Origin of the sequence: Ekhidna sp., from assembly GCF_040223195.1 — a bacterium.
Lineage (GTDB): Bacteria > Bacteroidota > Bacteroidia > Cytophagales > Cyclobacteriaceae > Ekhidna.
This window is the reverse complement of the sequence record NZ_JAVKDX010000015.1, coordinates 287,511-678,544: the sequence shown is the minus strand read 5'-3', so window position 1 is coordinate 678,544 and position 391,034 is coordinate 287,511. Positions and strand designations below refer to the sequence as shown.

Genomic DNA, 391,034 nt, shown 5'->3' with positions numbered 1-391,034 from the left:
AGTCTTTGCAGGCTTAATGCTCTCGTTTCCCAGCTACGCACATATTTTCTATTCCAATGGTGGAAACCAGACACCTTCCGTCTTTATTGAACAAGACACAACCAAAACAAATAGGATTGTTCTGGATGTAAAGGGAATGACCTGTGCAGGTTGCGAAGCTTCAATAGAACATGAGGTTGGGATGCTTCAGGGTGTGAAGTCTGTGGATGCCATCTATGCGGAAGGTTCTGCAACCATTGAGTATTTACCATCTAAGCTCGAAGAAAAAACAATCATAGAAGCAATCAATAAAACGGGATACACAGTAATTGAGAAACCAAAGGATCAATAGGATGGAAGAAGAGATAACATTAGAATCAACGATCACTTGCCCTAACTGTGGATATCAGAAGGAAGAAACTATGCCTACGGATGCATGCCAGTACTTCTATGAATGTGAAAATTGCAACCAGGTGCTGAAACCTAAACCGGGAGATTGCTGTGTGTACTGCAGTTATGGGACTAAGAAGTGTCCACCGGTGCAAAATGGAACGTGTAATTGCTGATTATGGATGCAGGTCAAAAACCGGTTTACAAGGCGCGCATGATAGGACGAATTTTCAGATTCTGCCTTGGGCTATTCTTTGTTACAGAAGTTTGGCCAGTGTATCGTGATGTTAGTTGGGAGGGGGTCTTTATAAGACTTTCATGGGCTATCGGCCTTCTTGCTTTTTATGCCCTCCTTCATTTCGCTATTGTTCGGTTTACACCAAAAAATAGATCGAGTGCTTGGAGCTATTTTGGCTTTCGGTCCATTCCTTGCCGTTTTCTTATTGGGTTATGGAGGACCAGCAGCTACTGGAGCTTTAACCTTTCTATCCGTATCCTTAATACTAGCAGCTATCCGAGCAGATCCGGGCTGTGAAGTGATGACAATTCCAGCTATCTTTTCAGGTAAGCATACGCATTTAGCATGCCTCCTTTTCTCTCCCATCGATTGGTGTGAAAGAAAAATGAACTAATCAAGTCAACATGGAAGCGTCAGAGGTAATCCCGATTCTAAGAATATTTGACTATAAAAAAACCATTGAATTCTACGTCGATTGGCTGGGATTTAAAATTGATTGGGAACATCGCTTTCATGATGATGCACCGATCTACTTACAAGTTTCAAATGGTAATATGATACTGCACTTGACAGAGCATCATGGCGATTGTTCTCCAGGAGCGAAGGTCTTCATAAACTGCAGTGGCTTAAAGGAATTCCATAAAGGCCTAAAAAAGAAGAACTACAAATACAACAATCCTGGTATCAGTAAAGCACCATGGAAAGACCTCTGTATGGAGGTAACCGATCCATTTCATAATAAATTGGTGTTTAACGAGAAGCGGTAATTTTCTTGTTTCGAATTTTTTAGATTGGTTGTGAGTGATAATCTTCGCAACCGTTACAAATCCACACAAATAGCATTTTTATTCTGCAAAACGTATCAAGTTATGTGATTGAATTTCTAATTTCACGTACCATTATCAACCTAATCACATAAAACATTGGATAACCCTTGTTTTGACTTACTCAGTGAGTTAGAGCATCGATTATTGGAAATAGAAAACAGCAATAATTCACCTATCGATAAATGCTCACTCAAAATCACACTTTGCCAGGAACTAAACAAAACACTCAGAAAACTCTATTTCAATGCAACACTTGATACAAGTGAGAAACAAATTCATTTCTTCAAATCGGTAAAGCCCAAGTTTGTTTCAGAACTTCACTTCAACCTGGAGGTGCTGAACTACTACAAAGAGCGCCCAAGAGGAAGCAAGAAACTCAAAGGACAATTCATCAACAAGTGCATGGAGAAAGCCTCCTCATTTATGATGAAGCATTGTGAGTTCAGAAGCTACATAAATATGCAAGCTGATCATCTGGACCATGTATATTTTACCAAGCAGGATTACAGCCCAAAACTTCACGCAAGTTTTGAGTATCCGAGTGACCCCGACTTCAGCTCACCAGCCGACCCAACACTTTCATGCCTGATGGCAGCTGATCGATATCTGCAGTTCCTGAAGAATCAGAAGTTTGCTTTGAAGAACCCAACATTGGACCCAAGTTGGGAATCTCAAAAGACACTCGACTGGCACGGCTCCAAAACTGATCTGGTTGAGCTTGTATATGCCCTCCATGCTGCAGGAAAGCTAAAAGGAGACCTCAAGCATTCATTTGCGGTTATGGAGAAGGCATTGAATATCGATGTTGGGAATTACTACCGGCTTTATACCGATATCAAACTAAAAAAGAACCCTAATTCACTATTGGATGAATTGAAAACCAGCTTATTAGATAAGATCAGGCTGGAAAATCAATAATTATTTCTCCCAACTTGGGATTGTGTTGTGAATAAAGGATAGCAAGTCACAACAGCTTTGTCCATCGAAAATCAATAACAAACAAAAGATGGCAGCAACAATTATTACAACAGATGATCTAAGAGAATTCAAAATGGAACTCCTCCAGGACATCAGACAAGTATTATCAGAAGATAGTACTCAAACTAAGCAGTGGCTCAGATCCAGCGAGCTCCGGAAGATGTTGAAAATCTCTCCGGGAACCCTTCAAAACCTACGTGTCAATGGCACGCTTCCATACACCAAGATTGGTGGAGTGATCTACTACGATTACCAGGACATCCTGAAGATGTTAGAGGAAAACAAGTTCAATGCTGAGCAATGAGTTTGGAGAAGTCCCCTCTAGAGGGGGGTGACCGGAGGTCGGGGGGTGTTAACTACATCCACCACATGAACAACTGGTTTGCTAAGGTGCAAGCTGATCAAAGACTCAACCCAAGTCACATCAGCTTGTACCTGGCGTTGTTCCAGTTATGGAATTTGAACCGCTTCAGGAATCCTTTGTCAGTAGCTAGGTCAGAGTTGATGAGGCTATCCAAAATTGGATCCACAAACACTTACACGAAGTGCATGAAAGACCTGGACAGTTGGGGCTACTTACAATATCATCCTTCTTACAATCCGCTCAAAGGAAGCACTGTTAACCTGTTCACTTTTGATAAGGGTACTGATAAAGGTGGTGATAAAGGTGGTGAAAGGGTACTGCGACCTTATATAAACAGTAATAAACAGTCTAAACAAGTAAACAGTGATTCCAATTTGGAAAAAAATTATGACCAACCGCTTTAACCCAAAGGCCGTCATTCCGGACTAGTTCCGGAATCTTTAATAAGGCCTTTGAATAAGTTCTAAATATGCCCAAAACCATTACATATAAGTCAAATAAATTCTATTTCGATGAATGTCTTTCTTTTCTGAAAAAAACAGGCAAAAAAATCTATGGTCCGAAATTCAAGGTGATCGAGGAGGATCATCCAATCATCTTCAAACTCTTCACATATTTTTTTCGTGACCAGGAAAACGCCAACCTCCTCGATATAGATCTTGCCAAAGGCATCCTCCTCATGGGTCCGATTGGTTGCGGAAAAACCTCACTCATGAACATTATGCGATTCATTCGTTCTCAGCATGATCAACACCTGATGATATCCACTCGAAAAATCTCCTATGATTTCATTCAGAATGGCTACCAGGTGATTGAGAAGTATAGCGACCGGTCATTCAAATTCAAAACAGACGAGTGGATTCCAAAGCATTACTGCTTTGATGATCTAGGCGTTGAGAATAGCTTGAAGTATTTCGGCAATGACTGTAACGTCATGACTGAGATCCTCCTCTCTCGATACGACTATTTCATTTCGCATAAGATGCTCACTCATATCACCACCAACCTGGATAGTGATGAGATCGAGAAATTGTATGGATCAAGGGTTAGGAGCAGGCTAAGAGAGATGATGAATTTGATTTCCTTTTCCGTTAGTAGAGACAAAAGGCGGTAGATTTTGATTAAAGGCTTGGAGTTTGCATTTTTGTAGGAAAAAGATTAAACAAATATCGATTGAAGGTTGTAGATTTTTTTTGTGGTGCTGGGGGATTTTCGGAAGGTTTCCGTCAGCAAGGTTTTCATATATTGAAGGGTTACGATAACTACTCTCCTGCAGTTGAAACATTTAATCATAATTTTAATCTTAATCTCAAGCCTAAGAACATTTTAGATTTTCAAGTATCTCTGAAGGAGATTGAGACTATTCCAGATACTGAGATAATATTAGGCAGTCCGCCTTGTGTGAGTTTTTCGAATTCAAATAAATCAGGAAAAGCGGATAAGTCAATGGGTTTACGCCTCACTGAAACGTTTCTGAGAATCGTGGCTGTCAAAAAGTTCTCTCCTAATTCCAAGCTTCAAGCTTGGTTCATGGAGAACGTTCCCAATTCATTAAAGTATATTAAACATCAATATACCTTTAAAGACCTAGGGCTTACTGAATGGTCGAAATCGATTGGACTCAATCCAAAAGATATTGCAATTAACATTAAGGGTAACTCTGCCGTAATAAACTCTGCTGATTATGGATCTCCTCAAGTTAGAAAGCGGGCGATTACTGGTGAGATCATTTCCGTTAAAAGTCTTGTGATACCAAAGGAGACACATTCCAAACATCCTGAATCAAAGCTTCCAAAATACCGAACCCTTGCATGTGTAAAAAAGAGTTTACAAAATCCATTTAGATTCAAGAAAGGAACGGACATTTTAGACCCTTCGTACGATTTTGTAATTAAAAGTGAGAATCTATCGGATCATTTTTATGACACAGGCCTGTATAAATGTCAATGGAAAAACTCTGAATACCTAAAAAGAAATCACCCTTATATGGGACGAATGTCATTTCCGGAGAATGAACAAAAACCTAGTAGAACAATCTGCGCCACAAATATCGGTACTTCAAGAGAGTCCATAATTTATAAATCTGAGTTAGCCAGAAAAGGAGATGGAGAATTCAGAACTCATACGGTACGTGAAGCTGCGTCATTAATGGGATTCCCGATTACTTTTCAATTTGCAGGAGCTGAGTCCGCAAAATTAAGGCTTGTTGGTAATGCCGTTTGTCCCTCAGTTAGCAGGGCACTTGCAAGCACTGTGAGAAAAGTTTTAAAAAGAAAAGCTATTAGGAACCCTATTGTCCAGAAAGAAGCAAATCTCGAAGGAATAAATAATCTGAATTCCACAAAGAGAAAGGCTTTCAATAATCCTCCTAAGAAAAAGTCGGGCTCAAAATTTAGGAGACATCCATTTAAATATGGAAATATTACGGTCACACTTTCTAATTATGACATATCAAATCCAGATGAAAAAGGACAATGGATGACATCAGTTCAATATGGAAATGGTGATGGATATCCATCTGAAAATTATCCTAGTGATTATTACAAGAAACTCGAACCTATTATCAATAAGTTCGAAGACGGTGATACTTTCCTTAAAATCATCAATAATGGCTTCTCAGAAAAAATTGCTCCTTCTGAGTTAATTCAAAAGATGTATGAAGAACGTAAATCTATTGATCCGTACTTAGAACCTACTATTCTTCTGGAATCCGTAGCTGCTTTAATAAATCGTTATGATTTTACAGAACCAAACTTTGAGCAGGAGAAGAAATTATTTTTTAAGCACAAGCCTATAATTCCCAAAAAGCAAATACTAGCGCTTTACGCAATTAACAAAATCACCTCGATTGCCAACACCAACTCGCTATGATATTAAGCAAACAGACAAGAATTGAAAAAATCAAAGAAATTGTCAAAAGAGACAAAGAAAATCCATTTGGAAAATTAGAAATACCCTGGGAAGATGGATTGCGTTCGATGGAGGTTTATAAAATCCCATTGGATTATTTGATTTACAATAAATACAATGGCAGAATCCTTAGTAGAACCAAATCACTAGAAAGTCAGGATAAGAAAATTGATGTAGAAACTCCAGAAGGTAAAGGGAAGATCGAGGACTTGCTTTGGCTGTCAAAGGTAGATCGGAATGAACAGACACTTCATAGTATTAAGACAGCAGGAGGGCAACAGAAACCAGGAATAATAACCAGGGATGGGATTATTATTGATGGGAATAGACGTGCAATGCTTCTTTCTAGAAGTGGAATGTATGATTATTTCAAAGCGGTTGTATTACCAGTAACATTAGAAGAAAATCCATTAGAAATCGAAAAGCTTGAAACCACCTATCAAATGGGTGAGGATGAAAAGCTTGGATATAATCCGATTGAAAAATATCTAAAAGCAAAAGGGCTCTACAAAACGATTGCAAAAAGGGAATATTCCTCTACTGATGCCAGCCCAGATCAAGAAGCAGTTAGGAAGATATCTGAATGGATGGGAGAAGATAAATCAACCATTAAAGACTATCTCCAGATAATGGAAACAATGGATGATTATCTGGACTATTTAGAGTACAATGGAATTTATACACAGCTAGATGGCCGAGAGGATCAATTTATTAATCTAACTAGATGGCTAACAACTTTCTATGGAGAGGATAGCGCGAAAGCCTTCGATGGATACAGGGATGAAGATGTTGATGACTTGAGGACAATAGCATATGATTATATAAGAATTAAATATGAAGGTAAGAAGTTTAGAAATCTAGCCTATGGTTTAAAGGAAAACCATTACTTCGGTGATCGAGAAATTTGGTCCAGTTTTCGTGATTTTCACTTTGATCAGAAAGATAAGATTATTGAAGAGGAAATCAACTTAAACTCACCTAATCTAGAGCGCCATTTAAACGACAGAGACAAGGCATTTCTTGAGCTTTCCAAATTAGGTAAAGACAAGAGCTTCCTCCATGAAAATGATGATAATCATTACACTTGGTTGCGTAATAAGAAAGCAGCAGATGAGCCGGAAAAACTTGTAAAAAATGCGATCAGATCTCTCGAATCAATTAATCAAAATCACAAGAGCTTTTCATCGCCATCAGTTAAAACTGAGCTTAAGAGTTTAAATGAGTTTGCATCTAAGATGCTTAAGAGAAGCTCATTATTAAAATTACTTGCACACGTGGAGTCACTGCTTGAAGAAATTGATGTCAGCAAATCAAATGATGATAAAAATAAGCTAATGGAAAAAGCAAAATCCATTCAACGAATAATCTATCAATTAACCAAGGATATTAAAAAGTCCTAAAGTCAAATTCAGTGGAAATTACAATCCAAATTGATCAGAAGAATCCACAATTTATATTGCCTAATTCCGCAACGGAACTAACTCAAAACAAACGACTCCTCGTCTCACTAAAAAGGCTTGGATATTCAATTGATTCAGGAAACATTCATATACCATTTGAAGAATCAAAGAAGATTTCAACCTTGGATCAAATTCAAAGGCTCTTGGAGAAATTCGGGTATTCAAGAAAACTATCTGAAGAAACGAAAGCAAATGTTGAAAGTTATGAACGAGAAGAAAGATACTTTGAGTACTTCACTGAAATGGCTGAATCGATTCGCAATGACAAATTTGAGGAATATCCTGAGTTAGTAGAACAGTTCAAGGATTTTCAAACTGTAGTATCAGAGCAATTGACAAGGACTCTTTATCCTCTTCAACTTTTATCCGCCTTCCATATGTCCTTTGCTCAGAACTCATGCAACTTTGCAGTTCCTGGGGCAGGCAAAACCTCTATTGTATATGCCGCTTATTCTTTTTTAAAGAACCTTCCCAAAGGCGATCCTCGTAAGGTTGATTACCTAATGGTAATTGGTCCAATCTCTTCTTTTGCACCATGGGAAAATGAATATTTGGGTTGCTTTGGCCAGAATGTTAAAAGTCAAAGACTTTCTGGGGACTCCTCTATTTCAAGAGAAAGAAAGGAAGAGCATCTATACTCTGGAAATCCAGCAGAATTAACCCTCATCTTTCATGGTGGTGTAGACACACTTCGAAAAGAAATTACTGATTTTTTAACAATGAATTCTACGATGGTTGTTGTAGATGAAGCTCATAGGATAAAAAACCCTGATGGGGTTTGGGGTCGAAGTGCAGTAGAAATTTCGAAGGAAGCAAAGGCAAGAGTTGTTCTAACTGGAACACCTGTTCCCAACGGATACGAGGATCTCTACAATTTGTATCAATTCATCTATCCATTTAAGTTCAAGAAAATTTTAGGTTTCCACTATCCCAACCTTGTTGAGTTGACCAAAAATAGCAACCCGGATAGTGAACGAGTACAGAGGTTCACACAGAATATTTCACCCTTCTTTATTAGAATAAAAAAGCGAGACTTAAATCTTCCACCAACCAAAGAAAAAATCATTGAAGTTGATATGAGCTCGTATCAGCGAGAAATTTATGATTTCATAGAGACAGAGTACGTTCATTCTTTTAGATCTAACCCTGATGGGAGTGTTAAGGAAATATTAAACCGCGCAAAGTTGATTAGACTGCGCCAGGCAACAACAAACCCGTCACTTCTTGCTCGTCCTTTAAAGAATTCTCTATTAAATAATCAAGCTTATGGAGAGTATGATCCAAATTCAAGATATGCTGATTCTACTGATGAATTTATAGATGATTCTGAGTTTTTTCATCGGGTGACCAATTATCATAAAGTTGAGATTCCGAACAAGTTTATTGAGGTTCAAACGGTTGTTTCAGAAAATGCTATTAAAAAAGGAGCTAAAGCTCTGATTTGGACTATTTTCATTCAAAATGCAAAGGAACTTCAGATGTATCTTGAGCAGCAGGATATTCAATCAAGGCTCTTGATTGGTGAGACAGAGCAGTTTGAAAGGGAATCTATTATTTCAAAATTCAATGACCCAAATAATCACGATTTTCAAGTTGTTATAGCGAATCCATTTGCAGTGGCGGAATCAATTTCCTTACATAAAGGGTGTCATTTAGCTATTTACCTAGAACGTGATTATAACTGCTCAAACTTCTTACAGTCTAAAGATCGTATTCATCGAGTGGGGCTTTCACCAGATCAGGTCACTGAGTATTACTATATAATTTCATCAAACTCTATCGATGGAATTATTGACTACAAACTCCGTGAAAAAGTTGAACGAATGGAGGCCATAATTGATGAAGATATCCCACTATTCAGACGATTGGATGATGATGACGAAACTGATTTGATTAAGGCCTTAATTCTCGATTATGCTAAAAGATCTTAGTAAATATGAGAATCTAGGAACACCAAAATACCATTTTGAACTTCTCCAAACGGTCAGAAAAAATCCATCTTTCACATGGAGCACAATCGACATTGATAATCTTTTTCACAATCGGATAATTGACAATAGAACGATTTTTGATGGCTGCCTCCCTCTTTTAAAGAGCATTGGGATTGTTGAGATAAATTCAAATAAGGAATTAAGTTTTGACCCTTCATTTAACAAGTATCTGAATAGTGAAAAGCAATTGGTTGATAAGATTGTAGAAAAGCTCATGTTTTCTTTAAACGATGATCCAATCTTTCTAGAAATATTCTCTCCAAGATTTATTTCCTATGATATTGTTTATAGATCAATTCAGATAGAAAATTCAGCCTTTAGGTTAAAATATTCCAATTTTAAACAGCTTCTAATAGATTTTGGAGTAATCACTGATCACCCAACTAAACTGATCAAGAAGTTCATTATTAACTCTCGTTACAAAAAGGTTTTTGATAAAGTAATTCTACCAGAAATAAGAAAAAGGAAGATCGGAATTGATGAGTTAAAAAAATCATTGGAGTTAAGGCAGATATATGGTGAAGAAGCTGAAAAGTTCGTTTTGGCTTTTGAAGAAAAGCGATTAAGTCGTAAGAAAAAGGTGGACTGGGTTGCTGAATATTCAACCTCAGATGGTTATGATATTGCATCATTTGATTCTGTAAAGTCAACCGATCATGATAGGTTTATTGAGGTAAAATCCTATGCTGGGAAACCAAGTTTTTTTTGGTCCAGAAATGAAATTGATGTGGCACGGATTAAAAAGAAAAGCTATTATCTCTACTTAGTGAATCGTGACAAAATGAAAGAGTCGGACTATTGTCCAATTATTATACAAGACCCATTTCAAAACGTTTTAAATGATAAAACACACTGGGAGCAAAGGATTGAAAAGATAAAGTTATCCCAACTAATAGAGTAGTGTGCAGGTAAAGCGGCGTTCGTCATCAGTTGGCTTGCATCCCTCATGCCAGGCTTTCGGCACTAGTACCTAGAGCCTCAAGTTATTTCATAGTGGCTTTGGCCACCTGTCATGTAGGCTGCTTTGCCTGCCTTCTTCCTCACGGCAGTTCTTTCCGTCCTTATGGCCGCCTCCTTACATTTCGTTCCTTCGGTCACTACATTTCATTGCGGCCACCACTCGTCCGGCCACTGCCTGTGTTTGTGCTCGCCTGCTGGCTCAGTCAGATAGGATCAGCCCCACATCCACCCCTCAATCCAAAGCTGATCCACACCACCAGTCGTCCTCCTTTCAGTCCGGTCTTTTTCTGGCAGGCTTCCTTCGCACTCGCAAGCGGCTCGCGGCGCTAGGCCACCGCTAGCTCAAGGCTGTTTTACCTGATTAAGAATAGTGTATTTGGTTCTCGTTACCAGATAATTTCCTCTGGATAGTTACTTTCATCGTAGCTAACCTCTTCTAGAGGAATGCCGAACTGATTTGCTTGTTTTCGTATTTCGGAATCAAAAGATTTATACTCTGTTGACAAAGGTGAATAGTAGTTGAAGAGTTTGGGAATGTTCCTAAACCTTGATTTGCCAGGCTTTTGCCCCAGATATAGGATGTTGATATATTGTGTTATTTGTTCAAATAGTCGATTTGTGACGTCAATTCCTCCTACAATGTATCTTTTTATTAACTGAGCACCTTGCGCATCATATTGATCCAAAGACCCTTTAGTTATGTACTCTAACAAATAAATATTTGCTTGATCCATTTCGGTCGTAGTAACTAATCCAGCCTGAAATCTCAATGCATTCAAAGTAACAACCATATCTGTCCATAGATATTGAAACCCTAGGTAATCATTTTTATGTCCTCCATGGAACTCTAAATTGTCCTTCAATCTTTGCCCGGAGTACGCCTTTCGAACTTCATATGCGAAATTTAAAATTATGTTCGTTATTGGATTCTTGTCAGAATCGTTTGGTGCCTCGCACAATCTATATAATGTTTGATGCAGTTGCTTTAAGTCGCTGTAGTCGCCAAAGATTTGAATGCCAGTTCCTTTTTGTGTTGAATCTCCCCTTATCATTATTTTCAAGATAACGAATTAATGAGTTGTTGAAATCAAAAAAATAAAACAAAAATAAGTGGCTCCACACATCCAGCCGCACCAATTAAAATTGCAATGCCAGCTCATCCCACGCTGAACCAAAGCCTTGCATTTTACCCACGCCACTTCCGAAGAGAGCTTTCTTTTTTTTCTTTTTTTCTTTTAGAGATCAATTATATGGAAGGCTTTTTCAATCACATGAATCCATCAGTTATCACGAGTGTCCTTGGTAGAATGAATCAGCAGGAGTTTGAGGAATGCATTGAGTTTATCAAAGGCAAAGCATTAAACCTGCCTGATGGAAATAAGAGGAGGATGTACGTTAGGTTGTTCGTCTGGTGCCAGGCACATCAATCAAACAACTTCCCAAAAAAAGAGCCCTCATTGTTTTGAGGGCTGAATGATTATTTGACTGAATCTCTTTTCCTCCTCGAGGATTTGACCAGCCACTTCAGGAGTACCGAGATGCTGAAACTTACTATTGCTCCAACGGTTGCCAATATCACCGTCCGGAGAATGTCTCCGGCATCTATGTTCATGGCCACACTCAATAGCGTTCCTCCTACGGTACCCGCTTTTGTTCCAGACGCTGGATGATGATCACTCATCCTCCTCACATTTATCATCGACGGCTGTTTGACTAACAGCACCAAGCACTGTTCCACCGGCAACAAGGTAGCCACCGACAGTGACGATCCCTGCAGGTAGGGCAATTGGAGATGCCAGGATTGCAGCACCAGCTGTGGCCAGACTTAACCCAATAGTTCTAAGCACCTTAAAGAATTTGGGAGTGGGTGCCTTCACTCTATCAACAACGTTCATATCGATTTGCTTTTGAATAGTTAGAAATACCTCCTCATCACGATCCAAAACTTCAAAGAGGAGGTTTTGAAGTTTCTCTGTAGCCTTCTGAGATAAAGACCCGATTCCCGGAGCATCTAATTTGCTTACTGGCGCAATGCATCCTTTCAGTTCCTTCAAGGCATTGTTCGCCGGGTGTAATAAAATGCCTGATCTGTCAGGCACTTTCTCCAGGATCAAATGACTTCCCCTGGTCTGGGTGTAGCGTTTTCTTATCTCATAAGATCCTTCCGGAATGCAGGAAACATTCCTTCGGTTTTGGAGCCAGGGAAGCTCTATGGTAAAGCAGACCAGCTGCTTACCATGATAGAGCTTCCCATTAGTCCCATTCTCATGGTAGGTTCTTTTCAGAATTACTTCCATGAATCAATCTAGACTTGTGGCGCTGGAACATACTGGTCGATACCCACGATGGCCAACGGATTGTAAGCACCATTTTTCAATGGATACATAGCTCCGTTCACCTCCTGCAAGAAGTCAATTCCCAACACCAGGAAGATATCCAGCTCATTATCTGCAGTTAGGTTCACAGCCAAATCCAGCTGATTAACCACATCCGGTCCAATGACCAATTCACCGCTATCCACTTGCTGGAATTCAAACGCCTCTGTTTCAAAATCAACACCAGCTGCACCCACCAAAAACTTCATGTGCGTGGCACCTGAAGGAAAGGCGATGGTGTTACCCGGAATAAAATCTGGGATGGTCACACCACATGCTCCTGAAGCTCTATCAACTTGTGATTGATAAGGAGCATACATGGTAGCGCCCAGCTTTCCATTGATGTTGAAATCAAATCCTCCGAGGAGGTTCAAATCACCCTGGGCGATTGACCTTTGTCCCCTGGCACTGTTCGTGTCAGTTTTAATGATTCGCAACATCTCCTTGGTCAGCCTGCTTGTGACTTTGGAGTCAGATGCATTCTGCAAAAGCAGTCGCAAAGCGTTTCTCAGGATCTTTCCGGCCTTGCCGGCACGTCCAAATTCAGATCCGTTTTCACGGGTCCTTTGGAAGGCCGGATCGTTGCGGATTCGATCACCGTCCACACCACCTTTTTCCCTGGCTAAATAGCCATCTTTTGATTTGTAAAAGGACACATCCCCGATGGTTCCTTTCAGTTTAATGATACCCTTTTGTCGAGCCATAACTTTATAAAAATTTGGTTTATGGCTGAAAAAACGCATATTTAGAAGTGCATGACAATTACCGTATTCCGGCTTTGATACCATCTGACACTTATTGCCGAAGATGCCTCATGGATTAAGCATAGATGGAGTATGAAGGAAACTAAATGAAGCTAAAACGAATCATAATCTACCCGAAGGATATTCAGCGCATTACTGGTAAAAGTGAGCGCTACGGTAGGCTTATGATCAAACGAATCAAAGAGGAGCTAAAAAAAGATGATCACCAGCTGGTGACCATCCATGAGTTTTCACATTATTCAGGAATTGATCAGGAGCTCATTGAAGAGTTTATTGATTGACCGCTTTTCCGAATCCACTTGCGCCAAGTTTATCCTTCAAAGCTTTCATGTCCTCACTCACTTTTTCCTGGACCACTTTAGCGTAAATCTGTGTGGTCTTTAAGTTCTTATGACCGAGCATACTTCCTACGGATTCGATAGCCACTCCATTTGATAGAGTTACCGTAGTAGCAAACGTGTGCCTGGCCATGTGAAAAGTGATATGCTTTTTGATACCACAAACAATCGCCACTTCCTTCAGGTAAGCATTCATTTTCTGATTAGAAATCACTGGGAGTAGTTTCCCTGAGTTCACCACTTCTGGATGGCCCTCATACTTCTTCACAATCTCATCAGCGACAGGAAGCAGCGGCACATTCGAAGCAGAACCGGTTTTGGTTCTATCCACGAATATCCAGTACTCGCCATCTAGCCCCCTGGAGATATTGTCTTGCGTGAGCTTCTTTACATCGGAATATGACAAACCAGTGTAGCAGCAAAAAAGGAAGATGTCCCGAACCTGCTCCAATCTTTGAAATTCAAACTCACCTTTATACAAGCTGCCAAGTTCATCCTTCGTCAGGTATCCTTTTTTCACTTCTTTCATCGTCATTTCAAACCTTGCAAATGGATCCTTCTCCAACCACTCATTTTTGATGGCCATCAAAATGATCTTCTTCATTTGCTTGATGTATTTGATGGCTGTATTGTGCCCTATGTTCCTGACAGTTTTCAAATACATTTCGTACTCAGCTGCAAACGAATAATTGAGATCCTTCAGCGCAAAATCCTCTAGGCCATACTGATGTTTTATGAATGCTTCAGCTTGTCGGTATGCACATTTGTATCGCTCCAGTGTTCCGGCTGAATACTGCTTACCCACCTGAGCTTCGATCTGATTGTTGTGATGCCGGAATAGCTCAAGCAAGTAGTGTTGCTTGTTCGTTTTGCCCAGGAAAATATTTTTAATTGTTGTTGAAGAGATGTACTGATTGTCCTCGTTTAACTGATCAAAGATCTTTTCGAGTTTAACAATCATCTTATTTAGGTAGCTATTTATTGTCCTAGCCTCCTCGGTATTCCCTCTTATCCGTCCTGAGTTGACGTTCCATTTGTCCGGGGAAGTCTTCTTACCGGTTGATATTTCAGCTCTTTTACCATCCACAGTCACCCTTGCCCAGATCGGAGCTTCACCATTCTTTTTGTTGATTTTCTGCGTTTGCAGCCAGAATAGAACACTGAATGTATGTTGCATAATTGAAATGAATAAAATTGAACTTTTTTGAGCGTTTTTGCAGGGATCACGGGTTCATGTCCTTATATAAATGTACTCAAAAAGCATCAAAATACCTCATTTTGATGCATAAAAGGACATTCGGTGACCAATTATTGAGGTAACCGAATTGGTCACCAATTATATGAAAATACTTAGATAGTTTGAGGAGGTTGGACAATAAAAAACCCCTCATACATTTAATATGAGGGGTTATGAACAATTTGATGTTCTAAAAGTGAACTCGGAGGGATTCGAACCCCCAATCTCCTGGGCCGTAACCAGGTGCATTATCCAGTTGTGCTACGAGTCCAACAGGAGCGCAAAAGTAACAATTATGCCTTAAAATTTTCGTTAGTGCTCCATGATTCTATCTTTGCCGAAATTTTTCAAATTGGGCTTCTAATCATTTTAACAATCATTAAGAGCCATTTCAAAGAAAAAGCCGCTTCTTTGCGGCAACTAAAAAATAACAGATGAAATACGTATTCGGAGCAGTTTTAGCACTTTTGGTCATTACAGCAAGCGCACAAGAGGGTGGATGGAAGAGACCTGATATACCAGGGGACTTAATGGTGGATGTTGGGTTTAATGTGTGGTCATCCATGCCGGGTGCTCTGGAGAAAAGAACATGGTCTTCAAAATCTATTGGTCTTTACTACACAAAGCGAAAAGTGCTTACTGGAAAACTCTCATTCAACTACGGTGCAGGGCTAGGTTTGGAAAAAATGAGCTTAGGGGATTCTTCTACCTTGTTTAGCAATCGTCTTTCAGGTTCAGGAGCAAATCAAACTTTGGAACCAGTTTTGATTTTTCCTTTATCAGATACGCTTTCTTATAGCAAAAACAAACTAGCAACCACATATTTAGATATTCCTGTAGAGTTCAGATTTCATCCAATGGGTACAGAAGATGGTGAGGGGCTATTCATTGGTGTCGGTGGAATTGTTGGATTAAGACTAAATAGTCATACCAAACAAAAATATGATTATCAGGGAGAAACAGTAAGAGATAAAGTCTCAGGAAAATACAACCTCAACCCATTTCGATATGGGTATCAAATTCGTGCGGGTTTCAAGGGTGTTCATCTCTTCTACAAGAGGTATGTCTCGGACGTATTTAAGGATCCGTTTGCAGACGGGTCAAATCCGGTGCTAACAACCGTCGGCATCAACGTAACAGGATTCTAAAGAAAGATTTGGATAGTCAGGAAGCTGTAAACGAACCCAAGTATAGCTCCTGACCACACTTCTTTGGGCTGGTGGTATCCGAGGAATAATCTGCTGGAGCTGGTAAGTCCGGCCGCCATAATCAAGGCATAGAAATACCAGCCAAGGTTCACACCTAAATTCACCATGATGGCACTCACAAACCCAACCCCACTCCACATGGCTGCTGAGTGAATGCTTATTTTAAATTTGATGGTGATAATCAGCAGCAAAGCAATGAGCACTGTTACACCAATCATTATCGTCATAAAAACAGGCCCCATCTCCAGTTTCTCATCGAATAGATATGCGGAAGCTGCATAATAGAACGTAATAAAAATGAATGGAGTGATTCGCTCCCTTCGTTTGGTTAGCTCTAGGTTCGAGATGTATGCGAATGTGCGCAAAAGAAAAAGGCTCAACGCTGGCATGACGCAGGTGGTAATGAAAATCGCCAGAACAAAGGAAGGTACCGCTTGAGGCATCACCCGTGGGAAAAGCTCAGGTGTCTTGATAAACAGCATGGTACTGAGGTATGTGGCTACCAGCAGCGGGTGGAACACCACCGAGATTATCTTCATTGCTATCCTCAAAGCTCTTTTCTGAGTCGTGCCACAGGTATGTTTAGCTGCTCCCTATATTTTGCTACAGTTCGTCGAGCAATGTTGTACCCACATTCTTTTAGTGCCTTTTCCAGCTTTTCATCAGATAGTGGTTTGGACTTGTCTTCCTTCTCAATAAAGGATTTTAGCTTGCTCTTTACCTCACGACTACTCACATCTTCACCTGATTCGGTAGAGATACCTTCTGAGAAAAAATACTTAAGAGGAAAAACACCAAACTCCGTTTGCACGGATTTACTGCTGGCCACTCTGGAAACTGTGGAGATATCCATGTGAATTCGGTCTGCAATGTCTTTCAGAATCATAGGTCTGAGTTTGGTCTCATCTCCTTCCAAGAAATACTCATATTGAAAGTCGATGATGGCTTGCATGGTATTGAGGAGCGTTTGCTGTCGCTGGCGTATCGCATCGATAAACCACTTGGCAGAGTCGAGTTTTTGTTTAATGAAAGATACTGTCTCCTTCAGCTTTTTATCCTTTTTGTCGCTCTTATCGTAGGCGTGGAGCATATCGGAATATGACCGACTCACTTTAAGCTCAGGGGCATTCCTAGAGTTTAGTGAAAGCTCAAGTTTATCATCATTGTTTACCAGAATAAAATCCGGAATAACATATTGTGTCTTCGCCACCTCATCACCTGTACCTCCTGGTTTCGGGTTTAATTTGGTGATGAGATAAATGGCTTCTCTTAATAAATCTTCGTCATCCAGCCCAAGCTTTCGGGCTATCTTATCATAGTGTTTTTTCGAAAACTCGTTGAAGCAGGAATCGATAATCCGTTTTGCTATTTGCACTACCTCATTATCCTCATCCTTTCGCTCTAGCTGCAATGAAAGGCATTCCTGAAGATTTCTGGCACCTATTCCCGCCGGATCAAAATTTTGAATTTTGTATAGCAAATTCTCCAGCTCCTCTTCGTCTGTTTCTACACCCTGCGAAAATGCCAGGTCATTGACGATCGCCTCCAATTCGCGTCTGATGTAGCCATCGGAATCAATACTCCCTATTAGCTGGCGTCCCAGTATTTCCTGACGATCGTCCAGCTTTAAATAGCCGAGCTGGGAGATCAGGTGCTCGTGAAGGGTCTTTCCAACGGAGATGGGTGATTCCCTGTCTTCCTCATCAGGATTTCTGCCATCGCCCTGCATTTTGTAGCCGGCATAGTCGTCCTGCAAATAATCTTCAATCCCCTCGGCAGCACTCTCATATTCATCTTCATACTCCTCAGCCTGATCGTCCGTTTCTTTTTCTTCTTTACCCTCTTCCAGGGCTGGGTTTGCTTCCAGCTCTTCTTCCACACGGGCTTCCAGCTCTGCGGTGGGCACCTGCAGCAGTTTGATAAACTGGATCTGCTGGGGAGACAGTTTTTGTTGAAGTGATTGGGTAAGTGAGAGTTTTTGCATTTTTCTAGTCCTAAGTAAGTACACCTCTGATCGAAGATCAAAGGGCCTTTTATAGCTAAGTCTATTTGTATCAGGCAAGCCTGAAAGCTAATGACCTCACTATGAGAGTCAAAAATATCACATTCGTTACTTTTGCCGCGCAAATATTTAACGATGGCAGATAAAATTAGAAGAACAAAAATCAGGCAAATTCTGAACGAAGGAAAATCGGGGAGAGAATTATGTGTAAAAGGATGGGTGAGGACAAAGCGAGAAAGCAAGAATGTGGCTTTTGTGGCTTTGAATGACGGTTCTACTATCAATAATCTGCAGTTGGTGTTGGATGTGTCAAAAGTGGATGAGCAGGTGTTAAGAAAAATTACCACAGGTTCAAGTATTTCAGCATTTGGAAAACTGGCAGAATCTCAAGGTTCTGGCCAATCAGTTGAGCTTTTGGTAGAAAACATAGAAGTGCTGGGTGAGGCAGATCCCGAGGAATATCCGTTACAGCCTAAAAGACACTCACTAGAATTTTTAAGGGAGATTGCCCACCTGAGACCAAGAACTAACACTTTCGGCGCTATCCTTCGAGTGCGACATGAGATGGCCTATGCACTCCATTCTTTCTTTCACAAAAAAGGATTTTTATATCTCAACACTCCGATCTTAACAGCATCTGATGCAGAAGGAGCGGGAGAGACTTTCAGAGTGACCACTCTGGATTTAAACAATGTGCCAAAAACAGATGAGGGTGAGGTTGACTACAAGCAAGACTTTTTTGAAAAGGAAACAAATCTCACAGTTTCTGGTCAGTTGGAAGGCGAGCTTGCTGCTTTAGCAGTTTCAGAGATTTATACATTCGGCCCGACCTTCCGTGCTGAGAATAGCAATACGACCCGTCATCTGGCGGAATTCTGGATGGTGGAGCCTGAGATGGCTTTTTACGATCTGGACGATAACATGGATCTGGCTGAGGAAATGTTGAAGTATGTGGTGAAGCATGCCTTAGATAACTGCAAAGATGATTTAGCATTCCTCAATCAAAGACAGCTTGATGATGAGAAACAAAAGCCACAGAACGAGCGAAGCGAAATGACGCTTTTGGAGCGTCTCCAGTTTGTGGTTGATAATGATTTTGAGAGGGTTTCGTATACCGAAGCAATTGAGATTCTGAAGCAATCCAAGCCCAATCAGAAGAAAAAATTCCAATACCTGATCGAAGAGTGGGGCGCTGACCTTCAGTCTGAGCATGAGCGGTTTTTGGTTGAAAAGCACTTCAGCAAACCCGTGATCCTTTACAACTATCCGAAAGACATCAAAGCGTTTTATATGCGTCAGAATGATGATGGAAGGACGGTTGCGGCTATGGACGTGCTATTTCCGGGAATAGGTGAGATCGTAGGTGGGTCCCAAAGAGAGGAGCGAAAGGCAAATCTTGAGGCTAGAATGGATGAGATGAACATACCTAAGGAAGAGCTGAGCTGGTATCTGGACACCCGGAGATTCGGGACAGTTCCTCACAGCGGATACGGGCTTGGTTTTGAGCGAATGATCCAGTTTGTGACCGGTATGGGCAACATCCGTGATGTGATCCCATTCCCCCGCACGCCGGGCAATTGCGAGTTTTAAGATCAAACAATTTTAGGTCCGCTGTAGTATATTCGTTACCGATATTGCAGTGGACTTATGGAGAATTTTCTAAACTACTTTGCTGAGTTGACCACCATCCAGAAGATCATCTGGGTGGGTATATGCCTTTCTTTTTTTCTGGTATTAGAGTTCCTAATACCTCTGGTAAAGCATAACTACAAGCGTCTGAGGCATGATGGTGTGAATATGTTCTTCTTCGTTTTTTTGATGATCATCAATGTGATCTATGGTGTCGCTTTGGTTGGTGCTACAAAGTGGACAGCTCAGGCGGATTTTGGTATTCTTAACTGGTTTGATATGCCGGTGTGGCTGGGATTGCTTATTTCTTTTGTGGCCTTAGACCTAGTATCCCAATATTTTGCCCACTTCCTCCTTCACAGAGTGAAATGGATGTGGAAGCTTCACCTGGTTCATCACAGTGATACGAAAGTGGATCTTACTACAGGGGTTAGGCAGCATCCGATTGAGTTTATCGTGAGGGAGGCGCTAGCTCTTGGCACCTTCGTTTTGTTTGGTATGCCAGTGGCTTATTACCTGTTTTATCGAATCATAACGATATTTTTTACCTACTGGACACACGCAAATATCAAGCTTCCATCATGGCTGGATAAAACGTTGAGTTATGTCATCATCACTCCGAATATGCACAAGTTCCATCATCATTTTGAGCGTCCATGGACGGATAGCAATTTTGGCAATGTGCTGTCTATTTGGGATCGAATGTTTGGGACACTCACCTATGATGACACCTCAAAAATCAAATATGGTCTGGATGTGACCGACGGAAGCCGTGATGAGGATATCAAGTACCAACTAGGTTTGCCATTCAATAAAGGCATCAAGACAGATTATTAAAATCAAAAGCCCATCCATCAATGACGGACAGGCTTTTTAGGTGAGGAATAAAACAGTCCTCAAAAGTCAAATGCTACGAATATTTGAAATCCGGCATTCTTGGAGTTGTTGAGAGCTTCTCCAGCAAAGGATCCGGACTTACCTACTTCTCTTAATCCATAGTTGTATCTGGCACCTACCATTCCGGTTTCAAAGTCTAATGCTGCACCACCTACAAGTCCATAGTCGAATCGATGGAAGTCATCTGTATCAAGAGACTCTATGTTGTTAATGTCTCCATCAGAATCCACATCTTTAATATTTGATCCTACCAAAAATCCGGCATAAGGCCCGGCATGTAGTTGAAATGCTCCGATCTTTCCTACAAACATGATTGGCACCTCCAGATAGTTTAGGTTGAATCGGTATTTACCACTTCCAAAAACATTGTTGTAAACCAACTCAGCTCCCTTGGAAGAGTAAGCCACCTCTGTTTGTATTGCAACCGGCCCTTCAGTCTGATGCCAGATACCAAGGTTTAATCCGAGTTTAAGGTTTTCATCACTCACATCATCTACATAAAGGTTAGAGAAATTTGCTCCGCCCTTGATACCACTTCGCTGTGCCATCAATAGACCGGATGCGATGAATAATATGCTAAAAAAAATTGCTTTCGTTTTCATGTCTATTGTTTTATCCTGTGAAAAATGATTTTAAAAGAAGGGCCCGCTAGAGCGCGGGCCCATTGAGTCACCACAACCCATAACTGATCCTAGCTTTTTACAGCTACAACCAGGTATTTTGAGATTCCCCAGAATTTATCCGGGTTTTTGATGTCTATGTATTTGATCAGCTCACCTTCCTTCACAATCTCGTAGGAATCCGAAGGGTGCTCAGTGATCAAGTCTACTTTTTCAGCATCTACAATCAGCCTATTGGTAGTTCTGATATCGATCTCACTGAATTTATCTTTTTCCGCATCAGAGTTTAGTTCATTGGTTTTTCCAAACCATAGAAATCCACCTTCCTTAGAGACAAGTCCATCTTCTACAAGTGACTTTTCTGAGCCGATAGCAAAGAATGCTTTACTCATCTGGTCTTCCTGCATGTGGATTTTATTTTCCTGAGTTGTGATGGTTTCTTCCTGAGTATCTACTCTGTATTCAAGGGATTTGATGTCTGTCATCATCTCAGCAATGGCTACATCTTTTTCCTTCAGTTCATCTCTTAGAGCAGCAATAGAAGTCTTTCTATCCTCCAGCTCTTTAGATAACTGATTCACTCTGCTTTTGAATGAATTCAAATTGATGTTTGCATTGTCAAGCTTAGCCACAAGGCGAGCGACGGTCTCATTGGTTTGAATAATCAGACTATCGATCATGCTCATGTCTTTCACCATTTGCTTTTTATCTGCGGCAGTGAAATCACTTGTGCTATTAGCTTCTGAAAGGAGATTTTCACGCTGCTTGATTTTCTCGATTTTACTCTCTACCCCATACATGATATCGATGATTTCATTGTATGCAGAGTCTCTTTGCCGAAGCTCATCCTCTAGTTGCATTGACTGTACCTGAAGCTCTTCTTTCTGTTCTTGCATGTTAATAAAAACCACTGCAAGTGCGATAGTGATGGCTAAGCCTATCACCACAGCTAGTATGTTTTTGGTTTGCGTTTTCATAATGGTTTATGTTTAGATTTTTACTTGATTTAAAATTGATTTTATCCATCTCTTCAGCCTGTCTATCCTAAGTGCTACCGGGACTTGTTCTTCGTATTTTCTACCATAGCTGCTAATGTGAGCGATGGTGCATACGGTGATTCCCAGCATGATGTAAGTGATTGCTACTAATTCCATAACTGTTCTGATTAAAAGGTTACTTTAATACCCAAGCCCGGGTCTAGCGCGATGAATGCATCGCCATCGGTAGCCACTTCAAAGAATGGTTTGAAATCTAGGCTCATAGCAATGGGTACTTCCCGGATTTTATATTCTATCCCGAAGATGCCGTCTACACCAAAACCCACTTCAGATGTTTCACGCCGATAGATTCCATCACCCTTCACCATATCGGATTGCGTGGCGATATGACCACCGATACCATAGTACCAGTTTAGTCCCGGCTCAGAGAATGCAGGAGCATATCGCTCCACCAATAGTGTTGCCGAAAAGGCGTTAGGATAGAATCCCACAATACCTTCCAGCGCGCTATTGCCGCTTGTGAAATGTTTGATTGTAAGTCCTGAAGTACCTAGTCCTCTTACACCCACAGCTGTTTTGTAAGTATCTCCTGTCTTCAGCTGCTGACTCATCGCCGGTGCAGCTAGAAAAAGGCTTATTGATAGGACTGCTATTGATTTTAATATTTTCATAGTCGTATTCTGTTTTATTCCGACTATGAATATTCAATTGGTATGCCTTTATATTAAAATATTGAAAATCAATGAATTATGATTTGTTTGACAAGTGTTTTATTCTCAAAATGAGAAAACGTCTCTTATTGGGAGGATTCGTTTTCTTCTTTGAGTAGCCTGTAGATGGTAGATTGTCCAATGTCCAGCTTATCAGCTACCAGCTTAATGTTGTCATCATACTTCTTCAAATACAAATGGATGATTCGCATCTGGTATTCTTTCATACTCATTTCTTCGGTGAGTACGTCCGCCAGAACATCTTTTTGGGCAAAGGTGATATCGTCAGGTAAAATTTCATCACCATCTGCCATCACCATCGCCAGCTCTACGATCGATTTCAGTTCTCTGATGTTGCCCGGGAATGAATAATTCATAAATTTCTGAAGTGCTTCCTTCGAGAAAACTTTGATTTTCTGATCGTTTTCTTTGGCAAAGGCCGTGGCGAAATGCTTGGCAAGGATGATCACGTCTTTGTCTCGTTCACGAAGAGGAGGGAGCTCTATCGGAAGCCCAAAGAGTCTATAATAAAGGTCTTCGCGAAAATTTCCATTTTTTACCTCTTGCTGCAGGTTTCTATGGGTGGCCACAATCACACGACAGTCGACTTTTACGATGGAACTGCCTCCCACCCTTGTAATTTCCTTCTCTTGTAGCGCTCTCAGAAGTTTAGCCTGTAGGGAGATATCCATCTCGCCGATTTCATCCAGGAATAATGTTCCACCATTGGCTTGCTCAAATTTTCCGATGTGCTTTCCGGTAGCTCCGGTAAAGGATCCTTTCTCATGACCAAAGAGCTCACTTTCTACCAGATCTTTCGGAATGGCGCTCATATTGACAGGTACAAACGGTTTGGTCTTCTGCTTTCCGTTATAGTGGATGGACTTGGCCACCACTTCTTTTCCGGTACCGGTCTCACCGGTAATCATAACTGTGATATTGTTGTTAATCGCTTTCTCGATGAGCTTGAACACACGTTTGATTCCGGCACTCTGTCCAATGATATTGGACTGAAATTCATATTTTTTTTCAACCTCTTGCTGAAGGGTTTCTACCCGTTCTTCCAGTTTTTTATTCTTTCCAAGCTTGTTGAGGACATGGATCAAGCGATCACGGATGTCATCGGTTTTGGTGAGGTAGTCGTAGGCTCCTTTTTTCAATAGGTCAATGGCGGTCTCTATATCCTGTTGTTCAGATATGATGATCACCTCAATAGATGGATCGAATGATTTGATTTTATCAAAGAGCTCCGAGCCGCTGTAGTCTGGCAAACGGAAATCCAAAGTAACAAGCTGTGGTTTGTCCTTAAGTTCTTTTAGCATGGATTCTCCATTCGGGAATGCTTTGACGGAATGGTCAGGATTGAGGCTTAGCGTATGTACAAGTAACTTTCTGTACCAATCATCATCCTCTACTACAAAGATTTTAAAAGACTGCTGGCTCATGTATTTTCCGCTTTTTGTAAATGTAACTGAAGTGCCACAACGAGGTTTTGCACAGAAGATGTGATTTTTTCAAAATTATCCTGCTCAATGGGCTGCCCGGCTCGGGCGCTTATTTCGTGCTTTTTCAAAAGGCTTACAACCTCATTTGCTTTGAAGTGCCTTGCAGGAGCAATGATTTTGTGGAGCACTTCTGCAGCATCGGGCCAGTTCTCATCCCGGTAATGTTTCGATAGCTCATCAAGATTGGATTGGGTACTGGTGATAAACGTCTCAACCATATCTTTTACAAAGGCTTCATCACCCATTTTATTTAGGCTTTCGAGGTTGAAATCTGATTCATAGCTTTCCATGGTTGTGTTTGATTTTGTGTGAGTTGTGCGGCCAATCATCAGGTTGAGCAGCTCGTTGGTGTCGAAAGGTTTTCTTAGCACATTATTGATTCCTGAGTTTTGAGCGAGCTTCATGTCCTGATCAGAAACCGTGGCAGTCAGGCCAATGATCGGGGTGCTTTTATTCGGGCCATCTTCTTTTCGGATTTTTTCGGCGACCTCCGGTCCGTTTAGTTCGGGCATTCTAAAATCCATGAGCACCACATTATAGCTGATGTTTTCCATTTTCTCATAGGCTTCCGCTCCATCTACAGCAATGTCATAAGTGACATCATGCTCCTTGAAGATAGCCATCAATAATTTTCTGTTGAATTCTTCATCATCTGCAATGAGTATGTGCATTTTCTGAAGCGTTGGAGTCTGCCCAAGGTGGACGGGCTGTTCATTTCTATCTTCAGAGTACTCGTAGGGTAGTGTAACGGAGAAGGTGGAGCCATGACCTTCCACACTGTCCACTTTGATTTTCCCACGATGAATAGTCACTAGTTTCTTAGTAATTGAAAGTCCTAGTCCTGTCCCTTTAAGCTTATCCTGACGGTTGACCTGCTCAAATTCATTGAAGATATGCTTTTGCCTTCCTGCCGGTATCCCGATTCCCGTATCCTTGATGGCAAATGTGAGTAGTACACCTTTCTTAGAAGAATTTTCCTGCTTCGCATACACCTTTACTCCTCCTTTTTCAGTGAATTTGATGCCATTATAAATAAGGTTGAGCAGTATCTGTCTTAACCTATACGGGTCACCAATTACAATCTCCGGTAAATCGTATGTTTCATATTCCAGGCTTAACCCCTTTTCTTCTGCTTTATCCTCCAACAGTTTGATGGTGTCGGATATCAATTCCTCGGGATTGAATGCCTTGCGCTCCAGTTTGATCTTGCTACTTTGCAATTTGGAAAAGTCTAGTACATCATTTAGGATGTGTGTCAGGTGCTCTGTGGACTTGTCGATAATTTTCAGATATTCTAATTGCTCTTCATTCAGATCACCTTTCAGAAGGATTTTAGCAAAACCACCGATCGCATTCATGGGAGTTCGGATCTCATGGCTCATGTTGGCCAGAAACTGCTCCTTTTCCCTTGCCAGTTTCAGGGCATTTTTGCGGGATGAATCCAGTGCTTCCTGATGCTTTTTGGTGCGCAGAATGTAAATGATAAGCACCGAGAAAGTGATCAGCAAAAGCACTGGGCCCACAATGCTAAACATGGTCACATACCTATTGGTAAATCGAGCAATGTCTCTAGCATCCGCAGCGTTGGCACGAATTCGGCTAAGCTCCCATTCTTCAATTCTCTTTAAAATGGAATTGATTTTTGTCTGGATGTCCTGATGGTCCTGTTGAAGAGTAAACTCCTTTAGTTTCTGAGAGTAGGCCTGTCTTTGGGATTCGTTTGCGATCGAATCCAGTTGATAGTTGATGATGTCTCGATATTCAGTAGAGCCATAGATGTCTATGGTATCGGATGTAATCACCTCCTCCTTTTTTCCAAAGAGGTTTTGAAGAAAGCCCCGCTTTTTTCTCATCAGCGTGTCTTCCAGTATTTGCCTGGTCTGAATATCATTTAACTGGAGCTTGATGTTGGCAAAAGTTTCTTCCATGGAGCCGTAATCAAGATCTGCCACCTGTGTAAGTACTGTGCTCTTGTTTAGTATAAGGTTCTGCAGGGAATCAATGGCCTTCAGAATCCCCTGTTCGTCATTTTGTTCTTTAAGTGTATCAAGTGTCCTAATGGAGGCAGCTACCTTATTTCGGAAGGTCTCCATGTGGCGTGTCTCCTCGGTGTATACATACCGCTCCATCGCATTTTCCATTTCCTGGAGCTCGGAAGAGATATTATTGAGGAGCAGGAGGTTTACGTTCGGTTTCACTTCGTCCTCCAGTGCACCAATGATTTGGTTGAGGTTCTTATATGCGAAAAAACCAAGGAGGGAGGCCCCAATGGTCAGAATCAAGAGAGATGTACCCAGAATGTAGGGAAATCGGTTTCGCTTCAAAGATGTTTTTTTGGACAAATGTCGAAAGGTTTGTGGTAACGAATTATAAGAAGCCAAGGCCATGCCATAAGTCGGATCCGCCACCAAAAGGATGAATTTACGAAAAAGAAGGCGGGATGCAGCTGATTAATTTCTCATTTTAAGAAAATGTGTACAACAATGAGAAAAGGAAATGGTAGCAAAATCCTTCAAAAGTAGCCTCTCCAGGAATCGAACCTGGATCAAGCGTTTAGGAAACGCCTATTCTATCCGTTGAACTAAGAGGCCATAAAAAGGATCGCAAATTTATAAAACCTTAATAAACCTCCGGGTGCATATAGTTTGGGTAAATCTTCATGTGCACTTTCTTTACTTCTTCGGCTAGCAGGTCTCGCAGTTCCTGTACTCCTTTTCCTGTTTTTGCACTAATCTGAATGGACATGCCCTTTCCATTGGCAATAGGCTCCTCTATTTTATCAATCTTATTGTATACCCTGATTGTAGTGATATTACCAGCCTCAATCTCTGCTAGTGTCTCATCCACTACCTGGATGTGATCTTCATGTGATGGGTTGGAGGCGTCAATCACGTGTAGGAGGATGTCCGCTTCCCTCACCTCGGCAAGAGTTGATTTGAATGATTCAATCAGTGAGTGTGGAAGTTTTCTGATAAATCCTACAGTGTCAGAAAGCAAAAATGGAAGGTTATTCAAAACCACTTTTCTCACAGTAGAATCTACGGTTGCAAAAAGTTCATCTTTGGCATACACCTTCTCTTTGCTTAAAATATTCATCAAAGTGGATTTACCGGCATTGGTATACCCCACCAGTGCCACCCTTACAATCCCGGTTCTGGATTTTCGCTGGGTAAGTGATTGCTTTTCGATCTTCTCCAGTTTCTTTTTCAGCACGTTGATCTGGTCACGGATGATCCTTCTATCCGTTTCGATCTCCTTCTCCCCGGCACCACCCCGCGTACCAGTTCCGCCCCGCTGACGCTCCAGGTGAGTCCACATTCTGGTTAGTCTTGGGAGCAGGTATTGGTATCGTGCAAGCTCCACCTGAGTTTTCGCCTGGGCTGTTTTTGCCCGCTTCAGGAAAATGTCGAGGATAAGCAAGCTGCGATCATAGATTTTGATTTTTAATTCCCTTTCCAGGTTTCTAAGCTGAGAAGGAGAAAGGTCGTCATCGAAAACCACAACATCGATATCATCCATCGTACAGGCCGTATGAATTTCTTCCAGCTTCCCCTTGCCCACAAAGGTTTTGGAATCAGGATGCTCCAGCCGTTGAGTGAATTTCCCCACAATGTCGATTTGCAGCGTTTGCGAGAGAAATTCCAGCTCATCCATCATTTCGGTCATGCGCTCTTCAGACTCAGATTTTGAGCCAACAGCCACAAGGATCCCCCGTTCGTTCTTTTTTGCAGTTTCGATCATATTATTCGCAAATTTTGCTAATAAACCATAGCTTACAAAAGTTTGCTACGTAAAGAGTTTACACTGTGAAGATTGCTTTTGTTGCCAACTCGTGCTGGAATATTTTCAATTTTAGAAAGGGCCTTGTTTTTCACTTCCTCAATCGAGGAGATGAGGTGATCGTTTTGGCACCTCATGATGAGTATTCGGACGCTATCGTAAAGTGGGGAGCTACCTGGATCAATACACCTCTGGATAGCACTGGCGTGAATCCGATTAAGGATCTCAAATATTTCAGAGTTTTGAGGTCCGCACTCCAGAAATATAAGCCCGATGTTGCGCTGGCCTATACCATCAAATCAAACATTTACTCCTGTCTGGCAGGCAACTTCTCTAACGTGCCGGTGATCTGCAATGTGAGCGGCCTGGGTACCGTATTTCTGGTGGAGGGTGTCGTGGGACAAATTGCCATGTTTCTCTATCGGGTAGCGTTTCGATCTGCCAGCCATGTCTTTTTTCAGAATGAAGATGATCAAGAGCTTTTCCTTTCGAATGTGAACCTTGCCCGGGAACGAATCGGGCTGCTGCCAGGGTCAGGAATCAACCTCGAAGAATTTAAATCCCAACCTCTACTAACCTCGGATAAAGTAAGGTTTCTGATGGTTTCTCGTGTGATCATAGAAAAGGGAGTGGAAGACTATGCAGAAGCTGCTGCTTACTTTAAAGATGATGATCGGGTGAGCTTCAGCCTGGTTGGAAAGTTTGACGAGGACCATGCCAGGTCGATTGAGAAATCAAAATTGGATCAATGGATCAATAATGAAATACTAGATTACCAACCTCACTCTGATGAAATTCAGAATCTTATTTCTGATCATGATGTGTTGGTGCTTCCGTCGTATCGTGAAGGTACCCCGCGCACATTACTGGAAGGAGCGGCGATGGGCCGGCCATTGCTGGCGTCAGATGTGCCAGGCTGCAGGGAGGTGGTTTGTGATGGGTTCAATGGATTTCTTTTTGAAGTGAAAAACTCAAAAAGCCTGATTGACAAAATCAAGCTGTATCTCTCATTAAAACCCGAAGAGCGAGAGCAATTGGCTGCTAATTCTCGTAAGTTGGTGGAAGAAACATTTGATGAACAGATCGTAATCGATGAATATGAGAAAATCATCCATGGAATCGTCAAGCCTGCGTAGAATATTTCAGCTATTTTTGAGGACATAAACACTTATCTGTGAACCGTTTAGTATTAATTGTTTTAATCGCCGTTTTAAGTAGCTGTAAGGCCTACAAGCAGGACATCATGTTCAAGCTGGATGATAATTTTACTGAGGAAGACCTGTCTGTGGTGACCGCCGAGCTGGAGGGTAACTACCTGCTTCAGCCTAATGACGCTTTACTTTTGGATGTTTTCACCAATCGGGGGGAGCGGCTGATAGATCCCAACCTGGAGTTGGTGACCACACCGGGTCAGCAACAGCAGCAATTCAAAGACAGATTTCAATACATCATCCAGGCAGATGGTTCAGTTAATTTCCCCATGATAGGAAATACCCAGCTGGCCGGAAAGACCTTATTTGAGGCGGAAAACGAAATTGCCGCCAGGTTTGACGATGTGTACAAAGGCTCTTTTGTGAAGCTCAGAATCACCAACCGAAGGGTATTTGTGCTTGGAGCTCCGGGAGGCAGAGTCATTCCTCTTCCCAATGAAAACACCAGTCTGATTGAGGTTTTGGCATCTGCTGAAGGACTAGACCTTGGTGCCAAATCTCAGAATATCAAATTGATCCGGGGAGAAGAAGTTTACCTAATTAACCTAAGCACAATAAGCGGCATGAAGGAGACGAATATGCTGGTAAAACCCGGCGATGTAGTGTATATAGAACCCTGGAGGAGACCCTGGCTGGAAACGCTTCGTGATGTTTCGCCGACACTCAGTTTAATTTCAAGTGTGCTTACTTTAATAGTTGTCGTTCAAAATTTGTGATGGAGAATAATCTGCAGCAACCGATAGAAAGTGAGCGGGATATTTTTGAGTCTTTTGACTTAGAAAGGTTTTGGTATGTGCTCAAGCGCAGCAAATTCTGGATGATTGGTTTTGTTTTGCTGACTACTTCTCTGTCCTACTTGTACGTCCGGTACACCAAGCCGGTTTTCAATTCAGAGTCGATCATTAAGCTGGATTTTGAGAGTGAGGCCAATGTACTGGGGCTGGTGGAGTTAAATACTCAGGAGCGCAATGAACTTTCGGGCGAGATTGAGTTGATAAAATCAAAGCTATTTCTATCCCGGGTGGCTGAAGCTGCCAAAATGGATGTTTCCTACCACGTATATGGCAGGTATCTTACCGATGAGCGTTACAGAAATTCGCCTTTTATTGTTTCCTTCAAAGTTCACAACCCTGCCTTTTACGATACACCCTTTGATATTCAGTTTGGCGCAGAGGATTTATTCAGTCTTTCGTACTATAAAAACGGAGAAGAGGTAGAGAAGAAGCACCTGTTTGGCGAAGAAATTAGGACGGAGGATTTCAATTTACTAATTCAGCGAACTGAGTTGTTTGATTCTAAAGACGAAAACAAATACTTCTTTATCATTAATAGCAAGGAGGCGCTACTCAATACCCTTCAGAGTAATCTGAATGTCATCCCTGAGAACTTTAATGCAAAGACCATCAAAGTATCCTATTCGGATTATAATAAATACAAAGCCAGAAATCTGGTGGAGTTAATTGACTCGCTGTACCTGGATTACACCCGGGAAGTGAAAAACCTTGCGATAGAGCAGAAAATAGACTTTTTGAACAAGCAGATTGAGAGCACGGAGGATAAACTTTCGGAGTATGAAAACTACTTTGAGGAGTTTACGATAGAAAACCGGACGACCAACTTGGGAGAGGATCTCAACCGAACCATCGAGCATCTTGGTGCGCTGGATTCGCAGAGATTTAACCTAAGAAGAAATATTAGTGACCTGGAGATTGTACAGCGGCAGGTGAATGAAAAAGGCGCAGTTGCGATCAATCCGTTTTTGATGGAGCAGCTTCCTGCATCGCTTTCAGAGTCAATTTCCGAATATTCTGAGCTACAGCAGCAGCGGGAGCTAAAACTTGCTTCCTACAATGAGACGTCCTATGTTATCGAGCAGATTGACCTCCAGCTGGAAAAATCCAAGGAGATGGTGACTGAGCTTCTAGCGTCTTATGGAGGCACACTTGAAGACCGCCTCAACCAGATAGACCGCCGTAGGGGCATTTTGGAAAACAACTTATCACAGCTCCCTTCTATGGGAACGGAGTATAGTAAGAATAGAAGGTTTTATGAGTTGCAGGAAGAATTCATGCTTTCACTGCAGGAATCTAAAATGGAGCTCGAAATCACCCGTGCGGGTACCGTCACCAAAAACGTGATCCTGGCACCCGCATCCTTGCCAGCCACACCCATCAAGCCGCAAAAAGCCCTGATCATTGGTGCCGGATTCATGGTAGGATTCATAATTAGCATCGTATATCTATTGATCAGGTATTTGATCCACAATAAAGTTGCTGGCGTGAGAGAGTTGGAGCGTCTTGTAAACGTGCCCGTGCTTGGAGCTATCCCGCATTATACCGAGGAGCACCTGAACAGGACATCCCTTGTGGTGAAGAAAGATTCGAAGAGCTCTTTGAGTGAGGCACTGCGAACCATCCGCACCAACATGGATTTCATACACAATGAGCCTGAATCTAAAATCATCAGCATTACCTCAACTGTGCCTGGTGAAGGCAAAACCTTTGTTGCAGCCAATTTGGGTGCCATCATGGCTATGACAGGTCAGAAAGTCTGTGTCGTTGATATTGATCTGCGAAAACCAAAAGTTCACCTGGCCTTTGGTGGAGTGAGTGCAAAAGATGGCGTGAGCACTATCCTTTCCGGGAAAAGCAAGCTCAAAGAAAGTGTGCAGCAAACCCCTATTGAAAACTTATCATTTATCTCGGCAGGACCTACCCCGCCCAATCCTTCGGAGCTCTTGTTGCAGTCAGAATTTACCAAGATGCTTGCTGATTTGAGAAAGCTCTATGATGTCGTCATCTTGGATACGCCACCAGTGGGGCTGGTGACTGATGGAAGATTAGTGATGAAATATTGTGACATTCAGATTTACGTAGTGCGAGCGGATTACTCCAAGCGAAGCTTTGCAAAAGTGATCAATGACATGCGAGCCTCCGGACAGTACTCCAATATGACCACCATTTTGAATGCAATAGACTCCACTCCGGGTTATGGCTATGGGTATGGATACGGCTATGGATACTACAAAGAGAAAAAATCCAAGGCCCGCAGAGCGGCAGCTACCATCAAAAGTTTATTCTAATGAGATTATTTGGGAAGAGAAATATCAGTCCGCTTGAAGTGGATTTGCATTCCCATATCATTCCAAATATTGATGATGGCTCCCAGTCTGTGGCAGATAGCATAGAGATGATCCTGAGTTTGAAAAAATTGGGCTATAAGAAGATCATCACCACCCCTCACATTCACCCCCGATATCCAAATACACCTGAAGTGATCATGGCAGGATATCATTTGATACAGGATGAAATCAGAAAGAGAAGCATTGAGATGGAAGTGGAGGTTGCTGCCGAATATTTTGTGGATGAAGTGTTTAGCGAAAAGCTGGAACGGGGGGACAGGATTCTTTCATTCGGGGATAAGTATGTTTTGGTCGAATCGTCCTTCGTAAACAAGCCATTTTTTTTTGAATCTGTCATGTTTGATCTGATCTCTCAGGGATACAAACCTGTTTTGGCCCACCCGGAGAGGTATGAATTTTTGGAAGGCAGAATAACCTGGCTGGAGGAACTAAAAGATACGGGCGTTTTGTTGCAGGTGACTATTGGGTCTATTGGAGGGTACTATGGATCGGAACCGGAAAAACTGGGGAGGACTTTATTGAAAAAGAATATGGTAGATTTTCTAGGCTCAGACATGCATAGAATGAGGCATCTGGCGTTTCTGGAAAAGGGCTTGAAATCCAGGGAAGTGCAACAGGCTATTGCTGAAGGACGAATCAGGAATTCTGAACTTTGAATGAGCTGTGGAAAACTTTTTGCTCCATTTCTTACCTAATTTCACTGCTAAATCGAGTAAATTCCTTTAATCATTGCCACTCAAATTAATCCATTACCATGGCTGAAGAACATAAACGTAAGGAAGAGAGAGAGTTGATCAGAAAGTTTGAAGCATTCCTTAAAAACAGGGAAAATCATTTCTTTGATGAGGAAGCCATGATTCAGATCATTTGCTACTATGGTGTGCATGAAAAATTAAACCAGGCGCTCAAAGCGGCAAATATCGCTCTTGAGCAATTTCCTTATTCCATCGACATTACCATTGAGAAATCGGACGTGCTGGTGAAAATGGAAAAAACGGATGAAGCAATTGACCTGTTGGAAGAAACGCTGAACATCCAGCCAAACGATCCCGAACTCTTGTTGCAAAAAGGAGCCATTCATTGCCTGCAGTCTGAATTCGAGGAGGCTATTGAGGCGTATGAAAATGCGCTTATCAATGTGGAAGATAAAGATGAGGTGTATTTCAACATTGGCATGGCCTACCAGGGCCTGGGAAAATACAAGGAAGCAGCCGAGCAATACAAGCTTGCCATTGAAATAAATATGCTCAATGAAAACGCACTGTATGAACTTGCCTATTGCCTCGATGTTTCAGGAGAGCTCGAGAGCAGCCTTTCCTACTATCAAAAATTTATAGATCAGGATCCATACTCCGAGTATGCCTGGTACAATCTCGGCATTGTTTATAATAAACTTGGCAGATTTGAAGAGGCCGTTGATGCGTATGAATATGCCACTGCCATAGAAGAGGAGTTTAGCAGCGCATGGTTCAACATGGGCAATGCCCTCATGAATGTGGGGCAATATGATAAAGCACTGGCAGCCTACCTCAAAACCTACGATCAGGAGGGAGCTTCACCGGAAACCTACTGCCATATAGGAGCAGCATACGAGAAGTTGAGCCAGTTTGATCTGGCCATCAAATACTACCAGAAAGCCACCAAGCTGGATCAGATGTACCATGAAGCGTGGTACGGTGTTGGCGTTTGCCTGGCCCTTCAGGATAAGTGGTACGAGGCAATTCATTTCCTGAATAAAGCATTGAAGCTCGACTCTGAGAACGTACACTACTGGAAAGCTGTAGCGGATGCTGAGTATAAAACCGGCAATCTGGTTTCATCAATAGATGCCTACCGTGAGGCCAGTGAGATGACCCCTGATGACCCCAGAATTTGGCTGGACTGGTCTATGGTCTATTATGAGCAGGGCGATTATGAGCAGGCGATCTCAGTACTGGAAAACGGACTGGATGAATGCCCGGATAATGCAGAGATGTACTATCGCGGAGTGGTTTACCTCATCGGTTCTGGAAGCTATAAAAATGCAATCAATAGGTTGGAAACAGCCCTGATGTTGGATTTTGAAGGCCATGAGGTGCTTTTTGATTTTTTCCCCAACCTGCCAACCCAAAAGGCCCTCTACCGAATCATTGATCAGTTTAGGCAGGATAACAAATAAACTTTGACCATCTAAAGATAATTTGTGATTTTTGGGGCTTGTTTTGAAATAAGCAGCAGAGAGATTAATGAATTATCATCTTAATAACCTACCAGAGCGAACTCAGAAACCCCGAAACGAAGGCTACACCATGGTCATGGACAAAGGCCTTAGCCTCAGAGAGGTTGAGGATTTGATTGAGTCGAGCGGTGATTACATAGACATTGTGAAATTTGGATGGGCCACTTCCTTTGTTTATCCAAAACTCAAAGAAAAAATAGCACTCTATAAAGCTGCGGGCATTCCCTGCTACTTTGGAGGTACCTTGTTCGAGGCTTTTATTGTCAGGGATCAGTTTGCTGACTATCAGAAAGTCCTGGATGAGTTCGGTATGGAGTATGCAGAAGTCTCAGACGGGTCATTGGAAATGAACCATGACACCAAGTGCGAATACATCCGCATCTTATCAAAGCAAGTGACAGTTTTGAGCGAGGTAGGATCGAAAGATGCGGCCAAAATTATTCCGCCATACAAGTGGATTGAACAAATGCGAACTGAGCTGGAAGCTGGGGCATGGAAGGTCATTGGAGAGGCAAGGGAGAGTGGAAATGTTGGTTTATTCAGGGATTCGGGAGAGGTTCGCCAGGGTCTTGTGGAAGAGATTTTAACACAAATCCCATCAGAGAAAATTTTGTGGGAAGCACCGCAAAAAGCTCAACAGGTTTGGTTCATCAAACTCAGCGGCCCAAATGTGAACCTGGGAAACATTGCCCCAAATGAGGTAATTCCTTTGGAAACCATCCGGTTGGGACTCAGAGGGGATACATTCAGTCATTTCCTTTAGATCGCAATGATCAACTTCAGGCTTTTCCTTAAAGGTGCAGCTATGGGCTGTGCCGATCTGATACCAGGGGTTTCCGGTGGCACGATCGCACTCATCACGGGTATATATGAGGAGCTGATCAACTCTATCAGATCGCTGGATGGAGAGGCACTGAAGCTAGCCAGCAAACTCAGAATAGAGGAATTGTGGAATCATGTAAACGGAACCTTCCTGCTCCACGTGCTTGGAGGGATTCTGATCAGCATTTTCTCCCTTTCCAGGCTGATCACCTACCTGTTGGAGAATGAGCCCATTGCGCTTTGGTCATTCTTTTTTGGCCTCATCCTTGTTTCTGCTTTTTATGTGTTGCCTGCGAAGAGGGATCTGATGGCTATCATTTTTTTGATCTTGGGAGCAGTTTCGGCTTTTTTGATCACCAGCCTTGGCTCCTCATCTACGCCTGATCAGCTTTGGTTTGTTTTTGTGGCGGGAGCCATCGCTATTTGTGCCATGATTTTGCCAGGGATTTCCGGATCGTTCATACTCATTCTTTTAGCCAAATATGAGTATGTGCTCTCGGCTGTCCGGGCGTTTGACCTGAAAATCATCATCACGTTTGGGCTGGGGTGTGTCGTGGGTTTGCTTTCTTTTTCCAAATTAATCCATTGGCTGCTTCAGCATCACAAATCAAAAACAATGGCTGCTTTAGCCGGATTCATGCTGGGCTCGCTCAACAAAATCTGGCCCTGGAAAGAAGCTTCAGACGTTTCGTACACCAACCTCACTCCCACACAGTTCACCGAGATCACAGGGGAGCCTAATCAACTTCTTATTGCCATCGTTTTTTGCATTGCAGGTGGGGCAATTGTAATTCTGATGGAGCGTTTCGGTCAAAGGGCGGAATAATCTTTTTATTCCTTCAGGCTTCATATTTTCAAGGTAACTTTATCTCATTCATGAAAAGATTTGGATTGATCGGATACCCTTTAGGGCACAGTTATTCAAAGGATTTTTTTGAGAAGAAATTCAAGGATCTCAAATTGAAAGATCACTCATACGAGTTGTTTGAGATGGAATTTCTAAACGAGTTTCCCGCATTATGGCTTAAACACCGAGAGCTTGAAGGACTGAATGTGACCGTGCCACACAAGGAAAAGGTACTCAAGTACCTGGACAGGCAGGACACGAGCTGCATCAAAGTAGGGGCTGCTAATGTGATCCACAAAGAAAAGGGTAAACTAGTAGGCTTCAATACGGACTATATGGCCTTTATGGAATCGCTTGAAGCATGGATGGGAAAATTCAAAGGGGAGGCTTTGATCCTTGGGTCTGGAGGGGCATCCAAGGCAGTACAGGCGGGCTTGAGTGATTTGAATATTCCTTTCAACCAGGTGAGTAGAAGCTCGCGTGCTGGGGATTACACCTATGAGCAAATCAAGTCCAACCCAGAGATCATAGAGCGGTACGGCATGATTGTCAATGCTACACCGCTGGGCATGTATCCGGAGATCGAATCCAAGCCTGATCTCCCATATCACAAAATCAAAAAGGGAACTTTAATGTACGATTTGATTTATAACCCATCGGAGACTCTTTTTATTCAGCTCGGCAAAAAACAGGGAGCTAAAACTAAAAACGGACTTGAGATGTTGGAGCTTCAGGCAGAAAAATCGTGGGGTATCTGGACCAGCTAATTTATGGACTTTAAACTCGAATCAGAATATAGCCCAACTGGTGATCAACCTGAGGCCATCAGACAGCTAGTGCAAGGATTGCAGGATGGGGAGGCAGCCCAAACCCTGCTTGGGGTCACGGGTTCAGGAAAGACCTTCACCATGGCTAATGTGGTGTCGCAGGTGCAGCGACCCACCCTGGTGCTGAGTCATAATAAGACACTGGCAGCACAGCTGTATGGTGAGTTTAAGCGCTTTTTCCCGGAGAATGCCGTGGAGTATTTCATTTCCTATTACGATTACTACCAGCCGGAGGCATACATCCCCACCAGCAATGTCTACATAGAAAAGGACCTCTCCATCAACGATGAGATAGAAAAATTAAGACTAAGCGCTACTTCAGCTTTGCTGTCTGGGCGCAGGGATGTTATCGTGGTAGCCTCGGTTTCCTGCATTTACGGTATTGGTAACCCGGAGGAATTTGGGAAAAATGTTATTCGCCTTCAGGAAGGGGATGTAATCCCAAGAAATAAATTTCTTTTCGATCTGGTAGATATTCTCTACAGCCGAACGGAGGCTGAGTTTAAGCGGGGCACCTTCCGGGTAAAAGGGGATACCGTTGATGTATTTGTTGCTTATGCGGATTTTGCCTATCGGTTTATTTTCTGGGGTGATGAGATAGAGACGATTCAGCGCATAGATCCGATCACTGGCGAGAAAGAGTCGGATGAGCGGATGGTCACGATCTTCCCAGCTAACCTGTTCGTCACCGGAAAGGATCAGCTACAGGTGGCCATCAGGGAAATTCAGGACGACATGGTGGAGCAGGTTCAGTTTTTTGAAGATGAGCGGCGATTTCTTGAAGCAAAAAGGTTAAAGGAGAGAACTGAATTTGATCTGGAAATGATCCGTGAGATTGGCTATTGTTCCGGTGTGGAAAACTACTCGAGGTATTTCGACCGAAGAAAACCGGGAAGCAGGCCCTTCTGCCTGCTCGATTACTTCCCGGATGATTTTCTCATGATCATAGATGAGAGCCATGTGACAGTGCCTCAGGTGAGAGGGATGTGGGGTGGGGATCGGGCCAGAAAAGTCAATTTGGTGGATTACGGCTTCCGGTTGCCTTCGGCAATGGACAACCGCCCGCTCACGTTCAATGAATTTGAAGACATGCTCAATCAGGTAGTCTTTGTGAGCGCAACCCCAAGTGACTATGAGCTTCGAAAATCGGAGGGAGTGATCATAGAGCAGTTGATTCGGCCTACAGGCCTGCTGGATCCGGTGATCGAGGTACGTCCAAGTCAAAACCAGATCGACGATCTGATGGAGGAGATTCAGCAGCGTATTGAGATGGAAGACCGGGTGCTGGTGACCACACTGACTAAGCGAATGGCTGAAGAGCTGACCAAATATCTGTTGAATGCAGGAGTGAAGACGCGATATATTCATTCGGAAGTAGACACACTGGATCGGGTGGAAATCCTGCGCGAGCTCCGGCTTGGCATCTTTGATGTGTTGGTAGGGGTAAACCTCTTGCGAGAAGGATTGGATTTGCCGGAGGTTTCGCTGGTGGCCATTCTCGATGCGGATAAGGAAGGCTATTTGAGAAATGAGCGATCACTCGTTCAGACGATTGGCCGGGCCGCCCGAAATGACCGTGGCAAAGTGATCATGTATGCAGACAAGGTGACCGGCTCCATGAAGCTGGCCATAGATGAAACAAATAGAAGGCGGAGCATTCAAATGGAATACAATGAAAAGCATGGCATTATCCCTATGTCTCTGAAAAAGAACAGAGAGGAAATCCTGCGGCAAACAGGCGTGGCGGATAAGAAAAAGGGTGCTAAGAAGTATTATATGGAGGAGGAACATACCCTGGCAGCCGATCCCGTGGTTTCATACATGTCCAAAGACCAACTGTCCAAGCTGGCTGGCGAAACACGACGAAAAATGGAAAAGGCAGCAAAGGATTTGGACTTCATGGAAGCAGCCAGACTTAGGGATGAACTGCTGGAAATCGAAAAAATGATCAAAGAAAACAAATAGCTTCTTTGGAAATCCGGGCATCCTGCCTCAACTTGCTTTTGAAATAGACAATCATCCCAAAGGATTAATCTTTTTCAAATCTTAAATCCCCGCTTTTCTTATGTCACAAATTACAGCGTTCGGTACATACGTACCCGAAAAGGTCATCGACAATCATTACTTCGAAAGTTTCATGGATACCAACGACGAGTGGATCATCTCCCGGACAGGTATAAAGACACGGAGGTTTTCCAAAGATGGGGAGTACACTAGCGACCTGGCGGTAAAGGCTGTGGAGAATCTGGTAGAGCAAAGCGGAACGGACATCAGCGATGTGGATTATATCATTGTGTGCACCACCTCGCCGGATCAACCCATGCCAAATGCGGCCTCACGGGTGCAATATAAACTTGGGATAAAAAATGCCGGTTGCAATGACGTGTATGCAGCATGTGCCGGATTCATCTACGGACTGCAAATCGCCCATGGGTTTGTGAATTCCGGGGTTTATAAAAAAGTACTGGTGATTGGTGCTGAGACCCTTTCGAAAATCACTGATTTCGAGGATAGGACTTCATGCATTTTGTTTGGGGATGCTGCCGGGGCAGCCCTGATAGAACCCAGTGAGGAGGAGCATTTCATAGCTTTCAACTCCGGCACCAATGGCGATTTGGGGCATGACCTATACCTAAGTCACAAGAAGAACTCCATCAATGGGGTGGGGATTAACCCTCACGGAAAGATTGTTCAAAATGGACGATCAGTGTTCAAATGGGCAGTGGGAAATATTCCAATTAAGATAAGAGAGCTAATTGCCAAGGCAGGACTTACTCTGGATGATATTGATTACATCGTACCTCACAGTGCCAATTTGCGGATCATTGAGGCCATTGCCAAAGACCTAAATTACCCCATGGATAGGGTGCCTGAGAGCGTCACAGAGTTTGGAAATACATCCTCTGCTTCCATTCCGCTCGCGATTGCCAAGTCTGAGCGAAACGGGGGGATCAAAAAAGGGGATAAACTGCTTCTAATTGGTTTTGGGGGAGGGCTTACCTTTGCAGGAACGATCGTTATATGGTAGACATTAAGTCTACACCAGCTTTTTTTATGAAATTATATTTTTGTGAACCAGTATATGTATTACATTTGTGACACTACTAGGCGGTAGTAAGTTTTTTCCCGATGCTAGTCGGGATTGGTGGTGAACAGAGCGGGCAGTATTGTCCGCTCTTTTTTTGTGCTTGCTTGTAGTGGAAAGCGCAAGGCACCATCCTCTTTTAAAGAATGAATAGTTAGTCGCTGTTCTTTTGCCTGAGCTCTCATTTTTCGTGAATAATACATCGAATTTTTGTTGCCAACAATGATTAGATCAGTAGCAAAATGCTCCTTTAGCCACTCCAGGCTTTTCACTGATTGGTTGTTTAGAATGATAAAATCAGTTTCAATTCTGCCGCCAAAGTCAAGATGAAAGGTGGTAGAATCAAAAATGATGAATTTCTTCCCCGCAATCATGCCACTTTGAATGGCTTCTTTTTTTTCGAATCCGGCATGCTGAAATGAGAGAATGGACTCTGAAATAGGACGCAGGTGGGACGAAAGTCTGTTTGGATTGATCTGAAAGGAGAGAAGCTCCAATTCATCGGGTGAAAATTCATCGATATAGAGGGTAGCCTTGTGACCGTCAATAAAGTCGATAGCGGTTTTGTTTGATATTTCATAAAACACCAGCTCCCTTTTTTCAGATTGCAATTCATGAGAAACCACTGCCCAGTTGATAAAAATCAATCCCAAAAAGCAGGAAACGATCAGGGTTTTGAAGGATCGATAGTGCACGCCGGCCACAAGTGTGAACACAATAGCATAAGTCAAAATCAGTCCTGCTTTATCAAGGCTAATCCATTCGACAAGGCTATTCGGCAGAATGTGAACCAGGCTAATGATCTCATTGATCAACCACATGAATTTGTTTAGCAATTGACCAATTACTTCACTGACTGGGGTTAGAATCGGGTCGATTAGGAGCATCAATACGCCGCTAATGAGCATGAGGAAGGAGGCAGGAATAACAATCAGATTAGAGGCCAGGAAGTAGGTGGGGAATTGATGAAAGTAGTAAGCAGAAAGTGGAAATGTGGCCAATTGCGCTGCTATGGAAACACACGTGATCGCCCAGGCTTTATCTAAAATCCATGTCCTAAAATTCAATAACCGGTACAGCTTGGGCTGCAAGTACACGATCCCGATTACCGCAGCGAATGAAAGTTGAAATCCTACAGAATAAATCAAGTATGGATCATAGATCAATAAAAGGAATGCCGCAAAGCCAAGCGTATTGTAAATGTTCCCCTCTCGCATCGTGCTTTGACTGATGGCGACTAGGGAAAACATTGTGGCTGCCCTCAATACAGAAGGACTCAAACCGGTGACGGTAGCATAGAGCCAGATGGTGAAAACGCTAATAGCACCAAAAGTGATCTTGCCCCACTTTCCTGATTGCCTCAATTTTCCAAAGAAAATCTGTATGATCAGGTAAATAATACCCACATGAAGTCCTGAAACTGCGAGCACGTGCATTGCACCGGCAGAGGAGTAAGCCTTCTTCACATCATTATCCAGGTGATCTTTGATGCCCAGAAGTAGTGCTTTTGCTATGCCATTTTCTCTTGGATCCGGCATATTCTTGTCAATGGTTTCGGAAGCATGGCTTCTCAGGGAATATGCCCACCTCATAAATTGGCTTGGAGGATTGTTTGCCACTACTTTCACATCCGAATGTTGCACAAAGGCATGACTGTAAATATTCTGCCTCGCCAAATAGAGCTGGTAATTAAACTCTCCCGGATTGTCCGGCCCGGGCACAGGATAAAATCTACCGTACACATTCAGCTGATCTCCATAATTGTGAATTAAGGCAGAGGAATCTTTGCGTATGTACAAATGGATTTTACCAGTAATTTCAATTAGTGAGTCTGAATCTGTGATAACATAAGAGAGCTCAAAGTCATAGCGGTAATGGTTCGTTCGTTCGTTTACCGGGCTAATAATCGTGCCTGTGAACCCACTAATTTTTCCTGTCTGGTTTAAGTAGTGATGGGATGAGTGCGAGTGGTATTTGATTAGGTTGAAACATCCGCCAAAGATGAAAATAATAAAGAGTGCCATCACACCATTGGCATGCCGGAGTTTGTAAAAACCCAGCTTATGAGAGAGTAAAACCAGCACCCCAAAAATGATGACTGAACTACCGCAAAGTAAAATGGGACGGGCCCAAAGAATGGGGTAAAGGTCGAAGCACAGAATGCCGAGAATCAGTGCTATGGTGAGTCGCACAAAGGGATAGGTGTTCCAGAAATACATACCGTTGCATAATAAAGATGTAGATTTATTTTTTATTATGCAACAAAACGCTATTGTAATATTATATCTGAATCAATATTTAATTTCTTGTGTAGCTTTTTAGCCATTCCAAAAGTTAGTTCTCTCCTGCCTTTCAGGTATTCACTTACGGCTTGATGTTGTTTCAAGTAGTTCAGCCAAGTCCTTTTGTTTCAATCCCCTTTCATACATTCTCAACTTATTACATCTACCAGGTTTGGTTTTTCTACCGGATAATGATGCTCTTCATAATCTGCAACTAATTCAGAAATGCTGTTAAGTTCGATGAAATTTGGATGATCTTCTGGGGTCGAATTATCTACCACTAGTAGAAGCTCATCAATTCTTTTTATCAATATCTTATATTCCTTTTCTGTGATCATGATAGTGCAAATTTACAACTCCCGCCACATCAAATAGTGCATGATCCCACACTCGTCAAATTGGTCTCCTTTTGTCTGGAAGCCAAACTTGAGGTAGAGCGGCACAGCTGGTAGCTGGGCGTGCATGTAGAGATAGGTACCACTCTCTGCTTTTTCGGAGATGTCATCCAGTACGGTCTGCACAATGGCTGTGCCTACGCCTTTTCCCCGCATGGATTTCTTGGCCGTGAAGCGCTCCAGCTTAATGCCCTTGTCCGTGTATCGCCACCGGGCAGAGCCTACCGGGTTGTCGTTTTCATCCAGCGCTACAAAGTGATGGGATTCGTCCTCGAACTCATCAAACTCCTCATCAGTAGCTACCTGCTGCTCCACCACAAATACTTCCTCACGAATGGCAAATGCTTTCTTTTTTAGCTCCTCACTTGTTGCCGGAATCACCCTGAACGTCATACTTATTATAGGCTTTTATGATTGCTTTTACGAGTTTATGGCGCACCACATCCCGGTCGTCCAGGTGCACGAACCCGATCCCGTTCACGTCCTTGAGCACCTTCATTGTCTCGATCAGTCCAGAGATTTGCTTCTTCGGTAGGTCTATCTGCGATTGGTCCCCGGTAATGATCACCTTCGACTCTGGCCCCATTCGGGTCAGAAACATTTTGATCTGCATGGGCGTAGTATTCTGCGCTTCATCCAGTAGGACATAAGCATTGTTGAGGGTTCGCCCACGCATGTAGGCTAGCGGGGCTATTTCTATCACTCCATTTTCCTGATAATATTTCAGCTTTTCTGCCGGGATCATATCCCGTAGTGCATCGTAGATCGGGCGCAGGTACGGATCAATTTTCTCTTTCAGATCGCCAGGCAGGAAGCCCAGGTTTTCACCCGCTTCCACGGCAGGGCGTGTGATGATGATCTTCTTCACCTCCTTGTTCTTGAGCGCCCGCACGGCCAGCGCCACCGAGATGTAGGTCTTCCCCGTACCGGCCGGACCGATGGCAAATACCAGGTCATTTTTTTCCACTGCTGCCACCAGCTTTTTTTGGTTCACCGTCTTCGGGACTATTCGTGTGCCTCGTGTACCATGCACCAGGGCGGTGGTGTTGCCCGCCACATCTATGGTGTTCTGATCATTGTCTACATAATCCTTCACATTGTCTTTGGTCACCTTGCCATACTCATGGTAGTGCGCCAGCAGCGAATTGAGGATTTCGTTGATTTTTAGTATTTGCGGAGCAGACCCTTTGATTCTGATTTCGTTTCCGCGACTCACAATCTGACTGTCGGGAAATGCCGAAGCGATGGTTTTGATGTTCTGATTTTCGATTCCCAGGAAGTCAACCAGGGAAACATTTTCGAGTGTTATTATTTTTTCCAGCAATCGATATTTCTGTTAATCTTTCGAATTTAAATGAGCGGTCTCAAAAGTGTCATTCTGAACGAATGTGAAGAACCTTTGAATGCCTGAATATCAAATATTTGAGATTCTTCGTTCCTCAGAATGACAGGCCAATTAGGGCTTTTGAAACAGCTTCTTCTTTTCCAATTTCATTGCGTTTTTTTAAGATAAACCCGAGGGTTTTAAAACTCACTGTGTAAGTAAAATATATAGCTTTGTGAGAACAAATGTAAGCTGAAATCCCTCAAATGGCGCTAATCACCTTCATGTCTGATTTTGGGACGGTAGACCACTATGTGGCTGCTGTGAAGGCTGCCATTGTTTCAGAATCACCCACTCAGCCCATCACCGATATTACCCACAATATCCGGCCATTTGATATTGCTCATGCTGCCAATGTCCTCCGGAGCGTGTACAAGGATTTTCCGGACAAAACGGTTCACATTGTAGCTGTGGATGCTATGCGGGAAAAATCCAAAGCCATGGCGGTAGAGATCGATGGCCACCTGTTTGTCGGGTTTGATTCGGGGATTTTTAGCTTGATTTCTGACAAAAAGCCAAGTCAGATCGTTGTGTTGGAGAATGGACAATCCACCTTTCCGGCCAAGGATGTACTGGCAAAAACCGCTTTGAAGCTAGCAAGTGGCAAGACTCTGAGGGATGTGGGGACCATTGTAGAAGGAATGACCGAGCTTTATGCGCGCCAGCTAAAGGTGACGAAACGAGAGATCGCCGGGCACGTCGTGGTGGTGGATCACTATGGAAATCTAATCACCAACATTACGAAATCGGAATTTGACAAGATCATGGAAATCAATGGGGTGGGGGTGCGATATGCGATCCGTTTTGGAAGGGAGCAGTTTCAAAACCTCCATAGTTACTATAGTGATGTGGAGTCCGGGGATTGCTTCGTGTTTTTCAACTCATCCGGGCAGCTTCAGATTGGGATCAACAAAGGAAACGCTTCGGAGCTACTCGGGCTTTCGGTGGATTCGCCGGTGCTCATTGAATTTGCAAATGGATAAGCTATGCTGATACGGATTGTACGAATGGATTTCGAGCCAGAGAAAGTGACTGAATTTCTTGAATTATTCGAAAACGTTAAAGAGAAGATCGCCACTTTTCCGGGTTGTAATCACCTGGAGCTGTGCAAGGATGCTTCGCTCGACCATGTCTACTATACCTTCAGTAAATGGCAGAGTGAAGATGATCTGGAGACTTATCGCCACTCGGAGCTCTTTGCGGATACTTGGGCCAAAACGAAGGTACTTTTCGGAGGGAAGCCGGTTGCTTACTCGCTGGATCCGCAATAAAAAATCCCCTGCCCGACCAAAAGCAGGGGATACCAAAACCTAAATGATAGAGTCAGTTGACTCGCGACCAGTTAGATATTTTTAGTCCCTTTTTATAGAGCTGAGTCCGTTACTATCGGAGGAGACCCGTGCATCTCCGCGGTAGCGGATGGTACTGGCCCCAGAAGCATCGGCTTCCAATTCGTTTTTCACATAAACTTTTACAGTTGAAGCGCCGGACGCATTGATATCTGCATCATCCACGGTATAGTTGAAGGCGTCCAACTGAGACGCGCCATTGAGTTCGGCTTTCAGGTCTTCGCCGCTTCCTACCAATACCAACTCTGAAGCACCAGTCAGATCGACTTGCAGGTATTGCGCATTGATATCTGCCCAAACTTTTGAGGCCCCTTCAATATCAAAAGAGATGTCAGAACCGGTAAAATCCCTGACCTCTCCGTCGCAGGCACCAGTGGCCCTTAGGTATTCCAGCTCAGGCATCTCTATAAACACCTTGACCTTATTTTCACGTTTTCGGTATTTCCACCAGTTGGTTTTCCGGCCATATCGAATCTCCAGTTCGTCTCCATTCTGGCTTAGGTATACATCATCCAGGTCGTCATCGTCTCCTTCCAGTCTCACGGTGAAATTACTGCCCTGAACAATTTCAAAATCAAATAGTGAGATGAACTCCACTTCGTCAAAATCTTTGAACTGGTATTCCTGCGTATCTGATCCTTTCGTGCTTCGGTCATAGGAGAAGCCCCGGTTGTAGGACTTTCTGCCAGACTCTTTGCAGGTGAGGCATTTCAGACCATTCTCATCGAATACCCATTCATTTTCACCCAGGTCTCTCGCATCATATTCGTGGATCCACAGCGTGTTTCGCAGGATTCTTCTTAGCTCATAGTCCATGGTAAAGACTTTTCCATACGGGATGTAGAAGGTGGCCGTCACATCCTGAAATCGAAAAGGAGCATCCCCAAAGGTGATCTCCGAATCGAACAGAATGGTGTTGCCTTCCTGCGTCACGATGTAATCCACGGCTTCCCCATTTTCCCGGGCATTGGTACGTGAATATCCTCTGCTCTCAAACTCCATCTCCAAAAGGAAGGCGGTAGAATCTTCATGTCCCCTGATTTTTAAGTCCACACTGTGGTAGGCATCCCAGTCCAGTTCATTGAGCTTGAGGTTGGTGATTCCTTCATTCACAGCAAAGGTTCGCTCTTCCTTGAAGGTGCCTTCTGCGCTATAATCCCTGATGGTAGCCGGAACAGATATAGCCAACCCCACCATGCCCAGTAGCCACAATCCAAACATGCTCCATGCTACAAACGCATTTGTCACTTTCTTCTTCAGGATTACTACCAGCCCGATTAGCAGGATAGAAAGTGAAGGCACCATGGATACGATGTAGGCGGAAATCACGGCAATCGTACTCATAGAGTTGAACAGCTCACGGGCCGGGAAGTCACCAAAGTGTACCCACGATTCCATCGCTCCTCCCACACCCAGCAATACAGCCAGGCTGATGGTAAATGTGATCATCAACACAAATCCCAAAAACACCAGGAATACCCCCACACCGATCCGTAGCACTTCCACGGCAACCTTCAATAATGGGCCGAGGATTTGACCCAGTGCAGTGAAGATCATGGCGATGAGGCGGAAAGGGAAGAGAAGGATTTTTGCAAAAACATTTTCCTCACCCTCCTTCACATTGAGGCTTCTTTTTACATTTTCTTCAATGCCGGAAATCGTCACAGGTTCACCCTGCATCTGCATTTTCTCAGTGATGGATCGGGCTTCAGGCGTAATGATCCAGAGGATGATGTAGACCAACAGACCGGCACCTCCAAGGAAGATTGAGATTACGAATAGCACGCGTATCACTACCGGATCCATCCCGAAGTAGGATGCAATACCTCCGGAAACACCCCCGAGTACCCGGTCATCAGTGCTTCTGAATAGTTTTTTCACAGCTTTGTCATCATCGAGGGTTTCACTGCCTGGGACGGCAATCCACAGGATGATGTAGGTAAGGAAGATGAAACCGCTAAGGCCCCAGAAGAAAATGTTGAACAGGAATGCCAACATCAGCAGTCGCATCCAAATTGGGTCTATGCCAAAATAGTTGGCGATACCTGCCGCCACTCCACCGATGACTTTCCGCTTGGAATCGCGGTAGAGTCGTTTGGCTTTTTGATAGTCGCTTCTTGGTTCTTTTTTCTTTTCTTCTTCCTGAAATTCTGAGGTACTTTCCTCGGCCTTTTGCTCCGGCTCAGACTCTATTGATGCTTCAAAGTCTTTGGTTGTACCCATGGTAGCAATCAGGTCATTCACATCTACAGCAGTGATGATCTGCTTGCCTTCATCCAGCTTGGAAAGAAATATTTCGGCGATCCTTCCTTCGATATCATCAATAATTTCTTTACTGTCCTCGAAAGAAGAAAAGTATTTATTGACCGAATCGAGGTAGTTTTTCAGTTTGTCATACCCATCTTCTTCGATGTGGAATATGATACCGCCGATATTGATACTTATATTCTTTTTCATGTGTGTAGTCTTTTTGGGTATTGGGTCACATGGTGCAGGCCATGTGGCTCATTTCATTTCTTCTTCGTGTTTTTATTCGCGATGATTTTTTTGGTGGAAGTTACCAATTCAGTCCAGGTTTGATCCAGTCCTCCAAGGAATTCAGCTCCATCTTTTGTAAGCGTATAGTATTTTCGAGGCGGTCCGGATTTGGACTCCACCCACTTATAGTCCACCAGACCTGCTTTTCTTAGTCGGGTAAGAAGGGGATATAAGGTTCCTTCCACGACCATGATTTTTGCTGAGGTTAATTCCTCGAGCATATCTGAAGCGTAGACCTCACCTCTGGAGATAATGTGCAAAATGCAAAACTCCAGGATGCCCTTCCTCATCTGAACTTGTGTGTTTTCAATATTCATGCGTTGCTCTCATTTCGGGTCAAACTTTTATTTGTGCATGGATAGGTTTCGGTGGTGTATACGTAAAGGTACTTGGTATGGCCAAGTACTTTGGATAAATTTTCACTCCAGCATTAATATTCTTTAATTATTTATATATAATATTTGATTAGTTATATAATTAGTAAAATATGACCTTTATCGTATTTAAGTTATTATTCAACGAATGTTAATTACTTCAATCACTGTCCTATGGCTAAATTGCATTGATTCTGGGGTATGAGATTTCAATTCATCGTCATTTTTTGCTTTATATGCTGGCTTCCTGTTTTATCTCAGGATGCATCCAGTGGACGAGATAATACCCCAAAGTACAGTAACGAGTTCATGAATATTGGTGTAAGTGCCCGCTCATTTGGAATGGGATTTACTGCCATTTCTTTCACGGATGACGTGACCTCAGGCTATTGGAATCCGGCTGGTCTTAATAAGCTGGGTTCGGATCATCAGCTCGCCTTGATGCACTCATCTTATTTTGGTGGGCTTGCCAATTACGACTATGCAGCCTTTGCTACTTCCGTGGATGATCAGAGCAAGATCGCTTTTTCTATCATCCGATTCTCAGTCGATGATATACCTGATACTCGATACCTGGTGGATGTAAATGGTGCTATCAATTACGACAATATTCAATTCTTTTCTTCGGCAGACTATGGGTTTCTGGTTTCTTATGCCAGGAAGCTTCCGATTTGGGGAGGTGTTGATGCGGGGGGGAATCTAAAGGTGATTCACAGAACAGTGGGAAGTTTTTCGAAGGCCTGGGGTTTCGGATTTGATTTTGGCTTGCAGAAACAAATCAAGCAATGGAAGCTGGGAGTTGTTGGTCGAGATCTTCTCGGGACCTTTAACGCATGGTCTCACAATGCTGCTGAGGTAGAGGAAATATATGCACTCACTGGCAATGATGTACCAGTTAATTCGATAGAGATCACGCTTCCTAGAATTATACTTGGGGGCTCCAGAGAATTTAAAATTTCAGAAAAGTTTGGCGCTTTAGCTTCAGCCGATTTGGACATGACTCTGGATGGAAAACGAAATACACTGGTTCGTACTGGTCTGATTTCGATTGATCCGAAAGTGGGAGCAGAATTTGATTACAAAAAAATGGCTTTCCTAAGATTTGGAGTGAATCAATTTCAAAAGATTAAGGATTTTGACGGCTCCACTTCATGGACATTTCAACCGAATCTCGGTTTAGGTTTTAGCATTAAGGAGCTAACAATAGATTACGCCCTGACAGATATTGGAGATTTAGCTCCCGGACTTTTTTCACATGTTTTTTCCGTTAAAGTAGATTTCAATGTGGAGAAATAAACTAATTGCTATACTGATCCTGATAGGTCTATCTGGTTATGGCCAGGTAGGTAATGAATGGATTGATTTTACACAGTCTTACTATAAGATCAAGATTGGAAAAGATGGATTTTATAGAGTAACACAGTCGGAGCTTCAGGCGGTTGGTTTCCCACTATCCACAGTTCCCGCCAGCCGGATTCAGCTTTTCAGAAGAGGACAGGAGGTGGCTATAAATGTAAATACCAATGGAGACGGCACGCTAAACTACTTTGAGTTTTACGGAGAAAGAAACAACGGAGAAAGTGACAGTCCACTTTATGATCCTGGAGACCAACCACACACATTTTATAATCTCTTTTCAGATACCGCAAGTTACTTTTTGACCTATAAACTGGGAAGCGGGACAGGAAAACGCATGGCTTTCTCTTCCGATAAAAATGCCAGCGGACTTACCCCAGAACCTTATCATCTCGAGGATACACTTCAGCTTTTTACCAGCAATTATGCTCCAGGGATAAAATTTGGTTCCGGATCTTCATTCAGCCTAAGTAAATATGATAATGGAGAAGGTTGGACTGGAGACTATCAATCAAAAAATGCATTTAAGAACTTTTCATTTTTACTCGAAAACTATGTTTCGTCCGGGATCAATCCGATTCTCGAAACGGTTCTAATTGGAGGAAACAGCTTAGCGCACAATGCAGAAATAACTATCGGGCCAAATACAAGTTCACTGGGCTTGATGACAAACATTGAATTTGATGGATGGGAAAAGACATTTTATTCCGGATCTGTAGGTAGCTCCAGCATTGGAGGGGGCGGTGAGTTTGTAGCCAGAGTTACTGCAGTTGGGCTTCCAGGCCTCTCGGAGAGAATTTCTGTTGCTTATATGAGATTGAGATACCCTCAAGCCATTGAACTAGGGATTGATGAGAACAAGATTTTCACGATCAGTAATCCGGCCAACGCAAAATCATGGATGCAGATATCTACCACAAATGCTACCGGGACAAGGATTTTTGATATCACGGATCCATACAATACAATTCGAATATCTACTACAAATTTTTCTGATAGGGTAGAAGCGGTCATCCCGAATGTAACGGACGGTCATCAGGTTTTAGCCGTTACACACACGAATAGTGTGGGATCAATTGAGGCAGTAAGTTTCCCTAACTACAATTTGAGCAATAAGAATTATCTGATTGTTACCCATGAAGACTTGAGAATATCAGGTGATCCGGTGCAAGATTATAAGAACTATCGAGAGTCTTTGGAAGGAGGAGGTTTCAATGTTCAAATTGGAAATATTGATGACCTGTTTAACCTATATAGTTATGGCGATCCCTCTCCTCTGGCGATTTCAAATTTTATAACTGACGCAAACAATCAGAATCCAGTTGAATATGTATTCATTATTGGTAAAGGATTCACGCTGAATACCAACTATTATCGGGGAACTCAGACGCAGCTTAATGTTCCAACCTATGGATTGCCAGGAAGTGATCTAATGTATTCTCTGGGATTGGGGGGTGATCCGCTACAGCCAGGTATTCCAGTAGGCAGATTAAATGCATTCACTCCAGGTGATGTCTCCGCCTACCTTGATAAAATCACTGAGATGGAAGCACTTCCTTTCGATGATTTATTTCGTAAAGACTTTCTTCAATTGAGTGGAGGAATAAATCAATCAGAGATTTCCAGCTTCATTGGTATTGTTCAGGGATTTACAGACATTCTCGAGACAGATTTTATTGGCGGTCGAGCATTTAACACTAGCAAGGAGACCGGGGAAGCGGTAGAATACATCGATGTGACGGATCGAGTGAATCAGGGTGTAGGATATGTCACTTTTTTTGGACACTCCAGTGGTACAGTTACGGACATTGAGATTGGTAGGGTGAGCAACCCGGAGTTTGGGTTTTCCAACAAAGGGAAGTACCCGATTTTCCTTGTAAATGGCTGCAAGGCAGGAGAGATTTTCGATTCCAATTTTACGTTTGGGGAGGATTGGCTGATCACCCCTGATTTAGGGGCGGTTGGGTTTGTGGCACATGCTGACGTGGCAATAGCCCAAACACTAGAAAGATGGTCTGATTTGTTTTACGGCCTGGCATTTGGTGATGATGTGTTTATCGGTGAGACCATTGGCAATGTAATGCTTGAGGTAGATCAGAGGTATCTCAATCTATATGGTGCCAGCAATGACAACCTTACCCAAATCCATCAGATGATATTGCAGGGTGACCCGGCATACCGTGTTTTTGGGGCAAATTCACCCGACTACCAAATTGACAACAATTCAGTGAGTGCATCTGCAATAAATGCGGAGGAAATCCTGGCTACTCAGGATTCATTCAAAATAGATTTAGTCGTCAAAAATTTTGGACGTACGGTGGTAGACCCGCTCATCGTTCAGGTAAACCGAACCTTTGCTGATGGTGGACAAGAGGTCTATGTCAATGAATTTCCGAGACCCCTTCGTCAGGATACTTTGACTTTTTATATCCCCAATGAGCCCACACAAAATAATGACGGACTTAATCTGTTTACGATCCTCCTGGATCCAACAAATGTCACGGAGGAGCTAAACGAAACAAATAATTCCGCCACTCTGGCGGTCTCCATTTTTGACGGAAACACTGTTAATCTGTATCCGATCGATAATGGCACAGTCTCCAGCCCACAGGTGGAGTTTCAATGGCAGTCTAGCAATCTGCTTGAGGATGATCGCAGCTTCAATCTGGAGATTGACACTCAGCCGGATTTCGATGGCCCGAATAACCGGCAGTTTACCGTTTCCGGAGAGGTACTAGCCTCACAATCATTCAATTTCTCTTCCTTCTCATTGCCAGATTCTTCCACGATTTATTGGCGTACCCGCTTTGCAAATCCACAACCGGATGAAACCAATGAATGGGTAGAAAGCTCCTTCACGCTGGTGAGTGGAATCGGAGAAGGATGGGGACAATATGATGCTGAGCAGGTAGAGAAAAACGTGGTGACCGGCATTCAATACAATCAGCTGGCCAACCGATGGGAGTTTATAGAGTCCACTACCCCGATTGATATTTTCACGTATGGAGTGGACAATCCCGCCTTTACGTATGCTGACATGCAGGCGATTATCGGCGGGTTGGATTTTTTCGTCACCTCCAATACGATTGATCCATTCTGTGAAACCAATACCTTCAATGCCATTGCCTTTGACAAGGAAAGCGGCGATCCTTATCGCCCGATTGAGACCACCGAGATCGATGTGTTTAACCGGGAAGTGTGCGGCAGGTTGCCACAGCGGATTTACCAGTTCAGGCCGCAGGATTTGACCGGGGGTAGGTTTCAGCTCATGGTAGACAATATGCAGGATGGAGACATGATTGTCATGTTCAACATCGGGAATATTGACTACTCTACCTGGGATGCTTCAGTAGAAGTTACCCTCAACTCTGTCGGGGTGGACTTATCCGTCTTGTCTTTGGTGGACGGGCAGCCGATCATCTTTTTTGGAAGAAAGGGGGATGCTCCTGGCTCGGCCATCACCCTGGTGGACAATGGATCGCTATCACCCCGAACGGAGCAAAGCCTCAATTTGCAGGATGATGTGATCGGCAGCTTTGTGAGCGGTGAATTGCGAAGCAGACGAATTGGCCCGGCCAAAAGCTGGGAAGCATTTTCCTACAACATCACCGAGGAAGTAAATGACAACATTGCCATTGATGTGCTGGGGGTGGATCCGAATGGAAATCTGACATCACTGGCTTCTCGGGCCCGGGCAGAAACCATCGATATAGCAACTGTAGATGCTACATTGTTTCCTCAAATAGAGCTTTCGTTTTCATTTGATGACGAAACAGACCAGACACCTGCTCAACTTAACTTCTGGGAGATCAATTATGAGTACCCTGCCGAGGGGGTTTTATTGCCCAATGGAAAGTCCCTGACCTCCATTCGGGAGGGAGAGGAGATTGTGCGGGATTTCTACTTTTATAATCTTTCCGAAGTAGATTTTTCTGATTCTTTGAGCGTGATGGCAACCCTGGTAAGCCAAAGTGATGGGTCGGTGGTGGAGTCCAGCTTCCGCATTGGCCCTCCAGATGCGGGGGATACTATCGGTTTTTCCGTTGATTTCCCATCTTTCAACATGGATGGCCTGAATAGCCTTGTGGTGGAGGTACTTGCCAGTGAAAATGAGGCATATAAATCCAACAACAGGCTCACCCTTACCAACCTAATAGAGGTGCAGGCGGATGAGACCAACCCGATACTGGATGTGACTTTTGATGGCTATCACATTCTGGATGGAGACATTGTTTCGCCGAATCCAAACATTGTGGTGAAAATGCGGGATGATAATCCATTCATCACGAAATCAGATACCACAGGTGTGAATCTTTCACTTCGGCTGCCTGGCGAGGAGAGCCAGTTTCAGCGCATTAATTTTTCCGATCCGAGGCTTGCATACGTCCCTGCTACAGAAAATCAAGATTTTCAGTTGGAGTATCAGCCGGGTCCATTGGAGGATGGCATTCATACCCTGCGTGTGCAGGCGGAAGATGAAGCAGGGAATGCAGCCGGGACTGAGCCTTATGAGATCAATTTTGAAGTGGTAACCGAATCAACAATTACCCATTTCTATCCTTATCCCAATCCATTCTCTACAAGCTGCCGATTTGTGTTTACGCTCACAGGTAGTGAAATACCGGATGAAATAAAGATTCAGATCATGACCGTATCCGGTCGGGTGGTCAGGGAGATCACCCAGGATGAAATAGGCCCGATCAGAATCGGAAACAATATCACAAGCTATGCGTGGGATGGCCGGGATGAGTACGGAGACCAGCTGGCCAATGGTGTGTACTTCTACAAAGTATTCATCAATTCGAATGGCAGTGCCATGGAGCTAAGATCCACCAGCGCAGACCGTGCCTTTAAGCATGGTTTTGGCAAACTGTATATCTTACGTTAACACGTATGATTGACCGCCTGAAAAATACCAGCCTCTTTTTCATTCCATACCTGTGTCTTTTTGGGCTATCCATGATTTTTTATTTCTATCAGAGCCATGGAGATTTTGTGCTCTGGCTGGGTGGCTTGCATAATCCGGTTTGGGATTTCTTTTTCAAGTACTGGACGTACACGGGCAGCACAGGATTTTTTGTTGTGATTGCAGTCTTACTGCTCGTGATAAAGCGAAGGTTTGGTTTGGTACTCTCCATGGTGGGGATCACCATACTTGTAGCCGATAAATTTTTCAAGCAGATGCTTTTTCCTGGTACACCCAGACCTTCAGTTTATTTTGAGAAAGAACTTTTAAACCTGGTTGATGGTGTGGAAATGCTAAGTACCAGCTCTTTTCCCTCCGGTCATTCGATGGGTGCTTTTGGCCTGGCCACTTTCCTAGCATTGATGCTGCAAAGCAATAATCTCTCACTGTTGCTGCTCGTAGGAGCCACTTTAACAGCCCTCTCAAGGATCTACCTCGCTCAGCATTTTTTGATTGACACCATGGCGGGCTCTTTGTGCGGGATCATCCTTGCCACATCCTTTTATATGATTTTTGAGAAATACCTCAACAAAGAATTGGCTTCTGAAAAGAAGACTCCTGATGAAGACCTGGCCGAAATGGATTTGAAGGATTAAGACTACTTAATTCCCGCCCCTTCTATGATTTGATCCACTACCTCCGGGTTGAGCAGCGTAGAAGTATCGCCCATATTGGAAATATCCTTGCTAGCTACTTTTCGCAAGATTCGACGCATGATTTTTCCTGACCTGGTTTTTGGTAATCCGGGTACGATCTGTACTTCATCCGGCGTGGCTATCGGCCCGATGATTTTTCGAACGGTATCTTTTATTTCCTTTTTCAGGTTTTCTTCGGTTCGGCCTTCCATGTCGCAGATCACATATGCGTAGATGCCCTGGCCTTTCACATCGTGAGGATAACCCACCACAGCAGATTCCACCACTTTCGGGTGCTCGTTGATGGCATTTTCTACCTCGGCTGTTCCCATGCGGTGGCCGGAAACGTTGATCACATCATCCACCCGTCCAAGGATTCGGAGGTAACCGTCATGGTCGCGTTTTGCTCCATCACCTGTAAAATACAAACCCTTGTACGTAGAGAAATAGGTCTGTCTGCATCGCTCATGATCACCATAGGTGGTGCGAAGCATGGCAGGCCATGGAAATTTCACACAGAGATTTCCTTCCACATTATTTCCATGAAGTTCTTTACCGTCGGCATCTACAATCACAGGCTGAATGCCGGGGAGAGGAAGTGAGGCGTGTGCGGGTTTGTTCGGAGTAATACCTGCAAGTGCCGAGATCATGATTCCACCTGTTTCTGTTTGCCACCAGGTATCTACCAATGGGCATTTCCCTTTACCGATATGATCATGGTACCAGTGCCATGCTTCTTCGTTGATTGGCTCACCTACCGACCCTATTACTTTCAAGGATTCCAGCGAGTATGGTTCCAATGGCTCCAGGCCAAAAGCCTGCAATGCACGGATCGCAGTGGGAGCGGTGTAGAATTGATTCACTTTGTATTTATCTACAACCTCCCAGAACCTTCCGGCATTTGGATAAGTAGGCACACCTTCAAACATCAGGGTGGTTGCCCCGGCAAGCAGAGGCCCATAGACGATGTATGAGTGACCAGTGATCCAGCCTACATCGGCAGTACACCAGTAAACATCCCCCTGGGAATATTGGAACACATTTATAAAAGAGTAATAGGTGTAAACCATGTAACCGCCGCAGGTATGGACTACCCCTTTTGGCTTGCCGGTAGAACCGGAAGTATAGAGGATGAAGAGCATATCTTCAGAATCCATCTCTACCGCCTTGAAATCTGTGGATTGACCTTCAATGGCGTCATGCCACCAGATGTCTCTTCCGGCTTTCATAGTCACTTCATCTCCGGTTCGCTTGTACACTATGACCTTTTCTACAGAAGAGGTTTTCTCCAATGCCTCATCCACCACTTCTTTTACCGGGATTTGCTTGCTGCCTCTGAAGTTCCCGTCGGAAGTCAATACCATTTTTGCCTGGCAATCTTCGATCCGGTCAGCAAGGGAGGAGGAGGAGAATCCTGCAAACACCACGGAGTGAACCGCCCCTACTCTGGCGCAGGCCAGCATGGCCACTACCGCTTCCACTACCATCGGCATGTAGATAATGACACGATCACCTTTTTTTATGCCATTGGCTACCAGGGCATTGGAAAACTGGCAGGTCATCTCATAAAGCTCCCGATAGCTGATTATTTTGTGCTCATCTCCGGGTTCATTGGGCTCCCAGATGATCGCGGGATCGTCCCCTTTGGTGAAGAGGTGTCTGTCCAGGATGTTCTCCGTGATATTCAGTTTGCCATTCAAAAACCATTTGATATCCGGTCCTTCAAAGTTCCATTCCAGTGCCTTGGTCCATGGCTTTTTCCAGTGAAAGGAATCTGCGATTCTGGACCAGAACTCTTCGGGCTGAAGCACGCTCTTCTGATATTCGTGAATGTATCCTGATAGTGTTTGTATTTTATGACTCATAGTCCCCAATTGTACCTAAAAGGTAAGGAACCTATTTGTAGATTAAAACGAGAACGAAAATTTCCGCTTATCAGAATAAAGCAGTCAGCTTCATTGCTGCGCTTTTATCTCCTTCAATCTTCAACTTTCCTGTCATGAAGGCCATCATCACGTTCAGATCACCAGAAAGGATTTTGTTGAAATTGTCCGCTGACATTTTAATAGAGAAGGGTGCGTCTCTTTCTTCATTGACCACCACAGTCGGGGAAACAGTATCATCCAGATGGACTATGCCCTCATCAAAGATGAAATTGGCCTTGCCTTGAAATTGTCCGCTGTGTTTATCTGCGAGTTTCTGAATTTTTCCTGTGATTTCCTCTAAAGTCATTATTGTAAAGTTTTTGGTTGAAAAGTTACTTCAAATAGTTTTGGCCACCATTTTCCGGTGACGTAAATACGACCCGTTTCAGGATCCTGCGCAATGCCATTCAGGACATCTGCACTTTGATATTCTTCCTCAGTGAGTATACCTGCAAAGTCAATTTTTTGTAGCACCTCACCTGTTTCCGGGTCAATTACCACAATGAAATCCTCTTGATAGACATTAGCATAGATGAGACCGTCGATGACTTCAAGTTCATTCAGGGCATCCACTTTCCCCTTGTGATCATATGCTTCAATTTCACGCTGAATGGTAAAGCTTTTTGGCTCCACAAAATACAGTTTTTCCGTCTCGTCTGTGAGTACCAGCTCATTTCCCAAAGTGGCCAGGCCCCATCCCTGAACCTGATAGTTAAACGTCCTGACTTGCTCCATCTCTGCATTGTAGACAAACCCCTGACCGGAAGTCCATGTGAGTTGGTAAAACTCCTCATTGATTAGCGCCAGCCCCTCGCCAAAAAGATTGGAAGCAAGATTTATGACCTTCAATGTTTCGCCAGTTGTCAGATTTTTCTTTTTAAACGTTGATTTTCCCCTTTGTCCGGTGCTTTCATAAAGAAATCCATCTTTGATGATAAGCCCCTGGGTGTAATCCTCTGTATCGTGTGGATAGGTATTTTTGATAGTATATGTCAACTCTTCGGGCCCATTTTCCGGAAGGATGATGATATTTCTGTAATGCGTCTCGGAGTTTTCTCCATCATACACTTTGATCAAAAGTCTCCATGTGCCCACCTTTCTGGTAGGGATTTCTACTTTGAAGGAAGATGAATTGAAGGTGGTCGTCACATCTCCAACCGAAACCTGAACAGAATCCACTGAGAAGTCCTCCTCGGAAGACACTTCTATATCTATCATTGCACCTCTCACGTATGACTGGTTCTGGGTAGGGCTGGAAATACTGGTGGCTTTCCGTATCCGTGGGGATGTATTTTTCTGAGATTCTTCCTTCCCATCGCCACATCCGGCCAAAATAAGAAGAAACAGTAATGCATAGCTAAGTCGAATCATAGCCTAAAATTAGCAAGAATGCTTCCTATTTGAATTAATGATCCGGGGAATCTGTCTTAGGACTTCCTCCTGCTGATCGCATCAGTATAGGCACGGTCAATCCCTGGTACAGTACTGAGCATACCACTACAATGTATGTCATGGTGACTATAACATCTTTGCCCTGAAAATCAGTCAGCGAAAGTGAAAGTGCAATTGGTAATCCACCTCTCATTGCTCCCCAGGTCAATACCGAGATGGTGTTGGGGGCGAAATGATTTTTGACAGACATCATCTTGATAGGGATGAAAACGCTGGTCCACCTCCCAAAAAGAACAATACAGATGGCAAAGAAACCTGCGGCAATAAAATCTAACCTTAGATCAAGTATGAGCATTTCCAGCCCAATAAGTACAAAGAGCATCGCACTGAAAGTCTCTTCCAGCAGCTTCCAAAACTTAAAAACATAATCCCCCGTTGCGCTGGACACATGCATACTCTTCCCTTCGTTACCTACTACCAGACCCATAACGACAGCCGCCTGCTTTGCCGAGACGTGAATGAAATCAGCAAGCTGCGAACCTACCAGTACCAATGCCAGTGTGATCAAAACTTCTACCTCAACCGCGTCATTATCTACATATTTCAAAAGGCGATAGCCAATGTAGCCAAGCAAAAGGCCAATGAAAATTCCGCCTCCGATATCAGCAATCACGATATAGGCTGTTTCGAAAGCCGTAAGTGTATGATCTTCACCCGCATGGGCGATATCCAGAAGGGTTAAAGCCAATACTACTGCAATCCCATCATTGAAAAGCGATTCACCAGCAATTTTGATTTCCAGTTCCTTTGAAAGGTTAAACCGCTTAATTGTAGCTGTGACAGCAATGGGGTCTGTAGGCGAAATGAGTGCCCCAAACACAAGACAGTACAAATAGTCTAAATGAATGCTCATGGCATCCAGCATGAAATAGACGCCAGTACCTACTACAAAAGTGGAAATGAGGACACCAACAATTGCAAGTACCAGCACCGAGCCCCTTTGGCTACTCAATTTTCTAAAATCAATGTTTAAAGCGCCTGAAAAGAGCATAAAGCTCAATACGATCTGGTAGAGTACTTCCTCAAACTCGTATTCCTTCACATGCTCTGCCAGGTGCAACTCCGGGAAAAACGAGCCCACCAGGTATACAATTACTGAAAGCACGAGTGCCATAATCATCAAACCAATGGACGATGGCAGCTTCAGGTAAAAGGTGTTTATGAAAATAAACGCTCCTGAAAGGAAGATAAATAAGGCGATAATGTCGAGAATACTCACTTCCGTGTAATTTAAAGGTGATTAAACACAATATTAATTTTAAAAATTAATAGTATAAACAATTCGTACAAGTCCGTGAGTGAAAGTGCTTAATCGCAGGAATTCACCATGCGATTGAACAGATAGTTTATAATTTGGTGCTTCTTTAAGCTCCGATCCTTGTTTAAGGGATCATTATGGTGGGTTATACCTTTATAAAAGGCTGATTTACAGGAACGAAGATAACTTTTTTTATATTTTCTCACAAAAAATGAGCATTGGTGAAATTCGCAATTAACAATAAGCTAAAAAGACTAAATGAAGATACCGAAAGAATTTTCACCTCACTTGTAGGGATTTCGGAGGAAAAACTTCAGGACCAAAGCTATGGATGGAGTATTGTTCAAGTCTTTGCTCACTTGAATGATGCAGAAACTGCTTCACTAAAGTATATGCAGAAGAAGGTGCAGGCAGGAGATAAAATGCAGAAAACGAGTGCTGGGAATGCTATTAGAATGTGGCTAACTAATCAAGCACTGAAAAGCTCATTGAAGTGGGGAGCACCCTCATATATCTCCAACCCACCAACGTACCGGCTTGATGAAATTAAATCGAAATGGGCGGAAACCAGAAAAGCTATTCAGCAGTTTGCAGATGAGTATCCTGAGCAATGGCTCAACCGGCTGGTCTACAAGCATCCGATGGGGGGCAGACAAAATCTGGAGCGTGCAGTTGATTCTTTCATATATCATCAGATTCATCATGTGCACCAAATCAATCGAATCAAAAAACAACTGGGACTTTAATGCTTCAAATACACGGATTGAAATATTCCTACGATGGACAGGCTGAGATCAGCTACCCGGACTGGGAAGTGGAAAAGGGAAATCACGCGCTGATTCTGGGAAACTCCGGATGTGGCAAAACCACTTTGCTGCATCTGATTGGTGGATTAATGCAACCTTCCGCCGGGCATCTGGAGATTGAGGGAGAGGATCTGGCAAAAAAGTCGAGCGCAAAACTGGACAAGTTTCGGGGGGAGAATATTGGCATTGTTTTTCAAAAGCCTCACCTGGTAAAATCGCTTACTGTCAGGGAAAACTTGTTGCTGGCTCAATATTTAGGTAAGAAAGAGCAGGGCTCAAAGCGAGTCAATGAAGTAATAGAGCATCTGGGGATCAGTGAGCTGGCTAATCGCAAAGTGCATCAAATCAGTCAGGGACAGGCGCAGCGAGTATCGATTGCCAGGGCGGTGGTGAACTCCCCAAAATTGCTGCTAGCCGATGAGCCGACTGCCAGTCTGGATGACGAAAATTGCATGAAAGTGATTGACCTACTTAGATCTCAAGCTGAAGAAACCGGGGCAACACTCATTGTGGCCACCCACGATCATCGCGTGAAAAGCGAATTTCAAAACCAGCTAAGCCTATGAACCTGTTTTCACTGAGCATTAAAAATGTGTTTGCCAAGCCACTGAGTTCATTGCTAAGTGTGCTGCTGTTTGGGTTTGGAGTGGCCATCATTGTAGCGATTTTGCTCACCAGCACCTTCCTGAAAAATGAGATCAACAAAAATGCACAGGGGATCGATTTGGTGGTTGGAGCCAAAGGAAGCCCGCTACAGATCATTCTGGCCAGTATTTTTCACATCGACTTCCCAACCGGAAACATCTCCCTTCAGGATGCAAACAATCTTACTCGAAACAGACTGGTGAAATCAGCCATTCCATTGTCTCTAGGCGACAGCTATCAGGGATATCGCATTGTGGGGACAACTCAGGACTATGCTGACCTTTATGAAGCGACACTTGCAGAAGGAGCATGGTTTGGTGGTGAGATGACTGCTACAGTCGGAGCAACCATCGCAAAAAACCTAGAAATCAAAGTAGGTGATAAGCTTGCCAGTGCGCATGGACTAGCTGAGGGAGCAAGTGGACATGAGGAGCATCCATTTACGGTGGTTGGCATAATGGAGCCAACCGGCTCGGTGATGGATCAGCTGATTCTGGTGTCGGTGCAAAGTGTGTGGGAGGTACATGCCGGGCATGAAGCGCACGATCACGAGGAAGGAGGTGATCATCATGATAGGATGCAACTGGAAAGGCTGAACCTGGAAGTGACCAAAGAGCAGCTGGAAAATGAAGACATTACCTCACTGCTCCTAACGTACCGTTCGCCCATGGCGGCTGTGCAGCTACCACGGATTGTGAATGGTACCAGCAACCTTCAAGCTGCTTCACCACCTTACGAAACTGCACGACTTTTCAACATCATTGGAGTGGGGGTAGATGTAGTGAATATGCTCGGGCTGGTGATCATTGTACTAAGTGCAACCAGTGTTTTCATTGCATTGATCAACTCACTGAAGGAGCGAAAGTATGAGCTGGCCATCATGCGATCGATGGGGGCAAGTCAGCTAAAAATCTTTTCTTTGATTCTCACAGAAGGAATTGTATTGACCATCATTGGAAGCTTTTTTGGATTCCTGATGGCCCATGTTGGCTTCATGGTTCTGACCGCTACAATGGAACAAATTCAATCGGATGGAATGTTTTTTGTGACGGATGAGTACTACGTGATGCTGGGAAGTTTGTCAGTCGGTATTTTTGCCTCCATCATTCCGGCATTTCTTGCGTATAAGTCAGATATTTCGGAAACGCTCTCAAAGGCATAATTATGAAGCAAATCACTTTTTCTTTTCTGGTTCTTTTCTCACTGATCTCCTGGGCACAATTTGATGATTCCAGTAAAAACTGGGAGACATTAGCCGATGTGAAGTATGAAAAATCCCAGGATGAATACGGTGAGATTTACGTACCTAAGTTTGGGGACGATGTGCAAAAAATGAACGGAAAGACGGTTTCACTTAAAGGGTTCATCATTCCTTTTGAGGGGATGTTTGAGCCAAAGCACATCATCATTTCTTCCCTGCCCATTGCTGCATGTTTTTTCTGTGGGGGAAGCGGACCGGAGACGGTAGCAGAGGCATACCTGAAAACGGAAGTGAAATATACCGCCAAGCCTGTGACCGTGATCGGACGGCTGGAGCTGAATGATACGGACTATGACCAACTGATGTATATCCTGAAAGACGCTGAAGTAAAAATCGATTAAAACCTTACCCCTTGAGGGGGCTAGGGGGTAAGGATGAATTATTTTTACTACATGAAAAATCTAACAACACTAATCACAATCATCCTTTTTGCGGCCTGTGGCCCTGGCAAAAAAGAAGAATTGCAAACCCTGAAAGACGAGGTGATGAGCATCCACGATGAGGTGATGCCTAAAATGGGGGAACTCAGAAATGTAAGAAAGCAATTGATGCTACAAGCGGACTCCCTGATGGAATCTGACTCTGTAAGAGCGGCTATACTTACCACTGCTGCTGATAACATTGGAGAGGCCAATGAAAGCATGATGCAGTGGATGAGAAACTTCGAACCGGAGTTTGAAGGCACGAATGAGGAAGTGATGCAATACCTGCAGGGACAAAAGGAGTCTATCCAGAAAGTAAAGGAAGATATGCTAGGGTCAGTAGCTAAAGGGAGAGAGGTTTTGGGAAATTAAATGCTTTGTTGGTGAAGATATTCAGGAGCTTTTTAATTGCTGTTTTCATTGGAAGTCTTCTTTGGTATTTCTTTAAAACCAAGAAGGAGTTAGAACTGGAAGTGGCTGGCTTGCAAGGAGGTACAGAATTAGTAGCTGAATTCAAATTGTTTGTAGATTCATTAGTTCGGGTAAATTCAGATTCTATAAGAATTTTGAAAAAGGAGAATTCTGAAACAATTAAACAGATCGAATCTCTTAGGAAAGTGAAATGAGACTTGCTAAAAACATTATAGTCATAATCATCATTTTCATTCTTTCCATGATGATTTTTTTAAACAGTGAAGAATTGAAATTTACTAGGCACAAAATCATTCAAATTGAGGAGGATTATGTCGAATTGAATGATAAAGCAGATTCGATTTACTTAGCTCAACAGGACTCTTTATCAAACCTAAGGTTCAAAAGGGATTCGCTGAAACAGGTTCTTGATAGTTTGAGTCAGTGACTTACTCCTCCTCACACTCTCCCAGCCACTTATCTACATCCTTCACGCCTATCAGTCCAGCTTCATTGCCCCAGGCATTTCCAATGAAAGTAAGTACTTCAGCGATCTCCAGATTGGTAATTGGATTACCAGGCATCATCTGGTTGTAGGTTACCCCATTCACCACGATCTCTTTGCTTTGCCCGTTTTTGATGATGCACGCTGCTCTTGGCAGGTTTTCCAGTAGATAGTCAGAGCTAGCCAATGGAGGATATAGTGAAGCCAGTCCTTTTCCATCCTGCTGGTGGCAGTTGGCACAGTAGGTCGCATAGATCTTTGCTCCTTCCACACGGTATTGCTGCAGGCGTATTTCATCACGGGAGGACATGCCTGAATCAGTACTTCCTTCTTTTTTCTCTCCTGATCCTCCGCATGCTATGGAAATGATCCCAAGGATTAGAACTAGTATCTTATTTCTCATTCGAATATTCTTTTAGCAGTCGCTCAATATCATTCATCATCACATCTACTTGCTCCGGCACAGTTCCATCGTATACGCCTCTGATTCGTCGCTCTTTGTCCACAAGCAGGAACGCTCCTGAGTGGATATAGCCTCCCGGTGCATCTTCGTCTTCATCGGCAATGGACATGTAGCTTTTTTCCGCCAGGTCATAAATGTAATCCTGATCTCCGGTCACAAACTTCCACTTGTCTGAGCTCACACCCAGTCGCTCAGAATAATCTTTCAAAAGTGCCACCGTATCATAGGTAGGGTCAATGGTGTGCGAGAGGATAGCCACCTCCGGATTGTCTTTGAATTTGTTATATACTCGCAGCATCTGAGCTTTCATCTTCGGACAGATGGTAGGGCAGGAAGTAAAGAAAAAGTCAGCAACGTAGACCTGACCGGCAAACGTCTCATTGGTAACTATGCTGCTATCCTGATCCACCAGCTGAAAATTCTGGATGGTGTGATAGATGGTGTCATTTTCTTCAAAAATGGTATTACCCAGATATGGCAGTTTCTCAGAGGAACTCTGCTGATCACAAGCGATCAGGATGATCAATGGAAGAAGGATTTTTTTCATTTCTTAGCTCGGATTCGTTTATACAGTTTCACTGCTATCATCAACACGATTGCAAAGCTAATAAGTCCCATCGTGCCCCATATCCAGCTCAGTTCATTTTTCAGTACAATCAGGAAAACTACTGCGAAAAGAATTAATGTAGCAGCCTCATTGAAGACCCTGAGTTGCATCGAAGAATACTTTGCTTTTCCTTTTTGCAGCTGCAGATATATGCCATGACATCCCAGGTGATAGAGGATTAGCAAAACCACAAACCCCAACTTCACATGCATGAAAGGCATCTTGAGCCAGGCCGGTTGGCTGATCAAAAGGGAGGTTCCTAGTATAACGGTGATTGCCGCGGATGGCCAGGTAATGATATACCAAAGCTTTTTGCTCATCTCTGCCATCTGATTGGAAAGAATAGTTCGATCTGGTTCTGGTTTTTCCAGCGCCTCAGTGTGGTAGATGAATAGCCGAACGATGTAAAACAGCCCTGCAAACCAGGTTACGACGAAGATGATGTGAAGAGCTTTGAGATATAAATAATCCATTCGGGAGCTTTTTAGTTATAATTGTTGTTAACCCGTGGTTGTTGCAAATTTGCTTCAAATCCCTTTATCAAAAGATTATGAGCGCCGAAAGAAATCTATGGTATTTTGAGGATACGGACCTGTTTGAGGTTTTGTGCCCAAAGAAGACTCCATACATGGAGGATAAGCACGTCCCGGGGGTATACAAGAAAGATGATTTCATCTACTTCAAAGACCAGTCTTCAGAGAATATCTACATGGTTTCCAATGGCAGGGTGAAGATTGGAACGTATGCACCTGACGGAAAGGAGATCGTAAAAGCAATCCTTACCCGTGGGGAGATCTTTGGTGAGATGGCGCTGGCAGGGGAGGAAAAAAGGCAAGACTTTGCCCAGGCGATGGACAATGATACCCGCGTGTGCGCCATGACGATTGAAGACCTGCAAAACCTGATGCTGGATAATAAGGAGCTGAGCTTCAAAATCCTGAAAATTGTAGGTTTCCGCTTACGCAAAATGGAGCGAAAGATCGAGTCACTGGTTTTTAAAGATGCCCGTACCCGTATTGTGGAGTTTTTGAGAGAAATGGCAGAAGAAAAAGGCCAGAAAGTGGGCTTTGAGATGATGATCAAAAACCATCTGACACACAAGGATATCGCTTCGCTCACAGGCACCTCCCGTCAGACCGTGACCACTGTTATGAACGAACTTAGGGAGAAGAACCTGATCACCTTCGATCGACGAAGAATCCTGATCCGGGATTTGGAAAAATTGGCCTAGTTTTTGGATATTATATAGCCCAACTGTATTCCCTTAAGGAGAATGCTTTCTATTTATCGTTCCTCTAACGCCTCGATGCAGTGCTCGTTTTCTTCCGGTCTACCCACAGAGATACGGATGCAGTGCTCCAGTGGAGGCATAAGCGGGCGCACGAGCACACCCTGCTTCATCAAGCCGTCGAAGATGCGCATGACTTCTTCTTTGTTTTTCCAGACGGTCATCACAAAATTGCCATAGGAGGGTACGTAGCTGATGCCGAGCCGATCTAATTCCTTGTAGAAGTATTTCAGCCCTTTGGTGTTGTTGTCGATGGTTTTTTTCAGGAACTCCTTATCGTTGAGCGCACCTATACCTGCTGCTTGCGCCAGTGCGGTAGGCTCAAAAGTGAGCTTGGCCTTCATCATGGAGGCGATGATCTTTTCATGACCTACAGCAAAGCCCAATCGCACACCTGCTATGCCATACGCCTTGCTGAAGGTGCGCAGCGTGAGCAGGTTGGGGTAGTCCATCTCCAGCGAATTGGGGAAGTCGGGGTGGAGTGCCTCGGAGTATTCGAAGTAGGCCTCATCCACGATCACGAGGATATGATCGGGCACATGCTGCATGAAGCTCTCCAGCTCCGCACCGGAGATCATGGTGCCGGTGGGATTGTTGATGTTGGCAAGGTAGATCACCTTGGTGTTACGGTTGATCCTGCTTTTGATAGCTTCCAGGTCGAACCCGTAGTTTTCGGTCATGGGCATGGAAACGCACCGCACATTGTTGATCCGGGCCCAGTTGTAGATGATGACAAAGCCTCCCTCAGAGGTGAGGAACTCGTCTTCACCGGAGCAGAGCGCGCGGATGGCGAGCATGAGCACAGATTCTGAGCCATTGCCCATGATGATCTGCTCCTGCTTCTTGTTGAATTTTTTTGCGAGGTGGCTTCTGAGATCTACGCTGAGTGGGTCAGGGTAGTAGTTGATAGACTCATAGGCCTTGATCACGGCTTCCTTAGATTTTGGGGAGTAGCCGAGCGTGTTTTCGTTGTTCCACAGGATGGCTACTTTGTCCCAGCCGTATTCTTCCTGCAATTGGGGGATGGTCTTGCCGGGCTGGTAGCTTTTGATGGCGGCTATGTTATCGGGTATTTGGATGTTCATGTAAAAGTCTCTAGTTGCTAGTCACAAGTTTCAAGTTTTCAACCCACTTCCCATTCCTCACTTTTTCTGAAGACCACTCCTTTAAACAGTCCTACAAGTTCATTGTTTCGTGTAACGCGCACAATATACTGGCCCAGGCTTTTGGAGATGCTTTCTTTCTCTGCGGTGGCAATAAGTTCGTCTCCATCGAATACAGGTTTGATGTGGTTGATAGATGTTTCAATGGAAACTGCTTTTTGTCCGTGAGAGTTCGACGCAAATGCAAAAGCGGAATCTGCCAATGAAAACGAGATGCCTCCATGAGTGACACGGTGGCCGTTAAGCATTTCTTCCCGTACGGTCATTTTGATCTTGGCATAGCCTTCCCGCACGTCGAGCACTTCTACTCCGAGCCACTGACTGAAGGAGTCGTTGGCCATCATTTCGGCGACTATTTTTTCGGGTTTGGTTTGCATTTTCAATTCGGATGAGATTCTTCGCTGCGCTCAGAATGACATGCTAAATATAATTCGTTCGTGTCATGCTGACGAAGGAAGCATCTTTAATGTTGTCTGCTTCGAGGGCCTCAGCATGACAACAAGGGAGTGTCACCCTGAGTTTATCGAAGGGCTAATAAAACGTTTTACCCTCCGCTTTAATTCTTCTCAGCAACGGACTGCATCGGTACCGGTCTTCGCGGTATTCGTCGTACAGTGCGTCCATTTTCTCCACGCACCAGTCGATCCCTTTTTCATCGGCCCACTTCAGCAAACCTTTCGGATAGTTTACGCCCTTAGTCATGGCGGTATCAATGTCTTCTTTGCTTGCAATATTCAGGAACAGTGCATCTGCAGCTTCATTGATGAGCATAGCAAGCGTGCGATCCAGAATAGCCTGTCCGAGTTTTGAGTCTTTAGTTGGCTCAGGCTTCTCAGCTCCTTCAGTATAGCTGTAGTAGCCTCGTCCTGACTTTCTGCCCAGAAAGCCCGCTTCAGCCATGCGCTTCTGTGTGAAGGATGGTCTATATCGTGGATCGTAGAAAAACGACGCAAAAACCGTTTCGGTCACAGTGTAGTTGATGTCGTTTCCGATAAAGTCCATCAGCTCGAATGGCCCCATGCGGAAGCCACCCAGCTCTTTCATGGCCCAGTCAATGGTGGCAAAGTCCGCGACACCTTCCTCGTACATGCGAAGCGACTCACCATAGAATGGTCGGGCCACCCGGTTTACGATGAAGCCCGGTGTGTCTTTTGCCAGCACAGTCAGTTTCTTCCAGCTGTCAACCCAGTCTTTGGCTTGCTTGGTCGTTTCTTCGGCCGTCTGCACCGCGGGGATGATTTCTACCAAAGGCATCAATGGAGCAGGATTGAAAAAGTGAATGCCCACAAATCGTGAAGGATCTTTCAAAGCCGATCCGATGGAAGCCAGCGAAAGTGAAGAAGTGTTGGAAGCGATGATGGTGTCCTCCCGCACAATTTCTTCTACCGCTTTAAATACCTTTTGCTTGATCTCCAGGTTCTCAACAATCGCTTCGATGACCAGATCAGAGTTTTCGAAGTACTGCTGGTCTTCGGTGAAGTCGATCCTTCCGAGGATCTTATCAGCGGTGGCCTGATCGATCTTTACTTTTTCCACCAGCCGGTCCATCACCTTCACCAGGCTGGCAGAGGATTTTTCGAGTATATCGCTATTGGTATCATTTACGATCACGTCCCATCCTGCGGTGGCGGCTACCTGCGCTATGCCGGTACCCATAGTTCCGGCTCCTATCACACTTAATTTTGGCATTACTCTCCTTTAAAATTCGGTTTTCGTTTCTCGATGAAGGCCTGTACGCCTTCCTTATAATCATACGTTTCGGTGGCTTTGAACTGCCACTCTTTTTCCAGCTCCAGCTGCTGGTCCAGATTGTTGGTAAAGGACTGATTCAGCAAATGCTTGGTGTATGCCAGTCCTTTCGTTGGCATATTGGCCAGTGTCTGCGCGATTTTTTCGGCTTCTTCTGCAAAAGAATCGTCGCTGAATACCTTGTAGATCATGCCCATCTTTTCAGCATCTGTTGCGGATACTTTGTCCCCCAGCATCATCAGGGCAGAAGCTTTTCCAAACCCGATGATTCTAGGCAGTGTGAATGTCCCACCACTGTCCGGCACCAATCCGATTTTGCTGAAGGCCTGGATGAAGGATGATGATTCGGTAGCTACACAAACGTCGCAAGCTAGAGCGATATTGGCACCTGCGCCAGCGGCCACTCCATTGACTGCTGCTATGATTGGCTTTTCGATGGTGCGAATCCTGCGAATGATCGGGTTGTAATGCTCGTCCACAATCTGTTCGATTTCGAGTCCATTGTCGGCGATGGCCTCCTGCAGGTCTTGTCCGGCACAGAAGGCTTTTCCGTTTCCGGTGAGCATGATGGCCCGAATGGAGTCGTCTTTGGCAAATTCATCCAGTGCCTGTTGCACAGCCATAGCCAGCTCTTTATTGAAGCTGTTGAAGACCTCCGGACGGTTGAAGGTGAGGATGCCGAGTTTGTCTTTCTTGGTTACTTGAAGGGTGTCTGACATGTGGTTAATGTTTGGATTGGCGAAGTTAAGAGATTCCTTACATTCGTTCGGAATGACAAGGAGGGTTATTCGTAGTGTGTCCACATGCGGAGGACTTTTACGATTTTTTCTTCATCAAGCACCTGATAAACCAGTCGGTGCTGAATATTTATCCTTCTGGAAACAGCTCCGCTCAGGTCGCCAACCAGTCGCTCAAAGGGAGGGTACTCCTGGTAGGGATTTTCTTCAAGGATTTTGAGCAACTCCATGACCTTAGGTTTGAGGCCGGAGGATGCGACTTTCTTTGCGTCTTTCTGGGCCTGTTTGGTGTAGACAAGTTTGTACTTCACCAGTCGAGCTTATCAGAAGTTTCTTCAACAGGTGTTTTCATTCCTTCAATGATAGATTCGGCCATACCCGGAATCGAATGAAGATGAAGTGTTTCCTGAATTGCTCGCCAGTCTTCTTCACCTATTAAAACTGCATTACCGTTTTTGCCATAGACATGTACGGGCTCATGGGTTTGAGCAGTTTCTTCTACCACCTTGTAGATGTTTTTACGTAAATCGGTAATTGTGTAGGATTTCATAATTGTAAATGTACGTATTAACGTACGTTTGTAAAAATGATTATCAACAAAGAAGGCTTACAGCTTGTGCCTTGCCCCTTGAAGCTCAATGACATTTAAAATAATCAAAGGGCTCCAGGCAGTCTTTGCATTTGAAAAGGGACTTGCAGGCCGTGGAGCCAAACTCGCTGACAAGCTCGGTGTTTTTGGAGCCGCACTGCGGGCATTGTATGTTTTCCGGTGCAGTGGGGTTAGGGGGAGCGATCCCATATTCTTTGAGTTGCTGCTTGCCTTTTTCTGTCATCCAGTCAGTCGTCCAGGCGGGGGAGAGAACGGTCGTAATCTTGAAATGGTCAATGCCTTCTTTTTTCAAGGCGTTATGAATGTTCTTTTCAATCTCCAGCATGGCAGGACAGCCAGAGTAGGTGGGGGTTATAATTACTTCCACAAAATCATTCGTGATCAACACATCACGGATAATGCCCAAATCTCGCACCGAGATGACCGGGATTTCAGGATCGGTGACGGATTCTAGGATTTGGTAAATCGCTGACTGGTTGATTAGTTGATTTGTATCATTTTTATCTACTCCCATCTACTAATTAACTATTTTCCTATTCAACTAATTCACTAAATCACCACTCCTGACCCGGATATGCTCTTTGCAGGAACTGTAGATCTGAAAGGATGTACCCTAAATGCTCAGTATGGGTGCCATCCTTTCCACCTTCATGGGTGTAAGTGCTTTGCGGGAAATCTAATGTGGCTTCCATCAGCACTTCTCGTATCTGTGCATCACGCTTTTCTTTTAGAGCAGCCAGATCTACACCATAGCCATCTTCCAATGCTTTTTGCTCGGTAGCATTCGGCTTGGTGAGTTCACCGGCATACGACCATAGTTCTTCGATTGCTGCCTTCATTCGGCTGTGGCTTTCTTCTGTGCCGTCACCGAGGCGGATAACCCAGTCGCCGCTCCATCTTACATGATATAGTGCTTCTTTATGAGATTTAGCGGCGATAGCCGCCAGCTGCTCGTCGTTGCTGTTCATCAACATTTCGTAGAAGTTGACACTGAAAGTGTCGTGCAGAAACTGTCGAAAGATTGTTTGTGCAAAGTCGCCATTTGGCTGCTCGACAAGCAGAACATTTCGGTAGTCCCACGCATCACGGAAAGCAACGATCTCGTCTTCTGATTTGCCTTCGCCCTGAATTTCAGCTGCATATTGGTACCACATGCGGGCCTGACCGATGAGATCCAGGCTGATATTGGTCATGGCAATATCCTGTTCCAGTACGGGTCCGTGTCCGCACCATTCAGCAAGACGCTGACCCAGGATGAGACAATTGTCGGCGTGTTGGATGACGTAATTATATCGGTTTTGGTCTTTCATAATTTATAGGTTGTCATTTCGAACACAGGGAGAAATCCCATCTCTTACAGGAGATTTCTCAGTCGTACCTCCTTCGAAATGACGGAGAATCACATATGTTTTACTTCGTCCGGCAAATCGTAGAATGTTGGGTGTCGGTACACCTTATCTTTTGCTGGTTCATACAACGGGTCCGAATCATCCGGATCGGAAGCAGTGATGTATTCGGATTTCACCACCCAGATACTAACGCCTTCGTTCCTGCGGGTGTACACGTCACGAGCATTCTGGATTGCCATTTCCTCATCCGCAGCGTGCAAACTACCCACATGTTTGTGATTGAGTCCAGCTTTACTCCTGATGAAAATTTCCCAAAGTGGCCAATTTTTCATTTTTCTAAATATTTAGTCACCCTGAACTCGTTTCAGGGTCTTTTTTCAGTAAGTGTAGATGCTGAACCAAGTTCAGCATGACGTAAAAATCAGGCTGCTGCCTGCTTTTTCTTTGCTTTCTTTTCCGCGTATGCTGCCGCAGCATCTCGCACCCACTCACCATTTTCATAGGCTTTTCTTCGGGCATCAATTCGCTGCTTGTTGCATGGACCATTCCCCTTGATAACATTGAAAAACTCTTCCCAATTGATTTCACCGAAATCATAATGGCCTCTCTCTTCATTCCATTTCAAATCAGGGTCAGGAATTGTGATGCCCAATAAATCAGCTTGTGGCTTGGTTACGTCCACGAACTTCTGCCGAAGCTCATCATTGGTGAATCGCTTGATTCCCCATCGCATGGATTGTTCGGTATGAGTAGAAGCCTCATCGGTTGGACCAAACATCATCAATGCAGGCCACCACCATCTATTAAGTGCATCCTGTGCCATTTTCTTTTGTTCGTCCGAGCCTTTGCAAAGTGTGAGCATGATCTCAAAACCCTGTCGCTGGTGGAAAGACTCTTCTTTACATACCCTAACCATAGCTCTGGCATATGGACCATAGGATGCACGGCAAAGTGGAACCTGATTCATAATGGCTGCACCATCTACCAGCCAACCGATTGCACCCATATCTGCCCAGGTGAGGGTAGGATAGTTGAAGATAGAAGAATATTTTGCTTTGCCGGAGTGTAGATCTTGAAGTAACTGGTCTCGCTCCACACCCAGAGTTTCACATGCGCTATACAGGTATAATCCGTGCCCGGCTTCATCCTGCACTTTGGCCAAAGCAGCAGCTTTTCTTCTCAATGTGGGTGCTCGAGTAATCCAGTTGGCTTCCGGAAGCATTCCCACGATCTCTGAGTGAGCGTGCTGTGAAATCTGTCGGATCAATGTCTTTCGATAATTCTCCGGCATCCAGTCTTTTGGCTCGATTCGGATGTCCTTATCAATCTTCTCGTTAAACCGATCTTCTAAACTTTTTATATCCATGCCTTAAAGTTAATTAGTTAAATAGATAACCGGTTGATTAGCAGATTGGTTTGGAGAAATTGTGAATCTGCAGATCACTCCGTTTATCGGACTCCTACACGTCAAAATTCAGCTTCACTTTTTTTGTTTTCGGATAAGACTGGCAGCTGAGCACTAATCCTCTTTCCAGCTCGTCAGGCTCCAGGGCATAGTTCACGTCCATTTCCACTTCACCTTCTTCCAATTTGCATACACAAGTAGAGCAAACGCCACCTTTGCATGCATAAGGAAGATCGGCACCATTGTCGAAGGCCACATCCAAAATGGATTTGTCTGAATCGTATGGGAATGTCAGGCTTATTCCATCGAGAACAATGGTGATTTCTGCGGTGGCTTTGTCGTGTTTTATTTCTTTTCCTTTCGATCGCAGCTTGCCCACCGGCGAAGTGAAGAGCTCCAGGTGAATACGCTCATCCGGCACACCCAGGTTTTTCAGTTCACTCTGAACGGACAGCATCATCTCCTCAGGACCACAGGTGAAATAGTGATCCACCGATTCAGGATCAAAAAAAAGACGGGCAAAGGACCGGATTTTTTCCTCGTCGATTCGTCCGTTGAAAAGATCAGACTCCTGTCGTTCCTTGCTCAGGATATGGTACAGGCTGAAGCGTCCCATGTAGCGATTTTTCAAAGCTTCAAGTTCCTCCTGAAAGATGATGGTTCCTGTTTTTCTGTTGCCGTAGAAAAGGGTGAATTCACTTTCGGGCTCAGTACGCAGGGTAGTTTCAATGATCGAGATAATCGGAGTGATGCCGCTACCACTGGCGAATGCCACATATGAATTGGAATTTTCGGAATTTAACGGAACGTAGAAACTTCCGTGCGGAGGCATAACTTCAATCTCATCACCAACTTTTAGCACATCATTGGCCCAGGTGGAAAACTTACCACCCTCCAGTTTTTTAATAGCCACGGTCAGCCGCTCATCGATGGGGCAGGAGCAAATGGAGTAGGATCTTCGGGTGCCCTCTCCGTCAATGTCCTTTTTGAGGGTCAGGTGCTGTCCCTGGATGAAGCTAAACTCTTCTTGTAAATACTCAGGGATTTCAAAAGTAACAGCCACTGCCTCTTCGGTGGGTCGGGAAAGTTCTGCTACTCTTAGGGTGTGAAATTTTGCCATGATCAAATTTTGGGTGAGGCAAAACTAACCATCTCGATGGTTTTTTTTAGTTAGCCTCCAGCCCAAGCTTCTCCCTGATTTTTGTCACCTTCTCTTCGGCAGTCTCTTCCAGCGGGTGGCTGAAGAGGTAGTACTTATCGCCGTTATTTAGTTTGATGTATGCCTGATATTCGTGGTTGGTGACGATGTTTTGTCGATTGGAAAGCGAATACATGGTCTGCTTTGTCTTCACCTTATTGATGAAAATCTTTTCAATTGATCCATATGAGATGACTTTCCCCAACTTATGCCCCATGGTCCAGATGCCATCAAAAAGGGTTTTCTTCTCTTCGTTTATGATGATCACATTAAAGGAAAACCAGAGGAGCGGAAGGAAGGACGCTATGGCGATGGCGATGAAAATGGACCAGGGTTCCGGTAGGGTATCCATCAGTTTGATGGTGATGAATACTACGAACAATACACCTACAAGTCGGATGGGTAAGTTTACTGTTCTACCTTTGTTTATTCGAACGATCCTCATGGATGATCGAAAGTACCAAACTATTTGAGAACTTCCGAGTTTTCACCAATATGAAAGAAATTCCCCTCTTTCCACTCAATATTGTCGCTTTTCCGGGTGAGGCGGTGAACCTGCACATCTTCGAGCCACGATATAAAGCCCTGGTAAATGATTGCCTGAATCAGCAGCAAACTTTTGGAATTCCCTCTTTCGTGCTGGGCAAAATTGAGCTTGGGACAGAAGTGAAAATTGTGGAGGTGACCAAGAAATATGAGGATGGGCGGATGGACATCAAGACAGAGGCGATGGGGGTTTTTGAGGTAAAGGACTTCTGGAATCCGTGGGGTGAGCATGAATATGCCGGTGGAAGGGTCAGCTTTCTGAAAGGTGAAGAAGCGCGCGCGGATGCCAGCCTTCTATATCAATTTAAGGAAATGTCTTCACGGTTGTTCGGGTGGCTGGGGGAGGTAAATGTTCCGGATGTATCCACAATTTCTTCCGTTTATGATATAGGGCACAAGATTGGTTTGAAGCCAGAAGAGGAATACCGCCTGCTGGCAATCAGAGATGAGAATGAGCGGCTGAGGTATGCCATCAGGCACCTTCAGAATTTGATTCCGGCGCTGGAAAGAGCACAGAGCGCTCAGGAGCGTATCCGGCAAAATGGGCACTTCAAGCATCTGGACCCATTGAAGTTTTAATGTTCTGCTTACTTGAATCCCAATTATTGGGTAATTTCCCATCATGATCGAAATCAGTGGTTTTGGGGTTGTTTTATTGTTTCTGATTGGAGGAATCGCCTTTTTGATGGTGACACTTTTGGTTGGGAAAATTTTGCGCCCATCTCGTCCCACAGCTGAAAAGCAAACAACGTATGAGTCTGGTGAGGAACCATCGGGTACTGCCTGGGGCCAGTTCAATGTCCGGTTTTACATTGTGGCATTGATCTTTCTGTTGTTCGAGGCGGAACTGGTGTTTTTGTTTCCCTGGGCTACCGTATTTGGGGATGAACAGTTGATGGCTGAAACACACGGCTTGTGGGGAAAATTTTCTATGGTGGAGACATTCATTTTTGTGGGAATTCTTTTGGTGGGACTTGCGTATGTATGGGCTAAGGGCATGCTGGAATGGGTGAGACCAAAACCAAAAGCTACGGAGTTCATTTCTAAAATTCCGACCAAAGCATACGAAAGGTATCAATGAGTGAGACAAAAGACATACAACCTCTGAATGGGCTAAAGACCGGGGAAGGGGGCATCATCATCTCAAAATTGGATGACCTATTGAACTGGGCCCGACTGAGCAGTTTGTGGCCGGTAGGTTTTGGGCTGGCCTGCTGTGCAATTGAATTCATGTCTACCGCCTCTTCTGCCTACGATCTGGATCGATTTGGGATCATCCCGAGAAATTCCCCCCGACAGGCTGACGTAATGATCGTTTCTGGCACGGTCACCTTTAAGATGGCTGATCGGGTGAAGCGACTATATGAGCAGATGGCCGAACCAAAATATGTGATATCGATGGGGTCGTGTGCCAACTGTGGAGGTCCATACTGGGAGCATGGTTACCATGTGTTGAAAGGCGTGGATCGGGTGATACCGGTGGATGTCTATGTACCGGGGTGTCCACCTCGGCCGGAAGCGTTGATTGGTGGATTTTTGAAGTTGCAGGAAAAAATCCGGACTGAATCGGTACTTCGACCGAAGGCATTGGAAAAATTGATGGAAAAAGATGCAGTTTGAGGAGATAAAAAAGCTAATCGAACAGGAATTACCAAGTGCAGTTATTGGTGAGGATTTGGAATCTACTCCAAAAGCTTTGCTAATTCATCCCTCTGAGATCAAAGAAGTATGCACCTTCATCCATGCCCATGAGAAAACCTACTTTGATTCACTTTCCTGCCTGACCGTCCTGGACAATGGGGAGGAAAAGAATACAATGGAGGTGATTTACAATCTGTATAGTATTCCATACGACCTGCATTTAGCATTAAAGGTAGAATTGGATCGAAATAAGCCAGAGATTGAATCAGTTACTGCCATTTGGAGGGCTGCAGACTGGCACGAACGGGAAGCTTATGATTTACTGGGCATTCAATTCAATAATCACCCGGACCCCCGAAGAATATTGCTCCCTGATGACTGGGTAGGCCATCCGCTGAGAAAGGATTATGTGGAACAGGAAACCTACCATGAGGTTAAAGTAAAGTATTGATCATGGTAGAGTCATTTCTCACAAAATCGGAACCGTTAAAATATAAAGAGTCTGACCTCAAAACTGAGGAGATGATCATCAACCTTGGTCCGCAGCACCCTTCAACCCATGGAGTGCTGAGGCTGGAAGTAGTCACTGATGGAGAGATTGTGGTGGATGTCGTTCCCCACATGGGGTATCTCCACAGGTGTTTTGAAAAACATGCCGAATCATTGGCTTTCAACCAGACGATCCCCTACACCGACCGGATGGACTATGTGGCAGCCATGAATAACGAATGGGCATTTGTGATGGGGGTGGAGCGCATGCTCGGAATTGATAAAGAATTGCCCAAGCGCATTGAGTATATCCGGGTGTTGGTAGCCGAACTGAACCGGCTGGCTTCACACTTCATCGCCATTGGCACGTTCGGGATGGATATTGGTGCATTCACACCCTTCTTATGGATGATGCGCGATCGGGAGCATATTCTCAGGATGTTGGAGTGGGCGAGTGGTGCCCGCATGCTGTACAATTACATATGGGTGGGAGGTCTGTTTTACGACCTGCCTGTCGGATTTGAAGAGCGTGCAAAAGAGTTTGTGGATTACCTGAAGCCGAAGCTGAAGGATTCGGAAAACCTGCTGATCAACAATAAGATTTTCATTGAGCGTACGGCCAATGTGGGTGTACTTTCACCAGACCTGGCCATTAATTACGGAGTGACAGGCCCGATGCTTCGAGGGTCAGGCTTGCGGTTTGACTTACGTAAAGTTGATGGCTATAGCGTATATCCTGAGTTGGATTTTGATGTTCCCGTTGGTGAGGGGAAGATGGGTGCTGTGGGCGATTGCTGGGATCGAAACTGGGTGAGGTATGCGGAGTGCTGGGAGTCGATCAAGATCATTGAGCAGTGCGTGGAGAAGCTCCGGGGGGAGCATAAGCGAACGAAGGAATTCGATCCTCGGGCGATGGTTCCGAAGAAAATTCGTCCAAAGGCACAAGATTTATATGTCAGGGCAGAAAATCCAAAGGGAGAATTAGGCTTCTTCTTCCGCACGGATGGGCGGGCAGATCAGCCGCTGCGGTGCAAATCCCGTGCACCAAGTTTCTGCAATCTCTCAGTGCTAGCGGAAATTAGCAAAGGCTGCATGCTGGCAGATTTATTTGCCATTCTTGGCTCCATTGATTTAAATATGGGTGAAGTAGATCGATGATAAGATGAAAATCCTTACTTCAGAGCAAATCAGGGAAGTAGATCAGTACACGATCAAGCATGAACCTATTGCCTCTGTTGACCTGATGGAGCGTGCCAGCAAGGCATTTGTTCTTAAGTTTCAGGAATTTATCCATGACAAGCATCCGCTAAAGATTTTTTGTGGGGTTGGGAACAATGGTGGAGATGGCTTGGCCATTGGCCGACTGCTGAAAGAAAAAGGATGGGAGGTGTTTCTCTATGTGGTAGGAAACCCACGCAAAGGTTCGGACGATTTTAAGGCTAATCTGGATCGGTCGGAATTATACGCAGTGATCGATTCTGTAAAAGACTTGCCATCGATTGGCAAGGACGATATTGTTATTGATGGGTTATTCGGTTCGGGCCTTTCCCGCCCGCTAGAGGGGTTTTACAAAACATTGGTGGAGTACCTGAACCCGCAGGCGTGCCAGAAGTTTTCAATTGATATCGCCTCCGGACTGTACGCGGATCGGGCGGTGGAAAAGGATGCGGTTGTTTTCCAACCTGACTATACCTTTTCTTTTCAGGTTCCGAAATTGTCATTTTTTATGCCCTCTTGCTATCCGTATGTTGGGGAGTGGCATCTCCTTGATATCGGCCTGGATCAATCGTTTGTCGGGAAACAGCAAACGGCTTTTTTCCTCTCTGAAAAGGCCGAGTTTATTCCGATGATCCCGATCAGGCAGAAGTTCGCTCACAAAAATCAAGTGGGCAGGCTGATGGTGGTGGCCGGAAGCAGGGGAAAAATGGGGGCTGCTGTGTTGTGTGTAAGGGCGGCTTTTAAAGCAGGAGCCGGGCTGGTCAATGCCTGCGTGCCAACTTGCGGAACCGATATTATGCAGATTGCTATTCCCGAGGCGATGGTGGTTGAGCCTAAGGGAACAAACGAAATTCAATCCATCCCCAAAACGGAAGATACCGTAGTGCTGGGACCTGGCCTGGGCACTCACTCCAGGACGCTGGATGCCCTGGAGAAATTTCTGAAACAGACCAAGAAGCCTTTGGTCATCGATGCGGATGGGATTAATCTATTGGCCAAAAGGAAACCGTTGTTGAAGTTGCTTCCTCCTGAATCCATCCTGACCCCACATCCCGGAGAGTTTGAAAGGCTGGTGGGGAAGTGGAAGAATGATTTTGAAAAACTGGAGAAGCTTCAGCACCTGTGCAGAAAATATAAATTGAATGTGGTCTTGAAAGGAGCTTACTCGTCAGTGTGCAATGTAGAAGGAAAGGTGCATTTCAATCCAACTGGAAATCCGGGTTTAGCCACCGCTGGAAGTGGCGATGTTTTGACCGGGATAGTGGGGGCATTTCTGTCCCAGGGACTATCATCTTCTGACGCATTGAGATTGGGGGTTTACCTGCATGGAGCCGCTGGGGATCAAGCGGTAAGGGAACTGGAGACTCCCTGGATTCAGGCATCAGACATCATTGATTTTTTACCGAATGCGGTCAGTGCACTGAGAGGCTAAGTGGGTTTAGATAAAAACCTTTAAAAAATCGATCAAACTCAAAAACCTCATGCAATTGGTTAAAATCAATTGTTTCTTTAAAAAATCCAATGGAAAGTGGCCAGGTTAACGTTAATTAACGGTTATTATTTTTCAGGCATTAGGAACTATATGAAAAAAATTGCGTACTTTGTAAGACTACAATGCGCAATAAACTGATCATACTGACGTTCGCCCTCGCTCTGAGTGGTATTTCCCTGGCACAGGGAGTATCCGGTGCTGGCCAGGAGGCGCAGATCAGCATCTATCCAAACCCTGCAGTTGAATTTATTGTGGTGCAAGTAGATGGCGATTTTGCCAATGCGGAATTTGAGTTAAACTCAATGATTGGTAATAAGCTGCAGATTAAGCCGGAAGAGATTGGAGTAGGGAAATACAAGATCCAGGTAAAGGATTTAGCTACAGGATATTATTTCTTAATCGTCAAGGACGAGGAAAAGCGGTTTAAAAAAGCATACAAGTTTCTAAAACATTAAGGTGTATCTCTTTTGAGGAGACATAAAAAAACCTTCAACTCAGTTGAAGGTTTTTCTTTTTTGGCCTACTCTATTCGCTATTGTTGGAGTTGAGAGTAGTAGGTATTGAAAAGCTCTTCATAGCTTGCGGCTTTCTCCCTGTCTCCATTCGCCCGATAAGCCCTTGCTAGTTCGTTCAGGGACAGCAGCTGTTTTTGCAGCTCATTAGTTTCCGGACTGTCTGTCGCAAAATAGAAATCCAGCCACTGAGCAGCATATTTTGATGTAACCTCCGCCACATGGTTGGCCAATTCTGGCTCGCCTACTTTCAACAGCATATCCACCTGCTGCACACTAAAAAAGTCAAACGGGGTGGATTCATCCGGCATTACTTCCAGGCATTTTTTCAATACCTCAGCAGCTTGCGCATAGTCACCCTCTTCGATCAGGTTTTCAGCGAGTGTGTTAAAAGTGGATCTAGAATTGAGCACAAAACCCGCATAATCCTGTGTGTAATAAACGCTAGGGTCATCCAGATTGGTCCAGGTAAACTTGTTCATCACATTGTCATACATCACCTCGGTGTTCACGGGGTATGAACCAGTTCGGGCATCTGGATTGTAAATTGGAAGTACCCGATAGGCCATCCCTTCCTGCACTACGTGAGGCCTCATGTCAAATTCCAGCTGTGAAATAGATGTATTGTTCAAATAGATCGGTCGTTCCCAGTTGTTATTCACTAGGAGGTCCAGGAAAGCCAAATCACCTTTGATGATGTTTCTTCCTTTGACTCGGATGACCATCTTATCTACAATTAAATGATGCAAATCTTTGGGCACAATTTGTTTTGCCTTTACCGTATCCACATCAATGAAAAGCGTTTTAGATGGAATGGAATTGTAGGCACTGATGGAGGTTGGGATTTGAAGACCAGGATTTTCATCCTCAATAAATTTCAAAAGCAATCGTGCATTGATTGCATTTCCTTTTAATTCATCTCGCTCGTAAACTGGAAGATAGTCATTCAATCCGCCTTGCTGATAGTTCTCAATATCCAGGCCGTATGGCAAAGGAGCAGATTCATAAGCCTGCCTTGCAGACTGCTGGATGTACCAGTCTGTATTATAGTAGCTAAGCACCAAAACCCTCGCATCTGTTCTGAAGCCTTCCACTTCCTGAGCATACCACAGTGGGAAAGTGTCGTTATCCCCTCCCGTGTAGATGATTCCATTTGGAGCCACGGATGACAGGTAGTTTTTAGCAGCATCTACGGAGAAGTATCTGTCTGACCTGTCATGGTCATCCCAGTTTTCGCTGGCCATGAGTACAGGAATAGCTAAGCCTATCACTGAGGCCAATACTGCTGCAATCTTTTTCTCTTTGGAGATGTTTTTCAGCATATCGTACAATGAGAGTACGCCAAACCCAATCCAGATGGTGAAGATGTAAAACGAGCCCGCATAGATGTAATCCCGCTCCCGCGGTTCGATTGGTGGAGTGTTCAAATAAAGCACAATTGCGATTCCGGTCATGAAGAACAGGAGCGCAGTAGCTGAAAATAGCTTCACGTCTTTTTTGTATTGAATAAACATGCCAAACAACCCAAGAAGGAGCGGTAGGCCGAAATAAATATTTCGTCCTTTATTGCTGGCGAGTACATCTGGCAATTCGTCAAATGCACCTGCCAGACCAACCCAGCTAGCGCCCTGGATATCATGTTCCCGTCCTGAGAAATTCCACATGAAGTAGCGGAAGTATTGATGACCCAGTTGATGTACAATAAGGTAGTAGAAATTATCACCCCAGCTCGGCTTCTCACCTTCTTTCAGTCCGGTTACTTGTCTGTACTTTCTGATGTGGTTGGGATCTGAGCTGTACATCCTTGGCAGGATCGTCGTATGCTTTGGATCGTAAACCTGTTCCACTTTGTAATCTTTCACTACATACTTGTCCTCACCACGCATGTAGATAGGGCCGCCTTTCTTATTCTCAATAAGTGCTGCGGTATAGTATGGACCTTTGAACAGCGGGCGGCTACCGTACTGCTCCCGCTTCAGGTAAGAAACGAAGGAAATGATCTCTTCCGGGTTATTTTCATCAATCGGCGGGTTGTAGTTACTTCTGATCACCGCAATAGAATAGGAAGAATATCCGATCAGGATGAAGGCGAGTGCAAGGAGTGAAGTATTTAGAATGTACTTGTTTCGTTTGATGGAGTAATGGATTCCATACACCAGACCTCCAATCACCAAAACGCCAAAAAAGATTACACCGGATCCGAATGGAAGGCCCAGGCTATTGACGAAGAATATCTCCATTTTTCCTGCAATGGATGGCAATCCAGGAATTACTCCTTCCAGAATGATGAGAACAATGGCAGCTGAAATCGCCATCGTATAGATGATGCCTTTTCGTGTCACTTGCTCATAATACCTGAAGTAAACAATCAGTCCCAATACAGGAATGGCCACCAGGTTTAGTAAGTGAACGCCTATGGATAGCCCCATCATATAGGCGATGAGGATGAGCCATCTGGCACGATCCTGCTCTTCGGCCATGTTTTCCCACTTGAGGATGGCCCAGAAAACGAACGAGGTGAAGAAGGCAGACATGCCATATACTTCAGCTTCAACTGCCGAAAACCAAAACGAATCTGAGAAGGTACACGCCAGGGCGCCTACCAGACCGGTTCCCATGATCACGATGGTGTCGGCCATGGTTTCCTCGCCTTTTTTAATTTTTAATGCCCTTTTAGCCAGGTGTGTAATGGACCAAAAGATAAACAACACAAAAAATGCGCTGCTTACCACACTGAGCATATTTACCCAAAAAGCTACCTGCGTCACATCTCCGCCTGCCAGCAATGAAAACATTCTACCTGTAAGGAGAAAGAAAGGTGCGCCTGGAGGGTGTGGTACCTGTAGTTTGTAGGAGCATGCGATGAACTCCCCGGCATCCCAGAAACTGGCTGTTGGCTCCACAGTGATGCTATATGTGATAAGGGCGATGAAAAAGGCTATCCAGCCTGTGATTATGTTGATCTTTTGGTATCCCATAGTCAAATTTATGTGAAGGGCGAAAATAGTAATTAACCCGAAGATTTCAGGAGATAATCATTTCTGATTTGCAATAACCAATTGGTTTGCAAGGTATTGAAACTTCTACTACCGAAGCTTAAACGGAAGCTTGCCTGCTCGGATGGGGTTTTTAACATCTTTTTATCAGTACACCGCCAGGTAGAAAGCGAGCCACACGAAAAAGAACAGTACATAAGTGCTCAATACGATGTACGCAGATATTTTCAGTTTTTTCCCTCCGATAAAATAGATGCCCAGCGCGAGCACGGGCCAGTACAGCAATTCGAAAATATTGATGGACTTGAGTGGGTAGTGCCACTTTGGAGCGATTTGTGTGTAATCCACCAGGTTGATGAGGGAGAATGGATAGAAGGCCATGTAATCGTTGTAGTCTGGGTCTGTATAGAAAAGGGTAAACCACAAAACCTTCGCAATTTCCGGGAGGAAGAAGACCACCTCAGTCAGCATCACCATCTTCCAGATTTGATTGAAATGAAGGCGATAACCAAACATGAAACAACCAATCCAGAGCGTTAGAGTGGTCCAGGTCCATTTCCAGAGGAGAAAAATCGGCACACTTAAATATTGAATACCATACAAGATGTCGAATATCCAGATATCTCCTCGCTCGTTTAGCACCTCAAATGCCGCGATGCTATCGATGATGAAGATGCGTTTTACAAAAAGTAGAGCTATGTACGTCATGCAGATAATGAAAAACATGCCTGCACCGTTGAAGTCGAACCATTCTTCGAGAAATCGCTTTCGGTACTTGGTTAATGAGTCGGTCATTTAGATTTGCGATTGAATGAAATTGAACGTCAAAAATATCACGCTGATAATCCTAATCCTACACTCGGCGGCTGTCAATGCCCAACGGCAAGAGGGGCAGCCAAAAGGCGACAGTGCGAGGTATAGTCTGCTGATTAATCCATTCATTCAGATAGAATCCACCGAGGCGATTAACTCCATGTACAATTTTGAGTTTGAAAAGGCGCACAGCCACTTCAATTACCTGCAGAAGCAGTATCCCTGGCATCCCCTTCCGTACCTGCTGAAGGGATTGAACTACTGGTGGAGGATTGTGCCGGATTATGACAATGATACGTGGGATCAGGAATTTCTCGCTTACATGGATACCACTAAGCTTTTGGCAGAGCATGTACAGAAAAACTATAATGAAATCGAGGGATCTTTCTTTTTGGCGGCTGCTTATGCTTTTGAGGGGCGCCTGTATTCGGAGCGGAGGGAGTACCGGAAGGCAGCACTGGCAGGGAGTAGGTCGCTCAAATACCTGGGAGAATGCCGGGGGCATGAAGAATACAGCCCGGAGCTGCTCTTTGGAGATGCCCTTTTCAACTACTATGCCGAATGGATCAGGGAGGAATATCCGCTGCTTAGGCCCATCATGATGTTTTTCCCGAAGGGAGATAAGGAGAAGGGAATACAGCAATTGAAGGAAGTAGCCAGGAATGCATTCTACTCCCGCACCGAGGCGCAGTATTACCTCATGCGAATATTGGCAACCGAAGAAAATGACATAGCCGGTGCACTGCAAGTAGGCGAGTACCTAAACAGCCAGTTTCCGGATAATGCCTACTTTCATCGCTACTATGCCCGGCTGCTGTACCAGTCAGGCAGGTACACCGAAGCGGGCAATGTGTCCCTGGAAATTCTTCAGCGGATAGATAGTATGCAAACCGGCTATGAGGCCCATAGTGGGAGGTATGCTTGTTTTTACCTGGGACATGTTAGCGAGATTAAACGTAACTATGAGGCGGCAAAGGCTTATTACCAACGAGGGTTGGATTTTTCCGAACAAGTGGGAGCGACAGAGATGGGGTATTACTTTTATTCTCTCCTACACCTGGGCAGGATCGCTGAAAAAGAAGGGAATCCTGAGCTTGCGGAAGAATACTATAAGCGGGTAAAGAAAAGAGCAAAACGTAAGCATCCGACGCACGAGGAGGCGAGGGAGCGGCTGAAGGATTTGTGAGACCTTTTCCGTAAATTAGTTTTTTATGGTCGTGATTAATGCTGATAAAGTTCGAGTGAAGGAAGAAATACTATCCTTCTTTGGGGATTCAAAAGATTGATCCAAAGGCAGAATTATATCTTTTTGGTTCCAGAACAGATCTTCAGAAAAAGGGGGGCGATATTGATTTTCTTGTACTTTCTGCAGGGAAATTGCCCTTAGAAGCATTGAGGGAGCTTAAATATAGTTTTTGGAGACAGTTTGGTGAACAAAAAGTAGATCTGGTCAATTTCACATTTGAGGAGGATCGACCATTTAAGCGAATTGCATTGACTTCAGCTAAAAAGCTATGAATGAGAAGGATCATATTGACTTGCTTAGGGAGTATTTTGTTGATTTAGAAAAAATGCTTCAACTCTTAGATCGCTCATCAAAGAAGGCGAAAGAAACAGGAAAACACGGTGAGTACTCGATGGAAGATTATGATATCCTTGAAGCTTTTACTGCCAGATTCAGCAGGTTGGCGGATTTCCTCGCGTCAAAATTTTTACGGACCATTTTGATTTTACTGAGAGATGACAATATTGCTTTTATAGACAGAGCTAATTTTTTTAGAAAAAATGGAGGTCATTCCTTCCGCTGAGGAGCTCATTAGTATAAGAGATTTGAGAAACAGCATTGTTCACGATTACTGGATTGAGGAAGTGAAGCAAAACTTTATTAATGTAAGGAATCTGGCACCAGCCCTGATGAAAGTATCTGAGCAGTCCATCCTATTTTGCAAGCATCGCGGATGGCTGGAATAAGCATTATTTATCGAAAGACATCCAACCACTTTTCCTTATTGGCTTCCACGCTGAAGTCTCTCTCCACGGTTTTTCTTCCTACTTTACCCACTCGTTTTCTTAAATCAATATTTTCAATGAGAAGTGATAGTTTTTCCACCCATTCTTCTGTTGTGCTGGCAAGAAAACCGTTTTCACCATCCTGAATGATGTCTGAATTCACTCCCACTGGCGACATGATTGTGGGAATTTCGAGTGCCATGTACTGAAGGCCCTTTAGACCGCATTTGCCTTTGCTCCAGTCATCGTCGGGGAGCGGCATGATGCCGATATCTATTTCGCATAAGTCGGAGACTTCCGTCTCACTTTTCCAAGCTAACCCCCGGATGCCCAGGTCTTCATTTTTATAGCTACCGTCCCCAATGACTTTGAAATACACCTGATCCCCGTATTTTTCCTTGATCTTTTTGAGCGGCTCCAGCGCACTTTCAAAATGCTTGATGGTAGAGAAGCTCCCGCTCCACCCGATGCAAATCCCCGGCTGTTGCTTACTCACATGTACCCTTACATAATCAGCCATGTCTATGGTGGTTGGAATAATAGTCACGCTATCTGTGTGTTTTCGGGCGTAACTGGCGAGGTATTCATTTCCGGCGATGGTAAGGTCGCAATAGGAAATAATCTTTCCGGTCTTTGCAGGGTTTTTCAGTTTTTGAAAAAAGGATTGATTTGGATTCTCATCCTGCAGCCAAATGGAATCGTCAAAGTCAAAGATGAGTTTGGCTTTCGATTTTTTGAATAGCCACTCAAAAAACGTCCCGAAGAAGAAAGCATCCCGGTAGATAAAAATGTAATCGTAACGATTGGAGCGAAACACATCCTTCACCCTTTTCAGCATCGCGGAAATCCCCACTCCAATTTTGCCCGATGTATTGCCGGAACCGTAAAAGATTTTGTCCTGGCGAGCGTCCAGCATGGGAGAATATGTGATTTCAACCCCATTTCGTTCCAGGTAATCCAGGTACTGCTCGTGCCGGAATCTTTGCCCGGGAGACCGGTCTTTTCGGTGGAGTGTAAGGAAAAGTATTTTGGGCATCAGTCTTCCAGCCACACGGGTGGCAGTTTTTCAGTGATCTCGATGTTTTCAAACCTGGAGCTCTTCTTTGCTCCGGTGGCCTTGGCCCAACCCACCATGCCTCTCAGTCCATCTTCCAGTGAGGTTTTGCTGTATTCCCCAAAGATCTTTTTGATTTTAGAATGGTCAGAGTGGGCGTGCACTACTTCATTTCTGGCATCCAGAAATCGCAGCTCACTTTTCAGCCCCATCGCATCGATTACTGCGCTGGCCAGTTCCTTCACGGTGTATTCTTTGTCCGCACCGATATTGAATACCTCGCCGTAGCATTCCTTGTGGTCCACACAGTTTGCAATAATTGGCGCTATGTCTCCTACGTAGGTGAAGGCGCGTGTCTGGCTGCCATCACCGAAGATGGTGAGCGGGTTGCCTTGCATCAGTTGGTTCATGAAGATGCCCACCACATTGCGATAGCGGTCTCCCAGGTTTTGGTATTCGCCGTAAACGTTGTGCGGACGGAAGATCACGTAATCCAGCCCGAACATCTCATGAGAAACCTTGAGGTCCATCTCCACAGCGAGCTTGGCAATGCCGTAGGGATCCTCAGGCTGGGGTGTCATATCTTCTCGCATGGGAGGGGGCAATGCCCCATAGGTGGCAATGGACGAGGTGAATACAAAGCACTTCACTTTGTGCTTCACCGCCTCGTTGATCAGGTTCACACTCCCGGTAAGATTGTTGGTATAGTTGAATCGTTTGATGAAGTGGCTCAGCCCTTCAGCCGCATAAGCTGCAAGGTGATAGACATATTCTATTTCATAATCATTGAAAAGCTTTTCAAGTAATTCATGATCGGTGATGGAGCCTTTGATGAATAAGGCCTCCGAAGGGACATTTTCTTCAAAGCCACCGCTCAGGTCATCCAAAACGATCACTTGTTTTCCTTTTTCGATCAAACTGCGCGAAACGTGTGCGCCAATGAATCCGGCACCACCGGTTACTAATGAGTAGGGCATAATCAATACTTAAGGAAGTGCAAATAAAAAAAGAAGTTCAAGAACCAAGGATTTTTTCGACATAATGAGCCTTTTCTCGTGATATGAAATTGTTAGGAAAACCATTTCCCGTACCACTTCTGAAACACATAAATTGTCCATATCACCGAATGCACATCCCCCGGATTGGCGGAGAAGAGCTTTTCTTTCAGGCTCATGACTTTTTCGGGATTGAAAATGCCCTGATGGCGCAGGTGATCTTCGTCAAATACAATTTCTTCAATGGACCCTAGGAGCTCATTTTTCATCCAGCTCAGCATCGGCACCTCAAATCCTTTTTTTGGCCGATGGTGCAGCTCTTTGGGGAGGATGTGCTCTAATGCATCCTGTAGTACTGTCTTTCTCCGGTTTTTATCCACCTTGAAATGCGGCGGTAGAGAACGTGCAAAGGCCACCAGATCCTTGTCAAGAAAGGGCACACGTACTTCCAGGCCATTGGCCATCGACATCAGATCTACTTTGGTGAGCATGTCGCCCGGGAGCACCAGTTTCAAATCAGCATCCAGGAAATCATTGAGATCGATCTGCCCTTGTTGGTGTAGGATATTGTTGATGAACTGGCGTTCCCCAGATTCGGGTCTGTGCAGCAGAAACTTATGTGCCTGCAGGTTGAAGGAGGCCAGGTGCCAGTATTTGTCCTGCGGGCTCATTTTCATGAGACGGGCATATTTCGCAGCTCTGCGAGCAAGGTTGCCAGCCTTGGAAGACCGGGAGGTGGGGAGGTGCTGAAGCAGGGGCGGCAGCAGCCGGATGAGGTGGTTGGGTAGCGTATGTTCGCCGGACCGCTGAAAGGCCAGGTGCTTGTAGTACCCTCCAAAAAGCTCGTCAGCACCATCTCCGGAAAGGGCCACCTTGATGTGCTTACTTACGTGGTTTGAGAGGATGTAGGTAGGGATTGCCGAGGAATCTGCAAACGGTTCATCGATATAGTCCAGCACCTTTTCCAGGCTATTGAGCAGATCATCATTGGTGAGGGAGAAGGTGGTGTGTGTGGTGTTGAATTTTTTGGCCACCAGTTCGGCATAGTCTGTCTCATCGAAAAAATCATGATCCCGGTAGCCGATAGAGAAGGTGTGCAGGTGGCTGTCAAACCCAGAGGCCATAGCCACCACTGCAGATGAATCCGTGCCGCCACTCAGGAAGGAGCCAAGTGGCACATCGGCCACCATGCGCCGCTCTACGGATTGCTCCAGCAGCCGGACGGTCTCTTTCTGTGCTTCTATATAATTGCCACGGAAGATGTCAGGGCGTTCAAGGCTCCAGTAGCGCTGGATGTCTGTCCCGGCTTGGGATACCTTCATAAAGTGACCGGGAAGCAGTTTTTTTACTCCCACGAGCATGCTCATGTCAGAAGGCAGGTAGGTGAGGCGGAGGTACCAATAGAGGGAAAGCTGATCGATTTTTTTTGGAATGGGATAGTTCATCAGGGCTTTCATCTCTGACCCGAAGACCAGGAAGTCATCATTTTGAAAATAATGAAGCGGCTTGATGCCCATCCTGTCTCTGGCGAGCAGTAGGGTTTCTGCTTTGGAGTCGTAAAAGGCGAAGGCGAAAAAACCGTTGAGCATGGGGAGGCATTTTTCCTGATCACGGATGAGTAGGTAAAGTAACACCTCCGTGTCGGAAGTGGAGTAAAAGTCTACGCTCAGTGTTGCTGCCAGCTCGCGATAATTGTAGATTTCGCCATTGAAAATGAGCGTGTACCGACCGGATGCATCGGTCATGGGCTGGTTGGCTTTTTCGGAGGTATCGATAATGGAGAGCCGGGTATGTCCCAGGCCGACCGACTGATGCAGGAAGGTGGCCTGATGGTCGGGTCCTCGTAGGTGGAGGGATTGGGTGGCTGATATGAGTGAGGATTGCAAATCATCACGTTTCGAGAAGTTTTTGAAGCCAGTTATTCCACACATTGCTTTGCAAGTTAAATTAACTCTTAGATTTGTTGAATGGGTTTACAAGACTTGATCATAACCCCAGTTTATTTGGCAATTTTCACACTGATTGCTTTGGTAATACGTCCTTATGTAACGAATAAGGGAACACGCAAATACTTTTTACCTGCCCTATGGGTGCGGTTTGGGGGTGCTATTCTGTTGGGTGTACTCTATCAATTTTATTACGGAGGAGGCGATACGTTCAATTATTGGGAGCACGGAAGCAGGTGGATTTACCAGGCATTTAATGAAGACATTTCCTTGGGAGTTAAACTATTAATGGAGCCGGGAGGAGTCTGGGATCCGGAAACTTTTCAATACACCAGTAATATATGGTACTATCGGGATCCAGCTTCTTATGCCATCGTAAAAGCTACGGCCTTCTTTGATCTGCTTACGTTTCACACCTACTCAGCTACTTCTTTATTCTTTGCCGTTTTCAGTTTTTCGGGTTTATGGGCATTGTACTCTGCTCTACAATATAAATACCCTGAAAACTCCGGCCGACTGGCTATTGCTGTTTTGTTTGTGCCCTCGGTGATTTTTTGGGGATCAGGAATTCTTAAGGATACCGTAACCCTGGGGGCACTCGGCTGGATGACCTGGGGACTATTGAGGTGGATTGATTTTGGAAAAAGAGGAATAGTGGAGGCAGGAATATTTGCATTTTCACTTTGGGTGATTTTCAGGATCAAAGTATACATCCTTATTTGTTTTCTGCCTATGATAGCTGTTTGGCTCTTTTTTAAGAATGTAAAAAGGATTCGAAATCTGGCCCTCAGGTTATTGTTGATTCCGGCATTGCTCTTGGTTTTTATTGCTTCGGCCTATTTTACTCTTGATCAGGTCACCAAAGACAGTTCCAAGTATCAGCTAGATAACCTGGCCGAGCGTGCCCGGATCACCGCCTACGATATCAGGTATGGGTGGGGAGCCCGATCGGATGGTGACGGGGGATACGATATTGGATTACCAGATGGAAGTTGGCAAAGTTTGATTGGTCTGGCTCCAAGGGCTATAAATGTGAGTTTATTTAGACCATACATCTGGGAGGTAAGGAATCCTTTGATGATTTTGAGTGCACTTGAATCGCTAGCAATACTCTTCCTATCCATTGGTTTGATCGTTAAAGGAAATATCCGTGCCAAATTGAGGGATCCCTTTCTTGTTTTCTGCATCGCGTTTTCCGTATTGTTCGCTTTTGCCGTTGGTGTGAGTACGTTCAATTTTGGGACTTTGATGAGGTATAAGGTACCTCTTATTCCTTTTTTTCTAATATTCTTAACAATACAAGGAGAAAGGGAATGATTAAGAAATTAGCTGCTCTCTGGAGATCATTTTTGAAGAAGGATTCATTCGTTCAAAATTTCTCTTATTTAGCTTCTGGCAAAATTCTTGTCGCTACTGCCTCCTTTTTCTTCGTTCCTGTTTTGTCTCGATTGTTTCCACCAGAGGCTTATGGTAATTTTTCATTGTTCAATTCAATTACAACTTTGATTGTAACACTGCTACTCATGGGGTATCCGGGAAGCTATGTATTAGTAAGTCCAAAAAAGGCTTTTCAAAATCTGATAATATTTCAAATCCTAAAAGTTTGCTCCGCAACTTTCTTTGCTCTTCTAGTTATTGGATTTTTATACCTTATCTCGCCAAACATGCTCAGGGGGTCTATTTGGCTCTTCATCCCAATTGGAATATTTGTTGACGGCTCTATGGTGATATTTTCAAGTTGGAATGTAAGAGAGAAGGAGTTCAGACTAGCTTCAAAACTAGAAGGATTTGGAGGTATATTTCTGAGATCAGTAAACGTTCTATTTGGTTGGCTAGGGAGAGGGTATGTTTTTGGATTGATATGTGGAAATTTAATTGGAAGGTTTGTGGTAAATGTTATCAATTCATATCGTTTTTATCATAAAGAAGTGACCGGACTAAGAAGTGATATAACATTTCAGGGAGTTAAGCGAGTCCTCCATGACTATAGCAATTACCCAAAATATTTCCTACCAAACCAACTACTTGGTCTTTTTGCGGGCCAGATCCCCATTTACTTTTTGGCTATTCGTTTTGACAATCAAAGCCTTGGTTACTACGGAATGGCTCTGACACTTTTTTCTCTTCCACAGCAATTGTTTGTGAATGCGATAGCACCCCTCTTTTTGCAAAAGGCTAATGAACTGATTGAGTCAGGTTTTCATCACTTACAGTCTTTTACCATTAGATTATACAGAACACTTTTTTTGGTTCTTATTCCCCCTATTGTAATCCTGGTGGTGTTTTCACGGGACTTAGTGATTTTTTTTCTGGGTGATCAGTGGGAGACCACCGGATCAATAGTAGCAATGATGGGTATTTATGTGCTGTTCCAGTATACTATTTTCCCTATTCAATCCGTGTTTCAGATTTTCAAAAAAGAACGATTCCTGTTTTTCCTTAGTGCCATTGGCAATCTACTTATGGTGCTTGGTTTAGCCATTGGCTTATACTTGAATGTTTCATTTATATGGTTTATTGTAATAATTTCCGGAACACAGCTAATATCATATTTGCTCAATAGCTATTTCGTTTGCCGAACGCTTGAGATTTCGTTTCTGAGAAATGTACTTCTATATGGGGCAGTTTTCATTCTATTTATTATTTCATTTTACCTTTTCGGGTCTAATAATGATTTGCTATCAATTCTGAAATGAATATTCTCAAAAAACTTCAAAGATCAATTACTTATCGAACGTCCAAAAATGAGTGGCATAAGTTGGCCGTACACCATGAATTTAGCGGATACAAAAAGCATTCAGTTTATTTGGAATCTATAGGCATCCATTTAGATGAGAATAAGCATATTTCTCTTTTAAGGGGTTATTCGAGTGCAAAAAAACTTGTTGCAAATGGAGGTCGCCTCTTTCTTGAGAACGGGGTGCTTCTGCTTGCCCATAGTGGGTTACGGGTTGAGATTCAGACTGCTGAAGAACTCTTCATTGCATGCGAGATATTAGTAGATAAATGTTATGAATTTCATATAGCTGAGCCATGTTTAATATTAGATATTGGTATGAATGTGGGCATTGCATCCCTGTACTTTGCAAGTCAGAAGAATGTTGTGGCTGTATATGGTTTTGAACCTTTCGAACCAACATTTAAGCAAGCTCAGGAAAACTTCCGAAGGAATCCATCAGTATCACAAAAAATAAAGTCCAACAATATTGGATTAGGTGATTGTAACAAAGAAATGATGGTTGATTATTCTCCCTCAAACAGAGGAAGAGTTGGATTATTTGGAACGAATCTCGTTAAGAATGAATTTGTGGATTTAGGACAAGAGTTAATAAAGATTAAATCTGCTAGCGAAGTACTGAAGGAAATTATTACTAGCAGACCAAGTATTAAAAAGGTGGTGAAAATGGATGTTGAGGGAGCTGAATTCGAGATTATTGAGAATTTGTATAATAATGGCATTTTATCATCTTTCGATGCAATTATGATGGAGTGGCATAAAACTGAACCAACTGAAATAATACACAGTCTAAGTAAAAATGGATTCACTGCGTTTAAGCAAAATTATAATTCCCATGTAGGGATGATATATGCATCAAAGCAATAAGCCTGTTCTCTCTGTGATTATGCCTGTTTATAATGCAGAAAAGTATGTTGCACAGGCTATTGAAAGTATTTTGTCTCAATCCTTTGAAGATTTCGAACTTCTATTGGCCGACGATGGATCAATAGATAATTCTAGACAAGTAATTGAAAAATTTAGAACCGATAAGAGAGTCACTATTACTAATAATGAAACTAACTTAGGAAAAGTAGTAACAGTAAATAGATTGTTTAAAAATGCAACCGGAGAATATGTTACTGTTCATGATGCTGATGATTGGTCATATCTAAATAGATTCCAAGCTCAAATTGATTATTTGAAATCGAATCCTGAAATTGGATTTTGTGGGACGAATTTCTACAATGAAGAAAATAGTACAGTAAGTAAAAGTGATTTAAAAACAGATTCATTTGAATTAAAAGAAGCGCTTTCAAAAGAGTCGCAGATGCATGGGCCTACGATTATTGCAAGAAGTGAATTATTAAATACTGTTTATCGTGACTTTTTTGATGGGTACGGAGAAGATTACGATATGACCTTAAGACTACTTGATAAATCACTACCCGGTAATCTTAAAGAACACCTTTATCATTATAGAAATTTAAGAGGGTCACTATCGAAAAAAATTACTCCAAGGAAACTTTATCTTCATGAAATTGCTAGAATTCTATGGAGGCAAAGAATCGACAATGGTATTGATGATTTAGAATCTGGTAACCAAAAGCAATTGGAAACCAGACTTGAAGAAATGATGGGAAGTTACATGTCTGATAAATCACTTATACATATTAAGCAAGCTGAGCTTAGCATGTATTATGGTTTTAAAAAAGAGGCTATTTTGGAAACTTTGAAGGCAATCTACAAAAACCCATTTAAGGCACGCAATTATAACACTCTTCAGTATTGTGTTAGAAAAACATTACTTGGATTTTGAAAGTACTCCACATCACTTCCTGGCACCCAAATCGGGGACAACCCAAAGAGGCTTTGTTCATCCATCGACAGGTAGAAGCTTTGAATGAGTTTGTTGATGATCAGAAAGTAATTCATGCACAGGTACTCTATGGGAAGCTAAGGTTCATTCGTTATCAAGATTATGGGGCACATCATGTTTTGCTTCAAATACCTACCAGACGATGGATTATTATTGAAGTTTTCTCATCTCTCCTTGTTCTATTTGTGTTGCTGAGAAACAGAGCGAATAGCTATGATGTACTCAACTTTCATATCGCATATCCAAACCTGACTTATTGGCATTTGTTTAAGGGGTTTTTCAAACCTAAAACCGTAATCACGGAGCATTGGAGTGCCTATCATTTCAATTTCGGCTTAAAAAAAAGCTTGCCGAGAGTGCAAAGGATATTTAAGCAAAACATACCTGTGATCACGGTTTCTAAAGCACTAGGAAATGATATCAAGCAATTCAGTGGATATGACTTTGTGAATTTTATCGTCCCAAATGTGGTTGAAAATGACTTCAAAAGACTTAGTTTGAATCGTGAGAAAGGACGTTTTTTCATGGTTTCACTGTGGAAATCTCCCAAAGATCCATTCATCGTGATCAATGCATTTGTAAAGCTCTTGGATTTTGATCCATCGATCAAGTTGGTAATCGCCGGTTATGGTCCTCAATGGGAAGAAATTGTTCAGTTATCCCAACCTCATAATCAAATTGAGTTGTTAGGTAAACTGGATTCAGCGGAGATCGCTCGTCAGATGAACATGGCTTCAGCATACATTCATCCTTCGGTATATGAAACCTTTAGTGTGGTTTGCGCGGAAGCTTTAATGTGTGGCTGTCCGGTGATTGCCAGTCATGTAGGTGGGATTCCTGAGTTTGTGAATGCTTCAAACGGAGTGCTCATTGAAAACAACTCTGAGGACGACTTCTTCGAGGCAATGTACAAACTCATCAATGGGCCAATGGTGTTTAATGAGGTCCCTGACTTCTCGAAGGTCACAATTGGAAAGAAGTACTTTGATGTTCTCCAACATATAATAAGTCAAAAATGAGGCTATCCGGTAAAACCATTTTGCTTGTTTCTCCAGAACCATGGGATTATTTGTTTGTGTCTAAACATCATTATGCCATACATCTTGCACGCAGAGGGAATAATGTGTTTTTTTTGAATCCCCCTGATAAAGCAACTTCGATTGTTAAGTCTGATCAGAAAGGACTATCTATTATTTCCTATAGGGGCTTTCCAAGGGGGATGAGATACTATCCTTCGTTCTTATCAAGATGGATCACCAGGAAGGTGTTTTATCGATTGGGATCAATTGCCAAAGCAAGTTTTGACATTATTTGGTCGTTTGATAATTCTGTTTTTTATCGGTTTGATGCTCTACCATTCGGCGTACTAAAAATCTCACATATAGTTGATTTAAATCAGAATTTTAAAACTAAATCGGCAGCCCAAAGTGCCAATATATGCTTTGGAGTTATCTCACCAATTGTAGAAAGACTGAAATTGCATAATCCTTTATCATTTAAAGTAGGACATGGGCTAAATGTGGTTTCAGATTATGATTTCAACTTTGTGACACCTGGACTAAATGACATTAAAGCTTTGTATCTCGGCAACTTGGCAATGAGCTATTTGGATTGGGAAAACCTGTATAGAACTGCTATTGCCCATTCTGAAGTTGACTTTATTTTCATTGGATCAAATGGAGACAATTTTGATTTGGTGAAGAATTCCACCCATGATAGTAAGCTCAATATTTCAAAGCTATCAAATGTATTTTTTCACAATTACATACCAGCCAGTGCTATTCATTCAGTTATTTCAAGGGCGGATATTTTAATGATTAGTTATCAGGAGAAATATCACTTAGATCAATCAAATTCTCATAAAGTTCTTGAGTACCTCTACTCCGGTAAGCCCATTGTGGCGACTTTCACACAGGAGTATGAAGGCAAGGACCTGATGTACATGAGTAAAAAAAATGCTGAATGGCCTTCCATTTTTGAGTATGTGATCAGCAATCTTGAAGTGTGTTCATCGAAAGAATTAGCAGATAAACGAAAAAATTATGCGCTCGAGCATACTTATGACAAACAAATCGATCGAATTGAAAAGTTATTAGCAAGTTTGCCAGCTTGAACTTCCAGAGCATCCATGAAGCGTAAGAAGGTTGTCATTTTTCTCTACAATCGGTTATTCGATCCGTTGATCCAATCCAACTTTTGGTTGTACATCAAAGACTACCTGAAAGACCCAAACAGATCAGTCGATTTTTGCCTGGTCACCTATGAAAATCCGGAATTTCCACTCACCAAGGAGCAGCAGGTCCTGGTGGAGGGATGGATGAATCAGGGGCTAAAATGGAAAAAGCTCAAATGGAATCCGGGCACTGGCTTAAAAGCCAAAGCCAAAGACATCATCCAGGGTTTCTTTGCGGTTTTGAGCCTTCGTATAAAGGGCTACAAGCATGCCCTATCCCTGGCTTCTGTGGCTGGAACTTTCCTGTATTTGTATTGGCTCATTTTAAGAAATCGTTATTTTCTGTATCAGTTCGAGCCGCACTCCGAGTATGCCATTGATAACAAGATGTGGGCAGAAAATAGCTTTCAATACAAGATGAGCCACTACCTGGAACGAAAAGCTGCTGCAAAAGCCGCGGTGGTTGCGTCAGGTACCCGATTTATGGAAAGGAGGATTCGTGAGGAATGGAAATTCAGCACACCATTTTTTAAAATTCCAACAGTGGCCAATGACCATAAATTCATTTTTGATCCAAAGGACAGGGGGCTGGTAAGGCAAGGATTGGGACTTTCAGAGAATGACTTTCTGCTTTTTTATCCCGGCAAATTTGGTGATCTGTATTACCGGGAAGAGGCTGCATTCATGTTTGGGTGGCTCAGAGAGGAAATCCCCAACCTTCATTTCCTCATTGTCACTCCGCATACCGATGAGGAGGTGATCCGGTTGTTTGAAGTGGCTCGGGTTGATAGCTCGGCCTACACCATACGCCATTCGGATTATGCAGATATTCATCAATATTATTCAGCAGCTGATTTTGCTGTGATTTCTGTTCCTCCTGGCCCATCCAAAAAGTTTATTTCGAATATCAAGGTCGGGGAGTATTTATGTGCCGGACTTCCATTTCTGATTACCAGGGGAGTTTCAGAGGATTACTTATATGCTTTGGAGAAAAATGTAGGAGTGGTGGTGGATGATTTTCAGGAGGAATTCGTTAAAAAGGCCGCTCCAGAGGTTCGGCATTTTTTGGAGTCGGATCGGGATGAATTGAGGAAGCATTGCAGGGAAGTGGGGTTGGAGTACCGTGGCTTTCAAAAGTTGAATGGTATATTTAAAGAGGCAATTCAAGAGCTAACAAAATGACATTGGAAGGAAAAAACGTATTGATCACAGGGGGTACCGGATCATTTGGAAAGGCCTATGCCAGACACATTCTTGAAAACTACAGATTGAATAAGCTGGTACTTTTTTCCAGGGATGAACAAAAGCACTATGTGCAGAAGCGCGAATTTTTAGCATGGGGAGATAAGGTTCAGTTTGTCATAGGTGACATCCGTGACAGGGATAAGGTATTCGAGGTATGCCGAGGGATGGATGTGGTCATTCACAGTGCAGCCATGAAGCATATGCCAATGGCCGAAGAGCATCCCATGGAAGCTATTAAAACCAACGTGCTGGGCAGTCAAAACCTGATCGACGCTTGTGTTTTTAATGGGGTGAAAAAGGTAGTGGCATTGTCCACCGACAAAGCAGCACTCCCCATTAATGTGTATGGAGGCACCAAGCTATTGCTGGAGCGATTGTTTATCACGGCCAATGCGCAGCATGGACAGAACACCAGCTTTGCAGTTGTTCGGTATGCCAATGTGTTTGGATCAAAGGGGTCAGTCATTCCTCTCTTTATGAAACTGAAAGATTCGGGAGAGTTGCCCATCACGCATCCGGAAATGACCCGATTCAGCATTACCATGGAGGAAGGCATTGCGCTGATCCAGTTTGCCATCGAAAGGAGCCTGGGCGGGGAAATTATTGTTCCGATAGCTCCTTCCTATAAAGTAGGGGATGTAGCAGAAGCCGTATGCCCAGATTGTGAAAAGAAAATCATTGGCCCACGTGTGGCAGAAAAAATGCATGAGGTACTAGTGTCTGAGTTTGAGGCGAAGCAGACCATTAAAGCGAGGGATTATTACATCATTGTTCCTGAGCTTGGGATAAGGGGAATGGCAGACTACTTGAATAATTACAAAGGTCAGAAAGCACCTATCTCTCAATATGATTCTGGTTCAAATTCAGATTGGTTGTCTGTAGAAGGAATAATTAAGCTAATTAGTGAAACATAGAATTAAACTGCTCCTTGTAAGCATCGCCTTTCCCCCAAAGAAGGATCCGGAATGCATTCAAACAGCAAAATACCTTAAGTACCTGAGTAACACGGAGGAACTTGATATTCAAGTGTTGACGGCATGTGATCCGGTTATCAATATGCCTGTTGATATGTCAATGAATTCCTTTAGCGTCAGAAACTCTGGTGTTTTTAAAAAAAAAATAACGGAGAATCGTTATCTGAATTTCCTACTTCGAAAAATTGGCATAGAGCAATTCCCTGATACAAAATTCACTTTTTCCTGGGGTATCAGGAGATTTTTAAAGAATAGCAAGATCCAATCCCCTGATGTGGTTTATGCGCGATCATATCCAATAAGCTCTTTAATTGCAGGTTATTGGGCCAGTATCCATTTCAACAAACCTCTGATTATTCATTTTTCAGATCCATGGACATTATCTCCATTGCATAGGCACAGTTTAAGTTATCAACGAAAAATGGAAGAATGGGAACTCAGATTAATCAAACACGCAAGTGCTATTGTGTTTACCTCTGAGTTGACTGCAACGAACTATCGTGTTAGATACCCTGAATACAAGGAGAGGATCCACTTTTTGCCAAATGTATATGATGATGCTGATTTGTCGCTAAATGAAAGTCAATTGAGAAATGAAAAGCTAAAATTAGTATATACAGGTGGTATTGTGGGCAATAGAAATCCTGAGCCAATTTTTAAGGCAATCAGTAGTTTGCCAGAAAAAATGCTCGATAGATTTGAATTTTTTATTGCAGGTGAGGCGGATCGAGACAATAGAGAGTTACTAGGAAAATTTAACCATCAAAGTGTTAGTTATTTGGGACCAATTTCATTTCTTGAGTCCAAGAAATTACAAGCATCTGCAGATATCTTGGTGTTGATTGATAATCATTTTGATGATGCTAATAAAGCGATGTACTTACCTTCCAAGCTATTGGATTATTTTGTTCAAAGGAAAAGAATTCTTGCAGTTACGACCCCTCAGGGAACAACATCTAATACACTTGAGGAAGGTGAGTTTGGTGATTGCTTCGGTCATTCTGATGTAGATGGAATTACAAATTTTTTGAGAAAGGCAATTGATGAGTTTGATAAAAAAAATCATAGTTACTTTATTAGACCAGATGTGCCTAAAAAATTTTCAGCTTCATTAAATGCTCAGAACCTTTTAAAAATAATTAAACATTATGCCTAGAATTACTATTCTGGTCGGAACAAGGCCAGAGGCAATTAAGCTTATTCCTGTTTATAAGAAGCTTTTGGAGGAAGTTAACTTTGAAATCCGACTTGTTAGTACAGGTCAGCACAAGGAAATGCTCCAAAATGTATTCGATTTTTTTGGGGTAAGCCCTCAGGTAGATCTAGGACTGATGACAAAAAATCAGACCTTATCACTATTTACATCCAGAGCATTCGAAGAGATAGACAAAGAATTGTCTAAAAATCCAGCCGACCTTGTTATAGTACAGGGGGATACAACTACTGCTATGGTGGCTGCTATGGTTGGGTACTATCACCAGATTGATATTGCTCACGTTGAGGCAGGATTGAGAACATACAATAAGTACTCTCCTTTCCCTGAGGAAGTAAATAGGCGAATTATTTCCTCTGTTGCTAATATTCACTTTGCTCCCACAGAGAAGGCGAGAGAAGTATTAGAGAAAGAGGGTTATAATAATATTCATGTCACTGGAAACACAACCATTGATAGTCTTTTACTCACGAAAAGGATCATTGAGACAAATGCAAAAACCTATGATTTGAAATTTAAATCAGACTTATCGAAGAAGGGTAATGTTCTGATTACGGGCCATAGAAGAGAGAGCTTTGGGGAAGGTTTTGATATTATTTGTGATGCAATAGAGAAGCTAGCAAGAAAATATTCCGAGTTACAATTTATTTATCCTGTTCATCTGAACCCGAACGTAAAGGACAAGGTCTTTTCCAAACTCGAAGAAATACAAAATATCGTTTTGTTACCGCCCTTACCGTATGATGAGTTAGTCTACCTTATGATGCAGTCAAAGCTCATTCTAACCGATAGTGGTGGAATTCAAGAAGAGGCTCCATCATTGAATATTCCAGTTGTAGTTATGCGAAATGATACGGAGCGAATGGAGGGTATCGAGGCTGGATGTAGCGTTCTTGCGGGAGTATCGGATGGGATTTTTGATCTTGCTTCTGAAATCCTCGAGGATAAAAGACTTTATTGGAAAATGTCACAAGCCCAAAACCCCTATGGTGCAGGTGACGCAGCAAAAAAGATCTCTATAGTTGTAAAAAATCACCTTCATAGTCTTTGATGGAAATTCTATCGCTGATCTACTTCTTGCTCCCTTGCTGCACTTTAATCGGTCATTGGTCTCGATTTTTTCAGACTTGATCTAAGAAAGGCCCATTTGAGTTCTTTCTGAGGTAGTTTTAAGTTAAGAATTAGATGTAATGAAATTCATAACTCTATTTTTTACCATCTTTTTAGCAAAAATTCTATTTGGTCAAGCCTCCTTTACTATTCCGAATGATGCATGTATCGATGAAACTATAAACATTGAAAATACTTCTACTGGATTAACTAGCTATTCATGGGATTTTTGCATAGGAGAGATTGAGTCGAGTAATATCGAAATTACAAGTCAGACTCTTTCTGGAGTATCAGCTGGTTACGGTTATAAACTAGTAGAGGAGAATGGCATTTTCTATTCTTTTGTTATAAGTAGGGGTAATAATAGCCTTTTTAGAATAACCCACGGCTCCTCTCCAAATTCAATAGAAAATGTTGAAAATCTTGGAAATTTAGGTGTTCTTTCTAATCCGGAAGGTTTAGATATTAAAAAAATAGATGACAACTGGTATGGAGTAATAGGATCGTTGAACAACAACGCAAATATTATTCGAATTGATTTTCCTGATGGTATTGATGGAACAGTGAACGCATCATCACTTGGAACATTTGGCTTTCCTGATAGAAAGCGACATGTAGATTTTTTTGAAATAGACAATAATCTTTACTTAGTTTTTTCTGCTTATAACAACAATAGATTGGTTGTCATTGAATATGGGAATTCAATTGATAATGAAATCTTGGCAGGAGACATATATTCATACACTATACCGAATATGAATTTGATTACTGGTTTTGATATTCAGGAGTTGAATGGTGATATACTAATACATACTGTCAGTAGAGATAATACGAATGTTGTTAGGTTAAACTTTGGCAGTAGTCTTATGAATACTCCTTCTTTAGAAGGAACTTATTCATTGGGCTCACTATCAAACTCAATTAGAATAGAGCTTATAAGAGAAGGAAGCAAGTACTTCGGAATAGTGGGTAGTGAATCAACTGGGTCATTAATGTTTGATTTTGGAAGTTTAGAAACTGCTACTACCCCTGTCAGTATAACTTATGATGAAGCACTGCCCGGTCAAATCGATTTTGATCTTTATTATCATGAAGGAAATATCATTTTTCATGGCTTAAAGAATTCATCTCAAAATAGCATTTCTTTTGAGAATGTTTGCAATTCTAGCTTGGGGTGGTCGGATGAGGTTGATCCAAATAATGTGAGTTTTAATGCAAGTGGTGAACGTATCGTATGGCTTCAAGCTTATGATTCTGAAGGAAATTCATTTTCTGATGTCGACACCATCACCATCCTCCCCCAAATCGCCCCCGCCATCTCCTACACCTCGGACTATGTGTGCGTAAGCTCCCCAATAACATTTGACTCCTCCAACCCAGGCCTCACTTCCTACTCTTGGGATTTCGGAGATGGATCACCTACCTCATCTGATGAAAATCCGTCCCATTTATATGCTTCCGCTGGAGATTACACCGTACGTGTAGATGTAAATGATGGCACCTGCGACAATTTCTACGAACAGCAAATCACCATCTATCCCGAGCCACCCGCGCCCATGTTCACAGCCATCAGCTCAGAGTGCACCAACACAGACATCACCTTCACCAATACCACCGATGAATCCCAGCACACCGGCATGCTGTACAAATGGGACTTTGATAACGACGGAATCGTAGACAGCACCGACCCCAGCCCAACCTATGCCTACGCCACACCTGGATTAAAAACCGTGGTATTGACAGACTCGATTCCAGGGTGCAGTGCCACGTCCATCCCCTTCAATATCACCATCAACCCCGGACCTACGGCCGATTTCTTTGCTCCCACTGCCTGTCAGGGAGAAGCTATGCAGTTTACCAATACAAGTAGTGGGGTCGACAATACTTACTTCTGGGATTTCACAGACGGGTTTACGTCCACCAACCCCAATCCAAGTCATATTTTTAGTGATGCCGGCAATTATTTCGTAGAGCTCACAGCCACCGACGGGTCAGGGTGCAGTGATACCCAGATCATCGAAGTGGCAGTATCCGACAGCCCGCAAATCAGCTTCGATTTCGACATCCCATGCACATCTGCAGACGGCACCCAATTCTTTGATCTGAGCACGGTGGACAATGCAGACATTGTCTCCTGGATCTGGTATGTGGACGATGAGGAAGTGTCTACCGATCAAAGCCCGCAGATTGTCTTTGGCACTACAGGCCTCAAAAATATCCGGTTGGATGTGCAAAGCTCAAACGGCTGTGAGTCTTCCTATAGCGAAGATATCGAGGTGCTCAGTGCGCCGGTACCGGATTTTGATGTGAACATTGGCTGCCAGGGAGAGGAGTCCGTGTTTACTGACAATACCACCACCTCTGGCAATCCCATCGTTTCGTGGCTTTGGACTGTGGATGGTGTGAACTATGGCACACAAGACATCAGCCACGTCTTCGCTACCGGTGGTTTTTTTGACGTGACGCTGGAGGTGACAGGCCAAAATTTCTGCTCCGAATCGATCACCAAAACCATTGAAATCATACAGCTGCCTACCGTAGACTTTTCTGTCAGCGGGGAGTGTGACAACCAGCTGATCACTGCCATTGACAACTCCACGCCATCTGATGATCCGGTAGTTTCCCGTCGCTGGATGTTGGATGGTGCCAACGTAGGAAACGGCACGCAACTATTCCTGGAAAACCTGCCGGATGCCACCTATGAGCTGGAGCTGGAGCTGGAAACCACCTCCGGCTGTATCATTAGCACATCGGAAATACTGGAAATCAGCGAAGCACCACAGGCTGCTTTTTCCGCTACCCGAACCTACGGCATACCAGGAGATTTGCTGACATTTACCAATACATCAACCGGGGAAGTAGGCAATGAATGGCTCCTTGACGGAACTCCGATCAGCACCAGCCCCGATACGCGCACGATCCTTTTTGAAGAATCTGGCAGCTACACCGTGAGCCTGGTGGCACAAAATAGCCTCGGGTGCTACGATACAGCCAGCCAGGAAATCCTGATCGCAATCCCCGAAGTGGACCTGGCCATCGGAAGTTTTGAGCTGGTGCAGGAAAACAATACCGGGAGAATATTCCTGGAGGTACAGAACTTCAGCAACCTCCCTGTTGAGATCACCGAAGCGCAGATAGTATTGGAAAATGAATTCACCGTGACCGAGCAGATTCTGGAGTTTGTGGATGTCAATGAAACAAAGCTTGTGAGCCTGAATGTGGGCATACCTCTGGTGCTCTCTGAGCCCGCCTACTTTTGTGTGAAACTATCGTCTCAGTATACCAATTACCCTGACATCAATCCGGTAAACGATGAGAAATGCCTCACCATTCTGCCGGATGTACGGGTGGAAGATCCTTTCCCCAATCCGGTAACTGATCGGTTTAGGCTCAAGGTGATAGCGCCGGAGGAAGGAACCGCTTCCCTGACGCTGATCAATTCCGCCGGGAAGATCATGAAAAGTAATACCTATGCATCCACGGAAGGATTAAACAATTTCTTTGTGGAAATGAGTGCGTTGGATCCGGGGATTTACCACATTGTCGTGGAGCTACTGGGGACCACACATAAGCGAAAAGTGATCAAACTTTAATTGAATCACCACGTTAGGGTCTTTTATCAATTAATTGTTAAAGGTTTGTAGTTTATTTAAACGGCTACCAGAATTTTTATTAATCGTATTAATTTTGTGAAGAATAAAATTCTGTAATGAATTAAGCATGGGTGCAAAATATTCAAAATGAAAAGGAATATGGCTCATGCTAAAACCCAAGTCTGCCTGCGGGCAGGCATGTGACTTTGAAAATCACTAACTCAAATGAAAATACAATCATCGCGTATTAAACTCGACAAAATTGATCGCAAGATTCTGGACATTTTGCAATCAAACGCCAAGATCACGAATGCTCAGCTATCCAAGGATATTGGGCTGTCTCCTGCGCCTACGCTGGAGCGGGTGAAAAAACTGGAAACTTCAGGCATCATCAAAAGCTACCACGCCAAGCTGGATACTGACAAAATTGGACTTGGGGTTCACACCTTCGTGCAGGTATCGCTGAAAGGACACAACAAGAAAAACATTGACGCATTCATCAACGAGATCAATGCCATTCCTGAGGTGATCGAGTGTCACCACATCACGGGATCGGGGGATTTTATCTTGAAGATCATCTCTCACGATATTCAGTCTTATCAAAAATTGATGCTGGAGAAAGTGTCAGAAATTGAAGTGGTAGACGGCTTGCAATCCATGATAATACTCTCTACTTTCAAGGACAGCAAAGTAATGCCTGTACCTGAAAATGAGTGACAATCAGATTTTATCCCAGGCCAAGGTAGACCAGATCATCCGCAGGATTGCCTACCAGATTTATGAAAACAACATGAACGAGGAGGTGGTGCTGGTGGGCGTTGATTCCGGTGGCAGAAAACTGGCCGATCAGATCAATGAAACCCTGGCTGAAATAGCCGGGGGAAAAGCGATTTGTCACACCATATCCCTGGATAAAGAAAACCCTTTGAACAAAGACATCCTCATTGATGGAGATGTCTCTGATTTGAAGGACAAAACAGTCATCCTTTGCGATGACGTCCTCAATAGCGGACGCACACTGGCCTACAGTTTGACGAAACTTTTGACGCTTAGAGTTAAGAAGGTAGAGACTGCAGTTTTGGTTCTTAGGACACATGGCAGATTCCCAATTTATGCCAATTATAAAGGATACGAACTTTCCACCACAATCAAGGAGCATGTGGAGGTACGGCCCGGAAATGGGGTCTTTTTGAATTAATAATCCTTATACAAATTAGGCTTTCGGGTGAGCATTTCCAGGCTCATCTCAACTAATTGCCCCATGTTTTTGCATTGGAGAAAGTCCTTTTCCTCGTAAAATTCAGCCAGTTCTTTGCTGAGCTTTTTAATATTCTCCGGTTTAGAGATAGTATCCTTTTTCATTGCTGATAGAAGATCATCCACCCGTTTTCGTTCCACTTTTAGCCTGTTGGCAATATTGGAGCGCTCCTCCCGCTGGTACTGCCGCACCGTCTCAGGAGTCATGTGCTTCAGGCCTATTTTAATAATTGGGTTGTTTTGTGTGTAATACTGTGGTAAGTAGATCGCCCGACGACCTTCATAAGATTGCTGATCAAAATCTATGGCTCGCAACCGGTACTCCACATCTTCAAAATCCGGCGTGATGTCCACAACAAAATTACTGCTGTGCATATCTCCCAACAGACGGACGAAGCAACGCTCGTTGAATTTCACAAACTCTTTGGCCAACCTGATTTCATTCAGGTGAGAGCTCCCCAGGTATTTTTTGATGAACAGCTCAGCTGGCACACCCACAATGTGTTCTTCGATCAGCGTTTCCCGATTTACCACATAGCTGATCTTGTTGGGGGAGAGGAGATGCTCCAATTCCAGTCCATAAATTCGAGAAGCATCCGCATTTTTGATATAGAAGTAATCAAAATTGTCATTAATCTGGTTTACCACCCGCACCCGAAATGGCTGGGTATTGCCATAGGCGCAAAGATCTACCCGGTCGATGATGAGGTGATCCATCACCGATAGATCGCCATCTGCTTTCATGATGGCATATACTTTCTTTAGCGAAGCATTGATATGCGCCATATCTCCCTGAGGGAAAAAGACCGTCTCCCACAGCGTGTCATTACCCGACTTATCGTAGAGTGGGATGGAGTTGTCATAGCGGAGTAGGTCTCCATAGTAGATGGGCAGGTCAATCTCCCGATCATATTTTTTGATATAAGCCCTCAGGGCCTTGCTGATCGGAAAAATCTCTTTTTTCTTGCTAATGATAGCCATCCTAATCCAGGTATTTTACTCCAAATCGACCGATTTTAGGCTCAGCCGGGGCGGGTACCGTCTCACTCTTGATCATCTCCAGCAAGTCAATTTCAATGTTGCGAGTGATCGTATTGATAGGAGTGTCTGCGGCTCTTCCTTCAAAAGGGTCTTCCGTGATTGCTCCGGATTTTTCCAGAATGGTAAAGACAAAAGATATCGCCAGCGACATGGGGATAGCACCCCAATGCATCTCAGGGGCTAACGAAAAAGGAAGGCAAATGACGAATAGCCACAGGAAAACACCGGTGAAGTAATTGTAGTAATAAGGAAAAATAGTGCCTTTGATTCGCTCTGCCATGCCCTGCAGATCATAGAATTCTTTGATGACATTGGCCAGCTCCATATGCCGGAAATCCTCAATGTAGTTCTTGTCATAAGCCTCCTGAATCTTCTCGCTTTGCAGCCTCAGAATTTGCGTCGGCTTATTGTGCATTTTTTTTATTTCCTCGATCTCCTCTTCAGATAAATATTTTTCGAGTTCATCCCAATGATTGTGATTTCTGAGGTGCATGATCAGGGCATACAGCCAGCCGATGTGCCGATGGATGGATTCTTTTCTCCAGGCTTTGATTTCCTTACCCTTCACTTTTCCCTTCGAGAAGTTGGTCGAAGAAAACGTGCAAACCATGATGCCGAAAGTCCTGCTGGCATTGACTATGCCACCCCAGATTTTACGAGCTTCCCACCATCGGTCGTAGGCACTGTTGTTTCGAAAGCCAAGAAATATGGCCAGCGCTCCCCCCAAAATGGTTACGGGCACCACCGGTAGTATGATCGGGTTCCAGAGGAAAATTTCTCCGAATTCATATTGCAATACGGCAATGATGGAGATGAGTGTAAACAGGAAAATGTTCTTTCTGTTGTAGAAAGCAATCCCGAACACCTGCTTAAACGGGTTGTCAGAGTATTTAATCAGCATAGGTTAAATGGTTTAGAAACGTCTCAGAAGTGGTGTTGCACCACTCCCGGAAATCGTCACCAACATCAATGTGCTTTGGAAGATACGCCAACAATATTTCTAAGTCAAAAAATTCACTTGATACGCCAGCTCCGGCTTTTTTGGCGTCTTCGGCATTGCAGGACTGCTCGTAGTGGCCCTTTACCGGCACCATCAATACCGGCTTGCCGAGATACATGGCCTCACAGACTGACTCGAAACCGGCAGTGGTGAGATAGCCTCTGCAGCTGGCCATAAACCGGATAAATTTCTCATCGTCGAGCTGATGAAAGGTCAGGGTGTCATCAATTCTCAGCTCTTCAGGTTCGCCTTTTTTATCCCAAAAACAATGGATAGGTACCTCGGGGTGCTGCTGATGAAACTTCATGACTTCTTCCGAATAGCCATGATTGACCATGTATACCAGGAAATGATCCCCATGTGAAATTGGTTGCGATTTGACCTGCTCTCTCAGGAGCGGGGGCACGACAAAAAGTTTTTTCTGCGGCTCATCGTTCATCCTCTGAAATGAAAGGCCCAAAATCTTATCGGCCTTATATCCCGCCAGCTTGTTGCCAAAGAGGAGGGAGGGCTTGTCGTAAATCCTTCCTTTGGGGAAAGTGAAGGAAGAATGGCTGAGGAGAAACTGGTGAGCGAGCACAATGTGCCTTACCTTGGGCTTCTTGAACATGAAATAAAGGCCACCAAGAAAATCATAAAAATTGATGATAGCGTCCGGTTGCTCTTTTTGCACGATCTCATCAATCTGATTGATGCTTTGAAGGAAGGTTTTATACTTGCCCAGATTGCTGGTTAGCGTCCGAAACACATTGACTGAGCGGTCATTTTTGTCCGTGACAAAATTGGGACTTTCGAGCTGTACAATCGGGCTGTCAATCCGATCAATAAAAAACTGCGGAAGCTCCCGTCGCTTGCTTTTCCCCACGATCACATGGGAGACGTCATGACCATTTCCTTTCAAAATATGGAACAAAGAAATCGCCTGGGTCATGTGTCCCCTGCCTTCTCCTTGTATTATGAAAATATATTTCAACGTGAGAGTTTTTGATCAACTTCTTTCAACAGGGCGGGAAGGTAACGTTTGATTATTACCCAAACGGTTTCATGATCTACGCTATCGTAGGCATGGATAAGTCTGTTCCTGAATCCTTTTATTTTTTCGGCATTTTCTAGCCGGTCCATTTTTGAAAATTGGACAACTGCTTCGCCTAGAATGGATAGTTGTCTTTCTACAGCACTGGAGGTCTTATCATCATTGGCGTATGCCTCCAGAGACACTGTGTCCTCTATGAATCTATTGATTCGGTGTATGGATTCCCTGATATCATGTAAATACGCCTTGCTGTTCTTTGGCATATATCAACTTCTTCGTTTTTTCTATTTCTTCTTTAATGTAGGGGTTCTTAAGAGAATTTGGTGTTAAAAGATCCACTTTCTTTTTGAAATAGGATTCAAAATAATCCCAAAGATTAAGTAAGGATTCTCCTCTTTCAAGCGGGTCTTCATTTTCTACCTCAATCAGAAGATCTATGTCATTTGGAGTTTCTGATCTTAGACCAGATCCAAAGGCATATAAGGCACCTACCTTTTCCTTTTTTAGTTTGGCATAAAAGGTCCTAGGATCGTGAGATGAAATATAGTCGGTAATGTATGCCATCTATGAAGCAAACTTAAGTAAAAACTCAGTCCCTTCGCCGATCTGGGACTTTGCGGTTATGTTACCGCCGTGTTTTCTCATGATCTGTTTGGATAGGCTTAGCCCGATACCAGAGCCGTTTTTCTTCGTGGTGAAGAAGGGAATAAATATTTTCTTCAACGCTTCCTCTTCAATACCTGTTCCATTGTCGGCCACAGAGATAAATGCCCCACCACCATCGATCGGCATGGCCGTAATAGTAAGCGACTTGTTGTCTTTCTCGTCTGCCGCCAGTGCCTGGATGGCGTTTTTCACTACATTGATGATTACCTGCTCAATTTGCTCCCGATCTATGTTGATTTGAAGTCCGGGTTTAACTGAGCAATTAACAGAAATGGAGGATGCTTCAATGTCTGGCTTAAGCAGGATCAGGATGTGCTTGATCATGTCTTCCACTCCGGTTGGCGCCAGGTTTGGCAGCTTGATGCGGGTCATATTTCGGAAATCCGAAACGAATTTGATCAGGCTCTCACTTCGATTATGAATGGTTTTAACCGAAAGGTGAAAATCCTCAATGGTATCATCATTGATCTGATTGATATTCATGCCATTTTCCAGAAATTCGGCAAGCTCGGTCTCCACAGTGGCCGCAAGGGACGATATGGGTGTCACGGAGTTCATGATCTCGTGTGTCAGCACACGGATCAGGTTTTGCCAGGCTTCCATTTCTTTCTCTTCAAGTTCTGATTGAATATTTTGAATAGAAATAAGCTTGAAAGCCTTCCCCCTCAGGGACAGTTCTATCGCATAGACAGCCAGCTGCACTTCATCGTCGCTCTTGGTGATTTTGACCAAATCCCTGCCTCCGGTTTTTAGCTCGGTCAGAGATTCTTTGAGTCCCGGATGCTCCCGTGCCACTTGATTGATATTCTTGATCAATTTCATACCAAGAAGTTTTTTGGCAGCATTGTTCATGATCTGCACCTCGCCTTCAGCGTCAAAAGTGATGATGCCAATGCCGATGTGCTGCACGATGGTCCGCAAGTATTGGTGCTGGGCTTCTTTATCTGCGCGGATCTCCCTGAATTTTCTCAGGATTTCATTGAACTCATGATAAAGCAGGTCTCGTGATGAGCCGGAATTTCGCTCCGGATATGTATTGGTGAAATCATCATAGTGGATACTTTCCAGGAAATGGACGATTTCTCGGTTTGATTTCTCCAAAAAATTGTAGAGATACCAGGCCTGGATGGCCACCAGCGAGAAGACCAGAAATTTTGTAAAGAAATACGACTCTGAGTAATACAGATGTGTAAATAGAAACATGGTGAGCAGGAGCAGTATCATCCTGCTGATCAACTGAAACCTAAATGATTTATAAACCATGTTTTTCTAATCTTCTGTACAATGAAGCCCTTGTTAGCCCGAGCTCCTTGGCTGCCTTCGAGATATTCCCCTCATACTTATTTACCACTTTTTGTATGGCAATTTTCTCCATGTCTTCCAGGTTATAAGAGTCCGGCTCAAGTGAAAGGTTGCTTTCCGGCTTTTGAGCCAGGAAGAAAAAGTCCTCCGGCATCAGTTGAGAATTATCACTCATGATAATGGCACGCTCGATCGCATGCTGAAGCTCCCGGATATTTCCCGGCCATGGGTATTTCTGCAATTTACCAACCGTAGATGGGGCCACCCCATCAATATTTTTCCGATACTTTCCGGCATACATCTTCACGAAGTGGTTGGCTAGGAGCTCCATATCTTCCATACGCTCACGCAATGGAGGCAGCTGTATCTCTACCGTATTAATTCGGTATAGCAAATCCTGTCTGAAGGTATTCTCATTCACCATTTCATATACAGGCATATTGGTGGCACTGATCAGCCGAATATCCACAGGTACTTCCTGGTTGCTCCCAATTCGTGTCACCTTCCGGTTTTGAATGGCCGTCAAAAGTTTTGATTGTAGTGGCTGACTCAGATTCCCGATCTCATCAAGAAAAAGCGTACCTCCGGAGGCTACTTCAAACCTTCCTGCCCGATCTTCTTTGGCATCTGTGAACGATCCTTTTTTGTGGCCAAAAAGCTCGCTCTCAAACAGTGATTCTGTGATAGCTCCCATATCCACACCAATGAAAGGCATGTCTTTTCTAAGCGATTTTTGATGGATTGCTCTCGCGATGAGTTCTTTTCCGGTACCATTTTCACCAAGTATCAAAACATTCGCTTCCGTGACGGCCACTTTGTCAATCAGCTTAAAAACCTTTTTGATGGCTTCACTTTCGCCAATAATATCTTTGAATGCTTTGCTACTGTCTGCCTGAAGTGTCTTGCTGGTTTGCTTCAACTTTGACACTTCTTTCCGGCTATTTTTTAGTCGGGCTGCACTGGAGAGTGTGGCCAACAGCTTTTCATTTTGCCATGGTTTCAATACGAAATCGGTAGCTCCGGCCTTGAGTGCCCTCACGGCCATTTCCACATCGCCAAATGCCGTGATCAGAATGACCACCGCCTCAGGGTCTTTATCAAGAATTTGCTCCAGCCAGTAAAACCCCTCTTTTCCACTGGTGGTATCCTGGCTAAAGTTCATGTCCAGCAGGATCACATCGTAGCTGTCGTTGTTGACCAGGAAGGGAATTTTTCGGGGGTCCTTCTCGATGATTACTTCTTTGATGTGTTTTTTCAATAACATCTTGGCGGCTAAAAGCACATCCTCGTCATCATCGATGATCAGTATCTTGTTTATTTCTTGTTCCACGTTAGTTTGATTTGAATATTGAAAATGCTACAACTGTGCCAACAGTAAAAATGTGGCTTTACCGGATGCAATGTAAGAAAACAGTTATTGATTTGTTCGTTTTCGAACAGTTAAATTATTGATTTGTTGCGATTTCGAACAAATCCGAAAGCCCGAGGAGAGGCATACCTGTCATATGATAGTACTCTGCCTTACTTTTCTCCCACTTGGTGAAGGCATCATAAAAATCCGTCTGAGCTTCAATGAATTTGTCTTGCTGGATGTTCAGTTTAAACAGGTCAGTTTCTCCGTTCTGTAGATTGACTATCTCGGCATCAAGCAACCTTCTGTAGTTGGATGAAACGCCTGAGTACTGATCCAGGAGGTCCTGATAGGCCACACTTTGTGCATACTTACCCAGCACTTCGTTTTTGATTTCCAGCTGGTTTTGGGCAAGCTCATATTCGTTGCTTTGGATCTTCAGGCGGGTCTGCTGCAGTTTTCCTCTTTCTTTCCTGAGCAAAATTGGAAAAGAGAAATCAACCCCCATCTTGTAGTTGTCACCAAATTCGATAGAGCTACCACTCAGGTCTGCATCTACTGGCGCATCAATGAGCGAATAGGACAGGTCAATTTGTGGCTTCAGGCTCTCCCTGGCCCACCTGATATCTGCATCCAGCTGCTCTCGCTTTCCAGTAAGCTTATTGATTTCTGGGTGATTGGAAACTGCAAAATCGATCCCTTCTTTGAGGTCTCTATCTGATGGTGTCTGGAAAAGTGTGGACGAATCAGGGAGCACATTTTGCTGAAGCTCAAGAGGCACCAAATTTTCCGACCACAAATGCTTGGCCAAATTCAGCTTTGCAAGCTCAAAATCAAGCTGGGCTTTTCTAAAATCAACCGTTCTTTTTTGATAATTGATTTTAGCCTGTAGGGTATCCACCACGGCAGCTTCACCATACTCATAATCGATTAGCGTACGGTCAAAAAGATTTTCCGCCAAATCAATGGCTTGTGATAAAAGCTGAAGCCTTTGATAGGTGAGGTACCAATTCCAGTAATCTTTGATGACCGTAAGCAAAATCTTGTTGGTTTCTTTCACTTGCTCAGCTGCGGCTATTTGGGTAAATGCATCTGCCTGACGGATGGCGTTTCTGCGCTCATCAAAGAACAGGCCCTTGCCAATGGGCACAGAAAAGCCAACGGCTACTTGTTCGTAATCATTTTCCACGGGAATCTCCAGTTGGTCATTTACAAACTCCCCTTTATTCCTGCTGAATTCCACTTTAGGGTCAATGCCTACCCATGTTGGGATTTTAAAGGTTGTGTTGAGTAGGTTGTAATACTCCTTTTCCTTGAAATCCTTGAGGCTGTAATCGAGCTCTAGTTTAGGATCGAGACCACCTCTGGCCTGTTTCAACCTGGCCTCAGCATCCTGGTTGATCAAGTCGGCCTGCTTCACCACCGGATGATACGAAAGTGTCATTTTGAGCATTTGCTCAAGAGACAGGTACGAAGTATCCGTCGCAAGGGAATCCTGAGCAGAGAGTTTCGAAAACGCAAGAATCAATATGATACCTAGCAGTCGCCTCATTTCTTTTTTTCTTTCGTTTGCGGTTCGCCATCTTCATAGATCATCGGAGGGAAGCCATTCATCTGTCTCCAGATCTCATACCAGACCGGTACATTGTTGAGCATCACCCATCCTTTTATGCCACTGCCTAGTCGCAGCAAATCCGGCCATGGGTCATCCTCTGGATCGGGCTTCACCAAAATCCGAAACATGCCATTGTAGCTTTGGACACGATCCACATTGGCCACCACACCTCCAAACGTTCCAACGGAAACACTGGGCCATCCTGCAAACTGTAATGCTGGCCAGCCATCAAACTCTACCCTGACCTTCTTGCCAGTCTCAATCAGTGGGATGTCCATGGCTTTCACGTACATCTCTACTGCTTTATCCTGAGACTCTGGCAGAATTGTTACCACCGCATCCCCTTCTTTGATGGTTTCGCCGATCCCCATCTTGATTGCTTTCACCACATGCCCGGTTTGCGGCGCAATAATTTGATATTGGGATTGTCTGATTCGGATATTGGTAAGTTCGTTTTCCATTTTGGAGACCTCAGCCAGTGTTTCATTTAGCTCGGAGATAGTGCCATTCAAGTCGGATTTTGCCTTGCTGATTTTGTCAGCATAAGTGGCTTCAATGGAGGCCAGTTCCAGCTCAGCGTTGGCCAGGTCGGCTTTTCGCTGAAGCCATTCATTCTCCGCTTTGAGCACTTTGGCTTCACTCATTTGATATTTGGATTCGATATCCTGAAACTTGGTCAGCGTGATGTTGCCAGCATCATAGAGCGCCTTGTTTCTTTCAAAAACACTGGATGCGTTTTCATTACCCACTTTTTCCGCCATGAAATTCAGGCTATCAGCTTCTAGCTTCAAGACCGCCTGTTTTAGCTTGTTTTTTGCCTGGGCGTCTTTGGCAACCAGGATTTTTTCAAGGGCTACTATTTGCTTTTCAAGTGCCTCTACCTTGTTTCTTTTTGCCGCTGCGGAATTCTTTTTGGCATCAAGCTGCTCTTCCATCCTGGGCACCAGGTTTGGGTCAAAATACTTGTCTTTGATTTCAGTGATGGTGAGTATTGTGTCCCCTTTAGTCACAAAGTCTCCTTCAGAAATGTGCCAGGCGGTGATCCGTCCTGCAATGGCGGACTCGATCATCTGAGGTCTGTTTTTTGGGCTAAAGGCCGTTAGTGAGCCCGTGCCCCGAATGTTTTGCTGCCAGGGCAGGAAAAGAAACAAGATGAAAATGCCGGTAGCAACCATTAGCACTTTTGCCACGGTTCTTCCAATCCCGGGGGTTTTGAGCGTCCGGAGGGAGTAGAGTTGGGTTTCGGCTAGCTTATCTAAATGATCCATTTTAGTAAATTTCTTTTAAGATTTCTTCCATCTTTATGAGCTGATCAAATGGGCCAAATGCTTTGGTTTCACCATTTTCGAGGTATAGCACCTGATCGCAGGCTGCCATCACCAATGGATCATTGGATACTACTATGAGTGTCCAGTTTTTAGATTCATTGGTCAGCATTTCAATGAGCTTAAGTCTTTCAGCCTTTGTGAAATTGCTGAAGAAATCATTGAGGATAAGCAGGGCAGGCCGCTTCGCGAGACATCTGGCTAGCACCAGTTTGTTTACGAACGAAGACGAAAATCCTTTTCCACCGCTGAGTACCTGGGTATTCAACCCTTCCGGCAGCAGGTTGATGGCATCATTCAGTCCTACCTCCTTTATTGCATTGAGGGCATCTTCTATATCAGAGGTCGGTTTCCCTACAAGGATATTTTCCAGGATTGAGCCTTCAAAAATATCTTCCTGGGATACGTTTTTGCCTATTTTATCCCTGATATAAGTGGAATCAAGATCCCGAAGGGACAGATCATTGTAAGTGAGAATACCTTCATATTTCTGATGAATGCCCGCAATAATATTAGTGAGTGTGGTTTTACCTGCACCACTTCCTCCGCTTATGCACATTGATCCACCCTGTGGGACCTCAAATGTCAGCCCTTTGAGAGATGGCAGCTTTGAGCCGGGGTAGGTATAAGAAACACTATTCAGAGTTACCCTTAGCCCATCAGCCAGCTGGGATTCTGGGATGTCGATCCCTCCGGTTCGCTCCAACGGCAAATCTGTAACATGGGAAATTTTATCGACTGCCGTGAGCATATCATACACCACATCCATATACATGATAATCTTCTCCACAGAGCCAAGTACCAAAATGATGATCACCTCGGAGGCCACAAACTGACCCAAAGTGATCTCCCGCTGCACCACCAGGATGGTTCCTAAAATGAGCAATCCCCCGGTGACGATCGCTTTAAAAAGCAAAATGAATGAGTACTGAGAGATGAGCACTTTGAAATGTGCACTTCTGTTTTTCAAATAATTGTTGACGAAATAATCTGTCTTTTTGAGAGGGAGCACTGTATTTCCAGCAAGCTTAAACGAGTAAAGTGTTCGGGCCATTTCTTCCAGCCAGTACACTACTTTGTATTTGTATTTCGATTCCTGAATGGAAGTCTTAAGCCCCTTTGGCCCGGTCAGGTAGAAAATTAAAAACAACAACCCGACTAATCCTAATCCAAACAGGATGAAAAATGGGTGATAGAAAGACAAAAGAAGCAATCCGAAGAAAATTTGAATGGCGCCCGTAGAAAGATCAATCAAAAGTTTTGGTAATCCCTTCTGTAGCGTCAACACATCAAAAAATCGGTTCATCAACTCCGGCATGTGGAGGTCTAGCACGGACTCCATCTTGATCCTGGGCACTCGGAATGCAAACTCAAAAGCTGCTTTGGTAAAGACCCTTCTTTGGAGGTATTCCACAATCGTGATTTGCAAAACCTGCAACACCCCCGTTCCTAAAACTCCAATAATAATGAGTGAGATGAGCACATAAACTGAACTGAAGAATACACCCCCGGCTATCAACTCCACGGCCGCCTGAATACCCAGAGGCAGGGTCAAACTGACCAAACCAATAAGTGCAGCATATACATACACGTAAAAAATATCCTTCTTTTCAGCAGATAATAGACTAATAAGGCGCTTCACCGGGGTAATCATAGAATCTTTCGATCCTTCACCCATAAAGCTCTGATAGGCAAAACAGGAAAGTGTAAAAACCTCGCCGTTCTTATTGGTAGATAAATCAATTTTGCTAAAGTCAGGTACGTTCAATTGCTGAATTTGCCCGGTGGAAGTGACAAACTCAAGAATGATCTCTGAGCCCTTTTGCCTGATAAAGGCCGGATGAAAACCATTGTGCTGAATGAAGACAATGAGCGGGGATTTATTATCCTTGATGAAATTTCTGAGCGTACTTCTCTTCATGTACTTCTCTATCAGTACAATCCCACTCTCATTACCTGCTTCCACCAGGTCTCTCTGGAATTCAGCCAGCTCATCGTTGGAGTAAAATCGGGAAATGATGTCAACCCGTTCAAGCTGCGAAATATTCAAATCAATATCCAGCTTGGTGGCACACTCCTGCAGACACCTGATTATCTGTTGGTTGTTCATTTTTCTAAAGTTTTGAAAATGGTTGACATTAAGAAGTCAAGGTTTTTGGCATAGATGTCATCATCTTTTTTAATATCCGTCAAAGCCGGAAGGTGCTGAGCAAAAAATATTTGCTGATGAGCCGCTTCCAGGCATGTACTGGTAAGCGAGTGTGGATATGGAAAATCCGGGTTGATCTCCTGCATAAATCGGGCGATGGTGATACAAAGTGATTTGTACCCTTTGAAGAGCCCCTCCTTATTATCATCGTCTACATTTTTGGTCAGATAGGTTTTGTCAGATTCCAGAATCACTACCCGTTGAAGAACGCTTTCACTGATTATCGAAAAGTTGTCATCATCTTCCAGTTTATGTGTGATGAAACCAATCGCGATCCTGAGCTTGTCCCGGGGATCAGAAATATTGTGGGTTTCATAGGTGATTTTGTACTCCAGATAGGTCCAGTACCAGGCGATGAGATAGATCAGCAACCGGTGTTTGTTTTCAAAGTAGCGATAGATGGAAGCTTCAGTCGAGTTGATTCTGATAGACAGTTTTTTAAAGTTAAATGCCTCAAAACCGATCTCATCAATCAAATGAATGCTTTGATTGACGATTCGCTGACCCAGATCACTAGACTGTGGATCCCTCAGATAAAGGGAAGAATTAAGTTGTAATTGTAGTTGTGCTACCATGATAGTTACGCAAGCTATTCAAAATAATAGTATTACTATCAAACGAATTTACATTCAATTGGTTTATTATTTTTTTTTAAACCGATTTTTAGCTAAACTTGAAGTCATTAGTCCTTTTTATTTTGAGTTTTTGACCTTTGGGTTCAGGTGTTAGTCCTCCTGAACCTTTTTTTATGCCTTTTCGGCAGCATCCATTCCCATTAACTTTTGTTTTCTATTGTTTCCGGTTTTTTAGATCTGGTGATCGCTGGCGTACACTTTTATGTTCCATTCTGTACACGGGCTGAGATCAGGTTTCCCCCACAATTGACGTAAGTATCTGTTATTTAAGCTTTTAAGATTAATGGCATTTTTCTTGGCATAGTGGGCAATCGAAACCTAAACGACCAAATTGTCAATGGACAGAAAGATTAAAAAGAAAAAGTGGACCGCTAAGAAAATTGCGATATATGCTGGAGCGGCATTACTAGTCATTTTTATAGGCTATAACTTTTTTCTATCTGGTGGTGGCACCAGGCTCAATGTAGAAAGGAACAAAATCAATATTGCTACCGTGCATGAGGGTGACTTTCAGGAGTTTATCCCTGTGGATGGAAACGTGCTTCCGATCAAAACCATCCGATTGGATGCGATTGAAGGAGGTGTGGTTTCCAAAAAGCACTACGATGGAGGAATCCTGGTGGATAAGGGAGATACGATTCTGGAACTTGCCAATAATGCACTTTTGCAAAGTTTCGTAAGAGAAGAAACCCAGGCGTTTATTCTTGTAAACAATGTAGAGAATACCAAGCTGAACCTACAGAGAAACCAATTTGAGCTGAGGAGAAACCTTCTTCAGTTAGACTATCAGATTGATGCGGCCAAGGATGCTTTTGAGCGAGGCAAGAAGCTTTACGACGATAGCATAATTTCGGAGCAGGAGTATCTTAATCTGAAAAGGGAGTATGAGAGATTGGTGGATAATAGGAAGATTCAGTTAGAATCTAACAAGTTTGATTCCCTTGCTTCTGTTACCCAAATCAGGCAATCGGAAGCTACTCTGGAGCGAACCCGGGAAAACCTCGAGATGATCAAACGGAATCTCAACAACCTGTACATTAAGGCACCAATCGAAGGAAGACTGTCTACTGTAGACGTTGAAGTAGGGGAATCCATTGCACCCGGACAGAACATCGGACAGATCGATGACCTAAATGGTTTCAAGGTTCGTGCAACTATTGACGAACATTATATATCTAGAATATATACGGGCTTGAATGGAACGTTCACTTTTGCCGGAAATGATTTCGGCCTGGCCATTACAAAAGTGTACCCTGAAGTGAACAATGGGCTGTTTGAAGTGGATATGGCGTTTGATACAATCCCCAGAGGGATAAGAAGAGGGCAGACGCTTCAAATCAGATTACAGCTCAGTGAAAACATCACAGCGGTGCAAATCCCGAGGGGAAGCTTTTATCAGACGACTGGAGGTAACTGGATTTTTGTAGTGAACGAAGATGAGACAGAGGCTGTGAGAAGGGATATCCGACTGGGTAGGCAAAACCAGCGCTACTATGAAGTGGTGGAAGGATTGCAACCTGGGGAGAAAGTTGTTGTCTCTTCATACAGAGGATATGAAGACAAGGATATCCTGGTGATAAAGTAACCTAACAGAAAACAAAAAGTATTTAAATAGAACCCAAAGACTAAACTCAATAAATCATGGAAAACGCTAAAGCACTTATTAAAACAAAAGATTTAAAGAAGTTCTACTACACCGATGAGATTGAAACAACAGCACTAGCTGGTGTGAATATGACGATCAAAGAAGGCGAATTTGTTGCCATCATGGGTCCGTCTGGGTGTGGTAAATCGACACTACTCAATATAATTGGACTATTGGACAATCCTTCCGAGGGTGAATTTTATTTCACTGATCTGGAAATTTCTAACTACAAAGAACGCCAGAGAGCTGACCTGAGAAAAGCGAATATTGGTTTCGTATTCCAGAGCTTCAACCTGATCGATGAGCTTACTGTATTTGAAAACATCGAGCTACCATTGATCTACCTGAAGTACTCTGCCGCAGAAAGAAAGAAAAGGGTGGAAGAGGTGATGGAGCATATGAAAATTATGCACAGAAGAAACCACTTCCCTCAGCAGCTTTCCGGAGGTCAGCAACAGCGTGTGGCTATCTCCAGAGCTGTGGTGGCTAAGCCGAAATTGATCCTTGCGGATGAGCCTACTGGTAACCTGGACTCTGCAAATGGACAAGAAGTGATGAACTTACTTACTGAGCTAAATGAAGCTGGGACTACAGTAATCATGGTAACTCACTCTCCTGTGGATGCAGAATATGCACACAGAGTAGTTCACTTATTTGATGGTCAGATTGTTTCTGAAAACATCAATGCAAAAGAAGCTTTAGTGTAATTCTCTTCATACTTACACATACACAGTTCCCCGTCTATTCTGGTCAGGATAGATGGGTGCACTGTACCTTGAAAACCTTTGAAAAGACCTTAAGACATGCGAAAATTTATTTTCGGAATATTATTATTAGTTGGGATCATCGCTGTAGCCCAAGACTCTGTGAGGGTGCTTACCCTTCAGGAGTGTATTGATATGGCTCTAGCAAGAAACCTTACCATAAAGCAGAATCAGAATAATCTTTTTGGAGCTCAGTCCAATAAGCGGCAAGCATATTTTAATTTCTTGCCAAACCTAAATGCGAACATAAACCACTCGTATTCGGATGGTAGTGATATTGTAGCGGGAGATGTGATAGCATTCACAAGCTGGAATGGCCGGCCCAATGTTTCGTCCAATCTGGTGGTGTTCAACGCATTTGCAAACCATCACCTTTTGAATAGAAGGAAGCATGAATTTGAGTCTTCAAGGTATCAATTGGAAGACTCAAAGATTACTATTAGAGCCACTGTCATTCGGAATTATCTAAGTGTCCTGGTCGATACTGAGAATGTCCGTATTTCAACTCAACGACTGGAATTTTTGGAGGAGCAGCTGGAACGAGAGAAGAAGAGGGTTTCGGTTGGTGTGGGGAATTTGGAAACGGTATATAATTTCCAATCTCAGGTGGCTAATGAAAAACTGAACAATGTGAACTTGAAAAATCAGTATCAATCTGATCTTCTAAACTTACTTCAGTCTATTCAAATTGAAAATTATCAGGGGGTTCAACTTAAGCCGTTAGATATTGAGGATATTGAAATCTTAGTAGAGTATGACGATTATGACCAAGTTCTACAAGAAATATTGAGTTATTCTTTTAGGTTGAAAAGTGCTGAGGAGAGTGAGATAGCTGCAAAATCTGTGCTGAAACAGGCGAGAAGTAGCAGATACCCAACCCTGTCACTGTTTGGTCAGCATGCTCGAAATTATACTTCACAGAATGATATAGACTATACTCAACAAATCAATAACACTCCGACCAACTTTGCACAACTGAGTTTGCAAATTCCAATATTCGCACGATATCAGACTCAAAACTCTATTGATAATAACAAAGTGGTATTTCTGAATGCACAACTTCAAAATGATCAGGCTATGTTAGATGTCACTAATGCAGCTCAGAGAGATTATCTAGACCTTGTGTCAGCACAAACCTCATTTCAAACTGCACAAGAGAATTATGAGGCGCTTAATCAGACGTTCGAGTTTATCAAGAAAAGATTTGAAACAGGGAACACAGACTTTTATTCTTACCTCGAGAGTCTGAATAATAAGAATAGGGCGGAGGCTCAGCTAATTAATGCCAAGTATACGATTGTGCTGAGAAAGCAAATCCTCGATCTCTACAGGGGGAAGTAATCACATCAGAATATTATTTACCGGAGGTGTCACCTCCGGTATTTTTTTTGCCCATAGTAAAAGAGGGGGCTAATCAATCAGCTTATAGTATGCCAGCTCCTTTTCATCAATAAGAAGGTATTGATCATTCAACTTCAAACCTCCGCTTATTTCATAAGGAAGTTTAATCGAAGAGTTAAACTCACCTTTATTGATATCTATCTGATGGATCATGCTTGAAGTAAAAGCATGAATCATTCCAGATGATACCTGAAAGTTCAGCATCCCTTCAATCTTTAGTGACTGTACAAACCCGCCAAACTGATCAAAGAAGTGCAGGCCTTGCTCGTCAGCTATGAATAGAAAATTTTGGTATGCCTGCATTTTTCTAATATTGTCACCGATGGATATCTGAGCTTCGAGTATGGTACTTTTCCTTAGCGGATTGATTTTCTTTAATCGCTGGGGGTTATTTTCTAATACCCAGATGTCTCCATCCGGGGAGGGGCAGGCCATCATGCCAATTTCGGTCCCCAAATCTGATAGTTGATAAATTTTTGGAACAGAAGAAAACCGATCCAGAATCGTGATTTGCTGATTATCAAAATAAAAAAGGAAGGGCCTGAGATTATTTTGCACATCAATCAACGAAATGGGGGAGTTGTTTGAAAGCGCAAAGTTTTCCAGCAAGTCGCCGTTTGCATTTCTTTTTTCCAGGCTCCCGTCAGTGTAGCCAATGAAAAAATTTCCCTGAATATCCGCAGAATAAGCAGTCGCTGTTTTTTTCAAGCTATGCTTTTTCACTTCCTCCCATTCTTGTGCCATGGCCAAAAATGGGAGGAGGAAAAGGCTAACCTTCAAAAGTCTTGAGTACAGCTTCGGATCCATCAAATTCCAGATAGGGGCATTCATTCACCCATTCACCTAAGTTATAGTAAGTGGATGTATCTGAGACGGGGAGTGCTAAAGAAAGGTGCCTATGGCCAAAAACATAGAAGTCGTGAGGATTCTTCTCGTTTACACTTTTGCAGTATTGCCAAAGCCCTTCTTTCTCTCCTTTAAAGACTTCATCGAATTGGTCGTTTGCTATCCGGCTATTTCTGCTCCAGGACTTTGCAATGCTAATCCCCACATCCGGATGTATCCATCGAAATAGCCACTGGCAAAGTTTATTGGTAAAGATTGACTTGGTGATTTTATAGCGCGTGTCACCCGGGCCTAGTCCATCGCCATGCCCGATCAGGAATTTTTTGCCACGGATTTCCAGCTCTATGGGCTTTCGATAAATGGGTATTCCAAATTGTTTTGGAAAATAATCAAACATCCACAGGTCATGATTGCCCGTGAAAATGACGATAGGGATACCTCGGTCCCTTAGCTCGGCAAGCTTGCCTTGAAATCGAATGAACCCCTTCGGGATTGTGGTTTTATATTCAAACCAGAAATCAAATAAATCGCCCAACAAAAAAATGACTGAAGCATCTTTCGATACATGCTCCAGCCATCTTACTATTTTTTGCTCCCGCTCTAAGCTTTCTGTTTCATTTGGAATTCCTAAATGGAAATCGCTAGCGAAATAGACTTTTTTATTGGAAGGTAGCTCCTTTAAAGAGCTGACTAGCTCAGGATTTACCTTCATGTGCTATTCGCTTTTTTCTGTGGTCTCCTCCTTTTCCACTTCCTCTTTCACGTCATTTTTTACCTTGTCCAGGTCATCTGTCTTTTCTTTCTTCCCCTTTCCATCTTCCTCATCAGATACCCCGTTGGTAAAGGCATCATAGGTAGTCGGTGTTTTAAACGGACGCTTACCAATAAGGCCTTCCAAATCAGATTGGAAAATAATCTCCCGCTTCAATAGTTCTTTAGCCAGAATTTCCAATTCTTTTTTCTTGGAAAGAAGTAGCTCTTTTGTTCTGGCATAAGCCTTGTCGATGAGGATTTTCACTTCCTTGTCTATCAGTTCCGCTGTAGCGTCAGAGTATGGTTTTGTGAAGTTGTAATCGGATTGTTTTGAATCGTAGAATGAAACATTGCCAACCTTATCATTCATACCATAAACTGATACGATGCTATAGGCAAGTTTGGTGATTCGCTCCAGGTCACTCAAAGCTCCTGTGGAAATTTTTCCAAAAATAATATCCTCAGCTACCCTGCCACCTAATGCCATGCACATCTCATCAAAAAGTTGCTCTGTCTGATAGAGAAACTGTTCTTTAGGAAGGTACTGGGCGTATCCAAGTGCGGCAACTCCACGAGGGACAATACTCACTTTCACCAATGGATCGGCGTGCTCCAGAAACCAGCCTGCCACTGCATGGCCTGCTTCATGATAGGCTACAATTTTCTTTTCCTCCGGAGAGATGATTTTATTCTTCTTCTCCAGCCCACCAATCACACGGTCAATCGCATCATGAAAGTCGTCCATATCCACCTTGGACTTGTCTTTTCTTGCAGCAATAAGTGCAGCTTCGTTACATACGTTGGCAATTTCAGCTCCTGCAAATCCGGGAGTCTGCGCAGCGAGTTTTCTGGTGTCCACATCTTTAGAAAGCTGGATAGGCTTAATGTGTACTTTGAAAATAGCCTCTCGTCCCACAATATCCGGCTTGTCTATGCTAATCTGGCGATCGAATCTGCCTGGTCTTAGAAGGGCTGAATCCAATACATCCGGTCTGTTTGTGGCGGCCAATATGATCACGCCAGCATCCGTGGAAAACCCATCCATTTCTACCAGAAGTGAGTTCAACGTGTTTTCACGCTCGTCATTAGAGCCGGGCATTTGCCCTCTACCTCTTGATCTGCCGATTGCATCAATCTCATCAATGAAGACGATACACGGAGCTTTTTCCTTAGCCTGCTTGAAAAGGTCTCTCACCCTAGCGGCTCCTACACCCACAAACATCTCTACGAAATCTGACCCTGAAAGGGTAAAAAATGGTACACCGGCTTCACCGGCCACCGCTTTCGCCAATAAGGTCTTACCTGTTCCCGGAGGGCCGACAAGCAATGCTCCTTTCGGAATTTTTCCACCAAGCTTGGTAAATTTTCCGGGATTTTTAAGGAAATCAACAATCTCTTTGATCTCCTCTTTGGCTTCCTCCAAGCCTGCGGCATCTGCAAAAGTGATCTTCACCTTGTTTTCCGCATCAAACAGGGATGCCCGTGATTTTCCGATGTTGAAGATTTGTCCGCCGGGACCACCGCCTCCGGTCATTCGCCTCATCAGAAACCAGAACCCAAAGATGAGAAGGATCAGGAATCCCCAGTTGAAGAATATGTTGGTGTAATCTCCCCGCTCTTCTATCTTATAATCGAATCGCTGATCTTCCGGGATGTCAGCCATCAATTCTTCAAAATCCCTTACAAACTTTTCAATACTAACAATCTCTACTTTATAGTGTGGGCCACCGCCACTATTCAAAATGCTTTTATTTTGATCGAGTTCAATCTGGTACTTGGTGTTGCTGAGGGCCTCCGGTTTAAGCGTTATTTCTATGAAATCCTGGTTTTTTATGAGCACTACCTTCTGCACATCGTTGGATTTCACCATTTTCTCAAAGGATCGGTAGGTGGTTGTTACCGCACCACTGTCATTCGAGAATACAGTCAATCCTATAACCAGCGCGAGTAGTCCTCCTATAAGCCACCCTTGAAATCCGGGTCTTGGCTTTGGTGCATCTTTTCTTTTTTTATCGGGCATTCTTTTGTTCCTCCTGTAAAATTTCTGTTAGCTAAACGGGTAGGGTAGGTATTAGTTCTCTTCGATGCGGGTAATTTTCGCATCTCCCCAAAGCTCCTCTAATCCGTAAAAAATTCTTTTTTCTTTATTAAATACATGCGCTACAACATCAATGTAATCCAATAAAATCCATTCCTTGTTTTGCTGTCCTTCCCGCTTCCATGGATTTTGCTTCGATCGCTTGTGTATTTGAGCTTCTATAGATTCTGAAATAGCGTCAATTTGCGTGTCAGAGTTACCACTACAAATAATGAAATAGTCGGCAATTGCATGCTTCACTCCCCGCAGATCCATCACCACTACGTCAAGGGCTTTCTTATCCAACATCCCTTCTACCACCCACTCACTCAGTATTTCCGAACTGACGTCTTTACTTACCTGCTGATTCACTAATAGTTAAGAATTAATTTTGCCGCAAATTTACATTAATTCTATTGCATAAAATCTTTGCCAAACCCTTATTCTTAGGTAAAAAAGTGGTTTTCCTGCCACAATGTCACTCCACGAATGATGAGCTGGTCTCTTTGGCGAAAAAATCCGTTGAACCAGAGGGCCTGGTGCTTTACACTGATGACCAAACGAAAGGAAGGGGTCAGCGTGGAAATGTGTGGCTGGCCGAGCCTGGCAAAAATATATTGATGTCGTTGCTCCTTCGCCCAAAATGGCTGGCTCCAAATGATCAATATTATCTGAATCTGATAGTTGGTCTTGCGATGTTGGATATGCTTAAATCCCATGTCAATGGGGAATTGGTGCTGAAGTGGCCAAATGATGTTTACCTAAGCGAGAAGAAAATTGCTGGCATTCTCATCGAGAATAGTATGCGTGGAAGTGTCCTTGAATCATCTGTAGTTGGTATTGGATTGAATGTGAATCAAAAAGGCTTCAATCTATCTTCTGCCACTTCAATCTATTTGGAAACGGGTAAAGAACAGGACAGAGTGGAAATGATGGAACAATTGCTCATTTATCTAGAGCAGTGGTATTTGAAACTGAAATCAGGGAGTCAGGTATACATTCTAAATGAGTATCATAAATCAATGATGTGGCGCGGAGAACTGCGAACCTTTAAGGTAAACGAGGAGGAATTTGAAGGGGAGATTCTAGGAATTGACTCTAATGGCAGACTGACAATCAATGAAAGGGATAAGCTTCGGAACTTTGGAATTAAGGAAGTCAAGTTTGTCAGGTAGTCTACTTTGTCAAACCTAAGATGGAAGGCTTGAACCTAAATCACCAATGATGGTTATATCTTTGCAAACCCAAAAAAGAAATTAACTCTAGAAATTTTTAAATAATGAGCGTAACTACTGAAAAGTACAAAGTAAAAGACATTGCCCTTGCAGACTGGGGGAGGAAGGAAATCGGACTTGCTGAGGCAGAAATGCCCGGTTTGATGGCCCTCCGCGAAGAGTATGGAAAGAGCAAACCTCTAGCCGGGGCACGAATTGCCGGCTGCCTTCACATGACCATCCAGACAGCCGTATTGATAGAGACGCTGGTGGAGCTCGGAGCAGAAGTCACCTGGTCTTCATGCAACATTTTTTCCACCCAGGATCATGCAGCGGCAGCTATAGCTAAGTCAGGTGTTCCTGTATATGCCTGGAAGGGAATGAACGAAGAAGAATTCGACTGGTGCATCGAGCAAACGCTTTTCGCATTTGAAGGAGGAAAGCCTTTGAACATGATCCTTGACGATGGTGGCGACCTCACAAATATGGTTTTGGACAGATATCCTGAATTGGTGAAAGACATCAGAGGTTTGTCCGAAGAGACAACAACCGGCGTTCACCGACTTTACGAGCGAATGAAAAAGGGCACCCTCCCAATGCCGGCGATAAATGTGAACGACTCAGTGACTAAGTCAAAATTTGACAACAAGTATGGCTGTAAGGAGTCTTTGGTAGATGCGATCAGAAGAGCAACTGATGTGATGCTCGCTGGAAAAGTAGCTGTGGTTGCAGGTTATGGAGATGTTGGGAAAGGTTCGGCGGCTTCACTCAGAGGAGCGGGAGTACGAGTGATTGTGACCGAGATCGATCCAATTTGCGCACTCCAGGCTGCTATGGACGGATTTGAAGTGAAGAAAATGTCTGATGCAGTTTCCAGAGCGGATATTATTGTGACTGCTACAGGTAATAAAGATATCATTCGAGGGGAGCATTTCGAGAAGATGAAAGACAAAGCGATTGTTTGCAACATCGGCCACTTCGATAATGAGATTGACATGGCGTGGTTGAAAAAGAATCATGGCGGCTCTCATATTGAGATCAAACCTCAAGTAGATCTTTACAATATCAACGGAAATGATGTGATCGTCCTGGCTGAAGGAAGACTTGTGAACCTTGGCTGTGCCACCGGTCACCCGTCTTTCGTGATGTCAAATTCATTCACCAACCAAACGCTCGCGCAAATTGAGCTTTGGAAAAATCATGAAAACTACGAGAATGCCGTGTACATGCTACCAAAGCATCTGGATGAGAAAGTAGCTGCTCTCCACCTGGCGAAGATTGGTGTGGAACTAGAGACTCTATCAAAGGATCAGGCTGATTACATAGGTGTAGAGGTGAAAGGACCATTTAAGCCAGAGTACTACAGATATTAAGAAATTTTTTCTTCGAAAGAGAGGATTCTTCCCAAATGGAGGAATCCTTTTTTTATGCCTGCGCTTTTACTGCCTCATTGACAGGCTTTTTGGGATTGGCAGGCTTTTGGTGTATCCTTAGGTGAGATGAATGTGTCAGGTATTGAACAAAAGGTTCCAATACCGGTTCAAATAAGAGGAAATAAAAAAAATAAGAAACTTTATTTAGAACAAATCTAAATTCATCACGTACACTGATGTACATACACACAAATTGTGAAGAGAATGACCAATCAAGTAGATACTCCAGCTAAAAGATCATATTCAGAAGCTAAAAAAGTACACGTTTTTGATCATGAGTTTATGCCTCATATCGACTCGATGTACAATTTCGCCTACCGTCTGACTTTCGATGAGGACGATGCGAAGGATTTAGTTCAGGATACTTATATGAAAGCTTTCCGATTCATCAACTCCTTTCAGGAAGGTACCAATGCCAAAGCCTGGCTCTATCGAATTTTGAAGAATAGCTTTATAAATGACTACAGGAAGAAAAGCAAGCAGCCAGCCAAAGTTGACTATCAGGAGGTAGAGCAGTTTTACAATTCAGAGGATACCCCGAGCAATGCCACGGTAGACTTGAGATTGGAAACCACCAAGGATATGATAGGAGATGAAATCAGCAATGCGCTAAATTCGTTGGCGGTTGATTTCAGAACCGTGGTGATCTTATGTGACCTGGAGGGCTTTACCTACGAAGAAATGGCTAAAATCCTGGACATTCCAATAGGCACGGTTCGGTCCAGATTACACAGAGCGAGAAATTTGCTGAGAGAGAAGTTGGGTACTTATGCCCTTTCCATGGGTTACAACTAATCAGGAACTTTTTTTACAATCTCACCATTCCATACCTAACCAAACAGCATTTTAATAATGTCAGATTGTCCAGATTGTGGTTGTAGTGATTTTGAGAAGTGCCTGAGGATTTTGAACCTCATATTGGATAATGAAGCCACTCCGAATCAGGAACAGTTTTTCAACACTCACATTGAAAAGTGCATGGTCTGCTTTGCGCATTATAATGTGGAAAAGCAGATCAGGGAATTGCTTAAGACAAAGCTCAACAACAGGGCCATCCCTAGCTCACTTGCTGAAGATATCAGAAGTAAGATTGTTCGCTAACTAAGTATCCCGTTTCTGGGGTTGACTCCTGAATTATTCAGGTTAATTTCGCGTGATGGAGGGAAAGGCTATCATATTTTCAGCACCATCAGGAGCAGGCAAGACTACCATCGTACATAGCCTGCTCGACCGAATCCCAAGCCTGAGGTTTTCCATTTCAGCAACCACACGATCAAAAAGACCAACTGAAATTGATGGTCGGGATTATTACTTCCTTTCGGTAGAAGATTTCCATTCAAAGCAGGAATCAGGTGAATTGCTGGAGTGGGAGGAGGTTTACAGTGGTACGTTTTATGGTACCCTGCAAAGTGAAGTAGAGCGCATCTGGGCCGATGGCAACCACGTCATTTTTGATGTAGATGTGAAAGGAGGGAAGAAGCTTAAACAGATCTTTGGTGGGCAGGCCCTCTCCGTTTTTGTCAAGGTGAAGAGTGAAGAAGTGCTTCGCGAAAGACTTCAGATGAGAAATACCGAGGATGATGAGACCTTAAATATGAGAGTGAGCAAGGCTGCCGAGGAAATGAAAGAGGAAGTTCATTTTGACAAAGTGGTGCTAAATGAAAATCTGGATGTGGCCATCAATGAGGCAGAATCACTCGTTAAAAACTTCATAAGTATCAAATAGATGGAAGTTGGTCTCTTTTTCGGTTCGTTCAATCCTATTCACACAGGACATATGATCATCGCCAGCCTGGTGAAGGAGACTACCAATGTGGACGAAGTGTGGTTTGTTGTCAGCCCTCAAAATCCATTCAAAAAAAACAATAATCTGCTGCATGAATTTGACAGACTTGATATGGTCAATGCGGCTATTGGAGACGACTATCATTTTCGATCCAGTGACATTGAGTTCCATATGCCTCGTCCCAGCTATACCGTTGATACCTTAACCCTGCTGCAGGAGAAGTATCCGGATAAAAAATTCCATCTCATCATAGGTGAAGACAATCTTGCTTCATTCCCTAAGTGGAAAAACCATGAGAAGATATTGGAACATTTCGGGTTGATCGTCTACCCAAGGCCTCACTCCAGGCCAAGTGATCTTGTTAATTCAGAAAATGTCAAAATGATTGAAGCTCCTGAGGTTGATATATCGGCTACTCTAATCAGAAAGCTGATTAAAGAAGGTAAATCAATTAAGTATCTGGTGCCGGATGCGGTTGCAGCTCTGATAAAGAGTAAGGGACATTTTCAATAACCTACACGGTCATTATGTCTTTTTCCTTACTCTCAACTAATGAATCAATCTTAGCCGTGTAAGTGTCAGTGAGCTTCTGCACATTATCTTCCGCATTTTTCACCAAATCCTCAGATACTCCATCCAGTTTTTTAAGGGCATCATTGGTCTCTTTCCGGGCATTTCGAATGCTTACCTTGCCCTTTTCTGCTTCTGCCCTTACTTGCTTCATCAGGTTCAATCTACGCTCCTCCGTTAGTGGAGGAATATTTATTCGTATTTGCTCCCCGTCATTTTGCGGGTTGAAGCCAAGGTTACTGTTGATAATGGCCCGCTCGATTTCCTGAAGCATATTTTTCTCCCAAGGCTTCACACTCAGTGTCCGTGCGTCAGGGGTAGTTACACCCGCCACCTGATTCAATGGGGTCATACTGCCGTAGTATTCTACTTCTATACCATCAAGCATGCCGGGCATGGCTTTTCCCGCCCTTATTTTTGAAAATTCAGTTTTGGTATGGTCGATGGCTTTTTCCATCATTTCTTTAGCCGTATCCAGGTAAATTTCAATTTCTTCCATGGGTGAAAATTAAGAATTATCTAATGAATAAGGGTTCCTACCTCTTCCCCGGCCACAATTTTCTGAAGGTTGCCGGAAGTGTTCATATCAAATACAATGATTGGCAGGTTGTTTTCCTGACACAATGTAAATGCCGTCATATCCATGATGTTCAGGTTCTTTTCGTATGCTTCCTGAAAGGAGATGTTGGAATATCTTTTGGCGTTTGGATCCTTTTCCGGATCCGCGGAATACACTCCGTCCACTCGTGTCCCTTTCAAGACTACATCCGCTTCTATTTCTATAGCACGCAGACTAGCCGTGGAGTCAGTGGTGAAATACGGGTTTCCAATGCCTGCACCAAAAATGACCACTCTGCCTTTTTCCAGATGACGAATTGCTCTTCTTCTTATAAAAGGTTCACAAACCTGTTCCATTTTGAGGCCAGACATCAGGCGTGTATACATACCTTGCTTTTCAAACATGCTCTGAAGCGCCATTGCATTGATTACGGTAGCCAGCATGCCCATGTAATCACCTTGCACACGATCTATTCCTGAGGCTTCCGCTTCCACTCCTCGAAAAATATTCCCTCCTCCGATTACCACGGCCACTTCCACACCTTCGTTGACAACCTTTTTTATTTCCTCTGCATATTGGGTTAGCCGTTTGGAATCTATTCCGTGCTGCTTATCCCCCATCAGTGCTTCGCCGCTTAGTTTTAGTAGTATTCGTTTATAGGTCATTTGTTAGTTTGTGAAAGGATAAAATCGTGCAAATATATAAGTATTGATGTCGGTTATTCGAAAGAAATGAGCACTTGGTTCTTTTCCACATTCTGTTTTTCAGCAACGTAAATTTTACTCACCTTGCCCTCACCGGATGATTTTATTACATTCTCCATTTTCATGGCTTCCAATACTAAAAGCTGATCCCCCTGACGAACTTCATCACCTTCTGCAACTATTATATTTAATATAGAGCCAGGCATAGGAGCTTTTATGTCCTTCACAGCCGTACTGGCTGCTACATCCATACCAAGCTTATCCAGAATCTGATCAATGTGGTCAGTCACAGAAACATTCAGCAATTGGTCATTTACTTTAAGTTTCATTTCCTTGCCTTGTCGCTCCACCACATCTACACGAAAAATTTTAGTGCCTTTAAATACCTTAAAAGAGGTCTCATTGATCTTAAGAATCTCACCATCAAATAACTCGTCATTAATGAAAACTTCGTCTTTTTTGTTTTCTACCTTGATTTTATCGGCATCATCGACCTTTACTTCTATCATATGAATGGTATTTGAAATTCAGTTGGTCAAAAATATGGATTGCATTAGATTTTTTATCTAAAAATGAAATTTGATTAGTTCAAAAAACCATATACTTTTGCAATCCTTTTTCTGGGAAGCATCCGGGAAAAGTAGTTCTTGAAAGTATTTATTATAAGGGGAGATACTCAAGCGGCCAACGAGGACAGACTGTAAATCTGTTGGTGTATTCCTTCGCAGGTTCGAATCCTGCTCTCCCCACTTTGAGAAATCTCAAATCTCAAAATACAAATCTCAAATCATTAATGTTTTTGTGATTTCGTTTTTGATGTTTGGAATTTTAATCAAGCGGGTGTAGCTCAGTTGGTAGAGCGACAGCCTTCCAAGCTGTAGGTCGCGGGTTCGAGCCTCGTCACCCGCTCAATTTTCATTGAGCAATCAATGGAATGAGCTTTGAGTTACTAGGTCAGAGTTTTAGTTCAAGCAAGTCTTACAACTTAGAACTTTGGACTTGCAACTTAAATTAAGCCGATGTAGCTCAGGGGTAGAGCGTTTCCTTGGTAAGGAAGAGGTCAGGGGTTCAAATCCCCTCATTGGCTCTTATTCAAGGAATGAATTTAGAAAATAGAGTAATAACAATAAATTAAACAAAACGAGGATTATCAAGCATGGCTAAAGAAACCTTTGATCGTTCGAAACCACACGTAAATATTGGTACAATCGGACACGTTGACCATGGTAAAACAACTTTAACTGCAGCAATCTCAGCAGTACTTGCTAGTAAAGGATTGGCAGATATTAAAGACTTTTCTTCTATAGATAACGCACCAGAAGAAAAAGAAAGAGGTATTACCATTAATACTTCACACATTGAGTATCAGACTGAAAAACGTCACTATGCTCACGTTGACTGCCCTGGTCACGCAGATTATGTAAAAAACATGGTAACTGGAGCTGCTCAGATGGACGGAGCTATCATCGTGGTAGCTGCTACTGACGGACCAATGCCACAAACAAGAGAGCACATCCTTCTTTCAAGACAGGTAGGTGTACCAGCTCTAGTGGTATTCATGAACAAAGTGGACTTGGTTGATGATCCGGAACTACTTGAATTAGTAGAAATGGAAATCAGAGAGCTTCTTTCTGATTATGATTTCCCAGGTGATGATATCCCTGTAATTCAAGGTTCTGCTCTTGGAGGTCTTAATGGAGATCCTAAGTGGGTAGAAAAGATTGAAGAGCTAATGAACGCAGTGGATGAATACATTCCACTTCCTGAAAGAGCTGTTGATAAGGATTTCTTGATGCCGGTTGAAGACGTATTCTCAATCACTGGACGAGGAACCGTTGCTACTGGTAGAATTGAAAGAGGTGTGATCAACTCTGGAGATCCTGTAGATATCATTGGTATGGGAGCTGAGGGACTTAAGTCTACAATCACTGGAGTAGAGATGTTCCGTAAAATCCTAGACAGAGGAGAAGCTGGTGATAATGTTGGTCTTCTTTTGAGAGGTATTGAGAAAGATCAAATCAAAAGAGGTATGATCATTTGCAAACCAGGATCTGTAACTCCTCACGCTCACTTCAAAGCAGAGGTTTACGTTCTGTCAAAAGAAGAAGGTGGACGTCACACTCCATTCTTCAACAAGTACAGACCTCAGTTCTACTTGAGAACTACAGACGTAACTGGTGAGATCATGCTTCCAGCAAACATCGAAATGGTTATGCCAGGTGATAACGTAACTATTGATGTTAAACTTATCAACCCTATTGCACTAGAGAAGGGATTGCGATTTGCGATTAGAGAAGGTGGACGTACAGTAGGTTCTGGTCAGGTAACTGAAATTCTTGATTAATAAATAGTTATCCCGAAAGACATAGTCTTTTGGGATTTGTTTATAAAAACTGATTACTCTAAATTTGCAGTCCTTTTGGGGACTGCATTTTTTTACGGGTGTAGCTCAATTGGTAGAGTAGCGGTCTCCAAAACCGTTGGTTGGGGGTTCGAGTCCCTCCTCCCGTGCTTTTAAAACGAAGGAAAATATGTCTAAAGTTGTCACTTTTTTCAAGGATTCATACGATGAATTGACGCATAAGGTATCATGGCCAAAATATGCTGATTTGCAAAATAGCGCCATCTTGGTGCTTGTTGCATCGCTAATTTTTGCGCTCATGATCGGAGCGATAGACTATGCCTTCGAAAATTTGATGGAGTTTATTTACCAGGAACTATAATACGTACAGGATAGCATGGAGCATAAGTGGTACGTAGTTAGAGCCGTTAGCGGCAAGGAAAAAAAAGTCAAAGAAGCCATTGAAAATGAAGTGGTTCGTCAAAAATTGACCGAGTACATCCCTCAGGTACTTATTCCTTCGGAGAAGGTATATGAGATGCGCAATGGTAAAAAGCGAGTAAGAGAAAGAAATTTTTTCCCAGGATATGTATTGATCCAAGCTGACTTCTCCAATGGCGAAGTACAACACCTGGTGACTAATAAAGAGCTAATTCCCAATGTGATCGGCTTTCTAGGATCCGCAGGGAGTAGCACTACAAGAGATCCAATTCCTTTAAGACAATCCGAGGTAAATAGAATCCTCGGAAAAGTTGATGAGGTGGAGGAGTACGAAGAAAAGCTTGACACACCATTTATAGTGGGTGAAAGCGTGAAAGTGATGGACGGTCCCTTTAGTGGCTTCACGGGCACAGTAGAGGAGGTATTTGAGGATCGTAAGAAGCTTAATGTTACGGTTAAGATTTTTGGCAGAAATACACCTGTCGAATTGAATTATATACAGGTAGAAAAAGAAGATTAATAAGGTAAGAAATGGCTAAAGAAATAACAGGCTATTTGAAATTACAGATTCGTGGAGGAGCGGCTAATCCCTCACCTCCGGTAGGACCTGCGCTTGGCGCTAAGGGTCTGAATATCATGGACTTCTGTAAGCAGTTTAACGCTAGGACCCAGGAAAAGCCAGGACAGCTTCTTCCCGTTCTTGTAACGATCTATGCTGACAAGTCTTTTGATTTTGTAATTAAAACCCCTCCGGCAGCTTCACTTATAATGGAAGCAGCCAAGGTTAAAAAAGGATCTTCCGAGCCAAACCGTGTGAAAGTGGGTTCAGTAACATGGGATCAGGTTAAAGCTATTGCTGAAACCAAGATGCCGGATTTGAACGCATTCAATATCGAGTCTGCTATGAGAGTAGTAGCCGGTACTGCACGAAGCATGGGTGTGAAAATTTCAGGTAAAGCCCCTTGGGCAAATTAATATTTGGTAATGGGAAAGCTTACAAAAAATCAGAAGAAAGCTCAGGAACTGCTAGAAGTTGGCAAGGAGTATTCTTTGGCTGAGGCTGCCAAGCTTGTGAAGGAAATCACCTTCACCAAGTTCGACGCTTCAGTAGATGTTGATATCCGTTTGGGTGTTGATCCAAAGAAAGCTGACCAGATGGTTCGTGGAGTAGTATCTCTTCCTCATGGAATAGGTAAGGATGTGAGAGTATTGGTGCTATGCACGCCTGATAAAGAGCAAGAAGCAAAAGACGCTGGTGCTGATCATGTTGGATTGGATGATTATGTGAAGAAGATCGAAGGAGGATGGACGGATATTGATGTAATTATCACTATGCCAACAGTAATGGCACAAGTGGGTAAACTCGGACGGGTCCTTGGACCTAGAGGATTGATGCCTAATCCAAAGTCTGGAACAGTGACGATGGATATTGGACAGGCAGTAAAAGAAGTGAAAGCTGGAAAGATTGACTTTAAGGTAGACAAGTTTGGAATTATCCATACAAGTGTAGGAAAAGTTTCTTTTGATGCAGATAAGATCAGGGAGAATGTGATTGAGATGGTGCAGACCGTTTCAAAACTGAAGCCTGCATCTGCAAAGGGAACTTACTTCAAGTCGATCACCCTATCATCCACGATGAGTAGCGGTATAGCAATTGATAAAAGTAGCATAGCGAATATTTAATAGTTATGACACGACAAGACAAAGCACAATTAATAAGTGACCTTACTTCAAAGTTTAAGGAAACAGATCATTTCTATATAGCTGACACTTCAGGCCTCACAGTAGCTGAGATCAATAAGTTCAGGGAAATGTGCTTCAACAAGGGAGTGGAGTATAGGGTGGTGAAAAACACACTTATCAGGAAAGCCCTGGAGAATGTGGATGGAGATTATTCGTCTTTGGACGAGGTGTTGAAGGGAACATCTGGCATCATGTTCGTAAACGAGACTGCCAATATTCCTGCGAAGATCATCAAGGACTTCCAGAAAAATGATCCAAAAGATAGACCGAAATTCAAGGCTGCTTCCATAGACTCGGATTTATTTATAGGTGAAGATCAGCTAGGAGCACTTGCCAGCTTGAAATCTAAGCAAGAGCTTATTGGTGACATCATCACATTATTGCAATCGCCTGCCAAGAATGTACTTACTCTACTTCAAAGTGGAGAGCACAAGCTTGCTGGTATTGTTAAAACACTTTCAGAAAGAGAGAATTAAAAATTTTTAAACAGAATTAACACTTAATAAAATGGCGGATTTAAAAGAATTTGCAGAGCAATTGGTTAACCTTTCAGTAAAAGAGGTAAACGAACTAGCTAATATCCTTAAAGACGAGTACGGCATAGAGCCTGCTGCAGCTGCTGGACCTGTAATGGTTGCTGGTGGTGCTGCTGCTGGTGGTGACGCTGCTGGCGGAGGTGAAGAAAAATCTTCATTCGACGTGATCCTTAAGTCTCCAGGCGGTGCAAAACTTGCTATCGTTAAGTTGGTGAAAGAACTTACTGGACTAGGCCTGAAAGAAGCGAAAGAGCTTGTGGACGGTGCTCCTAAAGCAGTAAAAGAAGGAATCGCTAAGGACGAAGCTGAGGCATTGAAAAAGCAGCTTGAAGAAGCTGGTGCTGAAGTAGAATTAAAGTAATTAGCTCATAATACCAAAGGTTTAGGCCTGGCTCCCCTCTCAAAATTTTTGGGAAACGGGATCAGGTCTTTTCCTGTTTGTATAAAAAGCTAAACGTCCTTTTCAATTTTTATAAACTAAAACTCCGTAAGCTTTGGCTAACAACAATAACACGAGAATCAATTTCTCTTCCATCAAATCAGTTATTGATTATCCGGATTTTCTGGATGTACAATTAAAGTCATTTGTTGATTTTTTCCAACTAGATACACCAGCAGAACACAAGGAAGGTGAAGGCCTTTACAAGGTGTTTATGGAAAACTTCCCAATTACAGATTCCCGCGAGAATTTTGTATTGGAGTTTGTAGACTATACAGTAGATCCTCCGAAATACAGCATTCAAGAATGTATTGAAAGAGGATTGACCTATTCAGTTCCACTAAAAGCAAAACTTCGTCTGCTATGTAATGACGAAGAAAATGAAGATTTTGAAACGATCGAGCAAGAGGTATTCTTAGGAAATATCCCTTACATGACAGAAAAAGGCTCGTTCGTGATCAATGGTGCTGAGCGTGTGATCGTGTCACAGCTTCACAGATCTCCGGGTGTGTTCTTTGCACAGAGCAAGCACACCAACGGAACACTATTGTACAGTGCGAGAATTATTCCTTTCAAAGGATCATGGATCGAATTCGCTACTGACGTAAACAACGTGATGTACGCATACATCGATCGAAAGAAAAAGTTTCCGATTACCACACTTCTTCGATCCATTGGTTATGGATCAGATAAGGAAATCCTTGACTTGTTTGGCCTTTCAGAGGAGATTGAAGCAACAGAGAAAGAACTTAAAAAGGTTATTGACCGAAGACTTGCTGCGAGGGTTCTCAGAACATGGACAGAGGATTTCGTGGATGAAGATACCGGAGAGGTAGTTTCTATCGACAGGAATGAAGTAGTCCTTGAGCGTGATAGTATTATCAAAGAAGAGGATATCCAAACAATCATTGATTCTGGAAGCAAGTCTATCATCATCCACAGAAAGGATGTGAATATCGCAGAATATTCGATCGTATATAATACACTTCAGAAAGATAATTCAAACTCTGAGAAGGAAGCGGTTGAACAGATTTATCGTCAATTGAGAAATACGGAGGCTCCTGACGAGCAAACTGCACGTGATATTATTACCAGCTTATTCTTCTCTGACAAGAGGTATGATCTTGGAGAAGTAGGACGATACAGAATCAACAAAAAGTTGGGCATTGATACCGATTGGGATCGAAGAGTTTTGACTACAGAGGATATCATCCTCATCGTTAAATACCTCATCGGATTGATTAACAGTAAAGCAGTAGTCGACGATATCGACCACTTGAGTAACAGAAGGGTAAGGACAGTTGGAGAGCAGCTTTATTCTCAATTCGGAGTTGGACTAGCAAGAATGGCAAGAACCATCCGTGAGCGGATGAACGTGCGTGATAACGAAGACTTCAAACCAGTTGATTTGATCAATGCAAGAACATTGTCTTCAGTTATCAACTCATTCTTCGGTACGAATCAGCTATCTCAGTTCATGGATCAAACAAACCCACTGGCAGAGGTAACTCACAAAAGAAGAATGTCTGCACTAGGGCCAGGCGGTCTTTCTAGGGAAAGAGCAGGGTTTGAGGTTCGAGACGTTCACTATACGCACTACGGTAGACTGTGTACCATTGAAACGCCGGAAGGTCCAAACATTGGTTTGATTTCATCACTCTGTGTTCATGCGAAAGTGAACCAGATGGGATTCATCGAGACTCCATACCGAGAGGTGGCAAAGGGAACAGTTGATATGTCAGGGAATGTGAAGTACCTGACGGCTGAAGAAGAAGATACTCACAACATTGCTCAGGCTAATGCGCCATTGTCTGACAAGGGTAAATTCTTGAACGAGAAAATAAAGGCCCGATTTGAAGGTGACTTCCCGCTTTGTAGTGAAGAGGAAGTTAGCTACATGGACGTTGCTCCAAACCAGATTGTATCTGTTGCCGCTTCTATGATTCCATTCCTTGAGCACGATGATGCGAACAGGGCCTTGATGGGATCAAACATGCAGCGCCAGGCAGTTCCGTTGATGAGACCGCAGGCACCAATCGTTGGTACAGGTCTTGAGGAGCGGGTGGCACTTGATTCAAGAGCATTGATTAGAGCAGAGCGAGACGGAGTAATTGAGTTTGTTGATGCAAACAAGATCGTAGTTAAATATCAATTGGATAGCGATGAGCAAATCATCACCTTCAATGATGATGTTGTGACTTACGATTTGGTGAAGTTTAGAAGAACCAACCAGGATACCTGCATCAATCTAAAGCCAATCGTAAGCAAGGGGGATAAAGTAAAGCAGGGTCAGGCACTTTGTGACGGATTCGCTACTGAAAAAGGAGAGCTTGCACTAGGTATAAACATGCAGGTTGCGTTCATGCCTTGGCAGGGATACAACTTTGAGGATGCGATTGTAATCTCTGAGCGAGTGGTGAGAGAGGATATCTTCACTTCAATCCACATTGATGAATTCGAACTGGAGGTAAGGGATACGAAGCGAGGAGAAGAGGAGCTTACAAGCGAGATTCCGAACGTTTCTGAAGAGGCAGTTAAAAACCTCGATGAAAATGGAATCATCCGAATTGGAGCAGAGATTAAAGAAGGTGATATCCTTATTGGTAAGATTACTCCTAAAGGAGAATCTGACCCAACTCCGGAAGAAAAACTTCTAAGAGCAATCTTTGGAGATAAAGCTGGCGATGTGAAAGACGCTTCGTTGAAAGCTTCTCCATCGCTTAAAGGAGTGGTTATCGACACCAAACTTTTCTCCAGACCTAAGAAAGATAAAGATGTAAGAGCCAGAGCCAAGAAAGAAGTTGAGCTACTTAAGAATAAGTATGGCCAGCAGCTTACTGAGGCCAGAACTACCATGATCGATAAACTTGCTCAGCTTCTGGATGGGAAAACCTGTCAGGGAATCAAGCACAAGTTTGGTGAGGAAGTTATGAGTAAAGGAGTGAAGTTCTCTAAGAAGAACATCGAAGCGAACCTATTCCCTCCTAAGAACAAGTATAGAGATGAGAGTAACTACAATGTACCCGAAGAGGCAAACTTGATCTCTGACTTGATCATCGAAAATTGGGTATCTGATGATAAGACCAACGATCTGGTCTTCAAATTGGTGAAAAATTATATTGGATATAGAAATGACATTTCTGGAAAATTCAAGAGAGAAAGATTCACACTAGAGGTGGGAGATGAACTCCCTGCTGGAATCGTTCAGCTTGCTAAAGTTTACGTGGCTAAAAAACGTAAGCTTCAGGTGGGTGATAAGATGGCTGGACGTCACGGAAACAAGGGTGTGGTTGCGAAGATCGTTCGTGAGGAAGACATGCCATTCATGGAAGATGGAACTCCGGTAGATATCGTATTGAACCCGCTTGGTGTACCTTCAAGGATGAACATCGGCCAGATTTATGAGACCGTACTTGGATGGGCTGGATTGAAGCTCGGAAGAAAGTACGCTACTCCAATCTTCGATGGTGCTTCTGAAGAAGAAGTTCAAAATGAATTGAAAGAAGCAGGACTACCAAGCTTTGGTAGAACTTATCTATACGATGGACTTTCAGGTGAGCGTTTTGATCAGCCGGTGACTGTTGGTGTGATTTACATGCTGAAGCTAGGTCACTTGGTAGATGATAAGATGCACGCAAGAAGTATCGGGCCATACTCACTTATTACTCAGCAGCCGCTTGGTGGTAAGGCACAGTTTGGAGGTCAGCGATTTGGTGAGATGGAGGTGTGGGCATTGGAGGCATTTGGTGCGGCCAACGTTCTTCAGGAAATCCTAACCATCAAATCGGATGATGTGATTGGAAGAGCAAAAGCTTATGAAGCGATCGTAAAAGGCGAGAACATGAATAAGCCAAACATTCCTGAATCATTCAATGTATTGATACATGAATTGAGAGGATTGGCTCTTGAAATTACTTTGGACTAATTAATTATTGACAATCATTCTCCCGAGCAATCGGGAGGCTTTATTGATATACAACATGGCGTTCAGAAAAAACAAAAAAATTCACAACGATTTCAATAAGGTTACTATCAGTCTTGCCTCTCCAGAATCAATTCTGGAAAGTTCGCACGGTGAGGTAACTCAGCCCGAAACCATTAACTATAGGACGTATAAGCCTGAGATGGGAGGCCTTTTCTGTGAGCGAATTTTCGGTCCAGTAAAAGATTGGGAGTGTCATTGTGGCAAATACAAAAGAATCCGATACAAAGGCATTATTTGTGACCGATGTGGTGTGGAGGTAACCGAGAAAAAGGTTCGAAGAGAGCGAATGGGCCACATCGAATTGGTAGTGCCAGTTGCACACATTTGGTACTTCAAGTCGCTACCGAATAAAATTGGATACCTTCTTGGTGTACCAACCAAGAAGCTGGATCAGATCATTTATTACGAGCGATATATCGTAATTCAGCCGGGGGTTAAGGAAGAAGATGGAATATCAAAACTGGATTTCCTTACCGAGGAAGAATACCTGGATATCCTGGATAAACTTCCAAGGGAGAACCAAATGCTTGATGATGATGATCCGAACAAATTCATCGCTAAGATGGGTGCGGATGCATTAGAAATGCTTTTGGCTAGAACTCAGCTGGATGATCTTTCATTTGAGTTAAGACATCAGGCGGCAACCGATACTTCTCAGCAGAGAAAGGCAGAAGCGCTTAAGAGATTGAGAGTCGTTGAGGCATTCAGAGATGCTAAGACTAGAATTGAGAACAAACCTGAGTGGATGATTGTGAAAATGGTACCTGTAATTCCTCCGGAATTACGTCCATTAGTGCCATTGGATGGCGGTCGATTCGCTACTTCTGATTTGAACGATTTATATAGAAGAGTAATCATTCGAAACAATCGTCTGAAAAGACTTATTGACATTAAAGCGCCGGAAGTAATCCTTCGAAACGAGAAAAGGATGCTTCAGGAAGCAGTTGACTCACTTTTCGATAACTCAAGAAAAGTAAACGCAGTACGATCTGACGGAAACAGAGCGCTTAAATCTTTGAGTGATATGCTTAAAGGAAAGCAGGGTCGATTCCGTCAAAACCTACTTGGTAAAAGGGTTGACTACTCTGGTCGATCTGTAATCGTGGTAGGCCCTGAGTTGAAAATGCATGAGTGTGGTCTTCCTAAGAACATGGCTGCTGAGCTTTTCAAACCTTTCATCATTAGAAAATTGATCGAAAGAGGTATAGTAAAAACTGTAAAGTCTGCGAAGAAGATCGTGGATAGAAAAGATCCTGTTGTTTGGGATATCCTTGAAAACGTATTGAAAGGACATCCTGTACTATTGAACAGGGCACCTACACTTCACAGACTAGGTATTCAGGCTTTCCAGCCAAAATTGATTGAAGGAAAAGCGATCCAGCTTCACCCATTGGCATGTACAGCGTTCAACGCTGACTTTGACGGTGACCAGATGGCCGTACACGTACCACTTGGTCATGAGGCGATTTTGGAAGCTTCTCTATTGATGCTTTCATCTCATAACATCCTAAACCCTGCGAATGGAGCACCTATTGCGGTACCTTCCCAGGACATGGTATTGGGTCTTTATTACATCACTAAAGGCAGAAGAAGCACAGATAAAGAGAAAGTGGCTGGAGAAGGAATGATTTTTTACTCACACGAAGAGGTAATCATTGCTTTGAATGAGAAGAAAATTTCTCAGCACGCTTATATCAAGGTAAGAACCAAGGTTCGAAATGAGAAAGGCGAGCTTGAGACTAAGATCATAGAAACTGTTGCTGGCAGAGTACTCTTCAATGAAGCTGTGCCGGAGGAAGTTGGTTATGTAGATGAACTTCTAACCAAGAAAAAACTTCAGAAGATTATCTCCAATGTATTCAAGATTACAGGAATGGCGAGAACCGCTCACTTCCTTGATGACATCAAAGATCTTGGATTTAAGATGGCTTATCGGGGCGGTCTGTCTATGGGTCTAGATAACATTAACGTTCCTGAGGAGAAAGAGAAGTTGGTGGCTCAAGCGAAAGAGGAAGTAGATGCAGTATGGCAAAACTATCTGATGGGTCTGATCACAGATAATGAGCGTTACAATCAGGTAATTGACATCTGGACCAGGACCAACACCATGTTGACCAACTCGCTGATGAAGCAGATGGAAGAAGATGATCAGGGATTCAACTCGATCTACATGATGATGCACTCAGGTGCCAGAGGATCCAGAGAGCAGATTCGTCAGCTTGGCGGAATGAGGGGCTTGATGGCTAAGCCGCAGAAAAACCTTCAAGGCTCTGTGGGTGAGATCATTGAAAACCCGATCCTTTCAAACTTTAAAGAAGGTCTTGACGTAATCGAGTACTTTATCTCTACACACGGTGCTAGAAAGGGACTTGCAGATACGGCATTGAAAACAGCGGATGCTGGTTACCTGACAAGACGACTTGTTGACGTGGCTCAGGACGTGGTAATCAACGAAGAAGATTGTGGAACATTGAGAGGACTTTCAGTTTCTGCATTGAAGGATAACGAGGAGATTGTTGAAGCACTTTCTGAAAGAATTCTTGGTCGCGTATCTGTACATGATATTTATGATCCAATCACAGATGAGTTAATTATCGAGTCGGGAGATGAATTCACGGAAGAAATCGCTGACTATATTGATCAGTCAGCAATTGAGGAAGTAGAGATTCGATCTGTATTGACTTGCGAAACCCGTCAGGGAGTTTGTGCTAAGTGTTACGGAAGAAACTTGTCAACTGGTAAATTGTCTCACGTAGGAGAGGCTGTTGGTGTAATCGCTGCACAGTCTATTGGTGAGCCGGGTACCCAGCTTACATTAAGAACATTCCACGTAGGAGGTACTGCATCTAACATTGCAGTAGATGCCAACATCAAAGCGAAGTTTGAAGGTGTTGTTGAATTCGATGAGCTAAGAACCGTGAAGTCCACTGACGCTGAAGGAAACAAGATTGAGGTTGTGATGGGTCGATCAGGAGAAATCAAGATTCTTGATCCTAAGAAAGAAAAAGTATTGATTTCAAACCATGTTCCTTACGGTGCAATCCTTAAAGTGAAGGATGGCGGCAAAGTGGAAAAAGGTGATGAACTATGCTACTGGGATCCATACAATGCGGTTATCATGTCTGAATTCGACGGTACCGCATCATTCGACTCAATCATCGAAGGTATTACTTTCAAAGAAGAGTCTGATGAGCAAACTGGTCACAGGGAAAAAGTAATTATCGATACAAAAGATAAGACGAAGAACCCTGCGATCGATATCGTTGGAAAAGACGGATCTACTGAAAAAGCATACAACATTCCTGTAGGAGCTCACCTTGCGGTTGAAGAAGGTGATAAAATCAAATCAGGACAAGTACTTGCTAAGATTCCAAGGAAAACGGGTAAGTCGAGAGATATTACCGGAGGTCTTCCACGAGTAACTGAGCTATTTGAGGCTAGAAACCCTTCTAACCCCGCAGTAGTAAGTGAAATTGATGGAGTAGTGGAGTATGGTGGAATCAAGCGAGGAAACAGAGAGATTTACATCGAGTCCAAAGATGGTGTGAAGAAGCGTTACATGGTACCGCTTTCCAAGCACATCCTTGTTCAGGACAATGACTATGTGAGAGCGGGCGATGCACTATCTGATGGTGCCATCACTCCGGCGGATATCCTGAAGATCAAAGGGCCTACAGCAGTACAAGAGTACTTAGTGAATGAAATTCAGGAAGTATATAGACTTCAAGGGGTGAAGATCAACGACAAGCACATCGAAGCAATCGTACGTCAGATGATGCAGAAAGTAATCATTGAGAATCCGGGAGATACCAGCTTCTTGACAAATCAATTGGCGGATCGTTTCGCGTTCATGGAAGAAAACGACAATATCCTTGACAAGAAAGTGGTTGTTGATCCGGGAGATTCTTCAAACTTTAAGGCAGGTCAAATCATTGACGCAAGAAGTCTAAGGGATGAAGTATCTAGCTTGAAGCGAAGAGATCTTAAGCCAATGGAGGTGAGGGATGCTGAGCCGGCAACTGGTAAGCCAACGCTTCAGGGTATTACTCAGGCATCACTTGGAACAGAGAGCTTCATTTCTGCAGCGTCATTCCAGGAGACTACCAAAGTATTGAGCGAAGCTTCCATCAAAGGGAAAGCGGATACCTTGATAGGTCTGAAGGAAAACGTAATCGTTGGACACCTTATTCCTGCAGGTACAGGAACAAGAAAATACCAGAAATACATCGTCAATTCTCAGGAAGAGTACGAAAAGCTGGTAGCGTCCAAGGAGGAGTTCGAATCAAAAGAGGTAGAGGAAGCCTAAGATTTTATGAGCGACGATCAGAAAAAGAAAGACGATAAAAATCAAAACACAAATCAGATTAACATAGAGCTCTCGGAGGAAACTGCCGAGGGCGTCTATGCCAATCTGGCTATGATTGCCCACTCTAGCAGTGAGTTCGTTATCGACTTTATTCGATTGATGCCTGGCGTGCCTAAGGCCAAGGTCAAATCAAGGATTGTCATCACTCCAGAACATGCAAAAAGACTCCTTAATGCACTTAAGGATAACATTCAAAAGTACGAAGCGACTTTTGGCGAGGTGAAACAAAACGAGGAGATGCCGAAGTTTCCAATAAATTTCGGAGGCACAATGGGTGAGGCTTGACATGTCTCATGCTACCTCTTTGATAATTCCTGAATATTTCCAGTTAATTAATCTTTGAACTTTTTGATATAATCTCAATATATCTATCTTTGCGTTCCCAAATTTTGGGACGATTAGAAATTATAGCGTATGCCAACTATACAACAATTAGTAAGGAAGGGTAGAAAAAAGCTGACTTCAAAGTCTAAATCCCCAGCATTGGACTCATGTCCACAGAGAAGAGGTGTATGTACACGTGTATATACTACCACTCCTAAGAAGCCAAACTCAGCTATGAGAAAAGTGGCAAGGGTAAGACTTACCAATGGTAAAGAAGTAAACGCTTACATTCCGGGAGAGGGACACAACCTTCAGGAGCACTCCATTGTGCTTATTAGAGGAGGTAGAGTGAAGGACTTACCAGGAGTAAGATATCACATCATTAGAGGTGCGTTGGATACAGCTGGTGTAAACGGACGTCTACAAAGAAGATCTAAATATGGCGCTAAGCGACCTAAAAAATAATTTGCAGGAGAAATGAGAAAATCAAAACCTAAAAAGAGATACATCCTTCCTGATCCTATTTATCAGGATACTCTTGTTACCAAATTCGTAAACAATCTAATGATTGATGGTAAGAAGAGCCTCTCTTACACAATTTTCTACAACGCAATCAATCAGGTAGAAAAGAAAACAGGAGAAAATGGACTTGAGACATGGAAAACTGCTCTTAGCAATATCATGCCATCTGTAGAAGTGAAAGCTCGAAGAGTTGGTGGAGCAAACTTCCAGGTGCCAATCGAAGTTCGTCCTGAAAGAAAAATCTCACTTGGTATCAAATGGATGATCAAGTACGCCAGACTAAGAGGAGAAAAAACCATGCAAGACCGTCTTGCAAACGAAATCATTGCCGCATCAAAAGGTGAAGGAGCCTCTGTGAAGAAAAAAGATGATATGCACAGAATGGCTGAAGCTAACAAAGCATTTTCACACTTCAGATTCTAAGAACCAAAATGGCTAGAGACTTAAGACTTACAAGAAATATCGGTATCGCTGCTCACATTGATGCCGGAAAAACCACAACCACGGAGCGTATTCTTTATTATGCCGGAGTGAACCATAAAATTGGTGAAGTGCACGATGGTGGCGCTACCATGGACTGGATGGAGCAGGAGCAGGAAAGAGGTATCACAATTACTTCAGCAGCTACCACCGTATTTTGGAAGTATAAAGGTGATGACTATCACATCAATATTATAGACACACCAGGACACGTTGACTTTACGGTGGAGGTAAACAGATCTCTACGTGTATTGGATGGCTTGGTGTTCTTGTTTAGTGCGGTTGACGGTGTTGAGCCTCAATCCGAGACTAACTGGCGACTAGCTGACAATTACAAGGTAGCCAGGATCGGTTTCGTAAATAAGATGGATAGGGCAGGTGCAGACTTCCTGAAAGTTTGTAAGCAAGTGAAAGATATGCTGGGCACCAAAGCTGTGCCACTTCAATTACCTATTGGAGCTGAAGAGTCATTCAAAGGAGTAGTTGACCTGGTAGAGAACAAGGCGATGGTTTGGAATGAAGATGACATGGGCATGACCTTCAGTGAAATCGAGATTCCAGCTGACATGGTCGATGAGGTTGCATCATACAGAGAGCAATTGGTGGAGGCAGTAGCGGAATATGATGAAGGATTGATGGAAAAGTATTTCGAGGATCCGAATAGTATCACCAGAGATGAAATCGTGGCTGCACTTAGAGCTGCTACAATTGATTTGGCTTTCGTTCCAATGATGTGCGGTTCTGCTTTCAAAAACAAAGGAGTTCAAACACTTCTGGACTATGTGATGGAACTTCTTCCATCTCCGTTGGATAGAGATAACATTCAGGGAACCAATCCTGATACAGAGGAACCAACTTCACGAAAGCCTTCTCCGGATGCGCCTTTCGCAGCTCTTGCGTTCAAGATCGCAACGGATCCATTCGTGGGTAGACTTTGTTTTGTGCGTTCATACTCAGGAATGCTTGATTCAGGTTCATATGTATACAATACAAGAACTGATAAGAAGGAGCGTATTTCCAGGATTTTCCAAATGCATGCTAACAAACAGAACCAAATTGAAAAGCTGCATTGCGGTGATATTGGAGCTGTTGTTGGATTCAAAGACATTAAAACAGGGGATACCCTATGTGACGAAAAGCACAAAATTGTACTAGAGTCGATGGTATTCCCAGAGCCTGTAATCGGATATGCTATCGAGCCAAAAGCTCAGGCGGATGTTGACAAACTGGGTATTGCAATTGGCAAGCTAGTGGAAGAGGATCCAACCCTTCAGGTTGAAACCAACCACGAAACAGGCCAGACCATTCTTAAGGGAATGGGTGAGCTTCACCTTGATATTATCATTGATCGATTGAAGAGGGAGTTTAAGGTTGAAATCAACCAGGGAGCTCCTCAGGTAGCATACAAAGAGGCAATTACTGCTTCAGTAGAGCACAAAGAAGTGTATAAGAAGCAATCTGGAGGTAGAGGTAAGTTTGCAGATATTGTATTTGAGATTGGACCTAAAGACGCTGATTACGAGAAAGATGGACTTCAGTTCGAAAACAACATTGTTGGTGGAGTGATACCTAAGGAATTCATCCCTGCAGTTCAAAAGGGTTTTGAGCAGGCAATGGTGAACGGCCCACTAGCCGGATATCCAATTGACAATATGAAAGTAAGATTGTTTCACGGATCATATCATGATGTGGATTCTGACTCACTATCATTCGAACTTGCAGCACGAGCAGGGTTTAAATCTGCGGCTTCAAAATGTAGCCCAGTGATCCTTGAGCCAATTATGGCGGTTGAGGTAGTAACTCCTGATGAGTACACCGGTACCATTACTGGTGATTTGAATAAGAGAAGAGGAATGATGAAGGGGATGGATACTCGAGGTACTTCTACAGTTGTGAAGGCAGACGTTCCTTTATCTGAGCTATTCGGATATGTGACAGACCTTAGAACCAACAGTTCCGGTAGAGCAACAGCTTCATTAACGTTCTCACATTACGATCAGGTGCCTAAAAACATTGCTGATAGTATAATCTCAGATGTAAAAGGCACAGCCAACGTATAAAAGATTAGACATGAACCAAAAAATTAGAATAAAACTTAAGTCTTACGACCACAATTTGGTTGACAAGTCTTCTGAGAAAATTGTTCGGGCGGTAAAAACCACTGGAGCAGTTGTGAGTGGGCCAATCCCTCTACCAACTGTGAAGGAGAAGTTTACAGTGTTAAAATCACCACACGTAAACAAAAAGGCCAGAGAGCAATTTCAGCTTTGCACATACAAAAGATTGGTAGATATCTACAGCAATAGTGCAAAAACAGTAGACGCACTTATGAAGCTTGAGCTTCCTAGTGGAGTAGACGTTGAAATTAAAGTCTAATCCGGGATTTTTTCCGGAAAAGGGAACCAATTGGTCTTTATCGATTGGTTCTTTTTTTGTCTAAAAAATAACCGATCAAAGTTTTTGTTCGGCATATGGATTTGCTATCTTTGCAGTCCTTTTCACGAAAAGTTTGCCTGAGAGGGTAATTAAAAGATATAAACGAGTAGAAAATGCCTGGTTTAATAGGAAGGAAAGTAGGAATGACAAGTATCTTCGACGAGAATGGTAAGAGCATTGCTTGTACCCTCGTGGAGGCTGGTCCTTGCGTCGTGACTCAAGTTAAGAACGAAGAGACAGACGGATATAGAGCTGTGCAGTTGGCTTACGGTGAAAGAAAGGAGAAAAATACGCCTAAAGCACTTCAGGGTCACTTTGCTAAGTCAAAGACTACTTCAAAAGCCAAGATTGTTGAATTCAGGGATTTCAGAGCTGAATTTGATGATAAAGTGAAGTTGGGCAATGAGATTAGGATTGGTGATATTTTCAATGAGCAAGACTATGTAGATGCCATTGGTATCTCTAAAGGAAAAGGTTTTCAAGGTGTTGTTAAAAGACACGGATTTGGTGGTGTTGGTCAAGCAACACACGGTCAGCACAATAGACTTAGGGCGCCAGGCTCTGTAGGTGCATCATCATTCCCTTCTAGAGTTTTCAAAGGTCTGAGAATGGCCGGAAGAACAGGTAATGATAGGGTAAAGGTTTTGAACCTTAGAGTGCTGAAAGTATATCCTGAGAAAAACTTAATGCTAGTTTCAGGATCAATACCAGGAGCTAAAAATTCATACGTAATACTTGAGAAGTAATCATGAAGGTAGCTGTATTAAATATTAAAGGAGAAGAAACAGGTAGAGAGATCAGCCTGGACAAAAGCATCTTTGGGATAGAGCCTAATGAGCATGCTGTCTACCTCGATGTAAAAAATTATTTGGCAAACCAAAGACAAGGAAACGCCAAAACCAAGGAGAAAGGTGAGGTAACTGGATCAACCAGAAAAATCAAAAAACAAAAAGGTACTGGTACTGCTCGAGCAGGGAGTATCAAGTCTCCTGTCTTTAGAGGTGGAGGTACCATCTTCGGTCCTCAGCCAAGAGACTATGGCTTTAAGCTAAATAAGAAAGTAAAGAAATTGGCACGCAAGTCAGTTCTCTCTTCAAGAGCTAAAGAGAAAGCCATACAGATTTTGGAAGACTTCAATTTCGAAACTCCAAAAACGAAAGATTTCATAAGCCTTCTTAATAGTCTTTCTGTTTCTGACAAGAAGTCTTTGTTGCTGGTAAGCTCCAATAACAAAAATGTATTCTTGTCTTCAAGAAACCTTAAGAAAGCACATGTTACAACTGTTGACGAAGTGAACACCTACGATTTGATCAACGCTGAGCGATTGATCATTTGCGAAGGAACACTTGAGCAACTTAAAGAAAGATTTAACTAAGATGGGAGTTTTAATTAAACCATTAGTTACTGAGAAAGTATCTGCTCTGAATGAGCATGGCAAGTACGGTTTTGTTGTTGCCAAAAATGCAAATAAGGTTCAGATTAAGGCTGAGGTTGAAAAAACCTACGGTGTTACTGTAGAATCAGTGAATACGATGATCCAGCCTGGTGCGTCCAAAAGACGATACACTAAGTCAAGAGTCATTGAGGGAAGAACTCCAGCTTATAAGAAAGCAATTGTGCAGGTGGCTGAGGGTGAAATAATTGATTTTTATAGCGGAATATAATAGACAGACATGGCTGTAAAAAAACTTAAACCGACTACCCCAGGACAGAGATTCAGAATGGCTCCTGTCTTTGATGACATCACTAAGTCCACTCCAGAGCGGTCTTTGGTGACTACATCAAAAAGAAATGGAGGTAGAAACAACCAGGGAAGAATGACTGTCCGAAATGTAGGAGGTGGTCACAAGCGGAAGCTTAGACTTATCGACTTCAAAAGAGACAAGCACGGAATACCTGCGACAGTAAAAGCAATTGAGTACGATCCAAACAGATCCGCTCGAATCGCATTGCTTTATTATGCTGACGGTGAAAAAAGATACATTCTGGCTCCAGCAGGCCTTGAGGTAGGAACAGTGATCAACTCTGGAAAGGGAATCGCACCTGAAGTAGGCAATGCCCTTTATGTAAGTGAGATTCCTCTAGGTACTATTATTCACAACATCGAATTGAAACCCGGAAAAGGCGGAGTGATGGCGAGAAGTGCGGGGACATACGTTCAGCTTGTAGCTAGAGATGGAAAATACTCAACAGTAAAGCTTCCTTCCGGTGAGATGAGAATGATTTTGAATACTTGCCTGGCTACAATAGGTACGGTTTCCAACTCTGACCACATGAGCGTGAGACTGGGTAAGGCTGGTAGAAACAGATGGTTAGGAAGACGACCTAGAGTAAGAGGGGTAGCAATGAACCCGGTAGATCACCCAATGGGTGGTGGTGAAGGTAGATCTTCAGGAGGTCACCCTAGGTCTAGAAACGGTCAGTATACGAAGGGTATGAAGACCCGTCGACCAAATAAATATTCTGATAAGCAGATAGTTAAACGAAGGAAATAATGTCAAGATCATTAAAAAAGGGACCTTATATAGACTTCCGTCTTGAGAAGAAAGTGGACACGATGAACGAGTCAGGGAAGAAGTCTGTGATCAAAACATGGTCGAGAAGATCAATGATATCACCGGATTTTGTGGGTCACACTTTTGCGGTTCACAACGGAAATAAATTCATTCCTGTTTTCGTGACTGAAAATATGGTAGGACATAAACTTGGCGAATTTGCTCCAACAAGAAACTTTAGAGGACACGTCGCTAAGAAGGATAAGGGTAAAAGATAATAGCACCAATGGAAGCTGAAAAGAAATTAAAGAAATCAGTACGAATCAGACTTCAGAAAGAAGCTGACAAGAAATTCCGTGAGGAGAACAAGGGAAAACTTGGTGCGGTGAAATCATCGCTTCGAAATGTACCAACCTCTCCAAGAAAGATGAGATTGGTAGCTGATATGATCCGTGGAGAGCGAGCCAGTGTGGCCCTAAACGTTTTGCGATTCGACGGGCATCATGCTTCAAACTCGCTGGAGAAACTCCTTCTTACTGCAATAGCTGATTGGCAAATGCAAAACGAAGATATCAGTATTGAAGAAGCAGATCTTTATGTGAAGGAAATCTTTGTGGATAGTGCAAGAATGTTGAAAAGACTGAGACCGGCACCACAAGGTAGAGCGCACAGAATCAGAAAGAGATCAAATCATGTGACTATCGTGATCGATAATCACAATCAGGATACTAAAGAAACTAAAGAAAGCAACAAGTAATGGGACAAAAAGTAAACCCAGTTGGATTTAGATTAGGAGTTATCAAAGGGTGGGATTCTGCCTGGTTTGATAGCAAGTCCTATGCTGATAAAATTGTTGAAGACAACAAAATTCGTAAATACATCGCTGCTCGTATGCCTAAAGGGGGTATCTCCAAAGTAGTGATTGAGCGAACACTCAAAAGAATTACGCTTACTGTTCACACTGCAAGACCAGGAGTTGTAATTGGTAAGGGAGGATCTGAAGTAGATAAAATCAAGGAAGAGTTGAAAAACCTGACTGGAAAAGACCTTCAGATAAACATTTTCGAAATTAAAAGACCTGAGCTGGATGCAAAGCTAGTTGGTGAGTCTATCGCTCAACAGCTTCAAGCCAGAATCTCCTTCAGAAGAGCCATGAAGCAAGCAATTGCCTCATCAATGAGAGTAGGAGCTCAAGGTATTAAAATTAAATGCTCAGGACGTCTTGGGGGAGCTGAGATGGCAAGAAGTGAGCAGTACAAAGAAGGGAGAATTCCACTTCACACATTGAGAGCAGATATTGATTACGCAATCACTGAAGCTCATACGATCTATGGAAAAATAGGTATCAAAGTGTGGATATTCAAAGGTGAGGTTTTCGGTAAGCGAGATCTTTCACCAAATGTGGGAGGACAGCAGCAAGCTGGTGGCGGTAACAACGCACCTGGTGGAGCTCCGAACAGAAGGAGAAGAAGAAAATAAAAGTAAGTAAAGTTTTGTAGAGCAATGTTACAGCCAAAACGAACGAAATTTAGAAAAATGCAAAAAGGCCGAGTGAAGGGTCTTGCTCATCGAGGGCACAGACTGGCATTCGGAACTTTTGGAATCAAATCCATGGAACCAGGTTGGATCACCAGCCGCCAGATTGAGGCAGCTAGGATTGCTATGACCAGAGCTATGAAAAGGGAAGGTCAGGTATGGATTCGAATTTTTCCTGACAAGCCAATAACTAAGAAGCCTGCAGAGGTAAGGATGGGTAAAGGTAAAGGAGCTCCAGAATACTGGGTAGCCACCATCAAGCCAGGAACCGTACTTTTTGAAGCAGCAGGTGTGGATATTGAGTTGGCGAAGGAAGCCCTTCGATTGGCTGCTCAAAAGCTTCCGATCTCTACGAAATTCACAATAGCAAAAGATTATAAGCCAGAGTAATGAAAAATTCTGAATTAAGAGGATTGAGTCTGGACGAGCTGAAAAATAAGCTTGCAGTAGAAAAGGAGAACTATAGCAAACTGAAGTTTGCCCATAGCATTACTCCGATTGAAAACCCAATGAAAATTCGTGAGAATAAAAAATTGGTAGCAAGAATTCAGACTGAACTAAGAGCGAAAGAGTTAAACCAAGTTGCTGAAGCAAGCAAATAATTTTCAGTGATGGAAAGAAATCTAAGAAAAGAAAGAATCGGACAAGTGGTGAGCAATAAAATGCAAAAAAGCATCACTGTAGCTGTTGAAAGAAAAGTAAAGCACCCGATCTACGGAAAATTTGTGAGAAAAACCACTAAGCTCACAGCTCACGACGAAAAGAACGATTGCAACATCGGAGATACGGTGAAAGTGATGGAGACTCGTCCAATGAGCAAAAACAAAAGATGGAGGTTGGTAGAAATTATTGAAAGAGCAAAATAATGGTACAGCAGGAGTCAAGATTATCAGTTGCGGACAATAGCGGCGCTAAAGAAGTGCTTGTTATCCGTGTGCTTGGAGGCACCAAGAAGAGATATGCTACTGTTGGGGACAAAATCATTGTCACCGTTAAGCATGCACTTTCATCAAGTAACTTAAAAAAGGGAACTGTCTCAAGAGCCGTTGTGGTGAGAACCAAGAAGGAAGTTCGAAGAAAAGATGGTAGCTATATCCGATTTGAGGACAATGCTGCGGTACTCCTTACTGCCAATGACGAGCCAAGAGGAACAAGGATCTTTGGTCCTGTGGCAAGAGAGCTCAGAGAGAAGCAGTTCATGAAAATTGTATCATTAGCACCAGAAGTACTTTAACAATGAGCAAAGTAAAATTTCATATAAGAAAAGGTGATACTGTAAAGATCATTGCCGGTAACGATAAAGGAAAAACCGGTAAAGTCCTTGAGGTAAACACCACAAAGTATAGAGCGATAGTGGAAGGTGCTAACATGATAACCAAGCACGTAAAGCCTTCTGCAACAAATCCTGAAGGCGGAATTCAGGAGACAGAAGCGGCTATTCATCTTAGTAACCTGCAGGTAGTAGATCCATCTTCAGGTAATGCTACAAGAGTAGGAAGAAAGAAAAATGCAGACGGAAAGCTGCAGAGATATTCAAAGAAATCAGGAGAATTTATCACTAATGGCTAGTCCTAGATTAAAAGAGAAATACAATAAGGAGATCGTTCCTCATTTGAAAGACAAGTTTCAGTACAAGTCGGTGATGCAAGTGCCGAAGCTTACTAAAATAGCTATCAATAAAGGTATTGGAGCCGCTGTTTCAGATAAGAAACTGGTTGATACCGGAGTTGAGGAATTGACTCAGATCACCGGGCAACAGGCCGTAGCAACGATTGCTAAGAAGTCTGTTTCCAACTTCAAATTGAGAGAAGGTATGCCTATCGGTGCGAAGGTTACACTTAGAGGTGATAAAATGTACGAATTCCTTGACAGGCTGATGACGATTGCCCTGCCAAGGGTGAGAGATTTTAAAGGAGTAAGAGAAAAGGGATTTGACGGACGAGGTAACTATACGTTGGGAGTGCAGGAGCAAATCATTTTCCCTGAAATCAGTATCGATAAAATAAATAAAATTTCAGGTATGGATATCACGTTTGTGACTACTGCACAAACTGACGAAGAGAGTCTTGAACTATTGAGATCTTTCGGAATGCCGTTTACTTCAAAGAAGAACTAAGAAATTATGGCTAGAGAATCAGTAAAAGCGAGAGAAAGAAAAAGAGAAAAGCTTGTAGCAAGATATGCGGAGAAGCGAGCGGCCTTAAAAGCAGCTGGTGATTACGAAGCACTTGACAAGTTGCCAAGAAACTCTTCAAAAGTAAGATTGCATAATAGATGCAAACTTACAGGTAGACCAAAGGGCTACATGAGGAGATTTGGTATCTCCAGGGTGACATTCCGAGAGATGGCATCCGATGGAAAAATACCAGGTGTAACAAAAGCAAGCTGGTAGTTTAAAACTTCCTTTCGTTTCAAAATATTAATTATTATTTTTGCACCCCCTTTTTCGAGGGGGATAAGTGTGTTTAAGAAATGGTAACAGACCCGATAGCAGATTATTTAACCAGGATTCGCAACGCAATAGGCGCGAACCATCGTGTAGTAGAGGTGCCTGCTTCTAATTTAAAGAAGGAGATCACTAAAGTATTGCACAGCAAGGGCTTCATCAGAAACTATAAGTTTGAGGATGATGGTAAGCAGGGCATTATAAAAATCGCCTTGAAATACAACCCACAGACTAAGCAGTCGGCAATCACAAGCCTGGAGAGAGTAAGCACTCCCGGTCTAAGAAAATATGCTGGAGCTGAGACTCTACCAAGAGTCCTGAATGGTCTTGGTATCGCAATCTTATCCACCTCAAAAGGAATCATTTCTGACAAAGAGGCGAGAAGAGAAAATGTAGGTGGAGAAGTTTTATGTTACGTCTATTAATTGAATTGAGATGTCAAGGATAGGAAAAGCACCAATTAATTTACCTGAAGGAGTAACAATCACCATAGATAAAAATAGGGTGAATGTGAAAGGACCTAAAGGTGAGCTGTCTCAGCAGATCGATCCAGATATTACCTGTAAGGTTGAAGATGGAGTCGTGACTGTTGAACGTCCGACAGAGCAAAAAAGACACAAGGCACTACACGGACTTTATCGTTCACTTTTGAATAATATGGTAGAGGGCGTAAGTAATGGCTTTAAGAGAGAGTTGGAACTTGTGGGAGTAGGTTATAAGGCAGCAGTTCAAAACAATGTTTTGGAGCTAAACCTAGGATACTCGCATAGTATTTACTTCGCTGTTCCTGAGGATATAAAAGTTTCAGCGGAGACAGAAAAAGGAAGAAACCCGAAGGTGACCGTTGAAGGAATAGACAAACAATTGGTTGGTCAGATTTCTGCAAAGATTAAGTCACTAAGAAAAGTAGAGCCATACAAAGGAAAAGGTATTCGATTTGTTGGTGAGCATATTAGAAGAAAAGCTGGTAAAACTGCTTCTAAATAACAAGATATGGCAATTACTAAAACAGCACGAAGAAAAAGACTTAGACTGGGTATCCGAAGAAAGGTATCCGGCACTGCTGACAGACCTAGAGTTTCTGTTTTTAAAAGCAACAAGGGGATCTACGCCCAGCTGATTGATGATATCAATGGAAAAACCTTGGCTTCAGCATCAACTAAGGAAATTGGTAAAGTGAACCTGAATGTGGAGATCGCTAAGGAAGTAGGGAAAAAGCTTGCGGAGAACGCCAAAAAAGTAGGAATTGAGTCAGTAGTTTTTGATCGGGGTGGATATCCATACCATGGTCGAGTGAGGTCTCTTGCAGAAGGAGCTCGTGAGGGAGGTTTAAAATTCTAAGAACTGGAAATTATGTCACAAAGCAATATAAGATCTATAAAAGCAAGTGAAATCGACCTTCAGGAGCGAGTGGTTGCTATCAAAAGAGTAGCAAAAGTGGTGAAAGGTGGACGTAGATTCAGCTTCTCTGCTATCGTGGTTGTCGGAGATGGAAACGGTGTAGTTGGTTACGGACTTGGAAAAGCAAACGAGGTTACGGATGCAATTACCAAAGGTATCGACGATGCTAAGAAGAATTTGGTGAGAGTACCTGTATTTAAAGGAACTGTACCCCATGATGCGATTGGTAAGTTTGGTGGAGGGTTAGTACTTCTGAAGCCTGCAGCTGCTGGTACGGGAGTAATCGCCGGTGGTGCGATGCGTGCAGTGTTGGAGAGTGCCGGAGTGCATGACGTGCTTGCAAAATCAAAAGGTTCTTCAAACCCACACAACGTGGTAAAGGCAACTTTTGATGCACTTAATAAAATGAGAGATCCTTTCGCTGTTGCTCAGCAAAGAGGAGTGTCCTTAGATAAAGTTTTCAATGGCTAAGACAATGGGAAAAGTATTAATCACACAGAAGAAAAGTACCATTAAGCGTCCTGAGAATCAGAAGAGAACCATGGTTGCTCTTGGTCTTGGTAAGCTTAATAGGTCAGTTGAAAAGGAATTGACACCTGCTATCAGCGGAATGATCAAAACAGTGAATCACCTAGTAGAAGTAAAAGAGCTGTAAACATGAGACTTGAATCATTAAAGCCTGCAGAAGGCTCAACAAAGAATAGAAAGAGAATCGGTAGAGGACAAGGCTCTGGAAGAGGTGGTACATCTACGAAAGGTCATAAAGGTGCTCAGTCCCGATCTGGTTACTCCAAAAAGATTGGATTTGAAGGCGGTCAGATGCCTCTTCAAAGGCGAGTTCCAAAATTTGGTTTCAAAAACAACAATAAAGTTGTTTCCAAACCAATCAACCTGGACGACCTGCAAAAACTAAGTGAAGCTAAAAAGCTAAAAGAGATCACTCCTGAAATCCTGAAAGATAATGGACTTGCTCAGAAAAACGATACCATCAAAGTATTGGGCAGAGGCGAGTTGAAATCATCACTTAAAGTTACAGCACACAAATTTTCAAAAACCGCTCAGGAAGCAATTGAGAAAGCTGGTGGATCAATTACAGTAGTTGAATAATGAAGAAATTCATAGATACCATACGAAACATTTTTTCCATTGAGGAGCTAAGAACCAGAATCCTAAACACGATAGGATTCTTGGTAATTTTTAGAATCGGTTCCTTCGTGGTTCTTCCTGGAGTTGATCCTTCCAAACTTACCGGCCAGGCGTCAGGTATATTTGGATTACTGGATACATTCTTGGGAGGAGCATTTAGTAATGCATCAGTGTTTGCACTTGGTATCATGCCATACATCTCTGCTTCGATTGTGCTGCAGTTGATGACAGTGGCAGTTCCTTACTTCCAGAAACTTCAGAAAGAAGGAGATAGTGGAAGGAAGAAGATCAACCAATTAACAAGAGTTTTAACCATAGCCATTTGTATGGCCCAAGGATTCAGCTACGTTTCGGCTGCTATCGAGCCTACGGCGATTCTGGATAATTCATTCTTCTTCAAATTCACATCTGTGATCATTCTTACTTCAGGGACAATCTTTTGTATGTGGCTTGGAGAAAAAATCACTGATAAGGGTATCGGAAACGGTATTTCCATGCTTATTATGATCGGTATCATTTCAAGATTCCCAGGAAGTATTGCTGCAGAGGCTATTACCAGGGGAATGAGCGAAATGCTTCTTTTCATCCTTGAACTTGTGGCGCTGTTCTTTGTGGTACTGGTAACAGTGGCATTGGTGCAAGCCGTACGAAGAGTCCCTGTACAATACGCGAAGCAAGTGGTGGGGAATAAAGTATACGGGGGACAGAGACAATACATTCCCCTGAAAGTAAATGCATCCGGAGTAATGCCGATCATTTTCGCACAGTCTATCATGTTCCTTCCGGCTATGTTGGCTGGGCTTTGGAGAGAAGAAAGTGACTTTGCGAACTATATCGGAACTACATTCTCCGATTTTACTTCATGGCAGTACAATCTGACGTTTGCGATTATGATTATTATATTCACATTCTTCTACACTGCCATCACCATTAACCCTAATCAGATTGCTGACGATATGAAGAGAAATGGTGGTTTTGTGCCCGGAATTAAGCCAGGTAAGCAAACTGCGGATTTCTTAGACAATATTCTTTCAAGGATCACATTGCCTGGAGCTATTTTCCTAGCGATCATCGCAATACTTCCAGCGTTCGCTATGATCGCAGGAGTAAATCAGGGATTTGCACAGTTCTATGGAGGTACGTCTCTATTGATTATGGTGGGTGTAATACTTGACACCCTTCAGCAGATTGAGAGCTACCTGCTCATGAGGCATTATGAGGGAATGATGAAATCAGGTAGAGTAAAAGGAAGAACTCAAGCAGCATAATGGCAAAACAAGCATCCATAGAGCAAGACGGAACGATCGTGGAGGCATTGTCAAATGCAATGTTTAGAGTGGAATTAGAAAATGGTCACGAGGTGATTGCGCACATCTCAGGAAAGATGAGAATGCACTACATCAAGATTTTACCTGGAGATAAGGTGAAATTGGAAATGTCACCCTATGATTTATCAAAAGGAAGAATCGTATATCGATATAAATAAGACAGCTTAGGGCTGAATTAAATAAAGAGAAAATGAAAGTAAGAGCATCCGTAAAAAAACGAAGTGTTGATTGCAAAGTGATCAGACGAAAGGGGAAGCTTTATGTAATCAATAAAAAGAATCCAAAGTTTAAACAGAGACAAGGATAATTATGGCAAGAGTTGCAGGAGTAGATATTCCCGATAACAAGCGAGGCGAGATAGCCTTGACTTACATCTTTGGTATAGGTAAAGCATCCGCTCAGAAAATTCTGACAGAAGCTGGAGTAGATCCAAACAAGAAAGTTCAGGATTGGACGGACGAAGAGGGTGGTAATGTAAGAACCGCCATTCGAGAAAAGTATAAGGTGGAAGGAGTTCTAAAGGGAGAAGTTCAGATGAGTATCAAGCGACTTTTGGATATTGGTTGCTACAGAGGTCTTCGTCACAGAAAAGGTCTTCCGGTAAGAGGTCAGCATACAAAAAACAATGCTAGAACCCGAAAAGGCAAAAGAAAAACGGTTGCTAACAAGAAGAAAGCTACTAAGTAATAGATAGATGGCACAAAAGAGAAAAGATAAAGCTAAAAAGAGAGTTGTTGCGGTAAGCGCTGTGGGTCAAGCTCACATCAAGGCGTCATTCAACAACATTATTATCTCTATTACCAATGAAACTGGTCAGGTTATCAGCTGGGCTTCAGCAGGTAAAATGGGTTTCAGAGGATCTAAGAAAAACACTCCTTACGCAGCGCAAGTTGCAGCTCAGGAATGTTCACAGAAAGCTTATGAACTTGGTTTACGAAAGGTTGAAGTTTTCGTGAAAGGCCCTGGTTCAGGAAGAGAGTCTGCCATCAGAACTATCCAAAATGTTGGAATCGAAGTTACTATGATCAAAGATGTAACTCCACTACCACACAATGGATGTAGACCACCAAAAAGAAGAAGAGTTTAAGATATTATAAAATAGTTATAGATAATGGCAAGATATACTGGGCCTAAGACTAAAATTTCAAGACGATTTGGAGAGCCAATCTTCGGAGCAAGCAAAGCGCTTCAGAAGAAAGCGTATCCTCCTGGCCAGCATGGACGTGGCAGAAGAAAGAAGCAGTCTGAATACGCTATACAGCTAGCTGAGAAGCAAAAAGCAAAATACACCTACGGTGTACTTGAGCGTCAGTTTGCTAATGTTTTTGACAGAGCGTCAAGAAAGAGCGGAATCACGGGTGAAATCTTACTTCAAATGCTGGAGGCAAGACTTGATAACACAGTTTTCCGTTTGGGTATTGCGCCTACACGAAGAGCTGCGAGGCAACTGGTTTCTCATAAGCACATTACAGTGAATGGAGAAGTTGTAAACGTACCTTCTTACACTTTAAAAAATAACGACGTAATCGGAGTAAGAGAGAAATCAAAATCTCTGGAGGCTATTACTGATAGCCTTAAATCCCATGCTCGAGGTTATTCTTGGTTGGAGTGGGACTCTGCCAGCATGTCTGGTAAATTCCTAAACTCTCCTAGCAGAGAGGAAATCCCTGAGAATATCAAGGAGCAGTTGATCGTCGAATTGTACTCTAAGTAAACACTCAAAAAATAAGATATATGTCTATCCTAGCATTTCAAATGCCGGAAAAAGTGGTGATGGAAAAAGCCGATGATTTCCATGGCCTCTTTACTTTCAAACCTCTAGAAAAAGGATACGGTGTTACAGTAGGTAATGCGTTGAGAAGGATTCTACTTTCCTCATTGGAAGGCTATGCTATTACTGGTGTGAAGATACCAGGAGTATTGCATGAGTTTTCAACTATTGAGGGAGTGGTAGAAGATGTGAGTGAGATAATCCTGAACCTGAAAATGGTTCGTTTTAAGAAGATAGAGGATGTTGCTGATAATTCTATTACGGTAAGTGTTTCTGGAATGAAAAAACTTACTGCGGGAGATCTTGCAAAAGCAACTACGTCATTCGAAATATTGAATCCTGACCATGTAATCTGTAATCTTGATGAGTCTGCAAAGTTCGAAATCGAGCTGACGGTTCAAAAGGGTAGAGGATATGTCAGTGCGGAAGAAAATAAGCCAGCAGAGCAGAGTTTCGGATTTATCGCCATCGACTCCATCTATACTCCCATTAAAAATGTAAAGTATAGTGTAGAGAATACAAGGGTAGAACAAAAAACGGATTATGAGCAATTGACGCTCGATATTGAAACTGATGGGTCTATCCACCCAGAGAATGCATTGAAAGGAGCAGCCAATATTCTGATTCAACATTTCATGCTATTCTCAGATCAAAATATGATCCTGGAAACGCAGGAGACAGGTGAGCCCGAGCAGGTGGATGAAGAGCTTCTTCACATGAGAAAGCTTCTCAAAACCAATCTCAATGATCTTGACTTGTCAGTAAGAGCTTATAACTGTCTGAAAGCAGCTGATGTAAGAACACTTGGAGATTTGGTTTCTCTTGAAATATCCGACATGATGAAGTTTAGAAACTTCGGTAAGAAGTCTTTGGCTGAGCTGGAGCAACTTGTGTCTGACAAAGGACTTACTTTCGGGATGGACCTTGGTAAATACAAATTGGAGGAAGAATAATGAGACACGGAAAGAAATTTAATCACTTAGGCAGAAAGACGGCTCACAGAAGTGCGATGCTTTCTAATATGGCTTCTTCTCTTATCATACATAAGAGAATCAATACAACAGTGGCTAAAGCGAAAGCGCTTAGAAAATTTATTGAACCGATTCTTACCAAGTCAAAAACAGATGATACTAACTCCCGAAGAGTAGTATTCTCTTACCTTCAGGATAAAGAGTCTGTAACGGAGCTTTTCAATAATATAGCCGGGAAGATCGCCAACAGACCTGGAGGATATACCAGAATCATCAAAACTGGTGCTCGTCTGGGAGACAATGCCGAAATGTGCATGATGGAACTTGTGGATTTTAACGAGTTGCTTCTTGGAGACGAATCAGTTGGAAAGGCAAAAACAAGAAGATCACGAAGAGGTGGTAAATCCCAAAAGGAGGAAGCTCCAAAGGCTGAGGTGGCAGAAGTACAGGAAGAAATAGCTGAGGAAGTAACGTCAGGGAACAACGACGAAGAAGTGGAAGCGAAATCTGAGGAGGGAGAAGAGCCTCAGTCTGATTCTTCAGAGGAATCACCTGAGGAGGAGAAGAAATAAGTTTAGACATATAAAATATATCGTAAGGGATTAGGCAATACTTAATCCCTTTTTTAATTTTAGCTCCTTTTTAATTCATTAATTACCTTAAAATGAGAAGATTCCTTCAACTTTCCGGATCAATAGTTTCCATTCTACTTATCATCTTTTTCTTTGGTCAATCTGATTTATCAACTTCTACCAAAGTTGATGGTCGTGAATTGATTTTAAAGGAAAAAGAAAGTAAACAATTTGACCGACCAGATTTAGCTATCCAGCAGAACAATGAAATGACCCTGGATCCTAAACTAGGTTACCCACCTGTAGAGCGTTCCGTCAGAGCCTTCGAGCAGCTTAAGCAGCAACGATCTCAAATGAGGGCTGTTCTTTCAGAAACAAATTGGGTAGAAAGAGGGCCTAACAACGTCGGCGGTAGGACCCGGGCTCTACTGTTCGATCCTAATGACCCAAGCGCAAAGAAAGTATGGGCAGGCGGAATAGGTGGAGGACTATGGTATATTGATGACATCACCGATGCTTCAATGAGTTGGACAAATGTGGATGATTTCCTGACAAATCTTGCGATAAGCTCCATAGCTTATGATCCAACAGACCCAATGACCTTTTATGTTAGCACCGGGCTTGGATATACAAATGATATTCGGGGAGCTGGTATATTTAAATCCACCGATGGTGGGGATAGCTGGAGTCAACTTTCCAGTACAGATAATTCGGACTTTTACTTTATTCAAAAAATTGCTGTTGATGATGAAGGCAGGATATATGCTTCCACATTGGATGGATTAAAAATCTCAGAAAATGGAGGCACTTCATGGACCACAGCGCTTGAAGGATCAGCAGGTGATATTGAGATTGCCTCTGATGGGACAGTCTATGTCACATTCGGCGTTAATAGTACAGGAAGTATACGCAAGTCAGTAACGGATGGGGCCACATGGACTACAATTACTCCTGCATCTGGCGCACTAAGAATAGAAATGGCATCTGCTCCAAGCAACCCCAATGTCTTGTATGCTGTAGCAGATGGAGGCCCAGGAAGCACCGATGTGGCATGGTTTTATAAAAGTGAGGATGCGGGATCAAGTTGGGAGGAGATTACCATCCCCCTTTATTTAGATCAGAATTGCTCTCAAAGCTCAAATCATTTCACCAGGGGACAAGCTTTCTTTGATCTTATCTTAGGCGTTCATCCTGAGAAACCTCAGAAAGTTGTTGTAGGAGGTATAGACCTTCATGCTTCGGACGATTCTGGTTTTACCTGGAGACCAGTTTCGTACTGGACTGGGTCATTTTGTGACGCCTATGTACATGCAGACCAGCATGCCATGGTTTTTAGACCAGGGTATCCAAATGAGGCAATATTTGGAAACGATGGGGGCGTTTCATATTCAAACAATATTGGAAATTCAAATAATCCGAATTTTCTTCAGCGTGTAAAAGGGTATAATGTCACTACCTTTTATGCAGCAGCCGCTGCGAATGAGGAGAAGTCAAACTACTTTCTTGCAGGAGCTCAGGATAATGGCACTCAACAGTTTTCCAATGCCTTTTTGAATAATACTAGAGAAGCTACAGGGGGTGATGGGGGCTTTTGTTTTATTGATGAAGATGATTCCGATATTCAAATAACTTCTTTTGTTTTTAATTCTTACAGAGTATCTCAAAATGGAGGGAAGACATTTACCTCGATAGCAGATGATCAGAACAGAGGTAGATTCATTAATCCATCTGAGTATGATAGTGATACAGATATTTTGTATGGAGCAGGGAATACCGGTGAATTGACCAGAATAACGAACCTTTCAGGAACCCCATCTGCGTTGCAGGTAATTAATGTATCAATAGATAGTAGACAGATAACAACAATTAAGGCATCACCGCATACAGAAAACCGTTTGTTTGTTGGTGTTAGAGTTAATGGTGGTGAAGGAAAAATTTTCATAATTGACAATGCGAATTCAGGAAGCCCAACTTCAACTGAAATTACTGGATCATATTCTGGAAGCCATGGAGAGTGGGTTTCCAGCATAGATGTTGGGGCAAGTGACGATCAACTCTTAGCTACCTTTAGTAATTATGGAATAAACTCGGTTTATGAAACCACAAACGGCGGTACAAACTGGACAAACAAGGAAGGCGATCTACCTGATATGCCAATTAGATGGGGTGTTTATAATCCAGATGATCGATCTCAGGTGTTTCTGGCCACTGAGCTAGGTGTCTGGAGTACAAATGACTTATCGGCAGGCCCAGACTGGGAACCAACCAATATGGGCCTTGCAAATGTGAGAACGGACATGCTAAAAATTCGACCTGTTGATAAATTGCTTGTAGCTGCGACTTATGGTCGGGGCTTATACACGAGTGATATATTAAATTCTGCAGCGAGTGCTGATTTTAGCGCACCACGTGTAGGGTATGCTGGACAACCAGTTCAGTTTAAAGATGCCTCATCCAATGCTAATGATGATTGGAGCTGGACTTTTGGAGATGCAGGAACATCAACCGATCAAAATCCGTCTCACACCTATGCTGCCCCAGGCACATACACTGTTTCGTTAGGAGTTGATAGTGATGCAGATGTTGAGACTAAATCGAACTTCATTACGATCCTTCCATCTTTAACACCACCTTTTGCACCGGAAGATGGTGGAGACTTTGAGAGTAATCCAAACTATTTCACCTCTTTAGCAGAGGCCAACGGTGTGAATAAGTGGGAACGAGGAGCACCAGGATTTAATTTAAACTCAGCACCATCCGGCACAAATGTGTGGAAGACTGATTTAGATGCGGCTATAGGTGATGCCGGATTTGATTTTAGTTCTGCCCTTTATACCCCATCATTCGATTTGACTGAGCCAGGAAATTACAGCCTCAAATTCAACTTGGAGATGGAAATTGTTTATTGCAATGCTCCTTCTGCATTGCAGGTTCAATACACATTGGACAATGGAGAAAGCTGGACCACCCTGGGATCATCTTATCCTGCTTTTGGGGTAAGCAACTGGTACAATAGAGGAGATAACACAGGTTGCTCTATCGAGTTTGACTTGTTTCCTGAAAAAATTGGATGGACAATCAATACCGATGGGCCACTTCAAGTTGAACATACTTTGAATAGTTTGGTAGGGAATGATGCTATTGCCTTTAGATTGCTTTATGCACAATCCACTGGATCTCAGCCGAATGGTTCAGGTATAGATCCATATGATCAGGATGGAATTTTAATTGATGATTTTGAAATAACCTACGGAAACCCGACAGCTGACTTTTCTGTTCAGAAAATCGGATTTGTTGGAGGAGATATAGATTTTAAGTACGAATCAAATGGAGCGACTTCATTCGATTGGGACTTTGGAGACGGATCAGGTACTTCAAGTGACGAGAATCCTACTTACTCATTTAGCACCCCTGGTACCTATGAGGTTTCGCTGACAATTACATCGGCATCAGGACCAGACGACACAAAAACCAATTCAATAATTATTCTACCCTCTCTTCCAATTCCATTTGAAAAGAATGACGGAGGGAATCTGGAAGTCAATCCAAATTATTTTGCAGTCGATAACATAGCAGGAACTCCTTTTGAGCTAGGTAACTCTTCTGTGAGTGGTAAAAATGGGACAAACAGTGGGAGTAACGCTTGGGTAACTGGATTAGAGGATGATGAATATGTTGATGATTCGGAGGCTTACCTATATACGCCGGTGTTTGATTTTCTAAGCTTAGGAAATTACGAATTGAGCTTTTTCGCCAATTTTAGTTTTGAAGATAATTGGGATGGGTTTATTGTTCAGTACTCAACAGATTTAGGCGAATCGTGGGAGAAACTTAATCCGGTAGAAGAGGATGGGTGGTACAATCAAATCAGTGACCCTCAATCAGTATTTGGAGCGAGTGTTCCAATTTTTAGCGGTAGCACAAGTGGGTTTGAAGAGTTTAGCACTGATTTATCTTTCTTAGGTGGAAACGAGTATGTTTCATTTAGATTCCAATTCCTGACGGATGGTGCTACAACAGATGTAGGAATGGCACTTGATGATATCACGGTAGATGGTCCTGAACCAGGACCAGGGGTTCCGGATTTCTCCTACACTAATGGTAGTGGATGCGCAGGACAGGTTATAACATTCACCAACGAATCTACTGGATCAATTTCAAGCTTTGAGTGGGACTTTGGAAATAATGCTTCACCTGCCACTGCTACGGGCCCAGGCCCTCACAACGTGACCTATTCTGGAAATGGGACAAGCACTGTAACGCTTTCAATCACCAGTCCTGTTAATGGAGAACAAGAGGAGGAAAAAGTTGATATTATTGAAACTGGTGCTCTTCACGAGCCTACTATAGAAAGTACTTTTAATAACAACGGTACTTATACTTTGGAAGCATCACTAGGGGATGCTTATCAATGGTTGAGAGATGGCGAAATAATTGAAGGCGAAACCAATAGAACAATCTCGGTAGATGTAGGTGATGGTGGTGAATTCTCAGTTTTAGTTACTGTAGGATCTTGTGAGGTAGAGGCAGAAAGCCTTATCGTCAATAGCGTTTTGGAAAACTCATTAGCCATCTATCCTAATCCTGTTAGAGACATCCTAAGACTTGAATCAGGGCTATCCATCAATGGTGATTTTAGGATTTATAGTCAATCAGGTAGCATCGTAATGAATGGTAGTCTGGATGAAAGCAAAACAAGCATTGATGTTTCCAGACTACAAGATGGAATCTACGTTCTAAGATTGGATGCCAATGACGAAACAGTTGTACGAAGGGTAATCATAAGAAAATGAGATTTTTAATTGCGTTCTTTTTTTGCATTTCTTTTACTCTTGGATGTAAGAATTCAAAGCAGACGGTAACCAAGGAAACTGATACGAAAGCAAAGGCTGACCTTCAGTCAGACTGGGAAAAAGTGGAAAATGAAAGCGGAGCGTATGTTTTGTATTATATGAGTATAGTAGATCAAAACAATACTTCTCCTAAGAGGGATTTTTATATTGAAGATCAGAATGGGAATAAGGTTTTTGAATCCTCGGTTTACGGTGGATACGTAAAATGGTATGATGCATCTAAGGTGGAGTATTTCAGTACTCCAGGAGTAATGCCATCAAATATGGAGAAAGATGATTTCATCATGATCTACGATATAGACACTGGAGAATCTTATAAAAAAAGCAGTTTGAAGCAATGAGACTAAAGCCACTTTCGAAGTGGCTTTTTTATTGCCCCTTCCATAATTATTTTTGTGCCCCAGTATGAAATACCCCACGCGAAAAAAAGCAACACTATTACTACAAGACGGCACCACTTTTACTGGATATTCGATAGGCAAGCAAGGCACCTCCGGAGGTGAGATATGCTTCAATACCGGTATGACAGGCTATCAGGAGATTTACACTGACCCGTCCTACTTCGGTCAGATCATTGTAAATACCACCTCTCATATTGGTAACTATGGAGCCATCAATACAGAAGTAGAAAGTGATGCGCCAACAATTAAGGGACTTGTCGTCAACGATTTTTCCCATATATACAGTCGGACCAAAGCCGATGAAAGCCTTCAAGAATTTCTTGAGAAAAACAATACCGTTGGTATTGCCGGAGTAGATACACGCAAAATTGTAAGGCATATCCGAACCAAAGGTGCCATGAATGCCATCATTTCCTCTGAACTTGAGGGAGAAGCTTTGCAGGCTGAGCTTGCTAAAGTCCCCAGTATGGAGGCTCTGGAGCTTTCCACACAGGTAACAACCAAGGAGCCATATGAGCTGGGTGAGCAAAACAATGGATTCAAAGTAGCTGTTTTGGATTTAGGAATCAAAAAATCAATACTGAAGAATCTGGTCAAGCGCGACTGTCATTGCAAAGTTTTTCCCGCTCAGACTTCTTTTGAGGAGATGGAAAAATGGGATCCTGACGGATATTTTATTTCCAATGGCCCTGGCGATCCGGCTGTGATGGACTATGCCTCCGATACAGTGAAAGAAGTGCTGGCCGCTAATAAGCCACTTTTTGGAATTTGTATGGGAAGTCAGATTCTGGCAAGAGCAGTGGGGATTCCTACCTATAAAATGCACCACGGTCACAGAGGATTGAATCATCCGGTAAAAAATCTGAGAACCGGCCTTAGCGAAGTTACTTCGCAAAATCACGGATTTGCCGTGGAGATGGACGCATTGAAGAATTCGAAAGAGGCGGAACTCACTCATGTGGATTTGAATCATGATACGGTGGAGGGACTAAGACTAAAGAACAAGCCCGCTTTTGCAGTACAGTACCACCCGGAATCTTCCCCCGGACCAAATGACTCCACCTATCTATTTGACGATTTCATCCAACTAATAAAAGACAATAAATAATGAGCGTTATTGAAAGTGTTTTTGCTCGTCAGATAATGGATTCAAGAGGCAATCCAACAGTAGAAGTTGAAGTCATTACTGAATCGGGATGCATAGGAAGGGCTTCTGTCCCCTCTGGGGCTTCTACAGGGGAGCGTGAAGCCGTTGAATTACGCGATGGAGACAAGACTCAATACATGGGAAAAGGCGTTCAAAAGGCTGTAGATAATGTAAATAACATCATTGCTCCGGAGATTGAGGGGCTTTTAGTGGTGGAGCAAACATATATCGATCAGTTGATGATTGAGCTGGATGGTACACCAAATAAATCTAAGCTTGGTGCCAATGCCATTTTAGGCGTATCGCTGGCAGTTGCCAAAGCAGGTGCTGATGCGTGTCAGTTGCCACTTTACCGATATATCGGTGGGGTAAATGCAAAGGTGCTCCCTGTTCCGATGATGAATATCATTAATGGGGGTTCTCACTCTGATGCACCAATTGCATTTCAGGAGTTTATGATCAGGCCCGTAGGTGCGCCCACTTTCACCGAAGCGCTTAGAATGGGTGGAGAAATTTTTCATTACCTGAAAGCAATCATTCACGATAAAGGATTAAGTACAGCAGTTGGAGATGAAGGAGGATTTGCCCCTAATTTTAAGGGTGGAACCGAGGAAGCTCTCGAAAGCATATTAGCTGCTATCAAAAAGGCAGGATATAAGGCTGGCAAAGATGTGATCATCGCTTTGGATTGTGCTTCGTCAGAATTCTATAGCAAGGGGGTTTACGACTACTCAAAATTTGAGGGGAAGGGAGGGATCAAGAGGTCCAGTGCGGAGCAGGTTGAGTATTTAGCGAAGCTGGTCAAAGATTACCCAATCGATAGTATTGAGGATGGATGTGATGAAAATGACTGGGAAGGCTGGAAAATGCTAACAGAGAAAATAGGAGATAAATGCCAGCTTGTAGGTGATGACCTACTGGTAACAAATGTGACATTTCTGGAGAAAGCCATCAGAGAAAAGGCAGCCAACTCAATCCTCATCAAAGTGAACCAGATTGGGACACTCACCGAAACTTTGGATGCTATAGAAATGGCACACAAAGCCGGGTGGACCGCTGTGGTATCTCATAGATCGGGTGAAACAGAAGATGCCACCATTGCTGATATCGCTGTGGCTACCAATGCCGGGCAGATTAAAACAGGCTCCATGTCCCGATCTGATCGAATGGCGAAATACAACCAACTTCTGAGAATAGAAGAGGAGCTGGGGGATGTAGCGGTTTATCCTTCCAGATAATTAAAATTTTAAGGCCTCCATTTGGAGGCTTTTTTGTTTCCTGATCTAAAAGCGTCACTAACCCTACCCAAACCGCAGCTTACCGATTTGCTATGGTTTTGCCATATTGCATGATGCAGTTTTGAGTATCATTTAAAACTCAAAGGCAATGACACGACACGAAAATTCAAACTCGAAATTATGGCTCGGCATAGTGCTGGTGACCATAGGAAGCTATTTCTTACTAAGAAACCTGGATCTCATCCCTTCATTTTTGCCGCACTGGCTTTTTAGCTGGGAGATGATCTTTGTAGTGGCCGGCGGAGGCATGCTGGCTTCCGGTCGCAAAGAAGGATTGGTTTTTATAGCTATCGGAGCATTCTTTGTGCTACCCGATATCATGGACTTTCCGCGATATAGGATGCGCGACTGGTGGCCGGTTATCCTGATTGCCATTGGATTATCAATCTTTCTGCGGAGAAGAAGCTATAATCGTCCTGCTTCCAGCATGGGTGATGAGTACTTTGACGATACCTCCATATTTGGAGGCTCAGAAAAGTCCATCACTTCACAAAGTCTAAAAGGAGGAAAAATTAGCTCTGTGTTTGGTGGTTCTACACTGAACATGCGGGATGTGAAACTCGGACAAAGGGAAGTATTGATAGACTACCTGTGCATTTTCGGAGGCAATGAAATCATCGTTCCCAATGACTGGACTATCATCAATGAGGCTTTCGTGATGTTTGGAGGCTTCTCCGATACCCGGGCTAAAATCAGTGGGGTGACGCCAGATCCGGAGAAAATTGTCAGGATAAAAGGCTTGATCCTCTTTGGCGGTACAGAATTGAGAGGTGGGTAATCCACCTTTCTTTATTTTTATTCCTCATTTCACTAAGCACCTATGAAGCACCCAATCCTCAGCGGCTCAGGCTACAAACTATATGCACTCATATGGTTGATCGTCATGGCTGTGCATGGTTCGGTGCTTTATTTCTATTATGACTTCACGATCACCATCTCCATAGCCGATAGCCTGGTTTACAACCTTATTTTCGGATCTATTGCCCCGGGCTTCTGGTTCATCGTGACCTTCGGAGGCTTGAACAAAGATGAGCTCTCGCTGCTTGGAACTCATATAGGAGCGGCAGGACTTACCATTATACTTTGGCTGTCAATTTCGGGATATCTCCTGAGGATGCTTTTCTTGAACAATGCGGAATACCTGAACTTCATATCCAGCGTCACTATCTGGCGGGTGATCATAGGAGCTCTTTTTTACAGCATTTCCATCCTGATTTTTTACCTGATAAAATACTATCAGGACATGCAAAAGCGCATGAATCTCGAGCTGGAACTACAGAATCTCCTGAAGGATTCGGAGCTGAGGATGCTAAAGTCTCAGATCAACCCTCACTTCATCTTCAATAGCCTGAATTCCATCAGCGCACTGACCGAATCTATGCCAAAAAAGGCGAGGGAAATGGTGATTAAGCTTAGTGACTTTCTTAGATATTCGCTTGGGAAGGACAATAGTGAATTGAACCCCCTTGACCAGGAAATAAACAATGCCACCCTCTATCTTGAGATTGAAAAGGTGCGGTTTGGGGACAAGCTCCGGTTTGAAAAGGAAGTTTCAGAGGAGTGTGCGCAGGTGAAAGTCCCCAATCTCATTTTGCAACCGCTATTCGAAAATGCCATAAAATTTGGTGTATATGATAGCTTGGAGCCGGTCACTATTCGGCTAATATGTGAGTCATCGGATGACATGGTCTATCTGCGCATCACAAACAATTTCGATACATCGTCGATCCCATCTAAAGGGGAAGGAATAGGTTTGGAAAATGTGAAAAGACGAATGAGCTTAGTGTATGGAAGGCATGATCTGGTGGAAATAGAAAAAGGAAGGGGAGAGTTTACCGCAACACTTAAGATACCGCTAAACCTGAATGAAGATGAGTAAAATACGAACGCTGATCATTGATGACGAGCACCTGGCCAGGCAGATCATTCGGGGATTTTTGGAAGAGGACGATGATGTTGAGATTGTGAGAGAATGCGGCGATGGGTTTGAGGGGTTTAAGCAGATCAATGAGCTGAATCCGGATCTCGTGTTTCTGGACGTGATGATGCCCAAGCTCACGGGTTTTGAGATGCTGGAACTTATCGAAAAACCTCCGGTAATCATTTTTAGTACAGCATATGACGAGTACGCCATCAAGGCTTTTGAGCAAAACGCTGTGGACTACCTACTCAAGCCATATGATAAGGAAAGGTTTGTAGTAGCACTGGAAAAAGCGAAAGCCAAACTTGATACAAGCCAGTCAACCCTGACGGGCATGAAGGAAGTGATAAAACAGCATCAGGAGAAAGCAGAGGTGCTATCCCGTATTGCAGTGAGGACTGGAAATAAAATCAACATCTTGGCCATTGACCAGGTCAGGTACATCGAGGCTCAGGATGATTATGTAAAGATTTATGCGGATGAAGGATCATTCCTGAAGCAACAGACGATGAAATATTATGAAAATCACCTCCCACCGGATGATTTCCTACGCATTCATCGATCGTATATTGTGCGGTTAAAGGAAGTTGCGAGAGTAGAGCTTATGGGAAAGGACACTCATGTGGTCTTTCTGAATGACGGCACTCAGCTGGCTGTGAGCAGATCGGGGTATACCCGATTGAAGGAAGTGCTGGGTTTTTAAAATACCTGAATAGACGTTTGAAAAATGAAATATATCGCTGATCAGTATAGCAAATATGATTACCCCTTAATTCCGTCAAAGCACGATTTGGAGGTGTATCAATACTTCATTGACAACTTCCTGAAGGCAACACAGCGACAAGATATCAATGTACTGATCTGTGGTGTTACTCCTCATTTGGTAAACTTGGATTATCCAGAAAAGGCCTTTATTCTGGGAGTTGATTTTTCGGAAGATATGATCAGGTATGTCTGGCCCGGAGATGTAAAGGGAAAAAGAAGAGCATTGAGGGCCAATTGGCTTGACATGGACATAGCATCAGATTCGATAGATATTATCATTGGCGATGGGTCATTGAATTTTCTTGACAATACTTCCTATCAGAGTTTTTTGCATAAAGCAAGCACGATACTGAAAAAGGATGGAGTCATGATAAAGAGAACCTATCTGAAGAGCGACCGGGATACGCCGGAAGAGTGCTTTAGAGGGATCTTTGAAAAGCGATTTCAAAATCTCACTGAATTTAGATTGAGGTTCATACGATCTATGCAGCAAGATGAAAATCAGGGGGTGCTAATGGCCGATGTTTATGAATTATGGCATGGTATGAATCCTGATCTGGATCAAATTGCCAGCGCCACGGGCTATGATGTTTCCATGCTGAAAGGAATGGATTTCTACAAAGACATGAAGGCCAGGCTGTTCTTCCATTCGCTGGATTTTCATGAAGGTGAGCTAAAAAGGGTTTTTAAAGTAGTGGAGACAAAGGCACCTTCTGCTCACATGGGGGAGGAACTGCCTATTATTTCAGCTAGAGGAAAGCTCTAATTCCACCTGCCAGGATTTTCGCATTGTCTTCGTTGTAAGGAGAATCTCCCGGGGTTTTGTTTGTGTCAAAAAGTATCACCTCTCCCTGATGTATACAGAAATCGAATTTTCCATAATCGAATTTCCTCTCCTTTATGTATGCTAAAATCTCGGCAGGGGGCTCCAACAATTCCCTGGAAATAACACTCGCACCTTTCACAATCGGCTCTTTCGATCCCACCCTTGAGCACACATATTTATCCCCCAAAAAACTACATACACGCAGATAATAGACGTCATCTTCAACCTCAGGCAAGAACTTTTCAACAATGAATTCATCATTGGAGAAAATCATCTCAGGCACATCGCTTAGTGAATTAAAAATGGAATAAGTGATATTCTTTTGCTGGTTTATTAGCTGGTCCCGGAGTTTGACCAACCCGTCCGGGATACTTTTCGCTATTTCCGCCAACCCACCAGCATTCAGGTTTGGTTTTACGATCACAGGGCCTTCATACGTAGTGCGGCTTTCCAATAGATGATTGCTAATATGCCTCTTGCTGATGTCCCTAATTTTGCCATTGATAACTTTTGGATGCCGATCCATATACTCCTGATATTCGGGTGGTATTATCGTCAGGTCAATATGGTTGATCAAAATATCAACTTCCGGCTTTGGTTTGATTCCCTTGATAATGATGATTGCAAAATCTTCTTTAGCCCAAAGCCTAATGAGGTGATTTATTAGATAGCTGCACCGGACGAACCTGTATTCATTTTCATGAATAAGTATGCCAATCTTGATCATGGAAAACTATTGTGGACGAAATTGGATACAAATAAAAACCCCCAGCCCCTCCAGTGGAAGCGCACGGTGCGGGCAACCCGATGGTATGAAAATAGAAAATGGTGCAGATAAAACCTGCACATCCCCATCCAATTCTATTTCATATTTAAAATGCTCACTACTTGGAATAACTACATTGATTTCATCAAAATCATGGTGGTGTGTTTCTGAGAAATTTTTAGGGTCGTTGTAATAGTCATTGGTAATCACATGCACAGCCAGATGAAAAGCCTTATCATTAAAATCCCCATGCTGAAGCATTGAATAACGAACAATCCCTTCCACATCAAAATGATGGTTCATCTTGCTGAATGGTTCTAGCTTTCCCTTTTTTATTTGAGGTTGCATCTGTCTAAACGTTTCTTAAAACTAGTGACAAATTTCATTAATCATTGGGGTTAGGTATTTGGAAAGGGGAGAAGCTAATGAAGAGGCTTGGAAGGAAAGAATAAAGAAACCACCGTCCCCACTCCCTCCTCACTTTCAATGTCTATTTCACCATGGTTTTTCGAGATGAGCTCTTTCACCAGGCTCAAACCAAGGCCGGTACCTACTTCACCGGCAGTCCCCAGATGGGACTTCACTATCGCTCCATCTTTTAAGTTTTGAAGGGTAGCCTGATCCATCCCTTTGCCTGTATCTGTGATGGTGATGCTTACCTGGTCTCCTCTCAGATGAGAGCCTATGGATAGTTTACCATTTCTTGAAGAGAACTTCAACGCATTTTGGACGAGGTTTCGAATGACCACAGTAAGGTGATCCGGGTCACACCAAATCTGTTTGGTATTCAAGTCTATGTTCACCGATATTTCCTTCTTTTCAATTTGATCCGCAACAACTGTCATCACTTTTGAAATGACTTGCTCAATATCGAGGGCACTTGGTTTGGCATTGATGCCCTGAAGCTGGGATTTTGACCAAAAAAGTAGATCATCCAGGGTCTGACTGATATCATCCACTTTCTTCTGCAGCGCACCCTGATAGGTTATAAACTGCTCGGGATCTTTCCTTAGCTCGGGATCGAGAAGGAAATATTGCTTCAGGGTATTAAGCGGACTCCTGATGTCATGAGAGATCACAGCAAACAGAAAATTCTTGGTTTTGTCTGCGACGGCAAGCTCTTCCTTATCACGAGCAATCAGCTCATTGACTTTCACCAATGATCGTTTGAAAAAATTCATGCAGAAGAAAACGGTGACTGAAGTGGCTAACCAATTGATCTGTAACCCAAAAAATTCTTTGGTATATACTTCTGCAGAATAAGTGTATCTGTACGCGATGAAAAAAGCTCCGCTTAGGATGATAAAGAGTGTGCCAAAAATGGATGTCTTTCCGTCCAGGAATATAAGTGTCAGGGGGATAAGCAAGATTATTACATACTCAGTATCAGTCTCGAGATTCAATTGGATAGAATGAAAAAACACTCCTGAAATGAGCGAAAAGAATCCAATCAAAAACCAGTTTCTGGCTAGCCGATACCTATTGATAGACTGAAGCCAGATGGAGGGGATGGAAATAAATAAGCCAAGTGACACTACTATTGGCTGTACTTTGTTGCCAATGAGGATATGGATGATTACGATTAGCGTGATGATTACAGTAGCAACTATTGCAATTTTATTGAGTAGGAGGATCCGCCTGTTTTCGAAACTGTAAGGCTGATCAGGCAGGCTCCCCAATCTGATCACTTGCTCAATCCACTTTAATATTGCCATTTCATAAAACTACGAAAATACCTGCTTTGGTTGATTTCTTTCTGTAAGTCCATTTTAATTTATGAGTTGCATAATTATTACTATAGTTATAGTATTGCTGAATGAAACAACTATTATCCATCCTTTTTTTGCTGGCTTTCCAGAGCAGTCTGGCTCAGTCAGCGGATGAGCAGGCAATCATCGAAGTGTCCACACAATTCTCTCAATACTACGTGGAGGGAGATATTGGCTCGCTCGCAAAATGCTACACGGAGGATGGAAAGATCATGCCGCCAAATGCCGATATCATTGAAGGGAGGGAGGCCATTGAAAAAAGGTGGACCCTGCCTGAAGGTGTCACAATCCTCAAGCATAAGTCTACCCCCGTTGAGATCAGGGTGATGGGAGATACCGCCTATGACGTAGGCAGGTACGAGGGCACCACACGAAGAGCCGACGGATCGGAAGTTAGCTGGAGTGGAAAGTACATCATCATCTGGAAAAAGGTAGACGGTGAGTGGAAGATTCACTGGGATATATGGAACCGATGAAATAATTACTATAAAAATAGTTTTATTATTATAAATATAGTTATATCATTGCTTTATGAAGGAATTGACCAAAGCAGAGGAGCAACTAATGCACTACCTCTGGGGACTAAAAAAAGCTTATCTGAAAGACATTGTGGAGCAATATCCCGAGCCAGCCCCGGCTTATACTACTATTTCTACAGTGGTAAACGTGCTGGTGAAAAAGGGATTTATCGGCTTCAATACGCACGGAAAGAGCAGGGAATATTATCCGCTTATCTCCAAAGAGAAATATTCCAGACAATCTATGAAGGGTCTGATGAGCAACTTCTTCGACAATTCGGCCAAGCAGTTTGCCTCGTTTTTCACCACGCAGGAAGATCTCTCCATAGAGGAGCTACAGGAAATAAGAAAGTTGATTGATGAGCAAATAGCGCAGCGCAAATCATGATTGATATAGTCTTTTATCTGCTTAAAGTAATAGCTATTCACGGCCTGCTTTACTTATTCTTCCGGCTCATGCTGAGTCGTAGCGCACGGCATTCACTTAATCGTATGTATTTGCTGGCAGCCGTTTTTCTGGCCTTTTTCATTCCTTTCATTGAACTACCCATATCCACTTCCGCCACCATTTTGCCATCCGATGATGAAATCACGACCTGGCTGTCAGAGCCCTCTGGTCAGGCAGAGTTTGATTTGATTCCCGTACAAAAGGAGGCAGACTCTTTCTCTTATTATGGTGTCATGCTATGGATTTATTGTTTGGTTGCTGGCGTCTTCATTATCAGATCAATCTTTTATTTGATATCACTGCATAGACTAAAAATACATTCTGAATACATCAGGAAACGATGGTTCAGACTTTACAAGACTTCACATGCTCGTCCGTTTAGTTTCTTCTCAAATGTTTTTATGCCCAAATCGCTGTTTGGTGCTGAGGCATTTGGCCAGATTCTGGCACATGAGTGTGTGCATGTACGACAGTTCCACTCAGTGGATCGGTTGGTTTTGGATTTCGTTGTTTCGCTGTTTTGGTTCAATCCCTTCATCTACTTGTATCGAAATGCACTCATCGAAATCCATGAATATCAGGCAGATGAAGCGGTGGTTAAGCGCTTTAAGGATCCTATTGGCTATCAGGAGATTTTATTCTCCCAGCTTCAATCTGCTCAGTATTCCGGTATGGTGAGTCATTTCAATGTTGAAATAATCAAAAAACGAATTGTAATGATGAACAAACAAAACAAAATGTCCGGTTGGGTGTATGCACTCACTTTGCCGGTTGTGCTTTCGGTGGTGTTTTCTTTTTCCAGTAAAGAAGCGATGCAGCCGATCAGTCAGGTGGGTGGTGAGATTGCCACCTTGCTAGGCCCTGAATCCATTAAACCCTGGGCGGATTTTTGGATCGAGGAAATTGCTTCGGCAAAGTTTGACAAGGACCAGCAGGATTTTACCCCATCCATTTTGCCATTGAAAAACACAAGCAATGTGAAAATGACGTCTGGATTTGGGATGAGAATGCACCCAATTGATAAGGTGGAAAAGATGCACAAGGGGATGGATTTTTCCTGCCCGATGGGTAGCGAGGTAATTGCCACCGCAGATGGGATTGTGGAGAAAGTGGAGCCCAATAAGGATGGTTATGGCAATCTGCTGACCCTGATGCATGGAGAGGAATATCAGACCAGGTACTCCCAGCTAAAGGAGTTTAAGGTAAAAGTGGGAGACAAGGTGAGGAAAGGAGACGTGATTGCACTCAGCGGCAATTCCGGACAATCCACAGCTCCTCATCTGCATTACGAAGTGATCAAAGGAAGCGAACATGTCAATCCCATTTACTATATCCAAAACTACAATTTCCAGATCAAGACCAGGGAAGATGGTAGATCGAAGGAGGAGCGATATGATGCCTTGAGAAAAAAGGAGGAAGAGCTTGCCCGAAATGAAATGATGCTGGCCAAAGCAGAGGAAGAGCGTGCTGCTGCTGAGTCTCAATTGATAAAAGCAAAAGAGGCTGAGGAAAGAGCAAGAGTAGAAATAATCAGGGCTGAGGCGTATAAAGCTGAGGCAGAGAAAGTGAAGGTAGAGGCGCAGAGAGTGAAAGAGGAAGAGATCAAGCGAAAAGCGGAGATAAAGGAAACGAAGAAGGTAAAGGAGAAGGATAAGAGCAAATCGAAGGATAAAGCGAAGGAGGAAATTAGCAACCATGAGAGGCTTACCAAGATTGAGAAATTTCTCAAAGGATATGACGAGAAGTATGATTCCGAAAATTGGATAATTGTGCTCAAAGATGATCGTGCCAAGCTAAAGCGGGTAGGAAGTGTAGAGTCAATTACACTCTATGAAGGCTTCTTCGCGAAGAACTAAAAAAAAGAGGGTGTCTCACTTTTGAGACACCCTCTTACTTTTATCGATATAAATACTCAAACATTCCAGTCAATATCTCTGACGCTCCGATGTAAATCCCAACACCATACGTCACATGCCTCACTGATAGGTTTTGAATGGCATATGGCAGTCCGCTGATATTCAATGTTGTAAATCCACCTGCAATTACAAGTGCTGCGGCAATGGTGAGATAGAGGTTTTCTGTGAGAAACATACCCAAAGCACCCACAAACAGCACAATAAAGCTAGTGGTAATGACTGTTCTCAGGTTTGCCCTGGAGATTCGCTTACTTATCAAGAATCCACTGATGGCACACAAGCCTAGGATTCCGAACGAAATATAGTCTCCATACTCTCCTATTTCAGGGAATAAGTTTGCAAAATGACCCGGGAAGAACTCAACAAGGAAAGCTTTGCCCACCCCAAGAAAAAGGCCCACCATCAGAATGGCTATGTATGAGATGACCGGCTGAGATCTTACCCGGTCATTTGCCATGAGCTCCGACTTTCGCTGAAGTACCTCATCTCTGGAAACGTGGTGAAATAAAAATCCTGTGGCAGAGATCAAAATACCTCCAACAATGAACGTCAATGTGTCACCGAAGAATTGTACCAATCCCACCACGACAGGCTCCAGCGCATAGAGCAATTCGGTCACCAGGAAGAGAAATCCCATCACAATAGGCAGCTTCTGTGCCGGTGCAAATGCCTCAATCATGGAGTTGGCAGGGCTTACAAAAAGGTTCATACATATGAGCCAGATCACGATCATAAAGGGGACTGCTCCACTCACATCCATGATGTGGGAGGTGCCAATGAGTGAGGCGACCACCATAAATACCATGGCCGTAGCGCCAATACCTACGGTGAAAATGATCAGGTATTTCCCATTTTTCTGGAGGATTTTATCCGATAGCCATCCAGCCAGTGGTGGAATAGTCACCAGGATGATTGCCTTGGCAATAATCATAAAATCAACCAAATGAGTGATCCCAAGATTTTCCATTAGGATAGGCTGATATTCGTGATAAGCAATCCAGCTAATAACTACTGCGGCGTTTAGTGCCGCCAAACTATATACCTCTTTCCATTTGAGGCTGCTTGTTTTTTCTGTTAACATGTAATTCGGTTAATGATTTATGTACCTACATACGGCGTGGCTATGTGGGTTGGATTTTATGGTTTGGTAGGATTCATCAAATGATAAGTTATGACAATTCCAGCATGATACCAAGTAGGCTTATCGCCAGGCAAAGGGGAGAATAGAATTCCGAATCTCGCTTTCCGAACGGAGTGGATTTGATTTTTTTTGAAAAACCCTACGTATCTAAAATCTCCAATAGACCTCATCAGAAATATAATGGGAATGAGCCATCCGACGGTGGATAATACCCAGCCCGGAAGATCAAACCCAATGATCCCTGACTTGATGAGGTAGAATATGCCGAAAAGAAGCAGACCGATACCCACCACCAGGCTGTCGATTTTCTTTGGATGCAAAACTGGCTCGCCGCTTTCTTTGGTTGGGATGGAAGCTTCGAATCCCCAGGAATTGCCCAGCGCCCAGCTAATATGAAGTAGAGATAAAACCAGAAAAATGCTAAACAAAATAGCTCCCAATATCATGTTGGTTCTTTTAAATATTTAATCAATACCTCCTTGAGGGTTTCCATTCGGATGGGTTTCAGTAGGTAGTCGATCATGCCAGCCTCCAGGCATTCCTCCCTGCTATTTTTCATTGCATTGGCTGTGAGTGCTATGATCAGCGGTTTTTCACTCTTGTTCTCATAGATGGTTGTGATTTGCTTCGAGGCTTCAAACCCGCTGATATCCGGCATTTGTAAGTCCATGAGGATAATGTCGTAACATTTCTCTCCAGCCATCTGCACCCCCTCGGTTCCATTAAAAGCCAGGTCTACCTTCGTAATCCCCAGGCTTTTCAGCATTTTTTCGGCCACCAATCGGTTGATTTGAACATCTTCTACTACGAGAATGTCAAGGTCTGTCAGCCCGGGCACAATCATCAGATCCATTTTCTTATCATCGGCGGATTGGCTGACGCCAAGTGGTAAGGTGAAGTAGAAATGCGAGCCTTCCCTGAGTACTGACTCGAATGCAATGGTGCCTCCCATAAGGCTCACCAGTTTTTCTACAATGGAGAGACCCAGCCCTGTGCCTTCATATTTCTCATCATCATTTCCCTTATAGAAGGTTTCGAAAAGCCGGGGCTGACTTTCCTGAGGAATCCCTGCGCCGGTATCTTTTATGCTAAATCTCACAGATGCCACATCGCCGGTTTGGTTGATTACCGCTACCTCCAGATCGATTCTGCCTTTGTAGGTAAACTTGATGGCATTGTTCATCAGGTTGACCAGCACCTGCCGGATCCTGGCAATGTCCCCGGTCAAAAATTGTGGGAGCTTCTCATCGAGATGCAGGTTGATTTCCAGGCTCTTGTTGGACTTGGCTTTCTTCTTAAAAACTTTCCAGATGGCATTGAGCTCTTCCCGGATTTCAAACGAGCTCATCTGCAGCTTTAGCTTTCCGGCCTCTATGGTTGTAATATCCAGCACATTGCTGATCAGTCCGTGGAGGATATTGCTGCTATAGACCAAACTGTCAATCAGGTCTTCCTGCTCTTTGTTCACTTTGGTTTCAGATAGCAGTTCAGTCATCCCTACGATACCATTGAGGGGCGTTCGCATCTCGTGTGAGATCGTGGCAAGAAACGTGGTTTTAGCCTGATCGGTGGATTGGGCTTTGTGTTTTTCTTTTTCCAGCTCCTCGTATTTCTCCCTAAGCTGCCTGCGCTCATCTATATAGGTGCGCTTAAAGACATAAAGACATATCCCCATAATTACAAGTGAGGTGAGGGTAGCAATGGCCAGGTCCTGCATCAGGAGGTCATTGCTGAGGTAAGGGGCAGCACTTTGTGGATAATGGATTTCATAGATTGTGAGTCCAAGCACCAGGCCAAACGTGGCAATAATAAAGATCAGGTAATCCTTAAGGGGCAGCACGAGTAGTCCCGATAGATAAACAAGTCCCAGAAAAGTGGGGATAGCGGCCTTAATACCCCCTGATGGAAGCCAGCTTATACCGAGCAAAAAAAGGATGAGATAGTAATAGAAAAGGGAAATCTTGCGGAATGCGATTCCCTTTTTCTGGAGTACGTAGAGCGCTGAGTAGACGAAAACCCCGGATATATAGACCGTTTGCACGAAATACTCATAGCCCACAACCAATCCATAGATCGCCCAAAAAAAGAACACCACCACCGTAAGGGCGAGTGTGATTTCGAACAATCGATACTCAATCTTCACAGATCGGTCTGTAGTAGGGAGGATATTTGAAATGCCTGATTTCAATAGCTGGAACTCAAGAGTAGTGAAGTTAAGTATTTAGGTGAAAAATCAATGCTCCGAATTTTTACTGAGTATATCATTGGGGTATTCATTTAGATTTTTTTACCCACTTTTTGCGAGCCGATCGGCTTGATAGTGAGCATAGTTTTGATCGTGAAAAAATGACTACAATGAGCACGATCAAAACTTTATTCATTACAGTTTTTGTGGCTTCTATTGCGCAAGCCAGCGCACAGAGCTTTGTCACCATAGATATAGAGGAGGAATACGAAGACCTGACCAACCAATGGCTGACGATCTCTGAAGACCTCTCGCACTATGGCGGACTGTCAGCTTTTTGCTCCAGCGAGGAGTATAGAACCTACACGATGGATATTTTAAACCTGCTACACCATTATGACTCGGTGGTATTAGACCTGCTAAAGAATCCTACATTGGATATTGATATCAGCTCCAAGGAGTACCGCAAGACCATGAGTGACATTGCAAAGTTTGAGGAGGAATATGATCTGAAGGGGTTCATTTCCTTTTTGAAAGAAAGCTGCATCACTCGCCGGGACCTCGAAAAGGACAAGGAAGATTTGAAAAAGGAGGTGGGGATGTACTCCTACGATGGGCAGGTGATGATGCTGGAAACAGACCTGAACAAGTTTATGCATCGCATCAATAAGCGAATAGTGGCCATCAATGACCATGTGCACAAGATTCATCCCAGTCAGGTCAGATCCATGCCTGTGGTGAGTAGCGGGGAATGATCTCAATCAGCTGACTTCCGGATCAATCCACTTGCTGGTGAAAATATGGCCGATGATTGTCACCACTTCGTTGATGATGAACAGTAGTCCAATCCCGATGATGGTTTGTGAAAGGATGCCTTTGTTTACCATCAGGTACTCAAAAGTGCCAAAGAAGGGGCCAAAGAGGAGGTATGGGAAAAGCAGGTAGTACCAAAGAAACCAGAGCATTCTGTTTTTATTTTCAATGCTTTTGTAGGCCGCCAGTAGTGGAGGTATGCAAATAGCAAATAGAATAATAGTGACGATGATCTGAGTTTGCAGCCCTCCCCCAATCAGTTTAGCTGTGGCAAAGTACTCGTCGTTGAACCCGAAAATTGGGCCTGTCATCCGCTGGAACGGTAGCTGGGCAAAAATGGTAGCAAACCCAAGGTGTTTGAAGAATGAGCTGTCACGTCTCAGCCACATCATTCCTACATACATCAAAACATAAGTATACATTGGGCCCATGTAGGTGGCGAGGTATTTCCAGTCATTCTCTGCTGCGCAGGCCGTCTCAAAGTAGTTGAATGTTTTATAGCCAAAATCACCGCAGATAAGGAATCCGGCAAAGTGATGAACCAGCTCGTGGATAGAAACATGCAGCATGATCACGAAGTAGAAAGCCACACAGTATTTCCAGTTGATCTTTAGGGTTAGCATGCTGTAATGACAAACAAAGAAGGGTATGGTTTCCCCTTGATTTTGTAGATCAAATGTCAAAGTCTAACAATCGAGTGGCAATCATGTTATTCAACCAAGATTAACCACTTTTTCGAATGTACGAGCAAGAAGCCCTTAGAGAGAAGCTTAAGGAAACAATTGAAAATGCAGACGGTAAGCTCCTCCGAATCTTACATGCTGTTTCATTTCAGTATTCTGATGACTCAGACCTGAAAGAAGAGAAAGAACTGCACCGCCTGGTCTATACAAGTGCCCGGTCAAGACGATGCAGTGACGAGGATATTGAAAAAATTCTGGAGGCCTCCCGAAAGAATAATGCCAGGCTAAATGTCACCGGAATCCTGATCCATACCCGAGATCGGTTTCTGCAGGTTTTAGAAGGGGAAAAGGATACAGTGATGTCTCTCTATAAGAAAATCGAAAAGGACGATCGACATGGTGGGTCCATCATGAGATTTTGTGAGCCGGTGACGCAGCGCTACTTCAGTGACTGGGAGATGGCTGGCAAAAGGATGGATTCGAATGAAATAAAATTCAATACTTCGATCAGTGAGCAAAAGAAGAAGCTATACCAATCCATGATGGATGGTGACCTTCATTCCTACAAAGATGAAGGTATGCGCGTGCTGAAAACTTTTTTGCTGGTCTCCTAAGCTCCTGCGTTCAGAAATTTCAGTGCTTCATAAACCAGGAAGGCAGGCCATACCATCGCTTTCAAAAATCCCACAAACCCGACCCAGAAGCCGGTGGCAGTGGAGATATAGTAGATGGCAGCACCGATGAATCCTAGCCCATAAACTGCACTGCCGCTGTGATTACTTTTACTCATGCAGCTAAAGTCCGGGTTAATTCTCAAATATTGAATGACCAATCTCAAAGAAGCACCTGATTTTTTCAGTCAGTCACTGTCAGTGCTCATTCTCGAAGTAAATCTTGTAGTATTTCCGCCCGTCTGAATCCTGTCCTCGCTCAATCAGCTCCCTATTGCCATGGATGTACACATGAAAGTTCTTGTCCAGCTTCAGCACGCTTTTGAATATCCGAGCCTGCTTCTTCACCGAATTGGCCGCAATCTTAAAACTTTCAGAAAGCTCCAGATCCATTTCATTTTGGTACTGCTGATCAAAAAATCGAAACGAATTGATCGCTTCAACTTCCCGTCCGAATACGGATAATTCAAACTCCCCCTTATCAAACGTCTCAGCTTCTTTGAAGTACTTGATGGATTTATTTAGCAGGTCTATCTGGTCAGTTTTCGTCACTTCAAACTCCTCCGGCATTTGCTCGGTGATATACGTCTTGGTCATTTGGAGAAAGTGGTTGGTGTCGTTCACATGATCCCGCTTGAAGTCCAAATTGATGAAGTCATTTTTCCAATAAACTGCCTCACTGCTGTTGTTATCATAGGCCAAAATGGTATAAGGTTCCTCAGTAAATAGGATCAAACAAGCCTTGTCCAGCCTTTTCTCGCCAATTCCTTCTTTGAAAAGCAGTGTGGGTTCCTTCGTCCAATAGGGGGTTTCTATGAACGCATCTTTTTTCTCCACTTTGAAAATACCCATCCCATCCACAGGCTCGCCACCATACATGATGTCACTAAACCGGACGATGAAAAGATCACCTTCTTTGATGTTTGGGTGGCGGGAACTGTTTCGTAGATGCGTCACAATTCCTTCGTGTGTTTCACCAAGCGACCCTTCATTTTGTATTTTTCTGGAAAGCTGAAAAAGCACGTTTAGCTCCAGATCCACATCATGCTTAAACTGATAGGTATTGATGGTCTCGGAAAATGGTCTGAGAAAGATGTTTTTGAGCGTTTCTTCTTCGCTGGGAGCAAACTCACGTTGGATTAAATGTGGATTTCCATTCGCTTCCTCTTTGATTTTCTTGAAGAACAGTTCCTGAATGGATGCGCCTTTGTATTCGATCATAGAGATGGATTTTGAGGCTCGAAGTTAATGCCATCATAGATGGCCTACTTGCCCAGGGTATGAATTTTTCGCAGGATGCGTTTTAGGTCAGCATCCTGAATAGGAGTCTCCCCTGAAAGCACAAAATCAGCTGATCCATATTGGCCGTATTTCAAATGTGCCTCCCACACATATTCGATATACCACTCAGGATCTTTGCCCCAGCGGGTCTCCAGTTTTCGTCGCTTCACGTAGGTAGCTTTAGAAATTTCCATGAATACCGTCAAGTCATAGCGGGCTCTCAGCGTCTCATTGGCAAATGCCAATATGCCTTCTACAATGATGAAGTCATAGTCAGGCTCATTGTCATCGATGGTTGCGATCACCCATTCATAATCGATCGATTCGGGCACCTCCCAGTCGGGATGACCCTGAATATGGGGCACCTCATTTTCCGGGAAAACATAGTTGTCCATATCCAAAAGCAGCACCTGTTTGGGTGCTAGTGCTTCTTTCAGTTTCCTTGCCAGCGTGGACTTACCAGACCTGCTAGCGCCTCCTATGCCAATGATATGTGCCATTCTGCGGTGAAAGTTAGATTAACCTTTTATGAATTTAGATGAACGGGTTGGGGGGATAATTAGATATTCTGACCTTGCATTCACAAATCAAAGGAAACATCATGAGATTAATCAAACTATCAGTAGCACTGCTTTCATTATCCCTGTTTATTGCTTGTGGCGATGATGAGGAGGAGGCTAGAATTAATGTGGAGGTTCCCGATCAGTTTTCGGTAGATATCCCCTCCTCAATCAGTAGCAATACAGGTTCCCTGAATGGACGAACCACCGGCGATGACGATGGAATCATCGAGGGGAATGAGATCTACGAGAGCTTGCGATATTTCATTCACCTGGGAGAGGAGTCTGCAGAAGTGGTTGAGTTGACACTACAGATTGGGGCTGTGTTGGGAGCGAACAATATCACCTCTTTTACATTTGAGGGGGACGATGACGGGCGCACAAAGAGAATAGACCTAACCGATGAAGTAACAAGGGGAGGAGTTTCGTATGAATTTGAGATGACCATGGTGGATACCGAAAATGAAGATATGGCACTGCAGGTGCTGTGGAATACAAACCCTGTATCCGGGGTTGCTATCCTAAAGCCTTACAATCTGGATCGAACAGATCAGGAGGTGGTAGAGTCTGCAATTTTGCGTATTGATTATACGGAAGATCATGCCACCTATGAGGCAGCAATGACTGTCTCAATTTCGGGGGTTGAGGCTATAGATAATGGAGACATTGATAATATGAAAATGTTTGTGGGTAGGAATGGCGACATTGTAGATGTGATGGGTAATTCCAATCACCCAAATATCAGCATCATCGACCCGGACTTTGAGGGAGGCAGAAACTATGCCTTCGTAGCGCGCGGTGATGAGTCTACTGATCTGGGCGTGGCTAATCTTTGGCTACCGCCATCTGATGTGACCACCAATGATTTTACAGCAGGAGATGAATACTCTGTTTATGCTGTTTTGGAAGCGGAGATAGAGGCGGTTGCCGACGGTTTTTTGACCGAACAGGAGATTGCCGATATCCTGGCTGAGGCATATTCCCCGGCGTATTTTAATGATCAGGGCTTTATCACCTCTGGTGAGGATAACAAACCGATGAGTTTTAGCGATACGTTTGTAGACTTGTCGGGTATGGTGCCATTCGTGCCAAACGATGTGAAGAATCTGACAATAGACTTTATTCAGTAAGTAAGTTTTTAGGTTATCGCAATTTGATCCCGGCCTATTTGGTCGGGATTTTTTTGTTAGATCACTTACCCAAATCATTCAGAATAGGACCCCCTTTAGGAAAGGGGGTGTAGGGGGATTGGCACGTGTACTTAAAGCATAAGACTCCAGCGCTAGTTAGAGATGCTTCGTTCCCTGCCTTTGGCGGCAGGCGGACTTAGCATGACGGCAATGAAATCTTTATGTGCTCATCACCAGCATGTCATCCTGAACGCAGTAAAGGATCTCTAAAAAAGGTAGGGGAAACCATAAGCAGAAAGTAGATTCTACCTCACTTTAATTCAAATCAAAATCAGAAGTATTCCCCCTTCGTAAGGGGGTCAGGGGGATTGTCTATACGCCCTTGTTTTTCTCCCACTCCTCCACAAAATGATAAATCTCCCCCAATACAAAGGCCATATTTCTCTTCACATCCATATCGTCAAACCTGAGGAAGAATAATCCCATAGCTTCCAGTATTTCTTGTCTTGCCTGATCTTGCATTCTAGCCTCTTCATGATAATGACTGCTGCCATCCACCTCAATGACCAGATTCAATTTTTTGCAATAGAAGTCGACGATGTAATAGTCTAGCGGCTTCTGACGGTTGAATTTGTAGCCTTTGATGGAGCCAGCTCTAAGCTCCCGCCAAAGCAACACCTCACTGAGTGTGCTATTGTTGCGAAGGTCACGAGAAAACTGCTTCAGGTTCTTATTATATGGCAGATAATACATGAGATAAAAATAGAAACGTTGAGTCGAATCCCCCGCCTTGATTTTTCAAATCAAGCCACCCCCTTTAAAAAAGGGGGATTCCTCTCTTAATTTATTCAAATTAAAATTGAGAGTATTCCCCCTTTATCTAAAGGGGGGCAGGGGGATTGGTACGTGCACATAAAAATGTGTGGCTTGAGTTAGTTTGGGGAACACCTGACAAGCACAGTAAACGAGCCTTAATCTTTTTTATGCTTCCATAATGTAAAACTTAAAGTGGCTAAAAAGGAAACTATTGCTAAAGCCACAGTAATCTCATTCCCTTTTAATAATGGCCATAATTGGCCAATAAACCATCCAGTTAATACCCAAAGAAAAATTAGAGGAACTGTCCAAATATTTATAGATAAGTAATTTTCGCTAAATAATCTTACCCTTAGTTTCTTCTTGTTTTTCTTGAATGACAACAACTGGTTAATTTCTTCATCGGAAATATATCCAGGGATCAATACATATCGTTCAAAATCGGTATCATGAGATTTCAGTAACTCCTGCAATGGATTTTCTACTTCATGAATATAAAAGTATTTTGGACTTGCTTTAACCATAGAGATGGCAAGATGTCGATCAAATATACCTATAGGTCTTTTTTCAGGTTTAATTCTGTATAACCAGACAGGATCGCCAATGCTGACAATTTTGTATAAATGTCGAGTATCGTTGCGTGAAGGTTTGACCCATTCAGAAATTTGTAAGTGATAAAGCTCTCCAGTTTGGGAATGTTGAACAATAAAAGGATTGGGATTATTTATAATATCAATTTCGATAGTTTTTTTGCTATTGGTCGGTTCATGATAAAAAGAATAAGACCTTATGTTTTCTGTGATACTCATAAACTTAGAATCTAGTTTTCACTAAATTTTGCTTGGCAATTCGGACAAGAATATAACCCGAAATTTGATCTTGATAGTGGCATTTTAATTCCTTCTTTTTGATAACATCGAGGACAATAGAAGCCTTGCTCGTTTTCAAATTCATACATCCCCCATTTTATATTGGGTTTGTCAACCTTGTTATCACTCTCTATTTTCTTGACTTTGGGTTGTTTTAATTTTGATTTCCAATTTATTAAGGCGCCTGTAATATTGGTTTGTATAGGCCATGAAGAATCTTTCATATCTACTTTATAGAGAAATGATTTGCTGGCTCCTCTATCAAAAATTCCTCTAGTGACTCTTTCATGGTGAATAATAAGTAGAGGATGTCCAATTGAATATGCAATACCAGCTTCTATATGATTCCATTCTGTCCCCAGTTGAAAAAGGTTTTTGACCTCCTTATTCTTCACTTTTCCCTTCACTTCCATTTGCGGTATTCCTAAAATTATAGTCCCAGAGCACTTTTCCATTAAAGAAATCACTTCATCTAGTGGAGATTCGAGAGGGTAGTCTGACTGGCCTATTGTTCTTGGATTTAGTTCTAATGATTCAAGTGCATTGTAGAAATTCTGAGCTCCTTTGGAATAAATGGGAGCAATCCAATTGGGTCTACTTAAAAAAACATCTTCCATAATCGAATCAAGATAATAATAATTAGGGATCGATTAAATTCATAGAATTGCAGTTACCAAAGCCTATCATGATTTATACATTTCTCGCACTTCCCCAAAACAATACCCCACCGTACAACTTTACACACCAAAGGATGTTCTATCTAATCCCAGCTGGAACCAAATCCCTCCAATTCCCCTTCCTTTTCAGTAAATTTGTTGACCCAAAATTTTGAAACAACATGACCCAGGCTGTAGAGATATACAAACCCAAATATCACATCCGAATCGTTACCGCTGCGTCCCTTTTCGATGGGCACGATGCTGCCATCAACATCATGCGACGCATCATCCAGTCTACCGGCTGTGAGGTGATCCATTTGGGCCACAACCGCTCCGTACAGGAGATCGTGGATTGTGCCATCCAGGAAGATGCACAAGCTATCGCCATTACATCCTATCAGGGTGGGCATGTGGAGTACTTCAAGTATATGTATGACCTGCTGAAAGAGCGGGGCGCCAACATCAAAATCTTCGGAGGAGGAGGAGGGACCATCCTGCCGGAAGAAATAGAGGAGCTACACAATTACGGCATCAACCGCATCTACTCACCGGATGACGGACGCTCCTTGGGATTGCAGGGGATGATCAATGACCTGGTGAAGCAAAGCGACTTTGCAGTAGGTGAAAACCTGAACGGGCAGGTAAAGAAGATCAGCACGCACGATCATGCGGCCATCGCACGGGTGATCTCAGCTGCAGAAAACTACCCGGACCAGCACCGGGAGGAGATGGAAGCCCTTCGCAAACAGGCAACTAATACCCCTGTACTTGGCATCACTGGAACCGGAGGAGCCGGAAAGTCTTCTTTAGTGGACGAACTGGTACGTCGTTTTCTGGTCGACTTCAAGGATAAGAATATTGCTGTCATCTCAGTAGATCCGTCTAAGCGAAAAACCGGCGGAGCGCTGCTTGGGGACCGTATTCGCATGAATGCCATCTTCAACGAGCGCGTGTACATGCGTTCGCTGGCCACCCGACAGTCCAACCTGGCACTTTCCAAATACGTGCAGGATGCCATTGATGTGGTGAAAGCTGCAGGTTTTGATTTGATCATTCTGGAAACTTCCGGTATTGGTCAATCTGATACAGAAATCACCGATCACTCTGATGCATCGCTTTACGTGATGACGCCAGAGTACGGTGCAGCCACCCAGCTGGAAAAGATCGACATGCTGGACTTTGCAGATATCATCGCGCTCAACAAGTTTGACAAGCGAGGGGCACTGGATGCACTCAGGGATGTGAAGAAACAATACCAGCGTAACCATCAGCTGTGGGATGCGAAAGAAGAAGATCTGCCGGTGTTTGGCACCATCGCATCACAATTCAATGACTCGGGCATGAACAAGCTATACCTGTCGCTGATGAACCTGATAGCAGAGAAAACAGGAGCCGATCTCAAGTCTTCCTTTATCAGCACGGATGAGATGAGCGAAAAGGTGTTCATCATTCCACCAAAGCGAACACGCTACCTTTCAGAGATCACCGAAACCATCAGGGGATATAATGAAAAAGCTATTCAACAAAAGGAAGTGGCTCAGAAGCTTTACAGCCTGGAGAAATCAGGCGAAATTCTGAAAGATCAAAAAGACGCTTTGGCCGCCATTGATAAAGCCAAAGAAGAACTGAAACTGGAGCTTGATCCTTACAACCTGAAGCTTTTGGAGGAATGGAATGCAAAGAAAGCCAACTACGAAGGAGAAGAATACACCTACGAAGTACGAGGCAAAGAAATCAAAGTGGAGACCACCACCGAAACACTTTCGCACACCAGATTGCAGAAAGTGTCCCTGCCGCGATACGAAGGCTGGGGTGACATCCTGCATTGGAGCCTGCAGGAGAATGTACCGGGTGAGTTTCCATTCACCGCCGGTGTGTTTCCATTCAAACGAAAAGGCGAGGATCCAACGCGGATGTTTGCCGGAGAAGGTGGGCCGGAGCGAACCAATAAGCGGTTCCACTATGTGTCGCATGGGCTGCCAGCCGCAAGGCTTTCCACAGCCTTTGATTCGGTGACACTATACGGTGAAGACCCGGATTACCGTCCGGATATCTACGGAAAAATTGGTAACTCTGGCGTGAGCATCTGCTGCCTGGACGATGCAAAGAAATTATACTCAGGATTTGACCTGTGTGACCCAACCACTTCGGTATCCATGACCATCAATGGTCCTGCTGCTACCATCTGTGCATTCTTCATGAATGCGGCAATTGATCAACAGTGCGAGAAGTACATCGCCGAAAATGGTCTGGAAAAAGAGGTTGAGAAAAAAATTGAAAAGATATACAAGGAACGGGGAGTTGCGAGACCGACCTACAAAGGCGATTTGCCGGAAGGGCACAACGGACTTGGCTTGATGCTGCTGGGTGTGACAGGAGATCAGGTGCTTCCTGCGGATGTGTATCAGGAGATGAAAATGAAAGCGCTTTCTTCTGTGCGTGGAACCGTGCAAGCCGATATACTGAAAGAAGATCAGGCACAGAATACCTGCATTTTCTCCACTGAATTCTCTTTAAGACTGATGGGAGATGTGCAGCAGTACTTCATTGACAATCAGGTGCGAAACTTTTACTCTGTTTCCATCTCGGGTTATCACATTGCGGAAGCAGGAGCGAACCCGATTACTCAGTTGGCGTTCACATTGGCCAATGGATTCACTTTCGTAGAATACTATTTGTCCAGAGGTATGGACATCAACGCATTTGCGCCGAATCTTTCATTTTTCTTCTCAAATGGAGTAGATGCCGAATATGCAGTGATTGGTCGTGTGGCCAGACGTATCTGGTCCAAGGCGATGAAGCTGAAATACGGAGCGAACGAACGTGCTCAAAAGCTGAAGTATCACATCCAGACTTCTGGTCGCTCCCTTCATGCACAAGAGATCGATTTCAACGATATCCGAACGACGCTTCAGGCCCTTTATGCGATTTACGATAACTGTAACTCGCTACATACCAATGCCTATGATGAAGCCATCACCACACCGACGGAAGGATCAGTAAGAAGAGCCATGGCGATCCAGTTGATCATCAACAAAGAGCTTGGATTAGCCAAGAATGAAAACCCAATGCAAGGATCGTTTATCACCGAAGAGCTGACGGATTTGGTCGAGGAGGCTGTAATGTTAGAATTCGATCGCATTACCGAACGAGGGGGAGTATTAGGAGCGATGGAAAGCATGTATCAGCGAGGAAAGATCCAGGAAGAATCCCTTTATTACGAGACCAAGAAGCATACGGGCGAGTTGCCAATCATTGGGGTAAACACCTTCCTTTCTTCTCAAGGCTCACCTACAATTATTCCGGATGAGGTGATACGAGCGACCAAGGATGAGAAAGAGCAGCAGATCATCAACCTGAATGCCTTGAAAGAGGGCAATGAAAAGAAGGCTGAAGAGATGCTAAGCAGGCTTCAGGAAACAGCACTTAAGAACGAAAATACTTTCGCTACTTTGATGGAGGCAACCAAATATTGCTCGTTAGGCCAGATCACACATGCCATGTTTGAGGTGGGTGGTCAGTACAGACGCAATATGTAATTCGAATCAATATACCACCCATCCTGAGTGTAGCGAAGGATCTAGCCAATACCGTAGAAATATGTAAATGATTGGCCGGAAATCCTGAACAACGTGAAGGATCTGAGCAGTATAGAAGAAATATGTAGTGAGATTGTAAATAACCTGAGAAATACATCTTTAAGGACTCAATCTTTTGAGCCTTTTAGTTTTGCCGCTCAATGAAACAACTGATATTCTTCATTCTTTTCATAATTAGTTGGGCTAGTGCGTCAGCCCAAATCCTCAAAGTGGATAAAGACTTTCTGGCCACAGATTCTTCCAATTATTTTACTGGGGTAATTGATGCCACATTCGCAATCAACAACAGGAGCTCCACGGCTGAAAAGCAAAATGTGTACATAGGGGCGAATAATAATGTGGATGTGGTATATATCGCCGAGCAGTCTGCAACCGTACTCATTAGCGGGCTGAATTATTTCAAAATTGGCGATGGTCCGCTCATCTACAATGGAACTGCCCACCTGAGGGAGATATTTAGAAGGGCCGCCACACTCACGCCGGAAGTCTATGGTCAGGTGCAGTTTGATGAATCCCGAAACATGGAACTGAGATGGCTGCTGGGAGGAGGCTATCGGTGGAATATCCTCCAGAAGCAAAACTCACTCTATATGGGGTTGGGGCTGTTTCGGGAGTATGAGCGATGGAATGGCACGGAGGAGAAAATCGAAAAAGAACTTTGGAAACTGAATACTTACTTCAGTGCCGATGTGAAACTAACCCCCACCACCAATGTGAATGCGATCATCTATTTCCAGTCAGGAAATGATAGCGCCATTGATGTTTTTCGAAATCGGGTGAGCGGGCAGTTGGAATTCAAAAATGCCCTGACAGATCAGTTCAAAATCAAGATGACCTCCAACTTCTTATTGGATGATAAACCAATTATTCCTTTGAATAAGTTTATCTATGAGGTGTATTTTGGTGTTGAATATGCCTTTAACTGATATCAGATTTATGAAGATTAAAAAAATACTCTTAGATATTGTTCCGGTGCTCGTTGGTATCCTTCTCGCATTGTTTATTAACAATTGGCAGCAATCTTGCTCAGAATCGGCCTACATCCGAAACTCAGTGTCCTCCATCATTAAAGAAAACGAGGCAAACATCAGGGAACTGGAATATTCGCTTCAAAGGCAGGCAAAGTTTATGGATACGCTGAGTGCCTATTTGGACGATGAAAGCTACACCCTGGCGGACGTAATTAAAAAGACCCAGGGAGTGACTACACCTGATCTTAAATCAACGACATGGAAGTTTCTGGTGCAGGATTCCAAACACACGTTGGTTTCTTATGAATTCATCAACTGGCTGGCTGAGATCGAAAAGTATGAAGTGCTTGTAAACAGATACAATTCTAAGGTAGGGGACATCATCTTTCAGCCAGCTTTTTTTGATGATCCCAGACTCAAGCAAGTTTGCCTCATTCTTTTCAGTGATTTTGGAGCTACGGAGATGAGCCTGATAAAGGAGTTGAGAGAGTTTAATGAGTTTGCCAGGGAAACCTATAACATCGAGTTGAGTGAGCAGTGAAATGTCCACAATTAATTTTGCTGATTTGCCTATCAAGATTACTTCACTACTTTGTAGATCACCTCTTTTTCCGGCAGGGCATATAAGCTTTTTTCATCGTCACTCAGCTCATCGATTAGCCGCTCCTCCACCACCCGGAAGCCCGAACTCGCCAGCCTGGTCCCGTAATCTTCCCCGTACATCCGCACATGGTCGTCCTGCCCAAAGGCTTTCTCACGCTCCTTCGGATCTACGATGCTTTTATCCTCATAGGTAGTTTTAAGGAGTGGGTAGAAAAAGGGCACTTGTAGAATGGCCCACCCACCGGGTTTCAACACCCTTCGCATTTCACTCAGGGCTTTCATGTCATCATCCACATGCTCCAGCACATGGTTGCAAAAGATGATATCGATTGAATTATCTTCAAACGGAATCTCGTGAATATCCATTTTCACCTTGGCCAGTGGCGACTCAATATCAGCTGTGATGTATTCCAAATTCTCCAGGGCTTCAAACCTTTCCATGAAGCAGATCTCAGGTGCGACATGGAGCATTTTGGCTTGTTTAGTGAAGAAGTCAGTCTTTCGTTTCAGATAAAGCCAGATCAGTCGGTGGCGTTCCAGTGCCAGACATTTAGGGCATAGGGCATTGCTTCTCGATTGTCTCCCGTACGGAAGAAATTTGCGAAAGCGTGATTCACACACAGGACATTGCACTTTATTTCCACGGTAGAAAACCGCTACGATCCGAAGCGCCACGTGGCTAAAAAGCTGAAGGTACTTTCGAGGTACCTTTCTGAGAAAAAAGGAGATTAAAAACTTCACGTTCCGCCAATTTTGCCCCGCAAGTTATTTATTACCCCCACGACCAGCAATCATTGCTGAAATTTTCTCTATTTTGGTTTTCCTATGTGGCGAGTGCTATTCCCGATCATATTTATTAGTATTTCATGGGCCAGTTTTGGGCAGAAAGAAAAGCCCGTGCAGGATTACCTCCCCACGGAGAATCTGGAGATGCGCAAGGATGCCAATAAGGCGGCAAACAAGCCGAAGCGCAAGCACATCGGATTGATTTATGTGCCAGATGGAAATAAGATCGCCTATGGCAATCGGTGCGTGACCGAGGAAACCCACAAAATGGGCTTTGAATACATCGTAGAGCCGGTTAACGTTGCTGGCAGCAAAACCTGGACTGGCAAACGTTTGAATAACCTCTGGGTAAAGACTAAATTAGTAGTTACTCGTTCGCCATTCTGGAAACTCATTCTCAACAAAAAAATCAAAAAATGCAGGGAGATGAGTGGGGATTTGGTGGGCTGATGACCGAATCAAAACCGAATGAATAACCTGACGCAACATGCCAAAAAGACAATAGTTGTCTTGATTGTGCTTCTCACTTCCTGTGCCAATATCACTGAAGAAATTTACCTCAATGAAGACGGAAGCGGTGAATACCTGGTGTATACGGATGTGATCAGCAGCACCCGCGCCATGATGATGGGGATGATGAGCAGCTTCTATCCGGATGCCTCGGAGGATAGCCTGAGGCAAATAGTGGACGCACAGATATGGAAGGACTTTCCGGCTGAAGTCGATTCCATCATTGACTTTTCCACCCGTGTACCCGATAGCATCAAAAACGATCCAGCCAAGAAGAAGTATGTGGAAAAGATGGTCATGTTTATGAAGGGAAGCCGAGAGGAGGCTTTTTTGAATTCGGGGATGAGCTTCAGGTTTGATAATATTGAAGACTTGCAGGGATTTCAGGATTTTATGAATGAAAACCAGACGGCTACCGGAGGTGGCATGGGTATGGACATGCCAGATGTGCAGGTGACCTATAGCTTCAACGGAAATATGTTTTCCCGAACATCCACCCCTTTTGAATCGGTGGATATGAACGACTCTACTATGATGATGCTCAATACTATGCTGGAAGGGGCTAAATCCCGACTGATTTTACACTTGCCAAAGCCTGCGAGGGAAGTGAGCCAGGATCAACTAATGGAACAGAATGGAAAAGATGTAATTTATGAGTTCGACCTGATCAAGGTGATCAATGGGGAGCAGACCACCGATGTGAAAGTAAAATTCTGACCCATGGAGCCACGCACAGTCCAGTTTTCCCGCACTAAGCTCACCGAATTGATGATCCCTTCCTTCGCCAACTTTGGCGGGAAGGTTCATGGAGGCCTCATTCTCTCACTGATGGATAAAGTGGCTTATGCAGTGGCCAGCAAACATGCGGGCGCCTATTGTGTGACGGTGACCGTGGATGGAGTAGAGTTTCTGCAGCCGGTAGAGGTGGGGGAGCTTTTAACCCTGGATGCCGCAGTACATTACGTTGGGAATAGCTCATTGATTGTGGGTATTAAGGTCACCTCCGAGAATGTAAAAACCAATGAGGTCAAACATACCAACAACAGCTACTTTACCATGGTAGCAAAGGGGGATGACGGGAAACCAACACAGGTTCCGGAATTAATCCTTCAGGACATAACCGAGATGAGGAGGTTTGTAGAGGCCATCAAGCGAATCAAAGTGAAGAAGGAAGCCAACGCCAAAATGCAGAAAGAACATGACGAGTTTATCATGGTGGATGATATGGAACTCCTAAGTGGTCAGCGTTGTAAAGTGGAGTTTACCGCTGACGATGACATCAACGATCTTTTTTCCGATACATAAGAGGCCAACTTGAAGAAGTTCATTCGGTGAGGTCCTGATGATGAAATGATTCTAAGATTTTTATCGTTATTTTGTAGTAAACAGTTTATTATGACGGCTCCTTCTGTAAAGCAATCATTGCACGAAATCATCGATAAGATAGAGGATACAGAGTTATTAAGTCTTCATTTGAAGCTACTCCTAAAAGAGACTCAAAAAGATTTTTTTAATACTTCTGATGATGAAATGATTGCCAGGGCAGAGCAATCCTTAGTCTCGGCAAAAGAAGGACAAACACGTTCCATTAAATCTTTCAAAGAAGAAGTAAATCAGTGGAAGAAGAATCAGGTTATTTAGTAGATATCACTTCCGAAGCTGAGATTTACTACTACGACTTACTGAAATACTTGTACTCAACTCATTCTGTGGAAAGTGCTGATCGTAAGTCAGATGAGATTTTAGACATGGCACTTTCACTCGATAAAATGTCCGGCCGAGGTAGGAATGAAGATAAATTGGCTTTTCTGGGATTAGGTCACAAATACCTTCTTTATGAGCTTACATCTCGTAAAAAAGTGAAAATAATCTATTTCATACTTGAATCCGAAAAAAAGGTCTTTGTCACAGATTTCTTTCCAACTGAAATGAACGATTCAAGTATTGAGGAAAGAAATAAATAATTCACCCTTTTTATTTCTCATTGAACTCGGAAAAATCCTTCATAATAAATTTGCGGGTAGCAGCACCGGGAAGTTCACCGGCTATTTTCGAGCACCTGTTTGAGAACCAGAAAACTCATAATAGAGGATGACATAGCCTTGCTCGGCGATCAGCATTGCAGAGGGGAATTTAAAGTCGACGAATGACATCAACGATCTTTTTTCCGATACATAAACTTCAGTCCGGACCAGTTGTCATCCACGGCGCACACTTTCACATCTACCAGCCCTCCTTTTAGTCCATATTCCCGCACGATGTTGCCGTTTAGGTCAGTATCCATTTTGGAAGTTCCCTTTGGCCAGGATACCCAGAGTGTGCCATCCTTTTTCAGGCCTTTTTTCCAGCTAGCCCAGTGCTGTTCAAGTTCGCTTAGCCGGGTCACAAAGACATGCTGAAAGTCATATGGCGCAGAGTTAAACTCATCATCCCACGTAGTTTCTGTTGGAGTCTTCTCCAGCAGCTCAAAGTAGTTTGCGGGAGAATTGTGGAGAAAGCAATGATAACCTTCTTTAATGTTGAGTTTTTTCCAAAGAGGATTTTTTGAGTAGCCGGCCATTCAGTTGCAGTAGCTTGGTTTTTCCCCACTCCAGTTTCTTGCCATGGCCCCAGCAAACTCCTCGCAGGCTTTCCATCGCCTACCCAAAGCCAAATAGGCATTAGCGGAAGTGAGATATGAGGAAGCACTGTCTGGCCACACATACTTGTTCCAGTCTGCAGCTTTTAGGGAAGTTTCAGCATCTCCCACCACCAGGTACATGTCTGCCAGTTGGGTATAGAGGTAGTAATGGGATTTTGGAACGTATTTCTCATTAATCACCAGCGCATACCCATCCCCGTAAAAAGTCTTGTAGCGCTTCACCGCCAGCCGGTGGGCGATCAGGAGGTAGTCCAGTGCTTCCTTCGAGTCCTTGAGCTGATGGTGATGAATCTCAGCAATTTTCACCAGTGAGGTGATGATCTCATACTCACTCACCAGAAATTCATTCAGTATTTCAATGGCCTTCTGTGGCTGGTTGGTCAGCTTGTACGCTTCGGCGAGTTGTTGCTTTACCTCATAAAAAGGCATCTCAGGTGCAAACTCCTGCACCAGCTCGTACAAAGCAATAGCTTCGGTGTATTCCTCATTTGAAAATCTCCGGTTTCCTTTTTCTATGATTTCATTGAGCATATTATCCTTAAAAAGCTTCATGTCATCTTCCTCCCTGTGAAAGAAGCTGAGTGAAGTCATGGTCTCAAAAGCTGCATGATAGTCACCGGTTTCAAATTGTTTTTTAGCTTCTACAAAAGTGGATCTTCGCTCGGCCAGCAGCTTCTCCATTTGATGGCTGTCATAAGTTTTCTTCGCCCAGATCCCGGTCATCACCACCAATGCAATCAGAAAGGTGATACCAAATGCATAAGCCGTAGCAATGGCATTCTTACGGTAGTCCACTTTGGTTTGGTAATAGTATCGTGGACGAGGGGGCGCTCCATAGTGAGGCCGATTGGTCTGGTAAGTATAAGGTGGCGGCTGGTGGCTGTGAGAAAACTGCTGATACTTTAGCTTGAGGTCAAACCGGGCCTTTTCATATTCATCTGAGAGGACCTGATGGGCGATATTGATCTCCTTAAACTTTTCCTCCATCTCAGGCCTGCCCGGATGTTTGTCTGGGTGATAAAGCACCGCCAGCCGCTTGAAAGCAGCTTTGATTTCGGCTGGGGAGGCATTTTCAGAGAGCCCCAATACATGGTAATAGTTGGTCATCCGAAAGGGTTAAGTAGCTTATATAACGGTGAAAAATAAAGAAAGATTATGCTTTGTTCATAGGGCAGAATCCTGCATCACTAAAAATGTCAATGCAGTATCCTAATTTAATTAACTGCAATTTTTAATTCTGTTTTATGTATATTGAACAAAAACTCACTATTTATGAAAAAACTTATCATTCCAATTGCTCTCCTGCTCTCTTTCGGATTGTCTTATGCACAACAAGGATCGGCAGGCTTTGCCTTAAAGCAGATTAAAATAAACGAGTTACAGGACAACTCACTATTAAACAAGGTTGAGCAGATAAATCAATTGCCTGACATTACAAATGTGGTGGTAGTGAAGGTGGAAGATTTTGAAGCAAAAATCAGAAACCAACAGGTATTTTTTGACCTTCCAGTTAAAGGAGTGGGTATTACTGCTACACAGCAGCTCGATTATCGTTCTCCTTCTGAGCTTAGGTGGAGAGGAACCTTCAAAAATGGCTCTGTCACACTATCCAAAAAGCAGGACAGGCTCTACGGGCAAATAAGAACAAAGGGCAAGGTATATGACATTCAGCACTATGATGACGATCATGCATTGCTCATTGAGTACAACATGGACAAGCTCATTCTGGATGGGTGTGCGGTGAAAGGACCCGTAGAGGCTGAAATAAAAGAAAACCCGGAAGAAGGAAAAATTAGCGATACAGAACCAAAACAACAGTCCAATAAATCCGGGACAGAGGACATAAGGGCCCTGGTGCTTTTCACCAACAATGCACAAAACACCGGACTGAATATGGCAGACCTTGCCAATACCGCAGAAGACCAGTGGTTTGATGCGATCTTCAACAGCAACATCTTCAACGCCAGGCTCCATATTGTAGACGTGCTGCCATCGACCTTTGTAGAAAACTCGCATGGAACATTTGGTAACATAAGTGATGACATTGAGGCTCTTCCAAATCATGCACAATCCCAACAGCTCAGGGACCAGTTTGAAGCAGACATTGTGATATTGCTTACCAATGGCAATTATCCTGGAATAGGTGGTGTTGTTGCTGCCATAGGACCTAACAATAGCAATGCCTACGCCATGGTGCAGGTGGGTAGTGCCACCTCCACCATGACCCTTATCCATGAGGCGGGCCATTTATTTGGTGCCAGGCATCAAATAGCCGCAGACCCCAGCCCCGGCGATGCGCATGGGTACGACTGGCAAAAAACCACAGGCATTTGGCCGTTTCAGACTACCACAAAGTACGGATCAGTGATGCGCACCCAGGAGCAGGGCAGGGAGCGGGTGCTGCATTTTTCCAATCCGCAGGTATCGCACCAGGGGCAGTCTACGGGTGCACTGGGCACTGCTTTCAATACACGTGTGCACAATACAAACGGCCCCACAGTTGCGGGCTTCCGCTTTACCCAGCCGGACTTGCTGGCCACCATCTACGGCCCGGATGCGGCTGATGGCGGCACCATACTCAACTTCACCAGCCTGGTGCAGAATGCCACAGGAAACGTTTCGTACAAATGGGACGTAAGTGTAGGAGGAGCCTACTTTCAAGTATCGACTGCAAGCTCGCTTGCCTACACCATGCCCAATGGAAATGACCTGGACGTCAGGTTGCGGGTGATAGATGGTGACAATGAGCAATACACAGACCATCACTTTGTGCTCAACCCGGACGAAGGCGACATCATATCCCCCTGTGATCCGCATTGTGCGGACAGCACATTGTTCGATACCAATGGATTCAGCATTGATGAATCACTCATCTACCCGAACCCATCCTCGGATATTGTAGAAATACATTTGACGAAAGAGGATCAGTCAGAGATCGAGAAAATTGAAGTAATTGATTTGAAAGGAGGACTTGTCTTTAAACAGAAAATAACTGGGCGTTCATCCAATAGAATCACTTTAGATGTTTCCAGCTTAAAAGCCGGAAATTATATCATCCGATTATCAGGAAGAGGAGGATCAACCAATTACAGATTCATAAAAGAATAGTGATGAAAAAGTATTTGATCATACTTACAATGCTGTCTTTGGCCTGTTTCCTTGGCTGCAAGGATGAAGACCCTGTGAGCTTAATTCCGGATATTTATTCTGGGACAGCAACTGCTATTAGGAGCGGAGTGAGTTGGAATGCAATAGCACGAACTCAGTTATCTGTAGATACAACAAGATTTACGATAATTCTTGATACATACAGTGAGGAAGGATTCTGGCGCGAATCACTTGGAATAGGTGGGATTTTGCCGATTTTTGAAAAACAACAATTTGAACTATTTGACGGTAATAATTCCTCTATAACCTCATCACGTTTTGTAACTTGGATTGACGATGGTGATGTTTTAAGTGATATTTATCGTTTAGATACAACTGTAAATGACAGCTTCATTCAGATAAAAAAATACGAACCTCAGAAAGCAGAAATTCAGGGGATATTTAATGTATCTCTTGTATTGGAGAGGGAAGGCAACCAGACTTCAGGGGAAGCACCAGAGAAGCTGGTTTTTACGGAGGGCACATTCACGGTAAAGGTAGATCCGGAGTGGTTTGAGTAGCCATGAAAAAATGCTTGATCATATTAGAAATGCTCCTCTTATTTTGCATCACAAGTTGCAAAGAAGAAGAACCTGTCAGTTTGATTCCGGATATTTATTCTGGGACAGCTACTGCATTAAAAAATAGTGAAGAGTGGAGTGGTTTTACTAGGAGTCAAAAGTTAAAAACAAATAGAATTTCAATAATAGTAAACACTTTTAGTTCACAAGGTTTTTTACGTGAAACACTAGGAATTGGAAGCGTTAAGCCATATTTTGAAAGGCAGAATATTAAATCAATTGATGGAAATGGCTTTACCGAAACTTCTGCTGGATATGGGACATGGATAGATGATGGTGATGTAGGAGGAGATTCCTATGGTCTCGACACCACAGTGCATGATAGTTTTATCCACATAACTTCATATAATCCTAATAACGCAGAAATCGAAGGAATCTTCAAAGTCTCATTGATTCTTGAGCGTGAAGGCAACCAAACACCTGGCAAGGCCCCAGAGAAGCTGGTTTTTACGGAGGGCACATTCACGGTAAAAGTAGATCCTGAGTGGTTTGAGTAGCCATGAAAAAATGCTTGATCATATTTGAAATGCTCCTCTTGGTTTGTCTTTCAAGCTGCAAAGAAGAAGAACCTGGTAGTTTGATCCCTGATATTTATACGGGGATTGGAAATGCAGAAAAAAACGGTGATAGCTGGAGTGCCCTATGTCGTACACAGCTTTCGGTTGACAGTACAAGATTTTCAATAGTACTTGATACTTACAGCGAAGAAGGATATTGGCGCGAATCACTTGGAATAGGTGGAATTTTGCCGATTTTTGAAAAACAAAAATTTGAACTATTTGATGGTAGTAACTCTTCGATCACTTCTTCGAGCTATGGTACTTTGCTTGATGATGGAGATGTTCTAGGTGACTATTATATTTTGGACACAACATCAATTTTCAACTTTGTAAGAATTACAGATTATAGCTCACAAAACACTGAAATTCAGGGGATATTTAGTGTATCTCTTGTATTGGAGCGAGAAGGCAACCAAACACCTGGCAAGGCCCCAGAGAAGCTGGTTTTTTCGGAGGGCACATTCACGGTAAAGGTAGATCCGGAGTGGTTTGAGTAGGGGATGAGGATTGAAAACTGAAAGATTATGCTTTGTTGGCCAAATAAAACCCAATCAGGCAGAGTATCAAACCTCCAACCATGCTCACAGACGCATATAAAATGAACTGGCCAATCATTCCGGCTTTGAGCATTTTCAGTCCATCCAGTGCAAAGGTGGAGAAAGTGGTGAAACCTCCGCACACCCCCGCAATCAGAAATAGGGCGGCCTGGTTATTCAGCCGGATCAGGCTGCCACTCAGCAGTCCAATGACAAGACAGCCAAGCAAGTTCACAACCAGAGTCCCAACGAAGGGTTTGTCAATGTAAAACCTTGCGGTGAGCAGGTACGCACCATATCGCAGCGCACTGCCCAGAAATCCACCCAGCCCTACAATTAGAAGGTCTTTCATACCTCAAATTTGGCCACATGAGCTTGCAAATCCGGAAAGAATTGATGGAATTCTTCTTCAAACTTTTCATAATGATCCTGAAGGGCTTGAGAGGCTTCTTCCATCTTACTGACAAATTTTGTTCGCCTGCTCATCCCGGTTAGCGCACGGTCTATTCCTTCTATAAATTGGTAATTATATAGCCAGTTGTCCCTGGACATGTAGCTCAACATGTGAATGACCCCTTTCGGGATGATGTCGTAGTACCGATCCATCATTGTATAAAAATGCTCCGTGTATTCCAAAAGCGGGACATCCGAAAAAAGGGACCAATCCCTGGCCAGGAAATGATCATAATACACATCCACAATCACTGGTGCATAATGCCTGAATTTTTCCCGCAAACGCACTTTGCTTTTCAGCACTACTTCATGCGTATCTGTGAAATGGTCAATACTTCGGTGCATGCGAATGCCTTTTTGAATCTGATCCGGGTAATGGTCCATTTGCGAGCCTTTCACAAAATCCCCTATGAAGTTTCCGACTAAAACTTCCTCATTATCTCCGCTTAGGTACAAGTGAGCTAGAAAATTCATCTATTTGGCCATTTTCAATGCTAAACTTTAATAGTTTGAGATTAGCTTAGCTGGGTTTACTTTTGTGAAGCGACATGATTTCGCCTATAGCAATATAGTAACTAATCAAAATAGTCATCGAGAATAACTTTCCAAATATCGTCCGGTCCCACCTCAACATGCTTGTGCAACTGGCACGGGTAGATGGAGTGGTTGTGCAGGAAGAAATCGACCTGATCAAGCAAATAGGCAAGGCCAACGGGATGTCCGCAGAGGAGATCAGCGAATGTTTCGAAGATCCTTCTGTGATAGAAGGGCTGGAAACCCTTTCTGATGACTTGCGCTATGACTACCTCTACAATGTGGTACAACTGATGAAGATCGATGGCCGGATTTATAAAGAAGAAATCAAATTTTGCGCACGCATCGCCAGCAAGCTGGGCTATGATGAAGATGTGTTGCGCGAGATGATGCTGAAAATCTATAGCGACCCTCATATCACCACCGATAAAGAAACCCTGAAAGCTAAGATTCAAACGTATCTTAGAAAATGAGGAAAATCGGGATCATACTCCTACTCACCACCACACAGGCTTTTTCACAGCAGAACCCGGACGAGCGGGCCATCCGCGAGGTATTGGCACAGCAGGAGGAATGCTGGAACGCCGGTGATCTGGAGTGCTTCATGGAAGGCTACTGGAAATCTGATCAACTGGTTTTTATCGGGAGCAAAGGGTTGACGTATGGCTGGCAGCAAACCCTTGATAATTATAAAAAATCCTATCCGGATAAATCTGCAATGGGCGAGTTGACTTTCGATTTGATCATACTGGAGCCCCTTAGCGATGATTTCTGGTCGGTGATAGGTAAGTGGAGCCTTAAAAGAAAAAGCGACAACCCCAGCGGGCATTTCTCCCTGCTTTTCAGACGGTTAGGCAATGACTGGGTCATTGTTTCAGATCACTCAAGCTAAGTTTCTGTGTGCTAATATTTTGCGTTTTCGTGTTTTTTGAGTAGATTCTATGCTACTTAAAACATTAATTCAGCTAGATATGGTAATGAGCTACAGAGGAGCAGAAGCTCCCAAAACCCAGGAATCCCAGGCACTCAAAGTAGAAGATTACATGGCCAGGAAGCTTATCACGTTTAGGCCGGATCAGGCCATGCATGAGGTCGTGGACGCTTTGATGAAACATAAAATTTCTGGTGGGCCTGTGGTGAATGACCAAGGTGAATTGGTGGGAGTGATTTCCGAAGGTGACTGCCTGAAGGAAGTGGTAAAAGGCAAATATGACAATATGCCCATCTTTACCGGTCGGGTAGAAGAATACATGGCTAAAAATGTGATCACAGTAAGTCCTGACCTGAATATTTTTGAAGCTGCCAAGATGTTTCTGGAGAAGCGCCTGAGAAGATTTCCGGTTATCTGGGATGGTAAATTGATTGGCCAGATCAGTCAAAAGGATGTGATGAAAGCGGTACTCAACGCCAAAAGCTCCACCTGGTAAATTCCCAGCATGATTCTTCGTATTTTCGTTCTTCATCTTAAACCCCGAAGAATGAAAAAGTTTATCTCAATTTTATCCCTGCTACTAGTTGTTTTTGCTTCCTCCGCTCAGGTGGATGTAAAAGCCATTGACAAATACATTGAAAAGGCCAGAAAGGACTGGAATGTACCAGGAATGGCAGTAGCCATTGTAAAAGATGGAAAGGTGGTTCTAAGTAAGGGATATGGCGTAAAGGAGCTGGGAGGGAAAGATCAGGTAGACGAAAATACTGTTTTTGCCATCGCATCCAATTCCAAGGCTTTTGTTGCTTCCTGCATTGCCAGACTTGTGGAGGAAGGCAAACTTTCCTGGAAGGATAAAGTAAGGGATTACCTGCCATACTTCACACTTTATGGTGATGAATACATTTCATCAATGGTTACAATCGAAGACCTCCTTTGCCATCGCGTGGGCCTTGGAACCTTCAGCGGAGATGTGATTTGGTATAAGACCGAGAAAACCCCTGAGGAAATCATAAAGCAAGCGGCATACGTACCGGAAGCGTATGAATTCCGGGATGGATATGGCTATACGAATCTAATGTTTATTGCAGCAGGTGAGGTGATAAGAAAGGTGACAGGTGAGCCGTGGGAAGCTTATGTGAAAGAGCATATTATGAATCCACTGGGAATGGAGAACACTGTAATCAGTATTAGTGATCTTCCGGAAAATGCTGCCACACCTCATAAACCTACATTGGAAAACGGAACGGTTCCTATAGAATGGGCCAGCTGGGATGCACCAAGTGCCGCTGGAGGGATTATTTCATCCGCTTCAGACATGGCAAAATGGATGATGATGAATTTGAATGGAGGTGAATGGGACGGAAAGCAATACATTGAGAAGGAACAGCAAAACCTATTATGGACACCACATAATAATTTCAAACTAAGTGAAGGTTCCAAAGGATCAATTCCGGGAAGGCATTTTGCGGGTTATGGTTTAGGTTGGAGCCTGATGGACTACTATGGAACAATGGTTGCAAGTCATGGTGGCGGATACGATGGCATGTACTCTCGCGTGATGATGATCCCGGATCTTAAACTCGGGATCGTTGTACTCACGAATACAATGGAAAGCATCTCTACACCGTTGACATACTACATTGCCAACCAATACCTGAAAAAAGATACGCGCGACTGGTCTCCAGAATATCTCGAAAGGGCACGGTCACGAGATGGCCATAGGGAAGATGTGGAGGAAAGAAAAGCTGCCCGTAGGATGGAGACAAAACCCTCCATTGAAATCACTGAAATGGAGGGTACTTACTATGATCCGATGTATGGAGAAATTTCAGTTGTTGAAACCAATGAGCAACTGAGAATGGCCTTTCAGTATGCTCCATTACTAAGTGCAACGTTAGAGCACTGGCACTACGATACCTATGAAATTAAGTGGGATAAAGAACATGCCTGGTTTGATTTTGGAACAGTTTCGTTTACGCTCGACAACAACCTGAAGGTGACTGGGCTGGAATTTGATGTTCCGAATGGAGACATCTTTTTCCATGAATTGCATCCGAAGAAGGTCGAGTAAACTACTTTGCTTCTATTTCACGATTTAGTCGAGGAAGCCATGTTTTAATGCTTTCTGAAGTATAACTCATTTGAATTGAGAATTCTTGTTCCATGTGGATCCATGCAGATAATAGAAAGTTTAGCTCACCACACTCTTCAGCAGTGAGTAAAAACTTAGATTGTTTTGTAATCCATTCTTTTCTTTCAGTCGAGTAGATTGCAGGATAGGAAATTTCCACCAACTTATTTTCCAATAACTCTCGCCTTTTTTTATTGTCTTCAATGTACCGAAGTTCAAGTGATATGGGTTTAAACCCATGAAGAAGGGTGTCATCTTCAATATTTGATAATAATCCTGAATTTTTAAGATTTTCATATCCTTCAAATCTCAGATGCAATACAGGTGTAAAACTGAGAAAATTTACCAGGGTGTGTGTTGAATCAACAATGCAATCTTCCAAATCAATAAGCACTGAATTCATCGCGGGGATAATGGCACTTTCCTGCATTAAACTATATTCCCTTAATATTTCCGAGTTGCCTAAAATGTCCTGTTTGATATTGATCAACAGCTCTTTTGTATCACGATCATTATTTTTCTGCTCACGGTAGTCTTCAATCCAAAAAGCGATTAGAATACTAAGAGTTATAAGTGTGAATTCCTTTAAGAATTGCCTTAAATTTTTCATAGCAGTTGACGAAAGTTAATCATTAGTTTTGAATCACTTTGTCCACTTGAGCGGAGGTACCTTGGTCTGCTCGGTCGAGCAATCTAAGAGTGTCTGAAATCTTTTCTCACGAGTTTCCTCTCTTTTTGCACTCATCACCCAGTGTATGGATTGCTTGCGATAGGATGGAGCAAGCTGGTTGTTGAAATAATCCCAGGCTTTTTTGTTTGCTTTTAGCTGTTTTTCAAAGGGGGCACTCAGGGCCACATTCTTTTGCTCAAAGGAAGCTTGTCCGGTGTTTTTAGGATCTCGCTGAGCATAGGCGGCCAGTCCTGCCGGAGTTACCAGATTAGCCTTCTTCAGCTCTTCCATTCGCTTGATGTTCACATGGCTCCAGTGGCTGGTTGGCTTACGTGGGGTAAACCGAACTTGATAGGCTTCTGCATCGTATTTCTTTCGGATACCATCAATCCAGCCAAAACAAAGTGCCTGATCTACCGACTCAGGCCAGGTGATGCTGGGTTTGCCGGTGGCTTTCTTATAATACCCTACCCACAGTTCAGTTTCAAGTTCATGATTTTCTTTCAGCCAGTTTCTGAAATCATTTGGTGTAGGAAAAAAGGTAGGCATTTTAGAAAGGCAATAAATCCGGTTCAACAAATTCCTGCTTTGCATGTGGGTCAGCAAATACATTGAACCCGTAATGCTGACCCAGGATGTCTTTAAAGTTTGTGAGTAAGCGTGGGAACTCTCGAATGAAATCTTTAAAATTATCCGATTTAGCTTTTTGCATGAAGTGATCCATGGCTTTTACTGAAGCGATAGTCACCGTCTTGTTAAATTTATCAAACACACCCAGCGATTCAGCATACCCTTTGATCTGGTCGCACATGTTCAGTTCAGCCTGTTCCCGCCCATATTTCTTGATGTGGATATAAGCCAACCTCAAATGAGCTTCGTGGGAAAACATAGTCGGTTTTAGCTGGTACGTTTCGAATTGTTTTTCGAACTCTTCGTCGGTGAAATTCCAGTGGTCTTTGATTCGCATAAGGCAAAGGTACGCCTCATTTGATTAGCGGTTCGGGGATTTGGGCAGACAGAAATTTGATTTTTAGGGCCATTCAAGGCATAGTTTAGATACCTTGAATAAAAATATATCAAATATTGAGGCATTTGTTTGGATATATCGTATTATGATGTATTACTTTGTGATGTAAAAAAGGAACAAAATGAAAAGGACAATTTTTATTATTGTATTAGCCTGTCTGTTTAGCGGCTGTACAGAGGAACCATCTCAGAACACTATTGATGAACTGAAGGCATCTTTTAGTAAGGGGGAAGTGATTAAAGTTAAGAGCATAGATTATACCCAGACCCCAATCTACAAGAAGGTAAAACATCATCCTGAACAATATACACATCTTGATAAGGTTGATTTTTATTCAATCTCTTACCTCAGCGATGGTTTGCTGATTACTGGACTGATGGTGACACCAAAAGAAGATGGCAGCTATCCGGTAATTGTCTTTAATCGTGGTGGTAACAGAGATCTTGGACGATTGCTGGTTGGCACCTCAGTGGATGTACTCTCAAGGTTTGCAGCGAAAGGTTATGTGGTGGTTGCTTCTAATTATCGAGGCAACTCCTCTACTGAGGGAATAGAGGAATTCGGGGGAAGTGATGTAAATGATGTGATTAATTTAGTAAAAGTACTGCCAGAGATACCCAAAGCGGATGCCGAAAAAGTAGGCCTTCTTGGATTGAGCAGGGGAGGAATGATGAATTATCTGACATTGAAAGGCGGCAATCTTACTCAAATAAAGGCAGCAGCGGCCATTGGTGGAATTGTGGATTTGAAAATAACAGCGAAGTATCATCCTGAAATGACTGAAGTATTTAATGAGCTGATTCCGGATATTGATATTGACAGGATGAACGCATTGAGAAGCCGGTCGGCGACTTATTGGGTGGATGAACTTCCGAAAAATGTACCGCTGATGATCTTGCATAGCAAGGCAGATGAGCATGTTAGCTATGAGCAAATCCCACCATTTCTCGATAGCTTGACTACCTACAATGTGCCATTTGAGTCAGTTATATATGAGGATGATACCCATGGATTGACCAATTATCAGGATGAGGTATTGCAGAAAATAATCGAATGGTTTGATAAATATTTAAAATTAGAACTCCAATGATATATTCAAAAGAACTCTTGAAGGGAACGCTGGAAGTGATCGTGCTACAGGTGCTATCGGAGAATGGAAAGATGTATGGCTATGAGCTTTCGCAGATGGTGAAAGAAAAAACGGATGGAAAGATTCACCTCAAGGACGGCTCGCTCTATCCTGCACTCCACAAGATGACCAAAGATGGAATCCTCACATTCGAAGAGGTCAGCATAGGGAAGCGAGTTCGGAAGTATTACAAGCTCACAGCCAAAGGGGAGGAGCAAAAGCAGACTCTCTTGGACGAGATGCGCGACTTTATAAAGACTATGGAAAAAGTGGTTTTTAACGAATTCAAAATTGCACCAGTGATATGATAGCCGAAGAATACGAAGAACGAATTATCCGTGAAATAAATAGCAGTAAAATTAAAAATCAGGTGCTTAAGGATGACTTGATCGATCACTTCTGCTGCCTGGTGGAAATTGAAATGGACAGAGGACTTTCCTTTGAGAAAGCACTACAAAAGGCATATATACAAACGGCCCCTAATGGGCTGGATGAAATACAACAAGAAACTATTTTTTTACTCAATTACTCAAAAATCATGTTTATGAAACGACTAATGTATGTAGTGGGCTATCTGTTCACAGTGACCTGGATAGCCGGTACTTTGATGAAAATTCTCCATTTGCCAGGAGCAGGTGTGCTAATGGGATTAGGTGCAATCGGAGTGGTATGTATTTTTCTGCCAGTCTTTCTCATCAATCGGTATAAGCATCTCGCAAGAGAGGTGCTCTCTGAGCGAATGAAGTGGATCTTTGGAGGAATTTCCATTGCACTTCTAATTGCCTCAATAACCATGAAGATGCTCCATATGATGGGTGCCGGGCTAATGCTTGCAATCAGTTTTCTGATTTTCGCGGTAGGCTTCTTACCCTTTCTGTTTTTCAGGATGTACAAAAAATCTGTAGATGAACTCTGAGGTCAAGGACTAAAACTCAAAATGAAAAGGCTACCTGTTTCAGGTGGCCCTTTCATTTTTCTTCACTACTCTGGTTCTTATGTTCCTTTCTACCGCCAGATCCCATTCCGGCACCCAATGCCACCCCCACACCAATCCATACGGCTAGATCGTCGGTAGCCACGCCGATGGCCGTGCCCATGGCAATTCCCAATATCAGACCTGAAGCAAATTTCTTTTTTCGATTCATAGGATTGTTTACGGCATATCTACAACTGTACGCATACAAATCATGGTAAGCGGTTTTTAATCCTCCCGCACTGCTCACGGCGGCACTCCACTTTCTTCCATAACTTCTCTCAATATTTACCAAGGCCTATCCTGATAATCGGATATTTACTGCCCAGCTATGGCAATCATTCGTCCGTCTGGTGATACGGATACCCGCGTGATTTGTGCAACTCCATTAGAAGCCAGATCAGCGAATTCCTGCCAGTCCTCCTCATCGGAAAAGAAGTAGAGCTTACTCCCTCGTCCCATGATGAGCACCCCACTTGGAGTCCAGCAATAATCCTCTGACCCGGCCAGGGTTTTTGCAATGTTCAGGGTTTCTTCGGTCTCCGGATTCATACTCTTTATCAACCACTCTTCCCCACTTTTATCTACATAGCTGAATGAACCTGAGTTAGGGATTTTGTGAAGCGATCGGCCAATATTCTCTGCTACTACTTTAGCCTGGCTTGTTTTTGTATTTACTAGTTGCATAGTGGCCGGATCTCCCAATACGAATGTGACAATCTCCCCATCGCTTATCCAGGCATGGTACCCAATCACCAATTCTGGGACGAGCACTTGTGGATTACCATTCAGATTATAAGCGTATAGCAACTGTAGCCCAGTAGTGTCCAGGCGGATACTTGAAATTCGACCATCCGGCATTTGAGTTGGAGAATATTCACCACCCTGAGGAGTATTCGTAATAATTTCGGTATTGCCGGACTCCACAAAGTACCTGGCAATTTCCGTTTGCCCGTTCACTGTTCGGGAATAAAGCAATGACTTGCTATCCCCCCAAAAGGAAGGCTGGTTGTCATAGCCCGGGTTATTGGAAATATTTTTGGGATTGATTATTTCAGGATTATCACCCTCCAAAAAATCAGCAAGATATACTTCTGTTTCCGGCTGGGAATAACATGGCAATGAACTAATTACGAAGAAAAAAGCAATGGCTCTATACATCATAGATTGGGTTTGTGTAGGTTGATCTTTTAAATTTAACTTCTAAACCTGACACAAATCCACAAGCATCGAAATGATTAAATCAATTCTCAAATTTTTAGGCATAGGCCTAGTCACACTTCTGATTATTGGCTTCCTCACCTATTTGTTCATGGATGAGTCCCTGCCTAATGGAGTGAACGGTCAGGCAGCAGAGCAGCTTGCGGATGAAATGTTGTCAGCACTGAACAAGCCAGCATTTGATTCATTGAAGCTGATCACCTTCACCTATCCAGGAGGACATTCATATGAATGGAACAAGGCAGAAAATAAGGTGAGGGTGCAGTGGGATAAAAATGACCTTGTGCTGGACATGAATCAGTCACCTGAGGATTATAGTGTACTGGAGTATCAGGCGTATGAGTACTTTCTCAACGATTCATTCTGGCTCATTGCGCCATTCAAAGTTAGGGATGATGGGGTGATACGATCCACTGTTGAGGTGGAAGGTGGTAGCGGGCTGTTGGTCACCTACACCTCCGGAGGGGTCACTCCGGGAGACAGCTACCTGTGGATTATTGATGAAAGGGGCTTCCCCACAGCGTGGAAGCTCTGGACTTCAAATGTACCTCTGGGTGGCCTTCGCACAAGCTGGGGCGGTTGGGTTGAAAAAGGTGGAGTCTGGTTTTCTACCTTTCATGCAAGTAAGTTTATAGATCTGGAGATTAAGGATTTGGAGGTAGAATATTAGTTGAATCAGCACTCCTCTACCTCCACACCAAGTTTTTTCACCTCCTCCCAAAATCCCGGATAGGACTTCTCTACCACCATTGGGTCGTCAATCGTCACATCCATTAGCTGACAGAGCGGTGCAAATGCCATAGCCATCCGGTGGTCTTCATAGGTTTCGATTTCTACAGAGGAAGGTAATTTCCCCACGGTGCTCAATATCCACTGATCTCCTTCTTCTACAAGTAGCGCACCAATCCTCGCCAGCTCGGTTTGCATGGCATAGATCCGATCGGTCTCTTTAATTCTCAAACTTTCAAGTCCGGTCATTCTTAAAGTGATACCTGAGGCAGCCGCTGCTACCATCACGGTTTGTGCCAGGTCTGGACAATTTTTAAAATCCAAAATGAGCTCCTCCTGTTTTTTGTCCCTTTTTACCAGCTTCACTCTTCCCGGCTCAAAATAGGAGATCACCCCCATTTGGTACATTATGTTGGCAATTTCATTATCGCCTTGAGATGAATAGTTCCAAATCCCCGGCAGATTTAAAGATCCCTTCTGCTTAGATAAAGCCATGAAACTGTACCAGTAGCTTGCCCCCGACCAGTCCCCTTCGATGGTGTGGGTAGAAGGAGTATAAACCTGTGGGCCGATACTTATGGAATTATCCTTCCACTTTCCATCCACTCCAAAACGGCGCATTAAATCAAGCGTCATCCTAATGTATGGCTTGCTATAAACCTCCGTGGTAAGATGGATCGTCAGGCCCTTCGGCAGACAGGGAGCTATCATGAGCAGCGCACTAATGTACTGACTGCTGATATTTCCAGGAATGGAAATGGTATCTGCCGCCTGTTCTTTAAGTGTATCAATTCGCATCGGTGGATACCCGTCCTTCTCCAGATAGGCAATGGGCACTCCGATTTCCCGCAATGCATCTACCAGCGGGCCAATGGGCCGTTTCTTCATCCTGTCCGTACCGGTAATCACTTGCTCGCCTTCCTGCAGTGCCAGGTAAGCCGTAAGAAAACGCATGGTGGTGCCGGCATCTTTCACATCAAAAGTTTCCGGATTTTCTGTAAGTAGCCGCAGCATCGTTTGTGTATCGCGCGCACCGGATAAATTTCCAATATCAGTGATTTGTCCGCCTGCTAATGCATTGATCAGGAGTGCACGATTACTTTCACTTTTTGAAGATTCCAGTGAAATAGTGCCCCTTAGTCGGGAATTATATCTTTTTAATCGATATTTCAATATTTGGCAGGTTTTTTGACCAACAGGCTTACAACTTTTTACGTTGCTAAGATGTCAATAAATTATAATATGTCAAGATCACGTACCATCGGAACCATATTCGCCTCCATCGCATTAGGTGCGCTTACTTTCTTTTTGAGCTCTCCCAAAAAGACCACCAAGAAAAAGGAACAGCAAACTTCACAAGATGATTATAGTGGCGACAAAGAAGACCTTTTTATTTAAGCACATCGCTTAATATTTGTTCTTCTACCAGCACATTGTATGTGCACGATCCCCTATTGTCCAAAAGGGAAAGCCGTACTCCTTTCTCATCATTTTTTTTATCCTGCTGCAAATGCCTTTTAAGGTCAGCAAAGGAGGGGAGATCCCCCGGAAAATCATAGATACCCTCGAGGTAAGATTTGATTTCATCGCTCACCTCTTTGCTCAGAATCCCCATCTTCTCGGCAATTGCATTCTCCAGCATCATTCCCCATGCCACAGCCTCGCCATGGAGGATTGGTGTGTCAGACAGGAGAAAATGTGACTCCAACGCATGACCAATGGTGTGACCGTAGTTCAATATTTTTCGAACACCACCCTCTCTTGGATCTTCGTCCACCACTTTATTTTTTATAGCTATGGAGATGGGAATGATTTCATCCCATTTAAAACGTTCAAAGGGAGTGTTTCTGAGATGGTCCCATTGCTGCCTGTCGCGGATCAGTGCATGCTTAATGATCTCCGCAAAGCCGGATCGTAGCTCGCGCTTTGGAAGTGTTTCTAAAAATTCCGTAAAAACAACAACCCTTGCCGGATCCTGAAAAAGCCCGAGGTGATTTTTCAATCCGTTGAAATCGACCCCAAGCTTGCCACCAATGCTGGCATCCACTTGTGATAGCAGGGTGGTGGGCACCTGGATAAACGCCATCCCCCGTTTAAACGTGGTAGCAGCAAATCCACCCATATCCCCAATCACTCCCCCTCCCAGGTTGATTAGCAGGCTCCTTCGGGTAAATCCTGCAGATGTGAGCTTCTCCCAGATTTTGATACAGGTATCCAGCGTTTTATTTTGCTCGCCAGATTGAATTTCAATGATGATGTCTGTAGCTATGTGCAGGTGCGGTAAACAATATTTTTTCGTATTTTCATCCACCAGCACGGCGATTTTGTCCGGTCGGATCGCTTCAATGGCAGCACTCATGTCGTGGTTGATATCGCATGAGAGCACTAAGTATTTTGGAAGATTGTCAGACATTTCTATAAACAGATAATGGTGTGAATCTGTTAGCTATCTTTGCACACCGATTTTCAAAAATATGCAATCAGATCCAATCAATTTCGATGATACTGCAACGGCATTTGCCCATCGCACCAACGGTGAATTGAAAAACTCTCATTTTGTATTTGCAAGTATGAGTAAGCCCTGGATGGTGAATATAGGAACAATTATGACCACCTGGGCTTTGAAGGTAAAGTTGCCGGTGAAGGGTTTGATTAAGCGTACGCTATTCAACCAGTTTTGTGGAGGTGAATCCATCAAAGATTGCAGCCATACCATCAACCTGTTGGGCGACCACAATGTGCAGACTATTCTGGATTATTCTGTAGAGGGAATCAACAATGAGGATGGCTACAATGACACCAGGGATGAGGCTTTGCGAGTGGTAGACTTTGCAGCAACAAATGACCACATTCCTTTCTGTGTCTTGAAACTCTCCGGGCTTGGCTCCACTGATCTGATGACAAAAGCCCAAAACAAAGAGAAGCTGACCGAAATCGAAAAAACCAAGCTGTACAACGTGGAGCTTCGGGTAGATGAAATTGTGAAGAAAGTGAGCGATAAGGGACTGATGATCATGATTGATGCCGAGGAGTCATGGTTTCAGAATTTCATCGATGGGGTGGCCTACCGCATGATGGAAAAATATAACAAGGACCGTCCGGTGGTTTACAATACTTATCAGCTTTATCGGCACGATGTGCTGGATCGGATGAAGCGTGCGCTTATTCAGGCTCAAACTGACGGATATTATCTGGGTGTAAAGCTGGTGAGGGGAGCATACATGGAAAAGGAGCGTGAGCGCGCCGAAGAGATGGAATATGAATCTCCAATTCATCCTGACAAAGCTTCTGTGGATAAGGATTATGATGAATCGCTTCGATTCTGCATAGAGCACATTGACAAAATGGGCGTGTGTGCGGGGACTCACAATGAAAAATCTGCCCAGTTGCTAGTACAACTCATGGAAGAACAGGGCATTTCGAAGAAAGACAACCGGATTTTATTTGCTCAGCTTTTGGGCATGAGCGACAACATCTCATTCAAACTGGCCGACCTGGGGTTCAATGTAGCCAAGTATGTTCCCTATGGACCGGTAGAGAAGGTGCTGCCATACCTGTTTAGACGAGCAGAAGAAAATACCTCCATCGCCGGACAAAGCGGCAGGGAATATATGCTGGTCAAAAAGGAGCTGAAAAGAAGAAAAAAATCGGCCTAAAAAAATAGTAATACGAACACAAGCAGGAAAATGCAGTTAAGCGAACAGGAAATTCAACGAAGAAAATCGAGGGAAGAATTGATGGCGATGGGGGTGGATCCGTACCCTGCCGAGTCATTTGAAGTGAATGTGACAACCAGGAAGATCAAAGAGAATTTTGAAAGTAAACCCGAAGATTTTAAAAATATTTCCATTGCCGGAAGGCTGATGAGCCGGCGGATTATGGGGTCCGCTTCATTTGCCGAAATCCAGGACTCTACCGGGCGAATCCAGATCTACATCAGGAGGGATGACATAGCCGAGGGTGACGACACCTCGCTCTACAATGACATCTTCAAAAAGAAGATGGACATTGGAGATATCATCGGGATCACAGGGTATGTCTTCAAGACAGAAGTAGGAGAAATTTCCATTCACGTGACTAGCCTGAAGCTGCTGACCAAATCCCTTCGGCCTTTGCCGATTGTGAAAGAAGCTACGGACGAGGAAGGAAACAAAAAGACCTATGATGCATTCAAAGACCCTGAGCAACGATACCGTCAGCGCTACCTGGATTTGATCGTGAACCCGGAAATCAGGGAAACATTCATCCAAAGAACAAAATTGGTGAATTCCATTCGGGAGTTTCTCGCCAGCAAGGGATATCTGGAGGTTGAAACGCCAATCCTGCAGCCATTGTATGGTGGTGCTGCGGCACGTCCGTTCAAGACGCACCACAATACGCTGGACATGACGCTCTATTTGCGAATTGCCAATGAACTGTACCTCAAAAGGCTGATTGTGGGTGGATATGATGGGGTATTTGAATTCGCCAAAGACTTCCGAAATGAAGGTATGAGCCGATTCCACAATCCAGAGTTTACCCAGGTGGAGCTTTACGTGGCTTACAAAGATTACAACTGGATGATGGACTTGATGGAGGCCATGATCGAGAAGGTGGCCATGGACTTGCACGGAGACACCAAAGTGCAGGTAGGTAAAAATGTGATCGACTTCCAGCGGCCATGGAAGCGATTCACCATGTTTGAAGCTATTGAGCATTTTACAGGAATTGACATTTCTGAAATGGATGAGGCGCAACTAAGAGATACTGCCAAAAAGCTGGAGGTGCCTTTGGATGAAACCATGGCTAAAGGAAAAATCATCGATGAAATCTTCGGTGAGAAGTGTGAGCCACTCCTGATCCAGCCGACCTTTATCACCGACTACCCCGTGGAGATGTCGCCGCTAACGAAGAAGCACCGCTCCAAAGAAGGATTGGTAGAACGCTTTGAGGCGATCTGCAATGGAAAGGAAATCATGAACTCCTACTCCGAGCTCAACGATCCGATAGATCAGCGGGAGCGCTTTGAGGAGCAGTTGGAGCTTGGAAAACGTGGCGATGATGAAGCGATGACGCTTGACGAAGACTTTCTCCGGGCACTGGAATTTGGCATGCCTCCTACGGCAGGAGTGGGGCTTGGTATTGATCGTTTGACAATGATCATGACCAACTCCAATTCGATTCAGGATGTGCTCTTCTTCCCTCAGATGCGACCGGAGGTGAAATCCAAAGCAGTGGAGCTTGAGGGCGATGAGAAGGCCGTATTCGAGATGCTGGAAAAAGCTGGAGGCATGGAACTAAACGCCCTCAAAGAGCAATCAGGCTTATCCAATAAAAAATGGGACAAAGCAATGAAGAAGCTCACTCAGGGGGGCTTTGCTAAGGTTAACAAGACGGATGCCGGCTTGCTGGTGGAGGTTGTTTAATAAAACCCACCCCTAACCCCCTGCAAGGAGGGGATTGTTCTACCAATGAGATAATTGATCTAGATCACATTATTCCCCCTTTGAAGGGGGTGCGATGGGAGTGTGTGATGGCAGGGGGATGTTAATATACTTTCACTCACCCAACCCCAACAGCGGCAAATGCTTCACTTTATGATAAGTCAAAGCCGCCTTGATGCACTCCTTCAGCTCCTTTTTCGGGATTTCATCATCCAGCTTGAAAACAATGGCTCTGGTATTCTCGTAATTGAATAAGTCACCATAAGCAAGCTGAAAGGAAGGCACCAATTTACTGGTACACTTAAAATACATTGCGTACTGATCAGGTGTTTTGGCTTTCCAATCGATGCGTATGGTGCTGCCATGCTTGGTGAGGTAGCTGGGTTCGCCCCATTTCAGTGCTTCTTCAAGGTCAGTGAGGCCGATCTCGTCAGCAGTTTCTAGGATCAGGGAGCGAAGATGACCGACCTTTTTTCTAGCCTGAGGAGGGTAGGTGGAGAATACGGATTGGATTTCAGGGCTTGAGGTCATGGATTATCAAAGATATGGGAGACTACAAAAACCGCCATCCCTGGCGGTTCGTGTCTTATGATTCATTTCACCCCCGCTGCATCAAGCAAACTCGGGCATATGCGTATAGAAGAATTGCTCCTTCACCACCTTTCCATCGTTCACTTCATACACACAGATCTCATCCATATGGATGGGATGATCCATGCCTTTCAGGGTCACTTTGGATTTCATGGTCATGGAGAAGAAATTCTCCGCAACGATGGGATCTGAAATTTCACTTTCGTGGAATTCTTCAACCATCCCATGCCACTCTTCCGCTTTTTTGGCAATGGCCTCCAGACCCTGCACTGTTCCCCAGGCACCACCTTCCGGCTCTATGCTTTTGATCTCAGGTGAATAAAACTTTTGGATGCACTCCTCCCACTTTCCCTCCTTGCACAGTGCCACAAATTCGCTGGCTACTTCTTGTGTTGTCATTTTTTTACTTTTAGTGTTAAACATGACTCAAAGAAATGCGCCGGAGTGACAACCCTATGTCACCCGGGTTTTTAGAAAAAATAAATATTTTTTTACTTCCAAAAAGTGGATAAGAACGCCTTCCAAAATTGCGGTCTGTTCAAAGAAAACATCACCTTTAAATCTTCGGAAAAGGAACTCTCCTCATCCAAAAACCGAAAGACCGATTGCATGGCAGGCTTGGTATAGAGCCGGGTGAAAATCTCTTCGCCCAGATCATTTCGGGAAGCCAGCACATTGAGGAAAATGGAATCATAGGTTCGGAAGCGGGAAGTGGCTATACCGTGCTCCGGCTTTCTTCCAAGTTTGATGTTCTCTACCATCATCGAAGAATATCGATCGGCATTTTTGAAGGAATACCCGGAAGAGGGGCGCACCCAGCCACCCGCCGTGCCTATTTTGGTCAGGTGTTTTTCATGATGCTTATGAAACGGGTAGTCCGACATGGGGATTTGTCCCTGCTCTACCTCAGTGATCTCATAGTTTTCAATTTTCAGGTAATCCTGAATATAGCAAGAGAGAAACTGATCGTATTCATCATTTTCCAGCATCGTGTCATTGAAGAGTGTAAACTCTACCAGTGCTTCATTTTCAGATATGGGGAGCACATAGGTGAAGCTTGTGCTATCCTTCCATTTCAGTCGGTAGTCCATCATGGTAAATGTACCCGGATCAAATTCCGGTTTTTCAGTCTTGATGAACCAGCCCTTGAAGTGCTGAATCAGCGAGTGATAGCGATCTTTCACCTGATTAAATTCTTTCGGGATTCGGCTGTCAAACAGGTGGTTTGCAAAGTAGGTGTCCCTGATGGTGGTTATTTCTTGTCCTGCTACGTTGGTCACCGCTTCTTTCACCCAAACTACATGGCGAGCCCGAAGGATTTGCTCTTTGGCATAGGTATAAAATTGGGCCGAACGAACCATTTTGTATCGGTAAGGGGTCAGGTCAAAATCGATCGTTTCCTTTCTGTTGATAAAAAGCCCCCTGGGCCAGGTGTGAGTGGACAGCTCATCCCAGAGTGTCACACCTTTTTCCCAAAAGCACCAGGTTCGGTCATTTGCATCTTTGGTATCCGGCTCAAGGACAAGGATGGTTTTCTCATTGAAAAATGGATCGGCAATCATCTTCAACAGTAGCTGAAGGCCGGCAGCTCCGGCACCCACAATGGCGTAATCGTATTGCTTCTGATCCATGGTGGATAAAGATAAGAGCCCCGCACGAAACGAGGCTCCTATCTCACCCAAACTACTACCTAATAGCTGCTCTAATGGTTCATTTCCCGGCATACATACCCCAGAAGCTCCAGGGTATCCTCAATTTCCTGAGGTGCAAGATTATCCGTCACCTCAATTTTCAACACCCGCTCCCAGTCTTCCAGGTCCACCACCCATCTTTTTATCTGCTCATATTCATCCAAATGTCGTCGGATGGATTTTAGGTCATCTTCATTTTTAAGGGAAGTCTTGAAAATCATGAATTTCGTTTCGATGTGTTCTGAGATGAGTACTGCCATAGTTTTTAAAATTGAATTCGATACATCAAGTCAGGGAAGAATCCGATCTGCTCTACTACATTGATTCTATCTGTTACAGGATTATATCTTCGTATAAACTCGTTCTTTCTGTTGGTCACGTTCTGAAAATCCACGAAAAATTGGTGAGAAACTTTTGGCCTGTTGAGCCTCACACCCACCTTCATGTCCCATCGGAAGTACTCGTCATAGCGCTGGCTGAATGCCACATCTTCCATACGTACTTCCCGTCCCAGATTGTCTCTGGTTGCAGTCAGATCAATCGGTGTATAAGGACGCCCACCAGAGGTGGTCAGCTTGGTATCAAATGTCCAGGCGTTTTGCTTATTGGCACCAAACTTCCATTCTTTTCCGAAAAGTACATTCAGCACGTAGTTGTTGTTAAAAACCGTGTTTCGCTGAATTCCGTCGCTACCCTCATATTGAGAATCGAAAATGGAGGTAGTCAAAAGCATATAGTAGTTTCTGCTGAAGAATTTCTCAAGCGTAGCTTCCACACCGTAGTTGAAGCCTGTTCCATCATTGACCAGCGAGCCTTTTTCTTCAAAGATGAAGTCATTGCCCTCGTTCAGTACCGAATAGCTGGAAGGAGTCTGCTCCACCGGCACGTCAAATACTTTTTGATAATAAACTTCGGTCTTTAGCCTCCAGTCCGGGGCAAGATTTCTATCCATGCCGAGAACAAAGTGATGTGCTTTCATGAATCCAAGGTTGTCATTGGTACGCTCTGTTGTGCCGGGAGAAACCTCTTCCTGATAGAACAGAATAGGAGCGGGAATAGCCTGGCCGTGCAATCCATATGCAATGCTCCATCGCTGAATTGGAGTCTGCTGCCAGCTGATGGCTGCCCTTGGCTCAAGGATGAAATCATCCATGAATTCATGGTACTGGGCATGTAATCCGAAAGTGGTAGACAGGTTATCCGTGAGTTTATACTCTGCCTGACCATAGGTCTGTAGCAGGCTGTAAGACTCATCCACGTCGGTAGAAGTGAGGAAGTAATCTGGTACACCATCGTTGTTATTGTCAGGGATAGACACCCGATCATCACGATCTTCCACAAAGAATTTGAGATCATATATTTCATTTAGAATGCCTGCTCGCATGCTCCATCTTGCATTGAACTTCGTGTTGAGTGTGGTGGTGGCGGTATACCTATTTTCCCTGTTTCGAACATTAGTCGCTCGGTATTTTCCAATCAGTTCATCGTTTGCATCCAGCATCCGGTTGTCCTGCTCATATTGATTGTAGTTGGTGGATGCACCGAATGAGGTTTTCAAATATGTATTCTGAGAAAGCCGAAGGGTGTGTGCCAATCCGATAAGGCCGAGTTCATTTTCTACAAAGGCATCCTGCGATGGGTCTGCAAAGAGATCATTCTCGTCAATTTCATCTCCCAGAAAATCGATGCTACTTTTCCCACCCAGGCCAAAAAGTTCGAATCTGCCGATTTTAGTATCGCCAAGGTTGGCTTTGAAGGAGAGGTCTTGATAGTATGGGATGGCTGAGGTGCCCGTTGCTGCCAGGCTTGCAATCCCGTATCGGTAGGAGGTTACAAATGATGAGTTGTTTTTTTTGCTGATGGGCCCTTCGGCCATAAACTCCAGCCCGCTGAATGCAGACATCTGTCCCGTAAACTCAAACTTATCAGTATTCCCATTTCTAAAAAACACATCAAAAACTGCTGCATTGGCATTGCCATACTCTGCAGGAAAAGCCCCTGTGAGAAAGTCTGAGGTTCGGAGCAGGTTGGTGTTCAGTGCGTTGACGGGCCCACCCGTAGTACCCTGCGTGGCAAAGTGATTTGTGGTGGCAATTGGAATACCTTCTATTCTCCACAGTAGTCCAATCGGGGAATTGCCCCGCACCACAATATCGTTTCTTGCATCGTTGGTGGCATTTACCCCGGCAAAGGAAGTGGCCAGTTTTGCTACATCGTTTCTGCCTCCTGAGAACCGGGTCACTTCTTCCAAACTAAAGGTTCGGGCGCTTACTTTTGCCAGATCATTGATTGGCAAATCCTTATCGGCAGAAGCAGTTACCACTACTTCCTCCAGTTTCTCCACCGACTCCTCCAGCAGTACTCTGAGTATGACCTCTTTTCCCGAAGTGACCAATACATTTGGAAGTGTTATGCTTTTATATCCGATATAGGTCACGGCAAAGGTCTGTCTGCCAACGGGCACATTTTCAATTCGGAATTCTCCATTGACATCCGCCACAGCGCCCTGAATGGGATCCGACCCAACCAGCTGGATGGTGGCTCCAATGAGTGCGTATTCGGCTTGAGCATCAAGAATAATTCCCTTTACTGTTTGATTCTGAGCAAAACTGACGATGGATGTGAGAATTCCCAGAATCGTAATTAGGATAGCTTTTGATCGTTTCATTGTTTGTGAGTGTTGATTTTGATGCTAACCTACGACCAACCTCCTGCCATAGAAACGCAAAGCATTGCCAGCTCCTGTTTTAGTCAGTTGAAACAGCAGTTTAGTAGTATGAATTGTTTTTTGGGTGAATTGAGCCGGCATCTGGTTTCAATGGGGATTTCACATGCTTCACTATACAGATTGGCTGTTTCATGCTCATTTCAGATTTTTCAAACTGGTGATAAGCCTATATTTATGGGAGAATGAAGCTGAAAGAACTACATATCAGATGGATTGGCATCTTTCTGGTGGCCATACTAGCTACGCTGAATGATGGTGATGATCACATGGCAGAAACGCCATTGTGGTTTCACTACGCTGTTTCCCTGTGTTTTACAGCAGTATATTGGAATGGTGCTTGTGCCATCATTTTCTTTTTCAGGAGAAAATTCCCAGAGATCAGCCGGACAAAACGAAGGCTCTCGCTCACAGCTTTGAGTGTCATCATCTGGATGTCCATCGGGGGCATTCCACTCAAAATCATTTTTGATTTCGTCTCCTGGAAGGACCTGATGACCATGGAGGAGCATGTTAGGTACATTCCCTTCAATTTTGTCGTGGCGGCAGTAGTTTCCCTTTCGTATGAAGCGTTCTATTTTTTTGAGAAGTGGAAGGAGCAATTTTTTCTTTACGAGCAGTTAAAAAACCAGCAGATCAGGACACAGTACGAGGTACTCCAAAACCAGATGAGCCCCCATTTTCTGTTCAACAGTTTGAATACGCTTACTTCAATCATCCCTGAGGATCCAAATGCGGCTGTGGCTTTTACCGAGAAGCTTTCTGAGGTCTATCGATATATTTTGCACAATAAGGATCGGGAGCTGGTGCGGCTGGATGAGGAGCTGGATTTTGTGAAATCATACCTGTTTTTGCTGAGGATGCGCTACCCGGACAATCTGACATTTGATTTTAAGGTAGATGATAAATACCTCCAACTGACCATTCCGCCATTGACTCTTCAGATGCTGATAGAAAATGCCATAAAGCACAATGTGGTGTCCAAAGCAAAGCCCCTTCATATAGCTGTTTATATTGAAAACGGTAAGTCGGTGATTGTAAAAAACAACCTCCAGCCGAAGGATTCCCTGGAGAAATCGACCAAAACCGGACTGGTCAATATCCGGGAAAGATACCGGATTATGGGGGGCAAGGAGATTGATGTGATCACCAGCGCAACCAACTTTATGGTGGCTGTCCCGCTGATAGATTTGCTGGAAGAAAAAGATCTCAAACTCGCATGAAATGAGCATAATTGAGAAACACCAACCCCGTGGATAAATATACTTATGCGAATTCCATGTGTGCCTTTTGAAAATTAAACCTTTACACATGAAATGTCCATAAAGCGAGCTATACCAACCGAAGATGAATATCCGGGTAAAAATCTCGACTTGATGCAGGTTCAAGCTAGCCGGACATTCCATGTGGCCTTTAAAAAACAAATTATATACACATGAAAGTCCTGATCATTGAAGACGAAGCACCGGCATTTAGAAGGCTGCAAAAAATTCTGCTGGAGATAGACCCAACCATCGAAATAGTGGAGGTGCTGGACACGGTAGAGGATACCGTGAAATGGCTGTCCAATCATCAGGCTCCAGATCTGGCACTCATGGATATTCAGATCAGCGATGGGATCAGTTTTCAGATTTTTGATAAAATTGATGTGAAGTGTCCGGTCATCTTCACCACCGCATTTGATGAATACCTGCTCAAGGCGTTCAAAGTCAATAGCATTGATTATTTGCTAAAGCCGATAAAAAAGGAGGAGCTCAAAAGCGCCCTCACCAAGTATCAATCCCTACAGAGGTCGTTTTCAAACGACGGATTTGATATGGCGGCTCTCCTGAGCCAGATTAGTCTGAATGAAACCACCTATAAAAGTCGGTTTTTGGTGAAGCAGGGAGACAAAATGCTGGCCATACGCACAGAAGATATTGTATGCTTCCACAGTAGGCATGGGGTGGTTCATATTGCTACGAATAGTGGCAAGACCTACCTTTCGGATTTTACCCTGGATGAGCTTTCCGAGCAATTGAACCCGAAATATTTCTATCGGGCCAATCGTCAATTCATTCTGAATGCGGATTTTATAACTACTGTCCATAAGCACTTCAAGGGAAAACTATTAGTAGAGCTCAGTCATTTTTCTGAAGAGCAAATTTTAGTCAGTAGCGAAAAAGCCACTGCCTTTAAGCAGTGGCTGGATCAGTAATTTAACTTAACGTGAGTTCGGGATAAGAACTCCAAATTCCATTCAAAAATGACACAAATAGTCTCCTCTTGGGAGGAGGGAGAGGTGGGTTAGTTAAACTGGTCATTTTTGAATGAAATTTGATAAAAAAGAATTTTTTTTCTTTCAAACCCACCGCTGCGGCGGACCGTCCCAACCCCTCCAAGGAGGGGATTTTAGGCGTTTTTCTTTTTACCCTCATCTCGAACCAGGTTAATTTAGTTTGTAATACTTTATTGTACGTTGAGCATCCCGTCTATCTGGAAATTGCCGTAGATGCCTTTCGTCAATTCCTCTAGTTGATCATTGTATGGCTTAATGGGATCACCCATGCCCATATAATCTACTGGGGTTCTGAAAGGTTTTTGTCCCTTTGGAGCTTCGATGAGGCCCAAAATCGCATCAGCTACTTTTTGAGGATTCTGTGCATCGTTTTGAGCGAGTGCTTCACCAAAACCTTCACCCATTTGTTGCGGCATGTTCATAAAATCTCCATAGGCTTCATTTCTACTGCTATCGCTAGGCTGTATCAGGTTGCCAAAAAAGGTAGTTTCAAAACCACCCGGCTCCACAATTGCGTTTTCAATACCAAATCGGGAAAGTTCCACCCGGTAGTTTTCAGCCATTGCCTCCAGTGCCCATTTCGAAGCATTGTATGGTCCATAAAAAGGAAGTGCGATTCTCCCAAGCAGACTTGAAATATAAATAATGAGACCCGAGTGCTGAGACCTCAGGTGAGGCAATACAGCTCTGTTTACTCGCTGCACGCCATACACATTTACATCAAACAATTTATGCCAATCCTCTATGGTGAAATGCTCCTGCATGCCGGAAACACCAACACCCGCATTATTCACAACTACATCAAGTCCACCCAGTTGTTCAATTGCCTCCTTTACACCACCATTCACACTTTCGTCAGAAGTTACATCGATTTCCACTACCACTGCACCCAAAGATCTTAGTGCCTCAGCAGTTTCTTTGTTTTTACCATTTATTCCTCTCATGGAAGCCGCTACCTGATGTCCGGCATTCAGGAGGGTTTCGACGGTCAGTTTCCCAAATCCTCCATTGGATCCGGTGATCAATACTTTCTTAGCCATTTTGTTAAATTTTTAGTTGAAGATGCAAGAAAAACTCTTCTTCGAAATAGAAAGTTCTTAGCAGTGTGTTATTAAAACATAACCTGAAAGTGGAACTTTTTCACTTGAAGCTGAGCTACCGATCAAGCCATGACTTGAATGTCTTCACCTTTTCCCTGCTAACAATTACATGCTCTTTGAAAGCAGGGGAGAGGGAGAGTAACAGTCGGTTGTTAAAATATGAGTCGATAGATGTGATGCACTTGTCACAAATGATCATATGTCTGTTGACACGGAAAAATCTGATAGGGTCAATGTGCTTCTCCACATCATCGAGCGAATGATCTATGATGTGAGAATCACCGGAAGTGGTTTTGATATATGAGGTGCTGGATTCACTGTAGAAGTAGGCAATGTCTTCAATGGAAAGGGACAAGTATTTCAGTCCGGTTTTTACCAGAAATTTCTGCTTATACGGGGTTTGAATCTGGGATTTGAGTTCTCCAATTACATCACTTAGATTATTCTGTCCCCGCACCTTTTTCAGTTTCTCCACAGCTTGAACGAGCTTCTCTGGTTGTACCGGTTTCAATAGATAGTCGACACTATTGTACTTGAATGCATCCAATACATACTTGTCAAAAGCCGTGGTGAAGATAACCTGAGGGTAGGTGCTCAGCGATTCCAGCACATCAAATCCTGTCCCATCACCCAATTGGATGTCAAGGAAAATAAGATCGGGAGATTCATTTTCCTGAAACCAGGCAATCGCTGATTTGACAGATTGAATTGATTTGATAACCTCAATGGACGTATGCTTACCGACCAGGTTTTTCAGGCGGTCAGCTGTTAGTTGTTCGTCTTCTATGATTACCGCATTCATGTAGTTGACAAAGGTAGCCTCACCTGAAATGTTTCATCATTGTCAGTGATCTCAAGTGCTCTCCCTACGGACAGTGAAAGCCGGTTAGACAAATTCTTGAGGCCAATCTTGGTTCCTGAAGTCAGCATTTCCTTTTTTCTTTTCTCATTCGTCACTACGATGGCCTTCTCATCGTCATTGGTGATCACGATCTCAAGTGGCTCTTCTACCGAAAAATTGTTGTGCTTTACGGCATTCTCTACCAAAATCTGAATGGACATAGGTGGTAGTTTTAGAGACATATTCTCCATCCTGATTTCTTTTTTCACCTCAATCGCAGACTGATGTCGCATCTTCAATAGGAAAATGTAGCTGTCCAGAAAGTCCAGTTCTTCTTTCAGGGTCACCTCACTTTTTTCATCATTTTCCAAAATGTATCGGTACATGTCTGAGAGCTTGGAGATGAATTTCACAGCTTTTTCAGAATCGTGCTCAACGAGTGAGGTAAGTACGCTAAAGCTGTTGAAAAGAAAATGTGGGTTTACCTGGTTCTTCAGGCTTTCCAGCTTCGCAGCGGCCAGTTCTTTTTGAATGAGTTCTTTCTCCCGCGCCGTTCGGATAGCATTTTTCACGTAAAGATTAATGATCTCATAGGCTATGATGAGCAGGCCGATGACAAATCCTTGCGCAGTATTGAGCAGAAAGTGGCCATGATCATGCATGTCGCAGCAGACTATGTATTCCAGAATGCCATCATATATCCAAGCAAAAAGAAATACCAAAGGCAACACGATGAGTGTTGCCTTTGTAGAAATAACATACAGGCCCTTATTGGAACTGATGCTGGTTTTTGCTCGCTGGATATAGCGAGCCACTATTTCCCATAGCAAGAAAATGACAATGATGGTATAGCATAGCGATATCCAGGTGCTCCTGTCCCACAGGGTAAATTGTTCAACTGTGGTATCCCTGGTCAACTTGAAGAACAAGAAGACAAGGATTGAAATAACTAACCTATACCAGTATTTCATTGAGCTAATTTACTTCCCATCTTTGGATGCTACAGCTTGCGCTGCTACAACATTGAAGGAAAGTGTGGTGCCAGTCACTTTTTGTGTGCCGTTGCTTCTGGCGGAAACGGTCGTAGTATACTGGCCTGCTTCCACCTCATTAGCAGATACGGTCACGGTGTAGTGATCTTTATTCTCCGGATCTTGAGCTACTTCAAATGCCAATGCCGAGCTGCTCATCAGGCTTGGAGCCATAAATTCCGCACGCTTTGCGAATCGTGACCGCACGATCCAAAGATCGAAAGTGGTTTCAGAGCCAGAATCAACATGAATCATATACTCCTGGGCATAGATTTTAGCTCCTTTTTCTGGGGCATCAAAATTTTGTCCATAAGAAAGAGTGCCAATAAGGAGAAGAGTGAGTAGTGCCAAGTGCTTTTTCATGATTGTATTTTTTTGATTTACATACAAATGACACGAGCAGTAAAGGCATTCGGAATGCAATTCCTATTGAACCAAAGGAAAAACTTATTGAACCGGCATTTTGGGTGGTTGAGTCGATGAAGTTTTTTTTATACAAAACATGAAAAAATAAAACTATTATGATAGTGCTACGTTTTCATTTTTCATACATTTGGTGAATATATAAGAACTACCCAATGAAAGGAACCAACCTTGGAGAATTTGAAGAGATCGTATTGCTGACCATTGCCTCGCTAATGGAGGAAGCTTATAGTGTAAACATCGTGGACGAAATCACGGAGGTGACCGGCCGAAAGACGAAGCTTGGTGTAGTGCATGCGGTGCTCAATCGTTTGGAGAAGAAAGGACTAATAACCTCCGAACTGGGTGAGCCTACCAAAGAAAGAGGAGGAAGGAGGAAACGTTTTTTTCAGGTTTCTCATGCTGGCAAAGTTGCACTTATGAAAGCCAAAGAACAGCGAGATAGACTATGGAGCAACATTCCTGAACTTGTTTTTCAAGGCATCCGATGAGCAGATCAAGGCAAACACCACCTCGGTGGATGGATTGGCTGATAGAACTCTATTGCAGCAAGGAAGTCTTGGAAGACTTGCAAGGAGATCTCCATGAGTACTATTCCAGAAATTTGGAAAAGAGCCGTTTCCGAGCGGATCTGGTCTTCTTTCTGGATGTGATCAAATTCTGCAGACTTTACACGATTCGAAAACCCAAAATACTAGGACAAATGACTTTTTTCAATCTAATGGGCAACTACTTCAAGACATCAGCGAGAAGCCTTGCCCGCAACAAACTTTTCTCCGCTATCAACATCATCGGACTGGCGATTTCCATGTCGATAGGCATATTGATGATCACCTACATTAGTGAGCTATTGAGCTTCGACACATTCCATGAAAAAAAGGATAGGATTTATCGGGTGCAAACTAATTACAAAAGCATCTCATCCGATGATCCGTATGATCTGGCTTCCACGTCAGTATTTGTTGGAAAGAAATTGAAGGAAGAGTATTCGGGATTTGAAAAAGTCCTTCTTATGAGGAGAAACTTTAGCGCTGATCTGAACAAAGGTGAAAACAATATCTCGGTAAGTGGGCTATATGCTTCTCAGGAGTTCTTTGATGTATTCTCGTTCAATCTCGTTTCTGGTAATCCCTCAACCGCCCTAGTTCAACCTCATTCGATTATTCTTACTCAAAAGACTGCAAAGAAGCTTTTTGATGATAAGGAAGCAGTGGGACAGGTGGTTACCTCCGAGGAGGACACGTATACTGTCACAGGTATAGTGGAGGATCTGCCCACCAACTCCCATATTCAATTTGAGGCATTGGTTTCATTTATCACCCTGGAAAATCAGTTTGCAGGAGACGAAAATTCTACATTTTTCGAATGGAGAAGTGTGTGGATGAATTACGTGTATATCCTACTTCCTGAAGATCAGAGCCCCGAGGTGATCAATGCATACTTACGGGAGATTGCCAGCACAGAAAACCTTAAAACCGATAGGTTTGTGATCAATCATACCCTCGAAAGCCTTGGTAGTATTGTTCCGGGGGATGAACTATCCAATCAAATAGGGCCGAGTATGTCGTGGAAAGGTATATATCAGTTGACTTTGCTGACCTTATTTGTCATAGTATCAGCCTGCTTTAATTATACCAATCTCTCAATCGCAAGATCACTGAGACGAGCAAAAGAAGTGGGAGTGAGGAAAGTAGTAGGTGCGGGAAGGAGACAAATCCTGACTCAATTTGTTTTTGAAGCCATCATTGTGGCATTGATCTCGGTGGCTATTGCCTATGGGTTATTTCTTCTGGTCAAGCCTTTCTTCCTGCAAATGATGGACAATCAGGAAATTGTTACGCTTGACTTCCAATGGATACATGTTTTATACTTTATCGCTTTTGCTTTCTTCATTGGGCTTGTTGCTGGAATATTACCATCATCAGTTTTGGCGAAGCTTAAAGCCATATCCATTTTCAGAGATGCATCTTCGGTTAAATTGATCAAAGGGATCAATCTAAGGAAGGTGTTGATCGTACTGCAATTCACCACCTCAATATTTCTGATTGTTGGGTCTACCATCGCTTATAGACAGTACAAGTTTGCACTCAATTTTGATCTGGGATTTAAAACCGACAATGTTTTGAATGTTTCATTGAAGGGTAATGACCCGAAATTATTGATTCCGGAGATTGAAAAATTGCCGGAAGTCAAAAAAATATCCAGGTCAGGGATGATCCCAAACACGGGGGAAATCTGGGGTGAAGAGGTTAAGTATAAAGACCCTCTGGACTCGGCAAATGTCTATGTGAATTTTGTAGATAAGAACTATTTCGACACGCATGAATTCACATTTATAGCCGGGGGATCGTTTCCTTATGATCAAGAAGAAGGTGACGCAAAGTTTGTCGTCATTGACGAGCTCTTACTCGAACGATTCAACTTTGAAAGTCCGCAGAGTGCCCTTGGCGAGGTACTAACGCTGGATAGAAGGTTGGAAGATCTGAAGGTTGAAATTGTAGGGGTGGTTAAGCAATTTCAGTATGCAAAAATCCACGATGAGCCAGAGCCAGTAGCAATCATTCAAGGTACACCGGATGACTATATGCATCTTAATCTGGTTGTGAGCACCGATGATGCAATTGCTCTGATGGATAAATTAGAAGATATCTGGACAGATATAGACAAATTACACCCTTTTGAAGCCAGGTTTTACGATGAGCTCATACAGGAAGCTTATGAAGATCAGGCGGTGCTGTTTAAGATTTTTGGATTCCTGGCCTTTCTGGCAATTTCAATTGCTTCCATGGGCTTGCTAGGCATGGCAGTATTTACCACAGAAACACGTCAGAAAGAGATCAGCGTAAGGAAGGTGCTTGGTGCGAGCAAGCAAAATCTGATGTATATCCTATCCAAGAGTTTCATTGTATTGCTGATCATTTCTGCGCTTATAGCAATGCCGTTGAGCTACCTGTTTTTCACGGAAATGGTGATGGCGGATTTTGTGAATAGAATCACAATCGGTCCGGTAGAACTCCTGTCAGGGGTTTTTGTGGTGTTTGCGATTGGGCTTCTTACCATTAGCTGGCAGACAGGAAAAGCCGCCCGAACCAATCCTGCGGAGATGCTGAGAAATGAATGATTGATGTGATCTTGCTATTTTTCTGCTATGAACAGAGACGAGCAGCCGGTGTGGAAATGCTGGGAGTGGATATGACGGAACACATCAACCACATCATAGACGTGCTAAAGAAGAATAGGGAAGAGTTGGGAATTTAAAAATCATACTGCACCGTCACCTGAAAGGTAGGATGGCGCTCCACAATTCCATTGGCACTGGCATGCTGGTGCAGGTAAGCCAGCTGCACATTTCCTTGTTTGATGTTTCGTCCAAGCCCAACATAAATCCAGTTCTGATTATAAGAGGCCTGCTTAAACTTCTTGTCCATTGATACCCACAGCTCATCAAATGCCTGGATGAAATACTTTTCACTGATCGGTTGTCTAATGGTAAGCCGGTACCGAAAGCGGTTGCTAAAATTGTGACCATTGACCTCAAATTCGCCGGGTGACATTTCCACTAGGTTTCCCTGATAGCGATGCTCCATCCGATAGCGGTGGGAGAGGCTTGTTTTGTTTAGGGTCTGGTTTACCGTCACCTGCTCCCAGAAGTTGTGCTCGGGCTGTGCAATAGGTAGCGGGTATTTGCCATACGGCTGGGTATTTATGTAGGAGTATCCTGCTGAGTAAATCACACTCTCACCTGGCATGAAATTCACAAACGGCCTCAGGATGAATTGTTTTTTCTCACTGATAAATTCAGTCTGGCGAATATGCAATTCATTCCCTACCGTCCATTGTTCATTGATTTTGTAGTGGTTTAAGAGCAAAAACCAAAATTCTGAATCGCCGTGAGTTTCCTGGGCATCAAGAGCATTCAGGGAAGTAAGCGCGGCAATCAGAAGGATTATTTTTTTCATCCCCCAAAACTAAGAAAGGATAGCACACTGCAAAAAGTAAAAAAATAGGCCGCCCACCCCCGAAGGGGCAGACAGCCCTGCTCACGAACTAACCTAACCTAATCTTTCAGCTTCAGTATCTGGTCTATCTCTTTGATCATCTTGTCAATGGTAATGACATACTCCACAGGAGTGATCGATTTGTTTTTGGATAAACTATCCATCTCTTCGAAAACCCGCCTTTCGATGGCCAACTGCACCGTATCTGAATCCCAAAAACCATCGTGGAAGAGCATCGCATTTTTGATGTGTAGTTGGGCATATTTCAGCGCTATGTTGGCATTGTCCATGTTGTTGGTTTCTGCATACATCTCTGATACCTCCAGCTCCGCTCTGGCCAGATTGTCAAGCGCATATTCAAAGGTCTGGGACATATCTATTCCCTCCAGAGAGTCGGTAAGCATGGCATGGTGGATTATTTCCAGGTCTTTGATCGCTCGCTCCAGTTTAGCAAAGCTGGCATCATCTACATCTTGCTCTATTTTCCAGATCGACTCTATGGCCTTTTCCAGATTGTGAGCACTTTGCTTCATCTTGTCCGCATCTGCATAGTAGGCCACATTTCTAAGGTACAAATCCGGCATTTCTGCGGTGGTATTCAACGTTGGGTGCTTTTCGACATACTTTTCTTCTTGTGAAAGAAGGATGATCAGAAACAGGGTGATTACCCCGATTATTACATAAACTATCTTTTTCATAATTGATAAATTTTAATTTGTCTTTTGACGTGAGGGTGTTACTTCCACCCTCCACCTAATGCTCTATAGATGTCAACCATGGCATGCATCTGATGCATTTTGGTCTCAATCAATTCAAAGCGGGTTTCAAGTGCGTCTCGCTGAGTGAGAAGCACTTCCATGTAATCAGCTCGGGCTGACTTAAAAAGCGTATTCGATATTTCGATAGACTCATTCAGTGCCTGCACTTGCTGAGCCTTCAAATCGTAACTGCTCTGAAGATTGCTAAGATTAGATAGCTGATTGGCTACCTCTATGTATGCGTTCAAAATCGTTTGTTCGTAATTCACCACCGATTGAAGCTGCCGGGCATTGGCATTGTAATACATCGCCTTTATGGCGTTTCGGTTTACTAAAGGCCCTACAATGTCTCCACCGAACGAATAAATCAGCGATTCGGGAGTGCCCACCAGATGCGTCGCATTATAGGATTGGTACCCCAATCCCGCCACAATTCCCAGTGATGGATAGAAGGTGGCTTTTGCCACTTTCACGTCCAGCCTAGCCGCTTCTACTTCCAGCTCCGCCTGGCGAATATCCGGGCGGTTTTCCAGTAGTTGCATCGGGATGCCAGCCTGTATCGAATCGGGTGCCATCTCATTGAAAATGCTGGGATCCCTTGGAATCGGCTGAGGAAATCTTCCCAGAAGGAAATTGAGACGATTTTCCGTCTCTATGATCTCCTGCTGGATTCGATATTGAAGGCTCCTGGTGTCCAGCACCTGAGCTTCAAATCGTCTTACCGCCAGTTCAGTGACCTTGGCCGATTGCTTCTGTAGCCGTACAATATTAAGCGCATCATTCTGAATGCCAATGTTCTGCCGGATGATGGCTAATTGGTTATCCAGGGCCAGCAGCTCGTAATAGGAATTGGCGATCTCGGCAATCAGATTGGTCACCAGGAAGTTTCTTCCTTCCTGGGTGGCCAGGTACCGCATCAAAGCGGATTTTTTGGCGTTTCGCAATTTCTTCCACACGTCTAGCTCCCAGGAAGCACTTGCGCCAAAAGTCAGGTCGCTCAATGGCTCGGGAAACTCCTTGTCCGGCTCTATCTCCGTGTTTGCCTCCAGTGCCCCGTTCCGAGTATACCTGCCCACTTTGTCTACTCTGGCACCAGCGCCCACATCTACAAATGGAAGGTATTCTCCTTTTCGGGCCCTTACCTCATTTTTCACCATCTCTATTTCCTGAAAGAAAATCTTCAGCTCCTGGTTATTATCTAATGCTGTGTCAATCAACGCCACCAGATTTTGATCCTTGAAATACTGTTTCCAGTTCGTACTTGCTGAATTCAAGGTATCACTGCTCGATAGATAGTGATCCGGTGTGCTGGTGTCGGCATCCCGCACGGAAAGTTTAGGTGCGCACGAGTGTATGGCGATGGCCATCAGAACCATCAACAACGCTTTATTTAAAATTTTTGTCATCATTGGTCTGTTACTTTTTGCCTTCATCTTTTTTCTTCTTCTCAGTTTCATCCTGCATCTGCTGGAGCATTTTATCACGCTCCTCCATGGTGTGTACATATTCCTCAGAGAATGGCTCATCATGCTCGCCGCTTACCAATTGTCGGCCTTCTTTCAAGCTTCCGAAAATGTAGTACAGCCCGGGGATGATGAGTACACCGAAGAGGGTGCCAATCAGCATGCCTCCAAGTGCTGATCCTCCGATGGTTTTGTTTCCCACTGCTCCGGCACCATGCGATAGTACCAATGGGATCAATCCGGCAATAAATGCGAATGAAGTCATCAGAATAGGTCTGAACCGAACTTTGGCACCTTCGATGGCAGCTTCCAGTACCGTAGATCCTGCCCTGTGCTTCTGCACGGCGAACTCAACGATCAGCACCGCATTTTTACCAAGCAAACCCACCAGCATGATTAATCCTACCTGTGCATATACATCATTGGCCAGCCCCATAATCTTGAGCATGAAAAACGACCCGAAAACACCGACCGGAAGGGATAGAATTACCGCCAGAGGCAAAAGGAAACTCTCATACTGCCCGGCGAGCACCAGGTACACGAAGATGATTACAATGATGAAAATGAATAGTGCTTCATTCCCTCTTCGCGACTCATCATAAGATAAATCCTCAAAAGCTATGTCATACCCTCTTGGAAGTGTGCTGGCAGCTACCTCACGAATAGCAGCAATGGCATCACCTGTTGTGTAACCTTCCGCAGGCAGCCCCCGGATGGAGGCTGAGTTGTACAGGTTGAACCGGGTGATCTCGTTTGGTCCCTGTCTCTTCTTCACTTCCATGAAGGAAGAATATGGAACCATCTCCCCATGCTCATTTTTCACAAACAGATCCTCCAGATCGGAAGGGTACCTTCGATATTCTGGCCCGGCCTGAACGTATACCTTAAAGAATCTACCAAAGCGAATAAAGCCCTGCTCATAGGTACTGCCAATCATGATGTTGAGGTTTTCCATAGCATCACCTATGGTTACTCCTTTTTGCATGGCTTTTTTATTATCGATTATTAGTTCATACTGAGGATAATTGGCCGCAAAAAAGGTGAAGAGACCGGTGATTTCAGGGCGCTCACGCAAGGCGTCCATAAATTGGTCATTGATCCTTCCAAACTCGTGATAGTCTACCTCATCGCTTTTGGTTTTGTCCAGCATCCTCATGGAAAAGCCGCCGGAAGTGCCAAATCCCGGAACAGCCGGTGGCTCAAAGAACTCTACAATGGCTCCCAGATTATGGGTTTTTTCCTCCAGTTCTTCCATGATTTCATGCACCGAGTGCTTTCTATCAGACCAGTTTTTTAGGTTGATCAGACAGGTGCCAGCGTTTGATCCACGACCTTCTGTCATAATCTCATAGCCGGCCAGCGCAGATACCGATTCGATACCTTCAATTTCTTCGCAGATCATCTGAAGTTCCCTGGAAAGTTGATTTGTACGCTCAAGCGTAGCTCCAGGGGGTGTCTGTATGATGGCGTAAATGGTTCCCTGATCTTCGTTTGGAATAAAGCCGGATGGCAAGGACTGGTTCTCAAGGTAAACCCCCACAGCAAAAACAAACAGAACACCCCATGTGACCACCTTTCGGTTCACAATCAGTTTGAGTAGGCCAACATATTTGCCGGTCACCTTTTCAAAACCACTATTGAAGCTGTGAAGAAGCTTATCCAGGATGTTCCTTCTTTTCGGTTTGCCATGATTATTCTTCAAAAGCATGGCGCACAGGACCGGAGTAAGCGTAAGGGCAACCACGGCAGAAAGGATGATGGAGCTTGCCATGGTAATTGAAAACTGCCGATAGAACGTACCGACCGGACCACTCATAAAGGTGATGGGAAGAAACACGGACGTCATCACGAGGGTGATGGCGATGATTGCCCCACTGATTTCACCCATGACCAGTTTTACTGCATTATAGGGAGAGATATTGAGCTCTTCCATTTTAGCATGAACCGCTTCAACCACCACAATCGCATCATCTACTACAATGCCAATGGCGAGCACCAGCGCAAAAAGCGTAATCAAATTGATGGAAAGGCCGAATAACTGAAGGATGAAGAATGCTCCAATTAACGATACGGGCACGGCCAAGATGGGGATCAGGGTAGATCGCCAGTCGCCCAGGAAGATGAAAACCACCAGGGCCACCAGAATAAATGCATCCCGAAGCGTATGGGTTACTTGTTCGATGGATGCATCGAGAAAGCTGGAGACGTCATAACTAATTTTGTAATCCATTCCAGGAGGGAATTCTTCCTCCATTTCATTCAGTTTCGATTTCACTTCCTCAATTACCGTTGAGGCGTTGCTGCCCACATTTTGTTTTAGGACAATGGAAGCGGCAGGATAACCATCGAGGTTGGAATAGATATCGAAGAACTCACTGCCCAGCTCTACCTCAGCGATATCTTTGAGATAAATGATCTCACCCTCTTCATTTGCCCTCACTATGATGTCTTCATACTGCTCCGGCTTATTGTATCGGTCCTGATATGCCAGTACGTATTCCAGCGATTGCGCCTGTTTCCCTGAGCTTTGTCCCAACCTTCCGGGACGTGCCAGTATGCTTTGCTCAAGCATGGATTCCATGACTTCTTCTGCTGAGATGCTATACGCTCTCATTCGGTCCGGCTTTAGCCATATTCGCATGGCATATTGTCTACTACCAAGTATTTGTGCTCTCGCAATTCCGGGTATCCGCTGGATTTCCTGGATCATGTGCACATTGGCATAGTTGTAAAGGAATTTTTCATCGGCATCTTCATCCGTGCTGTAAAGGTTTACATACATCAGCATGCTGGGCTGGATGGGGGTGATGATCACACCTTCTCTTTGTACAAGTGGGGGTAGAAGAGGCATCACCTGATCTACCCGGGTTTTTACCCGAACAACTGCGAGGTTAGGGTCTGTGCCGGGCTCAAATATGACCCTGATAGTGGCCTCTCCGGCACTGGTAGCATCCGAGGAGATGTAGCGCATGTCTTGCACCCCATTGATAGCCTGCTCCAAAGGTATCAGGGTAGAATTGACTAAAACCTCTGCATTGGATCCCGGATAGGCAATGAAGATGTTGACGACTGTGGGTGCTATTTCCGGAAATTGGGAAATAGGTAAAGTCTTAATCGCGAGACTTCCAGTAAATAGTAGTACGACCGAAATGACAATAGCCAGTACTGGTCTATGTATGATTCTGCTGAAAAACATAATTTCTTAGTTTTAAGGTGAAGGATGCTACTCAGCGTGAAGCTCAAGATGCTCGAGTACATATTCAGGCTTTTGAAAATCAGGTATGATTTTCTCACCTTCTTTCACCTTACGCAAGCCTTCCAGCAGAATGACGTCTGATTCTTTCAGTCCGGATTTCACTTCATAGAGATGCGTAAGTTCTGCACCGACTTTAATGTGTCGGGTGCGGATCACATTTTCTTTATCCAGCACAAATACATATCGCTGATCAAGGATCTCAAACGTTGCTTTCTGAGGGATCAGCAGTGCGTTTTTCAAGGGTTTCTCCACCAGGATATTTCCGGTCTCGCCATGCCTAAGTAGCCCTTTAGGATTTGGGAAAGTAGCACGGAAAGCAATATTTCCGGTCTCGCTATTGAAGTCCGCCTCAATGGTTGTGACTTTGCCGGGGTATTCAAAAGGCTTCAGGTTTGCCATTTGAAGGGTCACGTTGATCACACTGTCTTTCTTGACATTGGATTGATATTCCAGGTATTCTGCTTCTGGCACATTGAAATACACCCACATCTCATGATTATCTGAAAGGGTGGACAATAGCTCTCCTTCTTCTACCAAACTCCCAAGACGCACATGGAAGTGATCCATAATGCCGTCAAAAGGAGCTCTCACTTGTGTGAAGTCCAGATGAACCTGAGCCAGGGATAATTCTGCTTTGGCTTTATCAAGTTTGGCTTTAGCCAGTGCAAGTTCATTGGGTGCCACCACATTCGTCTCTGCCAGCCTTTTGGTGTTTTGATATTCAATTTCTGCGAAATTGGCCTCTGCTTCTGCACGTTCAAGTTCTGCCTGGTATAGCCTTGGCATAATTTGGAACATGAGTTGGCCTTTCTTTATGAATTGGCCCTCGTCTACATAGATTTTTTCCATGTATCCAGTCTCCATAGCCCGTAGCTCTATGTGCTGGGCAGAATGAATCTGACAAACATAAACCTTAGTGGTGAGAGTGTCTTTTCTGATTGGGTTTGTAACCGGAAATGTCGATACCGATTCGTGGTTTTCTTTATGTGATTCACAGCTTGTGCTGTACATCAGTATGCACAGGCCTGCTATTTTTAGGATTGCTTTCATAACGAAAAATTCGTGAGCCAGGTGATAGTCACCTGAATTGTTAAAAAAATGATGAGAGGAGGAGCAATGTGTGCTCCAGGGGGAAGTTTGTCCCGAAGAGAATCAGGACAGTTTTAGCAATCCAACTTGAGTTTCTGGTACAGAATGTAAAGTTTCTCGGAATCCTTTTTGATGACGGCATAGGAGGAAGATCCTACTTTTTGGAAGCCACAGTTAAGATCTGGGACAATATTATAGGCCTCCGACACCAGGTCATCGTCCCATCCGTCCAGCTCTTTTTCGGTTTCTTTCTCGCTCTTTTCTCCATCAGCCTCTTTTTCCGTGCTGATTTCGATCGGGTCTTCTATATCTGCGAGAAGCTGACTCCATATCGTGCCAGTGGTCGTAAAGACCAGGGCAAGGGCTAGAATGATATGAAGATTTCTTTTAAGCATGGACTTTTGTCAAAATCAATTCGAATTTAAACATGATTACCAACCACAAATTGAAATGACAGATTTTTTTTACTAACCAGCCAAAACTGTAGACGAAATGGTCTTTACGAAATGGATTTTAGCAACCGATTCCATATTTCATCCATCCAGTTTTGGTGTTCAGGCTTCATCAATGACGACCTCAGGCAAACCAGGTATTCGGAATCAACCTCAAATGGCGGGTCGATGAGTTTGGAGGTGGGGTATTTGTAAAGTGAAAGGTACAATTTGTTTTTTTCCGCACGTACGAAAAAACCCTTCGCTTGCTCACTCATCTCGCTGGTCTTTGATCCGGCAATGGCCCAGGCCACAATGTCTGTTTCAGGCTTTACGATAGGGTAGAATGACTCACTTTTGATCAGTCTATGATATAAATCGAGAGCGGCATCCCTGGATTTGGATAGATCCTTTGAAAATTCCCCATTCTGAACCGGAGGCAGCAACTGATGTGTAGCCCAAAGTGCAACCGCTGATGCGCCGGCCCTGGAGCATTCCAGGCTAATTTCACCCAGATGAAGCTCGTCTGAGATGAAATAGGTGTATGGCGAATCATGGATATAGTACTGGGCCACTTCAGGATTTTTGAAAAGGACACACCCACATCCATACGGCTGTAGCCCCTGTTTGTGCGGGTCAATGACGATGCTGTCAGCCTGATCGATCATAGCATATTTTCGGAGCGCGCTTTCTTCCAGATTCTTTAGCAGCTTGAAATAACCGCCATATGCCGCATCCACATGGATTCGGAAATCATACTTCTTTTTGAGTTCAAGCAGCTCAGGAAGCGGGTCTACGGAACCCAGGCCGGTGGTGCCCATGGTGCACACCACCGTGCCGACCCCACCTTTCTTTAGAATGCTTTCCAAATCCTCCAGATCCATGATTCCCTGTGAGTCTGTTTTTACTTTGGTGAATGGAAGCTTCAAAACCTCGGAGATTCGCTCATGCGTGTAATGCGCCTGATCTGATGCCACAATTATTTTGTTGGTGTGAATTTGGCCGGCCACCCATAGGGCCTCCAGGTTGGCCATGGTGCCCCCCCCTGTCAAGTGCCCCAAATGAGTATCCCAGCCAAACATCTTGGCCAAATCAGCGACGACCGCTTTTTCCATCGGCGAGCTGGCTTTACTGCCGTCCATGGCGTGATTGTTTGGATTGATCCACATGGCCAGCATGTAGGCAGCCTTGGCAATGGGGTGAGGCGGCTTTAGCATCTGCCCGGCAAAAAGCGGATGAAAGTAGGGATAGTTGTCCTGCATTCGCTCAGCCACTTTCAGGATCACCTCCTCCATTCTTTTTGAGTCGAATGAATGATTCAGGTCTGGCAGGTCGAAACCGGATTCCAGTTTTTCAAGGGCTTTGGCCAGGAGTGCTATTGATTCTTTTTCCAGCTTCATTGTTCAATCCATTCCACTTTATCTTCTACCTTTTTCTTCTGGATAATTCTATCAGAAGGTTCGCAATATCCGATATAAAAAAAACCAATGCACGTTTCATTTTCTGTTAGCGGCACATGTTCGCCCAGAAATTGGCACAATGCCGGAGTACTCCAGTAGCCTCCCAATCCGTATTGATCTAAAGAAATCCAGATATTTTGGACAGCACATGCCACGGCGGCTACTTCTTCCCATTCCGGCACTCGCTGGGCAGGATCCCGATGAAGGATAATAGCCAGCACTGCCCCGGCTAATCCGGGATTTGATCTTATCTTTTCCATCTTTTCCGGTGTGGCATCCAGGGTGATTTCTTCATGTTTTTTTGCGAGAAATTCACCAAGCTTCTTTCGGGACTCTCCAGTGAAAACTTTGAAGCGCCATGGTTCCGTAAGTTTATGGGTAGGGGCATGGTTCGCATTGAGAAGCAGCTCCTGAAGGATTTCCTTCGGGACTGGCTTATCCATATATTGCATGGGATAAACTGATTTTCGCTTGCGTATGGTCTCGTTTATTTTACTCACTAAATCAATCGATTAAGAATGGCTAAATCTAAAAACATATTAATCACCGGGGCATCCACCGGCATTGGATATGATCTGGCAAAGGTATTTGTTGGTAATGGTTATACCGTATTCGGGAGCGTAAGAAAACAGAAAGATGCGGACAGGCTTCTCGAGGATTTGGGTGAGTCGTTTAGGCCTTTGTTGTTTGATGTAACAGATCATGAGGCCATAGATCAGGCCGCAGCTCAGCTTGAGAAGGAAATAGGGGATCAGGGACTGGCCGGTCTGATCAATAATGCAGGAATTGCTCTTGGTGGCCCGTTTGTTGATTTGAAAATAGATGAATATCGCTATCAGTTTGAGGTAAATGTGTTTGGCTTGATCAAAGTGACCCAGGCATTTCTTCCTTTGCTTGGAGCCAAGGAAACCCCATCATTCGATCCTGGAAGGATTGTTCAGATTTCCTCCATAGCCGGAAAGCACGGAATGCCATTTATGTCACCCTATTCCGGGTCTAAACATGCGTTGGAAGGAATTACGGAGAGCTTAAGAAAGGAGCTGTTGTTTTATGGAATCGATGTGATTCTCATTGAACCGGGACCGATCAAAACACCAATCTGGGAAAAGGGAGCTTCGGAAGCTGTGGAAGAGCGATTCAAGAAATCTGTTTTCTATCCTGCCTTGCAAACGTTTCAGAAGAGGTTTGTAGCTAAGGCAGTAAAAGATGCCTGGACTTCCGAGCGTGCTGCCAGGATCATTTTCAACGCCTTTGAGGCTTCCAGGCCAAAGACCCGGTATCTGATCGTGCCGGGCAAATTTAAGAATTGGACGCTACCCCGATTGATGCCTACACGAACGGTGGATAAATTTCTGGGAAAAGCCCTCGGATTGATGAAATAACTTCCTTCGAAAGCCTTTAGATTTAGGATATGAAATTTGGAAGCGTAGATAATCCCGACGAAATTGACTTTTCACTCCCCGATGACCATCACGACACAGAGAAAGTGCTGAAAAAGGGGAGAGGCCTTCAAAGCGTATTTGTAGGCTGTGCCAAATGGAACAAACAGGAGTTGAAAAAATTCTACCCGAGGGGCACAAAAGATGAGCTAGAGTATTACTCCACTCAGTTCAACTCCATCGAGCTAAACGCTACTTTTTACAATCATTTTCGTGAGGAGCAAATTGAAAAATGGGTGGAAAAGACACCCGACAATTTCAAATTCTTTCCGAAGGTGCATCAGATGGTGAGCCACATCAAGCGGCTCAAAGATGTAGAGGAGCCTATTGAAAGGTATACTACGAATATCCGGGCATTTGGGGATAAGCTGGGGATGTGCTTCTTGCAGCTTCATGATAATTTCAAGCCGGCAAACATGGACCGGTTAATTAAGGCTGTGGAGTATTGGCCACAGGATATTCCGCTAGCCATTGAGCTGCGAAATACGGAATGGTTTAATGATGCGGAAATTGCAAATGAGGTTTATGCGCTTTTTGAGAACTACCATGTTTCCAACATTGTAACGGACACAGCCGGAAGAAGGGATTTGCTTCACATGCGACTTACTTCCCCTTCGGTTTTTGTGCGGTATGTGGGTGCTAATCACGAAAGTGACTATTCGCGACTGGATGTGTGGATGGAGCGGATAAAGAAATGGGCTGGCCTGGGCATGGAAAATCTCTATTTCTTCGTGCATCAAAACCTGGAGAAAGAGTCGCCGGTATTATCGGCCCACCTGATTCAGAAGCTCAATAAAGAACTGGGGCTTGACTTAACCGTTCCTGTTGGGCCGGATCAGAAGAGTCTGTTTGCATGAAATGATAAAGCCCTCGATTGAGGGCTTTTTAGTGAAAATTAGTTACCGTCACCTTGTCGGTCTCTCCTCCGATCCATGCGCTGCTCGCGGTTTTCTATTTATTTCCTTTTTGATCACCTCAAGTTCAGCAAGCTGCTCATCGTCGAGAATCCTGGCTACCTCTGCTTCCCGCTTTTCAATGATATCAGCATGCGCACGCATCTTTTCACTTCTGGATTTACCCTCATCGGCGCGGAGGGCATCCAGCTCCGGCTGCATTGATTCCCGTACTTTTTTGAGCTCCACCACCTGATCTTCCGTCAAATCGAGCCGGTCTTTGTATTCTTCAATTTTGATCTTAACACGCTCCTTTACTTGCTCCCTTCTGCCCTGGGCAAAAAGGATGTTCACAGCGACTATCAGTCCGATTAATAATGTAAGTTTTCTCATCTCTTGAAATTTTCGATTTCGCCTTAGATCAAAAACTTACTAAATGGTTTAATTCCCTAGTAAAAGATCATTCGAACTTCAAATGTTTCACAGACTCTCCCGAGCTGCTCAATTCCATCAGTGAATCAATTCCAATTTCAAGGTGATTTTCTACAAACTGGGAAGTTACTTTTTGATCACTCTTTGAAGTTTTCACCCCTTCGGGTGTCATCGGGTTGTCAGATACAAGCAGGAGCGCACCACGTGGAATTTTGTTTGCAAAGCCAACGGTAAACAAGGTGGCCGTCTCCATATCGATGGCAGAAGCCCGAATCTCCTTCAGGTAGTTTTTAAATTCTTCGTCATGTTCCCAAACTCTTCTATTGGTAGTGAAAACCGTACCCGTCCAATAGTCAAAGCCTTTGGCCTTGATTACGTGGGAAACGGATCGTTGAAGGCGGAAAGAAGGTAGTGCCGGAATCTCAGGTGGCATGTAATCATCGGATGCACCTTCGCCCCGTATTGCAGCGATGGGTAAGATTAAGTCACCAAGTTTATTTTCACTTTTCAGCCCACCACATTTTCCCAGAAATAGTACTGCTTTCGGCATGATGGCGGATAGTAAGTCCATCACTGTGGCTGCCATGGCACTACCCATCCCAAAGTTTATTATAGTAATATCCCCATGCGTTGCAGTTTGCATGGCCCTTTTGTTGCCCTTCACTTTCACGTTAAACTTTTCAGCGAAGAGATCTACGTAATTCTGAAAGTTGGTCAGGAGAATGTATTTTCCAAATTCATCGAGCTCAGTTCCCGTATACCTGGGCAACCAGTCGTCTACTATTTCATCTTTTGTTTTCATGAAGCGCAAAGGTAGAAGAACCGTATAAATCTTCCCCGGATTCTAACAGTGGCAGGAATTGTAAGAAGGTTGTCAGGATTTTGAAATAGGATAATTCTAAGTTGCAAGCGAGAAAAAATTATTATTAGTACATTTCTAATTCACTAATTAACCACTTTGTCAATATGTCCTACCTTAATGCTTTTGGAAATGGTTTGTTCAGAACAAAGCACTTCGTCACAATACTTGTACTCCTCGCTCACCTCAAAGTAAACGCTCAGGTAGCTGTTAATACCGGTGATTTTTTTCCCAATAGCACCGTGCAGGCTATCGTGGAAGATGAAAACTATATCTACGTTGGAGGTCAGTTCACTGAATTATCAGATGGGACAAACATCAGCAGCCTTTCATACTTGGTGCGCTATAGCAAGGAAGGATATACACTGGATGAAAGTTGGGACCTTCAGTTGGATAACCACGTATACGCCCTAGAAGTAGACGGAGACTATCTCTACATTGGCGGTCAGTTTACCACCATTCTTGGGTCTGCCAGAAACAATCTTGCCAAGATCAATAAATCAGGTGACTCACCGACATTGGAAAGTTGGGATCCGTCACCCGATGCTCCGGTTCGGGCATTGGAATTAGGTAATAACTCAATTTACGTTGGGGGAAATTATGCCAACATTAGCTCTACCGCCAGAAACTGCCTTACAAAATTCGATACATCAACCGGCAACTTAGATGGGGGTTTTAGTCCTAGCGTTACTACGTACATTCCGTACAATAATACTACTGTGCCCGGCAAAATTCTCACCATGATTTATGATGAAAGTGTTGATTCTTTGTACATCGGTGGAGCTTTTGATCATGTTGGAGCTACCGGTGTAAATGAGCTGGCTAAACTTAACGGGAGCAATGGAGCTGTAAGTCCAGATTGGTTTCCGGAACCAAACAATGAAGTAAGCGATATGGAGCTGGTGGGGGATTCTCTATTTATCGGGGGAAGGTTCACATCTGCGGGAGGCCAGTCCAGAAGAAGCATTGCAAAAATTCATGCGTCAGGTTCAGGCGCTGCGGATGCATCGTGGAACCCCGACCCACCCAGAAATAACTTTGTCTTTGCACTTTCGATGTATGATGGAGACCTCTACGCCGGTGGAGGATTTAATTCCATCGGAGGAGAATCCATTGTGAGGATTGCCAAGCTTAGTACATCAGGAACTGGAGCTGCGGATGCATCATGGTCGGTGAGTAATGGAGGGAGTATCAATTATATGATCACTAGTGGGGATTACTTATATATAGGTGGAAACTTTAGCAGCCTTGATGATGATTCGACTATTCAACGTTTTGGAGTAATAAATGTCGGGCCAAAAGAAATCAACGTCTTGGGTAATGACAATTCCATTGTGAGTGGCGATGATTCTCCCAATGAAACAGATGGAACTGACTTTGGATCGAGTCTGATTGGGTCATCGTCCACCCAGACCTTCACTATTGAGAATGAGGGAAGCAAGCCGCTGGAAATCACGGATATCCAAATTTCAGGAACAGATGCTACAGATTTTTCTATATCTAATATTACATTGCCTGTTTCCTTATCAGGGATATCAAGTACCACATTCGATGTTACGTATAACCCATCCAGTGCAGGCACTAGTGCTGCAACCATTCAAATAAGCAGCGATGATGAAGATGAGGGTACTTACACTTTTGCTATTGCTGGTCTCGCACAAACTCCCCAAGAAATCAATGTACAGGGAGATGGAGTTGATATCGCAAGTGGAGATGATACACCATCGTCGACAGACGGCACTGATTTTGGAACAATTACTATTGGGAGTCCTTCAGCAAGTACTTTCACCATTCAAAACATTGGTGATGTAACACTCAATGTGAGTTCTATCGAAATTAGCGGAGCTGACGCCTCAGATTTTTCCGTCACAAATATTACTACTCCTGCTAATGTAAGCGGTTCATCTAGCGTGACTTTTGACGTAGTTTTTGATCCTTCTGATGCGGGGACAAGTGAGGCTTTGGTTACAATCGAAAGTGATGATTCAGATGAAGGTACTTACACATTTGTTATATCAGGGATAGGAGAAGAGGCTTTAGGATTAAGTGAATTGGAAAATATCAAGGTATTCCCTAATCCTACCGCCGAATACTTTTCTTTTGAATCCGCATCGCTATCCACCAAGGATGAGCTGATATTAATCGATGCGCAGGGAAAAGAAGCGATTAGATACAATATCTCTACAGGAAATAGATATAATATTTCCGGGTTAGCTGGTGGAATCTATGTTCTCGTAATAGAGACAGATGATGTGAGACGTAAGGCAGGAAGATTAGTAATTAAGAATTAACTAAGGAAGCTTGTTCAAGGAGCAGGCTAAGGCAGCCTCGACGTAAGTCGGGGCTTTTTTTGTTAAAGTAAAAGGACTCTACTGGGGGTCCTCATCCATTTTATTCAATAAAAAAAGCTGCACTAGGCAGCTTTTAAAGTGGAGTCGGAGGGATTCGAACCCTCGTCCAGCTAAGGAAACCATAGACCTTCTACATGCTTAGTCATACTTCTTAGTCTCACGCTGATAGCTGGCGGATGACTACCCACTACCAATGCCAGTTGCTAAATTTCATCCCGATTTAGCAACATCATCGGGACTATTCCTTATTATGACACCCCAAAATCCTCCCTCAAGGACGAAGAGCGGTGGGATGTGGCAGGGGGAGCCGATGGGGCTCAACCCTGATTAATCTCTACTTAATTCGAGATTAGGCTGCCATAGCGTAGTTAGACTCGCCAATTATAATTTGAAGTGAATTGATCACGGATGTACACTCACCACCCGGCATGCTAGCTTATGCTTTGCACTTCCTGTCGATTCCGGTCGACCCCATACATTCAAAGAACAAATCCAAATACAAAGGTAAATCCTTTGTGGAAGTGTAAGACGTTTGAAATGGCGAAATAGTTCGATCGTTTTTGAAGGAATTTTTCTATAGAACCCCCCGCATCATTAACTTGCCTGCGGATGGAAAATTTTGTGGTATCGGCAAGAAAGTACAGACCACTCGGTTTCGGGGAGGTAGTGGGGCAGGAGCACATCACCACCACACTGGAAAATGCTATTAAGTCCAACCATCTGGGGCAAGCGCTTTTGTTCTGTGGGCCAAGAGGGGTTGGGAAAACCACTTGCGCGCGGATTCTGGCAAAAACCATCAACAATTTTGAAAGTGAATCTGGTGATGGCACCAACAATTTCAACATTTTCGAGCTGGATGCAGCATCCAATAACTCAGTAGAAGACATTCGAAACCTGATCGATCAGGTGCGGTATCCACCTCAGCATGGAAAGTATAAAGTGTACATCATAGACGAGGTTCACATGCTTTCTACCCAGGCATTCAATGCATTTTTGAAGACGCTGGAAGAACCGCCTGAGTATGCGATTTTCATCCTTGCCACCACGGAAAAGCACAAGGTGATCCCAACGATTCTATCCAGGTGTCAGATTTATGATTTCAATCGGATAGAGGTTGGTGATATTGTAAAGCAGCTGGAAAAAATTGCCGCCAGCGAAAAAGTGGATGCAGAGAAGGAAGCACTCCATCTGATTGCTCAGAAAGCAGACGGAGCACTGAGAGACGCGCTCTCCATCTTCGACTTGATCACTACTTTTTCTTCTGATGGCAAAATCACCTATCAGGATACCATCAAGAACCTTCATATTCTTGATTACGACTACTATTTTAAGCTCGTCGATGACCTGCTGGATCAAAATATGGCCGGGGCTCTGATGCTGTTTGACGAGATTCTGAGAAATGGATTTGATGGGAACAATTTCCTCAATGGTTTCCAGCAGCATTTAAGAAATCTACTGGTTTCGAAAGATGAAAAGACCATCGAGTTGATCGAGGTGACGGAAAACCTGAAGTCCAGATATGCAGAGCAGGCTACCAAGTGCAGTCCGTCATTCTTGCTTTCCGCATTGAACATCTCCAATCAGTTTGAATTAAACTATAAGCAAAGCAAAAATCAGCGCCTGCATGTGGAGCTGTGCCTTATGAAACTGGCGCACCTTTCTAATGCACTCACACTTAGCTCCTCTGACAATGGAGCAAAAAAAAAAGGTCACACAATGACGAATTAGAAGCTTCAAGTGAAAGCTCAAAGCCTGAAATTTTAGAAAAGAAGGAACCTCAGTTATCTCCCGATACTTTTCCAACTCCAATAGAGGAACCACATTCACCCGTTGAACATAATGTAGAAATCCCAAAGGATGAGCCTAAGCCAAGCCCTATAGTTGCTGCACAGGTCGTATCGGACAAGCCCAAAGAGACACCAAGCATTTTTGGTAAGCGAAAAAACAAGGAAGATAGTGCTCCGGGCGATACTTCCCCGGTAATCAACAAGAAAGAAACTGATTTCTCTGAGGGGGAATTGCAGCGGGTTTGGAAAGCTTTTGCCGAGCAGAAAATAGATGCAGGGGATACTGAGCGGTTGATCTTTGGTAAGACGGTGAGCAAGGGGGAAAATCATAGTGTAACCATCCTGCTGAGCAGTCAGCTGGAAGTGAGTTTCCTGGAGAAGTTTGACACGGAGTTGGTTCAGTTCCTTCGGTCCGAATTGCAAAACGATCACATCGTGATCAGGAGGGAGATTGAAGAAATCAAAGACGAAAAGAAGCTCTATACCAGCACAGATATTTTTGATTACATGGTGAAGCAGAACCCCGACCTGAAAGACCTGAAAGACCGGCTGGGGCTGGATTTTGATTATTGATAGTTGTCACCCTGAGCATGGAAGGGTAGGACTTATTCCGAACTAGTAGAGCCACCATACACCTTCAACGCCTGACCAGTACTTAGATCGTAGGTCTTCATTCCATTCAAATCCATCACTTCATCCACAGTCATGTTGTACTTTCTGGAAATGGCGTAAAGTGTCTCGCCGGCCTCCACCGTATGAGAGATGATGTTCTTTCCTGCTGAAGCCTCCTCGATTGGTGCTTTCACCTGGATGTTCTGACCTATACTGATGGCATCCGGATTGGGTAAGTCATTCCATCTAAGCAGATCATCAAGTTTTACTTCATAGTTTTTTGCAATCGCCCAAAGCGACTCTCCGGCAGCTACGGTGTGTATTTTTACTTTCCTGCGCTCCTCGGAACTGTCCACCACCGGGACTACAATCGGCTCGATTTCTTCTTCTGTTTCCTCTTCAACTTGCTCTTCGGGTTCGATAATTTCATCTTGAATTTCAACAGTAGAGGCTGTTGGCTGAGCGACAGGTTTAGTGATGACAGGCCTGGTCAGTTCATGGTACGCTATAGGCTCATCCGAAGGCCTGGTTTTATCCATCCAAAGCACTCGTCCGGACTTCAATTCATCGATGATGCTCATGCGGTTTCGTTGTGCCAGTTTACTCAGTTGGATGCCGTATTGCTGTGAAATATCCCACAGGGATTCATCTTTTTTTGCCACATGAAAGCCGATTTTCGCTTTTCCTTTTTTCTTCTTTATATAGTAAAATTCATTAGAGATGATCTTGTCGTTTTCCCCTATGTCATTATACTTCCTAAATCTCTTTTCGCTGATTCCGGCGCGCGCAGAGAGACTGTGAACATCATCCGTGGCTCTTGCTAAAATGGACGGAATGCCATTCAGGGGAATGATGGTCGACTTGTTTTTTTCGGTAATTCCCGGTTTTATCTCTGTCGGGTAGACTTTTGTTTGTGGCTCAGAGATTTTATTTCGCCGAGGGTTGCTGTTTTCCGCTATCAGGTTCTTTGGTGGCGTGCCTTGCCTTGGCACCATAATCGAATAGGTCTTATCCTCAGGGACAGTTCCGCGCATCAGCCACTTGTTGTATTTTTTAAGCTCCTCTATGTCTACTTTCTCCTCACGGGCTATCTGCTCCATGCTTTTTCCCCCGGCATTGGTGATTTCGTCGAGCCAGATGCCTTCCGAGTGAGGCTGACCAACATAAGGAGAAAACGCTACCACATGCGCGATGAATTTTTTTAGATACCAATAGGTATTGGTGGTAATGTTTAGCCTTTTTGAGCCATAGTTTGATTTGTCCGTATGGTTTTTTGCTCCTCCAGCTCCGGCCTGGTAGGCTATTACAGCATATGCCCAGTTGTCAAAGTAGAAGTTGTTAGAGTTGAAATACTTGCCTGAGCCTCTTGATGACGAAACAATGTTGAGGCGCTCATCCACTTTCCGGTCTACGATCAGGCCAACTTCCCGTCCGGTAAAATCCTTGAACTGCCAGAATCCTACAGCATTGGCTGAGGACACTGCATCGGAAATCAATGCACTTTCCTGAAGGGCCAGAAACTTGATTTCATCAGGAACACCTGCTTTTTTGTGCTCCCGCTCGATATACGGGAAATAGAGATTCATTCGATCCACTAGGATGTTGAAATACGTTTGGCTTTGCGTGAGCCGATCCACGTCCTGCTGGATTTGCTTCCTGGCAGATTCGTTGATGGAAAGCCTCACATCCCCGATCATCATCTCACTTGGAACAGTCTGGGCTAAACTCGAGAATGCAAGCATAATGAACATGATCAAACTCAAGACTCGAAACTCAAAACCTGTAACGTTTGCTCTCATAGTTTTCTTAAAATCATCAATCCGTCCCGAATGGGAAATAGAACGTTTTGAACACGGGGATCGACATGCATTTTTTCGTTAAATGCCCGAATGGCCACCGTATCATTGTCATTTTTTGTTTTATCAAACACTTTGCCACTCCACAGCACATTGTCGGCAATCAGGTAGCCTCCTATATTTACCTGATCGATAACCTGATCAAAATAGTTGGCATAGTTTGACTTATCGGCATCAATAAATACGAGATCCCAATTTTCCTTTAGAGTAGGAATAATATCCAGCGCATTCCCCACTTTCATTTCTATCTGGTCAGCAAAATCAGATTTTGCAAAGTATCCCTTGGTACGCACTGATAGCTCTTCGTTGTTGTCAATGGTGATCAATTTTCCTTCGGGCCGCAAACCTTCCGCCAGGCACAAAGAGGCATAGCCGGTGTAGGTGCCAATTTCCAGAATTCGCTTTGGTTGGATCATGTGAGATAGCATAGACAAGACCCGTCCCTGAAGGTGGCCGGATAGCATTCTGGGTTTTAAAACGTGGAGGTGGGTTTCCCGGTTGATCTGCTGGAGCAAATCAGATTCCGGCTCAGTGTGATCTTCTACGTACTGCTGGAGATCTTCAGCTAGAAATTCCATGACTGTAAAGATAAGAATTACTTTCCTGAAAGTTTGCTTTTTAGCTTTTGTAGAAAATTGAGGTCTTCCTGATCCCTCGCTTTCGAACGCTCTTTAATGGCAGCTTTTTTTAGCATAATTAGATCATCCAAATCAACAACATTGATCAACACACCATTAACGTCTCTGGTTATTTTCCTTTCAAAAGCATATTCAAAATCAAAACTAGCTACTGTTTTAAGGATCTCTATCCTTAGCGGGGGATCACCAATTCCAATCATTTTAGGAACTAAAAACATCTCCTTTTTAATATCCTCCTTTGGTATTCCATAATCTATGCATGCCTTGATCATTTTTAGAGCATTGGTTTCCGTAGCATGAATGAAAATATCCAGATCATTGGTACCTCTAATATGACCATATGCTCCTAGTGCGTATCCACCAATAAGTAAGTACTCTACCTGCTGATTGTTAAGCGAATTGATGAAATCTTTGTAATGAGAAGGGAACTGATCATTCGTGCTCATCAGCTATGTAGTATATTTTTCGTGAGTTCGGGACATTATTTATGTCAATGCCCATCATCGCACATTGGGCTGCTATAGACTTAAAATATTCGGATAAATTATCACCTATTGGATGCTTGAGTGCTTCATTGACCTCAAATTCTAGTTGATCTTCTTCAGACTCGATGTACGAAATTGATCTTGTCTTCATAAGAGTAAAGGTAAGAATTATTCCGGCAGATATGCCAGCGAGCTCATCTGATCCACTGGCAAATATTGTCTGGCAAGTTCCTGAATGTCAGTAGCCGTGATGTTGTCGATCTTTTCAAATACGCTATTGATGTCCGGCACTTTGTTGAGGTCAAGCTGACTTTTGGCCATCATCAGCATGATGGCATTTTTGTTTTCCTCAGAAAGGGCCATCTGTCCCTTGATTTGGTTTTTGGCTTTGTGGAGCTGGATACCTCCCAGAGGCTTGTTCTTAAGCATTTCTATCTCCTTTAGTACAATTCGCTGACTTTTCTTCAAATTCTTAGGATCAGTAGCAAAGTAAATGGCGAACTGGCCCGTCTCAACGTAGGGGGCATAGTGTGCGTCTACTCCATATACCAGCCCATGCTTTTCGCGCAAAGAGAGATTTAGTCGGGAGCTCATACTTGGCCCACCCAGCAGGTTGACCATAAAAAAGAAAGGAATGCGATTTTCGTCCTTGATGCTGAGTGAGGGCATGCCCATAGCGAAATGAGCCTGGGTGATGGGCTTTTGAATTTCCTTTCGGGAAGGCTGATAACCGGTAAACCATTCACGAGAGGGGGTGTGGTTTTTATGAGGTGTTTCCTGAAGGTATTTGGTGGCCAGCTTCTGAATTTTGGTTGCCGGGTAATTCCCCACACTGGAAAAAATGATTTTCTCAGTATTTAGGTTTTTGTCCAGGAATAATCTGAAGTCTCCTTTTTGGAATGACTTCACAGTTTCCTCCGTTCCCAGGATATTTCGCCCGAGCGAATGATTTGGAAAAAGTTGCTCATCAAATTCATCCTGTATAGCATCTTCCGGTGTATCCCGGTACATACTCATTTCCTCCAGAATCACCATGCGCTCCTTTTCGATCTGTTTTTCCGGAAAGGTAGAGTTGAAGGTGATGTCAGCCAGCAATTCCACAGCCTTATCCAGATGAATATCTAGCAGCGAAGCATAGAAACAGATTTTCTCTTTGGTGGTGTAGGCGTTCAGCTCACCGCCCAGGGATTCCAGCCGGTTGATAATATGAAAAGAATTTCTCCTGGAGGTTCCTTTAAACACCATGTGCTCCAGGAAGTGCGCCAGCCCCTGCTCTTCTGGTGACTCATCCCTACTACCCATGTCCAGCATGATGCCCACATGGGCGATTTTGGTGTGGCTTACCTCCTTGTGGATAATTCTTATGCCATTTGGCAATTCTATCAGCTCGTATTCCTTCATGCTCATTGGGGCGCAAAGTTAGGACTTAAGTTGCTAGTTATAAGTCTCAGGTTTCAAGTAGGATTATTTTAAATCGAATAATTCCTCCTAGGAAGGGAGTGAGGGGATATAATTCTACTTTCCTTTAAAGGAGTGATACAGGGAGGTTGAAAACTCATTCCTTCCCCGGGAGCTTCTTCATGGCTTTGGTGACTCCCTTCCAGATTTCGTCTTTGTCATAAACCGGATTGAGCTCCAGGTACTTTACAGCTGTGGAGCGCCAAACCAGTTCCGAATTTTCCCGGTCGATTACGTCGATGACCAGGCTGCCTTTCAGAAACTTCTGATATTCGGGATAAAGCATGGTGAGCCACTCTCGTTCACCTTGATAGGTGCCATCGTAGATCGAGGTAACCTCAGCAGAATCTTCTTCAACTACCATGAAGAAATTCACCATTAGGTCTGACTGATCATCCCCCTGCTGGTAGCCTTTTTCATATATGCTAAAGGCGATGGCATTGGCGATCTCATCAATCACCTTTTGATCATATAGGTATTTAGGGCCCTGATATGTGACCTCACAGCCTTCCAGCCAACACCACGTCTGAAACTGATCAAATGTTTGATTGGGCTTTTGATAGGTTTTCACCGTCACTGCGCAGGAGGACAGCCAAATCACTGAAATGAGTAAATAGACCTTTTTCATAGGCATAAAGGTCGACGAAGAATGAAGCCTTTATGCTGACGGGGGTCAGATGCAGGTCTGAAATTTATCAGCCGAGCTTGCTGAGTTTACCTGACAGATAGGTTTTTTCACGATCGTTTTTGGTCAGGGAGATTGCCCGTTCCAGCGACGTTTTGGCTTCCTCAAGGTTCCCCAGCTTTTCTGACATCTCACTTTTGATGGCATAAAACAGATAATACTCCTCGAAGAATTGGGTAGCCTCCAGCCGTTCCACTTCCTTGACCGCAAGCAAAGGCCCATGCACTTTTTCCAAAGCAACTACCCGGTTCAATTCCACGATAGGGCTGGGCGCAAGCTGAAGCTGGAGGTCATAAAGTCTCAGAATGTTTTTCCAGTTGGTTTCTTCAAAAGTGGCCGCCTGACAATGTGTGGCGCTAATAGCTGCCTGTATGATGTATTCATTGATTTCGCCTTGAGCAGAAGCCCGATCCAGATAAATCAGTCCTTGTTGAATTAGCTGCTGATTCCACTTAGTCCTGTCTTGCCCTTCAAGCGTAATGATGTTACCATCCTGATCCACACGTGCATCAAAGCGCGAGGCATGAAAAAGCATGAGCGCCATCAATGCATTGGCAGAGGGAGTATTGCAAATTTCGCTTTCAAGTAAAACTCCGCTTAATCGAATGGCATCCTCGCATAGTTCTTTCCGAATCAGGTTTTCTCCTTCGGCTGATTTATATCCCTCATTAAAGAGTAAATAGATGATCTTCAAAACCATGTCTAGCCTCTTCTCAATTTCATTAGCAGGAGGAAGGTTTAGTTTGATTTCATCCTTCTTGAATTTCTTCTTGGCCCGGGTATAGCCTTTGGCAACCGTTTCCTCTTTCTTCAAAAGCGAACTGGAAATTTCCCGAATGGAAAGACCGCCCAGGATTTTGAGCGTGAGTATAATCTGATACTCCTGGCTGAGTGAAGGGTGGCAGCAGGCAAACATCATTCGCACCATATCGTCATTGATAGAGTCGAGCGTCACATCATTTTTGGATTCTTCCATTCCTTCCGGCACTTCCTGGTAGCTGGTTTTCTGGTTTCGCCTAAGCTGATCGATCATTTTGTTTCGGGCCACTTTGAGTATCCACCCGGTAGGATTATCAGGAATTTGCGAATAGGGCCAGGTCTGCATCGCCTTGATCAGGGCTTCCTGCACACTGTCTTCAGCCAGCTCCAGATTAGACGAACCAAACTTGCTGGTAAGGTGAGAAACAGCTTTACCATACTCCGTTCGGAAAAAATGATCGACGAGCTGGGAGGTTTGCATGGATTTGATTTCAAAAGAACGTCATCCTGAGTGAAACGAAGGATCTTTACTATATAAAAGTTAGATCCTTCACTACGCCTGCCTACCGCAGGCAGGTTCAGGATGACGTGCAAAGTAGAGATTGATCAAAAATCCGTGATAATCTCCCTCACCTCGGTGGTGCCTCCGAACTCGAAAATTGGGCAGTCTTTGGAAAGCTCCACTGCATGATCCAGATCTTTGGCTTCCAGGTGTACATAGCCACCTACGATTTCTTTGCCTTCGGTAAATGGTCCGTCTGTCATGATTTTGCCTCCGGGCCCAACTACTTTTCCCTCTTTCTGTAGTGGATAACCTTCTGCCTGCACTTTGGCCATCCATTCGCCCCATCGCTGCATGTGGGCCTGCATTTCTTCCGGTGATTGATTTTCATAGCCATTGTCCCCACCTCGGAATACGTACAAATACTTTTTCATTTTGCTGTAGTGTTTTAGTTAAGATAAATATTTCCAACAAGACGAAGCAGGAATTTGGGAATGGACAATACCCAATTGAAATTATCCTTTTCCCCTTTGGAGGGGGTAGAGGGAGGAGATAACTTTGACCCATGAATCTATCAGAAATACTGGATATTGATGCTGACCTTCTCAACTATGTAGTCATCCCTGCACTGATCTTTTTTGCCAGGATCTGTGATGTGTCCATCAATACGCTTCGCATCATTCTCATGCTGAATGGACGAAAGTATGTGGCTACCATTCTTGGCTTTTTTGAGGCGTCTATTTGGTTGGTGGCGATCAGTCAGATATTTCAGAATCTGGGTAACTGGCAGACGGCCATTGCCTATGCGAGTGGCTATGCGATGGGGATATTTGTGGGAATGATGATTGAAGAGCGACTGGCGATTGGAAACGTAGTGGTGCGGGTGATCACAGCCAAGCCCGCTGATGGACTCATTGAGTTCTTTAAGGAGAAAAACAGGCGATTTACGAGTCTGGCCGGGGAGTCCGGGGACGGGCCGGTGAATGTACTCTTCACCGTAATCAAACGGGAAAAACTGGGTGAAACCTTAGAGGCTATTAAGAAGTACAATCCTCAAGCGCTCTATACGGTGGAAGGCGTGAAGAAAGTGAGCGATGGAGAAGTGGTGGATGACAGGGGTTTTTCGAGAAGGATTTTCAGGTTGGGAGGGGGGAGGTAAGGATTTGTACTTATTCGTGCTCAACAATCCCCTCATTGGTCAATTCGACATAGTTACTCCTCTTTAGGGCCTGCATAATGATCGATGCATTATTCCTTATCAAATCGAAAAGTTGCCGGTTTTTGAGATTCCCTGTTGTAATAAGAAAGAGCCTTCTGGGCCTTTTTAGTGCCATGAATGAATGATAGAAGTCAAAGTCCTTGGTAACAATCATTGAGTCATGATCATCCGCATATGCAATAATTTCTGAATCTGGAGTTTCATCCCCTTTAGGCAAAGAATCCACATGAATTGAATCAAACTCAAGATGACTTAATATTTCGCAAAGCTTAGTCGGCAATTGAGCGTCAATGATCAGCTTCATATTGCGATCTTACTGTAACTGGTATATTTTGTCAATTTAGAAGCGTATGCCAGGCAAGCCAAAATATCATCTTCAGTCAGGCTGGGGTAATCTTGTAGTATTTCCTCATGGCTCGATCCCGCAGACAAAAGATCAAGTATTAAATCTACGGTGTACCGTTTATTCCTAATTGTCGGTTTTCCATGACAAATTTCCGGGTTAACCGTGATTCTGCTTAGTTGTGAATTATCCATGAAAGAAAGTTACGAAATGTTTGACTAATTCGTTCCAATCGTTTTGATCAGCTCTCCGACATTACTTTTCAATAAATTTAATACTTCCACACCACTTCCAAAGCCCCCCCTTCCCAAATCACCGTACTGGACTCTGCGTCTTCCTTTCGTTTGATTTTGATGGTTGTTTTATCCGTTCGGATCGTTTCTTTCTTTAGTGCTATCCAGCCACGCTTGTGATATACTGTCAGGTAAATGGAAGGCTTGCCTAACTCAAGGATGTAGTTTTTTTTGTCACATAGGACCGTTTTCTGGTTCTCCACACTTGATCCTTCAATCAGTTGTAATGCTTTGTGAGCATCCGGTACACCATAGCCGAGGTAGTTGTTAGGAGATACCAAACTCCCAGCATTTAGGATTGCGCTTCTTAGCTGATCCACCGTAGTTGTAGAATCTCGTTCTAAAAGACACGCAGCAAGTCCCGTAATAATTGGCGCAGAGAAAGATGTTCCCAATGAAGAATAGCAAGAGATTTCCGGCTTCACATAATCAAGCCACCCTGGGCCTTTGGAGCTGTATTTCATGTCATCCCACACTTTGAATTTCGTAGCTCCCACAGTGAGGGCACTAGGTGCATCTCCTGGTGAACCCACGATCTCCCAGCGGTGATCCCCGTCATTTCCAGCCGCTACCACAACCAAAATCCCATACGCTTTGGACATTCGTTCCACCGCCTGTGTGAGGATCGTACTCTTTCCATCCATTTGTTCCGGCCGGTAGTTCTCCTCCTTTTTGGTAAACCCGAAATTGTAGCCAAGCGAGATATTGATGATTCGTACGCCTTCTTTGGCCATCCACTCCATCGCTTCTATGGCGAATCTTTCTTCTTCTCGTCGTTCATACCCACCATGATCGGTTCGAGCGAGGTAGTAAGTTGCTCCAGTTGCGAGCCCATATTGTACGTCTTTGCTTGCCTTGAATCCACCGATCAGCTCCCAAACCTCAGTGCCGTGGGTGTCATCAAAGTTTGCACTGCCGGAAAAATCAGTTGCTTCCAGATCGAGATAATCTCTGTATCCTGCCACCTGCCCGCTTTCAAAAAGCGCTTTTAAGGATTCGCTTTTATCGGCACCCAAAAATCCACCATCGATGATACCAATTTTCACACCTTTACCGGTCAAGCCGGCATCAATGATTGCCTGCCCGTTGATTTGCTCCAGCGCAAATCCCAATTGCTGCCCAAATAGCGGAGCAGAGAGAAAAAGAAGTGCTAATTTTAGCCACCTCATTGCCATATAATTTTTTAATTCAGAACGAAGATAATCGATGCGATACGATCCAATTGACAACCAATTATTTATTCAGAATCGTAAAAACCTGGCCAAGCGCATGAAGCCACGCTCGGTGGCCATCGTCCATGCAAACGATATCATGCCTACCAATGCCGATGGCACCATGAAATTTGTGCAGAATGCCAACCTGTTTTACCTCACCGGGGTAGATCAAGAAGAGTCGATTGTGTTGATTGCGCCAGACTTCCCGGACGAAAAAATGCGCGAGATTTTATTCCTTCGTGAAACCAACGAGGAAATTGCAGTGTGGGAGGGTCACAAACTCACCAAAGAGGAAGGAACCGATACTTCAGGTATTAAAAATATCAAGTGGACGTCTGAGTTTGAAAAGACTTTTTATACCATCCTGGCGGAGTGCGATCATATTTATCTTGATAGCAATGAGCACATCCGCAATGCCAGCGAGGTGGAAACCAGAAATGCTCGATTCATCAAGGAGTGCAAGGAGAAATATCCTTTGTATGAGTACGAGCGATTGTTTCCAATCATTCAGGATTTGAGGTGCATTAAATCTCAGTTTGAGATCAATATCATGCAACAGGCCTGCAACATCACAGAAAAGGGATTTAGAAGAGTACTGGAGTATGTGAAGCCGGGTGTGATGGAATATGAAGTGGAAGCTGAATATCTGCATGAATTTGTGAGAAACCGATCCAAAGGATTTGCTTACACGCCAATTATTGGTGGAGGGGCTAATTCCTGTGTGCTGCACTACATTGAAAACAAGATGGAGCTCAAGGATGGAGATATTCTTTTAATGGATGTGGGGGCTGAGTATAGTAATTACAATTCGGACATGACCCGAACGATTCCGGTGAATGGACGGTTTACCAAGCGTCAACGTGAGGTCTATGATGCTGTTCTTAGAGTGAAAAATGCAGCCACAGCTTTATTGAAGCCGGGGAACAGAATCCCCGAGTACCATGCAGAGGTTGGAAAATTGATGGAGAAGGAGCTCCTGGGATTAGGGTTGATTGACCAAACGGATATCAAGAATGAGAACCCGGAGTGGCCGGCGTACAAAAAGTATTTCATGCATGGCACATCGCATCATATCGGCATAGATGTACACGATGTGGCATCTATCTATAAGGTTTTTGAACCTGGTATGGTGTTTACGGTGGAGCCGGGCATTTATATTCCTGAGGAAAACATTGGAATCAGGCTGGAAGATGATGTGGTGATTACTAAAGATGGACACATCAACCTGATGAAAAACATTCCGATCGAAGCAGAGGAGATTGAGGAGATAATGGCAAGTAGCAAGTCATAAGCTGCAAGCCACAAGGTTAGATTGCCTTAATTCAGAAATTGCAACGAACAACTTCAAGCTTGTAACTTCAAACTATGACTAGCACAAAATTCGATTCAGATAAAGCACCGGAACCGGTGGGATTGTATCCCCATGCAAGACAGGTGGGAAACCTGCTGTTTTTATCCGGAGTAGGACCGAGAGAGCGGGGAACAAAGAAAATACCTGGCGTGGAATTAGATGAGAATGGTGAGATCCTCAGCTATGATATTGCTGAGCAGTGCCACTCGGTATTTAAAAATGTAAGGTTGATACTAGAAGCTTCAGGAGCTAGCTGGGATGACCTGGTGGATGTGACGGTTTTTCTCACCAACATGAAGGACGATTTTAAAACCTACAATAAAATTTACGCAGAATACTTCAAGGATAATCAGCCATGCAGGACTACCGTAGAGATCAGTTCGCTACCAACTCCCATCGCGATTGAGCTGAAATGCATTGCAGCAATTAATAAGTAACATTGAATTGCCTATTTTTGGGCCAAATTATTATGGATACATCATTGGAATACAACACTCAGCGTGCACACTTGAAATTGAGGGAGTACGGGCGAAATGTGCAAAATCTTGTGGCACATTTGAAAAATATCAAGGACAAAGAAGATAGAAATAAGAAGGCGGCTACCCTGGTGGAGCTGATGAAGCTGATCAATCCTGATTTGGGAACGGACAGTGAGAGCGATCAGAAAGTATGGGATGACCTACACATCATTTCGAACTTTGAGTTGGATATTGAGGGGCCGTACCCTAAACCGGATGCTTCAGTGCTGGATAGAAAGCCGGAGCGACTAAAATATTACTCCAATGAGATCAAATTCCGACACTACGGACGTAGCGTCGAATTATTAATTGATCAGGCTGTGGCGATGGAAGACCCCAAAGAGAAAGAGGGAGCGGTAGTGGCCATCGGCCGATTGATGAAAAGTTTTTTCCAAACCTGGAACAAGGAAAGTATCGAGGATGAGCAAATCCTGAAGAACATCAAGCGTATGTCTAATGACCAGTTAGATATTGATATTGAAACCGTGAAGGAGCTCGGACTTTTCGATTCGGACAAGAAATATTCCGGCCGAAGAAGTAGCAACACAAACAACAATAAAGGCCGTCATAATAATCAAAATAAGGGTGGTCAGCGAAGGAATGGCCCTCACAATAAAGCCCGCAGTGGCAACAACAATAGAAGGAGAAATTAATCCGATTTTTTGATTTGAAGATTTTTTTGATTTGAGGATGGTTTCGATAGCTTAGTTGCCCAATCGAGTAATTACTAAAATCATCAAATCTCCGAATCAACAATGTCATCTTTCAGGGTAGAAGGCGGTCACCGGCTTAAGGGTGAAATCACTCCACAAGGAGCAAAAAACGAGGCACTTCAAATTATCTCAGCGGTTTTATTAACCGGCGAGGAGGTGACCATCCACAAAATTCCTCAGATCAGGGACGTGCTCAAGCTCATCGATCTGCTTAGTGATATGGGTGTGGAGGTGACCGAAAATGGAGGAGAGTCCTATACCTTCAAAGCGGCCAACGTAAATCTTGATTTTCTCAATACTTCTGATTTTAAAGAAAAGGCAGCAGCTCTTCGCGGCTCGATTATGATTTTGGGTCCGCTCCTGGCACGGTTTGGGACCGGCCGAATGCCCAAGCCAGGAGGCGACAAAATTGGTCGAAGAAGGCTGGACACACACTTTGTGGGATTTGAAAAGCTGGGAGCTAAATTCAATTACGATCCGCAGACCTCTTTTTATACCGTAGATGGAAGAAATCTGAAGGGGGCCTACATGCTTCTGGATGAAGCATCTGTAACCGGAACAGCAAATATTATCATGGCCGCTGTGATGGCTGAGGGTTTGACAACCATCTACAATGCCGCGTGTGAGCCCTACATTCAGCAACTCTGCAAGATGTTGATCCGCATGGGGGCCAATATTGAAGGGGTGGGGTCAAACCTGCTGCGTATAGAAGGGGTCACCACGCTGAAAGGGACTGAGCATACTCTGCTTCCAGATATGATTGAGGTGGGAAGCTTCATCGGCATGGCAGCCATGACCAAGTCCGACATTACCATCAAAAATGCGCAAATCAAAGAGCTTGGGATGATCCCTGATACCTTCAAGCGATTAGGAATCAAGATGAATTTCAACGGAGATGATATCCACATCCCTGCCCAGGAGCATTTTGAGATAGAATCCTATATTGACGGCTCTATTTTGACCATTGCAGATGCCATCTGGCCAGGACTTACGCCTGACTTACTGAGTGTGATTTTGGTAACGGCAACCCAGGCAAAAGGTACTGTTCTGATTCATCAGAAGATGTTTGAAAGCCGCCTATTCTTTGTAGATAAATTGATAGATATGGGCGCCCAGATCATCCTGTGTGATCCACACAGAGCAACAGTCATTGGATTGGATCGCGCTTATCCTCTGAGGGGTATTACCATGACCTCTCCAGACATTCGCGCCGGGGTTTCGTTGTTGATTGCCGCCATGTCGGCAGAGGGAGTCAGCACCATTCACAACATCGATCAGATAGACCGGGGCTATCAATTCATTGATGATCGATTGAACGCACTGGGGGCTAAGATTGAGCGAGTGGGTTAGTTATAGACCTTTCCCTGCTCAGCGATCCCAAATCCATTTTTCAAAACTTCAATCCTGGCTTTTTCACTAAAGAGTAGTGGATTAGTGTGATTGAGGTGGATGAATTGAACCTTCTTCTTCACCAACTCAGACTCATTTTCGAACAATGCCATGGTTTCTTTCACAAATGGATGTGGCACTTCGCTCATTGCCCGATTGGGGAGCTCTCCATCCTGAAAGAAGGTAGCATCCAAAAATGCATAATCCACTTTTTTGATTTCTTCTACAATGCTCCGATCCCATTTACTCCACTTGTCTATATCAGGAATGAAGAGGTAGTCTTTCTTGTTCGTTTCAATTCTGAATCCGGCTGTCTCTGAGTATTCATTACGGTGAGGAACAGTGAAAGCCGTTACTTGAATGTTTTCTGATATCGTCAATGAGCTATCGGCTTTCATTTTGACGGGATCAATATTATCCAGCGATATCAGCTGGCTCCACGGGCCATTGGTGCTTAGGAAATCAATCAATCGCGGAAGTGCATAAACTTTGACGCCATTTGCTCCAAGGGCTTCACGGCCCAAAAACATTAATCCGGTGTAGTGACCCATATGTGCGTGGGTGATGAATATCCCTTCGGGCAGGTAGTTATACTGATGATTGGTGAGGTCATGGAAATACTGAATCTGCCGATCCATGTCTGGAGAAGCTTCAAAGAGCCACCATTTTCCAGATTCGGCATCTGCGAGCGCCAGCGAGGTGATATATCTGGCAAGATCAGGATTTTGATGAGCTTGAAGGCACGCCTTCTGGCAACCGATATGAGGGAAACCTCCGTCTTGAGCCAATCCCAAAACGATCACATTTTGGGAATGGACAAAAAACACAGAGACAAAAAGGGCTGTAGCTAAAAAGCCCCTCACATATCCCGAATTAGTTGAAAATCGCATCGTAAGCCTTTTTGATTGCGTCCCGCATCAATTCCTCATCCAGCGTTTCAAACTCGAAAGTAGTCCAGCCTTGTTTTCCCCATTTATTATCAACAGGATAGATATGGTCATTGATTTGGCTGAAGACCGATTGATCAACCTCTGAAAGCTTAAGGTTTGCGGTGAGATCAGCCTCTAGAATGGTCGTGAATATCCGTTTTCCTCTGACCTTAAAGGCAGCTCTTTCGAAGTGTGGATTTTCCTCAACATTCGGAAAGCTTAAGATCAGACTACTGATAGCTTCGAGTGTCATTACCTTCGCTGAAGCTTCACTGTTGTGTTGATCCAGCACCCGATCGTTATCTGATCACCTTCTTCTTTTCCTTCGTTGAAAATATCTTCGATAGAAGGAAATTGTGCTTTGGATGCTTCCATTTGTGCTTTGTTTCCCGCTTTTGAGTACATATCATATGCAGCTATGAAGATCGCCCGATCCTGCACCTGGCTTTGTTCTCCTTTGCAGTCATCAAAACTGGTAAAGTAGAGATTGCCTATCAGGTTATACGCTTCTGTGCCTCCCGGTTTAGCACTCAGAGCCTCGTATGCCAGAGCACGAGAACGTGATTTGTTTCCGAGTTTACTGTTTGCAATGGCTTGCCCCATCAGCGCATCATATTTTTCGTCTGTTGTGGTCGCAAGCTTCTCAGCTTCTGCATGAAATTCAAGCCCTTTGGCAGCATCTCCACCGGCCAGGTATTTATTGCCAATGGCACTGGCCAAGGTGTATGAGGGCTGCTCCTTAAAGACCGGCTCACTAGCTTCCATGAAGTACGGCTGGTCGGTACACTTGGCCTGAACAGAGTATTTAAAAATCTTCTTTGCAATGGATAGGTCAGTGGGATTTGCCCGGAACTTTGGTACAAGTTTTTCTTCAATGAATTGGCAGCTTAGGATGTCTCCAGGAATGGAGCTTAGCCACGCATCGGTTTTATCCTGTTCCTTGTCAAGTTTGTCTGCACTTTCACCACTTTTTCGCTTTATTTCTATGATTTCGGAAATCTGAGAGTGGATGTCCAGCACTTTCTCTGCAGGCATTTTATCCGGATTCAACTGATGATAATTTTTAGCAAGAAGCATATAGGTGTTAAGATTGAAAGTGGAAATTTCAGGTCCATTCATCTCATAGGCTTTCTCAAATAGGTCCGTTAGCATTGGATACTTTGCCGGGGCTTTATAATACAATTTGAATGCTTCATAGACTTTTCTATCCATAGTTGCGGCATCATTATCAAAGTGCGCGATTCGCTGGTCATACATCCAAAGCAGTGAGTCTTGAAGTCGTTCTTTTCGCACCTTATCCGTGGTGTTTTTAATCATATTCTCCATACAATCTGCCCCCTGGATGTAAATGGAGGGATTTAGCTTCGGGTTGTTTTTAAAAAGCCAGTTTAAAGGATCCATGGCTTCTTCAAACTTGCTTTGCGCTATCAGTAGTTTGTAGTAGGCTTGTTTTTCCATCGCCTGATCTTTCAGGTTTGGATCTTCGGGCCAGTTCCAGCCCTCCTGAGCCATGGAAAAAGCAGATAGGAACACTAACAGTGCAAAAAATGTAGATTTTATCATGTCCTTAGGATTTGTATTCGTTTGCCTTATTTATTTACAACGATCAGGCGAAAACAGTGCCATTAGATGTTTGAGAGACGCTCATAGAAATTGATCTGCAAAATGAGCGAATTTTATGCTATTACGGCTTGTCATCACATTAGTTTTGTGTTAAATATTACCAAATAAGTAAGTCGATGTTCAATTTTAAAGAAATAATCAGTGTTTCGCTCATTCTTTTCTCAGTTATTGATATTCTGGGCAGTGTGCCCATCATCATTGATCTGAGGAAAAAATTTGGCCATGTACAGTCTGAAAAAGCAACACTGGTTTCAGGGATCATCATGGTAATTTTCCTTTTCGTAGGGGAGAGTATCCTGAAACTATTTGGTATAGATATCCCGTCTTTTGCCATCGCCGGAGCAATAATTATGTTCTTTTTAGGGATGGAGATGGTGCTAGGGTTGCAGTTTTTTAAATCTGATCCTGAGGAGACAAAGAGTGCATCCATTGTGCCGGTAGCCTTTCCGTTGATTGCCGGAGCAGGTACTATGACTACCCTGATTTCTTTAAAAGCAGAGTTTGCTACCGCCAATATTTTGGTCGGGATTTTTGTCAACTTGATTTTCGTATACGCTGTACTCAAAAGCTGCAACTGGCTGGAGCGAAAAATTGGCAAGGCAGGTTTTAATGTATTGAGAAAGGTGTTTGGTATTGTATTGCTCGCAATCTCCATTAAGATATTCAAAAACCATCTGCTGGCATGATCACCATGTTTACAGACGGGGCGGCCAAAGGCAATCCGGGTCCGGGTGGGTATGGAACCATCCTTCGATATGGCGATAAGGAAAAGGAGCTATCCGAAGGCTTTCGCATGACCACCAACAATCGCATGGAACTGATGGCTGTCATAGCTGGCTTAGAGGCCATCAAAAAGCCGGGCTGGAATGTGCTGGTGGTTTCAGATAGCAAGTATGTGGTGGATGCCGTAACCAAAGGATGGCTGAAAAGCTGGGTGGTGAAGGATTTTAAAGGGAAAAAGAATCGTGATTTATGGGAGCGGTATTTGAAGGCTTCAGCCCCACATGATGTTCGATTTCAGTGGGTGAAGGGGCACGCAGGTCATCCGGAAAATGAACGGTGTGATCAACTGGCTGTAGAGGCCGCTGAACGAAAAAACCTAAAAGTAGACGCTGCATTTGAAGCGAATAATTGATAAAGTCTTAATTTAGAGTGTATAGACAGAATACACCATGAAAGGGAGAAACATATACTACTTATTGTTTGCCGCGGTGACTATCACCGCCATTGTGATTTATCTCAAAATCGACAGGGAGAAAAAAAAACAGAACCCTCAGATCACTGAGCTTGCAGTAGAGCCTGATCTTTTGATGAATACCGCAGATAGGTATCAGCACGATGGGAAACGTCTCACAGCGATTGAGTTTCTGGAGGATGCGATCTCCATGATGAGGCTGCTGGAGAAAGATGGTGATAGCGTAAGCATGAGGGCAATTGAAGTAGCAATTCATGACCTGGAAGTAGTGGAAGAGCACATCAAAGCAGAAGACATCAATGATGATTTGATGTATGAAGCATTTGCAGATGCGATGAATTCGCTGGCTTTTGCTTCCCTGCGAATCTCAGAAGAATATATCCGTGAGGGAAAGGAGGAAGAAGCGATGGTAACACTGGAGCATGCCATGGATCACCTTCAAAACTCCATCAAATATGCGCGGGGACAACAGAAGGAGGATGAAATTAGGATCGTTCAGCACCTGAACGAAATCATAGAGAACCACCTGGAGAGTGACATTTCCCGAATAGATGAAGTGATGGCTGAGATTGACTCAGTAGTGCAGGCTCACGTGATTCAATAAAAAGTAGGGGCAACCTCCCTTTCATTAAAAATCAGACCTGTATTGATTAACTCTTCCAAGACGGGTTCATAGATTTCTTTTCTGATCGGAACCTGAACACCTGTCAGATTGATTTTGCCCTGGAGGATGAGCTTGGCTGAAATAGCCAAAGGCAGTCCCACCGTTTTCGACATGGCTGTATTTAGGTTGTCATCCCCTAAAGTGACCATGCTTGACTGGATCTCCCGAGGGGTACCATTGTCAATAAAGTTGAATTTGTGCCACATTACAATCATGTCCTTGTCATTGGGATTAAGAGACCACTTTTTCTTTAGGATATGCTCCAAAATCTGTGCAGGAGTGCCCTGGTTTAACCCCACAGGTTCATCATCAAACATCCCCAGCCACTTCATCTTAAACATGATGCCATTGTCCAAATCCAGGTTTAAGTAATGCGCCAGCTTCAACTCAACCGAATCTTTGGGGTTGTAGGAAAGAAAGGAATTGATGAATTGGCGATGTGTCATGTTTGACACATTTTCCATCTGATAGGTATCGTCGGTAGCGCCCAGCTGCACAAACACATCCCAGGCCGCACAATACCCAGGCCTTCTCAATGTCCCTCTATACAGTGTCTTGATCCCTCTTAGATTGTAGACATCCAGATACGCCAATGAATCACGATTGGCATACCCCTCAAAATATCCGTAATCGGGGATATAGATGGCCTCCGTCCTTCTAAAAAGTTTATGATACGGAATGTATTTGTATTTTCCTTCCTGTATGAATTTGCACGTGCCCTGCCCGGCCAGCACCACATTTCTTGGATTCCAGGTGAATTTATATTTCCATGGATTGTCACCCACAGATTCCTCCGCCACCAAACCTCCTGTGAATGTTTCAAAGCCCGTAAGTTCACACCCTTTGTCTCGCAGCTCATTCAGCACCTTCATTGCCGACATATGATCAATGCCGGGATCAAGCCCCATCTCCATGATCATAATTTTGCCGGCATTTTCAAACTGTCCATTAAGTGCTTCGATTTCTTTGGTGAGGTATGAGGCCGTCAGGAAATGCTTTTTGAGCTCTGCACATTTTCTGGCCACATGAATATGAAGTGAGGCCGGAAGCATCGAAATGACAAGGTCATGTTCCTCCACAAGGCTGAATAGTAGATCATCATCAAAGACATCAAAAGGAACTGCTTTGGCTTGCGAATGACCTTTGATTTTTGCGTTGGCAAGTTCTAAATCCTTCTCTGCAATGGTGATTTGCCAATGTTCTTCACTTGCATGATCAAGCAGGTAATTGATAAGTGCGGTGGATGACTTGCCCGCCCCAATGATGAGGATGTGTTGCATCCGGCAAATATGTGAGGATCAGAAATCTTTCAAAAAGACTATTGGCTTTTTTTATTCACAATTGTGCTGCTGGCCTGGTCTGTAGGTAAGATCAGTACATCCCCGATCATCACATGAGGAGGTCGGCTGAGTACAAACTCGATTGTTTCTGCCACGTCATGTGCAGTGAGTGGAGTATAATTTTGATAGACCTGACTGGCTCGTTTAGTATCTCCTTTGAATCTCACCTCGCTAAATTCTGTCTCTACAAGCCCGGGATCTATGGAGGTGACTTTAATGCCGTGTTCATTCAAATCCATCCTCATCCCTTTGGTGAGTGCGTCTACCGCATGTTTTGAAGCACAGTAGACGTTTCCTCTCGGATAAACTTCCAGACCGGCAATAGAGCTGATATTTACGATATGGCCTTTTTTTCGACTCACCATGCCGGGGATGATCGCTTTGCTTACGTAAAGAAGGCCCTTCACGTTGATGTCCATCATGGCATCCCAATCGTCCGTATTGCCGTCCTGGATTAAATCAAGCCCGTGGGCATTTCCTGCATTATTGATCAGTACATCTACTTTTTTCCAATCTTCGGGAAGAGATTCAAAAGCAGAAAAAAATGCCTTTTTATCACGAACATCGAATGAGAGTGTCTGTACCTCTCTCCCCAGTTCTTTCTTTAGTTTTTCCAACCGATCCTTTCTTCTCCCGCAAATAATCAGTCGGTAATTTCTGGAAAGAATACGAGCGGTCGCTTCGCCAATTCCGCTGGTAGCTCCGGTTATAAGTGCAATGGGTTGGGTCATTGTTTCAGGCGTTTCTTCTGTCTGGCTTGTATCTGTCCGGCACCCTTGGTTTTCTTTCCAAGCTTTCTCTTGCTGCTTGGCCCGCCCTCAAAAGTGACAAAAATGCCTAGGTTCTGAGTGGTGAGTTTGTCAAGTCCTATGCTAAAGTCGTTTGGATCTTCGGTGAGCATATTTCGCAGGCCATAAGAGTATCTTATTTCAGGAGAGAATTTGAAATAGGCGAAATACATATCCAGCCCAACTCCCACATCTATGGCAATGTTCCAGTTGCGGAGTTCCAGCTTTTGCCCTACATCCTGCTCATCGCCCTTTCCTGCTGCCTCAAAAGATGGATTTACTCCTGCGAGCATGTACATGGCAATATTTCCCCTCCGGGCAGACTTGTATTTGAGCAGTAGGGGGAGTTCCACCATGGTGGCATCTTTGAGCTCCCGCTGACTGATGCCGTTCGTGAACCGATAGGTAAGGTCATTCTCATAAAACCCAACAGTAGGGAGCAATCTGAAGTCGAGGTATTCAGAGATTTTCATGTTAATCACAAACCCCAACTTAAAACCACCCAGATTTCCGGGCACGATAGAATGAACCGTATCCATGGCAGGGGAGGTGAAGTAATCAGAATGCCGGATGACATATTTTGAAGAGTGGATGCCAATCAAAAAACCATAGTGAATCCACTGGTCTTCATAGTTGATCAGGTTGTCCGAAGGGTTGTTTTGTGCAAATGAGCTTTGCCCCAACCCCAAAATCAATGCGAAAACCAGGGCTATTTTTCTCCCACGTAAATAGAGCTGATGCCTAGGGTTAATGGTCTGCATGTAGTGTTTTTATATCCTGTTTTCTGCAGAATCTTCAAGAAATCGTCCCCGAAGGGAAATTCATTGACAGATTCGGGCAAGTAGGTATAGGCGGCATTGTCTTTTGAAACCACCTTTCCAATCTTTGGTAATATCCAACGAAAATAAAAATTATATAATTGTTTGAATGGAAATACCGTAGGTTTTGAAAACTCCAGAATGACAGCTCGTCCTCCCGGTCGAAGCACGCGATTCATTTCAGATAGTCCTTTTTCCAGATTTTCGAAGTTCCTCACCCCAAAAGCAACGATCACTGCATCGAAGGTATTGTCTTCAAAATGCAGGTTTTCCGAATCTCCTGACTGCATGTCTATGATGTCTGAGTAACCTCGCTTTTTCATTTTCTCACGGCCTACATTTAGCATGCCTTCCGAGATATCCACGCCAATTACTTTCTCAGGGTTCAGCTTTAAAGATTCGATGGCGAAATCTCCTGTACCAGTAGCAATATCAAGGATTTGTTTCGGCTGAAGATCTTTGAGCATCTTGATGGCTTTCTTTCTCCATCTGATGTCAATCCCCAAACTCAGAAAGTGATTCAGAAAGTCGTATTTGCCCGAAATGCTGTCAAACATTTCCGCAACCTGCTTCTTCTTCGCATCCGACTTATCTTTGTATGGAAGTACCGTCATAATTGCCGCAATATTAGTGGATTAAACCCTTGATCGGTTCAAATGTTAGCAGTTTCTTCCCTATGCAGATAAAATCAGCAGAATTTGTAAAAAGCAGTCCTCATGTGGCTGATTGTCCGGATCCTACCATTCCGGAGTATGCCTTTATCGGGAGATCGAATGTTGGAAAATCCAGCCTGATCAATCACATGACCAATCGGAAGAAACTGGCAAAAACATCATCTACTCCAGGTAAAACGCAACTGATCAATCACTTTCTAATAAATGAAAATTGGTATCTGGTGGATTTGCCGGGGTACGGCTGGGCACAAACAAGCAAGGTCAATAAAGCTGCCTGGAAGAAAATGATCAATTCCTACCTGGAGGAGCGGCAGAACCTTGCGTGCGTATTCGTCTTGGTAGATAGCAGACATGAGCCGCAGAAAATTGATCTGGAGTTTATGGAGTGGCTCGGCGAGAATGGCATCCCTTTTAGCATTGTATTCACTAAGGCGGATAAGCTAGGCAAGACTCAAATCCAATCCAATGTGGCCAGCTACAAGAAGGAGATGAGAAAGACATGGGAGGAGCTTCCCCCTACATTCATCACTTCCTCTGTGGAAAGGGTAGGAGGTGAAGAAATTTTAGATTTTATTGATCGCATCAATGCAGAGATAGCAGGATAGGATATTTTTGCCACCTCAAAAAATAATATATGGATTTTAGTGATATAGCATCGGTTTCAGGTAAGGGAACATTATTTAGCATTGTACAACCCACTCGTACAGGGGTGATTCTTGAAAGCCTTGATGAGCACAAGAAAAAGATGGTAGCCACCATGCACAATAAGGTGAGTATTCTGTCTGAGATTTCTATTTACACCACGGATGCTGAAGGTGCAATTCCGCTTGAGGATGTGATGAGAAAAATCCATAAGGAATTTAAAGGAGACACTGATCTGGACAAAAACAGTAGCCCTGAAGAACTTAAGGCATTCCTGAAGTTTATCCTGCCTGACTATGATGAGACGAGGGTGTATGTCTCTGATATCAAAAAGGTGGTGAGCTGGTATGACCAGTTGGTGAAGCAGGCACCTGAGGTTTTGGAAGAAAAGAAAGAGGAGAAAAAGCCTGCCAAGAAAGCATCTAAGAAAAAGGAAGAGGAGGCAAAGGGTGAGTGAAGTAAAATACAAGTTTCGGGTTCGCTGGGCCGATCTTGACCCCAATGGTCATATGAGGCACACGGCCTACAACGATTATTGTGCTCAGGCTCGCCTGATGTATTTTGAGGATATCAGCATGCCTTTTCACAAGCTGATCAAGATGGGAGTGGGGCCAATCCTGTTTAGAGAAGACACTCGCTTTTTCAAAGAAATCCGAATGAATGAGGAGTTTGAAGTGGGATTCACTATTTCAAAACTTCGAAAAGATGGCTCTAAATGGTCATTTCGCCACAATATCTATACAAACGACGGGAGCCTTTCCGCCAAAATAGACGTGGATGGAGCCTGGCTCAATCTTGCAGAAAGAAGAACGACCGTGCCCCCGAAAGAATTGAGTGACTTACTGGTTGATTCGGTAAAGTCGGATGATTTTGAGTGGATTCCGGATAAGAAGAACCCTTGATTTTAAGGTGTATTATTGTGGTTAAAGAACCACTAGCATGACATTCACAAAGTCATATAAAGTTCATCTCGCTGTAGGAGTCGGTGTAAGCACTTGGCTGTTTTTTTTCTTAGTGTTTATCGCACCATTTGATGTTTCAGATCTTTCCTTTTTCATAAGGATGCAGATCACCATTGTGTATGGCTTGATCTTCTTCTTGTGTTATGTTATCAGCATTTTTATTCAAAATATGCTGTTCGGCATATCTTCCAAATGGTCTGTCAAGTTGGAATTACTCATTTATTTGCTCCTTTACTTATTGGCAATGCCATTTACGATCTGGTATTACAAATCTGATATAGTAAATGGAGATTATTCTATAAGTAGATTTATTCTGGAGCAGTATATTCCAATATTAATTATCATCACTCCCATCATGTTTTTGCTTAGAAAACTTGCAGCTAAAAGCGAAAAAGTAATTAGCCATGAAAAAGGTTTAATAACGCTTAAGGGAGAAAACAAGACTGATATTTTAAGGTTGAAATCTGAGTCTATCATTAGTGCGAATAGTTCCGATAATTATGTAGAAGTGTGCTATCTAGACCAAGGGGAGCTAAAGAAAAAATTGTTAAGAACTACTTTGAAAAAAGTGGAATCTGAGTGTGATTTCTTAGTAAGAACTCATAGATCATTCCTTTTCAATCCAAATCATTTTATTGAATGGATTAGTAAAGACATATTGAGACTGACACAAATTGAAATCCCTGTGTCGAAGCAATACAAGGATAGAATCAATCAGTTGATTCGTCCCTAAAACTTTAGTCTCCGTCCCTAAAGATCTTTTTCATCATTCGAGTGGGAAGCTCGAATCGTTTCTTTGGAAAAAGAAAAATGTCATGAAAAAACTAAATCGAATAATTCTGATATCAATCGCAGTTTGTACTTCTTCAATTTCTTTTAGTCAAACTAAATCTGATTCACTTCTCAATGCTTACTTGGAAAAAAGTAAAGCAGTAGGAATAGTTGCTGGCTACACATCGGATAGTAAGAAATGGATTTCATCTGCAGGTTATAAAAATTTGAGTAACCAAGAATTGCTTGAAGTTGATACCAGAATTCGAATAGCATCTATAACTAAGACAATGACTGCAGTGGCAATTCTTCAATTAGCTGAGTCGGGAAAGATTAACCTAGATGTGTCAATTGATTCTTACTTTGATGGAGTATCAGATTCCCATGGCAAAATCACAATCCGACAGCTTTTGAATCACTCTTCTGGAATTCGAGCTTACAAATCTTCCAAAGAACGAGAGAACAAACTATCGTACGAAAATTTAGAACACGCATACTCAATTGTTAAAGACGATCCTTTAGAAATTGAACCAGGGAGTACATTTTCTTATTCATCCTACGGGTATGTACTCTTAGGTATTATTATAGAAGAGTCTTCTGGCCTTAGTTATGAGGAGTACTTAGCTAAAAATATATGGGAGCCGCTAGAGATGTCCAGTACTGGAGTTGAGTATTTGAATGTGGTAGATCAATCCTTCAGTGAGTTATACCATAAGTCGAGCAATGGGAAGGTGAAAATGGCTAAAATAAGAACCAACTTAAGTGACCGAATTCCAGCTGGTGGAGTTTATTCTACGGTAGGTGATGTCCTGCTTTTTGGAGAAGGAATTCTCAATGGAAAACTGATTAGTAAGGAATCATTCAATGAAATGATTACGGATTCTGGATTGAAGAAAGAGGGTAATCCTTATGGATTTGGAGTTTATCTATATGGTGAAAATCCTAAATATGGGAATGTGGTAGGTCACAGTGGGACACAGATTGGAGCTTCGGCTCAACTAATGCTGCTTACAAATCAGAAAGCTGCTGTATTTGTAGCGTCAAACACCTCTGGGGTTTGGGAAGATATGTTTTACCTAAACTTGCTACTCTTTTCTGAGGTTTGTAAATGATCAGGGCTTAATATCATCAGGGATCTCACAATCAGATCTTCTTCTCGTATCCACCAGGTGGAAAATTTTCCATTCCCCCTCTTGCTTTATTAGATGAAAAGCATCCACTCCACAGTGCGAAAACTGATCGTCTACATAAAAGGCATAGTCAACCCAAACTGAAGCCAGATTGCCGTCTATTTCGACCTTTTCATTCCAGATCGGTTCATTCCAGACTTGCTCTTTGGGTTGCCCCACTGCATCTATGAATTGCTGAAACTTCCCTTCAACCAATCGAGATTTCCCTTCCTTGTCTATGAATGCTGTAAAAGTGTTTGGCTCACTTACGAAGCACTTTTTTAGTAAGGTACTATCATTGGTTCTCATGGCTTCAAACACCTGATTGACGACTAATAGAGCCGCTTCTTTTTCACCGGGCTGTGCTGAGGTTTTGAGTGCAAAAAGTAGAAAAGGAAGGATTAACAATTTTTTCATCATTGAGTCTTGAGAGTTTAAAATATGCCTTTTAGATTGCTGCTTAAGCCTGTTTCTATGGATGAAGTTACACTAGTAAGACAGAGCTATCAGCTCGTTCGTAAGGATTTTGGATTGGAGGAAAATTTCGATTTTGAGGAAGGTCAAATCGGGTTTGATCGGTTGGAGGAATTCCTTGCCAAACAAGTTAATTATCTGCTCGATCACGATCTGAATAAGCTCCTAAACGCCTTGTATCGAATTGATATTCCTGAAAGTCAGGTTAAGCAGCTTCTTCACTACTCTAGTCAGGGGGAAATAGCCAAAAACATGGCTAAGGCAATCATAGAAAGGGAAAAGCAGAAAGTGATAACCCGCCAGAAATATCAGCCTTGATAAAATAGCATGGCATGATCCACCATTTTTGGTGAGCCAATGTACAAAGGTGATCGCTGGTGAAAAGAGGTTGGCTGAATATCCAATATCCGTTCTTTTCCATTGGTGGCGATCCCTCCCGATTGCTCTGCTATGAAAGCCAGTGCATTGCACTCGTAGAGCAACCTCAACTTTCCGTCAGGAGCTTTGTCTGTATTTGGATATAAGTAGATTCCTCCTTTTAGCATATTTCTGTGAAAGTCGGCAACCAAAGAACCAATGTAACGGGCAGTCATTTTTTTCTGTTTGCAATCGTCCACATACTTTCTCACCCATTCATCAAAGGCAAAATAATTGCCTTCATTGATGGAGTAGATTGCTCCGTCTTTCGGGCAGGTCATATGGTCATGCGAAAGCACAAACTCACCCAAGCTCGGCTCGAGTGTAAACCCATGCACGCCGTGACCGGTTGTGTAGACCAGCATGGTGGAAGATCCATACAGAATGTACCCTGCTGCCACTTGCTCGGTACCTTTTTGCAAAATATCTTCTTCCTGCACCGGACCACCTACAGGAGAAATTCGCTTATAAATAGAAAAAATCGTCCCTATTGATACATTCACGTCGATATTGGAACTTCCATCCAATGGATCAATGGCCACTACATACCTACAGTTAGGGTTTAGATGGATGATTTCCTGATTCTCTTCTGAAACCACCGCACACGTCATTCCACCATTTCTTAGCGCCCGGATAAAGCGGATATCCGCCACTACATCCAGCTTCTGCTGATCTTCTCCCTGCACATTTTTCTCACCATACCCGCCGGTGATATCTAGCAGCCCTGACTTGTTTACTTCTTTATTGATGATTTTGCCGGCAAGGGCGATATCCCTCAAAAGCTGGGACAACTCACCGGTAGCTGAGGAAAATTCATCCTCTTTTTGCTTAATAAAGCGGTCTAAGGTTGTTCCTATCGGCAGGCCAAGCTTACTTTTGTTCATGCGGGGTGTTAATTCAGAATTTTATTTCGATTTTCGAACCACGAAATTAATTCATTCACTAGTTATAACATTTGCATAATGCAGATTTTCAAGTTTGGCGGTGCTTCGGTTAAAGACGCATCCGGAGTTAAAAATTTAGTTGATATCGTATTATCATATGACCCAAAAGGATTGGTCATTGTGGTTTCGGCCATGGGGAAAACCACCAATAAACTTGAGGAGCTTGTCAGGCAGGCGCATTCCGGCGAAGATTATATGGTATCGCTGGCTGAGCTGAAAGAGTATCACCGGGCGATTGCAAATGAACTATTGGGTGATCTCCCTGAGCGATACCTTCATTTTGAGCAATCTTTGGAAAACACCCTCATGGATATAAGCCAATGTGAAGCAATGATGGCCTATGATCGGGTGGTGCCCCATGGCGAGCTGATGTCTACGGCAATTATCGAGGCATATCTTGGAAGAAAAGTAAAATGTGAGTGGGTGGATGCCCGCACCATCATTCGCACGGATCAATACTTCACAGAAGCGAATGTTGATTGGGTGGTTACAGAAAAGCAAGCAATCACGGACCTGAAGCCGGTTGCTGAAAAATGTGTGGTCGTTACACAGGGTTTTATCGGATCGGATGTGGAGGGCAATAGCACTACTTTAGGCAGGGAGGGTTCAGATTATACTGGAGCCATCCTGGCCTATTGCCTCAATGCGGATGAGTTTACGGTTTGGAAGGATGTGCCCGGCATCTTAAATGCAGATCCACGGATTTTGGAAGGTACGGAGCAATATGAACGGTTAAGCTATCGGGAAGTGACGGAGATGACCTATTATGGAGCGCAGGTAATTCACCCAAAAACCCTCAAGCCAATTGCACAAAAAAGCATTCCCCTGATCGTGCGCTCATTTCAGGATCGAAGCAAAGGAGGCACAACCATAGCGTCCGAAAACACAACTAAAATGATTCCATGTTTTGTATTCAAGGGTAATCAGCTCCTGGTTACCGCCCAGGTGAAGGATCATAGCTTTATGGATGAAAAAAAGCTGGGCATGATCCTGCAGGTGTTGGACCTGCTGAATATCAAAATAAACCTGATGCAGAATTCAGCACTGACATTTTCCTTTTGCATCGATAATAAAGAATTTAAGTCTAAGCGGATCAAAGAGCTACTCAACAGGGATTTCATTCTTTCCTTTGAGAGCCCATTAAATCTGGCCACAATCAAGAACTATACTCCCGATTCATTTAACCGGCTTCCTTGGAACCGATCAGTAATCATGGAGCAAAAAACATCGCACAACTATCAGGTGCTGTATCGTTAGGTTAATCTCTTAAGGGTTTGCCTTATTCCAGATAAATAGGAGGGACCAAATAGGTTGACGTGAACCAGGAGCGGATACAAATTATGAATATCTATTCTTTCATCAAATCCGGGCTCTAGCGGATATGATTCATGATAATGCTGATAAAATTCCGATGAGAAACCTCCGAACAGCTTTGTGAATGCCAGCTCAGTTTCTCTATGTCCATAATAGATCGCCGGGTCATAAATTACTGCGGCCCCATCTTCTCCACACATAAAATTACCACTCCAGAGATCGCCATGAAGGAGAGCCGGAGGTTCTTCTGGCACTAGGTGATCAAGTTTGGAAAACAGGGTCTCGAATTGGCTAATGGCATAGGAGTCAATGAGGTTGGAGTCCTTTGCCAGCTTGATTTGAGGAGCCAAGCGTTCCAAAATGAAGAACTCACTCCATGATTTGTGGGGCTTATTGGATTGAGGCAGGCTCCCAATAAAATTGTCATGATCCAGTCCGAAGTAACTTTGAGAGGCTTGATGCTGTCTGGCCAGGTTTTGGGCAAAATGCTCCCAGAAATAAGCGGACTGAGCCCCCTTATCAATCCATTCGAGAAGGAGATACGCTTTGCTGTCGAAACTTCCCCTACCCAAAACTTTCGGTATTCGAATGGTAGAGTGTCTGGAAAGGTGACCCAACCCTTTCTCTTCTGCCACAAACATTTCATGATGGTGAGCCTGGTTGTATTTCAGGAAAAATGATCCTGAGGAAGTTTCAATCCGAAACGTGCTATTAATACAGCCGCCCGAAACAGCATGAACATTTAGGATAGCAGCTTTATTGGAAACGTTGGTTTCTATGATATGCTTGAAAAAGCTGTTCACAGGTTGTGTTTTTCCTTCAGGAAGTTTAGAAGTTCATCTGCTGAACGATCCAGAATCTGATACACCTCTTCAAACCCATTCATACCTCCATACCAGGGGTCAGGTACATCTTTACCCTTTCCGTCGGGATCGAAATCGCGCATCATCATGAGTTTTTCCGGATCTTCGCCCATTTCTTTTACCATGTTTTGATAATTGGAGGCATCCATGGCCAGCAGGTAATCAAATTCATTTTGATGGTATTTTTTGAATTGCTGGCCTCTATGATTGACAGGAATGCCATATTTTTCAGCGATTTCAATGGTTCGTGGATCAGGATTTTCTCCAACGTGATAATTGGCTGTTCCGACCGAATCAACCGCTATTTTATGTGCTAAACCCATTTTTTTGACCTTTTCAATTAAGATGGCCTCTGCCAGTGGAGAGCGACAGATATTACCTAAACACACAAATAAAACTTTTATCATAATCAGGGGTTACCTTTTTGAAGTAGGTAGTATATACCTAATGCATAACACAAATTTATTCATACACCTGTTTGACAAGTAAAAAAGAAAGTCCCGTTTTTGACGGGACTTTTCTTTTTTGAATCGGTTTTTATGTTCTTATCTAATGCTGATTCCTACCCCTGCAGTAAACGTATTGTATTTCTGAATTGCGTACTCAGCATGCAGTGTTAGTATCAATAGCTTGATCCTTAGACCAGCATTGATTCTTGGTGAACTGGCTCCTGTGAAATCCAGGGAAACAGGATCGGTTACGGTCACACTTTGACCACCTGGAGAGGTATCTGTATATGTGAAGTCGCCATTGACTTCTATTGAACTACTGGCAATGTTATACCCCACACCCACATATGGAGTCAGGATAGATATCTTTTTAGAAATGATCCCTTGGATAGTCACTGACGAAGCTTTAAGCACCGCAACCCCATCAGCTTGAAATTCAGGATCGTTCTCGTTGATATCAAACTCTGCCTTCAATCTGTTAAATGAAGCAAATCCGGAAACATCAAATGGAATTTGCTTTAGTCCGGGGATCCATTGCTTTAGGTCATGCTTTACTCCTAATCCAAAGAGATTGAAACTACCATCCTCAACTGCTCCAAGATCACTTGCATACCTGATTATTAGTTCGGTGTTTTTAGGAAGACCTACTCCAAGCTGAAATGCAGGAACGGGAAAGCCTACGATTGGCAAATCTTCCACATCAGCTCCGCTTGGTGCATCAAAAACCACGTCACTACCATAGGTAACACCAGAACCTGGGATAACCTCGGTTCCAGCTGGAATTACAAGCCTGGATGTGGTTTCACCCCCCACGGCAGTGGGAAGAATATCCGAACCAGATTGCAATCTCAAATTGTTGTAATCAGCCTGATTAAATTGAAATTTTCTTTCTCCTGATGGGATATTAGCAATATTAACCGTGGCAGTAAGGTCAAAACCTAATATTTTGTGAGTTTCAGCAGTGTTATACCAGCCGGCACTAAGTCCGTTATTGAAAGAACGCATGATTGACTCAGTATAGCTATTCAAATATCTATTTGCATCCTCCGTTCCGCCTTTAAAAATATCGCCAAACTCCTGAGATTTGGCACTATGGCTGATTGCAAAGAATCCAATCAGCACTACGACTAAAATCTTGATAATAGGGTTTTTCATAATCATTGAGTTTGATTCGTGATCATCAAAGATGATTCATTTTTCCGTTTTATACTGCAATTAACCAAGATTTTGGCACTTTATTGAGACTGTATCCCGGTATTTTAAAACTTTAGTCGAAAAATTGGGAGGCCCCTACTTTGGCTCTCCAATACATCAGGGTAAATGTATGTCTTGCAGGGAAGCAGGCAAAAAAGGCAATGTGGGCCTCACGAGAAGGTGTAGCTGAGTTTTCATTATTTGGCTACTATTGCTCATTGAATTATTCGTGAGAGCATTAATTACAAAATCAACCGGGTTGTGGTATGAAGCTTTTGCTGAAGGCAAGAAGTACATAGCTCGTTTGCGTGGCAAATTCAAGCTTGAAGATAAAAAGCTGACAAATCCTATAGCTGTAGGAGACTGGGTAGAAATCGAACCTAATCCGCAGGCCAATAATGAATGGGTCATCACCCAGATCCATGTAAGGGAAAATTATGTCATTCGATCCAGCCCAAGAAAAAAGGGACATGACCACCTGATTGCCAGCAATATCGATCAGGGAGTCCTCATTGTTACATTGAAGAAACCTCGTACTTCGGTGGGTTTCATTGATCGGTTTTTAATTACACTGGAAAGCTTCAGAATTCCGGGGGTGATTTTATTCAATAAGAAGGATCTTTATTCCAATAAGGATTTGGTCAGGTACGAGGAGCTGAAGGCGATATATGAGCAGATCGGTTATCAGGTTGAACTAACTCAGTTTGATTCAGGAATTGATCAGGGCGTGTCGGCTATTTTTAAGGGGAAGACAAGTTTGCTTGCCGGTCACAGTGGGTCTGGTAAGTCAACGTTGATCAACCTGCTCATTCCGGAAGCGAATCAAGAAGTGAGCGAAGTTTCTGATTTCGCAAACAAGGGTGTGCATACAACCACTTTTGCCGAGTTATTCTTTGTGGATGATTCGTCGGCAGTCATAGATACTCCAGGGATCAAAGAGCTGGGTCTTTCCGAAATTGAGGATGAGGAGTTGTCTCACTATTTCCCAGAGATGCGGCAATTCCTCGGTAAGTGTAAGTTTCACAATTGTTTGCATGAGAATGAGCCTGGCTGTGCTGTGAAGGCGGCTGTCGGGGAGGCGATTTCTTTGATGAGGTATGAGAGCTATCTGTCTATTTTGAGAAACGAGGATAACCGCAAATAACGAAGGGCCGCCCTGTCTGGGCGGCCCAACATCACACAACCAACCTAACTCACTATTACTAGTGCACTTATGTAACATACGAAGTAGACGGAGTGTTCGTATTTTTCAGAAATTTTGGAATTTTAAAGAAGCCTGAGAAACCCCGGAATAAGCTTAAAGTTTCTCTGCCTCAGGCACTGTCTAATTTCATACAGGCATCTTATTCGAAGAGCTGATCGTTCCTCTCTGGTGCGATTCAGCTTTTTTATTTTTTGGCAAACCCTAAGCGTGCTTTTTTGATGAGTGGATTTGCGACGAAACTGCTGATCTGAAAGCGATCCGGCTACTTTTCTCTTTTTCACCAAGACCTCATTGGTGAAGGCATATTTCCAGTTTCTGGAGGATCTGATCCAGAAGTCAAAATCTTCGTAGGAAAGCGATTCGTCATACCCATTTAGCTCTTCCAGAACCTCCCTCTTGATCATCATAGAAGGTGGAGAAATGAAATATTTTTTGATCAGGTTTGCATATATGTCTCCTTCAGGAACCTGACAAAAAAGGGTTCCTTTTTTATCCCGCTTGAAGTGGGTGCCCAGCTCTTTTCCATTTTCATCGATATTTAGCACATCGCAAAAGGAAACTCCCGCATCACTTTTCATGAATGTATTAATGCCGCAAAGTACCCGCTCCGGCATCAAAATATCATCAGCTGCCAAATCAATAATGTATTCACCTCTTGATTCCCTGAATCCAAGATTGAAAGCTTGGCAATTTCCCAGTGTGGTCTCCAGACTAATGAATTTGACATTTTTTCCATCCAGTATCGAATGAATTAGCTCCTTGCTGCCGTCGGAGCTGCCGTCATCCACCACGATCAGCTCAATGTTGGGATACGATTGACTCCATACCGATTTGATCGATTCCTGCACAAACCGCTCTTGATTGTGACATAGGCAAACCACCGAAACCAGGGGAAGCTGATTCATTTGGGCAATATCACATCTCAGAACTTTTTTACCAATTAAATTCGGGGGAATGAATGTTTTTATCGTTCCGTCGTGGTATCCCTCTGCTTCGAATCCCTCATACGGCATTTTCATCAGGGAGCAAATCGGGATGATGGCCCGCCTGCGGTCCAGCTGGAAAATAGGGGTGAGCACGTGGGGGCAAGGGGATCATGATAAGCTGCTATGGGTGAGGGATCACGTAAAGAACATTAGTAAGCTGAGTAAACATGCCAACGATCAGGCAGGTGTTTTTGAGAATGGGTTTACTGAATATTATCAGCCTGCACTCAGCTGGACGAAGAAATTCAGGAAGGGGAACTTGAGGGAAATTATCCGTTGCAATGAATTGAACTATCAGGCTCATGTGCTGGCAAGCGGAAAGCCCGATGTACTCATGGTCCAGGCGGCATATCCGGGAGTTTTGATTGGAGCATATTTGTCGGAAAAGTATAAAGTTCCGGTTCACCTTCATGTGAGGCTCGGGGGTGCAATGTTTGAGCAGATGCTGAGCGAGCTCGGCTCCCTAAAAAAGGAGTTACTATCAGCCTTAGGGAAGTGTGATCTGGTTACCGCGACGAGTGACTTCCATGTCAGTGAAATTCAGAAGTGGGTTCCCCATGCCCAGACACTTCACAATCCTGTCGATACGGATTTTTTTGCTTTGTCAAAAACATGTGATGACTATTTCCTGTCAATAGGTAGGCTGGAACCGGAGAAAGGATTTGACATGCTGCTTGATGCTATCAAAAATCTCCCTGATGTGAATTTGAAAATCGCAGGTTCGGGCTCCCAATCCGACGAACTGACCAAGAGAATCATAAGAGAAGACCTTTCCAATCGTGTAGAATTGGCAGGAGAGCGGAGTAGGGAGGAAGTGAGAAATCTGATGCAGGAATGTCAGTTTTTGGTACTTCCCAGTAAGTATGAGACATTCGGTAATGTTTTATTGGAGACAATGGCTTGTGGTAAGCCGGTGGTAGCCACTGCATGTGGCGGACCTCAGGAGATTGTCTCAGGGAAAACAGGAATATTGACTGAAGTTGGTGTGAAAAGTTTGGAGGAAGGAATTGTTCGCATGACGAAGATGCATCAAGATTACGATCCTGTCGAAATTCGGGATCACGTGGAAAAAGAATTTTCTCCTGTCAAATGGATGGACTGGCTGGAAGGAATGTTCAGATCAATTGTGTAAGCAATGGTTTTCCGGTTTCCATTGCACCCATCCGTTCTTTGAAAAGCTTCAATGTTTCCTGAGGCCTCCCTTCCTTGGAAGATACCCCCAGATCCAGGTATTTAAATCTCTTGCTTTGACAGTGGGCTACCATTCCGGCAATCAGCATCACCATCGGGCTCTTATTTCTAAACATCGGACTGGTGGCCGGCAGGTAATAATATGCTATCTCGTCCGTCACATTCACAGCTATGCAGAGTGCCGAAATCTTACCTCCCCGAAATACGCCAAAAATTTCATATTGCTCGGGCAATTCGTCAATAAGAGATTCGAGGTGATCAAACTCAATGTTGATTTGCAACCCCTGAGCCTGCCGGCATACTGTTAGAAAATCATAGGCTGTTTTGACCTGATCATTGCCCATCTTCTGGAATTCAAAACCTTCCTCTTTCAGGGATTGAAGTTTCCGTGCCTGCATTTTGTGAATGGAATCCTGCCATTCTTTACTCAGGTCGATGTGTTGATTTATGTCTGTAAACGCAATCGTAAATCCTAGTTTCTGTAATTGAGCCAGATCGGCAAATGGTCGGTAAATCTCCGAAGGATGCCGTATCTCCACTTTTTCTACCCCCTTGGATTTTAGGTCATTGGATACTTCAGCCCAGAAATCGGCTAATGCCACTGCATGGTCATTTCTGCAAAAAAAGGATCCGAATGGACTTCTTGGTATACTAATTGCCACTTTATCTGCCACATCAAAGGCGATAAAGAAATCCGGATTTGAATAGCCAACGAAATGAGCGTAGGATTGTGAGTGCAGGTATTCCTTTCGCAAGTAAGTGGGAGCAATGCCTTGCGGAATATCGGCTACAGATTGATGAATTTGAAATGACATTTGGTTACAAAATTAAAACCCAGCCAACTTTTGAAAGCTCAAATCGGACGCTATCTTGCGTCTTGGATTTTTACAATAAAATCTCAAATACTTCACTTTGAAAAACCTGATAATTGGCATTTTTTTAATGACTTCCCTCAGCCTTCATGGCCAGGTCTTTGAGCGTGGGAATGTACAGAATTTGGTGAAGAAGGCAACCGATCATATCTACAATGCCTCTCCTGATTCTGCAGAATATTACATCGGGAAAGCTGAAAAATTTATTCCCCAGCATCCTGTCATTCCCCTCATGCGGGCTATGAGCATCTTGTGGGCGCATATACCCACCATCGATGTGGAACTCTTTCGGGAGATGGAGGTGCAGCTTGATTCTGCAATTGGTTTGGCCAAACTGAAGGATCCTGATTTAGATGACCCTGAGATGATATTTTTTGCAATGGGTGCTTATGGCTTGCTTGCTGAATATTACGCTGATCAGGGCTATAGTATGAAAGCAGTGGGAGAGGCCAACCGTGCCTATGGTCTCATGAAAAAAGGTTTTGATATTGTGGAAGAGTATCCGGAGTTTTTGCTCACAACCGGATTGTACAACTACTTCCGTGAAAAGTATCCGCAAAAGCATCCGATCTACAAACCCTTGCTGTGGTTTTTCAGAAGTGGCGACATGGAACTTGGCCTTCAACAGCTGGAAAGGGCATGCACTGAATCCTTTCTCACCAAAGTAGAAGCTCACGTCTATCTGAGCTATATCTATTTGAGATATGAGTACAAGCCGGAATTGGCCCAGAGGTATCTTTCAGAGCTCTGTACCATTTATCCAAAAAACTATTATGCAAAAGCCAAATATTTGGAGTCCCTGGCAAATCCGAGAGGTTTTGAAAACCCACCCTTAGAAATCATCTATGACCTTATCAAGCATGAGAGCCCATACTATAAGCTGGCGGGCTATGTGTTTTTGGGTCATTTTGAAGAGAAAAATGTAGGGAATAAGGAAAAGGCCGAGTATGCATACCGGTTGGGTCTGGAATACAGTGCGGAAATACCTGATCATGGCGAATTTTTTAAAAGCTTTGGATACTTGGGCTTAGGTAGGTTATTGGCGGAAAAGGGTGAAAAAGAGGAGGCCAGGAAATCGTTAGATTTGGCATTGCAATATGCAGAAACCGAGCAGGTAGAGTCGGAAGCCAACAAGCTTTTATCAGAACTTTGAGCAGCTACTACACCATTTATTCAAAATCAGAAGGACTTTATAAGGAGAAGGGCAGTAAATTCATCGCTTTGGCCTTTCCTGTTACCTCTGAAGATCAAATCAAAGAAATACAAGAGAATTTGCGGAAGGAATTTTATGATGCTAGGCACCATTGCTTTGCCTGGGTTCTGGGTATGGATGATCAAAGCTGGCGGGCCAATGATGACGGTGAGCCTGCTCATTCGGCTGGAGACCCTATTTTGGGACAAATCAGGTCATTCAATCTCACAAATATTTTGGTGGTGGTAATTCGCTACTTCGGGGGTACCAAATTGGGAGTGGGCGGCTTGATTCATGCATATAAGACCGCCACGGAGGATGCGCTCTCCAAGGCGAAGAAAAGGGAGATATTTGAGACGATCACTCTAAAGATGAAATTTGAGTATGAAATGATGAGTGTGGTGGAGCGTCTGATCGCCGATTTTGATATGGAAGTACTGGACAGGGACTTTCAAATATCATGCACCATACAAAGTGTGATTAAAAAGGACCTGCTGGATCAATTCAAAGAAAAAACCTCCGACCTTTATAGCATTCAATTTGATTTCAATGATGATTAAAGAACTGGAAAAGTTATTTGTTCGAGACCTTGAAAAACTTCGGGGAGAACTGGATCAATACCCAAACGAAGAAACGCTATGGAAGGTAGTGGACGGTATCAGCAATTCCGGTGGGAATCTTGTAATGCACCTTTGCGGAAATCTCCAGCATTTTATAGGTGCCGTACTCCATGACACGGGTTATGTTCGCCAGCGCGATTTTGAATTCAATGGACGGATGGACCTGAATCAGCTCAATGAAGAAATAGGCAAGACCATTGAGGTAATCCGTTCGTATTTCAAAGATGCTGATTCAGAAACCTTTGATGGCGATTACCCTCTGGAGGTTTTCGGTTACCCCATGTCCATCGGCTATTTCCTTATTCATTTGCAAGGCCATTTAAACTATCATTTGGGGCAGATAAACTATCATCGAAGAATACTATCATAAGTGTCAAAAATCTACTTATTGTAGCAGCATTCACGAAATATTTCAATAGCTCAAGCCTTAATCGGGCTATTGATTGTGTTTATCTAATATTTCCCCAAAATGAACGAATGGGGCCTTTCACTTAAATATTTCTTAGTTAACCTTGAGTCGTAAAAGAAATTCAAAGACAATCCATAGCTGGTTGAATTAGAACGGAGTTGCTTTGGTGAGGGCGCTCCGTTTGCTTTTTATCCCTTCTATATCTTGAAATAAAAAAGCCACCCAAAATTGGATGGCCATCTCTAACCTACAAAACGTCTGAATTCAGAATCCAGTTAAGCTTTTCTCATTCTTCTTGAGATTTTTACTCCAAGAATAGCAATAAGTAATGAAGCGAGTATAAGGGCAATTTTCTTTCTCATGTAGATAAGTCAATAAAAAACTCCTTGACCCCTAAAAGCAACCTCCTTATGGGATGGAAATGGATGCTGAACTCACAGCTACCGTACCAAAAAATCCCAGCACTGGTCTTTCATCATTCAGATAAAACAGATTCCCTTCTACAATGGCTGGGGTAGTCCCCGAGGAGGTCCCAAGTGTAGTTATTTGTGATCGTAAGAGATCGAGGTAATCATATGCGTCGGATGAAATAGCCTGCAATTGTACTGTCATTTCATCACCGCTATCATATTCAAAATTTTGAAAATTATTGGGTATTAGGTTGCCGTCAAATAACCGATCGTCCTGAACTGTGATGGGCTCAGGTTCCGTGATCATATCTCCATTTCTAAGAAAAATCCATCGGTAATAGTTTCTGATTCCCTGCGGGTCTCGGGTATTTATTTTAGGATAATAAATTGTGATTTGCTGGTCAGAATTATTCGGGTCATTTTCCTGAAACGACTCTACCCGTAGATTTTCAATAGGAACCCGTGTGGACATTTGATCCCAATCTGATCGTATCTCCAGGGTATCCAGTACGATTCTCAATCGATATTCTTCTCCACTTGTCCCGCCAAAAACACTGTCAGAATGATAGTATCCATCTGATGTATATGAATACCTAAAAACGTCACCAGATCTACTTTGAACAATAACCTCGGCATCTTCAATCGGGGTAACTGAGCCCTGATTTGAAAAGGCGGTTGATCTAGTGAGCCTTATTGCCTGATTACTGGGTATATCTGAGAGCCAGCCTTCCACCACAACTAGATTTTGTGGATCCGGCAAATCCACCACCACCACCTCCTCGCATGAGAAGATCAGGAAAAGCAGCGATATGTATGCAAGCTTTTTCAAAACCTGAAATTGTATGTGATGGCAGGGATGATCGTTCCAAAAATCGAGTATTTGACTACCTCAGCTGTTCCCGGATCAGTAGGGGATTCACGGAAGAAGTAGGAGTATGCATTCTTTCTTGCATACACATTATAGATCGTCAAGATCCAATAGTCATTGTTTTTTCTTCTGCTTCCATCTTTTTTAAACTCCTTTCCTTCCCATTTCACAGATAAGTCCAGCCGGTGGTATTCAGGTAGCCTGGAGTTGTTTCTCACCTGAAAATGGGGAACTAGATTGCCCTCAAATTCATACTTGTCTGTGGGGAGTGTCACAGGGATGCCAGTATTGAAAACAAAGTTGGTTGATGCACTCCACCTTTTAGAAAGCTGCATGCTCCAAGAGGTAGAGAAATCGTGTGTCTTATCATGGTTTTCTACCACAAATCGCTCTTGGTTGTTTTCCGGGATTCTACTTTCGGCACGTGAAAGGGTGTAGCTGATCCAGCCCTTCAATCGACCAGTTTTTTTCCTCGCGTAAAGCTCCAGGCCATAAGCTCTGCCCTGGCTAAAAAGTAACTCGGTTTCGACATTTTCATTGAATTGTAAATCTGCGCCATTCTTATATTGAATGTTGTTAGTGATGTCTTTGAAGTAGATTTCGGAGGAAAGCTCCCACATATTTCCATTCAGGTTTTTGTAAAACCCAAGTGTATACTGATCAGTGGTCGTCGGTGGGATGTAAGAATCGCTCAGCTTCCAGATGTCTGTGGGTGCCGGTGAGATGGTATTGGAGATTAGATGGATATACTGGGCAGTCCTGGAAAAGGAAGCTTTTAGAGAGGATGTATTATTCAATCTCCAATTCACCGACACCCTCGGCTCCACATTTATTTCTTTATTCATCAATTCCAGCTGTTCGAAACGCACTGTATCTATGATGGTAGAATCTGCAATTGGCACACCCTCTTTGTATCGAAACTCAGTGCCTGAGCCAAAGGAATGGAGGCCACTAAGTCTCACACCGTAATGCAATGAAAATTGTCCAATATTGGTCTCCTGGCCAAAATGAAGGGAAGACTCCAAGCCTTGTTCACTTTCCAATTCTACCTTGTTAGTACTTGCGTTTTGATCCAATGGCTCCCTTGATCCGGGCAGCAGGCTATGGTAAACAAATCCAAATCCAAATGTCAGCTCATTGTTTGGATTGAGTGTATAAGTCAGGTTCGTTCGGAAGCTATAGTCCGAAACCCTGGACCTACCAACAAACGCTCCGGGCTCTTCCGTACTTTCAATCTTATAATTGTATTGTGAGACAAAGGCAGATATATTGGAGAAAAGCCGAGGCGTGAAAAGGTAGTTCCACCGGAAGTTGAGCATACGGTTTCCCCAGTTTCTTGTTGAATTCAGTCCTACAAGGTTTCTGTCATTGCCAATGTACCCGGAGAGATAATAGGTACTTGCCTGACTGTATTTAAAGTTGAGTTTTAGGTTTAAATCCTGAAACCTGATTCGGTTTCTGCGAACGGAGGTGCTGGCAAAATCATCGAGCGAGAGATTCAGCAGACTCTGACGACCGGATATCAGGTATGAGCTTTTACCTTCCTTGAGTGGCCCCTCGGCAAGCATTCGGGCAGATAGTATCCCGATACCCCCGGAATAGCTGGGCTTATTGGCATTGCCTTCTTTCTGCCTCACTTCTATGACTGAAGAGGTACGGCCTCCGTATGAAGGTGGAATATACCCTTTCATAATCCGCACATTGTTTACAGCCTCAGGGTTGAAGACCGAGATCAATCCATAGAAATGGTTGGGGTTGTAAATGGTGGCCTCATCCAAAACGGTCAGGTTCTGATCCACGCCACCACCTCTCACGTGAATTCCACTGGCATCTTCACCAACAGCCTTGATTCCGGGTTTTAGAAGTGCATTTTGTATTACATCTACTTCCCCCAGGAAATAGGGAATCTGACCGTCTGCTCCTGATATTGAGATTCGATTGATGGAAGTGATATTTTCAGAAAGGTTGACATCATCGGAAAGGGAAAGCACTTCCACCTCATCCAGCTCGGTGATTTTTTGAGATATGGAAATGTCGAGGTATGTGTTTCTGTAGAGTGAAATTTCCGTCTCGATGGGCTTATAGCCAATGTGGGAGATTTTTAATTTATAATCCCCTTCACGCACAGTCAGGGTATAAAAGCCGTAACCATTCGTGGTAGTTCCAAACTTGGTGCCTTGTATCTGCACAGTCGCCCCGATTATGTGCTCACCGGATTCAGCAGTCTTTACCACTCCGTTGATGGTATATGTCCTGGGAGAGTGGGGGAGCAATATCACCTGATTGCCACTCATTTGCACATCGGCAATTCTACGCTCCCTCAGGTAGTCAATGTATTCCTTAATGGTTAGCCCTTTTTCTACCTGTATATCCTGATTGGTCAGCTTGTCAGCACTGTACGCAAGTTGAATCCCGGAAGACCTGAGTGAGTCCAGACTCTTAAAAAGAGTGATTTTACCATGGAACGGCAGCTTGCTTTCCAGTGTGGCTTGCTGGGAGAAGGCAACAGCTATCCATCCCAACAATAGAAATATGCTGAAAAGCTTTCGTAAACTGGAATAGCAGGCGACAAACACGCCCACAAAAGTAATGGGAATGAATCGTGAATGCTGTATTTAGCAGCCCTGACCTGAAATTTTAACAGTATTGTCTTTTAAAGAAGTTTTTACTTTCAGGATTGAACTCAATGTACTCAATACTTCTGAAAGAGGCTGTTTATTGAATGTTGCAGAAACTCTGCATTGCTGCAGGTCAGCGTTGGATAGCTGAAATTCCACATCGTAATACTCGCTTAGTTCGGTAAGCGCTTCATTTAATGGAGTATTGTTGAAGTTGAAGATGCCATTTCTCCAGCTCATAATATTTTCAGAAGGAGCTTCCTTAACTTCTACAGATGCAGTTGCTCTGTTGAAAACAGCTTCTTTCCCGGCAGGAACCTGAGTTTGAGTTCCCTCTTTCTCAAATGCAACCAAACCTCTATCAACATAGAGTGTTACTTCATTTTCTGTGGTGATGAGATTGAAAGCCGTTCCCAAAACCTTCACATCAACACCATTCACATCGATGATAAATGGCTTTGTACTTTTCTGAATGTCAAAGTATGCTTCGCCTGTAAATGATACGTTTCGTTCTTCCCCGAATTTTTCAGGATAAGAAAATGACGAATTGGCATTTAAAACGCCCACAGAACCGTCAGGAAAAGTCACACTAACTTTTTCATCTAATGAAGCTACCTGAATAAGGGATGGAGTGGGGTTGTATAGATAAACGGAAACGGAAAGTACTGCGAGAATTGCCACAGCTGCTGCAATTTTCATCCAGCTAAATGACTGGCTTGAAGTATGGATTTTCTGATTAAGCTTATCCCAAGCTACATTCTCATCAACATCCGGAGCGTTAACTTCCGTGTGCTGAAAGAGAAACTCAACGAAGCTATCCTTCTCAGAAGAAGACCCATCATTGTAGTTTAAGTGGTTATATACTTTCAGGTCGTTTGCCATCTCATTTGTCTGTCAATAAACCGGGGTGCAACCCCCAATTTTTTTCACTTTTTTTCTTAGCTCATATGTTCTTTGTAGTGTTTGTACACATGCTCCAAAGATTCTCTCAATTTTTTCAGTGCTATCCCCATTTGATTTTCCACTGTTTTCTTCGATAAATCCAGCTCTTCGGCTATTTCTTCATAAGTCATGCCAGCATTTCTGCTGAGTATAAAAATCTTTCTGCACTTTTTTGGAAGCGCATCAATCGCCGACTGAATGTACTGTTTCAGTCGTTCGTTTTCACCCTCATCTTTCCGTGGCATGCTCACACTCAGCATCACCTCGCTTACATCCGCCATAGATTGCTGCCTGGGTAGCTCCAGTTTGATGTAGTTCAGGCACTTATTTTTTACTGCAGAGTAGAGGTAGGTTTTTAGGGTTGTCTGTATCTCAATGTTGTCTCGTTTCTCCCACATATACAGAAAAACCTCCTGGGCCATCTCCTCAGCGATAGTCGCATCTCTCACATAGGTAAAAGCAAAGCGATAAAGCTCCTTGTAATAGCGTTTGAAAATGACCTCATAGGCTGAGAAGTCATTACTTTTCACCTGCTGGAAAAGCAAAAGGTCATTGTCGGAGTTCATAGATGCTATTGGAACGAATTGGTTATTTCCGTGAATAAGTTCAACGAAGGATTGAAAAATCCCGCGAAGTAGTTTTCGGCGAAGATAGAAACAATCATGTTTTCTGAAGGAATGATATAGATATGTTGTCCCAGTTCTCCGGGAATGTAGTAAAACTCATCATGTGGGATGCCGAAGTATCCCGAAAGGTCTTCACCAAAAAATTGCCAGATATAGCCAAGATTATAAAGTCCTGAAACTTCAGTTTGAATGGAAGCTGCATCCAAAACAAAATTCGGATCAATGATTTTTCTGTTTTGCCAAATTCCTTCACTGAGGTAGAGATAGCCAAGTTTTGTCCAGTCCAATAGCGATACACTTATTCCATCGCCACCATTGAAATTTCCTGCAGGGTCAGTGTCTATGCTACATGTAGCGATCGTCAGCGGATTCAGAATGTTTTCCAGAAGAAACTGATCAAAGCTTTGACCGGCAGCTGCCTCAATAATTTTTGCCAGTAGCACCCCAGACCCGGTATTTAGGTTCGTTCTCAAACCCGCCGGTGCTTCCATTGGTTGCTCCAAAATATACCGAACCCAGTCATCTGTTGTCTTCATTACATTCAGGTCATTCGTCAGGCTGAAAGGCTGGATGCTTTCATTCCAGGAAAACCCACTTTTATGCGTCAGCAAGTGCTCTATAGTGATCGCTTGTTTATTAGGGTCGGCCGTAAATACATATGCATACTCTGGGAGGTAATCCGCAATAGAATCATTCAGAGATAGTATGCGTTTATCTTCCGCAACACCAACGGCAGCAAGTGTGAAGGTCAATCCGGCATTTCCTATGTTCTGGATACTGCTTCGCTTTCTTCCGAAATAGTAATTTTCGAAAATGAGATGATCATTTTTGATAATTATCATCCCATGGATTTCCTGAAATGCTCCAACTTTTATGCTGTTATCTAATCCCAGCAGGATATTTTCGGACAGCCCATTTTTACCGGGTAATTCATAATCCCATATTTCCTGATCTGGAGCCACCTCATCACTGATGTAGCAGGAGGACAATATGAGCAGGATGAAAATGGTCTTTAGCTTCATTAGGTAAATAAGGTATAGTTTCCGTGCTGATCCGAAGGGGGAGCAGGTTTTATGAATGAAACATCATTACCCTCAATATCCCTGATTTTGGGACTGACAGTATGCGAAAGAAGCTCTTCCCTGGTCTCCCTGCCAAGAAGCTCCAATAATTCGTCCGGATCGTTTGATTCCAGCCATCTCCGGGTAGAAGCCGCATCCAAAATCGCTGGCATGTCTTCCTGAAAGTCGCCAATTTGATCATTGGACAGCCGGGTAATCATGATAAATGAATGAGTGCCTTCCTCGCCTTCCTCCCAAAGGCCTGCTACCGAGAAAACCTTTTTGTCAGGATAAAAAAAATAGTGGGGTACCTGCTGCTTTTTTGCCACTTGCTTCCAAATGTAAAAGCCATCCATGGGGATCACGCATCGGTGTGTGGGGAGTTTTTTTCTGTAGCTGGCCTTGTTGAGTACCGAGTCCATCGGGAGATTAAAAAACTTTGGGCTCATAGCCCGATTATTGGACCACAAGGCCATTAGGCCCCAATTGAAGAAAGAAACCCGGTCTTTTTCGATGCTGGTGATGAGCGGCAAAACCTTGGTAGGGGCCGCATTGTATTGAGGCTCGTACATCTCGGGCACCTCCACCCCCAAAACAAGCGCAAGCTCATCCGGTTTTAATGTAATGGTGTATCTATCCAGCATTTTCGGCAATTTAATACGAGAACATCGCTTACTCAATGATCATTTTGTGCCGAATCCAAATTTTTATTTTCATCTATGGGTTAATTTTGACTCTGGAATTAAAGACGATCTAAATGGCTGAAGTAATAAGAATGCCCAAAATGAGTGATACCATGGAAGAAGGCGTGATCGCCTCGTGGTTGAAAAAGGAGGGCGATGAGGTGAGCTCTGGTGATGTGCTGGCGGAAGTGGAAACAGATAAAGCCACCATGGAACTGGAATCCTATCAGGATGGGGTGCTGCTTTACATCGGAGTGAAAGAAAAGGAGTCTGTTCCGGTAGATGGAATTTTGGCCGTGATCGGTGAGAAGGGGGAAGACTACAAGCACCTGCTGGAAGAAGCCAGCAACGGACAATCTAAAGAAAAGCCTGCTGAGGCACCTGCAGAAGATAATCCTTCAAAAAGTTCAGGAGAAAAAAAGATCGACACAAGCAGTATAAAGGCTTCAATCATTCGTATGCCAAAAATGAGCGACACGATGGAGGAGGGTGTGATTGCATCCTGGTTGAAGAAGAAAGGAGACAAGGTGGAGTCCGGTGATATATTGGCGGAAGTAGAGACCGACAAGGCCACCATGGAGCTGGAAGCCTATGAAGACGGCACATTACTTTATACAGCCGTGGAGGCAGGTAGCGGAGTTCCGGTAGACGGCATCATCGCAATCATTGGTGAGGAAGGCGCGGATTATGAAGCTCTTCTGAAGGCCGAGGAGCAAGGCGGAAACGATGAGCCAGCTAAGGAAGAGAAAAAAGAAGAAAAGCAAGTATCAGCTGCATCTGGTGCTCCGTCAGCAACAGCCGTATCGTCAGCACCACAGCAATCCGGCTCATCCAACGGTAGAGTTAAAGCATCTCCATTAGCTAAGAAAATTGCCGATGAAAAAGGAATCGACCTTTCACAAGTAAATGGAAGCGGCCCTGATGGAAGAGTGGTGAAAGCCGATGTAGAAAACTTTACCCCATCTCAAGCTAAGCAGGCAGCTCCATCTGCTGGAGATCAGCCAGCCATCAATATTCCTCAAGTGGTAGGCGAGGAGCGTTCGGAGAAAGTGGAGCTTTCGCAGATGCGCAAAGTGATCGCCAAGCGACTGAGCGATAGTAAATTCTCCGCACCACATTTCTACCTGACCATGGAAATCAACATGGACAAGGCGATTGAAGCGCGCAAGTCCATGAATGAGATATCGCCAGTGAAGATTTCTTTTAATGACATGGTGATCAAGGCTGCAGCAGCAGCGCTACGTCAGCACCCGAATGTGAATGTAAGCTGGATGGGTGATCACATGATGAGGCATTCACACATCCACATGGGAGTGGCAGTGGCTATCCCTGATGGGTTGATTGTGCCGGTTGTTCGTTTTGCCGATAGCAAATCACTTTCGCATATTTCTGCGGAGGTAAGAGAGCTGGCACAAAAGGCGAAGGATAAGAAATTGCAACCAGAAGAATTTTCTGGAAACACCTTCACCATTTCCAATCTGGGCATGTTTGGGATCGAAGAATTCACGGCGATCATCAACCCGCCGGATGCATGCATCATGGCTGTGGGTGGCATCAAGGAGACAGTAGTGGTGAAGGATGGTGAAATGTATGCCGGCAATGTGATGAAAGTGACACTTTCGTGCGATCATCGTGCAGTAGATGGAGCAGTTGGATCGGCATTCCTGAAAACATTCAAAGAGCTATTAGAGGATCCCGTTCGGATTTTGATATAATTTGATATAATAGGATAGTCTCATCAAATTGAAAGGCACCCTGAACTTGTTTCAGGATCCTTAAGTTTTTAACCGAATAGATGCTGAAATAAATTCAGCATGACCAATCATTTTTTGATTCTACATGGAAAAAATAAGATCAACCACTGTCCTTGCTATCAAACACAATGGCAAAGTAGCCATCGGGGCAGACGGCCAGGCCACATTGGGCAATACCGTGGCAAAGTCAAACGTGAAGAAAATCCGCAAGCTTGTAGATGGCAAGATTGTAACAGGTTTTGCCGGATCAACAGCCGATGCTTTCACGCTTCTGGATCGCTTTGATGAGAAGCTGAGCAACTATTCTGGCAACCTGAAAAGGGCAGCTGTGGAGCTGGCGAAAGATTGGAGAACGGATCGCTATTTGCGAAAGTTGGAAGCCATGATGATCGTAGCTGATAAAAGCGAAGTACTGATCGTATCCGGTACTGGTGACGTACTGGAGCCCGATGAGGATATCGCTTCCATTGGTTCAGGCAGTATGTATGCACGGTCTGCAGCCATGGCCCTAAAAAAGCATGCTCCGCATCTGACAGCCGAAGAAATGGTAAGGGAAGGGCTGACCATCGCTGCGGATATTTGTATCTATACCAACCACAACCTGGTGGTAGAGGTGGTGGAATAGAACTATTTCTGACTCACCAACTCAATATCCAGCTCCGCACCCGGCACATAAAATTTCATGATCGTTCGGGGTGCTGCTTGGCTGATCCAGATTTTGTTGTCCGGCATTCTGCCATCAGCTTTTAGCCACACCACATCACATTCTTCCATACCATTTATGGTCTCGATTGTCTCTGTGCCGGCATAATACATTTGCGTATTTGAAACGGCCATGCTGGTGGGTACCAGCGCCTGTAGTGATAGCGTATCTCCTGACTTTAAGTTGAGCGTGTGCGCAAGCATATAAATCTCCTCCCTAAAAGTGGTGAATTGATATGCGGAATCGATAGCATTGGGAGTCTCGATAGTATCGCGAATGATGGTATATGACCCGATAATTCTGCCGTTATCATTTCTTAAATCAACATCAAGGCTGGCAGTTGCAAGCTGAAAATCAATAGCAACCTTTTTTATGGTAAAATTTGATGTGTCAAATATCAGCTCGGCCGTTTCATACACACTTCCATTGTCAAACTGAGAAGTGTCCCTTGCTACCAAAAAGCCGTTTTCAAAGGAGAAACCAAAGACCATAGATCCAACTTTGGTATCTGTGGAGTCAAACATGTGATAGGTGTTTACAACCTCCTTCAGGTTTGAGAATTCTACAGGCTGACCCTGCCAGTATTTTGCGATTTTCTTTTCTTCGGTTGGCTGGCAGGAAAATACCACCAATGCAGCAAGAATGATTTGTAGTGTGATTTTCATAAGTAGATTAAGTTGAGTGATACACTCAAGAAACATGCAAGCGGGCAGTATCCACACAAAGATTACACCAACGGCAGATGATCCCCTCTTTTGATTTCGGATAAGGCAATGCGCAAGTATCAAAATCCTTTGAGCGGTTTTCTTGAAAAAACCGAGAATGATGGCGCAGGCTTTTTTAGATTCGCATTCGTAAGGATTCCCTGAAAGTGAGAGATAATTTCTACGGCCTGGGTGTCGTTACGATTTACGGATTGTGATGTGAAATTTTTGATTAACCAGCCATTTTAAAAAATGAAAAACCTAAAACTCACCTTTTCTCTTGCCTTCATCTTATTTGCCATGCAATCTCAGGCCCAGGAAACACTCCGGGAAAAGTATGACGCTATGCTTGAGAAGACGGAGACCTACGAACAGTACAAAGTGATCCCCCGCACAACGCTAAATAGCTTCTGGTCGGAGGCTTTGGACTCGCTGAAGCAGCAGGCAAGAACGATTCGAGACCTGAGGTCGCAGGTCACCGGTCAGCAGGGTGAAATCAATTCTTTGAGGGCAGAAATAGCAGAGGTGCAGTCTAAACTGGATGAAAGTCTGGAGCTAAACGATACCATCTACTTCCTCGGCATGCCTTTTTCTAAAGTGGGCTATCACATCATGGTGTGGCTGATCATAGCGGCACTGGCCGTGCTTGGTGTAATGTCCTACCTGATGTTTATCCGCAGCAACAGTGTAACCTCCAAAACCAGACGTGAGTACGAAACACTGAATGCGGAATACGAAGAACACAAGACCCATGCCCGTGAGACGCAGGTGAAGCTGAAACGAGAACTGCAGACAGCCATCAATCAGCTAAACGAGCGGAGGTAGAATTATTCCCCCCTTTGAAGGGGGGCGTGCCGGGTTGGAGAGAGATGGGAGGGGGATGTTTTGATGTTATGCCGGATCTGTCTAGCTGGCAGGAAGGCTTGATCCGGCATCTTCAGATAAGCACAAGCAAGAGAATGGAATAGACTCAAAATTTGTGTAATCTTGGTGCTAAAAGCACCGATATGAACTTGGCTGCATTTCTATCCTTTATTTTTATCACCACCTATACACCAGGCCCGAACAATATTACTTGTGCATCATTTGGGATGCATCTTGGCTATAAGCAAACTTTCAAGTTTTTAATGGGAATAGTGGCAGGTTTCTTTTCCGTGCTGTGGATCTGTGTTTTACTGTCCTCTGTGCTATTAGAAGTAGCACCATTCATCAACACCTATCTGAAATACATTGGGGCGGCTTACATTCTATGGCTGGCCTATCATACCCTGAAAGCCAGCTATACTTCATCTTCAGAAATAAAGGAGTTGGCAAAGTTTAGTAGAGGGTTTTTGCTGCAATTGGTGAACCCCAAAGGCATCTTTTATGGCATGACAGTTTTCACCACCTTTCTCTATGACCCCAATAAACATATACTCTCACATGCGCCATGGATATTTGTTTTGGCTGTAGTGTGCTTTAGCTCAGTTTCAGTCTGGACCTTGTTTGGCAATTTTATTCAGAAGTACATGCAGAATAGGACTTTGAAAAAAACTATCAACATGATTCTTTCATTAGCGCTTGTTTACACAGCGCTACAGATTTTGGATTTCTTTTAACTCAGAGGTTTTGTGCTGTCACAGACCAAAATGTTAGTACTTATTCGTTAGGACACGAACTAGGCGAGGGAATTGTATATTTGAATGTTATGAAGTTAAGGCTAATTGCTGTAACGTTTTTCTTAAATAGTTTCAGTTATTCACAAGAGGTTAATTGTGAGATACCAGAAGTTATCCAAGAAACAGTTGCGTTATTCAAAAAACAATTCCCTTTAATTCCAGCTGATGAGGATACTGGGTTTAATTTTCAGATACTGATTATTAACAAAAGTGATCTTGAAACCTTTGATGATGCAGAAGGTATCGAATTCAGAAATAATATATTATTTGATGACCTTTCTGTCTCCTTTGTAGTTTCTATGGCATGTATACACCATGCTGAAGTTGTAATACCTCAGTGTATTTTAGATTTAGATTCTTCGAAGGTTCTCCTGTCAGATTTTGATTTTTTACTCGAGCAACCCAAGATGAGTAAAAGAAAAATTAAGAAAATATCTAAATATTATAAAAGCTATTCTAATGCTTATATAACCTGGTTAGTCAATGTTGACGGAGGAAAAGTGAAAGTAGGGTATTTATTTGGAAACTATTTCCAGTATAGGAAGATGCAAGATTCTTCAAATGATTTCTAACATTAATATAATGCGCACGAGCCACAGACTGTCCACATTATCACCTTTTAAATATACCTCTTAAATCAAGCTAAACCAGCCCTTCACCTACCTCTCTCACCACCTTCATCAAGTAGTCCACCGTTCCTTCGTGCATGCGGTGGTTGATCAGGCAGGCCCGGATCACAAACTTGTGGTGGAGCGTGGTGCCCGTGATAAACACCCGTCCGTCTTTCTCCAGCGCCGGGATCAGCTTTCGGTTGAGGGCATCTATTTCCTCTTCTGAGGTGCACCCCTTTATGTACCTAAAGCAGGAAATGGCCAGGTCTGAGCGAGCAATCAGCTCAAAATCATCACTTTCATCTACCTGATTTGATAAGTACTTCGCCAGGTCAATGTCTTTCTGCATCATCCGTTGAAAGGCAGTCAGCCCGTAGGCCTTGAGGCTCATCCATACCTTTAGCGCTTTGGCGTTTCTTGAGAGTTGGAAGTAGTGCTCGTTGTAATTGACTCTGCCTTGCTCTTCCATACTAGCATCCAGGTATGATGCCACTTTGAAGTAAGATCGCTTGAGCACATCCCAGTTTTTTACCAGCAGGCATCCTCCTTCAAACGTTTGATACAGCCATTTGTGAAAGTCCACTGCCAGCGAGTCAGCTTTTTCGATACCTCGGTATTTCTCCTTCAGTGATGGCAAGGTGCCTGGCAGCCCACCATAAGCTCCATCTATATGGTACCACATGTTGTATTTTTTAGCTATCTCAGCCAGTGCCTCCAGGTCATCTATCGCCCCGGTATTTACTGTGCCCGCATTGCCGATCAGGCAGAAAGGAGTATACCCGGCATTCAGGTCCTGCTCAATGGCACCTGTGAGCGCATTCAGGTCGATGGTGAAATCCTGATTGACCTCTATCTTTCGCAGTTGATTGGTGCCAATCCCTAGCTCTTCTATGCTCTTGTCTACGCACCCATGTACCTCAGCTGAAGCATAGATGGTAAAGGGCTTCATCCCGAAAATGCCTTTCTTTCGGATACCTTGCTTCTCAAAGAAAATATTACGACCTACCTCCAGTCCTGCAAGATTGGCAGCTGATCCGCCACTGACGAGTACACCTGCAGCGTTTTTGTCAAACCCCGTAATTACTCCACCCCATTGCACTACCCTTCGCTCTATTTCATTGATGGCTGGGGCAAGGTGCCATTTTCCTACGTTCTGGTTGATGGTAGAAGCCAGGTGGTCGGCAATAACAGAAACTTGAGTGCCTCCGGCCATCACATAAGCGTACATATAGGGGCCCACATTATTTGTAGCTGTATCCATTACCTTGGTCTTCACTTCATTGAGCAGTGCTTCGGCATCCATTCCTTCTAAGGGGATTGGCTCATCAAACCAGCTTTCCACCTCTTTTTGTGGGAAATAATGGTAGGCTTTCTTCAGCTCCAGATCAGCAAGTTGGCTGATCACCATGTCGGAGGTTTTGTTCAGTAGCTGAGCAAATTGCTCCTGCGAAAAGTCGAGTGAGTTATTCATTGGTTTAATTCATTTAGGGTTCGGTCTTTGAAACTTTGCTTGCTGTATTGAACCTCCAATAGTTCCAGTAAGTCCATGAAGTTGCTTCCTTCCGGAAATAGCTTTTTAGTACCCTCAGCACCGGCAGACCATATCTTTTCAAAGCGTGGAAGATTCTCATGAGCTTTTTCTGAGAGGCGAAAATGTTTCTTTCTTGAATCCGATTTATCAACGGATGAATGGAGGTAGCCAGCTTTTTCCATCTTGCCAACAAGTGTGATGACGGATGGGTGAGAGAAATGCAGCTTGGAGGCCATCTCGGTTACTGAGAGTTGCTCATACTTTTTCAGCAGCTTGAATATCAGAAACCAATTGGGCTCAATGTCCTCTCCTAGCTCCTTATACATTTGTCTGCCACTGTGCACCATGGCCTCACTGAGGCGTTTCAATCGCACCGCAAGACCCAGGTAGCCGGTCTCATTTACAAAATCGTATAACATAATTATGTAGTTGTCTACATAAAAATAAAGAAATAAAATGTAGTTGTCTACATGTCCCGAGATTTTGTATGGATTTGATTAATTTGAGATTTATGGAAAATCACAAGTTCTTCAGGAAGATCATGGTGGCAAACCGTGGCGAGATTGCGATCCGCGTGTTGCGTGCTATTGCTGAGCTTCACATTCGGTCGGTGGCCATTTATACCTATGAAGATCGATACTCATTGCACCGGTATAAAGCGGATGAAGCCTATCAGATTGGTCCGGATGAAGAGCCGCTGAAACCATATTTAGATATTGAAGAAATCATAGCTGTGGCTAAAGAGAACGAAGTGGATGCCATTCATCCGGGTTACGGTTTCCTTTCTGAGAATGTAACGTTTGCAAGTCGGTGCAAGGAGGAGGGGATCACGTTCATCGGGCCTGAGCCGGAAGTGATGTCGCAGTTGGGAGACAAAGTGATGGCCAAAAAAGTGGCCAGAGCTGCGGATGTTCCGGTGATTGAAGACAATCAGAAAGTTTTAGAAAACGATGAAATAGCAAAGAGCGAAGCAAAGCGAATTGGCTATCCGGTGATCCTGAAAGCGTCTGCCGGAGGGGGAGGCCGGGGCATGCGTGTGGTTCGTGATGAAAAGACGCTGATCAAATCCTTTAATGAGGCCAAGTCCGAGGCGGGCAAAGCCTTTGGTGATGATACCATCTTCCTCGAAAAATATGTAGAGAATCCAAAGCATATAGAAGTTCAGATTCTGGCCGATAATCATGGAAACATTGTTCACCTCTACGAGCGGGATTGCTCCGTTCAGCGAAGATTTCAAAAGGTAGTGGAAGTGGCACCCAGTGTTGGATTGAAAGATGCCACACGAGAAAAACTGTATGAATATGCCCTCAAGATAGCCCGGCAGGTCAACTACAACAATGCCGGAACAGTGGAGTTTCTGGTTGATCCGGGTGAGAACATCTATTTCATTGAAGTGAATCCACGGGTACAGGTAGAGCACACCATTACAGAAGAGGTGACAGGCATTGATATCGTGCGTTCACAGATTTTGATTGCGGCAGGGTGCAAGCTTTCCCATCCCCAGATTTTCATCAACTCTCAGGATCAAATTAGTGTGCGTGGCTATGCCATCCAGTGCCGGATCACCACGGAAGATCCTGAAAATGGATTCAAACCGGATTATGGGACAGTAATTGCCTATAGAAGTCCGGGCGGTTTTGGTATCAGGCTGGATGCGGGAAATGTATACAATGGTGTGAAGATCTCCCCATTCTTCGATTCGTTGCTGGTGAAAGTAACCGCAAAAGGAAGAACGCTGAAAGGAAGTGCGCAGCGTTTGCACAGAGCATTAAGGGAGTTCAGGGTTCGCGGGGTTAAGACAAACATTGGCTTCCTTGAAAATGTGATATACACCAAAGACTTTTTCGAAGGCCGGGCCACTGTCAACTTCATCGACAGTCACCCTGAGCTTTTCAAAATCCAGCAGAGTTTTGACCGGGGCACTAAGACACTTAACTACATAGGGGAGATTTCCATCAATGGCAACCCGGATGTTAAGTCGTTTGATCCGAATAGAGAATTTCGTGTGCCTAAAGTACCACCTGTGAAGAAAGGTGAGCCAATGAGGGAAGGCTCTAGGGATTTATTGAAAAAACTGGGGAGAGAGAAGTTTGTCCAATCCATAAAGGACGATCCAAAAGTTCATTTTACGGATACCACCTGGAGGGATGCCCACCAGTCTCTTTTAGCAACTCGCTTCCGAACGAAGGACATGCTGAAAGTGGCCAGGAGCTATGCCCAGCAAAATCCTGAGGTGTTTTCACTGGAAATGTGGGGTGGTGCGACCTTCGATGTATCTATGCGATTCCTGAAAGAGAGCCCGTGGAAGCGCTTGCAGGAGATGCGGGAAGCAGTTCCAAACATCCTGTTTCAAATGTTGCTGAGAGGCTCAAACGGAGTAGGCTACACCGCCTATCCAGACAATTTGATAGAGAAGTTCATTGAGCGAGCAGCGGAGAATGGTATGGATATCTTCCGGATTTTCGATTCGCTCAACTGGATTGAAAATATGAAGGTGAGCATCAAAGCCGTACGCGAACGCACCGAAGCGTTGGCAGAGGCGTGTATTTGCTACACAGGAGAGATTCAGGATAATGACCAAAAGAAATACACGCTACAGTATTACCTGGACATGGCGAGGCAGCTGGAAGATGAGGGTGCTCATTTGCTGTCCATTAAGGACATGGCAGGATTGCTGAAACCATACAGTGCCGAGTTACTAATTTCTGAATTGAAAAAAGCAGTGGATCTGCCCATCCATCTGCACACGCACGATACCTCTTCCATGCAGGCGGCTATGTACCTAAAAGCAATTGAGTCGGGCGTTGACATTGTAGACGTGTCTCTGGCTTCCATGTCAGGGCTGACTTCCCAGCCAAATTTTAACTCGTTGGTTGCCAGCTTGAAATATCACGAGAGAGGAAGGGAGATGAACCTGGAATCGCTGAACAAACACTCTACCTATTTTGAAGACGTGCGTGAGTTCTACTACCCGTTTGAGTCCGGGCTGAAAGCAGGAACTGCTGAGGTGTATGACCATGAGATTCCGGGAGGACAGTATTCGAACCTGCGACCACAGGCGATAGCATTGGGATTAGAGCACAAGTTCGAGACCATCAAAAAGAATTATGCTATTGTCAATGACCTGTTTGGAGACATTGTGAAGGTGACGCCATCATCCAAAGTGGTGGGTGACATGGCCATGTTTATGACGGCCAATGACCTGAGTGCAGAGGATATTTTAGCTAAGGGTTCATCACTTTCTTTTCCAGAGTCAGTAGTTGGGTTTTTTAAAGGAGACCTGGGGCAGCCTTATGGTGGTTTTCCTACGGAGATTAGCAAGTTGATCCTGAAGAATCAAAAGCCATTGCAAGGCAGAGCCAACGACAATATGGAGTCAGTGGATTTTGATAGGGAGTTCGCTTCCTTTCAGAGAGAGTTTCCACTTACTGATTTTGATGATTTCTTGTCCTTTAAATTGTATCCGAAAGTCTTCAAAGAGTACTATCAGCACATCCAGGATTATGATGAGGTGAGCCACCTGCCAACTCCGGTATTTTTCTATGGAATGAAGCGAGGCGAGGAGGTGATCGTGGAGATTGCCAAAGGGAAAAGCATCATCATTGAGATGGGCTTCATCACCGAGCCGGACGATGAAGGCATGCGGACGGTTTCGTTTAAACTCAACGGGCAAACCCGTAGGATAAGTATTCGGGATAAGAAAGTAGCCGTTCAGAAAGTTTCCAATAGAAAAGCTGCGGCAGATAATGAAATCGGGTCGCCCCTTCATGGAAAAATTGCTGAGGTGAAAGTGAAAGAAGGAGACAAGGTGAAGAAAGATGATGTGCTGTTTGTGATTGAGGCAATGAAGATGGAAACGACCGTTTCTTCTTCAGTCTCCGGAACGGTGAAGAAAATTCACCTGAAGTCCGGTGAGTTGGTAGAGCAGGATGATTTGATTGTTGAGATAGCCTAATTCTGACCAAATCGACGACCATATCATCTGGCAGATGGGGCTATTTGCTCCTGCTGATTTTGGCGGGCGAAGCAGTTTTTGTGCTGCCATTCGTATTGCAAAGAATCTTCAGGTCGACAGTTCTCGAGGTGTTCCAGGTAGACAATACTCAGCTTGGGGTCTGCTTTTCTCTGTACGGAACGGTGGCTATGATCTCCTATTTTCTCGGAGGACCTGTTGCAGATAAGTATCCTCCCAGAAAACTGATAGCCCTTGCTTTGTGGATGACCGCTTTGGGTGGATGGTTTTTTGCCACATTTCCATCCTACTTCTGGCTCAAGGTACTCTACGGATATTGGGGTTTTACTACCATTTTTCTTTTCTGGGCACCAATGATAAAGGCTGCAAGAGTCTGGGGAGGCAATCACTCACAAGGCAAAGCCTTTGGAATCCTGGACGGAGGAAGGGGACTTACCGGAGCATTGTTTGGGGTCATGGGCGTTTTTGTCATTTCTATTTTGCTTGGTGATCAGCCGGATTCAGCGTCATTTTCTGAGCGTAGAGAGGCTTTTACACATGTCATTTATTACTCTTCTATTCTGATAGCAATCAGTGGTTTGCTAGTGTGGCTTTTTATGAAATCCCCCGATGAAAATGATGTGGAGGTGTCTCAAATTTCCTTCCATCAAATCACGGATGTCTTGAAAATACCCTCAGTTTGGTTACTGATGCTGATTGTGCTTTTCGCCTATACGGGGTATAAAATCACGGATGATTTTTCGCTTTATGCACGGGAAGTAATGGGATATGATGAGGTGGTGTCTGCCAGGATCGGTACACTACTTCTGGTGATTCGAGCGGTTGTAGGGGTGACGGTGGGTATGCTGGCTGATCGTACAAAAACTTCGCTATGGTTGATGATCAGCCTGTTTGTTTCTTTTGCGGGAGCCCTACTTTTCGCACTGGATTTAGCCTCTTCCTTCTGGATTCTGTTCTTTGTTTCTGTATTGATAGTAGCAGCCGGAGTATATGCTGCCAGAGCCCTGTACTTTGCTGTTTTCAGAATTGGCAATGTACCTATCAAGCTTATGGGTACTGCGGTTGGGATGGTCTCAGTGATTGGTTTTGCGCCGGATATTTTCGTGGGCGTTTTGATGGGCTACTTCCTAGATGCTAACCCAGGTAAGGTTGGGCATCAGCATGTTTTTTGGCTGCTGGCCCTTTTTTCATTTCTTGGGGCCATTTGTGCGTGGATTTTTTACCGGATGAGTGAAAAGCCAAATCAATAATTTGGAATATTCTTTCCAAGAATAATATCTCTCCTGATTTCAAGTATACCATTCTGGCTTTCAATCGGTGTTACTATTCCTGAGCCGGCTCTGTTTGGCCTGTTTTTGATTTCTTCTTTTGTGAGCAAAGGATCATCTGTAAAGAGGATATCATCTATGTAATAAGGTATCGTATTTTCATCTTTCACGGTTATATGGATGTGTTGTGGTATGGTGGTATTTGGATAGGAAGCAGGTCTGAATGTATAAAAATCATATCTACCATCTTTTTCCGTCTTTACCCATCCGCGATATTTCCCGTGCCTTCTACCCCAACCTGACTCATTATCTGTCACCTCATAGATGCCATTGGCATTGGTATGGTATGCATATAGAATGACATTTTCGGCAGGTGTTTTTCCATCTTCCCGGTAGATTATCCCCGACAAATGGATTTTGGATTCATTGGCTAGAAATCCAGAAATTGTATCTATCGAATTAAGGCTTCTATCTCCATACTCATACAAGGCTTCACATCCTTCGCAAGGGCCGCCCACATTTCGTGGTTCAGTATTTTTTGTTTGACAAGATCCTAAGATGGGGACTATCAATAAGGTCAGAAAGATATTTTTCATACAACTTAGTACGTAAATCAAATCCAATTGATATAGTCAACCCATGAACCCATCCGAAATCCTAAAGCAATACTGGGGCTACAATGCCTTTCGGCCCATGCAGGAGGATATCATCCGATCGGTTTTAGATGGAAATGATACGCTCGCACTGCTTCCAACTGGTGGAGGAAAATCCATTTGTTTTCAGGTGCCGGCAATGGCGATGGAGGGCATTTGTATTGTGGTTTCCCCGCTCATTTCTTTGATGAAGGACCAGGTGGATCAGCTACAAAAGAGAGGGATACGAGCAGCAGCTATTTATTCCGGGATGAGTCGGCGGGAGATAGACATCTCACTGGACAATTGCATTTATGGAAATTTCAAGTTTCTCTATGTCTCACCCGAGCGGCTGAAAACAGAGATTTTCATTGAGCGGGCTCGGCAGATGAATATTTGTTTGCTGGCAATTGATGAAGCGCATTGCATCTCTCAATGGGGCTATGATTTTCGTCCGCCGTACCTGGAAATTGCCGAATTCAAAAGGGAAATTGGGATAGACCGGCTGATAGCGCTGACCGCTACTGCCACCAAAGAGGTGAAGCAAGACATTGCTGAAAAACTTGAGATGAAGGAGGTTCAAATCTTTCAAAAAAGCTTTGCCCGATCGAACCTTTCCTATTCAGCATTCCGATTGGAAAACAAGGAAGGTAAGTTGATGGAAGTGCTTGGAAATGTACCTGGGACTTCCGTGGTATATGTCAGGAGCAGGAAGCGTACCAAAGAGATAGCCGATCTTCTAAGGCGCAATAAGATTTCGGCCGATTTTTATCATGCAGGGTTATCCGGGCAGGAGCGAACAGAAAAACAAAGCGCCTGGATCAATAGTAAAACACGTGTGATGGTAGCCACCAATGCGTTCGGTATGGGGATTGATAAGCCGGACGTCCGCACTGTTATTCATATGGATTTGCCCGACTCTCTTGAAGCATACTACCAGGAGGCCGGAAGGGCTGGAAGGGATGAGAAGAAAGCGTATGCGGTTGCTTTGTACCACAGTCAGGATGTGGATGAGCTGAAGGATCGCACGAACCGATCCATCGTTTCTCTTGAGCAGATTAAGCGGACTTATCAGGCATTGGCCAATTTTTTTAAGATGGCTATTGGCAGTCATGCGTTTTCCAGCTTCCCATTCAACTATGAGCAGTTTATCAATACCTACAACCTGCCAGTGGTGGAAACGTATGCAGCGTTGAAAAAACTCAGCGACGAGGGACTGATCCAGATGACGGAAGGTTTTTACGAGCAGTCAAAATTGACTTTTCTGTTGGATAAAAGTGAGACCTATAAGTTTCAGATCGCCAATCCGAAACTGGATCCGGTCATCAAGACTTTACTTCGGCTATACGGTGGAGAAGTCTTTGTCGGTTATGCCAAAATTAAAGAGAAGGATATCGGTTCATTATTAAAAACAGATAAGGTGCAGGTACGTAAATGGTTGAAATTCCTGCATGATAGCGAGGTGATCGATTACCAGCCAGCCCTGGATTCCGCTACGATCACCTTTCTGACCCCACGCCAGGATGCCGATAAGCTGCCCATCGATCCAAAGCAAATAGAATGGAGGAGGAAGCTCGCACTTGAAAAGGCCAATGCGGTGATTGATTATATGAAATCTACCGAGTGTCGAACCCAGATTTTTCAGCGATACTTTGATGAGGAAACCTCGCTCACCTGCGGAGTTTGTGACAATGACCTGGAAAAGAAGAAGCACTTGAAGGCCAGTGAAATACCTGTTGATAAGGTGGAGGAAGTGCTGGAATCGCCCCGTAACATCTCGGAATTGCGGGCCCTTATGGCAAGCTATACGCAAGACCAGATCATGGAAGCCCTTCGCATCCTGATTGAGGATAAGAAGGTGGTAGAGAGTGAGGGGAAGTTTAGTTTAAATTCATAAATGGAGGTCATGCTGAATTTATTTCAGCATCTTGAAAGACCCTGAAACAAGTTCAGGGTGACGATTAGCTTTCCAATGCCGCTACCCCAGGAAGCACCTTTCCTTCCATATATTCCAGCAAAGCACCACCGCCTGTAGAAACGTAGGAGACCTTGTCTCCATAGCCCAGATTGTTGACTGCAGCGGCAGAATCCCCACCGCCAATCAAAGAAAACCCTCCATTTTCAGTCGCTCTCACTACCGCCTGCGCAATGGTATTGGTGCCTTTAGCAAAGTTGCTCATTTCGAAGACGCCCATTGGCCCATTCCAGAGGATGGTTTTGGAGCTTTCAATGATTTCTGAAAACACTTCACGAGATTCCGGTCCAATGTCAAGCCCCATAAATCCTTCGGGGATGGCATAGTTATCAGCGATCTGTGTGTTGGCATCATTAGAAAAATTGTCCGCAACAATCGAATCCTTTGGCAATTGTAAATCCACACCTTTTTCTTTCGCCTTTGAGATCAGCTCCTTAGCAAGGTCAAGCTTGTCTGCTTCTACAAGCGAGTTCCCGATCTGTCCGCCCATTGCTTTGAAGAAAGTGTAGCTCATTCCCCCACCAATGATCAGGTGATCCACTTTGTCAAGTAGCTGCTCTATGATCATGATCTTGTCTGAGATCTTGGCGCCACCCATAATTGCTGTAAATGGCTTCTCCGCTTTATCAAGAACTTTTTGGGCATTTTCAAGTTCCGCCTGCATCACATATCCGCAACATTTATCTGCAAAGAATTTTGCTGCAACAGTGGTAGATGCATGTGCTCTATGAGCCGTACCAAAAGCATCATTTACGTAGATGTCACCCAGCTTGGCCAGCTTTTCAGCGAAAGCTTTGTCACCGGCCGTTTCCTCTTTGTAGAATCGAACATTTTCCAGGAGAAGTACTTCGCCACCTTTCAAACCAGAGGCTAAGTCACCCGCAGATGCCCCAATACAATCATCTGCAAATTTTACTGGCATACCCAGTTTAGCACCAAGATTAGGTACAATATGTCGGAGTGAAAATTTATCTTCCGGTCCATCTTTTGGTCGCCCAAGGTGGGACATCAGGATACAAGAGCCACCATCATTCAGGATTTTTTTGAGCGTGGGTATGGCGGCATTAATTCTGGTTTCATCAGTCACCTCCATCTTGTCATTTAGAGGCACGTTAAAATCTACTCTGATCAAAGCCTTTTTTCCTTCGAAGTTGTAATCCTGAATGGTTTTCATGCGAGAATTTTTAGAGACCGCAAACTTAGCCAGCTTATTGAAAATTGAACAGGAATTTGGCAAGTGTTACAAGTCCGATAAGCAAAATAAGAATTAATGCCAGACGCTTGAATTTCTCTTGTGGTATGTAAGCAAGGATACGCTTGCCAATAAATGTGCCTACCAAACCAATGATTAATAGGAAGGGCACATAAACCAAATCATGCGAGTGTATATAACCATTTTGATAGTAAACCACCGTTCTGGTGAAATCGATCATAAAATCAATAAACGCAGAGGTTGCTATAAACACAGATTTCTCTAGATTGAAAGCAGCCATCGTCAATCCCCGAATGGCTCCACCAGTACCCAAAAGTCCTGCTGTAAACCCGGAAAGTGATCCCCCGATGATTGAATTTTGCTTGCTTGCAGATATTGTAAGTTTCTTGCGAATGAGAAAAATCAGGCTGAGAATAATAAGGAAAATGCCGAGGGCAATTTCCAAAATAGGGCCATCTACAAACTTTGAAAGCGCTCCACCAAGGATGACAAAAAGTACAGATGGCAACCCGATGTAGAGAAGGAGGAATTTGTCAATTCCATGTTTGAAAAGGAAAATCTTGCTAAGGTTGCTGGAAAGGTGAAAGATGGCCGTAAGCCCCAGGACGGAATAAAAATCAAAATAGAAGTTAGCAATCGGGACAAAGAAAACAGAAGATCCAAATCCACCAATAGTACCAATGATTTCGGCTAGCAGGGCGAGGAGAAGAAAAATATAGCTTACTTTCATCTAAGACTATTTGATATGAAGATAGCAGATGCCTATAACTTTATGTCTACTGATGTGTTGGTTCTTGGAAATAATTGAAGTTTTATGAATCGAATTTTCCCCATACTCTCACTGCTTGTTGTTCTTTTTGTCAATTTTTTAGCTAACTACCTCCCAATCGGAGGCAGGACAACCGGTGAGGTATCTGAAGCGTACCCGACGCTTTTTACCCCGGCGGGATTCACATTCTCCATTTGGGGGCTGATCTACACCCTGCTCATTACTTACGTCATTTATCAGCTTCTTCCCAGCAATAGGGACAATAAAGTATTTGACCGGATCAACCGGCATTTTGTAGTCAATTGCTCGGCCAACACCTTGTGGATTTTTGCGTGGCATTATGAATTGATTACTCTGTCGCTAATCCTGATGGTGATAATCTTAGCATCACTGATTGGAATATATCGTCACATCCTGCCGGGTAAAGTGAGCGGATTCAGGGACCGTTTGTTCATGCGAACTCCCTTCAGCCTTTATTTTGGTTGGATTACCGTTGCTACACTCGCAAATATCAGCGTGGAGCAGTCGGTGATCGGGATGGACAATTGGATCATGACCAAAACAGTGTGGGTGTTTGTGGAGCTTGCCCTGGCTGGTGCTATTGCCACAGTGATGGTAATCCGCTATCGCGATCCGATTTTCGGAGGGGTGGTGACATGGGCTGCTTACGGAATCACACAACGGCAGATGGATACACCGGAAGTAGCCGGAGCGGCGGCCGTCGTTATGATTTTGGTATTGGTGATTCTGATTATTGAGGGGATACGGGGATTGTTCTTCAAATAGCTACTTCGTTCGCTCGATCGTGAATTGAACCAAATCTTCGAGCGAATTTCGGTATTTGCTTTCCGGGAGGGTCTGCAGGATGTCTTTTGCTTTTTGATGATAATCCTCCATCACTTTCATAGCGTATTCAATGCCGCCGGAGGCTTTTACAAAATCGATCACTTCATGAACCAGCTTTGGTTTTTTCTCTGCCCTTTTCACAAGTTTCTTTATTCTCCTTCTTTCCAGCTTGGAGGCTTTGTTCAGAGCGTAGATCAAAGGAAGAGTCATTTTCTTTTCCTTAATGTCAATACCTCTGGGTTTCCCAATCTCAAAAGTGCCGTAATCGAACAGGTCGTCTTTGATCTGGAAAGCCATGCCCACAGCCAGACCAAATTCACCCATTTTCGCCACCATTTCTTCATCTGCACCTGCTGAGGACGCCCCCACTTTGCAACATGATGTGATCAGACTTGCTGTTTTTTGACGAATTACGTCATAGTAAATATCCTCGCTGATATCGAGTTTCCGAGCTTTTTCCATCTGTAACAGCTCGCCTTCACTCATCTCCTTTACAGCCTCGGTGGTGATTCTTAGTAGATGAATGTCATTATTTTCCATGGAGAGGATAAGGCCCCTTGAAAGTAGAAAATCGCCAACCAATACGGCAATCTTATTCTTCCAAAGCGCATTGATAGAGAAGAAGCCCCTTCGTGTATTTGCGTCATCCACTACATCGTCATGCACAAGTGTGGCGGTATGGAGCAATTCAATCAATGATGCGCCCCGATAGGTGGATTCGGTGATCTGGCCAGTAGCACCAGCACTTAGAAAGACAAACAAAGGCCGCATTTGCTTACCCTTCCTTCGGACAATGTACCCGGTGATCTTATCGAGCAACATCACCTTGCTTTTCATCGATTGGCGGAATTTTTTTTCAAATTCCTCCATCTCAATGAAAACCGGAGATTGTATATCTTGTAGTTTCAGAGCCATTAATCACTTAATAAATCTGAATACCTTTTGGGTAGAAGGTGAAATTATTTGCATTAAATAGACTCCTTGAGGAAATGTCTCAATGTTTAACCTGTAGTTCAACTCGTTTTTTACAGTACTATCAAAATGGATATTGCCATTTATGTCATAAATTCTAATTGAATATTCACTTCCAATTCCTTCAATATTTATGTAGTCTCTGGCTGGATTGGGATAAATCAATATGGGCTTTTCTGAATTTGTTGACGTAACAATCCCGTCAAAATAGTTTGAGGCAAATTCATACGACTGTACACCAATTAGTTTTCCAATTTTTCTTCCGGGTATATCATCAGCAGGTGGATGAATACCACCCCATATTCTTGACAGACTACATTGATCGGCAGCATCCTTGTAAGTAGCCCATTGAAGAACCACGTCCACACTTGGGCCTTCTTCAAACACCAAAAATTCATTTTGTGGCGCCTCAAACTCACCTAGACCACCGGGGAAATATTCACTACCTGTCAAAAGCGATAATACATTCGCTGCTGCTTGACTATATGTAGAATGTCCTGAAACAAATCCTGCAAATGGAGGAGTAACAAACGAAGGTCGTTGGTATGGCCACCAATTTTCGGCTAATATCCATCCAACCCCTGCTTCGTCAACTTCTGGGTCGGAAATATAATCGGGGCCCCTCCAAGCATACAATTTTATTTTATTGACATTCTCATTTTCATCTCCAGCTAGCTCATCTCCCTCTTCGACGAGTTCAATTAATCCCTCAACTAGTGGTATACCAATTTCACTGTAGTTTGGAAGTGCATCATCAGTAGACTGTCCCTTGTCGCACATATATCTAATTGCAGAAATAGGTCTAACATAATCATACCATCCTTTAATGCCCCATGATGTAACCGCTACATCATGCATTGTGCCTCCTAACAAGAAGTATGACTTTACGTCCCATTCTAGCTTGCTGACGATCTCGCCCTGCCCTCCAATTTTTCTAACATGAAGCGGGTGATCATTGACATAGTTTAAGATAGTGAACCAATGTCCAGGGGGTGTCTCCGAACTAGGCCCATCGGCCCAAAACTCTGCTAAAACACGTGTATAATCGCCACGAGGGACTATTTGTTCTTCATAAGGTTGACCTGTAATTGGATTTGTTGAATGGCCCTGACTTGCATCGCCACCATCAATCAGATCATAAAAATCGGAATATGTTTCAAAGGACTCGGGTAATGTTGAAATGTTACCAATAGATTTTGGAGAAATATCCCACATTACCCCATCTGAAGGATCCAAGTGCGAAGACCAAATACTAACTAATGAAAATCCCCATTTATAGTATTCACCTGAAGATTGACCCAAATATGGTGGATCTCCAGGATCTAGGTATACTTTAAATTCATTTGAATTCCTAGAATGACTAGTATATTGATCATCACTTAAAGAAAAGGGATCTACGTTTCCCCATTCTGGACTTAAAAAGGGAGGAGTTGATCCAGGAATCTCATTTCCTGACTGATCAATGAATGTTTCCAATGTCAATGGTTGCCATCTATTAGGCTTTTCCATATTTGGATTACCCGGATCATCAACTACCAAGGGAGGGTTAACTGGTTCATAATATAGATTAGCATAGCTATTTTGTTCGTTTGAACCATCTTGTAACCCATATTCAATTATGCTTTTAGCAAGATAATTTCCGAGTTCTGCAGGAGATCCACCTTCATAGTCAAATGAAATGTTTGTCTTATCATAACCCAATCGATCCATCAATGAGTCAGCCTTAAAATATATTTTCTCAGCTCCTGGAGATTGGGAAAATCTATGACGAATTAACCTATAACAAGCATAACTCAATATTTCTTCTCTTGCCACTTGTTTTGATACTTCATATTCAATGCCTTCAAAAGGAATGTGAAAACCATTAATTGTCCTTCCAAGAAAATAAGGTAAAGCTGTATCATCAAGTACTGCCCAGCTATCATACATTGCGGCAGAAATATGAAATAAGTTCCTTGCATGAACAGTTGGTCTGGCAAAATCATTTCTTATCGATTCAAGAAGAATTTCATTCCATTGTCTTGCAACAGAATGTTGGCTATAAGTCAAAACAGGAAGAAGCAATAGCAAAGTGGACTGAATTAGTCTTTTCATAGTAGCAGTTGTTATTGAACCATCAAAACTATCAAAATCAAGTTATCTTTCCGCCAATTTCTAAAACAGGTAAATGGGTAGAACGAAAGTCAGGTATTCAGAAATTATTCCGAATAAGAGTGAGTGGCCTATTGTAAAACTGGCGCGGGAAAGAAAGGAATTTATCGAAGAGGTCACTTCAGAGACCTACAATCACTTGGTTAGAGGAAAAAGCGGCTCTCTCCGTGAGGAGATCGAAACCACTATACATAGGGAAAAGCTGCGAATGAAGGCCAATCCTTGGAAAGTAGACCCACCTAACGAGAGAGTATATTGGAAAGGCATTCAGGCCAGATTGCTCGAAATCAATCCTGACGATAAGGAGGAAGCCAGAAAGAAGGAAGAGGAAATACTCAAAGAAATAATCCAGCGATATTCCACGGAAATATCCGGCAACTTCAAGAAGTCTGCTTATCGCTTTGCACAGAGCTTCATCACTTTTGGTTTCGCACGGTTGCTCAATGCCGCCAGAGTGAAGGGGCTATTGTCACTTTTCAGCCGTCAGCTCGATTTGGATGATAAGCTGCACATCGTAGGTGAAACCGAGCACATCAGAAACCTGGCAAAAAGAGGCACAGTAGTGATGGTGCCTACTCATTTCAGCAACCTCGATTCTATCCTGATTGGATGGGCTATCCAGCATTTGGGCCTGCCACCCTTTATATATGGAGCCGGCTTAAACCTTTTCAATATTAAACTCCTTGCGTACTTCATGAATAGCCTGGGGGCCTACAAAGTAGACCGGCGGAAGAAAAACCTAATTTACCTGGAGACACTCAAGACGTATTCGCGAAGTGCCATTGAGCGAGGGTGCCATTCTTTGTTTTTCCCAGGGGGCACCCGGTCTCGTTCGGGAGAGATTGAAACCAGGCTGAAAGTAGGGCTTTTGAGCACAGCCATCGAAGCACAACGTGAGATGTATCAAAAAGCCAAAGATGGAGAAGAAGTGAAGAAGGTTTTTATAGTCCCGGCAGTCATCAACTATCATTTTACATTGGAGGCCCCATCGTTGATAAGGGAATATTTAAAGCGCACAGGAAGGGAACGATACTATGTGGAGGCCGATGAATTTTCAACTTCATACAAGCTTTCAACCTTCATGTTCAAATTCTTCACAAAAGGATCAGATATATCTGTCAATATCGGGAGGGGGATGGATATACTTGGTAACTATGTGGATCATGAAGGAAATAGCTTTGATAAGAATGGAAACCCGATCAACGTCAGGGACTATTTCCTTAGAGGAAAAGAAATCACTGTAGATGCTCAGCGGGAAAATGAATATGTGCGGGTGCTGGCCAATAGGATTGTGGAAGAGTATCACAAATACAACCGGGTGTTTGCGAGTCACCTGGTAGCTTTTACAGCCTTCAAAATGCTGGAGCGAAAGAACCCCAAACTGGATTTATACCACGTACTGAGGCTTCCCGATGAGGACTTGATCCTTGATTACGAAGAGTTTAAAGCCAACTTTAAGAAGCTGAGGAACAGACTCGAGAAACTGCATAAAAAGGGACAGGTGGATATGGCAGATCATATGAAGGAACGTGCAACGGATGCAATTCAGCATGGGTTGGATAATGTGGGGCTCTACCACGACCAGCGTCCTTTGGTGAAAAAGAAGGACAAGATCATCGTGCAGGATACCAATACCCTATATTACTATCACAACAGAATGAATGGCTATGGGCTCGAAAGATACATCTGAAACCATAGGCGTTATTGGAGCAGGCAGTTTTGGGACTGCCATATCCAATATTCTGGCCGAAAATAACTCACATGTGATTTTATATGTGCGTGATCCCGAAAAAGCCAAAAGGATTGCAAAAGAGCGCATAAGCTCAAAGCAAAAGCTCCACGAAAATATTGAGGTTACGAATGTGCTTGAGGAGATTCCTCAGCGATGTGAAGTTATTTTCCCGATGGTGCCATCTGCCAATTTCCGGGATATGATCATCGAGCTGGCTCCTCATCTGAGACCCTATCATGTCCTGATTCACGGAACGAAGGGGTTTGATCTATACGTTCCAAAAAAGCAGAAAATCGACAAGAACAACCCACTCACCAGAGAGCACGTCAAAACCGTGTCAGAGGTGATCAAAGAAGAAACCTCTGTCCTCCGCGTAGGATGCCTGGCAGGACCAAATTTGGCTCGTGAGTTAGATCAACGGAAGCCAGCGGCTACCGTGGTTGCCTCACACTTTGATGAGGTGATAAGGATTGGCCAGCGGCTGCTCAAAAATGACCGGTTCATGATCTATGGTAGCAGGGACCTGATAGGGATCGAGCTATGTGGTATTTTGAAAAACATCATCGCAGTGGGTGCTGGTACCATCGCCGGAATGAATCTGGGTGAGAATGCAAAGTCACTCTTTATCAGCCGGGGCTTGGTGGAGATGGTGTACATCGGTAAGGCTCTGGGGGGCAATGCCCAGGCGTTTCTGGGATTGGCCGGAGTGGGTGATTTGATCGCCACGTGCACATCCAATCTGAGCCGCAACTTCACCGTAGGGTATCGCCTGGCCAAAGGGGAGACACTGGATCAGATCATCGAATCGATGGATGAGGTGGCTGAAGGAGTAAAGACCATCAACATCGTGAATCAACTGGCGGAATCGTATAAAGTAAGATGCCCGATCACTGAGACTTTGTATGGCATCATCCACAACCAGCGAACCATTCAGGAGGCGCACACCTACCTGATGAACTTCCCCTTTAGGGCTGAGATTGATTTTTTAGATCCTATAGAAGATTAGCTCTGGAGTGCGCTTACCCGCTCTTTGAGGGGTGGGTGAGAGTAGTGCACGAAAACATAGGCCGGATGTGGGGTGAGGTTGGATAGGTGATCGGCACTCATCTTCTTCAAGCCTGTGACCAACGGTGTGGCATCATAGGTTTCTTTAGCAAAAGCATCTGCCTCATATTCATTCTTCCGTGAGATCACATTGCCGAGAATTCCAAGGATCGTGGAGATGGGAGAGTAAAGGATTCCAAAAGCGAGGAGGTTTAGGTGAAGTGCTGAGGTCTGCCCACCCATTGCCCAGCTTACCTCTGCGCTGTAAGCCATTCTTGAAAATAGAAATAGCATAAATCCCATCAACCCAATGCTGAAGATCGTAGTGAATAAAATATGCTTCTTCTTGTAGTGACCAACCTCATGGGCAAATACGGCAGTAAGCTCCTGAGTGGAGTGCTTCTCCACAAGTGTATCGAACAATACTACCTTTTTCTTCTTCCCCAGCCCACTAAAAAATGCATTGCCCTTGCTGGAGCGTTTTGATCCATCCATGATGAAAATATTTTTCAGTGGAAAATTCACTTTGTCGCAATAGGCTTGAATGGAAGATTTGAGTTCACCCTCTTCCATGGGCTTTAGCTTGTTGAAAAGAGGTAGGATAAGGGAAGTGTAAAATAAGTTAGCGAAGAGTACAAAAGCAGCCATTACCGCCCAGAAGTAATACCAAAAGTCACTGCCAATGGCATTTACAAAATAGATAAGCACACCAAGAAGCAAACCCCCAAAGATCGCTGTAAGTACGTACCCTTTGATCTTGTCGAGTATGTAGGTTTTGGCTGTCATTTTGTTGAAACCATAGTTAGCCTCTATCACAAAGTTTCGGTAGATGGAAAAAGGGGTGTTGACCAGGTCCGAGATGACATATAGTATACCGAAAAAAATCAACGGCGAAACCAGGCTCAATGGGGAGAAAGTCCTGATCCATTGATCGAGCATACCAAACCAGCCATTGTAGATGGCCAGAATTAAAAGTACGAAACTAAAGGTGGCCGAAAAGGTACCAAACCGAGATACCTCAGCATTGTATGCTTGAGACTTAGCATATTTCTCTTCGTCATAGATTCCTGCAAGTTCTTGAGGGATTGGTTTTTTAGCACTTTTTCTGTTCAGGAAACTTAGAATCCGCTCAAGGGTAAAATCGAACGTGATGATTGCTAATAGGATAGTGAAAATGGTTTGCTCAGTCATAAAGCAAATGTAATTGACTGAGCTACTAAAAAATAAACGGAATCGGGCACTTCAGTCTCCTCACATCTGCCGCCGGCTTTAGCGGATCGCCAAGACTGAATGAATAGGCAATGCTGATTTCATGTGCACCACCAGTGCCTATACCAAGATCAGAAAGGGTATAATCAAAGCTGTATCCGAACGTGGTGCGATTGGTTTGCAGGCCAAGCATGAAGATGATGGATTCGTTATTCACCACTCCATCCGTATTTTTAATTGGCAAACCCCTGTACCACAAGCCCACCAAAAGTGGATCAATGGTAAAATAGGCTCCAATATCCAGTTGATCAAAATCTCCTTGCGTGCGGTAATTGAAACTAGGAGTGATACTTCGTTCACCTAGCCCTGTTCTGGTAGTTCCGGGATTTAGCGGGATCCGATACCCCCCGTGAATGGAAAATCTTCTTGGCAGTGGCGCATCTCCTCCGGCTATGCTTTGATTGGGCTCCAGCACATGGTGCATGGCCGCTCCAATCCACAGCGCCGGGTTGTACAAAACCCCTCCAAACGATAAGTCAAAAAACCGCGTATTCAGTCCGGTATCAAAAATTTCCTGTGTAGGGTTGCCATTCAACCCCGTTGGTCCTAGCTGATCGCCGAATATGAGCTTGTCAAAGTCCAGGTCCTGAAAAGTATAGGCCGCTTCCACACCCGGCCGGAAAGTCCAGTCATAGTTGATCTGAAGCTGGTAAGCATACTGCAATCCAATGGTCGTTGATTTCAATCCTGCTGATCCTGCCTTATCTGTTGTAAATATCAAACCCGCACTGCTGTAGTAATCTTCAAAGTGGTAATCGAAATAGGCAGAGAACGTCTCAAAATTAGCATCCAGATTGGGCCACTGCGTCCGATAGTTTATACCCATACGCCCCTTTTGGTTGATCCCCACTAATGCCGGGTTGAGGTACAAAGGCGCTGCATAATACTGGGAAAACTGAGGGTCTTGCGCCTGCAAAGTGTTTCCCTGAAAGAGCGCACCAATGATTACAATGAGTGAAAATACCTTTCTGATCATGCAGAGTGTTTGATTAGAAAATCATTGAGCAAATTATAATAATTAATACAAATCGGCTTAAGTTTTGTTGAGTAACGTACGTAATCTAACGACAACTTATGCGTTGAAATTTTAAGTCGATCCATTAGGATAAATCAAATATGGCGTTTCACTATCCAAAGTTGTTTACATTATCAGGGAATAACACTTGAATTATTCGGGTTAAACCTATTTTTACGAAGTTGTGTGTATGAACAAGGACATCCTTATGACGTATCTCCCCTATGGGTCTGCATGGCGCAGACTGTCACTTACTGTCCTTCTTACCGTTTCTGCACTCGTTCTCCACGCTCAAAATGTAACCGAGACCAGATGGTATTTTGGTAATTCTGCCGAGAATCTGGTGTTTGACCGCAATGGTCGTGACGTGTACTTGCAGGATGATCAGTTCACCCCTTTCGGAAATGCCGGTGCAGTGACGATCACAGACCAGTTCACAGGCAACCTGCTTTTCTACACCGACGGGGTAAACGTCTATGACGTGTCTCATTCAGTTTTGCCGGGAGGAGCCGGACTATCAGGTACTGCCACTATCAATATGCCGGTGGTTACTTGTCCGGTCACAGATAATCCGGGTCAGTATTATTTGTTTACCAATTCCGGGTCTGCAGGAGTGAATGAAATCCAGTACACCATTGTGGATGCCACGATCCAGGGGAATGGATCGGCGCAATTTCCGTATGGTGATGTATTTGGTGCCACGAATAATGCCACAGGTTTGATAGACCCTGCCGAGGGAATGTTAATCATTCCGGCAGGTGACGGAGAGCTGTTTTGGCTGATTTCGCAGGATCGCACAACATTTGAAATTCGTGTTACGCAAATTGACGGTGGGGGAGTTGGAGCAACTACCAACTATGATTTCACCGACGGAACCACGCCCGGATTTGAAGCTGCTCACTTTGCTTTTAATGCAGACTCAGCGCAGCTGGTGATGGCCCCCAGGCTGGCCAACCGAAATATTTGGCTGATGGATTTTGATGCAACGACCGGACTTTTAGCAATGGATACCACCTTGACAGGCTCAGGATTTAATGATGATCAGGGAGAGTCTGTCTACGATGTAGAGTGGTCAGGAGATGGTTCCAAATTGTACCTTTCAAGATTTGGTAGCAGCGGCACCACCGGGCAATTGTATCAGATCGATTTCAATGATACGTTACGCACGGTCAACCCTGTTTTGCCTGCACCGATATTCAGAAGCTTTGGATTGAAGCGAGCGCCCGACGATCGCATCTATCACCTCTATCAGGAAACCAATGGGTCTCCTTTCAACCTGGGTCGAATCAACCGACCTGATAGTACAATAGACTCAGTGCAGTATCAAGCTATTGTTTTTCCAGATGATTTTAGTGCGCAGCAATTTCCAGAGTTTACCCCCGGCTACAATTTCACATTTGACACGCTCAATTTCTATTGGATAGACAGTTGTGAAACCAATATCACAAAGTTCTTTCCCGTGGTTGAGCCAGTTCCAAATAATCTGATTTGGGATTTTGGAGACGGTGGAGGCAGCAACGGATGGATCCCGAATTATCAATATCAGGCAGCAGGCGGATACATGGTAAGCCTCACTGCAGAGGTGAATGGCATCACTCAAACCATTACTCAACCCGTGGAAATATTGACCAACAGCCTGATGGTGGATTTGGGGAATGACACGACCATATGTGTGGATGAGATTTTGACACTGGATGCCGGCACAGGAAGCTCCTTTGTGTGGAGCACTGGGGAGACCACCCAGACCATAGATGTGGATACGCTCGGAACGTATTGGGTGGAGGTCACAGATGCCTCGGGATGTACCGGATTTGATGACATTGTAGTGACAGAATATGGGGTGGCCAACCAAACTTCAAACCAATGGTATTTTGGCGAGCAGGCGGGTATTGAATTCACCAATGGGCCGATAGCGATTCTAGATGCAAATCAGCAGGATGCGTTGGAAGGTTGTGCCACCATTTCTGATGTCAATGGAGATTTGCTTTTTTATACCAATGGCGTCACTGTCTGGAATAAGGAGCATGACGAAATGGTGAATGGTGATGGAATAGGAGGTCAGCGCAGGTCTGCTCAAAACTCTCTGATCATGCCATTCGGCGGTGATCAGACTATGTTTTACATCTTCACTACCGAGCGAGTGTATGGCGATGATGAATACGCACTCCGATATTCCATTGTTGACATGAAAGAAGATCAGGCCCGTGGAAAAGTGATTGTGAAGAATGTGATGCTAATGGATAATAGCACTGAGCGTATCACAGGCTCGGGATTTACCGGTAGCGACCTCATCATGGCTCATGAATTTGGTAACAATACCTTTAGAGGATATCAAACGAGTGCTGCTGGCCTGAGTGGTGCAATCTACTCACCAGCAGGGGAAGTGCATGACTTTATGGATGAGTTGAGTGCGACAGGATATATGAAGATTTCTCCATCGCTTGCTCAGATTGCAGTCAATATTCCGGGCACTAACCAAGTGGAAATTCTCGACATCAATCAGGGGGAGGTTTCCAATCCACGATTGATTGATACCGGAGAGAATAATTTGTATGGCATGGAATTTTCCCCAGGAGGTCTTAGACTTTATCTGACTACTTCTTCGGGCTCATCCAAGTTGATCCAGTATGATTTGGATAGCTTGAACTCTGCCGATCCGGCAGGCGATATCTCAGCCACCAAGTTTGACGGATACCCCCAAGGCTCGGATTATGGGGCGCTGCAGATAGGTCCGAATGGAGTGATTTATATGGCAGTTGATAATTCAGGTACGCTCGGGACGATCAACTCCCCTGATGGAGATGATGCTGCTGCCGGTTTCAACGCCACAGGCTTTGACCTTTCCGGCAGGACCAGTCGATTGGGTTTGCCAAATTTTGCACAAAACCAGACCCCACCACTTCAGCAGCCAAGTATGTTGATTTCCCCTGCCTGTGCAGGACAGCCTACCGCTTTTTCTGCAACAGGGCGAGACCCGAACAACCAGATCGAAAACTACTTATGGATATTTGGAGATGGCACCTCTGCCCCGGTGCAGGACACGACGCACGTATACAATACCCCCGGTACATATACTGTACAGTTGGTGCTGAGCAACCGGTGTGATGTGGACACCACTTTGACGCAGACAATTACCGTAAACAATATTCCAGAGAGTCCGACAGTGCCAACTGACACTGCCCTATGCGATCAGCCTATTGTGCTTACTGCCTGGCCGGTGGACAATCCGGAGTTTTCGTATTACTGGAGTACCGGAGATTCCACAAGGCAAATCACTGTTTCCGAGCCGGCAATCATTGATGTCGCTATCATCAATACGGTAACGGGTTGCAACTCCGATACACTGACAGTTTTCCTTGCAGATGCCAGACCAGATGTGGATTTAGGAAATGACCGAACGCTTTGTCAGAATACTCCTGCTGTGACGCTTGATGCGCAGGTAGCAAGAGGCACCTACTCCTGGGCCATTGATGGAGTCGTGTTAGGGTCAAATAGGACTTTTGATATTGATACTTCAACACCGGGAATATTCGAGTATACAGTGGAGGTGACCAATAGCTTTACCTGTGTGGGTAGAGATACCATTCAGGTCACGATTTTAGAAGCACCAGATATCACCGTAGCTCCAAATCCAACAACCGGATGCGGTAATGATGACGGAACAATTGACATCAACTTTAATTTGGCGGGAAGCTTTTCTTATCAGCTTTCAGGCCCCTCTGCTTTTGGTCCTGCCAATTTTGACGGTCCGGGAGCAGCACCTACCATCACCTTATTGCCACCGGGCAATTACAACCTGACTGTCACAAACCTTGTGACCGGGTGTAATTATCTAGAAGTAGTTCAGGTTGAGGATCTTCCAACTTTTGCTTTATCAGGCAATGCACCAAACGCCTGTATTGGAGATGGATTTATTGATATCAACTTTGGAGGGGTAGCTCCTGCGAATTTTGATTTAACAATTGATTATGAGGATGGATCAAATGTTGTAACTACCACATTAGTGTCGCCTCATGCCAATCCTGTAGCATCTAGCCTAGACACAGGGAATTACTTTATTATAGTGGAAGAAATCGGTGGGGCAGGATGTATAGAAACAGAAGAGGTTAGAATTCAACTTCTAAATCCTCAGCCTGATTTCACCTTTGATGCAATTCAGGAAATATGCGGAAGTCAAGGAATGATCGAAATCACTGATAATAGCGGAGCAACATATGATTGGACACCTATAGCCGGAATTGTAGGGCCGACAAGTGGATCGACCATTATCGTAGATCAGCCAGGTACTTATACAGTCACTGCTTCTGGTGCCGGTTTCTGTCCAAGATCTGAAGATATTGTTGTTCGCTTCAACAACGATCCTGTAGTCAATGTGAGCATTGATGGAGATGTCTGCGATGGCCAGGTGACTCTTGTAGCAAATGTAACTGGCGGTAGCGGCAGCTACATCTTCAACTGGAATGACGGTGGACAGGCCATGCAACGAACGGTGACAACTTCAGGAAACTACAATGTGATCGTTACCGACCAATTCACAGGCTGTGAAGTGACATCAGGGGATACGGATATAGAAATTCAACCGGAGTTTGATGTGTTTATGTCCCTGGAGCCCGATTGCGAAAACAATGGAAGTGTTCTGGCAATCGCCACCACTAATTATTTCAGTCCGTCTGTTACATATGAATGGCAGGGGCCTGATGGTAGCACACTCGCAGAAACTGACTCCATTTTGGTGATAACCCAGTCTGGCAGGTACACGGTAATTGCAACGAATGAGACAGGTACATGCATGGCCACCGACGCTTTGGATGTAGCAGTAGTGCCTATAAATCCCGAAGATTTGCAGCTCCCGGAGCGTGCAAGCTTCTGTACTGGTGATCCGGTAGACCCAACTGTGGATTTAGATCCGGGAATCTTCAATACCTATGAGTGGAGGCTGCTTCCTGATGATGCGGTTATTTCCACTGAGCAAATATTAAATGTTTCCACCGAAGGCACATATGAAGTGACCATTTACAATGGATTTACCTGCATCATTGACAGGGTAGAGGTAGTACAGGACTGCCGTCCAACCATCGTTGCACCAAATGCATTCTCACCAAATGGAAACGGCATCAATGATGAGTTTTTTGTCTACCCGAATGACTATGTGGATGAGTTTCAGATATTGATCTACACCCGATGGGGAGAGCTTGTGTACACGTCCAATAATCAGGACTTCCGGTGGAATGGTATCTACAAAGGAGCACTTCTCCCGCCGGGCACCTATGCGTATATACTCAAATTCTCCAGCTCACTTGCGCCTGAGTTAGGAACTATCGAGCAGTATGGAGCCGTTACACTTATTAGATAAATGAGCTACTTCGACGATATATACCACAGGCTTTTTGGGAAGCCGGCTTCCCCATCCAGGGTTTTCGTGAATGAAATCATAAAAAGAAGCCAGCCTTTCCTGGATCAATTCCAGGCCTGGAAAGCTTCTGATGTGTGCGAAGAGTTTTTGAATGACTTGTGGCAATCGTATTTCTGGCGGAAAAAGGGGGTAGACAAAGACCCGCAGATGGTTTTGCTGGAGTCTGCATATAGTAATGGATTTGCGATTTCATACGAGGAAAAATATGGGAAGAGCAATTTTCACTACCTATTCGATCACCTGGCGGAGCAGGTGAAAAAGCTGGATTATCGATTAGTGCTGAGCCGACATACCATGCAGGAGAAAGGGGATGTGGTGGAAATGAAGGAGATGCATTACCTGAAACCGAAACGTGGATTCGTAGAGCCGATTGATCAAAAGTATGGGAATGTGCAGATTGAATACATCGAAGAAAATGATGAGCCTACCCGTATCAAACTCATCGCAAATTCGTATCCAGACAGGAAATACAAGGAGGCACAGGATTTCGAAGAATTGGCTCAGTATATTTTTTCATTACAAAAAAATCACAATTAATAAAGACATGAGAGTATTAGCATTATTTACAGTTCTGTTTATTGGAACTTCATCATTTCAACCTGCGGAGGCACAAATCCTTCCTACCAAGTTGAGGATCACCGTCATAGACGGGCTTGGCAATTTTGTGGAGGGAGCATCGGTTTCCATTTATGAGACGGAAAAGGACTATCTGGCCAGCCAAAATGCAATAGCCACTTTAAAAACGGACAAAAAAGGACGAGTGACGTTCTCAGATGTCAAGCCAATATCTTATTTCGTAGAGGCAAAATTTGAAGGGATGAACAATAATGGCGAGGGAGTGAAAACCAGCGAACTGGCGGAGGGCAGAATCAACAAAGTCAATACCGTTATTGAATAGCAGGTGAAGAAGTATTTTCAGGCACTTCTCGTCTTCTGCTGTGTTGGAGTATCCACGCAAAAATTCAATCCACATTATTCAATCCACATCTCAGATGAACCATCCGAAATAGAAGGAATGGAAGATCTGATGGGAAGGAGTGAGTATTTGACCATGCTCACCGCTGACCCCAAAACAGGATTGGTGCCTGAAGGTATTCGCAGCAGGGAGCTGGCTTTCGATCTTAAACTTTCTCAGGAAACAGCGCGGTTTCGAACCCAGCAACTATCCATTGAATCAGCAGGGCCAACAAATGTAGGTGGGCGAACCAGGGCGGTAGCTTACGACGTGCGAAATGAAGATATAATTTTGGCCGGAGGGGTCTCAGGAGGCATCTGGAGGAGTACCGATGGAGGGATTTCCTGGACAAAAAAATCACATCCAGAAAACCGGAATAGTGTCACCTGCATTGTGCAGGACATTCGCCCCGGCAAAGAAGATGTCTGGTATCATGGAACGGGTGAGATAGTGGGCAATTCTGCAAGAGGGGGCTCGGCTCCTTTCAGAGGGGATGGTATTTATAAGTCTACTGACAATGGCGAAACCTGGAACCCGCTCCCATCCACGCAGGATGCCGAACCCCATGTATTCAATAGCCAATTTCAGTATATCTGGGATATTGAAATCAACCCAACTAATCTTCAGGAAGATGAGGTACTGGTGGCTGCCTTTGGCGGCATCCTTCGCTCAGTGGATGGGGGTGCCACCTGGGAAGTGGAGCTTGGTCAGGAGCTCTTCAATCAAGATGAGGGGGTAGACCTTAATGAGGGGAATGCTTCATTTTATACCTCTATCGAACGATCAGATAACCATGTTTTCTACGCCACACTATCTACAGAAACTTCCACAGACCAGCTTTCTCCTGATGCCGGGATCTTTTATTCATTGGACGGACAAAACTGGGAAGATATCACACCTTTTACGGCAGCCTCACGATATAGAAGGATTGTCATTGGTTCAAGCAAATCCAACCCAAACATTACTTACTTTTTTGGAGATGCAAATTCGGCAATAATCCTGGAGCATGATCTAAGCCTGGTTGGACCTTTAAATAAGGGCTATGTTGCACCTTTCGAAAGAGAGCTCCCCGATTTTGAAGAGGAACTGGGCGTCATTGAGACGCAGGGCTCTTACAACATGATGATCAGGGTACATCCCGATGATCCGGATATCGTATTTGTGGGCGCAACCAACCTGTTTCGGTCTACAGACGGATTTAAAACAACGGAAAATATTGATTGGATTGGAGGCTATAATCCTGAGGGTGGAAGTGGAGTCTATCCCAACCACCACCCAGATCAGCATGACCTGCTATTTCTGCCGAGCAACCCAAATGTGGCCCTGTCAGCAAGCGACGGTGGGTTGATCCAAAGCGATGATATCACTGCAGATTCTGTAAAGTGGGAAAGCAGAAATGAGGGATTTATCACCTCTCAGTTTTTCACCATTGCGCAATCCAAAATAGCAGGTGACCCCACCATCATCGGTGGGATGCAGGACAATGGAACCGATCTTTCCCCCAATGGCAGCCAATCGTGGAAAGGGATCATTGGTGGAGATGGTGCGTATGCAGCTACATCTAAAGACAATTCCCTGTGGTTTTCATCATTTCAGCGAGGACAGACACTGCGGCTTACACTCAATGAGGATTACAGCCTCACCTCTTTCGGGAGGGTTGATCCGGGAGGGTTGGTTGCAGATGCAGGCTCACTCTATTTGTTTGTAAACCCGTTTGCATTAGATCCCAACAATCCAAACAGGATGTTTTGTGCCGGAGGCAATCACCTCTACTTCAACCAAAACGTATCGCAGATTCCCAGTGGCTCACAGGTGCCATCCAGTCTAGGGTGGGAGCGGGTGAATGAGAAACCAGTCCAAAACGGATTGATCAGTGCGGTGGAGGTTTCGCTGGATGGAAGCACCGTGTATTTCGGAACGAGCGGTGGGCAGATTTTCAGGTTGGACAATGCGAATGACCGCTTTGCTTTCTCAGTATCGGAAATAGCGATCACTAATCTTGATTTTGTGGAGGAGGGTTACGTTTCCTCCATTGCTGTGAACCCGGAGAATAGTGATCACATTTTGGTCGTCTTTTCCAACTATAATGTGCCTTCCATTTTTGAGAGTACGGATCGAGGGGAGAGCTTTGAAGATATAAGTGGTAATCTGGAGGAAAATCCGGATGGCACTGGAAATGGCCCAAGTGTCCGGTGGGCAGAGATCATCCCCAAAACAACAGGAAATTTGTACATGGTTGGGACGAGCGTAGGGCTGTATGCATTGGAGGATTTTTCAGAGCCCATTACCTGGATCAAGCAATCTCCTGAATTAATCGGAAGCTCCATTATTCCCATGATGGACTATCGAGCGAGGGACGGCCGCCTCGCTATTGCCACTCATGGCAATGGGATTTTCACTACCCAGATACCGGGTTATAAAGAAATAGTACCTGAGTCGGTTGCAGGTGAGTCATTCCAACTTATAGCGGCTTATCCAAACCCTTTTGATGCGGATACCAGAATTGAATACACCCTGCCGGAGGATGGAGAAGTACGGATTGATATTTTATCTCCACGTGGTGATTTGATCAATACCATTCTTTTGGCACCCCAATATGCCGGGAACAATTCAGTGACCTGGAATGGCACCACACCATCCGGCACCACACTGGCGAATGGTATTTATTTCTATCGGATCAGGTACAAAGGTCAATCCAAATCCGGTCGGATTCTTTTGAGGCGCTAGCGCAAACTCAAAACCAAGAGGAAGTAGGCAATCACCATCACCCAAAAGTGATAATTCACAAAGTTTGGTATGATCCCTAAATCCATTAGAATGACCAAAACGGCCATTAAGATTGATACAATTCGAAGGGTATTTCTCGTGCGACTTGTCATTGATATAGGTTTTAGACTAAAATAGCGTGAGTTCAGGATAAGAAAAAAGGAAACACCTAAAATCCCCTCCTCGGAGGGGTTGGGGTGGGTACATATAGAATGTTTTCCTTTTTAATAAAAGTTTTGGTTTTTATTCCTAACTCAAATTAAGAAATAAGTATTTCAAACCCACATGGCAAATAAGTTTGGATGACTAATCTTTGCACCCTCTTAGATACAATGGCAGAGATAGGATCCGATATCGATAAAGCGGCAGCAATACTGAAAGCTGGTGATGTGGTGGGGATACCTACGGAGACGGTGTATGGCCTGGCGGGAAATGCACTGAATGAGGAGGCGATCCTAAAAATCTACCATGTAAAAAATCGTCCGAAGTTTGATCCACTAATTGCCCATGTGGATTCCATTGGGAAGGTTGCTGATTTGGTAAAGGAAATACCGATGGACGCTCAAAAGCTGGCTGATCAGTTTTGGCCGGGTCCACTCACCATTTTGCTGGATAAAAAACCTGAAGTGCCCGATCTGCTCACCTCCGGATTGGATCGTGTGGCAGTGAGAATCCCGAATCATCCGCTTACTCTGGAGCTGCTTGGATCAATTGATTTTCCTCTGGCGGCACCCAGTGCCAATCCATTTGGGTATGTCTCGCCTACCAGCGCCAAGCATGTAGAGGATCAGCTTGGCAAAAAGATCCCCTACATCTTGGATGGTGGGGATTGCAGGGTAGGGTTGGAATCAACGATCATAGGTTTTGAGGAGGGAGAAGTCATCGTATACCGATTGGGAGGCACCAAGGTAGAAGATATTGAGGCTGTGGTAGGTAAGGTGAAAATCAATGTAAACATGAGTTCGAATCCGGCTGCCCCCGGTATGCTCAAGTCGCACTATTCTCCGGGCAGGAAGCTGATCATTGGTGATATCGTTGAGAATCTGAAAAGTCATGATCCAAGCACAACCGGCATCATTTCATTTAAGGACATTCACAATGTACCCGAAACCAACAGGGCTATTTTGTCCCCATCTGGCGACATGGATGAGGCAGCCCGCAACATCTTTTCGGCACTCAGGAAAATGGATCAGGCGCATATCAATGTAATACTGGCGGAGTTTGTCCCAAATGAAGGATTGGGGAAGGCTATCAATGACAGGCTGAGAAGGGCATCTGCCTGATCAGTAATCCTCCTTATACACCTTTTCGAAAGGCGTCAATTCACCATTCGAGTTGATAAAAATGGTATAATCAAAGCTTTTGCTGGATTTGAGTGCAGCGTCGTTATCATCGTGTTTGATCAGTGTGGCGGGGTTCGTTTTTAGCAGCTGTGGATAATTGAAATTGATTCTTTTCAGATCGCTCGATATGATCATTTTATTGAAAAGTGCCGAGATTTTAATGGTCATGACTTTACCATAAAGTGGTGAAAATGTCAGATTATCCAGCTTATGAATAGAGGAGCCTTTGGTGGCATGTCTCATACCTATCACACATAAAATGCCTTCATCAGGGTTGGCCTCTGCCAGCTCTTCAAACTTCTGATATATCAGGCGGTCGCGAAATTTGTAGTTATTGTTGGGGTTGGTGTAATCAAAGGTGAGCCCATCATCCATTTCCAGGATCATGGTGGCAAACTTCACAAAATCATCCCCGAAGAATTCAGAGTAGGTCTCACTTTTTCGTTCCAGTTCATTGATGGTGGTGAGCACGAGGCTTTCCACCAGATCACGGTCATAATAGTACATCACCGACAGTCCCTGGTAAGATTCCCGGTGCGAGCGGGTTTCCTCAAAAATCAATTTGAAAGTGCCGAGCGTGCCGGAAAGTGATTCGGGGATTTCTTTATCTCCAATCATTTCATTGATGACGAAGATGGCCGCCTCCATTTTATACTCAATGTCAATGCTCTCCACCCGCACTCGTTGCTTTTTGGGTAGTGATTGGTTAAAGGCCCGCAGATCTTCAAAAAACTGCCAGTTTTCCTTCCCCCAAAACATGGTATTTCTCACGATCTGTCTCAGAGTGGTCGTATCTCCTGAATCCAGATAGCTGTTGACCATGTGGGCCACACTCGCACCTTGCTCGATTGCCAGGATACGCACATTGCCTTTTTTGTGAAGGTATCTCAGCACCTTCATGGTTGCCTTTGGAACCGATCGGATGTTGTGCCAATGTTCGGCCAGAACGAACACCTGATTGCTGTCAGGCTCTATGAGCTCAAAGCCATCGAAGTTTTTATCGTTTTCGATACTGATGGGGCGGATGTTGGGAGTAGGCTGAGCGGCCAACCCTCCGAAAATCAATAAACCCGCAAAGACTAGATCAAACCTTCTTTTCATTCAACCGCTGCAACGATAGCTGTTTGGTGAAATTGCATAAAATGTACCAAATAACAGTCTCTCGTGAACAGAAAAGACATGCCCGGTAAATGAGCATGTCTTTCGGTAAAATTTCTACTGGTTTTTAGGCTAGTCCATCTTGAGCCTAAGGTTACCATAGCTGGAATCGATCCGGATCATTTTGTTGGGGTCGCCTTTCCCGATCTTTCCCTTGTAGGTGCTCCGGTTGGATTCTTTCACCCGATAGTTGAAGGTGGCGTCCACATCTGAAGAGATTTTCAGGTCTGCGAAAGAAAATTCAGCATTGATGTCCGCATTGATGCCGTCAACCAGGCCGATTTCATAGGAGCCAAACTTTCCGTCGATATCTATCAGGGTAAATGTTTTGGCAAGCCGGTCTATGCTAAAATCCCCCAGATAGCTACAGTCCAGTTCGAGACTCCCTGTTAGCTCCTCAATGTCGAATCCTGAGAAATGGGCATCCGCATCAATTTTTCCTGCCTTCTCTATTTCCACTTTTCCATATTTACTTTCCAACTCCAGATCGTCCACCTCCCCAATTTCAATATCTGAAAACCCTTGGGTCAGGTCCAATCTTTCAGCCCGCTCTATTTCGAAATTGCTGTATTTGATGGTAGCTTCCCCACCTTTAATGTACCCTACTCCGCCACTCCCAAAGGAAAGTTTGATCCTGGAGTCGCCACTAACGTCACCTACCCGCATAGAGCCGTAGGAAACATCGATGTTCAGATCATTGCTCCGATTGCCCATGGTCACATCTCCAAAGCTGTTTTTGATTTCCAGGGGGTTGCTTTCAGGCATATAAATCGTATAATTTATCTCAAAGCCTTCTTCATTCTTGTTTTTGGCATCATCGATTTCCGTTTCAAACACAATCTCGGCACTGCCTTCGGTGATGTCTATTTGGATGGCATCCAGGATTCTTTGTGCCCGGTCTTCGGTACGTCCCTTGCCTATGATTTCCACTTTGATTTCAAATTCGCTTTTCGTCCAGGAGTTGATCTCCACCTTTCCAAACTTGTTGTCAATTCTCAGTTTGGTGGTAGCACTTACTTTGTAATTTTTCTCTACAAATTTCTTTTTTTGATCCTGGTCACGAGCCGTTACTGCTACTGCTATCAGCATGCATAAGGCCAGTATGCTATATTTCAATTGATATGTCGCTTTCATTGTTTTGGTCTTTAATGTTTTGTAAAATGTCCAGTTGTCTGTTCAGGATTTCGAGTCTTAGCTGCAGGTTACTAATCATCGCATCCATCACCCGGTCATTGGAAGCATTGGTTTGGTAGGTTTTCTTCAGTTCCACATACATAGAATCGAGTTGGTCGATTTCTACCAAAAATTGTTCTTGTTGCTCAGGGGTAAGCTGCTCACGGATCGCCTGCCTCTTTTGTGAGATCAGGGTCACATAGTAGTCTTCAGCTTGAACGAATTCTTCACTTAGCACAGCACCTTCCTCCATTTCATTCATGTTTCTATCCACCATCAGGTAGATGGTAGATGCCATGAAGAGGACAGCAGCCACTTTCCACATGGTGGGCCAGATCGAATGCTTCTTGCCAAGTTTCTGATCAATCTTGCTCCATGCTTTTTCCGAGGGAGCCGCATCGTCAAAGGCATCCCTGTTTCCCATGATGAATTTTTCCAGTTGATCACCCATAGTTTACCTCCTGTGTTACAATCATTTTCAATTTGTCTTTTGCCCGCTTGTACTGAGATTTGGAAGTTGATTCCGTAATGCCCAGTATTTCGCCAATTTCCTTGTGATCGTACCCCTCAAATAAGTAGAGGGATAAAACCGTCCGAAAACCGGATGGCAATTCGTTCATTGCTCTTTTGACCTGCTCCACGGTATAGTTCGGCTCGGTCTTTTCCGGTTCAAATTCGCTGGCATCTTCTTTCATGTCTTCCACCAGCATCAGGTCCCTTTTTATGCGCTGCACCTGATTCAGCGCTTTGTTTATCACGATACGCTTTAGCCATGCCCCAAAAGAGGCGTCTTCCCTGTAGCTGGTCAGGTTTTGAAAGGCGCTTACAAATGCATCCTGCAATACATCTTCAGCGTCATTTGCATCACCCATGATCCTAAGCGCAGTGTTATACATCGCTTTGCTGTACAGCTTGTAAATTTCAAACTGTGCACTGCGATCATTTTCTCTGCACCTGGCTATCAGGTCGGCATGAATATTTACCGTGTTTGCTTCCAATTTTCAGGTTAGTTCATGGTAAAGACTGGCAAAGGGAACTTGGGTTGCATGTTGTTGTTAATTTTAGCCGATAAGATTGAGAATATGAAGAAACTACTTTGGCTGGTTTTACTTTTTTCCGGGATGGCCGCCGCGCAAGAGATGGATACCGTCGCTGTTGATACAGTGGAAAAAGAGCCTCCTCCCTACTATCTGGGTGTTTATGTCACAGGAAGTATCAGTCTTGAGCCAAGTTCGCCAGATCAAAATATCATAACTTCATTCGGTTTGGGTGTACAATATCAGAAATGGATGTTAAGCTTTAGTATTCACGACTTTCGCGGCAGCTACAAAACGTATGTGATATTCCCCAGCGTGTTTGAGTTGGACTATAGATACAGTGGGCCGGAGGTTGCATTCCAGGCTTTCGAATCAGAATGGGTCGGTGCAATGCTGTCTGCCGCATACCTGAGAGGTGATATGGTTTGGAAAAATATGAACACTGAGGAAAATTTTCTAAGGGATGAATTTGATTTACTGAAAGGGGCAGTCAAGGTAGAACTACGAAGATTCAGGTATGCTAAACCTCATTTAGCAATTGGTTATCAGAAAGTTAGAAATTTGAACTTGGACAGGATTGGCACCAATGACTTTTCCGGGCTTTTTGTTGCGGCGGGAATCAGGATTGGTTATTTTAACCAATAACTTATTTATTCATAGATATTTAGGCTTGTTTAATTAAACTTGTACAAGAATAATAGCGTGGAATATGAATAGCTTTTTTCGTGTGTGTTGCACCGCATTAGCCCTTACTTTATTCGTGGAGGTGCAGGCTCAGAGAGTTTATAAGATGTATAGTGACGCGGAGGAAACCTTCTACGAGGAGAGGTTTGGTGAAGCATTGAAGCTCTACCAGGAAATCGAAGAGGTGGAGCCCAATTATGAAGATATCCAATACAAAATGGAGATCTGTAAGCTCCTTTCCATAACTCAGTATGAAGATATGGCACCATTTGAAGGCTATGAAGCGGTCATGGCGGAGCGTGATAAATTCTACTACTATTGGCAGGGAAGGATTCTTATGAAAGAGTACATGTTTGAAGAAGCTCTGGAGTCCCTCAAAAAATTCATCAACCTGCCTGCCAAGAAAAGTGATGAAATCATGGAGGAGGCTCGCAGGTGGGCCAATTGGGCCACCAACGCAAAGAAATACATGGACAATCCGGAATTCTACGAGATCCATTTGCTGGAAAATGGTATCAATACCGAGGTGGCTGAGCTAAGTCCGGTATATTTTTCAGACAATGAGGAACTCATGTTTCTTTCCAATCGGGACGAAAGCAATCCTGACCAGTTTCAAATCTATCACACCAGGCACGAGGGGAGTAGAAAATGGTCTGAGCCAACACCGATCTATAATGTAGGTACTTTCACACGGGATAATTCCAATATTGAAGTGGTGGCAGAGGATGGCAGGCTGTTCCAATTTAGAACTGACAAAGGGGGTGACCTTTTTTACAGTGAACCTACCGACAGCAAAACCGGATGGACAGCTCCAAAGGAATTTGATAGTAAAATATCTTCCACACATCTAAGCTCTCACTTTTTTATCAATGAGCATGAGGATCGGATCATCTTCGCCAAAGATGTCGGGAACAAGAAAAATCCTAATCTGGACTTATTTCAATCCTATCGAGACCATGAGTCTGGTAAATGGAGCAAACCAGCGCTCTTTGCGACCTCTATTAACAGTAAATACAATGAGGATAGCCCGTATCTCAGTCCCGACGAGATGACACTTTACTTTGCCTCCGATGGACATGAGACTATGGGCGGGTTTGATATTTTCAAGTCAGAATTTGATACGGTAAGCCAGACCTGGTCAGAACCGGTGAACCTTGGCTTTCCAGTAAACTCTCCAGACGATGAAATTCATTTTAAACTGAACGACGACCAAATGTCGGGGTACTTTACCTCCAATCGACTCCATACCATAGGGGACTATGATATCTTCTTTTTCTGGGAAATACACACCGTTAAAGTAAAAGGCAGAGTGATCGATGGGCCAACCGGAAAACCAATCACCAATGCCCGTATTTTCTTCCGTCCGATAGAATACACAGATATGTATTTCTTTTCTCCGATTGACGACAAGGGTCAATACCAAATGGAGATCAATGCGGACGATGTGTATGAAATCGAGATAAAAATGAATGACACCAAGGAGATAATCAGCCTGGAGGATTTTGAAATTCATTCGACTGGAGGTGCAAATACCACCTATTTGAAGGATTTTTATATAGGGGAGGTGCCTGAGCAGCCGATTGTGACGACCAGGCCTGCTTCCACTACACCTACAGTCCCAAAACCAAATGTACAAACACCTCAACCACGGAAAGAATCCAAAATTCAGGATCTGGGAAGAATGGATAGCCCAAGTGATCGGGCGGTGGTGCGCAATATCTATTTTGATTTTGGAAACACAAAAGTTACAGATGAGAGCCTGCCAATCTTGAGGGCCATTCGTGACAAAATGAACGAGTATCCCCAGATGAGGATCGAAATTGCTGGCCATACGGATAATATTGGCGATGATCAAACCAACCTGTGGGTGTCTCAAAAGCGGGCAGATGCGGTGAAGAACTGGCTTGTTCAGAATGGCATTGCAGTAGATCGTATGATCGCCAAGGGGTATGGTGAGTCTCAGCCAATGGCGACCAATGACAATGAAAAAGAGGGCAGAGAGCTCAATCGAAGAATAGAAATTATCGTCCGGTAAATAGCTGCTCTTTTTTTATATTAGGACAAAATAAGCAGCATGTACATCTCAATTATTGCTGGTCTAGGACATTATGTACCCGATAATGTTGTGACCAATGACGATCTGTCCAAAATGATGGACACTAGTGATGAATGGATCATCGAGCGAACAGGTATCAATGAGCGCAGATGGATAGATCCCAAAACAGATGATAGCCCATCAACCATGGGTACCAAAGCAGCCAGAGTTGCCATCAAGAATGCCGGGCTTACCCCTGATGATATTGACTTTATCATTTTCGCTACACTGAGCCCGGATTACTATTTCCCCGGACCCGGAGTGATGGTGCAGGATCAGCTGGGAATCAAGGAAATTGGGGCTCTTGACGTGAGAAATCAGTGTTCAGGGTTCGTATATGGGCTATCTGTGGCAGACCAGTTTGTCAAAACAGGAATGTATAAGAATGTTTTGGTAATAGGAGCTGAAAATCACTCTGGGGGATTAGAAAAGTCTACAAGGGGAAGAGGTGTCACGGTGATCTTTGGAGACGGGGCAGGCGCTGCTGTAGTTTCACGATGCGAAGATCCAAACAGAGGAATTTTATCGACGCATCTCCACTCTGAAGGAAAGCATGCTGAAGAACTTGCCCTCATCGGACCCAACACCGGAAGATGGGTGCCTGAGATCATTGCAGAAAATGACCCGGAAGACTCATCCTACTATCCATACATGAATGGAAACTTTGTGTTTAAGCATGCGGTGACCAGATTTATGGAAGTAATAGGAGAGGCTCTCATAACCAATAATAAAACACCTGAAGATATCAGTCTTTTGGTTCCCCACCAGGCCAACCTGAGGATAAGCCAGTTTGTACAGAAAAAGATGGGCTTGTCTGACGATCAGGTGTATAACAACATCATGCGATACGGCAACACTACCGCCGCTTCCATCCCGATAGCCATGAGTGAAGCCTGGCAGGAAGGAAAGATAAAGGAAGGGGACTTGGTGTGCCTTGCAGCATTTGGCAGTGGATTTACCTGGGCATCAGCCCTAATTAAATGGTAGGTATGCCTACTTTATCCTAATTCCCAATTGGACAAAACACACGTTTTCATCGATTAATAAAAGTCTATCCTTTTTTTAATTGCATTTTATGAAGAAGTTATTTAATTATTTTAATTATTTACTTGAAATAATTAAATTTGTTCCCAGCAAAGTATAATCAACCATAAAATCTAAAAACCTAAAAGATGAAATTCGTTAAAACTCTACTTGGAAAGTCTACAGACGAAAACCAGCTAAAATTGAAAAAGGAAGCTACCGGGGAATGGGTCGTGAGAAAAGGTTCAACTGTGTTGTATATCGGATCAAGAGATAAATGTGAGACCTACATGAGTCACGCGTTGTAAAAAACCCAGCAAAGGGAGATACTCATCAAACAGGCAATGTCTACTCACCAGGCATTGCCTTTTTTTATGCCTGCTTTTTACTAAATATGAAAATTTTTATAAAAAATATGATTTTTAATGAAACATTATTATTATATTCATGTTTAATATTTAAATCATACAATTTTTAAATAAAAGTTATTCTTGATATGAGCATTTTGGATCTTTTTTCAGGCAAACGAAACTCCTCACGGATCAAGCTTGTAAAGGCTGATTCAGGTGAGTGGATGGTGAAAAAGGGTCATCGGACGCTTTACGTAGGTTCTAAGAGAAAATGCGAACTATATCTGGAAAACACTTTAATGATGTAAAACTTAAATTATACTCACCATGAATTTCTTCAGATTATTCGCAAAAAGAGACAAGAATCGAATTCATTTGACAAGATCCCAAACAGGTGACTGGATGGTAAAGAAAGGCTTTAGCATCCTGTATATCGGCAGCAAGGAAAAATGTGAGACATTTATGAGACAGACGCTCAGCGTCTAGCTATGGAGAATAATCATTGGCCGTCTATCAACTGGTAGATGGCCTTTGTGATTTCCTGAGGGTCGGTCCAGGGTATGAAATGGTTGACCCCATCCAGCAGATTCACCTCCAGCAAGGAATCTGATATCATACGTTTTGCAAAAGCTGCATTTTCTTTAGGTACCAGCGAATCTTCAGTTCCCTGAATGACAATTGTTGGTACCTTTATTTTATCCCACAAGGGGAGCATCAGTTCCAACTCTCCCCTTAGTGCCAGGATTTCGTCATTGCTTACCTCAAATTCTTTAGGAGTAAAGAAGGCACCCACTTGCGTTTTTATCGCACCCCGATACCATTCTTCCTCTTCCAGCGACGGATCGATGGATGGAGCCACCAAAATAATCCCGTCAAAATCTTCTGGGAAGTCCATAGCCATGCGGGCTGCTACCGGTCCGCCCAGCGAGTGCCCGATAAGTATTTGCTTCTTTTTAGGAAATTGGCTTAGTACACGTTCAATTAGAAGAGCCTGCTTTTCCAGGGAGGGCTCAGCTTCTCCAAAACCGGAATCACCGAATCCTGGCCGATCCACAGAAAGCATATCGAAATCCCTGAGTAATGAATCGACCTTAAAAAAATCAATGAATGCATTCCATGATCCGGGCGACCCGTGAATAAAAACCAGTTGAACATCTTTCTCCTGTTCAGTGTAGGCATAATGCATGTTCCGGCCATCTACAAGCAGGTCTCCAAAGCGAATTTCTATCGGTACATCTTCCAGTGATTCTCGCGCATCTTCATCCGCAACCCGAAACTGGCATGCGCTGATGAGGACGATTATTAGGAGTGATTTTTTCATTTGCGGAAGCTCAGCCAATCGTATGCATCGGGCTATATTTGCCGTCTATGTCTGAAGGCATCATTTCTACCGATTTTCAATTTAAAGGACAAACCGGAAAGTACACTGGAAAAGTTCGTGAGGTCTATGAATTTGGCGACAAGCTTGCCATGATCGCTACGGATCGTATCTCAGCCTTCGATGTGGTGCTGCCCAAGCCGATTCCCTACAAAGGTCAGGTTTTAAACCAGCTTGCAGCGAAATTTCTGGAGGCGACCAAGGACATTGTACCGAACTGGGTGGAGAACTCTCCACATCCCAATGTGACTTTTGGAAAACGATGCGAACCTTTCAAAGTGGAAATGGTGATCAGAGGCTATCTGACTGGCCATGCCTGGCGTGAGTATAGAGATGGCAAACGCATACTGTGCGGTGTGCGCATGCCGGATGGGATGAAAGAGAATGAAAAATTTCCTGCACCAATCATCACACCTACAACCAAGGCCGCCGAAGGACACGATGAAGATATTTCAAGGGAAGAGATTCTGAAACAGGGTATTGTGACAGAGGCGGATTATTTCAAGTTGGAGGACTATACCCGAAAACTGTTTGACAGGGGGACGAAAATAGCTGCTGAGCGAGGGTTGATTCTGGTGGACACTAAATATGAGTTTGGGAAGTATAAAGGAGAGATATATCTGATTGATGAGGTGCACACACCGGATTCTTCCCGATATTTCTATGCCGAACCATATCAGGCATTGCTTGATAAAAATGAGCCACAGAAGCAACTCTCAAAGGAGTTTGTGAGGCAGTGGTTGATATCAGAGGGTTTTCAAGGCAAGGATGGTCAGCAGATACCGGAAATGACCCAGGAGCGGATTCAGCAAATCTCAGAGAGATACATCGAACTTTATGAGAACATCTCCGGGGAAAAGTTTGTTAAAGACGAATACTCAGATAAATTAGCCCGAATTAAAGCGAAAATTACTCAAATTGTAGAATAAAGAATTATGGAATTTACGGTAGACAAATACGAAAACTATTCAATGGCTAAAATCAATCAGGAAAAGGTTGATTCAACAATTTCTCCGGAATTGAAGTCTGAGTTTATGAACCTGGCTCAGGATGGAGTGAAAAGCCTGATCGTGAATATGGAAGATGTGAAGTATGTAGATTCCAGTGGTCTGAGCGCATTGTTGGTGGGCAATCGATCTTTTGGTGAGACCGGTGCTTTTGTGCTTTACAATGTAAATGACCATGTGATGAAACTGATCTCTATCAGCCAGCTGGATAAGGTGATGACTATCGTGGCGGGACAGGAAGAAGCCGCTGATGTGGTGCTAATGACAGAGATCAGCAAGGGACAGGGTGCGGAGTAAATTTGAGCCTTGAACTACTAATACTCGGATCCAACTCTGCGGCGTTTGCTCATCGCAGGCATCATACTGCACAATTATTTAAACTTCAGGATCAGCATTTTCTTATTGATTGTGGGGAAGGCACCCAGCTACTGATGAAGCGGCATCAGGTCAAGCTTTCTCGCATCGATCACATCTTCATTTCCCACCTGCATGGCGACCATTATTTTGGCTTGATTGGGTTACTGTCTACCATGCACCTTTTTGGGCGGAAAAAGGAACTTTTGCTGGTTGGGCCTCCGGGATTGTCAGAGATCATCCAGTTGCAACTGCGGTATTCGGAAACCTCACTCAACTTCCACATACGTTTCATTGAGTTTAAACCCGGCCAGTCTGAGGTGGTGATGGATCACCCCAAGTTTACGGTGACTACCGTACCAATGGATCATCGGGTTCCATGCTCAGGATATCTGTTTAGGGAAAAACCAAAGAAGCGCCGCATTGACCGGAAAATGATGGAGGATGTGAAACTGTCCCACCTGGATATTTCCAGGCTGAAAGACGGACAGGACATCCTGAATGAAGACGGATCAGTGAAGTATGAAAACAAGCTCCTGACCAGTGACCCGAATCCGAGTTTTAGCTATGCTTTTTTCTCCGATACCAAGCTTAGACCTGAACTGAAGTCTATGATAGAGGGGGTGGATATGCTGTATCATGAAGCGACCTTTGCCAACGATATGAAAGACCGGGCGGAGCAGACCTATCATACCACCGCCGAACAGGCGGCTCAGTTTGCGAAGGATGCAAACGTGGGTAAGTTGATCCTTGGACACTTTTCGGCACGCTATAAAGAGCTGGATCCGATAATTAATGAGGCTCGGGCCATTTTCCCGAATGCGGAGCTGGCCATAGAGGGGACAAAATTCATTGTGGATGGGAAATAAAAAACAGAACCTCTTTATCATCCTTGGTGCCATCTTTCTCACCAACGCCATTCTGGCCGAGCTGATTGGGGTAAAGATCTTTTCGCTGGAGCAAAGTCTGGGTTGGGAGCCTGCCAACCTCAACATCTTTGGCTATACGCTGGATTTCAACCTGACTGCTGGGGTCATGATCTGGCCGGTGGTCTTCATCACCACAGACATCATCAATGAATATTTTGGAAAAGCTGGCGTGCGAAAAATAAGTTTCATCGCTGTGGGGTGCATCACATATGCTTTCCTGATGATCTGGCTGGTGACGAAGCTGAGCCCGGCGGCTTTCTGGCTGGATGTGAATAGCACCGATCCGGATGGCAACTACTTCAATATGAACTTTGCTTTCAATAAAATATTTACGCAAGGCCTGGGGATCATCATCGGTTCCATCATCGCTTTCCTGATCGGACAGTTCCTGGATGTGATCATCTTTCAGCGTCTGCGCAAGGTGACAGGTGAGAAGATGATCTGGCTGAGAGCTACGGGCTCTACGCTCATCTCTCAGCTTATTGATAGCTTCGTGGTGCTGGCCATTGCTTTTTACCTGCTGGCTCCTGCGGGGAGCCGTTGGGATTTCTCACAAGTAATGTCCGTGGGGTCACTCAACTACATCTACAAATTCATTGTAGCTATTGCCCTGACTCCATTGATTTATTTGGGGCATTTTCTGATTGATCGATACCTGGGGGAGGACGCAGATCGCATCAAGGAGGAGGCGAGCCAGAGTAGTTTTTAGGGTCACCCCCTGGCCCCCTCAAGGGGGAACATCCCTTTAGATCAATTGGATTCTTTTCGCTTATACAGTCCGTCAAAGGCGGGTGTCCAGGTTTTCCCTTCATCCGAAGAGCTCTCAAAAAGCTGCCTCACCGTTCCATCTTCATTGAGCGTGAACGTCAGCCTGGAAAGTGTCACCGTGCCCTGAGGAGTCATAAAATCACTGACGAACTGTAGCATACCTTCCTCACGTTTGGTCTCTACATAGTTGTAGACATCCCCACCGCTACCTACCCAGTGCTGGTGCCACTTCTTATCCACCGGGCTGTAGAAATTGATGCTTTGACCGGAGTAGTTTCCTGCAGTGATGTAGTTTTCATGGATTGCACAACCGCCCTGGGCCATCGTGATGGAATTATCACCCACCTTTCTCGGCCCTACATAGACATCCCACTCCCCAATCCAGAAATCAAAATGTCTGCAATCCGGATCGCTGAGGCAGGGGTATGCATTCAATTCTACTTTACTCAGCACTTCCTTGAATCGCTTTTCGTCCTGATACGGGGCAAACTCCGTATCCGATTGCAACCGGGCATAGGCGAAAAGCCCGTTGGCCGCTGCAGATTCGAGTGTTTGGTACATCATGCCAGCATCACCTTGGAGCGCGTAGATTTTAGCCACATTGAAATCCACAAAAAATGGGTTGAAATTAGTCTCTTTGGCTTTGGCGAAGCTGCTAAGCGCTTCATCATAATTCTCCAGATTTTTCTGGCTGGTAGCGAGGTTATACCAGGCTGCCGAGTCGTCTGTGTTTTTCTTCAGGTATTTGGTGTAATCCTTTACCGCACCAGCCCAGTCCTGATTATTAAATTTTTCTGTTGCACTTTCCATGAGTGTTTGTCCATTGAGTTCCATTGCTGCCATGAATGCGATGAGTAGAATGATCTTTTTCATTTGTATTGTTTTGATAATCACTAGCAACCTATGCTCAGTGGAAGTCAAAGAGGTCTAATCCGATAATATTTTACCTGATTTTAGGCTGGGACTGCATGAAACTCACGGTACTCACTCGGCGACATACCAGTGTGTTTTTTGAAGGCATTGTTGAAGGAGGCCTTGTTGTTGAAACCGGTATCGTATGCTACATGGATGATCTTGTGATCAGATCCGATGAGCAATCTTTTGGCGTCAGCTATTCGATAGGTATTGATGAAATCCGAGAAATGCTTCTCCTCCTGCTCGTTGATCACCTGGGAGATATGGTGCGGCTGTAGTTCCAGTTTGTCTGCCACGTCCTGCAGTTTTAGCGAACTCTGCAGATAGATTTTTTCTATTTCCATTAGCTCCCTCAGCCTTTTGGCGATGGAGTGGCTGGCGGATTCATTGAGGGCCGACCGGTCGTAGCGGGTGCTTTCATTCATCTTCAGCACTTCCTGTTTTTGAAAACCATGATAGCCGATGAAGTAGATAAAAAAGGAGGAAGCCAGCGAGATCATGTAGTCGTATTCGATTTGCAGAAGGCCGGTCCATACCATCACATAATAGAGCAGGAAGCTCGCCGAATAACCAGTAAATGCCCAGGCCACTTTTTTCCGCCATCTATATTGCCTGAGCGCGCCATTGCTGTAGCCTTTGTTTTGCGAAAGCCACAGGAAAATAGCCGTAGTGTAAGCCGCCAGATGAAGTACCTGCACCATGGCGATGACAAACCCGTTGATCAGGCGAGGCGGGGCGTCTGCCATGAAATGAAGGACGTAAAGAGCAAAGGGAATAAAATGCCAATACTGAATATACGATGACCTGCGATCTGAGCGAAGATAGAAATAGGTGAGGGGGCCAAACAAAAACGTGAGGCCCTGTGCGGCTCCCAACTGCCAGGGAAGTACCCGGAAATAGCCCGTCCAGAAGATGACATAGTAGATCATGCACATGCTGAAGCTCAGGATGAGTGCCCCCAGCAGGCTATTGGTTTGCGAACGCCTGGCAAAGAGCAGGACACTCAGAAACACCCCCTGCATGGCTGCAATGAGGAAGATGATCGTCCAGCTATTGAAGGAAGGCTCCATGAAGTGAATTTACTGAAAAACAACCGGAAGGGGAGAGGTACTTATGCGATCATGTAAATGGTCTTTGCAGTGATGCAACTACTCTTTGCATTCATGTAAGTACTCATTGTTGCGATGCAAGCAGGCCTTGCAGGGATGTAACAGGTTCTTGCAATGATGTAAGATGTCTTTGCTTCAATGTAAATGCCTTTTGCGATCATTTAAGTGGTTATTGCTTTGATGTAAGGGCTTCATGCAGTGATGTAAGTGGTTTATGTGACTCTTGGGAACTTTTTACTTACCACCATTCCCCCTTGAGGGGGACGAAGGGGGTGATGGAAATGGAGGAACGCCAAGCCGAAAATCTTGATCGTTTGGTTTTTAGCACAAGCGGACGCTTGCGCTAGTTGGGGATTTTAGCGGTTTCAAATGCGTGCTTGGATATCTCATTTAAATGATTTTCCAGCTTTTTATTGAAAGTGTCCCTGTCAAATAGATTGTTAATGTTAGCTGATGCCTCTCTCTCTAAGAAATACTTTAAGTAAGTATCTGTAAAGTTCGCAAAGAACATTCTCGAGAGTTCGCAAAACCCACTTGCGCTGGCTGCAGACTTCCATTCATCAAAAGAATTCTGATCTGTTTCGAACTGAATTTGAGTCTGAATTCTATTCTTTTGAGACCACTGACTTATTGTGTCAATCAGCGCATGATTTGCGAATGATGAATATTCCTTTGACTCAGTATTTTGATCAATAAAGTCTCTTATTTCTTTGGATAGTTTTAGCAGGTTAAAATTCCTTGGAAGATCTATGCCATGTTCTGCTAAAAAATCACTTGAATCTTTTTCACGAGCAGATTTAGATAGGAGAACTAGGAATTTAAACGCAGATAAAACTCCCTGATCAGATTCAATATTGTCGTAACGCTTAAGGACATTTTTGGTGGTTTGATTTGCTATTTTGGCAATGGTGTCTTCATCAGAAGTAAAATTGGCCACTTCTTCGACAATTGATCTCCACTTTTTGGATTTGGGTAGATAGCCTATTCTTTCATGTCCCATTTCTCCATAAATATACCCAAAACGGCGTTATCCATCACCTAATGAGCGAACGCTTGCGCTGGTGGGATTGAGATCATTTCCCCCTTGAGGGGGATAAAGGGGGTGATTGAAATCATTTCCCGTCTTGAGGTGATTGAGGAACGCTAAGCCCGAAGCGTCATTCCGGCCCTACCAGCGGCAGTCCTGAGCCGGAATCTTCATTGCTTGGTTTTAGCACAAGCGGACGCTTGTGCCAGTATGTAGCTAACCTTTCACCGACCCGACCCCTTCTGTCATTTCGAGCGAGGTGAGAAATCTTTACCTTCTCCGACTGAGAAACTCCTCCAACTTCCACCAATAACTTCCCGTATCTTTCCATCATGCGTATTGTCATCATCCTTGTTTTGCTGGTGTTTAGCGGGTTGGCCATGGTCATATTGCCGGAGAGGCCAGCCACCCGCATCCATGGCGTCAGCCTGGTGAACCCGCCCCGTCCGATCGAAGCGGCTACCATGGGGGAGGTGAAGCGGGTGAATGCCCGGTGGGTCGCTTTGATCCCGTATGCCTTTTCCCGTGAGGGTGAGCCACGGGTTTCTTTCGATCATTCTCATCAGTGGTGGGGGGAGCACTCAGCGGGCAACTGCACACTCATACAGTATGCCCACGATCATGGACTGAAGGTGATGGTGAAGCCGCACGTGTGGGCGCAGGGAGCCGGATGGGTGGGGGATTTTACCCTAAGCACCGAGGCAGACTGGGAGCTATGGGAGGCCGACTACACCCGATACATTATGAAACATGCCGCGAAAGCCGACTCCATGCAGGTGGAGATGCTGTGCATCGGTACGGAGTTTCGCATCCCCGCAAAGGAGCGGCCGCAGTTTTGGCGTTCACTGATCGGGCAGGTTCGGGAGGTGTATAGCGGTCAGATCACCTATGCGTCTAATTGGGACAACTATGAAAACATCACCTGGTGGGATGCGGTGGATTACATCGGGATAGACGCCTATTTCCCCCTAGCAGATGGGGATCACCCTAGCATTGAGCAGATCAAAGCCGGGTGGGAGCCGATCAAAAAGAGCCTTGCTGTTTTTTCTAAAAAGTGGGACAAACCCATCCTCTTTACTGAGTATGGGTTTCAGAGTGTAAATGGGGCCGCAGGACGTCACTGGGAGGTGAATAAGTCTGAAGCAAACGTCAATCAGCAGCTACAGGCCGATGCGTATGAGGCGACCTTTCAGGCGTTTGAAAATGAAAACTGGTGGGCAGGAGGGTTCTTCTGGAAATGGCACTTTACCACACGCCACTGGGGGATGCGAGGCACAGAATGGACCCCTCAGGGGAAGCCAGCAGAGGAGGTGATTGCAAGATGGTATGGAAAGGATTAAATGGGAGTCACCCCCTGACCTTCAGTATATCACCCCCTAGCCCCCAGCATATCACCCCCTAGCCCTCTCAAGGGGGGACTAAATTCTTCAGATAAGAGGAATTGCCTATTTTGGGACATACATTTCCCCCTTGAGGGGGAATGAAAAGGGGGTGATAACTATTCAAACCAATGCAAAAGAAATACTCCAATAACCACTACAACAAAGACCTGAAGGCCCTTGCAAGAAATCTCCGAAAAAACCCGACAAAGGCAGAGACTGTACTATGGAGAGAATTGCTCTCTGAAAATAGAATGATGGGGTATCGTTTTCTCAGGCAGAGACCAATCGCTAATTACATTGTCGACTTCTTTTCCAAAGAATTGAAGCTGATTATTGAAGTGGATGGGTATACACATCAATTTGAAGAGGTAGTGGAAAAGGACCAAGAAAGGGAGGGAGCATTGAGATCACTTGGTTTTGAGGTATTAAGATTTGAGGATTCGGAAGTACTTAATGACATTAACAACGTTTGCCGAACAATCGAGAATTGGATTTTGGACAGGGAGGAGTCATCCCCTGACCTCCAGCGCATCACCCCCTGACCTCCAGCATATCACCCCCTAACCCCCTCAAGGGGGAAAGTTTTCGGGTTTTAGCCCCTCAAGGGGGAACTGTTACTTTGGCTCCTCGAGGGGAACTTTTTGGCTTAGCCCCTTCGCAGGGAAAATTTGATTCCCTGCAACCAGCAATTAATTTTTGAAGGTTATTCACTTCAATCAGATAAGAGGAATTGCCTACTTTGGCACATACATTTTCCCCTTGAGGGGGAATGAAAAGGGGGTGACAGACTTCTTAGTATTACCACGTAATTATGAAATCCATTAAATTCCCATTTCAACCTTACATCCTATGAGTGAGAAGCGAAAAGTAGAAGATATCCTTGCCGAGCTGGGCAAGAAAATCGATCACCTCGTGGCGGAGGCCAGGGAGGCCGACGGCAAAGTATCGGATGACATGGAGGGGCACATCGAGCGATTGAAAAAGCAGAAGGAAAAGATTGAGGAGCAGATACGGTCTTCCAATTCAGGTGAAAAGTGGCAACAAGCCCGCGAGCATCTCAATGAAGCTGCAGCTGCGATGAACAAAGCGTTCACCTCCCTTTTTAAGTAGCTAGATTCTCTCCAGCACCTTCTTGATCAGGCTATCGATGATCTTATTGGGGTCTTTGGCAAACTGCCCTTTGATACGATTGGCCATGATCGCATTCAGGCTGAGCATCTCATGGCCAAGCAGCTTGCCGAAGGCATAATACCCGGCAGTTTCCATTTCCAGATTGGTAATCCATATGTCCTCTTCGTGGAAGTATTGCATCTTTTGGATGATGTCTTTGTAGCGGATCGGGATTCGCAATTCACGACCCTGTGGTGCGTAGAATCCCGGACAAGTCACCGTATTCCCGGCGATGGTACAGTCCTTGAATTTCTCGAAGAGGGCAGTAGACCCTTTGAAGCAATAGGGAGTGTAATGCAAGTCGAGCTCCTCTCGCAGCTTCTTGATGATCCTTCGTTCCACGCCCGTATGCTTGTGTGTATAAAACTGTATGATTGTGTCCAGTCCGATGGCGTATTCGGTGGCAAGATGGCTGCCTACTTTGATGTCATCCCTGATTGTGCCTGACGTACCTATCCGTATGATCTGGAGCTTTTTTTTCCGTGGTTTGGGTTGGCGATGTACCAGGTCAATGTTAAACAGTGCATCCAACTCAGTCATCAGAATCTCCACATTGTCTGTGCCCATTCCAGAGCTTATCACAGTGATTCGCTTTCCTTTGTACTTTCCCGTATGGGTAATAAACTCCCGTTTGTTCATCTCGAAATCTACCGAATCGAAATGGCGTGAGACCCGATGGACTCTGCCCGGGTCGCCAACCACGATGATCTTGTCTGAGATGTCTTTTGGCCGGAGGCTCAGATGATACACACTCCCGTCTGGATTGAGAATGAGATCGGTCTCCGAATACGAATGAGGCATAGCCAGGTTTAGTTAGTAAGCCTCCTAAAGGTAATCAGGAAACTGGTTTGATCCGATTAATTTTTGAAAGTCTGGCCAGGAAATTAGAGTTCCTGAGAAGCGGGCTTTCTTTTCAGTCCTTTGTACGGATTGTATCCGTTCATCTTTTTCTGATAAAAGCCTGTTCCATCATACGGTCGGGTGTCAGGATTGTTCATGCATTCCTCAGAGCAACATCCCTTGAATATTTCCGCACCCTTCTCACTCATAGGGATGTGCATGTTGCAATGCGGGTTGGCGCAATTGACCATCCGATCGCATGGCTCGTCGGTCACATAGCATCTGGACACAATGCTTGGATTTACTTGGTTTACCTCCTTCACAATGCGGTTGTCAAACACGTAGCACTTACCCTCAAAGTCTTCACCGTCAGCTTCCAGTCCGTATTTGATGATGCCACCATGAAGCTGATGTACATTTTCAAACCCTTGCTCCAAGAGATAGGCGCTGGCCTTTTCGCACTTGATGCCTCCGGTGCAATAGGTGATAATTTTTTTGTCTTTATACTTCTTCAGTTCCTCAATCTTCTCAGGAAAGTCACGGAAGTTGTCGATATCCAGGGTGATGGCATTCTTGAATTTGCCGATCATATGCTCGTAATTGGAACGAACATCCAGGATGATAACATCTTCGCTTTCTTCTTTCAAAATCTTTCTGAATTCCTCAGGCTCTACATAGCCACCGGTTCGTTCGTTGGGATTGATGTGCTGCAATGAGCTGTGCACGATCTCAGGTTTTACCCGAACGTGCATTTTTTCAAATGCTGGCTGATCATTTACATCCACTTTAAATTCCGTATGGGCAAATCGGGGATCGCTGGTCACCGCATGCATGTATTTTTCGCACGCTTCTTGGGTGCCTGACACGGTTCCGTTCAGGCCTTCTTCGGCCACAATGATCCTTCCTCTGAGGTCGAGATCCAGGCAAAGTTTGTGATGTTCTTCCCTGAACTCTTCAGGGTTTTCGATCTTACTGTAGCAGTAATAGAGTAATACGTAGTGTTTTTCCATACTAACCAGGCCCTGTTTCAGCAGGGTGTTAAAATGAAATGCAAATTTAAAATTGATAATGGATAATTGTCAATTATCACTTGTTAATTGGCTGAGCCGGATTCCCAAAAACAGTCTGCCCCTTCTTCACATCTCCAACCACCACAGAGCCAGCGCCAATACGGGCGCCTTTCTCGATTTTCACCCCTGCTACCACGGTCACCCCTGACCCGATGAAAACTTCATTTTCGATTTTCACCCTGGTGTTGATGATGGATCCCGCACCAATCTGCACGAAATCACCTATTTCCACTTCTTGTTCGATAATCGCTTTCGTATTGATCACATTGTGATTGCCCATTTTGGAGTCATTGGAAAGTACAGCTCCGGCATTCACAAAATTGCCATGCCCAATGCTGAAGGAGCTTGAAACAGATGCCGACTGGTGGATAGCATTCATGGGCATTACCTTTCGGGTTTCGGTCAGGTACTCCACATACTCTTTCCGCAAGGCATTGTCGTCGGTAGCTATGAAAGCTTCACACTTCTGCCCGATCAACTTGGTGAATCCGTGATCATCCGTAGCACCTAAAACTGAAACGGTGTTGATCTCTGTGTTGTGTGTTTTTTCATCATCGTCCAGAAAGCCATAGACCACAATGTTGTTGGAGTTGAAGATTTCGAGTGCGGCTTTTGCTAGTCCTGTTGATCCGAAAATGATAACCGGTTTTTCCATGTCCCTTCGTTGTTTTGAGGGCGCAAAATTAGCGATTATTCTTCCGTTTGAGAAGTGAAGTAGTGATATGGCAGTATACTGCTGATCATAAGGAGATAGGGCATGTAAGCGTTTTTGTACCTGACCAGCGTGCCAAAGTTTGGGGTGGAAAGTGGGAGCATAATCGCAAGCAGGAATATGCAAAAACCAGCCGCCAGGATTAATGGCCAGTCTAGTACTGGTTTCTGTTTGATTATGAGTATCAGTGACATGATCATGAGCGTAGTGAGTGCCAAATTTTCTATTCTGTGAATCCACCCCCAGATAGGTGTCTTATCCAAAACCGAAGGTCTAAGCAGACCGGCTTGAAGGGCTTTTGGTAGGTTTGTGAAGATGTCTTTCCACTGATCTCCTTTCATCTCCAAATCTATCCTGTCTTCAGGATCGGATTTTTTCAAAATGGCCTGATTATTCTCATAGAGTGTCCAGGGTATTCTGTCAATTTCCAAATAGGGGTGTACAAACTGTGTGGCGATCAGTACTGAGGACAATATTGCCAGGGACAAAAGGATGCTCCATTTTTTCCCTAGTTTTCTAAAGATCTGAATAGAAATCAAAATACCTGCAAATAGCAGGAATGTGATAAACAAATAGTGCTTGATCTTAAGAAGGATCACGGAAGAAGCAAGAAGGAGTATGATCTCTAAAGGGGTTGATCGTGAGGATCTATAGAGCTTAATGATCATAGCGACCGCAATGGCGACTGCCGCAAAAGCCAGGCTGTCTTTGATAAGCCCTGATGACCAGAAGACTACCGAAGGAATGAAAAGAAAACAAAAAACAATCACCGCTTTTACTTCAGGGTATAATCTGCTAAGGATGGTCACACTATACCAGGTACCAATAAAGCTGATCAGCGAGAGATAAAGTGAAGTAATCCAATAGGAGCCACCGGATACCCACACTATGGGCCGAATGAAATGGATAAAAAACTGGGTTCTCGGTTGACCGTCCAGATTATCGCTTTGGAAACTCAGCGCACTCTCAAAAAAGGCAATAGTATCTCCCGAACCATAGTATTCGAAGAATATCAGTCCGAGCACAATTCCTGCGCACAGCTTCAGGGCGAGGGCAAGCCAATAGACCCAGGTGGGTAGCTCAGCTTTAATGAATCTGAATCCGAGGTAAGCAAGGATGCTTATACTGACGATATGTAGAAACCAATGGATCACTTAGTTAAAATTTCTACACCAATATTACACTGCAGGCACCTTCTTCGCTTGCAATAGTTGCTAAATAGCTCAATCAATGCCTGGGAGTCAAATGCCGATTTGGGTTTGATCCCTACTGATCCCCATTTTTTGGTGATTCGGTTTTTCTCCGAAGCAAGCGATTCCAGCAGCTCCACTCCTCGATTCATAAAATCCTGATTGTCTGTGTACTTGGAATAAGCGGCCAAAAGAGGAGCGACGGAGTTGATCAGCAGGTTTTCAAACGAACTGATCCCCATGGATGCGGAAGGTGTTTTCCTTGCCTTTCCAAAGTCATAATGAGTCTGCCAATAGTCACTGACTTCAACCAACAATTCTTTTTTGAGCACTTTTAAATCTTTTGTTTCTATGAGAAGTGAAAAGAGTTTTGGGTGCCGATGAAGTAGCGATGCAAGCTGCGCAATACGAACCGAAGGAAAGTTGGCAGGCCGTAGTTTTCCAAATTTCCATTGAGGCTTTACCATGGGGTCGACCAATTGAAACTTTTGTCGGAGATAGGAAAATTCTTCCTTGAGGGACTTCTGATAATCATCCTGTACTTCGTCTAAAAATCCAGCCTGGCCAAATAGTAGTGCTTCTGTTGATTTTGCACTTTGCAATGCTTTCTTCAACCTTGAAAAGGGGAGTAGCTCTGTTAGTCGAACGAAGGCTTCTTTATTGGTAGAGAATCCAAAGTTGGGAGCCAGTGTACGATAGGTCGCTTCCTCCCAGTCATTATTCGTTTTGCTCAGAATTTGTAAAATCCTTTCTGCCTTAGATGCCAGCCTATCTATCATGGTTCGATCCAGCATCCCGGAAATGGTCAGTGAATGGATACCGGGTAGTTGCGACGAACATGGAATTTCATCCACGGCATGAATGTGACGTTTGTATTTATTCAACAGTTCAAGGTCAACATTATTTTTAAGCTCGAGCGTAGGTAATGGTTGGCTATTAACCGTGATCTCTTTGTCGTGATTCCATACTACATGCAAAATGACATTGTCGTATGCAGCATCGGTTTGATGATTGTGACGAATCCAATCGGACGAGTTGATGTGAACTTCCACTTGGCCGGCCCATTCGATATCCCCAATCTTAATACGGGCTTCTTCGAAATCCGGCCCTGAGTCGTGATTGTGGCTTCCCGTGCTGAAAATGGAAATATCGTGCCCGCCTGTGGTTTGCACCGGAGCTTTTACAAATTTCTGATACTTCCAGATATAGTGGAGAAACTGCTCGTCCATAACGATTAGCCTCCTAAGATACGACGTGTGCTATAATCGCTGAAGTATTTCAGCCATTTGGAGTTGTATTTTATGCGCTTCTTCTCCGGCAGCTTTGGCAAAATTTTCTGTAGAGTCAGCATAAATAATCCCCCTGGAGGAATTGACGAGCAATCCACATTGCTTGTTCATGCCATACTTGCACACGGCATTTAGATCGCCCCCCTGTGCACCAACGCCTGGGATAAGAAGAAAATGCTCAGGCACCATTCGGCGAATGCCTATAAGTGCCTCCGGCCTGGTAGCCCCCACTACATACATGGTATTGTTGGCATTGCCCCATTCTGCACTTTTTCGAATGACCCGCTCATAAAGTTTTTCGCCATCCACACTTACGATTACATCCTGAAAATCGAGCCCTCCGGGATTACTGGTGGCTGCTAGGATAATCACCCATTTCCGGTCAAATTCCAGGAAAGGTTTTACTGAATCAGCCCCCATGTAAGGGGCGACTGTTACTGAATCGAAATCCATCGTTTCAAAGAAGGCCCTGGCATACATAGAGGATGTATTGCCAATATCAGCACGCTTTGCATCAGCGATCGTAAAAATGCCTTCCGGGATGTACGCAAGTGTCTTTTGGAGTGACTCCCAGCCTTTTGCACCTTGCGCTTCGTAGAATGCGGTGTTTGGTTTGTATGCTACTGCATATTGGTGTGTGGCATCAATGATTTGCTTGTTGAATTCGAAAATGGGATCGTCAGCAGACTTGAGATGATCGGGTATTTTTTTGATGTCGGTATCCAGTCCTACGCACAGAAAGGATTCCTTTTCTTTGATCTTTTCAAAAAGCTGTTGACGGGTCATCTGAGGGTGATTTTTTGGCTAAGTTAAGAATTTCACCTTGGACATACTTCTCCCAATATCCTTGAATTCAGATGCTGAAGTTTACGTATGATTACTGGGTTATTTAAGCTCAGGAAGCTTATCGTTTACGACTTTTCCCTTTTTTACTTCGCCATAGAAGTGAATGTCGTAAAGCTTTTCGTACTTTTTGATGGACTGGTGCAATTCCGGAATCGTTTCGCTTCTTAGTTTGATTCCTTTTCTTTCACCCTTGTGTCGGAGCTCTATGTAATATCCGTCTTTAAGTTTTACCGGAGTAGTTGCAGGTCTAGCCAAATCAATAAAATTTTATTTGTGCGTAACAATTATATAAAACAATGCTCGTGCAGAAAAGTTTCCACACGAGCAATTATATAAAAATCAAAAAAAACTTAGAATCTGTTTTGAGGCTTACCCTTTCGGGTTTGCTTTTTTTACAACGATGGTTCTGCCATCTAATTCTGTTTCGTTTAGGCTTGCGATTGCCTGTTTAGCTTCGTCATCGTTTGGCATTTCTACAAACCCGAAACCTTTCGATCTCTGAGTGTCTCTGTCCATGATAACTTTCGCGGAATCTACTGTTCCGAATTCTTCAAATGCTTGTCTTAATGCGTCTTCTGAAGTTGCATAATTAAGCTTAGCTACAAAAATGTTCATTAAAAAAAATAAAAAATTAAAACTCGCCCAGACTTGTTCTGAACGCAACAAAGGTATGCTTTTTTTGAGATTCTATACTAACGAAAGTCAATCACCTCAACATTTGGATATTTTGAGGTGTCAAAAGTGAAATAACTGTCACTAAGATTGGTAGGAGTAAAGGAGTTGATGGTGTAAATATATCTGTTGCCAGTGCGCTCAAATACAGTAAAAGATTTCAATTCATCCTTAGCATTAATCGTCATTCTAATCTTGAAATAGCTTTTTTCCCTGCTTTCCGGATCCAGTTCTATTATTCGGTCTCCGTTTGCTTCTTTGGATGCAAGTGCATATTTGAAACCATCCTTATACAAATCATACACGTTTCCAATTGTGATTTCTGATTCTTCCGGGTCGTAGGAACTGATGGTCACTTCTTTAATCTCCGGGCTGTAATTGTAAACATCTGTGCCATTATTGAAGATGCGCTGACCTGCCACATCCAGTACGTACATATCTCCTTTCACGGCAATTTGTCCTGATATGGTCTCATTCAGTCCGGCACTTTCATTGGTGAGTTGCTGGGAAAATGCCGCCTGGAATGCCTCTACTTTCTTGTATTTATTGCTCATCGCATCCAGCACCGCCAGTGCTTCGGGATCGTACTGTGCGCGAACCTGACATAACATGATAATTGAAAGGGATGCTAGTATAAGCTTTTTCATTTCTTGATTTCCTGATTCTTAATATTTGATTTCTATCTCAGACAATAACTGTTCCAAACTGTGTTCGTCAGGGATGAGTACTTCCCGGGCCTTACTGCCCTCAAATGGTCCAACGATTCCTGCAGCTTCAAGTTGATCAATGAGTCTACCTGCTCGATTATAACCCAATTTCATCTTCCGCTGGATCAATGAAGTAGAGCCTTGCTGGTGTATAACGATTAAACGAGCAGCATCTGCAAATAGTGAATCCCTGTCCGAAAGATCTACTTCTCCAATCCCGGCTTCTCCTTCTCCAACATATTCAGGGAGAAGATATGCATCGTCATAGCCGCGCTGTTCTCCGATAAATTCGCAAATACGCTCTACCTCAGGGGTGTCTACAAATGCACACTGCAAACGGGTCATATCAGATCCCATTGAGAGCAACATGTCCCCCATGCCTATCAATTGATCTGCACCTCCGGCATCCAGAATTGTTCGGGAGTCGATCTTGGAGGTAACCCTGAACGATAGCCTTGCCGGGAAGTTTGCCTTGATGATACCCGTGATCACGTTCACGGATGGACGCTGAGTGGCCACAATCAGGTGAATGCCAATCGCACGGGCAAGCTGCGCCAATCGGGCAATGGGTGTTTCTACCTCTTTTCCTGCAGTCATCATCAAATCTGCCAGCTCGTCAATGACGAGTACGATGTAAGGTAAGAACCTGTGCCCCTTGTTAGGATTCAGCTTGCGCTCAGTAAATTTCTTGTTGTATTCCTTCAGGTTTCTGCATGCCGCACTCTTCAATAGATCATACCGATTATCCATTTCGATACACAGGGAATTGAGCGTATTCACCACTTTGGACGTATCGGTGATGATGGCTTCTTCACTATCAGGCAGTTTGGCCAGGAAGTGTTTCTCCACTTTGTTAAAGAGCGTCAATTCCACCTTTTTTGGATCAACCAGCACGAGCTTGAGCTGCGATGGGTGCTTCTTGTAGAGAAGCGAGGTAAGGATGATATTCAAACCAACAGACTTACCCTGTCCGGTAGCTCCGGCCATCAGGAGGTGTGGCATCTTGCATAGGTCTGTTACAAACACCTCGTTGGAAATGGTTTTTCCGAGTACTACTGGCAAGTCCATTTTACTTTCCATGAATTTGCTGGTAGTGATCACGGAGCGTGCGTCCACCATTTCACGGTTCTTATTCGGCACCTCAATACCGATTGTTCCCCTACCTGGAATAGGAGCAATGATACGAATGCCCAATGCGGAAAGACTAAGTGCAATGTCATCTTCCAGATTTTTGATCTTAGAGATTTTTACACCGGCTTCCGGCACGATTTCATAAAGTGTTACTGTTGGGCCAATGGTTGCTTTGATACTGGAAATCCCGATTTTGAAGTTGACCAGCGTCTCGATGATCCGATCCTTGTTTTGCTCTAGCTCATCCTTGGAAACTTTCACGTCCTTTTCAGGATATTCGATAAGTAGAGATGGAGTTGGGAATTTGTATCGAGGTAGATCTAGGGTAGGGTCAAAGTTGATGGATTGCTCGGTTACTTCTTCTTCAAATTCTTTTTGCTCTACTTCAAAAGAAAGGTCCTCCAAATCTTCATTTTTGGAAATAGGGGCTTTTTCCTCTGGTGGAGGTGTGGGTTTCTCTTCTTTTTTGGCGAAGACTTTCTCCTCCACCTCTTTTGGCAAAGGCTGTTCTTCGTTTTTAAACTCCGGTAGGTCAATGGTAAACTCAGGATTCGGTTTCTCCTCTTTGTTTTCCTGCTTTGGTGGAATCTTTTTCACCACCCAGGTTTCAGTTTCATCCCGATTGGCTTCCTCGTCCTCCACCTCTCGTTTGATCTGATCAAGGACGGAAGAAATGTCCTGCTTTTTCTCTTTTTGTTTCTTTTCGGGTATTAGGGATTTTACTTGGCCCACCAGATTTTCTAAGGAAGGAAGTATTGCACTAAAGGCGGGTATTTTGGTGATGTCAAAGAAGAACATGTTGAATACCACGAAAAGAAAAATGATGAACAGGATCGCTCCCCATCCCATCAGGCTGTGGGCAATCATGGCCAGCTCATAGCCAATGCCACCACTCAGAAATCCCCACATGGAAGTCTCCTCCTGGGAAAGTAGAAAATATCCCATCACAAGGCTGAGCCAGATCAAGTAGAATACGACAAAATTGAATGTTTTGGTAATGGGTAATAGAGCTCGATACCAGATGATTTTATAAGCGATAATGAACAGGAAGGGCGGGATCAGGATCGCTGCTATACCAAACCACAGGAAGATGAAATAGTGTGCGGCGATCGCCCCGATGAGCCCAAAAGCGTTTTGCACTTCCGCTCCGGACTCCTTCACATTCGTATTGGTGTAGGCTTCTACCACACTCTGGTCTGCCTGGCCGGTGCTGAGGTAAGAAATGAAAGAAACGCCAAGAAATATGGAGATGAGTAGGAGGGTGAACCCAATAAATAAATGGAATTTTCTATCGGCGATAAAGTTAAACTTTAGCCCTGCTCGTTCTTTCTTCTCAGTCTTTTGCTTATAGGTATTCTTTGCCATAAATCGTAGCTCCAAAAATAGTGGAGTTTTCAGCGTGGATCGAGCTATTTTGAAACTATACTTCTTAATTTCTCAATGCCAATAACTTCTACCTGTGGAAAGTCGATTTTCTCTAAAATATTAAAATGTTTGTCTTCAGAAACAATATAAGCAGCAGAACTAGCAATTGCGCAATCAACAAATTTGTTGTCGTCTGGATCATTTTTCATCAACTCCCATTGGAAAAATTTTGTAACTAATTCAGTATTTGGAGCACTTTTTACTACCCTAATGACCGACTTGGCAATATCCCTATTCATAAGTTTAGTAATAATTTCTTCGTATTCAAGCATGATTTCCAATGTAACACATAGGGTTATTTTCTCATGAAGGAATAGGTCAAATATCCAACGATATTTGGATTTCGGGGATACAGACACAACCAGAACATTGGTGTCCAATACTATTTTCATAATACCTTTTAGGAGGGTTGATTTAACCAATCATCCATTGTTTGGTCCGATACGTCATTTTCCTTCCAAAACTGATCTATTTGTTTATCAGCTTTTTCAGCCAGGTATTTTACTATTCTACGCTTTATTTCAAGGATGTCCTCATTTTTAAGATCCCTATCAAGCAATGCGAGAATGTCTAGTTGAGCCCTTGATAAAGTTGTATTCATAATATTTCAAAGGTAATTGATTTTCAAAAGTTCCTTATTTATCCGTTTGATAAGAGCCGGACCTTCATAAACCAGGCCGGTGTAGATCTGTACCAGATTGGCACCAGCCTGGATTTTTTCCACAGCGTCTTGTGCGGAGTGAATGCCACCCACAGCGATCATATGAACTGTGGGATGATGCCTTCTTATATATTTTAGCACTTCATTGGATTTATCAAAAACAGGCTTCCCGCTTAGTCCACCAGCTCCAATGGCCTCAACACTTTGTTTTGAAGTTTTCAATCCTGATCTATCAATCGTAGTGTTGGATACAATAAGCCCGTCCAGATTTAAAGTTTTGGTGATTTCAATGATATCGTTAAGTTGGGACTCGGTGAGATCAGGCGCGATTTTGAGCAGGATGGGTTTTTGTGCTTTTTTCTTTTTGTTCGCTTCTTGAAGTACTTTCAGCAGCTTCATCAATGGCTCTTTTTCCTGAAGCTCTCTTAATCCCGGCGTATTGGGGGAGCTGACATTTACCACGAAGTAATCCACATAGTCGTACAGTTTTTCAAAGCAAATCAGATAGTCATCCAAGGCATCTTCATTGGGAGTAACCTTATTCTTCCCAATATTTCCACCAACGAGGATGTTGGATTTTCTCCTTTTCAATCGCTTCACCGCTTCGTCTACGCCATCATTGTTAAAGCCCATCCGGTTGATCAGAGCTTCGTCTTGTGGAAGCCTAAATAGTCGTGGCTGTGGATTACCGGGCTGTCCCTTTGGTGTGAGTGTGCCAATTTCGATGAATCCAAAGCCTAGATTCGAAAAATCATCGATCAGCTCAGCGTTTTTATCAAACCCGGCCGCCAGACCAACAGGATTTTTAAATTTCAATCCGAACACTTCTCGCTCTAGTCGTTGGTCTTGAAAATTGAACAACCCGCGAACTAGTGCTTTTCCGAATGGAAGCTTCAAGACAATATGCAGAAGTCTCGTGGTGATTTTGTGAGCTTTTTCGGGATTGAAGAGAAAGAGAATGGGCTTAATGAGTTTGTACATCAGCTTCTTGGATGAAATTGCGTAATAACCTGTTTTAGATAATCCCGATCCAGGTGGGTGTAGATTTCAGTGGTTGTGATGGATTCGTGTCCCAGCATTTCCTGCACCGCCCGCAAATCTGCTCCTCCTTCAATCAGGTGAGTTGCAAAGCTATGACGAAATGTGTGGGGACTGATGCTTTTCTTCAAACCGATTTTGGCAGCCAGATCTTTGATTACCATAAACACCATCACCCGGCTGATTGACTTTCCTCTTTTGGTCACAAACAAGTGATCTTCAAACCCGGTTTTAACGTCAATATGCACTCGGACTTCATCACGGAAAATCTTTATCTGCTTCAGGGCAGACCGGCCAATTGGCACCAACCGCTCCTTGCTTCCTTTTCCGATCACCCTGAGGAAACCTATATCCTCGTGGATGTTGCTGATCTTGAGGTTGATGAGTTCGGAAACACGAAGACCGGAGCTATAAAGAGTTTCCAGCATCGCTCGATTTCGCTGGCCTTCGGGTGTTGACATGTCAATAGCATTGAAGAGATCTTCGATCTCAGGCAGATCGAGTGTGTCGGGCAGTTTTCTTCCCAGCCTGGGCGCTTCCAGCAGTTCAGAAGGGTCTTTGGTAATAACTTCTTCGTAAACCAGAAACCGAAAGAAGGCTTTGAGCCCAGAGACCATCCGGGCCTGCGTATAGGCCGACATTCCCAGCTCGTTGATGAATTCTAAAAAGTCAATCAAGTCCTGCTGAACCACTTTGGTTGGGGATACTTCTCGCTGCTTTATGTCAAAAAATTGCTGCAGCTTGGCTATATCGGACAGATAGGCATCCACCGAATTTTTGGCCAGTGATCGTTCCAGCTTCAGGTAACTTTTGAATTGTTTGGTGTAGGTGGCCCACATTAGTTATTCGTGGATTGGTTAATTAGTAAATTAGCAGGAAAGCGCAATCATCTGGTCACTAATCTACTAAATGTGAAAATACTGATTCTAAACGGACCCAATCTAAACCTACTTGGTAAACGAGAGCCGGAGATTTACGGCAGCCAATCCTTTGAGGAGTTTTTTGAGGAATTAAGAAAGCGGTTTCCCGATCTTGATTTGGAGTATTTCCAATCCAATCATGAGGGTGCCCTGATTGATAAATTGCATGAAGTTGGCTTTAGCTATGATGGGATTGTATTTAATCCCGGGGCGTATACACACACAAGCATTGCCTTGAGCGATGCGATAGTCGGAATAGAAACACCAGTGTTTGAGGTGCACATTTCCAACCTTGCAGAACGAGAAGATTTCCGACAGATCAGCCATGTGAAAGATGTGTGTATTGGCTCGATCAATGGAATGGGATTGGAGGGGTATGCTGTGGCGATTGAGGAGCTGAAGAAAAATCCCCCTTTGAAGGGGGGTGGGTAGATTGTGTGATGGCAGGGGGATGTTTTTTGGTCGAACTTCTTATCTTTCCTCTAAATACACCGCCATGACAGACGTTCAGAAACAAAAAATCCTTCACTTCTTCAATGTGCTGGATCATAATGGAAATGGAGTTTTAGAGCACTCAGACTTTGAGCAGGTAGGGGACCATATCAGTGATATCATCGGGCACAGTGCCAATTCGCGTGAAAGGCTCTTGCTTCGACTAAAAGCACATGGCTTGTTTATTCAGATTTTGAAAGACATTGATAAAGATGAGGCGGAGCTATCTCCGGCAGAATGGGTTCGATTTTTTGAGGAGGCAGTGCTTTCAAAACCAAATGATTATGTCAATCAATCTTCTACGTATCTATTCTCTTTGTTTGATCAAGATGGCGATGGACACATTGATGAGCGTGAATACCTTGATATGTTTAAGGCCTACGGTTTGTATATGTCCGTAGCGAAAAAGGCTTTTGACATGCTGGACATTAATGGAGACGGACGCATCAGTGGAGGAGAGCTAGTAAAAGCGTTTGAGGACTACTTCCTGTCACCGGATGAAAAAGCGCCGGGCAACTGGATTTTTGGGGATTGGAGGAATTCATAAATCCTTCCTAAAGACCATCAACCTGTTTACCTCTTCAAATCCTACTGCCTTGTGAAATTCAATACTCGTTTGGTTGGGTAGCTCTGCATCGGACGCCATCTCTTTGCATCCTCTTTTTTTGCCCCATTCTTCGGCGGCATCTACCAGTTTTTGTGCTACTCCTATTTTGCGATAACCCGGATCGACATAGATGCCTTCCATATAAAGCACAGGGGATGTGGATGTACCCTCCACAAATTCAGACCTTAGTGAGAGCTGAATGAACCCCATATAAATCCCGTTCTTCTTAGCGATAAAAGCGGTCTCTGTTTCGGAATTCAAAATCTTGAGACCGTTTTGAAACTCTTCTTTGTAGTCGCATTGCGGCCAGAGGTAGAGAATAAGCTGGGCTAGATCAGAAACATTGTCTTTGGAAATCTCTTCAATGGTCATGGCTTTTTGGGGTGGTGTCTTTGTATTTACTATGAAAGGTACATTTTGGTTTTCTGAGAATAAAAAAAGCCATCCCGATTATCGAGATGGCCATTGTACCATTAGTCTATTAATCCCTATTCCTTTCTACCTGGTCTCTCCCTTGGTTTTTTTATAGTGAGTGGTGTTTCCACGTTGGTATCACCTACGGTAATCCTTACGGTGTATTCACCTACTGCTAAATGAAAGTCGCCATTTTCAGCGGCTTCATAGTCTTCTTTCTGCTCATCATCCAGCAAGTCTTTAAAAGACTCATCTGTTTCCAGCCTTAGTTCCACCACGTTCAGTCCTCTGTCTGCAGAGATTTCCATGGTGGAAACTACCTGATCTTTATACATGACTTCTATTTTTCCCTTTCCGTTGGAATTGGAATAAAATGACACGTCAATGTTGGGCTCAATCACTTCTCCCCACTCCCATGTTTTACTTCCCCACCTTGAATTGTAAGTTACTTCATCAATAGAGAATGCATGCAGCCCCTTGGCTAATATTTCATTATTTAATTGTTGCACCAGCGAAACATCGGCAATGTAGATACCCCTGCCATGAGTACCAAGGATTAAGTCATTTTCTCTAGGATGTACTATCAGATCGTGTACCGGTGTGTTGGGAAGTCCTTTGGTCAATGCTTGGTAGCTATTGCCACCATCAAGTGATACGTAAACCCCATGATCCGTACCTACATATATGATGTTTTCATTGACCGGATCTTCTTTCACCACATTCACAGGCTCCATGGGCAGGTTGGATGAAATGCTTTTCCAGGACTTGCCGTAATCCTCACTCATGTACACCATCGGCTCGAAATTGTCCCACCGATAGCCATTGAGCGAAGCGTAAACTCGTCCCTCCTTATGAGCTGAGGCCACAACAGTACTCACCCAAAAATCTACGGGGAGCCCGTTGGAAATATTGGTCCAGCTTGCGCCGGTATTATCTGATCTGTGGATCAATCCATCATCACTGCCTACATAAATCAACCCAAATCGGGTAGGGGATTCTGATATGGTGGTCAGCGTCCCGAAGCTCACATCCCCTTTCTTTCCGCCTTTGGTCAGGTCACCGCTCATCGTCTCAAAGTTCTCGCCCATGTCCATGGAGCGATGGAATCGGTTACTGCCGAAGTACACAATATCCTGGTTGTGGCTGGAGAGCGCGATGGGAGCCTCCCAGTTCCATCGGTATGGGGCATCACCAAGTTTATGTCGAGGGGTGATGTATTTTCTATCACCTGTTTTGGTGTTGATGCGGAAGTAGTTTCCAAACTGATAGCCTGTATAAACGGTCTCATTGTCCCTGGTATCTATGGCCACCTGCATGCCATCGCCACCCATCAGTCTCTCATATGGGTAACGCCCTTCCTGATACCAGCTTCTGGAATATTCGTACGTGCTGGGGCCTTTCCAGACGCCATTGTCCTGAAGACCGCCATACACATTGTAAGGTTCGGCCATATCCACAGCAATGGAGTAAAACTGACCTACCGATGGGGAGTTGCAGTTGATCCAGGTAGCTCCCGTATCGAAGCTTACGTACACTCCTCCGTCGTTTCCGAGGATCAAATGCCTGGAGTCATTCGGGTTGATCCAAAGTGCGTGGTGATCCACGTGTACATTGTCTTCATTTATGCTCTTGAATGTATTGCCTCCATCTTCCGATCTCACTATTGGAACGCCCATCGTATAAATCACATCGGGATTTTGAGCATCCACCCGCACCTGACCAAAATAGTAGCCATAGGAGAAGATCATACTCTCGATGTAATCTTCATGCGTCTTTGTCCAGGTTTTTCCGGCATCATTTGAGCGGTACATTTCACCGCCTTTTACCGGTGTGTCGAAAAGGAGGGAGTTTGCATCTTCCGTGTAGATCACCAAATCCAGAGGCTTCACCTTTCCGTCCTCTACATCCTTCTTGATATCTACCGCATTGTATTCTCTCGGGAAGCCATTGTCATCCAAAAACTGGTTGATATCGCCATTTTCCAATGCGAGGAATTGCTGATTGCTCATGGTTCTGAGCTGATCTTTGGTGATTCCTTTGTCTTCCTCGTCTTCTTTGTCCCTTCTGTCCTGATTATCGAGGATGGCATATACGATGTTTGGATCAGAAGGAGCGAACGAAAGCCCGATTCGACCAGTACCGTTGGTGTCGGGGAAGCCTGAACTATCCGAAATTTCATTCCATGTACTGCCGCCATCTTCTGATCGATAAATAGCTGTTCCTGTACCGGCTTCTTCAAAATCCCATGCTTTACGATCTTTTTCCCATGCTGCCGAGATCAGGAGATTTGGATTAGTAGGATGCATAATTAGGTCAACAATACCTGTTCTGTTATTCACAAAAAGTGTCTTGCTCCATGTTTTACCACCATCGGTAGATTTGTAAACACCACGTTCAGGATTCTCGGAATAGAGGTGACCTAATGCAGCCACCCAAAGTGTATTTGGATCGGAAGGGTGGAGAATGATTCGGCCGATGTGGTGTGTCTCCGTAAGTCCGATGTTCTCCCAGTTTTTTCCGTTATCCGTGGATTTGAACATGCCATATCCTGAGTAGGACGATCGGCTGGAGTTGTTTTCACCGGAACCCACATAGATAGTGCTGGTATTCCAGTCCACGGCAATATCCCCAATAGTCATCACGATCTGATTGTCGAATATGGGCTCGAAGGAAGTACCGTTATTTTTTGTTTCCCAAAGAGAACCAGAAGCGTAGGCCACATAGAAATGAGAAGGGTCTGCAGGGTCTACTGCCAGGTCTACCACACGTCCGCTCATGACGGTCGGTCCTACATTTCTAAATGGAACATTCTTCACCAAAGAAGACTCTTCGAGCTTTAGCCTTTGTTGATAACCCTCCCATCTTTTAGTAGCTGCGGTGGCTGTGGGTGAGTCATTGGATTTTTTCTTGCGCTGTGCAGGCAGGATAATTACTGCACATAGAAAGAGCATTAGATAAAAGGTTCTCATAGGTTAGATTTTTAATAAGTTAGAAAGATAAATATTTATTGGAGTTAGTTCATGGGATATTACGCCATTTGGTTTTATTTGAATGTCAGCGGTAAAACCAAGAGCAATGATTACGATCTATCATAACCCCAGATGCACCAAGAGCAGGCAGACACTCAGCTTAATTGAAAATAAAGGAAGGGATTTCGTGGTGAAGGAGTATTTGAAAAATCCGCCTTCTAAAGATGAGCTGAAAGAGGTCGTCAAAAAGCTGGGCATTAAGCCTGCGGAACTGATCCGAAAAGGGGAGGCAGAATTTAAAGAGTATTTCAAAGGCAAAGACCTCTCTGATGATGAGTGGTTGGATGCGATGGTGAAATTTCCGAAGCTGATCGAACGGCCGATCGTCATCGAGGGCGACAAAGCGGTGCTTGGCCGTCCGCCGGAAAATGTGCTTGAGCTTTTATGAAGGCAGTCTTAGTAGAAGAACTTGGCGGACCTGAGAAGCTGGTCTATAGGGATCACACCATTAGTCCACCTGATCCTGACAAAGTAATTATTAAAGTAAAATATGCAGGCGTCAACTTTCCCGACACCCTGATCATCAGGGGGAAGTACCAGTTTCAGCCCGACCTTCCATTTTCGCCCGGGGGCGAAGTGGCCGGGGTGATTAAGGAGGTGGGGGAAAAGGTAACCGAATTCAAGCCCGGTGATCGGGTGGTGGCAGGAACCACCTGGGGAGGATTTGCTGAGGAGGTGCAAGGCTTTTCCTTCAATACGCACCACTTGCCAGATGAGGTGAGTTTCAGGGATGCAGCCTCTGTTTTAATGACACATGGCACAGTGATCCATGCCTTGCAGGATCGCGCCAAACTTCAAGCTGGAGAAACATTGGCGATCCTTGGTGCTTCCGGGGGAGTGGGCACAGCCGCCATCCAGCTTGGAAAGGTGATGGGAGCAAGGATTATCGCGTGTGCATCTACCGATGAAAAGCTCACTTTTTGCAAAAAGGCGGGGGCTGATTTACTTCATAAGTATACTCCAGAAAATATCAAAGATGCACTCAAGGAACTAACAGACGGCAAGGGAGCAGATGTGATTTTTGATGCGGTAGGAGGAGATTACTCAGAGCAGGCATTCCGGGCCATCGCACCGATGGGGAGATACCTGGTGATTGGATTTGCCTCTGGAAAAGTACCGGCTATTCCATGGAATCTACCCCTGTTGAAAAGCGCATCCATCACCGGAGTGTTTTGGGGAAATTTCTTTCGAAACTTTCCTGAGGAAAATAAGGCCAACATTCAGCAACTGTTGAAAATGGTGGCTGAAGGTAAAATCAAACCGCTCGTGGATGAGGAATTTCCATTGTCTGAAACCAGTAAGGCTCTTCAAAAAATTGAAGATCGGGCAGTGTTGGGGAAAGTGATCATCAAGGTTTAGCTTCAGCAAGCAATCCCTCCAAATCAAGGGTCCTGGTGTACATATCAATACCTCCGTTTGGTTTTTGTGGCCACTGATCTTTGGGTTTGTCCCAATATAGCTCCACGCCATTTTCATCCGGATCATTCAGGTAAATTGCCTCAGACACCCCATGGTCTGCCGCACCGGATATCGGATATTTTGCCTCGATCAACCGATGTAGAAGAATAGCCAGATCCTTGCGGGAAGGAAGCAAAATGGCCGTATGAAATAGTCCGGTAGTTCCCCTGGGCGGAGGAGTTCCATTTTTACTTGTCCAGGTATTTAACCCGATGTGATGGTGATAGCCGCCCGCAGAGATGAAGGCGGCATCCTGACCATAGGTGGTGATCAGATCAAAGCCAAGCAGTCCACAATAAAAGTCAAGCGACCGTTGAAGGTCAGAGACTTTTAAGTGGATATGTCCAATTCTTGTTTGATCGGGAATTTTATAGTTTTCCATCACTTAATTCATTGGAATTTCAATGAATAAAACCTGAGCATCACCTTTGGCTTTGATCTCAAACTCGCTGGTATCATAAATACCAATCGCATCCCTCTTTTCCAATGGTTCTGAGCCAATCTCCAAGCTCCCATCAATGATGAAGGTATACACTCCATTTCCTTCCATATTGAGGTTGTAGGTCATTGTATTGCCATCTGAAATGTTGAGCAGGGAGAAGTAGGCATCCTGATTGATCCAAAGGGCATCTTTATGTTCCGGAGAAACTACCGTTTGGATTTGATCCTTTCTACCCGCCTCATCAAAGTGCTTTTGGTCATACCTTGGTGCAATATTTTTCTCCTTTGGTAAAATCCATACCTGAAGAAAATTCACTTCATCCGTCTTGCTTGCATTGTACTCGGAATGTGTTAATCCGCTTCCTGCACTCATGATTTGAACCTCACCTGTTTGGATCACCTGCTCCGTTCCAGTACTGTCTTTGTGCGCCAATGCTCCTTTCAGTGGAATAGAAACAATCTCCATGTTATTGTGAGGGTGGGTGGGGAAGCCAGCTCCACCTTTTACTATATCGTCATTGAGTACCCGTAGCATCCCAAACTGGATTCTGGCAGGGTCATAGTAATGTCCAAAACTGAAGGTATGTCTGCTTTTTAGCCAGCCAAAATCAGCTGTGCCCCGGGTGTTTGCTTTGTGAACAATCGTTTTCATGATATTTCCTTTCTGTAAAATTAATCATATATACGCAAGTACATTAAATGTAGTTACATATATTAAGTACCTTTCAAAATACCCCCTCCATAATTTTCGTACCTTTGCCGTATTATTTCACTTGAAAAAAAGACAAATGAAAGCTAAAGCTAACGACAAGGTAAAAGTGCATTATACTGGAAAACTTACTTCGGGAGAGGTTTTTGACTCCTCGGAGGGAAGGGACCCGCTGGAGTTTACTGTTGGAGGAGGTCAAATGATACGTGGTTTTGATGAGGCAGTAAACGGTATGGAAATCAATGAGAAAAAGACGGTAACTATCCCATCTGCAGAAGCCTATGGTGATCGCAGGGATGAACTGATTCAGGACGTTCCAAAGGATCAACTACCTGCTGACATGAAACCTGAAGTAGGTCAGAAGCTTGTAGCAACAAATGATCTGGGTCATCAAACGTATGTGAATGTGACTGCTGTTTCTGAGGATGCGATCACAGTGGATGCCAATCACGAACTGGCCGGTAAGGATCTTGTATTCGATATTCAGTTGGTGGAGATTGGATGATCTAGCCATTCAATAAAAAAAACTGGAGGGGCTCGGGAGAGCCCTTTTTTATTTGAGTCCAAACTGATTTTTTTTACAAAGGCAATCGGCCTAAATTCATCTCGATATTCTGCCAGCATGAAACGAACCTCACTTATTAAGTACCTATTTTTATTCCTTGTCCTGCTAGCCGGCTGGAGCATTGCTATAGCGCAAGCCCAGGATTCTATCCGGTCAGACAGTACGGATCAGGTTTTGAAGAACTATACTCAGCAGATCAAAGCCTATGAACGATTGCTAGGCCAAAATGACCTTCGAAGGAAACAGGACTCACTGGCTAGGGTAGAGCTTTTGAGCAGGATTCAATTGCTTCAGGAAAGCGACAAGCTGAACCAGGTCACTCTGCGAAATCAAATAAGGGAGATAGAAAAGCAGGATTCAGTAAGAAATGCGGAGCAGCGCGAACGAATCCTGAAATTAAGAGAGGAGACAAAAGGGTATGTAGTTGCTCCTCTCAATGATTCACTATTCACCATTTTTACGAAGCTGGGACCTGTTCGGGCGGAGGAAAGGACTTCCAACGTCACGCAAAAGATCGAGTTTTTGATCCGTGATGATTTCTTTTATCCCGACTCTCTACACTATGAAGAGCACGAAGGCACCATAGATGTGATGTACAGTGACCTCATTGTGACGAGTGTCTCTGATTGGGATGCCCTCTGGGTGGAGGGGGTGACCAAAGATTCCCTGGCCACATTGTATAAGACACGTATTGCAGACTTTGTGTCCAAATCCCGCAATCGAAGCACTTTTCGGAATATTGCTGCCCGTGTTGGTTTGGTATTTCTGATTATAGGTGGGCTGGTTATTGTTCTTATGATTGTAAGGCGCATCACGAATGGTATTCAGGGCTGGATGGTGGTAAACAAGAAGGAGTATTTTAACGGCATCAAGGTTAGAAATTTTGAATTGCTATCTCCACAGCTTCACCTGGAAGTGACTATTCAGGCAGTCTCATTTTTGAAATGGGGCCTCTATGTCCTGGCGCTCTATCTCTCGCTCCCACTGGTTTTTGGATTGTTTCCATTTACCAGAGGATGGGCACAGACCCTTCTCGATTGGATTTTGAGCCCGGCCAAAAATATCTGGTTTGGATTTTGGAGCTATGTCCCAAATGTGTTTACCATAGCTGTTATCTATTTTATCACCCGATACTTAGTGAAGCTGATCAAATTTTTTGCCCAGGAGGTAGAAAATGGAACCCTGACTCTTCCGGGGTTTTATTCCGATTGGGCCATACCCACCTATCGGCTGGTCAAATTTCTGATTTATGCGTTCATGATGGTCATGATCTGGCCATATCTGCCGGGTTCGGATTCCGACATTTTCAAAGGAGTCTCCGTCTTTTTGGGGCTTCTCATCTCCTTCGGATCCACCTCAGCTATTGCCAATGCGGTAGCAGGTCTGGTCATCACCTACATGAGGCCTTTCCGGGTGGGGGATAGGGTGAAACTAGGGGAAGTAACAGGAGAGATCATTGAGAAAACCTTGCTGGTGACACGGGTGCGAACCACTAAAAATGAAGACATCACAGTGCCTAATTCTTCAATTTTAACAGGCCATACAGTCAACTACTCCAGCAGCAGTAAATCACTTGGACTTATTCTACACACTTCTGTTACTATCGGATATGATGTGTCGTGGAGAAAGGTGCATGAGCTATTGATAGAAGCAGCAGTAGCCACAGAAGGGGTGAATGTGAGCAAGGAGCCATTTGTGCTGCAAACGAGCCTGGACGACTGGTACGTTTCTTACCAACTCAATGCCTTCACTGATGCACCTGAGATTATGCCTAAAATCTACTCAGAGCTTCATGCCAATATTCAGGATAAGTTTAATGAAGCAGGCATAGAGATCATGTCCCCACACTACAGAGCAGTGCGGGATGGGAACCCATCTACAGTTATCAATGTGAAAAAAACCTAAATCTCCTCGGATACCATTTCAGGAAGAGATTTATAGACATTAAGGTGGTGTTTTGTCATTTTGGACATGATACGAGCAGCACCTCTTATGATAATGTTATCCGAGACTAAAATGATTTTTTCGGTCTGACCACTGTATTTATCCAGGTGATCCATCCATCGTTTCTTAGCCGAATTGTCAAAGCCTGTCATACTTTGACAGTCCCAGATATGTATGAACCTCTTGCTTGGATTGTCGTCACAGAATTTAGCCCATATATCGGTCGCTTTAAGAGACATGTCCTCACTAAATTTGTTCTTGAATCCGAAGTGGAGGAAGTCTTTTCCGTTATCCTGAAACCGTTTGATTTCTACAGATTCCTCCTTAAGAACAGGCTTTGCCTGTGCTATTTTTTCTCTCATTGTTGTGGTTAATTGATGTTTGAAATTATCAAATGATAATCCCCGGAAGAGCGAATTGTTTTAAAATATTATCAATTGATAAAATACTTAGACCAATCAATGGAGAAAGCAGACTTAAAATTGAGCCAACATCATTCAAACCTCACATCTGAGTGAATGATAATTGAAATACGACAGAGTTCTTTGGTGCAAATTTTATGATTGAAAAGAAAAGCTCTAATTAATGCATTGAGGTGTATTTCCGTCTAAATCATTCTTTTATCTATTCAGGGGCACCACTTATCAAAATTCTTATCCGAACCCGTTTAAAATCACTATATTTCGAAATTGTCGCCAGTCCTATATGAAGTTTCTGAAGGGAGTAGTTTTATTTTTTTTAACGGTTTTACAATGCCATTTTGCCTGTGCTCAGGATGGGCGAACGCAGCAGATGGTGTCATCCACCTATTCTTTTATCAAGAATATTGAATGGCCTGTTAAATCCACACCGTTTAAAATTCATGTAATCACCACAGATAATACGCTTAGGGAGGAATTTAAGGTTGCGAGTGAGTCCAGGAAAGTGGCCGGCAGGGATGTGCAGGTCAGCTTCACCAACTATGTGATTGTCCCTCAGGATGTGGATATCATTTTTGTCACCAATAAATATGTGGCCACTATACCCACCTTGCTGGATCGAATCGGAGGCAATGGGGTATTACTCATCACAGATCGCTACGATAAGCAGCGGGATGTGATGATTAATTTTTTAAACAAGCCATCCGGTGAACTCACCTTTGAGATCAATGAGGCCAATATTACAAATCAGGGACTCGTCATTAAGCCCGGCATGAATGAATTGGGTGGCTCTGAGGTCGATTTGGCTAAGATTTTTAAGCAGGTTCGTGATTCGGTACGGGCAATGGAACTAAGAGCTGAAGCCCTCAAAGAGCAGTTTGATACCCTCAATATGAATGTGGCCATTGCGCAGCGGATAGGTCGTCAGCAGCAGCTCATGATGGCAGAGAAGGATCAGGAAATTGTAGAAAAGGAAAAGCGAATTGAAAAGCAAAGCCAGGCGTTGGATAGTCTTTCAGTTGAATTTGCACTCTCCAGAGGGCGTCTTGATAGCTTAACTACCATACTTGATGCCAGAGAGGAGGAACTGGCCGTGCTAGGTGAGGAGATTGATAAGCAGAAGGAGAACGTGGAAGAAGGAAACAAAATACTTGCGGAACAAACGAAAAGAATCTCTGAGCAAAATAAGGAGATTGCCCAGAGAGAGGAAAGGCTGGATGAGATGTCCAATGTGGTGAATTCCCAACAAAGTGCTCTGGTATTTCTAATTCTATTTTTGGTGGCACTGGTTGGTTTTTCATTCTTGCTTTTTGCGGCCTACAGGGCCAGGAACCGCACAGCTCAAAAGCTGGCAGAGCAGAAAGAAGATTTGGCACGCCTGCTCGACGAACTTCAGGATACTCAATCCCAGCTGGTGCAATCAGAGAAGATGGCCTCCCTCGGTGTGCTTACCGCTGGTATAGCCCATGAAATCAACAATGCGATCAACTTTGTATACTCCGGCATACAGGTATTGAGCAACCGGTTTGATGAGATCAAGCCGGTGATTGCCCATGCGTCCAAACTTGACGAGAAAGATAAAGACCTCCAGAATTCCATAAAGGAGTTTACCAAAGAGCGAGAGGAACTAGAGTACGATGGGGCTCAGGCGGTCATAGATCAAATGATAAGCAGCATCAAAGTAGGAGCGGAGCGTACCACTGAAATTGTGAAGGGCTTGCGGATTTTCGCGCGATCAGAGACTGAGAAGAAGACCAAAATTGATATCCACAATGATCTGGATGTGGCCTTATTGCTACTAAATAGCAGACTTAAAGAGTCCGTTCAGATCAATAAAAAGCTTGCTGATAAGCTTCCTGAGATCGAAGGCTACAAAGGGCAGCTGAGCCAGGCATTCCTGAATATCATCAACAATGCCCTTGATGCTGTGGCAGAAAAGGGAAGTGATGGGAAAGTTGACATTGAGACGAAAATGAATGAGAGCGAGATTCAGGTACGGATAAAGGATAATGGAATTGGAATGTCCGAAGCGGACAAACAGAAAATATTTGACCCATTTTTCACAACCAAAAAGGTGGGTGCAGGTACAGGACTTGGTTTATCTATTACCTACGGTATCGTAGAGCGACATGGAGGAACCATTACTGTAAATTCAAAGGAGAATGAAGGGGCGGAATTCGTTATTAAACTACCACTAGCTAGCTAAAGTCAAAAAAATCATGAGTGAATCAAAACCATCACTTATATATCTGGACGATGAAGAGATCAACCTGATCCTTTTCAAGGAGATGTTTAAAAAGGACTTTGACATCTTCACTACTACATCGCCTGAAACCGCCATCCAATACGTAAAGGATCATAATCCCGATTATATCCTTACGGATCAGCTCATGCCGGTGATGACGGGTGTGGAATTCCTGAAGGAACTCCGGGAACTTGGGGTTTCATCCGTCATGCGGGTTATTATTTCGGGCTTTACCCAGGAGGGTGAGGTGGACGAAGCGCTGGAAACCAAGCTCATAGATGAGTTTGTGAGCAAGCCCTGGTCCTACCAAAATCTAAAAGACTTGCTGCTTAGTCGAAATCAGTAGGTAAAATAGATAAGATAACTGCACACCTCTTTAAATTTGTAATTCAATTAACTTTGAATCTTCAATCAGTTGAATATGCGTGTGAGTGAAAGTAAGCCGGCAGTGATCTATCTTGATGATGAGGAAATCAACCTCCTTTTATTCAGAGAGATGTTTAAGAAGGATTTCGAAGTATTTACTACTACCTACCCGGAGGAGGCGCTGGAATATCTAAAAAGCCACGATGTGGAGTTTGTATTCACAGACCAGCGGATGCCGATCATGACCGGGGTAGCATTCCTCAAAGAGCTTGAAGAGATGAAAATCACTACTTCGCCCAAGAAGGTTATGATCTCAGGCTATGCGGCAGAGGGGGAGGTGAGCGAAGCATTGGAGCGAAACCTGATCGACAGGTTTGTGGATAAGCCCTGGACCTACGAGGGCATCAAGAATGTGATCAGTACTATTTAATCGTCCTGATTTTCTTATTAGCCTCCAAAATCAATTAGGGATTGGTTTCCTGCTTTTGTTTCATGAATAATACAAAGTATACTTGGTATACGAACTGAATGCTCATGAAACTAACTACCACCTTACTTTTAGTAGTGTTGGGCTTGAATGCTATGGCTCAGCAGGAAGCCAACATCGTCACCATCATTGATGACCTGCGATATCGCTGGGATGCGGAGGCCATCAACCTGAAAAACTATCAGGGCATCCAGGAGTTTTGCCTCACGGAAGCCTATCGGCAAAAAACCATTGAGCTTCTTGATGCCATTCATCATTGGGATACTTCGCTGTATTTCATCGTAAAGAATAAGTATGATCAAAGCCAGGACAGAGAAGCGGCCGCAACACTAAAGGATATAGAGATGCTCGAGACAGAGTACTCTACCGAAAATTTCAAACATTTTATAACTAATGAGTGCGGTGAACTAAAGGTGATTAGGGAGAGCTTTGATCCCGCCACTGTTCGCCAATACGAGAAGGACATCAAGAACTTTGAGAAGGAACTGGTGAGATACATCAATAGTATCACTTATCGAATAGATATTATTGATGAACATATTCATCATTTGGATTTGGAATAGCTTTCCCCATCCAGTGATTCCATTTCTATATTAAATTCGTTTCGATTAAAATATGACGATTATGTCTCCAAGAGAAGTTGTAGAAGAATGGGTGAGAAGATTTAATAATGCCGATATAGAAGGACTTTCGGCACTTTATACAAAGGATGCCGTCAATCACCAGGTCGTGACCGATGCATTGGAAGGTAGGGATGCTATTAGAAGAATGTTTGAGATAGAATTTGGCCGTGCCGAGATGGTGTGTGAGATCGAAAACATTTTTGAAGATGGAGACTGGGCCATCCTTGAGTGGAAGGATCCTCTGGGTCTGAGAGGGTGTGGCTTTTTCCAAATCAAAAATGATCAAATTCAATTTCAGCGTGGATACTTCGATCAGCTTTCTTTCTTCAAAATTCAGGGCTTGCCTGTACCTGAATCCTATCTTGATAAATAGTTTCCAACAATCTTTCAACAGCTACGATGAAGCCTGTTTTCGGTTTCGCGAAGAGGTGTGAGAAAGATCATACTGGTGACTGCCTCTTGTCATAACCCACCCTCATAGCAGCCTCTAATTTAGCCTCGGAAACAAAAATCCAGGAGCGCTATGAAATACTTATTAATATTAACGGTACTGTGGAATTTTTCAGCATTCGGACAAATGAAACTGAATGCAGATAAAAGCACCATGGTAATCACAGGAACTTCCTCTCTGCACGATTGGGAAATGACGGTAAATGAATTTGATGTAACAGCAACAATTACTGATACTCAGGTTCAAAACCTTAAGGTTACTATCAAATCCAAGTCTATGGAGAGCGGCAAGTCTATCATGGATGATAAAGCCTATGATGCTGTAGAAGCAGATGACTATCCGGAGATTCTTTTCACTGCAAAATCCCTACAAATCAGTGGAGGCAAAATCACCGGAAAAGGTAATCTGACGATCGCTGGTGAATCCCGGGAGATTGATCTGACGGCTCAGATCTTGAAAAATGGATCATCAGAAATGCAGATACAAGGCTCTGTGCCATTAAAAATGACAGACTTTGACATTGAACCACCCACAGCCATGTTTGGCACATTGAAAACAGGGGATGAGGTGGTCATTAACTACGACATCACGATAACCAAGTAATTAACAATTAAAACCAGAATCATGAAAAACTCAATTTTTAAACTAACAATGGCGGGCATGATGCTCTTCGCAACCGTAGCGGCCTATGCCCAACTGCCCTCTATCCAATATTATAGATATAATGATCAGAGAGGCTGGAATGTCTTCGAAACTAGCAAAGAAGACACAGTGAAATACGAGGGCTTTAAAGTCCGTGTAGGAGGTGGATTTGCCATGCAATTCCAGGGAATTTCCCAATCAAATGACGAAGGAAGAGTTGATGGAAATAGCAATTCTCTGGACTTAGTGGAGTTGGATAACAACATGACACTTCCAACTGCAAACCTCAATTTTGATGTTCAGCTTGAAGATGGCTTGAGAATGCACTTAAGAACTTACTTGTCTTCTCGTCACCACCCAGAGGCTTATGTAAAGGGGGGTTACTTACAAATAGATAAGCTCGACTTTGTAAAGCCTGGATTTATGAGTGGATTGATGGAAAAAATGACTATTCGTGTTGGTATGGATGAAATCAACTACGGGGATGCGCACTTTAGAAGAACCGATAACGCTCGTGCGCTTTTCAACCCATTTGTGGGCAACTATATTATGGATGCATTCACGACTGAGCCTTTCATTGAGTTCACCTATCAGAGAAATGGAATGATTGGAATGCTTGGAATGAGCAACGGCCGATTGAATCAGGAGCCTGTGCCGGGAGATGACGGAAAAGTGATTTTCGGAAAATTGGGATATGACAAGCAAATGAATGATGACTTAAGACTTAGATTGACCGGATCATTCTATAGCAGTAGCAAAGGTAGTGATGTAGATTACTTGTATGCAGGTGATCGCGCTGGTGCCAGATATTACACTGTTTTACATGCTGAGGCAGATGCTTTTTCACCAAGAGGCCCAAGCGATTTTGACCCAAGGTTTAGTCCATCATTTAGCAGAAACTTTGGTAACGGGAACGGCTACATCAACTCTATCATGATTAACCCATTTGTTAAATTCAATGGATTGGAATTCTTTGGTACTTATGAAATAATTAACAATGGTAATGGTGACGTTGGTGGTGGCTACAATCAGTTTGCTGCTGATCTCATCTACAGATTTGGAGAGAGTGAAAGATTCTACATTGGAGGAAGATATAATACCGTGAGCGGGGAAGCTGCAGATGGTGCTCCTACTCAGGAAATCAAGCGAACCAATCTTGGATTCGGTTATTTCTTAACTCAAAATGTGATGATGAAAGGGGAGTATGTAACCAGCAAATATGAAGGTGATGGATGGAGCGGAACCAAATTTCAGGGAGCTGAGTTCGATGGAGTTGTAATCGAAGCAGTGATTCAATTCTAAATTAGCTCATACTTAATGGATGGGGCCGCTCAGGAATGGGCGGCCTTTCTTGTTTTATAGCGCAGATACCTTCATCCCGATCTCAAATTCGATGGAGATGTCGTCGGTCACTTTCACCATCCCGAAAAATTTCGTGGGAGGCTCAATGCCAAAGTCTGTCATGAGCAGATCCTTCTCTCCCCTGAGGGTCATATGTGCAGAAGAATGATTCAGCACTTTGCCCCCTTCAATGGCCACCTTCTTTCTCACCCCGGCAAGGAATATTTCCACCTCGGCATCTACATCCAGTTCTTCAAAAGCATCATTGGTGTCGTGTAGCGAGATGGAATTCAGTTGTAAGTATAGGTAAGGTTCTTCCCCAGCCTTGAGCAGGTCCTGAAAGTCATTATTCATGGCCTGCATACCACAGTCAAATTGATCCACCCGGTACTTCAGCTTCAGACCAACAAATTCCAGCTTCTGATTGGACCACAGGTTTTTCACCACAATGGAATCATTGAGTGCAGGTTGGTTCATCTCGCACTTAAACCGATTCACGTTGGTCTCTCCATGGATGGTAATGGAGCTGGAAACTATGCTCACCCGATGGTAATTATAGGTAGCTGATCCATTTTGCGCGGCGGCAAAGGACGAGGCAAGAACATAAATAGAGATCAAGAGGTATTCCCTGATGTGAATCATGATTTAATGATAACCAAAGAAAAGAAAACGGCAATGATAATGCCGCAACCCTTTTTTGAATGATCCTTAAAACAATCCGGTAATGTTTCCTTTTTCGTCGATATCAATATTCTCGGCAGCAGGTACTAAAGGCAAGCCGGGCATGCGGAGCATCTTCCCCGTGATGGGAATGATGAATCCGGCTCCTGCAGCTATTTCCACCTCCCGTATGTGAATGGTGAAATTGGTGGGCCGCCCGTAGGAAGTGGCATCATCTGAAAAGGAGTTTTGTGTCTTGGCCATGCAAATAGGGAATTCTTCAAAACCCAATTGCTCGGCTCGTCTCAGGATGGACTCAGCGTTTTCACTATATACGATTTTGTTTGCACCATAAATACGCTCAGAAATGGCTTCTATCTTTTTCTTGAGCGGATCTTTTAGCGCATAGGTTGGTTTGAATGGCTGATCAGACAACTCACAGGCTTCTACCACTTTGTGGGCAAGAGCTTCCATTCCTTTGCCACCATTTTTCCATCCGTCCGAATACTCCACTTTCACATTCAGAGCCTGACAGTGGTTGATGATGCACTGCTGTTCCTCTTCTGTATCGAGTACGAATTTATTGAGTGCTACCACCACCGGCACGTTGAACGATTTAATGTTTTCGATGTGCTTTTCCAGATTGACCAATCCATCTTTTACGGCTTGAACGTTTGAAGTGCCGAGCTCATCTTTCTTTACTCCCCCGTGGTATTTGAGAGCACGCACTGTAGCTACTATCACCACAGCACTCGGACTGATCCCGCCTGCTCGACATTTGATGTTGAAAAACTTCTCAGCTCCCAGATCCGCTCCAAAGCCCGCCTCAGTTACCACATAATCCGAGAGGGAAAGCCCCATCTTCGTTCCAATCAATGAATTGGTACCCTGGGCAATGTTGGCAAATGGTCCTCCATGAATGATAGCCGGATTGCCTTCCAGCGTTTGCACCAGATTAGGTTTGATGGCATCTTTGAGCAGGGCAGCCATGGCTCCATGCGCATTGAGATCCCTGGCGAAAATCGCCTGGCCGGAAAAGGTATCACCAACATATATGTTGCCCATTCGCTCTTTGAGGTCAGGCAAATCTTTAGCTAAACAAAGAATGGCCATGATCTCGGAAGCGGCTGTAATGTTGAAGCCGGACTCTTGCAGGAACCCCCCTTTTTTGCCACCCAGCCCGGTCACAATGTGGCGAAGTGAGCGGTCATTCATGTCCATAGCCCAGCGCCACTTCACCGTGCGAGGATCGATTCCTAAGTTTCTGGATCTACTATAAATGTTGTTATCAATTAGTGCAGAAAGCAGGTTGTTAGCCTTTTCTATGGCAGAGAAATCCCCATTGAAGTGGAGGTTGATATCTTCCATGGGAATAAGCTGGGAGAATCCACCACCAGTTGCTCCACCTTTGATCCCGAAGACAGGACCCAAAGATGGCTCCCGCAATACGGCAATGGCTTTCTTTCCAACTTTATTCAGCCCATCAGTCAGGCCCACTGATACGGTAGTTTTGCCCTCACCCGCCGGAGTAGGGGTGATGGCGGTCACAAGGATCATTTTATTCTTTTTGACCTTAGCCTCATCTATAAATTGGAGAGGGATTTTGGCCTTATACCTGCCATACATGTCGATATCATCTATCGACAATCCAAGCTTTCCGGCAATTTCTTCAATGGGTTTTAGGGTAGCAGCCTGAGCAATTTTCAGGTCTGTATTTTCGATGTTGGCCATAGTTCTGATGGGTGTTGTTTAGGTGGCAAAATAGTACCTATCACCCATCAGATACATGACAATTATCAATTTTAGCGCTGTTATTAATTAACTGGTCTTGCTGGATAATCTTTAGTTGCAAGTTTGGAGTCAGAAAGATTATAGTAAGCTTTCACTTCATCATAATTGGAAAGATCCAAAGAAGTTCTTCCGGCAAACTGAGCAGGTACCACAACCACCCGTGCGATCCAGTTATCAGTCCAGGCGGCACCCAGTCCGTCCAGGTTTACAGTTCCATCCAGGAAGACACTTGCATCGTATTTTGTGAAGTCGTAATTGTATTCTAATATACCATCTTCAAAGTACAAGGTTTGAGGTAGTGCTCTCCAGATTTCCAGTCCATCCTCTGTCACCTCCCACAGAAAGTACACCAGCATCACATCCGAATCCAGCATAGTAAAATCATTCGGTAGGTTTAGGAGTACGCTGTAATCTGGTGCGGTAAAACTGAATTCATATTCAAAAACATAACTTTCTTCTCCATCCAATCCATCAATCCCATCTCTTCCATCATAGCCTCGCGGGCCTCTTGGCCCTTCGTCAAAATAGCAGCCCGATAGTCCAATCAGTGCAAGCATTAGTAGTATATATAGCCTTTTCATATCGATTCAATTTTGGTGAAACATGTGACCTTTCAGCGGATAAAAGGAAAAATGATGCCAAAATGGATTTTTGATTTTTAGTGGAATGATGAAAATGTCCTCATCGCCTGATTTAGCTCATAATTTTTTAGTCATCTATCGGTAATCTTTACAATGTTCTTAATTGAACGGCTCATTTAGGAAGCGTTGTTGGAATACACGTTGAGATGATCCTCGACGGTTACCAACCTTGAAGGCAGGATATACCCTGCCTTCGGTTTTTTTTGGTTTAAGCAGGTAAACCCTGCCAGATGCTACAATCCATTTGGACTTTTGATTAATTTGTGGAACAGCACTGCTGAAATCAGCCAGCTACAAACCACAGAAGATGAAAAAATTGTATTTCATATTACTGCTCGTCACCCTGGGTGCACTCCCCCAGCTTAGAGGGCAGTCCCTCGATCAGATACTTCTCCAGTTAGATTCATTGAGCAATCCCAATTCAATGCTTTCCATTTTGAACCCATATCTTGAGTCAATAGATGGTGCTGATGAAAGTACACAGATAAAATACTTTTATCATTTGGGTATCGCACATGGGATGCTTTATAACACCGATACCTCAGCCTTTTACTTTGCCGAGAGTCTGAAATTGGCTGAAGCTAATAATGATCTGATTTCTCAAATTGGGGCATTGAATGGATTAGGAAATGTAGCTAGAATAACCAGTGAAAATGATCAGGCAAAAACGTACTTTGAGCGGGCATTGAATATTGCAAAGAGTAAGGAAAGCGAAGAGTTTAAGAGTTGGCAATCAAAATTACTGGGAAATATTGCAGGTATATTTTTCGAACTGGGCGACCCGGAATCAGCCCTGGAATATTCCAAAATGGGACTTGTACTTTCCCGTGAAATAAATGACCAAAAGGCTGTTGCAACCAACCTGATTCGTCTGGGGTATTGCTTTAATGCCCTTCAAAAACTGGACAGTGCATTGCTTGTTAATCAGGAGGCTACAGGCATTTTAGAAAGCTCCGGAGATAGTCTTGGGCTGATTTATCAATATTATAGTATGGCCAATATTTACCAAACAAAGCAAGATTTTGAGGAGGCTGAAAAATATTTCAAAAGGGCAATTGACTTGTCATCCAAATTTGGTGAAGCAGAAACACATACCGGCAGCCTGAATCAATTGGCGGAGATCGAAATCAAAAGAGGAAATTTTGGTAGATCTCAAAAACTATTGGATGATGCAATAGAAATATCTGAGAAGAATGGCATGCTGTTCGGTCTAAGAAAGTCTTATCAACTCTATTATCAGCTAAATCGACTTCAAAATGACTGGGTGTCAGCGGTTGAAAACCTGGAAAGATATCATGCACTTAATGATTCTATTCAGAAAACAGAAACGCTGAAAAATGTGGAGGAATTTAAAGTGAAGTATGAAACTGCTGAGAAGGAGAAGGAAATCCTGGAAGCCCGACAGGAGCTGGAAAGAAAGGAGCGCTTTCAGACATTTCTATTGATAGTCATTGGAATAATTGTCGTATTCTCAATAGTAGCAATCCTTCTGCTTGTTCAGCGATTTAGGTTGCGAAGAGCACTCCACTCACAAGAAATTGATACGCTGAGACTACAGATCAATAGCATTTTCGAAGGAGGAATCAAGAATCTGGATGTGGAGCTTGATCAAATCAATGAAGGTCTCTTTAAGCCACTATCTGAAAGGGAATTTGAAGTGCTCAATCAAGCCATTTCAGACAAGACCAATAGCGAAATCGCAGATGCACTTTTCCTTTCGGTAAACACTGTAAAGTTTCATCTCAGGAATGTGTATGAAAAACTTGGGGTAACTAATCGAAAAGAAGCATTGGGAAAAATACTCTCTAAAGCCTAAAAACGTACATTTTATAAAAACTACCCGGTGGGGTAGGTCAAAACTACCCTGAGTGGATGGGCATTTTGAGATGACCCAATCCGAGCTTGGCATTGAATTTTAAAAATCGCAATGCCATGAAAAAATTTTACCCTAATTACAAAGACCTTCTTAGGAAGTTTTTTAGTTTAATCATGACGAGTATTATCCTTAGTATACCAGCTTTTGCTCAGGATACTACCCCCCCTCAAGTAGTCGATTATAGCCCTTCACCCGGTTATACCAAGGCAGGTTTATACCCATTCGTGAGGATATTTTTTGACGAGGAAATAGCAATAGGGACAGGAAATGTGGTGATCTACACGTATGACGATGATGTGCCATTCCAGGTCATTGATGTTGCCAATATGCCTTCATATTACACCTTAAGTGGAAATGATATTTCATTTTGGAGGGATAATAACTTCGAAATGGATACAAAGTATTATGTGACAATTTGCAGTACATGTATCACTGATCTTTCAGAAAATCCCTTTGAAGGCATTTCTGGAAAGGATACCTGGTCATTTACTACTGGAGATGCTACACCTCCTAATATCGTATCAGTAATCCCGGATTATGAAGCGACTGAAGTAGCTGTTGATGCTAATATAGAAGTGACTTTTGATGATGATATTATTCTTTCGCATGAGTCTCCGGAAGGGTACGATCCGAGCATCATTTCTATTCACTATTATGATAATGACGAGGTTATTGAGGAGATAGCAACTAACTCCGGCAGGATGTCAGTATCAGGCAATGTACTTACCATTGATCCGGTAAATGATCTTCCATATAATACGCATCTGTATGTTTTGATCCCTAATGATGGAGATGGTACGATATACGACCTCAATGACAATGTGATGGATCCCTATTCCTGGGATTTTACAACAGAGGAGAATCCGGATGTACAGGCCCCATTGATTAGTACATTAAATCCCGATCATAATGCTACTGACGTCCCGGTAGAAACAGCAACCATTACAGCGACCTTTGATGAACCTATAATGCTTATAGATCCAGAAAATACCAATGGAGGCACCATTCAGGTGATGGATGGAATAACAAACCCGGTTTATTCTTTTGGAGCGTACGATGTTTCTATTTCGGGAAACGACCTGATCATCAATACGGATGTTGTGACCGGAGGTCTTTTAGATGGCACCATGCATCGTGTGAATATCTTCGATTTTTTTGTTTCGGATTTAGCAAATAATCGCTTCAGAGGCACTTCAGCAAATTCTTGGAATTTCACTACCGAAGTTATAGTGAATATCCCGGACGAAAATTTCAAAGACTACCTGGTAAACAATACCAACATCAATGCCAATGAAGATGAAGATATACAGGTTAGTGAAGCAGCCACCTTTACAGGATCAATTGATGTTTATAGTAGGGACATTTCTGATCTGACAGGAATTGAAGCTTTTCCATTACTCACCAGCCTGAATTGTTTGGATAATAATCTTACTTCGATTGATGTCAGCCAAAATACCGCGCTGGAATACCTAAATGTTGGATTTAACTCACTGACCTCCTTAAATGTCAGCAACAATACCAATTTGCTTTACCTTGGAGCGTATGTGAATGAAATCACTTCCCTGGATGTGAGCCAGAATACTGCATTGGCTGCTCTTGAGGTTTATGATAATATGCTCACCTCTATAGATGTAAGTCAAAATCTGAATCTGGAAACATTGGAGGTGCAGGAAAATCAACTCACATCAATGGTGCTGGGGGCAAACACCAATTTGGAAGCACTGTATTGCCATAACAATCAGCTTACCTCTGTAGATGTAAGTCAAAATACCGGATTGTATGAAGTTTATTGCCACGATAACCTGCTAACCGAATTGAATGTGGCCAATGGAACGAATGCAGAAGGGTATGTTGAAGCACAGAATAATCCGAGTCTTACGTGCATCCAGGTCGATGATGCGGATGACAGCAATCTGGACTACTGGCTCGTAGATGAAGCGGTGAGTTTTAGCGAAGATTGTAGCATACCGGAAGATAATGAAGCCCCAACGGTTGAGGCGTTTGCCTATCGCTTTGAATCGGATGTCCCTATAGATATAGGTGAACTGACCATTACTTTTAACGAACCGGTGGTGACCACTTCGAGTCTGAACATCAACATGTGGGATTATTCCAATAACCTCATTGTGCAGTATGTAGGAGAAAATCCGAACGGTGTTTCAATTGAAGATGAAGTGGTAACCTTTACCGTTCCCGAGCTTACATATGGAGAATCCTATTACATACAAATAGCTGGCGGTTCATTTAAGGATTTGGCAGGTAATAACTATGCAGGAATTGTGGGAGCGCAGCATTGGTACTTTACTGCAGAGTCGGAAGCAGAGCCCATTGTTCAAATAAATGATGAGGATTTTAAAATTTTTCTGCTCAACAATGTACAGATCAACACCAATGCGGACGAAGAAATACAAGTATCTGAAGCCGAGAACTATTCCGGTAACCTTACCTACTCTAATCAAGGGTTATCTGATCCAACCGGCATAGAAGCCTTTGTCAATGTCGTATGGATAGACCTTTCACTAAATAACTTGACAGGCATAGACCTTTCTGCAAATGTGGATGCCGCACAGGTCAATTTGATTGGTAATGACCTGGGATCGCTGGTGCTGCCAGACAGAATGACCTTCAATAACATTTTGCTAAATGGAAATCAGCTGACCAGCCTGACCCTACCGGAAGGGATCACTGCCAACACGGTGCAGATATACCAGAATCCTTTGGAGTCCTTTGAGGCGGTGAATGGTTCATTTGATGCGATCAATGGATCGGGTTTGAGTAGCTTGACCAGCGCGAACCTCACAGGAACGGATATCAGGGTTTTGAACTTATCAAGTAGCCAAATCAATATGCTGGATATAAGCAGTGCTACCTCGTTGGAAAGCATTGACGTATCAAGTTGCGGAAACCTGACCACACTTGATCTAAGTGCCAATACAAACCTGGAAAGTGTTTCCACTGCCTTCGGAGCTGTGCAATCGTTGAATCTTAGCAACCATCCGAATATTACTACCTTGATGGCAAGGAATGGCCAGCTGACTGAGCTAAATATCCAGAATGGTACAAATACCAACATCACCACATTCCAGATCCAAAACAACAGCAACCTGGAGTGTGTGCAGGTAGACGATGTGGATTACTCAACCACCAACTGGACAAATAAAGACGCTGGCACACAATACAGTACCGATTGTAATGCACAACCACAGGATCAAACAATCACATTCGAGGGGATTGGCGACAAAACGTATGGAGATGCACCTTTTATGCTGGAAGCCACTGCTTCGTCCGGCTTGGATGTGACTTTCAGCTATGTAAGCGGTCCGATATCACTGGATGGCAATGAAGTTACGATCACAGGAGCAGGCACTGCGGTGATCGCTGCAAATCAGGCAGGCGATAATGATTTCAATCCGGCCCCAGAAGAGCAACAGACCTTTATGATTGCCAAAGCAGATCAGGTCATCACCATTGAGCCAATTGCGGATAAACTGACTACAGATGGATCCTTTGATGTGGTGGCGAGTATAGATTCGGAATTGCCACTTGAATATGATGTGTCAGGCCCGGCCACCAACAATGCAGCAACCATAACTTTGACAGGAGAGACTGGAACAGTGACGGTAACGGTGAGCCAGGCGGGGAATGGTAATTACAACGAAGCGAGCGAATCTGTGAGTTTTGTCGTAACCGATCCTTCCAAAACAGACCAGACCATCACCTTCGAGACAATTGGGGATAAGGTTTATGGAGATGCACCCTTTATGCTGGAAGCCACGGCTTCCTCAGGTCTGGATGTAACTTTTAGCTATGTGAGCGGGCCGATCTCCTTGAACGGCAATGAAGTCACGATCACCGGGGCAGGCACTGCGGTGATCGCAGCAAATCAGGCGGGTGATGATGAATTCAACCCGGCACCAGAAGAACAGCAAACCTTTGTAATTGCCAAAGCAAATCAGACCATCACCATCGAACCAATAGCACATAAGCTAACTACAGATGCATCTTTTGATATAGTGGCTGGTACCGATTCCGAACTTGCTTTGTCATACAATGTGAGTGGCCCTGCCACCAACAACGGCCCGACAGTTACACTAACCGGGGAAAGCGGAACAGTAACAGTAACCGTCAGTCAGGCAGGAAATGAAAACTACCTGGAAGCCTCCGAGAGTACTTCATTTGAGGTGACAGAAGAGGCAGCTCTCTCAGTTGAGAATGCTGTGAAGATTAAGTTTTATCCCAACCCGGTAACAGACTTCTTAACTATTGATAGCAACCAAGAGTTGGAAGTGAGGCTTCTCAACCTCAAAGGACAAATCGTATGGACGGTTCATTCTAAAGGTAAGCAAATGGATGTGTCGGACTTACCTAATGGAATTTACATTCTTGAGATAAAGAGTGATCAGGGCACACAACGGGAAAAAATTGTGAAGGCAAACTAAGGCAGCATTAGCTATGGCTATTGCGATGGGCGACCCCAAGGGGGTCGCTTTTTTTGTTTTCAATGTCTTAAAATCCCCAATCCTGTCTTGCAGATTTTTGATTGCCTGGATATGGAGAAGATTTTGAGGAAAGGTGATTATTCTGCTTAATAATTATTAGCTACCTTGGATCACCATGGGCGAGCTTCTGGACAAACAACACAAATTTTATCTTCAGAATAAACAATCTTTAACAGAGAAGTACGCTGGCCAATTCATCGTCATTCATGATGAGAAGGTGGTAGACTCATTTGGCTCTGAGCGGGACGCCTATATCTACTGCGTGAAGAATTTCCCTATGGGCACCTTCCTGATTCGGGAAGTCCTGCCTTAAAATTGCCTACCATTAATATCAATACCATGTACATCATCGACCTAAACTACATCGTGCCATTGGAGCAGCTGGATGCTCACATGACCGATCATGTAAAGTATCTGCATAAGTACTACAAGCAAAGCAAGTTTGTGGCCTCTGGCCGGAAAGTACCCCGAACTGGAGGGATCATCCTTGCGTTGGCCGACTCCCGGGAAGAAGTGGACCGGATCATTTCGGAAGATCCATTCTACACGCACAAGCTGGCAGAGTTTACCGTTACCGAATTCCAAACTTCGCAGATGCACCCAGACTTGAAGCCATTGCTGAAGGGGTAAACCTTGGGGCTTAGGTCACAGTATCATCATCCTCATTTAGTGTAACTTTTATACTTTTAATCCATCAGCTCAATGCGCATCAACTACCTACTACTATGAATGAAATTGACAGTCAAAAAAATGCCGTGAAATGGCTAAGGATCATCTATCCCGTATGGGCCGCCATCGGGATGTTCAGCATCATGTATGTTCCTTCGGAGCTGATAGACATAAGCAACCCGGCACTCACAGCAAGTAATATTGCTGAGAACGAAATCCTATTCCGACTCGGTATCGCAGGGAGCCTCGTCACCCAATTGCTGGTGATTGCTGCGGTATGGTTTCTATACAAGCTATTTTATACGAATTATAAAGACGCCACGATACTGGTGGCTATTTTCGCATTGGTTGGCGTCCCCATTGACATGCTCAGTACTGCCAATGAGCTAATGGTGCTCGATGCGCTGGACCAGCCGGATCAGGTAGTCGATTTAATAAAACAAAGCAGAAAAGGTACCTCCATCGCCACGATTTTCTGGGGGCTGTGGCTATTGCCTATCGGGTACATGATCATCAAGTCTCCACTCTTCCCACGATTGATCGGCTGGCTGGTGATCCTTGCCGGAGCAGCTTACACCATCATGGCATTTGCATCCCTTTTAAATATCAAAGGACCAATCATCAGTGCATTGGATTACCTCACCTTTGGTGAGCTGATCTGGATGCTTTGGGTGATGATTTTAGGAGCCAGGTGGAAGGCACTTGAGCATTAACCTCTCTGTCATGCCGGACTTGATCCGGCATCTTCCACGATTATTTCTAATTCCCCCTTTCCGCCCTCGTTGGTGTTGTCACCAATGAGTATTCTTTAACTACATGGTTGTTGGTCACAAGACCAACAACGGCAAAAAGTTATTTATAATCCTCCCTTTGAAGGGGGTGAGTTAAGATTCTTCTTATCCTCCTACCTTATTCTTTGAATAGTGAAACTAAACGGGATCAATTACCCAAAAGTGGGTATTGGATTTATCATTTGAGAAAGGGAGGTTTAAGTAATCAAAACCATCTACCATGACGCATCTCAAAACCTTCCTTGCTTTCATTTCAATTTTCATATTGCTCACGCTTGCTGGCTGTGCTGAAGAAGTCAACTGCTGCAAAAAATGCTCAGTGGGCAAAGCCTGTGGCGACTCCTGCATTGATCAAGACATAGACTGCAATGAGGGGCCGGGGTGTGCGTGTGATGTGTGAGGTCGTTGTTGGAGATTAAGCTAATGAAGGTATAAATTGTTTGTTTGTTGAATTTGTTTGAGGGTCTAATTTTCTTATGATCACCACTATCAAAATTAAGAATATAGCTAGCTATAAGCGAGAAGTAAAAGTTGAAAATCTGTCAAAAGCCAATTTCTTTTTTGGATTAAATGGTTCAGGTAAATCGACTATCGTGCGTTGGCTTTATGATCAGTCTCAAAAGCCGGCACCAGATATGGCCAAGTTTGAGAATTTTGACAGATCGAAGTTGCATGTATTTGATGATCATTTCGTTCAGAAGAATTTCTATGAAAAAACAGAATTGGATGGAATTTTTTCATTGGATGAAAAGAACGAAGAGATAGAGCAATTAATTAAGGATAAGAGAGCGCGCATTGAAGCGATAAGTACTAAGTGCGTCAAACTGGAAAAAGGAATATCCAGTGTTGGATCTGCTATAGATAAATGCGATAAGGATAGTAAGGAGTATGTGTGGTCAGAAAGAAATAAAATTCAGAATGATTTTAAGAAAGTTGATTTAGAGCATAGTGGAAGTAAACAAAACAATTTTGATAAGGTAATAAATCTAATCAAGCAAGGGGTTGAAGTCCCTGATCCTGAAGAACTGAGAGCTAATTACCAAAAATATTTCAATTCGGAAATGGTTACGATTGCATCCAACCTGACAATCTCGGATTTTGATGAAGTGCAAGATTTAGAGCATAGAGGCAATACGTTATTGAATGAGGTAATCATCG

Annotated in this window: 407 protein-coding genes, 6 tRNA genes and 1 other RNA gene (1 of these 414 only partly in view); 232 read left to right on the top strand and 182 right to left on the bottom strand. The window is 43.7% G+C overall.

Features of this window, described 5'->3' with window-relative positions; translation table 11 throughout:
• The 11 genes from RLN88_RS10585 to RLN88_RS10535 all read left to right on the top strand — a co-directional run.
• Positions 1 to 331: cation transporter (locus RLN88_RS10585; protein WP_350221365.1), on the top strand; the 331-nt coding region annotated here is incomplete at its 5' end.
• Between the two features lies 1 nt (position 332).
• Positions 333 to 545 carry a GDCCVxC domain-containing (seleno)protein gene (locus tag RLN88_RS10580; protein WP_350221364.1) on the top strand — a complete coding sequence of 71 codons (213 nt, stop codon included), beginning with the start codon at positions 333 to 335 and terminating at the stop codon, positions 543 to 545.
• 466 nt (positions 546 to 1,011) lie between these two features.
• Positions 1,012 to 1,374: a glyoxalase superfamily protein gene (locus RLN88_RS10575; RefSeq protein ID WP_350221363.1), complete on the top strand. Its 363-nt coding sequence runs from the start codon at positions 1,012 to 1,014 to the stop codon at positions 1,372 to 1,374.
• 156 nt (positions 1,375 to 1,530) lie between these two features.
• Positions 1,531 to 2,352: an RteC domain-containing protein gene (locus RLN88_RS10570; protein WP_350221362.1), complete on the top strand. Its 822-nt coding sequence runs from the start codon at positions 1,531 to 1,533 to the stop codon at positions 2,350 to 2,352.
• Between the two features lie 88 nt (positions 2,353 to 2,440).
• Positions 2,441 to 2,716, top strand: a complete 276-nt coding sequence (locus tag RLN88_RS10565; RefSeq protein WP_348281592.1) for a helix-turn-helix domain-containing protein — start codon at positions 2,441 to 2,443, stop codon at positions 2,714 to 2,716.
• A gap of 245 nt (positions 2,717 to 2,961) precedes the next feature.
• Positions 2,962 to 3,180, top strand: coding sequence for a hypothetical protein (locus RLN88_RS10560; RefSeq protein ID WP_350221361.1), 219 nt, complete (start codon positions 2,962 to 2,964; stop codon positions 3,178 to 3,180).
• A 65-nt stretch (positions 3,181 to 3,245) separates the two neighbouring features.
• Entirely contained in the window at positions 3,246 to 3,890 is a 645-nt protein-coding gene (locus RLN88_RS10555) for a P-loop NTPase family protein (protein WP_350221360.1), read from the top strand.
• A 59-nt stretch (positions 3,891 to 3,949) separates the two neighbouring features.
• Complete coding sequence (locus RLN88_RS10550; protein WP_350221359.1) at positions 3,950 to 5,647, top strand: DNA cytosine methyltransferase; 1,698 nt, start codon at positions 3,950 to 3,952, stop codon at positions 5,645 to 5,647.
• A complete protein-coding gene (locus RLN88_RS10545) occupies positions 5,644 to 7,086 on the top strand; it encodes a hypothetical protein (protein ID WP_350221358.1) in 1,443 nt (480 codons plus the stop codon). Before RLN88_RS10550 ends, RLN88_RS10545 begins: the two co-directional genes overlap by 4 nt.
• Positions 7,087 to 7,097: 11 nt before the next feature.
• On the top strand, positions 7,098 to 9,077 hold the full coding sequence (locus RLN88_RS10540; RefSeq protein WP_350221357.1) for a DEAD/DEAH box helicase: 1,980 nt from the start codon (positions 7,098 to 7,100) through the stop codon (positions 9,075 to 9,077).
• Positions 9,061 to 10,038 (top strand): protein NO VEIN domain-containing protein, encoded by a 978-nt coding sequence (locus RLN88_RS10535; RefSeq protein ID WP_350221356.1) that lies wholly within the window; start codon positions 9,061 to 9,063, stop codon positions 10,036 to 10,038. Before RLN88_RS10540 ends, RLN88_RS10535 begins: the two co-directional genes overlap by 17 nt.
• A gap of 445 nt (positions 10,039 to 10,483) precedes the next feature.
• Here RLN88_RS10535 and RLN88_RS10530 read toward each other — a convergent pair whose 3' ends face one another.
• The gene (locus tag RLN88_RS10530; RefSeq protein WP_502880105.1) at positions 10,484 to 11,149 is read right to left on the bottom strand and encodes a DUF6904 family protein; all 666 of its coding nucleotides are present in this window, start codon (positions 11,147 to 11,149) and stop codon (positions 10,484 to 10,486) included.
• Between the two features lie 96 nt (positions 11,150 to 11,245).
• Here RLN88_RS10530 and RLN88_RS10525 point away from each other — a divergent pair, with 96 nt between their 5' ends.
• Complete coding sequence (locus tag RLN88_RS10525; RefSeq protein ID WP_350221354.1) at positions 11,246 to 11,563, top strand: hypothetical protein; 318 nt, start codon at positions 11,246 to 11,248, stop codon at positions 11,561 to 11,563.
• Positions 11,564 to 11,574: 11 nt separating this feature from the next.
• On the opposite strand, the gene RLN88_RS10520 is transcribed toward RLN88_RS10525, so the two are convergent.
• Genes RLN88_RS10520 through RLN88_RS10510 form a run of 3 tightly spaced genes read right to left on the bottom strand, consistent with a single transcriptional unit; the run spans position 11,575 to position 13,176 of the window.
• Positions 11,575 to 11,778, bottom strand: a complete 204-nt coding sequence (locus RLN88_RS10520) for a hypothetical protein (protein WP_350221353.1) — start codon at positions 11,776 to 11,778, stop codon at positions 11,575 to 11,577.
• Entirely contained in the window at positions 11,771 to 12,394 is a 624-nt protein-coding gene (locus RLN88_RS10515) for a DUF5675 family protein (protein ID WP_350221352.1), read from the bottom strand. The genes RLN88_RS10520 and RLN88_RS10515 overlap by 8 nt, the downstream gene beginning before the upstream one ends.
• An 8-nt stretch (positions 12,395 to 12,402) precedes the next feature.
• Positions 12,403 to 13,176 carry a hypothetical protein gene (locus RLN88_RS10510; protein ID WP_350221351.1) on the bottom strand — a complete coding sequence of 258 codons (774 nt, stop codon included), beginning with the start codon at positions 13,174 to 13,176 and terminating at the stop codon, positions 12,403 to 12,405.
• Between the two features lie 146 nt (positions 13,177 to 13,322).
• Between RLN88_RS10510 and RLN88_RS10505 the strand changes: the two genes are divergently transcribed.
• Positions 13,323 to 13,517 (top strand): hypothetical protein, encoded by a 195-nt coding sequence (locus tag RLN88_RS10505; protein WP_349563605.1) that lies wholly within the window; start codon positions 13,323 to 13,325, stop codon positions 13,515 to 13,517.
• Here RLN88_RS10505 and RLN88_RS10500 read toward each other — a convergent pair.
• Both RLN88_RS10500 and RLN88_RS10495 read right to left on the bottom strand, forming a co-directional pair.
• Positions 13,507 to 14,751: a site-specific integrase gene (locus RLN88_RS10500; protein ID WP_349563604.1), complete on the bottom strand. Its 1,245-nt coding sequence runs from the start codon at positions 14,749 to 14,751 to the stop codon at positions 13,507 to 13,509. The two genes, RLN88_RS10505 and RLN88_RS10500, sit on opposite strands and share 11 nt — an antisense overlap.
• A 257-nt stretch (positions 14,752 to 15,008) precedes the next feature.
• Positions 15,009 to 15,082: transfer RNA gene (locus RLN88_RS10495), tRNA-Arg, on the bottom strand.
• Between the two features lie 163 nt (positions 15,083 to 15,245).
• On the opposite strand from RLN88_RS10495, the gene RLN88_RS10490 reads away from it, so the two are divergent.
• On the top strand, positions 15,246 to 15,959 hold the full coding sequence (locus RLN88_RS10490) for an outer membrane beta-barrel protein (protein ID WP_350221350.1): 714 nt from the start codon (positions 15,246 to 15,248) through the stop codon (positions 15,957 to 15,959).
• Here the strand turns inward: RLN88_RS10490 and RLN88_RS10485 are convergent.
• Positions 15,956 to 16,558: a hypothetical protein gene (locus tag RLN88_RS10485; RefSeq protein WP_350221349.1), complete on the bottom strand. Its 603-nt coding sequence runs from the start codon at positions 16,556 to 16,558 to the stop codon at positions 15,956 to 15,958. The genes RLN88_RS10490 and RLN88_RS10485 overlap by 4 nt on opposite strands.
• An 8-nt stretch (positions 16,559 to 16,566) precedes the next feature.
• Positions 16,567 to 18,003, bottom strand: coding sequence for an RNA polymerase factor sigma-54 (rpoN, locus tag RLN88_RS10480; RefSeq protein ID WP_350221348.1), 1,437 nt, complete (start codon positions 18,001 to 18,003; stop codon positions 16,567 to 16,569).
• A 153-nt stretch (positions 18,004 to 18,156) separates the two neighbouring features.
• On the opposite strand from rpoN, the gene asnS reads away from it, so the two are divergent.
• Together asnS and RLN88_RS10470 are read left to right on the top strand one after the other, a co-directional pair.
• The gene (asnS, locus tag RLN88_RS10475; protein ID WP_350221347.1) at positions 18,157 to 19,611 is read left to right on the top strand and encodes an asparagine--tRNA ligase; all 1,455 of its coding nucleotides are present in this window, start codon (positions 18,157 to 18,159) and stop codon (positions 19,609 to 19,611) included.
• 57 nt (positions 19,612 to 19,668) lie between these two features.
• The gene (locus tag RLN88_RS10470) at positions 19,669 to 20,487 is read left to right on the top strand and encodes a sterol desaturase family protein (protein WP_350221346.1); all 819 of its coding nucleotides are present in this window, start codon (positions 19,669 to 19,671) and stop codon (positions 20,485 to 20,487) included.
• A gap of 59 nt (positions 20,488 to 20,546) precedes the next feature.
• On the opposite strand, the gene RLN88_RS10465 is transcribed toward RLN88_RS10470, so the two are convergent.
• From RLN88_RS10465 to hflX, 8 genes are all read right to left on the bottom strand, one after another.
• The gene (locus tag RLN88_RS10465; RefSeq protein WP_350221345.1) at positions 20,547 to 21,149 is read right to left on the bottom strand and encodes a porin family protein; all 603 of its coding nucleotides are present in this window, start codon (positions 21,147 to 21,149) and stop codon (positions 20,547 to 20,549) included.
• A gap of 89 nt (positions 21,150 to 21,238) precedes the next feature.
• Positions 21,239 to 22,144, bottom strand: coding sequence for a Cbp1 family collagen-binding glycoprotein adhesin (locus tag RLN88_RS10460; RefSeq protein WP_350221344.1), 906 nt, complete (start codon positions 22,142 to 22,144; stop codon positions 21,239 to 21,241).
• A 12-nt stretch (positions 22,145 to 22,156) separates the two neighbouring features.
• Positions 22,157 to 22,321: a hypothetical protein gene (locus tag RLN88_RS10455; RefSeq protein WP_350221343.1), complete on the bottom strand. Its 165-nt coding sequence runs from the start codon at positions 22,319 to 22,321 to the stop codon at positions 22,157 to 22,159.
• 11 nt (positions 22,322 to 22,332) lie between these two features.
• Positions 22,333 to 22,836 carry a hypothetical protein gene (locus RLN88_RS10450; RefSeq protein ID WP_350221342.1) on the bottom strand — a complete coding sequence of 168 codons (504 nt, stop codon included), beginning with the start codon at positions 22,834 to 22,836 and terminating at the stop codon, positions 22,333 to 22,335.
• Positions 22,837 to 22,961: 125 nt separating this feature from the next.
• Entirely contained in the window at positions 22,962 to 24,320 is a 1,359-nt protein-coding gene (locus tag RLN88_RS10445; protein ID WP_350221341.1) for a sigma-54-dependent transcriptional regulator, read from the bottom strand.
• Positions 24,317 to 26,704, bottom strand: a complete 2,388-nt coding sequence (locus RLN88_RS10440) for an ATP-binding protein (RefSeq protein ID WP_350221340.1) — start codon at positions 26,702 to 26,704, stop codon at positions 24,317 to 24,319. Before RLN88_RS10440 ends, RLN88_RS10445 begins: the two co-directional genes overlap by 4 nt.
• 195 nt (positions 26,705 to 26,899) lie before the next feature.
• Positions 26,900 to 26,971 (bottom strand) — tRNA-Arg (locus RLN88_RS10435).
• Between the two features lie 28 nt (positions 26,972 to 26,999).
• Positions 27,000 to 28,121: a GTPase HflX gene (gene hflX / locus RLN88_RS10430; protein ID WP_350221339.1), complete on the bottom strand. Its 1,122-nt coding sequence runs from the start codon at positions 28,119 to 28,121 to the stop codon at positions 27,000 to 27,002.
• 65 nt (positions 28,122 to 28,186) lie between these two features.
• Between hflX and RLN88_RS10425 the strand changes: the two genes are divergently transcribed.
• The 10 genes from RLN88_RS10425 to RLN88_RS10380 all read left to right on the top strand — a co-directional run bounded on the left by RLN88_RS10425 (position 28,187) and on the right by RLN88_RS10380 (position 40,255).
• Positions 28,187 to 29,296 (top strand): glycosyltransferase family 4 protein, encoded by a 1,110-nt coding sequence (locus RLN88_RS10425; protein ID WP_350221338.1) that lies wholly within the window; start codon positions 28,187 to 28,189, stop codon positions 29,294 to 29,296.
• Positions 29,297 to 29,334: 38 nt separating this feature from the next.
• Positions 29,335 to 30,087 carry a polysaccharide biosynthesis/export family protein gene (locus RLN88_RS10420; protein ID WP_350221337.1) on the top strand — a complete coding sequence of 251 codons (753 nt, stop codon included), beginning with the start codon at positions 29,335 to 29,337 and terminating at the stop codon, positions 30,085 to 30,087.
• Positions 30,087 to 32,453 carry a GumC family protein gene (locus RLN88_RS10415; protein WP_350221336.1) on the top strand — a complete coding sequence of 789 codons (2,367 nt, stop codon included), beginning with the start codon at positions 30,087 to 30,089 and terminating at the stop codon, positions 32,451 to 32,453. The genes RLN88_RS10420 and RLN88_RS10415 overlap by 1 nt, the downstream gene beginning before the upstream one ends.
• The gene (locus RLN88_RS10410) at positions 32,453 to 33,169 is read left to right on the top strand and encodes a tyrosine-protein phosphatase (RefSeq protein ID WP_350221335.1); all 717 of its coding nucleotides are present in this window, start codon (positions 32,453 to 32,455) and stop codon (positions 33,167 to 33,169) included. Before RLN88_RS10415 ends, RLN88_RS10410 begins: the two co-directional genes overlap by 1 nt.
• 98 nt (positions 33,170 to 33,267) lie before the next feature.
• Positions 33,268 to 34,671, top strand: coding sequence for a tetratricopeptide repeat protein (locus tag RLN88_RS10405; protein WP_350221334.1), 1,404 nt, complete (start codon positions 33,268 to 33,270; stop codon positions 34,669 to 34,671).
• 67 nt (positions 34,672 to 34,738) lie between these two features.
• Positions 34,739 to 35,494, top strand: coding sequence for a phosphosulfolactate synthase (locus tag RLN88_RS10400; RefSeq protein ID WP_350221333.1), 756 nt, complete (start codon positions 34,739 to 34,741; stop codon positions 35,492 to 35,494).
• Positions 35,495 to 35,500: 6 nt separating this feature from the next.
• Positions 35,501 to 36,379, top strand: a complete 879-nt coding sequence (locus RLN88_RS10395; RefSeq protein ID WP_350221332.1) for a DUF368 domain-containing protein — start codon at positions 35,501 to 35,503, stop codon at positions 36,377 to 36,379.
• A 50-nt stretch (positions 36,380 to 36,429) separates the two neighbouring features.
• Positions 36,430 to 37,167, top strand: coding sequence for a shikimate dehydrogenase family protein (locus RLN88_RS10390; RefSeq protein ID WP_350221331.1), 738 nt, complete (start codon positions 36,430 to 36,432; stop codon positions 37,165 to 37,167).
• A gap of 3 nt (positions 37,168 to 37,170) precedes the next feature.
• A complete protein-coding gene (gene uvrB, locus RLN88_RS10385) occupies positions 37,171 to 39,192 on the top strand; it encodes an excinuclease ABC subunit UvrB (RefSeq protein WP_350221330.1) in 2,022 nt (673 codons plus the stop codon).
• 100 nt (positions 39,193 to 39,292) lie between these two features.
• A complete protein-coding gene (locus RLN88_RS10380) occupies positions 39,293 to 40,255 on the top strand; it encodes a ketoacyl-ACP synthase III (protein ID WP_350221329.1) in 963 nt (320 codons plus the stop codon).
• A 104-nt stretch (positions 40,256 to 40,359) separates the two neighbouring features.
• Here RLN88_RS10380 and RLN88_RS10375 read toward each other — a convergent pair whose 3' ends face one another.
• The 4 genes from RLN88_RS10375 to RLN88_RS10360 all read right to left on the bottom strand — a co-directional run bounded on the left by RLN88_RS10375 (position 40,360) and on the right by RLN88_RS10360 (position 44,313).
• Positions 40,360 to 42,531: a ComEC/Rec2 family competence protein gene (locus RLN88_RS10375; RefSeq protein WP_350221328.1), complete on the bottom strand. Its 2,172-nt coding sequence runs from the start codon at positions 42,529 to 42,531 to the stop codon at positions 40,360 to 40,362.
• A gap of 212 nt (positions 42,532 to 42,743) precedes the next feature.
• Positions 42,744 to 42,932 (bottom strand): XRE family transcriptional regulator, encoded by a 189-nt coding sequence (locus RLN88_RS10370; RefSeq protein ID WP_350221327.1) that lies wholly within the window; start codon positions 42,930 to 42,932, stop codon positions 42,744 to 42,746.
• A 12-nt stretch (positions 42,933 to 42,944) separates the two neighbouring features.
• The gene (locus tag RLN88_RS10365; protein WP_350221326.1) at positions 42,945 to 43,382 is read right to left on the bottom strand and encodes a GNAT family N-acetyltransferase; all 438 of its coding nucleotides are present in this window, start codon (positions 43,380 to 43,382) and stop codon (positions 42,945 to 42,947) included.
• Positions 43,351 to 44,313: a PhoH family protein gene (locus RLN88_RS10360; protein WP_350221325.1), complete on the bottom strand. Its 963-nt coding sequence runs from the start codon at positions 44,311 to 44,313 to the stop codon at positions 43,351 to 43,353. Before RLN88_RS10360 ends, RLN88_RS10365 begins: the two co-directional genes overlap by 32 nt.
• Positions 44,314 to 44,579: 266 nt before the next feature.
• Here RLN88_RS10360 and RLN88_RS10355 point away from each other — a divergent pair, with 266 nt between their 5' ends.
• Both RLN88_RS10355 and RLN88_RS10350 read left to right on the top strand, forming a co-directional pair.
• On the top strand, positions 44,580 to 45,356 hold the full coding sequence (locus tag RLN88_RS10355) for an SAM hydrolase/SAM-dependent halogenase family protein (protein WP_350221324.1): 777 nt from the start codon (positions 44,580 to 44,582) through the stop codon (positions 45,354 to 45,356).
• A gap of 3 nt (positions 45,357 to 45,359) precedes the next feature.
• Positions 45,360 to 45,644 carry a putative quinol monooxygenase gene (locus tag RLN88_RS10350; RefSeq protein WP_350221323.1) on the top strand — a complete coding sequence of 95 codons (285 nt, stop codon included), beginning with the start codon at positions 45,360 to 45,362 and terminating at the stop codon, positions 45,642 to 45,644.
• Between the two features lie 81 nt (positions 45,645 to 45,725).
• Here the strand turns inward: RLN88_RS10350 and RLN88_RS10345 are convergent, their stop codons facing one another.
• Entirely contained in the window at positions 45,726 to 48,179 is a 2,454-nt protein-coding gene (locus RLN88_RS10345) for a PspC domain-containing protein (protein WP_350221322.1), read from the bottom strand.
• A gap of 53 nt (positions 48,180 to 48,232) precedes the next feature.
• Positions 48,233 to 48,577: a PadR family transcriptional regulator gene (locus RLN88_RS10340; RefSeq protein ID WP_350221321.1), complete on the bottom strand. Its 345-nt coding sequence runs from the start codon at positions 48,575 to 48,577 to the stop codon at positions 48,233 to 48,235.
• Between the two features lie 258 nt (positions 48,578 to 48,835).
• On the opposite strand from RLN88_RS10340, the gene RLN88_RS10335 reads away from it, so the two are divergent.
• The 3 genes from RLN88_RS10335 to RLN88_RS10325 are packed head-to-tail and all read left to right on the top strand — an operon-like array spanning position 48,836 to position 55,552.
• The gene (locus RLN88_RS10335; RefSeq protein WP_350221320.1) at positions 48,836 to 49,930 is read left to right on the top strand and encodes a putative type IX sorting system protein PorV2; all 1,095 of its coding nucleotides are present in this window, start codon (positions 48,836 to 48,838) and stop codon (positions 49,928 to 49,930) included.
• Positions 49,917 to 54,878, top strand: a complete 4,962-nt coding sequence (gene porU2, locus RLN88_RS10330) for a putative type IX secretion system sortase PorU2 (RefSeq protein WP_350221319.1) — start codon at positions 49,917 to 49,919, stop codon at positions 54,876 to 54,878. Before RLN88_RS10335 ends, porU2 begins: the two co-directional genes overlap by 14 nt.
• Before the next feature lie 5 nt (positions 54,879 to 54,883).
• Positions 54,884 to 55,552 carry a phosphatase PAP2 family protein gene (locus RLN88_RS10325; protein ID WP_350221318.1) on the top strand — a complete coding sequence of 223 codons (669 nt, stop codon included), beginning with the start codon at positions 54,884 to 54,886 and terminating at the stop codon, positions 55,550 to 55,552.
• Between the two features lie 2 nt (positions 55,553 to 55,554).
• Here the strand turns inward: RLN88_RS10325 and acs are convergent, their stop codons facing one another.
• The 4 genes from acs to RLN88_RS10305 form a co-directional block, all read right to left on the bottom strand.
• Positions 55,555 to 57,456: an acetate--CoA ligase gene (gene acs / locus RLN88_RS10320; RefSeq protein ID WP_350221317.1), complete on the bottom strand. Its 1,902-nt coding sequence runs from the start codon at positions 57,454 to 57,456 to the stop codon at positions 55,555 to 55,557.
• Between the two features lie 70 nt (positions 57,457 to 57,526).
• The gene (locus tag RLN88_RS10315; protein ID WP_350221316.1) at positions 57,527 to 57,823 is read right to left on the bottom strand and encodes an SCP2 sterol-binding domain-containing protein; all 297 of its coding nucleotides are present in this window, start codon (positions 57,821 to 57,823) and stop codon (positions 57,527 to 57,529) included.
• Positions 57,823 to 58,887: a glutaminyl-peptide cyclotransferase gene (locus RLN88_RS10310; RefSeq protein ID WP_350221315.1), complete on the bottom strand. Its 1,065-nt coding sequence runs from the start codon at positions 58,885 to 58,887 to the stop codon at positions 57,823 to 57,825. Before RLN88_RS10310 ends, RLN88_RS10315 begins: the two co-directional genes overlap by 1 nt.
• Before the next feature lie 34 nt (positions 58,888 to 58,921).
• The gene (locus RLN88_RS10305; RefSeq protein WP_350221314.1) at positions 58,922 to 60,187 is read right to left on the bottom strand and encodes a cation:proton antiporter; all 1,266 of its coding nucleotides are present in this window, start codon (positions 60,185 to 60,187) and stop codon (positions 58,922 to 58,924) included.
• Positions 60,188 to 60,447: 260 nt separating this feature from the next.
• Between RLN88_RS10305 and RLN88_RS10300 the strand changes: the two genes are divergently transcribed.
• From RLN88_RS10300 to RLN88_RS10275, 6 genes are read left to right on the top strand one after another with little or no spacing between them, the layout of a single operon-like run.
• A complete protein-coding gene (locus tag RLN88_RS10300; RefSeq protein WP_350221313.1) occupies positions 60,448 to 60,972 on the top strand; it encodes a DinB family protein in 525 nt (174 codons plus the stop codon).
• Entirely contained in the window at positions 60,972 to 61,598 is a 627-nt protein-coding gene (locus RLN88_RS10295; protein WP_350221312.1) for an ABC transporter ATP-binding protein, read from the top strand. The genes RLN88_RS10300 and RLN88_RS10295 overlap by 1 nt, the downstream gene beginning before the upstream one ends.
• Positions 61,595 to 62,839: an ABC transporter permease gene (locus tag RLN88_RS10290; RefSeq protein ID WP_350221311.1), complete on the top strand. Its 1,245-nt coding sequence runs from the start codon at positions 61,595 to 61,597 to the stop codon at positions 62,837 to 62,839. Before RLN88_RS10295 ends, RLN88_RS10290 begins: the two co-directional genes overlap by 4 nt.
• 2 nt (positions 62,840 to 62,841) lie before the next feature.
• Entirely contained in the window at positions 62,842 to 63,279 is a 438-nt protein-coding gene (locus RLN88_RS10285) for a hypothetical protein (protein ID WP_350221310.1), read from the top strand.
• A gap of 51 nt (positions 63,280 to 63,330) precedes the next feature.
• Entirely contained in the window at positions 63,331 to 63,732 is a 402-nt protein-coding gene (locus RLN88_RS10280; RefSeq protein ID WP_350221309.1) for a hypothetical protein, read from the top strand.
• Between the two features lie 11 nt (positions 63,733 to 63,743).
• Positions 63,744 to 63,986, top strand: a complete 243-nt coding sequence (locus tag RLN88_RS10275) for a hypothetical protein (RefSeq protein WP_350221308.1) — start codon at positions 63,744 to 63,746, stop codon at positions 63,984 to 63,986.
• 234 nt (positions 63,987 to 64,220) lie between these two features.
• On the opposite strand, the gene RLN88_RS10270 is transcribed toward RLN88_RS10275, so the two are convergent.
• Genes RLN88_RS10270 through RLN88_RS10260 form a run of 3 tightly spaced genes read right to left on the bottom strand, consistent with a single transcriptional unit; the run spans position 64,221 to position 65,819 of the window.
• Positions 64,221 to 64,679 (bottom strand): c-type cytochrome, encoded by a 459-nt coding sequence (locus tag RLN88_RS10270; RefSeq protein WP_350221307.1) that lies wholly within the window; start codon positions 64,677 to 64,679, stop codon positions 64,221 to 64,223.
• A complete protein-coding gene (locus RLN88_RS10265; protein WP_350221306.1) occupies positions 64,669 to 65,286 on the bottom strand; it encodes an SCO family protein in 618 nt (205 codons plus the stop codon). Before RLN88_RS10265 ends, RLN88_RS10270 begins: the two co-directional genes overlap by 11 nt.
• Entirely contained in the window at positions 65,283 to 65,819 is a 537-nt protein-coding gene (locus RLN88_RS10260) for a CopD family protein (RefSeq protein ID WP_350221305.1), read from the bottom strand. Before RLN88_RS10260 ends, RLN88_RS10265 begins: the two co-directional genes overlap by 4 nt.
• Before the next feature lie 77 nt (positions 65,820 to 65,896).
• Between RLN88_RS10260 and RLN88_RS10255 the strand changes: the two genes are divergently transcribed.
• Complete coding sequence (locus RLN88_RS10255; RefSeq protein WP_350221304.1) at positions 65,897 to 66,577, top strand: Crp/Fnr family transcriptional regulator; 681 nt, start codon at positions 65,897 to 65,899, stop codon at positions 66,575 to 66,577.
• A 53-nt stretch (positions 66,578 to 66,630) separates the two neighbouring features.
• Here RLN88_RS10255 and hisC read toward each other — a convergent pair whose 3' ends face one another.
• The 12 genes from hisC to RLN88_RS10195 all read right to left on the bottom strand — a co-directional run bounded on the left by hisC (position 66,631) and on the right by RLN88_RS10195 (position 75,290).
• Positions 66,631 to 67,719 carry a histidinol-phosphate transaminase gene (gene hisC, locus RLN88_RS10250; protein WP_350221303.1) on the bottom strand — a complete coding sequence of 363 codons (1,089 nt, stop codon included), beginning with the start codon at positions 67,717 to 67,719 and terminating at the stop codon, positions 66,631 to 66,633.
• A gap of 38 nt (positions 67,720 to 67,757) precedes the next feature.
• Positions 67,758 to 68,174, bottom strand: coding sequence for a hotdog fold thioesterase (locus RLN88_RS10245; protein ID WP_350221302.1), 417 nt, complete (start codon positions 68,172 to 68,174; stop codon positions 67,758 to 67,760).
• A 154-nt stretch (positions 68,175 to 68,328) separates the two neighbouring features.
• A complete protein-coding gene (locus tag RLN88_RS10240) occupies positions 68,329 to 69,486 on the bottom strand; it encodes a 3-hydroxyacyl-CoA dehydrogenase NAD-binding domain-containing protein (protein ID WP_350221301.1) in 1,158 nt (385 codons plus the stop codon).
• On the bottom strand, positions 69,486 to 70,265 hold the full coding sequence (locus RLN88_RS10235) for an enoyl-CoA hydratase-related protein (RefSeq protein ID WP_350221300.1): 780 nt from the start codon (positions 70,263 to 70,265) through the stop codon (positions 69,486 to 69,488). The genes RLN88_RS10240 and RLN88_RS10235 overlap by 1 nt, the downstream gene beginning before the upstream one ends.
• A 65-nt stretch (positions 70,266 to 70,330) precedes the next feature.
• Positions 70,331 to 70,594, bottom strand: coding sequence for a Txe/YoeB family addiction module toxin (locus RLN88_RS10230; RefSeq protein ID WP_350221299.1), 264 nt, complete (start codon positions 70,592 to 70,594; stop codon positions 70,331 to 70,333).
• On the bottom strand, positions 70,591 to 70,833 hold the full coding sequence (locus tag RLN88_RS10225; protein ID WP_350221298.1) for a type II toxin-antitoxin system Phd/YefM family antitoxin: 243 nt from the start codon (positions 70,831 to 70,833) through the stop codon (positions 70,591 to 70,593). Before RLN88_RS10225 ends, RLN88_RS10230 begins: the two co-directional genes overlap by 4 nt.
• Before the next feature lie 85 nt (positions 70,834 to 70,918).
• Positions 70,919 to 71,407 (bottom strand): 1,2-phenylacetyl-CoA epoxidase subunit PaaD, encoded by a 489-nt coding sequence (paaD, locus tag RLN88_RS10220; RefSeq protein ID WP_350221297.1) that lies wholly within the window; start codon positions 71,405 to 71,407, stop codon positions 70,919 to 70,921.
• Between the two features lie 40 nt (positions 71,408 to 71,447).
• Positions 71,448 to 72,203: a 1,2-phenylacetyl-CoA epoxidase subunit PaaC gene (gene paaC / locus RLN88_RS10215; RefSeq protein WP_350221296.1), complete on the bottom strand. Its 756-nt coding sequence runs from the start codon at positions 72,201 to 72,203 to the stop codon at positions 71,448 to 71,450.
• 89 nt (positions 72,204 to 72,292) lie between these two features.
• On the bottom strand, positions 72,293 to 72,574 hold the full coding sequence (gene paaB / locus RLN88_RS10210; protein ID WP_350221295.1) for a 1,2-phenylacetyl-CoA epoxidase subunit PaaB: 282 nt from the start codon (positions 72,572 to 72,574) through the stop codon (positions 72,293 to 72,295).
• Positions 72,575 to 72,663: 89 nt separating this feature from the next.
• Positions 72,664 to 73,608, bottom strand: a complete 945-nt coding sequence (gene paaA, locus RLN88_RS10205) for a 1,2-phenylacetyl-CoA epoxidase subunit PaaA (protein WP_350221294.1) — start codon at positions 73,606 to 73,608, stop codon at positions 72,664 to 72,666.
• A 94-nt stretch (positions 73,609 to 73,702) separates the two neighbouring features.
• Positions 73,703 to 74,767, bottom strand: coding sequence for a 1,2-phenylacetyl-CoA epoxidase subunit PaaE (gene paaE / locus RLN88_RS10200; RefSeq protein ID WP_350221293.1), 1,065 nt, complete (start codon positions 74,765 to 74,767; stop codon positions 73,703 to 73,705).
• Between the two features lie 46 nt (positions 74,768 to 74,813).
• Positions 74,814 to 75,290 (bottom strand): hypothetical protein, encoded by a 477-nt coding sequence (locus RLN88_RS10195; protein WP_350221292.1) that lies wholly within the window; start codon positions 75,288 to 75,290, stop codon positions 74,814 to 74,816.
• Positions 75,291 to 75,340: 50 nt separating this feature from the next.
• On the opposite strand from RLN88_RS10195, the gene RLN88_RS10190 reads away from it, so the two are divergent.
• The 7 genes from RLN88_RS10190 (at position 75,341) to RLN88_RS10160 (ending at position 80,686) form a co-directional block, all read left to right on the top strand.
• Positions 75,341 to 75,970: an LON peptidase substrate-binding domain-containing protein gene (locus RLN88_RS10190; RefSeq protein WP_350221291.1), complete on the top strand. Its 630-nt coding sequence runs from the start codon at positions 75,341 to 75,343 to the stop codon at positions 75,968 to 75,970.
• A 43-nt stretch (positions 75,971 to 76,013) separates the two neighbouring features.
• Complete coding sequence (locus RLN88_RS10185) at positions 76,014 to 76,472, top strand: NADH-quinone oxidoreductase subunit A (RefSeq protein ID WP_350221290.1); 459 nt, start codon at positions 76,014 to 76,016, stop codon at positions 76,470 to 76,472.
• Complete coding sequence (locus RLN88_RS10180) at positions 76,469 to 77,011, top strand: NADH-quinone oxidoreductase subunit B (RefSeq protein ID WP_350221289.1); 543 nt, start codon at positions 76,469 to 76,471, stop codon at positions 77,009 to 77,011. Before RLN88_RS10185 ends, RLN88_RS10180 begins: the two co-directional genes overlap by 4 nt.
• Entirely contained in the window at positions 77,001 to 77,483 is a 483-nt protein-coding gene (locus tag RLN88_RS10175; protein ID WP_350221288.1) for an NADH-quinone oxidoreductase subunit C, read from the top strand. Before RLN88_RS10180 ends, RLN88_RS10175 begins: the two co-directional genes overlap by 11 nt.
• A gap of 2 nt (positions 77,484 to 77,485) precedes the next feature.
• Positions 77,486 to 78,679, top strand: a complete 1,194-nt coding sequence (locus tag RLN88_RS10170; protein ID WP_350221287.1) for an NADH-quinone oxidoreductase subunit D — start codon at positions 77,486 to 77,488, stop codon at positions 78,677 to 78,679.
• 4 nt (positions 78,680 to 78,683) lie between these two features.
• The gene (locus RLN88_RS10165) at positions 78,684 to 80,171 is read left to right on the top strand and encodes an NAD(P)H-hydrate dehydratase (protein WP_350221286.1); all 1,488 of its coding nucleotides are present in this window, start codon (positions 78,684 to 78,686) and stop codon (positions 80,169 to 80,171) included.
• Between the two features lie 182 nt (positions 80,172 to 80,353).
• The gene (locus RLN88_RS10160) at positions 80,354 to 80,686 is read left to right on the top strand and encodes a T9SS type A sorting domain-containing protein (RefSeq protein WP_350221285.1); all 333 of its coding nucleotides are present in this window, start codon (positions 80,354 to 80,356) and stop codon (positions 80,684 to 80,686) included.
• A gap of 77 nt (positions 80,687 to 80,763) precedes the next feature.
• Here RLN88_RS10160 and RLN88_RS10155 read toward each other — a convergent pair whose 3' ends face one another.
• The gene (locus tag RLN88_RS10155; RefSeq protein ID WP_350221284.1) at positions 80,764 to 83,721 is read right to left on the bottom strand and encodes a protein O-mannosyl-transferase family; all 2,958 of its coding nucleotides are present in this window, start codon (positions 83,719 to 83,721) and stop codon (positions 80,764 to 80,766) included.
• Positions 83,722 to 83,886: 165 nt separating this feature from the next.
• Entirely contained in the window at positions 83,887 to 84,534 is a 648-nt protein-coding gene (locus RLN88_RS10150; protein ID WP_350221283.1) for a hypothetical protein, read from the bottom strand.
• A 16-nt stretch (positions 84,535 to 84,550) separates the two neighbouring features.
• Between RLN88_RS10150 and RLN88_RS10145 the strand changes: the two genes are divergently transcribed.
• The 3 genes from RLN88_RS10145 to RLN88_RS10135 all read left to right on the top strand — a co-directional run bounded on the left by RLN88_RS10145 (position 84,551) and on the right by RLN88_RS10135 (position 86,523).
• Complete coding sequence (locus tag RLN88_RS10145) at positions 84,551 to 85,738, top strand: tetratricopeptide repeat protein (protein WP_350221282.1); 1,188 nt, start codon at positions 84,551 to 84,553, stop codon at positions 85,736 to 85,738.
• Positions 85,739 to 85,818: 80 nt separating this feature from the next.
• Positions 85,819 to 86,070, top strand: a complete 252-nt coding sequence (locus RLN88_RS10140) for a nucleotidyltransferase domain-containing protein (RefSeq protein ID WP_350221281.1) — start codon at positions 85,819 to 85,821, stop codon at positions 86,068 to 86,070.
• A 267-nt stretch (positions 86,071 to 86,337) separates the two neighbouring features.
• Complete coding sequence (locus RLN88_RS10135; protein WP_350221280.1) at positions 86,338 to 86,523, top strand: hypothetical protein; 186 nt, start codon at positions 86,338 to 86,340, stop codon at positions 86,521 to 86,523.
• Between the two features lie 7 nt (positions 86,524 to 86,530).
• Here the strand turns inward: RLN88_RS10135 and RLN88_RS10130 are convergent, their stop codons facing one another.
• From RLN88_RS10130 to asnB, 3 genes are all read right to left on the bottom strand, one after another.
• Positions 86,531 to 87,613 (bottom strand): glycosyltransferase family 4 protein, encoded by a 1,083-nt coding sequence (locus RLN88_RS10130; RefSeq protein WP_350221279.1) that lies wholly within the window; start codon positions 87,611 to 87,613, stop codon positions 86,531 to 86,533.
• The gene (locus RLN88_RS10125) at positions 87,598 to 88,593 is read right to left on the bottom strand and encodes an NAD-dependent epimerase/dehydratase family protein (protein WP_350221278.1); all 996 of its coding nucleotides are present in this window, start codon (positions 88,591 to 88,593) and stop codon (positions 87,598 to 87,600) included. Before RLN88_RS10125 ends, RLN88_RS10130 begins: the two co-directional genes overlap by 16 nt.
• Positions 88,594 to 88,685: 92 nt before the next feature.
• Positions 88,686 to 90,542: an asparagine synthase (glutamine-hydrolyzing) gene (gene asnB, locus RLN88_RS10120; protein WP_350221277.1), complete on the bottom strand. Its 1,857-nt coding sequence runs from the start codon at positions 90,540 to 90,542 to the stop codon at positions 88,686 to 88,688.
• Positions 90,543 to 90,614: 72 nt separating this feature from the next.
• Between asnB and RLN88_RS10115 the strand changes: the two genes are divergently transcribed.
• From RLN88_RS10115 to RLN88_RS10055, 13 genes are all read left to right on the top strand, one after another.
• The gene (locus RLN88_RS10115) at positions 90,615 to 91,874 is read left to right on the top strand and encodes a hypothetical protein (protein WP_350221276.1); all 1,260 of its coding nucleotides are present in this window, start codon (positions 90,615 to 90,617) and stop codon (positions 91,872 to 91,874) included.
• The gene (locus RLN88_RS10110; protein WP_350221275.1) at positions 91,871 to 93,253 is read left to right on the top strand and encodes an oligosaccharide flippase family protein; all 1,383 of its coding nucleotides are present in this window, start codon (positions 91,871 to 91,873) and stop codon (positions 93,251 to 93,253) included. The genes RLN88_RS10115 and RLN88_RS10110 overlap by 4 nt, the downstream gene beginning before the upstream one ends.
• Positions 93,250 to 94,161 (top strand): FkbM family methyltransferase, encoded by a 912-nt coding sequence (locus RLN88_RS10105; RefSeq protein ID WP_350221274.1) that lies wholly within the window; start codon positions 93,250 to 93,252, stop codon positions 94,159 to 94,161. Before RLN88_RS10110 ends, RLN88_RS10105 begins: the two co-directional genes overlap by 4 nt.
• Positions 94,145 to 95,092 carry a glycosyltransferase family 2 protein gene (locus RLN88_RS10100; protein WP_350221273.1) on the top strand — a complete coding sequence of 316 codons (948 nt, stop codon included), beginning with the start codon at positions 94,145 to 94,147 and terminating at the stop codon, positions 95,090 to 95,092. Before RLN88_RS10105 ends, RLN88_RS10100 begins: the two co-directional genes overlap by 17 nt.
• Positions 95,089 to 96,171, top strand: a complete 1,083-nt coding sequence (locus RLN88_RS10095; protein ID WP_350221272.1) for a glycosyltransferase — start codon at positions 95,089 to 95,091, stop codon at positions 96,169 to 96,171. The genes RLN88_RS10100 and RLN88_RS10095 overlap by 4 nt, the downstream gene beginning before the upstream one ends.
• 257 nt (positions 96,172 to 96,428) lie before the next feature.
• The gene (locus RLN88_RS10090) at positions 96,429 to 97,265 is read left to right on the top strand and encodes a glycosyltransferase family protein (protein ID WP_350221271.1); all 837 of its coding nucleotides are present in this window, start codon (positions 96,429 to 96,431) and stop codon (positions 97,263 to 97,265) included.
• 15 nt (positions 97,266 to 97,280) lie between these two features.
• The gene (locus tag RLN88_RS10085; protein ID WP_350221270.1) at positions 97,281 to 98,507 is read left to right on the top strand and encodes a glycosyltransferase family protein; all 1,227 of its coding nucleotides are present in this window, start codon (positions 97,281 to 97,283) and stop codon (positions 98,505 to 98,507) included.
• Complete coding sequence (locus tag RLN88_RS10080; protein WP_350221269.1) at positions 98,504 to 99,484, top strand: polysaccharide biosynthesis protein; 981 nt, start codon at positions 98,504 to 98,506, stop codon at positions 99,482 to 99,484. The genes RLN88_RS10085 and RLN88_RS10080 overlap by 4 nt, the downstream gene beginning before the upstream one ends.
• A complete protein-coding gene (locus RLN88_RS10075) occupies positions 99,474 to 100,700 on the top strand; it encodes a glycosyltransferase (protein ID WP_350221268.1) in 1,227 nt (408 codons plus the stop codon). The genes RLN88_RS10080 and RLN88_RS10075 overlap by 11 nt, the downstream gene beginning before the upstream one ends.
• Positions 100,693 to 101,808 carry a non-hydrolyzing UDP-N-acetylglucosamine 2-epimerase gene (gene wecB, locus RLN88_RS10070; protein ID WP_350221267.1) on the top strand — a complete coding sequence of 372 codons (1,116 nt, stop codon included), beginning with the start codon at positions 100,693 to 100,695 and terminating at the stop codon, positions 101,806 to 101,808. Before RLN88_RS10075 ends, wecB begins: the two co-directional genes overlap by 8 nt.
• A gap of 139 nt (positions 101,809 to 101,947) precedes the next feature.
• Positions 101,948 to 105,460, top strand: a complete 3,513-nt coding sequence (locus RLN88_RS10065) for a T9SS type A sorting domain-containing protein (RefSeq protein WP_350221266.1) — start codon at positions 101,948 to 101,950, stop codon at positions 105,458 to 105,460.
• A gap of 225 nt (positions 105,461 to 105,685) precedes the next feature.
• Positions 105,686 to 106,177: an Lrp/AsnC family transcriptional regulator gene (locus tag RLN88_RS10060; RefSeq protein ID WP_350221265.1), complete on the top strand. Its 492-nt coding sequence runs from the start codon at positions 105,686 to 105,688 to the stop codon at positions 106,175 to 106,177.
• On the top strand, positions 106,170 to 106,658 hold the full coding sequence (locus tag RLN88_RS10055; RefSeq protein WP_350221264.1) for a phosphoribosyltransferase family protein: 489 nt from the start codon (positions 106,170 to 106,172) through the stop codon (positions 106,656 to 106,658). Before RLN88_RS10060 ends, RLN88_RS10055 begins: the two co-directional genes overlap by 8 nt.
• Here RLN88_RS10055 and RLN88_RS10050 read toward each other — a convergent pair.
• The 11 genes from RLN88_RS10050 to RLN88_RS10000 form a co-directional block, all read right to left on the bottom strand.
• On the bottom strand, positions 106,655 to 107,698 hold the full coding sequence (locus RLN88_RS10050) for a hypothetical protein (protein WP_350221263.1): 1,044 nt from the start codon (positions 107,696 to 107,698) through the stop codon (positions 106,655 to 106,657). The two genes, RLN88_RS10055 and RLN88_RS10050, sit on opposite strands and share 4 nt — an antisense overlap.
• Before the next feature lies 1 nt (position 107,699).
• On the bottom strand, positions 107,700 to 108,659 hold the full coding sequence (locus RLN88_RS10045; protein ID WP_350221262.1) for a bestrophin family protein: 960 nt from the start codon (positions 108,657 to 108,659) through the stop codon (positions 107,700 to 107,702).
• Positions 108,649 to 109,731, bottom strand: a complete 1,083-nt coding sequence (locus tag RLN88_RS10040) for a glycosyltransferase family protein (protein ID WP_350221261.1) — start codon at positions 109,729 to 109,731, stop codon at positions 108,649 to 108,651. The genes RLN88_RS10045 and RLN88_RS10040 overlap by 11 nt, the downstream gene beginning before the upstream one ends.
• Positions 109,728 to 110,054, bottom strand: a complete 327-nt coding sequence (locus RLN88_RS10035; protein WP_350221260.1) for a HepT-like ribonuclease domain-containing protein — start codon at positions 110,052 to 110,054, stop codon at positions 109,728 to 109,730. Before RLN88_RS10035 ends, RLN88_RS10040 begins: the two co-directional genes overlap by 4 nt.
• Positions 110,023 to 110,355, bottom strand: coding sequence for a nucleotidyltransferase family protein (locus RLN88_RS10030; protein ID WP_350221259.1), 333 nt, complete (start codon positions 110,353 to 110,355; stop codon positions 110,023 to 110,025). Before RLN88_RS10030 ends, RLN88_RS10035 begins: the two co-directional genes overlap by 32 nt.
• Positions 110,356 to 111,720, bottom strand: a complete 1,365-nt coding sequence (locus tag RLN88_RS10025; protein ID WP_350221258.1) for a sensor histidine kinase — start codon at positions 111,718 to 111,720, stop codon at positions 110,356 to 110,358.
• Positions 111,710 to 113,023, bottom strand: coding sequence for a sigma-54-dependent transcriptional regulator (locus RLN88_RS10020; protein WP_502880104.1), 1,314 nt, complete (start codon positions 113,021 to 113,023; stop codon positions 111,710 to 111,712). Before RLN88_RS10020 ends, RLN88_RS10025 begins: the two co-directional genes overlap by 11 nt.
• Before the next feature lie 181 nt (positions 113,024 to 113,204).
• Complete coding sequence (locus RLN88_RS10015) at positions 113,205 to 114,662, bottom strand: TolC family protein (protein ID WP_350221256.1); 1,458 nt, start codon at positions 114,660 to 114,662, stop codon at positions 113,205 to 113,207.
• Positions 114,659 to 115,993: an HlyD family secretion protein gene (locus tag RLN88_RS10010; RefSeq protein ID WP_350221255.1), complete on the bottom strand. Its 1,335-nt coding sequence runs from the start codon at positions 115,991 to 115,993 to the stop codon at positions 114,659 to 114,661. The genes RLN88_RS10015 and RLN88_RS10010 overlap by 4 nt, the downstream gene beginning before the upstream one ends.
• A gap of 1 nt (position 115,994) precedes the next feature.
• A complete protein-coding gene (locus RLN88_RS10005; RefSeq protein ID WP_350221254.1) occupies positions 115,995 to 118,160 on the bottom strand; it encodes a peptidase domain-containing ABC transporter in 2,166 nt (721 codons plus the stop codon).
• The gene (locus tag RLN88_RS10000) at positions 118,157 to 118,834 is read right to left on the bottom strand and encodes a TetR/AcrR family transcriptional regulator (protein WP_350221253.1); all 678 of its coding nucleotides are present in this window, start codon (positions 118,832 to 118,834) and stop codon (positions 118,157 to 118,159) included. Before RLN88_RS10000 ends, RLN88_RS10005 begins: the two co-directional genes overlap by 4 nt.
• 397 nt (positions 118,835 to 119,231) lie before the next feature.
• Here RLN88_RS10000 and RLN88_RS09995 point away from each other — a divergent pair, with 397 nt between their 5' ends.
• The 3 genes from RLN88_RS09995 to RLN88_RS09985 all read left to right on the top strand — a co-directional run bounded on the left by RLN88_RS09995 (position 119,232) and on the right by RLN88_RS09985 (position 122,644).
• Positions 119,232 to 120,479 (top strand): efflux RND transporter periplasmic adaptor subunit, encoded by a 1,248-nt coding sequence (locus tag RLN88_RS09995; protein WP_350221252.1) that lies wholly within the window; start codon positions 119,232 to 119,234, stop codon positions 120,477 to 120,479.
• A gap of 56 nt (positions 120,480 to 120,535) precedes the next feature.
• Positions 120,536 to 121,246: an ABC transporter ATP-binding protein gene (locus RLN88_RS09990; RefSeq protein ID WP_350221251.1), complete on the top strand. Its 711-nt coding sequence runs from the start codon at positions 120,536 to 120,538 to the stop codon at positions 121,244 to 121,246.
• Between the two features lie 96 nt (positions 121,247 to 121,342).
• Positions 121,343 to 122,644 carry a TolC family protein gene (locus tag RLN88_RS09985; RefSeq protein ID WP_350221250.1) on the top strand — a complete coding sequence of 434 codons (1,302 nt, stop codon included), beginning with the start codon at positions 121,343 to 121,345 and terminating at the stop codon, positions 122,642 to 122,644.
• Positions 122,645 to 122,713: 69 nt separating this feature from the next.
• Here the strand turns inward: RLN88_RS09985 and RLN88_RS09980 are convergent, their stop codons facing one another.
• Genes RLN88_RS09980 through rsfS form a run of 4 tightly spaced genes read right to left on the bottom strand, consistent with a single transcriptional unit; the run spans position 122,714 to position 126,752 of the window.
• Positions 122,714 to 123,511 (bottom strand): hypothetical protein, encoded by a 798-nt coding sequence (locus RLN88_RS09980; RefSeq protein WP_350221249.1) that lies wholly within the window; start codon positions 123,509 to 123,511, stop codon positions 122,714 to 122,716.
• On the bottom strand, positions 123,474 to 124,262 hold the full coding sequence (locus RLN88_RS09975) for a UDP-2,3-diacylglucosamine diphosphatase (RefSeq protein WP_350221248.1): 789 nt from the start codon (positions 124,260 to 124,262) through the stop codon (positions 123,474 to 123,476). Before RLN88_RS09975 ends, RLN88_RS09980 begins: the two co-directional genes overlap by 38 nt.
• Positions 124,263 to 124,265: 3 nt before the next feature.
• Positions 124,266 to 126,323 (bottom strand): ATP-dependent zinc metalloprotease FtsH, encoded by a 2,058-nt coding sequence (gene ftsH / locus RLN88_RS09970; protein WP_350221247.1) that lies wholly within the window; start codon positions 126,321 to 126,323, stop codon positions 124,266 to 124,268.
• 51 nt (positions 126,324 to 126,374) lie between these two features.
• On the bottom strand, positions 126,375 to 126,752 hold the full coding sequence (rsfS, locus tag RLN88_RS09965) for a ribosome silencing factor (RefSeq protein WP_350221246.1): 378 nt from the start codon (positions 126,750 to 126,752) through the stop codon (positions 126,375 to 126,377).
• Positions 126,753 to 126,796: 44 nt separating this feature from the next.
• Here rsfS and RLN88_RS09960 point away from each other — a divergent pair, with 44 nt between their 5' ends.
• The 6 genes from RLN88_RS09960 to nadD all read left to right on the top strand — a co-directional run bounded on the left by RLN88_RS09960 (position 126,797) and on the right by nadD (position 131,326).
• On the top strand, positions 126,797 to 127,555 hold the full coding sequence (locus RLN88_RS09960; protein ID WP_350221245.1) for a biotin--[acetyl-CoA-carboxylase] ligase: 759 nt from the start codon (positions 126,797 to 126,799) through the stop codon (positions 127,553 to 127,555).
• A gap of 104 nt (positions 127,556 to 127,659) precedes the next feature.
• Positions 127,660 to 128,967, top strand: a complete 1,308-nt coding sequence (gene ahcY, locus RLN88_RS09955; protein WP_350221244.1) for an adenosylhomocysteinase — start codon at positions 127,660 to 127,662, stop codon at positions 128,965 to 128,967.
• Positions 128,968 to 129,231: 264 nt separating this feature from the next.
• Positions 129,232 to 129,822 (top strand): sigma-70 family RNA polymerase sigma factor, encoded by a 591-nt coding sequence (locus tag RLN88_RS09950; RefSeq protein WP_350221243.1) that lies wholly within the window; start codon positions 129,232 to 129,234, stop codon positions 129,820 to 129,822.
• A 57-nt stretch (positions 129,823 to 129,879) separates the two neighbouring features.
• A complete protein-coding gene (locus tag RLN88_RS09945) occupies positions 129,880 to 130,128 on the top strand; it encodes an anti-sigma factor (protein WP_350221242.1) in 249 nt (82 codons plus the stop codon).
• 55 nt (positions 130,129 to 130,183) lie between these two features.
• Positions 130,184 to 130,753, top strand: coding sequence for a guanylate kinase (gene gmk / locus RLN88_RS09940; protein WP_350221241.1), 570 nt, complete (start codon positions 130,184 to 130,186; stop codon positions 130,751 to 130,753).
• Entirely contained in the window at positions 130,754 to 131,326 is a 573-nt protein-coding gene (nadD, locus tag RLN88_RS09935) for a nicotinate (nicotinamide) nucleotide adenylyltransferase (protein WP_350221240.1), read from the top strand.
• 1 nt (position 131,327) lies between these two features.
• On the opposite strand, the gene frr is transcribed toward nadD, so the two are convergent.
• The 3 genes from frr to RLN88_RS09920 are packed head-to-tail and all read right to left on the bottom strand — an operon-like array spanning position 131,328 to position 133,155.
• Positions 131,328 to 131,882 (bottom strand): ribosome recycling factor, encoded by a 555-nt coding sequence (frr, locus tag RLN88_RS09930; RefSeq protein ID WP_350221239.1) that lies wholly within the window; start codon positions 131,880 to 131,882, stop codon positions 131,328 to 131,330.
• 20 nt (positions 131,883 to 131,902) lie between these two features.
• Positions 131,903 to 132,607, bottom strand: a complete 705-nt coding sequence (gene pyrH, locus RLN88_RS09925; RefSeq protein ID WP_350221238.1) for a UMP kinase — start codon at positions 132,605 to 132,607, stop codon at positions 131,903 to 131,905.
• 53 nt (positions 132,608 to 132,660) lie between these two features.
• Complete coding sequence (locus RLN88_RS09920) at positions 132,661 to 133,155, bottom strand: acyl-CoA carboxylase biotin carboxyl carrier protein subunit (RefSeq protein WP_350221237.1); 495 nt, start codon at positions 133,153 to 133,155, stop codon at positions 132,661 to 132,663.
• A 157-nt stretch (positions 133,156 to 133,312) separates the two neighbouring features.
• Between RLN88_RS09920 and RLN88_RS09915 the strand changes: the two genes are divergently transcribed.
• From RLN88_RS09915 to RLN88_RS09650, 54 genes are all read left to right on the top strand, one after another.
• Positions 133,313 to 133,395, top strand: a tRNA-Tyr gene (locus RLN88_RS09915).
• 87 nt (positions 133,396 to 133,482) lie between these two features.
• Positions 133,483 to 133,555, top strand: a tRNA-Gly gene (locus RLN88_RS09910).
• Positions 133,556 to 133,661: 106 nt separating this feature from the next.
• Positions 133,662 to 133,733, top strand: a tRNA-Thr gene (locus RLN88_RS09905).
• A gap of 69 nt (positions 133,734 to 133,802) precedes the next feature.
• Positions 133,803 to 134,990 carry an elongation factor Tu gene (tuf, locus tag RLN88_RS09900; protein WP_350221236.1) on the top strand — a complete coding sequence of 396 codons (1,188 nt, stop codon included), beginning with the start codon at positions 133,803 to 133,805 and terminating at the stop codon, positions 134,988 to 134,990.
• Positions 134,991 to 135,084: 94 nt separating this feature from the next.
• Positions 135,085 to 135,157: transfer RNA gene (locus tag RLN88_RS09895), tRNA-Trp, on the top strand.
• 20 nt (positions 135,158 to 135,177) lie between these two features.
• Positions 135,178 to 135,369: a preprotein translocase subunit SecE gene (gene secE / locus RLN88_RS09890; protein WP_350221235.1), complete on the top strand. Its 192-nt coding sequence runs from the start codon at positions 135,178 to 135,180 to the stop codon at positions 135,367 to 135,369.
• Between the two features lie 15 nt (positions 135,370 to 135,384).
• A complete protein-coding gene (nusG, locus tag RLN88_RS09885) occupies positions 135,385 to 135,948 on the top strand; it encodes a transcription termination/antitermination protein NusG (RefSeq protein ID WP_350221234.1) in 564 nt (187 codons plus the stop codon).
• 11 nt (positions 135,949 to 135,959) lie between these two features.
• Positions 135,960 to 136,403: a 50S ribosomal protein L11 gene (gene rplK / locus RLN88_RS09880; protein ID WP_350221233.1), complete on the top strand. Its 444-nt coding sequence runs from the start codon at positions 135,960 to 135,962 to the stop codon at positions 136,401 to 136,403.
• A gap of 9 nt (positions 136,404 to 136,412) precedes the next feature.
• Positions 136,413 to 137,111, top strand: a complete 699-nt coding sequence (rplA, locus tag RLN88_RS09875; RefSeq protein ID WP_350221232.1) for a 50S ribosomal protein L1 — start codon at positions 136,413 to 136,415, stop codon at positions 137,109 to 137,111.
• A gap of 5 nt (positions 137,112 to 137,116) precedes the next feature.
• Positions 137,117 to 137,647 carry a 50S ribosomal protein L10 gene (gene rplJ, locus RLN88_RS09870; protein ID WP_350221231.1) on the top strand — a complete coding sequence of 177 codons (531 nt, stop codon included), beginning with the start codon at positions 137,117 to 137,119 and terminating at the stop codon, positions 137,645 to 137,647.
• A gap of 31 nt (positions 137,648 to 137,678) precedes the next feature.
• Positions 137,679 to 138,068, top strand: coding sequence for a 50S ribosomal protein L7/L12 (gene rplL, locus RLN88_RS09865; RefSeq protein ID WP_350221230.1), 390 nt, complete (start codon positions 137,679 to 137,681; stop codon positions 138,066 to 138,068).
• Between the two features lie 133 nt (positions 138,069 to 138,201).
• On the top strand, positions 138,202 to 142,071 hold the full coding sequence (gene rpoB / locus RLN88_RS09860) for a DNA-directed RNA polymerase subunit beta (protein WP_350221229.1): 3,870 nt from the start codon (positions 138,202 to 138,204) through the stop codon (positions 142,069 to 142,071).
• Positions 142,072 to 142,126: 55 nt separating this feature from the next.
• Positions 142,127 to 146,437, top strand: a complete 4,311-nt coding sequence (gene rpoC, locus RLN88_RS09855) for a DNA-directed RNA polymerase subunit beta' (protein WP_350221228.1) — start codon at positions 142,127 to 142,129, stop codon at positions 146,435 to 146,437.
• A 6-nt stretch (positions 146,438 to 146,443) separates the two neighbouring features.
• On the top strand, positions 146,444 to 146,782 hold the full coding sequence (locus RLN88_RS09850; RefSeq protein WP_350221227.1) for a DUF3467 domain-containing protein: 339 nt from the start codon (positions 146,444 to 146,446) through the stop codon (positions 146,780 to 146,782).
• A gap of 129 nt (positions 146,783 to 146,911) precedes the next feature.
• Positions 146,912 to 147,286 carry a 30S ribosomal protein S12 gene (rpsL, locus tag RLN88_RS09845; protein ID WP_089356794.1) on the top strand — a complete coding sequence of 125 codons (375 nt, stop codon included), beginning with the start codon at positions 146,912 to 146,914 and terminating at the stop codon, positions 147,284 to 147,286.
• A 12-nt stretch (positions 147,287 to 147,298) separates the two neighbouring features.
• Positions 147,299 to 147,766: a 30S ribosomal protein S7 gene (gene rpsG / locus RLN88_RS09840; protein WP_350221226.1), complete on the top strand. Its 468-nt coding sequence runs from the start codon at positions 147,299 to 147,301 to the stop codon at positions 147,764 to 147,766.
• Positions 147,767 to 147,774: 8 nt separating this feature from the next.
• Positions 147,775 to 149,883, top strand: a complete 2,109-nt coding sequence (fusA, locus tag RLN88_RS09835) for an elongation factor G (protein WP_350221225.1) — start codon at positions 147,775 to 147,777, stop codon at positions 149,881 to 149,883.
• Between the two features lie 10 nt (positions 149,884 to 149,893).
• Positions 149,894 to 150,199 (top strand): 30S ribosomal protein S10, encoded by a 306-nt coding sequence (gene rpsJ, locus RLN88_RS09830; protein ID WP_089356797.1) that lies wholly within the window; start codon positions 149,894 to 149,896, stop codon positions 150,197 to 150,199.
• A 173-nt stretch (positions 150,200 to 150,372) separates the two neighbouring features.
• On the top strand, positions 150,373 to 151,005 hold the full coding sequence (gene rplC, locus RLN88_RS09825; RefSeq protein ID WP_350221224.1) for a 50S ribosomal protein L3: 633 nt from the start codon (positions 150,373 to 150,375) through the stop codon (positions 151,003 to 151,005).
• Positions 151,006 to 151,007: 2 nt separating this feature from the next.
• A complete protein-coding gene (gene rplD / locus RLN88_RS09820; RefSeq protein ID WP_350221223.1) occupies positions 151,008 to 151,634 on the top strand; it encodes a 50S ribosomal protein L4 in 627 nt (208 codons plus the stop codon).
• A gap of 1 nt (position 151,635) precedes the next feature.
• Positions 151,636 to 151,923, top strand: a complete 288-nt coding sequence (gene rplW / locus RLN88_RS09815) for a 50S ribosomal protein L23 (RefSeq protein ID WP_350221222.1) — start codon at positions 151,636 to 151,638, stop codon at positions 151,921 to 151,923.
• A 9-nt stretch (positions 151,924 to 151,932) separates the two neighbouring features.
• The gene (rplB, locus tag RLN88_RS09810; RefSeq protein ID WP_350221221.1) at positions 151,933 to 152,754 is read left to right on the top strand and encodes a 50S ribosomal protein L2; all 822 of its coding nucleotides are present in this window, start codon (positions 151,933 to 151,935) and stop codon (positions 152,752 to 152,754) included.
• Entirely contained in the window at positions 152,754 to 153,032 is a 279-nt protein-coding gene (gene rpsS / locus RLN88_RS09805) for a 30S ribosomal protein S19 (RefSeq protein WP_350221220.1), read from the top strand. The genes rplB and rpsS overlap by 1 nt, the downstream gene beginning before the upstream one ends.
• 8 nt (positions 153,033 to 153,040) lie before the next feature.
• A complete protein-coding gene (gene rplV, locus RLN88_RS09800; protein WP_350221219.1) occupies positions 153,041 to 153,511 on the top strand; it encodes a 50S ribosomal protein L22 in 471 nt (156 codons plus the stop codon).
• Positions 153,511 to 154,233, top strand: a complete 723-nt coding sequence (gene rpsC / locus RLN88_RS09795) for a 30S ribosomal protein S3 (protein ID WP_350221218.1) — start codon at positions 153,511 to 153,513, stop codon at positions 154,231 to 154,233. The genes rplV and rpsC overlap by 1 nt, the downstream gene beginning before the upstream one ends.
• Positions 154,234 to 154,257: 24 nt before the next feature.
• Entirely contained in the window at positions 154,258 to 154,680 is a 423-nt protein-coding gene (gene rplP / locus RLN88_RS09790) for a 50S ribosomal protein L16 (RefSeq protein WP_350221217.1), read from the top strand.
• Entirely contained in the window at positions 154,680 to 154,892 is a 213-nt protein-coding gene (gene rpmC / locus RLN88_RS09785; protein WP_350221216.1) for a 50S ribosomal protein L29, read from the top strand. The genes rplP and rpmC overlap by 1 nt, the downstream gene beginning before the upstream one ends.
• A 9-nt stretch (positions 154,893 to 154,901) precedes the next feature.
• Positions 154,902 to 155,156: a 30S ribosomal protein S17 gene (gene rpsQ, locus RLN88_RS09780; protein ID WP_350221215.1), complete on the top strand. Its 255-nt coding sequence runs from the start codon at positions 154,902 to 154,904 to the stop codon at positions 155,154 to 155,156.
• Positions 155,156 to 155,524, top strand: coding sequence for a 50S ribosomal protein L14 (rplN, locus tag RLN88_RS09775; protein WP_350221214.1), 369 nt, complete (start codon positions 155,156 to 155,158; stop codon positions 155,522 to 155,524). Before rpsQ ends, rplN begins: the two co-directional genes overlap by 1 nt.
• Before the next feature lie 2 nt (positions 155,525 to 155,526).
• The gene (gene rplX / locus RLN88_RS09770) at positions 155,527 to 155,859 is read left to right on the top strand and encodes a 50S ribosomal protein L24 (protein WP_350221213.1); all 333 of its coding nucleotides are present in this window, start codon (positions 155,527 to 155,529) and stop codon (positions 155,857 to 155,859) included.
• Complete coding sequence (gene rplE, locus RLN88_RS09765) at positions 155,852 to 156,406, top strand: 50S ribosomal protein L5 (protein ID WP_350221212.1); 555 nt, start codon at positions 155,852 to 155,854, stop codon at positions 156,404 to 156,406. The genes rplX and rplE overlap by 8 nt, the downstream gene beginning before the upstream one ends.
• A 6-nt stretch (positions 156,407 to 156,412) precedes the next feature.
• Entirely contained in the window at positions 156,413 to 156,682 is a 270-nt protein-coding gene (gene rpsN / locus RLN88_RS09760; protein WP_350221211.1) for a 30S ribosomal protein S14, read from the top strand.
• A gap of 80 nt (positions 156,683 to 156,762) precedes the next feature.
• A complete protein-coding gene (gene rpsH, locus RLN88_RS09755) occupies positions 156,763 to 157,161 on the top strand; it encodes a 30S ribosomal protein S8 (RefSeq protein WP_350221210.1) in 399 nt (132 codons plus the stop codon).
• A gap of 10 nt (positions 157,162 to 157,171) precedes the next feature.
• Complete coding sequence (rplF, locus tag RLN88_RS09750) at positions 157,172 to 157,723, top strand: 50S ribosomal protein L6 (protein ID WP_350221209.1); 552 nt, start codon at positions 157,172 to 157,174, stop codon at positions 157,721 to 157,723.
• 6 nt (positions 157,724 to 157,729) lie between these two features.
• Entirely contained in the window at positions 157,730 to 158,077 is a 348-nt protein-coding gene (rplR, locus tag RLN88_RS09745) for a 50S ribosomal protein L18 (RefSeq protein WP_350221208.1), read from the top strand.
• 12 nt (positions 158,078 to 158,089) lie between these two features.
• Positions 158,090 to 158,608: a 30S ribosomal protein S5 gene (rpsE, locus tag RLN88_RS09740; RefSeq protein WP_350221207.1), complete on the top strand. Its 519-nt coding sequence runs from the start codon at positions 158,090 to 158,092 to the stop codon at positions 158,606 to 158,608.
• Between the two features lie 4 nt (positions 158,609 to 158,612).
• Positions 158,613 to 158,792 (top strand): 50S ribosomal protein L30, encoded by a 180-nt coding sequence (gene rpmD / locus RLN88_RS09735; RefSeq protein WP_350221371.1) that lies wholly within the window; start codon positions 158,613 to 158,615, stop codon positions 158,790 to 158,792.
• Between the two features lie 2 nt (positions 158,793 to 158,794).
• Complete coding sequence (gene rplO / locus RLN88_RS09730) at positions 158,795 to 159,244, top strand: 50S ribosomal protein L15 (protein WP_350221206.1); 450 nt, start codon at positions 158,795 to 158,797, stop codon at positions 159,242 to 159,244.
• Positions 159,244 to 160,551 carry a preprotein translocase subunit SecY gene (gene secY, locus RLN88_RS09725; protein ID WP_350221205.1) on the top strand — a complete coding sequence of 436 codons (1,308 nt, stop codon included), beginning with the start codon at positions 159,244 to 159,246 and terminating at the stop codon, positions 160,549 to 160,551. The genes rplO and secY overlap by 1 nt, the downstream gene beginning before the upstream one ends.
• Positions 160,551 to 160,769, top strand: a complete 219-nt coding sequence (gene infA / locus RLN88_RS09720; RefSeq protein WP_350221204.1) for a translation initiation factor IF-1 — start codon at positions 160,551 to 160,553, stop codon at positions 160,767 to 160,769. Before secY ends, infA begins: the two co-directional genes overlap by 1 nt.
• Before the next feature lie 32 nt (positions 160,770 to 160,801).
• The gene (gene rpmJ, locus RLN88_RS09715; protein ID WP_089356819.1) at positions 160,802 to 160,918 is read left to right on the top strand and encodes a 50S ribosomal protein L36; all 117 of its coding nucleotides are present in this window, start codon (positions 160,802 to 160,804) and stop codon (positions 160,916 to 160,918) included.
• 2 nt (positions 160,919 to 160,920) lie between these two features.
• Positions 160,921 to 161,298 carry a 30S ribosomal protein S13 gene (gene rpsM, locus RLN88_RS09710; RefSeq protein WP_350221203.1) on the top strand — a complete coding sequence of 126 codons (378 nt, stop codon included), beginning with the start codon at positions 160,921 to 160,923 and terminating at the stop codon, positions 161,296 to 161,298.
• A gap of 7 nt (positions 161,299 to 161,305) precedes the next feature.
• Complete coding sequence (rpsK, locus tag RLN88_RS09705; protein WP_350221202.1) at positions 161,306 to 161,698, top strand: 30S ribosomal protein S11; 393 nt, start codon at positions 161,306 to 161,308, stop codon at positions 161,696 to 161,698.
• A gap of 24 nt (positions 161,699 to 161,722) precedes the next feature.
• Positions 161,723 to 162,325, top strand: coding sequence for a 30S ribosomal protein S4 (gene rpsD / locus RLN88_RS09700; protein WP_350221201.1), 603 nt, complete (start codon positions 161,723 to 161,725; stop codon positions 162,323 to 162,325).
• 20 nt (positions 162,326 to 162,345) lie between these two features.
• The gene (locus tag RLN88_RS09695; protein ID WP_350221200.1) at positions 162,346 to 163,335 is read left to right on the top strand and encodes a DNA-directed RNA polymerase subunit alpha; all 990 of its coding nucleotides are present in this window, start codon (positions 162,346 to 162,348) and stop codon (positions 163,333 to 163,335) included.
• The gene (gene rplQ / locus RLN88_RS09690; protein WP_350221199.1) at positions 163,335 to 163,925 is read left to right on the top strand and encodes a 50S ribosomal protein L17; all 591 of its coding nucleotides are present in this window, start codon (positions 163,335 to 163,337) and stop codon (positions 163,923 to 163,925) included. Before RLN88_RS09695 ends, rplQ begins: the two co-directional genes overlap by 1 nt.
• A 92-nt stretch (positions 163,926 to 164,017) precedes the next feature.
• Positions 164,018 to 168,718: a PKD domain-containing protein gene (locus tag RLN88_RS09685; protein WP_350221198.1), complete on the top strand. Its 4,701-nt coding sequence runs from the start codon at positions 164,018 to 164,020 to the stop codon at positions 168,716 to 168,718.
• Positions 168,715 to 169,119, top strand: coding sequence for a hypothetical protein (locus RLN88_RS09680; RefSeq protein WP_350221197.1), 405 nt, complete (start codon positions 168,715 to 168,717; stop codon positions 169,117 to 169,119). Before RLN88_RS09685 ends, RLN88_RS09680 begins: the two co-directional genes overlap by 4 nt.
• 64 nt (positions 169,120 to 169,183) lie before the next feature.
• Complete coding sequence (gene carA / locus RLN88_RS09675) at positions 169,184 to 170,287, top strand: glutamine-hydrolyzing carbamoyl-phosphate synthase small subunit (RefSeq protein WP_350221196.1); 1,104 nt, start codon at positions 169,184 to 169,186, stop codon at positions 170,285 to 170,287.
• Positions 170,287 to 171,564 carry a phosphopyruvate hydratase gene (gene eno, locus RLN88_RS09670; RefSeq protein WP_350221195.1) on the top strand — a complete coding sequence of 426 codons (1,278 nt, stop codon included), beginning with the start codon at positions 170,287 to 170,289 and terminating at the stop codon, positions 171,562 to 171,564. The genes carA and eno overlap by 1 nt, the downstream gene beginning before the upstream one ends.
• Before the next feature lie 148 nt (positions 171,565 to 171,712).
• On the top strand, positions 171,713 to 172,402 hold the full coding sequence (locus RLN88_RS09665) for a LiaF transmembrane domain-containing protein (RefSeq protein WP_350221194.1): 690 nt from the start codon (positions 171,713 to 171,715) through the stop codon (positions 172,400 to 172,402).
• Positions 172,403 to 172,444: 42 nt separating this feature from the next.
• Positions 172,445 to 173,503: a sensor histidine kinase gene (locus tag RLN88_RS09660; RefSeq protein ID WP_350221193.1), complete on the top strand. Its 1,059-nt coding sequence runs from the start codon at positions 172,445 to 172,447 to the stop codon at positions 173,501 to 173,503.
• Complete coding sequence (locus tag RLN88_RS09655; protein ID WP_350221192.1) at positions 173,496 to 174,248, top strand: LytR/AlgR family response regulator transcription factor; 753 nt, start codon at positions 173,496 to 173,498, stop codon at positions 174,246 to 174,248. Before RLN88_RS09660 ends, RLN88_RS09655 begins: the two co-directional genes overlap by 8 nt.
• Before the next feature lie 24 nt (positions 174,249 to 174,272).
• Entirely contained in the window at positions 174,273 to 175,076 is an 804-nt protein-coding gene (locus tag RLN88_RS09650; RefSeq protein WP_350221191.1) for a methyltransferase domain-containing protein, read from the top strand.
• Here RLN88_RS09650 and RLN88_RS09645 read toward each other — a convergent pair.
• From RLN88_RS09645 to RLN88_RS09635, 3 genes are all read right to left on the bottom strand, one after another.
• Positions 175,060 to 175,863, bottom strand: coding sequence for a hypothetical protein (locus tag RLN88_RS09645; protein ID WP_350221190.1), 804 nt, complete (start codon positions 175,861 to 175,863; stop codon positions 175,060 to 175,062). The two genes, RLN88_RS09650 and RLN88_RS09645, sit on opposite strands and share 17 nt — an antisense overlap.
• A 6-nt stretch (positions 175,864 to 175,869) precedes the next feature.
• Positions 175,870 to 176,205: a hypothetical protein gene (locus RLN88_RS09640; RefSeq protein ID WP_350221189.1), complete on the bottom strand. Its 336-nt coding sequence runs from the start codon at positions 176,203 to 176,205 to the stop codon at positions 175,870 to 175,872.
• 119 nt (positions 176,206 to 176,324) lie between these two features.
• A complete protein-coding gene (locus RLN88_RS09635; protein WP_350221188.1) occupies positions 176,325 to 177,617 on the bottom strand; it encodes a sensor histidine kinase in 1,293 nt (430 codons plus the stop codon).
• A 101-nt stretch (positions 177,618 to 177,718) separates the two neighbouring features.
• On the opposite strand from RLN88_RS09635, the gene RLN88_RS09630 reads away from it, so the two are divergent.
• The 3 genes from RLN88_RS09630 to RLN88_RS09620 are packed head-to-tail and all read left to right on the top strand — an operon-like array spanning position 177,719 to position 180,493.
• Positions 177,719 to 178,147, top strand: a complete 429-nt coding sequence (locus tag RLN88_RS09630; RefSeq protein ID WP_350221187.1) for a YybH family protein — start codon at positions 177,719 to 177,721, stop codon at positions 178,145 to 178,147.
• 55 nt (positions 178,148 to 178,202) lie between these two features.
• Complete coding sequence (locus tag RLN88_RS09625; RefSeq protein WP_350221186.1) at positions 178,203 to 178,577, top strand: BlaI/MecI/CopY family transcriptional regulator; 375 nt, start codon at positions 178,203 to 178,205, stop codon at positions 178,575 to 178,577.
• Entirely contained in the window at positions 178,574 to 180,493 is a 1,920-nt protein-coding gene (locus RLN88_RS09620; RefSeq protein ID WP_350221185.1) for a peptidoglycan DD-metalloendopeptidase family protein, read from the top strand. Before RLN88_RS09625 ends, RLN88_RS09620 begins: the two co-directional genes overlap by 4 nt.
• 40 nt (positions 180,494 to 180,533) lie before the next feature.
• Here RLN88_RS09620 and RLN88_RS09615 read toward each other — a convergent pair whose 3' ends face one another.
• From RLN88_RS09615 to RLN88_RS09605, 3 genes are read right to left on the bottom strand one after another with little or no spacing between them, the layout of a single operon-like run.
• A complete protein-coding gene (locus RLN88_RS09615) occupies positions 180,534 to 181,634 on the bottom strand; it encodes an MFS transporter (protein ID WP_350221184.1) in 1,101 nt (366 codons plus the stop codon).
• Between the two features lie 56 nt (positions 181,635 to 181,690).
• The gene (locus RLN88_RS09610) at positions 181,691 to 182,140 is read right to left on the bottom strand and encodes a DUF3995 domain-containing protein (RefSeq protein ID WP_350221183.1); all 450 of its coding nucleotides are present in this window, start codon (positions 182,138 to 182,140) and stop codon (positions 181,691 to 181,693) included.
• Positions 182,137 to 183,882 carry an ATP-binding protein gene (locus RLN88_RS09605; protein WP_350221182.1) on the bottom strand — a complete coding sequence of 582 codons (1,746 nt, stop codon included), beginning with the start codon at positions 183,880 to 183,882 and terminating at the stop codon, positions 182,137 to 182,139. The genes RLN88_RS09610 and RLN88_RS09605 overlap by 4 nt, the downstream gene beginning before the upstream one ends.
• A 167-nt stretch (positions 183,883 to 184,049) precedes the next feature.
• Between RLN88_RS09605 and RLN88_RS09600 the strand changes: the two genes are divergently transcribed.
• The gene (locus RLN88_RS09600; protein ID WP_350221181.1) at positions 184,050 to 184,634 is read left to right on the top strand and encodes a hypothetical protein; all 585 of its coding nucleotides are present in this window, start codon (positions 184,050 to 184,052) and stop codon (positions 184,632 to 184,634) included.
• A 6-nt stretch (positions 184,635 to 184,640) separates the two neighbouring features.
• Here the strand turns inward: RLN88_RS09600 and RLN88_RS09595 are convergent, their stop codons facing one another.
• Positions 184,641 to 185,315 carry a hypothetical protein gene (locus RLN88_RS09595; RefSeq protein ID WP_350221180.1) on the bottom strand — a complete coding sequence of 225 codons (675 nt, stop codon included), beginning with the start codon at positions 185,313 to 185,315 and terminating at the stop codon, positions 184,641 to 184,643.
• Positions 185,316 to 185,431: 116 nt separating this feature from the next.
• Between RLN88_RS09595 and RLN88_RS09590 the strand changes: the two genes are divergently transcribed.
• Positions 185,432 to 185,989, top strand: a complete 558-nt coding sequence (locus RLN88_RS09590) for a BLUF domain-containing protein (protein ID WP_350221179.1) — start codon at positions 185,432 to 185,434, stop codon at positions 185,987 to 185,989.
• On the opposite strand, the gene RLN88_RS09585 is transcribed toward RLN88_RS09590, so the two are convergent.
• The 3 genes from RLN88_RS09585 to RLN88_RS09575 all read right to left on the bottom strand — a co-directional run bounded on the left by RLN88_RS09585 (position 185,986) and on the right by RLN88_RS09575 (position 187,827).
• Entirely contained in the window at positions 185,986 to 186,165 is a 180-nt protein-coding gene (locus RLN88_RS09585) for a hypothetical protein (RefSeq protein ID WP_350221178.1), read from the bottom strand. The two genes, RLN88_RS09590 and RLN88_RS09585, sit on opposite strands and share 4 nt — an antisense overlap.
• 79 nt (positions 186,166 to 186,244) lie before the next feature.
• Positions 186,245 to 187,267, bottom strand: coding sequence for a nucleoid-associated protein (locus tag RLN88_RS09580; protein WP_350221177.1), 1,023 nt, complete (start codon positions 187,265 to 187,267; stop codon positions 186,245 to 186,247).
• Between the two features lie 44 nt (positions 187,268 to 187,311).
• Positions 187,312 to 187,827 (bottom strand): uridine kinase family protein, encoded by a 516-nt coding sequence (locus RLN88_RS09575; protein ID WP_350221176.1) that lies wholly within the window; start codon positions 187,825 to 187,827, stop codon positions 187,312 to 187,314.
• 101 nt (positions 187,828 to 187,928) lie between these two features.
• On the opposite strand from RLN88_RS09575, the gene RLN88_RS09570 reads away from it, so the two are divergent.
• On the top strand, positions 187,929 to 189,017 hold the full coding sequence (locus RLN88_RS09570) for a hypothetical protein (protein ID WP_350221175.1): 1,089 nt from the start codon (positions 187,929 to 187,931) through the stop codon (positions 189,015 to 189,017).
• Positions 189,018 to 189,389: 372 nt separating this feature from the next.
• On the opposite strand, the gene RLN88_RS09565 is transcribed toward RLN88_RS09570, so the two are convergent.
• The 3 genes from RLN88_RS09565 to RLN88_RS09555 all read right to left on the bottom strand — a co-directional run bounded on the left by RLN88_RS09565 (position 189,390) and on the right by RLN88_RS09555 (position 191,319).
• Complete coding sequence (locus RLN88_RS09565; protein WP_350221174.1) at positions 189,390 to 189,770, bottom strand: endonuclease domain-containing protein; 381 nt, start codon at positions 189,768 to 189,770, stop codon at positions 189,390 to 189,392.
• A gap of 218 nt (positions 189,771 to 189,988) precedes the next feature.
• A complete protein-coding gene (locus RLN88_RS09560; protein ID WP_350221173.1) occupies positions 189,989 to 190,642 on the bottom strand; it encodes a hypothetical protein in 654 nt (217 codons plus the stop codon).
• Positions 190,643 to 190,653: 11 nt separating this feature from the next.
• Positions 190,654 to 191,319, bottom strand: a complete 666-nt coding sequence (locus RLN88_RS09555) for a hypothetical protein (protein WP_350221172.1) — start codon at positions 191,317 to 191,319, stop codon at positions 190,654 to 190,656.
• A gap of 221 nt (positions 191,320 to 191,540) precedes the next feature.
• Here RLN88_RS09555 and RLN88_RS09550 point away from each other — a divergent pair, with 221 nt between their 5' ends.
• The 3 genes from RLN88_RS09550 to RLN88_RS09540 all read left to right on the top strand — a co-directional run bounded on the left by RLN88_RS09550 (position 191,541) and on the right by RLN88_RS09540 (position 196,472).
• Positions 191,541 to 194,900, top strand: coding sequence for a methylmalonyl-CoA mutase family protein (locus RLN88_RS09550; protein ID WP_350221171.1), 3,360 nt, complete (start codon positions 191,541 to 191,543; stop codon positions 194,898 to 194,900).
• 200 nt (positions 194,901 to 195,100) lie between these two features.
• On the top strand, positions 195,101 to 195,886 hold the full coding sequence (locus RLN88_RS09545; protein ID WP_350221170.1) for a DUF481 domain-containing protein: 786 nt from the start codon (positions 195,101 to 195,103) through the stop codon (positions 195,884 to 195,886).
• Positions 195,887 to 195,896: 10 nt separating this feature from the next.
• A complete protein-coding gene (locus tag RLN88_RS09540) occupies positions 195,897 to 196,472 on the top strand; it encodes a hypothetical protein (protein ID WP_350221169.1) in 576 nt (191 codons plus the stop codon).
• Between the two features lie 38 nt (positions 196,473 to 196,510).
• Here the strand turns inward: RLN88_RS09540 and RLN88_RS09535 are convergent, their stop codons facing one another.
• Entirely contained in the window at positions 196,511 to 197,275 is a 765-nt protein-coding gene (locus RLN88_RS09535; RefSeq protein ID WP_350221168.1) for a class I SAM-dependent methyltransferase, read from the bottom strand.
• 84 nt (positions 197,276 to 197,359) lie between these two features.
• Between RLN88_RS09535 and RLN88_RS09530 the strand changes: the two genes are divergently transcribed.
• From RLN88_RS09530 to RLN88_RS09510, 5 genes are all read left to right on the top strand, one after another.
• Positions 197,360 to 197,770 carry a hypothetical protein gene (locus tag RLN88_RS09530; RefSeq protein WP_350221167.1) on the top strand — a complete coding sequence of 137 codons (411 nt, stop codon included), beginning with the start codon at positions 197,360 to 197,362 and terminating at the stop codon, positions 197,768 to 197,770.
• Positions 197,771 to 197,788: 18 nt separating this feature from the next.
• On the top strand, positions 197,789 to 198,547 hold the full coding sequence (locus RLN88_RS09525; protein WP_350221166.1) for a hypothetical protein: 759 nt from the start codon (positions 197,789 to 197,791) through the stop codon (positions 198,545 to 198,547).
• Positions 198,548 to 198,550: 3 nt separating this feature from the next.
• Positions 198,551 to 199,135, top strand: coding sequence for an acyl-CoA thioesterase (locus RLN88_RS09520; RefSeq protein WP_350221165.1), 585 nt, complete (start codon positions 198,551 to 198,553; stop codon positions 199,133 to 199,135).
• A 90-nt stretch (positions 199,136 to 199,225) separates the two neighbouring features.
• Positions 199,226 to 199,471 (top strand): hypothetical protein, encoded by a 246-nt coding sequence (locus RLN88_RS09515; RefSeq protein ID WP_350221164.1) that lies wholly within the window; start codon positions 199,226 to 199,228, stop codon positions 199,469 to 199,471.
• Positions 199,447 to 199,794 (top strand): hypothetical protein, encoded by a 348-nt coding sequence (locus RLN88_RS09510; protein WP_350221163.1) that lies wholly within the window; start codon positions 199,447 to 199,449, stop codon positions 199,792 to 199,794. Before RLN88_RS09515 ends, RLN88_RS09510 begins: the two co-directional genes overlap by 25 nt.
• Positions 199,795 to 199,982: 188 nt before the next feature.
• Here the strand turns inward: RLN88_RS09510 and RLN88_RS09505 are convergent, their stop codons facing one another.
• Both RLN88_RS09505 and RLN88_RS09500 read right to left on the bottom strand, forming a co-directional pair.
• On the bottom strand, positions 199,983 to 200,390 hold the full coding sequence (locus tag RLN88_RS09505; protein WP_350221162.1) for a DUF3052 domain-containing protein: 408 nt from the start codon (positions 200,388 to 200,390) through the stop codon (positions 199,983 to 199,985).
• Positions 200,391 to 201,578: a J domain-containing protein gene (locus tag RLN88_RS09500; protein WP_350221161.1), complete on the bottom strand. Its 1,188-nt coding sequence runs from the start codon at positions 201,576 to 201,578 to the stop codon at positions 200,391 to 200,393.
• Positions 201,579 to 201,743: 165 nt separating this feature from the next.
• On the opposite strand from RLN88_RS09500, the gene RLN88_RS09495 reads away from it, so the two are divergent.
• From RLN88_RS09495 to RLN88_RS09480, 4 genes are read left to right on the top strand one after another with little or no spacing between them, the layout of a single operon-like run.
• Positions 201,744 to 203,579 carry a zinc-dependent metalloprotease gene (locus RLN88_RS09495; RefSeq protein ID WP_350221160.1) on the top strand — a complete coding sequence of 612 codons (1,836 nt, stop codon included), beginning with the start codon at positions 201,744 to 201,746 and terminating at the stop codon, positions 203,577 to 203,579.
• Between the two features lie 2 nt (positions 203,580 to 203,581).
• Entirely contained in the window at positions 203,582 to 204,139 is a 558-nt protein-coding gene (locus RLN88_RS09490; protein ID WP_350221159.1) for a hypothetical protein, read from the top strand.
• A gap of 14 nt (positions 204,140 to 204,153) precedes the next feature.
• Positions 204,154 to 204,696 carry a hypothetical protein gene (locus tag RLN88_RS09485; protein ID WP_350221158.1) on the top strand — a complete coding sequence of 181 codons (543 nt, stop codon included), beginning with the start codon at positions 204,154 to 204,156 and terminating at the stop codon, positions 204,694 to 204,696.
• Positions 204,697 to 204,725: 29 nt separating this feature from the next.
• Positions 204,726 to 205,256 carry a hypothetical protein gene (locus RLN88_RS09480; protein ID WP_350221157.1) on the top strand — a complete coding sequence of 177 codons (531 nt, stop codon included), beginning with the start codon at positions 204,726 to 204,728 and terminating at the stop codon, positions 205,254 to 205,256.
• 25 nt (positions 205,257 to 205,281) lie between these two features.
• Here the strand turns inward: RLN88_RS09480 and RLN88_RS09475 are convergent, their stop codons facing one another.
• The gene (locus RLN88_RS09475) at positions 205,282 to 205,647 is read right to left on the bottom strand and encodes a fluoride efflux transporter FluC (protein WP_350221156.1); all 366 of its coding nucleotides are present in this window, start codon (positions 205,645 to 205,647) and stop codon (positions 205,282 to 205,284) included.
• A complete protein-coding gene (locus RLN88_RS09470; protein ID WP_350221155.1) occupies positions 205,644 to 206,222 on the bottom strand; it encodes an acyl carrier protein phosphodiesterase in 579 nt (192 codons plus the stop codon). Before RLN88_RS09470 ends, RLN88_RS09475 begins: the two co-directional genes overlap by 4 nt.
• A gap of 158 nt (positions 206,223 to 206,380) precedes the next feature.
• On the opposite strand from RLN88_RS09470, the gene RLN88_RS09465 reads away from it, so the two are divergent.
• The 4 genes from RLN88_RS09465 to RLN88_RS09450 all read left to right on the top strand — a co-directional run bounded on the left by RLN88_RS09465 (position 206,381) and on the right by RLN88_RS09450 (position 209,284).
• Positions 206,381 to 206,755 (top strand): tellurite resistance TerB family protein, encoded by a 375-nt coding sequence (locus RLN88_RS09465; RefSeq protein WP_350221154.1) that lies wholly within the window; start codon positions 206,381 to 206,383, stop codon positions 206,753 to 206,755.
• Positions 206,752 to 207,174, top strand: coding sequence for a YybH family protein (locus tag RLN88_RS09460; RefSeq protein WP_350221153.1), 423 nt, complete (start codon positions 206,752 to 206,754; stop codon positions 207,172 to 207,174). Before RLN88_RS09465 ends, RLN88_RS09460 begins: the two co-directional genes overlap by 4 nt.
• 85 nt (positions 207,175 to 207,259) lie before the next feature.
• The gene (locus tag RLN88_RS09455; RefSeq protein WP_350221152.1) at positions 207,260 to 207,709 is read left to right on the top strand and encodes a CBS domain-containing protein; all 450 of its coding nucleotides are present in this window, start codon (positions 207,260 to 207,262) and stop codon (positions 207,707 to 207,709) included.
• A 51-nt stretch (positions 207,710 to 207,760) separates the two neighbouring features.
• Positions 207,761 to 209,284, top strand: coding sequence for a serine hydrolase (locus RLN88_RS09450; protein ID WP_350221151.1), 1,524 nt, complete (start codon positions 207,761 to 207,763; stop codon positions 209,282 to 209,284).
• Between the two features lies 1 nt (position 209,285).
• On the opposite strand, the gene RLN88_RS09445 is transcribed toward RLN88_RS09450, so the two are convergent.
• The 3 genes from RLN88_RS09445 to RLN88_RS09435 are packed head-to-tail and all read right to left on the bottom strand — an operon-like array spanning position 209,286 to position 210,981.
• On the bottom strand, positions 209,286 to 209,954 hold the full coding sequence (locus RLN88_RS09445; protein ID WP_350221150.1) for a hypothetical protein: 669 nt from the start codon (positions 209,952 to 209,954) through the stop codon (positions 209,286 to 209,288).
• A 33-nt stretch (positions 209,955 to 209,987) separates the two neighbouring features.
• Positions 209,988 to 210,563, bottom strand: coding sequence for a YdeI/OmpD-associated family protein (locus tag RLN88_RS09440; RefSeq protein ID WP_350221149.1), 576 nt, complete (start codon positions 210,561 to 210,563; stop codon positions 209,988 to 209,990).
• 1 nt (position 210,564) lies between these two features.
• The gene (locus tag RLN88_RS09435) at positions 210,565 to 210,981 is read right to left on the bottom strand and encodes a hypothetical protein (protein ID WP_350221148.1); all 417 of its coding nucleotides are present in this window, start codon (positions 210,979 to 210,981) and stop codon (positions 210,565 to 210,567) included.
• A gap of 181 nt (positions 210,982 to 211,162) precedes the next feature.
• Between RLN88_RS09435 and RLN88_RS09430 the strand changes: the two genes are divergently transcribed.
• The 3 genes from RLN88_RS09430 to RLN88_RS09420 are packed head-to-tail and all read left to right on the top strand — an operon-like array spanning position 211,163 to position 213,086.
• Positions 211,163 to 212,131, top strand: coding sequence for an alpha/beta hydrolase family protein (locus RLN88_RS09430; RefSeq protein WP_350221147.1), 969 nt, complete (start codon positions 211,163 to 211,165; stop codon positions 212,129 to 212,131).
• Positions 212,128 to 212,478, top strand: a complete 351-nt coding sequence (locus RLN88_RS09425; RefSeq protein WP_350221146.1) for a PadR family transcriptional regulator — start codon at positions 212,128 to 212,130, stop codon at positions 212,476 to 212,478. Before RLN88_RS09430 ends, RLN88_RS09425 begins: the two co-directional genes overlap by 4 nt.
• Complete coding sequence (locus RLN88_RS09420) at positions 212,475 to 213,086, top strand: hypothetical protein (RefSeq protein WP_350221145.1); 612 nt, start codon at positions 212,475 to 212,477, stop codon at positions 213,084 to 213,086. Before RLN88_RS09425 ends, RLN88_RS09420 begins: the two co-directional genes overlap by 4 nt.
• Before the next feature lie 52 nt (positions 213,087 to 213,138).
• Here the strand turns inward: RLN88_RS09420 and RLN88_RS09415 are convergent, their stop codons facing one another.
• Together RLN88_RS09415 and RLN88_RS09410 are read right to left on the bottom strand one after the other, a co-directional pair.
• The gene (locus RLN88_RS09415) at positions 213,139 to 213,438 is read right to left on the bottom strand and encodes a glycine zipper domain-containing protein (protein WP_350221144.1); all 300 of its coding nucleotides are present in this window, start codon (positions 213,436 to 213,438) and stop codon (positions 213,139 to 213,141) included.
• A 23-nt stretch (positions 213,439 to 213,461) separates the two neighbouring features.
• Entirely contained in the window at positions 213,462 to 214,307 is an 846-nt protein-coding gene (locus RLN88_RS09410) for a TolB family protein (protein WP_350221143.1), read from the bottom strand.
• 70 nt (positions 214,308 to 214,377) lie between these two features.
• On the opposite strand from RLN88_RS09410, the gene RLN88_RS09405 reads away from it, so the two are divergent.
• Complete coding sequence (locus tag RLN88_RS09405) at positions 214,378 to 215,034, top strand: hypothetical protein (RefSeq protein ID WP_350221142.1); 657 nt, start codon at positions 214,378 to 214,380, stop codon at positions 215,032 to 215,034.
• Positions 215,035 to 215,039: 5 nt separating this feature from the next.
• On the opposite strand, the gene RLN88_RS09400 is transcribed toward RLN88_RS09405, so the two are convergent.
• Positions 215,040 to 216,266, bottom strand: a complete 1,227-nt coding sequence (locus RLN88_RS09400) for a 3-phosphoshikimate 1-carboxyvinyltransferase (protein ID WP_350221141.1) — start codon at positions 216,264 to 216,266, stop codon at positions 215,040 to 215,042.
• Positions 216,267 to 216,335: 69 nt separating this feature from the next.
• Between RLN88_RS09400 and RLN88_RS09395 the strand changes: the two genes are divergently transcribed.
• The gene (locus RLN88_RS09395; protein ID WP_350221140.1) at positions 216,336 to 216,491 is read left to right on the top strand and encodes a hypothetical protein; all 156 of its coding nucleotides are present in this window, start codon (positions 216,336 to 216,338) and stop codon (positions 216,489 to 216,491) included.
• Here RLN88_RS09395 and aroB read toward each other — a convergent pair.
• Positions 216,484 to 217,506 (bottom strand): 3-dehydroquinate synthase, encoded by a 1,023-nt coding sequence (gene aroB / locus RLN88_RS09390; RefSeq protein WP_350221139.1) that lies wholly within the window; start codon positions 217,504 to 217,506, stop codon positions 216,484 to 216,486. The genes RLN88_RS09395 and aroB overlap by 8 nt on opposite strands.
• 61 nt (positions 217,507 to 217,567) lie before the next feature.
• Between aroB and RLN88_RS09385 the strand changes: the two genes are divergently transcribed.
• Complete coding sequence (locus RLN88_RS09385) at positions 217,568 to 218,749, top strand: proline dehydrogenase family protein (protein WP_350221138.1); 1,182 nt, start codon at positions 217,568 to 217,570, stop codon at positions 218,747 to 218,749.
• A 30-nt stretch (positions 218,750 to 218,779) separates the two neighbouring features.
• Positions 218,780 to 220,498 carry a lysine--tRNA ligase gene (lysS, locus tag RLN88_RS09380; protein WP_350221137.1) on the top strand — a complete coding sequence of 573 codons (1,719 nt, stop codon included), beginning with the start codon at positions 218,780 to 218,782 and terminating at the stop codon, positions 220,496 to 220,498.
• 132 nt (positions 220,499 to 220,630) lie between these two features.
• Here lysS and RLN88_RS09375 read toward each other — a convergent pair whose 3' ends face one another.
• The 5 genes from RLN88_RS09375 to RLN88_RS09355 all read right to left on the bottom strand — a co-directional run bounded on the left by RLN88_RS09375 (position 220,631) and on the right by RLN88_RS09355 (position 225,466).
• Positions 220,631 to 221,047, bottom strand: a complete 417-nt coding sequence (locus tag RLN88_RS09375) for a DUF1801 domain-containing protein (protein WP_350221136.1) — start codon at positions 221,045 to 221,047, stop codon at positions 220,631 to 220,633.
• An 81-nt stretch (positions 221,048 to 221,128) separates the two neighbouring features.
• Complete coding sequence (locus tag RLN88_RS09370) at positions 221,129 to 221,506, bottom strand: SnoaL-like domain-containing protein (RefSeq protein WP_350221135.1); 378 nt, start codon at positions 221,504 to 221,506, stop codon at positions 221,129 to 221,131.
• Between the two features lie 92 nt (positions 221,507 to 221,598).
• The gene (locus tag RLN88_RS09365) at positions 221,599 to 222,738 is read right to left on the bottom strand and encodes a lycopene cyclase family protein (protein WP_350221134.1); all 1,140 of its coding nucleotides are present in this window, start codon (positions 222,736 to 222,738) and stop codon (positions 221,599 to 221,601) included.
• A gap of 71 nt (positions 222,739 to 222,809) precedes the next feature.
• Positions 222,810 to 223,058 carry a hypothetical protein gene (locus tag RLN88_RS09360; protein WP_350221133.1) on the bottom strand — a complete coding sequence of 83 codons (249 nt, stop codon included), beginning with the start codon at positions 223,056 to 223,058 and terminating at the stop codon, positions 222,810 to 222,812.
• A gap of 5 nt (positions 223,059 to 223,063) precedes the next feature.
• Complete coding sequence (locus RLN88_RS09355; protein ID WP_350221132.1) at positions 223,064 to 225,466, bottom strand: TonB-dependent receptor; 2,403 nt, start codon at positions 225,464 to 225,466, stop codon at positions 223,064 to 223,066.
• Positions 225,467 to 225,708: 242 nt separating this feature from the next.
• On the opposite strand from RLN88_RS09355, the gene RLN88_RS09350 reads away from it, so the two are divergent.
• Complete coding sequence (locus RLN88_RS09350) at positions 225,709 to 226,746, top strand: sensor histidine kinase (RefSeq protein WP_350221131.1); 1,038 nt, start codon at positions 225,709 to 225,711, stop codon at positions 226,744 to 226,746.
• A 212-nt stretch (positions 226,747 to 226,958) separates the two neighbouring features.
• Positions 226,959 to 227,720: a LytR/AlgR family response regulator transcription factor gene (locus tag RLN88_RS09345; RefSeq protein WP_350221130.1), complete on the top strand. Its 762-nt coding sequence runs from the start codon at positions 226,959 to 226,961 to the stop codon at positions 227,718 to 227,720.
• A gap of 251 nt (positions 227,721 to 227,971) precedes the next feature.
• Here the strand turns inward: RLN88_RS09345 and RLN88_RS09340 are convergent, their stop codons facing one another.
• From RLN88_RS09340 to RLN88_RS09325, 4 genes are all read right to left on the bottom strand, one after another.
• A complete protein-coding gene (locus RLN88_RS09340) occupies positions 227,972 to 228,841 on the bottom strand; it encodes an SDR family oxidoreductase (RefSeq protein WP_350221129.1) in 870 nt (289 codons plus the stop codon).
• 115 nt (positions 228,842 to 228,956) lie between these two features.
• A complete protein-coding gene (locus tag RLN88_RS09335; protein WP_350221128.1) occupies positions 228,957 to 229,703 on the bottom strand; it encodes a LytR/AlgR family response regulator transcription factor in 747 nt (248 codons plus the stop codon).
• Positions 229,700 to 230,713: a sensor histidine kinase gene (locus tag RLN88_RS09330; RefSeq protein ID WP_350221127.1), complete on the bottom strand. Its 1,014-nt coding sequence runs from the start codon at positions 230,711 to 230,713 to the stop codon at positions 229,700 to 229,702. The genes RLN88_RS09335 and RLN88_RS09330 overlap by 4 nt, the downstream gene beginning before the upstream one ends.
• 9 nt (positions 230,714 to 230,722) lie before the next feature.
• Positions 230,723 to 231,136, bottom strand: coding sequence for a hypothetical protein (locus tag RLN88_RS09325; RefSeq protein WP_350221126.1), 414 nt, complete (start codon positions 231,134 to 231,136; stop codon positions 230,723 to 230,725).
• A gap of 215 nt (positions 231,137 to 231,351) precedes the next feature.
• On the opposite strand from RLN88_RS09325, the gene RLN88_RS09320 reads away from it, so the two are divergent.
• From RLN88_RS09320 to RLN88_RS09310, 3 genes are read left to right on the top strand one after another with little or no spacing between them, the layout of a single operon-like run.
• A complete protein-coding gene (locus RLN88_RS09320) occupies positions 231,352 to 231,687 on the top strand; it encodes a PadR family transcriptional regulator (protein ID WP_350221125.1) in 336 nt (111 codons plus the stop codon).
• Positions 231,688 to 231,716: 29 nt separating this feature from the next.
• Complete coding sequence (locus RLN88_RS09315; protein WP_350221124.1) at positions 231,717 to 234,317, top strand: ABC transporter permease; 2,601 nt, start codon at positions 231,717 to 231,719, stop codon at positions 234,315 to 234,317.
• Positions 234,314 to 234,454: a hypothetical protein gene (locus RLN88_RS09310; protein ID WP_350221123.1), complete on the top strand. Its 141-nt coding sequence runs from the start codon at positions 234,314 to 234,316 to the stop codon at positions 234,452 to 234,454. The genes RLN88_RS09315 and RLN88_RS09310 overlap by 4 nt, the downstream gene beginning before the upstream one ends.
• Here the strand turns inward: RLN88_RS09310 and RLN88_RS09305 are convergent.
• The 8 genes from RLN88_RS09305 to RLN88_RS09270 all read right to left on the bottom strand — a co-directional run bounded on the left by RLN88_RS09305 (position 234,451) and on the right by RLN88_RS09270 (position 244,151).
• Entirely contained in the window at positions 234,451 to 235,155 is a 705-nt protein-coding gene (locus RLN88_RS09305) for a DUF2490 domain-containing protein (RefSeq protein WP_350221122.1), read from the bottom strand. The two genes, RLN88_RS09310 and RLN88_RS09305, sit on opposite strands and share 4 nt — an antisense overlap.
• 98 nt (positions 235,156 to 235,253) lie before the next feature.
• On the bottom strand, positions 235,254 to 235,892 hold the full coding sequence (locus tag RLN88_RS09300; protein WP_350221121.1) for a hypothetical protein: 639 nt from the start codon (positions 235,890 to 235,892) through the stop codon (positions 235,254 to 235,256).
• 38 nt (positions 235,893 to 235,930) lie between these two features.
• Complete coding sequence (locus tag RLN88_RS09295; protein WP_350221120.1) at positions 235,931 to 237,361, bottom strand: TolC family protein; 1,431 nt, start codon at positions 237,359 to 237,361, stop codon at positions 235,931 to 235,933.
• Between the two features lie 7 nt (positions 237,362 to 237,368).
• Positions 237,369 to 240,611 (bottom strand): efflux RND transporter permease subunit, encoded by a 3,243-nt coding sequence (locus RLN88_RS09290; RefSeq protein ID WP_350221119.1) that lies wholly within the window; start codon positions 240,609 to 240,611, stop codon positions 237,369 to 237,371.
• Positions 240,612 to 240,638: 27 nt separating this feature from the next.
• Positions 240,639 to 241,721, bottom strand: a complete 1,083-nt coding sequence (locus RLN88_RS09285; protein WP_350221118.1) for an efflux RND transporter periplasmic adaptor subunit — start codon at positions 241,719 to 241,721, stop codon at positions 240,639 to 240,641.
• Between the two features lie 113 nt (positions 241,722 to 241,834).
• Complete coding sequence (locus tag RLN88_RS09280) at positions 241,835 to 242,155, bottom strand: hypothetical protein (protein ID WP_350221117.1); 321 nt, start codon at positions 242,153 to 242,155, stop codon at positions 241,835 to 241,837.
• Positions 242,156 to 242,259: 104 nt separating this feature from the next.
• On the bottom strand, positions 242,260 to 243,591 hold the full coding sequence (locus RLN88_RS09275) for a pyridoxal phosphate-dependent decarboxylase family protein (RefSeq protein ID WP_350221116.1): 1,332 nt from the start codon (positions 243,589 to 243,591) through the stop codon (positions 242,260 to 242,262).
• Positions 243,588 to 244,151, bottom strand: a complete 564-nt coding sequence (locus RLN88_RS09270) for a nitroreductase family protein (RefSeq protein ID WP_350221115.1) — start codon at positions 244,149 to 244,151, stop codon at positions 243,588 to 243,590. Before RLN88_RS09270 ends, RLN88_RS09275 begins: the two co-directional genes overlap by 4 nt.
• A gap of 18 nt (positions 244,152 to 244,169) precedes the next feature.
• Here RLN88_RS09270 and RLN88_RS09265 point away from each other — a divergent pair, with 18 nt between their 5' ends.
• Positions 244,170 to 245,033: an SDR family oxidoreductase gene (locus RLN88_RS09265; protein ID WP_350221114.1), complete on the top strand. Its 864-nt coding sequence runs from the start codon at positions 244,170 to 244,172 to the stop codon at positions 245,031 to 245,033.
• 29 nt (positions 245,034 to 245,062) lie between these two features.
• Positions 245,063 to 245,947 carry a DUF72 domain-containing protein gene (locus RLN88_RS09260; RefSeq protein ID WP_350221113.1) on the top strand — a complete coding sequence of 295 codons (885 nt, stop codon included), beginning with the start codon at positions 245,063 to 245,065 and terminating at the stop codon, positions 245,945 to 245,947.
• A gap of 48 nt (positions 245,948 to 245,995) precedes the next feature.
• Here RLN88_RS09260 and RLN88_RS09255 read toward each other — a convergent pair whose 3' ends face one another.
• Both RLN88_RS09255 and RLN88_RS09250 read right to left on the bottom strand, forming a co-directional pair.
• Positions 245,996 to 246,376, bottom strand: coding sequence for a hypothetical protein (locus RLN88_RS09255; protein WP_350221112.1), 381 nt, complete (start codon positions 246,374 to 246,376; stop codon positions 245,996 to 245,998).
• Between the two features lie 67 nt (positions 246,377 to 246,443).
• The gene (locus RLN88_RS09250; protein ID WP_350221111.1) at positions 246,444 to 247,217 is read right to left on the bottom strand and encodes an AMP nucleosidase; all 774 of its coding nucleotides are present in this window, start codon (positions 247,215 to 247,217) and stop codon (positions 246,444 to 246,446) included.
• 164 nt (positions 247,218 to 247,381) lie between these two features.
• On the opposite strand from RLN88_RS09250, the gene RLN88_RS09245 reads away from it, so the two are divergent.
• A complete protein-coding gene (locus tag RLN88_RS09245; protein ID WP_350221110.1) occupies positions 247,382 to 249,565 on the top strand; it encodes a choice-of-anchor D domain-containing protein in 2,184 nt (727 codons plus the stop codon).
• Between the two features lie 136 nt (positions 249,566 to 249,701).
• Here the strand turns inward: RLN88_RS09245 and ssrA are convergent.
• Positions 249,702 to 250,098, bottom strand: a transfer-messenger RNA (tmRNA) gene (gene ssrA / locus RLN88_RS09240).
• Positions 250,099 to 250,234: 136 nt separating this feature from the next.
• Between ssrA and dnaX the strand changes: the two genes are divergently transcribed.
• Both dnaX and RLN88_RS09230 read left to right on the top strand, forming a co-directional pair.
• Positions 250,235 to 251,353, top strand: coding sequence for a DNA polymerase III subunit gamma/tau (gene dnaX, locus RLN88_RS09235; RefSeq protein ID WP_350221109.1), 1,119 nt, complete (start codon positions 250,235 to 250,237; stop codon positions 251,351 to 251,353).
• Positions 251,354 to 251,643: 290 nt separating this feature from the next.
• The gene (locus tag RLN88_RS09230; protein WP_350221108.1) at positions 251,644 to 251,985 is read left to right on the top strand and encodes a DUF8493 domain-containing protein; all 342 of its coding nucleotides are present in this window, start codon (positions 251,644 to 251,646) and stop codon (positions 251,983 to 251,985) included.
• A 32-nt stretch (positions 251,986 to 252,017) separates the two neighbouring features.
• Here RLN88_RS09230 and RLN88_RS09225 read toward each other — a convergent pair whose 3' ends face one another.
• The 8 genes from RLN88_RS09225 to RLN88_RS09190 all read right to left on the bottom strand — a co-directional run bounded on the left by RLN88_RS09225 (position 252,018) and on the right by RLN88_RS09190 (position 258,841).
• Positions 252,018 to 253,823: a LysM peptidoglycan-binding domain-containing protein gene (locus tag RLN88_RS09225; protein ID WP_350221107.1), complete on the bottom strand. Its 1,806-nt coding sequence runs from the start codon at positions 253,821 to 253,823 to the stop codon at positions 252,018 to 252,020.
• A complete protein-coding gene (locus RLN88_RS09220; protein WP_350221106.1) occupies positions 253,820 to 254,458 on the bottom strand; it encodes an O-methyltransferase in 639 nt (212 codons plus the stop codon). Before RLN88_RS09220 ends, RLN88_RS09225 begins: the two co-directional genes overlap by 4 nt.
• A gap of 17 nt (positions 254,459 to 254,475) precedes the next feature.
• Positions 254,476 to 254,964 (bottom strand): nucleotidyltransferase, encoded by a 489-nt coding sequence (locus tag RLN88_RS09215; protein WP_350221105.1) that lies wholly within the window; start codon positions 254,962 to 254,964, stop codon positions 254,476 to 254,478.
• Entirely contained in the window at positions 254,951 to 255,154 is a 204-nt protein-coding gene (locus RLN88_RS09210) for a hypothetical protein (protein ID WP_350221104.1), read from the bottom strand. The genes RLN88_RS09215 and RLN88_RS09210 overlap by 14 nt, the downstream gene beginning before the upstream one ends.
• Before the next feature lie 17 nt (positions 255,155 to 255,171).
• Entirely contained in the window at positions 255,172 to 256,404 is a 1,233-nt protein-coding gene (locus tag RLN88_RS09205) for a M16 family metallopeptidase (RefSeq protein WP_350221370.1), read from the bottom strand.
• 154 nt (positions 256,405 to 256,558) lie between these two features.
• A complete protein-coding gene (locus RLN88_RS09200; protein WP_350221103.1) occupies positions 256,559 to 257,089 on the bottom strand; it encodes a DUF4136 domain-containing protein in 531 nt (176 codons plus the stop codon).
• 67 nt (positions 257,090 to 257,156) lie between these two features.
• Positions 257,157 to 258,386 carry an RNA polymerase sigma factor gene (locus tag RLN88_RS09195; protein ID WP_350221102.1) on the bottom strand — a complete coding sequence of 410 codons (1,230 nt, stop codon included), beginning with the start codon at positions 258,384 to 258,386 and terminating at the stop codon, positions 257,157 to 257,159.
• Between the two features lie 125 nt (positions 258,387 to 258,511).
• A complete protein-coding gene (locus RLN88_RS09190) occupies positions 258,512 to 258,841 on the bottom strand; it encodes a YciI family protein (protein WP_350221101.1) in 330 nt (109 codons plus the stop codon).
• Between the two features lie 131 nt (positions 258,842 to 258,972).
• Between RLN88_RS09190 and RLN88_RS09185 the strand changes: the two genes are divergently transcribed.
• On the top strand, positions 258,973 to 259,566 hold the full coding sequence (locus tag RLN88_RS09185; RefSeq protein ID WP_350221100.1) for a DUF2179 domain-containing protein: 594 nt from the start codon (positions 258,973 to 258,975) through the stop codon (positions 259,564 to 259,566).
• 10 nt (positions 259,567 to 259,576) lie between these two features.
• On the opposite strand, the gene RLN88_RS09180 is transcribed toward RLN88_RS09185, so the two are convergent.
• From RLN88_RS09180 to RLN88_RS09170, 3 genes are all read right to left on the bottom strand, one after another.
• Positions 259,577 to 259,930, bottom strand: a complete 354-nt coding sequence (locus RLN88_RS09180) for a DUF5615 family PIN-like protein (protein WP_350221099.1) — start codon at positions 259,928 to 259,930, stop codon at positions 259,577 to 259,579.
• Positions 259,927 to 260,163 (bottom strand): DUF433 domain-containing protein, encoded by a 237-nt coding sequence (locus RLN88_RS09175; protein WP_350221098.1) that lies wholly within the window; start codon positions 260,161 to 260,163, stop codon positions 259,927 to 259,929. Before RLN88_RS09175 ends, RLN88_RS09180 begins: the two co-directional genes overlap by 4 nt.
• A gap of 77 nt (positions 260,164 to 260,240) precedes the next feature.
• Entirely contained in the window at positions 260,241 to 261,431 is a 1,191-nt protein-coding gene (locus RLN88_RS09170) for a S8 family serine peptidase (RefSeq protein ID WP_350221097.1), read from the bottom strand.
• A gap of 37 nt (positions 261,432 to 261,468) precedes the next feature.
• Here RLN88_RS09170 and RLN88_RS09165 point away from each other — a divergent pair, with 37 nt between their 5' ends.
• From RLN88_RS09165 to murA, 4 genes are all read left to right on the top strand, one after another.
• Positions 261,469 to 262,767: an aminopeptidase P family protein gene (locus RLN88_RS09165; RefSeq protein WP_350221096.1), complete on the top strand. Its 1,299-nt coding sequence runs from the start codon at positions 261,469 to 261,471 to the stop codon at positions 262,765 to 262,767.
• Positions 262,768 to 262,841: 74 nt separating this feature from the next.
• Positions 262,842 to 263,264 carry a RidA family protein gene (locus RLN88_RS09160; protein WP_350221095.1) on the top strand — a complete coding sequence of 141 codons (423 nt, stop codon included), beginning with the start codon at positions 262,842 to 262,844 and terminating at the stop codon, positions 263,262 to 263,264.
• 32 nt (positions 263,265 to 263,296) lie between these two features.
• Positions 263,297 to 263,998, top strand: a complete 702-nt coding sequence (locus tag RLN88_RS09155; RefSeq protein ID WP_350221094.1) for a DUF4290 domain-containing protein — start codon at positions 263,297 to 263,299, stop codon at positions 263,996 to 263,998.
• A 102-nt stretch (positions 263,999 to 264,100) separates the two neighbouring features.
• Entirely contained in the window at positions 264,101 to 265,408 is a 1,308-nt protein-coding gene (gene murA / locus RLN88_RS09150) for a UDP-N-acetylglucosamine 1-carboxyvinyltransferase (protein WP_350221093.1), read from the top strand.
• Here murA and RLN88_RS09145 read toward each other — a convergent pair.
• Genes RLN88_RS09145 through RLN88_RS09135 form a run of 3 tightly spaced genes read right to left on the bottom strand, consistent with a single transcriptional unit; the run spans position 265,405 to position 267,939 of the window.
• Complete coding sequence (locus RLN88_RS09145; RefSeq protein ID WP_350221092.1) at positions 265,405 to 266,337, bottom strand: MBL fold metallo-hydrolase; 933 nt, start codon at positions 266,335 to 266,337, stop codon at positions 265,405 to 265,407. The genes murA and RLN88_RS09145 overlap by 4 nt on opposite strands.
• Positions 266,321 to 266,629, bottom strand: a complete 309-nt coding sequence (locus tag RLN88_RS09140) for an MmcQ/YjbR family DNA-binding protein (RefSeq protein ID WP_350221091.1) — start codon at positions 266,627 to 266,629, stop codon at positions 266,321 to 266,323. Before RLN88_RS09140 ends, RLN88_RS09145 begins: the two co-directional genes overlap by 17 nt.
• Positions 266,629 to 267,939: a hypothetical protein gene (locus RLN88_RS09135; RefSeq protein WP_350221090.1), complete on the bottom strand. Its 1,311-nt coding sequence runs from the start codon at positions 267,937 to 267,939 to the stop codon at positions 266,629 to 266,631. The genes RLN88_RS09140 and RLN88_RS09135 overlap by 1 nt, the downstream gene beginning before the upstream one ends.
• Positions 267,940 to 268,115: 176 nt before the next feature.
• Between RLN88_RS09135 and RLN88_RS09130 the strand changes: the two genes are divergently transcribed.
• The 3 genes from RLN88_RS09130 to RLN88_RS09120 are packed head-to-tail and all read left to right on the top strand — an operon-like array spanning position 268,116 to position 269,798.
• Positions 268,116 to 268,685: a MarC family protein gene (locus RLN88_RS09130; RefSeq protein ID WP_350221089.1), complete on the top strand. Its 570-nt coding sequence runs from the start codon at positions 268,116 to 268,118 to the stop codon at positions 268,683 to 268,685.
• Entirely contained in the window at positions 268,682 to 269,134 is a 453-nt protein-coding gene (gene rnhA / locus RLN88_RS09125; RefSeq protein WP_350221088.1) for a ribonuclease HI, read from the top strand. Before RLN88_RS09130 ends, rnhA begins: the two co-directional genes overlap by 4 nt.
• Positions 269,135 to 269,171: 37 nt before the next feature.
• Entirely contained in the window at positions 269,172 to 269,798 is a 627-nt protein-coding gene (locus RLN88_RS09120; RefSeq protein ID WP_350221087.1) for a signal recognition particle subunit SRP68 family protein, read from the top strand.
• Here the strand turns inward: RLN88_RS09120 and RLN88_RS09115 are convergent.
• From RLN88_RS09115 to ubiE, 4 genes are read right to left on the bottom strand one after another with little or no spacing between them, the layout of a single operon-like run.
• On the bottom strand, positions 269,792 to 271,138 hold the full coding sequence (locus RLN88_RS09115) for a saccharopine dehydrogenase family protein (protein ID WP_350221086.1): 1,347 nt from the start codon (positions 271,136 to 271,138) through the stop codon (positions 269,792 to 269,794). The two genes, RLN88_RS09120 and RLN88_RS09115, sit on opposite strands and share 7 nt — an antisense overlap.
• 38 nt (positions 271,139 to 271,176) lie before the next feature.
• Complete coding sequence (locus RLN88_RS09110) at positions 271,177 to 271,929, bottom strand: SDR family NAD(P)-dependent oxidoreductase (protein ID WP_350221085.1); 753 nt, start codon at positions 271,927 to 271,929, stop codon at positions 271,177 to 271,179.
• Positions 271,926 to 272,747: a type IX secretion/gliding motility protein PorT/SprT gene (gene porT, locus RLN88_RS09105; RefSeq protein WP_350221084.1), complete on the bottom strand. Its 822-nt coding sequence runs from the start codon at positions 272,745 to 272,747 to the stop codon at positions 271,926 to 271,928. Before porT ends, RLN88_RS09110 begins: the two co-directional genes overlap by 4 nt.
• A complete protein-coding gene (gene ubiE / locus RLN88_RS09100; RefSeq protein WP_350221083.1) occupies positions 272,696 to 273,418 on the bottom strand; it encodes a bifunctional demethylmenaquinone methyltransferase/2-methoxy-6-polyprenyl-1,4-benzoquinol methylase UbiE in 723 nt (240 codons plus the stop codon). Before ubiE ends, porT begins: the two co-directional genes overlap by 52 nt.
• A gap of 62 nt (positions 273,419 to 273,480) precedes the next feature.
• On the opposite strand from ubiE, the gene yihA reads away from it, so the two are divergent.
• The 5 genes from yihA to RLN88_RS09075 all read left to right on the top strand — a co-directional run bounded on the left by yihA (position 273,481) and on the right by RLN88_RS09075 (position 276,965).
• Positions 273,481 to 274,083 carry a ribosome biogenesis GTP-binding protein YihA/YsxC gene (yihA, locus tag RLN88_RS09095; protein ID WP_350221082.1) on the top strand — a complete coding sequence of 201 codons (603 nt, stop codon included), beginning with the start codon at positions 273,481 to 273,483 and terminating at the stop codon, positions 274,081 to 274,083.
• A 29-nt stretch (positions 274,084 to 274,112) separates the two neighbouring features.
• The gene (locus tag RLN88_RS09090) at positions 274,113 to 274,577 is read left to right on the top strand and encodes a DUF5606 family protein (RefSeq protein WP_350221081.1); all 465 of its coding nucleotides are present in this window, start codon (positions 274,113 to 274,115) and stop codon (positions 274,575 to 274,577) included.
• Complete coding sequence (locus tag RLN88_RS09085; protein WP_350221080.1) at positions 274,570 to 275,022, top strand: acyl-CoA thioesterase; 453 nt, start codon at positions 274,570 to 274,572, stop codon at positions 275,020 to 275,022. Before RLN88_RS09090 ends, RLN88_RS09085 begins: the two co-directional genes overlap by 8 nt.
• Positions 275,023 to 275,059: 37 nt before the next feature.
• Positions 275,060 to 275,815, top strand: a complete 756-nt coding sequence (locus tag RLN88_RS09080) for a LytTR family transcriptional regulator DNA-binding domain-containing protein (protein WP_350221079.1) — start codon at positions 275,060 to 275,062, stop codon at positions 275,813 to 275,815.
• An 82-nt stretch (positions 275,816 to 275,897) separates the two neighbouring features.
• Positions 275,898 to 276,965: a serine hydrolase domain-containing protein gene (locus RLN88_RS09075; RefSeq protein ID WP_350221078.1), complete on the top strand. Its 1,068-nt coding sequence runs from the start codon at positions 275,898 to 275,900 to the stop codon at positions 276,963 to 276,965.
• Here the strand turns inward: RLN88_RS09075 and RLN88_RS09070 are convergent, their stop codons facing one another.
• The gene (locus tag RLN88_RS09070) at positions 276,966 to 277,442 is read right to left on the bottom strand and encodes a nuclear transport factor 2 family protein (RefSeq protein ID WP_350221077.1); all 477 of its coding nucleotides are present in this window, start codon (positions 277,440 to 277,442) and stop codon (positions 276,966 to 276,968) included.
• A gap of 21 nt (positions 277,443 to 277,463) precedes the next feature.
• On the opposite strand from RLN88_RS09070, the gene RLN88_RS09065 reads away from it, so the two are divergent.
• On the top strand, positions 277,464 to 277,814 hold the full coding sequence (locus tag RLN88_RS09065; RefSeq protein ID WP_350221076.1) for a hypothetical protein: 351 nt from the start codon (positions 277,464 to 277,466) through the stop codon (positions 277,812 to 277,814).
• On the opposite strand, the gene fbp is transcribed toward RLN88_RS09065, so the two are convergent.
• Positions 277,805 to 278,797: a class 1 fructose-bisphosphatase gene (gene fbp, locus RLN88_RS09060; RefSeq protein WP_350221075.1), complete on the bottom strand. Its 993-nt coding sequence runs from the start codon at positions 278,795 to 278,797 to the stop codon at positions 277,805 to 277,807. The genes RLN88_RS09065 and fbp overlap by 10 nt on opposite strands.
• Positions 278,798 to 278,875: 78 nt before the next feature.
• On the opposite strand from fbp, the gene RLN88_RS09055 reads away from it, so the two are divergent.
• Positions 278,876 to 280,114 carry an aspartate kinase gene (locus RLN88_RS09055; RefSeq protein WP_350221074.1) on the top strand — a complete coding sequence of 413 codons (1,239 nt, stop codon included), beginning with the start codon at positions 278,876 to 278,878 and terminating at the stop codon, positions 280,112 to 280,114.
• Here RLN88_RS09055 and RLN88_RS09050 read toward each other — a convergent pair.
• The 3 genes from RLN88_RS09050 to RLN88_RS09040 all read right to left on the bottom strand — a co-directional run bounded on the left by RLN88_RS09050 (position 280,111) and on the right by RLN88_RS09040 (position 282,638).
• Positions 280,111 to 280,974 (bottom strand): fructosamine kinase family protein, encoded by an 864-nt coding sequence (locus RLN88_RS09050; RefSeq protein ID WP_350221073.1) that lies wholly within the window; start codon positions 280,972 to 280,974, stop codon positions 280,111 to 280,113. The genes RLN88_RS09055 and RLN88_RS09050 overlap by 4 nt on opposite strands.
• The gene (locus tag RLN88_RS09045) at positions 280,971 to 281,441 is read right to left on the bottom strand and encodes a low molecular weight protein-tyrosine-phosphatase (RefSeq protein ID WP_350221072.1); all 471 of its coding nucleotides are present in this window, start codon (positions 281,439 to 281,441) and stop codon (positions 280,971 to 280,973) included. The genes RLN88_RS09050 and RLN88_RS09045 overlap by 4 nt, the downstream gene beginning before the upstream one ends.
• Positions 281,442 to 281,579: 138 nt before the next feature.
• On the bottom strand, positions 281,580 to 282,638 hold the full coding sequence (locus RLN88_RS09040) for a DUF6588 family protein (RefSeq protein WP_350221071.1): 1,059 nt from the start codon (positions 282,636 to 282,638) through the stop codon (positions 281,580 to 281,582).
• 268 nt (positions 282,639 to 282,906) lie between these two features.
• Here RLN88_RS09040 and rsgA point away from each other — a divergent pair, with 268 nt between their 5' ends.
• Entirely contained in the window at positions 282,907 to 283,821 is a 915-nt protein-coding gene (gene rsgA / locus RLN88_RS09035; protein ID WP_350221070.1) for a ribosome small subunit-dependent GTPase A, read from the top strand.
• A gap of 122 nt (positions 283,822 to 283,943) precedes the next feature.
• Here rsgA and RLN88_RS09030 read toward each other — a convergent pair whose 3' ends face one another.
• Entirely contained in the window at positions 283,944 to 284,786 is an 843-nt protein-coding gene (locus RLN88_RS09030; RefSeq protein WP_350221069.1) for a glycosyltransferase, read from the bottom strand.
• A gap of 49 nt (positions 284,787 to 284,835) precedes the next feature.
• Here RLN88_RS09030 and RLN88_RS09025 point away from each other — a divergent pair, with 49 nt between their 5' ends.
• Positions 284,836 to 285,999 carry a glycosyltransferase gene (locus tag RLN88_RS09025; protein WP_350221068.1) on the top strand — a complete coding sequence of 388 codons (1,164 nt, stop codon included), beginning with the start codon at positions 284,836 to 284,838 and terminating at the stop codon, positions 285,997 to 285,999.
• Here RLN88_RS09025 and RLN88_RS09020 read toward each other — a convergent pair.
• Complete coding sequence (locus tag RLN88_RS09020; protein ID WP_350221067.1) at positions 285,983 to 286,873, bottom strand: GNAT family N-acetyltransferase; 891 nt, start codon at positions 286,871 to 286,873, stop codon at positions 285,983 to 285,985. The two genes, RLN88_RS09025 and RLN88_RS09020, sit on opposite strands and share 17 nt — an antisense overlap.
• Positions 286,874 to 286,970: 97 nt before the next feature.
• Here RLN88_RS09020 and RLN88_RS09015 point away from each other — a divergent pair, with 97 nt between their 5' ends.
• The 3 genes from RLN88_RS09015 to RLN88_RS09005 are packed head-to-tail and all read left to right on the top strand — an operon-like array spanning position 286,971 to position 289,112.
• Positions 286,971 to 288,083 carry a hypothetical protein gene (locus RLN88_RS09015; protein ID WP_350221066.1) on the top strand — a complete coding sequence of 371 codons (1,113 nt, stop codon included), beginning with the start codon at positions 286,971 to 286,973 and terminating at the stop codon, positions 288,081 to 288,083.
• Positions 288,080 to 288,682: an IMPACT family protein gene (locus tag RLN88_RS09010; RefSeq protein WP_350221065.1), complete on the top strand. Its 603-nt coding sequence runs from the start codon at positions 288,080 to 288,082 to the stop codon at positions 288,680 to 288,682. The genes RLN88_RS09015 and RLN88_RS09010 overlap by 4 nt, the downstream gene beginning before the upstream one ends.
• On the top strand, positions 288,672 to 289,112 hold the full coding sequence (locus RLN88_RS09005) for a DinB family protein (protein ID WP_350221064.1): 441 nt from the start codon (positions 288,672 to 288,674) through the stop codon (positions 289,110 to 289,112). Before RLN88_RS09010 ends, RLN88_RS09005 begins: the two co-directional genes overlap by 11 nt.
• 447 nt (positions 289,113 to 289,559) lie before the next feature.
• On the opposite strand, the gene RLN88_RS09000 is transcribed toward RLN88_RS09005, so the two are convergent.
• The 6 genes from RLN88_RS09000 to RLN88_RS08975 form a co-directional block, all read right to left on the bottom strand.
• Positions 289,560 to 290,390: a DUF4249 domain-containing protein gene (locus tag RLN88_RS09000; RefSeq protein WP_350221063.1), complete on the bottom strand. Its 831-nt coding sequence runs from the start codon at positions 290,388 to 290,390 to the stop codon at positions 289,560 to 289,562.
• Entirely contained in the window at positions 290,387 to 292,951 is a 2,565-nt protein-coding gene (locus RLN88_RS08995; RefSeq protein WP_350221062.1) for a TonB-dependent receptor, read from the bottom strand. The genes RLN88_RS09000 and RLN88_RS08995 overlap by 4 nt, the downstream gene beginning before the upstream one ends.
• Before the next feature lie 93 nt (positions 292,952 to 293,044).
• Positions 293,045 to 293,929, bottom strand: coding sequence for a FecR family protein (locus RLN88_RS08990; protein WP_350221061.1), 885 nt, complete (start codon positions 293,927 to 293,929; stop codon positions 293,045 to 293,047).
• A 56-nt stretch (positions 293,930 to 293,985) separates the two neighbouring features.
• The gene (locus tag RLN88_RS08985; RefSeq protein ID WP_350221060.1) at positions 293,986 to 294,555 is read right to left on the bottom strand and encodes an RNA polymerase sigma-70 factor; all 570 of its coding nucleotides are present in this window, start codon (positions 294,553 to 294,555) and stop codon (positions 293,986 to 293,988) included.
• Between the two features lie 5 nt (positions 294,556 to 294,560).
• Positions 294,561 to 295,637 (bottom strand): serine hydrolase domain-containing protein, encoded by a 1,077-nt coding sequence (locus RLN88_RS08980; RefSeq protein WP_350221059.1) that lies wholly within the window; start codon positions 295,635 to 295,637, stop codon positions 294,561 to 294,563.
• A complete protein-coding gene (locus RLN88_RS08975; RefSeq protein WP_350221058.1) occupies positions 295,637 to 296,320 on the bottom strand; it encodes an SOS response-associated peptidase in 684 nt (227 codons plus the stop codon). The genes RLN88_RS08980 and RLN88_RS08975 overlap by 1 nt, the downstream gene beginning before the upstream one ends.
• Before the next feature lie 113 nt (positions 296,321 to 296,433).
• Between RLN88_RS08975 and RLN88_RS08970 the strand changes: the two genes are divergently transcribed.
• Together RLN88_RS08970 and hslV are read left to right on the top strand one after the other, a co-directional pair.
• Complete coding sequence (locus RLN88_RS08970) at positions 296,434 to 298,074, top strand: pyruvate dehydrogenase complex dihydrolipoamide acetyltransferase (protein ID WP_350221057.1); 1,641 nt, start codon at positions 296,434 to 296,436, stop codon at positions 298,072 to 298,074.
• Positions 298,075 to 298,198: 124 nt separating this feature from the next.
• Positions 298,199 to 298,738, top strand: a complete 540-nt coding sequence (gene hslV, locus RLN88_RS08965) for an ATP-dependent protease subunit HslV (RefSeq protein ID WP_350221056.1) — start codon at positions 298,199 to 298,201, stop codon at positions 298,736 to 298,738.
• Between the two features lie 2 nt (positions 298,739 to 298,740).
• Here the strand turns inward: hslV and RLN88_RS08960 are convergent, their stop codons facing one another.
• Positions 298,741 to 299,481, bottom strand: a complete 741-nt coding sequence (locus RLN88_RS08960) for a hypothetical protein (RefSeq protein WP_350221055.1) — start codon at positions 299,479 to 299,481, stop codon at positions 298,741 to 298,743.
• A gap of 291 nt (positions 299,482 to 299,772) precedes the next feature.
• On the opposite strand from RLN88_RS08960, the gene RLN88_RS08955 reads away from it, so the two are divergent.
• The 3 genes from RLN88_RS08955 to RLN88_RS08945 all read left to right on the top strand — a co-directional run bounded on the left by RLN88_RS08955 (position 299,773) and on the right by RLN88_RS08945 (position 301,750).
• A complete protein-coding gene (locus RLN88_RS08955; RefSeq protein ID WP_350221054.1) occupies positions 299,773 to 300,345 on the top strand; it encodes a hypothetical protein in 573 nt (190 codons plus the stop codon).
• A 182-nt stretch (positions 300,346 to 300,527) separates the two neighbouring features.
• On the top strand, positions 300,528 to 301,118 hold the full coding sequence (locus RLN88_RS08950; protein ID WP_350221053.1) for a LysE family translocator: 591 nt from the start codon (positions 300,528 to 300,530) through the stop codon (positions 301,116 to 301,118).
• Positions 301,119 to 301,207: 89 nt separating this feature from the next.
• A complete protein-coding gene (locus RLN88_RS08945; protein ID WP_350221052.1) occupies positions 301,208 to 301,750 on the top strand; it encodes a hypothetical protein in 543 nt (180 codons plus the stop codon).
• Positions 301,751 to 301,820: 70 nt separating this feature from the next.
• Here RLN88_RS08945 and RLN88_RS08940 read toward each other — a convergent pair whose 3' ends face one another.
• Together RLN88_RS08940 and RLN88_RS08935 are read right to left on the bottom strand one after the other, a co-directional pair.
• A complete protein-coding gene (locus tag RLN88_RS08940; RefSeq protein WP_350221051.1) occupies positions 301,821 to 303,260 on the bottom strand; it encodes a pyridoxal phosphate-dependent decarboxylase family protein in 1,440 nt (479 codons plus the stop codon).
• Positions 303,257 to 303,739, bottom strand: a complete 483-nt coding sequence (locus tag RLN88_RS08935) for a MarR family winged helix-turn-helix transcriptional regulator (RefSeq protein ID WP_350221050.1) — start codon at positions 303,737 to 303,739, stop codon at positions 303,257 to 303,259. Before RLN88_RS08935 ends, RLN88_RS08940 begins: the two co-directional genes overlap by 4 nt.
• A 92-nt stretch (positions 303,740 to 303,831) precedes the next feature.
• Between RLN88_RS08935 and RLN88_RS08930 the strand changes: the two genes are divergently transcribed.
• Positions 303,832 to 307,275: a pyruvate carboxylase gene (locus RLN88_RS08930; protein ID WP_350221049.1), complete on the top strand. Its 3,444-nt coding sequence runs from the start codon at positions 303,832 to 303,834 to the stop codon at positions 307,273 to 307,275.
• A gap of 44 nt (positions 307,276 to 307,319) precedes the next feature.
• The gene (locus RLN88_RS08925; RefSeq protein ID WP_350221048.1) at positions 307,320 to 308,543 is read left to right on the top strand and encodes an MFS transporter; all 1,224 of its coding nucleotides are present in this window, start codon (positions 307,320 to 307,322) and stop codon (positions 308,541 to 308,543) included.
• Here RLN88_RS08925 and RLN88_RS08920 read toward each other — a convergent pair.
• Entirely contained in the window at positions 308,537 to 309,157 is a 621-nt protein-coding gene (locus tag RLN88_RS08920) for an intradiol ring-cleavage dioxygenase (RefSeq protein WP_350221047.1), read from the bottom strand. The genes RLN88_RS08925 and RLN88_RS08920 overlap by 7 nt on opposite strands.
• 43 nt (positions 309,158 to 309,200) lie before the next feature.
• Here RLN88_RS08920 and RLN88_RS08915 point away from each other — a divergent pair, with 43 nt between their 5' ends.
• Positions 309,201 to 311,090, top strand: coding sequence for a RecQ family ATP-dependent DNA helicase (locus RLN88_RS08915; RefSeq protein WP_350221046.1), 1,890 nt, complete (start codon positions 309,201 to 309,203; stop codon positions 311,088 to 311,090).
• Between the two features lie 64 nt (positions 311,091 to 311,154).
• Here the strand turns inward: RLN88_RS08915 and RLN88_RS08910 are convergent, their stop codons facing one another.
• Both RLN88_RS08910 and RLN88_RS08905 read right to left on the bottom strand, forming a co-directional pair.
• Entirely contained in the window at positions 311,155 to 312,342 is a 1,188-nt protein-coding gene (locus tag RLN88_RS08910; RefSeq protein ID WP_350221045.1) for a phosphoglycerate kinase, read from the bottom strand.
• A gap of 34 nt (positions 312,343 to 312,376) precedes the next feature.
• On the bottom strand, positions 312,377 to 313,111 hold the full coding sequence (locus RLN88_RS08905) for a sulfite exporter TauE/SafE family protein (protein WP_350221044.1): 735 nt from the start codon (positions 313,109 to 313,111) through the stop codon (positions 312,377 to 312,379).
• Between the two features lie 84 nt (positions 313,112 to 313,195).
• Here RLN88_RS08905 and RLN88_RS08900 point away from each other — a divergent pair, with 84 nt between their 5' ends.
• Positions 313,196 to 313,936 (top strand): TspO-related membrane protein, encoded by a 741-nt coding sequence (locus RLN88_RS08900; RefSeq protein WP_350221043.1) that lies wholly within the window; start codon positions 313,196 to 313,198, stop codon positions 313,934 to 313,936.
• Here the strand turns inward: RLN88_RS08900 and RLN88_RS08895 are convergent, their stop codons facing one another.
• The gene (locus RLN88_RS08895; protein ID WP_350221042.1) at positions 313,937 to 314,911 is read right to left on the bottom strand and encodes a polyprenyl synthetase family protein; all 975 of its coding nucleotides are present in this window, start codon (positions 314,909 to 314,911) and stop codon (positions 313,937 to 313,939) included.
• A 3-nt stretch (positions 314,912 to 314,914) separates the two neighbouring features.
• Positions 314,915 to 317,062, bottom strand: coding sequence for a T9SS type A sorting domain-containing protein (locus RLN88_RS08890; protein WP_350221041.1), 2,148 nt, complete (start codon positions 317,060 to 317,062; stop codon positions 314,915 to 314,917).
• A 73-nt stretch (positions 317,063 to 317,135) separates the two neighbouring features.
• Between RLN88_RS08890 and RLN88_RS08885 the strand changes: the two genes are divergently transcribed.
• A complete protein-coding gene (locus tag RLN88_RS08885) occupies positions 317,136 to 318,809 on the top strand; it encodes a 1-acyl-sn-glycerol-3-phosphate acyltransferase (RefSeq protein WP_350221040.1) in 1,674 nt (557 codons plus the stop codon).
• Entirely contained in the window at positions 318,787 to 319,857 is a 1,071-nt protein-coding gene (locus RLN88_RS08880; RefSeq protein WP_350221039.1) for an NAD(P)H-dependent glycerol-3-phosphate dehydrogenase, read from the top strand. Before RLN88_RS08885 ends, RLN88_RS08880 begins: the two co-directional genes overlap by 23 nt.
• Here RLN88_RS08880 and RLN88_RS08875 read toward each other — a convergent pair.
• A complete protein-coding gene (locus RLN88_RS08875; protein WP_350221038.1) occupies positions 319,854 to 321,086 on the bottom strand; it encodes a M48 family metallopeptidase in 1,233 nt (410 codons plus the stop codon). The genes RLN88_RS08880 and RLN88_RS08875 overlap by 4 nt on opposite strands.
• 25 nt (positions 321,087 to 321,111) lie before the next feature.
• Complete coding sequence (locus RLN88_RS08870) at positions 321,112 to 322,140, bottom strand: PorP/SprF family type IX secretion system membrane protein (RefSeq protein WP_350221037.1); 1,029 nt, start codon at positions 322,138 to 322,140, stop codon at positions 321,112 to 321,114.
• A 229-nt stretch (positions 322,141 to 322,369) separates the two neighbouring features.
• Here RLN88_RS08870 and RLN88_RS08865 point away from each other — a divergent pair, with 229 nt between their 5' ends.
• Genes RLN88_RS08865 through RLN88_RS08850 form a run of 4 tightly spaced genes read left to right on the top strand, consistent with a single transcriptional unit; the run spans position 322,370 to position 331,274 of the window.
• Positions 322,370 to 327,532 (top strand): PKD domain-containing protein, encoded by a 5,163-nt coding sequence (locus RLN88_RS08865; RefSeq protein WP_350221036.1) that lies wholly within the window; start codon positions 322,370 to 322,372, stop codon positions 327,530 to 327,532.
• Positions 327,533 to 328,129 carry a hypothetical protein gene (locus tag RLN88_RS08860; RefSeq protein WP_350221035.1) on the top strand — a complete coding sequence of 199 codons (597 nt, stop codon included), beginning with the start codon at positions 327,533 to 327,535 and terminating at the stop codon, positions 328,127 to 328,129.
• A 7-nt stretch (positions 328,130 to 328,136) separates the two neighbouring features.
• The gene (locus RLN88_RS08855) at positions 328,137 to 328,490 is read left to right on the top strand and encodes a carboxypeptidase-like regulatory domain-containing protein (protein ID WP_350221034.1); all 354 of its coding nucleotides are present in this window, start codon (positions 328,137 to 328,139) and stop codon (positions 328,488 to 328,490) included.
• A gap of 3 nt (positions 328,491 to 328,493) precedes the next feature.
• Positions 328,494 to 331,274 (top strand): FlgD immunoglobulin-like domain containing protein, encoded by a 2,781-nt coding sequence (locus RLN88_RS08850; RefSeq protein ID WP_350221033.1) that lies wholly within the window; start codon positions 328,494 to 328,496, stop codon positions 331,272 to 331,274.
• Here RLN88_RS08850 and RLN88_RS08845 read toward each other — a convergent pair.
• Positions 331,271 to 331,426, bottom strand: a complete 156-nt coding sequence (locus RLN88_RS08845) for a hypothetical protein (RefSeq protein WP_350221032.1) — start codon at positions 331,424 to 331,426, stop codon at positions 331,271 to 331,273. The two genes, RLN88_RS08850 and RLN88_RS08845, sit on opposite strands and share 4 nt — an antisense overlap.
• A 219-nt stretch (positions 331,427 to 331,645) precedes the next feature.
• On the opposite strand from RLN88_RS08845, the gene RLN88_RS08840 reads away from it, so the two are divergent.
• Positions 331,646 to 332,596: an L-threonylcarbamoyladenylate synthase gene (locus RLN88_RS08840; protein ID WP_350221031.1), complete on the top strand. Its 951-nt coding sequence runs from the start codon at positions 331,646 to 331,648 to the stop codon at positions 332,594 to 332,596.
• Here RLN88_RS08840 and RLN88_RS08835 read toward each other — a convergent pair whose 3' ends face one another.
• The 4 genes from RLN88_RS08835 to RLN88_RS08820 all read right to left on the bottom strand — a co-directional run bounded on the left by RLN88_RS08835 (position 332,597) and on the right by RLN88_RS08820 (position 335,985).
• The gene (locus tag RLN88_RS08835; RefSeq protein ID WP_350221030.1) at positions 332,597 to 333,757 is read right to left on the bottom strand and encodes a TraB/GumN family protein; all 1,161 of its coding nucleotides are present in this window, start codon (positions 333,755 to 333,757) and stop codon (positions 332,597 to 332,599) included. It lies immediately after the preceding gene.
• 129 nt (positions 333,758 to 333,886) lie between these two features.
• On the bottom strand, positions 333,887 to 334,948 hold the full coding sequence (locus tag RLN88_RS08830) for a DUF4097 family beta strand repeat-containing protein (RefSeq protein ID WP_350221029.1): 1,062 nt from the start codon (positions 334,946 to 334,948) through the stop codon (positions 333,887 to 333,889).
• Complete coding sequence (locus tag RLN88_RS08825; RefSeq protein WP_350221028.1) at positions 334,920 to 335,438, bottom strand: hypothetical protein; 519 nt, start codon at positions 335,436 to 335,438, stop codon at positions 334,920 to 334,922. Before RLN88_RS08825 ends, RLN88_RS08830 begins: the two co-directional genes overlap by 29 nt.
• On the bottom strand, positions 335,431 to 335,985 hold the full coding sequence (locus RLN88_RS08820) for an RNA polymerase sigma factor (RefSeq protein WP_350221027.1): 555 nt from the start codon (positions 335,983 to 335,985) through the stop codon (positions 335,431 to 335,433). The genes RLN88_RS08825 and RLN88_RS08820 overlap by 8 nt, the downstream gene beginning before the upstream one ends.
• A gap of 84 nt (positions 335,986 to 336,069) precedes the next feature.
• On the opposite strand from RLN88_RS08820, the gene RLN88_RS08815 reads away from it, so the two are divergent.
• The 6 genes from RLN88_RS08815 (at position 336,070) to RLN88_RS08790 (ending at position 340,662) form a co-directional block, all read left to right on the top strand.
• The gene (locus RLN88_RS08815) at positions 336,070 to 336,669 is read left to right on the top strand and encodes a hypothetical protein (protein ID WP_350221026.1); all 600 of its coding nucleotides are present in this window, start codon (positions 336,070 to 336,072) and stop codon (positions 336,667 to 336,669) included.
• A gap of 64 nt (positions 336,670 to 336,733) precedes the next feature.
• Positions 336,734 to 338,743 (top strand): OmpA family protein, encoded by a 2,010-nt coding sequence (locus RLN88_RS08810; RefSeq protein WP_350221025.1) that lies wholly within the window; start codon positions 336,734 to 336,736, stop codon positions 338,741 to 338,743.
• Positions 338,744 to 338,782: 39 nt separating this feature from the next.
• Entirely contained in the window at positions 338,783 to 339,790 is a 1,008-nt protein-coding gene (locus tag RLN88_RS08805; protein WP_350221024.1) for a 3-oxoacyl-ACP synthase III family protein, read from the top strand.
• Positions 339,791 to 339,975: 185 nt separating this feature from the next.
• A complete protein-coding gene (locus RLN88_RS08800; protein WP_350221023.1) occupies positions 339,976 to 340,134 on the top strand; it encodes a hypothetical protein in 159 nt (52 codons plus the stop codon).
• A gap of 188 nt (positions 340,135 to 340,322) precedes the next feature.
• The gene (locus RLN88_RS08795; RefSeq protein WP_350221022.1) at positions 340,323 to 340,484 is read left to right on the top strand and encodes a hypothetical protein; all 162 of its coding nucleotides are present in this window, start codon (positions 340,323 to 340,325) and stop codon (positions 340,482 to 340,484) included.
• Between the two features lie 19 nt (positions 340,485 to 340,503).
• Positions 340,504 to 340,662, top strand: coding sequence for a hypothetical protein (locus RLN88_RS08790; RefSeq protein ID WP_350221021.1), 159 nt, complete (start codon positions 340,504 to 340,506; stop codon positions 340,660 to 340,662).
• A gap of 13 nt (positions 340,663 to 340,675) precedes the next feature.
• Here the strand turns inward: RLN88_RS08790 and RLN88_RS08785 are convergent, their stop codons facing one another.
• A complete protein-coding gene (locus RLN88_RS08785) occupies positions 340,676 to 341,497 on the bottom strand; it encodes an alpha/beta fold hydrolase (protein WP_350221020.1) in 822 nt (273 codons plus the stop codon).
• A 47-nt stretch (positions 341,498 to 341,544) separates the two neighbouring features.
• Here RLN88_RS08785 and RLN88_RS08780 point away from each other — a divergent pair, with 47 nt between their 5' ends.
• The 4 genes from RLN88_RS08780 to RLN88_RS08765 are packed head-to-tail and all read left to right on the top strand — an operon-like array spanning position 341,545 to position 344,553.
• Positions 341,545 to 342,483 carry a phosphoribosylaminoimidazolesuccinocarboxamide synthase gene (locus RLN88_RS08780; RefSeq protein ID WP_350221019.1) on the top strand — a complete coding sequence of 313 codons (939 nt, stop codon included), beginning with the start codon at positions 341,545 to 341,547 and terminating at the stop codon, positions 342,481 to 342,483.
• 6 nt (positions 342,484 to 342,489) lie between these two features.
• Positions 342,490 to 342,858, top strand: a complete 369-nt coding sequence (locus RLN88_RS08775; protein ID WP_350221018.1) for an STAS domain-containing protein — start codon at positions 342,490 to 342,492, stop codon at positions 342,856 to 342,858.
• Positions 342,859 to 342,860: 2 nt separating this feature from the next.
• Positions 342,861 to 343,784: a ribonuclease Z gene (locus tag RLN88_RS08770; protein ID WP_350221017.1), complete on the top strand. Its 924-nt coding sequence runs from the start codon at positions 342,861 to 342,863 to the stop codon at positions 343,782 to 343,784.
• Positions 343,774 to 344,553: a queuosine precursor transporter gene (locus RLN88_RS08765; RefSeq protein ID WP_350221016.1), complete on the top strand. Its 780-nt coding sequence runs from the start codon at positions 343,774 to 343,776 to the stop codon at positions 344,551 to 344,553. Before RLN88_RS08770 ends, RLN88_RS08765 begins: the two co-directional genes overlap by 11 nt.
• Before the next feature lie 41 nt (positions 344,554 to 344,594).
• Here RLN88_RS08765 and RLN88_RS08760 read toward each other — a convergent pair whose 3' ends face one another.
• The 4 genes from RLN88_RS08760 to RLN88_RS08745 all read right to left on the bottom strand — a co-directional run bounded on the left by RLN88_RS08760 (position 344,595) and on the right by RLN88_RS08745 (position 348,012).
• Positions 344,595 to 345,485, bottom strand: a complete 891-nt coding sequence (locus RLN88_RS08760) for a tetratricopeptide repeat protein (protein ID WP_350221015.1) — start codon at positions 345,483 to 345,485, stop codon at positions 344,595 to 344,597.
• Positions 345,486 to 345,565: 80 nt separating this feature from the next.
• Positions 345,566 to 346,597 carry a helix-turn-helix domain-containing protein gene (locus RLN88_RS08755; RefSeq protein WP_350221014.1) on the bottom strand — a complete coding sequence of 344 codons (1,032 nt, stop codon included), beginning with the start codon at positions 346,595 to 346,597 and terminating at the stop codon, positions 345,566 to 345,568.
• A 382-nt stretch (positions 346,598 to 346,979) separates the two neighbouring features.
• The gene (locus RLN88_RS08750) at positions 346,980 to 347,636 is read right to left on the bottom strand and encodes a hypothetical protein (protein ID WP_350221013.1); all 657 of its coding nucleotides are present in this window, start codon (positions 347,634 to 347,636) and stop codon (positions 346,980 to 346,982) included.
• 157 nt (positions 347,637 to 347,793) lie between these two features.
• Positions 347,794 to 348,012: a hypothetical protein gene (locus RLN88_RS08745; RefSeq protein ID WP_350221012.1), complete on the bottom strand. Its 219-nt coding sequence runs from the start codon at positions 348,010 to 348,012 to the stop codon at positions 347,794 to 347,796.
• Here RLN88_RS08745 and RLN88_RS08740 point away from each other — a divergent pair.
• From RLN88_RS08740 to RLN88_RS08730, 3 genes are all read left to right on the top strand, one after another.
• Positions 347,996 to 349,003 (top strand): glycoside hydrolase family 113, encoded by a 1,008-nt coding sequence (locus RLN88_RS08740; RefSeq protein WP_350221011.1) that lies wholly within the window; start codon positions 347,996 to 347,998, stop codon positions 349,001 to 349,003. The two genes, RLN88_RS08745 and RLN88_RS08740, sit on opposite strands and share 17 nt — an antisense overlap.
• A 170-nt stretch (positions 349,004 to 349,173) precedes the next feature.
• Positions 349,174 to 349,587 carry an endonuclease domain-containing protein gene (locus RLN88_RS08735; RefSeq protein ID WP_350221010.1) on the top strand — a complete coding sequence of 138 codons (414 nt, stop codon included), beginning with the start codon at positions 349,174 to 349,176 and terminating at the stop codon, positions 349,585 to 349,587.
• A 307-nt stretch (positions 349,588 to 349,894) separates the two neighbouring features.
• Positions 349,895 to 350,155: a hypothetical protein gene (locus RLN88_RS08730; RefSeq protein ID WP_350221009.1), complete on the top strand. Its 261-nt coding sequence runs from the start codon at positions 349,895 to 349,897 to the stop codon at positions 350,153 to 350,155.
• Here the strand turns inward: RLN88_RS08730 and RLN88_RS08725 are convergent, their stop codons facing one another.
• The 14 genes from RLN88_RS08725 to xerD all read right to left on the bottom strand — a co-directional run bounded on the left by RLN88_RS08725 (position 350,156) and on the right by xerD (position 362,635).
• Complete coding sequence (locus RLN88_RS08725; RefSeq protein WP_350221008.1) at positions 350,156 to 351,016, bottom strand: nucleoside phosphorylase; 861 nt, start codon at positions 351,014 to 351,016, stop codon at positions 350,156 to 350,158.
• Positions 351,017 to 351,099: 83 nt separating this feature from the next.
• Entirely contained in the window at positions 351,100 to 352,065 is a 966-nt protein-coding gene (gene trhO, locus RLN88_RS08720; protein ID WP_350221007.1) for an oxygen-dependent tRNA uridine(34) hydroxylase TrhO, read from the bottom strand.
• Positions 352,066 to 352,141: 76 nt separating this feature from the next.
• Entirely contained in the window at positions 352,142 to 352,780 is a 639-nt protein-coding gene (locus RLN88_RS08715; RefSeq protein ID WP_350221006.1) for a NeuD/PglB/VioB family sugar acetyltransferase, read from the bottom strand.
• A gap of 35 nt (positions 352,781 to 352,815) precedes the next feature.
• Complete coding sequence (locus RLN88_RS08710; protein ID WP_350221005.1) at positions 352,816 to 353,991, bottom strand: hypothetical protein; 1,176 nt, start codon at positions 353,989 to 353,991, stop codon at positions 352,816 to 352,818.
• Complete coding sequence (locus RLN88_RS08705) at positions 353,988 to 355,256, bottom strand: DUF2851 family protein (RefSeq protein WP_350221004.1); 1,269 nt, start codon at positions 355,254 to 355,256, stop codon at positions 353,988 to 353,990. The genes RLN88_RS08710 and RLN88_RS08705 overlap by 4 nt, the downstream gene beginning before the upstream one ends.
• Positions 355,257 to 355,286: 30 nt before the next feature.
• Positions 355,287 to 356,102, bottom strand: a complete 816-nt coding sequence (gene pyrF / locus RLN88_RS08700; protein ID WP_350221003.1) for an orotidine-5'-phosphate decarboxylase — start codon at positions 356,100 to 356,102, stop codon at positions 355,287 to 355,289.
• Positions 356,103 to 356,201: 99 nt separating this feature from the next.
• Positions 356,202 to 356,417 carry a hypothetical protein gene (locus RLN88_RS08695; protein ID WP_350221002.1) on the bottom strand — a complete coding sequence of 72 codons (216 nt, stop codon included), beginning with the start codon at positions 356,415 to 356,417 and terminating at the stop codon, positions 356,202 to 356,204.
• 114 nt (positions 356,418 to 356,531) lie between these two features.
• Complete coding sequence (rbp, locus tag RLN88_RS08690) at positions 356,532 to 356,828, bottom strand: RNA-binding regulator (RefSeq protein ID WP_350221001.1); 297 nt, start codon at positions 356,826 to 356,828, stop codon at positions 356,532 to 356,534.
• 26 nt (positions 356,829 to 356,854) lie between these two features.
• A complete protein-coding gene (lolA1, locus tag RLN88_RS08685) occupies positions 356,855 to 357,481 on the bottom strand; it encodes an outer membrane lipoprotein periplasmic chaperone LolA1 (protein ID WP_350221000.1) in 627 nt (208 codons plus the stop codon).
• An 18-nt stretch (positions 357,482 to 357,499) separates the two neighbouring features.
• Positions 357,500 to 360,037, bottom strand: a complete 2,538-nt coding sequence (locus RLN88_RS08680; RefSeq protein ID WP_350220999.1) for an FtsK/SpoIIIE family DNA translocase — start codon at positions 360,035 to 360,037, stop codon at positions 357,500 to 357,502.
• Positions 360,038 to 360,081: 44 nt separating this feature from the next.
• Positions 360,082 to 360,489, bottom strand: coding sequence for a putative toxin-antitoxin system toxin component, PIN family (locus RLN88_RS08675; protein ID WP_350220998.1), 408 nt, complete (start codon positions 360,487 to 360,489; stop codon positions 360,082 to 360,084).
• 8 nt (positions 360,490 to 360,497) lie between these two features.
• Positions 360,498 to 360,698 carry a DUF8507 family protein gene (locus RLN88_RS08670; RefSeq protein ID WP_350220997.1) on the bottom strand — a complete coding sequence of 67 codons (201 nt, stop codon included), beginning with the start codon at positions 360,696 to 360,698 and terminating at the stop codon, positions 360,498 to 360,500.
• A 6-nt stretch (positions 360,699 to 360,704) separates the two neighbouring features.
• Positions 360,705 to 361,739, bottom strand: coding sequence for a quinone-dependent dihydroorotate dehydrogenase (locus tag RLN88_RS08665; protein WP_350220996.1), 1,035 nt, complete (start codon positions 361,737 to 361,739; stop codon positions 360,705 to 360,707).
• Complete coding sequence (xerD, locus tag RLN88_RS08660) at positions 361,739 to 362,635, bottom strand: site-specific tyrosine recombinase XerD (RefSeq protein ID WP_350220995.1); 897 nt, start codon at positions 362,633 to 362,635, stop codon at positions 361,739 to 361,741. The genes RLN88_RS08665 and xerD overlap by 1 nt, the downstream gene beginning before the upstream one ends.
• 72 nt (positions 362,636 to 362,707) lie before the next feature.
• Between xerD and aroQ the strand changes: the two genes are divergently transcribed.
• Positions 362,708 to 363,148 (top strand): type II 3-dehydroquinate dehydratase, encoded by a 441-nt coding sequence (aroQ, locus tag RLN88_RS08655; protein ID WP_350220994.1) that lies wholly within the window; start codon positions 362,708 to 362,710, stop codon positions 363,146 to 363,148.
• A 64-nt stretch (positions 363,149 to 363,212) separates the two neighbouring features.
• Positions 363,213 to 363,755 (top strand): EF-hand domain-containing protein, encoded by a 543-nt coding sequence (locus RLN88_RS08650; protein WP_350220993.1) that lies wholly within the window; start codon positions 363,213 to 363,215, stop codon positions 363,753 to 363,755.
• Here RLN88_RS08650 and aac(6') read toward each other — a convergent pair.
• Both aac(6') and RLN88_RS08640 read right to left on the bottom strand, forming a co-directional pair.
• On the bottom strand, positions 363,750 to 364,187 hold the full coding sequence (gene aac(6') / locus RLN88_RS08645; RefSeq protein ID WP_350220992.1) for an aminoglycoside 6'-N-acetyltransferase: 438 nt from the start codon (positions 364,185 to 364,187) through the stop codon (positions 363,750 to 363,752). The genes RLN88_RS08650 and aac(6') overlap by 6 nt on opposite strands.
• A gap of 116 nt (positions 364,188 to 364,303) precedes the next feature.
• Positions 364,304 to 367,198: a VPS10 domain-containing protein gene (locus RLN88_RS08640; protein WP_350220991.1), complete on the bottom strand. Its 2,895-nt coding sequence runs from the start codon at positions 367,196 to 367,198 to the stop codon at positions 364,304 to 364,306.
• A gap of 106 nt (positions 367,199 to 367,304) precedes the next feature.
• On the opposite strand from RLN88_RS08640, the gene arsC reads away from it, so the two are divergent.
• Positions 367,305 to 367,646, top strand: a complete 342-nt coding sequence (gene arsC / locus RLN88_RS08635) for an arsenate reductase (glutaredoxin) (RefSeq protein ID WP_350220990.1) — start codon at positions 367,305 to 367,307, stop codon at positions 367,644 to 367,646.
• Positions 367,643 to 368,617 carry an NADPH:quinone oxidoreductase family protein gene (locus RLN88_RS08630; protein WP_350220989.1) on the top strand — a complete coding sequence of 325 codons (975 nt, stop codon included), beginning with the start codon at positions 367,643 to 367,645 and terminating at the stop codon, positions 368,615 to 368,617. The genes arsC and RLN88_RS08630 overlap by 4 nt, the downstream gene beginning before the upstream one ends.
• Here RLN88_RS08630 and RLN88_RS08625 read toward each other — a convergent pair.
• Complete coding sequence (locus tag RLN88_RS08625) at positions 368,607 to 369,098, bottom strand: VOC family protein (RefSeq protein WP_350220988.1); 492 nt, start codon at positions 369,096 to 369,098, stop codon at positions 368,607 to 368,609. The genes RLN88_RS08630 and RLN88_RS08625 overlap by 11 nt on opposite strands.
• 3 nt (positions 369,099 to 369,101) lie before the next feature.
• Entirely contained in the window at positions 369,102 to 369,809 is a 708-nt protein-coding gene (locus RLN88_RS08620; RefSeq protein ID WP_350220987.1) for a pirin family protein, read from the bottom strand.
• A 136-nt stretch (positions 369,810 to 369,945) separates the two neighbouring features.
• On the opposite strand from RLN88_RS08620, the gene RLN88_RS08615 reads away from it, so the two are divergent.
• Positions 369,946 to 370,371 carry an FKBP-type peptidyl-prolyl cis-trans isomerase gene (locus tag RLN88_RS08615; protein ID WP_350220986.1) on the top strand — a complete coding sequence of 142 codons (426 nt, stop codon included), beginning with the start codon at positions 369,946 to 369,948 and terminating at the stop codon, positions 370,369 to 370,371.
• A gap of 117 nt (positions 370,372 to 370,488) precedes the next feature.
• Positions 370,489 to 372,336 carry a mechanosensitive ion channel family protein gene (locus tag RLN88_RS08610; protein WP_350220985.1) on the top strand — a complete coding sequence of 616 codons (1,848 nt, stop codon included), beginning with the start codon at positions 370,489 to 370,491 and terminating at the stop codon, positions 372,334 to 372,336.
• On the opposite strand, the gene RLN88_RS08605 is transcribed toward RLN88_RS08610, so the two are convergent.
• Positions 372,333 to 372,737 (bottom strand): hypothetical protein, encoded by a 405-nt coding sequence (locus RLN88_RS08605; protein WP_350220984.1) that lies wholly within the window; start codon positions 372,735 to 372,737, stop codon positions 372,333 to 372,335. The genes RLN88_RS08610 and RLN88_RS08605 overlap by 4 nt on opposite strands.
• Positions 372,738 to 373,080: 343 nt before the next feature.
• On the opposite strand from RLN88_RS08605, the gene RLN88_RS08600 reads away from it, so the two are divergent.
• From RLN88_RS08600 to RLN88_RS08570, 7 genes are all read left to right on the top strand, one after another.
• On the top strand, positions 373,081 to 375,000 hold the full coding sequence (locus tag RLN88_RS08600; protein WP_350220983.1) for a YfiR/HmsC family protein: 1,920 nt from the start codon (positions 373,081 to 373,083) through the stop codon (positions 374,998 to 375,000).
• 13 nt (positions 375,001 to 375,013) lie between these two features.
• On the top strand, positions 375,014 to 375,385 hold the full coding sequence (locus tag RLN88_RS08595) for a response regulator (protein WP_350220982.1): 372 nt from the start codon (positions 375,014 to 375,016) through the stop codon (positions 375,383 to 375,385).
• Positions 375,386 to 375,466: 81 nt separating this feature from the next.
• Entirely contained in the window at positions 375,467 to 375,835 is a 369-nt protein-coding gene (locus tag RLN88_RS08590; RefSeq protein ID WP_350220981.1) for a response regulator, read from the top strand.
• Positions 375,836 to 375,939: 104 nt separating this feature from the next.
• On the top strand, positions 375,940 to 376,455 hold the full coding sequence (locus tag RLN88_RS08585; protein WP_350220980.1) for a hypothetical protein: 516 nt from the start codon (positions 375,940 to 375,942) through the stop codon (positions 376,453 to 376,455).
• Between the two features lie 61 nt (positions 376,456 to 376,516).
• Positions 376,517 to 376,888 carry a nuclear transport factor 2 family protein gene (locus RLN88_RS08580; RefSeq protein WP_350220979.1) on the top strand — a complete coding sequence of 124 codons (372 nt, stop codon included), beginning with the start codon at positions 376,517 to 376,519 and terminating at the stop codon, positions 376,886 to 376,888.
• A gap of 150 nt (positions 376,889 to 377,038) precedes the next feature.
• Positions 377,039 to 377,569: a YceI family protein gene (locus tag RLN88_RS08575; RefSeq protein ID WP_350220978.1), complete on the top strand. Its 531-nt coding sequence runs from the start codon at positions 377,039 to 377,041 to the stop codon at positions 377,567 to 377,569.
• 21 nt (positions 377,570 to 377,590) lie between these two features.
• Positions 377,591 to 378,910, top strand: coding sequence for a hypothetical protein (locus RLN88_RS08570; RefSeq protein ID WP_350220977.1), 1,320 nt, complete (start codon positions 377,591 to 377,593; stop codon positions 378,908 to 378,910).
• A 54-nt stretch (positions 378,911 to 378,964) separates the two neighbouring features.
• Here the strand turns inward: RLN88_RS08570 and RLN88_RS08565 are convergent, their stop codons facing one another.
• From RLN88_RS08565 to RLN88_RS08555, 3 genes are all read right to left on the bottom strand, one after another.
• Positions 378,965 to 379,591 (bottom strand): hypothetical protein, encoded by a 627-nt coding sequence (locus tag RLN88_RS08565; RefSeq protein WP_350220976.1) that lies wholly within the window; start codon positions 379,589 to 379,591, stop codon positions 378,965 to 378,967.
• Between the two features lie 66 nt (positions 379,592 to 379,657).
• Positions 379,658 to 381,340, bottom strand: coding sequence for a formate--tetrahydrofolate ligase (locus tag RLN88_RS08560; RefSeq protein ID WP_350220975.1), 1,683 nt, complete (start codon positions 381,338 to 381,340; stop codon positions 379,658 to 379,660).
• Positions 381,341 to 381,423: 83 nt separating this feature from the next.
• Entirely contained in the window at positions 381,424 to 381,981 is a 558-nt protein-coding gene (locus tag RLN88_RS08555; RefSeq protein WP_350220974.1) for a hypothetical protein, read from the bottom strand.
• 367 nt (positions 381,982 to 382,348) lie between these two features.
• Here RLN88_RS08555 and RLN88_RS08550 point away from each other — a divergent pair, with 367 nt between their 5' ends.
• The 7 genes from RLN88_RS08550 to RLN88_RS08520 form a co-directional block, all read left to right on the top strand.
• The gene (locus tag RLN88_RS08550) at positions 382,349 to 383,857 is read left to right on the top strand and encodes a helix-turn-helix transcriptional regulator (protein ID WP_350220973.1); all 1,509 of its coding nucleotides are present in this window, start codon (positions 382,349 to 382,351) and stop codon (positions 383,855 to 383,857) included.
• Positions 383,858 to 383,973: 116 nt separating this feature from the next.
• Complete coding sequence (locus RLN88_RS08545; RefSeq protein WP_350220972.1) at positions 383,974 to 388,356, top strand: Ig-like domain-containing protein; 4,383 nt, start codon at positions 383,974 to 383,976, stop codon at positions 388,354 to 388,356.
• A 175-nt stretch (positions 388,357 to 388,531) separates the two neighbouring features.
• The gene (locus RLN88_RS08540; RefSeq protein ID WP_350220971.1) at positions 388,532 to 388,729 is read left to right on the top strand and encodes a hypothetical protein; all 198 of its coding nucleotides are present in this window, start codon (positions 388,532 to 388,534) and stop codon (positions 388,727 to 388,729) included.
• Between the two features lie 2 nt (positions 388,730 to 388,731).
• A complete protein-coding gene (locus tag RLN88_RS08535) occupies positions 388,732 to 389,046 on the top strand; it encodes a YciI family protein (RefSeq protein WP_350220970.1) in 315 nt (104 codons plus the stop codon).
• Between the two features lie 95 nt (positions 389,047 to 389,141).
• On the top strand, positions 389,142 to 389,798 hold the full coding sequence (locus RLN88_RS08530; protein ID WP_350220969.1) for a DUF4386 domain-containing protein: 657 nt from the start codon (positions 389,142 to 389,144) through the stop codon (positions 389,796 to 389,798).
• A gap of 298 nt (positions 389,799 to 390,096) precedes the next feature.
• Positions 390,097 to 390,276: a hypothetical protein gene (locus RLN88_RS08525; RefSeq protein WP_350220968.1), complete on the top strand. Its 180-nt coding sequence runs from the start codon at positions 390,097 to 390,099 to the stop codon at positions 390,274 to 390,276.
• A 76-nt stretch (positions 390,277 to 390,352) separates the two neighbouring features.
• Positions 390,353 to 391,034, top strand: partial view of an AAA family ATPase gene (locus tag RLN88_RS08520; RefSeq protein WP_350220967.1) — the start only. 1,544 nt of this gene lie beyond the right edge of the window; 682 of the gene's 2,226 nt are visible here — the first part of the coding sequence; the start codon lies at positions 390,353 to 390,355; the stop codon falls past the right edge of the window.

Coding starts and splice junctions, on each gene's coding strand:
- RLN88_RS10580 (WP_350221364.1), top strand. CDS start 333: ATGGAAGAAGAGATAACATTAGAATCAACGATCACTTGCCCTAACTGT.
- RLN88_RS10575 (WP_350221363.1), top strand. CDS start 1,012: ATGGAAGCGTCAGAGGTAATCCCGATTCTAAGAATATTTGACTATAAA.
- RLN88_RS10565 (WP_348281592.1), top strand. CDS start 2,441: ATGGCAGCAACAATTATTACAACAGATGATCTAAGAGAATTCAAAATG.
- RLN88_RS10560 (WP_350221361.1), top strand. CDS start 2,962: ATGAAAGACCTGGACAGTTGGGGCTACTTACAATATCATCCTTCTTAC.
- RLN88_RS10555 (WP_350221360.1), top strand. CDS start 3,246: ATGCCCAAAACCATTACATATAAGTCAAATAAATTCTATTTCGATGAA.
- RLN88_RS10545 (WP_350221358.1), top strand. CDS start 5,644: ATGATATTAAGCAAACAGACAAGAATTGAAAAAATCAAAGAAATTGTC.
- RLN88_RS10535 (WP_350221356.1), top strand. CDS start 9,061: ATGCTAAAAGATCTTAGTAAATATGAGAATCTAGGAACACCAAAATAC.
- RLN88_RS10530 (WP_502880105.1), bottom strand. CDS start 11,149: ATGATAAGGGGAGATTCAACACAAAAAGGAACTGGCATTCAAATCTTT.
- RLN88_RS10525 (WP_350221354.1), top strand. CDS start 11,246: ATGCCAGCTCATCCCACGCTGAACCAAAGCCTTGCATTTTACCCACGC.
- RLN88_RS10520 (WP_350221353.1), bottom strand. CDS start 11,778: ATGAGTGATCATCATCCAGCGTCTGGAACAAAAGCGGGTACCGTAGGA.
- RLN88_RS10515 (WP_350221352.1), bottom strand. CDS start 12,394: ATGGAAGTAATTCTGAAAAGAACCTACCATGAGAATGGGACTAATGGG.
- RLN88_RS10510 (WP_350221351.1), bottom strand. CDS start 13,176: ATGGCTCGACAAAAGGGTATCATTAAACTGAAAGGAACCATCGGGGAT.
- RLN88_RS10505 (WP_349563605.1), top strand. CDS start 13,323: ATGAAGCTAAAACGAATCATAATCTACCCGAAGGATATTCAGCGCATT.
- RLN88_RS10500 (WP_349563604.1), bottom strand. CDS start 14,751: ATGCAACATACATTCAGTGTTCTATTCTGGCTGCAAACGCAGAAAATC.
- RLN88_RS10490 (WP_350221350.1), top strand. CDS start 15,246: ATGAAATACGTATTCGGAGCAGTTTTAGCACTTTTGGTCATTACAGCA.
- RLN88_RS10485 (WP_350221349.1), bottom strand. CDS start 16,558: ATGAAGATAATCTCGGTGGTGTTCCACCCGCTGCTGGTAGCCACATAC.
- rpoN (WP_350221348.1), bottom strand. CDS start 18,003: ATGCAAAAACTCTCACTTACCCAATCACTTCAACAAAAACTGTCTCCC.
- asnS (WP_350221347.1), top strand. CDS start 18,157: ATGGCAGATAAAATTAGAAGAACAAAAATCAGGCAAATTCTGAACGAA.
- RLN88_RS10470 (WP_350221346.1), top strand. CDS start 19,669: ATGGAGAATTTTCTAAACTACTTTGCTGAGTTGACCACCATCCAGAAG.
- RLN88_RS10465 (WP_350221345.1), bottom strand. CDS start 21,149: ATGAAAACGAAAGCAATTTTTTTTAGCATATTATTCATCGCATCCGGT.
- RLN88_RS10460 (WP_350221344.1), bottom strand. CDS start 22,144: ATGAAAACGCAAACCAAAAACATACTAGCTGTGGTGATAGGCTTAGCC.
- RLN88_RS10455 (WP_350221343.1), bottom strand. CDS start 22,321: ATGGAATTAGTAGCAATCACTTACATCATGCTGGGAATCACCGTATGC.
- RLN88_RS10450 (WP_350221342.1), bottom strand. CDS start 22,836: ATGAAAATATTAAAATCAATAGCAGTCCTATCAATAAGCCTTTTTCTA.
- RLN88_RS10445 (WP_350221341.1), bottom strand. CDS start 24,320: ATGAGCCAGCAGTCTTTTAAAATCTTTGTAGTAGAGGATGATGATTGG.
- hflX (WP_350221339.1), bottom strand. CDS start 28,121: ATGATCGAAACTGCAAAAAAGAACGAACGGGGGATCCTTGTGGCTGTT.
- RLN88_RS10415 (WP_350221336.1), top strand. CDS start 30,087: ATGGAGAATAATCTGCAGCAACCGATAGAAAGTGAGCGGGATATTTTT.
- RLN88_RS10410 (WP_350221335.1), top strand. CDS start 32,453: ATGAGATTATTTGGGAAGAGAAATATCAGTCCGCTTGAAGTGGATTTG.
- RLN88_RS10405 (WP_350221334.1), top strand. CDS start 33,268: ATGGCTGAAGAACATAAACGTAAGGAAGAGAGAGAGTTGATCAGAAAG.
- RLN88_RS10400 (WP_350221333.1), top strand. CDS start 34,739: ATGAATTATCATCTTAATAACCTACCAGAGCGAACTCAGAAACCCCGA.
- RLN88_RS10395 (WP_350221332.1), top strand. CDS start 35,501: ATGATCAACTTCAGGCTTTTCCTTAAAGGTGCAGCTATGGGCTGTGCC.
- RLN88_RS10390 (WP_350221331.1), top strand. CDS start 36,430: ATGAAAAGATTTGGATTGATCGGATACCCTTTAGGGCACAGTTATTCA.
- uvrB (WP_350221330.1), top strand. CDS start 37,171: ATGGACTTTAAACTCGAATCAGAATATAGCCCAACTGGTGATCAACCT.
- RLN88_RS10380 (WP_350221329.1), top strand. CDS start 39,293: ATGTCACAAATTACAGCGTTCGGTACATACGTACCCGAAAAGGTCATC.
- RLN88_RS10375 (WP_350221328.1), bottom strand. CDS start 42,531: ATGTATTTCTGGAACACCTATCCCTTTGTGCGACTCACCATAGCACTG.
- RLN88_RS10370 (WP_350221327.1), bottom strand. CDS start 42,932: ATGATCACAGAAAAGGAATATAAGATATTGATAAAAAGAATTGATGAG.
- RLN88_RS10365 (WP_350221326.1), bottom strand. CDS start 43,382: ATGACGTTCAGGGTGATTCCGGCAACAAGTGAGGAGCTAAAAAAGAAA.
- RLN88_RS10355 (WP_350221324.1), top strand. CDS start 44,580: ATGGCGCTAATCACCTTCATGTCTGATTTTGGGACGGTAGACCACTAT.
- RLN88_RS10350 (WP_350221323.1), top strand. CDS start 45,360: ATGCTGATACGGATTGTACGAATGGATTTCGAGCCAGAGAAAGTGACT.
- RLN88_RS10345 (WP_350221322.1), bottom strand. CDS start 48,179: ATGAAAAAGAATATAAGTATCAATATCGGCGGTATCATATTCCACATC.
- RLN88_RS10340 (WP_350221321.1), bottom strand. CDS start 48,577: ATGAATATTGAAAACACACAAGTTCAGATGAGGAAGGGCATCCTGGAG.
- RLN88_RS10335 (WP_350221320.1), top strand. CDS start 48,836: ATGAGATTTCAATTCATCGTCATTTTTTGCTTTATATGCTGGCTTCCT.
- porU2 (WP_350221319.1), top strand. CDS start 49,917: ATGTGGAGAAATAAACTAATTGCTATACTGATCCTGATAGGTCTATCT.
- RLN88_RS10325 (WP_350221318.1), top strand. CDS start 54,884: ATGATTGACCGCCTGAAAAATACCAGCCTCTTTTTCATTCCATACCTG.
- acs (WP_350221317.1), bottom strand. CDS start 57,456: ATGAGTCATAAAATACAAACACTATCAGGATACATTCACGAATATCAG.
- RLN88_RS10315 (WP_350221316.1), bottom strand. CDS start 57,823: ATGACTTTAGAGGAAATCACAGGAAAAATTCAGAAACTCGCAGATAAA.
- RLN88_RS10310 (WP_350221315.1), bottom strand. CDS start 58,887: ATGATTCGACTTAGCTATGCATTACTGTTTCTTCTTATTTTGGCCGGA.
- RLN88_RS10295 (WP_350221312.1), top strand. CDS start 60,972: ATGCTTCAAATACACGGATTGAAATATTCCTACGATGGACAGGCTGAG.
- RLN88_RS10290 (WP_350221311.1), top strand. CDS start 61,595: ATGAACCTGTTTTCACTGAGCATTAAAAATGTGTTTGCCAAGCCACTG.
- RLN88_RS10285 (WP_350221310.1), top strand. CDS start 62,842: ATGAAGCAAATCACTTTTTCTTTTCTGGTTCTTTTCTCACTGATCTCC.
- RLN88_RS10280 (WP_350221309.1), top strand. CDS start 63,331: ATGAAAAATCTAACAACACTAATCACAATCATCCTTTTTGCGGCCTGT.
- RLN88_RS10270 (WP_350221307.1), bottom strand. CDS start 64,679: ATGAGAAATAAGATACTAGTTCTAATCCTTGGGATCATTTCCATAGCA.
- RLN88_RS10265 (WP_350221306.1), bottom strand. CDS start 65,286: ATGAAAAAAATCCTTCTTCCATTGATCATCCTGATCGCTTGTGATCAG.
- RLN88_RS10260 (WP_350221305.1), bottom strand. CDS start 65,819: ATGGATTATTTATATCTCAAAGCTCTTCACATCATCTTCGTCGTAACC.
- RLN88_RS10255 (WP_350221304.1), top strand. CDS start 65,897: ATGAGCGCCGAAAGAAATCTATGGTATTTTGAGGATACGGACCTGTTT.
- hisC (WP_350221303.1), bottom strand. CDS start 67,719: ATGAACATCCAAATACCCGATAACATAGCCGCCATCAAAAGCTACCAG.
- RLN88_RS10245 (WP_350221302.1), bottom strand. CDS start 68,174: ATGCAAACCAAACCCGAAAAAATAGTCGCCGAAATGATGGCCAACGAC.
- RLN88_RS10240 (WP_350221301.1), bottom strand. CDS start 69,486: ATGCCAAAATTAAGTGTGATAGGAGCCGGAACTATGGGTACCGGCATA.
- RLN88_RS10235 (WP_350221300.1), bottom strand. CDS start 70,265: ATGTCAGACACCCTTCAAGTAACCAAGAAAGACAAACTCGGCATCCTC.
- RLN88_RS10225 (WP_350221298.1), bottom strand. CDS start 70,833: ATGAAATCCTACACAATTACCGATTTACGTAAAAACATCTACAAGGTG.
- paaD (WP_350221297.1), bottom strand. CDS start 71,407: ATGGGAGTAGATAAAAATGATACAAATCAACTAATCAACCAGTCAGCG.
- paaC (WP_350221296.1), bottom strand. CDS start 72,203: ATGAAAGACCAAAACCGATATAATTACGTCATCCAACACGCCGACAAT.
- paaB (WP_350221295.1), bottom strand. CDS start 72,574: ATGAAAAATTGGCCACTTTGGGAAATTTTCATCAGGAGTAAAGCTGGA.
- paaA (WP_350221294.1), bottom strand. CDS start 73,608: ATGGATATAAAAAGTTTAGAAGATCGGTTTAACGAGAAGATTGATAAG.
- paaE (WP_350221293.1), bottom strand. CDS start 74,767: ATGGCAAAATTTCACACCCTAAGAGTAGCAGAACTTTCCCGACCCACC.
- RLN88_RS10195 (WP_350221292.1), bottom strand. CDS start 75,290: ATGAGGATCGTTCGAATAAACAAAGGTAGAACAGTAAACTTACCCATC.
- RLN88_RS10190 (WP_350221291.1), top strand. CDS start 75,341: ATGAAAGAAATTCCCCTCTTTCCACTCAATATTGTCGCTTTTCCGGGT.
- RLN88_RS10185 (WP_350221290.1), top strand. CDS start 76,014: ATGATCGAAATCAGTGGTTTTGGGGTTGTTTTATTGTTTCTGATTGGA.
- RLN88_RS10180 (WP_350221289.1), top strand. CDS start 76,469: ATGAGTGAGACAAAAGACATACAACCTCTGAATGGGCTAAAGACCGGG.
- RLN88_RS10175 (WP_350221288.1), top strand. CDS start 77,001: ATGCAGTTTGAGGAGATAAAAAAGCTAATCGAACAGGAATTACCAAGT.
- RLN88_RS10170 (WP_350221287.1), top strand. CDS start 77,486: ATGGTAGAGTCATTTCTCACAAAATCGGAACCGTTAAAATATAAAGAG.
- RLN88_RS10165 (WP_350221286.1), top strand. CDS start 78,684: ATGAAAATCCTTACTTCAGAGCAAATCAGGGAAGTAGATCAGTACACG.
- RLN88_RS10160 (WP_350221285.1), top strand. CDS start 80,354: ATGCGCAATAAACTGATCATACTGACGTTCGCCCTCGCTCTGAGTGGT.
- RLN88_RS10155 (WP_350221284.1), bottom strand. CDS start 83,721: ATGGGATACCAAAAGATCAACATAATCACAGGCTGGATAGCCTTTTTC.
- RLN88_RS10150 (WP_350221283.1), bottom strand. CDS start 84,534: ATGACCGACTCATTAACCAAGTACCGAAAGCGATTTCTCGAAGAATGG.
- RLN88_RS10145 (WP_350221282.1), top strand. CDS start 84,551: ATGAAATTGAACGTCAAAAATATCACGCTGATAATCCTAATCCTACAC.
- RLN88_RS10135 (WP_350221280.1), top strand. CDS start 86,338: ATGGAGGTCATTCCTTCCGCTGAGGAGCTCATTAGTATAAGAGATTTG.
- RLN88_RS10125 (WP_350221278.1), bottom strand. CDS start 88,593: ATGCCCTACTCATTAGTAACCGGTGGTGCCGGATTCATTGGCGCACAC.
- asnB (WP_350221277.1), bottom strand. CDS start 90,542: ATGTGTGGAATAACTGGCTTCAAAAACTTCTCGAAACGTGATGATTTG.
- RLN88_RS10110 (WP_350221275.1), top strand. CDS start 91,871: ATGATTAAGAAATTAGCTGCTCTCTGGAGATCATTTTTGAAGAAGGAT.
- RLN88_RS10105 (WP_350221274.1), top strand. CDS start 93,250: ATGAATATTCTCAAAAAACTTCAAAGATCAATTACTTATCGAACGTCC.
- RLN88_RS10100 (WP_350221273.1), top strand. CDS start 94,145: ATGCATCAAAGCAATAAGCCTGTTCTCTCTGTGATTATGCCTGTTTAT.
- RLN88_RS10085 (WP_350221270.1), top strand. CDS start 97,281: ATGAAGCGTAAGAAGGTTGTCATTTTTCTCTACAATCGGTTATTCGAT.
- RLN88_RS10080 (WP_350221269.1), top strand. CDS start 98,504: ATGACATTGGAAGGAAAAAACGTATTGATCACAGGGGGTACCGGATCA.
- wecB (WP_350221267.1), top strand. CDS start 100,693: ATGCCTAGAATTACTATTCTGGTCGGAACAAGGCCAGAGGCAATTAAG.
- RLN88_RS10065 (WP_350221266.1), top strand. CDS start 101,948: ATGAAATTCATAACTCTATTTTTTACCATCTTTTTAGCAAAAATTCTA.
- RLN88_RS10060 (WP_350221265.1), top strand. CDS start 105,686: ATGAAAATACAATCATCGCGTATTAAACTCGACAAAATTGATCGCAAG.
- RLN88_RS10055 (WP_350221264.1), top strand. CDS start 106,170: ATGAGTGACAATCAGATTTTATCCCAGGCCAAGGTAGACCAGATCATC.
- RLN88_RS10050 (WP_350221263.1), bottom strand. CDS start 107,698: ATGGCTATCATTAGCAAGAAAAAAGAGATTTTTCCGATCAGCAAGGCC.
- RLN88_RS10045 (WP_350221262.1), bottom strand. CDS start 108,659: ATGCTGATTAAATACTCTGACAACCCGTTTAAGCAGGTGTTCGGGATT.
- RLN88_RS10035 (WP_350221260.1), bottom strand. CDS start 110,054: ATGCCAAAGAACAGCAAGGCGTATTTACATGATATCAGGGAATCCATA.
- RLN88_RS10030 (WP_350221259.1), bottom strand. CDS start 110,355: ATGGCATACATTACCGACTATATTTCATCTCACGATCCTAGGACCTTT.
- RLN88_RS10025 (WP_350221258.1), bottom strand. CDS start 111,720: ATGGTTTATAAATCATTTAGGTTTCAGTTGATCAGCAGGATGATACTG.
- RLN88_RS10020 (WP_502880104.1), bottom strand. CDS start 113,023: ATGTTATTGAAAAAACACATCAAAGAAGTAATCATCGAGAAGGACCCC.
- RLN88_RS10015 (WP_350221256.1), bottom strand. CDS start 114,662: ATGAGGCGACTGCTAGGTATCATATTGATTCTTGCGTTTTCGAAACTC.
- RLN88_RS10010 (WP_350221255.1), bottom strand. CDS start 115,993: ATGGATCATTTAGATAAGCTAGCCGAAACCCAACTCTACTCCCTCCGG.
- RLN88_RS10005 (WP_350221254.1), bottom strand. CDS start 118,160: ATGAACAACCAACAGATAATCAGGTGTCTGCAGGAGTGTGCCACCAAG.
- RLN88_RS10000 (WP_350221253.1), bottom strand. CDS start 118,834: ATGGTAGCACAACTACAATTACAACTTAATTCTTCCCTTTATCTGAGG.
- RLN88_RS09995 (WP_350221252.1), top strand. CDS start 119,232: ATGGACAGAAAGATTAAAAAGAAAAAGTGGACCGCTAAGAAAATTGCG.
- RLN88_RS09990 (WP_350221251.1), top strand. CDS start 120,536: ATGGAAAACGCTAAAGCACTTATTAAAACAAAAGATTTAAAGAAGTTC.
- RLN88_RS09985 (WP_350221250.1), top strand. CDS start 121,343: ATGCGAAAATTTATTTTCGGAATATTATTATTAGTTGGGATCATCGCT.
- RLN88_RS09980 (WP_350221249.1), bottom strand. CDS start 123,511: ATGGATCCGAAGCTGTACTCAAGACTTTTGAAGGTTAGCCTTTTCCTC.
- RLN88_RS09975 (WP_350221248.1), bottom strand. CDS start 124,262: ATGAAGGTAAATCCTGAGCTAGTCAGCTCTTTAAAGGAGCTACCTTCC.
- ftsH (WP_350221247.1), bottom strand. CDS start 126,323: ATGCCCGATAAAAAAAGAAAAGATGCACCAAAGCCAAGACCCGGATTT.
- ahcY (WP_350221244.1), top strand. CDS start 127,660: ATGAGCGTAACTACTGAAAAGTACAAAGTAAAAGACATTGCCCTTGCA.
- RLN88_RS09950 (WP_350221243.1), top strand. CDS start 129,232: ATGACCAATCAAGTAGATACTCCAGCTAAAAGATCATATTCAGAAGCT.
- RLN88_RS09945 (WP_350221242.1), top strand. CDS start 129,880: ATGTCAGATTGTCCAGATTGTGGTTGTAGTGATTTTGAGAAGTGCCTG.
- gmk (WP_350221241.1), top strand. CDS start 130,184: ATGGAGGGAAAGGCTATCATATTTTCAGCACCATCAGGAGCAGGCAAG.
- nadD (WP_350221240.1), top strand. CDS start 130,754: ATGGAAGTTGGTCTCTTTTTCGGTTCGTTCAATCCTATTCACACAGGA.
- frr (WP_350221239.1), bottom strand. CDS start 131,882: ATGGAAGAAATTGAAATTTACCTGGATACGGCTAAAGAAATGATGGAA.
- pyrH (WP_350221238.1), bottom strand. CDS start 132,607: ATGACCTATAAACGAATACTACTAAAACTAAGCGGCGAAGCACTGATG.
- RLN88_RS09920 (WP_350221237.1), bottom strand. CDS start 133,155: ATGATAGAAGTAAAGGTCGATGATGCCGATAAAATCAAGGTAGAAAAC.
- tuf (WP_350221236.1), top strand. CDS start 133,803: ATGGCTAAAGAAACCTTTGATCGTTCGAAACCACACGTAAATATTGGT.
- secE (WP_350221235.1), top strand. CDS start 135,178: ATGTCTAAAGTTGTCACTTTTTTCAAGGATTCATACGATGAATTGACG.
- nusG (WP_350221234.1), top strand. CDS start 135,385: ATGGAGCATAAGTGGTACGTAGTTAGAGCCGTTAGCGGCAAGGAAAAA.
- rplK (WP_350221233.1), top strand. CDS start 135,960: ATGGCTAAAGAAATAACAGGCTATTTGAAATTACAGATTCGTGGAGGA.
- rplA (WP_350221232.1), top strand. CDS start 136,413: ATGGGAAAGCTTACAAAAAATCAGAAGAAAGCTCAGGAACTGCTAGAA.
- rplJ (WP_350221231.1), top strand. CDS start 137,117: ATGACACGACAAGACAAAGCACAATTAATAAGTGACCTTACTTCAAAG.
- rplL (WP_350221230.1), top strand. CDS start 137,679: ATGGCGGATTTAAAAGAATTTGCAGAGCAATTGGTTAACCTTTCAGTA.
- rpoC (WP_350221228.1), top strand. CDS start 142,127: ATGGCGTTCAGAAAAAACAAAAAAATTCACAACGATTTCAATAAGGTT.
- RLN88_RS09850 (WP_350221227.1), top strand. CDS start 146,444: ATGAGCGACGATCAGAAAAAGAAAGACGATAAAAATCAAAACACAAAT.
- rpsL (WP_089356794.1), top strand. CDS start 146,912: ATGCCAACTATACAACAATTAGTAAGGAAGGGTAGAAAAAAGCTGACT.
- rpsG (WP_350221226.1), top strand. CDS start 147,299: ATGAGAAAATCAAAACCTAAAAAGAGATACATCCTTCCTGATCCTATT.
- fusA (WP_350221225.1), top strand. CDS start 147,775: ATGGCTAGAGACTTAAGACTTACAAGAAATATCGGTATCGCTGCTCAC.
- rpsJ (WP_089356797.1), top strand. CDS start 149,894: ATGAACCAAAAAATTAGAATAAAACTTAAGTCTTACGACCACAATTTG.
- rplC (WP_350221224.1), top strand. CDS start 150,373: ATGCCTGGTTTAATAGGAAGGAAAGTAGGAATGACAAGTATCTTCGAC.
- rplD (WP_350221223.1), top strand. CDS start 151,008: ATGAAGGTAGCTGTATTAAATATTAAAGGAGAAGAAACAGGTAGAGAG.
- rplW (WP_350221222.1), top strand. CDS start 151,636: ATGGGAGTTTTAATTAAACCATTAGTTACTGAGAAAGTATCTGCTCTG.
- rplB (WP_350221221.1), top strand. CDS start 151,933: ATGGCTGTAAAAAAACTTAAACCGACTACCCCAGGACAGAGATTCAGA.
- rpsS (WP_350221220.1), top strand. CDS start 152,754: ATGTCAAGATCATTAAAAAAGGGACCTTATATAGACTTCCGTCTTGAG.
- rplV (WP_350221219.1), top strand. CDS start 153,041: ATGGAAGCTGAAAAGAAATTAAAGAAATCAGTACGAATCAGACTTCAG.
- rpsC (WP_350221218.1), top strand. CDS start 153,511: ATGGGACAAAAAGTAAACCCAGTTGGATTTAGATTAGGAGTTATCAAA.
- rplP (WP_350221217.1), top strand. CDS start 154,258: ATGTTACAGCCAAAACGAACGAAATTTAGAAAAATGCAAAAAGGCCGA.
- rpmC (WP_350221216.1), top strand. CDS start 154,680: ATGAAAAATTCTGAATTAAGAGGATTGAGTCTGGACGAGCTGAAAAAT.
- rpsQ (WP_350221215.1), top strand. CDS start 154,902: ATGGAAAGAAATCTAAGAAAAGAAAGAATCGGACAAGTGGTGAGCAAT.
- rplN (WP_350221214.1), top strand. CDS start 155,156: ATGGTACAGCAGGAGTCAAGATTATCAGTTGCGGACAATAGCGGCGCT.
- rplX (WP_350221213.1), top strand. CDS start 155,527: ATGAGCAAAGTAAAATTTCATATAAGAAAAGGTGATACTGTAAAGATC.
- rplE (WP_350221212.1), top strand. CDS start 155,852: ATGGCTAGTCCTAGATTAAAAGAGAAATACAATAAGGAGATCGTTCCT.
- rpsN (WP_350221211.1), top strand. CDS start 156,413: ATGGCTAGAGAATCAGTAAAAGCGAGAGAAAGAAAAAGAGAAAAGCTT.
- rpsH (WP_350221210.1), top strand. CDS start 156,763: ATGGTAACAGACCCGATAGCAGATTATTTAACCAGGATTCGCAACGCA.
- rplF (WP_350221209.1), top strand. CDS start 157,172: ATGTCAAGGATAGGAAAAGCACCAATTAATTTACCTGAAGGAGTAACA.
- rplR (WP_350221208.1), top strand. CDS start 157,730: ATGGCAATTACTAAAACAGCACGAAGAAAAAGACTTAGACTGGGTATC.
- rpsE (WP_350221207.1), top strand. CDS start 158,090: ATGTCACAAAGCAATATAAGATCTATAAAAGCAAGTGAAATCGACCTT.
- rpmD (WP_350221371.1), top strand. CDS start 158,613: ATGGGAAAAGTATTAATCACACAGAAGAAAAGTACCATTAAGCGTCCT.
- rplO (WP_350221206.1), top strand. CDS start 158,795: ATGAGACTTGAATCATTAAAGCCTGCAGAAGGCTCAACAAAGAATAGA.
- secY (WP_350221205.1), top strand. CDS start 159,244: ATGAAGAAATTCATAGATACCATACGAAACATTTTTTCCATTGAGGAG.
- infA (WP_350221204.1), top strand. CDS start 160,551: ATGGCAAAACAAGCATCCATAGAGCAAGACGGAACGATCGTGGAGGCA.
- rpmJ (WP_089356819.1), top strand. CDS start 160,802: ATGAAAGTAAGAGCATCCGTAAAAAAACGAAGTGTTGATTGCAAAGTG.
- rpsM (WP_350221203.1), top strand. CDS start 160,921: ATGGCAAGAGTTGCAGGAGTAGATATTCCCGATAACAAGCGAGGCGAG.
- rpsK (WP_350221202.1), top strand. CDS start 161,306: ATGGCACAAAAGAGAAAAGATAAAGCTAAAAAGAGAGTTGTTGCGGTA.
- rpsD (WP_350221201.1), top strand. CDS start 161,723: ATGGCAAGATATACTGGGCCTAAGACTAAAATTTCAAGACGATTTGGA.
- RLN88_RS09695 (WP_350221200.1), top strand. CDS start 162,346: ATGTCTATCCTAGCATTTCAAATGCCGGAAAAAGTGGTGATGGAAAAA.
- rplQ (WP_350221199.1), top strand. CDS start 163,335: ATGAGACACGGAAAGAAATTTAATCACTTAGGCAGAAAGACGGCTCAC.
- RLN88_RS09685 (WP_350221198.1), top strand. CDS start 164,018: ATGAGAAGATTCCTTCAACTTTCCGGATCAATAGTTTCCATTCTACTT.
- RLN88_RS09680 (WP_350221197.1), top strand. CDS start 168,715: ATGAGATTTTTAATTGCGTTCTTTTTTTGCATTTCTTTTACTCTTGGA.
- carA (WP_350221196.1), top strand. CDS start 169,184: ATGAAATACCCCACGCGAAAAAAAGCAACACTATTACTACAAGACGGC.
- eno (WP_350221195.1), top strand. CDS start 170,287: ATGAGCGTTATTGAAAGTGTTTTTGCTCGTCAGATAATGGATTCAAGA.
- RLN88_RS09665 (WP_350221194.1), top strand. CDS start 171,713: ATGACACGACACGAAAATTCAAACTCGAAATTATGGCTCGGCATAGTG.
- RLN88_RS09660 (WP_350221193.1), top strand. CDS start 172,445: ATGAAGCACCCAATCCTCAGCGGCTCAGGCTACAAACTATATGCACTC.
- RLN88_RS09655 (WP_350221192.1), top strand. CDS start 173,496: ATGAGTAAAATACGAACGCTGATCATTGATGACGAGCACCTGGCCAGG.
- RLN88_RS09650 (WP_350221191.1), top strand. CDS start 174,273: ATGAAATATATCGCTGATCAGTATAGCAAATATGATTACCCCTTAATT.
- RLN88_RS09645 (WP_350221190.1), bottom strand. CDS start 175,863: ATGATCAAGATTGGCATACTTATTCATGAAAATGAATACAGGTTCGTC.
- RLN88_RS09640 (WP_350221189.1), bottom strand. CDS start 176,205: ATGAACCATCATTTTGATGTGGAAGGGATTGTTCGTTATTCAATGCTT.
- RLN88_RS09635 (WP_350221188.1), bottom strand. CDS start 177,617: ATGGCAATATTAAAGTGGATTGAGCAAGTGATCAGATTGGGGAGCCTG.
- RLN88_RS09630 (WP_350221187.1), top strand. CDS start 177,719: ATGAAACAACTATTATCCATCCTTTTTTTGCTGGCTTTCCAGAGCAGT.
- RLN88_RS09625 (WP_350221186.1), top strand. CDS start 178,203: ATGAAGGAATTGACCAAAGCAGAGGAGCAACTAATGCACTACCTCTGG.
- RLN88_RS09620 (WP_350221185.1), top strand. CDS start 178,574: ATGATTGATATAGTCTTTTATCTGCTTAAAGTAATAGCTATTCACGGC.
- RLN88_RS09615 (WP_350221184.1), bottom strand. CDS start 181,634: ATGTTAACAGAAAAAACAAGCAGCCTCAAATGGAAAGAGGTATATAGT.
- RLN88_RS09610 (WP_350221183.1), bottom strand. CDS start 182,140: ATGATATTGGGAGCTATTTTGTTTAGCATTTTTCTGGTTTTATCTCTA.
- RLN88_RS09600 (WP_350221181.1), top strand. CDS start 184,050: ATGAGCACGATCAAAACTTTATTCATTACAGTTTTTGTGGCTTCTATT.
- RLN88_RS09595 (WP_350221180.1), bottom strand. CDS start 185,315: ATGCTAACCCTAAAGATCAACTGGAAATACTGTGTGGCTTTCTACTTC.
- RLN88_RS09590 (WP_350221179.1), top strand. CDS start 185,432: ATGTACGAGCAAGAAGCCCTTAGAGAGAAGCTTAAGGAAACAATTGAA.
- RLN88_RS09585 (WP_350221178.1), bottom strand. CDS start 186,165: ATGAGTAAAAGTAATCACAGCGGCAGTGCAGTTTATGGGCTAGGATTC.
- RLN88_RS09580 (WP_350221177.1), bottom strand. CDS start 187,267: ATGATCGAATACAAAGGCGCATCCATTCAGGAACTGTTCTTCAAGAAA.
- RLN88_RS09575 (WP_350221176.1), bottom strand. CDS start 187,827: ATGGCACATATCATTGGCATAGGAGGCGCTAGCAGGTCTGGTAAGTCC.
- RLN88_RS09570 (WP_350221175.1), top strand. CDS start 187,929: ATGAGATTAATCAAACTATCAGTAGCACTGCTTTCATTATCCCTGTTT.
- RLN88_RS09565 (WP_350221174.1), bottom strand. CDS start 189,770: ATGTATTATCTGCCATATAATAAGAACCTGAAGCAGTTTTCTCGTGAC.
- RLN88_RS09560 (WP_350221173.1), bottom strand. CDS start 190,642: ATGAGTATCACAGAAAACATAAGGTCTTATTCTTTTTATCATGAACCG.
- RLN88_RS09555 (WP_350221172.1), bottom strand. CDS start 191,319: ATGGAAGATGTTTTTTTAAGTAGACCCAATTGGATTGCTCCCATTTAT.
- RLN88_RS09550 (WP_350221171.1), top strand. CDS start 191,541: ATGACCCAGGCTGTAGAGATATACAAACCCAAATATCACATCCGAATC.
- RLN88_RS09545 (WP_350221170.1), top strand. CDS start 195,101: ATGAAACAACTGATATTCTTCATTCTTTTCATAATTAGTTGGGCTAGT.
- RLN88_RS09540 (WP_350221169.1), top strand. CDS start 195,897: ATGAAGATTAAAAAAATACTCTTAGATATTGTTCCGGTGCTCGTTGGT.
- RLN88_RS09530 (WP_350221167.1), top strand. CDS start 197,360: ATGTGGCGAGTGCTATTCCCGATCATATTTATTAGTATTTCATGGGCC.
- RLN88_RS09525 (WP_350221166.1), top strand. CDS start 197,789: ATGAATAACCTGACGCAACATGCCAAAAAGACAATAGTTGTCTTGATT.
- RLN88_RS09520 (WP_350221165.1), top strand. CDS start 198,551: ATGGAGCCACGCACAGTCCAGTTTTCCCGCACTAAGCTCACCGAATTG.
- RLN88_RS09515 (WP_350221164.1), top strand. CDS start 199,226: ATGACGGCTCCTTCTGTAAAGCAATCATTGCACGAAATCATCGATAAG.
- RLN88_RS09505 (WP_350221162.1), bottom strand. CDS start 200,390: ATGGCCGGCTACTCAAAAAATCCTCTTTGGAAAAAACTCAACATTAAA.
- RLN88_RS09500 (WP_350221161.1), bottom strand. CDS start 201,578: ATGACCAACTATTACCATGTATTGGGGCTCTCTGAAAATGCCTCCCCA.
- RLN88_RS09495 (WP_350221160.1), top strand. CDS start 201,744: ATGAAAAAACTTATCATTCCAATTGCTCTCCTGCTCTCTTTCGGATTG.
- RLN88_RS09490 (WP_350221159.1), top strand. CDS start 203,582: ATGAAAAAGTATTTGATCATACTTACAATGCTGTCTTTGGCCTGTTTC.
- RLN88_RS09480 (WP_350221157.1), top strand. CDS start 204,726: ATGCTCCTCTTGGTTTGTCTTTCAAGCTGCAAAGAAGAAGAACCTGGT.
- RLN88_RS09475 (WP_350221156.1), bottom strand. CDS start 205,647: ATGAAAGACCTTCTAATTGTAGGGCTGGGTGGATTTCTGGGCAGTGCG.
- RLN88_RS09470 (WP_350221155.1), bottom strand. CDS start 206,222: ATGAATTTTCTAGCTCACTTGTACCTAAGCGGAGATAATGAGGAAGTT.
- RLN88_RS09465 (WP_350221154.1), top strand. CDS start 206,381: ATGCTTGTGCAACTGGCACGGGTAGATGGAGTGGTTGTGCAGGAAGAA.
- RLN88_RS09460 (WP_350221153.1), top strand. CDS start 206,752: ATGAGGAAAATCGGGATCATACTCCTACTCACCACCACACAGGCTTTT.
- RLN88_RS09455 (WP_350221152.1), top strand. CDS start 207,260: ATGAGCTACAGAGGAGCAGAAGCTCCCAAAACCCAGGAATCCCAGGCA.
- RLN88_RS09450 (WP_350221151.1), top strand. CDS start 207,761: ATGAAAAAGTTTATCTCAATTTTATCCCTGCTACTAGTTGTTTTTGCT.
- RLN88_RS09445 (WP_350221150.1), bottom strand. CDS start 209,954: ATGAAAAATTTAAGGCAATTCTTAAAGGAATTCACACTTATAACTCTT.
- RLN88_RS09440 (WP_350221149.1), bottom strand. CDS start 210,563: ATGCCTACCTTTTTTCCTACACCAAATGATTTCAGAAACTGGCTGAAA.
- RLN88_RS09435 (WP_350221148.1), bottom strand. CDS start 210,981: ATGCGAATCAAAGACCACTGGAATTTCACCGACGAAGAGTTCGAAAAA.
- RLN88_RS09430 (WP_350221147.1), top strand. CDS start 211,163: ATGAAAAGGACAATTTTTATTATTGTATTAGCCTGTCTGTTTAGCGGC.
- RLN88_RS09425 (WP_350221146.1), top strand. CDS start 212,128: ATGATATATTCAAAAGAACTCTTGAAGGGAACGCTGGAAGTGATCGTG.
- RLN88_RS09420 (WP_350221145.1), top strand. CDS start 212,475: ATGATAGCCGAAGAATACGAAGAACGAATTATCCGTGAAATAAATAGC.
- RLN88_RS09410 (WP_350221143.1), bottom strand. CDS start 214,307: ATGATGTATAGAGCCATTGCTTTTTTCTTCGTAATTAGTTCATTGCCA.
- RLN88_RS09405 (WP_350221142.1), top strand. CDS start 214,378: ATGATTAAATCAATTCTCAAATTTTTAGGCATAGGCCTAGTCACACTT.
- RLN88_RS09395 (WP_350221140.1), top strand. CDS start 216,336: ATGTCAAGATCACGTACCATCGGAACCATATTCGCCTCCATCGCATTA.
- aroB (WP_350221139.1), bottom strand. CDS start 217,506: ATGTCTGACAATCTTCCAAAATACTTAGTGCTCTCATGCGATATCAAC.
- RLN88_RS09385 (WP_350221138.1), top strand. CDS start 217,568: ATGCAATCAGATCCAATCAATTTCGATGATACTGCAACGGCATTTGCC.
- lysS (WP_350221137.1), top strand. CDS start 218,780: ATGCAGTTAAGCGAACAGGAAATTCAACGAAGAAAATCGAGGGAAGAA.
- RLN88_RS09375 (WP_350221136.1), bottom strand. CDS start 221,047: ATGACCTCAAGCCCTGAAATCCAATCCGTATTCTCCACCTACCCTCCT.
- RLN88_RS09370 (WP_350221135.1), bottom strand. CDS start 221,506: ATGACAACACAAGAAGTAGCCAGCGAATTTGTGGCACTGTGCAAGGAG.
- RLN88_RS09365 (WP_350221134.1), bottom strand. CDS start 222,738: ATGGATCAGAAGCAATACGATTACGCCATTGTGGGTGCCGGAGCTGCC.
- RLN88_RS09360 (WP_350221133.1), bottom strand. CDS start 223,058: ATGGCAGTACTCATCTCAGAACACATCGAAACGAAATTCATGATTTTC.
- RLN88_RS09355 (WP_350221132.1), bottom strand. CDS start 225,466: ATGAAACGATCAAAAGCTATCCTAATTACGATTCTGGGAATTCTCACA.
- RLN88_RS09350 (WP_350221131.1), top strand. CDS start 225,709: ATGAAGCTGAAAGAACTACATATCAGATGGATTGGCATCTTTCTGGTG.
- RLN88_RS09345 (WP_350221130.1), top strand. CDS start 226,959: ATGAAAGTCCTGATCATTGAAGACGAAGCACCGGCATTTAGAAGGCTG.
- RLN88_RS09340 (WP_350221129.1), bottom strand. CDS start 228,841: ATGGCTAAGAAAGTATTGATCACCGGATCCAATGGAGGATTTGGGAAA.
- RLN88_RS09335 (WP_350221128.1), bottom strand. CDS start 229,703: ATGAATGCGGTAATCATAGAAGACGAACAACTAACAGCTGACCGCCTG.
- RLN88_RS09330 (WP_350221127.1), bottom strand. CDS start 230,713: ATGAAATACTGGTATAGGTTAGTTATTTCAATCCTTGTCTTCTTGTTC.
- RLN88_RS09325 (WP_350221126.1), bottom strand. CDS start 231,136: ATGAAAAAGCACTTGGCACTACTCACTCTTCTCCTTATTGGCACTCTT.
- RLN88_RS09320 (WP_350221125.1), top strand. CDS start 231,352: ATGAAAGGAACCAACCTTGGAGAATTTGAAGAGATCGTATTGCTGACC.
- RLN88_RS09315 (WP_350221124.1), top strand. CDS start 231,717: ATGGATTGGCTGATAGAACTCTATTGCAGCAAGGAAGTCTTGGAAGAC.
- RLN88_RS09310 (WP_350221123.1), top strand. CDS start 234,314: ATGATTGATGTGATCTTGCTATTTTTCTGCTATGAACAGAGACGAGCA.
- RLN88_RS09305 (WP_350221122.1), bottom strand. CDS start 235,155: ATGAAAAAAATAATCCTTCTGATTGCCGCGCTTACTTCCCTGAATGCT.
- RLN88_RS09300 (WP_350221121.1), bottom strand. CDS start 235,892: ATGAAAAAGATAGTTTATGTAATAATCGGGGTAATCACCCTGTTTCTG.
- RLN88_RS09295 (WP_350221120.1), bottom strand. CDS start 237,361: ATGATGACAAAAATTTTAAATAAAGCGTTGTTGATGGTTCTGATGGCC.
- RLN88_RS09290 (WP_350221119.1), bottom strand. CDS start 240,611: ATGTTTTTCAGCAGAATCATACATAGACCAGTACTGGCTATTGTCATT.
- RLN88_RS09285 (WP_350221118.1), bottom strand. CDS start 241,721: ATGAAAGCAATCCTAAAAATAGCAGGCCTGTGCATACTGATGTACAGC.
- RLN88_RS09280 (WP_350221117.1), bottom strand. CDS start 242,155: ATGCTTAAAAGAAATCTTCATATCATTCTAGCCCTTGCCCTGGTCTTT.
- RLN88_RS09275 (WP_350221116.1), bottom strand. CDS start 243,591: ATGAAGCTGGAAAAAGAATCAATAGCACTCCTGGCCAAAGCCCTTGAA.
- RLN88_RS09265 (WP_350221114.1), top strand. CDS start 244,170: ATGGCTAAATCTAAAAACATATTAATCACCGGGGCATCCACCGGCATT.
- RLN88_RS09260 (WP_350221113.1), top strand. CDS start 245,063: ATGAAATTTGGAAGCGTAGATAATCCCGACGAAATTGACTTTTCACTC.
- RLN88_RS09255 (WP_350221112.1), bottom strand. CDS start 246,376: ATGAGAAAACTTACATTATTAATCGGACTGATAGTCGCTGTGAACATC.
- RLN88_RS09250 (WP_350221111.1), bottom strand. CDS start 247,217: ATGAAAACAAAAGATGAAATAGTAGACGACTGGTTGCCCAGGTATACG.
- RLN88_RS09245 (WP_350221110.1), top strand. CDS start 247,382: ATGTCCTACCTTAATGCTTTTGGAAATGGTTTGTTCAGAACAAAGCAC.
- dnaX (WP_350221109.1), top strand. CDS start 250,235: ATGGAAAATTTTGTGGTATCGGCAAGAAAGTACAGACCACTCGGTTTC.
- RLN88_RS09225 (WP_350221107.1), bottom strand. CDS start 253,823: ATGAGAGCAAACGTTACAGGTTTTGAGTTTCGAGTCTTGAGTTTGATC.
- RLN88_RS09220 (WP_350221106.1), bottom strand. CDS start 254,458: ATGGAATTTCTAGCTGAAGATCTCCAGCAGTACGTAGAAGATCACACT.
- RLN88_RS09215 (WP_350221105.1), bottom strand. CDS start 254,964: ATGAGCACGAATGATCAGTTCCCTTCTCATTACAAAGATTTCATCAAT.
- RLN88_RS09210 (WP_350221104.1), bottom strand. CDS start 255,154: ATGAAGACAAGATCAATTTCGTACATCGAGTCTGAAGAAGATCAACTA.
- RLN88_RS09205 (WP_350221370.1), bottom strand. CDS start 256,404: ATGAAGGAATACGAGCTGATAGAATTGCCAAATGGCATAAGAATTATC.
- RLN88_RS09200 (WP_350221103.1), bottom strand. CDS start 257,089: ATGAAAAAGGTCTATTTACTCATTTCAGTGATTTGGCTGTCCTCCTGC.
- RLN88_RS09195 (WP_350221102.1), bottom strand. CDS start 258,386: ATGCAAACCTCCCAGCTCGTCGATCATTTTTTCCGAACGGAGTATGGT.
- RLN88_RS09190 (WP_350221101.1), bottom strand. CDS start 258,841: ATGAAAAAGTATTTGTACGTATTCCGAGGTGGGGACAATGGCTATGAA.
- RLN88_RS09185 (WP_350221100.1), top strand. CDS start 258,973: ATGAATCTATCAGAAATACTGGATATTGATGCTGACCTTCTCAACTAT.
- RLN88_RS09180 (WP_350221099.1), bottom strand. CDS start 259,930: ATGAAGCTGATCATTGACGCTCAATTGCCGACTAAGCTTTGCGAAATA.
- RLN88_RS09175 (WP_350221098.1), bottom strand. CDS start 260,163: ATGGATAATTCACAACTAAGCAGAATCACGGTTAACCCGGAAATTTGT.
- RLN88_RS09170 (WP_350221097.1), bottom strand. CDS start 261,431: ATGAGGTGGCTAAAATTAGCACTTCTTTTTCTCTCTGCTCCGCTATTT.
- RLN88_RS09165 (WP_350221096.1), top strand. CDS start 261,469: ATGCGATACGATCCAATTGACAACCAATTATTTATTCAGAATCGTAAA.
- RLN88_RS09160 (WP_350221095.1), top strand. CDS start 262,842: ATGACTAGCACAAAATTCGATTCAGATAAAGCACCGGAACCGGTGGGA.
- RLN88_RS09155 (WP_350221094.1), top strand. CDS start 263,297: ATGGATACATCATTGGAATACAACACTCAGCGTGCACACTTGAAATTG.
- murA (WP_350221093.1), top strand. CDS start 264,101: ATGTCATCTTTCAGGGTAGAAGGCGGTCACCGGCTTAAGGGTGAAATC.
- RLN88_RS09145 (WP_350221092.1), bottom strand. CDS start 266,337: ATGCGATTTTCAACTAATTCGGGATATGTGAGGGGCTTTTTAGCTACA.
- RLN88_RS09140 (WP_350221091.1), bottom strand. CDS start 266,629: ATGACACTCGAAGCTATCAGTAGTCTGATCTTAAGCTTTCCGAATGTT.
- RLN88_RS09135 (WP_350221090.1), bottom strand. CDS start 267,939: ATGATAAAATCTACATTTTTTGCACTGTTAGTGTTCCTATCTGCTTTT.
- RLN88_RS09130 (WP_350221089.1), top strand. CDS start 268,116: ATGTTCAATTTTAAAGAAATAATCAGTGTTTCGCTCATTCTTTTCTCA.
- rnhA (WP_350221088.1), top strand. CDS start 268,682: ATGATCACCATGTTTACAGACGGGGCGGCCAAAGGCAATCCGGGTCCG.
- RLN88_RS09120 (WP_350221087.1), top strand. CDS start 269,172: ATGAAAGGGAGAAACATATACTACTTATTGTTTGCCGCGGTGACTATC.
- RLN88_RS09115 (WP_350221086.1), bottom strand. CDS start 271,138: ATGCAACACATCCTCATCATTGGGGCGGGCAAGTCATCCACCGCACTT.
- RLN88_RS09110 (WP_350221085.1), bottom strand. CDS start 271,929: ATGACCCAACCCATTGCACTTATAACCGGAGCTACCAGCGGAATTGGC.
- porT (WP_350221084.1), bottom strand. CDS start 272,747: ATGCAGACCATTAACCCTAGGCATCAGCTCTATTTACGTGGGAGAAAA.
- ubiE (WP_350221083.1), bottom strand. CDS start 273,418: ATGACGGTACTTCCATACAAAGATAAGTCGGATGCGAAGAAGAAGCAG.
- yihA (WP_350221082.1), top strand. CDS start 273,481: ATGCAGATAAAATCAGCAGAATTTGTAAAAAGCAGTCCTCATGTGGCT.
- RLN88_RS09090 (WP_350221081.1), top strand. CDS start 274,113: ATGGATTTTAGTGATATAGCATCGGTTTCAGGTAAGGGAACATTATTT.
- RLN88_RS09080 (WP_350221079.1), top strand. CDS start 275,060: ATGACATTCACAAAGTCATATAAAGTTCATCTCGCTGTAGGAGTCGGT.
- RLN88_RS09075 (WP_350221078.1), top strand. CDS start 275,898: ATGAAAAAACTAAATCGAATAATTCTGATATCAATCGCAGTTTGTACT.
- RLN88_RS09070 (WP_350221077.1), bottom strand. CDS start 277,442: ATGATGAAAAAATTGTTAATCCTTCCTTTTCTACTTTTTGCACTCAAA.
- RLN88_RS09065 (WP_350221076.1), top strand. CDS start 277,464: ATGCCTTTTAGATTGCTGCTTAAGCCTGTTTCTATGGATGAAGTTACA.
- fbp (WP_350221075.1), bottom strand. CDS start 278,797: ATGAACAAAAGTAAGCTTGGCCTGCCGATAGGAACAACCTTAGACCGC.
- RLN88_RS09055 (WP_350221074.1), top strand. CDS start 278,876: ATGCAGATTTTCAAGTTTGGCGGTGCTTCGGTTAAAGACGCATCCGGA.
- RLN88_RS09045 (WP_350221072.1), bottom strand. CDS start 281,441: ATGATAAAAGTTTTATTTGTGTGTTTAGGTAATATCTGTCGCTCTCCA.
- RLN88_RS09040 (WP_350221071.1), bottom strand. CDS start 282,638: ATGAAAAACCCTATTATCAAGATTTTAGTCGTAGTGCTGATTGGATTC.
- RLN88_RS09030 (WP_350221069.1), bottom strand. CDS start 284,786: ATGAATCAGCTTCCCCTGGTTTCGGTGGTTTGCCTATGTCACAATCAA.
- RLN88_RS09025 (WP_350221068.1), top strand. CDS start 284,836: ATGAATGTTTTTATCGTTCCGTCGTGGTATCCCTCTGCTTCGAATCCC.
- RLN88_RS09020 (WP_350221067.1), bottom strand. CDS start 286,873: ATGTCATTTCAAATTCATCAATCTGTAGCCGATATTCCGCAAGGCATT.
- RLN88_RS09005 (WP_350221064.1), top strand. CDS start 288,672: ATGATGATTAAAGAACTGGAAAAGTTATTTGTTCGAGACCTTGAAAAA.
- RLN88_RS08990 (WP_350221061.1), bottom strand. CDS start 293,929: ATGGCAAACGACCTGAAAGTATATAACCACTTAAACTACAATGATGGG.
- RLN88_RS08985 (WP_350221060.1), bottom strand. CDS start 294,555: ATGAACTCCGACAATGACCTTTTGCTTTTCCAGCAGGTGAAAAGTAAT.
- RLN88_RS08980 (WP_350221059.1), bottom strand. CDS start 295,637: ATGAAGCTAAAGACCATTTTCATCCTGCTCATATTGTCCTCCTGCTAC.
- RLN88_RS08975 (WP_350221058.1), bottom strand. CDS start 296,320: ATGCTGGATAGATACACCATTACATTAAAACCGGATGAGCTTGCGCTT.
- RLN88_RS08970 (WP_350221057.1), top strand. CDS start 296,434: ATGGCTGAAGTAATAAGAATGCCCAAAATGAGTGATACCATGGAAGAA.
- hslV (WP_350221056.1), top strand. CDS start 298,199: ATGGAAAAAATAAGATCAACCACTGTCCTTGCTATCAAACACAATGGC.
- RLN88_RS08960 (WP_350221055.1), bottom strand. CDS start 299,481: ATGAAAATCACACTACAAATCATTCTTGCTGCATTGGTGGTATTTTCC.
- RLN88_RS08955 (WP_350221054.1), top strand. CDS start 299,773: ATGAAAAACCTAAAACTCACCTTTTCTCTTGCCTTCATCTTATTTGCC.
- RLN88_RS08950 (WP_350221053.1), top strand. CDS start 300,528: ATGAACTTGGCTGCATTTCTATCCTTTATTTTTATCACCACCTATACA.
- RLN88_RS08945 (WP_350221052.1), top strand. CDS start 301,208: ATGAAGTTAAGGCTAATTGCTGTAACGTTTTTCTTAAATAGTTTCAGT.
- RLN88_RS08940 (WP_350221051.1), bottom strand. CDS start 303,260: ATGAATAACTCACTCGACTTTTCGCAGGAGCAATTTGCTCAGCTACTG.
- RLN88_RS08935 (WP_350221050.1), bottom strand. CDS start 303,739: ATGTTATACGATTTTGTAAATGAGACCGGCTACCTGGGTCTTGCGGTG.
- RLN88_RS08930 (WP_350221049.1), top strand. CDS start 303,832: ATGGAAAATCACAAGTTCTTCAGGAAGATCATGGTGGCAAACCGTGGC.
- RLN88_RS08920 (WP_350221047.1), bottom strand. CDS start 309,157: ATGAAAAATATCTTTCTGACCTTATTGATAGTCCCCATCTTAGGATCT.
- RLN88_RS08915 (WP_350221046.1), top strand. CDS start 309,201: ATGAACCCATCCGAAATCCTAAAGCAATACTGGGGCTACAATGCCTTT.
- RLN88_RS08910 (WP_350221045.1), bottom strand. CDS start 312,342: ATGAAAACCATTCAGGATTACAACTTCGAAGGAAAAAAGGCTTTGATC.
- RLN88_RS08905 (WP_350221044.1), bottom strand. CDS start 313,111: ATGAAAGTAAGCTATATTTTTCTTCTCCTCGCCCTGCTAGCCGAAATC.
- RLN88_RS08900 (WP_350221043.1), top strand. CDS start 313,196: ATGAATCGAATTTTCCCCATACTCTCACTGCTTGTTGTTCTTTTTGTC.
- RLN88_RS08895 (WP_350221042.1), bottom strand. CDS start 314,911: ATGGCTCTGAAACTACAAGATATACAATCTCCGGTTTTCATTGAGATG.
- RLN88_RS08890 (WP_350221041.1), bottom strand. CDS start 317,062: ATGAAAAGACTAATTCAGTCCACTTTGCTATTGCTTCTTCCTGTTTTG.
- RLN88_RS08885 (WP_350221040.1), top strand. CDS start 317,136: ATGGGTAGAACGAAAGTCAGGTATTCAGAAATTATTCCGAATAAGAGT.
- RLN88_RS08880 (WP_350221039.1), top strand. CDS start 318,787: ATGGGCTCGAAAGATACATCTGAAACCATAGGCGTTATTGGAGCAGGC.
- RLN88_RS08875 (WP_350221038.1), bottom strand. CDS start 321,086: ATGACTGAGCAAACCATTTTCACTATCCTATTAGCAATCATCACGTTC.
- RLN88_RS08870 (WP_350221037.1), bottom strand. CDS start 322,140: ATGATCAGAAAGGTATTTTCACTCATTGTAATCATTGGTGCGCTCTTT.
- RLN88_RS08865 (WP_350221036.1), top strand. CDS start 322,370: ATGAACAAGGACATCCTTATGACGTATCTCCCCTATGGGTCTGCATGG.
- RLN88_RS08860 (WP_350221035.1), top strand. CDS start 327,533: ATGAGCTACTTCGACGATATATACCACAGGCTTTTTGGGAAGCCGGCT.
- RLN88_RS08855 (WP_350221034.1), top strand. CDS start 328,137: ATGAGAGTATTAGCATTATTTACAGTTCTGTTTATTGGAACTTCATCA.
- RLN88_RS08845 (WP_350221032.1), bottom strand. CDS start 331,426: ATGACAAGTCGCACGAGAAATACCCTTCGAATTGTATCAATCTTAATG.
- RLN88_RS08840 (WP_350221031.1), top strand. CDS start 331,646: ATGGCAGAGATAGGATCCGATATCGATAAAGCGGCAGCAATACTGAAA.
- RLN88_RS08835 (WP_350221030.1), bottom strand. CDS start 333,757: ATGAAAAGAAGGTTTGATCTAGTCTTTGCGGGTTTATTGATTTTCGGA.
- RLN88_RS08830 (WP_350221029.1), bottom strand. CDS start 334,948: ATGAAAGCGACATATCAATTGAAATATAGCATACTGGCCTTATGCATG.
- RLN88_RS08825 (WP_350221028.1), bottom strand. CDS start 335,438: ATGGGTGATCAACTGGAAAAATTCATCATGGGAAACAGGGATGCCTTT.
- RLN88_RS08815 (WP_350221026.1), top strand. CDS start 336,070: ATGAAGAAACTACTTTGGCTGGTTTTACTTTTTTCCGGGATGGCCGCC.
- RLN88_RS08810 (WP_350221025.1), top strand. CDS start 336,734: ATGAATAGCTTTTTTCGTGTGTGTTGCACCGCATTAGCCCTTACTTTA.
- RLN88_RS08805 (WP_350221024.1), top strand. CDS start 338,783: ATGTACATCTCAATTATTGCTGGTCTAGGACATTATGTACCCGATAAT.
- RLN88_RS08800 (WP_350221023.1), top strand. CDS start 339,976: ATGAAATTCGTTAAAACTCTACTTGGAAAGTCTACAGACGAAAACCAG.
- RLN88_RS08795 (WP_350221022.1), top strand. CDS start 340,323: ATGAGCATTTTGGATCTTTTTTCAGGCAAACGAAACTCCTCACGGATC.
- RLN88_RS08790 (WP_350221021.1), top strand. CDS start 340,504: ATGAATTTCTTCAGATTATTCGCAAAAAGAGACAAGAATCGAATTCAT.
- RLN88_RS08785 (WP_350221020.1), bottom strand. CDS start 341,497: ATGAAAAAATCACTCCTAATAATCGTCCTCATCAGCGCATGCCAGTTT.
- RLN88_RS08780 (WP_350221019.1), top strand. CDS start 341,545: ATGTCTGAAGGCATCATTTCTACCGATTTTCAATTTAAAGGACAAACC.
- RLN88_RS08775 (WP_350221018.1), top strand. CDS start 342,490: ATGGAATTTACGGTAGACAAATACGAAAACTATTCAATGGCTAAAATC.
- RLN88_RS08765 (WP_350221016.1), top strand. CDS start 343,774: ATGGGAAATAAAAAACAGAACCTCTTTATCATCCTTGGTGCCATCTTT.
- RLN88_RS08760 (WP_350221015.1), bottom strand. CDS start 345,485: ATGAAAAAGATCATTCTACTCATCGCATTCATGGCAGCAATGGAACTC.
- RLN88_RS08755 (WP_350221014.1), bottom strand. CDS start 346,597: ATGGAGCCTTCCTTCAATAGCTGGACGATCATCTTCCTCATTGCAGCC.
- RLN88_RS08750 (WP_350221013.1), bottom strand. CDS start 347,636: ATGGGACATGAAAGAATAGGCTATCTACCCAAATCCAAAAAGTGGAGA.
- RLN88_RS08740 (WP_350221011.1), top strand. CDS start 347,996: ATGCGTATTGTCATCATCCTTGTTTTGCTGGTGTTTAGCGGGTTGGCC.
- RLN88_RS08745 (WP_350221012.1), bottom strand. CDS start 348,012: ATGATGACAATACGCATGATGGAAAGATACGGGAAGTTATTGGTGGAA.
- RLN88_RS08735 (WP_350221010.1), top strand. CDS start 349,174: ATGCAAAAGAAATACTCCAATAACCACTACAACAAAGACCTGAAGGCC.
- RLN88_RS08730 (WP_350221009.1), top strand. CDS start 349,895: ATGAGTGAGAAGCGAAAAGTAGAAGATATCCTTGCCGAGCTGGGCAAG.
- RLN88_RS08725 (WP_350221008.1), bottom strand. CDS start 351,016: ATGCCTCATTCGTATTCGGAGACCGATCTCATTCTCAATCCAGACGGG.
- trhO (WP_350221007.1), bottom strand. CDS start 352,065: ATGGAAAAACACTACGTATTACTCTATTACTGCTACAGTAAGATCGAA.
- RLN88_RS08715 (WP_350221006.1), bottom strand. CDS start 352,780: ATGGAAAAACCGGTTATCATTTTCGGATCAACAGGACTAGCAAAAGCC.
- RLN88_RS08705 (WP_350221004.1), bottom strand. CDS start 355,256: ATGGACGAGCAGTTTCTCCACTATATCTGGAAGTATCAGAAATTTGTA.
- pyrF (WP_350221003.1), bottom strand. CDS start 356,102: ATGACCCGTCAACAGCTTTTTGAAAAGATCAAAGAAAAGGAATCCTTT.
- lolA1 (WP_350221000.1), bottom strand. CDS start 357,481: ATGAAAAAGCTTATACTAGCATCCCTTTCAATTATCATGTTATGTCAG.
- RLN88_RS08680 (WP_350220999.1), bottom strand. CDS start 360,037: ATGGCAAAGAATACCTATAAGCAAAAGACTGAGAAGAAAGAACGAGCA.
- RLN88_RS08675 (WP_350220998.1), bottom strand. CDS start 360,489: ATGAAAATAGTATTGGACACCAATGTTCTGGTTGTGTCTGTATCCCCG.
- RLN88_RS08670 (WP_350220997.1), bottom strand. CDS start 360,698: ATGAATACAACTTTATCAAGGGCTCAACTAGACATTCTCGCATTGCTT.
- RLN88_RS08665 (WP_350220996.1), bottom strand. CDS start 361,739: ATGTACAAACTCATTAAGCCCATTCTCTTTCTCTTCAATCCCGAAAAA.
- xerD (WP_350220995.1), bottom strand. CDS start 362,635: ATGTGGGCCACCTACACCAAACAATTCAAAAGTTACCTGAAGCTGGAA.
- RLN88_RS08650 (WP_350220993.1), top strand. CDS start 363,213: ATGACAGACGTTCAGAAACAAAAAATCCTTCACTTCTTCAATGTGCTG.
- RLN88_RS08640 (WP_350220991.1), bottom strand. CDS start 367,198: ATGAGAACCTTTTATCTAATGCTCTTTCTATGTGCAGTAATTATCCTG.
- arsC (WP_350220990.1), top strand. CDS start 367,305: ATGATTACGATCTATCATAACCCCAGATGCACCAAGAGCAGGCAGACA.
- RLN88_RS08630 (WP_350220989.1), top strand. CDS start 367,643: ATGAAGGCAGTCTTAGTAGAAGAACTTGGCGGACCTGAGAAGCTGGTC.
- RLN88_RS08625 (WP_350220988.1), bottom strand. CDS start 369,098: ATGGAAAACTATAAAATTCCCGATCAAACAAGAATTGGACATATCCAC.
- RLN88_RS08620 (WP_350220987.1), bottom strand. CDS start 369,809: ATGAAAACGATTGTTCACAAAGCAAACACCCGGGGCACAGCTGATTTT.
- RLN88_RS08615 (WP_350220986.1), top strand. CDS start 369,946: ATGAAAGCTAAAGCTAACGACAAGGTAAAAGTGCATTATACTGGAAAA.
- RLN88_RS08610 (WP_350220985.1), top strand. CDS start 370,489: ATGAAACGAACCTCACTTATTAAGTACCTATTTTTATTCCTTGTCCTG.
- RLN88_RS08605 (WP_350220984.1), bottom strand. CDS start 372,737: ATGAGAGAAAAAATAGCACAGGCAAAGCCTGTTCTTAAGGAGGAATCT.
- RLN88_RS08600 (WP_350220983.1), top strand. CDS start 373,081: ATGAAGTTTCTGAAGGGAGTAGTTTTATTTTTTTTAACGGTTTTACAA.
- RLN88_RS08595 (WP_350220982.1), top strand. CDS start 375,014: ATGAGTGAATCAAAACCATCACTTATATATCTGGACGATGAAGAGATC.
- RLN88_RS08585 (WP_350220980.1), top strand. CDS start 375,940: ATGAAACTAACTACCACCTTACTTTTAGTAGTGTTGGGCTTGAATGCT.
- RLN88_RS08580 (WP_350220979.1), top strand. CDS start 376,517: ATGTCTCCAAGAGAAGTTGTAGAAGAATGGGTGAGAAGATTTAATAAT.
- RLN88_RS08575 (WP_350220978.1), top strand. CDS start 377,039: ATGAAATACTTATTAATATTAACGGTACTGTGGAATTTTTCAGCATTC.
- RLN88_RS08570 (WP_350220977.1), top strand. CDS start 377,591: ATGAAAAACTCAATTTTTAAACTAACAATGGCGGGCATGATGCTCTTC.
- RLN88_RS08565 (WP_350220976.1), bottom strand. CDS start 379,591: ATGATTCACATCAGGGAATACCTCTTGATCTCTATTTATGTTCTTGCC.
- RLN88_RS08560 (WP_350220975.1), bottom strand. CDS start 381,340: ATGGCCAACATCGAAAATACAGACCTGAAAATTGCTCAGGCTGCTACC.
- RLN88_RS08555 (WP_350220974.1), bottom strand. CDS start 381,981: ATGAAAAGGCTATATATACTACTAATGCTTGCACTGATTGGACTATCG.
- RLN88_RS08550 (WP_350220973.1), top strand. CDS start 382,349: ATGAAAAAATTGTATTTCATATTACTGCTCGTCACCCTGGGTGCACTC.
- RLN88_RS08545 (WP_350220972.1), top strand. CDS start 383,974: ATGAAAAAATTTTACCCTAATTACAAAGACCTTCTTAGGAAGTTTTTT.
- RLN88_RS08540 (WP_350220971.1), top strand. CDS start 388,532: ATGGGCGAGCTTCTGGACAAACAACACAAATTTTATCTTCAGAATAAA.
- RLN88_RS08530 (WP_350220969.1), top strand. CDS start 389,142: ATGAATGAAATTGACAGTCAAAAAAATGCCGTGAAATGGCTAAGGATC.
- RLN88_RS08525 (WP_350220968.1), top strand. CDS start 390,097: ATGACGCATCTCAAAACCTTCCTTGCTTTCATTTCAATTTTCATATTG.